At 62.6% G+C, this 454,168-nt stretch carries 420 protein-coding genes, 4 tRNA genes, 1 pseudogene and 2 riboswitches (2 of these 427 running past the window's edge); of the genes and pseudogenes, 247 read left to right on the top strand and 178 right to left on the bottom strand.

All coding sequences use genetic code 11. The features are described 5' to 3' along the window. From ACU5AZ_RS07295 to cueR, 4 genes are all read right to left on the bottom strand, one after another. Positions 1-356, bottom strand: partial view of a TRAP transporter large permease gene (locus ACU5AZ_RS07295; RefSeq protein ID WP_446825349.1) — the start only. It extends 934 nt beyond the left edge of the window; only the first 356 of its 1,290 coding nucleotides appear in the window; its start codon is at positions 354-356; the stop codon falls past the left edge of the window. After that, positions 353-856: a TRAP transporter small permease gene (locus tag ACU5AZ_RS07290; RefSeq protein ID WP_446825348.1), complete on the bottom strand. Its 504-nt coding sequence runs from the start codon at positions 854-856 to the stop codon at positions 353-355. Before ACU5AZ_RS07290 ends, ACU5AZ_RS07295 begins: the two co-directional genes overlap by 4 nt. Before the next feature lie 74 nt (positions 857-930). Beyond that, positions 931-1,902 (bottom strand): TRAP transporter substrate-binding protein, encoded by a 972-nt coding sequence (locus tag ACU5AZ_RS07285; RefSeq protein WP_446825347.1) that lies wholly within the window; start codon positions 1,900-1,902, stop codon positions 931-933. A 198-nt stretch (positions 1,903-2,100) separates the two neighbouring features. Continuing rightward, entirely contained in the window at positions 2,101-2,538 is a 438-nt protein-coding gene (gene cueR, locus ACU5AZ_RS07280; RefSeq protein WP_446825346.1) for a Cu(I)-responsive transcriptional regulator, read from the bottom strand. A 180-nt stretch (positions 2,539-2,718) separates the two neighbouring features. On the opposite strand from cueR, the gene ACU5AZ_RS07275 reads away from it, so the two are divergent. After that, positions 2,719-4,482 carry a sugar phosphorylase gene (locus ACU5AZ_RS07275; protein ID WP_446825345.1) on the top strand — a complete coding sequence of 588 codons (1,764 nt, stop codon included), beginning with the start codon at positions 2,719-2,721 and terminating at the stop codon, positions 4,480-4,482. A gap of 23 nt (positions 4,483-4,505) precedes the next feature. On the opposite strand, the gene ACU5AZ_RS07270 is transcribed toward ACU5AZ_RS07275, so the two are convergent. Then, positions 4,506-4,964 (bottom strand): YbaK/EbsC family protein, encoded by a 459-nt coding sequence (locus tag ACU5AZ_RS07270; RefSeq protein WP_446825344.1) that lies wholly within the window; start codon positions 4,962-4,964, stop codon positions 4,506-4,508. A 606-nt stretch (positions 4,965-5,570) separates the two neighbouring features. On the opposite strand from ACU5AZ_RS07270, the gene ACU5AZ_RS07265 reads away from it, so the two are divergent. The 12 genes from ACU5AZ_RS07265 (at position 5,571) to visR (ending at position 17,435) form a co-directional block, all read left to right on the top strand. Continuing rightward, positions 5,571-7,202: a globin-coupled sensor protein gene (locus ACU5AZ_RS07265; protein WP_446825343.1), complete on the top strand. Its 1,632-nt coding sequence runs from the start codon at positions 5,571-5,573 to the stop codon at positions 7,200-7,202. A 59-nt stretch (positions 7,203-7,261) separates the two neighbouring features. Then, positions 7,262-7,564: an STAS domain-containing protein gene (locus ACU5AZ_RS07260; RefSeq protein ID WP_446825946.1), complete on the top strand. Its 303-nt coding sequence runs from the start codon at positions 7,262-7,264 to the stop codon at positions 7,562-7,564. Next, complete coding sequence (gene cheY1 / locus ACU5AZ_RS07255; protein ID WP_446825342.1) at positions 7,561-7,926, top strand: chemotaxis response regulator CheY1; 366 nt, start codon at positions 7,561-7,563, stop codon at positions 7,924-7,926. Before ACU5AZ_RS07260 ends, cheY1 begins: the two co-directional genes overlap by 4 nt. A 13-nt stretch (positions 7,927-7,939) precedes the next feature. Further along, entirely contained in the window at positions 7,940-10,240 is a 2,301-nt protein-coding gene (locus ACU5AZ_RS07250) for a chemotaxis protein CheA (protein ID WP_446825341.1), read from the top strand. A gap of 162 nt (positions 10,241-10,402) precedes the next feature. After that, on the top strand, positions 10,403-11,308 hold the full coding sequence (gene cheR / locus ACU5AZ_RS07245; protein ID WP_446825340.1) for a protein-glutamate O-methyltransferase CheR: 906 nt from the start codon (positions 10,403-10,405) through the stop codon (positions 11,306-11,308). After that, positions 11,308-12,354 (top strand): protein-glutamate O-methylesterase CheB, encoded by a 1,047-nt coding sequence (gene cheB / locus ACU5AZ_RS07240; protein WP_446825339.1) that lies wholly within the window; start codon positions 11,308-11,310, stop codon positions 12,352-12,354. Before cheR ends, cheB begins: the two co-directional genes overlap by 1 nt. Beyond that, complete coding sequence (locus tag ACU5AZ_RS07235) at positions 12,354-12,743, top strand: response regulator (RefSeq protein WP_261931199.1); 390 nt, start codon at positions 12,354-12,356, stop codon at positions 12,741-12,743. Before cheB ends, ACU5AZ_RS07235 begins: the two co-directional genes overlap by 1 nt. Beyond that, complete coding sequence (gene cheD / locus ACU5AZ_RS07230) at positions 12,740-13,297, top strand: chemoreceptor glutamine deamidase CheD (RefSeq protein WP_446825338.1); 558 nt, start codon at positions 12,740-12,742, stop codon at positions 13,295-13,297. The genes ACU5AZ_RS07235 and cheD overlap by 4 nt, the downstream gene beginning before the upstream one ends. Positions 13,298-13,310: 13 nt before the next feature. Further along, positions 13,311-13,697: a chemotaxis protein CheT gene (gene cheT, locus ACU5AZ_RS07225; protein ID WP_261931197.1), complete on the top strand. Its 387-nt coding sequence runs from the start codon at positions 13,311-13,313 to the stop codon at positions 13,695-13,697. 210 nt (positions 13,698-13,907) lie between these two features. Further along, positions 13,908-15,605: a flagellar basal-body MS-ring/collar protein FliF gene (gene fliF, locus ACU5AZ_RS07220; RefSeq protein WP_446825337.1), complete on the top strand. Its 1,698-nt coding sequence runs from the start codon at positions 13,908-13,910 to the stop codon at positions 15,603-15,605. Between the two features lie 348 nt (positions 15,606-15,953). Further along, positions 15,954-16,670, top strand: a complete 717-nt coding sequence (visN, locus tag ACU5AZ_RS07215) for a transcriptional regulator VisN (RefSeq protein WP_446825336.1) — start codon at positions 15,954-15,956, stop codon at positions 16,668-16,670. Positions 16,671-16,685: 15 nt separating this feature from the next. Further along, positions 16,686-17,435, top strand: a complete 750-nt coding sequence (gene visR / locus ACU5AZ_RS07210) for a transcriptional regulator VisR (RefSeq protein ID WP_446825335.1) — start codon at positions 16,686-16,688, stop codon at positions 17,433-17,435. Positions 17,436-17,469: 34 nt separating this feature from the next. Here visR and ACU5AZ_RS07205 read toward each other — a convergent pair whose 3' ends face one another. The 6 genes from ACU5AZ_RS07205 to motA all read right to left on the bottom strand — a co-directional run bounded on the left by ACU5AZ_RS07205 (position 17,470) and on the right by motA (position 22,849). Continuing rightward, positions 17,470-17,919 carry a hypothetical protein gene (locus tag ACU5AZ_RS07205; RefSeq protein WP_446825334.1) on the bottom strand — a complete coding sequence of 150 codons (450 nt, stop codon included), beginning with the start codon at positions 17,917-17,919 and terminating at the stop codon, positions 17,470-17,472. A gap of 208 nt (positions 17,920-18,127) precedes the next feature. Further along, a complete protein-coding gene (gene flhB, locus ACU5AZ_RS07200; protein ID WP_446825945.1) occupies positions 18,128-19,207 on the bottom strand; it encodes a flagellar biosynthesis protein FlhB in 1,080 nt (359 codons plus the stop codon). Positions 19,208-19,282: 75 nt separating this feature from the next. After that, positions 19,283-20,326: a flagellar motor switch protein FliG gene (fliG, locus tag ACU5AZ_RS07195; protein WP_446825333.1), complete on the bottom strand. Its 1,044-nt coding sequence runs from the start codon at positions 20,324-20,326 to the stop codon at positions 19,283-19,285. Between the two features lie 44 nt (positions 20,327-20,370). Continuing rightward, positions 20,371-20,946, bottom strand: coding sequence for a flagellar motor switch protein FliN (gene fliN / locus ACU5AZ_RS07190; RefSeq protein WP_446825332.1), 576 nt, complete (start codon positions 20,944-20,946; stop codon positions 20,371-20,373). Positions 20,947-21,019: 73 nt separating this feature from the next. Further along, entirely contained in the window at positions 21,020-21,970 is a 951-nt protein-coding gene (locus ACU5AZ_RS07185; RefSeq protein ID WP_446825331.1) for a FliM/FliN family flagellar motor switch protein, read from the bottom strand. 3 nt (positions 21,971-21,973) lie between these two features. Then, positions 21,974-22,849 carry a flagellar motor stator protein MotA gene (motA, locus tag ACU5AZ_RS07180; protein ID WP_446825330.1) on the bottom strand — a complete coding sequence of 292 codons (876 nt, stop codon included), beginning with the start codon at positions 22,847-22,849 and terminating at the stop codon, positions 21,974-21,976. Between the two features lie 181 nt (positions 22,850-23,030). Here motA and ACU5AZ_RS07175 point away from each other — a divergent pair, with 181 nt between their 5' ends. The 36 genes from ACU5AZ_RS07175 to ACU5AZ_RS07000 all read left to right on the top strand — a co-directional run bounded on the left by ACU5AZ_RS07175 (position 23,031) and on the right by ACU5AZ_RS07000 (position 54,516). After that, complete coding sequence (locus ACU5AZ_RS07175) at positions 23,031-23,810, top strand: DUF1217 domain-containing protein (RefSeq protein WP_446825329.1); 780 nt, start codon at positions 23,031-23,033, stop codon at positions 23,808-23,810. A 6-nt stretch (positions 23,811-23,816) separates the two neighbouring features. Then, positions 23,817-24,551 (top strand): flagellar basal-body rod protein FlgF, encoded by a 735-nt coding sequence (gene flgF, locus ACU5AZ_RS07170; RefSeq protein WP_446825328.1) that lies wholly within the window; start codon positions 23,817-23,819, stop codon positions 24,549-24,551. A gap of 14 nt (positions 24,552-24,565) precedes the next feature. Next, positions 24,566-25,972, top strand: coding sequence for a flagellar protein export ATPase FliI (fliI, locus tag ACU5AZ_RS07165; protein ID WP_446825327.1), 1,407 nt, complete (start codon positions 24,566-24,568; stop codon positions 25,970-25,972). Beyond that, positions 25,969-26,592 (top strand): flagellar protein, encoded by a 624-nt coding sequence (locus ACU5AZ_RS07160; protein WP_446825326.1) that lies wholly within the window; start codon positions 25,969-25,971, stop codon positions 26,590-26,592. The genes fliI and ACU5AZ_RS07160 overlap by 4 nt, the downstream gene beginning before the upstream one ends. 36 nt (positions 26,593-26,628) lie before the next feature. Further along, a complete protein-coding gene (flgB, locus tag ACU5AZ_RS07155; protein WP_446825325.1) occupies positions 26,629-27,015 on the top strand; it encodes a flagellar basal body rod protein FlgB in 387 nt (128 codons plus the stop codon). Between the two features lie 6 nt (positions 27,016-27,021). After that, entirely contained in the window at positions 27,022-27,441 is a 420-nt protein-coding gene (gene flgC / locus ACU5AZ_RS07150) for a flagellar basal body rod protein FlgC (RefSeq protein WP_446825324.1), read from the top strand. Continuing rightward, positions 27,438-27,761, top strand: a complete 324-nt coding sequence (locus tag ACU5AZ_RS07145) for a flagellar hook-basal body complex protein FliE (RefSeq protein ID WP_446825323.1) — start codon at positions 27,438-27,440, stop codon at positions 27,759-27,761. The genes flgC and ACU5AZ_RS07145 overlap by 4 nt, the downstream gene beginning before the upstream one ends. 21 nt (positions 27,762-27,782) lie before the next feature. Continuing rightward, the gene (gene flgG / locus ACU5AZ_RS07140; RefSeq protein ID WP_446825322.1) at positions 27,783-28,571 is read left to right on the top strand and encodes a flagellar basal-body rod protein FlgG; all 789 of its coding nucleotides are present in this window, start codon (positions 27,783-27,785) and stop codon (positions 28,569-28,571) included. Positions 28,572-28,592: 21 nt separating this feature from the next. Beyond that, positions 28,593-29,078 (top strand): flagellar basal body P-ring formation chaperone FlgA, encoded by a 486-nt coding sequence (gene flgA / locus ACU5AZ_RS07135; RefSeq protein ID WP_446825321.1) that lies wholly within the window; start codon positions 28,593-28,595, stop codon positions 29,076-29,078. Next, positions 29,075-30,196: a flagellar basal body P-ring protein FlgI gene (locus ACU5AZ_RS07130; RefSeq protein ID WP_446825320.1), complete on the top strand. Its 1,122-nt coding sequence runs from the start codon at positions 29,075-29,077 to the stop codon at positions 30,194-30,196. The genes flgA and ACU5AZ_RS07130 overlap by 4 nt, the downstream gene beginning before the upstream one ends. Further along, entirely contained in the window at positions 30,193-30,741 is a 549-nt protein-coding gene (locus ACU5AZ_RS07125) for a MotE family protein (protein WP_446825319.1), read from the top strand. Before ACU5AZ_RS07130 ends, ACU5AZ_RS07125 begins: the two co-directional genes overlap by 4 nt. After that, positions 30,738-31,457, top strand: coding sequence for a flagellar basal body L-ring protein FlgH (gene flgH, locus ACU5AZ_RS07120; RefSeq protein ID WP_446825318.1), 720 nt, complete (start codon positions 30,738-30,740; stop codon positions 31,455-31,457). The genes ACU5AZ_RS07125 and flgH overlap by 4 nt, the downstream gene beginning before the upstream one ends. 13 nt (positions 31,458-31,470) lie before the next feature. Beyond that, entirely contained in the window at positions 31,471-32,016 is a 546-nt protein-coding gene (locus ACU5AZ_RS07115; RefSeq protein WP_446825317.1) for a flagellar basal body-associated FliL family protein, read from the top strand. After that, positions 32,013-32,753 carry a flagellar type III secretion system pore protein FliP gene (gene fliP / locus ACU5AZ_RS07110; protein ID WP_446825316.1) on the top strand — a complete coding sequence of 247 codons (741 nt, stop codon included), beginning with the start codon at positions 32,013-32,015 and terminating at the stop codon, positions 32,751-32,753. The genes ACU5AZ_RS07115 and fliP overlap by 4 nt, the downstream gene beginning before the upstream one ends. A 212-nt stretch (positions 32,754-32,965) precedes the next feature. Further along, on the top strand, positions 32,966-33,928 hold the full coding sequence (locus tag ACU5AZ_RS07105) for a flagellin N-terminal helical domain-containing protein (protein ID WP_446825315.1): 963 nt from the start codon (positions 32,966-32,968) through the stop codon (positions 33,926-33,928). Between the two features lie 292 nt (positions 33,929-34,220). After that, positions 34,221-35,183 carry a flagellin N-terminal helical domain-containing protein gene (locus ACU5AZ_RS07100; protein ID WP_446825314.1) on the top strand — a complete coding sequence of 321 codons (963 nt, stop codon included), beginning with the start codon at positions 34,221-34,223 and terminating at the stop codon, positions 35,181-35,183. Positions 35,184-35,441: 258 nt separating this feature from the next. Then, on the top strand, positions 35,442-36,404 hold the full coding sequence (locus tag ACU5AZ_RS07095; RefSeq protein ID WP_446825313.1) for a flagellin N-terminal helical domain-containing protein: 963 nt from the start codon (positions 35,442-35,444) through the stop codon (positions 36,402-36,404). Between the two features lie 306 nt (positions 36,405-36,710). Next, positions 36,711-37,676 carry a flagellin N-terminal helical domain-containing protein gene (locus tag ACU5AZ_RS07090; RefSeq protein WP_446825312.1) on the top strand — a complete coding sequence of 322 codons (966 nt, stop codon included), beginning with the start codon at positions 36,711-36,713 and terminating at the stop codon, positions 37,674-37,676. Positions 37,677-37,982: 306 nt separating this feature from the next. After that, positions 37,983-38,630, top strand: a complete 648-nt coding sequence (locus ACU5AZ_RS07085; protein WP_446825311.1) for a hypothetical protein — start codon at positions 37,983-37,985, stop codon at positions 38,628-38,630. Continuing rightward, positions 38,627-39,979: a MotB family protein gene (locus ACU5AZ_RS07080; protein ID WP_446825310.1), complete on the top strand. Its 1,353-nt coding sequence runs from the start codon at positions 38,627-38,629 to the stop codon at positions 39,977-39,979. The genes ACU5AZ_RS07085 and ACU5AZ_RS07080 overlap by 4 nt, the downstream gene beginning before the upstream one ends. Before the next feature lie 3 nt (positions 39,980-39,982). Then, positions 39,983-41,365, top strand: coding sequence for a chemotaxis protein MotC (motC, locus tag ACU5AZ_RS07075; protein ID WP_446825309.1), 1,383 nt, complete (start codon positions 39,983-39,985; stop codon positions 41,363-41,365). Next, positions 41,362-42,861, top strand: coding sequence for a flagellar hook-length control protein FliK (gene fliK, locus ACU5AZ_RS07070; protein WP_446825308.1), 1,500 nt, complete (start codon positions 41,362-41,364; stop codon positions 42,859-42,861). Before motC ends, fliK begins: the two co-directional genes overlap by 4 nt. Before the next feature lie 567 nt (positions 42,862-43,428). Continuing rightward, positions 43,429-44,100 (top strand): response regulator transcription factor, encoded by a 672-nt coding sequence (locus ACU5AZ_RS07065; protein ID WP_446825307.1) that lies wholly within the window; start codon positions 43,429-43,431, stop codon positions 44,098-44,100. A 133-nt stretch (positions 44,101-44,233) separates the two neighbouring features. After that, a complete protein-coding gene (locus ACU5AZ_RS07060; protein WP_446825306.1) occupies positions 44,234-45,496 on the top strand; it encodes a flagellar hook protein FlgE in 1,263 nt (420 codons plus the stop codon). Between the two features lie 23 nt (positions 45,497-45,519). Continuing rightward, on the top strand, positions 45,520-46,977 hold the full coding sequence (gene flgK, locus ACU5AZ_RS07055) for a flagellar hook-associated protein FlgK (RefSeq protein ID WP_446825305.1): 1,458 nt from the start codon (positions 45,520-45,522) through the stop codon (positions 46,975-46,977). Between the two features lie 3 nt (positions 46,978-46,980). After that, complete coding sequence (locus ACU5AZ_RS07050; RefSeq protein ID WP_446825304.1) at positions 46,981-48,033, top strand: flagellar hook-associated family protein; 1,053 nt, start codon at positions 46,981-46,983, stop codon at positions 48,031-48,033. A 38-nt stretch (positions 48,034-48,071) separates the two neighbouring features. Then, on the top strand, positions 48,072-48,419 hold the full coding sequence (gene flaF / locus ACU5AZ_RS07045; RefSeq protein WP_446825303.1) for a flagellar biosynthesis regulator FlaF: 348 nt from the start codon (positions 48,072-48,074) through the stop codon (positions 48,417-48,419). Then, positions 48,416-48,865, top strand: coding sequence for a flagellar biosynthesis repressor FlbT (gene flbT / locus ACU5AZ_RS07040; RefSeq protein WP_446825302.1), 450 nt, complete (start codon positions 48,416-48,418; stop codon positions 48,863-48,865). Before flaF ends, flbT begins: the two co-directional genes overlap by 4 nt. Further along, positions 48,856-49,269 (top strand): flagellar hook assembly protein FlgD, encoded by a 414-nt coding sequence (flgD, locus tag ACU5AZ_RS07035; RefSeq protein ID WP_446825301.1) that lies wholly within the window; start codon positions 48,856-48,858, stop codon positions 49,267-49,269. The genes flbT and flgD overlap by 10 nt, the downstream gene beginning before the upstream one ends. A gap of 133 nt (positions 49,270-49,402) precedes the next feature. Then, positions 49,403-49,669: a flagellar biosynthesis protein FliQ gene (gene fliQ / locus ACU5AZ_RS07030; protein WP_261931159.1), complete on the top strand. Its 267-nt coding sequence runs from the start codon at positions 49,403-49,405 to the stop codon at positions 49,667-49,669. A gap of 151 nt (positions 49,670-49,820) precedes the next feature. Continuing rightward, positions 49,821-51,908 (top strand): flagellar biosynthesis protein FlhA, encoded by a 2,088-nt coding sequence (gene flhA / locus ACU5AZ_RS07025; RefSeq protein ID WP_446825300.1) that lies wholly within the window; start codon positions 49,821-49,823, stop codon positions 51,906-51,908. After that, positions 51,905-52,666: a flagellar biosynthetic protein FliR gene (locus ACU5AZ_RS07020; RefSeq protein ID WP_446825299.1), complete on the top strand. Its 762-nt coding sequence runs from the start codon at positions 51,905-51,907 to the stop codon at positions 52,664-52,666. The genes flhA and ACU5AZ_RS07020 overlap by 4 nt, the downstream gene beginning before the upstream one ends. A gap of 9 nt (positions 52,667-52,675) precedes the next feature. After that, positions 52,676-53,098 carry a hypothetical protein gene (locus ACU5AZ_RS07015; protein ID WP_446825298.1) on the top strand — a complete coding sequence of 141 codons (423 nt, stop codon included), beginning with the start codon at positions 52,676-52,678 and terminating at the stop codon, positions 53,096-53,098. A 44-nt stretch (positions 53,099-53,142) separates the two neighbouring features. Beyond that, positions 53,143-53,595 (top strand): rod-binding protein, encoded by a 453-nt coding sequence (locus tag ACU5AZ_RS07010; RefSeq protein WP_446825297.1) that lies wholly within the window; start codon positions 53,143-53,145, stop codon positions 53,593-53,595. Positions 53,596-53,605: 10 nt separating this feature from the next. Then, positions 53,606-53,971 carry a hypothetical protein gene (locus ACU5AZ_RS07005; RefSeq protein WP_446825296.1) on the top strand — a complete coding sequence of 122 codons (366 nt, stop codon included), beginning with the start codon at positions 53,606-53,608 and terminating at the stop codon, positions 53,969-53,971. Further along, the gene (locus tag ACU5AZ_RS07000) at positions 53,971-54,516 is read left to right on the top strand and encodes a hypothetical protein (RefSeq protein ID WP_446825295.1); all 546 of its coding nucleotides are present in this window, start codon (positions 53,971-53,973) and stop codon (positions 54,514-54,516) included. The genes ACU5AZ_RS07005 and ACU5AZ_RS07000 overlap by 1 nt, the downstream gene beginning before the upstream one ends. Before the next feature lie 7 nt (positions 54,517-54,523). On the opposite strand, the gene ACU5AZ_RS06995 is transcribed toward ACU5AZ_RS07000, so the two are convergent. Continuing rightward, positions 54,524-55,549 (bottom strand): LacI family DNA-binding transcriptional regulator, encoded by a 1,026-nt coding sequence (locus ACU5AZ_RS06995; RefSeq protein ID WP_446825294.1) that lies wholly within the window; start codon positions 55,547-55,549, stop codon positions 54,524-54,526. Positions 55,550-55,846: 297 nt separating this feature from the next. Here ACU5AZ_RS06995 and ACU5AZ_RS06990 point away from each other — a divergent pair, with 297 nt between their 5' ends. The 5 genes from ACU5AZ_RS06990 to ACU5AZ_RS06970 all read left to right on the top strand — a co-directional run bounded on the left by ACU5AZ_RS06990 (position 55,847) and on the right by ACU5AZ_RS06970 (position 62,525). Further along, complete coding sequence (locus ACU5AZ_RS06990) at positions 55,847-57,202, top strand: ABC transporter substrate-binding protein (RefSeq protein ID WP_446825293.1); 1,356 nt, start codon at positions 55,847-55,849, stop codon at positions 57,200-57,202. A 111-nt stretch (positions 57,203-57,313) separates the two neighbouring features. Then, positions 57,314-58,549 (top strand): carbohydrate ABC transporter permease, encoded by a 1,236-nt coding sequence (locus ACU5AZ_RS06985; protein ID WP_446825292.1) that lies wholly within the window; start codon positions 57,314-57,316, stop codon positions 58,547-58,549. Positions 58,550-58,563: 14 nt separating this feature from the next. Then, positions 58,564-59,727 carry a carbohydrate ABC transporter permease gene (locus ACU5AZ_RS06980; protein WP_446825291.1) on the top strand — a complete coding sequence of 388 codons (1,164 nt, stop codon included), beginning with the start codon at positions 58,564-58,566 and terminating at the stop codon, positions 59,725-59,727. 33 nt (positions 59,728-59,760) lie between these two features. Then, positions 59,761-61,416, top strand: coding sequence for a beta-galactosidase BglA (gene bglA, locus ACU5AZ_RS06975; RefSeq protein ID WP_446825290.1), 1,656 nt, complete (start codon positions 59,761-59,763; stop codon positions 61,414-61,416). A gap of 17 nt (positions 61,417-61,433) precedes the next feature. Beyond that, entirely contained in the window at positions 61,434-62,525 is a 1,092-nt protein-coding gene (locus ACU5AZ_RS06970) for an ABC transporter ATP-binding protein (RefSeq protein ID WP_446825289.1), read from the top strand. 69 nt (positions 62,526-62,594) lie between these two features. Here ACU5AZ_RS06970 and ACU5AZ_RS06965 read toward each other — a convergent pair whose 3' ends face one another. After that, on the bottom strand, positions 62,595-63,479 hold the full coding sequence (locus ACU5AZ_RS06965) for an aminoglycoside phosphotransferase family protein (RefSeq protein WP_446825288.1): 885 nt from the start codon (positions 63,477-63,479) through the stop codon (positions 62,595-62,597). A 331-nt stretch (positions 63,480-63,810) separates the two neighbouring features. On the opposite strand from ACU5AZ_RS06965, the gene ACU5AZ_RS06960 reads away from it, so the two are divergent. Beyond that, a complete protein-coding gene (locus ACU5AZ_RS06960) occupies positions 63,811-65,091 on the top strand; it encodes a DUF2778 domain-containing protein (protein ID WP_446825287.1) in 1,281 nt (426 codons plus the stop codon). Between the two features lie 84 nt (positions 65,092-65,175). Here ACU5AZ_RS06960 and edd read toward each other — a convergent pair whose 3' ends face one another. From edd to ACU5AZ_RS06935, 5 genes are all read right to left on the bottom strand, one after another. Beyond that, positions 65,176-66,993 carry a phosphogluconate dehydratase gene (edd, locus tag ACU5AZ_RS06955; protein WP_446825286.1) on the bottom strand — a complete coding sequence of 606 codons (1,818 nt, stop codon included), beginning with the start codon at positions 66,991-66,993 and terminating at the stop codon, positions 65,176-65,178. Between the two features lie 72 nt (positions 66,994-67,065). Next, the gene (gene pgl, locus ACU5AZ_RS06950; RefSeq protein WP_446825285.1) at positions 67,066-67,767 is read right to left on the bottom strand and encodes a 6-phosphogluconolactonase; all 702 of its coding nucleotides are present in this window, start codon (positions 67,765-67,767) and stop codon (positions 67,066-67,068) included. A gap of 10 nt (positions 67,768-67,777) precedes the next feature. Beyond that, the gene (gene zwf, locus ACU5AZ_RS06945) at positions 67,778-69,253 is read right to left on the bottom strand and encodes a glucose-6-phosphate dehydrogenase (RefSeq protein WP_446825284.1); all 1,476 of its coding nucleotides are present in this window, start codon (positions 69,251-69,253) and stop codon (positions 67,778-67,780) included. Between the two features lie 102 nt (positions 69,254-69,355). Next, positions 69,356-70,642 (bottom strand): NAD(P)/FAD-dependent oxidoreductase, encoded by a 1,287-nt coding sequence (locus tag ACU5AZ_RS06940; protein WP_446825283.1) that lies wholly within the window; start codon positions 70,640-70,642, stop codon positions 69,356-69,358. Between the two features lie 16 nt (positions 70,643-70,658). Continuing rightward, entirely contained in the window at positions 70,659-72,095 is a 1,437-nt protein-coding gene (locus ACU5AZ_RS06935; protein WP_446825282.1) for a glutamine synthetase family protein, read from the bottom strand. A gap of 172 nt (positions 72,096-72,267) precedes the next feature. Here ACU5AZ_RS06935 and ACU5AZ_RS06930 point away from each other — a divergent pair, with 172 nt between their 5' ends. Then, positions 72,268-73,401 carry an NAD(P)/FAD-dependent oxidoreductase gene (locus ACU5AZ_RS06930; protein WP_446825944.1) on the top strand — a complete coding sequence of 378 codons (1,134 nt, stop codon included), beginning with the start codon at positions 72,268-72,270 and terminating at the stop codon, positions 73,399-73,401. Between the two features lie 359 nt (positions 73,402-73,760). Here the strand turns inward: ACU5AZ_RS06930 and ACU5AZ_RS06925 are convergent, their stop codons facing one another. Then, positions 73,761-74,018 carry a hypothetical protein gene (locus ACU5AZ_RS06925; RefSeq protein ID WP_446825281.1) on the bottom strand — a complete coding sequence of 86 codons (258 nt, stop codon included), beginning with the start codon at positions 74,016-74,018 and terminating at the stop codon, positions 73,761-73,763. Between the two features lie 91 nt (positions 74,019-74,109). Here ACU5AZ_RS06925 and ACU5AZ_RS06920 point away from each other — a divergent pair, with 91 nt between their 5' ends. Then, positions 74,110-74,976, top strand: a complete 867-nt coding sequence (locus ACU5AZ_RS06920; RefSeq protein WP_446825280.1) for a LysR family transcriptional regulator — start codon at positions 74,110-74,112, stop codon at positions 74,974-74,976. A gap of 149 nt (positions 74,977-75,125) precedes the next feature. On the opposite strand, the gene ACU5AZ_RS06915 is transcribed toward ACU5AZ_RS06920, so the two are convergent. Then, entirely contained in the window at positions 75,126-75,374 is a 249-nt protein-coding gene (locus ACU5AZ_RS06915) for an SMc00767 family acetate metabolism repressor (RefSeq protein ID WP_261931136.1), read from the bottom strand. Between the two features lie 95 nt (positions 75,375-75,469). Next, positions 75,470-76,783, bottom strand: coding sequence for an isocitrate lyase (aceA, locus tag ACU5AZ_RS06910; RefSeq protein WP_446825279.1), 1,314 nt, complete (start codon positions 76,781-76,783; stop codon positions 75,470-75,472). 240 nt (positions 76,784-77,023) lie between these two features. Between aceA and ACU5AZ_RS06905 the strand changes: the two genes are divergently transcribed. The 5 genes from ACU5AZ_RS06905 (at position 77,024) to ACU5AZ_RS06885 (ending at position 82,613) form a co-directional block, all read left to right on the top strand. Then, positions 77,024-78,445, top strand: coding sequence for a helix-turn-helix domain-containing protein (locus ACU5AZ_RS06905; RefSeq protein ID WP_446825278.1), 1,422 nt, complete (start codon positions 77,024-77,026; stop codon positions 78,443-78,445). Between the two features lie 127 nt (positions 78,446-78,572). Beyond that, positions 78,573-79,670, top strand: a complete 1,098-nt coding sequence (locus ACU5AZ_RS06900) for a polyamine ABC transporter substrate-binding protein (protein WP_446825277.1) — start codon at positions 78,573-78,575, stop codon at positions 79,668-79,670. A 69-nt stretch (positions 79,671-79,739) separates the two neighbouring features. Further along, a complete protein-coding gene (locus ACU5AZ_RS06895) occupies positions 79,740-80,876 on the top strand; it encodes an ABC transporter ATP-binding protein (RefSeq protein ID WP_446825276.1) in 1,137 nt (378 codons plus the stop codon). Positions 80,877-80,880: 4 nt separating this feature from the next. Beyond that, positions 80,881-81,786, top strand: a complete 906-nt coding sequence (locus tag ACU5AZ_RS06890; protein WP_446825275.1) for an ABC transporter permease subunit — start codon at positions 80,881-80,883, stop codon at positions 81,784-81,786. Next, positions 81,786-82,613 (top strand): ABC transporter permease, encoded by an 828-nt coding sequence (locus ACU5AZ_RS06885; RefSeq protein ID WP_446825274.1) that lies wholly within the window; start codon positions 81,786-81,788, stop codon positions 82,611-82,613. The genes ACU5AZ_RS06890 and ACU5AZ_RS06885 overlap by 1 nt, the downstream gene beginning before the upstream one ends. 27 nt (positions 82,614-82,640) lie before the next feature. Here ACU5AZ_RS06885 and ACU5AZ_RS06880 read toward each other — a convergent pair whose 3' ends face one another. Beyond that, positions 82,641-82,922, bottom strand: coding sequence for a DUF6460 domain-containing protein (locus tag ACU5AZ_RS06880; RefSeq protein ID WP_446825273.1), 282 nt, complete (start codon positions 82,920-82,922; stop codon positions 82,641-82,643). 318 nt (positions 82,923-83,240) lie between these two features. On the opposite strand from ACU5AZ_RS06880, the gene ACU5AZ_RS06875 reads away from it, so the two are divergent. After that, positions 83,241-85,193 carry an acetoacetate--CoA ligase gene (locus tag ACU5AZ_RS06875; protein WP_446825272.1) on the top strand — a complete coding sequence of 651 codons (1,953 nt, stop codon included), beginning with the start codon at positions 83,241-83,243 and terminating at the stop codon, positions 85,191-85,193. Positions 85,194-85,200: 7 nt separating this feature from the next. Here ACU5AZ_RS06875 and ACU5AZ_RS06870 read toward each other — a convergent pair whose 3' ends face one another. Together ACU5AZ_RS06870 and ACU5AZ_RS06865 are read right to left on the bottom strand one after the other, a co-directional pair. Beyond that, positions 85,201-86,775 (bottom strand): ABC transporter permease, encoded by a 1,575-nt coding sequence (locus tag ACU5AZ_RS06870; protein ID WP_446825943.1) that lies wholly within the window; start codon positions 86,773-86,775, stop codon positions 85,201-85,203. 160 nt (positions 86,776-86,935) lie between these two features. Then, positions 86,936-90,514 (bottom strand): ATP-binding protein, encoded by a 3,579-nt coding sequence (locus tag ACU5AZ_RS06865; RefSeq protein WP_446825271.1) that lies wholly within the window; start codon positions 90,512-90,514, stop codon positions 86,936-86,938. Between the two features lie 229 nt (positions 90,515-90,743). Between ACU5AZ_RS06865 and ACU5AZ_RS06860 the strand changes: the two genes are divergently transcribed. Further along, a complete protein-coding gene (locus ACU5AZ_RS06860; RefSeq protein WP_446825270.1) occupies positions 90,744-91,193 on the top strand; it encodes a phasin in 450 nt (149 codons plus the stop codon). A 132-nt stretch (positions 91,194-91,325) separates the two neighbouring features. After that, a tRNA-His gene (locus tag ACU5AZ_RS06855) sits at positions 91,326-91,402 on the top strand. A gap of 18 nt (positions 91,403-91,420) precedes the next feature. On the opposite strand, the gene ACU5AZ_RS06850 is transcribed toward ACU5AZ_RS06855, so the two are convergent. Both ACU5AZ_RS06850 and ACU5AZ_RS06845 read right to left on the bottom strand, forming a co-directional pair. Further along, the gene (locus ACU5AZ_RS06850; RefSeq protein ID WP_446825269.1) at positions 91,421-91,939 is read right to left on the bottom strand and encodes an MgtC/SapB family protein; all 519 of its coding nucleotides are present in this window, start codon (positions 91,937-91,939) and stop codon (positions 91,421-91,423) included. Positions 91,940-91,984: 45 nt separating this feature from the next. Continuing rightward, entirely contained in the window at positions 91,985-92,866 is an 882-nt protein-coding gene (locus tag ACU5AZ_RS06845) for a LysR family transcriptional regulator (protein ID WP_446825268.1), read from the bottom strand. A 103-nt stretch (positions 92,867-92,969) separates the two neighbouring features. On the opposite strand from ACU5AZ_RS06845, the gene ACU5AZ_RS06840 reads away from it, so the two are divergent. Beyond that, positions 92,970-94,466, top strand: coding sequence for a CoA-acylating methylmalonate-semialdehyde dehydrogenase (locus ACU5AZ_RS06840; RefSeq protein ID WP_446825267.1), 1,497 nt, complete (start codon positions 92,970-92,972; stop codon positions 94,464-94,466). Between the two features lie 125 nt (positions 94,467-94,591). On the opposite strand, the gene ACU5AZ_RS06835 is transcribed toward ACU5AZ_RS06840, so the two are convergent. After that, positions 94,592-95,632, bottom strand: coding sequence for a Fe(3+) ABC transporter substrate-binding protein (locus ACU5AZ_RS06835; RefSeq protein WP_446825266.1), 1,041 nt, complete (start codon positions 95,630-95,632; stop codon positions 94,592-94,594). Between the two features lie 180 nt (positions 95,633-95,812). Here ACU5AZ_RS06835 and rirA point away from each other — a divergent pair, with 180 nt between their 5' ends. Further along, positions 95,813-96,289, top strand: a complete 477-nt coding sequence (gene rirA, locus ACU5AZ_RS06830) for an iron-responsive transcriptional regulator RirA (RefSeq protein ID WP_446825265.1) — start codon at positions 95,813-95,815, stop codon at positions 96,287-96,289. Positions 96,290-96,307: 18 nt separating this feature from the next. Here the strand turns inward: rirA and ACU5AZ_RS06825 are convergent, their stop codons facing one another. Both ACU5AZ_RS06825 and ACU5AZ_RS06820 read right to left on the bottom strand, forming a co-directional pair. After that, complete coding sequence (locus ACU5AZ_RS06825) at positions 96,308-97,612, bottom strand: NAD(P)/FAD-dependent oxidoreductase (protein ID WP_446825264.1); 1,305 nt, start codon at positions 97,610-97,612, stop codon at positions 96,308-96,310. Between the two features lies 1 nt (position 97,613). Further along, positions 97,614-98,963 carry a glutamine synthetase family protein gene (locus tag ACU5AZ_RS06820; protein WP_446825263.1) on the bottom strand — a complete coding sequence of 450 codons (1,350 nt, stop codon included), beginning with the start codon at positions 98,961-98,963 and terminating at the stop codon, positions 97,614-97,616. A 222-nt stretch (positions 98,964-99,185) separates the two neighbouring features. On the opposite strand from ACU5AZ_RS06820, the gene ACU5AZ_RS06815 reads away from it, so the two are divergent. The 4 genes from ACU5AZ_RS06815 to ACU5AZ_RS06800 all read left to right on the top strand — a co-directional run bounded on the left by ACU5AZ_RS06815 (position 99,186) and on the right by ACU5AZ_RS06800 (position 105,166). Then, complete coding sequence (locus tag ACU5AZ_RS06815; RefSeq protein ID WP_446825262.1) at positions 99,186-100,007, top strand: hypothetical protein; 822 nt, start codon at positions 99,186-99,188, stop codon at positions 100,005-100,007. Between the two features lie 119 nt (positions 100,008-100,126). Beyond that, positions 100,127-101,389 (top strand): glycerate kinase type-2 family protein, encoded by a 1,263-nt coding sequence (locus tag ACU5AZ_RS06810; RefSeq protein WP_446825261.1) that lies wholly within the window; start codon positions 100,127-100,129, stop codon positions 101,387-101,389. A gap of 232 nt (positions 101,390-101,621) precedes the next feature. Further along, positions 101,622-103,763, top strand: a complete 2,142-nt coding sequence (locus ACU5AZ_RS06805) for a GumC family protein (RefSeq protein WP_446825260.1) — start codon at positions 101,622-101,624, stop codon at positions 103,761-103,763. Then, a complete protein-coding gene (locus tag ACU5AZ_RS06800; protein WP_446825259.1) occupies positions 103,763-105,166 on the top strand; it encodes an O-antigen ligase family protein in 1,404 nt (467 codons plus the stop codon). Before ACU5AZ_RS06805 ends, ACU5AZ_RS06800 begins: the two co-directional genes overlap by 1 nt. Before the next feature lie 75 nt (positions 105,167-105,241). On the opposite strand, the gene ACU5AZ_RS06795 is transcribed toward ACU5AZ_RS06800, so the two are convergent. The 8 genes from ACU5AZ_RS06795 to ACU5AZ_RS06760 all read right to left on the bottom strand — a co-directional run bounded on the left by ACU5AZ_RS06795 (position 105,242) and on the right by ACU5AZ_RS06760 (position 115,594). Beyond that, positions 105,242-106,051: a transglutaminase-like domain-containing protein gene (locus ACU5AZ_RS06795; protein ID WP_446825258.1), complete on the bottom strand. Its 810-nt coding sequence runs from the start codon at positions 106,049-106,051 to the stop codon at positions 105,242-105,244. Beyond that, on the bottom strand, positions 106,052-107,011 hold the full coding sequence (locus tag ACU5AZ_RS06790) for a transglutaminase family protein (protein WP_446825257.1): 960 nt from the start codon (positions 107,009-107,011) through the stop codon (positions 106,052-106,054). A 635-nt stretch (positions 107,012-107,646) separates the two neighbouring features. Continuing rightward, positions 107,647-108,021 (bottom strand): hypothetical protein, encoded by a 375-nt coding sequence (locus ACU5AZ_RS06785; protein ID WP_446825256.1) that lies wholly within the window; start codon positions 108,019-108,021, stop codon positions 107,647-107,649. Positions 108,022-108,038: 17 nt separating this feature from the next. Further along, positions 108,039-111,191, bottom strand: coding sequence for an efflux RND transporter permease subunit (locus tag ACU5AZ_RS06780; protein ID WP_446825255.1), 3,153 nt, complete (start codon positions 111,189-111,191; stop codon positions 108,039-108,041). Between the two features lie 7 nt (positions 111,192-111,198). Then, complete coding sequence (locus ACU5AZ_RS06775) at positions 111,199-112,872, bottom strand: efflux RND transporter periplasmic adaptor subunit (protein ID WP_446825254.1); 1,674 nt, start codon at positions 112,870-112,872, stop codon at positions 111,199-111,201. Between the two features lie 83 nt (positions 112,873-112,955). After that, on the bottom strand, positions 112,956-114,335 hold the full coding sequence (locus ACU5AZ_RS06770) for an ATP-binding protein (RefSeq protein ID WP_446825253.1): 1,380 nt from the start codon (positions 114,333-114,335) through the stop codon (positions 112,956-112,958). Then, the gene (locus ACU5AZ_RS06765) at positions 114,292-115,002 is read right to left on the bottom strand and encodes a response regulator (protein WP_446825942.1); all 711 of its coding nucleotides are present in this window, start codon (positions 115,000-115,002) and stop codon (positions 114,292-114,294) included. Before ACU5AZ_RS06765 ends, ACU5AZ_RS06770 begins: the two co-directional genes overlap by 44 nt. A 187-nt stretch (positions 115,003-115,189) precedes the next feature. Continuing rightward, positions 115,190-115,594, bottom strand: a complete 405-nt coding sequence (locus ACU5AZ_RS06760; protein ID WP_446825941.1) for a MerR family transcriptional regulator — start codon at positions 115,592-115,594, stop codon at positions 115,190-115,192. Positions 115,595-115,648: 54 nt separating this feature from the next. Here ACU5AZ_RS06760 and ACU5AZ_RS06755 point away from each other — a divergent pair, with 54 nt between their 5' ends. Beyond that, a complete protein-coding gene (locus ACU5AZ_RS06755; protein WP_446825252.1) occupies positions 115,649-116,437 on the top strand; it encodes a MauE/DoxX family redox-associated membrane protein in 789 nt (262 codons plus the stop codon). A 130-nt stretch (positions 116,438-116,567) separates the two neighbouring features. On the opposite strand, the pseudogene ACU5AZ_RS06750 reads toward ACU5AZ_RS06755, so the two are convergent. Further along, a pseudogene (locus tag ACU5AZ_RS06750) lies at positions 116,568-116,969 on the bottom strand (DDE-type integrase/transposase/recombinase); the annotation flags it as partial. Positions 116,970-117,294: 325 nt separating this feature from the next. Between ACU5AZ_RS06750 and ACU5AZ_RS06745 the strand changes: the two are divergent. Together ACU5AZ_RS06745 and ACU5AZ_RS06740 are read left to right on the top strand one after the other, a co-directional pair. After that, positions 117,295-117,537, top strand: a complete 243-nt coding sequence (locus ACU5AZ_RS06745) for a DUF6538 domain-containing protein (protein WP_446825251.1) — start codon at positions 117,295-117,297, stop codon at positions 117,535-117,537. Between the two features lie 60 nt (positions 117,538-117,597). Then, a protein-coding gene (locus ACU5AZ_RS06740) for an IS3 family transposase (protein WP_446822318.1) occupies positions 117,598-118,787 on the top strand; the annotation gives its coding sequence in 2 pieces (ribosomal slippage) (positions 117,598-117,850 and positions 117,850-118,787; 1,191 coding nt in all). A 240-nt stretch (positions 118,788-119,027) separates the two neighbouring features. Here ACU5AZ_RS06740 and ACU5AZ_RS06735 read toward each other — a convergent pair. After that, positions 119,028-119,954 carry a LysR family transcriptional regulator gene (locus ACU5AZ_RS06735; RefSeq protein ID WP_446825250.1) on the bottom strand — a complete coding sequence of 309 codons (927 nt, stop codon included), beginning with the start codon at positions 119,952-119,954 and terminating at the stop codon, positions 119,028-119,030. Positions 119,955-120,086: 132 nt separating this feature from the next. Here ACU5AZ_RS06735 and ACU5AZ_RS06730 point away from each other — a divergent pair, with 132 nt between their 5' ends. From ACU5AZ_RS06730 to ACU5AZ_RS06710, 5 genes are all read left to right on the top strand, one after another. Next, the gene (locus tag ACU5AZ_RS06730; protein WP_446825249.1) at positions 120,087-120,776 is read left to right on the top strand and encodes a phosphoribosyltransferase family protein; all 690 of its coding nucleotides are present in this window, start codon (positions 120,087-120,089) and stop codon (positions 120,774-120,776) included. Positions 120,777-120,948: 172 nt separating this feature from the next. After that, positions 120,949-121,521 (top strand): aminotriazole resistance protein, encoded by a 573-nt coding sequence (locus ACU5AZ_RS06725; RefSeq protein ID WP_446825248.1) that lies wholly within the window; start codon positions 120,949-120,951, stop codon positions 121,519-121,521. A 19-nt stretch (positions 121,522-121,540) separates the two neighbouring features. Further along, positions 121,541-123,061: an ABC transporter ATP-binding protein gene (locus tag ACU5AZ_RS06720; protein WP_446825247.1), complete on the top strand. Its 1,521-nt coding sequence runs from the start codon at positions 121,541-121,543 to the stop codon at positions 123,059-123,061. Further along, a complete protein-coding gene (locus tag ACU5AZ_RS06715) occupies positions 123,058-123,738 on the top strand; it encodes an energy-coupling factor transporter transmembrane component T family protein (protein WP_446825246.1) in 681 nt (226 codons plus the stop codon). Before ACU5AZ_RS06720 ends, ACU5AZ_RS06715 begins: the two co-directional genes overlap by 4 nt. Continuing rightward, on the top strand, positions 123,728-124,360 hold the full coding sequence (locus ACU5AZ_RS06710; RefSeq protein ID WP_446825245.1) for a phosphoribosyltransferase family protein: 633 nt from the start codon (positions 123,728-123,730) through the stop codon (positions 124,358-124,360). Before ACU5AZ_RS06715 ends, ACU5AZ_RS06710 begins: the two co-directional genes overlap by 11 nt. A gap of 413 nt (positions 124,361-124,773) precedes the next feature. On the opposite strand, the gene ACU5AZ_RS06705 is transcribed toward ACU5AZ_RS06710, so the two are convergent. The 11 genes from ACU5AZ_RS06705 to ACU5AZ_RS06655 form a co-directional block, all read right to left on the bottom strand. Continuing rightward, a complete protein-coding gene (locus ACU5AZ_RS06705; RefSeq protein WP_446825244.1) occupies positions 124,774-125,400 on the bottom strand; it encodes a hypothetical protein in 627 nt (208 codons plus the stop codon). A gap of 48 nt (positions 125,401-125,448) precedes the next feature. Further along, positions 125,449-128,130 (bottom strand): DEAD/DEAH box helicase family protein, encoded by a 2,682-nt coding sequence (locus ACU5AZ_RS06700; RefSeq protein WP_446825243.1) that lies wholly within the window; start codon positions 128,128-128,130, stop codon positions 125,449-125,451. A 3-nt stretch (positions 128,131-128,133) separates the two neighbouring features. Further along, positions 128,134-129,918: a site-specific DNA-methyltransferase gene (locus ACU5AZ_RS06695; protein ID WP_446825242.1), complete on the bottom strand. Its 1,785-nt coding sequence runs from the start codon at positions 129,916-129,918 to the stop codon at positions 128,134-128,136. Between the two features lie 51 nt (positions 129,919-129,969). After that, positions 129,970-132,048, bottom strand: coding sequence for a hypothetical protein (locus tag ACU5AZ_RS06690; RefSeq protein ID WP_446825241.1), 2,079 nt, complete (start codon positions 132,046-132,048; stop codon positions 129,970-129,972). Positions 132,049-132,051: 3 nt separating this feature from the next. After that, entirely contained in the window at positions 132,052-134,922 is a 2,871-nt protein-coding gene (locus ACU5AZ_RS06685) for an SNF2-related protein (protein WP_446825240.1), read from the bottom strand. Between the two features lie 125 nt (positions 134,923-135,047). Further along, positions 135,048-136,049, bottom strand: coding sequence for a restriction endonuclease (locus ACU5AZ_RS06680; RefSeq protein WP_446825239.1), 1,002 nt, complete (start codon positions 136,047-136,049; stop codon positions 135,048-135,050). 248 nt (positions 136,050-136,297) lie between these two features. Next, positions 136,298-137,170, bottom strand: coding sequence for a DUF3102 domain-containing protein (locus ACU5AZ_RS06675; RefSeq protein ID WP_446825238.1), 873 nt, complete (start codon positions 137,168-137,170; stop codon positions 136,298-136,300). 205 nt (positions 137,171-137,375) lie between these two features. Next, positions 137,376-137,921, bottom strand: a complete 546-nt coding sequence (locus tag ACU5AZ_RS06670) for a hypothetical protein (protein WP_446825237.1) — start codon at positions 137,919-137,921, stop codon at positions 137,376-137,378. 208 nt (positions 137,922-138,129) lie between these two features. Next, complete coding sequence (locus ACU5AZ_RS06665; RefSeq protein WP_446825236.1) at positions 138,130-138,879, bottom strand: recombinase family protein; 750 nt, start codon at positions 138,877-138,879, stop codon at positions 138,130-138,132. A 559-nt stretch (positions 138,880-139,438) separates the two neighbouring features. Beyond that, positions 139,439-139,624, bottom strand: a complete 186-nt coding sequence (locus ACU5AZ_RS06660) for a hypothetical protein (RefSeq protein ID WP_446825235.1) — start codon at positions 139,622-139,624, stop codon at positions 139,439-139,441. Positions 139,625-140,069: 445 nt separating this feature from the next. Continuing rightward, a tRNA-Gln gene (locus tag ACU5AZ_RS06655) sits at positions 140,070-140,143 on the bottom strand. A gap of 306 nt (positions 140,144-140,449) precedes the next feature. On the opposite strand from ACU5AZ_RS06655, the gene ACU5AZ_RS06650 reads away from it, so the two are divergent. After that, a complete protein-coding gene (locus ACU5AZ_RS06650; protein WP_446825234.1) occupies positions 140,450-141,997 on the top strand; it encodes a Ppx/GppA phosphatase family protein in 1,548 nt (515 codons plus the stop codon). Continuing rightward, positions 141,994-142,716 carry an RlmE family RNA methyltransferase gene (locus ACU5AZ_RS06645; RefSeq protein WP_446825233.1) on the top strand — a complete coding sequence of 241 codons (723 nt, stop codon included), beginning with the start codon at positions 141,994-141,996 and terminating at the stop codon, positions 142,714-142,716. Before ACU5AZ_RS06650 ends, ACU5AZ_RS06645 begins: the two co-directional genes overlap by 4 nt. A 6-nt stretch (positions 142,717-142,722) precedes the next feature. On the opposite strand, the gene ACU5AZ_RS06640 is transcribed toward ACU5AZ_RS06645, so the two are convergent. Continuing rightward, complete coding sequence (locus ACU5AZ_RS06640; protein ID WP_446825232.1) at positions 142,723-144,114, bottom strand: MDR family MFS transporter; 1,392 nt, start codon at positions 144,112-144,114, stop codon at positions 142,723-142,725. 183 nt (positions 144,115-144,297) lie between these two features. Beyond that, the gene (locus ACU5AZ_RS06635) at positions 144,298-146,049 is read right to left on the bottom strand and encodes a sulfotransferase (RefSeq protein ID WP_446825231.1); all 1,752 of its coding nucleotides are present in this window, start codon (positions 146,047-146,049) and stop codon (positions 144,298-144,300) included. 193 nt (positions 146,050-146,242) lie between these two features. Between ACU5AZ_RS06635 and guaB the strand changes: the two genes are divergently transcribed. From guaB to adhP, 4 genes are all read left to right on the top strand, one after another. Continuing rightward, positions 146,243-147,736, top strand: coding sequence for an IMP dehydrogenase (guaB, locus tag ACU5AZ_RS06630; protein ID WP_446825230.1), 1,494 nt, complete (start codon positions 146,243-146,245; stop codon positions 147,734-147,736). Between the two features lie 3 nt (positions 147,737-147,739). After that, positions 147,740-148,309 carry a hypothetical protein gene (locus ACU5AZ_RS06625; RefSeq protein WP_446825229.1) on the top strand — a complete coding sequence of 190 codons (570 nt, stop codon included), beginning with the start codon at positions 147,740-147,742 and terminating at the stop codon, positions 148,307-148,309. A 5-nt stretch (positions 148,310-148,314) separates the two neighbouring features. Beyond that, positions 148,315-148,740: an MAPEG family protein gene (locus ACU5AZ_RS06620; RefSeq protein ID WP_446825228.1), complete on the top strand. Its 426-nt coding sequence runs from the start codon at positions 148,315-148,317 to the stop codon at positions 148,738-148,740. Between the two features lie 163 nt (positions 148,741-148,903). Then, positions 148,904-149,932, top strand: coding sequence for an alcohol dehydrogenase AdhP (gene adhP, locus ACU5AZ_RS06615; protein WP_446825227.1), 1,029 nt, complete (start codon positions 148,904-148,906; stop codon positions 149,930-149,932). Between the two features lie 89 nt (positions 149,933-150,021). Here adhP and ACU5AZ_RS06610 read toward each other — a convergent pair whose 3' ends face one another. Together ACU5AZ_RS06610 and ACU5AZ_RS06605 are read right to left on the bottom strand one after the other, a co-directional pair. Continuing rightward, positions 150,022-152,217 (bottom strand): methyl-accepting chemotaxis protein, encoded by a 2,196-nt coding sequence (locus ACU5AZ_RS06610; RefSeq protein WP_446825226.1) that lies wholly within the window; start codon positions 152,215-152,217, stop codon positions 150,022-150,024. A gap of 148 nt (positions 152,218-152,365) precedes the next feature. Beyond that, entirely contained in the window at positions 152,366-153,265 is a 900-nt protein-coding gene (locus ACU5AZ_RS06605) for a LysR substrate-binding domain-containing protein (protein WP_446825225.1), read from the bottom strand. A 251-nt stretch (positions 153,266-153,516) separates the two neighbouring features. Here ACU5AZ_RS06605 and katG point away from each other — a divergent pair, with 251 nt between their 5' ends. Then, entirely contained in the window at positions 153,517-155,682 is a 2,166-nt protein-coding gene (gene katG, locus ACU5AZ_RS06600; protein WP_446825224.1) for a catalase/peroxidase HPI, read from the top strand. A gap of 117 nt (positions 155,683-155,799) precedes the next feature. On the opposite strand, the gene ACU5AZ_RS06595 is transcribed toward katG, so the two are convergent. After that, positions 155,800-156,753, bottom strand: a complete 954-nt coding sequence (locus ACU5AZ_RS06595) for a LysR substrate-binding domain-containing protein (protein WP_446825223.1) — start codon at positions 156,751-156,753, stop codon at positions 155,800-155,802. Positions 156,754-156,943: 190 nt separating this feature from the next. Here ACU5AZ_RS06595 and ACU5AZ_RS06590 point away from each other — a divergent pair, with 190 nt between their 5' ends. Beyond that, positions 156,944-157,243 carry a DUF1127 domain-containing protein gene (locus ACU5AZ_RS06590; protein WP_446825222.1) on the top strand — a complete coding sequence of 100 codons (300 nt, stop codon included), beginning with the start codon at positions 156,944-156,946 and terminating at the stop codon, positions 157,241-157,243. Between the two features lie 107 nt (positions 157,244-157,350). Here the strand turns inward: ACU5AZ_RS06590 and ACU5AZ_RS06585 are convergent, their stop codons facing one another. From ACU5AZ_RS06585 to ACU5AZ_RS06540, 10 genes are all read right to left on the bottom strand, one after another. Beyond that, positions 157,351-158,211, bottom strand: coding sequence for a DUF937 domain-containing protein (locus ACU5AZ_RS06585; RefSeq protein ID WP_446825221.1), 861 nt, complete (start codon positions 158,209-158,211; stop codon positions 157,351-157,353). A gap of 123 nt (positions 158,212-158,334) precedes the next feature. Continuing rightward, the gene (locus tag ACU5AZ_RS06580) at positions 158,335-159,708 is read right to left on the bottom strand and encodes a glutamate--cysteine ligase (protein WP_446825220.1); all 1,374 of its coding nucleotides are present in this window, start codon (positions 159,706-159,708) and stop codon (positions 158,335-158,337) included. A gap of 167 nt (positions 159,709-159,875) precedes the next feature. Further along, positions 159,876-160,613, bottom strand: a complete 738-nt coding sequence (locus tag ACU5AZ_RS06575; RefSeq protein WP_446825219.1) for a 16S rRNA (uracil(1498)-N(3))-methyltransferase — start codon at positions 160,611-160,613, stop codon at positions 159,876-159,878. Positions 160,614-160,647: 34 nt separating this feature from the next. Continuing rightward, entirely contained in the window at positions 160,648-162,147 is a 1,500-nt protein-coding gene (locus ACU5AZ_RS06570) for an inorganic phosphate transporter (protein ID WP_446825218.1), read from the bottom strand. Positions 162,148-162,236: 89 nt separating this feature from the next. Continuing rightward, positions 162,237-162,743, bottom strand: coding sequence for an NUDIX hydrolase (locus tag ACU5AZ_RS06565; protein ID WP_446825217.1), 507 nt, complete (start codon positions 162,741-162,743; stop codon positions 162,237-162,239). A 152-nt stretch (positions 162,744-162,895) separates the two neighbouring features. After that, positions 162,896-163,567: a LutC/YkgG family protein gene (locus ACU5AZ_RS06560; protein ID WP_446825216.1), complete on the bottom strand. Its 672-nt coding sequence runs from the start codon at positions 163,565-163,567 to the stop codon at positions 162,896-162,898. Then, the gene (locus ACU5AZ_RS06555) at positions 163,564-165,000 is read right to left on the bottom strand and encodes a LutB/LldF family L-lactate oxidation iron-sulfur protein (protein WP_446825215.1); all 1,437 of its coding nucleotides are present in this window, start codon (positions 164,998-165,000) and stop codon (positions 163,564-163,566) included. Before ACU5AZ_RS06555 ends, ACU5AZ_RS06560 begins: the two co-directional genes overlap by 4 nt. After that, positions 164,997-165,788, bottom strand: coding sequence for a (Fe-S)-binding protein (locus ACU5AZ_RS06550; protein ID WP_446825214.1), 792 nt, complete (start codon positions 165,786-165,788; stop codon positions 164,997-164,999). Before ACU5AZ_RS06550 ends, ACU5AZ_RS06555 begins: the two co-directional genes overlap by 4 nt. Beyond that, positions 165,781-166,602, bottom strand: a complete 822-nt coding sequence (locus ACU5AZ_RS06545; protein ID WP_446825213.1) for a FadR/GntR family transcriptional regulator — start codon at positions 166,600-166,602, stop codon at positions 165,781-165,783. The genes ACU5AZ_RS06550 and ACU5AZ_RS06545 overlap by 8 nt, the downstream gene beginning before the upstream one ends. A gap of 106 nt (positions 166,603-166,708) precedes the next feature. Then, the gene (locus ACU5AZ_RS06540) at positions 166,709-167,386 is read right to left on the bottom strand and encodes a hypothetical protein (RefSeq protein WP_446825212.1); all 678 of its coding nucleotides are present in this window, start codon (positions 167,384-167,386) and stop codon (positions 166,709-166,711) included. 183 nt (positions 167,387-167,569) lie between these two features. Between ACU5AZ_RS06540 and ACU5AZ_RS06535 the strand changes: the two genes are divergently transcribed. Then, a complete protein-coding gene (locus ACU5AZ_RS06535; protein WP_446825211.1) occupies positions 167,570-168,844 on the top strand; it encodes a DUF3422 family protein in 1,275 nt (424 codons plus the stop codon). Positions 168,845-168,856: 12 nt separating this feature from the next. Here the strand turns inward: ACU5AZ_RS06535 and ACU5AZ_RS06530 are convergent, their stop codons facing one another. Both ACU5AZ_RS06530 and ACU5AZ_RS06525 read right to left on the bottom strand, forming a co-directional pair. Next, positions 168,857-169,963 carry a CehA/McbA family metallohydrolase gene (locus ACU5AZ_RS06530; protein ID WP_446825210.1) on the bottom strand — a complete coding sequence of 369 codons (1,107 nt, stop codon included), beginning with the start codon at positions 169,961-169,963 and terminating at the stop codon, positions 168,857-168,859. Positions 169,964-170,097: 134 nt separating this feature from the next. After that, positions 170,098-170,994, bottom strand: coding sequence for a LysR family transcriptional regulator (locus tag ACU5AZ_RS06525; protein WP_446825209.1), 897 nt, complete (start codon positions 170,992-170,994; stop codon positions 170,098-170,100). A 175-nt stretch (positions 170,995-171,169) separates the two neighbouring features. Here ACU5AZ_RS06525 and ACU5AZ_RS06520 point away from each other — a divergent pair, with 175 nt between their 5' ends. Genes ACU5AZ_RS06520 through ACU5AZ_RS06500 form a run of 5 tightly spaced genes read left to right on the top strand, consistent with a single transcriptional unit; the run spans position 171,170 to position 176,070 of the window. Further along, complete coding sequence (locus ACU5AZ_RS06520) at positions 171,170-172,609, top strand: FAD-linked oxidase C-terminal domain-containing protein (RefSeq protein ID WP_446825208.1); 1,440 nt, start codon at positions 171,170-171,172, stop codon at positions 172,607-172,609. Then, complete coding sequence (locus ACU5AZ_RS06515; protein ID WP_446825207.1) at positions 172,606-173,832, top strand: FAD-binding protein; 1,227 nt, start codon at positions 172,606-172,608, stop codon at positions 173,830-173,832. The genes ACU5AZ_RS06520 and ACU5AZ_RS06515 overlap by 4 nt, the downstream gene beginning before the upstream one ends. Before the next feature lie 25 nt (positions 173,833-173,857). Then, a complete protein-coding gene (locus ACU5AZ_RS06510; protein ID WP_446825206.1) occupies positions 173,858-174,229 on the top strand; it encodes a DUF4870 family protein in 372 nt (123 codons plus the stop codon). A gap of 30 nt (positions 174,230-174,259) precedes the next feature. Beyond that, entirely contained in the window at positions 174,260-175,558 is a 1,299-nt protein-coding gene (gene glcF / locus ACU5AZ_RS06505; RefSeq protein ID WP_446825205.1) for a glycolate oxidase subunit GlcF, read from the top strand. Positions 175,559-175,608: 50 nt separating this feature from the next. Then, a complete protein-coding gene (locus tag ACU5AZ_RS06500; protein WP_446825204.1) occupies positions 175,609-176,070 on the top strand; it encodes a hypothetical protein in 462 nt (153 codons plus the stop codon). A 54-nt stretch (positions 176,071-176,124) separates the two neighbouring features. On the opposite strand, the gene ACU5AZ_RS06495 is transcribed toward ACU5AZ_RS06500, so the two are convergent. From ACU5AZ_RS06495 to ACU5AZ_RS06485, 3 genes are all read right to left on the bottom strand, one after another. Further along, a complete protein-coding gene (locus ACU5AZ_RS06495) occupies positions 176,125-176,802 on the bottom strand; it encodes an outer membrane protein (protein ID WP_446825940.1) in 678 nt (225 codons plus the stop codon). Between the two features lie 188 nt (positions 176,803-176,990). Beyond that, positions 176,991-177,689: a L,D-transpeptidase gene (locus tag ACU5AZ_RS06490; protein ID WP_446825203.1), complete on the bottom strand. Its 699-nt coding sequence runs from the start codon at positions 177,687-177,689 to the stop codon at positions 176,991-176,993. 177 nt (positions 177,690-177,866) lie between these two features. Continuing rightward, entirely contained in the window at positions 177,867-178,625 is a 759-nt protein-coding gene (locus ACU5AZ_RS06485; protein WP_446825202.1) for a L,D-transpeptidase family protein, read from the bottom strand. 219 nt (positions 178,626-178,844) lie between these two features. Here ACU5AZ_RS06485 and ACU5AZ_RS06480 point away from each other — a divergent pair, with 219 nt between their 5' ends. Next, positions 178,845-179,474, top strand: a complete 630-nt coding sequence (locus tag ACU5AZ_RS06480) for a DNA-3-methyladenine glycosylase I (RefSeq protein WP_446825201.1) — start codon at positions 178,845-178,847, stop codon at positions 179,472-179,474. A 9-nt stretch (positions 179,475-179,483) separates the two neighbouring features. Here ACU5AZ_RS06480 and ACU5AZ_RS06475 read toward each other — a convergent pair whose 3' ends face one another. The 5 genes from ACU5AZ_RS06475 to ACU5AZ_RS06455 form a co-directional block, all read right to left on the bottom strand. Further along, positions 179,484-180,152 (bottom strand): DNA-3-methyladenine glycosylase I, encoded by a 669-nt coding sequence (locus ACU5AZ_RS06475; protein ID WP_446825200.1) that lies wholly within the window; start codon positions 180,150-180,152, stop codon positions 179,484-179,486. Between the two features lie 17 nt (positions 180,153-180,169). Further along, positions 180,170-180,874, bottom strand: coding sequence for an HAD family hydrolase (locus ACU5AZ_RS06470; protein ID WP_446825199.1), 705 nt, complete (start codon positions 180,872-180,874; stop codon positions 180,170-180,172). A 229-nt stretch (positions 180,875-181,103) separates the two neighbouring features. Further along, the gene (locus ACU5AZ_RS06465; protein ID WP_446825198.1) at positions 181,104-181,856 is read right to left on the bottom strand and encodes a hypothetical protein; all 753 of its coding nucleotides are present in this window, start codon (positions 181,854-181,856) and stop codon (positions 181,104-181,106) included. Further along, entirely contained in the window at positions 181,856-182,125 is a 270-nt protein-coding gene (locus ACU5AZ_RS06460; protein WP_446825197.1) for a type II toxin-antitoxin system RelE family toxin, read from the bottom strand. The genes ACU5AZ_RS06465 and ACU5AZ_RS06460 overlap by 1 nt, the downstream gene beginning before the upstream one ends. Further along, the gene (locus ACU5AZ_RS06455; protein WP_446825196.1) at positions 182,109-182,336 is read right to left on the bottom strand and encodes a DUF6290 family protein; all 228 of its coding nucleotides are present in this window, start codon (positions 182,334-182,336) and stop codon (positions 182,109-182,111) included. The genes ACU5AZ_RS06460 and ACU5AZ_RS06455 overlap by 17 nt, the downstream gene beginning before the upstream one ends. Positions 182,337-182,485: 149 nt before the next feature. Here ACU5AZ_RS06455 and hisS point away from each other — a divergent pair, with 149 nt between their 5' ends. The 3 genes from hisS to hisG all read left to right on the top strand — a co-directional run bounded on the left by hisS (position 182,486) and on the right by hisG (position 186,065). Continuing rightward, positions 182,486-184,063: a histidine--tRNA ligase gene (hisS, locus tag ACU5AZ_RS06450; RefSeq protein ID WP_446825195.1), complete on the top strand. Its 1,578-nt coding sequence runs from the start codon at positions 182,486-182,488 to the stop codon at positions 184,061-184,063. A 179-nt stretch (positions 184,064-184,242) separates the two neighbouring features. Further along, complete coding sequence (locus tag ACU5AZ_RS06445) at positions 184,243-185,373, top strand: ATP phosphoribosyltransferase regulatory subunit (protein ID WP_446825194.1); 1,131 nt, start codon at positions 184,243-184,245, stop codon at positions 185,371-185,373. Then, a complete protein-coding gene (gene hisG, locus ACU5AZ_RS06440; protein WP_446825193.1) occupies positions 185,370-186,065 on the top strand; it encodes an ATP phosphoribosyltransferase in 696 nt (231 codons plus the stop codon). Before ACU5AZ_RS06445 ends, hisG begins: the two co-directional genes overlap by 4 nt. Before the next feature lie 113 nt (positions 186,066-186,178). Here hisG and ACU5AZ_RS06435 read toward each other — a convergent pair whose 3' ends face one another. Next, on the bottom strand, positions 186,179-186,625 hold the full coding sequence (locus ACU5AZ_RS06435) for a DoxX family protein (RefSeq protein ID WP_446825192.1): 447 nt from the start codon (positions 186,623-186,625) through the stop codon (positions 186,179-186,181). Between the two features lie 214 nt (positions 186,626-186,839). On the opposite strand from ACU5AZ_RS06435, the gene ACU5AZ_RS06430 reads away from it, so the two are divergent. Next, on the top strand, positions 186,840-187,547 hold the full coding sequence (locus ACU5AZ_RS06430; protein ID WP_446825191.1) for a glutathione S-transferase family protein: 708 nt from the start codon (positions 186,840-186,842) through the stop codon (positions 187,545-187,547). 29 nt (positions 187,548-187,576) lie between these two features. Here the strand turns inward: ACU5AZ_RS06430 and ACU5AZ_RS06425 are convergent, their stop codons facing one another. The 3 genes from ACU5AZ_RS06425 to groES form a co-directional block, all read right to left on the bottom strand. Next, positions 187,577-188,014, bottom strand: a complete 438-nt coding sequence (locus tag ACU5AZ_RS06425; protein WP_446825190.1) for a hypothetical protein — start codon at positions 188,012-188,014, stop codon at positions 187,577-187,579. A gap of 835 nt (positions 188,015-188,849) precedes the next feature. Continuing rightward, positions 188,850-190,490, bottom strand: coding sequence for a chaperonin GroEL (groL, locus tag ACU5AZ_RS06420; protein ID WP_446825189.1), 1,641 nt, complete (start codon positions 190,488-190,490; stop codon positions 188,850-188,852). A 66-nt stretch (positions 190,491-190,556) separates the two neighbouring features. Next, positions 190,557-190,853, bottom strand: a complete 297-nt coding sequence (gene groES, locus ACU5AZ_RS06415; protein ID WP_446825188.1) for a co-chaperone GroES — start codon at positions 190,851-190,853, stop codon at positions 190,557-190,559. A gap of 373 nt (positions 190,854-191,226) precedes the next feature. Between groES and ACU5AZ_RS06410 the strand changes: the two genes are divergently transcribed. The 8 genes from ACU5AZ_RS06410 (at position 191,227) to ACU5AZ_RS06375 (ending at position 199,514) form a co-directional block, all read left to right on the top strand. After that, positions 191,227-192,075: a TIGR01459 family HAD-type hydrolase gene (locus tag ACU5AZ_RS06410; RefSeq protein ID WP_446825187.1), complete on the top strand. Its 849-nt coding sequence runs from the start codon at positions 191,227-191,229 to the stop codon at positions 192,073-192,075. A 5-nt stretch (positions 192,076-192,080) separates the two neighbouring features. Next, positions 192,081-193,061: a bifunctional riboflavin kinase/FAD synthetase gene (locus ACU5AZ_RS06405; protein ID WP_446825939.1), complete on the top strand. Its 981-nt coding sequence runs from the start codon at positions 192,081-192,083 to the stop codon at positions 193,059-193,061. 134 nt (positions 193,062-193,195) lie between these two features. Further along, positions 193,196-193,624 carry a YeeE/YedE family protein gene (locus ACU5AZ_RS06400; RefSeq protein WP_446825186.1) on the top strand — a complete coding sequence of 143 codons (429 nt, stop codon included), beginning with the start codon at positions 193,196-193,198 and terminating at the stop codon, positions 193,622-193,624. After that, positions 193,624-194,082: a DUF6691 family protein gene (locus tag ACU5AZ_RS06395; protein WP_446825185.1), complete on the top strand. Its 459-nt coding sequence runs from the start codon at positions 193,624-193,626 to the stop codon at positions 194,080-194,082. Before ACU5AZ_RS06400 ends, ACU5AZ_RS06395 begins: the two co-directional genes overlap by 1 nt. Before the next feature lie 237 nt (positions 194,083-194,319). Next, positions 194,320-197,241 carry an isoleucine--tRNA ligase gene (ileS, locus tag ACU5AZ_RS06390; protein WP_446825184.1) on the top strand — a complete coding sequence of 974 codons (2,922 nt, stop codon included), beginning with the start codon at positions 194,320-194,322 and terminating at the stop codon, positions 197,239-197,241. Between the two features lie 134 nt (positions 197,242-197,375). Then, complete coding sequence (locus ACU5AZ_RS06385) at positions 197,376-198,041, top strand: hypothetical protein (RefSeq protein ID WP_446825183.1); 666 nt, start codon at positions 197,376-197,378, stop codon at positions 198,039-198,041. A 31-nt stretch (positions 198,042-198,072) separates the two neighbouring features. Further along, positions 198,073-198,552, top strand: coding sequence for an N-acetyltransferase family protein (locus tag ACU5AZ_RS06380; protein ID WP_446825182.1), 480 nt, complete (start codon positions 198,073-198,075; stop codon positions 198,550-198,552). A 122-nt stretch (positions 198,553-198,674) separates the two neighbouring features. Beyond that, positions 198,675-199,514, top strand: a complete 840-nt coding sequence (locus ACU5AZ_RS06375) for a GGDEF domain-containing protein (protein WP_446825181.1) — start codon at positions 198,675-198,677, stop codon at positions 199,512-199,514. Here ACU5AZ_RS06375 and ACU5AZ_RS06370 read toward each other — a convergent pair. Beyond that, a complete protein-coding gene (locus tag ACU5AZ_RS06370; RefSeq protein WP_446825938.1) occupies positions 199,452-199,880 on the bottom strand; it encodes a nucleoside deaminase in 429 nt (142 codons plus the stop codon). The two genes, ACU5AZ_RS06375 and ACU5AZ_RS06370, sit on opposite strands and share 63 nt — an antisense overlap. Positions 199,881-200,040: 160 nt before the next feature. On the opposite strand from ACU5AZ_RS06370, the gene ACU5AZ_RS06365 reads away from it, so the two are divergent. The 3 genes from ACU5AZ_RS06365 to ACU5AZ_RS06355 are packed head-to-tail and all read left to right on the top strand — an operon-like array spanning position 200,041 to position 203,021. Beyond that, positions 200,041-201,615, top strand: a complete 1,575-nt coding sequence (locus ACU5AZ_RS06365) for a pseudouridine synthase (protein WP_446825180.1) — start codon at positions 200,041-200,043, stop codon at positions 201,613-201,615. Next, a complete protein-coding gene (gene rsmD, locus ACU5AZ_RS06360) occupies positions 201,596-202,156 on the top strand; it encodes a 16S rRNA (guanine(966)-N(2))-methyltransferase RsmD (RefSeq protein WP_446825179.1) in 561 nt (186 codons plus the stop codon). The genes ACU5AZ_RS06365 and rsmD overlap by 20 nt, the downstream gene beginning before the upstream one ends. A 7-nt stretch (positions 202,157-202,163) precedes the next feature. Continuing rightward, positions 202,164-203,021 carry a patatin-like phospholipase family protein gene (locus ACU5AZ_RS06355; RefSeq protein WP_446825178.1) on the top strand — a complete coding sequence of 286 codons (858 nt, stop codon included), beginning with the start codon at positions 202,164-202,166 and terminating at the stop codon, positions 203,019-203,021. Between the two features lie 77 nt (positions 203,022-203,098). Here ACU5AZ_RS06355 and ACU5AZ_RS06350 read toward each other — a convergent pair whose 3' ends face one another. Further along, complete coding sequence (locus tag ACU5AZ_RS06350) at positions 203,099-203,968, bottom strand: NAD(P)-dependent oxidoreductase (RefSeq protein ID WP_446825177.1); 870 nt, start codon at positions 203,966-203,968, stop codon at positions 203,099-203,101. Positions 203,969-204,067: 99 nt separating this feature from the next. Between ACU5AZ_RS06350 and ACU5AZ_RS06345 the strand changes: the two genes are divergently transcribed. Continuing rightward, a complete protein-coding gene (locus tag ACU5AZ_RS06345) occupies positions 204,068-204,856 on the top strand; it encodes a helix-turn-helix transcriptional regulator (RefSeq protein ID WP_446825176.1) in 789 nt (262 codons plus the stop codon). A 60-nt stretch (positions 204,857-204,916) separates the two neighbouring features. Here ACU5AZ_RS06345 and ACU5AZ_RS06340 read toward each other — a convergent pair whose 3' ends face one another. Further along, positions 204,917-206,695 carry a monovalent cation:proton antiporter-2 (CPA2) family protein gene (locus ACU5AZ_RS06340; protein ID WP_446825175.1) on the bottom strand — a complete coding sequence of 593 codons (1,779 nt, stop codon included), beginning with the start codon at positions 206,693-206,695 and terminating at the stop codon, positions 204,917-204,919. A gap of 125 nt (positions 206,696-206,820) precedes the next feature. On the opposite strand from ACU5AZ_RS06340, the gene ACU5AZ_RS06335 reads away from it, so the two are divergent. The 6 genes from ACU5AZ_RS06335 (at position 206,821) to lpxK (ending at position 212,757) form a co-directional block, all read left to right on the top strand. Next, positions 206,821-208,167 carry a TldD/PmbA family protein gene (locus ACU5AZ_RS06335; RefSeq protein WP_446825174.1) on the top strand — a complete coding sequence of 449 codons (1,347 nt, stop codon included), beginning with the start codon at positions 206,821-206,823 and terminating at the stop codon, positions 208,165-208,167. An 8-nt stretch (positions 208,168-208,175) separates the two neighbouring features. After that, positions 208,176-208,976, top strand: coding sequence for a 3'(2'),5'-bisphosphate nucleotidase CysQ (locus ACU5AZ_RS06330; protein WP_446825173.1), 801 nt, complete (start codon positions 208,176-208,178; stop codon positions 208,974-208,976). Between the two features lie 64 nt (positions 208,977-209,040). After that, the gene (locus tag ACU5AZ_RS06325) at positions 209,041-209,280 is read left to right on the top strand and encodes a DUF4170 domain-containing protein (RefSeq protein WP_446825172.1); all 240 of its coding nucleotides are present in this window, start codon (positions 209,041-209,043) and stop codon (positions 209,278-209,280) included. Between the two features lie 224 nt (positions 209,281-209,504). Next, positions 209,505-210,815, top strand: coding sequence for a lipid IV(A) 3-deoxy-D-manno-octulosonic acid transferase (gene waaA / locus ACU5AZ_RS06320; protein ID WP_446825171.1), 1,311 nt, complete (start codon positions 209,505-209,507; stop codon positions 210,813-210,815). 26 nt (positions 210,816-210,841) lie between these two features. After that, a complete protein-coding gene (locus tag ACU5AZ_RS06315) occupies positions 210,842-211,555 on the top strand; it encodes an HAD family hydrolase (RefSeq protein ID WP_446825170.1) in 714 nt (237 codons plus the stop codon). A gap of 92 nt (positions 211,556-211,647) precedes the next feature. Further along, positions 211,648-212,757: a tetraacyldisaccharide 4'-kinase gene (gene lpxK / locus ACU5AZ_RS06310; RefSeq protein ID WP_446825169.1), complete on the top strand. Its 1,110-nt coding sequence runs from the start codon at positions 211,648-211,650 to the stop codon at positions 212,755-212,757. On the opposite strand, the gene ACU5AZ_RS06305 is transcribed toward lpxK, so the two are convergent. Continuing rightward, positions 212,738-213,382 (bottom strand): helix-turn-helix transcriptional regulator, encoded by a 645-nt coding sequence (locus ACU5AZ_RS06305; protein ID WP_446825168.1) that lies wholly within the window; start codon positions 213,380-213,382, stop codon positions 212,738-212,740. The two genes, lpxK and ACU5AZ_RS06305, sit on opposite strands and share 20 nt — an antisense overlap. Positions 213,383-213,441: 59 nt before the next feature. On the opposite strand from ACU5AZ_RS06305, the gene ACU5AZ_RS06300 reads away from it, so the two are divergent. Beyond that, positions 213,442-214,863: an MFS transporter gene (locus ACU5AZ_RS06300; RefSeq protein ID WP_446825167.1), complete on the top strand. Its 1,422-nt coding sequence runs from the start codon at positions 213,442-213,444 to the stop codon at positions 214,861-214,863. Between the two features lie 29 nt (positions 214,864-214,892). On the opposite strand, the gene ACU5AZ_RS06295 is transcribed toward ACU5AZ_RS06300, so the two are convergent. Continuing rightward, a complete protein-coding gene (locus ACU5AZ_RS06295) occupies positions 214,893-215,126 on the bottom strand; it encodes a DUF2093 domain-containing protein (protein WP_446825166.1) in 234 nt (77 codons plus the stop codon). Positions 215,127-215,182: 56 nt separating this feature from the next. Continuing rightward, on the bottom strand, positions 215,183-216,997 hold the full coding sequence (gene mutL / locus ACU5AZ_RS06290) for a DNA mismatch repair endonuclease MutL (RefSeq protein ID WP_446825165.1): 1,815 nt from the start codon (positions 216,995-216,997) through the stop codon (positions 215,183-215,185). A gap of 368 nt (positions 216,998-217,365) precedes the next feature. On the opposite strand from mutL, the gene ACU5AZ_RS06285 reads away from it, so the two are divergent. From ACU5AZ_RS06285 to ACU5AZ_RS06190, 20 genes are all read left to right on the top strand, one after another. After that, on the top strand, positions 217,366-219,045 hold the full coding sequence (locus tag ACU5AZ_RS06285; protein ID WP_446825164.1) for a response regulator: 1,680 nt from the start codon (positions 217,366-217,368) through the stop codon (positions 219,043-219,045). 148 nt (positions 219,046-219,193) lie between these two features. After that, entirely contained in the window at positions 219,194-220,567 is a 1,374-nt protein-coding gene (locus ACU5AZ_RS06280) for a putative bifunctional diguanylate cyclase/phosphodiesterase (protein ID WP_446825163.1), read from the top strand. A gap of 313 nt (positions 220,568-220,880) precedes the next feature. After that, positions 220,881-221,615 (top strand): helix-turn-helix transcriptional regulator, encoded by a 735-nt coding sequence (locus tag ACU5AZ_RS06275; RefSeq protein ID WP_446825162.1) that lies wholly within the window; start codon positions 220,881-220,883, stop codon positions 221,613-221,615. A gap of 70 nt (positions 221,616-221,685) precedes the next feature. Continuing rightward, complete coding sequence (locus tag ACU5AZ_RS06270; protein WP_446825161.1) at positions 221,686-222,276, top strand: ANTAR domain-containing response regulator; 591 nt, start codon at positions 221,686-221,688, stop codon at positions 222,274-222,276. A gap of 2 nt (positions 222,277-222,278) precedes the next feature. Further along, on the top strand, positions 222,279-223,511 hold the full coding sequence (locus ACU5AZ_RS06265) for a CmpA/NrtA family ABC transporter substrate-binding protein (RefSeq protein WP_446825160.1): 1,233 nt from the start codon (positions 222,279-222,281) through the stop codon (positions 223,509-223,511). Between the two features lie 348 nt (positions 223,512-223,859). Continuing rightward, the gene (locus ACU5AZ_RS06260; protein WP_446825159.1) at positions 223,860-225,266 is read left to right on the top strand and encodes a CmpA/NrtA family ABC transporter substrate-binding protein; all 1,407 of its coding nucleotides are present in this window, start codon (positions 223,860-223,862) and stop codon (positions 225,264-225,266) included. A 77-nt stretch (positions 225,267-225,343) separates the two neighbouring features. Beyond that, on the top strand, positions 225,344-226,429 hold the full coding sequence (locus ACU5AZ_RS06255; protein WP_446825158.1) for an ABC transporter permease: 1,086 nt from the start codon (positions 225,344-225,346) through the stop codon (positions 226,427-226,429). 11 nt (positions 226,430-226,440) lie between these two features. Then, a complete protein-coding gene (locus ACU5AZ_RS06250) occupies positions 226,441-228,201 on the top strand; it encodes an ABC transporter ATP-binding protein (protein WP_446825157.1) in 1,761 nt (586 codons plus the stop codon). Positions 228,202-228,205: 4 nt separating this feature from the next. Beyond that, positions 228,206-230,653 (top strand): nitrite reductase large subunit NirB, encoded by a 2,448-nt coding sequence (gene nirB / locus ACU5AZ_RS06245; RefSeq protein ID WP_446825156.1) that lies wholly within the window; start codon positions 228,206-228,208, stop codon positions 230,651-230,653. Between the two features lie 11 nt (positions 230,654-230,664). Further along, positions 230,665-230,994 carry a nitrite reductase small subunit NirD gene (nirD, locus tag ACU5AZ_RS06240; protein WP_446825155.1) on the top strand — a complete coding sequence of 110 codons (330 nt, stop codon included), beginning with the start codon at positions 230,665-230,667 and terminating at the stop codon, positions 230,992-230,994. Between the two features lie 140 nt (positions 230,995-231,134). Continuing rightward, positions 231,135-233,792: a nitrate reductase gene (locus tag ACU5AZ_RS06235; RefSeq protein ID WP_446825154.1), complete on the top strand. Its 2,658-nt coding sequence runs from the start codon at positions 231,135-231,137 to the stop codon at positions 233,790-233,792. Next, positions 233,764-235,254 carry a siroheme synthase CysG gene (gene cysG / locus ACU5AZ_RS06230; RefSeq protein WP_446825153.1) on the top strand — a complete coding sequence of 497 codons (1,491 nt, stop codon included), beginning with the start codon at positions 233,764-233,766 and terminating at the stop codon, positions 235,252-235,254. The genes ACU5AZ_RS06235 and cysG overlap by 29 nt, the downstream gene beginning before the upstream one ends. Positions 235,255-235,351: 97 nt before the next feature. Then, positions 235,352-236,530, top strand: a complete 1,179-nt coding sequence (gene apbC, locus ACU5AZ_RS06225; protein ID WP_446825152.1) for an iron-sulfur cluster carrier protein ApbC — start codon at positions 235,352-235,354, stop codon at positions 236,528-236,530. A gap of 229 nt (positions 236,531-236,759) precedes the next feature. Then, positions 236,760-238,667 (top strand): potassium transporter Kup, encoded by a 1,908-nt coding sequence (locus tag ACU5AZ_RS06220; protein ID WP_446825151.1) that lies wholly within the window; start codon positions 236,760-236,762, stop codon positions 238,665-238,667. A 151-nt stretch (positions 238,668-238,818) separates the two neighbouring features. Further along, positions 238,819-239,991: a cell wall hydrolase gene (locus ACU5AZ_RS06215; RefSeq protein ID WP_446825937.1), complete on the top strand. Its 1,173-nt coding sequence runs from the start codon at positions 238,819-238,821 to the stop codon at positions 239,989-239,991. Between the two features lie 299 nt (positions 239,992-240,290). Then, positions 240,291-240,632, top strand: coding sequence for an AtpZ/AtpI family protein (locus ACU5AZ_RS06210; RefSeq protein ID WP_446825150.1), 342 nt, complete (start codon positions 240,291-240,293; stop codon positions 240,630-240,632). 87 nt (positions 240,633-240,719) lie between these two features. Continuing rightward, positions 240,720-241,472, top strand: coding sequence for a F0F1 ATP synthase subunit A (locus tag ACU5AZ_RS06205; protein WP_446825149.1), 753 nt, complete (start codon positions 240,720-240,722; stop codon positions 241,470-241,472). Positions 241,473-241,541: 69 nt separating this feature from the next. Continuing rightward, positions 241,542-241,769, top strand: a complete 228-nt coding sequence (locus tag ACU5AZ_RS06200) for a F0F1 ATP synthase subunit C (protein ID WP_006466154.1) — start codon at positions 241,542-241,544, stop codon at positions 241,767-241,769. A gap of 82 nt (positions 241,770-241,851) precedes the next feature. After that, complete coding sequence (locus ACU5AZ_RS06195) at positions 241,852-242,445, top strand: F0F1 ATP synthase subunit B (RefSeq protein WP_446825148.1); 594 nt, start codon at positions 241,852-241,854, stop codon at positions 242,443-242,445. Between the two features lie 4 nt (positions 242,446-242,449). After that, the gene (locus ACU5AZ_RS06190; protein ID WP_446825147.1) at positions 242,450-242,935 is read left to right on the top strand and encodes a F0F1 ATP synthase subunit B; all 486 of its coding nucleotides are present in this window, start codon (positions 242,450-242,452) and stop codon (positions 242,933-242,935) included. Positions 242,936-243,017: 82 nt separating this feature from the next. Here the strand turns inward: ACU5AZ_RS06190 and ACU5AZ_RS06185 are convergent, their stop codons facing one another. Together ACU5AZ_RS06185 and ACU5AZ_RS06180 are read right to left on the bottom strand one after the other, a co-directional pair. After that, complete coding sequence (locus tag ACU5AZ_RS06185; protein WP_446825146.1) at positions 243,018-243,671, bottom strand: ribonuclease HII; 654 nt, start codon at positions 243,669-243,671, stop codon at positions 243,018-243,020. A gap of 178 nt (positions 243,672-243,849) precedes the next feature. Further along, entirely contained in the window at positions 243,850-245,007 is a 1,158-nt protein-coding gene (locus ACU5AZ_RS06180; RefSeq protein WP_446825145.1) for a PA0069 family radical SAM protein, read from the bottom strand. A gap of 136 nt (positions 245,008-245,143) precedes the next feature. On the opposite strand from ACU5AZ_RS06180, the gene ACU5AZ_RS06175 reads away from it, so the two are divergent. Continuing rightward, complete coding sequence (locus ACU5AZ_RS06175; RefSeq protein ID WP_446825144.1) at positions 245,144-245,668, top strand: glycosyl transferase; 525 nt, start codon at positions 245,144-245,146, stop codon at positions 245,666-245,668. A 21-nt stretch (positions 245,669-245,689) separates the two neighbouring features. On the opposite strand, the gene moaB is transcribed toward ACU5AZ_RS06175, so the two are convergent. The 4 genes from moaB to ACU5AZ_RS06155 all read right to left on the bottom strand — a co-directional run bounded on the left by moaB (position 245,690) and on the right by ACU5AZ_RS06155 (position 250,157). Then, positions 245,690-246,232, bottom strand: a complete 543-nt coding sequence (moaB, locus tag ACU5AZ_RS06170; RefSeq protein WP_446825143.1) for a molybdenum cofactor biosynthesis protein B — start codon at positions 246,230-246,232, stop codon at positions 245,690-245,692. Continuing rightward, a complete protein-coding gene (locus ACU5AZ_RS06165) occupies positions 246,229-247,143 on the bottom strand; it encodes a 4-(cytidine 5'-diphospho)-2-C-methyl-D-erythritol kinase (protein ID WP_446825142.1) in 915 nt (304 codons plus the stop codon). Before ACU5AZ_RS06165 ends, moaB begins: the two co-directional genes overlap by 4 nt. An 8-nt stretch (positions 247,144-247,151) precedes the next feature. Then, positions 247,152-248,984: a tetratricopeptide repeat protein gene (locus ACU5AZ_RS06160; RefSeq protein ID WP_446825141.1), complete on the bottom strand. Its 1,833-nt coding sequence runs from the start codon at positions 248,982-248,984 to the stop codon at positions 247,152-247,154. Between the two features lie 156 nt (positions 248,985-249,140). Further along, complete coding sequence (locus tag ACU5AZ_RS06155; RefSeq protein WP_446825140.1) at positions 249,141-250,157, bottom strand: polyprenyl synthetase family protein; 1,017 nt, start codon at positions 250,155-250,157, stop codon at positions 249,141-249,143. Between the two features lie 107 nt (positions 250,158-250,264). Here ACU5AZ_RS06155 and ACU5AZ_RS06150 point away from each other — a divergent pair, with 107 nt between their 5' ends. The 8 genes from ACU5AZ_RS06150 (at position 250,265) to ACU5AZ_RS06115 (ending at position 254,490) form a co-directional block, all read left to right on the top strand. Beyond that, entirely contained in the window at positions 250,265-250,492 is a 228-nt protein-coding gene (locus ACU5AZ_RS06150) for a putative signal transducing protein (RefSeq protein WP_446825139.1), read from the top strand. A gap of 4 nt (positions 250,493-250,496) precedes the next feature. Further along, positions 250,497-251,288, top strand: a complete 792-nt coding sequence (locus ACU5AZ_RS06145) for a tRNA1(Val) (adenine(37)-N6)-methyltransferase (protein WP_446825138.1) — start codon at positions 250,497-250,499, stop codon at positions 251,286-251,288. 81 nt (positions 251,289-251,369) lie between these two features. Then, on the top strand, positions 251,370-252,236 hold the full coding sequence (locus ACU5AZ_RS06140) for a S49 family peptidase (protein WP_446825137.1): 867 nt from the start codon (positions 251,370-251,372) through the stop codon (positions 252,234-252,236). Positions 252,237-252,255: 19 nt separating this feature from the next. Then, positions 252,256-252,447, top strand: coding sequence for a hypothetical protein (locus ACU5AZ_RS06135; RefSeq protein WP_446825136.1), 192 nt, complete (start codon positions 252,256-252,258; stop codon positions 252,445-252,447). 61 nt (positions 252,448-252,508) lie between these two features. Beyond that, positions 252,509-252,697 carry a DUF3008 family protein gene (locus ACU5AZ_RS06130; protein WP_446825135.1) on the top strand — a complete coding sequence of 63 codons (189 nt, stop codon included), beginning with the start codon at positions 252,509-252,511 and terminating at the stop codon, positions 252,695-252,697. 106 nt (positions 252,698-252,803) lie between these two features. Beyond that, a complete protein-coding gene (locus ACU5AZ_RS06125; protein WP_446825134.1) occupies positions 252,804-253,034 on the top strand; it encodes an AbrB/MazE/SpoVT family DNA-binding domain-containing protein in 231 nt (76 codons plus the stop codon). Next, positions 253,035-253,451 (top strand): PIN domain-containing protein, encoded by a 417-nt coding sequence (locus tag ACU5AZ_RS06120; protein WP_446825133.1) that lies wholly within the window; start codon positions 253,035-253,037, stop codon positions 253,449-253,451. Between the two features lie 82 nt (positions 253,452-253,533). Next, a complete protein-coding gene (locus ACU5AZ_RS06115; protein WP_446825132.1) occupies positions 253,534-254,490 on the top strand; it encodes a glycine--tRNA ligase subunit alpha in 957 nt (318 codons plus the stop codon). Between the two features lie 64 nt (positions 254,491-254,554). Here the strand turns inward: ACU5AZ_RS06115 and ACU5AZ_RS06110 are convergent, their stop codons facing one another. Further along, positions 254,555-254,737: a hypothetical protein gene (locus ACU5AZ_RS06110; protein ID WP_446825131.1), complete on the bottom strand. Its 183-nt coding sequence runs from the start codon at positions 254,735-254,737 to the stop codon at positions 254,555-254,557. 224 nt (positions 254,738-254,961) lie between these two features. Between ACU5AZ_RS06110 and ACU5AZ_RS06105 the strand changes: the two genes are divergently transcribed. From ACU5AZ_RS06105 to glyS, 5 genes are all read left to right on the top strand, one after another. After that, positions 254,962-255,513, top strand: a complete 552-nt coding sequence (locus ACU5AZ_RS06105) for a LemA family protein (RefSeq protein WP_446825130.1) — start codon at positions 254,962-254,964, stop codon at positions 255,511-255,513. A 47-nt stretch (positions 255,514-255,560) separates the two neighbouring features. Next, positions 255,561-256,814, top strand: coding sequence for a 3-phosphoshikimate 1-carboxyvinyltransferase (gene aroA / locus ACU5AZ_RS06100; protein ID WP_446825129.1), 1,254 nt, complete (start codon positions 255,561-255,563; stop codon positions 256,812-256,814). 169 nt (positions 256,815-256,983) lie between these two features. Beyond that, complete coding sequence (locus tag ACU5AZ_RS06095; RefSeq protein ID WP_446825128.1) at positions 256,984-258,936, top strand: DUF2207 domain-containing protein; 1,953 nt, start codon at positions 256,984-256,986, stop codon at positions 258,934-258,936. 6 nt (positions 258,937-258,942) lie between these two features. After that, a complete protein-coding gene (locus ACU5AZ_RS06090; protein ID WP_446825127.1) occupies positions 258,943-259,506 on the top strand; it encodes a hypothetical protein in 564 nt (187 codons plus the stop codon). A gap of 106 nt (positions 259,507-259,612) precedes the next feature. Continuing rightward, complete coding sequence (glyS, locus tag ACU5AZ_RS06085) at positions 259,613-261,730, top strand: glycine--tRNA ligase subunit beta (protein ID WP_446825126.1); 2,118 nt, start codon at positions 259,613-259,615, stop codon at positions 261,728-261,730. Positions 261,731-261,871: 141 nt separating this feature from the next. Here glyS and ACU5AZ_RS06080 read toward each other — a convergent pair whose 3' ends face one another. Both ACU5AZ_RS06080 and purD read right to left on the bottom strand, forming a co-directional pair. After that, positions 261,872-262,381: a plant virulence effector HPE1-like domain-containing protein gene (locus tag ACU5AZ_RS06080; RefSeq protein WP_446825125.1), complete on the bottom strand. Its 510-nt coding sequence runs from the start codon at positions 262,379-262,381 to the stop codon at positions 261,872-261,874. 127 nt (positions 262,382-262,508) lie between these two features. Beyond that, positions 262,509-263,780, bottom strand: a complete 1,272-nt coding sequence (purD, locus tag ACU5AZ_RS06075; RefSeq protein WP_446825124.1) for a phosphoribosylamine--glycine ligase — start codon at positions 263,778-263,780, stop codon at positions 262,509-262,511. A 134-nt stretch (positions 263,781-263,914) separates the two neighbouring features. Here purD and ACU5AZ_RS06070 point away from each other — a divergent pair, with 134 nt between their 5' ends. The 5 genes from ACU5AZ_RS06070 (at position 263,915) to ubiA (ending at position 269,320) form a co-directional block, all read left to right on the top strand. Continuing rightward, entirely contained in the window at positions 263,915-264,160 is a 246-nt protein-coding gene (locus ACU5AZ_RS06070) for a BrnT family toxin (RefSeq protein ID WP_446825123.1), read from the top strand. Further along, positions 264,157-264,468 (top strand): BrnA antitoxin family protein, encoded by a 312-nt coding sequence (locus ACU5AZ_RS06065; RefSeq protein ID WP_446825122.1) that lies wholly within the window; start codon positions 264,157-264,159, stop codon positions 264,466-264,468. The genes ACU5AZ_RS06070 and ACU5AZ_RS06065 overlap by 4 nt, the downstream gene beginning before the upstream one ends. A 93-nt stretch (positions 264,469-264,561) precedes the next feature. Next, a complete protein-coding gene (locus ACU5AZ_RS06060) occupies positions 264,562-266,868 on the top strand; it encodes a Tex family protein (RefSeq protein WP_446825121.1) in 2,307 nt (768 codons plus the stop codon). 185 nt (positions 266,869-267,053) lie between these two features. After that, positions 267,054-268,310, top strand: coding sequence for a class I SAM-dependent methyltransferase (locus ACU5AZ_RS06055; RefSeq protein WP_446825120.1), 1,257 nt, complete (start codon positions 267,054-267,056; stop codon positions 268,308-268,310). Between the two features lie 56 nt (positions 268,311-268,366). Beyond that, positions 268,367-269,320 (top strand): 4-hydroxybenzoate octaprenyltransferase, encoded by a 954-nt coding sequence (ubiA, locus tag ACU5AZ_RS06050; protein ID WP_446825119.1) that lies wholly within the window; start codon positions 268,367-268,369, stop codon positions 269,318-269,320. Between the two features lie 56 nt (positions 269,321-269,376). Here ubiA and ACU5AZ_RS06045 read toward each other — a convergent pair whose 3' ends face one another. Continuing rightward, entirely contained in the window at positions 269,377-269,943 is a 567-nt protein-coding gene (locus ACU5AZ_RS06045; protein WP_446825936.1) for a DUF6101 family protein, read from the bottom strand. A gap of 299 nt (positions 269,944-270,242) precedes the next feature. Here ACU5AZ_RS06045 and ACU5AZ_RS06040 point away from each other — a divergent pair, with 299 nt between their 5' ends. Continuing rightward, positions 270,243-272,420, top strand: coding sequence for a DUF1217 domain-containing protein (locus ACU5AZ_RS06040; RefSeq protein WP_446825118.1), 2,178 nt, complete (start codon positions 270,243-270,245; stop codon positions 272,418-272,420). On the opposite strand, the gene ACU5AZ_RS06035 is transcribed toward ACU5AZ_RS06040, so the two are convergent. The 3 genes from ACU5AZ_RS06035 to ACU5AZ_RS06025 form a co-directional block, all read right to left on the bottom strand. After that, positions 272,417-273,850, bottom strand: coding sequence for an FAD-binding oxidoreductase (locus ACU5AZ_RS06035; RefSeq protein WP_446825117.1), 1,434 nt, complete (start codon positions 273,848-273,850; stop codon positions 272,417-272,419). The two genes, ACU5AZ_RS06040 and ACU5AZ_RS06035, sit on opposite strands and share 4 nt — an antisense overlap. Further along, positions 273,840-274,847 (bottom strand): L-threonylcarbamoyladenylate synthase, encoded by a 1,008-nt coding sequence (locus ACU5AZ_RS06030; protein ID WP_446825116.1) that lies wholly within the window; start codon positions 274,845-274,847, stop codon positions 273,840-273,842. The genes ACU5AZ_RS06035 and ACU5AZ_RS06030 overlap by 11 nt, the downstream gene beginning before the upstream one ends. A 94-nt stretch (positions 274,848-274,941) precedes the next feature. Next, the gene (locus tag ACU5AZ_RS06025; protein ID WP_446825935.1) at positions 274,942-275,598 is read right to left on the bottom strand and encodes a DUF6656 family protein; all 657 of its coding nucleotides are present in this window, start codon (positions 275,596-275,598) and stop codon (positions 274,942-274,944) included. Positions 275,599-275,774: 176 nt separating this feature from the next. Further along, positions 275,775-275,972: riboswitch (cobalamin riboswitch) on the top strand. Between the two features lie 108 nt (positions 275,973-276,080). On the opposite strand from ACU5AZ_RS06025, the gene ACU5AZ_RS06020 reads away from it, so the two are divergent. Both ACU5AZ_RS06020 and ACU5AZ_RS06015 read left to right on the top strand, forming a co-directional pair. Beyond that, positions 276,081-277,325 carry an aromatic ring-hydroxylating oxygenase subunit alpha gene (locus ACU5AZ_RS06020; RefSeq protein ID WP_446825115.1) on the top strand — a complete coding sequence of 415 codons (1,245 nt, stop codon included), beginning with the start codon at positions 276,081-276,083 and terminating at the stop codon, positions 277,323-277,325. Then, positions 277,325-278,419 (top strand): 2Fe-2S iron-sulfur cluster-binding protein, encoded by a 1,095-nt coding sequence (locus ACU5AZ_RS06015; RefSeq protein ID WP_446825114.1) that lies wholly within the window; start codon positions 277,325-277,327, stop codon positions 278,417-278,419. Before ACU5AZ_RS06020 ends, ACU5AZ_RS06015 begins: the two co-directional genes overlap by 1 nt. Positions 278,420-278,464: 45 nt before the next feature. On the opposite strand, the gene ACU5AZ_RS06010 is transcribed toward ACU5AZ_RS06015, so the two are convergent. From ACU5AZ_RS06010 to ACU5AZ_RS05995, 4 genes are all read right to left on the bottom strand, one after another. Next, entirely contained in the window at positions 278,465-279,802 is a 1,338-nt protein-coding gene (locus tag ACU5AZ_RS06010; protein WP_446825113.1) for a putative bifunctional diguanylate cyclase/phosphodiesterase, read from the bottom strand. Positions 279,803-279,986: 184 nt separating this feature from the next. Then, positions 279,987-280,739 (bottom strand): crotonase/enoyl-CoA hydratase family protein, encoded by a 753-nt coding sequence (locus ACU5AZ_RS06005; RefSeq protein WP_446825112.1) that lies wholly within the window; start codon positions 280,737-280,739, stop codon positions 279,987-279,989. Positions 280,740-280,747: 8 nt separating this feature from the next. Next, positions 280,748-282,529: an acyl-CoA dehydrogenase gene (locus ACU5AZ_RS06000; protein WP_446825111.1), complete on the bottom strand. Its 1,782-nt coding sequence runs from the start codon at positions 282,527-282,529 to the stop codon at positions 280,748-280,750. Positions 282,530-282,787: 258 nt separating this feature from the next. After that, positions 282,788-283,699 carry a LysR family transcriptional regulator gene (locus ACU5AZ_RS05995; RefSeq protein ID WP_446825110.1) on the bottom strand — a complete coding sequence of 304 codons (912 nt, stop codon included), beginning with the start codon at positions 283,697-283,699 and terminating at the stop codon, positions 282,788-282,790. On the opposite strand from ACU5AZ_RS05995, the gene ACU5AZ_RS05990 reads away from it, so the two are divergent. Further along, complete coding sequence (locus ACU5AZ_RS05990) at positions 283,688-284,125, top strand: YybH family protein (RefSeq protein WP_446825109.1); 438 nt, start codon at positions 283,688-283,690, stop codon at positions 284,123-284,125. The genes ACU5AZ_RS05995 and ACU5AZ_RS05990 overlap by 12 nt on opposite strands. Then, complete coding sequence (locus ACU5AZ_RS05985) at positions 284,122-284,910, top strand: SDR family oxidoreductase (protein ID WP_446825108.1); 789 nt, start codon at positions 284,122-284,124, stop codon at positions 284,908-284,910. Before ACU5AZ_RS05990 ends, ACU5AZ_RS05985 begins: the two co-directional genes overlap by 4 nt. A 221-nt stretch (positions 284,911-285,131) precedes the next feature. On the opposite strand, the gene ACU5AZ_RS05980 is transcribed toward ACU5AZ_RS05985, so the two are convergent. Together ACU5AZ_RS05980 and ACU5AZ_RS05975 are read right to left on the bottom strand one after the other, a co-directional pair. Further along, complete coding sequence (locus tag ACU5AZ_RS05980; RefSeq protein ID WP_446825107.1) at positions 285,132-286,382, bottom strand: class I SAM-dependent RNA methyltransferase; 1,251 nt, start codon at positions 286,380-286,382, stop codon at positions 285,132-285,134. Further along, on the bottom strand, positions 286,379-287,134 hold the full coding sequence (locus tag ACU5AZ_RS05975) for a TlyA family RNA methyltransferase (RefSeq protein WP_446825106.1): 756 nt from the start codon (positions 287,132-287,134) through the stop codon (positions 286,379-286,381). Before ACU5AZ_RS05975 ends, ACU5AZ_RS05980 begins: the two co-directional genes overlap by 4 nt. Positions 287,135-287,372: 238 nt before the next feature. On the opposite strand from ACU5AZ_RS05975, the gene ACU5AZ_RS05970 reads away from it, so the two are divergent. Further along, entirely contained in the window at positions 287,373-289,253 is a 1,881-nt protein-coding gene (locus ACU5AZ_RS05970) for a methyl-accepting chemotaxis protein (protein ID WP_446825105.1), read from the top strand. A gap of 100 nt (positions 289,254-289,353) precedes the next feature. Further along, positions 289,354-290,367: a DUF4424 domain-containing protein gene (locus ACU5AZ_RS05965; RefSeq protein ID WP_446825104.1), complete on the top strand. Its 1,014-nt coding sequence runs from the start codon at positions 289,354-289,356 to the stop codon at positions 290,365-290,367. Between the two features lie 12 nt (positions 290,368-290,379). On the opposite strand, the gene ACU5AZ_RS05960 is transcribed toward ACU5AZ_RS05965, so the two are convergent. From ACU5AZ_RS05960 to ACU5AZ_RS05950, 3 genes are all read right to left on the bottom strand, one after another. Then, positions 290,380-290,643 carry a hypothetical protein gene (locus ACU5AZ_RS05960; RefSeq protein ID WP_446825103.1) on the bottom strand — a complete coding sequence of 88 codons (264 nt, stop codon included), beginning with the start codon at positions 290,641-290,643 and terminating at the stop codon, positions 290,380-290,382. 130 nt (positions 290,644-290,773) lie between these two features. Further along, positions 290,774-292,690 carry a 1-deoxy-D-xylulose-5-phosphate synthase gene (gene dxs, locus ACU5AZ_RS05955; protein ID WP_446825102.1) on the bottom strand — a complete coding sequence of 639 codons (1,917 nt, stop codon included), beginning with the start codon at positions 292,688-292,690 and terminating at the stop codon, positions 290,774-290,776. A 97-nt stretch (positions 292,691-292,787) separates the two neighbouring features. After that, positions 292,788-293,711, bottom strand: coding sequence for a pirin family protein (locus ACU5AZ_RS05950; RefSeq protein ID WP_446825101.1), 924 nt, complete (start codon positions 293,709-293,711; stop codon positions 292,788-292,790). Between the two features lie 192 nt (positions 293,712-293,903). On the opposite strand from ACU5AZ_RS05950, the gene ACU5AZ_RS05945 reads away from it, so the two are divergent. The 3 genes from ACU5AZ_RS05945 to ACU5AZ_RS05935 are packed head-to-tail and all read left to right on the top strand — an operon-like array spanning position 293,904 to position 297,085. Continuing rightward, positions 293,904-294,356: a MarR family winged helix-turn-helix transcriptional regulator gene (locus ACU5AZ_RS05945; RefSeq protein ID WP_446825100.1), complete on the top strand. Its 453-nt coding sequence runs from the start codon at positions 293,904-293,906 to the stop codon at positions 294,354-294,356. A gap of 1 nt (position 294,357) precedes the next feature. Beyond that, positions 294,358-295,530 (top strand): HlyD family secretion protein, encoded by a 1,173-nt coding sequence (locus tag ACU5AZ_RS05940; protein WP_446825099.1) that lies wholly within the window; start codon positions 294,358-294,360, stop codon positions 295,528-295,530. After that, positions 295,523-297,085: a DHA2 family efflux MFS transporter permease subunit gene (locus tag ACU5AZ_RS05935; protein WP_446825098.1), complete on the top strand. Its 1,563-nt coding sequence runs from the start codon at positions 295,523-295,525 to the stop codon at positions 297,083-297,085. Before ACU5AZ_RS05940 ends, ACU5AZ_RS05935 begins: the two co-directional genes overlap by 8 nt. An 18-nt stretch (positions 297,086-297,103) precedes the next feature. Here ACU5AZ_RS05935 and ACU5AZ_RS05930 read toward each other — a convergent pair whose 3' ends face one another. From ACU5AZ_RS05930 to ACU5AZ_RS05910, 5 genes are all read right to left on the bottom strand, one after another. Next, entirely contained in the window at positions 297,104-297,358 is a 255-nt protein-coding gene (locus ACU5AZ_RS05930) for an exodeoxyribonuclease VII small subunit (RefSeq protein WP_446825097.1), read from the bottom strand. A 2-nt stretch (positions 297,359-297,360) separates the two neighbouring features. After that, positions 297,361-298,290, bottom strand: a complete 930-nt coding sequence (locus tag ACU5AZ_RS05925) for a histone deacetylase family protein (protein WP_446825096.1) — start codon at positions 298,288-298,290, stop codon at positions 297,361-297,363. A 130-nt stretch (positions 298,291-298,420) separates the two neighbouring features. Next, entirely contained in the window at positions 298,421-298,984 is a 564-nt protein-coding gene (locus tag ACU5AZ_RS05920) for a biotin transporter BioY (RefSeq protein ID WP_446825095.1), read from the bottom strand. 32 nt (positions 298,985-299,016) lie between these two features. After that, positions 299,017-299,622 (bottom strand): energy-coupling factor transporter transmembrane component T family protein, encoded by a 606-nt coding sequence (locus ACU5AZ_RS05915; RefSeq protein WP_446825094.1) that lies wholly within the window; start codon positions 299,620-299,622, stop codon positions 299,017-299,019. Next, complete coding sequence (locus ACU5AZ_RS05910) at positions 299,616-300,296, bottom strand: energy-coupling factor ABC transporter ATP-binding protein (protein ID WP_446825093.1); 681 nt, start codon at positions 300,294-300,296, stop codon at positions 299,616-299,618. The genes ACU5AZ_RS05915 and ACU5AZ_RS05910 overlap by 7 nt, the downstream gene beginning before the upstream one ends. A gap of 100 nt (positions 300,297-300,396) precedes the next feature. On the opposite strand from ACU5AZ_RS05910, the gene ACU5AZ_RS05905 reads away from it, so the two are divergent. The 3 genes from ACU5AZ_RS05905 to ACU5AZ_RS05895 all read left to right on the top strand — a co-directional run bounded on the left by ACU5AZ_RS05905 (position 300,397) and on the right by ACU5AZ_RS05895 (position 303,026). Further along, positions 300,397-300,858, top strand: a complete 462-nt coding sequence (locus ACU5AZ_RS05905) for a DUF1284 domain-containing protein (RefSeq protein ID WP_446825092.1) — start codon at positions 300,397-300,399, stop codon at positions 300,856-300,858. 68 nt (positions 300,859-300,926) lie between these two features. Then, positions 300,927-302,120, top strand: coding sequence for a winged helix-turn-helix domain-containing protein (locus ACU5AZ_RS05900; protein WP_446825091.1), 1,194 nt, complete (start codon positions 300,927-300,929; stop codon positions 302,118-302,120). Positions 302,121-302,243: 123 nt separating this feature from the next. Beyond that, positions 302,244-303,026, top strand: a complete 783-nt coding sequence (locus tag ACU5AZ_RS05895; protein ID WP_446825090.1) for a gamma-glutamyl-gamma-aminobutyrate hydrolase family protein — start codon at positions 302,244-302,246, stop codon at positions 303,024-303,026. A gap of 4 nt (positions 303,027-303,030) precedes the next feature. On the opposite strand, the gene ribB is transcribed toward ACU5AZ_RS05895, so the two are convergent. Both ribB and aroC read right to left on the bottom strand, forming a co-directional pair. Then, entirely contained in the window at positions 303,031-304,122 is a 1,092-nt protein-coding gene (gene ribB, locus ACU5AZ_RS05890; RefSeq protein ID WP_446825089.1) for a 3,4-dihydroxy-2-butanone-4-phosphate synthase, read from the bottom strand. Between the two features lie 10 nt (positions 304,123-304,132). Beyond that, positions 304,133-305,230 (bottom strand): chorismate synthase, encoded by a 1,098-nt coding sequence (gene aroC / locus ACU5AZ_RS05885; RefSeq protein ID WP_446825088.1) that lies wholly within the window; start codon positions 305,228-305,230, stop codon positions 304,133-304,135. Between the two features lie 297 nt (positions 305,231-305,527). Here aroC and ACU5AZ_RS05880 point away from each other — a divergent pair, with 297 nt between their 5' ends. Continuing rightward, complete coding sequence (locus ACU5AZ_RS05880) at positions 305,528-305,788, top strand: DUF1344 domain-containing protein (RefSeq protein ID WP_446825934.1); 261 nt, start codon at positions 305,528-305,530, stop codon at positions 305,786-305,788. Between the two features lie 108 nt (positions 305,789-305,896). Here ACU5AZ_RS05880 and ACU5AZ_RS05875 read toward each other — a convergent pair whose 3' ends face one another. The 4 genes from ACU5AZ_RS05875 to ACU5AZ_RS05860 all read right to left on the bottom strand — a co-directional run bounded on the left by ACU5AZ_RS05875 (position 305,897) and on the right by ACU5AZ_RS05860 (position 309,265). Continuing rightward, on the bottom strand, positions 305,897-306,520 hold the full coding sequence (locus ACU5AZ_RS05875; protein ID WP_446825087.1) for a histidine phosphatase family protein: 624 nt from the start codon (positions 306,518-306,520) through the stop codon (positions 305,897-305,899). 89 nt (positions 306,521-306,609) lie between these two features. Next, positions 306,610-307,428, bottom strand: coding sequence for an enoyl-ACP reductase FabI (gene fabI / locus ACU5AZ_RS05870; protein ID WP_446825086.1), 819 nt, complete (start codon positions 307,426-307,428; stop codon positions 306,610-306,612). A 155-nt stretch (positions 307,429-307,583) separates the two neighbouring features. Further along, a complete protein-coding gene (locus ACU5AZ_RS05865) occupies positions 307,584-308,702 on the bottom strand; it encodes a DnaJ C-terminal domain-containing protein (protein WP_446825085.1) in 1,119 nt (372 codons plus the stop codon). A gap of 179 nt (positions 308,703-308,881) precedes the next feature. Further along, positions 308,882-309,265: an RT0821/Lpp0805 family surface protein gene (locus tag ACU5AZ_RS05860; RefSeq protein WP_446825084.1), complete on the bottom strand. Its 384-nt coding sequence runs from the start codon at positions 309,263-309,265 to the stop codon at positions 308,882-308,884. Between the two features lie 125 nt (positions 309,266-309,390). Between ACU5AZ_RS05860 and pdxH the strand changes: the two genes are divergently transcribed. Beyond that, positions 309,391-310,011, top strand: a complete 621-nt coding sequence (gene pdxH / locus ACU5AZ_RS05855) for a pyridoxamine 5'-phosphate oxidase (RefSeq protein ID WP_446825933.1) — start codon at positions 309,391-309,393, stop codon at positions 310,009-310,011. A 25-nt stretch (positions 310,012-310,036) separates the two neighbouring features. On the opposite strand, the gene ACU5AZ_RS05850 is transcribed toward pdxH, so the two are convergent. The 4 genes from ACU5AZ_RS05850 to ACU5AZ_RS05835 form a co-directional block, all read right to left on the bottom strand. Further along, on the bottom strand, positions 310,037-311,080 hold the full coding sequence (locus ACU5AZ_RS05850) for a polysaccharide deacetylase family protein (RefSeq protein ID WP_446825083.1): 1,044 nt from the start codon (positions 311,078-311,080) through the stop codon (positions 310,037-310,039). Between the two features lie 140 nt (positions 311,081-311,220). Continuing rightward, complete coding sequence (locus ACU5AZ_RS05845) at positions 311,221-311,646, bottom strand: bleomycin resistance protein (protein ID WP_446825082.1); 426 nt, start codon at positions 311,644-311,646, stop codon at positions 311,221-311,223. Continuing rightward, positions 311,643-313,058, bottom strand: coding sequence for a metalloprotease TldD (gene tldD / locus ACU5AZ_RS05840; RefSeq protein WP_446825081.1), 1,416 nt, complete (start codon positions 313,056-313,058; stop codon positions 311,643-311,645). Before tldD ends, ACU5AZ_RS05845 begins: the two co-directional genes overlap by 4 nt. Positions 313,059-313,130: 72 nt before the next feature. After that, positions 313,131-313,673 (bottom strand): invasion associated locus B family protein, encoded by a 543-nt coding sequence (locus ACU5AZ_RS05835; RefSeq protein ID WP_446825080.1) that lies wholly within the window; start codon positions 313,671-313,673, stop codon positions 313,131-313,133. Positions 313,674-314,150: 477 nt separating this feature from the next. Here ACU5AZ_RS05835 and coxB point away from each other — a divergent pair, with 477 nt between their 5' ends. The 7 genes from coxB to ACU5AZ_RS05800 all read left to right on the top strand — a co-directional run bounded on the left by coxB (position 314,151) and on the right by ACU5AZ_RS05800 (position 319,812). Then, positions 314,151-315,035 (top strand): cytochrome c oxidase subunit II, encoded by an 885-nt coding sequence (coxB, locus tag ACU5AZ_RS05830; protein ID WP_446825079.1) that lies wholly within the window; start codon positions 314,151-314,153, stop codon positions 315,033-315,035. 14 nt (positions 315,036-315,049) lie between these two features. Next, positions 315,050-316,717, top strand: coding sequence for a cytochrome c oxidase subunit I (ctaD, locus tag ACU5AZ_RS05825; RefSeq protein WP_446825078.1), 1,668 nt, complete (start codon positions 315,050-315,052; stop codon positions 316,715-316,717). 78 nt (positions 316,718-316,795) lie between these two features. Then, a complete protein-coding gene (locus ACU5AZ_RS05820; RefSeq protein ID WP_446825077.1) occupies positions 316,796-317,752 on the top strand; it encodes a heme o synthase in 957 nt (318 codons plus the stop codon). Continuing rightward, the gene (locus ACU5AZ_RS05815; RefSeq protein WP_446825076.1) at positions 317,752-317,889 is read left to right on the top strand and encodes a hypothetical protein; all 138 of its coding nucleotides are present in this window, start codon (positions 317,752-317,754) and stop codon (positions 317,887-317,889) included. Before ACU5AZ_RS05820 ends, ACU5AZ_RS05815 begins: the two co-directional genes overlap by 1 nt. 11 nt (positions 317,890-317,900) lie before the next feature. Continuing rightward, positions 317,901-318,521: a cytochrome c oxidase assembly protein gene (locus ACU5AZ_RS05810; protein WP_446825075.1), complete on the top strand. Its 621-nt coding sequence runs from the start codon at positions 317,901-317,903 to the stop codon at positions 318,519-318,521. A 64-nt stretch (positions 318,522-318,585) separates the two neighbouring features. Continuing rightward, positions 318,586-319,461, top strand: coding sequence for a cytochrome c oxidase subunit 3 (locus ACU5AZ_RS05805; RefSeq protein ID WP_446825074.1), 876 nt, complete (start codon positions 318,586-318,588; stop codon positions 319,459-319,461). A 66-nt stretch (positions 319,462-319,527) separates the two neighbouring features. Beyond that, entirely contained in the window at positions 319,528-319,812 is a 285-nt protein-coding gene (locus ACU5AZ_RS05800) for a GNAT family N-acetyltransferase (RefSeq protein WP_446825073.1), read from the top strand. On the opposite strand, the gene ACU5AZ_RS05795 is transcribed toward ACU5AZ_RS05800, so the two are convergent. After that, positions 319,799-320,437: a chloramphenicol phosphotransferase CPT family protein gene (locus tag ACU5AZ_RS05795; protein WP_446825072.1), complete on the bottom strand. Its 639-nt coding sequence runs from the start codon at positions 320,435-320,437 to the stop codon at positions 319,799-319,801. The two genes, ACU5AZ_RS05800 and ACU5AZ_RS05795, sit on opposite strands and share 14 nt — an antisense overlap. Before the next feature lie 91 nt (positions 320,438-320,528). Between ACU5AZ_RS05795 and ACU5AZ_RS05790 the strand changes: the two genes are divergently transcribed. From ACU5AZ_RS05790 to ispH, 4 genes are read left to right on the top strand one after another with little or no spacing between them, the layout of a single operon-like run. After that, the gene (locus tag ACU5AZ_RS05790) at positions 320,529-320,930 is read left to right on the top strand and encodes a DUF983 domain-containing protein (protein WP_446825071.1); all 402 of its coding nucleotides are present in this window, start codon (positions 320,529-320,531) and stop codon (positions 320,928-320,930) included. Then, positions 320,923-321,675: an SURF1 family protein gene (locus ACU5AZ_RS05785; protein ID WP_446825070.1), complete on the top strand. Its 753-nt coding sequence runs from the start codon at positions 320,923-320,925 to the stop codon at positions 321,673-321,675. Before ACU5AZ_RS05790 ends, ACU5AZ_RS05785 begins: the two co-directional genes overlap by 8 nt. After that, complete coding sequence (locus ACU5AZ_RS05780; protein WP_446825069.1) at positions 321,672-322,037, top strand: DUF1304 domain-containing protein; 366 nt, start codon at positions 321,672-321,674, stop codon at positions 322,035-322,037. The genes ACU5AZ_RS05785 and ACU5AZ_RS05780 overlap by 4 nt, the downstream gene beginning before the upstream one ends. A gap of 11 nt (positions 322,038-322,048) precedes the next feature. Further along, positions 322,049-323,041: a 4-hydroxy-3-methylbut-2-enyl diphosphate reductase gene (gene ispH / locus ACU5AZ_RS05775; RefSeq protein ID WP_446825932.1), complete on the top strand. Its 993-nt coding sequence runs from the start codon at positions 322,049-322,051 to the stop codon at positions 323,039-323,041. A gap of 4 nt (positions 323,042-323,045) precedes the next feature. Here the strand turns inward: ispH and ACU5AZ_RS05770 are convergent, their stop codons facing one another. Continuing rightward, the gene (locus tag ACU5AZ_RS05770; protein WP_446825068.1) at positions 323,046-324,743 is read right to left on the bottom strand and encodes a putative bifunctional diguanylate cyclase/phosphodiesterase; all 1,698 of its coding nucleotides are present in this window, start codon (positions 324,741-324,743) and stop codon (positions 323,046-323,048) included. A gap of 243 nt (positions 324,744-324,986) precedes the next feature. On the opposite strand from ACU5AZ_RS05770, the gene ACU5AZ_RS05765 reads away from it, so the two are divergent. Then, positions 324,987-325,952 (top strand): homoserine kinase, encoded by a 966-nt coding sequence (locus ACU5AZ_RS05765; protein WP_446825067.1) that lies wholly within the window; start codon positions 324,987-324,989, stop codon positions 325,950-325,952. Continuing rightward, on the top strand, positions 325,952-326,392 hold the full coding sequence (gene rnhA / locus ACU5AZ_RS05760; protein WP_446825066.1) for a ribonuclease HI: 441 nt from the start codon (positions 325,952-325,954) through the stop codon (positions 326,390-326,392). The genes ACU5AZ_RS05765 and rnhA overlap by 1 nt, the downstream gene beginning before the upstream one ends. A 15-nt stretch (positions 326,393-326,407) precedes the next feature. Here the strand turns inward: rnhA and ACU5AZ_RS05755 are convergent, their stop codons facing one another. From ACU5AZ_RS05755 to ACU5AZ_RS05745, 3 genes are all read right to left on the bottom strand, one after another. Continuing rightward, entirely contained in the window at positions 326,408-328,510 is a 2,103-nt protein-coding gene (locus ACU5AZ_RS05755; protein WP_446825065.1) for a putative bifunctional diguanylate cyclase/phosphodiesterase, read from the bottom strand. Positions 328,511-328,697: 187 nt separating this feature from the next. After that, on the bottom strand, positions 328,698-329,183 hold the full coding sequence (locus ACU5AZ_RS05750; protein ID WP_446825064.1) for a redoxin family protein: 486 nt from the start codon (positions 329,181-329,183) through the stop codon (positions 328,698-328,700). A gap of 68 nt (positions 329,184-329,251) precedes the next feature. Next, complete coding sequence (locus ACU5AZ_RS05745; protein ID WP_446825063.1) at positions 329,252-329,962, bottom strand: protein-disulfide reductase DsbD domain-containing protein; 711 nt, start codon at positions 329,960-329,962, stop codon at positions 329,252-329,254. Positions 329,963-330,253: 291 nt separating this feature from the next. Here ACU5AZ_RS05745 and ACU5AZ_RS05740 point away from each other — a divergent pair, with 291 nt between their 5' ends. Beyond that, on the top strand, positions 330,254-330,859 hold the full coding sequence (locus ACU5AZ_RS05740; RefSeq protein WP_446825062.1) for a YqgE/AlgH family protein: 606 nt from the start codon (positions 330,254-330,256) through the stop codon (positions 330,857-330,859). 19 nt (positions 330,860-330,878) lie between these two features. Here ACU5AZ_RS05740 and ACU5AZ_RS05735 read toward each other — a convergent pair whose 3' ends face one another. Genes ACU5AZ_RS05735 through thrC form a run of 4 tightly spaced genes read right to left on the bottom strand, consistent with a single transcriptional unit; the run spans position 330,879 to position 337,179 of the window. Further along, positions 330,879-333,818, bottom strand: a complete 2,940-nt coding sequence (locus tag ACU5AZ_RS05735; RefSeq protein WP_446825061.1) for an EAL domain-containing protein — start codon at positions 333,816-333,818, stop codon at positions 330,879-330,881. Then, a complete protein-coding gene (locus ACU5AZ_RS05730) occupies positions 333,815-334,405 on the bottom strand; it encodes a GNAT family N-acetyltransferase (protein WP_446825931.1) in 591 nt (196 codons plus the stop codon). Before ACU5AZ_RS05730 ends, ACU5AZ_RS05735 begins: the two co-directional genes overlap by 4 nt. 58 nt (positions 334,406-334,463) lie before the next feature. Next, positions 334,464-335,762, bottom strand: a complete 1,299-nt coding sequence (locus ACU5AZ_RS05725; RefSeq protein WP_446825060.1) for a M16 family metallopeptidase — start codon at positions 335,760-335,762, stop codon at positions 334,464-334,466. 19 nt (positions 335,763-335,781) lie between these two features. Next, entirely contained in the window at positions 335,782-337,179 is a 1,398-nt protein-coding gene (gene thrC / locus ACU5AZ_RS05720; protein WP_446825059.1) for a threonine synthase, read from the bottom strand. 274 nt (positions 337,180-337,453) lie between these two features. Between thrC and ACU5AZ_RS05715 the strand changes: the two genes are divergently transcribed. Then, positions 337,454-337,996, top strand: coding sequence for a hypothetical protein (locus ACU5AZ_RS05715; protein ID WP_446825058.1), 543 nt, complete (start codon positions 337,454-337,456; stop codon positions 337,994-337,996). Between the two features lie 18 nt (positions 337,997-338,014). Next, entirely contained in the window at positions 338,015-338,944 is a 930-nt protein-coding gene (locus tag ACU5AZ_RS05710) for a diacylglycerol/lipid kinase family protein (RefSeq protein WP_446825057.1), read from the top strand. A 3-nt stretch (positions 338,945-338,947) separates the two neighbouring features. On the opposite strand, the gene ACU5AZ_RS05705 is transcribed toward ACU5AZ_RS05710, so the two are convergent. After that, the gene (locus tag ACU5AZ_RS05705) at positions 338,948-339,637 is read right to left on the bottom strand and encodes an HAD family hydrolase (protein ID WP_446825056.1); all 690 of its coding nucleotides are present in this window, start codon (positions 339,635-339,637) and stop codon (positions 338,948-338,950) included. Positions 339,638-339,879: 242 nt separating this feature from the next. Here ACU5AZ_RS05705 and ACU5AZ_RS05700 point away from each other — a divergent pair, with 242 nt between their 5' ends. Next, positions 339,880-341,010 (top strand): DNA methyltransferase, encoded by a 1,131-nt coding sequence (locus ACU5AZ_RS05700; protein WP_446825055.1) that lies wholly within the window; start codon positions 339,880-339,882, stop codon positions 341,008-341,010. 141 nt (positions 341,011-341,151) lie between these two features. Here ACU5AZ_RS05700 and ACU5AZ_RS05695 read toward each other — a convergent pair whose 3' ends face one another. Continuing rightward, the gene (locus ACU5AZ_RS05695) at positions 341,152-342,165 is read right to left on the bottom strand and encodes an acyltransferase family protein (RefSeq protein ID WP_446825054.1); all 1,014 of its coding nucleotides are present in this window, start codon (positions 342,163-342,165) and stop codon (positions 341,152-341,154) included. A gap of 212 nt (positions 342,166-342,377) precedes the next feature. On the opposite strand from ACU5AZ_RS05695, the gene ACU5AZ_RS05690 reads away from it, so the two are divergent. Continuing rightward, positions 342,378-344,240, top strand: a complete 1,863-nt coding sequence (locus ACU5AZ_RS05690; RefSeq protein WP_446825053.1) for a tetratricopeptide repeat protein — start codon at positions 342,378-342,380, stop codon at positions 344,238-344,240. Between the two features lie 121 nt (positions 344,241-344,361). Here the strand turns inward: ACU5AZ_RS05690 and ACU5AZ_RS05685 are convergent, their stop codons facing one another. Both ACU5AZ_RS05685 and mutY read right to left on the bottom strand, forming a co-directional pair. Further along, on the bottom strand, positions 344,362-344,976 hold the full coding sequence (locus tag ACU5AZ_RS05685; protein ID WP_446825052.1) for an HAD family hydrolase: 615 nt from the start codon (positions 344,974-344,976) through the stop codon (positions 344,362-344,364). A gap of 9 nt (positions 344,977-344,985) precedes the next feature. Further along, positions 344,986-346,080: an A/G-specific adenine glycosylase gene (mutY, locus tag ACU5AZ_RS05680; RefSeq protein ID WP_446825051.1), complete on the bottom strand. Its 1,095-nt coding sequence runs from the start codon at positions 346,078-346,080 to the stop codon at positions 344,986-344,988. An 83-nt stretch (positions 346,081-346,163) separates the two neighbouring features. Between mutY and ACU5AZ_RS05675 the strand changes: the two genes are divergently transcribed. From ACU5AZ_RS05675 to mauJ, 5 genes are all read left to right on the top strand, one after another. Then, positions 346,164-346,676 carry a DUF721 domain-containing protein gene (locus ACU5AZ_RS05675; protein WP_446825050.1) on the top strand — a complete coding sequence of 171 codons (513 nt, stop codon included), beginning with the start codon at positions 346,164-346,166 and terminating at the stop codon, positions 346,674-346,676. A gap of 153 nt (positions 346,677-346,829) precedes the next feature. Then, positions 346,830-347,591: a DsbA family protein gene (locus ACU5AZ_RS05670; protein WP_446825049.1), complete on the top strand. Its 762-nt coding sequence runs from the start codon at positions 346,830-346,832 to the stop codon at positions 347,589-347,591. Between the two features lie 270 nt (positions 347,592-347,861). Next, the gene (locus tag ACU5AZ_RS05665) at positions 347,862-351,323 is read left to right on the top strand and encodes a chromosome segregation SMC family protein (protein ID WP_446825048.1); all 3,462 of its coding nucleotides are present in this window, start codon (positions 347,862-347,864) and stop codon (positions 351,321-351,323) included. Between the two features lie 35 nt (positions 351,324-351,358). After that, positions 351,359-351,787 (top strand): Ivy family c-type lysozyme inhibitor, encoded by a 429-nt coding sequence (locus ACU5AZ_RS05660; RefSeq protein ID WP_446825047.1) that lies wholly within the window; start codon positions 351,359-351,361, stop codon positions 351,785-351,787. A gap of 205 nt (positions 351,788-351,992) precedes the next feature. Continuing rightward, the gene (mauJ, locus tag ACU5AZ_RS05655) at positions 351,993-353,429 is read left to right on the top strand and encodes a methylamine utilization protein MauJ (protein ID WP_446825046.1); all 1,437 of its coding nucleotides are present in this window, start codon (positions 351,993-351,995) and stop codon (positions 353,427-353,429) included. A 154-nt stretch (positions 353,430-353,583) separates the two neighbouring features. Here mauJ and ACU5AZ_RS05650 read toward each other — a convergent pair whose 3' ends face one another. From ACU5AZ_RS05650 to ACU5AZ_RS05630, 5 genes are all read right to left on the bottom strand, one after another. Next, entirely contained in the window at positions 353,584-354,420 is an 837-nt protein-coding gene (locus tag ACU5AZ_RS05650; RefSeq protein WP_446825045.1) for an SDR family NAD(P)-dependent oxidoreductase, read from the bottom strand. Positions 354,421-354,535: 115 nt separating this feature from the next. After that, positions 354,536-355,297, bottom strand: coding sequence for an ABC transporter ATP-binding protein (locus tag ACU5AZ_RS05645; RefSeq protein WP_446825044.1), 762 nt, complete (start codon positions 355,295-355,297; stop codon positions 354,536-354,538). Continuing rightward, positions 355,291-356,361 (bottom strand): FecCD family ABC transporter permease, encoded by a 1,071-nt coding sequence (locus ACU5AZ_RS05640; protein WP_446825043.1) that lies wholly within the window; start codon positions 356,359-356,361, stop codon positions 355,291-355,293. The genes ACU5AZ_RS05645 and ACU5AZ_RS05640 overlap by 7 nt, the downstream gene beginning before the upstream one ends. Further along, on the bottom strand, positions 356,358-357,509 hold the full coding sequence (locus ACU5AZ_RS05635; RefSeq protein ID WP_446825042.1) for an ABC transporter substrate-binding protein: 1,152 nt from the start codon (positions 357,507-357,509) through the stop codon (positions 356,358-356,360). Before ACU5AZ_RS05635 ends, ACU5AZ_RS05640 begins: the two co-directional genes overlap by 4 nt. Before the next feature lie 57 nt (positions 357,510-357,566). Then, positions 357,567-358,706, bottom strand: a complete 1,140-nt coding sequence (locus ACU5AZ_RS05630) for an ABC transporter substrate-binding protein (RefSeq protein WP_446825930.1) — start codon at positions 358,704-358,706, stop codon at positions 357,567-357,569. Positions 358,707-358,852: 146 nt separating this feature from the next. Between ACU5AZ_RS05630 and ACU5AZ_RS05625 the strand changes: the two genes are divergently transcribed. The 5 genes from ACU5AZ_RS05625 to ACU5AZ_RS05605 all read left to right on the top strand — a co-directional run bounded on the left by ACU5AZ_RS05625 (position 358,853) and on the right by ACU5AZ_RS05605 (position 364,964). Next, positions 358,853-359,650, top strand: coding sequence for a class I SAM-dependent methyltransferase (locus ACU5AZ_RS05625; RefSeq protein WP_446825041.1), 798 nt, complete (start codon positions 358,853-358,855; stop codon positions 359,648-359,650). A gap of 131 nt (positions 359,651-359,781) precedes the next feature. Beyond that, positions 359,782-362,451: a pyruvate, phosphate dikinase gene (gene ppdK / locus ACU5AZ_RS05620; protein ID WP_446825040.1), complete on the top strand. Its 2,670-nt coding sequence runs from the start codon at positions 359,782-359,784 to the stop codon at positions 362,449-362,451. 96 nt (positions 362,452-362,547) lie between these two features. After that, on the top strand, positions 362,548-363,144 hold the full coding sequence (locus ACU5AZ_RS05615; protein ID WP_446825039.1) for a HupE/UreJ family protein: 597 nt from the start codon (positions 362,548-362,550) through the stop codon (positions 363,142-363,144). After that, entirely contained in the window at positions 363,141-363,980 is an 840-nt protein-coding gene (locus ACU5AZ_RS05610) for a hypothetical protein (RefSeq protein ID WP_446825038.1), read from the top strand. Before ACU5AZ_RS05615 ends, ACU5AZ_RS05610 begins: the two co-directional genes overlap by 4 nt. A gap of 105 nt (positions 363,981-364,085) precedes the next feature. Continuing rightward, complete coding sequence (locus tag ACU5AZ_RS05605) at positions 364,086-364,964, top strand: DUF1499 domain-containing protein (RefSeq protein WP_446825037.1); 879 nt, start codon at positions 364,086-364,088, stop codon at positions 364,962-364,964. 8 nt (positions 364,965-364,972) lie between these two features. On the opposite strand, the gene ACU5AZ_RS05600 is transcribed toward ACU5AZ_RS05605, so the two are convergent. Together ACU5AZ_RS05600 and ACU5AZ_RS05595 are read right to left on the bottom strand one after the other, a co-directional pair. Beyond that, entirely contained in the window at positions 364,973-365,887 is a 915-nt protein-coding gene (locus ACU5AZ_RS05600) for an MBL fold metallo-hydrolase (protein ID WP_446825036.1), read from the bottom strand. 17 nt (positions 365,888-365,904) lie between these two features. After that, the gene (locus ACU5AZ_RS05595; RefSeq protein ID WP_446825035.1) at positions 365,905-366,201 is read right to left on the bottom strand and encodes a cupin domain-containing protein; all 297 of its coding nucleotides are present in this window, start codon (positions 366,199-366,201) and stop codon (positions 365,905-365,907) included. Positions 366,202-366,381: 180 nt separating this feature from the next. On the opposite strand from ACU5AZ_RS05595, the gene ACU5AZ_RS05590 reads away from it, so the two are divergent. Beyond that, positions 366,382-366,456 (top strand) — tRNA-Gln (locus ACU5AZ_RS05590). A gap of 144 nt (positions 366,457-366,600) precedes the next feature. Here ACU5AZ_RS05590 and ACU5AZ_RS05585 read toward each other — a convergent pair. Beyond that, positions 366,601-366,939: a hypothetical protein gene (locus ACU5AZ_RS05585; protein ID WP_446825034.1), complete on the bottom strand. Its 339-nt coding sequence runs from the start codon at positions 366,937-366,939 to the stop codon at positions 366,601-366,603. A 210-nt stretch (positions 366,940-367,149) separates the two neighbouring features. On the opposite strand from ACU5AZ_RS05585, the gene ACU5AZ_RS05580 reads away from it, so the two are divergent. Then, positions 367,150-367,226: transfer RNA gene (locus ACU5AZ_RS05580), tRNA-Pro, on the top strand. 97 nt (positions 367,227-367,323) lie between these two features. On the opposite strand, the gene ACU5AZ_RS05575 is transcribed toward ACU5AZ_RS05580, so the two are convergent. Beyond that, positions 367,324-367,977, bottom strand: a complete 654-nt coding sequence (locus ACU5AZ_RS05575) for a YceI family protein (RefSeq protein ID WP_446825033.1) — start codon at positions 367,975-367,977, stop codon at positions 367,324-367,326. 120 nt (positions 367,978-368,097) lie between these two features. Then, entirely contained in the window at positions 368,098-368,805 is a 708-nt protein-coding gene (locus ACU5AZ_RS05570; RefSeq protein ID WP_446825032.1) for a hemerythrin domain-containing protein, read from the bottom strand. Between the two features lie 211 nt (positions 368,806-369,016). Here ACU5AZ_RS05570 and ACU5AZ_RS05565 point away from each other — a divergent pair, with 211 nt between their 5' ends. Together ACU5AZ_RS05565 and ACU5AZ_RS05560 are read left to right on the top strand one after the other, a co-directional pair. Then, complete coding sequence (locus ACU5AZ_RS05565) at positions 369,017-369,490, top strand: hypothetical protein (protein ID WP_446825031.1); 474 nt, start codon at positions 369,017-369,019, stop codon at positions 369,488-369,490. Next, positions 369,487-370,833 carry a GAF domain-containing protein gene (locus ACU5AZ_RS05560; RefSeq protein WP_446825030.1) on the top strand — a complete coding sequence of 449 codons (1,347 nt, stop codon included), beginning with the start codon at positions 369,487-369,489 and terminating at the stop codon, positions 370,831-370,833. The genes ACU5AZ_RS05565 and ACU5AZ_RS05560 overlap by 4 nt, the downstream gene beginning before the upstream one ends. Before the next feature lie 27 nt (positions 370,834-370,860). Here ACU5AZ_RS05560 and pdxR read toward each other — a convergent pair whose 3' ends face one another. Further along, on the bottom strand, positions 370,861-372,384 hold the full coding sequence (pdxR, locus tag ACU5AZ_RS05555; RefSeq protein WP_446825029.1) for a MocR-like pyridoxine biosynthesis transcription factor PdxR: 1,524 nt from the start codon (positions 372,382-372,384) through the stop codon (positions 370,861-370,863). A gap of 134 nt (positions 372,385-372,518) precedes the next feature. On the opposite strand from pdxR, the gene ACU5AZ_RS05550 reads away from it, so the two are divergent. Beyond that, positions 372,519-374,102 carry an ABC transporter substrate-binding protein gene (locus ACU5AZ_RS05550; protein ID WP_446825028.1) on the top strand — a complete coding sequence of 528 codons (1,584 nt, stop codon included), beginning with the start codon at positions 372,519-372,521 and terminating at the stop codon, positions 374,100-374,102. Positions 374,103-374,182: 80 nt separating this feature from the next. Further along, positions 374,183-375,022: an alkaline phosphatase family protein gene (locus ACU5AZ_RS05545; protein WP_446825027.1), complete on the top strand. Its 840-nt coding sequence runs from the start codon at positions 374,183-374,185 to the stop codon at positions 375,020-375,022. On the opposite strand, the gene ACU5AZ_RS05540 is transcribed toward ACU5AZ_RS05545, so the two are convergent. Next, entirely contained in the window at positions 375,023-376,624 is a 1,602-nt protein-coding gene (locus ACU5AZ_RS05540) for a sulfatase-like hydrolase/transferase (protein ID WP_446825026.1), read from the bottom strand. A 125-nt stretch (positions 376,625-376,749) separates the two neighbouring features. Between ACU5AZ_RS05540 and ACU5AZ_RS05535 the strand changes: the two genes are divergently transcribed. Next, positions 376,750-377,676: a lysylphosphatidylglycerol synthase transmembrane domain-containing protein gene (locus tag ACU5AZ_RS05535; protein ID WP_446825025.1), complete on the top strand. Its 927-nt coding sequence runs from the start codon at positions 376,750-376,752 to the stop codon at positions 377,674-377,676. A gap of 14 nt (positions 377,677-377,690) precedes the next feature. Here the strand turns inward: ACU5AZ_RS05535 and ACU5AZ_RS05530 are convergent, their stop codons facing one another. Genes ACU5AZ_RS05530 through ribA form a run of 3 tightly spaced genes read right to left on the bottom strand, consistent with a single transcriptional unit; the run spans position 377,691 to position 380,333 of the window. Continuing rightward, the gene (locus ACU5AZ_RS05530) at positions 377,691-378,443 is read right to left on the bottom strand and encodes an FkbM family methyltransferase (protein ID WP_446825024.1); all 753 of its coding nucleotides are present in this window, start codon (positions 378,441-378,443) and stop codon (positions 377,691-377,693) included. After that, entirely contained in the window at positions 378,434-379,222 is a 789-nt protein-coding gene (locus tag ACU5AZ_RS05525) for a CDP-alcohol phosphatidyltransferase family protein (protein WP_446825023.1), read from the bottom strand. Before ACU5AZ_RS05525 ends, ACU5AZ_RS05530 begins: the two co-directional genes overlap by 10 nt. Before the next feature lie 10 nt (positions 379,223-379,232). Further along, complete coding sequence (gene ribA / locus ACU5AZ_RS05520) at positions 379,233-380,333, bottom strand: GTP cyclohydrolase II RibA (RefSeq protein WP_446825929.1); 1,101 nt, start codon at positions 380,331-380,333, stop codon at positions 379,233-379,235. A gap of 232 nt (positions 380,334-380,565) precedes the next feature. Here ribA and ACU5AZ_RS05515 point away from each other — a divergent pair, with 232 nt between their 5' ends. Genes ACU5AZ_RS05515 through ACU5AZ_RS05500 form a run of 4 tightly spaced genes read left to right on the top strand, consistent with a single transcriptional unit; the run spans position 380,566 to position 383,807 of the window. Continuing rightward, positions 380,566-381,564, top strand: a complete 999-nt coding sequence (locus tag ACU5AZ_RS05515) for a zinc-dependent alcohol dehydrogenase (RefSeq protein WP_446825022.1) — start codon at positions 380,566-380,568, stop codon at positions 381,562-381,564. Positions 381,565-381,577: 13 nt separating this feature from the next. Beyond that, the gene (locus ACU5AZ_RS05510) at positions 381,578-381,976 is read left to right on the top strand and encodes a 6-pyruvoyl trahydropterin synthase family protein (protein WP_446825021.1); all 399 of its coding nucleotides are present in this window, start codon (positions 381,578-381,580) and stop codon (positions 381,974-381,976) included. After that, positions 381,973-383,016, top strand: a complete 1,044-nt coding sequence (locus tag ACU5AZ_RS05505) for a glycosyltransferase (protein WP_446825020.1) — start codon at positions 381,973-381,975, stop codon at positions 383,014-383,016. Before ACU5AZ_RS05510 ends, ACU5AZ_RS05505 begins: the two co-directional genes overlap by 4 nt. After that, positions 383,013-383,807 (top strand): methyltransferase domain-containing protein, encoded by a 795-nt coding sequence (locus ACU5AZ_RS05500; protein ID WP_446825019.1) that lies wholly within the window; start codon positions 383,013-383,015, stop codon positions 383,805-383,807. The genes ACU5AZ_RS05505 and ACU5AZ_RS05500 overlap by 4 nt, the downstream gene beginning before the upstream one ends. Here ACU5AZ_RS05500 and ACU5AZ_RS05495 read toward each other — a convergent pair. The 14 genes from ACU5AZ_RS05495 to ACU5AZ_RS05430 all read right to left on the bottom strand — a co-directional run bounded on the left by ACU5AZ_RS05495 (position 383,763) and on the right by ACU5AZ_RS05430 (position 397,639). Then, entirely contained in the window at positions 383,763-384,569 is an 807-nt protein-coding gene (locus ACU5AZ_RS05495; protein ID WP_446825928.1) for a RibD family protein, read from the bottom strand. The two genes, ACU5AZ_RS05500 and ACU5AZ_RS05495, sit on opposite strands and share 45 nt — an antisense overlap. A gap of 15 nt (positions 384,570-384,584) precedes the next feature. After that, positions 384,585-385,100, bottom strand: coding sequence for a cytochrome b (locus ACU5AZ_RS05490; RefSeq protein ID WP_446825927.1), 516 nt, complete (start codon positions 385,098-385,100; stop codon positions 384,585-384,587). A gap of 296 nt (positions 385,101-385,396) precedes the next feature. Beyond that, the gene (locus ACU5AZ_RS05485) at positions 385,397-386,578 is read right to left on the bottom strand and encodes a S8 family peptidase (protein WP_446825018.1); all 1,182 of its coding nucleotides are present in this window, start codon (positions 386,576-386,578) and stop codon (positions 385,397-385,399) included. After that, the gene (locus ACU5AZ_RS05480; protein WP_446825017.1) at positions 386,575-387,198 is read right to left on the bottom strand and encodes an anti-sigma factor family protein; all 624 of its coding nucleotides are present in this window, start codon (positions 387,196-387,198) and stop codon (positions 386,575-386,577) included. The genes ACU5AZ_RS05485 and ACU5AZ_RS05480 overlap by 4 nt, the downstream gene beginning before the upstream one ends. After that, complete coding sequence (locus tag ACU5AZ_RS05475) at positions 387,191-387,790, bottom strand: RNA polymerase sigma factor (protein ID WP_446825016.1); 600 nt, start codon at positions 387,788-387,790, stop codon at positions 387,191-387,193. Before ACU5AZ_RS05475 ends, ACU5AZ_RS05480 begins: the two co-directional genes overlap by 8 nt. Positions 387,791-388,026: 236 nt before the next feature. Next, complete coding sequence (locus ACU5AZ_RS05470; RefSeq protein ID WP_446825926.1) at positions 388,027-389,706, bottom strand: chloride channel protein; 1,680 nt, start codon at positions 389,704-389,706, stop codon at positions 388,027-388,029. A 104-nt stretch (positions 389,707-389,810) separates the two neighbouring features. Further along, on the bottom strand, positions 389,811-390,731 hold the full coding sequence (locus ACU5AZ_RS05465; RefSeq protein WP_446825015.1) for an aminotransferase class IV: 921 nt from the start codon (positions 390,729-390,731) through the stop codon (positions 389,811-389,813). 46 nt (positions 390,732-390,777) lie between these two features. Further along, positions 390,778-391,554 carry an amino acid ABC transporter ATP-binding protein gene (locus tag ACU5AZ_RS05460; RefSeq protein WP_446825014.1) on the bottom strand — a complete coding sequence of 259 codons (777 nt, stop codon included), beginning with the start codon at positions 391,552-391,554 and terminating at the stop codon, positions 390,778-390,780. Between the two features lie 25 nt (positions 391,555-391,579). After that, positions 391,580-392,245: an amino acid ABC transporter permease gene (locus ACU5AZ_RS05455; RefSeq protein ID WP_446825013.1), complete on the bottom strand. Its 666-nt coding sequence runs from the start codon at positions 392,243-392,245 to the stop codon at positions 391,580-391,582. Between the two features lie 12 nt (positions 392,246-392,257). After that, a complete protein-coding gene (locus tag ACU5AZ_RS05450; RefSeq protein ID WP_446825012.1) occupies positions 392,258-392,923 on the bottom strand; it encodes an amino acid ABC transporter permease in 666 nt (221 codons plus the stop codon). Positions 392,924-393,036: 113 nt separating this feature from the next. Continuing rightward, the gene (locus ACU5AZ_RS05445; protein WP_446825011.1) at positions 393,037-393,870 is read right to left on the bottom strand and encodes a transporter substrate-binding domain-containing protein; all 834 of its coding nucleotides are present in this window, start codon (positions 393,868-393,870) and stop codon (positions 393,037-393,039) included. Between the two features lie 103 nt (positions 393,871-393,973). Beyond that, complete coding sequence (locus ACU5AZ_RS05440) at positions 393,974-394,684, bottom strand: GntR family transcriptional regulator (RefSeq protein ID WP_446825010.1); 711 nt, start codon at positions 394,682-394,684, stop codon at positions 393,974-393,976. Positions 394,685-394,886: 202 nt separating this feature from the next. Next, positions 394,887-396,068 (bottom strand): OmpP1/FadL family transporter, encoded by a 1,182-nt coding sequence (locus ACU5AZ_RS05435; protein WP_446825009.1) that lies wholly within the window; start codon positions 396,066-396,068, stop codon positions 394,887-394,889. A gap of 158 nt (positions 396,069-396,226) precedes the next feature. Next, positions 396,227-397,639 (bottom strand): coniferyl aldehyde dehydrogenase, encoded by a 1,413-nt coding sequence (locus ACU5AZ_RS05430; protein WP_446825008.1) that lies wholly within the window; start codon positions 397,637-397,639, stop codon positions 396,227-396,229. An 89-nt stretch (positions 397,640-397,728) separates the two neighbouring features. Between ACU5AZ_RS05430 and ACU5AZ_RS05425 the strand changes: the two genes are divergently transcribed. The 9 genes from ACU5AZ_RS05425 to ACU5AZ_RS05385 all read left to right on the top strand — a co-directional run bounded on the left by ACU5AZ_RS05425 (position 397,729) and on the right by ACU5AZ_RS05385 (position 406,025). Next, positions 397,729-397,968, top strand: coding sequence for a hypothetical protein (locus tag ACU5AZ_RS05425; protein ID WP_446825007.1), 240 nt, complete (start codon positions 397,729-397,731; stop codon positions 397,966-397,968). Between the two features lie 120 nt (positions 397,969-398,088). Continuing rightward, positions 398,089-399,144, top strand: coding sequence for an AraC family transcriptional regulator (locus tag ACU5AZ_RS05420; RefSeq protein WP_446825006.1), 1,056 nt, complete (start codon positions 398,089-398,091; stop codon positions 399,142-399,144). A gap of 86 nt (positions 399,145-399,230) precedes the next feature. After that, positions 399,231-400,850 (top strand): xylulokinase, encoded by a 1,620-nt coding sequence (locus ACU5AZ_RS05415; protein WP_446825925.1) that lies wholly within the window; start codon positions 399,231-399,233, stop codon positions 400,848-400,850. Beyond that, a complete protein-coding gene (locus tag ACU5AZ_RS05410; protein ID WP_446825005.1) occupies positions 400,831-401,502 on the top strand; it encodes a class II aldolase/adducin family protein in 672 nt (223 codons plus the stop codon). The genes ACU5AZ_RS05415 and ACU5AZ_RS05410 overlap by 20 nt, the downstream gene beginning before the upstream one ends. A 2-nt stretch (positions 401,503-401,504) precedes the next feature. Continuing rightward, positions 401,505-402,959, top strand: a complete 1,455-nt coding sequence (locus ACU5AZ_RS05405) for an aspartate aminotransferase family protein (RefSeq protein ID WP_446825004.1) — start codon at positions 401,505-401,507, stop codon at positions 402,957-402,959. Between the two features lie 8 nt (positions 402,960-402,967). Next, positions 402,968-403,615, top strand: coding sequence for a class II aldolase/adducin family protein (locus ACU5AZ_RS05400; protein ID WP_446825003.1), 648 nt, complete (start codon positions 402,968-402,970; stop codon positions 403,613-403,615). A 64-nt stretch (positions 403,616-403,679) separates the two neighbouring features. Then, on the top strand, positions 403,680-404,810 hold the full coding sequence (locus ACU5AZ_RS05395; RefSeq protein WP_446825002.1) for an NAD-dependent epimerase/dehydratase family protein: 1,131 nt from the start codon (positions 403,680-403,682) through the stop codon (positions 404,808-404,810). A 23-nt stretch (positions 404,811-404,833) separates the two neighbouring features. After that, on the top strand, positions 404,834-405,595 hold the full coding sequence (locus tag ACU5AZ_RS05390; protein ID WP_446825001.1) for an SDR family NAD(P)-dependent oxidoreductase: 762 nt from the start codon (positions 404,834-404,836) through the stop codon (positions 405,593-405,595). Positions 405,596-405,686: 91 nt separating this feature from the next. Further along, positions 405,687-406,025 carry a DUF2147 domain-containing protein gene (locus ACU5AZ_RS05385; protein WP_446825924.1) on the top strand — a complete coding sequence of 113 codons (339 nt, stop codon included), beginning with the start codon at positions 405,687-405,689 and terminating at the stop codon, positions 406,023-406,025. Here ACU5AZ_RS05385 and ACU5AZ_RS05380 read toward each other — a convergent pair. Then, complete coding sequence (locus ACU5AZ_RS05380) at positions 406,022-406,660, bottom strand: TetR family transcriptional regulator (RefSeq protein ID WP_446825000.1); 639 nt, start codon at positions 406,658-406,660, stop codon at positions 406,022-406,024. The genes ACU5AZ_RS05385 and ACU5AZ_RS05380 overlap by 4 nt on opposite strands. Positions 406,661-406,792: 132 nt before the next feature. On the opposite strand from ACU5AZ_RS05380, the gene ACU5AZ_RS05375 reads away from it, so the two are divergent. The 18 genes from ACU5AZ_RS05375 to ACU5AZ_RS05290 all read left to right on the top strand — a co-directional run bounded on the left by ACU5AZ_RS05375 (position 406,793) and on the right by ACU5AZ_RS05290 (position 429,533). Beyond that, on the top strand, positions 406,793-407,986 hold the full coding sequence (locus ACU5AZ_RS05375; protein ID WP_446824999.1) for an MFS transporter: 1,194 nt from the start codon (positions 406,793-406,795) through the stop codon (positions 407,984-407,986). Continuing rightward, positions 407,983-409,281, top strand: coding sequence for a D-arabinono-1,4-lactone oxidase (locus ACU5AZ_RS05370; RefSeq protein WP_446824998.1), 1,299 nt, complete (start codon positions 407,983-407,985; stop codon positions 409,279-409,281). Before ACU5AZ_RS05375 ends, ACU5AZ_RS05370 begins: the two co-directional genes overlap by 4 nt. Next, complete coding sequence (locus ACU5AZ_RS05365) at positions 409,278-410,447, top strand: alanine racemase (RefSeq protein ID WP_446824997.1); 1,170 nt, start codon at positions 409,278-409,280, stop codon at positions 410,445-410,447. Before ACU5AZ_RS05370 ends, ACU5AZ_RS05365 begins: the two co-directional genes overlap by 4 nt. A gap of 213 nt (positions 410,448-410,660) precedes the next feature. After that, positions 410,661-411,848, top strand: coding sequence for a transporter substrate-binding domain-containing protein (locus ACU5AZ_RS05360; RefSeq protein ID WP_446824996.1), 1,188 nt, complete (start codon positions 410,661-410,663; stop codon positions 411,846-411,848). Beyond that, complete coding sequence (locus ACU5AZ_RS05355; protein WP_446824995.1) at positions 411,845-412,435, top strand: ANTAR domain-containing response regulator; 591 nt, start codon at positions 411,845-411,847, stop codon at positions 412,433-412,435. The genes ACU5AZ_RS05360 and ACU5AZ_RS05355 overlap by 4 nt, the downstream gene beginning before the upstream one ends. 30 nt (positions 412,436-412,465) lie before the next feature. Further along, complete coding sequence (locus ACU5AZ_RS05350) at positions 412,466-413,359, top strand: proline iminopeptidase-family hydrolase (RefSeq protein ID WP_446824994.1); 894 nt, start codon at positions 412,466-412,468, stop codon at positions 413,357-413,359. A gap of 68 nt (positions 413,360-413,427) precedes the next feature. After that, positions 413,428-415,125, top strand: a complete 1,698-nt coding sequence (locus tag ACU5AZ_RS05345; protein WP_446824993.1) for an ABC transporter substrate-binding protein — start codon at positions 413,428-413,430, stop codon at positions 415,123-415,125. Positions 415,126-415,310: 185 nt separating this feature from the next. Further along, positions 415,311-416,336 (top strand): ABC transporter permease, encoded by a 1,026-nt coding sequence (locus ACU5AZ_RS05340; RefSeq protein WP_446824992.1) that lies wholly within the window; start codon positions 415,311-415,313, stop codon positions 416,334-416,336. Positions 416,337-416,346: 10 nt separating this feature from the next. Further along, positions 416,347-417,318: an ABC transporter permease gene (locus ACU5AZ_RS05335; protein WP_446824991.1), complete on the top strand. Its 972-nt coding sequence runs from the start codon at positions 416,347-416,349 to the stop codon at positions 417,316-417,318. Positions 417,319-417,322: 4 nt separating this feature from the next. Then, positions 417,323-418,348, top strand: a complete 1,026-nt coding sequence (locus tag ACU5AZ_RS05330) for an ABC transporter ATP-binding protein (protein ID WP_446824990.1) — start codon at positions 417,323-417,325, stop codon at positions 418,346-418,348. Beyond that, a complete protein-coding gene (locus ACU5AZ_RS05325; RefSeq protein WP_446824989.1) occupies positions 418,345-419,337 on the top strand; it encodes an ABC transporter ATP-binding protein in 993 nt (330 codons plus the stop codon). Before ACU5AZ_RS05330 ends, ACU5AZ_RS05325 begins: the two co-directional genes overlap by 4 nt. A gap of 139 nt (positions 419,338-419,476) precedes the next feature. Beyond that, entirely contained in the window at positions 419,477-421,201 is a 1,725-nt protein-coding gene (locus tag ACU5AZ_RS05320; protein WP_446824988.1) for an alpha/beta hydrolase, read from the top strand. Between the two features lie 159 nt (positions 421,202-421,360). Next, complete coding sequence (locus tag ACU5AZ_RS05315; protein ID WP_446824987.1) at positions 421,361-422,515, top strand: glycosyltransferase; 1,155 nt, start codon at positions 421,361-421,363, stop codon at positions 422,513-422,515. Between the two features lie 4 nt (positions 422,516-422,519). Beyond that, positions 422,520-424,718: a GumC family protein gene (locus tag ACU5AZ_RS05310; RefSeq protein ID WP_446824986.1), complete on the top strand. Its 2,199-nt coding sequence runs from the start codon at positions 422,520-422,522 to the stop codon at positions 424,716-424,718. Beyond that, a complete protein-coding gene (locus tag ACU5AZ_RS05305; protein WP_446824985.1) occupies positions 424,718-425,851 on the top strand; it encodes a glycosyltransferase family 4 protein in 1,134 nt (377 codons plus the stop codon). Before ACU5AZ_RS05310 ends, ACU5AZ_RS05305 begins: the two co-directional genes overlap by 1 nt. Next, positions 425,848-427,395, top strand: a complete 1,548-nt coding sequence (locus ACU5AZ_RS05300) for a lipid II flippase MurJ (RefSeq protein ID WP_446824984.1) — start codon at positions 425,848-425,850, stop codon at positions 427,393-427,395. The genes ACU5AZ_RS05305 and ACU5AZ_RS05300 overlap by 4 nt, the downstream gene beginning before the upstream one ends. Continuing rightward, positions 427,388-428,401, top strand: coding sequence for a polysaccharide deacetylase family protein (locus tag ACU5AZ_RS05295; protein ID WP_446824983.1), 1,014 nt, complete (start codon positions 427,388-427,390; stop codon positions 428,399-428,401). Before ACU5AZ_RS05300 ends, ACU5AZ_RS05295 begins: the two co-directional genes overlap by 8 nt. After that, positions 428,394-429,533: a glycosyltransferase gene (locus tag ACU5AZ_RS05290; protein ID WP_446824982.1), complete on the top strand. Its 1,140-nt coding sequence runs from the start codon at positions 428,394-428,396 to the stop codon at positions 429,531-429,533. Before ACU5AZ_RS05295 ends, ACU5AZ_RS05290 begins: the two co-directional genes overlap by 8 nt. A gap of 2 nt (positions 429,534-429,535) precedes the next feature. Here ACU5AZ_RS05290 and ACU5AZ_RS05285 read toward each other — a convergent pair whose 3' ends face one another. The 5 genes from ACU5AZ_RS05285 to ACU5AZ_RS05265 form a co-directional block, all read right to left on the bottom strand. Further along, on the bottom strand, positions 429,536-430,864 hold the full coding sequence (locus ACU5AZ_RS05285; protein WP_446824981.1) for a hypothetical protein: 1,329 nt from the start codon (positions 430,862-430,864) through the stop codon (positions 429,536-429,538). A 13-nt stretch (positions 430,865-430,877) separates the two neighbouring features. Beyond that, on the bottom strand, positions 430,878-432,029 hold the full coding sequence (locus tag ACU5AZ_RS05280) for a glycosyltransferase family 4 protein (RefSeq protein ID WP_446824980.1): 1,152 nt from the start codon (positions 432,027-432,029) through the stop codon (positions 430,878-430,880). Between the two features lie 240 nt (positions 432,030-432,269). Next, a complete protein-coding gene (locus ACU5AZ_RS05275) occupies positions 432,270-432,806 on the bottom strand; it encodes a copper chaperone PCu(A)C (protein ID WP_446824979.1) in 537 nt (178 codons plus the stop codon). A gap of 53 nt (positions 432,807-432,859) precedes the next feature. Then, the gene (locus tag ACU5AZ_RS05270) at positions 432,860-433,564 is read right to left on the bottom strand and encodes a helix-turn-helix domain-containing protein (protein WP_446824978.1); all 705 of its coding nucleotides are present in this window, start codon (positions 433,562-433,564) and stop codon (positions 432,860-432,862) included. A 94-nt stretch (positions 433,565-433,658) separates the two neighbouring features. Continuing rightward, positions 433,659-434,057, bottom strand: a complete 399-nt coding sequence (locus ACU5AZ_RS05265; RefSeq protein WP_446824977.1) for a hypothetical protein — start codon at positions 434,055-434,057, stop codon at positions 433,659-433,661. A 113-nt stretch (positions 434,058-434,170) separates the two neighbouring features. Then, positions 434,171-434,392: riboswitch (cobalamin riboswitch) on the top strand. 48 nt (positions 434,393-434,440) lie between these two features. Between ACU5AZ_RS05265 and ACU5AZ_RS05260 the strand changes: the two genes are divergently transcribed. From ACU5AZ_RS05260 to ACU5AZ_RS05250, 3 genes are all read left to right on the top strand, one after another. Further along, the gene (locus ACU5AZ_RS05260) at positions 434,441-435,121 is read left to right on the top strand and encodes an energy-coupling factor ABC transporter permease (RefSeq protein WP_446824976.1); all 681 of its coding nucleotides are present in this window, start codon (positions 434,441-434,443) and stop codon (positions 435,119-435,121) included. A gap of 182 nt (positions 435,122-435,303) precedes the next feature. After that, a complete protein-coding gene (locus tag ACU5AZ_RS05255; RefSeq protein WP_446824975.1) occupies positions 435,304-436,521 on the top strand; it encodes an NAD(P)/FAD-dependent oxidoreductase in 1,218 nt (405 codons plus the stop codon). Between the two features lie 160 nt (positions 436,522-436,681). Beyond that, positions 436,682-436,942, top strand: a complete 261-nt coding sequence (locus ACU5AZ_RS05250) for a PilZ domain-containing protein (RefSeq protein ID WP_446824974.1) — start codon at positions 436,682-436,684, stop codon at positions 436,940-436,942. Between the two features lie 329 nt (positions 436,943-437,271). Here the strand turns inward: ACU5AZ_RS05250 and cysN are convergent, their stop codons facing one another. From cysN to ACU5AZ_RS05235, 3 genes are all read right to left on the bottom strand, one after another. After that, a complete protein-coding gene (gene cysN, locus ACU5AZ_RS05245; protein WP_446824973.1) occupies positions 437,272-438,750 on the bottom strand; it encodes a sulfate adenylyltransferase subunit CysN in 1,479 nt (492 codons plus the stop codon). 1 nt (position 438,751) lies between these two features. Next, the gene (gene cysD / locus ACU5AZ_RS05240) at positions 438,752-439,702 is read right to left on the bottom strand and encodes a sulfate adenylyltransferase subunit CysD (protein ID WP_446824972.1); all 951 of its coding nucleotides are present in this window, start codon (positions 439,700-439,702) and stop codon (positions 438,752-438,754) included. A 174-nt stretch (positions 439,703-439,876) separates the two neighbouring features. After that, complete coding sequence (locus ACU5AZ_RS05235) at positions 439,877-440,626, bottom strand: phosphoadenylyl-sulfate reductase (RefSeq protein ID WP_446824971.1); 750 nt, start codon at positions 440,624-440,626, stop codon at positions 439,877-439,879. 260 nt (positions 440,627-440,886) lie between these two features. Between ACU5AZ_RS05235 and ACU5AZ_RS05230 the strand changes: the two genes are divergently transcribed. From ACU5AZ_RS05230 to ACU5AZ_RS05210, 5 genes are all read left to right on the top strand, one after another. Continuing rightward, on the top strand, positions 440,887-441,327 hold the full coding sequence (locus tag ACU5AZ_RS05230; protein ID WP_446824970.1) for an RrF2 family transcriptional regulator: 441 nt from the start codon (positions 440,887-440,889) through the stop codon (positions 441,325-441,327). Between the two features lie 206 nt (positions 441,328-441,533). Beyond that, positions 441,534-442,553 carry a sulfate ABC transporter substrate-binding protein gene (locus ACU5AZ_RS05225; protein WP_446824969.1) on the top strand — a complete coding sequence of 340 codons (1,020 nt, stop codon included), beginning with the start codon at positions 441,534-441,536 and terminating at the stop codon, positions 442,551-442,553. 4 nt (positions 442,554-442,557) lie between these two features. Next, positions 442,558-443,421, top strand: coding sequence for a sulfate ABC transporter permease subunit CysT (gene cysT / locus ACU5AZ_RS05220; RefSeq protein ID WP_446824968.1), 864 nt, complete (start codon positions 442,558-442,560; stop codon positions 443,419-443,421). Then, the gene (cysW, locus tag ACU5AZ_RS05215; RefSeq protein WP_446824967.1) at positions 443,411-444,295 is read left to right on the top strand and encodes a sulfate ABC transporter permease subunit CysW; all 885 of its coding nucleotides are present in this window, start codon (positions 443,411-443,413) and stop codon (positions 444,293-444,295) included. Before cysT ends, cysW begins: the two co-directional genes overlap by 11 nt. A 9-nt stretch (positions 444,296-444,304) precedes the next feature. Next, positions 444,305-445,336 carry a sulfate/molybdate ABC transporter ATP-binding protein gene (locus tag ACU5AZ_RS05210; protein ID WP_446824966.1) on the top strand — a complete coding sequence of 344 codons (1,032 nt, stop codon included), beginning with the start codon at positions 444,305-444,307 and terminating at the stop codon, positions 445,334-445,336. Positions 445,337-445,340: 4 nt separating this feature from the next. Here the strand turns inward: ACU5AZ_RS05210 and ACU5AZ_RS05205 are convergent, their stop codons facing one another. The 5 genes from ACU5AZ_RS05205 to betI form a co-directional block, all read right to left on the bottom strand. Beyond that, positions 445,341-446,720: a chloride channel protein gene (locus ACU5AZ_RS05205; protein WP_446824965.1), complete on the bottom strand. Its 1,380-nt coding sequence runs from the start codon at positions 446,718-446,720 to the stop codon at positions 445,341-445,343. 134 nt (positions 446,721-446,854) lie between these two features. Continuing rightward, positions 446,855-448,504 (bottom strand): choline dehydrogenase, encoded by a 1,650-nt coding sequence (betA, locus tag ACU5AZ_RS05200; protein ID WP_446824964.1) that lies wholly within the window; start codon positions 448,502-448,504, stop codon positions 446,855-446,857. A 279-nt stretch (positions 448,505-448,783) separates the two neighbouring features. Then, positions 448,784-450,247 (bottom strand): betaine-aldehyde dehydrogenase, encoded by a 1,464-nt coding sequence (gene betB, locus ACU5AZ_RS05195; protein ID WP_446824963.1) that lies wholly within the window; start codon positions 450,245-450,247, stop codon positions 448,784-448,786. After that, complete coding sequence (gene betC / locus ACU5AZ_RS05190) at positions 450,247-451,773, bottom strand: choline-sulfatase (protein ID WP_446824962.1); 1,527 nt, start codon at positions 451,771-451,773, stop codon at positions 450,247-450,249. Before betC ends, betB begins: the two co-directional genes overlap by 1 nt. Next, positions 451,770-452,372 carry a transcriptional regulator BetI gene (gene betI / locus ACU5AZ_RS05185; RefSeq protein WP_446824961.1) on the bottom strand — a complete coding sequence of 201 codons (603 nt, stop codon included), beginning with the start codon at positions 452,370-452,372 and terminating at the stop codon, positions 451,770-451,772. Before betI ends, betC begins: the two co-directional genes overlap by 4 nt. Before the next feature lie 336 nt (positions 452,373-452,708). On the opposite strand from betI, the gene ACU5AZ_RS05180 reads away from it, so the two are divergent. Continuing rightward, positions 452,709-452,966 (top strand): ribbon-helix-helix domain-containing protein, encoded by a 258-nt coding sequence (locus ACU5AZ_RS05180; protein WP_446824960.1) that lies wholly within the window; start codon positions 452,709-452,711, stop codon positions 452,964-452,966. Positions 452,967-453,074: 108 nt separating this feature from the next. Beyond that, positions 453,075-454,168, top strand: the 5' portion of a protein-coding gene (locus tag ACU5AZ_RS05175; RefSeq protein ID WP_446824959.1) for a bifunctional diguanylate cyclase/phosphodiesterase. It continues 700 nt past the right edge of the window; the window shows 1,094 of its 1,794 coding nt (coding positions 1-1,094); it begins with the start codon at positions 453,075-453,077; its stop codon lies beyond the right edge, outside the window.

Genomic DNA, 454,168 nt, shown 5'->3' with positions numbered 1-454,168 from the left:
ACCGCGCTGGTGTCGGCGGTCGCCGAACCGCTGATGCCGCCGTAGATGAAGGCCGTCACGACGTTGACGAAGCCGAGCCCGCCGGTGAAGCGTCCGAAGACGAAGTCGGCGAGGTTGATGAGGCGCCGCGTGAGGCCGCCGCGGTTCATCAGTTCGCCGGAAAACAGGAACAGCGGGATCGCGGCCAGATAGATGGAGTCCGCGCCGCGCACGATCTGCTGCGCCAGCCATGCCGACGGCATGGAAACATCGCCGAAGGTGAGTGCCGCGAGCGTGGAGACGCCCATCGCCCAGAGGATCGGCAGGCCGCCCAGAAGGCAGAAGAGGAAGGTTGCAAACAGGATGAGAATGGTCATTGCGCCGCCTTGCCTCTCAGGCACTGGAGGATGCGGAGGAAGGTGATCAGCGCGATGCCGCCTGCAAATATGATGAATGGCAGGATTTGCACGAGGCGCGGCAGCCGCAGGAGAGGCGTCGGTGCCATCCCGGATCGAGCCGCAAAACCGATACCGCTGCGCGTCAGCTCGATGGCGAGCCAGAGCGTCAGCAGCGAGCAGATGAAGGCGATGATGCGGCCCCACCGGCTGTCGAGCTTGTCGACGACAAAGGTGAAGGCGACGTTCTCACGCCGCAATTCGGCGACGATGACGCCGAAAAAACTGGTCCAGAGGAACAGGATGCCGGTGACTTCGAAGGTCCATTCGACACCGCGCAAACCCATGTAGCGGGCGGCGACGCCCAGGAGGGTCGTGATCGTCATTCCGACGAAGGCGGAAACGGCGATGCCGGTCGTCAGCCAGCCGAACCAGCGCAGAAGCGTGGGGTCTTGGGGATGGGGTAGGGATGTCTCGTTCATGAACCGCTCGGATCAAAGAGCGTCCGCAGGGCAGTTGCCCCGCGAACGCATGCGCCCTGGGAGGCTTTGAAGGCTTAGTTGCCGGCAGCGGCGCTGCGAACCTTGGCAACCAGGTCGTCGCCCCATTCCTTGCCGAACTGGGCGTAGACGGGACCGACCATGTCGCGGAACGGTGCCTGGTCGACGGTGTTGAAGGTCACGCCGTTTTCTTCGAGGGTCTTCTGGACCTCGGCATAGGTGTTCGCCAGCTTCTCGCGATACCAGGCGGTCGTCTCGACGACGGCTTCGTCGACGGCAGCCTTGTCCTTGTCGGACAGGCCTTCGTAGCGGTCATTGTTCATGAACCAGTAGTTGGGCGTCCAGACATAGTTCGACAGCGACATGTACTTCGTCGTTTCATACCATTTCTGGTCGGCGAAATCGCGCATTTCCGGCTCGGTGCCGTCAACGACGCCCGACTGCAGGGCGGTGTAGACTTCGCCGAACGGAATGGACTGCGGCAAGGCGCCGAGCGCGTTCATGGTGGCGAGCAGCACCGGATTGCCGGGCACGCGGACCTTGACGCCCTTCATGTCGGCCGGCGTATTGACTGCGCCCTTGGTCAGCGCGAACTGACGGAAGCCGGAGTCGAGTGCGCCGAGCATGTGGAAGCCGTTATCAGCGCCGGTGCTGAAGACTTCCTTGCCGACCGGGCCGTCGAGGAAGGCGTGTACGGCATCGAGATCCTTGAAGAGGAACGGCAGCGTAATGACGTTGAGCTTCGGATCGATCGGGTCGACGACGCCGCCGAGGCCGATATCGATGGAGCCGTTGCCGACGCCGTCGGCAATTGCGGCTTCATCGCCGAGCTGGCCGTCGGGGAATACCTGGACCTCGAGATCGCCACCGGATTTCTCCGATACGGTCTTGGCGAAGAGAAGGCTCGCTTCCTGGATCAGGCTGTTGGACGACGATTCATGTGCAAGACGCAGGGTCTCTGCATGGGCTGCGCTCGAAAGCAGCAGCGCGGCGATGGTGGCTGAGAGATAGTTCAATCCGGATTTCATGGTTTCCCCTCGTTGTTCTTGGATGTGGAACTGATAATCCAATGATTACGAAAAGGGCGTCGTACGCCAACGCAAAAAAGTTATGCATCCATTTTTGCCGATTATGCCTCTCAACCGGAAGTACAGTCACCAAGAGGATCGGATTGCATCCGTTTGACAATATTGTCTTCCACGCGACCTTGTCATACGCGACTGGCGTCAAGAGGCATTTCGGCGGGCGCTTGCAGCCTTCGGCGTCGATGTCGGCTTGATCTCCGCGAGGTCGTTGAGGATCGGGCAGTCGGGCCTGTTGTCGCCGGAGCAGCAATGCGCGAGGTGCTTGAGCGTTCCGACCATGTCCTGCAGTTCGGCAATCCGGCTTTCCAGCGCGTCGATGTGGGTCTGTGCGACACGCTTGACCTCGCGGCTTTCGCGCGTCTTGTCGCGCCAGAGCCCCAGGAGCGTTGCGGTTTCCTCGAGCGAGAAACCGAGATTGCGGGCCCGCTTGATGAAACGCAGCGTATGCACATCGTCTTCGCCATAGACCCGGTAGTTGTTCTCCGTCCGGTGGGCCGGACGGATGAGACCGACGGTCTCGTAGTAGCGGATCATTTTCGCCGAAACGCCCGATGCGCCTGCGGCTTCGCCTATGTTCATCGTTTTCTCCCCGGCCACCGGTGGCGGTTGCCTTTGACCTTACGGATCATAGACCTTCCCATCGTGGCAAGGTCAAGTGTACTGTCATTTTCGGTACGACTGCCGGTTTGCAGTTGCCAAACGCGGTCATCATGTTAACTTTTTGCGATGCAGCAAGTAACGCCTCCGCCTGATGCCGCCATGCCCGCTTCCGGAAGGGTGGTTCCCCGGCGCCTCCGTGACGGCATACGGGTTCTGGTCGGCTCCATTTATCCCGATCTCGATGCGGGGCAGCTGGCGGACAACATCGTGTCAGCCTTCTGGGGAACGGACCACACGCCGCGAAAACGCGGGCGCATGCTTCAAAACAACACGATCTGGAACGAGCGCGACGCCTACGTCATCACCTACGGCAACAGCCTTGTGGACGGCGAACACAAGCCGCTCGACCTGCTCTACGACTTCCTGCGCCGATACCTGAAAGGCACCGTCAATTCGGTGCATATCCTGCCGTTCTTTCCCTACACCTCGGACGACGGTTTCGCGATCACCGACTACCGGGCGGTCAACAGCATTCTCGGCGATTGGGAGGATGTCGAACGCATTGCCGGCGAGTTCCGGCTGATGTCCGACCTGGTCCTGAACCACTGCTCCAGCCAGTCGCACTGGTTCAACGAATATCGCCAGGGACACGCGCCCTATGACCGCTTCTTCTTCGAGGCCTCGCCCGAGGACGATCTTTCCGAGGTGGTGCGCCCGCGCGCCCATCCGCTGCTGCGCGAGGTCGAGACGGCGAACGGCATTCGCCATGTCTGGTGCACCTTCAGCCATGACCAGGTGGATTTCGATTTCTCCAATCCCGAGGTCCTGCTCGAATTCCTGCGCATCATGCGCATGCACATCGACAAGGGCGTGCGCACGATCCGTCTCGACGCCGTGGCCTTCGTCTGGAAGGAAGTCGGCACCAGCTGCATCCATCTGCGCCAGACGCACGAGATCGTCCGGCTCATGCGGCTTCTCGCCGATTTCGCCGAGGAGCAGCTTGTCCTGATCACTGAGACCAATGTGCCGAATGTCGAGAACCTCAGTTATTTCGGCAATCGCAACGAGGCGCATGCGATCTACAATTTCTCGCTGCCGCCGCTGATCCTGCACGGATTGCTCAACGGCACCTCACGCTCGCTGAACGCCTGGCAGATGGCGATGCCACCGGCCCAGCTCGGCTGCGCCTACTTCAATTTCACCGCCTCGCATGACGGCATCGGCCTGCGCCCCGCCGAAGGCCTCGTCCCCGACGAGGAGATCGCCGCGATGATCGAGACGGTCAAGGGCTTCGGCGGCCTCGTCAGCATGCGCAAGTTGCCGGACGGCGGCGTCAAGGCCTACGAGCTCAACGTCTCGCTCTACGATGCGCTGAAGGGCACGGTGAAGGGGGAGGACCAGTGGAACAGCGAGCGCTTCCTTTGCAGCCAGGCGATCGCCATGGCGCTGGAAGGCATTCCCGCTTTCTACATCCATTCGCTGCTCGCGACGCCCAACGATTATGAAGGCGTCGAAAAATCTCAGCACAATAGGGCGATCAACCGCCATCGCTGGCATTATCCGGATCTGCGCGAGGCGCTGGCCGATGACACAAGCCGGCATGCGCGGGTGTTTGCCGAGATGAAGCGCATGCTTTCAATCCGCATCCGCCAGCCGGCCTTTCACCCGAATGCGACGCAGTTCACGCTGCATCTCGGCGAAAAGCTGTTCGGATTCTGGCGCCAGAGCATGGACCGTTCGCAGAGCATCTTTGCCGTCAACAACATGACCGACGAGGAGGTCGTCATTCCCGCCATGTCGCTGAACCTGATCGGTGGCGCCAACTGGCAGGATCTCCTCTCAGGCGAGACGATCCGCGCACAGGGCGGCGATATTGTCTTCGCGCCCTACCAATGCCGGTGGATCACCAATCGCAGCGGGTAGGGCAGGGAAGGCGTGTCGCCACATTACTTGCAGACGTCGATCCACTCGGCGCCGGTCAGGTCTGCCATCCGGTTCGGTTCGATCTTGACGGCGGCATTGATGGCGCCGGCGGCCGGCACGACGATGTCATAGGCCTTGAGCGACACATCGCAGTAGACCTTCATGGCGCGGGGCAGGCCGAAGGGGCAGACGCCGCCGACCGGATGGCCGGTTTCGGCCTCAACCTCCGACAGATCCAGCATCCTCGGCTTGGCGCCGAACTGCGCCTTGAATTTCTGGTTGTCGAGACGGGCGTCGCCCTTGGCGACCAAAAGGACCGTCCCGCCGTCCAGCTTCAGCGCCAAGGTCTTGGCGATCTGGCCGGGCTCGACGCCGTGACCCTGAGCGGCGAGCTCGACGGTTGCCGTGCTCTGCTCCAGTTCGATTACGGAAATGTCCGGTGCGTTGTCGGCGAAAAATGCTTTGACGGAAGAAAGGCTCATCGAAAAATACCTGCCATGTGAAATGCCGCGCGGACATTCCCAAGCAGGGCGACCGATGTCAACTGGCCGGAACGACGGAAGTCGATGCTTCGCCTTGTCAGAAAATGTGAAAGCCGGGCAGCTCGCGCCGCCGCTCGATGTTGATCAGAAGCGTCATCGCGCCGAGCGTGGCCGCTGAAAGAATGAATGCTGCGATACCAAGAACAACCACGGTTACACCCCCCGATACTGTCTACCCGCTATACCCTCATGCCTTGATAACGGGATAACCTTGCTTCTGGCTTTCGCCGGCCTTCTTCGTCGAAGATGATGAAGTGGTTAAATCTGACTAGTTCGGTTCACGGCACCAAAAATTAACCTTCAAGCAAGGAATTAACCATAATGATTAGCTTGTACGTCGGAATGGGATATCTGCTGCCGAAATTCCCATAAGGCATGACGCCGCAACCGTCGAAACCGGACTTGGGCCGGTATGTAATCAAGCCAATATTTTGCGAGTATTTTGCGTGGCCGGAGAGCGTTCCTGTGAGGAATGTCCCCATGGCCGCCGGATCATGAAAATTGGTGTTTCGGCCTTCCGGCCATGGGGTATTGCGGGGACTGGACTTGAACAACAAGCCGACGACAGAACAGGTGAGCGGAGCGAGGGCTGGAAGCCTGCGCGAGCGCCTGCGTTTTGCCGGCTTGAGCGCGGACGAATGCGAACTCCTGCGCCGCCATCGTCCCCAGATGCAGGCGAGCGTCAATGCCGGCCTGCGCGACCTTTTCCATCGTTTCCAGTCGATCCCGGAAGCTTCGGCGAATTTCACGAGCGAGCGCCAGATCGAACGTCTGCACGACCTGCAGGCATCCCATTGGGATGTTCTGACCGACGCCCGCTTCGACAGCCTCTACGCCGAGCGCGTGAAGGTTCTTTCGGATGCGGAATCCAAGATGGGGCTCGATCCCCGCTGGCACGTTGCCGGCCATGCGGTCGTCCTCGAACACCTGCTGTCGACGATCATCGGCGAAGCGGCCGGCCGCTCGCTGCTGTCTTCCGGCAAGAAGCGGACGCAGGAAATGTCCGACCTGGCGGCCGCGATCATTCGTCTGGTTCTGGTCGATGTCGAGATCGCCGTTTCGCTGCGCTTCAATGCCCTGCGCGTGGAACACAAGCAGCAGATGGCCGCACAGCGCAAGGCTGAGCAGGCGCAGGTCGAAGAGATCTTCGGCTCCGTGCTGGCGGCACTGTCCCAGAATGACCTGACCGCCCGCGCCGATGTCGCGGATGCCGGCAACTACGCGCATCTGGCCGAACAGCTGAACACGGCCATGGAAGCCCTGCAGGACAACTTCATTCGCTTCTCCGGTGTTCTCTCGCAGACTGAAGAGCAGACCGGAACGATCTCCGCGGAAGCCCGCGACTTCGCGGCCAAGGCGCTCGACCAGTGCCGGTCGCTGGAGGGTTCGGTCCAGGCGCTTGGCGACCTGACGGTCGACGTCCGCCGCAACGCCGAGATGACCCGCGGCGCGGAAGAGGCCGTCGCGAAGACGCGGCAATCGGCCGAAACCAGCGGTCAGATCGTCGGCCAGGCGATTTCTGCCATGTCCGGCATCGAGACGTCGGCGGACGAGATCGGCAAGATCATCGGCGTGATCGACGAGATTGCCTTCCAGACCAATCTTCTGGCGCTGAATGCCGGCATCGAGGCAGCCCGCGCCGGCGAAACCGGTCGCGGCTTTGCGGTCGTCGCCCAGGAGGTCCGGGGACTGGCACAGCGTTCGGCGGAAGCTGCGCGCGAGATCAAGGCGCTGGTCACCAACACCAAGGCCCAGGTCGACGAAGGCGTCGAAATGGTTGCCCGCACGCAGAACGCCATCGGCGAGATCGTCACCCAGGTCAACGGCATCAGCGATTCCATCGCCGGCATTGCCCGCGACACCGGCAGCCATGCCAGCGAGTTGAAGCGCCTGTCCGAAGAACTGAGCTCGGCGCGCTCGGCCATCGCACAGAATACCGAAGGTGCCGTCCGTTCTGGGCAGGACGCCGAGGATCTGCACACCGTCATCGTCGAACTCGGCGCGACGGTCAGGGAATTCCGTTACCAGCGGCAGTTTGCTGCAGCCCGGCCGGTGGCGCGCGTCGAAATCGCGCCCGTGCGTGTCGCCGAGGAAGCGCAGGACATGCTGGACAGGGAACTTGATTGGGAGGTCGCCGCCGTCCCGGCGATCGCCATTGCCGGCGCTGCCGGAGGTTGATGCACGCTTTTGCGGGCGGGCATCGGAAACATGAAATGCGGTCTGGAACAAGGAAGGTTCTGATGACGAAGAAAAAGAGTGAGACTGCGGAGCTGAAGCTGTCTGCCGTTCTCGACCTCAACGAAGCTTCCGCCCTGCACGGGAAGCTCATGGAACTGCGCGGCAAGGACCTTGCCCTCGACGCATCTGGCGTAGAACGGGTCGGCGCCCAGTGCGTCCAGGTGCTGATCGCCGGCTCCAGGGCCTGGGAAGAAGACAAGAAGGCCTTCGTGTTCAACAAGGTCTCGGACGTATTTTCAAAGACGCTGCAGCTCATCGGCGTCAACATTGATCACCTGCTGGCTAAGGAGATTCAGCAATGAAGAAAAGAGTGCTTACCGTGGATGATTCACGGACCATTCGTAACATGCTCCTCGTGACGTTGAACAACGCCGGGTTCGAAACGATCCAGGCCGAAGACGGCATCGAAGGATTGGAAGTCCTTGAAAACGCATGCCCCGATGTCATCGTCACGGACATCAACATGCCGCGTCTGGATGGCTTCGGCTTCATCGAGGGCGTGCGCAAGAACGACAAGTACCGTGCCATCCCGATCCTTGTCCTGACGACCGAAAGCGACGCCGAGAAGAAGAACCGCGCCCGTCAGGCCGGTGCGACCGGCTGGATCGTAAAGCCTTTCGATCCGACCAAACTGATCGATGCGATTGAGCGTGTAACCGCCTAACGGGATAATTCCTATGGATATGAACGAAATCAAAGAGATCTTTTTCCAGGAGTGCGAAGAGCAGCTCGCAGAACTGGAATCCGGTCTCCTGAAGATGAATGATGGCGATCGTGATCCCGAAACGGTGAATGCCGTGTTCCGGGCCGTCCATTCGATCAAGGGCGGCGCGGGCGCGTTCGGCCTCGATGATCTGGTGGCTTTCGCGCATGTTTTCGAGACCACTCTTGATTGCGTTCGATCCAACAAGCTTGAGCCCAACCTGGACGTCATGAAGGTGATGCTCAAGTCGGCCGACGTGCTTGCCGACCTGACCACGGCTGCCCGTGACGGCGGAAGCGTCGACCCGAGCCGAAGCACGGGTCTCGTCAAGGAGCTCGAGGCGCTCGCCAAGGGGGAAATGCCAGCACCCTCCGCCGCCGCGCCGACGCCTGCACCTGCACCCAAGCCAGCTCCGGCCGCTGCTCCACAGCCGTCAGTTGGTGAGGAAGGCTTCGCGCCGATCCCGTTCTCCTTCGACGATTTCGGCGGCGATGAGGAAGCGTCCGCACCGGTTCCGTCCTTCGATGTGAAGTTCAAGCCGCGCGCCGAACTTTACAACAAGGGCAATGAAGCGGCCCTTCTGCTGCGCGATCTGTCCCGCATCGGCGCAATGAGCATCCGCTGCGACATGGAATCTCTTCCGGTTCTCGACCAGATGGATCCGGAAGGTGCCTACTTCCATTGGGATATTTCCATCGAAACGGAGAAGGGCGAAGAAGGCATCCGCACAGTCTTCGAATTCGCCGAGTGGGATTGTGATCTCGAGATAACGGCCCATGCCGTCGACGCCGAGGACGATGCCTCCGAACTCCCGATGGTTCCGGTTCCCTTCGATCTGTCCGCCCTTGATGGCGCCGACGAAGAAGATGAAGCGCCGGTAATGGAGACCGTTGTCGAGCCGGTTCGCCCGGCTCCCGCAGCGCCCATCGCAGCCCCGATCGCCGACGCCATTGCTGCGGCACAGACGGCGCGCGACGTCGTCCGCCAGACCGCATCCTCGACATCCGAGGCTGAAAAGGCCGCCGCGCTTGCGGCTGCCGCCCAGGCACAGAACTCCGCCGGCGCCGGTGTCGCCCAGACGATCCGCGTCGATCTCGACCGCGTCGATCGCCTGATCAACCTCGTCGGCGAGCTCGTTATCAACCAGGCGATGCTCTCTCAGAGCGTCATCGAGAACGACGCCTCCGGCACCAATTCGATGAACATGGGTCTCGAGGAGCTGCAGCAGCTCACCCGCGAGATCCAGGACAGCGTGATGGCCATCCGCGCGCAGCCGGTCAAGCCGGTCTTCCAGCGCATGTCGCGCATCGTGCGCGAAGTGGCCGACATGACCGGCAAACAGATCCGCCTGATCACCGAGGGTGAAAATACCGAAGTGGACAAGACGGTCATCGACAAGCTGGCCGAGCCGCTGACGCACATGATCCGTAACGCCGTAGACCACGGCGTGGAAACACCTGAGAAGCGCGAAGCCGCCGGCAAGAACCCGGAAGGCACCGTCCGCCTGACCGCAAAGCATCGTTCGGGCCGCATCCTGATCGAGCTTGCCGACGACGGCGCCGGCATCAACCGCGAGCGCGTCCGCCAGAAGGCGATCGACAACGATCTGATCACCTCCGAAACGCCGCTCTCCGATGAGGAGATCGACAACCTGATCTTCCTGCCGGGCTTCTCGACCGCCGACAAGATCTCGGACATTTCCGGACGCGGCGTCGGCATGGATGTGGTCAAGCGCTCCATCCAGGCTCTTGGCGGCCGTATCTCGATCTCGTCGACGCCTGGCAAGGGCTCCGTCTTCACCATGAGCCTGCCGCTGACGCTCGCCGTCCTCGACGGCATGGTCGTCACGGTTGCCGGCCAGACCCTCGTCGTGCCGCTGACGGCCATCGTCGAGACGCTGCAGCCGGAGGCGAAGTCCATTCACTCCTACGGCTCCAACCATCGCCTGCTCTCGATCCGTGACGGCTTCTGCCCGCTGGTCGACGTCGGCCGCATCCTGAACTACCGCGCCACCAGCGCGGACCCGGTCGAGGGCGTGGCGCTTCTCGTCGAATCCGAGAGTGGCGGACAGCGCGCGCTCATGGTCGATGCGATCCAGGGCCAGCGTCAGGTGGTTATTAAGAGTCTTGAGGCAAATTACACGCATGTACCCGGGATCGCCGCTGCGACGATCCTTGGAGACGGCCGGGTGGCTCTCATTCTCGATGTGGACGCAGTCTGCGCCGCATCCCGGGGACAGTCACTCAGCGCGAACGCGATGGCAGCGGCAGGGTGATATGACAATGGTCTCGACGTCAGCAACAACGACAAGCGGTGCCGCGGGGCATCGGTTTGATGCGCACCGGACCTCGTCCGCAGCGCGGGCGTTGGGTGTCGCGACCAGAAACAGGCCTCCAAGCAGCCGAATCGGCAACGACGGCATGGGAAGTGTGATCGTATGAGTTTAGTGCGTGCTTCTGATACAAGGCAGTCGGCGGACGATGTCCTGGCCAGCGGTGAATATCCGCTGACCCGGCGCGACCTGACCGAAATCGCGGCAATGATCTATGCGGATGCCGGCATCTTCCTCAATGAGACGAAGGCGTCGCTCGTCTATTCGCGGCTGTCCAAGCACATCCGCAATCTGGGGCTCAGCGGTTTCCGCGAATATTGCGAACTCGTGTCTTCCGAACAGGGAGCGCCCGAGCGCCGCGAGATGCTGTCGCACCTGACGACGAACTTCACGAAGTTCTTCCGCGAGAACCATCATTTCGATCATCTGAAGGCCGATGTCCTGCCGGACCTCATCCAGCGCGCCAAGTCGGGCGGCCGGGTGCGGATCTGGTCGGCGGCCTGTTCGGACGGGCAGGAGCCCTATTCGATTGCGCTCACCGTTCTGGCTATGGCGCCGAACATCGCCGATTACGACTTCCGCATCCTTGCGACGGATATCGATCCGAAGATTCTGGCGATCGCCAGGGCCGGCGCCTATGACCATTCGTCCGCCGATACGATCTCGCCGGAAATGCGCCGCCAGTGGTTCAAGGACGTCGATGTCAACGGCCGCCGCAAACTGCAGATCGACGACCGCGTCAAGAAGCTGATCACCTTCAACGAGCTGAACCTCATGGCGCAATGGCCGTTCAAGGGGCAGTTCGACGTCATCTTCTGCCGCAACGTCGTCATCTATTTCGACGAGCCGACGCAGGTGAAGATCTGGAACCGGTTCGCCGGCCTCATGCCGCTCGGCGGCCATCTCTACATCGGTCATTCCGAGCGCGTGTCGGGTCCCGCCAAGGACGAATTCGACAACATCGGCATCACCACATATCGCTATATCGGCAAGGGCGGGAGGAAAAGCTAATGAGCATGCCCGCACGTGTCCTCGTCGTCGATGATTCACCGACCATGCGCGGTTTGATCACCGCCGTCCTGAATGCCGATCCGGAAGTCTCCGTCATCGGCCAGGCCGGCGATGCGATGGAAGCCCGCCAGGCCATCAAGCAATTGAACCCCGATGTCGTTACGCTCGACATCGAGATGCCGAACATGAACGGCCTGGAGTTCCTGGAAAAGATCATGAAGCTCCGGCCGATGCCGGTCATCATGGTCTCCTCGATGACCCATCGCGGTGCCGGCGCCACGCTGGCCGCCCTTGAAATCGGCGCTTTCGACTGCGTCGGCAAGCCGGCGCCCGGCGAGCGCGTGCCGTTCCTCGATCTTGCAGAGAAGGTCAAGGCCGCCGCCCGCTCGCAGCATCGTTACATCCGTACGGCCGCGCCGCAGCCGCAGCCTCCGCGCGCCGTCTCCGAATATCATGTAGGTCGCAAGATCGTCGCGATCGGATCCTCGACTGGCGGTGTCGAAGCCCTGATCACGGTGCTGCAGAACTTTCCGGCCAATTGCCCGCCGACGGTGATCACCCAGCATATGCCGGGGACGTTCACCACAAGCTTCGCCGAACGCCTGAACCGTCTCTGCGCGCCGGTCGTCACCGAAGCAACAGACGGAGCCCGGCTGGAGATCGGCAAGATCTACCTGGCACCGGGAGGCGAGCGTCACCTGCAGATCGTCAATCCGTCGGCACCGTGCTGCCGGCTGATTGACAGCGGCCCCGTGAACGGTCACAGGCCATCCGTCGACGTCCTGTTCAACTCGGTCGCCGAGATCGCCGGCCGCAAGGCCGTCGGTGTCATCCTGACCGGCATGGGTCGCGACGGAGCAAACGGACTTCTGGCGATGCGCCGTGCGGGTGCCAGTACCATCGGCCAGAACGAGAAGACTTGCGTGGTTTATGGAATGCCGAGAGTTGCCTACGAGATTGGAGCCGTAGAGCAGCAGCTCCCCCTTGGCTCCATAGGGGAAGAGATATTGAAAATGACAGCCGCCCGGAAGGAAGGGATAGAATAATGTCGCTAGCGGAAAAGATAAAAGTGCTGATCGTCGACGATCAGGTCACGAGCCGCCTGTTGTTGAGTGATGCTTTGACCCAGCTCGGTTTCAAGCAGATCACGGCCGCAGGCGATGGCGAGCAGGGCATGAAGATCATGCAGCAGCAGCCGCATCACCTCGTGATTTCGGACTTCAACATGCCGAAGATGGACGGGCTCGGGCTGCTCCAGGCCGTGCGCAGCAATCCGGCGACGAAGAAGGCCGCGTTCATCATTCTGACGGCGCAGGGCGACCGTGCACTGGTGCAGAAGGCTGCCCAGCTCGGTGCCAACAACGTCCTGGCGAAGCCGTTCACCATCGAAAAGATGAAAGCCTCGATCGAAGCGGTATTCGGAGCGCTTAAATGACACTCGACGCACCAGTCAAACGAGTCCACATAATTCAAGGCGAGTACAAAATCTCGAATGATCCGGATGTCGTCCTGACGACCATTCTGGGCTCGTGCGTGGCTGCGTGCATGCGTGATCCGGTCGCCGGCGTCGGGGGCATGAACCATTTCCTCCTTCCGGGAAATGCTGCGTCCCTGGCCGCCGGTGGCGACGCCACCCGCTATGGCGTTCATTTGATGGAATTGCTGATCAACGGCTTGCTGAAGGCGGGCGCACGGCGCGACCGCCTGGAAGCGAAGATCTTTGGCGGCGCCAAGACCATTGCCTCCTTCTCCAATGTCGGCGAGCAGAACGCGGCTTTCGCCACCCAGTTCCTCAAGGATGAAGGCATTCCGATCGTCGGGTCGTCGACAGGCGGGGACCACGGCCGGAAACTCGAATACTGGCCGATCAGCGGCCGTGCGCGCCAGCATCCGCTGACAGGTGCCGAAACCCAAAAGACGGTCGCGCTGGAACAGCGTCGCCCGGTTGTCGCGCCGAAGCCGGTCGACAACTCAATCGAATTTTTCTGAGAACGAGGGTCCAATGCAGGTCAGTAACACCGACGAAAAAGCCTATGAGGATGCACTGCCGGACGTTCTCATGCGTGTGGTTTCTGAACTGCATGACGTTGCCTATCTCATCGAGCGCATCGAGCCGCAGCTGCACGAACTTGCCGGCGTCGACTTCATGCAGCATCCGGACTGCATGAAGGTCCTGCAGGGCATCGATCTGGCCGTGCAGAAGACGCGTGGACTGGCCGAATTCATCGATACGGTGACGGCCTCGATCCCCGAGGGTCTGCTCGTCGACCTGGCGACTGCGCTGAACCTCGTGAAGCTTGCCGACATGCAGAGGGCGCTTGGCGGCGCGATCCGTCACGGCCATTCCCAGCCGCTGACCAAGGCGGTCGGTGACTGCGATCTCTTCTAGCCTGCCGTCGGGCGCAGGCGATTGGGTCGTATAGGCCTAGAGCGAACAATGAAATCCCTTTGAAAACGGCGCCTTCGGGCGCCGTTTCCTGTTTCCGGCTCTGTGCGTTGTTCGCCGGCCAGTCACCCGAAACGCTCGCGCAAGTTTCACTGCATAGTGTTCCAGGCGATCCAATAGCGGCCGCTTGCAGTTTTCTAGCGTGAGAACAGAATGAATCTGTTGAACCAGTTACCCCAGGTACTTCGTAACCTAGCCTCTCTTGGCAAAGCGCGGCTCTTCGCGCTCGCTGGCATCGGCATCGTCTCACTGGCGCTCGTGCTTGCCGCCGCCTTCTTCGTGAACAAGCCTGCCTACGAAAACCTGTATATCGGCCTGGATGCGCAGGACCTCAATCAGATCAGCCTCGTACTTGCCGAATCCGGCGTCGATTTCGAGATCGGCGCCGATGGCTCCAGCATTTCGGTCCGGGCGGGCATGACGGGCAGGGCCCGGCTGCTCTTGGCCGAACGCGGCCTGCCGAACAGCTCTAATGCCGGCTACGAACTCTTCGACAATGTCGGATCGCTGGGCCTGACATCCTTCATGCAGGAAGTGACGCGTGTGCGTGCACTCGAAGGCGAAATCGCCCGCACGGTCCAGGCCATCAACGGCATCACGGCTGCCCGTGTCCACATCGTCATGGCCGACATCGGCAATTTCCGCCGCGGCGAGCAGAAACCGACAGCTTCCGTCATGATCCGCGCCAGCTCGTCGACTGGCCGCAAGGTGGCCCCTTCCATTCGCCATCTCGTCGCGGCTTCCGTGCCAGGCCTTGAAGTCGATGACGTGACCGTTCTGGATTCGGCCGGCCAGTTGCTGGCTTCCGGTACGGAAGGCGGGGACAACGGTCTCGGCCGCAATCTCGGTGTTGCCGAGAATGTCCAGAGCGAAGTTGAATCCAACATCGACAAGGCGCTGGCGCCGTTCCTCGGGCTCGACAATTTCCGGTCCAGTGTGACCGTCGCCGTCAACACCGACACCCAGCAGATCCAGGAGACCACCTACGATCCCGAATCGAAGGTCGAGCGCTCCATCCGCGTCACCAAGGACACGCAGAAGTCCTTGCAGAAGCAGGCCGACACCGCGGCCACCGTCGAGCAGAACGTCCCGCAGGCTGCCAATGCCAATGGTGGCTCCGGTCCGGAATCGTCCGATCAGCAGGACAAGAAGGAAGAGCAGACCAACTACGAGATCAACAGCAAGACGATCGCGACGGTCCGCAACGGCTACCGGGTCGAGAAGATGTCGGTCGCTGTTGTCGTCAACAAGAACCGGATCGCCGCGATGGTCGGCCAGCCGGCCGATCAGGCGAAGATCGATGCCTATCTTGCCGAGATGCAGAAGATCGTGACGTCCGCTGCCGGCCTCGACGTCGAGCGCGGCGACGTCGTGACGATCACCGCCATGGACTTCATGGAGAACGAACTGCTGAACGACGAATCGGCGGCACCTGGCGTGATGGATATGCTGAGCCGCAACCTCGCCGGCATCATCAACTCCGCGGCCTTCGTCCTGGTGGCGTTCCTGGTTGTCTGGATGGGCTTCCGCCCACTGTTGAAGTCGATCGGCGTCGGCGGCCAGGCGGGCATCAACCAGGCTGGCCTGGAAGAGGACCTCGGTCTCGAACTGCCCGACTTTTCGCCGGCCCTCGGCGACACGGCGGCTGGTCCCGGCGCGCTCATGGAAGGCTTCGGCTCCGACTTCGGCTTCGACAGCACCGAAGACCTGCTCACCATGGACACCGAAGGCGGCGGCTTCAACCGCAAGGTCAAGGAAGGTCCGGAACGGCGCCTGTCGCGCATGGTCGAAATCAGCGAAGAGCGGGCCGCGAAGATCCTGCGCAAGTGGGCGATCGATGAGGCGGCGTGACGCGGCACTTTACGGACAACGGATTGCCGGCACGTCGCCGGCGAGCCTTCGGCGGTGGATTGGCCGGGAATTCGTTTGTGATGGCGCCGCAAGTGGCCTATCATTTGTCAATGATGGAATTTTGGGTTCGGATGGCTGCTTGGCCGTCCGGTGAATGCGGAGGAAGCCTCAAACGCAAATCTGGCCTTTGATCGAGATCGTCCTACAATACGGTGATTCGATTATGGATTCGGACTTTTGTCGCTGGAGGGAAGAGGGCGGCGACAGGTGGCAATGAGGCTGAGCGTGGCTTGCGGGTGGAGTTCAATATTCAGCTGAGGCGGGAACATGGGACAGTGGGACAGAACTGTGAACGAGACTGATCCCCTTGGTGCGGAGGCGGGTGTCGGCCGGGTCGACACGAAGGAAGAACTCGTCAACAAGCTGGCCCAACTTGCTGTTTCCTCCGACATCGCCACCGGTCTGCGCTATCTCACCCAGCATGTCGGCGCTTCCTGCTTTCTCCTGGCCCGCTACGATCTCGTCCAGGAGCAGGGCCTCGACTTCATCGTCTCCTCGGACTGGCCCTTCGATCTCGTCCGCCGCCTGGCGACGGAACTGGCCGGCGTCTATGCCCGCTCGACCGAACTCGACAAGTGCCTCTCGCTTTTCCAGCCCGCCTTTGCATTGCTGCCGGAAGATGCGGTGATCGGAACCGGGCTCAGCCGCGAGTTCTGCAGCATGACATTGAATGTCGGGCGCACGCGGCTTTCGCTGATGCTGCTCTACCGCGACGGCATGATCCTGTCGCCGGAGCGTCTGCGCAACATCGGCCTGCTGACGGGCTACTTCTTCAGCGTCGCCGACAATTTCAGCACCCGGCAGGAACGCGACTTCGAACTGACCGAGCGCGAGATCGAGTGTCTCTTCTGGATATCCGAAGGCAAGACGAGTGACGAGATCGCCGTCATCCTCGGCATCTCGCGCAACACCATCAACAACTACATCACCAGCGTTATGCGAAAGACCGCGACGAAGACGCGGTCGGAAGCGATCGCCTATGCGGTCCGCAACAATCTGGTGTGAAGCGGGGAGGGCGTAATGGAATATTTGCCCGAAAAGAAGCGTATGCTCTATGGCGACTTGCGACCGAACCGTACGACGCGCTCGGCGGCCAGCCGCTCGGACCTTTTCCCCGATCTCGTCACCATGCAGCGCATGGTGAAAGCCCGCCACAGTGCCGTGTTCCGCATCATCGGCGGCAGCCAGCCGGGCAAGCGCAGCCTCTTCTGCGAGATGGAGAACTGGGGATCTGTCGACCAGAATTATTCCGCCCAGTTCGTCGCCGCTTACGGTGACATCCTGCTGGCGCATATCGAGAGTTCCCTCCTGCCGCTTCTCTGGAACGGCGCGGACGAAAGCAGTTCGGCGGAAGCGCCGGACGCGGGACCGTTCGTCGTCCGCCTGAAGGCGCGTCTCCTGCCGTTTTCCGGCGTCGCCTTTCCCGTCCGGCTCGGAGCCATCGGCAACGGCTTCGTCATTTTCGCCGCCAACTACATCGACATCAGCAGCGACGTGCTGATCGACCTGCACGAGAAGTGCTGCCTGATCATGATGGAACTGCTGGGCCAGGACGAACGCCGCGCCGCGCCGTCGGAGGTTCTGTCGGAACGCGAGGTGGCCTGCCTGCAGCTTGCGGGAGACGGCCGCATCAGCGAGGAGATCGCCGACAGGCTGGGGCTGTCGGTGCACACGGTCAATGCCTATCTTGGCTCGGCCACCGTGAAGCTCGACTCGGTCAACCGGATCCAGGCAATCGCCAAGGCCATCCGCCTCGGCTACATCAGCTGATCATCAGGATTTTCGCCGGAGGGGCACCTTGCCGTCAGCAGGCGATCGCCTGCGGTGGCGGCTCCGCGGACTTCACGAACTTGCAGTCGTTCAGCGCTTTCTGCAGGAACATCGTGTTGGTGTGCGGATCGGTCGCCGGGTTCTGGAAGGCGATATGGGTCAGTTCCACGCCCGCGAGCTTGTCCGTCAGGCAAAGACGCGTATAGGCGGTAACGCCCGTGGCCTTGATCTCCAGGTCGAGCGTGACTTCCGGAACGCTGTTCCAGTCCATCTTGTAATCGCCGCCCATGCCGAGATTGACGGTGCCCGGATGGAAATACAGCTCGGCCGCCGATGATACGAGGTCCGACAGGTTGCCGTAGCACTCGAGGTGCAGATAGGCGACGAGATTGGCCACTTCGATCATTCTCAATTCCGTCGCAACCGGGCTGATCGCTTCGGCAATGATCTTTTCTCTTTCGGCGGAGTATGGGCATTTTCTCATGGAGAGCCGACCGTTTCGTAAAGTGGAGAAATAAGGGTTTTAAGGATTAATGTGCCGGAGAGGCCCGCGTTCAGAACGCGGGCATGCAGCAGGGCGATCCGTCGCCGTGGTGGTCCGGGAAGGCCGGAAGACCGCAAAATATTGCCTGCTGCCATTGCTCGTTCATGCCGCTGCTCCGCCTGGGAAGCTGCCGCTGAACCTCGTGGCTCTACCGGCGTCTGTTCCGCATCTTTGCGGCGTTGACCCGGTGAATGAGTTCCGCGACAGCCTTGTAGAAGACTGATGGGATGACACTATCCACCGAGACTTGCGCAAACATGGAACGGGCGAGCGGCGGATCTTCAAAAATCGGAATTTCGTTCTGCGTCGCAATCTCGCGAATACGCAGCGCGATCAGGTCCTTGCCCTTGGCGACGACCACCGGCGCGTCGTTTTCGGCCCGCACATAGCGCAGGGCGACGGCATAGTGCGTCGGGTTGGTGATGACCAGCGTGGCGCGGGAAACGTTGTCCATCATTCGGCGGCGGGCGCGGTCGCGGGCGATCGACCGCTGGCGCGCCTTGACGATCGGATCGCCCTGGGACTGCTTGTGTTCTTCCTTGACCTCCTGCTTCGTCATCTTCAGCTTTTCGTACCAGTGATGGCGCGTCCAGAAGATGTCGATGGCGGCCAGCACCGCGGTCGCCAGCAGGATGACGACCATGATCCGCCGCATGATGTTGGCCATCTTCACGAAGATGACCTGCGGGTCGGAGAACATGGCATCGATGGACGAGAAATATTCGCCCTTCAGGACGAAGAACATGATCACCGCCACGACCACGATCTTGAAGATCGACTTTCCGAACTCCACGAAGCCCGGCACGCTGAAGATGCGCGACAGTCCCGCGGCTGGCGAAATTCGCGACCATTGCGGGCGGATGCGCTCCAGCACCGGCGAGGGCAGGTTCTGCAGGATCGAGGAACCCAGCCCGAAGATCATGAGCAGAAGGAAGGCCGGCACGATGACACCGGCCGTGGCGCGGCCGATGAAGGCGAAGATCGAGGTGACGTCCGGCCCGGTCTCGACGCGCCACTGATCGGCCTGGCCGAAGAAGTCCTTGAGCGATTCTCCGAGCCGGAGCATGCCGGTGGGCAGGAAGAAGATCAGGTAGACATAGACGGCGAGCGCCGCGGCAAACAGGGTCGCCTCCCGCGAGAAGGGCGTATTGCCCTTCTCCATGGCATCACGGATTTTCTTCTCCGTCGGGTCTTCTGTTTTACTGTCTTTGTCCTGATCTTCAGACAGGGCTCGGTCCTCTCAGAGAGCCGGTGACAAGCACCAGACACCCCGGCTATGCCGTAGGCCTGCCCGTCAGCCGAATCAGGCGGCGGCAGCGCCGCCTTCACCCTCTTCTTTCAACTGTATCTGGTTCGCGTCCGCAAGCCGCAATGCTTCGCGGGCGACCGTACGGCGCGCCATGGCGATTTCGCGCGGATTTACGCCGGCCGTGCCTGTGGAAAGATCGGATTCGATCATGCGGCGCTGGCGCGGGCTGATGGCGGACAGTGCGCATTCCGCGATTTCCGGAGAGGCGCCGCGCAGCGCCAGAGTGAGCACGTCGCCGGCGATCTCGTTGAGAAGCATGGCGCGGCCGCGGGCCGGCATGGTGAGGATGTCTTCGAAGAGGAAGATCTTCGGACGAACCTTGCGGACGGTGTCCGCCGAGATCGTTTCGAGGTTCTGCAGCAGGCTTTCGACCTGTGGTTTTTCCATTTCGTTGATGAGTTCGGCGGCCTTGACCGAACCAGTCGAGTTCCGATCGCTTTCCATCTCCTGCATCAGTTCCATGACGCGGTTCTCGATGATCTGCGCCGCCTTCGGGCTGACGGATTTGAGATTGACTGTGCGGTTCATGATGTCGGCGCGCTGTTCCTCCGGAATGCGCATCAGCACCTTCGCGCCGAAGGAGGACGGCATCATCGACAGGATATAGGCGATGGTCTGGGGGTGCTCGGCAGAGAGGAAGCGCGACACGACGGCCGGATCCGCGTCCTGCAGGTTGTCCCAGATCGATGTCTCCAGGCTCTGGAAGGTGGCGCGGCGACCGAGAAGTCCGTCGACTTCCTCCGGCGTCAAGCCTTCCTCGAGGATGTCCTCGATCGCCTTGGCGTTGTCCATCAAGCCCGCGCCTTCGGTGAACAGATCCTCGAATTCGTTGACGATGTTGATCAGTTCGTCCGGCGGAATGCTGCGCAGTGACTGCGCGGCAGTGATGATCTGCTGCAATTCGCCCTGGGTGAAGTATTTCAGCAGCTTGCCGGCAACGCCCTTGCCCATGGCAAGCAGCACGGCGGCGGCCTTTTCGGTCTGCGACAGCGGCTGCGTCGAGACCGCGCTGCTGCTGAAATCGTCAAAGTCCATCATGGTCTTTATCCTTCAGTCCGGCGTCATGCCTTCCCGGTTCGCTGCTATGTCTTCTTCGTGCTGATCACGTCGATGATCTTGACGCCGAAGCGCGTGCTGTCGCTTTCAAGGACGGTGATCTCGCCGCGGGCGATCACCCGCCCGTTGACGGTGATGTCGACGGGATCGCCGATCTTCTTGTCGAGTGCGATCGTCGCGCCTTCGGCGAGGTTCATCAGGCCGGAGACCTGCATGCGGCTCGAGCCGAGCACGATCTGCAGGTCGATCGGGATGTCCATGATGAGGTCGAGATTCGACGAAAGTGCGCTGCCGGGCGCCTGGTCGACGCCGCCGTCCATCATCCCGAAATCGTTGCCGCCCATGTCCCCGCCAAACTCGTTGCCGAAGTCCGAACCAAGACCCGAAAGATCATCGCCCATGCCGGCCGCCGGAAATTCCGCGCCGAAGTCGGAGCCGAGATCGCCGCCGATGTCGGAGGAGAATTCGCCGATATCCGGCAGGCCGCCAGCTTCGTCGCTCTGCAGCACGCCGCGCAGATTGCCGATAGCCTCGTCAAGCTCGGCTTCGTTGCCTGCGCCGGCTTCGTTCATTTCATCAAGCGGTGTTTTCTTCGGTGCCATGAAGCTACTTATTCCATTCCAAGCTTGCCCTGAGCCTGCGTCGCCTGTCCCTGAACATGATATTCGGAACGTGCTACGAGTTCATCAGATGCCGGATCAGTTCGTCATCGGAGTTAATGTTGTCCTTCACCCGCAGCATGTATTTCTCGCCGGCTCTCCCGAATTCGCACACATAGAGATCCTTGCCGTTGGCATTGACCTCGACATGCACGTCCTTCTTGTCGAGAAACGGGATGACGTCGCCCGGCGCAAGCTTCGAGATCGTCTGCAGCGACAGGGCCTGCAGTTTGATGCGGGCTTCCAGCGTCACCTGCGAGCGCTTGACCTGCTCGTTGATCCGATCGACCCAGTCCTGGTGAGCCGGGGAAACCTGGCCGCCGGCCTTGGGCAGGGCGAACGTGGTCTTCAGCATCACGCGCTGCGGAAGGATGACGCCGATTTCCGCCTTCACGGGACCGAGCTCCATGCTCATCCGGATGAGGGCCGCATGCGGATCCTCGTCCTCGTCGAGCGGCTTCGGACGGCTTGCGGCGTTGTGCGGCTTTTCCAGTGTCGGCTCGTAGCGGTTTTCCGCGCAGGCGCCTGATTTCAGCACGCCTGCCATCTTCTCGAACAGGGTGACGGAGAGGTCGAGCTCCATCTTCGAGAGCGCCCGTTCGGCCGGTTCGCTGATGCTTTCAGTGACAGCGCCGAGCATCATTTCCATCAGGACGATCGAAAGCCGGTTGCCGACCACGAGCACGAAATGCGGGCACCAGCTGCGCAGGGCGACATCGGTCAGCGTGACCGTGTCGCCGAGATTTGCGATCAGTGCGTTCTGCCGGCCGGTCTGGCAGCCGACATATTCGACGACGATGTCGCGGCCCGTCTCGCTCTGGAAAACGTCGGGCAGGAATTCCGCAAACAGCGTGCCGATCTGCGCCGCGGTCTTTGCGATGGTTTCGGTGTCGCCAAGGTCGCCGACCATGCGGGCAAGCAGGGCCGGATCGAATGCCTCTTCCTTGTGTTCGACGTTCTCCGACATCTATCAGGCCGCCTTTTCGCCACCGCCGCCGGGGTTCATCATCTCCTGCTCGACGGCGTCGATCGACGGGCGCTCGTAGGAGGAAATGGTCTTGCGTCCGTATTCCAGCGCCACCTGCGGCACGGAGCCGTTCATGTAGGCGAGCAGCGTCTGCTTGACGATCACATAGAGCCGGTTCTGCTTGGAGCGCACGCCCTTGATGGCGGCTGCAATCGGCTGGATGACCGAGTAGGATATCAGAATGCCGAGAAAGGTGCCGACAAGCGCGGCGCCGATCAGGTGACCGAGCACTTCCGGTGACTCATTGATGGCGCCCATGGTGTGAATAATTCCCAGAACGGCAGCGACGATACCGATGGCGGGCATGGCGTCGCCGATACCGCACAGCGCCTCGTATGACTTCATCTTGTCATGCGAGATGGTTTCGATTTCTTCGTCCATCAGTGCCTCGATCTCGTGCGAGCGGGCGTTGCCGATGATGATCAGGCGGACGTAGTCGCAGATGAAGGAGGTCAGTTCCTGGTTCTTGAGGACTGTTGGAGCCGACTGGAAGATCGAGGATTCCATCGGATTGTCGATATGGGCCTCGATCTCGTTGCGTGACTTCGTCCTGAGATCGCGCATCAGCGAATAGAGAACGCCGAGCGTATCGAGATAATGCCGTTCCTTGGGCACCGCGTATTTGAAGGCTTCACCGATTGCCTTGCCGCTGTCCTTGATGACTTTCATCGGATTGGAGACGATGAAGCCGCCGAGCGCGGCACCGCCGATCTGCACCAGCTCGAACGGCTGAATCAGCACATCGATATGGCCACCGGCCGCCATGTAGCCGCCAAAGACGCAGCCGAAGGTCACGACCAGTCCGATAATGATATTCATTTTAAGCTCTCGGATACCGATTTATACATCTTTGAACCCTAGGATTCCTGCCTTGCGTGAGGCTGTACCTTGCGCACGGGCGGGAGACAGTTTCGCACAAGCCTATCGCGGCACCTTCGCGGAAACCTGAGAGCCTGCCCTCCTTTGGGACCGAACCGGATTTGGGAAGGCGGACGAAGCGATGACAACGACCTACACGAGCTACAAGCTGATCACGCAGGACATGACGGCGTCGCTGAAACGCGTTGCCGCCGAGCCTGATGTTGCGCGCGATACCCAGTATTATCTCGAGAACATCGGCAACGTGAAATCGATCGACGATTTCATGGCCGACGACCGCCTTTACAACTATGCGCTCAAGGCCCACGGACTCGAGGACATGGGCTACGCCAAGGCCTTCATCCGCAAGGTCCTGACGGAAGGCAACACCTCCGATACGGCGTTTGCCAAGCAATTGAGCGACAACCGTTATTCCGAACTCGTCGACTCGCTGGACTTCGCCCAGCACAACACGGCCGCCACCGCTTTCGACCGCGCCCAGCAGGGCGTCGTCGACAAGTACATCCGCCAGACGCTGGAGCAGGAGGCCGGAGACGAGAACACCGGCGTTCGCCTGGCGCTCTATTTCGAGCGCAACGCCTCCAGCATCAATAGCGGCATGGATATCCTCGCCGACGAAGCGCTGTCGCAGGTGGTGCGCACGGCACTCGGCCTTCCCGACGAGATGGCTGCGTCCGATATCGACCAGCAGGCGGCCTATCTCGAGCGCGTCCTTGACGTGAAGGATTTCCAGGACCCCGAAAAGACCGGAAAGTTCCTGGAACGCTTCGCGGCAATGTGGGAGCTGGACAATCCCTCGGACAACTATGACCCGCTTGCCGTTTTCGGATCCTCGTCCCGCTCCGGCATCTCCGCCGACCTGCTCATATCTATCAATTCGCTGAAGCTCGGAGGGAGTTAGTACCGAATGCAGACCGGACTTTACGTTGCGCTGTCGTCGCAGGTTGCCCTGGACCGTCGTCTGACGACGATCGCGGACAACCTTGCCAATGTGAACACGACGGGCTTCCGCGCAACGGAAATCAAGTTCGATGACATCATGAGCCAGACGGCGGAAGCCAATGGCGGCAAGATCGCCTTCGTGTCCCAGGGCACCGACTATCTGGCGACCCGTCCGGGCGAACTTGCGCAGACAGGCGATACCTTCGACTTCGCGATCCGCGGTGACGGCTGGTTTGCAATCGACACGCCGGCCGGCCAGGTGCTGACCCGCGACGGCCGTTTCACGATCCGCGAGGATGGAAGCCTGGTCTCGTCGCGTGGCTATGCCGTGCTCGATCCGGGCGGCGGCGCGATCCAGCTGAACCGTGAAGGTGGACCGCCGCAAGTCGGCGCCGACGGTTCCGTGTTCCAGGACGGCAAGCTGGTCAACAAGATCGGCACCTTCACCATCGACATCACCAAGGGCTTCAGCCGCTACGAGAACAGCGGCATCATACCGACCGATCGCCCGCGGCCGACGCTCGAGGGAGAGGCCGGCAATATCTTGCAGGGCTATCTGGAAAACTCCAATGTCAACGGTATCCGCGAAATGACCCAGCTGATCGAGGTCAACCGCGCCTTCGAGAACATTGCGGCCCTGACGACGGAAAGCGATTCGTCTTTGGACGAAGCCATCAAGACCCTTGCCGGAACACGATGAACGGATAATGCCCGATGGGGAGTGAACTCCTTCACAAGGACGTGATTTCACCGAAGCTCGGCCGCCTGGCCGAGCTCGCCAATCGCTTTGCCGACCCGGAGTTCGCAATTGCCCATGGCGGACGCGTCAAGACGATCGCGGCCGGTCACTACACCGTATCCGGCCTGTCGCGTCAGGTCAGGCTTGGCGATTTCGTCGCCCACCGTTCGGCGACCGGTACCCATCTTGGCGAGGTCGTGCGCGTCGAGCCAGAGCTCGTCTATGTCTGCCCGATCGAGCCCGGCGAACCGATCGCCATCCACGATATCGTCATCCGCAAGGGCGCCTTCCGGTTGGCGCCGACCGACAGCTGGTGCGGCCGGGCGATCAATGCGCTCGGCGATCCGATCGACGGCAAGGGTCCGCTTGAGGTCGGGACGGCGCAGCGCTCGATTTCCAACAATGCGCCGCCATCCATGACCCGCCGCCGCGTCGAGAGCGGCTTCAAGACCGGCGTGAAGGCGGTCGACATCTTCTCGCCGCTCTGCCTCGGCCAGCGTCTCGGCATTTTCGCCGGTTCCGGCGTCGGCAAGTCGACGCTCCTGTCGATGCTGGCCAGGGCCGATGCCTTCGACAAGGTGGTGATTGCCCTTGTCGGCGAGCGCGGCCGTGAAGTGCGTGAATTCATCGAGGATACGCTCGGCGACAACATGGCGAAAGCGGTCGCCGTCGTCGCCACCAGCGACGAAAGCCCGATGCTGCGCAAGATGGCACCCTTGAGCGCCATCACCATCGCCGAACATTTCCGCGACAAGGGCGACAACGTCCTGATGATCGTCGACAGCGTCACGCGCTTCGCGCACGCCATTCGCGAGGTGGCGACCGCGTCCGGCGAGCCGCCGGTCGCCCGTGGCTATCCGGCGTCGGTCTTCACCGAACTGCCGCGACTTCTCGAACGCGCCGGTCCCGGCGCGGAAGGAACCGGTACGATCACCGCGATCATCTCCATCCTCGTCGATGGCGACAATCACAACGACCCGATCGCCGATTCCACGCGCGGCATTCTCGATGGCCACATCGTCCTCGACCGCACGCTGGCGGAGGAGGGCCGCTATCCGCCGGTCGATCCGCTCGCCTCGATTTCGCGACTGGCCCGCAAGGCCTGGACGCCGGACCAGGAAACGCTGGTCTCGCGCCTCAAATCGCTGATCCACCGTTACCAGGAAACCACGGACCTGCGCCTGATCGGCGGCTACCGGCCCGGCACCGACCCTGAACTCGACATGGCGCTCAAGCAGGTGCCGATCATCTACGATGTCTTGAAGCAAACGCCGGGCGAACCGCCTTGCCCCGATGCCTTCTCGGCGCTGGCGGCTGCGCTGAAGTCGGGTAACGCCAATCAGCAGGGACAAGGCGGACTGCGGCAGAGGGGGAACGGATGACGGAGAGCGTGGACGAGGAAATCCGCGTCGACGATATCGGCGAGGCGTTCGGCGAGAAGCGTGTGTCGGCTCGCACAATATCCAAGGTCGACAGGGCGCTGGCGGTAACCGGTTTCCTTTTGGCGCTCGCTGCCGCGTCGTTCCCTTGGTACGTCTTCTTCAACGAAGAGAAATTCAAGGTTGAGGTCGCGGAAGGTCCAAGGACACGCGACCTGCCGGAAACGCCGCCGCGCCAGGTGCTGAGCGTTTCTCCGCTCGCCATGACCGATAACGACAATATCGCGCCGCCATCGAACAAGCAGCCGGACGCCGATCCACTGCAGACGGCGTCGGTGCCGAAGGTGGCCCCTCGTGACAATTCGGCGAGCCTTGATCAGCCTTTCCCGGTGAAAAGTGGATTTCAGCTCCTTCACGTCTCCAATGGCCAGGCTCTGATCGAGGATCGGTCCGGCGTCTACATGGTCCGGGTCGGCTCCGTTCTGCCCGACAACAGCCGTCTGGCAAGCCTGGAACAGCGCGAGGGCAAATGGGTTCTTATCACCTCCAACGGTGATGTGATTGGCGACGAGCAAGTCCAGATCCGGCATCCTTCGGTCTCCGTAAGTCCCACGCAAGATTAACTGCGTAGTTTTTCTCCGAAGATCGGAGTTAGGCCTATGCAACCAATCCAACTGTTTGAACTGGCGTCAAAACAGGCTGAATGGCTGTCTGTCCGCCAGGAACTCGTCGCCAACAACATCGCCAATGCCAACACGCCGAAATACGTCGCCAAGGATGTGACGCCTTTCAGCGCCGTCCTGACGCAGGCAGGCAATGGCATGGCGCGCACCAATTCCAGACATGTTTCCAGCAACACCGTCAGCGAGAATTTCTCGGTCGTGGACGCTGCCTTGTCGGACGAGGACGGCATCAAGGAATCCGGCAACACCGTCAGCCTCGCCGGCGAACTGACGAAGAGCGGCGAAATTCGCCGTGAGTTCGAGCTGAACGCCGCCCTGGTCAAATCCTTCCACCGCATGATGCTGATGGCAGTTAAGAGGTAGTAACACATGGATCCTTTGGTCGCGGCCCAAAAGATCGCCGGAAGCGGACTGGATGTGCAGTCCGCCAGATTGCGCGTCGTCTCTGAAAACATTGCCAACTCCCGTTCGACCGGCGACACGCCGGGTGCCGATCCCTATCGCCGCAAGACCGTCACGTTCGGAAACGAGCTGGACAAGTCGTCCGGGATCGACCTCGTCAAGGTGAGCAAGGTCGGCGTCGATCGTTCGAATTTCGGCCAGGAATACGATCCGGGCAGCCCGGCCGCGGACTCGCGCGGGATCGTCAAGATGCCGAACGTCAACGTGCTGATCGAAATGGCCGACATGCGGGAAGCCAATCGTACCTACGAGGCAAACCTGCAGACCATCAAGCAGTCGCGTGACCTGATCTCGGCGACCATCGACCTCCTGAAGGCATCGCAATGATAGACGGTATCCAGAAGATCAACTTCATGTCGTTTGGCCGCGACCTGGATGTGGACTCCAGCGCGTCGGCCAGCCAGGGCGTCACGCCCGGCAATCAGACCGGTCAGGGGTTCCTGGATGCGCTGCAGGATGCGGCCACCGACATGACCGAGAACCTCAAGCATGCAGAGAAGATGTCGTTCGACGGTATCAACGGCAAGGCGAACACCCGCGAAGTGGTGGATGCGATGCTGCAGGCCGAACAATCCCTGCAAACCGCCATGGCAGTGCGCGACAAGATCGTCTCGGCCTATCTCGAAATCACAAAGATGCAGATCTGACCGTCACGAGGAAGTTGAAATATGAGAGCGCTTGCCATTGCTGCGACCGGTATGGACGCCCAGCAGACGAACCTCGAAGTCATCGCGAACAACATCGCGAACATCAACACGACGGGCTACAAGCGCGCCCGCGCCGAATTCTCCGACCTTCTCTACCAGACGGAGAGAAGCCAGGGCGTTGCCAACAGCGGCAACTCGGCGATCGTCCCGGTCGGCACCAACATCGGTCTCGGTGTTCAGGCCGCCGCGGTTCGCAACATCCACATCCAGGGCGAACTGGCGCAGACCGAGAACTCGCTCGACCTGGCGCTGATCGGTCGCGGCTGGTTCCAGGTGGCCAATCCCGACGGTTCCACGGTCTATACCAGGGCCGGCTCCTTCAACACCAACGCCGACGGAGAGCTGGTGACCATCGACGGCTATGCCGTCGTGCCGGGGATCACCATTCCCGATGACGCCGTCAACGTGACGATCAGCCGGACCGGCGTCGTCGCAGCGCAGCTCGGTGGTGACACGACCTACACGGAACTCGGCCAGCTGACCTTGGCGAACTTCGTCAACGAAGCGGGCCTCGCACCGCTCGGCGACAACCTTTTCGCAGCGACTGCGGCCTCCGGCGACCCGATCGTCGCGGCTCCGGACGATCCGGGCTTCGCCTATGTGAAGCAGGGCTATCTGGAAACCTCGAACGTCGACCCGGTTCGCGAAATCACCGATCTGATCACCGCACAGCGCGCCTATGAAATGAACTCCAAGGTCATTCAGACGGCAGACGAAATGGCATCGATCGTCAGTAAGAACTTGAAATAACCTGAACAGGTGAGGGCAAACATGATGTTTCGCCGGAAGACTGGAATGAAGAGAGCGCGGGCGCTTGTCGCCGGCGCAGGCTTTCTCGTATTCGCCCCGGCCGTCATGGCCCAGGAAGCGATGGGCCGCGCCGTCATCCCGATTTCCATCATTTATCCCGGCGAGACCATCGTTGCGACCAAGCTCGATATTGTCGAGGTGACCAATCCCAACCTCAAGGGTGACTATGCCCACGAGGAAGGCCAGGTGGTCGGCATGATCGCCAAGAAGACCGTTTTGCCGGGACACGTCATCTACGTTTCCGACCTGCGTGAACCCTATGCGGTCCAGCGCGGTTCGCAGGTGCAGCTGCGCGTCAGGATCGGCAATCTCGTCATCACCGCCAAGGGGTCGCCGCTGGAAGATGCGGCGATCGGCGATTTTATCCGCGTCCGCAATCTCGATTCCGGCATCATCGTGTCGGGAACGGTTATGCAGGACGGAGCCGTCGAGGTGGCCGCGAAATGAGACTTGGCCGCATCGCATCCCTGTTCGGTCTGGCGCTTCTGGTCTGCCTCGGTGACGCGGCGCCGGCTGCCGCCGTCGCTTCGCGCATCAAGGATATCGCCTCGCTGCAGTCCGGACGCGACAACCAGCTGATCGGCTACGGTCTGGTCGTCGGCCTGCAGGGCACCGGCGACGGATTGCGCTCTTCGCCCTTCACCGACCAGTCGCTGCGCGCTATGCTGCAGAACCTGGGCATCTCCACGCAGGGCGGCCAGTCGTCGGCGCGCAACGTCGCGGCCGTCATGGTGACGGCGACGCTGCCGCCATTCGCAAGTCCGGGAAGCCGCATCGACGTGTCTGTCAGTTCGCTCGGCGACGCCACGTCGCTGCGTGGCGGCACGCTCGTGATGACCTCGTTGACCGGCGCCGACGGGCAGATCTATTCGGTCGCCCAGGGCGCGGTCGTTGTCTCCGGCTTCTCCGCCCAGGGCAATGCCGCATCGGTGACCGAGGGGGTGACGACGGCCGGACGGATTCCGAACGGTGCGATCATCGAACGGCAGCTGCCCTCCCGCTTCATGGATGCGGTCAATCTTGTCTTCCAGCTCAGGAACCCGGACTTCTCGACAGCCGTCCGCGTCTCGGATGTGATCAACGCCTATGCCGGAAAGCGTTTCGGCGGCCCGATCGCCCAGGCGCAGGATTCGCAGGAAATCGTCGTCGAGAAGCCGAAGACCGTCGAACTCGCCCGGCTGATGGCGGATATCGAGAACTTGATCGTCGAGACCGACACGCCGGCCAAGGTGGTCGTCAACGAGCGCACCGGTACGATCGTCATCGGCGCCGATGTCCGGGTGTCGAAGGTCGCCGTCAGCTACGGCACGCTCACGGTTCAGGTAACCGAATCGCCGCAGGTCATTCAGCCTTTGCCCTTCTCGGACGGCACGACGGAAACGCAGCAGCAGACCGATATCCTGGCTTCGAAGACGGGCGGTCCGGTTGCCATACTCGACGGTCCGAACCTGCGCACGCTGGTTGCCGGCCTGAACAGCATCGGCGTCAAGCCGGACGGCATCATCGCCATTCTCCAGGGGATCAAGTCTGCCGGTGCGCTGCAGGCTGAGTTGGTGCTGCAATGACGGGGATACTTGCAAGCAAGCTGGTTCGGAAAAAACTGCGGCAGATCGGCTTGCCGCTGCTCTTCACCGCGCTCGCCGCCATCCCCTACGCCGTCGCGGCAGAAGAGCCGGCAATGCCGCCCCTTCCCGAATCCGACAGCGAGATCCGTCAGTTCTGCTCCAATATCGCCGACGCGGCGCGCGACCGGCGCTATCTCATCCAGAAGCAGGAGCTCGAGAAACTGCAGTCGGACGTCAACGACCGCATCGCGATCCTTGAACAGAAGAAGACCGAATACGAGGCCTGGCTCAATAAGCGCAACGACTTCCTGAAAAGGGCCGAGGTCGGGCTCATCGACATCTACAAGAACATGAAGCCCGATGCGGCGGCGCCGCAGCTGGCTGAACTCAACGTGCAGATCGCCGCTGCCATCATCATGCAGCTGCCTGCGCGCCAATCCAGTCTCATCCTCAGTGAAATGGATGCGCAGAAAGCGGCGATGGTGGCCGCGATCATCTCCAGCGCGGCCGACACGAACACAGGCAAGAAGAAGAATCCGACATGATAAAGCCTATTGTGACCCTGCTGGCCTGCCTGTCCCTCGCAAGCTGCGGAACCAAGGCGTTCCAAGAGGTCAATCGCGCGCCGGCAATGAGCCCGGTCGGCAGCGGCCTGGCCTATGGGCAGGCGCCGCAGCAGATGGTCATGTATCCCCAGCAGACCGCGCCGATGGCGCAGGGCTTCTCGCTCTGGAACGATTCCCAGGCGGCGCTGTTCAAGGATGCTCGGGCCCTGAAGGTCGGCGACATCCTGACCGTCTCGATCACCATCAACGACAAGGCGAGCTTCGACAATTCGACGAGCCGCAGCCGCACGAATTCGAGCGGCATGAACTTGTCCTCGGCGATTGACCTGTTCGGCAAGTTCAAGCCGGCCGATTCCAACGGCGATGTGAGCTACGGCTCCGACACCAGCACCGACGGCAAGGGCACGATCAGCCGCAAGGAGGTCCTCGACCTGAAGGTCGCTGCCGTTGTCACCGGCACGCTGCCGAACGGTAACCTGATCATCAGCGGCTCCCAGGAGGTGCGCGTGAACCAGGAAATGCGCATCCTCAACGTTGCGGGTATCGTCCGGCCGCAGGATGTCGACGCCGACAACATGATCTCCTACGATCGGATCGCGGAGGCCCGCATCTCCTACGGCGGACGTGGTCGTCTGATGGAAGTCCAGCAGCCGCCGATGGGCCAGCAGCTCGTCGACGTCTACACGCCGCTTTGACCTGAGGATCCCCATGGCTGAGCAGGAAGAGGAAGAGGGCGGAAAGAAGAAGAAATCCGCGATGGTGCAGATGATCATCGGCTTTGCCGTGCTGACGATCGTCGGCGGCGGGGCAGGATGGGTCATCGGCAACATGTCGGCGCAGAAGATCCTCAGCGCGGAAAAGGCGGCGTCCGAACACAATAAGGCCGAAGCGCCACCGGCTGCCGAAGGGGGCGAGGCGTCGGCGGAAGGCGAGGCTGGTCCCAACACGCTCGAGAAGATTTCGACGGAGGCCAATGGCGTCGTCCAGCTGGAGCCGATCACCACCAACCTCGCATACCCATCTGAAAACTGGGTGCGAATGGAAGTGGCGCTGCTTTTCAAGGACAAGCCGGATGTCGCCCTGGCCGAGGACATTCACCAGGATATCCTCGCCTATCTGAGGACGGTTTCATTGCAGCAGATCGAAGGTCCGCGCGGCTTCGAATATCTCAAGGAGGATATTCAGGAGCGGGTTGACCTGCGTTCGGAGGGGCGGGTATCCAAGGTTCTGTTTAGGACCTTCGTGCTCGAATGATTCGGCTCATCTCCATCTTGAGCGGACTGCTGCTTCTGCCGGCGGTCGCGCTCGCGCAGCAGCTGCCTTCCGATCTGTTGAATACGCAGATTGATGGATCCGTCGCCGCGTGGATCATCCGCACTTTCGGCCTTCTGACGGTCCTGTCGATCGCGCCTGGCATCCTGGTGATGGTCACCAGCTTTCCACGTTTCGTGATTGCCTTTTCGATCCTGCGCTCCGGGATGGGGCTGTCGTCGGCTCCCTCCAACATGGTGATGCTCAGCCTCGCCCTGTTCATGACCTTTTACGTCATGGCGCCGACGATGCAGAAGTCATGGGATGACGGTCTGCAGCCGCTTCTCGCCAACCAGATCACTGAGGCCGAGGCGATAGGACGGATCGCCGAGCCGTTCCGGACCTTCATGTCCGCCAACACCCGCGACAAGGATCTCAGCCTCTTTGTCGACCTCGCCCGCGAGCGGGGGCAGACCGTCGTGGAGACCGACGGCAAGGTCGATTATCATGTGCTGATCCCGGCCTTCATGATTTCGGAGATCCGGCGCGGCTTCGAGATCGGCTTCCTGGTCGTGCTGCCGTTCCTGGTCATCGACCTGATCGTCGCCACCATCACCATGGCCATGGGCATGATGATGCTGCCGCCGACGTCGATCTCGCTTCCCTTCAAGGTCTTGTTCTTTGTCCTCATCGACGGCTGGAACCTGCTTGTTGGTAGCCTGGTGCGATCCTTCTCCTAGGTCGCCATTCTCCTTAAAGTACTGGTAACCATATATTATCTTACTCCAATGCGACGGCCAAAATTAAGGTCTTGGCAAGGAGTGAATCCCTATTGTCAGGTCACTTGACGGGCACGGTTTTGGATAACCAAGTGGCATGATGCCGGACCGTCATGACCGGAAAATCAGTCCGGTATGTCCCTCTTTGTATTTCGTAACCAAGGGACGATCCCATGACCAGTCTTATGACTAACAACTCCGCTATGGCGGCTCTGGATACTCTGCGTGGCATCAATTCCAAGATGGAAGAGACGCAGAACCACATTTCCTCCGGCTATCGCGTCGACACGGCGTCCGACAACGCAGCCTACTGGTCGATCGCGACCACCATGCGTTCGGACAATGCAGCGCTTTCCACCGTGCAGGACGCACTGGGCCTGGGCGCTGCCAAGGCCGATACCGCCTACACCGGTATGGACTCCGCCATCGACGTCGTGACCGAGATCAAGTCCAAGCTCGTTGCTGCCCGCGAACCGGGCGTCGACAAGGACAAGATCAACTCGGAACTGACCGAACTGAAGTCGCAGCTGTCCTCGATCGCCGAGTCTGCTTCGTTCTCCGGCGAAAACTGGCTGTATAACGACACCACGACCGCACCGGGCACCAAGGAAATGGTCGCCTCGTTCACCCGTGGTTCCGACGGCACCGTTTCGCTGCAGACGATCTCGTTCGACACCGCGAACTCGGTTCTTGTCGACACTGAGACCGCCGATAACGGTCTGCTGACGAAGGACTACACCGCGACCATTCCGAGCGGCACGGGCACGACGACGGTCCAGTACTTCCTGATCGATGCTTCGTCGACCAACACCGCCGCAGGTTCGGAAGTCGAGCTGTACACCACGACGACCGATGATCAGGTCGAAGGCATGATCAGCGCCGTCGACTCGATGCTCTCCGACATGACCGACGCCGCATCCACCCTCGGCGCCACCAAGTCGCGCATCGACATGCAGACGGAATTCGTTTCCGACCTGATGGACGTGATCGACACGGGTGTCGGCCGTCTCGTCGATGCGGACATGAACGAAGAGTCGACCAAGCTGAAGGCGCTGCAGACGCAGCAGCAACTGGGCATCCAGGCGCTCTCGATCGCCAACAGCAACACTGAAAACGTGCTGTCGCTCTTCCGTTAACGAATCACCTGAAAGGGGGCCGAAAAACCCCCTCGAAGGCCGAAAATTAAGGTCGTACCCCCGGGGTGCGGCCTTTTTCGCGTTAGGATTAATTAAAATTACCAGGGAATTAAGAAAAATCTGTCGCCATTTAGGCTTTGTTAACCATGACGGTGCATTTGTTAACAAATCAGAGCGGTGAATTAATTTTATGTATGGCGCAAATTAATTGGCATGATGCAGATCACCCTCGCCGGTAAGTAAAATCCGGCATGTCCCGATGCCAAACGGAATAAACAGGGGCAATGCCAAAATGACTAGTATCATGACGAACGCTGCGGCAATGGCCGCGCTCAACACGATGCGCTCCATCGACAAGTCCTTGGAGCAGACGGAAAACCGCATCTCCTCCGGCTACCGGGTCGAATCGGCTTCCGACAACGCTGCTTATTGGTCGATCGCGACGACGATGCGCTCCGACAACAAGGCGCTCTCCACGGTGGAAGATGCCCTTGGCCTCGGCGCCGCAAAGGCGGACACCGCCTATACCGCGATGGACTCGGCAATCGACGTCGTCTCCGAAATCAAGGCCAAGCTGGTTGCTGCCCGCGAGCCGGGTGTCGACAAGGAAAAGATCAACTCGGAACTGACCGAGCTGAAGGCTCAGCTCTCCTCCATTTCCCAGTCCGCCTCCTTCTCCGGCGAGAACTGGCTCTATAACGATACGACAGCGGCTCCCGGCACCAAGGAAATGGTCGGATCGTTCATCCGCTCCACGGATGGTTCGGTCTCGATCCAGACCATCAGCTTCGACACCGCGACCTCGACACTGGTCGACACCAACGACGCCGGCGATGGCCTGCTGACGAAGGACTATACGGCGACCGTTCCGAGCGGCACCGGCACGACGACGGTTCAGTACTTCCTGATCGACGCCTCCTCCAGCACGGCTGCGGTGGGCAGTGAGGTTGTTCTCTACACGACCAGCAGCGACACTGATGTCGAAGGCATGATCAGCGCGGTCGACGCCATGCTGTCCGACATGACGGACTCTGCCGCATCGCTTGGCGCCACCAAGTCGCGCATCGACATGCAGTCCGAGTTCGTCAAGGATCTGATGGACGTGATCGACACCGGTGTCGGCCGCCTCGTCGACGCCGACATGAACGAAGAGTCGACCAAGCTGAAGGCGCTGCAGACGCAGCAGCAGCTGGGCGTCCAGTCGCTGTCGATCGCCAACAGCAACTCCGAAAACATCCTCTCGCTCTTCCGATAAGAGCGGCAGTTAATATAAAATTAATAAAGCCTATCCGTTGGCAGTATAATCCGCACCTTCCCCTGGGTGCGGATTTTCTTTTTATCCTCGATTAAGCATAAAATTCGATCATTTATCCAATTTTAACTATAATGGTGTCAGATCAGGTCATCAAACGGCGGGTTGACCTGAACAGTCGGCTTGCATGACGCTAGCCGCCGTTGCCGGTAATTCCGGAATGTCCCTTCCATTTGTTTACGTCCAAAAGGGGCAGTACCAATGACGAGTATCATGACCAACGGCGCAGCTATTGCGGCGCTCAATACCATGCGTTCGATCAACACCAGCATGGAAGAAACGCAGAACCGTATCTCTTCCGGCTACCGGGTCGACACGGCTTCCGACAACGCCGCATACTGGTCGATCGCGACCACCATGCGTTCGGATAACAAGGCACTCTCCACCGTCCAGGACGCCCTGGGTCTCGGTGCAGCGAAGGTCGACACCGCCTACACCGCCATGGATTCGTCGATCGATGTCGTTTCCGAAATCAAGGCAAAGCTGGTTGCAGCCCGCGAACCGGGCGTCGACAAGGAAAAGATCAACTCCGAACTGACCGAACTGAAGTCGCAGCTGTCCTCGATTGCCGAGTCCGCATCGTTCTCGGGTGAAAACTGGCTCTACAACGACACGACGACGGCTCCGGCCACCAAGGAAATGGTCGGATCCTTCGTCCGCTCTTCCGACAATTCCGTCTCGGTCAAGCTCATCAGCTTCGACACAGCCGAGTCCATGCTGGTTGACACCAACGACGCCGGCGATGGCCTGCTGACCAAGGACTACACCGCGACCATTCCGAGCGGCACCGGCACGACGACGGTCCAGTACTTCCTGATCGACGCCTCGTCGACGACGGCGGCAGTAGGTTCGGAAGTCACGCTCTACACGACCTCCACCGACGATGAAGTCGAAGGCATGATCAGCGCCGTTGACGCCATGCTCTCCGACATGACGGACGCTGCGTCCTCGCTCGGTGCGACGAAGTCCCGTATCGACATGCAGAACGAGTTCGTCGCCGACCTCATGGACGTGATCGACACCGGCGTCGGCCGCCTCGTCGATGCCGACATGAACGAAGAGTCGACCAAGCTGAAAGCGCTGCAGACGCAGCAGCAGCTGGGCATCCAGTCGCTGTCGATCGCCAACAGCAACTCCGAAAACATCCTCTCGCTCTTCCGTTAATCGGAGCGGGGCAGGGCGCCCGAGGCGCCCGGTCAGTGATCAGGCAAAAGGCCGCATTCTCCGGAATGCGGCCTTTTGTGCGTCTGGAAGGCCCGAAACTTGCGTGAGGCATGCGCGTTAACGCTTTCTTCATCCCTCAGCGTCGTTTCCCCGTTGCGTTAACTATTTGTTAACTATATCAACCTTAACAAATTATTAATGAACGTCGGGTTGACCATAGGGCAAACGGGTCAATTGGCATGAAGCTGTCCGTCGTTCCCGGTATTGCACTCCGGGATGTCCCTTGACGAAACGGGGCAATGACCAATGACCAGCATTATGACCAACACCGCCGCAATGGCGGCGCTTCAGACACTCAGATCCATCGACAAGAACATGGAGACCACCCAGAACCGGGTTTCCTCCGGCTATCGTGTCGAGACGGCGGCAGACAACGCCGCCTACTGGTCGATCGCGACCACCATGCGCTCGGACAACGCGGCGCTTTCCACCGTTCAGGACGCACTCGGGCTGGGCGCCGCAAAGGCCGATACCGCCTACACCGGTCTTGAATCCGCCATCGACGTGATGACCGAGATCAAGTCCAAGCTGGTTGCCGCGCGCGAACCCGGCGTCGACAAGGACAAGATCAACAAGGAGTTGACCGAACTCAAGTCTCAGCTCTCCTCGATCGCCGAGTCGGCCTCCTTCTCCGGCGAGAACTGGCTCTACAACGAAACCAGCACGGCGCCAGGGACCAAGGAGATCGTCGCGTCCTTCAACCGCGCGACGGATGGATCCGTCTCCGTGACCACCTTGCCGTTCAATACGGCCGAGTCCGTGCTCATCGATACCAATGACGCGTCCTATGGTCTGCTGACGAAGGACGTGACCGTCACGATCGCGAGTGGCACGACCACGACGACGGTCCAGTACTTCCTGATCGACGCCTCCTCCTCCACCCCGGCGGCGGGCAGCGAGGTCGTTCTCTACACGACCTCCAGCGACGCCGATCTCGACGGCATGATCACCGCCGTCGACGACATGCTGCAGACCCTGACGGATTCGGCCTCGGCGCTGGGCGCCATCACCAGCCGCATCGACATGCAGACGGAGTTCGTCGCCACTCTCATGGATGTGATCGATCAGGGCGTCGGACGTCTGGTCGATGCGGACATGAACGAAGAGTCGACCAGGCTGAAGGCGCTGCAGACGCAGCAGCAGCTCGGCATCCAGTCGCTGTCGATCGCCAACACCAACGCGGAAAACATCCTCAGCCTCTTCAGGCAGTAAACCGGCGGCTGACCGCCTGATGCCTTTCCATTCTGCCGCGCCTTTGGTCATTGGCGATTGGCGGAAACGGCGGGTCGCGCCAATTGCCCTGGCGCGACCCGATACCTTCATCCTCGCACAAGTTTGACACCCTAGCTTCGGCCATGCCGCGTTTCCCTGCCGGGCCGCGGCATGGCCGTCGATTCGCCGAGTCGAGCGCGCCGGCAATCCGGGTGAGACGATGTTAACGAACGATTCAGTCAGTCCAGCATTTGTTTTTGTATCCATGAGGCTGCCCGGTGTTCCCTCCGTGCAGGAGGTCTGCCGATGAATGCATCCCTTGCCCGCCTGTTGAAGGATTTCAGTGAGCCGGTCGCGCCGACGCCTGACGAGATGTCGTTTGATCTCGACGTCATGAGCGCGCCGGACGCCCTCGATTTTCCGGAGACCGATCTGCCGCCTCCCGTCGATGTCGAGGCGGAGCGTCGCGAGGCGTTCGAAGATGGCCAGGCCGCCGCCCGCGAGCAACTGCTGGCGGAATTCGGCGAGGAGCGGGAAGCGCTTCTGGCTACCCACCAGGCCGAAATGGCTGCCCTGCAGGAACGCCTGCATGGCGAAATGGCATCTCTCCTGCTTGCGAAGATCGAGCAGGCCGCCGGGGAGATTGCGGCCGTCCTCAGTGATCAGCTGGCATCGGTGATCGCACCACTGCTGAGCGAAGCCGTCACGACCGCGGGTGTCTCGGAACTGTCCGAGATGATCAGGGCGGCAATCGCCGACGGGGAGTTCGGGCGCATTACGGTCAAGGGGCCGGCCTCCCTCCTGGAGCGCATCACCACGGAACTCGGCGACAAGGCCGAAAAAATTCACCTGGTCGAAGACCAGAGCCTCGACCTCAAGGTCGACATTGATGGAAGCCTGATGACCACGAAGCTCGAAGCGTGGGCCGACGGGCTTCGGAGAGCGATCGCATGAGCCAGGAATCCGGCAGCCACGACAAACACGAGATCATCATCGTCAAGCGCGGTGGCGGCGGACATGGTGGCCATCACGGTGGCGCCTGGAAGATTGCCTATGCCGACTTCATGACGGCGATGATGGCCTTCTTCCTCGTCATGTGGCTGGTCAACGCGGCCAATGAAGAAACGACCACAACGGTGGCAAGCTACTTCAATCCGATCCAGTTGACCGAACAGAAGCCGTCGGAACGCGGCCTCAAGAAGCCGACCTCGCAGGCCGAGGGCGAGGAAGAGCGGGACAAGTCCAAGAGCAAGGAAAACGAGGACCAGTCCGGCAATACGCCGGAAAAGGGTCAGGATCAGGCGGCCTCCGCCGGGGAATCGGTGGCCTACTCGCAGGCGGACTATTTCGAGAACCCGTATGCCGTTCTGGCGGAGATCGCCCAGGAAGTCGGCCAGCAGGCCAATGTCAGCGCCAAGGGCGACGGCGGGGCGAGCGATTCCGGCCCGGCGACCGGCGCCGATGGCGGAGAGGCCTATCGCGATCCCTTCGATCCGGATTTCTGGACGGAGCAGGTCGAGGTGACGCGCGCCGACCAGACCCCCGTCCAGGTGACTGACGAAACCAAGAAAGCGGCGGAGGACCAGTCCCAGGACATGGCGGCCCTTCACGCCGGCGACACCGAGGCCAAGGGTGGTGCGGCCGACGGTACCGGGATGCTGGGAGGCGACAACAAGCCGGGCGAGGCTGACGAGGGCACGACCGGCAAGGCTCAGGGTGGGCAGATGCCGGAGAAGGCTGGCGACAGCGAGGGCGCCAAAGCCGCGACCGGTGCGCAGCAGGACCAGCAGACCCCGGCGCTTGACCGCCCGATGACGGCTGAACAGAAAGCCAAGCTCGAAAAGGAAGCGGAGGATATCCGCTCCGAGCTGCAAGCGCAGTTGCAGGGTACGGCCGGCAAGCTGGCGGAGGGCCTGGTGGTGACGCCAGCCGAAGGCGGTGTGCTCGTCAGCCTCTCGGACCAGTCCGGCGCGCCGATGTTCAATGTCGGCTCCGCAGTGCCGCAGCGCGACATGGTGCTTGCCATGGAAAAGATCGGCAAGGTTCTCGAGGACCGCAAGGGCCGCATCGTGATCCGCGGACATACCGATGCCCGTCCCTTCGCCGATGGCACCGGCGATAACTGGCAGCTGTCGATGGATCGCGCCCACAGCGCCTATTTCATGCTGGTGCGCGGCGGGCTCGATGAGAAGCGCGTGGAGCAGGTCTCCGGCTTTGCCGATCGCCGGCTGAAGGTTCCGAACGATCCGTTGAACGATGCCAACCGGCGCATCGAAATCCTAATCGAGGGAGGGCAGGGGTAGGCGATGCGCATTGCTGCACGCGGCATCACCGTTGCGCTTGTCCTTCTGACCGGCGTCTTCTGCGTGCGCCCGGCTTCTGCCGCCGGCGGCGAAGAGGAGCTCGCGCCCTACAAGCTGCTGCGCTCTCTGCAGTTCATCCAGGATTCGGTCGTGCTCGGCGATCATTCCGCCGTCGAGATGCAGCGCTTCATGTTGAAGACCGTTGACAAGCGGCTGCGCGAGGCGACGCCCGATGTGTTCGAGGACCCGCACAATGTCGATGCGGCTCTCATCTACGCCATGAGCGGCGGCAATCCGGATACTCTCGAATATCTCGTCGCCCGCGACGTCGACGGCCATTTCGACATCCGCGTCGCGGACGTACTGCGCCAGTACCTGCGCGGCAAGGGGCTGCTCGTTCAAAAAGACATCGCTGGAATGATGCCCGAATACCGCGACACCATCATCGGCCCCTATCTCGCCCTCGTCGCGGGTAATGTCACCCAGACAAAAGACCCTGCCAAGGCGCTCGACTTCTATGCCTGGGCGCGGCTGAAGGCCCCCGGCACCATTGTCGAAGAGGCAGCGCTGCGCCGCTCGATCCTGATTTCCATGGATGCCGGGTTCATTCACCGGGCCATGCGTTATGCGCGCCAGTATTCCCGGCGCTTCCTGCACTCCCCCTACGCCAGCCAGTTTGCAGATCTGTTTGTCACGCTGGCCGTCGACTTCGATGGCGAGGTAACGGAGGACGAGATCAACATGATCCTCGAGCCGATGGACAAGGACCGGCAGCGGGAGGTCTTCCTGCGGATTGCCAGGCGGGCCGCCATTTCGGGCCGCGACGACCTGGCCAAATCGGCCGCGGAAAAGGTCCGGGAGCTGTCGGACGGTCCCGGCAATCCGGAAGATCACCTCGCCGATCTCTACAGCGGGTTTGCCAGCATTCCGACCGATGGCGTGGAGTCTGCGCTGTCGACCATCCTTGAGACGCCGAATGCCGTTCTGACGAGCCGCGACAAGGCTCTGAAGGCGGCTGCGGCCTTTGTCGCCAAGGAGGTCACCCGTCCGCCGGACCCGGCCCTGCTTCAGGAAAAGGCAGATCCCCAGCGGCCCTTCGCAAACCCGGTCGACGGCTCCCCCGGGACGCCGCCAGACAGCCTCGCGCAAGGGAATTCCTCTACTGATCAGCCACAAGATGGGGGCGCCGCTGCCAGCGATGTCCCGCAAGCCCCAGCGCAGGACGGAGCAATGACTGCTTCGGCGGAAGGCGGAGCGGATCACGCTTCTGCCGACCGGCAGGAAAATGACAATCTTGATCCTTCCATCAAGGGCTTTCTGACGTCGGGCAAATCCAAGCTCGACGAGATCGACAAGCTGTTGGACAAGGAAAGCATTTTGCCATGATGAATGCCGGATTTGCCGGGTATATGCCGATAGTCGACACGTATGGCTCCTCCGGTGCCGGCAAGGGTACGAGCGCGTCTGCGTCTCGCGATACCGGCTTTTCCGATACCTTGTCATCGGTCGCGAAGGATACCGCTCCAACCCAGCAGGATGAATCACAACCGCCATCTCCGGCGCCGACGACTGCGGCTGCCGATGGCCAGGGCAAGGTGTCTCCGGTGAAGAGCGGGGCAGAAGCCAAGGACGAGACCAACGCCGCGCCTGCCGACGATGCCGCCGAGGCTGACCCAGGCGAAGCCGCGGGCGAGGAGGTCGACAAGGTTTCCTCCAAGGCATCCGACGAAAAGGCGAAGGAAAACCACGGCAGGATCGTTGCGGACGTCGCCAATCAGGCGGATGTGAAGGAGGCGGGCAAGGACGCGGAAGCGGGCAAGGCCGACGCCAAGGCAGATCCGGCAGAGGAAGCAAAGGCTGATGCCGACGACGGCACAGGCGTTGCCGACGACGCGCCGAAGTCTGCGGATTCAGAGGTCAAGAGTCTTCTGGCGCTGTTGTCATCGTCTGCATCGAGCACGGCCATTGCGGCTGCCGCTCAGGACCAGACCGGCAGCAAGGTGACCAATACCGCAAATGCCGGAAAGCAAAAGGATGCCGATGCCAAGTCCAGCGTCGAAGACGTCGCTGCCGACCTGAAGGCGGATGCCAAGGCGCTTGGCGCGCGCCAGAGCGACAAGGCTGGACAGTCCGAAACGGATCATGTCGTACCGGGCCTTTCCGACACTGGCGGCAGGCAGAGTGCGTCGGCATCGGACGAGGCGGGTCTCGCAGGCCTGTCGGTGTCGAAGACATCGCGGGCCGCAGCCGACAAGACTCTGACCGGCAACACGGATCAGACGCTGAATGTCGAGGTGCTGGACAGCCGGCGTTTCCTCGGCTTCACGCAGAATACCAACAGTTCGAATGTGCTGAAGGCGGTGACCGGAGACCAGTCCTGGACGTCGGCCATGCAGAACTCGGCCTCGACTGACATGACGACGGAGTCCGGCATCGCGGCGTCGAAGGTGGTCAACACCCTGAAGATCCAGATGAACCCGATCGACCTTGGCTCGGTCACAGCCACGCTGAAGCTCGTCGGCGAGCAGCTGGTGGTCGATCTGAAGGTTGAAAACAGCCATGCCTACCGGCAGCTCAAGGACGACCAGCAGAACATGGTGAACGCGCTCCGGTCCCAGGGATACGCGGTCGATCAGATCAGCGTCAGCATGGCGCCGACCCCCGACAAGCCGTCAACCAGTACGGGCCAGGACACCGCACAGGGACAGGGTTTTGCCCAGCAGCAGGCGGGCCAGGGCAGTGCCGGCGGCAGCGGTCAGGGGAACGGAAGCTCGTCGCGCAATTCGACCGGCGAAGACCAGCGTTACGCCTCCCCGGAAAGCGTCTCGACCTCTTCTTCTGCCAGCCAGCAAGGCGCCCGCAGCGGTCAGGTCTATCTCTGAATTTGTCACTTTTAGCCACCCGGGGCGAGGCGGGCGCGGCTTGAAGACCGGGACGGATCACCGCTTGAGCGCTTTGTGAACCGTCCTTTCCACCCCGGAATATGACATTCCAACAACCTAAACAGCACGGAATTTCAAGCTCTCCAGCCGAGGGAGACGGGTGCCGTGCTGTGTCGCGATGGCCGGAATTGACTATCGCTGGGGGCAAAGTCATGCTTCCGGCGTTGCATTTATCACTGAGGCGAAATTGTGATTCATCATTTTTCGCCATAAAGCGGCCATCGAATGTACAACCTGAAATGGAATTCCATGGTGATTTCTAAGGATGTCATATTTATGCCGGATTCCGGCGTGGCCAAAATGGCAATTCCGTCGTTAAGCATAAGTTAACTTTTCCAAGGGAAATTTGTGCCTAAATGGGAAGCCGCACACTATATGTAGTTCAAATCAGCACAATATGGTTAATCAACTATTAATTTCCGCCATTCATAAGAGTTAGTTGCTGCCGATTCGCCCGATTCGTATCGATATCACATCGAGGCACCACACTGATTCGGAGGCGGACGAATGATCGTAGTGGTTGATGAGCGAGAGCTCGTGAAAGATGGCTACACATCCCTTTTTGGGCGCGAGGGAATTCCCTCGACAGGTTTTGATCCTGAAGAATTTGGCGAATGGGTAAATACCGCGGCGGATTGCGACCTCGCGGCAGTCGAAGCGTTTCTGATCGGGCAAGGTGGTCAGACCTGCGAACTGCCGAGAGCGATCCGTGATCGGTCCCAGGCACCTGTTATCGCCGTCAGCGACCAGCACTCGCTGGATGTGACGCTGGCCCTGTTCGACAGCGGCGTCGACGACGTCGTGCGCAAGCCGGTTCACCCCCGCGAAATCCTCGCTCGGGCTGCGGCGATCCGCCGTCGTCTGAAGGCGATTTCCAACTTCACCGAAGTCGGTCCGATCCGGGTTTTCTCGGACGGCCGTGATCCTGAAATCAGCGGCGACACCTTCCCGCTGCCGCGTCGTGAGCGTCGCATCCTGGAATACTTGGTCGCCAACCGTGGCCGCCGCGTTTCCAAGACGCAGATCTTCAGCGCAATCTACGGAATCTTCGACGACGAGGTCGAAGAGAATGTGGTCGAAAGCCACATCAGCAAGCTTCGCAAGAAGCTGCGCCGGAAGCTCGGTTTCGACCCGATCGATTCCAAGCGTTTTCTTGGCTACTGCATTGATTGGAATTAATTTTTAAACTGGCGCGGGCCTTCTGTCTGTCCTTTTCGGTTCTGCTTTAAAATCCCGAAAACACTGACACAGACAGCTTCACACAAGGCCCGCTCCTTACTCTCCAAAATCAAGATGGTCATGAGGATCCAAGATGAGTCTCTTTGGGACGATGAAGACTGCTGTCTCCGGCATGAGTGCGCAGGCAAACCGCCTGAGTACCGTTGGTGACAACATCGCGAACTCAAGTACAACGGGTTACAAGCGTGCATCGACTTCCTTCTCGTCTCTCGTTCTGCCGTCAACGGCCGGTGCCTACAACTCCGGTGGCGTGACCACCAGCATCCAGTATTCCATCTCCGAGCAGGGCGCTCTGGAATACACGACGTCCGACACCGATCTTGCCATCCAGGGCGACGGCTTCTTCATCGTTCAGGACGATGCCGGTAACTCCTTCCTGACCCGCGCCGGCTCCTTCACGATCGACGACAACGGTAACCTGGTGAACTCCCAGGGCTACAACCTGATGGGTTATTCCTATGATGGCGGCGATCCGGCCGTGGTCGTCAACGGCTATGCAGGGCTCGAGGAGATCAATATCAGCGGCAGCGGCCTGACGGCGTCCGAATCCACCAGCGGGGTGTTTTCCGCGAACCTCGACGCGGATTCTGAAACCGTTACCGGTGACCTGCCGAGCGCGAACCTTTCGACTTCCACCTATACGCACAAGAGCTCGCTGGTTGCCTATGACAGCCAGGGACGCGAAGTGACGTATGACTTCTACTACACCAAGACCAATGACAACGAATGGGAAGTGTCGGTTTACCTCAACTCCGAGGCGACTGACCAGACCGGCTTCCCCTATTCGCCGACGGGCCAGATCGGTTCCGCGACGCTGGTCTTTAACGATGACGGCACGCTGGATACGACCAGCGGCGACAGTAGCGTCGCGATTGCCGATAGCGTCAACGACATGGACGTCGAAATCGACTTCAGCGACATGACGCAGCTGGCGACCGACTTCGCCGTCAACAAGGCGAATGTCGACGGCAGCGCTGCATCCGCGGTCAAGTCGGTTGAAATCGATGGTGACGGCGTGGTCTACGCCAAATACTCCGACGGTTCGACCACGGCGATCTACCGCATCGCGCTCGGAACGGTGCAGAGCCCTGACAGCCTCAAGGTCGTCTCCGGCAACATGTATTCCGAAACGGCCGATTCCGGCGTCGTGACCATCGGCTACGCCGAAACCGGCCAGTTCGGCACGATCATCTCCGGTGCGCTGGAAAGCTCCAACGTCGACCTAGCAAGTGAACTGACCGAAATGATCGAATCGCAGCGAAGCTATACGGCGAACTCCAAGGTCTTTCAGACAGGGTCTGACCTCATGGACGTTCTCATCAACCTCAAGAGATAAGCTAGAACGGTAAGGCGCGTCACATGTCGCTCTCGTCAGCAATCAACACGGCACAGAGTATCTTCACAAACACCGGCACGCAGACCGCCGTTGTTTCGAAGAACATTGCCAATGCTGGCAACGAGAACTACACGCGCCGTGATGCGACTGTCGTCGGAACGATCTACGGTTCCCAGACGGTCACCATCCAGCGGGCCAGCGATCCGACCATGATGGGCAAGGTGCTCGACAGCATTTCCCAGCAGAGCGGTCAGGAATCGCTGCTGAGCGGCCTGGAGAGCATGAGAAGCGTTCTTGGCGGCGACGATTATTCATTGTCGCCGTCAGCCTACATGTCGACGCTGCGCGATAGCCTGCAGTCCTATGCGACGAAGCCGAACGAGGATGCGCTTGCGCAGACCGTCGTAACGAGCGCGCAGGACGTCGCCAACTCCCTGAACTCGGCCACCGACGAAATCCAGGGAATCCGCACCCAGGCCGACAAGGATATCAAGACCGCCGTCGAAAAGCTTCGCGACCTGCTCAACCAGTTCCAGGAAGCCAATGATGCGGTCAAGAAGGCCAGCACGTCCGGTTCCTCCGATGTTGACGCGCTTGATACGCGTGACGGGCTGCTGAAGCAGATCTCGGAGATTGTCGGGGTCAAGACCCTGACACGCGACAACGGCGACATGGTGCTCTACACCACCGATGGCGCCACGCTCTTCGAGAGCACGCCGCGCGAGATTTCCTTCCAGCAGACGCTAGCCTACGATGCCTCCACGACCGGCGGAGCCGTCTATATCGATGGCGTTCCGGTCAAGGCGGGCGAGGGCGGCAACACATCGGCAAAGGGCTCGCTCGGCGCCCTGATCCAGATTCGCGACGAAATCGCCCCCGAATTCCAGAGCCAGCTCGACGAGACCGCCCGCGGGCTCATCAGCATGTTCTCGGAAGTCGACCAGACGGGCATGACGGACAACCTTCCGGGTCTCTTCACCTGGGATGACGGTACGGTCCCGTCGGATGGGACGCTGGTTCCCGGGATTGCCGCCCGCATCAAGGTGAACACGGCGCTGGTGACCTCGCAGGGCGGCGATCCGACCCTCCTGCGCGACGGCGGCATCAACGGTTCAGACTTCGTCGTCAACAGCAGCGGCGGGACCGGCTACTCCGATCTGCTTGACGGATATGTCACCGCGATGGACGACGACGTGAGCTTTGACGCCGCCGCCGGCATCGACACCTCTACGGACATTCTCTCCTACGCCAGCAACTCGATCGGCTGGCTGGAAAACCTGCGTAGCAACGCGGACGGCGCGGCGGAAAACAAGGCGGCGCTCTATCAGCGCTCGCAGGAGGCGTTCTCGAACAAGACGGGCGTCAGCCTTGATGAGGAACTGTCGCTTCTTCTCGACCTCGAGCAGTCCTACAAGGCATCGACGAAGCTTTTGAACACAGTCGACGAAATGATGAAATCATTGTTGGAGGTGGCGGGGTAATTCATGGATACTTCCTCGATTTCCAACCTTTCCGTCCAAAACGCCATGCGGCTAACGATACGTCAGTCGCAGAACGAACTGGTCGATGCCCAGAAAGAGGTCGTGACCGGCACGCATGCCGACCTCGGCGTGGCGCTCGGCGCCAAGACCAGCCAGAGCATCGATCTCAACCGCGACGTCATGCGCATCCAGTCGCTGATGGATACGAACTCGCTCGTATCGCAGCGTCTCGATGCGTCGCAGGCGGCGCTGGAACAGATGTCCAACAATGCGAGCGACATCATGTCCGCCCTCGTCGCGCTGTCCGGTAGCGACGACCAGAGCACGCTGTCGACCGCCGTCCAGTCTGCCAGCAATGCCTTGCAGGCGTTTACGGGGCTCGCCAACACATCGCTCAACGGTGAGTATCTCTTCGCTGGCATCAACACCGATGTGCAGCCGATGACCGACTATACGGAGAGCGGAAACGCGGCGAAGGCGGCCTTCGACGATGCGTTCCTGACCTATTTCGGCTTCACGCAGGACGATTCAGCGGCGTCGACGATCACGGCCACCGACATGGAGGATTTCATTTCCAACACGGTCGAGCCGATGTTCACTGGCAGTGACTGGCAGACCAACTGGTCCAGCGCCAGCGACCAGAACATGACGAGCCGCATTACCAAGTCGGAAGTCGTCGACTCCTCGACCAACACCAATACGGACGGGATGCGCTACTTCGCGCTGTCCGCCGTGCTGTCGGTCGAACTTCTTGGGACGAACATTGCATCCGACGTGCGCCAGGTGGTCTCGAATGCCGCCATCAACTATGCCGGCCAGGCGATTTCCGGCGTCGACTACCAGCGCACCCAGCTCGGGCTATCCCAATCGCGTGTGTCCAAGGCCGACGACACCCTGTCCGAGCAGAAAAACATCATCGAAACGCACCTTAGCGATCTCGAAGGGGTCGATGCGTATGAAGCTTCAACGCGCGTTAACAATTTGCTTGCTCAAGTTGAGGCATCATACACGCTGACATCCAGGATTCAGCAATTGAGCCTGGTGAATTTCCTTTGATGACCAAGGGACGTCGATAAGAATGAAGGACGTGTGAAATGTACCAGTTTTCATATGCCGAGATCATGGAGGACGGCGTCGCCGACGCCAAGGATCGCGAACGGCAAGTCCTTACCCGCTCGATCGAACTTCTGCGGGCGGCCAAGGCCGCCGGCGGCTATAACCGTGATGCGATTGAGGCGTTGTTCTATACCCGCCGGGTATGGATCCGTTTCATCGAGGACCTGAAGCAGCCGGAGAACCAGCTGAATCAGGAACTGCGCGCCAATCTCATCTCGATCGCAATCTGGATACTCAAGGAATGCGACCGCATCCGGCGACGGGAAACGGACAATTTCCAGGGTATCATCGACGTGACCACCATCATCAGGGATGGCCTGCAATGAAAAGTACACTCAGAATTTCGCTGAAATCCGGCGAGCGCATCTTCATCAACGGCGCCGTGTTGCGCGTTGACCGAAAGGTGGCCCTGGAATTCCTGAACGATGTCACGTTCCTTCTGGAAAACCACGTTCTGCAGCCGGAAGACGCGACGACGCCGCTGCGCCAGCTCTATTTCATCTCCCAGATGATCCTCATCAATCCGGAGGGCGCAGAGCAGACCACGGCCATGTTCCGCAAGTCGATCACGATGCTGCTCGCCTGCTTCAAGAACGAAGAGGTTCTGGCGGAACTGAAGCGCATCGACGGACTGGTTTCCTCCGGCCGGGCGTTCGAGGCCCTCAAGGCAATTCGCCAGCTCTATCCGATCGAAGATCGCATCCTCAACGAGCAGGAAATGTCGCCGACTACGGTCGAGCAAATTCGCAGGGAGATCGCGCCATGGCGGTAGATGCAGTCAGTTCATCCACGTCCACAACGACGACCACGGCGGCCCAGAGTGCGTCGGCTTCCGCGTCGCTGAACTACGAAAGCTTCCTGCAGCTTCTGATCGCGCAGATCCAGAACCAGGATCCGACCGACCCGATGGACGCGAGCGAGCAGATCGCCCAGCTTGCGACCTTTTCGCAGGTCGAGCAGACCATCCAGACCAACTCCAACCTCGAGAACCTGATTTCGCAGACGGCCCTCTCGCAGGCGTCCAGCTATATCGGCAAGACGATCACTTCGTCCGATGGCGAGACCACGGGTGTGATTGCCTCCGTGGCGGTTGGCAGCGACGGTTTGACTGCCATCACCGAGGACGGCTCGAAGGTCACCATCGAAGCCGGCATCACGCTCGCCGCCACGGAGTGACCAGTCGCCGCTGGCCGTTTGATCCGCCGGCGGCCAATCTTCCTGTTCCGCGTCTTTTGAGGAAGGCTTTCATCTGACATGATGAAAGGCAGCCGATTCGGCATGCTGTGTCCTGCCAGGGCAGGGGAATGAAATGAACGAAGCAGACGCGCTCGACATCATGCAGTCCGCCATCTGGACGGTGCTTGCGGCATCCGGACCGGCGGTTCTCGCCGCCATGGTCGTCGGCCTGACCATCGCGTTCATTCAGGCGCTGACGCAGGTACAGGAAATCACGCTGACCTTCGTGCCGAAAATTCTCGCGATCTTCGTCACCGTCGCGATTTCCGCCCCCTTTATCGGCGGCCAGATTTCGCTTTTCACCGACCTTGTCTTCTCCCGCATTCAATCCGGTTTCTGATCTGTCCTGAGCGCGTATCGCCTAGCGGCGGACCCCTCCTGACGGTCGCGTTTCACCCTCGCGCAAGCTTCGATGGCTAACCCTGTCGTCACGATCGCGGGGCATCTGGCTTGCCCTTGAAAAAACCTCTCATGAAGAGACGGGACCGTAAATGGCGCAACCACCAGCTCTACCGCTTCCCAAGGTCAATCCGAGCGGACGTGACGTCGGCTTCGCCGCCGGCATCGTGCTTATTCTCTGTATCCTCTTCCTGCCGATCCCGACCTTCCTCATCGACATGGGGCTGGCCTTCTCGATCGCGCTGTCGGTCCTGATCCTCATGGTGGCGCTGTGGATCCAGAAGCCGCTCGACTTCTCCTCCTTCCCGACGATCCTGCTGATCGTGACGATGACGCGCCTGGCGCTGAACATCGCCACCACGCGCGTGATCCTGTCGAACGGCAATCAGGGCGACCATGCCGCCGGTGGCGTGATCGCCGGCTTCTCGAAGCTCATCATGTCCGGCGACTTCGTCATCGGTCTCATCGTCTTCCTCATCCTGATCGTGGTGAACTTCATCGTCATCACCAAGGGCGCGACGCGTATCGCGGAAGTCGGCGCGCGCTTCACCCTCGATGCCATTCCAGGCAAGCAGATGTCGATCGATGCCGACCTGTCGGCGGGCATCATCGACGAAAAGGAAGCGCAGCGCCGCCGCCGCGAACTGGAAGAGGAAAGCTCCTTCTTCGGTTCGATGGACGGTGCCTCGAAGTTCGTGCGCGGCGACGCCGTTGCCGGCCTGCTGATCACCGGCATCAATATTTTCGGCGGCATCATCATCGGTTACTTCCGCCACGGCATGCAGATCGGCGAGGCGGCCGACGTCTTCGTCAAGCTCTCCGTCGGCGACGGCGTGGTCTCGCAGATCCCGGCGCTGATCGTCTCGCTCGCCGCCGGCCTCATCGTCTCGCGTGGCGGCACGCTCGGCTCGACCGACAAGGCCGTCGTCGAGCAGCTGAGCGGCTATCCCCGCGCGCTTTCGGTGGCCGCCGCGCTGATGGGCCTGCTGGCATTGATGCCGGGCCTGCCATTCATCCCCTTCACCGTCCTCGGCGGCATCATGGCCTTCGGTGGCTGGTATATTCCGCGCCAGATCGAAGCCGAGAACAAGGTGGTCCGCGATCAGGAAGAAAAGAAGGTGATGCAGACGAAGGAGCAGGAAAAGGACTCCGTCAAGTCTGCTCTGAAAACCGCGGAAATCGAATTGGCGCTCGGCAAGCTGGTCTCGACCCGCCTGCTAGGACAGCACCAGGAACTCGCCTTCCGCGTCGGCAAGATGCGCAAGAAATTCGCCTCGCAATACGGCTTCGTCGTTCCGGAGATCAAGGTGTCCGACGACATTGCCATCCAGGAAAAGACCTACCAGATCCGCATCCACGGCACGACGATCGCCTCCAACCAGCTACGCGTCGGCGAAGTCATGGTTGTCACCGGTGCCGGACGCAAGCCGTCCGTGCCGGGCGATGAGATCCGCGAGCCCGCCTTCGGCATGCCGGCTGTCTCCATCCTCGAGACATTCACCGAGGATCTGAAGCGCGAGGGTTTCCATCCGATCGACAACGTGTCCGTCGTGCTTACCCATCTGAGCGAGGTGATCCGCAACAACCTGCCTCAGCTCCTGTCCTACAAGGACGTGAAGGTGCTGATCGAGCGGCTCGATCCCGAATACAAGAAGCTCGCCGACGAAATCTGCACGTCACACATGTCCTATTCCGGCCTGCAGGCGGTCTTGAAGCTGCTGCTGGCCGAACGCGTCTCGATCCGCAACCTGCATCTCATCCTCGAAGCCGTCGCCGAGCTCGCGCCGCATGTGCGCAAGACCGAGCAGATCGTCGAGCATGTCCGCATCCGCATGGCCCAGCAGCTCTGCGGCGACCTGGCCGACAATGGCGTGTTGCGGGTGCTGCGCCTCGGGCCGAAATGGGACCTCGTCTTCCATCAGGCCCTCAAGCGCGACGCCAAGGGCGAAGTCGTCGAGTTCGACATCGACCCGCGCAGCCTTGAGGAATTCAGCGAGCAGGCCACCAAGGTTATCCGTGAATTCATGGACCGTGGATTGCCCTTTGTTCTTGTCACGTCGCCGGAAACGCGTTCCTATGTACGCATGATCATCGAGCGCCTGTTCGCGACGTTGCCGGTCCTGTCGCACGTCGAACTGGCGAAAGGTATAGAAATCAAGATCCTGGGCTCCATTTCATGATTCCTGATCCGCAGGGCACTGTGCTGGCGCTGTTTCTGGTGTTCTGCCGAATCGGTGGCTGCATGATGGCCCTGCCGGGGTTCTCCTCGATCCGCCTGTCGGCGACCATCCGCCTGTTCGTGGCGCTCGCCGTATCGTTGGCGCTCTTGCCGCTGATGTGGGAAGAGGTCTATCCGCGCGTGTCGGACGCTACCCCGACCTATATCGGCCTGATCTTTTCCGAAACGCTGATCGGCACGACCTACGGGCTGATCGCCCGCTTCTTCGCGGACGGCCTGCAGTTTGCCGGCTCCATCACGGCGATGTTCATGGGCTTCAACGCGCCGCCGTCGGCGCCTGACATCGTCGAAGGCAATCCGGAAAGCCCGATGACCAGCATGCTGGTCTTTGCCGGGCTGATGATGCTGTTCGCGCTGAACTTTCACGAGATCGTCTTTCGCGCGCTGATCGACTCCTACAAGGTCATGCCCGTCGGCGCCTTCGGGCGGGAAGAGACGCAGCGCATGCTGATCACGTTGACGGACACGATCGACATGACGTTCCATATCATGCTCAGGCTATCGAGCCCGTTCCTGCTCTACGGTCTCATGTTCAACGTCTCGATCGGCATGATCAACAAGCTTGCCCAGCAGGTGCCGATCTACTTCATTTCGATGCCCTATCATCTGATGGGTGGCCTCTTCCTGTTCTATCTCTGCATTGCCGCGTTCCTGAGGCAGTTCGCGGACGCCTTCCCGTCCGTCTTCCTGGGGCATTGAGGAGGGCGCATGGCACCGAAAGGCAAATCGGAAAAGCTGAAGCGATTGGTCGCGGTCCAGCGCCATCTCGAGCGCATGGCAGAGAACGATCTGGCCAACACTGCGCGCACCCGCCGTGAACTCGGCGAGTCCATGGATGTGATCATGACGGCGATCGGTTCCATCGATCCGATCCATCGGCACATGTCGCGGAATTATTCGGAACGCTTCTCGCGGCTGATGACGCAGGAGCAGCAGCTGTCCGCGACGCAGAAGGTTCAGGAAAGCCGCGTCATGCGCGAACGCGCCAAGGCCGACCGGCTGGAGGACCGCATGCGCGACGCCCGCACGGACGAAGCGCGCGAGGCGGAAGACAACGCCATCTACGATTTGATCGACCAGGCGATCGCCTCGGCCGCATCACCAGCCTCCAGCAAGTTTCAAAAACCATAATCCTCCCGCTGATCACGCATGGCTGAATCGCACGGGAGTTGCAGTTGGCAGACGGATATTCACCGGACATGACGCTGGACGCGCTGCGCGCGACCGATCCTGCCGTCACGAAGGTGCAGGACGACATCGCGCGGATGCAGTTGCAGCGCTCCGCCGCCACCGCGCGCAATGCGGGGCAGGGCTTTGACGTGTCGCTCGAACAGTTGCGCCAGCTGGAAACGGAGGCCGGTCTCGACCACGTGGCCCAGAACGCCAATCTCGGCAAGGTGCCGGAAACCTATCGCAAGTTCGAGGCCATGGTCCTGCAACAGTTCGTTCAGTACATGCTGCCGAAGGAAAGCGAACAGGTCTACGGCAGTGGCAATGCCGGCGAGATCTGGAAGAGCATGATGGCCGAACAGTTTGCCAACGTCCTGTCCAAGCGGGGCGGCATCGGCATTGCCGAGGAACTTTACGCCAAGGATCGGGCCAAGGCCCAAAACAACAACAGTGAGTGAACGGTAGGTCATGGAAGTCATTTCCAACGAATACAGGATCAAGAGCACGCTGAACCGCCTCGAACTCATCATTGACGGCGAGAATCAGCGCATCGGCAGGGACCCGCAGTTCGACGTTAAGGCGTCGAACGATCACAAGAGCCGCTGCCTGTACGAGCTCGCTATCCTGGTGCGCGACGCACGTCTGAAGGGCCCGTCGGGATTTTTTGCTGACGATCTCAACCGGCTGAAGACAAAGCTTGCGCTGAATGCCCGGCGCGTCCATGCGCATATGGAAGCCGTGCGTTCGGTCGCCGATCTCATCAAGAGCGCCGTGCAGGAGGAAGAGGCCGATGGCACCTATTCTCAGCAGCAGTTCGGCTATTGTGACTTCTGATGGGTAAGCTGATCTTCGCCGGTCTCTGGGCCTGTGCCTGCACGCTTGTCGCGGTCTTCTTCGCGATCAAGCTGGCGACGGCGCCGCCACCGCCGGCGGAAGAGGAGCCGCGCATCGCCAATCTGGAGCTCGTCAGCGGTGAATCCCTGACCATCCCGATCATCGAGGACGGCAAGGTGACGGGATACTTCCTCGGTCGTATTTCCTTTATGATGGACAAGCAGAAGATCGAGGGCCTGCATCTTCCGATGACGCAGCTGATGACCGATGAACTGTTCACCGTTCTCGTCGGCGACAAGATGATCGACGTCGGCAAGATCAACGAATTCGACGTTGCGGGCTTCCGCAATCGTCTGAAGACCGACCTCAACAAGCAGCTCGGCGGCGAATTCATCAACGAGATCCTGGTCGAGCAGCTCGACTATCTCTCCAAGGACGACGTGAAGAAGAAGAACGAGGGCAATGGCCAGGACAAGCGGACGGTGACGAAGATCATCGACGAGCCGTCACCCTATGCGAAGAGCGCCAAGAAGGAAGGGCACTGACCGCCCGTCACGGCGCCGGCCCGGTCGAGGCCCTGACGATCAGCTCGGCCTTCCATAATTCATGGTCCGGCGCCGACATGTCGCCCGCGATCCGGCCGATCAGTCGCTCGGCAATCCTCGATCCGGCGGCGCGCAGCGAAGACCGCGTCGTCGTCAGCGGCACGCGGAAATTCTCAGGCTTCAGCATCGGCAGTTCGTCGTCATGGGCGATCAGCGAGATGTCCTGACCGAGCGTCAGACCTGCTTCCCCGATGGCCCGCACGGCACCCAGCGCCAGCACGGTACTGGCACAAAGAACGGCCGTCGGCCGTTCCGCGGCAGGTGCGGCGAGAAACGCTTTCATGCCCTTCAGTCCGGCCTCGTCGGTCATGTTGGAGTGCTGGACAAACCGCTCTTCGAGAACCAGTCCACGCTCTGACAGCGCCTTCTTGAGCCCGAGACAGCGGCGGATGGCGAAGTCGTGGTAACCGTTGCCATTCAGAAGCGCGAAGCGCCTGTGGCCGAGTTGCAGAAGCAGCCTCGCCGCATCGAAGAAGGCGGCCTCGTTGTCGACATCGAGAAAGGGGTAGTCCTCGGGATCGCCGAACGAGCGGCCATGCACGAGATAGGGAATGTTCAGCGTGCGCACCAGCGCCAGCCGCCTGTCGTGCTCGCGCATGTAGGCGAGGAACACGGCATCTACATTCCCGCTCGTCGCCAGCGCCCTGAGTGCGGCCGCCTCTTCCTCGGGATGCGCGGGCGTGATGATGAAGTGGAAGTCATGCTTGACGGCCACCTCGGAAAGGCCGTTGAGGAACTCGCCGAAGTGCACGTCCGAATAATGGCCGGGCGCCACCGGCATGACGAGCCCGATCGAACCCGCCTTTCCGGTCGCCAGCCGCTGCGCCGTCCGGTTTGGCCGGTAGCCGGTCTGCTTGGCGACCTTCATGATCCGCTCGCGCGTCGCCTCGCTCACTTCGGGGTAGCCGTTGAGTGCTCTGCTGACGGTCGTTTGCGACAGGCCGAGAAGCTCGGACAGCTGCTTCAGGTTCAAGTTTTTGCTCCTCCCAGCGTTTCTCGTGTGCGTTTCCGAGGCAAGGAAAGCACTAAAAGCGCTTTGAGAAAGCGTAGCAAGCCGGTGACATATCTCAACTGAAATCTATCTTGCTGCGATGCAAAAACTTGCTGCAATGCGAAATTTTCGCTCAAAACTTGCAAAGAACCTAAAAAAGCTTGACAGTTTGGAGGCGGACGTGGATTCAAATGTAATCCAAAGCGCTTTGATTATTTGAAGGCGTTTCGAATTTGGAACTGGCGAAAAGAGCCAGAAAGCACGGGAGGCTTTGAAATCATGAAATATTCGTTGCTGATGACTGTTGCCGCTGTGGCGCTCTCTGCGGGAGTGGCAGGCGCTGCCGAGCTGAAATTCAAGCCGGGCGAAGACAGCAAGTTCCATTGGGACAGCTATGAAGAACTGAAGAAGACCGACCTGAAGGGTGAGCAGCTCACCATCTTCGGTCCGTGGCTTGGTCCCGACCAGGCGCTTTTCGAGAGCGTTCTGGCCTATTTCTCCGAGGCGACAGGCGCTGACGTGCGCTATACGGGTTCCGACTCCTTCGAGCAGCAGGTCGTCGTCGATCTCGAAGCCGGCTCCGCCCCCAACATTTCCGTCTTTCCGCAGCCGGGCCTCGCATCCGACATGGCCAAGCGTGGCTTCCTGACGCCGCTCGGCAAGGAAGCATCCGATTGGCTCGTTGCAAACTACGCCGCGGGTCAGTCCTGGGCCGATCTCGGCACCTATGCCGGCAAGGATGGCGAGAAGGCCTTCTACGGCTTCCCCTTCAAGGCCGACGTAAAGTCGCTGGTCTGGTATTCGCCTGAGAACTTCGAGGATGCCGGCTATGAAGTGCCGCAGACGATGGAAGAGCTGAAGGCGCTGACCGAGAAGATCGTTGCCGACGGCGGCACGCCCTGGTGCATCGGCCTCGGTTCCGGCGCCGCCACCGGCTGGCCGGCGACCGACTGGGTCGAAGACATGATGCTTCGCACCACCACGCCGGAAAACTACGACAAGTGGGTTTCCAACGAGATGAAGTTCAACGATCCGATCGTCATCAACGCGATCAATGACTTCGGCTGGTTCGCCAAGAACGACAAGTTCGTCGCCGGCGGCGCCGGTGCAGTGGCTTCCACCGACTTCCGCGACAGCCCCAAGGGTCTCTTCACCTCGCCGCCGCAGTGCTACATGCACCGCCAGGCCTCCTTCATCCCGTCCTTCTTCCCGGAAGACGTGGTTGTGGGTGAAGATGCGGACTTCTTCTACTTCCCGGCCTATGCCGACAAGGACCTCGGCAAGCCGGTTCTGGGTGCAGGCACCACCTTCACCATCACCAAGGACAGCAAGGCCGCGGAAGCCTTCATCAAGTTCCTTGAAACCCCGATCGCCCACGAGATCTGGATGGCCCAGAAGGGCTTCCTGACCCCCTACAAGGGCGTCAATCCGGAAGTCTTCACCGATCCGACGGTGCGCAAGATGAATGACATCCTGCTCAACGCCACCACCTTCCGCTTCGACGGTTCCGACATGATGCCGGGTGCCATCGGCGCCGGCGCATTCTGGACGGGCATGGTTGACTATGTGGGCGGCAAGTCTGCCGAGCAGGTCGCCGACACCATCCAGAAGGCCTGGGACGGTATCAAGAAGTAAGTCCTCGCGACTTGAAAAGACTTCTCCTGCCCGGCGATCTTTGCGCTGGGCAGGAGACAAGACAAAAAAAGTCGTGAGCAATGACTTATTGGTATCTCTTGGGAGGGCACCATGAATCCGGCATTTCAGGCTGTGATCACCATCGTCATCGGCGTTGGTGGTTGTCTTGGATACTTCTACTTGTCGAATGTCTTTCTCGACAAGGTTCTGTTTCCAGCCAAAGGCTCGCACGCCGGGCGTAACATCAACCGCGCCAACATGATCCGGCCCTGGTTGTTTCTCTTCCCAGCCATTTTTGCCCTCGGCCTCTATCTCGCCTATCCGGTTGTCGCCACCATCTGGCTGTCGCTGACGACCCGCGATGGCACTTTCATCGGCCTTTCCAATTACACCCGCATGGCCTCCGAGGCCAAGTTCTGGGAAGCGGTCAGCAACAATCTGCTCTGGCTTGTCATCGTGCCGGCGGCCTCCACCGCCTTCGGCCTTCTGGCCGCCCAGCTGACCGATCGCATCCGCTGGGGCAGCATCGCCAAGTCGCTGATCTTCATGCCAATGGCAATCTCCTTTGTCGGCGCATCGGTGATCTTCAAGCTCGTCTACGACGCCCGTCCCGCCGGGCAGGACCAGATCGGCATTCTCAATGCCATGTGGCTGTCCTTCGATGGCGGTATCGGCTCGGTCATCGTCCTGCGCATCGTGCCGATGCTGCTGCTTCTCGCTTTCGCGGCGTTCGTCGCCTATGCGATCTTCAATCTCATCTGGCCGCTCGTCTCGCGCCGGCCGCATCAGCCGGATACGCCGGCATGGATGATCGGCCTGCGCGCCATTGCCGCGCTGATCGGTGTATGGCTTATCTTCCTGTCGTTCCGCTCCATCATCGAACTGTTCTTCGTCGAATACGCCTATGGCCAGCCGCAGAACTGGCTGACGATCCTTTTCTGGAACAATTTCTTCCTCATGGTCGTGTTGATCTGGATCCAGACCGGCTTTGCCATGGTCATCCTGTCGGCGGCCATTCGCGGCATTCCGGAAGAGACGATCGAGGCCGCCGTCATCGATGGCGCCAATCCCTTCCAGATCTTCTTCAAGATCAAGGTCCCCCAGATCATGGGAACCGTCGTCGTGGTCTGGACCACGATCACGCTGGTGGTCCTGAAGATCTTCGACATCGTTTTTGCCATGACCAATGGCCAGTGGCAGACGCAGGTTCTGGCCAATTACATGTATTCCAAACTGTTCGTTGCCGGCGACTGGGGCGTGGGTTCCGCTGCCGCCATCGTCATCATGCTGCTGGTGCTGCCGATCCTTGTCTGGAACGTCTACAGCGCCCGCAAGGAAATGCGATGAGGGAGGGCTAAGCCATGGCAACGTTCACACGAAAAAAATCCGGTCTCGTCTGGGCGGTTCATATTTCCGTCGCGCTGCTGGTCATTTTGTGGCTCACCCCCACGCTCGGACTGTTCATCTCCTCCTTCCGGACCTCCGACCAGATCGCGTCGAGCGGCTGGTGGGATTCGATCTTTCCCCAGCAGCAGAACATGATGCTGAGGACTGCCGAGCCGGCCAAGCAGAAGCAGGAGGGCGATGTCTTCGTCATTGAAGGCAACCTCTTCGACGACAACAACGAGAATGCCAAGTCGGATATCTCGGCCTGGGGCACCTCCTCGCTGAAGATTTCCGAATACAATCCCGGTGACACCGCCGACATGGGCAAGGACGGCCGTCTGACCGTTCAGGACAACGGTGACTACCGGCTGGAAAGCAATACCGAGTTCAAGGGCAGCCGCGGCGAGCGCGTCTTCCTGACAGCCTCCGCGCCGCCCAAGTTCACGCTCGACAACTATCGCCATGTGCTGTTTTCCGGAAACAGCACCGACTCCATGGCCAAGGCCTTCTTCAACACGCTGACGGTCACCATTCCTGCCACCATCATTCCGATCGTCGTGGCAGCCTTCGCGGCCTACGCTCTCGCCTGGATGCGCTTTCCGGGACGGGCCCTGCTGATTGCGGCGGTCGTCGCTTTGCTGGTCGTGCCGCTGCAGCTGGCGCTCATTCCGCTGCTGCGTCTCCATCTGGAGATCGGCATCGGCAAGGGCTATCTCGGTGTCTGGCTCGCCCATACCGGCTTCGGTCTGCCGCTCGCCATCTACCTCCTGCGCAATTACATGGTCGGGCTTCCGCGCGACATCATCGAGTGCGCCAAGGTCGATGGCGCGACCGACTTCCAGATCTTCACCCGCATCGTGCTGCCCTTGTCCTTCCCGGCGCTCGCATCCTTCGCGATCTTCCAGTTCCTGTGGACCTGGAACGACCTGCTCGTCGCCAAGGTCTTCCTCATCGATGCGACCGGCGACACGACGGTGATGACGAACCAGATCGTCGAGCTTCTCGGAACGCGCGGCGGCAACTGGGAAATTCTGGCCACGGCCGCCTTCGTTTCGATGGCAGTCCCGCTCGCCGTCTTCTTTGCAATGCAGCGCTACCTTGTCCGCGGTCTTCTGGCCGGTTCGGTGAAGGGCGGCTGATGACACCATATCGTTTGTTCACAAGGACCCGAAATGACTGAAATGACGCAATCCGCCGCAGCACCCGACAAGGATTGGTGGCGCGGCGCGGTGATCTACCAGATTTACCCGCGCTCCTATCAGGACTCCAACGCCGACGGCATTGGCGACCTCAAGGGCATTACCGCGCGGCTTGGCCATATTGCCGATCTCGGCGCCGATGCGATCTGGATTTCGCCGTTCTTCGCCTCGCCGATGAAAGACTTCGGCTATGACGTGTCGAACTATGTCGAAGTCGATCCGATGTTCGGTTCGCTGGCCGATTTCGATGCCTTGATCGCGGAAGCCCATCGCCTCGGCATCAAGGTGATGATCGACCTCGTGATCTCGCACACCTCCGACCAGCACGCCTGGTTCGTCGAGAGCCGGTCGAGCCGCGACAATGCCAAGGCCGACTGGTACGTCTGGTCCGATCCGCGTCCCGACGGTACGCCGCCGAACAACTGGCTGTCGATCTTCGGCGGGTCCGCCTGGCAGTGGGACCCGACGCGTATGCAGTATTACATGCACAACTTCCTGACCTCGCAGCCCGACCTCAACCTGCACAATCCGGAAGTGCAGGACGCCGTGCTCGGCGCGACGCGCTTCTGGCTGGAGCGCGGCGTCGACGGCTTCCGCCTCGACACGATCAACTTCTACTTCCACGACAAGGAATTGCGAGACAACCCGCCGCTGGCGCCCGAGCGCCGCAATGCCTCAACGGCTCCGGCGGTCAATCCGTACAATTTCCAGGAACACATCTACGACAAGAACCGCCCGGAAAACATCGCGTTCCTCAAGCGCTTCCGCGCGCTCCTCGAGGAATACCCGGCGATTGCCGCCGTCGGCGAAGTGGGTGACAGCCAGCGTGGTCTTGAGATCGTCGGCGAATACACCTCCGGCGACGACAAGATGCAGATGTGCTACGCCTTCGAATTCCTGGCGCCCGAGCCGCTGACACCGCAAGTGGTCCGCAACACGCAGGACGCCTTCATGGCGGCCGCGCCCGAGGGCTGGGCCTGCTGGGCGTTTTCCAACCATGACGTCGTGCGCCACGTCACCCGCTGGGGTGCCGAGGTCGTCGACCGTGACGCCTTCGCCAAGATGCTGAACGCCGTCCTGATGACGCAGCGCGGTTCGGTCTGCATCTATCAGGGCGAGGAGCTTGGCCTGACGGAAGCAGATATCGCCTTCGAGGATCTGCAGGATCCCTACGGCATCCAGTTCTGGCCGGAGTTCAAGGGCCGCGACGGCTGCCGCACGCCGATGGTCTGGGATTCGCACGCGCTCAACGCCGGCTTCAGCGGCACGGCCGAGAAGACCTGGCTTCCGATCCCGGTGGAACACACGCTGCGCGCCGTCGATACCCAGCAGGGCGTCGCCGGCTCGGTGATGGAGCAGTATCGCCGCTTCATGGCCTTCCGCAAGCAGCTGCCGGCGCTCAGCAAGGGCACGATCCATTTCGAGGATGCAGGCGCCCTCCTCATGTACCGGCGCGAACTCGGCAACGAGAGCATTCTCTGCGTCTTCAACATGAGCGAAACCGCTGCATCGGCGAGCCTGCCGGCAGGCAACTGGGCAACGCTCGAAGGTCACGGTTTCGACAGCGCGCGCAATGATAATACGGTGGAACTGCCGGCGTGGGGCGCATACTTCGCCCGGCGGGCGTAAATAACAGGGAGGACGGCATGGCAGGTCTGGTTCTGAAGGATATCCGCAAGTCCTACGGGGCGGTGAAGGTTCTGCACGGCATCGATCTTGAGATAAAGCAGGGCGAGTTCGTGGTCTTCGTCGGGCCGTCCGGCTGCGGCAAGTCCACGCTCTTGCGGATGATTGCCGGGCTGGAAGACATCACCGGTGGCGAGATGCAGATCGACGGCATGGTGGTCAACGATGTGCCGCCGTCGAAACGCGGCATCGCCATGGTGTTCCAGTCCTACGCCCTCTATCCGCACATGACCGTCTACGACAACATGGCGTTCGGCATGCGGATCGCAGGCGAAAGCAAGGAAGAGATCGACCGCCGGGTGACGAAGGCCGCCTCCATGCTGCAGCTCGAGCCCTACCTTGACCGCCTGCCCAAGGCGCTTTCGGGCGGCCAGCGCCAGCGCGTTGCCATCGGCCGCGCCATCTGCCGCGATCCGAAGGTCTTCCTCTTCGACGAGCCGCTGTCGAACCTCGATGCCGCGCTGCGCGTCGCCACCCGCATCGAGATCGCCAAGCTCAACGAGAGCATGCCGGACACGACGATGATCTACGTCACCCACGACCAGGTCGAGGCAATGACGCTTGCCGACCGCATCGTGGTGCTCTCCGCCGGTCGCGTCGAACAGGTCGGTCCGCCGCTCGAACTCTATGAGCGTCCGGCAAACCTCTTCGTCGCCCGCTTCATCGGCTCGCCGGCCATGAACATCATTCCGGCCGAAATCACCGCGGCGGGTGCGCAGACGACCGTTCTTCTGCCCGATGGCAAGTCCGTGACCGTTCCGATCGCCACGAACGAAGGCGAGAAGGGCAAGAAGGCAAGCTTCGGCGTTCGTCCGGAAGACCTGACGATCGCCGAAGGCGACGACTTCCTGTTCGAAGGCCACGCAGCCATCGTCGAGGCGCTCGGCGAAGTGACGTTGATCTATGTCGAAGGCCTCACCGAGGATGAGCCGATCATTGCCAAGGTGCCGGGCATCCTGAAGGTCAACAAGGGCGACCGTCTGCGCTTTGCAGCCGATCCCTCCAAGCTCCATCTGTTCAACGCGGACGGCAAGACCTATCGTATGGATTGACGGGTACGTTTCCACTTACCGGATTTGAAACGGCGGCGGATACCATCCGCCGCCGTTTCATTTCTCGGATCAAAGCAGCAGTCCAAGCCTCGAGAGCGTCAGCCGGCACTGCCGGCAGAGGGCTTCGTTTTTCCCGCCCCGATAGTAGCTGAGCGCAATGACGGCACCGTAGAGCGCCCAGCCCTTGGCCCGTTGCCAAACGCCGTCATCGAGGTCCAGCGCGTCGCGAAACCGTTGCTGTGAACCCGGCTGTACCCATGTCCATGCGGCGGCATAATCCGCTGCCGGGTCGCCGACCGCCGACAGGCCCCAGTCGATCACGGCGGTGAGCCTTCCGTGCTTCGCCAGCAAATTGTCAGCCTTGAGGTCTCCGTGCAGCCAGACGGGCGCGGAGCGAAGGCGTTCATCGACAACCGAAGCCCAGAGATCTTTCGCGGCGTGCGTATCGATCTCGTCGGCGAGGAGATCGATGGAGGACAGTGTCGCCTCAGCCATCTCTGAAAGCGGTACGCCGCGCCGGAAGTTCGCCGGACCGGCCACCGGCGCTCCTTCAGTCGGTTGTCGATGCAGTGCCTTGATGAACGCTGCCAGCGCCACCGCAGCCTCATCCGCGTCCGCGATCGCCTCGGGCGTGGCGATTTCGCCGTCGATCCAGTCGAATATGCCGAACTCGCACGGCTTGCCGAGATCAATGCGTCCGCGATGCCGAAGTCGAGGGATTGCCAGCGGCAGGCCGGTCAGGCGTGGCAGCCAGTCGAGTTCCTTGGACAGGGATGCGATTGCGCTTTCCCTCAGCGGCAGCCGCACCAGCAGTTCGTCGCCAAGGCGGTACAGGGCGTTGTCCGTTCCCGTCGAATGGATGCGACGCATCGGCAGGTCCGCCCATGGCGGCGCCTGTTCGGCAAGCCGGCGGCGTATCGACGACTCGTCGATCGCAAGACTGTCCTCGTGCATGCTCTTTTGTCTCCAGCCGATGCGGTTGCGAGTCTGGTGGACAGCATCTCACGCATGATTAACGCCCCTGCATAGGCCTGTTGGGACCCTTGTCGTCAAATGACCACGGCTGTGAGACATTAATGCCGCATTTCCGGCTATTCATCGGCCTCCATGATTGATGGGTTCAAATTCTCACGCAGCCGTAAAGACTTTGGTTACCAAGTTTCTTCATCCTTCCAGTCAGGTCCGAGGGCGTGACCGCGGTGAAGAACAAGGCCGCATCCGCCACGAGTTTGAGTACCGCCGGACACGCGCGACGTTTTGCGCGCTGGCGGAAACCTGTTTGTAGATGAGTTTCAGTATGGCGTTTGCGACCGATTACTACCCGGCCAAGCCGGGCTTCAGACTTCCGGTTCTGCCGGCCCTTCCACGGCTCATGTCAGGCGCAGCCTTCGTCGGCGGCACGCTCGCCGTCGGCTTGTGGGTATCCGCGACGCTCGGCGCGCTGCACGGCATTTCCTCGACATCCTCGGGCCGAAGTGAAGACTTCAGGACGAGCCTGCTGCTGGCCGCACCGCGCCAGCCTGCCGGCCCGACGACATGGACGCGCTACAGCCGGCCGGCCAACCGCGCGACGGGAGAAACGCTGGCGGCCTTGAAAACGCCGGATGCGCAATCGCTCGACACCAGCGGCCGCACCATCGTCAAGCAGGCGCTTGTCGCCGATATCGCGGAACGGGCGCTCGGCAATCGCTGGGCATCTTCGGCCGCTGAGAAGGAAAGCGATACGCAACTGGCCGCCGCCGAGACCACGCTCGGAAGCGCGCTGAGAAACCATCTCGACCGCAAGATTACCACCGCTGCGCTGGCAAATGCGCAGACGCCGGGTGCGCTGGTGTCCGGCCTTCCGCCGGCGCTGAAATCGACGCCGGCGCAGATCGCCGCGGCCGCCGCTCAGCCGTCTGCGGTTGAACTTGCCATGCTGCCTGACGCCGTTCCCGCTCCAATGGTCAGGCCCAAGCAGGATCCGTTCAACGAAGTGCTCTCCGCCGGCAATGCGAAAGCCGTTGCCGAAAAGGGCGACGCCAGCATCCCGCTGAAGACGGCACCGCAGAAGACCGGGCCGAAGACGCTGCTCGCCTATGCCCGTCCGGACGAACCGATGGACGATGCCGATGTCCGTCCCTCGCTGCTGCGCAAGCAGGCGGCTCTGCCGGGACCCGGCAGCAAGGTGGCCGTCTACGACATCACCGCACAGACCGTCTACATGCCTGACGGCCGCAAGCTTGTCGCTCATTCGGGTCGCGGCAAGATGCGCGACAAGCCGAAATACATCAGCGTCAACAGCTGGGGGCCGACCCCGCCGAACGTCTATCGCCTGAGCAAGCGCGAAGCCCTGTTCCATGGCGTCGAGGCCCTGCGCATGACGCCGGTCGGTGGCGAGAAGATGTATGGTCGCAACGGCTTCCTCACCCACTCCTACCTGCGCCGCGTGCCGGGCGATTCCGCCGGCTGCATCGCGTTTGCGAACTACCCGACCTTCCTGGCCGCCTACAAGCGCGGCGAGGTCAAGACCGTGATCGTGGTGCCGAGCATCGACGAACTGCCGCGCTACATGGCAATGCTCTAGTAAGCCGCACGATCCTCAACGAAAACGGCCGCGCCTCATTCCAGGCGCGGCCGTTTTCGTTTGTCTGCTGGCTGTCGGCTATGCCTAGAAGAGCACGCTGGCGCCCGTGTCGGCCGTGCCGGCAGCGAGGCGGAACGGTGCGAAGAGTTCGCGGCCCATGCCGTATTCGTTTTCAGACAGATCGGCGACCACCGGCTGGCGGGCATCGAACTCCGCCTTGTCGACAAGCACCTCGACCGTGCCGTTGATGGCATCGATGCGGATCATGTCGCCGTCCTTGATCTTGGCGATCGGGCCGCCTTCGGCCGCTTCCGGCGTCAGATGGATGGCGGCCGGCACCTTGCCGGATGCGCCCGACATGCGGCCGTCGGTCAGAAGAGCCACCTTGTGGCCGCGATCCTGCAGGACGCCGAGAGGAGGGGTGAGCTTGTGCAGTTCCGGCATGCCGTTGGCCTTCGGCCCCTGGAAGCGGACGACGGCGACGAAGTCGCGGTCGAGCTTGCCGGACTTGAAGGCGTCCTGGATGTCGTGCTGGCTGTGGAAGACGACGGCCGGCGCCTCGATGACATGCCGCTCGGGCTTCACGGCGGAAATCTTGATCACCGCCTTGCCGAGATTGCCCGTCAGCATCTTCAGCCCGCCATTCGCCTGGAAGGGCTCGGAGATGGTCGACAGCACCTTCGGGTCGTGGCTGACATCCGGCGCCTCGTAGCGGCCGACAGTGCCGTCCGAGTTGAGCTTCGGCTCGATCGTGTAGGCGTCGAGGCCCTGGCCATAGACGGTGCGCACGTCGTCGTGCAACAGCCCCTGCTTCAGAAGCTGCTTGATCAGGAAGCCGAGGCCGCCCGCGGCGTGGAAATGGTTCACGTCGGCAAGACCGTTCGGATAAACGCGTGCGAGAAGCGGAATGGCGTCCGAGAGATCGGAAATGTCTTCCCAGGTCAGCATGATGCCGGCGGCGCGCGCCATGGCGACGAGGTGCATGGTGTGGTTGGTCGAGCCGCCGGTTGCATGCAGGCCGACCACGCCGTTGACGACCGAGCGTTCGTCGATCATCTCGCCGGCGGGCGTGAAGTCGTTACCGAGCGCGGTGATCGCCAGGGCGCGCTTGGTGGCTTCGCGCGTCAGCGCGTCGCGCAGCGGCGTGTTCGGATTGACGAAGGATGCGCCGGGCATGTGGAAGCCCATGATCTCCATCAGCATCTGGTTGGAATTGGCGGTGCCGTAGAAGGTGCAGGTGCCGGGGCCGTGATAGGACTTGGATTCGGCCTCCAGCAGTTCCTTGCGGCCGACCTTGCCTTCGGCATAGAGCTGGCGGATCCGCGACTTTTCGTCGTTCGGCAGGCCCGAGGTCATCGGCCCGGCCGGAATGAAGACCGCCGGCAGATGGCCGAAGGAGAGGGCGGCAATCACCAGCCCGGGAACGATCTTGTCGCAGACGCCGAGATAGACGGCCGCGTCGAACATGTTGTGCGAGAGGCCGACGCCGGCCGCCATGGCAATCAGGTCGCGGGAAAACAGCGACAGTTCCATGCCCGGCTGGCCCTGGGTGACGCCGTCGCACATGGCCGGCACGCCGCCGGCGACCTGGGCCACTCCGCCGGCCTCGTGCGCGGCCTCGCGGATCAGAGCCGGATAGGTTTCGAACGGCTGGTGCGCCGACAGCATGTCGTTGTAGGCGGTGATGATGCCGAGATTGGCGACGCGGTCACCCGCAAGAGCCGCCTTCTCGGAGGGGGAACAGACGGCAAATCCGTGCGCGAGGTTGCCGCAGGAGAGAACCGCGCGGTGCGGGCCCTTCGCGGCGGCGGCGCGCACGCGATCAAGATAGCGTTCACGGGTCGGCTTGGAGCGCTCGACGATGCGGGCGGTGACGGCGGCAATGCGGGGGTCGGCAGTCATGGTCTTTAAATCCCATCCTGTTCGTTATCGTGTTCGCCGGCGGATCGATCCGCCGCATGTGGTGCGTCCCGATCAGGGCGCCCAGTATATCTCGACCGGGGAGGCGGCCCGGCGCAGGATCGCCCGGATCGGCATGTCCTCTTCGGCGCCGTCTTCCTCGGCCTTCCTGAGCACGGTCATCTTGCCGTCGCCCTCGATATGCAGCACCAGGAGATCGGCATCCTGGAGCGCCGAGAAAGTGAAGGTGACGCGCGGTTCGCCGGCGCCTTCGGCCTGCATGGCGATCACACCGCGCGGCGTATCGGCGGCAAGCGCGGTGGCGAGATTGTCGCCACCCGGGAAGAACGAGGCCGTATGGCCGTCCGTGCCCATTCCCAGAATAGCAACGTCGAAAGGTCTTTCAATGACGGAAGCGGTCTTTACGGTGGCGATCGTCGCGCCCTCTGCCGCATCAGCCGCTTCGTAATAGAGCGGCAGGAACGTTGCGGCCGCCGCCTTGCCTGTCAGCAGGTTTTCCTGGACGAGCTTGTGGTTCGACCGAGGATCATCTGCCGGGACATACCGTTCGTCGACCAGCGTCACCGTCACATTGCTCCAGTCGACCGGACAGCCGGAGAGCGCCTTGAAGAAGGCCTTCGGCGTCGAGCCGCCGGAGACGGCGAGTGTCGCCTTGCCACGCACGGCAATCGCCGCGGAAAGCACGCCGGCAACCTTGTCGGCCAGTGCGGCGGCGAGGGTGGAACCACTGTCGAACGTGTTGAGCTTGGTCGCCATTGCCTTCCCTTCAGTCCGCTTCGTGCCAGGTCCGCCCATCCCGTTCGATGAGCGCGATCGCCTGGCTTGGTCCCCAGGTGCCGGCGGTGTAGCCCTGAACCTTCTGGCCGGTCTGTTCCCAGGCTTTCAGGATCGGATCGACCCACGTCCACGCGGCCTCGACTTCGTCGCGGCGCATGAACAGCGTCTGGTTGGAACGGATGACGTCCATCAGCAGGCGCTCATAGGCGTCCGGATTGCGCACGGCGAAGGCCTCGGCAAAGCTCATGTCGAGCGAGACGTGGCGCAGGCGCATGCCGCCCGGACCCGGGTCCTTGATCATCAGCCACTGGCGAACGCCTTCATCCGGCTGCAGGCGGATGACGAGCTGGTTGGCGGCAATCTTGCCGGCCGCGTCGTCAAAGATCGAATGCGGGATCGGCTTGAAGGTGATGACGATTTCCGACATGCGCGCAGCAAGCCGCTTGCCGGTGCGGATGTAGAAGGGCACGCCGGCCCAACGCCAGTTGCCAATCTCGGCCTTGATGCCGACGAAGGTTTCCGTGTCGGAAACGCCGCCTTCGAGTTCTTCCAGATAGCCCTTGACCGGGCCGCCGGCGGAGGCACCGGCGCGGTACTGGCCGCGAACCGTGTACTTCTCGACATTGGAAGCATCGATCGGCTTCAGCGAGCGCAGGACCTTGAGCTTCTCGTCGCGCACGGCCTCGCCGTCGAGCGATGCCGGCGGCTCCATGGCCACGAGGCAGAGGAGCTGCAGGATGTGGTTCTGCACCATGTCGCGCAGCGCGCCGGCCTTGTCATAGTAGCCGGCGCGGCCTTCGAGGCCGACGGCTTCCGCGACGGTGATCTGGACGTGGTCGATATGCGCCGAGTTCCACAGCGGCTCGTAGAGCGCGTTGGCGAAGCGCAGTGCCATCAGGTTCTGCACCGTCTCTTTGCCGAGATAGTGGTCGATGCGGTAGACCTGATCTTCGTGGAAGACCTTGCCGATGGTGTTGTTGAGCTCGAGCGCGGAAGCGAGGTCACGCCCGATCGGCTTCTCGACGACGATGCGGGTGGTCTTGGTGATCAGCTTGTGATCGCGGATCTTCTCCGAGATATCGCCGAAAATGGCCGGCGCCACGGCGAGGTAGAAGGCGCGGACGCGATCCTTGCCCTCGTCCAGGAGCTTCTTCAGGCTGTCCCAGCCCTTGTCCGACTTGGCGTCGATGGCGACGTAGAACAGCCGCGAGCAGAAGTCCTTGACGTCCTTGTCGTTGTATTCGTCGGCCTTGAGGTGCTCTTTCAGAGCCGTCTGTGCGAATTCGCGGTAGGCTTCATGGGTCAGGTCCGAACGCGATGCGCCGATGATGCGTGTCGGATCGGTGAGCTGGCCGGCCAGCATACGATGGTAGAGGGCAGGCAGAAGCTTGCGTTCCGCGAGATCGCCGGTGCCGCCGAAGACGACGTAGTCAAAGGGCTCGACGGGAATGATCTGGCTGGTCATGGGCTATCTTTCTATCAAAATAGAATTCGGCCTTCTTGTAATCTAATCGATTTAAAAAGGCCAGAGTGCGATGCGAAAAAATGCGCTGGGCGGCCTCGGGGATCAGAAGCGATCCCGGAGCGCGTACCAGCTGAGGGCCAGGAACAGAAGCGGCTTGCGCAGATGCGAGCCGCCCGGAAAGGCCGGAATTTTCAGTGTTTTCAAAAGGTCGAGCTCGCCAGAGCCCGACAGGACGTCGTCTGCAAAAAGCTTGCCGCAATAATTCGACAGCATGACGCCGTGGCCGGAATAGCCGCCGATCGCGGTCACGCCGGGCATGACCTCGCGGGCGAAGGGTTGGCGCGGCAGGGTGATGCCGACCGACCCGCCCCAGGCATGGGTCATCTCGACGTCCTTGAGCTGCGGGTAGAGCTCGGCAATCTGCCGGCGGATATGCGTGGTGATGTCGCGCGGATTGTCGGACGTATAGGCCTCGCGGCCGCCGAACAGCAGGCGTCCGTCCCGCGACTTGCGGAAGTATCGCACGACGAAGCGGGAGTCGGCAATCGCTTCATTGCCGGGGATGATCTCCGGATAATCGGTGAGCGGTACGGTCGCGCCGATGAAGGAGCGGATCGGCATTACACGTGCGGCATTCACCGGCTCGAGATGGCCGATATAGCCGTTGCAGGCGATGAGAGCGCGGTCGGCGCGGATGTCGCCGCGGTCGGTCTTCACGACGATTTTGCCGCCCTCGCGCGTCACAGATCGGGCGGGCGTCATTTCATGCAGGTTGGCGCCGGCCGCGGCTGCGACACGGGCCAAGCCGACCAGCAGCTTCAGCGGCTGTATATGGCCCGTGCCGGTGTCGCGGATGCCGCAGAAATAGCGCTTCGAGCCAAGCCGTTCGCAGGTCTCCGCCCGGTCCATGTAGGACATGTGCGGATAGCCGTAGCGAGAGGCCGTGATTTCGACGTGGTCCCGGTACTCCTTCTCCCAGCCGGCCTTGTGGGCGACATTGAGTTGACCCGGCAGGTATTCGATGTCGATCCCGTGTGTTTCTGCAAATCCGAGCAGGTGCTTCTTGGCGTTTTCGGCAAGGTCGAACAAGGCCTTGGCGCGCTCGAAGCCGAGCGACTTTTCCAGCTCCTCGACCTCTGCCCGGTGTCCGGTGCCCATCTGGCCGCCATTGCGTCCGGACGCGCCGTCGCCGAAGCGGACGGCATCGATCAGCACGACACGGGTGCCGGCCTTCGCCAGATTGTAGGCCGCCTGCAGTCCGGTAAAGCCACCGCCGACGATGACGACGTCGGCGGAAGTCGAGCCGTCGAGCGCCGGATATTCCGGGCGGTCGGCGACTGTGGACTGATACCAGGAAACCCCCGGTGCGATCGGGCTCTGCCAGATCATGCAAACCTCGTTTTCATTACACGTTCAGAAGCAGGAATTCACGCTCCCAGGGGCTGATCACCTGCATGAAGGTTTCGAATTCACCGCGCTTGATGCCGCCGTAAATGCCGATGAACTCCGGATCGAAGACGGCCTTGAAGTCCTCTTCCTCTTCCAGAAGGGACACGGCCCTGAGCAGGTCGCGCGGCAGTTCGATGTCGCCTTCATTGGCCGTGTCGGCGGTCGGCGGTGTCGGCTCGATCGCATTGACCATGCCGAGATAGCCGGCCGCGAGCGACCCTGCCAGCGCCAGATAGGGATTGGCGTCGGAGCTAGGAAGGCGGTTTTCGACACGGCGGGCAGCCGGATCGGAGACCGGCACGCGGAAGGCCGTGGTGCGGTTGTCGAAACCCCAGGCCGTATTCACCGGGCAGGACATGTCCGGCGACAGGCGGCGATAGGAGTTCACATAGGGGGCCATCATGATCAGCGCATGCGGCACGTATTTCTGCATGCCGCCGATGAAATTGTAGAATGCTTTCGACGGAGACCCGTCGGCATTCGAGAAGATGTTCTTGCCGCCGTCGATTTCAACCACCGACTGGTGAATGTGCATGGCCGAGCCGGGCTGGCCCTGCATCGGCTTGGCCATGAAGGTGGCGTAGATCCCGTGTTTGAGCGCCGCCTCGCGGATCGTGCGCTTGAACATGAAGACCTGGTCGGCAAGTTCCACCGGATCGCCGTGGCGCAGGTTGATCTCCAGCTGTGCGGGCCCTTCCTCGTGGATCAGCGTGTCGATCTCGAGACCCTGCTTTTCCGAGAAGTGGTAGATGTCGTCGATCAAGTCATCGAACTCGTTGATGCCGGCGATCGAATAGGCCTGCCCGCCGAGGATCGGGCGACCCGAACGGCCCTTCGGCGGATGCAGCGGATAGTCGGGGTCCTCGCTCATGGCGACGAGGTAGAACTCGATTTCCGGGGCCACCACCGCCTTCCAGCCCTTGTCGGCGTAAAGCGCCATCACACGCTTCAAGACATTGCGCGGCGCATAGGGCACTTCGCCGCCATCGGCGTAGACGACATCGCAGATCACCTGTGCCGTCGGATCGCTTTCCCACGGCACCGTCGACAGTGTCGAAAGGTCGGGCACCAGCTTCAGGTCGTTGTCGCGCGGCTCGTAGCGGAAGCTGCCGGTCTCGTCGGGATATTCGCCCGAGATCGTGTGCCGGTAGAGGGCAGAGGGCAGCGCCAGCGACGTGTTGGACGTGAATTTCGACGATGGCATCATCTTGCCGCGCGGAACACCCGCCAGATCCGGCGTGATGCACTCGATATCCTCGATACCCCGCGTCTTCAGCCACTGGGTGGCATCTCTCCAGGTCTTCACCCCGCGTGGATTGCGCAGGCTTGCGGGGGTGATTGGAGACTTGAGGGAAGCGCTGGAGGGTCGTTTGGTCGTTTTCTTGGCAGGCATGATTCACCGGGTTGTGACGGATGATGGCCGCATCATAGCCGTAGTTTTCCAATTGGCGAGGGGGGAAACATTGACTTTATGCCCCCGGTGACGGACACGGAGGCATCTCAGCCAGGGGAAAAGCGTGCGAGAACAGTTTGATGTGGTCATCCTCGGTGCCGGCGCCGCCGGTATGATGGCGGCCATTGAGGCCGGCAGGCGGGGACGGCGTGTCCTCATCCTCGACCATGCCGCCGCACCCGGCGAAAAAATCCGCATTTCCGGTGGCGGCCGCTGCAATTTCACCAATATCGGCGCCGGCCCGAAGAATTTCCTGTCCGCCAATCCGCATTTCTGCAAGTCGGCGCTGGCCGGCTACACGCCCCGCGATTTCCTCGACATGGTCGAACGCCATGGCATCGCCTGGCATGAGAAGACACTTGGCCAGCTGTTTTGTGACAACAGCGCCAAGGACATCATCGCCATGCTGTTGAAGGAAATGCGCGATGCCGGCGTCACGCTTCGCTTGAGGCAGGCTGTATCATGCGTGACGCGGATCGGTGAGCGTTTCGAGATCCAGACGTCCGACGGTGCCGTGACGGCCGACGCCCTGATCGTGGCGACCGGTGGCAAGTCGATCCCGAAGATGGGGGCAACCGGCCTGGCCTACGACATTGCCCGCCAGTTCGGTCTACCACTTATCGAGCCGCGGCCGGGGCTGGTGCCGTTCACGCTCGAGCCCGGGCTTCTGGAGCGGCTCGCACCGCTCGCCGGCGTGGCCGTCGACGCCGAGGTCCGGCATGGGAAGACGGCGTTCCGCGAGGCGGTTCTCTTCACCCATCGCGGTCTGAGCGGCCCGGCCATCCTGCAGATTTCTTCCTATTGGCGGGAAGGCGATGCCGTCACTCTTGCGCTGGAGCCGGATGTGAATGTCCTTGCATCCCTGAAGCAGGCAAAGGCCGAAAACGGCCGGCAGGCGCTCTCGACCGCGCTCGCGCAGATCCTGCCTAAGAGGCTCGCGCAATATCTCGCCGAACAGCATGGCGCCACCGGCAATCTGGCGGAGTTTCCGGATGCGAGGCTGCAGGCAATCGCTGCCTCCGTGCAGAACTGGCAGCTGAAACCGGCCGGCAGCGAGGGCTACCGTACCGCCGAGGTTACGCTGGGCGGCGTCGATACGGGGGCGCTGAACTCGAAGACCATGGCGGCAAAATCCGTTCCCGGACTCTATTTCATCGGCGAATGCGTCGACGTGACCGGCTGGCTGGGCGGCTACAATTTCCAGTGGGCATGGTCCTCCGGCGTTGCCGCGGGGCGTGCGGCATAGGCCATTTTGCGACTTTGGCGCCGAAAATCATTATTTTCTGCGTTCTGGTGCCATTTAGTGATTGTTAATTGAAGCAAGTCATCGTCTTATAGTGCAGTGCGTCAGGGTTTGTTATGGCATGACCTTCACGCCGGCAGGAGTACCGCAACGTCGTTACACGGAATTGAGGGAAGTCCATGAGAAACCGCAAGAGCAAAGCCCGCGCCATTGCCATCGCCCGGACCGAGAACACCCGGTTCGTTCTTGCAACGAAAATTCTTCTGGCAACGCTAGCCGCCTGCGCCGCTCTGGCAGTTCTCGCCCACTGAGCGCAAGGCCGTTTCGATTGTCTTTGACCCGGGCCATTCGCTGCCCGGCTGTCACGTGCACGACGAGCATGTCTCATCGTCGGCGCCGCCTGCCGCGTTAAGGCGCGACCTTTCCGATTGTCTCCATAAGCCGCTCTGCAGCGTTTGAAGCGTCTGCGTGAGATGGACCAGCCATGTGGCTGCCCGCAGCAGGCCGTTCGAAGCGTGCGTGCGGTAAAATTCGTCTTCGGCTTCTGGCCGATTCCGTTCGATGCGCCGCTCCTCGACGCTTTTGCAGGCGATATATGCACTTGAATCGATAATGATCATGGGATGTCTCCTCTGGAAACTGGGACATCACCCTAAATACACACCGAATTTTGCTTTACATATATCGAAAAATGTCAGCTATTTTTCAGTTATGAAAAATGCACCCTGGGATCTCTATCAGATTTTCATCGTCGTCGCCCGGCATGGCGGGTTGACCGGCGCCGCCTCCGCTCTTGTTCTCAGCCCGGCGACGATCGGCCGACGCATGCTGGAGCTGGAGGAGAAGCTGGGGACGACCTTGTTCCTCCGTAGCCAGGCCGGCTACACGCTGACCCCGGAGGGACAGTCGCTGTTCGAGCATCTTCGCGAGATGGAGGCGGCGGCGCTGAAGGTCGATGGCTGGCGGATGGAAAAGCAGCAGGCCGTCACCATCCGCATCGCCGCTGGCACCTGGATGTCGAAGCTGCTCGCCGACAACATCGCCGATCTCTGCGCGGAGACCGATCCCTTCCGGCTGGACTTTTCGATTTCGGAACAGCGGGCGCGGCTCGCCTACCGCGAAGCGGACATCGGCATTCGCGCCTATGCGCCGGAGGAGGGCAATCTGGCGGCACGGCGGCTGTCGGACAGTGCCTATGCCGTCTATCGCTCGCGCGTCTCCCGGCCTGCCGCCAATCGCTGGGTTGCCGTCAACCGCGAAGAGGCGGTGTCGACCTATCTCCGTTGGCCGCACGACAATCATCCCGACGACATCGTCTTCACTGTCAACAGGCCGACCGCCCTGCGCGATCTGCTGGTGGCAGGCGCCGGGATCGGTCTTCTCCCATGCATGATTGGCGATCGCGATCCTCAACTTGAAAGGATTGGCGATTGCATAGGCGAGCTCCAGCACGGCCAGTGGCTTGTGGTCAACAGCGCCGATCGGCATCGGCGGGAAATCCGCACCGTGACAGAACGTATCGCGCGGCTGCTGAAGGGCTATGCGCCGCTGATGACCGGCAAGCTTGGCGGGTTGTGACGAGGCCGCCTCCGGATGCGCCAAATTAGAGAAGACGCCCGGCGTGGCTCCATCAGGCCGGGCGTCTTCGTCTCCGTGGGCAGGGCTTGCCTGCCCCGGTCAAGGCCCGGCAGGTTGGGCGCCGGGCCTGTATTGTTGTGGCGGATGCCTTAGGCCGCAGACCGGCCGCTGTTGGCGATGATGATCGGGATCAGCAGGTCGCCCCAGTTGCCGTCTCCGCCATGGTGGCGGGCCGAGCGGACGAGCTCGACGGATACGCCGGCGTCGACGGCCTTCATGACCGACTGGTTCAGCCGGTGCAGGTCGTTGGCGACCATGCGGATCATCGCCTGCTGGTCGGCCGTCATCGTGGTCGACTGTTCTTCTGCTCTTTCCTTGACTCGGGTCTGCGGTGTCATGGCATTTCTCCTCTTTAATCGGGGTTCGTGAAGGTCGTTGGGGTTGTCGGCGACGCGGAGGGCAGGGACCCCCGCGCCGCCGTCTCGAAGCCTGCTTATTCGGCGGCGGGCTTGAACTGCTCTGCCTCGGTCGGCTTGAACTGTTCGGTTTCGGTCGATTCCTTCATCGCCGTTGTCGACGACTGGCCGCCGGTGATCGCCAGCGAGACGGCGTCGAAGTAGCCGGTGCCGACCTCGCGCTGGTGCTTGGTGGCGGTGTAGCCGTTGACCTCGGCCGCGAATTCCGCTTCCTGCAGCTCGGAATAGGCTGCCATCTGGCGGTCCTTGTAGCCGCGGGCCAGTTCGAACATGCCGAAGTTCAGCTGGTGGAAGCCGGCGAGCGTGATGAACTGGAACTTGTAGCCCATCGCACCCAGCTCGCGCTGGAACTTGGCGATCGTCGCATCGTCCAGGTTCTTCTTCCAGTTGAACGAGGGCGAGCAATTGTAGGCGAGCTTCTTGCCCGGATGGACCTTGTGCACGGCCTCGGCGAACTTGCGGGCCTGTTCGAGGTCCGGCTTGCCGGTCTCCATCCAGATCATGTCGCAATGCGGCGCATAGGCGATGGCGCGGGCGATGCACGGGTCGATACCGTTCTTCACCTGGTAGAAGCCTTCCGCCGTGCGACCTGCGTCGTAGTCGACGAAGGGCTGGTCGCGCTCGTCGATATCGGAGGTCAGAAGCTTTGCTGCCTCGGCGTCGGTGCGGGCGATGATCAGCGTCGGCGTACCCATGACGTCGGCAGCAAGCCGCGCGGCGTTCAGGTTACGGATATGCGCGGCCGTCGGGATCAGAACCTTGCCGCCGAGATGGCCGCACTTCTTTTCCGACGCCAGCTGGTCCTCGAAGTGAACGCCGGCGGCGCCCGCCTCGATGAAGGCCTTCATGATCTCGAATGCGTTCAGCGGACCGCCGAAGCCGGCCTCCGCGTCGGCGACGATCGGCGCGAACCATGTATCGACCGAAAGGCCCTTGCCTTCCGCCGTCTCGATCTGGTCGGCGCGCTGCAGGGTGCGGTTGATGCGCTTGGCGAGCTCCGGAGCGGCGTTGGCCGGGTAGAGCGACTGGTCCGGATACATGGCGGAAGCCGTGTTGGCGTCGGCCGCGACCTGCCAGCCGGAAAGGTAGATCGCCTTCAGCCCGGCGCGGACCATCTGCATGGCCTGGTTGCCGGAAAGGGCGCCCAGCGCGTTGACGAAGTTTTCTTCGCTGATCAGCTTCCAGAGACGGTTGGCGCCCATCTCGGCCAGCGTATGCCTGATCTGGACAGAACCGCGCAGGCGCTTGACGTCTTCGGCGGTGTAGGGGCGCTCGATGCCATCGAAGCGGCCAGCCGGTGCGTTCGGGATAAGATTGTCAAAGTCAGTCATAATATTCTCCTCGTCTTCGCATTTACAACAATGACACGCTTCATTCGGTGTGCTTGTTGTCTTGTTCGATGAAGAAGTCTTAGCTCGGATCGGCGCAGTTTTCGAGATAAATAACTGAATAATAGAAGTAAAAGGGGTTAGGCTGTCTTGTCTTTGACAGCTGTCCAATGTAAATATGTAAAGATTGTAAAACTTAAGCAGGGCATGATTGCTGCGCTGCATTGTAAAGGCCTGTGACAAATGGCGGAAAACAAGATCTTTGCCGGCCCGCGCGTGCGCCGCATCCGCAATTCCCTGTCGTTGACCCAGACGGCGATGGCCGAAGCGCTTGGAATTTCTCCCTCCTACCTGAACCTGATCGAGCGCAACCAGCGGCCGCTGACCGTGCAGCTGCTCTTGAAGCTCGCCTCCGTCTACAAGATCGATATCGAGGAATTGCAGGGCGCGCAGGGCGGCTCTCTCTCGCAGTTGAAGGAGGTCTTTACGGATCCGCTGCTCGCCGGTGAAATCCCCGGGGAGCAGGAGCTGGTCGAGGTGGCGGAGGCTGCGCCCAATGCCGCGGCCGGTATCGTCAAGCTCTACCGCGCCTTCAAGGAGCAGGCGGCACGGCTCAGCGATTTGTCTGAGGTGCTGGCGCGGGAGGGGCACGAGACATTGCTCTCCGGCGCCCGGCTGCCGATGGACGAGGTGCGGGAGAAGCTGGAGCAGCGCCCCAATTTCTTTGCCCGGATCGAGGATGCGGCCGAGTCCTTCCATGCCGAACTCAAGCCCGGCGACGACCTGTCGTCCGCCCTGAAGGAATGGCTGAAGACAAAGCACGGCATCGTCGTGCGCACGCTGCCGGTCCACGCCATGCCGACCTTGCGTCGCCGCTATGACCGCCATTCCATGCGGCTCTTCCTGTCGGAGCGGTTGTCACCATTCGATCAGCTGCGCGAGGCGGCGATGGAGACGGTCATGCTGGCGCTCTCGGCGCCGATCGAGGCCGAGCTGGACGGTTTGGGCCTGTCGTCGAACGAGGCGCGCCGCATTGCCCGCTTCGATCTCGCCCGCTATGCCGCGCATGCTCTGATGATGCCCTATGGCGCGTACCTCGCGGCCGCGCAACGCGCCAGGTACGATATCGACGTGCTGCGGGCCCGCTTCGGCGTGTCCTTCGAGCAGGCGGCAAGCCGGCTGACGACATTGCAGCGTCCGGGAGCGGTCGGTTTGCCCTTCTTCCTTCTGGAAGCGGATCACTCGGGGCGGCAGTTGCGCCGGGCGGGTGCCAGCGGCTTTCCGCAATCGGCCTTCGGCGGTGGCTGTCCCAAGCTCAACATTCACGCCGCCTTTGCCCAGCCTTCGCAGATCCTCGTCGATCACGTCGAGATGCCGAACGGCACGGGCTTCCTGACCGTCGCACGCACCCTCGAGGGTCCGCAGGCCATGTTCCATGAGCGGGTGCGGCGCACGGCGGTCCTTCTCGGGCTTCCTGTCGAGCAGGCCGGCGAGGTCGTCTACGGCGCGGCAATCGGCGGAAGCGGCATGCCGCCGGTCGCGATCGGCCCCTCCTGCAGGCTTTGCGAGCGGCAGGGATGCCTGTCTCGCGCCGAGCCGCCCGTGACCCGGCCGCTCGGTCTCGACGAGATGGTGACCGGGCTCAGCGCCTTCGACTTCCAGTAACGGAAGGCCACGCATCAGGGGAAAGAATTTTTCCTTGTGGCTTCGCAAAATCCTTTCTAGTCTGTCCCAAAATAAGCAAAGGGAACGGCTGGGGGACATCCTGGCATACTCGCGACAGGAGAAAATTGTGCGAAACTTTCTACTTAATGTATCGGCCGCAGCTATTGCGTCCGTAAGTTTAGTGGCTGTTGCCCATGCGGAAGACCGCGTTGTCAATGTCTATAACTGGTCCGATTATATCGACGAATCCATTCTCCAGGACTTCACCAAGGAAACCGGCATCAAGGTCGTCTACGACGTCTTCGATTCCAACGAGGTGCTCGAAACCAAGATGCTTGCCGGCGGCTCCGGCTATGACGTCGTCGTGCCGACCGCCGACTTCCTGTCGCGCCAGATCAAGGCGGGCGTCTTCCAGAAGCTCGACAAGTCCAAGCTGCCGAACATTTCGAACATGTGGGACGTCATCCAGCAGCGCACGGCCGTTTACGATCCCGGCAACGACTACGCCATCAACTACATGTGGGGCACGACCGGCCTCGGCTACAATGTCGACAAGTACAAGGAGATCATGGGCACCGACGCCAAGCCGGACTGGAACGTGCTGTTCGATCCGGAGATCGCCGCCAAGTTCAAGGATTGCGGCATCTACATGCTCGACGCGCCGACCGAGGCGATCCCGGCCGCGCTCAACTACCTTGGCCTCGACCCGAATTCGCACAATCCGGAAGAGCTGCAGAAGGCGGAAGAGCTGCTGTTGAAGATCCGCCCGTTCGTGCGCAAGTTCCACTCGTCGGAATACATCAACGCGCTGGCGAACGGCGATATCTGCCTGGCCTTCGGCTGGTCCGGCGACGTCCTGCAGGCGCGTGACCGCGCCGATGAAGCCGGCGCCGGCGTTCATGTCAGCTACTCCATCCCCGCCGGCGGCGCGCTGATGTGGTTCGACATGATGGCGATCCCCGCCGATGCACCGCATCCGCAGGAAGCGCTCGAATTCCTCAACTACATCATGAAGCCGGAAGTGATCGCCAAGGCGTCGAACTACGTCTACTACGCCAACGGCAACAAGGCCTCGCAGGAATTCATCGATAAGGACGTTCTGGACGATCCGGCCATCTACCCGCCGGAAGAGACGATGAAGAAGCTCTACACCTTCATCCCCTACGACCAGAAAACGCAGAGACTGGCGACCCGGATCTGGACCAAGGTGGTCACCGGACAATAACAGAAGCTTGGAACAGCCCGGATAAATTCCGGGCTGTTTGCTTTTCAGAAGCAGGCATCGGGGGCCTTCATGAAGTCGCTTGGCAGCATTCGCCGTTCTTTCGCACCCTGGAATGATCCGGACGCAAAGCCGTTCATCTCCTTCCGCAACATCACCAAGAAGTTCGGCGATTTCGTCGCCGTTGATAACCTCTCGCTGGATATCTATCACCGCGAGTTCTTCGCGCTGCTCGGCGCGTCGGGCTGCGGCAAGTCGACGCTGCTGCGCATGCTGGCGGGCTTCGAACAGCCGAGCTCTGGGGAAATCATTCTCGACGGGCAAAGCCTTGCCGGCACGCCGCCCTATCGGCGCCCCGTCAACATGATGTTCCAGTCCTATGCCCTGTTCCCGCACATGTCGGTGGAAAAGAACATCGCCTTCGGCCTCAAGCAGGACGGCATGTCGTCCGCCGACATAGAGGCCCGTGTCACCCAGATGCTGAAGCTCGTCAAGCTGGAGCAGTTCGCCAAGCGCAAGCCGCATCAGCTTTCCGGCGGCCAGCGCCAGCGCGTGGCACTTGCCCGCTCGCTTGCCAAGCGGCCGAAGGTGCTGCTGCTCGACGAGCCGCTCGGCGCTCTCGACAAGAAGCTGCGCGAGGAAACGCAGTTCGAGCTGATGGACCTGCAGCAGGAGCTCGGCCTCACCTTCATCGTGGTCACCCACGACCAGGAAGAGGCGATGACCATGGCCGACCGCATCGCCGTCATGTCGCGCGGCAATGTCATCCAGGTGGCGACGCCTGCCGAAATCTACGAGGCCCCGAACTCGCGCTTCGTTGCCGACTTCATCGGCGACGTCAACATTTTCGACGGCACGGTGACCGCGAATACGGACGGCGTGACGGAGATTGCGATCGGGGAGGGCTTCTCGGTCCGCGCCGAACAATCGGAGCCGCTCAGCGGCAATGCCGGTTTTGCCGTGCGCCCGGAAAAGATCCGCGTGTCGCGCAATATGCCGGAGACGCCGGGCGTCAATTCGGCCGAGGGCGAGATGTGGGACATCGCCTATCTCGGCGACGTCACCGTCTTCCACGTGAAGCTGAAGAACGGCAAGGTCATCAAGGCGACCAGCCTCAACGCCCAGCGCGAGGTGCAGAACCCGCTCGGCTATGACGACCAGGTCTGGATCTCGTTCGACCAGAACGCCGGCGTCGTGTTGAGGGATTGATGATATGACACGCATCGGTTCGGCCATCTTCAACCGCCTGGTCATCGCCATCCCCTATACGTGGCTGGTGGTCCTTTTCCTCGTTCCCTTCTTCATTGTCTTCAAGATCTCGCTGTCGACCTCCGAGATCGCGATGCCGCCCTATTCGCCGACCTTCTCGTTCGCCGATACGTTCGAGACGCTGCGGCAGAAACTCTCGGAACTGTCGCTCGACAATTACATCTGGCTGTCCCAGGACTCGCTTTACTACAAGTCCTACCTGTCCAGCCTGACGATCGCCTTCTTCTCCACCTGCCTGACGCTGGCCGTCGGCTATCCGATCGCCTACGGCATGGCGCAGGCGCCGCGGACCGTGCGTCCGACGCTGCTGATGCTGGTCATCCTGCCGTTCTGGACGAGCTTCCTGATCCGCGTCTATGCCTGGATGGCGATCCTCAAGCCGGAAGGGCTGCTCAACCAGTTGCTTATGGGGATCGGCGTCATCCACGAGCCGCTTGTGATCCTCAACACCGACACCGCCGTCTACATCGGCATCGTCTATTCCTACCTGCCGTTCATGGTCCTGCCGCTCTATGCCGCGCTGGAAAAGATGGACGACACGCTGATCGAGGCGGCTGAGGATCTCGGCTGCACCCGGCTCACGGCCTTCTGGAAGATCACCTTTCCGCTGTCGTTGCCCGGCGTCTTCGCCGGCTGCCTGCTGGTCTTCATCCCCGCCGTCGGCGAATTCGTGATCCCGGACCTGCTTGGCGGATCGCAGACGCTGATGATCGGCAAGACGCTCTGGACGGAGTTCAACAACAACCGCGACTGGCCGCTGTCGTCCGCCGTGGCGACGATCCTTCTCCTGCTTCTGGTGATCCCGATCGTTCTCTTCCAGAATGCCCAGACGAAAGCGGAGAGCCGCTGATGAACCGCTGGTCCCGCTTCAACATCGCCTCCGTCACGCTCGGCTTCGCGTTCCTGTATCTGCCGATCGTGCTTCTGGTCATCTATTCCTTCAACAAGTCAAAGCTCGTCACGGTGTGGGCCGGCTTCTCGACTGTCTGGTACGTCGAGCTGTTCCGCGACCAGGCGTTGCTCGACGCCGCCTGGGTGACGATCCGCGTCGGCCTGCTTTCGGCGACGGTGGCGACCGTGCTCGGCACCATGGCGGCGATTTCGCTGACCCGCTACACCCGCTTTCGCGGTCGACTGCTGTTCTCCGGCATGATCTATGCGCCGCTCGTCATGCCGGATGTCATCACCGGCCTGTCCATGCTGCTCCTGTTCGTCGCGATCGGTCTCGACCGCGGCTTCTGGACGGTCACCATGGCGCATATCACCTTCTCCATGTGCTACGCCGCCGTCGTCGTGCAGTCGCGCCTCATCACCTTCGACCGGTCGATCGAGGAGGCGGCGATGGATCTCGGCGCCACGCCGGTCAAGACCTTCTTCCAGGTGACATTGCCGGTCATCCTGCCGGCGATTTTCTCCGCATGGGTGTTGGCCTTTACGCTGTCGCTCGACGACCTGGTGATCGCCAACTTCACCTCCGGCCCCGGAGCGACGACGCTGCCGATGAAGATCTACAGCCAGGTGCGCCTGGGTGTGACGCCGGAAATCAACGCGGCCTGTACGATCCTGATCGGGTTTGTGACCACCGGCGTCATCATCGCCTCGATCGTGACCAAGCGTCAGGAAGTCCGCCGGCAGCGCGACGAGCACATGGCCGCAGCCGGCCTTGTCGCCAATTGATGATGGCTATTCTGCCGCCGCGGCGGACTATTCACCGCCCGGCGGCAGGAAGATATAGACGAGTATCCATGTTGGCAGGATGAAGATCGAGCCGAGAATAATGTTCGGCACGGCCCAGTCCAGCGCCTGCTTTGCATGTGTAGCCAGGCTTTCGGGAGACTGCCCGATAATGGACAGCAGGGAACCGATGGTAACCCCGAAGAACGAAAGAAGTGCTCCGGCCATCAAGGATGCTATCAGAATCTTGAAAACCACGCCCGCAAAACGCAACAAGAACAACCCCCGATTTAATTCGCCCTCATACATCATAACATATTCCGTTTCCAAAAAATTGGGTCGAGTTGAAAATGCCGAAAATGGTAAAATTGCCGAAGTATAGCGGCGGGTTAATTCATGAATCCGCCTGCCGGAGAGCGCCGAATTACGCCCGGATCTGACCTGGAGCCGGATTTCTTGTCTCTGCCGGAAATTGTAACGGTCCCTCAATAGCTTCCGCTTCTGCGGGCGCAAATACGCCATTTGCCGTAGAGAGGGCCACATGGGACCATTGGCCCCAAGCTCTCCTCGCAGAGCTATATTTATATTGCGGTGCGGCATGCTATAGAGAGGAAAAACGAGGAGGAATGCATGACTGACGCAATGCCATTGTGGGAGCCTTCACCGGAGTCTCGGAAAAGCACGCCGATGTTCGCCTTCATGTCCTATTGCGCCGAAAAGGCCGGGCATGAGTTCGCGGACTACGATGCCTTTCACACATGGTCGATCACCGAACGCGGCGCCTTCTGGGAGGCCGTCTGGGACTATTGCGGCGTCAAGGGCGAGCGCGGCGAGCGGCCGCTGATCCATGGTGACGACATGCTCGAGGCTCGCTTCTTTCCAGATGCGAAGCTCAACTTCGCCGAAAACCTGCTGGCCAAATCCGGCGGCGACACGGCGCTGATCTTCCGCGGCGAGGACAAGGTCGAGGATCGCTGGTCCTGGGATCGCCTGACTGACCTCGTCTCGCGCCTGCAGCAGGCCTACAAGGCGATGGGGATAGGCGAGGGCGACCGGATCGCCGCGATGATGCCGAACATGCCGGAAACGATCGCCTGCATGCTGGCAGCCGCCTCCATCGGCGCCATCTGGTCATCCTGCTCTCCCGACTTCGGCGTTCAGGGCGTGCTCGACCGCTTCGGACAGATCGAGCCCAAGCTCTTCATCGTCTGCGACGGCTACTGGTATAACGGCAAGCTGCAGGACGTTTCCGCTAAGGTGAAGGAGATTGTTGCAAAGCTTGGCGTGCCGGCGGTCATCATTCCCTATGCCGGCGATGCCGAGGCTCTTGCCGGTTCGGTTGCAGGTGCCAGCACGCTTGCCGCGTTTGTCGAACCCTATGCGGCGAAGGCGGTCGAGTTTACGCCGCTTCCCTTCTCGCACCCGCTCTACATCCTGTTTTCCTCGGGCACGACCGGCGTTCCGAAATGCATCGTCCATTCGGCGGGCGGCACGCTGCTGCAGCACCTGAAGGAGCATCGCTTCCATTGCGGGCTGGGAGACGGCGACCGTCTCTTCTACTTCACCACCTGCGGCTGGATGATGTGGAACTGGCTGGTCACGGGGCTCGCCTCCGGTGCAACGCTCTGCCTGTTCGACGGTTCGCCCTTCGCGCCGGACGAAAAGGTGCTGTTCGATTATGCCCGCGACGAAAAATTCGCGGTCTTCGGCACTTCCGCGAAATACATCGATGCCGTGCGCAAGAGCGGCTTCATTCCGAAGGACAGTCATGACCTGTCGTCGCTGAGGATGATGACGTCGACCGGTTCGCCGCTGTCGCCGGAAGGCTTCACCTTCGTCTACGAGGACATCAAGAAGGACATCCTGCTGGCGTCGATTTCCGGCGGCACGGATATCGTCTCCTGCTTCGTGCTCGGCAATCCGATGAAGCCGGTCTGGCGCGGTGAAATTCAGGGCCCCGGCCTCGGTCTCGCCGTCGACATCTGGGACGACGAAGGCAAGCCGGTGCGCGGCGAGAAGGGCGAACTCATCTGCGCCAAGGCCTTCCCGAGCATGCCGATCATGTTCTGGAACGATCCGGAAAAGACCAAGTACAAGGCGGCCTATTTCGAGCGTTTCGACAACATCTGGTGCCATGGCGATTTCGCCGAATGGACCGAGCATGGCGGCATCATCATTCACGGCCGCTCGGATGCGACCCTCAATCCCGGCGGCGTGCGCATCGGCACGGCGGAGATCTACAATCAGGTCGAGCAGATGGAAGAGGTCGCCGAGGCGCTGTGCATCGGCCAGGACTGGGACAACGACGTCCGCGTCGTCCTCTTCGTACGGCTGGCCCCGGGCGCTTCGCTCGATGACGCGCTCGTCAAGGCGATCAAGACCCGTATCCGCGTTGGCGCCTCGCCGCGCCATGTGCCGGCCAAGGTGATCGCCGTCGCCGACATTCCGCGCACCAAGTCCGGCAAGATCGTCGAGCTCGCCGTCCGCGAGGTCGTGCATGGCCGTCCGGTGAAGAACAAGGAAGCGCTGGCCAATCCGGAAGCCCTCGAACTCTACGCCGATCTTCCCGACCTGAAGGACTGAGCCGGGCTCAGGTTCCCCGTTCCAGCGATCGCGACACCAGGATCGCTGGGACGAGGCCGGCGACGATGATGATGATCGCCGGCACGGAGGCGTTAGCGACCTGCGACCGCGATGCGTCCTCGTAGACGAGCGTCGCCAGCGTGTTGAAGTTGAACGGCCGGAGCAGGATCGTCGCCGACAGTTCCTTCAGCGTTTCGATGAAGACCAGCAGTCCGGCGGTCAGGAGCGCTGGCCGCAGGTTCGGCAGGATGACCCGCCACAGCGTCTGGCGGGCATTGTGGCCCAGCATGCGCGAGGCCATGTCGAGATGCGGCGAGAGCTTCTGCAGCCCCGCATCGATATTGCCCTCCGCCATGGTGATGAAGCGCACCGTGCAGGCATAGACGATCGCAAAGCCGGTGCCCGACAGGATCAGCCCAAGCGAAAAGCCGAAATAGTCCTTGGTGAAGTGGGCGAAGAGATTGTCGAAGGCGGCAAGCGGCACGAGCACGCCGATCGCCAGCACCGTGCCGGGAATGCCGTAGCCGAAGGAGGCAAGCCGCACCAGCGCCTTGACCAGCCGCGAGGAATTGCTGCGCGCCGATTGCGACAGCGCGAAGCTCAAGCTGACGGCGACGACAGCGGTGATCGCGGCGATGGTGATGCTTGTGGTCAGTGCGTCGATGAGCTTGGGCGAAGCAAAGGCCGGCAGGCGCTTCAACGCATAGGAGCCGAGTACAAGTACCGGCACGACAAAGCCGACGAGGACGGGCAGGGCGCAGGCCGCGACCGCCGCCCACTTTGTCCAGCCTTTCAGCTTGAGCCTGATGACATCATGAACCGCGGCGGTCGTCTTCTGGCTGGCGAAGCGTTGCTGGCGGCGCGCGCGTCGCTCGACGACCATCAGGACGGCGATGAAGACGAGGATGAGGCAGGCGAGCTGCACCGCGCCGACGAGGCTGCCGCGGTTGAGCCAGGTATCGTAGATGGCGAAGGTCAGCGTGTTGACGCCGAGATACTGGACCGCGCCGATGTCGTTCAGCGTTTCCATCATCACCAGGGTGAGGCCGATCATCAGGGCCGGCCGGGCCATCGGCAATTGTACTCGGAAAAACACCTTGACCGGCCCGGCGCCGAGCGTGCGCGCCACATCCGCAGCGGCCCGGCCCTGCATGCGGAACACCGAGCGGCAGGCGAGATAGACATAAGGGTAGAGAACCGCGGTCATGACGAGCACCGCGCCGCCGAGCGAGCGGATGTCCGGAAACCAGTAGTCGCGCATCGTCTTGAAGCCGAAGACGGTGCGGACCAAAGTCTGTGCCGGTCCGGTAAAGTCGAAGAACTCGCCGAACGCGTAGGCAGCGAGATAGGCGGGGAGCGCCAGCGGCAGGACGAGAACGGCGGAAAAGAACCGCCTGAGCGGGAAGTCGCAGGAGGAGACGAGCCAGGCACAGGCAACGCCGATCACGGCGGTCGCAAGACCGGTATAGGCCATCAGCGCCAGCGTGCGGCCAAGCGCGCGGGGAATGACGTTTTCGGCGAGGTGCCGCCAGGTGTCGGCATCTCCGGACGAGGCGATCCACAGGATCGCGAACACCGGCATGGCCGCGACCGCGAAAACGACGAAGGCCACGAGCGGTTGCCGCCACGTACCGCGCCGTCTCACTCTCGAAGGTGCCGGCCCTTCCGTGACCAGCGTCGTCTGCGCCGCCAATTGGTGATCCCTTTAATCAGCTTATCCATCGGCTCTAGCCGATGAAGCCTCAGTCTGCAAGGACGCGCGGGGACGGGAAGGTGATTTCGACCAGCGTGCCGCGGCTCGGCTCCGACTGGATCGACAAGGATGCGCGGTTGGCTTCGACCATCGCCTTCGTCAGCGGCAGGCCGAGACCGGTGCCGTCACCCTTCTGGCGATTGCCGCCGGAGACCTGGCGGAACGGCTTCATCGCCTGTTCCAGTTCGGCCTTCGACATGCCGATGCCGGTATCGCGAATCCTGAGCACGACGCTGCCATTCACCTCGTAGGAGGTCGACACGACGATCTGTCCGCCCGACGGCGTGAAGCGGATGGCGTTCGACAAGATGTTGAGCGCGATCTGCTTGACCGAGCGCAGGTCGGCGACAACCATCGGCACGGCCTGCGACAGCGCCGTGCGCACGATGACGCGCTGGTTGTTGGCCTGCGGCTGCACCAGCGACACGGCCTCCGACAGCGTCTCGTTGAGGCTGACGGCGGCGAAATCCATCTCCATCTGACCGGCTTCGATCTTGGAGATGTCGAGAAGGTCGTTGACGATATCGAGAACCAGCCGTCCCGAACGGCCGATGTCGTTCGCATATTCGATGTAGCGGTGATGCCCGATCGGCCCGAAGCGCTCGTTCGACATCATGTCGGAAAAGCCGATGATGGCATTCAGCGGCGTGCGGATCTCGTGGCTCACATGGGCGAGGAAATCGCTCTTGTGCTTGTTGGCCGTTTCCGCGTCGCGCTTCGCCTTGCGCAACTCTTCCTCGGTTCGCTTCCAGTTCGTCACGTCGCGGATGACGGCGCAATAGCCGTCGGAGGACGACAGGCGGCCGAGCGTCATGAACAGCGGAATGAAACCGCCGCCGGATTCCCGGCCGATCACCTCGCGGCCGTCGTTCAAAACGCTGGCGACGCCGTTGTCGGTCAGCCCGTTCAGATAGTCGGCGACCGCGCGCTGGCTTTCATGGGCAAACAGCATGGCGAAGGGTTTGCCACGCGTATCGGCTTCGTCGTAGTTGAACAGGGCGCTCGCCGAGCGGTTCATGGAGCGGATGCCGCCTTCCGGCCCGATGATGACCACGCCGTCCGTCGCCGTCTCGAGAATGGAACGCAGCTCCTCGACCTCGATGCGCAGCCGAGACACATCTTCCTGCTCCGCCGGGGTCTCCTCGCCAATGAAAGGCAGGATGGTGCCGGATGTGTCTTCCACCGGGGCGCCTGCGTCCGCAGCGGTGACCGGTGCGGACGGGATCAGCGCCAGCATCAGCGCGTCGGAATCATCGAAGCGGATCGACCGCAGCCGTGCGGCGACGGGGACTATGGTGTCGTCGGCGCGCACGATCATCATGCCGCCGCCGGCTTCGGACGTTTCCTCGAGCTCGCTTCTTTGCAGTAGCGCGTCGAGGCCACCGGCAGTCTCAAGCGCTTCGAGCGTCTCGTAGCCGGTCAGCTTGGCGAATTCGCCGTTGGCGTGGATCAGCCGGTCGCCGGCGTGAATGAGGATTGCCACCGGCATCTCGTCGATCGCGGAAGCGGGAAGCGGTGAGGCCATGTCGCGGCGCGGCGGAAGAAACTCGCCGAGTGGATTGGCGTCGCGGATATCTTCTGCAGGCGACGGCTCCTGCGAATAGCTGTCTGCCTCGACGGGGCTTTCGGCTTCGCCTGAATCGGCAAGCCTTTCGTCAACAGAAGCGACGTCCGCAGTCTCTGCCGGCAGCTCTTCCGTGCCGAGCCGCTTGGCGATCTCCCGGAATGCCGCCTGTTCGCCCGGGCTCAGCCCGTCGTTCATCCGGGCACGATGTTCCTCCAGGCGGATGATCTTGTCCGACTGACGGCGGTCCGGTGTCTCGGTGACGAGAAGCGCCGGTGGTTCGCTCTGTGGCGTTGGGGCGATCGTTTCCGGCGACCATTCGATGCCGTCATCGTCGGCCGGCTGCTCATCGGCATGTTCGACGGTGTCGTCGCCCTGATCGTCCGACGGCGCGTCGTAGGCTATCTCGCTGTCAGCCGCGGAGGTCTGTATGTCGTCGGCCGGTGCGACGTCTTCCTGCTCTGCCACGGTCTCGACAGCGGTTTCCACCGGTTCCTCCGGTGCGGCTTGAGGCTGTTCGTCGGGCTCGGCAGCGTCCGGGGCCTCGGAGTTGCTCTCGCTCTCCGTGGGCAGGGGCTTGCCGCCAAGCGTCAGTCCGGTTGCCAGCGGATCCTCGACCGCATCGGCGCGACGCACGATGCCGAAGCCGCGGAAACCGTCGAAACCGCGCGACCGGCTGTAGGTCGGGAGGGCCGCCAGATCGACCGGCACCTTCAGGCTCGTGCCTTCGACCGGCCAGTAGATCGTCTTGCCGGACCATGTATCGCGCTTCTTCAGAAGCTCGGTGATCTTGCCGTCCGGATCGAGGTCAAAAAGATGGGCGAGGTCACTGAAGGCGACGCCGTTGATCGCGGCGGCATTCGGGCCGACCGCCTCGGCAAATTCGTCCGAGACCTCGCAGAAATGGCCGTCCGCATCCACCTTCCAGACGAAGCGGATGGCGCGTCCCTCCGGATTGAACCGGAAATCGGACTTCGGCGCTTCCGGTGTGATGAAGCGTTCGACGGGCTCGGCAGGGGGTTGCTCGGCTTCGACCGGAGGAACGTCCGTGGATGCGGCAGGCGCCATCGGAATGTCGGAGATCGTCATCGGAGGAATCTCGACCGACGGGTCGTCCGTCAGCAGGTCCATCAGCGAAGACGGTTTTGCCGGCGGCTCGGCCTGGTCTTCCGTCTCCTGGTTGGTTTCCTCGGATGCTTCGTGGGAGACTGCGTCGGTCCCCATCCCGTCGTCCTCGCCGGATGTCGGGTCGGCAGGTTCGGAATAGTCCTGCACGCTCTCTTCGGCGAAGGGAGCACTGTCGTCCGGCGGCGCAACAGGCGCCTCAGCGGCGTCCGCCTGTTGCGGCGCTTCGACGACAAAGAGAAGATAGAGGTTGGGCTCTTCGGCAAGCCGGCCGATGGCGGCGGGCATCAGCCCGCGTCCGGTCTCCAGCCGGCGCTTGAGAAGCCGGGCAGGTTCGTCAGCCGCATTGCCGGCCAGCGTCTGCACGGTTTCGGCGCTCATGCCGAGCTCGGCAAAGCCGCCAGACGAGGCCAGCACGAAACCGTTCTCGTCGAGGATCGCCACATGCGTATCCGGATCGTCGAAGCCCTCGATCATCCGCGCCGCGGTGGCCTGAGGCCCCTTTGGCTCGGAGACGGCAGGCACCGATAGCAGGATCGCCTCGTCCATACCGATGCGGATCATCTCGGCTTCGGCGCGCACGGTCGAACGCTGAAAGCCGTTCGGCACGCGAATGAGGAAACCGCGCACGTCGCCGATGCGCTCCAGGCTGCGCGCCATCACGGCGGCCTGCCGGAAGGTCAGGTCGTTCAGCGGCGGCGCCTGGTCTATGAAGTCGTAAACGGAGCTTCCGCCGAATACCGCAGCACCCGGGCCGTTCGCCCACAGCACATCGTCCATGCCGGCGGAAAAGATCACCAGCGCCTCGCCGCGCGCAAAGCGGCCGCGAACGCGATCGTGGACGGCGACATCTATGAAAGGGTACTGCACGGCGGACATTTCGACCTTTAACGGGGAGGCTTGTATGCGCTGATATTTAACGCATTATTAATATCTTTCCCGCTCCTGCGGGTCCAGCATGGGTATCGGGAAACTCTTAAACAGAGTTAATTTATTGTGCGGCGCACAAAAGATATTGCAATGCACAACGGACTGTATTATATAGTGCTCACCGAAGAACGCGAGGGTGCCTGTTTAAAGAGGGCCCTAACTCAAGGAGCGCAAAACAATGGCTACGAAGAAAACGCAGGACGTATTTTCCATTTCCACTTTCGACCCGAGCAAGCTCGGCGAAGGTTTTCGCGATTTCGCTGAAAAGGGTGCAGAGCAGTCCAAGGAAGCCTATGCAAAGATGAAGCAGGCTGCCGAAGAAGCAACGCAGACCGTTGAAGCGACGCTGAAGAATGCCCAGGCCGGCACCGTCGAACTCGGTCTCAAGACCATCGACACGATGCGCGCCAACGCTGAAAGCTCTTTCTCGCATTTCGAAGCCCTGCTCGGCGTAAAGTCGGTCGCAGAACTCTTCGAACTGCAGACCTCTTTCTTCCGCAAGCAGTCTGAAGCCGCCGTCGAGCAGGCCAAGTCCATGCAGGAAGCCAGCAAGAAGGTCGCTGAATCGGTTGCCGCGCCGTCCAAGGCTGCCGCCGAAAAGGCTTCGACCTACTTCAAGGCCGCCTGATCGGACAAATGTCCAACTGATGAAAAAGCCGGGTGGCAAAACCCGGCTTTTTTTTGTATTCAATATCAAGGGTCTTGCAAAAGCGGAAAACAGCCCGTATGTGACCCTCCGTGACGCCGAGGCGTCCAGTGTGCGGTTGTAGCTCAGTTGGTTAGAGCGCAGGTTTGTGGCACCTGAGGTCGTAGGTTCGATTCCCACCAACCGTACCATTTCTTCTTTCCCCCGCTTTATTGCGTTTCGCTTGTGCCGGCGTTCGGCGGCGACGTTTGGTCGTCCGTCTTGTTGCCGGGCTCCAGCCGGTGCAGCAGTGCCAGAACGATGATCGCGCCGAGCGTTGCTATGCCGGCGATCAGCCAGAGGCCAAGTCCGCAGGCGAGGCCGACCGCGCCGGCGAGCCACATGCCCGCGCCGGTCGTCAGCCCGCGCACCCGTCCCTGACTGAAGACGATCATGCCGGCGGCCAGAAATGCCACGCCGCTCGTCAGCGCCTCGATCAGGCGGATCGGGTCGATCCGGATCGATTCGTCGGCAAAGGTCGGCATGTGGATGATCTCGATCGCCAGCACGGCGATGATCGCCGCCGTCAGGCTGACGAGAATATGCGTGCGCAGCCCCGCGGCGTGGCTCGCCATCTCCCGGTCGAGCCCGACGATCGCACCGCAGATCATGGCGATCAGGACCCGTACGGCAATCACCGACGGGGCGAGGAAGGTGGAGTAGTCGAATTCTCTGAAAAGTGCTTCCATGCGGAAGACAACTTCAAACCACCCTACAGGGTTCCACTGAAGTGCTCAGCTGAACCTCCCTCGTTCCTCCCGTACCAGTTCCTGCAGGAAGTCGATGACCGTTCGCACCCGCAGCAGGTCGCGGATACTCTCGTGATAGGTCGTCCAGTAGGCGCGGCGGATCTCGATCTCCGGCAGCACCCTGATCAGTGTGTCCTTCTCGTGGGCGATGTAGTTGTGGAGGATGCCGATGCCGGCGCCCGAAAGTACGGCCTCGGTCTGCCCGATCGATGAGGAGACGCCGAACGCCGTGTCCCAGTTGCGCAGGATATCGGCGCTGAAATCCAGCGACGGGGTGAAGATTAGGTCTTCCACATAGCCGATGCGCGGATGGCGGCGCAGGTCTTCGATCCGCTCGGGCGTGCCGTTCTCCTTCACATAGTCCGCGGAGGCGTAGAGACCGAGGGTGTAGTCGGTCAGCTTCGACGAGATGAGCCGGCCCTGGTCCGGCCGCTCCAACGTGATGGCGATGTCGGCCTCGCGCTGCGACAACGAGAAGGAGCGCGGCACCGGCACGAGCTCGATCTTGAGGTCGGGATAGCGCCGGATCAGCCGCCCCAGCCGCGGCGAGAGGAACGAGACGCCAAACCCGTCCGGTGCGCCGATGCGAACGGTGCCGGCAATCGCGCTGTCGACCTTGGCGATCATCGCCTGCGCGGCCAGCATTTCGGTTTCCATGCGCTCGGCGGCCTTCAGGAAGGTCTCACCCTCCGCCGTCAGGTCGCAGCCATTGGTGCGGCGGATAAGCAGCCGTGTATTGAGGCTTTCTTCCAGCGCGCTGACGCGGCGCGACAGCGTCGCATGGTTGACCCCCATGCGCTTGGAGGCCGACAGGATCTGCCCGCTTCGCGCGACCGCGAGAAACATGCGCACATCGTCCCAGTCCATATCCGCTCCGGCTTCAAATTTTGCACAACGGATATGTAAATCATGCCGTTGAATTGTGCAAATTAAAGTGCGATCCTCTCCTCAATCATCAAGGAGGAAACCCATGAAAAAGATTGGTCATTTCATCGGCGGCAAGCAGGTTGCCGGCACCAGCGGCCGTTTCGCGCCCGTTTACAATCCGGCGACCGGCGAAGTGCAGGCGGAAGTCGCGCTCGCCAGCGACGCCGAACTGCGCGCTGCCGTAGAGAACGCGAAGGCTGCGCAGCCGCAATGGGCTGCCACCAACCCGCAGCGCCGCGCCCGCGTGTTCATGAAGTTCGTCGCCCTTCTCAATGACAACATGAACGAACTCGCCGAAATGCTGTCGAAGGAGCACGGCAAGACGATCGAGGACGCCAAGGGCGACATCGTCCGGGGTCTCGAGGTCTGCGAATTCGTCATCGGCATCCCGCACCTGTCGAAGAGCGAGTTCACGGAAGGCGCGGGTCCGAACATCGACATGTATTCCATCCGCCAGGCCGTCGGCATCGGCGCTGGCATCACGCCGTTCAACTTCCCGGCCATGATCCCGATGTGGATGTTCGCCCCGGCGATCGCCTGCGGCAACGCCTTCATCCTGAAGCCCTCCGAGCGTGACCCGTCCGTGCCGATCCGCCTGGCCGAACTGATGATCGAAGCCGGCCTGCCGGCAGGTATCCTCAACGTTGTCAACGGCGACAAGGGCGCGGTCGACGCCATCCTGACCGATCCGGATATCGGCGCCGTTTCCTTCGTCGGCTCGACCCCGATCGCCCGCTATGTCTACGGCACCGCTGCCATGAACGGCAAGCGCGCCCAGTGCTTCGGCGGCGCCAAGAACCACATGATCATCATGCCCGACGCCGACCTCGACCAGGCCGCCAACGCCCTGATGGGTGCCGGTTACGGTTCCGCCGGCGAGCGCTGCATGGCGATCTCGGTCGCTGTTCCGGTCGGCGAGGAAACCGCCAACCGCCTGATCGAGAAGCTGACCCCGATGGTCGAAGCGCTGCGCATCGGTCCCTACACCGACGACAAGGCCGACCTGGGCCCGCTGGTCACCAAGGAAGCCCAGGCCCGCGTCACGGGTCTCATCGACCGCGGCGTCGAGCAGGGCGCGAAGCTCGTTGTCGATGGCCGCGACTTCAAGCTGCAGGGCTATGAGAACGGCTACTTCGTGGGCGGCTGCCTGTTCGACAACGTCACCCCGGACATGGACATCTACAAGACGGAAATCTTCGGACCGGTTCTCTCGGTCGTCCGTGCCAAGAACTACGAGGAAGCCCTCGAACTGCCGATGAAGCATGAATACGGTAACGGCGTCGCGATCTACACCCGCGATGGCGATGCGGCCCGTGACTTCGCCTCGCGCATCAACATCGGCATGGTTGGCGTCAACGTTCCGATCCCTGTTCCGCTGGCCTACCACTCCTTCGGCGGCTGGAAGTCTTCGTCCTTCGGCGACCTGAACCAGCATGGCACGGATTCGATCAAGTTCTGGACCCGCACCAAGACGGTCACCAGCCGCTGGCCGTCGGGCATCAAGGACGGCGCCGAATTCGTCATGCCGACGATGAAGTAAGTGACTTGTTCCAAGACTTGCGGAACGGGCTCCCGGCAACGGGGGCCCGTTTTTCATTGGGGAATACGAAAAAGGCAGCGCCGGAGCGCTGCCTTCGAGGATGTCGGTGCGGTTGAGACCCGAGCTTACATCGACGGGCCTTCGTTGTAGCCCGTCTTGTCGACGAGTTCGGAGGCCAGCTTGCGGTTGTTGGCAATGTCGATCAGCGGCAGCGGATCGGCTTTCAGCGTGCCGAAGGACTTGACGATCTCGGACGGCTCCGCGCCGGCGATGACCGGATATTCGAACACGCGTTCAGCGTAGATTTCCTGCGCTTCCTTGGTCGTCAGGAATTCCATCAGCTTGACGGCGTTATCCTTGTTGGGCGCGTGTTTGGCGAGCGCCATGCCGGAAATGTTGACATGCGTGCCACGGTCTTCGGCATTCGGGAAGATCACGTTGATGGCGCTTGCCCATTCCTGCTGTTCCGGCTCGCTGGTGTCCGTCATCATCAGGCCGACATAATAGGTGTTGCCGAGCGCGATGTCGCATCCGCCGGCATAGATGTCCTTGGCCTGCGAGCGGTCGTTGCCGTCCGGCTTGCGCACGAGGTTGTCGCGGACGCCCTTGAGCCAGGTTTCCGCATATTCGGGACCGTGATGGGCGATCATCGAGGCAAACAGCGCGAGATTGTACTGGTGCTGTCCATCGCGCGTGCAAAGCCGGCCCTTCCACTTCGGATCGGCAAGCTCCTCATAGGTGATCTGCTTTTCCTCGACGCGCTCCTTGGAGGCGTAGATGACGCGGCCGCGACGGGTCAGGCCGAACCAGTAGCCATCCGGATCGCGGTATTCGGCCGGGATGTCCTTGTTGACGACGTCGTTGACGAGCGGCTGGGTGATGCCGCCATCCTTGGTTTCGACGAGGCGACCGATGTCGACGGTCAGGATGACGTCTGCCGGGGAGTTTTCACCTTCGGCGCGCACACGCTCGACCAGACCCTTGTCGAGGAACAGGACGTTGGTTTCGATGCCCGTCTCCTTGGTGAAGGCATCGAGCAGCGGCTGGATCAGATCCGGCTGACGATAGGAATAGATGTTGACTTCCTCGGCAAGAGCCGGTGCGGCGAGCGCGACAAGTGCCGCGGCGGCGGTGAGGGTGGCAAGCTTCTTCTGAAAGCCGTTCATCGCAAACTCCTGATTTTGTCAAATGTTGATGGTTTTCATCATGTTTCTAATGTAAATGTCAATGGCAATACGGACTAGCGAAAAAAGATGATTGTGATTTTCGTATTTTGGAATTGTTCCAAACTACGAATGGCCCTATATAAACATGACGGCCAAGGAAGACTTTAAACGGAGATCGGCATGCGACTGACGAAACAGACCAATTATGCGGTGCGCATGCTGATGTATTGCGCGGCCAACGAAGGTCGGCTGAGCCGCATTCCGGAGATCGCCAAGGCCTACGGGGTTTCCGAACTGTTTCTGTTCAAGATTCTGCAGCCGCTCAACAAGGCCGGTATCGTCGAGACGGTGCGGGGCCGCAACGGCGGCGTACGCCTCGGCCGGCCGGCGGACAAGATCAGCCTGTTCGATGTGGTCAAGGTCACCGAAGACAACTTCGCCATGGCCGAATGCTTCGAGGACGGCGTGGCCGAATGCCCGCTGGTCGACAGCTGTGGCCTGAACTCGGCCCTGCGCAAGGCCCTGAACGCCTTCTTCGAAGTCCTGATGGACTATTCGATCGACGATCTGGTCAAGGCGCGTCCGCAGATCAACTTCCTGCTCGGCATCGACGAAACCGAGCGTGTCCGGGCCGGCCTGGCGGCACCCGCCGCCTGAGCCCTTCGCGGTCGGCCGTCAAATTCCGAGCTTGTCTCTCAGTCCGTACCACCATGCGCCGAGCGCGGTGAGCGGCACCCGGAAAGTCTTTCCTCCGGGGAAGGGGAAGTTCGGCAGCGAACTCCACACATCGAACCGTTCGGCATGGCCGGACACGGCCTCGCCGAGGATCTTGCCGAGCAGGTGAGTCGTCGTCACGCCGTGACCGCTGTCGCCATGCGAGAAGTAGACGGTGTCGGACAGCTTGCCCATGTGCGGAATGCGGCTGAAGGTCAGCGCGAAATTTCCGCTCCAGGCAAAGTCGATCTTCTTGCTTGAAAGCGACGGGAAGGTCTTGGCGAGATGCGGCTGGATCTTGGCGACAATATTGGCCGGATCCTGCCCACCATAGCCGATGCCGCCGCCGAACAGCAGCCGGTTGTCGGCGGTGCGGCGGTAATAGTCGAGCACGTAGTTGGCATCCTCCACGCAGTAGTCCGCCGGCAGCAGATTGGCGATGGTGGCCTCGTCCAGCGGTTCGGTGACGATCACCTGGCTGGACACCGGCATCATCCGGCTGCCGATCTGCGGCAGCAGTTCGCCGAGATAGGCATTGCCGCAGACGATCACGTATTTCGCCCTGACCGATCCAGTTGCAGTGCGCACCGAGGGTGAGGGGCCGGTGTCGACGCCTGTCGCCCGGCTGTTTTCGAAGATGCGGCCGCCGAGGCTTTCCAGAGCCCGCGCCTCACCGAGCACCAGGTTCAGCGGGTGAATGTGGCCGCCATGCCGGTCGACCATGCCGCCGGCGTAGAGATCGCACTTGACGATGCCCGACAGGTCGGTCTTCGCGACCATCTCCAGCCCGTCATGGCCGTGCTTCTCCCAATGTGCCTTGTGCGCCGCCATCTCGCGGATCTGCTTGTCGGTGAACGCCGCGAAGAAGCCGCCATGCCTGAGGTCGCAGTCGATGCCGTATGTTTCAACGCGCTCACGGATGATGTTACCGCCCTCAAGCGACATGGCGCCAAGCTGAACCGCCTTCTCCTCGCCGTAGCGGGAAGCGATGGTCTTCAGGTCGCGGCTGTAGCCGTTGACGATCTGGCCGCCATTGCGCCCGGACGCGCCGAAACCAATGCGGCTGCCCTCCAGCACGACGACCGAATAGCCGCGCTCGGCCAGCGTCAGGCCGGCGGAAATCCCGGAAAAACCGGCGCCGATGACACAGACATCGGCTTCGATATCGCCTTCGAGCGTCGGACGGATGGTCTTGTCGTTGGCGCTGGAGGCGTACCAGGAAGGGGCATGGCCCGGGTTGTTTGCAAGCGAAGTCGGTGCGTTCATGTCAGACCGTCCTGATGTAGGCATCATATTCGACATCCGTCACACGGAGCGAGAATTCGGAAATCTCCTGCTGCTTGCAGGAGGCGTAGAGCGCCCGGTACTTTGGTCCGAAGGTCGCATAGGCGAAACCGGACTTGGCGAATTTGCCAAGCGCATAGTCCCAGTTGGTCGGCAGCGGCTCATGGCTGATCGCATGGTCGTCGCCGGTAATCGCGCCGCCGGGCTGGATCTTCTCGCGCATGCCCAGAAGGGCCGCGTTGAGGATCATCGCCAGCACGAGGTAGGGGTTGGTGTCGGCGCCCGCCACGCGGTGCTCGATGCGCGTCGCCGGCTTGCTGGCGACGATGACGCGGACCGCCGCCGAGCGGTTGTCGATGCCCCAGGAGGCATAGGTCGGCGCGTGCTCGCTCGGCCTGAGCCGCCGATAGGAATTGGCATGCGGTGCGAACACCGCCATGCTCTCGCCCATGTTGGCAAGCAGCCCGCCGACGGAATGGAACAGCGTGTCGGCCGGCCCGTTCTCGCCGGCATAGATGTTGTTGCCGTTCTCGTCGAGAACCGAGAAATGCACATGCATGCCGCTGCCGGCCTGCAGGCCGTAGGGCTTGGCCATGAACGTGGCGTCGAGATCATGCTTGCGCGCGACGCCCTTGACGATGCGCTTTAAAAGCAGCGCGTTGTCGGCGGCTTCCAGCGCATCCGGGACATGATTGAGGTTGATCTCGTACTGGCCGGGACCGTTTTCGCGCAGCGTCGTATCGGCTGGCACCGATTGCGCCCGACAGGCAATCGCGATGTCGTGAAAGACATTCTCGAAATCCTGCAGTTCCGAGATCGACAGTACCTGCGTCTGGCCGCTCTGCCAGCGGCCCTCGCGCGAATTCGGCGGCCGCACGGGATCGAGCGCCGAGCGCACCGGATCGATGAGGTAGAATTCAAGCTCGGTGGCAACGACCGGCGTCAGCTTCAGTTTGCGGTACTTCTCCAGGACGTTCGCCAGCACCTGGCGCGGATCGCCGTAAAAACCCTTGCCGTCGGAATCCCTCATGCCGAGCATGACCTGCGCCGTCGGCCTTTGCAGCCAGGTGACGCGCGACAGCGTGCCAGGAACCGGAAAGCACATGCCGTCTGGATCGCCGGTGCCTTCGGCAAGCCCGGCGGCGTTTACGTCGCGGCCCCAGACGTCGAGCGCGTAGACCGAGCGCGGGATAGCCATCCCCTTTTCGAGCACGTCGAGGGCACGGTCCCGCGGGATCCACTTGCCCCGGGGAACGCCGTTCACATCGATGACGAAGGCCTCCAGGATCTCGATGTCCGGATTGTCCCGGAAGAAGGTCTCGGCATCAGTCATTGCATTCATATGGCACCGGTGTTCGGAGCGCTTTCCGGGATTGGAAAGGCGGAATGGATGGGAGCGGGCAGACCCGCGCCAGTCAAATCTAGCGTTTCTTCGCTAGAGGTGGCAAGCGCGCGCGGCGCGAGCCTTCGAACCCGCACGGATTTATCTTTGGCCAATCCGCGGCGTTGCGTGTATGCCTCGCGCAGGAGAACAGATTAATTCGAAGCGGGTGGAATGCCGGACGCCGACGCCTCAACTGCCGAACTTTCAAGCGGAGAGATCATGCCGGCCGAACTGGTCCGGGCATGGACATGGCTTGGAGAGGCCTCGCCGCTTCGATTGCGTTGGTCGCCCCTCGACGGAGACTGGTTCACCGTTACCGACCTCGCCGATCCCGGCTCCGAGGCGCTCTCCACGCTGCTGACCTACCAGCGCTTCTTCGCCCGCGGCATGGATCAGCGAACGCAGGCGGCCTATCTCATCGGCCAGTACAGCTATTTCCATGCGCTTGCCGTGGCAGCGGCTATTTTGCGCGAGGCCGCCGTCCCCGTCTTCGCTCCAAACGCCCTGAAATGGCGCCTTGCGTTCGGGGGAAGTGGAATGCCGGCCCGGCTCGAACTTGGCGTGACGGACGCCTCCATCCGGCCCATGTCCGAAAATATCGCGGCGGCGGAGTTGGAGCGCTCGCTTGCGCCGATCATTGAGGCGCTGAGAACGAGAACCGGCTTCGGTCGCCGCCCGCAATGGCGGATCGCTGCCGATTCCATTGCCTCTGCCTTCCTCGACGTCGGCAAGTCGGACGGGGATCAGGAAAGGGCGGCAGTGCTTGCAACCGCGATCGTCAAGGCCGAAGGTTCTCCATTCGCCAACGACGCGCTCGCCTTCGAGCGGGTTTCCTCCTCCAAGGGCGACGCAAGCGAGATATTCCGGCTTCGCGGCGGGTGCTGTCGCTATGTGAAGGTTGAGGGCGGCAGCCTGTGCCCGACCTGCGTCCTGCGCGACCGCGAAGAGCAGCTCGCCCTTCTGCAACGCTTCATGGACGAGCGGCAGGGCTGAAGACAGCGACAACGGGCTGGCGCTTCGTTGGGCTCATGTGCCAGTCTGGCCGAAGCACAAGCCGCAACGCGCTGCCGGACAATGAGAAACGGCATTCGCCAAGCAGGAGACAGGGACCATTGACCGACATTGCATCGCCGGAAACCTTCTTGCGGACGCTGTTCGACAAGGCCGTCGAAGTCGCCGATCCCATGCGGTCGCTGGCCGGTTTCCTGCCGCCGAAACCAGAAGGCCGGTTGATCGTGGTCGGCGCCGGCAAGGCGAGTGCGCGCATGGCCGAAGCGGTGGAAGCCATTTGGGGGCCGTGCGAGGGCTTGGTGATCACCCGCTACGGCTATCAGCGCCCCTGCCAGGGCATAGAAATCGTCCAGGCCGCCCATCCGGTGCCGGACGAGGCAGGGTTCGAAGCGACGCGACGGATGCTCGATCTCGTCAGCAGGGCTGGCGAGGGCGACTTCGTGCTGGCGCTGATTTCCGGCGGCGCCTCCGCGCTGCTGGTCGCGCCCGTCGAAGGTGTGACGCTCGAGGAGAAGAAGGCAGTCAACGCCGCGCTTCTTTCCTCCGGCGCGCCGATCGACAGGATGAACACGGTGCGCAAGCATTTAAGCCGGGTGAAAGGCGGTCAGTTGGCCGCCGCGGCCTGGCCGGCCCGCATGCTGACCCTGATGATCTCCGACGTGCCCGGCGACGATCCGGCCTTCATCGGCTCCGGCCCGACGGTTGGCGACGCGTCGTCGCAGGATGATGCATTGGCGATCCTGAAAAAATGGAACGTGAGCGTGCCCGACAGTGTTCTCGCCGCTTTGGAAAAGCCGAACCGTGTCGTCGCACCGGATGACGAGACGCTGTCGCGGGTGGAGAATGTCATCTACGCCGCGCCGAGGCAGTCGCTTGAGGCGGCGGCGGAACTCGCGCAGGCGGCGGGTGTCGAGGTCCGCATGCTCGGCGACGCACTGGAGGGGGAAGCCCGCGAGGTCGCGGCCACGCAGGCAGCAGAGGCGTTGAAGATAAAGGCCGGCCGCCGCGCGGGCGATCCTCCGGTCCTCCTGTTGTCGGGCGGCGAACTGACCGTTACCCGGATAGGGCAGGGCGTCGGCGGACCGAACGCCGAGTTCTGCCTCGCGCTCGCCCTGGCGCTCGATGGTGCCGAGGGCATCCACGCAATTGCCTGCGACACCGACGGCGTCGACGGCGCGGCGGAAGTGGCAGGGGCGATCATAGGTCCCGGCACGCTGAAGGCAGCTAAAGACGCCGGTGTCAGTGCCGAAAAGGCCCTTGCCGAGAACGATGCCCACGCATTTTTCGAGGGCATTGGCGGCCAGGTCGTCACCGGCCCGACGCTGACCAATGTCAACGATTTCCGGGCCATCCTGATCACCTGACAACCGGCCAGGCCAGGGCCCGCAGGCATCGTCATTAATGGATCGTTAGACTTTATTCACCATATTTGTCCTTGGACGATAAGGGATTTCCGCTCTCTGGCGGATTTTTGCGTCCGGATATGTGACCTCTGCGCGTGCGCCGCGGCGGACGCCGGAAAAGCAAGGCGCGCCCTGGATCATGGTTCGAGCGAAGAGGAACACGACCGTTGCTTCATGATAACGGGGCCACGCTATGACCCGATTTTTGGGTAGCAATCCTGTTTTTGATCCGGGCATGCTGTCGGCGGGAAATCCGCTGTCGGCGCTCTGGCGAAGGCGTGTCCTGTTCGTCTCGGTATTCATCTCCGTCTGGGCGGCCGTGATGGTCGCGCTCTTCCTCATTCCATCCACCTATGTCGCCTCGGGAATGGTGGCGATCGTTCAGCCCCAGAGCGTGTTCGATGTGCCGTCGGGAGACGCCCTGAACGCGGGCGATCCCTCCGACATGGAAAGCCAAGTCTACATCTCCCAATCGCCGGCCGTTCTGCAAAGAGTTCTGCAAATACCAGAGGCGAAGGCGGCGGCGCTTGCGGAGTGCCGCGCTTCGACAGGCATCCTGGGCCTGAAAGAGACGGACTGCGGTGGCTTCGATTCAGGTGCGTCGGACGCCATCACCTATCTGCAATCGAGATATTCCGTGAGCGGGTCCGGCCGTTCCCGTGTCATTGCGGCATCCTACAGTTCTCCGGATCCGCAGACGGCTCGCATCATGGCGGATGCGCTGGTCGAGGCCATGCTCGCACAGCATAGAGAAGAGCTTGCAAGGTCCCGCCAGATGGCCATCGACAGCCTCACGGCGCAGCTCGAGGAGATCAATGGTGAAATCGAGCGCGAAAGCGCGACGGTTCAGGCCTTTCGCAACAACAACGGTCTCGTCAGCGGCGCGCAGGCGACCTTGAGCGCGGAGCGGCTGACATCGATCCTCGGGCAGCTGTCAAAGGCGGAGGCGGACCGCTCCAGGGCGATCGGCATCATGGAGGCGGCCAAGCAGGGCAATATCGAGAGCGTGACCCTGCTGACCGGCGACGAGAACAGCCGCGCGATTGCCGATCTCAAGCAGCAGCTCGCAACGGCCGAGGCCGAAGCGCAATCGGCGGCGGCCGCGCTTGGCCCTCGCCATCCGCAATTGCGGGCGCTCGAAATTCGTGCCGACACCTTGCGCTCCGCCCTTCGCCAGGAACTCGAGCGGATTTCCGCCAACGCCGAGAAGCAGCTGAAGGTGACGGAGGATATCGTCAATTCCCTGAAGGCCCAGCTCGACACGGCCAAGACCGGCGCCGCCGACGCGAATTCGGCCGAAACCTCGATCGAGGACGCCGTGCGGCAACTGGCGCTCAGCAAGCAGCGCTTCGATACGCTGTCCGTCCAGAAGAACAGGCTGGAAGCCGACAGCCTTTCGGCGCTCGGTCGCCTGAGGCTGGTCAGCAAGGCGGTGCTGCCGACAAGCCGGTATTTTCCGAAGACCACTCCCTTCTTCGCCGGAGGGTTTGCGCTGGCTCTTGTCATGGCGGTCGTCTCGGCTCTGGTCTGCGACAATCTCGCGGGCGGCAATCGGCAGACGGCTATCCGCCAGCCGATTCCCGCGCCTGCCGGCGATAGTCTCGTCGAACCTCCGGTCGTCATCCGGTTGCCGCGGCTGCGACTGCCGGATGGCGATGCACTGGCGCGGGCCGGTTTTGCGCTCGCCGATCCCGCCATGCGCGAAGCCCTGGACGTCCTCGTCGAAGGCATTATCGGCGACGATCGTGCCGATGCGCCGCGCATGGTGACGCTTCTCTCTGCATTTCCCGAAGAGGGCCGGACGCTGATTTCGCTGATGCTGGCAATCCGGGCGAGCCAGCTGGGTCACAGGGTGCTTGTCGTGGACGCCGATTTGCGGCCGGTGCAGTCGGCTCGCACGCAGCGGGTCTCCGCCGGTCCGGGCCTCTTCGAAACGCTCACCATGGATCTTGAGCCGGACTCGACCGTCCGTCGAACCCCGCAGGGGCCGGATGTCATTGGCGCCGGCCGCGGCACAGCCGATCCCGACAGCGTGCTGGAAGGCTTTGCGATCGGACCATTCATCGAGGCCGTCGGCATCTATGACCTCGTGCTTTTCGACAGCCCGCCTCTGGAACAGGGCATAGGCGCCGGCCTTCTTGCCAGGCAGGCCGATTGCGCCCTCTTTTGTACGACGGAAAAGGAGGCCGGCTCGGAGGAGACGGTCACGCTGCTGAAACGCCTACAGGGAATGGGCATCAACGTGGTGGCGGAAATCGTCACCGCCGCGCCCATCTCAAGCCTGCTCGACATCGCCGTCGGCAGTGATCCGAAGCGCGGGCGGGAGTTGGTGTGATGGCGCTTTCAGGACAGAACGCGGCTTCGGCGAGCAGTGACATGCCGAAGGCTGTGCCGCCGGGCTGGCTGGCGGCAGTTGCCTTGCTGCTCATGGTGCTGGCCATGGCGCCGGTGGCCGGAAGCCTTGCCAGGCCGCTCTTCCTCGTCGGCTGCGTGGGTGTTGGCTGGTATGCGTGGCGACAAAGCCCGGAGGCCCATCTGCAGGCAATCGTGATGCTATTCTGCTTTGCGCCGTTTGCCCGTCGCGTCGTCGACTATTATGTCGGCTATGATGGCAAGGGCATCATGCTGATCGGTCCGCTGGCGGCCATGCTGGTGCCGATCCCGCGCTTATTCCCCTTCCTGGACGGCCGGTCCAGTCCGCTCGAAAAGGGGCATGGGCCGATCGCCGTCGTGCTGATCTGCGTGGCATACGCATGCTTCATGACGCTCTTCAAGGGGGCCTATTTCGACGCCGCGTCGGGTGCGGTCAAATGGCTGGCGCCGCTGTTCTATGCCATGGTGCTGATCGAGACGGGAGACCGCGAGCGTCTGCTCGAGGCTGGCGCGTCGATGTTTGCCATTGCCATTCCGGTGATGGGACTTTACGGCATGGTCCAGTACTTCCTTGTGCCGGGCTGGGACGGCTACTGGATGAACTTCTCCCAGATCACGTCGGTCGGTCTTCCGGTGCCCTATGAAGTGCGCGTCTTCAGCACGATGAACGGTCCGGCAAGCTTCGCGACCTTCACGGCGGTCGGCATTCTGCTTGTCAGCTTTCTCCGTCCGCCTTTGTTTGCGATCATCTCGGTCGCGCCGGCGAGCGTCGGGCTCATGCTGTCGCAATACCGCACCGCGTGGCTGTCGCTGGCGATTGGCGTTCTCTTCTGCATGCTGTTTTCGACGACGCGCTTTCGCAGCGGCTTCATCATTGCAATGCTTTTCCTGGCCGGGTTTTCGGCCACGCTCGTTCCCGAGTTCAACGATGCGATATCCAAGCGTCTGGAAACATTCTCGCAAGGCACCCAGGACGGGAGCTTTCAGGAACGGTTGCACGAATTCGTGACCCTTTGGGAGACCCCCAACAGCTCACTGGCCGGTATCGGCTTCTCCAATGACGACCCCGGTGTGGCCGGGACCATGCCCGTGGATGGCATGCTCATCGCCTGCTGGCAGGTGATGGGGATTGTTGTGGGAATTTTCTGCCTGGCCGCCTTCATCTGGGCGGCTGCCTGCATGCCGCTGACGGCGTTGCGCGACAAGGACCTGCGCGCGGTGATATTGGGCGGACTGGGGTGCGGGTTCCTCTTTCAGATCCCCTTCGCCAATATCTCCGCCGCCGAACTCGGCTTCCTGTTCTGGATATTCGCCGTCATGGCCCGCCTACCAGGTCATGGTGGAAAAGCAGGCAATGACGGATGAACGACTGACAAGCCAACCGATCACCCGCCTGATCATTGACGGATCAAACCGGGGTTTTCCGCCTGCCGTCCCGTCTCAGGCGGCGATCTCGTCGGTAAAGATGTCGAAGCGCTTGAGAAGCGCCGGCCCGAATGCCGTCGACAGCGCCACGTCGGTCGCGTCGCGCCCCGTCGCCATCAGGATGCGGCCGATGCGTGGCTTGTTGTGCCGGGCATCGACGGTGTACCAGCGGCCGCTGAGATAAACCTCGAACCATGCGCTGAAGTCCATCGGATTGTGGTCCAGCGGCACGCCGATGTCGCCCAGATAGCCGGTGCAGTAGCGGGCCGGAATGTTCATGCAGCGGCACAGCGTGATGGCGAGATGCGCGTAGTCCCGGCAGACGCCGGTCTGGTCCGTGAAGCCGCCAAAGGCGGTCCTGAACGGGTCCGCCTTCATGTAGTCGAAGGCGATGCGGTTGTGCGCGAAGTCGAGAATGGCCTTCACCCGCGGCCAGCCGAGCGGTGTGTTCGAAAATGTCTTCCAGGCGAAATCCGCCAGCCGGTCCGTGTCGCAGTAGCGGCTGCCGAGCAGGTAGACGAGCACGGCGTCGGGCAGATGACTGATGTCGTGCTGGATAGCGTTCTCGGGGATCGGATCGGGCAGGCCGGTATCGTAGATCTCGAACGCGGTGGAGATGGTGGTCAGCCCCGGCGGCGCGACGATACGGTTGCAGGCATTGCCGAAGCCGTCGGTATAGCCCCAGACGTCGATCGGCCGGTCGAAGCTCAGCGTCTGTTCGGTCAGGAGATCGCCCCGGCGCGATGGTGCGACGTTGAGAACGAGCAGCATCGGGGTGTAGTTCTGGCATTCGAATCCAATCTGGAAACCGGCCCTTATCTTCATCTAGTCTTGTTCCTCTGGAATGGGGTCCATGCTGGACTGGCGGATGGGCTTTTCCGTGGCATGCCCGTTGGTGCCGCCGTCCTGGGTGATAGCGTCTTCGGTGGTCACGTTGACCTGTACCTGCATACGGTCGAAGTCTTCCTGCGCGCCGTCATAGCTGCCGGAGAGCGGAATGGCCTGCCGCGGGTCGCGGGCAACCCCGATGCGGATCAGGTCGCGATTGCCGACGATGCCGTTGGTGGGGTCGAATTCGACCCACCCGGCGCCCGGCAGATAGACCTGGCACCAGGCATGGGTGGAGCCGCCGCCAAGCGTCGTCGAGCCGTCCCGGTCGGGCACGTAGATGTAGCCGGTGACGAAGCGGGCGGCGAGGCCCAGCGAACGGGCCGCCTCCATCATCAGCAGCGCGAAGTCGCGGCAGGATCCACTGCGCAGCCGCAAGGTGTCCTGCGGCGTCTGGACGCCGTGCTCGCTGCGCCTGGAATAGCGGAAGCTCTCGCGGATTGCGTAGCACAGCGTCATCAGCACATGTCCCGCCAGCGCCTTCGGTCCGAAGGCGACGAACTGGCTCGCCCACTTTCCGACCGTGTCGTCCTTGTCCGGATGATGCCGGGCGATGCTGCAGGCGAGATCCGGCGCCTCTTCCTCGTCATAGACGACCGGAAAACGCAACGCCCGCGCATCGATGTCGAGGGGCACATGCGGCGTGTGATCCAGGCGGACGAGTGTCTCGATCCGCAATTCGCGCGCCGGCGCGGCGATGTCGATCAGCGCGATACAGTTTCCGAACACGTCGTGGATCCAGCGGACCGCATCCGGTTGCGGGAAAACCTCAAGCTCGCAGCTGAGCAGCGTCTGGTCGAAACTGTCGCGCGGCCTGAACATCAGCCGGTGCTGTCCGAAATGCACCGGCCTCAGATAGTGATAGGCCGTGATATGCCGGACCGAGAAGATCGTCATGCAATCCTCTCGACGGTGTCGGGACGGCAAAATTCATTGCCGGTCTGCCTGGGCTTCGCGGTGCCGGAAAAGCGTCTGCGGGCAAGCGCGGCGACGGAGATGTCACAGGCCGAACGGATGCTCACCAATGCCCGTCTGCCGCGCATGGGGGCGCAAGTACGCCGAAGCCCCGTGTGGCGATCGCAATATCCATCGCGTTCGCACGCGCAGTCATCTGAAAATTATGGGCAACGGAAGACATCGCGTCCTCCCTGGCTTGGGGCGAAGGAAACCATCCCCCGTCGGCAGCGCCCGTTTCAAGTGCCGCCGATAAGGCAGAGTGCGCCTCAATTGCGGTTCTGGCAAGGCGCAGACCGCCGCCCATACAGGATTTCGCGCAATAGTCGGGGCGATCACGCAATCATGATGCGTCCGCAGCATTTTTTAAAAGCTGATCAAGGATGAATATCGCGGGGGTAGTCTATGATCGCCTCGGTAACAAGGGCTCTTGCTTTGGGTTGACCTCAACGTGGCGGAAGAACGGTAGCGATTTCCGCAGGTGGAGAGGCGCGACTTCAGATGAGGAGCCCCTCCAGCATGTTTCATTCATCGCATCAAACGGCTTCGTCGAGGCAGCTAAGCACAACGTCGGAACGTCAGAATTTCGCTTGTGCAGTCGAGCCGTCGGGCGCCGTGATCTTGATGGCGCCCTTTACCCCTGCCGGGATCGCGACGGGGGAGGTGCCGACGAGGCTGTTGCCTTCGCCCGGCGTCAGTGCGAAGCGCTGCGCGGCACCATCCACCAGGAGGATCGCGCTGGCGGCATAGCCTGCGGCCGGCACAGGCTGGTCGGCGCTGTCGAATAGATAGACGGTGACCTGATCGGTGCCGCCAACCACCAGTTCGACATGATGGTTTGCACCGGCATCGACCTTCACGCCGCCATTCGGGCCGGGACGAGGGGCGTGCGCGTAGGCCTGGCCTGCGGCCAGGGATGCGATCAGGGTGAGTGCAAAAAGACTGCGACGCATGGGAACTCCTTTAAGGATCAAAATGCTTCAATAGGCTGACCGGCTTGCTGGTCTCGGGAGCTTGTCTGTGCGGCTTGTGCCCGCGCCTGTTCGACCAGCCGCTCCAGGGGTTTGCGGCCGTAGCGCAGGAACAGGGTCGGTGTCAGGACCGTGTCCAGAACCGTGGCGGTAACGAGTCCGCCGAAGATGGTGATCGCCACCGGGTGCAGGATTTCCTTGCCGGGCGCGCTCGCATCGATCATCAACGGCACCAGTGCCACGCCAGCGGAAAGAGCGGTCATCAAGACCGGCGTCAGCCTTTCGAGGGAGCCGCGCACCACAAGGTCCCTGCCGAAGGGCATTTGATCCTGGATCGCCAGATTGATGTAGTGGCTGATCTTCAGGATACCATTGCGTGTCGAGATGCCCGTCAAGGTGATGAAGCCGATCATGGAGGCGACCGAGAGCGGTTGTCCGGCAATCCACAGCGCCGTGACCGATCCGATCAGTGCCAGAGGAACGCTCGCCATGATGATCGACACGAAGAGCACGGAACGATAGCGCGAGTAGAGGATGGCGAAGACCATCGCCAGCGAGATGAGCGACAACAGCCCGATGGTGCGCATGGATTCTTCCTGGGCCTGGAACGTCCCTTCCAGGCTGACGAAGAAGCCGGGCGGCAGCTTTGTGGTCGCGATGACCTCGCGGATATTGGCAATCACGGTCGCCATGTCGGCTGCGCCGTCGGTGTTGGCGAGTACGACCACGCGCCGCTTGCCGTTTTCCCGGAGGATCTGGTTCGGGCCGTCGGTTTCGCGGACCTGGGCGATCTGGCTGATCGGGATCCATCCCGCAGGCGTTTCGATCAAAAGGTCGGCCAGCCCCTTGGTGCTGCGAATGTCATCTTCCAGACGGAGGACGACGTCGAAACGCTTGTTGCCGTCGACTATCCGGGACACAACAGTGCCGTTCGAGAGACGTTCGAGCTGCTCGGTGACGGCGGCGGGTTGGATGCCGTAAAGCGCCGCACGCCGGTAATCGACGAGCACCTCGAGATGCGGAATGCGGACCTGTTTTTCGACCTGCAGGTCGACAATGCCCGGAATGGCCTCGAGCTTCCCGCGAAACTCCTCCGCAAAGCTGCGGATGGAATCGAGGTCTTCGCCGAATATCTTGAGTGCGATCTGGGCGCGCACGCCCGACAACATGTGGTCGAGACGGTGAGAAATCGGCTGACCGACATTGGTGGCGATCGGCAGGACCGAGAGACGCGAGCGGATGTCCGCTATGATCTCGTCCTTCGGTCGTCCTTCGGCGTGCAAAGCCACTTCAATTTCCGAGGAGTGAACACCCTCGGCGTGTTCGTCGAGTTCCGCTCTGCCTGTCCGGCGTCCGACCTGTTCAACCTCCGGCACCTCCATGATCAGTCGCTCGGCAATCAATCCCACGCGGTGGCTTTCCGCGAGCGATATGCCGGGGTTGAAGAGCATGTTGATCGTGAGTGTCCCTTCGTTGAAGGGCGGCAGGAAGGAGCGCGGCAACTGCCCGGCGAAGAGCACGGCGGCCACGACGCCGGCGAGCGTCGCCGACATCAGCAACTTCGGATGGGCAAACGACCAGCCGAGCAGCCGGCGGTTTGCGCGTTTGAGAACGCGCACGATGACGCCTTCATGCTCGTCCAGCCGCTTGAGGCTCGGCAGCAGGTAATAGGCCATGACCGGGGTGAGGGTGATCGAGACCACCAGGGATGCCAGGATCGAGATGATGTAGGCCTGTCCGAGCGGTGCGAACAATCGGCCTTCGATGCCCGAGAGCGCAAAGAGCGGAACGAAGACGAGAACGATGATCATCGTCGCATAGACGATGCCCGAGCGGACTTCCTGGCTGGCGGAAACCACAACGTCGAAGACGGAACGCGGATTGCCCTTTTCCCGGTTTTCGCGCAGCCGGCGGAAGATGTTCTCGACGTCGACGACCGCGTCGTCGACAAGTTCGCCGATGGCAATCGCCAGCCCGCCCAGCGTCATTGTGTTGATCGATAATCCGAGAAGATGAAAGACGATGGCCGTGACAAGGATCGAGACGGGAATGGCGGTCAGCGATATCGCTGTCGTGCGCGTGTTCAGGAGGAACGCGAAGAGAATGATGGCGACAACGACGATGGCTTCCAGCAGAACCTTCTGCACGTTGCTGATCGACGTTTCAATGAAGTTGGCCTGGCGGAATAGGATCTGGTCGGCCTTCACGCCCTCCGGCATGGTGGCGCTGATCTCGGCGAGTGCTGCCTCCACCTCGCGTGTCAGCTTGACTGTGTCGACATTGGGTTGCTTTTCCACCGACACGATGACGGCGGACTGACCCTGATATCCGGCGTCGCCGCGCTTCAACCGGGATGCGAACGAGACATCAGCCACCTGGCGCAAGGTGACCGCCTGGCCATCGACCGTCGCCACGACGATCCCGGCGAGATCATCCAGGTTCTGTGTACGGCCGACATTGCGGATCAGGAACTCGCGGCTGTACTGGTCGGTGAATCCGCCGCCGGTGTTGGAACCGAACTGGGCGAGTGCCTGCTCGATCTGTTCGAAGGACACACCCAGCGCCCGCATGGCCGCGGAATTGGGCGACACGCGATATTGCCGCACCTCGCCGCCGATGGGGATGACCTGGGCCACGCCCGGAATGCTGAGCAACCTCGGACGGATGGTGAAGTCCGCGAGTTCGCGCAGGTCCATGGGCGACACGGTCTGCGGGCCCGTCACGGCAATCAGCATGATCTGGCCCATGATGGAATTCACCGGGCCCATTTGGGGCACGACATTCGCCGGCAGTTGCGGTTGAACGAGGGACAGTCGCTCGGCGATCTGCTGGCGGTTGCGGAAGATCTCGGTGTCCCAGTCGAACTCGACATAGATGATAGAAAGGCCGACGCCGGAGGTCGAGCGGACGCGGGTGACCCCCGGCAGTCCGTTCATCTGCGCTTCCAGCGGGTAGGTGACAAGTTGCTCGACCTCTTCCGGCGCAAGGCCCTCGGCCTCTGTCATGATCGTCACGGTCGGACGGTTGAGATCCGGAAACACGTCGACCGGGAGGCGTGTGACCGTGAACGCGCCGTAGATCATCAGCACGGCGGCGATCGCGAGGACGAAAAGGCGGTTCTTCAGCGACTGGGTGACGAGAAAGTTGAACATCGGCGTCTCAGCGGATCTGATTGAGGAGTTCGGCGCCCTGGGTCACGATCCGCTTGCCCGGCTCGACACCGGACACGATGATCACGCGTTCACCATCCAGAGGTTCGGTTCGCACCTCGCGCGGCACGAATCGCTCCGCGCTCGTGTGCTCGTAAACCAGCGACTGGCCGTTTGACGCCCGCAATACGCTTGTGCGCGGGACCGCAATGCCGGATCGTTCCTCTGCCGTATTGGCGAGAACCGTCAGCAACTGCCCGGCACGGACGCCCGCCGGAGCTGTCTCAATGCTGAAATGCACGGGGATGGCCTGATTGCGATCCGCGAGGCCGGAACCGCGATAGGTGAGCGCGGCGCTTGCGCCGTCCATGAATTTTCCTTGCGCGGTCCCGTCGATGGAATGTGCTTCGAAACTCAGGGCTTCCACCCAATACCGGGCCGGATCGATGATCTGAAAGATGATCGTATTCGGTTCGGCGATCTGGCCCGCGACCGCCTGTGCTGCAGCGACGACACCGGAGACGGGCGCCGTGAGCTTCTCGGGGGCGGTCGGTGACTTTTCAAGGCTCGAGCGACGCGCCCGCAATCCCTTCAGTTCGAGGGTCGCATCCTCGATCTCCCCGCGTGCGATCACGGACTGGAGTCGCTTGAAACGCTCCAGTTTGCGTTCGACCAGCGCGATCTCCTGATCAAGTTCGTGTGCCTGCTGAAGCTGGCTGGTCAGGTCAACGGCGCCAATCGAAGGCTGGACCAGTGCCAGAACATCGCCGGCGGAAACACGGGTGCCGAGCTGGGGAAATCCGCCTTGGGGTGGCGACAGCCTGCCGGACACGGAGGCCTGGACATAGCCTGAGGCAGACGGGTCCGGTATGACGCGTGCCGGCAGTTCCAGTGTCCCCGGATGAGCTTCAAATTCCGTGAACTGCGTGCGGATGGCCAGGATCCGCTGTGTCGCCTTCGGCACGAAGATCGAGCCGTCAGGAAAGCGTTGGGCGACATCCCGTCCAACGACGGACGACGGCGAGGGGTCAGCCGCTTCCGCGCCCGTTGCGCCAGAAAGGGCCAGGGCACCGGCGGCGGCGATCACAACCGCTGCGGTGCCGCGTCGGCGCAACAGCGTGGCCAGGAGCCATCCGACGACCAAGCCGCCCGCACCGACGAGCCAGATGCCGATTGGCTGCCGCTGCAGGTGCGCGCCAATATCCTGCGCCCATGCAGCACTGACCAGAGGCGTCGAGGGATGGTCTTTCGGTGGGGCAGCGCTTCCCGTTTCAGGCATAACCAGGGAAGCCGTCAACACGTCGAAAACGTCGTCCGCCATGACCGTCATTGCCAGATCGAACGTGCCGGGTTGTGCGAGGAAAGGGGCCTGCGCCATATAGACCCCGTCGCCCACCGCCTCGGCAGTGAACGTTCCGGCGGGCCCGTCGATCTCAATCGATGCTCCATCGATGGGCTGATTTTCCCTGAAGCTGTCGAGATAGATCCAGAGTTGCTCGCCACGGGCGACGGCCACCAACTCAAGATCGGCCGTTGCTGCGTCAGCGCGCGGCGCAATAGACGCAGAGACCGGTGGCGGGGGCGCGCCGTGGTCGTGTCCTTCATGGGCGACCGCGGGGCTGGCAATGAGGGACACCAGCGTTGCGGCGAGGGCGAATAGGGGAAGGGCGAATCGTTCGACCATGTTGAACCAACCAAATCAGTTTGAGTCGGCTGGATTTACCGCAGCCCGCATATCTGCGGATTGCGCTTGTGTAACAGAATGTTTCAGGAGGATGGGTGTTTCGGCAGGACCAGGGTCACGATCAGTCCTCCGTCGCTGTGGGTCCCGAGCGTCAAAGTGCCTTGATGACCCTCGATGATCGCCTTCGCGATCGGCAGGCCCAGGCCGAAGCCGCCCGTCTTCTGGTTTCGCGAGGGCTCCAGCCTGACGAACGGCGAGAGCGCGCGATCGATATCCGCCTCCTCGATGCCCGGCCCCCGATCGCGAACCGTAACGATGACGTTATCTTCCTGATCTGTCACGTGGATCTCAGCCTGCTCGCCGTATTTGAGCGCATTGTCTATGAGGTTTGAGAAGGCACGCTTGAGGGCGAGCCGTCGACCTTGAACGATTGCGTGGCTTGCGCCGCCAAGCGTTGCGATAGCCCCAAGATCGGAGGCGTCGTCCGATAGCGTTTCCAGAATGGCGACGACATCGAGCGGCTTGATCTCTTCGTCGCTTCGGTCACCACGCAGATAGGACAGCGTCTGGTCGATCATGTGCTCCATCTCGACCAGATCCGCCGTCATGGCCGCCTTCACCTCGACATCTGCAAGATCTTCGGCCCTGAACCGAAGGCGGGTGATCGGCGTCTTCAGGTCGTGGGACACTGCCGCCAATGCCTGAGTTCTGTCTTCGATCAGACGACCAATGCGTCGCTGCATGTCGTTGAAGGCGGCGGCCAGTTCGACCACTTCGCGCGGTCCGGTCTCGTTGATGGGGACGATCGTGCGGCCTCGGTACAAATCCTGTGCCGCGTTCGCGACAACTGTCAGGGGACGGGTGAACCATCTGACTAAGAGGACGGAAGCGATAATCGCTGCGATCGCCATAAGGCTCGTCGACACGAGTAAACCTCGAGGCGGAGGGAGCCTGCGCTGCCAGGATACCAGATTGACGTTGACCCAGGTCTCGTCCGGCAATTTCATCGAGACGGTCGCTAGATGCGGGTCATTGCCAGCCTGAAGATCGGCCCCGATGACCAGTCCGTCTTCTGCAATCTCCGGCGCCAGTTTGCGCAATCGGTCATCAAGTCCCTGCCACTGCTCGGAGCCGCTCTCGTCGGGTGTGGCATAGGCAGTCGGTCCCCAGTGCGCATCGATCGAGCCTCCCGAAAAATCGTGTGCCACGCTTTCCCGCTCGGTTTCAGGCGCGCGCAGCACCGCTCTCTTGATGCTCAGGAGCTGGTCGGCGAGCCGAGCCTCGTTTGCCAGGTCGAGCTCCTGTTCCAGGCTGTACTGATAGGTCGCAAGGCTGGCGAAGTGCACGATCGTGATGCCGAAAAGGACAACGATCGCTGTTCTGAGCCTCAGACTGTCGAAGGAACGCCACCATCGCCGATCAGACACGCGCGACATCCGATGCAAAGAGATATCCGGCACCACGGATCGTCTTGATCATGTCTCCGGTGAGATCCAGCTTGCGTCGCAACCGGCTGACCTGCACGTCGATCGAACGGTCATAGCCCTCGATGGTGCGATTGCGCGCTGCATCGAGCAGAAACTCGCGGGTCAGCACACGCTGCGGGGCTTCCAGAAAGGCGGTAAGAAGATCGTATTCCCCTGTGGAGAGATCAACCACGACGCCATTGGGCGCGGTGAGTTCACGCTTCAACGTGTCCAAAGTCCAGCCGGAAAATTCGAACGCTCGGCCGTTGCGCCTCTTCGATTGTGTGTCGTCGGAACGCGTGCGACGCAGGACGGCACTGATGCGTGCCAGGAGTTCGCGCGGGTTGAAAGGCTTGGGAAGGTAATCGTCCGCTCCGACTTCGAGCCCGATGATGCGATCGGTCTCGTCTCCCTTGGCGGTCAGCATGATGATGGGGACCGACGACGAGCGGCGCAACTCGCGGCAGAGCTCCAGCCCGTTCTTGCCCGGAAGCATCAGGTCGAGAACGATGAGATCGACGGTCGCGCGACGCAACGCTTCCTGCATCTCTGCGCCGTTGCGTGCGGTGTGAACGCGAAAGCCGTTTGCCCTGAGAAACTTCGCGACCAGAGCGAGAATCTGGCCGTCATCATCCACAATCAGGATCTCGACCGGAGCATCCAAAGACAATTTACCCTCCACCCGTGCACCTTGCTGCTCTACAAATAGGCGCAGTTCCTCAGCCGTACTGTTTCGCCACGGTAACAGATTGTTGCACACTCGGCGCCTCGGCTCGAGTGTGCTTTGGCGATTGTTGTATTGTCCCTTGTCAGTCGACAAAGGACGTTACGCCAGTCGCCCGATCGGCAGGTCATACCCCGAAGGACCGCAGGATGGGGCAGGGCCCCGACGTGCCCGATGCGCATTCTCCCAATAACCGTGAGAGCGAGCGTCGCGCATCTTCCATCTCCGTGATCCGCGCATTGAGCGCCTCGAGCCGTGCGCCTGCGAGCGCGCGGACAGCCTCCCGATCATGGCCGGCATCGAGCGCCAGCAGCCGTCCGATCTCGTCAAGGGTGAAGCCGGCAGTCTGCGCCTGCTTGATGAACTTTAGCCTGCGGAGATCTTCACCTGAGTATCGTCTTGTTCCATCGCCGCCCTTCGGCGTCGGCAAAAGCCCACGCCGCTGGTAGAACCGGACGGTCTCCACGCCGACGCCGCCCGCCGAGGCAAATTTTCCGATTGTCATGTCCATGGGGTCTTGACTCCGTACTATGGTACGGAACGTATGGTCTTGCCAACAGTTTCACAAGAGAAAGGAGATCGTGAAATGTTGGAAAGCGTTCATCAGGACCATAAGGCCAGGAAGGCAACGATTTACCGCATGGTGATGCCTGAGCACACATGCCCGTACGGCCTCAAGGCAACGCATCTGCTCAAGTCGGCCGGATACGAGGTGGAGGATATTCACCTCAAATCCCGTGAGGAGACGGACAAGTTCAAAGAGGAGCACGGCGTCGCCACCACGCCGCAGATATTCATAGGCGGCGAGCGGATCGGCGGGCATGACGACTTGAGGAGGTTCCTGGGCAAGAAGGTTGTCGACCCCAAAGCAACAAGTTACCGACCTGTTGCAGTGCTCTTCACCTTGACCGCCTTGATGGCGCTGGCCGCGAGCTATGCCGTCAACGGCGATGCCCTCACGGTTCGCGCCGCGGAATGGTTCATCGCCTTCTCCATGGTGGTGCTCGCACTGCTCAAGCTGCAGAACGTGGAAAGCTTTTCGACCATGTTCCTGAACTATGACCTCCTCGCCAAGCGCTGGGTCCCGTACAGCTATATCTATCCCTATGCGGAGGCGTTTGCCGGGGTGCTGATGGTGGCTGGCGTGCTCAACTGGCTTTCGGTTCCGGTCGCCTTGTTCATTGGCACGGTCGGCGCAGCCTCGGTCTTCAAGGCGGTGTATATCGACCGCCGTGAGTTGAAATGCGCCTGCGTCGGCGGATCGAGCAATGTCCCGCTGGGCTTCATCTCGCTGACCGAGAACCTGATGATGGTGGCGATGGCGATCTGGATGGCCGTAATGTCTGCAGGACTGCTTGGCGGCCACGAGATGTAGGGTTAGCATTGCGCGCCAATTCAGTTGGTAAAAAAGGGCTTCCCGGCAACGATCGGAACTGGTCGTGTCGGGAGGCGTGCTGTTCTCAACAGGTAGGATAGCGTTTGCGGTGCGGGCCAAGTGAGTGACATCACCCGTCGGCTGAATGGGCGTGCGTATTGTGGACCTCCTCGGGGTTCGGTTTCTGCCGCTTTTCGCACTCGGCAGGCGACGGCATTCCGCTTCTGATGCGCTTGCCCTTCGGCTTGGACCGCCAGACAGCCATCAGCAATGCCTGCAGCACGACACTGGTGCTTTGACGGTGCTGCACCGACCAGCCAAGGACCCGGCGGGAGTAAAGATCGATGATGGCGGCCAGACAAGCGAGTCCGCGGCGGTCCGCATACAGGGGACTGATGTTTGCGGCCTATGCCTTGTCCGTAGCCTCGACGTCGAATTGCAGATCCGGTGTGTTGTCGATGACAACGGCGGTCTGCCGTCATGGATGCCGGGACGGCATTTGTGGCCGATTATCAGCTTTGATGCCGGCAAGCCCTCGGGGTGATCCGGCCCAACGCATTGTACTTGAACTCGTCGCTGAACTCGATTTGCTCTTCAGAGGCTTCTTGCCGCAAAATCAGGAAAGAAGATGCCCGCAAATCTCCGGGCTATTCACATCGCCAATGATGCCAAAACGGGATCCAAACGGGCGTAAAAGTCTTTTTTATCAGGAATTTAGTGAGGTTGGCTGGGGCACCTGGAAAGTAATCCAACTTTTATCAACACCTTGATACGAAACAACCTATTGCAATTAAAAGACTTATTTTCTAGCAGTGTTCCGGGTGGGTGTTCCGGAATAGTGCTACGGATGGGCAGAAATGGCAAGGGTCACATATCTCGAACGGCGTGGGGCAACCTATTATGCCAGGCTGGATGTTCCGCTCGATCTGGTGGCCCATTATGGCACCTCCACGCGCAAGAAATCGCTGCGCACCAAGGACGAGAACGAGGCCAAGAAGCGCCTTTGGCCCGTGATTGAAGGCTGGCGTGCCGAGTTCGATGAGGTGCGATCGCGCCGTGAACTGACGCCTGACGACAAAGCGGCTGCTGTCTGGCAGTGACCTGCCACTGAGAATTTCCTCCAGATTGGATTAGAGTCCGGCCCATCAAAGGACGGACGAATGAAGAAGCAGCGATTTACGGAAGAGCAGATTATTGCGGTGCTGAAGGAGCAGGAGGCTGGCGCGAAAGCGGCCGACCTTTGCCGCAAGCACGGGATTTCAGAAGCAACGTTTTATAATTGGAAAGCCAAATACGGCGGCATGGAAGTCTCCGAGGCGAAGCGGCTGAAGGCACTTGAAGACGAGAACGCGAGACTGAAGAAGCTGCTGGCCGAACAGATGTTGGATGCAGCCGCAGTTCGCGAGCTTCTTGCAAAAAAATGGTAGGGCCCGCCGCCAAACGCGACGCCGTCACGCATCTGAAGACCGTCATGGGTCTTTCGGAACGGCGGGCCTGCCAGATTATATCTGCGGATCGGAAGATGGTGCGATATCGGTCCTGCCGACCGCCGGAGGTAGAATTGCGGGCGAAGCTGCGCGACCTCGCCAATGAGCGAAGGCGTTTCGGATACCGGCGACTGTTCGTCCTGCTTCGGCGGGACGGAGAGCCGTCCGGCGTCAATCGCATCTACCGGCTCTATCGCGAGGAAGGTCTTTCCGTTCGCAAGCGAAAAGCCCGGCGGCGTGCGGGCGGCACGCGTGCGCCGATCCTGGTTGAAGCGAAGGCCAATGCCCGCTGGTCGCTGGACTTCGTGCATGACCAGTTTGCCTGCGGCAGACGCTTCCGCGTGCTCAACATTGTCGATGATGTGACGCGCGAATGCCTGGCGGCCATCCCGGACACATCCATCTCCGGTCGACGTGTCGCCCGAGAACTGACGACGCTGATCGAACGACGCGGCAAGCCAGGAATGATTGTCTCCGACAACGGCACCGAACTAACCTCGAATGCCATCCTTGCCTGGTCGAAGGATCACAAGGTCGAGTGGCACTACATCGCGCCGGGAAAGCCGATGCAGAACGGCTATGTCGAGAGTTTTAACGGTCGGATGCGCGACGAGTTGCTCAACGAGAGCCTGTTCTTCGGCCTCGATCATGCCCGAAGCGCCATTGCCGAATGGGCGGACGATTACAATACTTTTCGGCCGCACTCATCGCTCGGATACCAAACCCCGGCAGACTTTGCCGGGACCATCGCCGCAACCGGCTCCAACGCTGCGCAAGATGAAAGCTTCGCGTTTCCGCCGGTTGCTCACACCGCGCCTGTTGGCGTATTCAAAACCGCCGCGGCTCTAGTCGCCGCTGGGTGAAAGTTCAGTGGCAGGTCACTTCATCAAATATCCCCCAGGGCCCAGCATTAGTAGCCCTATCAAGGTCACCACCGGCCAAGCCGCGACTTCCAACAGTTTTACAGTCTCGCTCATAACGCTCTCCTGCGCATCTTTTCGCGCTCGCTCTCTTCCACTTCGCTACCCACACTCATATGCCCGCCGCAATAACGGCTGCGCCTTCTCGAAGTCGGCAATTGAACGCATCAGGCAGCAACACGATTACACAACTTCATTTCGCTCAGCGAGCTGATCAAACTTTTCTTCCAGATGTCTCCTGAGCTCGATGGACGTCATCGACGGACTACGGTTTGGCGCCACAATGAGTGACAAAGACAAACGCGGGATACCCCGGTCGGCAAAGGGCAGATGCATGATACCTCCGTCCTGGGCAATATCTGCATCGGGCAAGACAGCGATCAGACCGACACCACACCCCTCCTGCACCATGGAGCGCATGAGCGTCAGGCTGTTTGTCGTCAGGACCGGTCGAGGTTGAGCCAATATCCGCGCAGCCAAAACGTCAACTGCGTCTCTCAGTTGAGTGCTTGCATCTGGAACGATCGTGGGTGCCCTGAAAAAGTCTTGCAAGGAGATGGATTGCTTCCCGCTATTGTCCGGGGTCGCTGGGATCATGGCCCGGAGGGTGAATTCGATTGAACGGCTCACGTTCACTCCCGGCAGCGGTTGCGGGCTAAAGGTCAGCCCAAATTCAGCCTGGCCATCCATCACGAGTTGACGCACTCGCTCCGAATCGACCACCGTGACAAGCGTGCTAATGCGCGGATGCGCCTTGATGAAGGTCGCCAGCGCCCCAGGCAGAAAGCCGCCGATCGCCTCCTGCGCAACCGCGATTTTCACCTCTCCGCGCCGCAGCCCCTTCAGCTCTTCAATCTGGTAGCGGATGCGATCGAGTTCCTTGTGCCAGTCGCGCACACCGTGAATGAGTATCTCACCCGCAGCCGTCAGTCGCATACCCCGCGGCAGGCGCTCGAATAGCGGGACGCCCAGCTCCTCTTCGGCACGGATCAGCTGCTTGTCGATCGCAGACGCCGAAATATTGAGCCTTTCCGCAGCTTTCCGGACCGATCCCTGAAGAACGATTTCATCCAGATAGCGGGCAAAACGTGAGAAAATCAGCCTGCTCATTCTGCAAAAACTCGGGTGTTGAAAAAAAGGAAACGGACCGACCGATTTTTCATGTTTGTAAAATTGTCGAGCCCTGATGTCTATAGCGATAACGGTTAAGAAGGCCCCGGCACCCAGACGTATGAAAGTCACATGCATTTCGAAACTGGCCAGAGTTATAAAGCTGATATCGCAGGCGAAACGTTCGATCTTCCAATCGTTCGACTGGACCAGTGGCGCGCCATAGCGCTCCTGATGGTTATCGACATGGGCGTGCGGTTTGGCGATATGGTCGGGGAAGCCATTGTCGAACGCTGCGCGGCGCTGAAGCCGGATATTGTCGTCGGCAGCGCCACGCTGGGCATTCCCCCGGCGATCGAAGTGTCGCGGCGCCTTGGGCTGGATCGCTATGTAATCTTGCAGAAATCACCGAAATTCCATCTCGCCGATGCCATGGTTGAGGAAGTGAGATCGATAACAAGTGACAGCACGCAGCGCTTGCTGCTGGATCGTCGCTCGATCGCTCTCTTGCAGGGCAAGCGCGTGCTGATTGTCGACGATGTCGTTGCGACCGGCTCGAGCATGGCTGCGGCCTTGCGCCTGGTTCGAAGGGCCGGCGGTGAGGTTATTGGAGCGGGCGTCATACTGAGCGAAGCGCATCGCTGGCGCGAGGCGTTGGGGCAAGACGCGGCACTCGTCATGCCGCTCGGCCATATCCCACAGTTCGACATAGTCGATGGCGTTGCCGTCATCGATCCGGCGACCGAAATGGCAGCAGACCAGCAGTCCGGAATATTTCTCAACGGTGCTGCGAAGGGCAGGCAGAGTTCATCAGCCGCTTGATGGCGGCGACCAAGGGCAAGGCGAAACCGCAGCGCCTGTTTTGTCCAGCAACGATATGCGGCAGGAAACACACCGGGCTGTCGCATAAGACGCGGCGGAATCGCAGGACGCCCCGAAACGGATGGTGGACCCGATGGGTATGTCTCTACGTCAACAAGGGGAACCAGACATCATGCAACCAACCACCATGAGCCACAGCGAGGGCAACACCCTCTTCCCGATTGTGCTTTCCATCGTTGCGGCCGCAGCGACCGGAGTTCTTTGGGCCTACGCCAATCCAATCCAGCTTGTTCCAGGCGTCATTCAATGGCGCATCTTTGCATTCCTGCCCCCGCTTATCGGCATCCTGCTTGGCTGGCGCAGCGGCTTCATCTGCGGCTATCTTGGAACCATCGTATGGTCGCTGCTGGCTGGCACATTCATTCCAGCACACTCGTTGCTGGTCGATGGTGTCATGGTCGGCTTGACGGGCCTTGTGCCGGGTTACCTGTTCAATCCGGCCAAGATCAGTTTCGATCGTCCGACCCTCATCAAGATCGCCATCGTCTGCTTGGTGATCGGTCTCGTGATGGTCGCTGCCGTCTCGGCCAGCCTGGCCTATCTTGGCATTTTCCCGTTCTGGTGGGCTGTCGGCTATCTTGGTCTCTCGGACATCGTGCCGATGGTCATTGGAACCCCTCTTCTGATCATTCCTGCTCTGAAAATCCTCAAAGGCGCTCATCCGAGCGGTTTCAAGCGGTTCTGAGCAGGCAGACAAATCATTGTTGAGCATTTCCAACCTGACAATCGGCTTCGGCGGGTCCGAATCGGTCATATCTGAGGCCGATTGCATCATACATGATGGAGAACGGCTGCTCGTCTGCGGTGCGGCGGGCGGGGGCAAGACGACGCTCCTGTCAGCCGCAGCCGGCATCATGCCGCGGCTGGTTTCCGCGGCCCGATATTCCGGCGTGGTGGCACTTGACGGCCGGCCGCTGTCCGACATGACCAATGGCGAGATCTTCAAGGCGATCGGCTTCGTTTCGCAAAACATCGAAGATCAGCTCTGGGATCTCAGTGTCGAGGACGTGATCGCCTTTCCGATGGAAAACCGCGGAATGTCGCCTGCGGCGATACGTGAGCGGCTGACCCAGCTGATCGACAGGTTCGCCCTTACCGAACTTTGTGGAAGACGTGTGCTGACGCTTTCGGGCGGCGAGCGGCGGATGGTGGCAATCGCTGCCGCGGTTGCATCGCAGCCGGCGGTGCTGGTGCTGGACGAGCCGACGACAGGCCTCGATCCGGCGGCACGCCAGAGATTGACGGATATCCTTGCCGAGGTCTCGAAATCGGTATCCTCGCTACTGCTGAGCGAACAGGATCCGACATCGCTGTTACCGGTCGTCGACTGCATTGCCTTACTGAGCGATGGCCGTCTGACAGAGCCGGCGCCAGCCGCCGAAATGGTCGTGCGGCAGAGCGACTGGACACGTGCCGGTCTCTTGGCGCCAGTGCGCGAGCGGGTGCTGCGGAAGCCGGCCTGCCCCGGCCGGCCGGTGCTGGCGGTTTCAGCGCTGACGACCAAGCTTTCCCGCGCCAAGGGCAACCCGGTGCTGGACGGCGTCGATTTCGAGGTTCGGGCGGGCGAGGTGACCGCCCTGATCGGGAGAAACGGCGCTGGCAAGACGACGCTTTTCAAGTCGGTCATGGGTTTGCAGAAGGTTTCCTCAGGGATGATCGAGATCGAGGGCGCACCGGCCGATGGCTGGACTGTTGCAGCAAGGGCGCGCAAGATCGCCTATATCCCCCAGAACATGCGCCACATCCTCTTCAACATGAGCGTCATCGGAGAAATGATATTCGCCATTACGGCATCAAAGGCGGAAAGTGACGATCCCGCGGTAGTGCAAAAGGCAACCGTAGGACTAGATCGCTATGGCATAGCCGCGCTAGCGGAGGCCAATCCGTTTTCTCTGTCTTCCCGGCAACAGGCACTTTTGGGACTTGCTCTCGCCGATGTCACAGGCGCGCCGCTTGCCATTGTGGACGAGCCGATCCTCGCCAGGGATCTGGAGGGACGACGCATGCTCGAGCGGTTTATCGGTGCCATGCGGGAGAGCGGACGGGCTGTGATGCTGATCTCCCATGATCTTGAACTCGTCGATGATCTTGCCGATCGCCTCATGATCTTGAAGGACGGCACGATCACCTACGACGGCAGTCTCGAAGAAGGCTGGCAAAGTGCCGCCTTCGCGACCCTTGCATGGCCTGCGCCCTATTCCCCAACAACGGTAGGCGTGCCATGACCCGACTGCACGAAGTTAACTTCTTTCTGAAACTCGCTTTTGCCTTTGCAATCATGCTGGTTGCCTGGTTGCTGCCGGGCTGGCAGCTCGGCCTGCCGTTTGCGCTGGTCTGCCTAGCGCTGCTGTGGATCGTGCGCGTTCCCAATCTTGCCGGCTATCTCAAGGGCGCCGCGCTGCTGAGCGGCATGGTAATCGCCAGTTGGATGATCAACCTGCTGATCCAGGGGCTCGCCTTTTCCGATGCCATGCAGATCGCGGTTGGCATGGCCGCGCGGCTGCTGACGACCACCGCAGCCTTCTTTTTCGTCATGGAAACTAGCACGCCGGGCTCCATTCTCGCGGCAGCCAGTGCGGCGCGCCTGCCCCCGATCGCAACGCTCGCTCTGTCGTTGACCTTCGGCCTCATACCGATGTTGCGCGAGGACTTTGAACGCATTGCCGATGCCCAACGCTCGCGAGGCATGGAGATCGACAATGTCGGCTTTCTCACCAAGCTGCGGTTTGCGTTGGCGCGGGGCGTTCCGCTACTGGTCCAGGGCATTCGCATGGCGCATGCCATTTCCCTGTCACTTGCACTCTACGGCTTTGACCTCAGACACAAACGGACGACCTGGCGCAATGTTGGCGTCTTGGTGGAGTCACGCCTAACAACGAAGGAGATCCGCAATGACCGCTGACGCCCTGGAGCCGAGAACCGGCCAGTTCTGGAAGGTCGATGTGTCCGGCTACGAGGTGGATTTGCCGATCGTCGCCATCAAGCCCGATTTCGCGATTTCGCTCATGATGGTGATCGATCTCGGCGTGAAGTTTGGCGAGCATGTCGGTCGCCAACTCGCACAGAAACTTGCGCCGCTGCAGCCAGATGTCGTGGTCGGCACGGCCACACTCGGCATCCCGGTCGCCATCGAGGTTTCGCGCGCACTTGGCCTCGACGACTACGTGATCCTGCAGAAATCGCCGAAGATCCATCTTGCCAACGCACTTGAACAACGCATTTCTTCGATCACCTCTAAAGGCGAGCAACGGCTGCTGCTCGACGTGGCAACCGTTCCCCTGCTCAAGGGCAAGCGGGTGGTTGTCGTCGACGACGTCGTGGCATCCGGCTCCAGTCTCAAGGGCTCAATCGAGCTCGTCCGCAAGGCCGGGGCCGAAGTCGTCGGCATTGGCGTTATCCTAACAGAAGCCGGAGATTGGCAGGCTGTGTTAGGTGATGACGCAGGATTGGTCCATGGGCTTGCCCACATCCCCCAGTTCACCGTGGTGGACGGTGCGGGTTGGCAGCCCATTCCAGGCACGTGACCGTGATTTCTTGCTGACTCATTTGCCCACAGAAGCTTACTGACGCGCATGTGGCGCCGATCAAAGAAATGAGGCTCCCAAACTGACCTTCAGCGCCCATGACTCTCTGTGGTGTTTCTAATCGACGTCGCTGAGTTGGGGCGCTGTTGGCTGAGAAAAGGGTGTGCTGGACGTGGTGAATAAGCAGAAGCGCGATAGCGCCTATTACAAAGTGCACATCAAGGATAAATACCCGGTAATCTACGCTGACATTCAGGCCGGAAAGCACAGGAGACTGTCACCGAGGCTGCGATCTCCGCAGGCTTGAAGAAGTCGCGGACAAGGCTCCACGAGCTAAAGTATGCGTTCGGACGTGCTGTGTCAGTGTCATAGCTCAAGGCTGCCGGACCCGTCACGTGGCCGCAATGTGCCGGCTACGGCAGTATCCCCGACCATTCGTCCTGATGGCTCCCCTCATGGTTCGCCATTCCTGGTTTCGTCAGGCACACTTTCGGTGTTGCATAGCTATCGATGCGTCTCTCGGGTCGCTCGTGCCAGCTGATATTGAAGGCCCAGTAGGTTGGAAAGAAATAAAGCGACGAATAGGGGAGGTGATCATGGATCCACCAGGCAAGCTTTTGCCAATCCCCGTCCTCCTGGAAGCGGTCCCAGAAGGACGGCACGACGATGCACGCAGTGGCGCCCATATGACCATCTGAATCCCGACGATCCCATATGTGCCCCGCATAGTTGGCTTCATTCGAGGCGCAATTGTATCCTGATTTCTTCGCGCGCTGCATTTCGTTACCAAAGCCATTCACCTCAGCGGAGCGGAAGGCTGATCGTATTGCGATGCGACCAAACGCATCCTGTAGCGGCTCCAGCAAATCCTCACAAAGGCGAGTGCCGGCGGTGATCGCGAGTTCCGGGTCGTCCGGCGCGTTGTTGAAGCCATGGATTGAAGCGATATCTGAGAACAGAAAATCGCGCATGAAGAAGGTTTTCGACAGCCGGACTCTGCCTAACTCGGTTAGGCTGGTGACGGTGCTTGCCTTTTTCAAAGTCAAAACCTCCCTCTGCCAATATCTTCCACGGCGCTCACTGAACGGTCATACCCGCCGTGATCGCGCCATCAGGCCCGCAAAACTCGCATTCTCCCGGATATCGCTATCCGCGACCAGAGCATAGCCCCAAGGCTTCCCGCTAGTCTCCTTGGCCAGGTCGGTCGCATACTGCACCCACTTCACGGCAGCGCGAGCCTTCTCCTCCACGATCGGATCCTGCATATCGCGGTCAGCCTTCACCTCGACGATCAGCTTCTCGGTCGGAGTTTCCACCACGAAGTCTGGCTCGTAGGCCCTGCCGGCGCGATATTCAATCTGGAACTGACCCGCAGCCGGCTTCAACCAGCGCTCGACGTCCTTCTCGGCCTCGTGGTCGATCAAAGCAGCGAATCGACGTTCTGCGTCGGAGTCGAACTTGTGTTGAAGGTAGGGGCTCTTCTTGGTCCCGTAGAAGACGTAACTACCGGTGTCGGACAACGGCTTCGCCGCCTGGTCGACCGGCAGACGCTTTGCGGTTGAGTAAACGGCATAGGATTGTGGTCGTAGCATTCGGAACGAGCGGACCATCTTCGCCCGATAGTCTGTCGGGGTTTCGCGGTAGTGAGCCTTCATCTGGTCGAAGATCACATGCGCCAGCGTTCGTCCATGAGCGAGGGCAACATTCTCGACATCGTCTTCTGTTTCCAAATAGCTCCTCAAGTGAGTGACCATCTGGCCGGCCAACTTGTAGAGCAGGTCCGCCTGGCTGTCGTAGTCGACCTGATCCATGTCGATGAGATGCTTGACGATGTAGTTCTCGACCCGCGCTTCTTTTGGCGCGCTGACGGATCTTGCTAGTTCACGTTGAGACTGGTCCCGCAGATTGCGAATGCGGATTCGGTCTGAAATCGGCTGGTGGCGCACGCTCGACAGGTCGCCAAGGTCGAAGTCCTCGAACCAGAAGTTCACCTCGCGGCTCGGGATCACCACAATTTCGGGAATTTCAATTGTATTCTCGGCGATGCTAGCGGTGACGATACCAACGATCTTCTGGAAATCGGGTTCGACCAGCACACCTTCTAGCTGACCCTGCACCTGCTCGCGATGGGCGCGCCGAATATCGGCGACGAGTTCTGCCTGCACCTCCGGCTTGGTGAGATCCTGGACTCCGCCCGCAAGCGTGCGCTCATACTTCTTGGTGATGAAGTCGATCGCCGTTGCGGCTGCCTCGCGATCATCCGGATGGTCGAAGACGAACGGTTGACCGTCGTCTTCCATGCCGTTTCCCCGGCCCGTCAACATCGCTTCCACGGCCGTTGGAATTTCCACGACATGTGAAGGATCCGGCTTCACGTCGCCGGACGGTCCAATTGTTATGGCACGCATTTGCACCAGCGAATCTGCTTCCTTTGCCTTGCGGATGACTTCATCGAAGCGGTCGTGGGCAATGACGGTCAAGGTGTCGACGAACTCGTTGCCTGTTCTCTCGCCATAGGGAAGACGCAGTCCGCGACCAAGCGTCTGTTCCGTCAGGATGTCGGACGCCGATGCCCGCAGCGGCACGATCGTATAAAGATTGGTGACGTCCCAGCCTTCTTTGAGCTTGTTGACGTGAATAACGATCTCGGTTTTGTCGTCGCTCTCTAGGCTCACCAGGCGCGATACTGCCTCGTCGCTTTCCTCTCCCTTCAGATTGGAGTGGATTTCGATCACGCGGCCCTTGTAGGCACCTTTTAGGAACTTGTCGTCCTCGATCCTCGCCCGGATCTCGCTCGCGTGTCGTGTGTCCTGCGCCACGACAAGGATGAAGGGATGGACGCGCTTGCGGCCTGTCTGACGTGCATAGAGGTCCAGCTGCGTCTTCACTTCCTCGTGGTAGTGAATGCCGTCCTCGAGCATGATCATCTCCAGGTCGTCTTGGGAATAATCCTGCGGCCGGAAATCGACACGGGTGGCAACGGCCGGCTCCTTGACGTAGCCATCCGCCATGGCGTCGCCCAGGCCGTATTGGTAGATCACGTTGCTGAACGTCTTCGACTTCGAGCCGACGGATTTCGGCGTTGCCGTGAGCTCCAGGCCGAGAACCGGCTTCAGTTCGCTGATGGCTTTCATGCCGGCATTGGCGCGGTAGCGGTGCGCTTCGTCCATCAGCATCACGAGATCCGGCAATTCAGCCAGGTAGTCGAAGTAGGATTGGCCGATGTATTCCCGCATGGTGCGGATGCGACCCTTGTCCTTGTTGATTTTGTCGACATTGAAAATGTTGATGACGACCTCATTGCCGAAAAGGTCGGACCCGCGAATGCCTCGCCCTTCTTCCCAGGTATCGCCGGTGACGATGATAGGCGGACGCTGGGCAAATTCGGCTATGCCGCGGAACACGTATTTCGGTGATGAGTGCCGCGAGAAGTCGGCCACCAGCTTGTCGTAGATGGTCGTGTTGGGTGCGAGCACGAAGAAGTTCTTAGAGCGACAGGTCAGATAGAGGTAGCTGATAAAGGCACCCATCAGCCGTGTCTTGCCGACGCCCGTGGCGAGCGCGAAGCAGAGGGAAGGAAAATCCCGTTCGAATTCCTCAACGCTCGGCCATTGTTTCTGAACGGCTTGGAGAGCTTCGACCAGATCCTCCTCCTTGCTGAGGGGGACGACTTCGAGCAACTCGGCCAGTATGTTCAGGGCCTGCTCCTGCGGCTTTCTGAGCGAGAGACGCTGGGCGATCTGCCGCCGGATGCGTTCCGGATGAATCATGGCTCAGCCCTCGCTCTTGCCGGCATCAGTGTCGAGATCATCGAAGAGGCTGAGGTGGCTCAAATCACCGAAGCGATCCTTGGCAGATATCTTCTTCTTGCGTTTCGGCGCGGCTATTTCCTCCTTCGATGCCGGCTCGAGGTCTTCGTCGCCGTCATCTTCCGCCAGCGGAAGCTCGGCGATGTTCAGCGAATAGTCGTCACGCCCCCATTCGCATTGCGTCAGGATGGCCGACGGGATCTTGACCAGGATCAGGTTCTCGAAGCTGTCCGGGTTGGCGCTGAAAGCCTTACAGCAGACGACGAGCGAACGCTCCGGCCCGATATCATCGGAAATCTTGCGGCAAGCGTCGTGCGTCAGCTGCTGCGTGGTCACGTAGATGAAGGATTTTTCAGTGGCGTAGCCGTGGTTCCAGTATTCCTCAGCAAGCTGGCTCGGCGCATAGGTGTAGCCCATGTGCTTGCACATAGCCTCGGCCAGCATGGCGGGATTGTAGTCCTTGCTGATTACCCAGTTGCCGTATCTGTCCTGCTCCAGGAGAGACGGTGCGAGGTTGAAGTAACGGAAACCGCCGCCTCCCTTCCAGCCAGCGGCCTCGGTTACCCCACCCTTGTCCTGGCCGTCGATCACCTTCTTCAGACGAGGCAAAACATGCGTATCGCAATGCTTGCCAAGCTCCACCATGATCCAGCGACGACCCATTTTATGAGCCACCGCGCCTGTCGTCCCCGACCCAGCGAAGGAATCAAGCACTAGGTCTCCTGGGTTTGAAGCGATCTGAATAATTCGGCGCATCAAAAACTCAGGCTTCGGCGTTTCGAAGCTAGCTTTGGTCCCAAAAATTACTTCCAATTCTCGAGCGGCATGCTGGTTTAAGCCAACGTCGTCCCAGATAGTTGGTGAAGACATCCCCGACTTAGCTTCAGTTTTGAAAAGTTTCCGCATCGGGGTTCTAGCCTTGCCATCACGGCCCCAGAACAATCGCCCCTCTCGTTGTAACCGATCGGCCTCCTCTCTGTTATGGCGCCAGTTTGTGCCAGCTCGCGGATACACAATTTCTCCGGTGTAGGGATTTGTGATCCCAAACATCAAGCTTTCCACGTGACGCCCACCTTTAGCGTTCGCAGTCATGTCAATTTTTCGAAATGGTCCTCGGGCATCTGGCCCCGCAGGTTCGTCAAAGACGCGATACTGAGCGTCGGCTTTTTCCGTGCGCTCCATCAGATTGAAGGCGAGTTCAGCCTTGGTCTTAGACGCCTTGTCATCCTTCAGTTTTCCATAAATAAGAATGTGATCGTGAACGGTGCCAACCATGCGATCGTTGGGAGCACCATCACGCTTTCTCCATACGACATTGGCAATGAAGTTCCTGCGGCCAAACACCTCGTCGCATAAGACTTTCAGATAGTGCGCTTCATTGTCGTCAATAGAGATCCAAAGCGACCCGTCATCTTGAAGCAGCGTTTTTATGATCTCTAATCGATCCCGCATCATTGACAGCCAAATGGAATGCTCTACCCCGTCGTCATAGTGCTCAAACGCGCTCCCCGTGTTGTAGGGTGGATCGATAAAAACGCATTTCACCTGCCCCTCATACTGGCTCTCCAATGCCTTCAGGGCGAGCAGGTTGTCACCTTTGATCAGCATGTTGTCGAAGATGTCCGCCTCTGATCGGCGCACGGCAGCGTGATAGCTTTTGGCCGGGTCCTCGATGAGGATGCGCGGCTCGAGCTTCGGTCGCTCGTCCTTACCGATCCATGTGAGTTCCAGCTTGGTCTTCTTCGACATTGGTCTTTCCGTTTTCTGAATGATAGTTCCGGCGCGAAAGGGCTGTGATTATCACCTCATGATCCGGTGTATCTTCACAAGCCTGTCGGCGGAACCCACACGCACAACAAACTCGTCTCCCACGCCCTTGCCGAGCAAGTTTTCCACCGGGCCGTCCGGCGGTGCTGGCGATATCAGCTGGGCCATGTCTGGCTTGCTCGGCACGCGATGATATCGGGACCGGCGCTTTCCACCCTCCATGTAGTAAAGGAGCAGAAGGTCGCCTGGTTCGACCTGCCGGCTTGCCACGTCGAAGACTTGCTTGCCTTTCCCTGCCGTCTTCTTCTCCGGTGCAAGAGGTTGTCGACCTTCCTCTCGCCAGATCTTCTCTATGGTTGCCTGGCGACACGAAGTCGGCAGTTCCAGCTCAATGGCGTCATCCACACCTTTGCCAATGAGATGGATAGCGCGAGGATCAGTTGTGGCAATGACGCCTTTGGACGGATCATTTTCGAGCCCTCGAATTGTGTAGCGAATAAAGCGGCCAGTGCCGCCATCGGTAAAACGTAGCAGGATCGTGTCTCCGTCCTCGACCCGTCGCCGCCCATCATCAATCCGTGTGACCGCGCTCTCAGGAGATGACACGGGCTCGGGAGGTTTAGGCAAGTCCTTCTTCGGAGAAGACACAAGCGTAAGCGTCTTCCTTGGTGGCGGCGATGAAGGTTCGGCAACTGCGCCCTCTCCTTCAGGTGCGTGGCCAGTTGGAATGTCCAGAACGCAGTCCGCGACGTTCGCCCGCGGACTGCGTTCTGGACGCGCGATGGCATCTTCTTCCAGCGCTCGTTGCACTTCCTCGAGAAGTAAATCCTCATCCACATGACCACGCTCTAAGGGTGTCGAGGATAATTCGGTCGGCCCGACGTCTTCTAGCGTCAGGAGTGTAGAGACATCGTCTGCGAGCTGCGACGTAGGGGAGGGCAACTTCGGATCGGTTCCGGCTGCTGAAGCCTCCACCTTTGGAATGGGTGATGCCTTGGGCTTGACCACTTTCGTCTTCACTTCGGATGGCTTGGTGACGCCGTCGACGGAGCCATATAGCGCTTGCCACCTTCGGGACAGCTCCGCGATTTCTGCCGTCTTACCAGGTCTTGCTCTGACCGGTTGAATGTCAACTTGTGACAACGCGTCCAGCAGCGCAGCGTGGGATTTCAGGGTGGTGGATTTTGGGCTATTCAGCGCGACTGCAATTTGATGCAGAGATTGGCCCTGCATGGCCTGCTCTTGAGCCTTCTTTTCCAGCTCAGCGTAATAGTCGTCGAATTCCTGTCGCTTGCGTGCATTCCGGAGCTTTCGCTGGACTTTCGAGTCAATCCCTATGGATGCAACATCAATTATGCGTTCCCGTGGGGCTGGCAGACCATAGCGCATCTCAAATCCGGTATAAGCAAGAGTCCGGATCTTGCTGTGCCGCGTTTGCCAATAGACGGTGTAGAGAGGCCGCAGGCTGCCATGGTTTTGAAGCGCGTCGAGAACCTGGTTCTCGAATGTGGCAAGTTCAGCATGAAGTTCTTGCAACCGGCCGCGGTGCCAGATTTCGGTCTCTGCCTGCTTTGCCTCCACCTCTTCAATCTTGGCGTCGATCTGAGTGCAGAGTTCGGCGTTGCCGCGCTCTCGCCGACGCCGTGCGTAGAGGCTCGAAAGGAACATTTCCACCTTTTCGTAAACCTCCTGGCGACGCATCTCCAGGCGAGTGATCGTCGAGTTGATCCGGCGCTCCTCCTCTTCCAAGACCTTAAGGTGGGCGATATCGCAACGACCAAGGAAGTCCCAATAGAGTGCATCCAATGCATCGGCCAAGTCGTTCGGCGGCTCAATGAACACTTCCTGGGGCAGCGAGGATTGCATTGAGAACAGTGCTTCGACGACCCATTTGCCCAGGACCTCGCCTTCATCGTTGACGCAAGCAGCGATCACCGCGCGGGTCCTATCAAACTCCGTTTCCATCTCGACTTCGGCGACCGAAAGCCAACCCGAACGATTGAATAGCGCCGGCACGACCCAGGATGGCCCCACATGGCTATCGAGCGAGAAGTGCAATTCGACCGGATAGACCCCAAACTCTCGTGATCGAGATCCCGCCCAGCTACCCATGGCTCACTCGACGGACCAGCGTATTGAAAACAAGTGCGAACGCTCGGGCTTACGGTCTAGCGCAGCTGCGAACTCATCGAGCATGTCGTTGACCTGCTTTCGGATCTGCTTGCGGCGCTCATGCTTGGAGAATTTCAGGTCATCGATCTCGCCCTCGACCGTCTTGATCTTTCGACCGAGCGACAACTTTTCCTCCATCGACAGATCCGGGGACCGGCGATCACGACGAAGCTGCTTGGCGGTATCCTCGAGCTCGTCGATCTGGGCGTCGATTTCGACCTCGATGTCTCGCGCATAGTTATCCAGGCGTCTCTCTTCCTCTTCGAGCCACTGGAAGTTTTGCTGTTTCACTGTCTCGGCAAAGCTGGAGAAGAGCTGGTCCTCGATCTTGTCCAGCGGGCCCAAGCCACTCGGCATGGCCAAAACTCCGCCGTCGATCGCCGGGGCCATCAGCAACCGCTTTGCGGTCTCGACACTGACCTGATGGCCATCATTGGTGACGCAGGAAACCAGCAGATCTTCACGGATCTTGTGTTCGGTGCGGACAGTCGCCTTTGCAACACGCAAAAAGCCACTCTTCCCGCGCAATGCAGACACGTCCGCGAGTTGCCCATCAAAAGGAAAGGCAGCGGGGCTGAAACGTAAGTAACGTCCCTCAGTGCTGTGATTGCGAGCCGCAGCTCGCGTTGCGGCTTCCTGTGCCAAATTCTCATCGGTAAGGCGGAAGAACTGCCAGTCCTTCTCAGAGGCCTCCTGCCAATGGGGCGTATAGACATTTCCTCCCTCGCGGAATGCGTGGGATCCTTCGACGTTGAATTCTGCGTGCGGAAATTCGGCGCGCGCAAGTATCAGTAGACGTCGCGAGAACTCGTCGAGAGCGTGTGTCAGACTGGCTTTGCGGGTGTTGAGACGTGACACAACATCCGTGTCGAATTGCTCCAGGACCTTGGCGCGTGCTGCCTCAACTTCCGCGGAAATTGTCTCCTGCAGCTCTTCCTTCAAAGCGTCGAAGCTTGCCTCAATCTCTTCCGGTGAGCGAGATTTTTGAACGATGTCCAGAACGCGCTTTTCGAAATCGACACCACGCTCGATCGATCCGAGAACCTCATCGCTTGAGCCGAAGACACCCTCGAACAACTTGAACTTCAGTGCCAGTAGTTCGTGAATGCGCTTCTCAGCCTGGTTCTTAAGGTTCAACATATTCACGACGGTAACGTCGATCTTCTGGCCATATCGGTGACAACGGCCGATACGCTGTTCAACACGCTGGGGATTCCAAGGGAGGTCGAAATTTATCACCAGAGAGCAGAATTGCAGGTTGATGCCCTCGGCACCACTTTCCGTGGCAATCAGGATCGTCTTGTCATCCCCCTTGAACGCATCGACGATTGCCGCTTTCATGTCGGCCGTCTTGGAGCCGGAAACACGATCGCTGCCGGCGTGGCGCTCCTTCCAATCCTTGTAGATCCGCTGGCTAGAAGGATCGCTATTGGATCCGTTTAGCAGAACGATCTGACCGGCATAGCCACGATTGGAGAGAAGCTCTGAGAGATAGGTTTGTGTCCGCACGCTCTCCGTGAAGATTACCGCCTTTCGCGCGCCGCCCTTGCTCTCAATAGCGTCCAGCACGTCAGGCAGGCGATCAATCAGCTTCTCCCCTTTCGCATTGGCGCCAATGGATCGGGCCAGAGCCAGAAAACCACGCAGTTCTTGGAGCTCCGCTGTCAGCTTCTCAGGGTCTACAGGCTCTTCAGACAGCGCCTCCTCGTCGATTTCTTGATCGACCATCTCCTCGGCAAGTTCATCGATTAGCTCAATGTCGTCGGTGATGGATGTGTCTATGGAAGTTTGCTTCTTCTCCAGGCGATCGATCAATGTCTCGAGATACTTGATGACGGCATATGTCGAAGACCCGAGGATCTTTCGGATTTGAAGGATGACCAGCTGGTTTGCTCGATCGCCGTAGGAAATCGTGTCCTTGCGTTGCAGGAAGCTGGATATTGAATTGTAGAGCTTAACCTCAACGTCGGGGGGGGCGAAGTCGAATACCGTGGCATTGCGCTTCGTGAAATTGATATGCCCAGCTTCCTGGACCTGACGGCGCAGGGTGCGGTGGCAGATCGGCTTAAGCCTTTCTTTCAGAGCTTCCGCGGACGCACGGCTTACTCCAGCGCCCATGTATTGGCGTTTGAACGCAGCCTCACCGCCAAAATGGGTCTCGTCGATGATGGAGACGATCCCAAACAGCTCGAGCAAGGAGTTCTGCAGAGGTGTTGCCGTGAGAAGCACCTTCACAGGATCCGCGAGCGCGCGTCTGAGATCCTTCGCTCGTTGCGACCCGTTCTTCTTGTAGACGTTACGCAGGCGATGGGCTTCATCGAAGACGACGAGATCCCACTTTGTTCGTTGCAGCTCGTCCTTCTGCCGGGCAGCGAACTCGTAAGACGAAATGACGACGCCGCTGGCCTTGTCGAAAGGGTCGCGGATGCCGGATTTTTTCATCTCGCGATGTTTGCCAGCCTCCATGATCGTGCTCTTTAGGCCAAACTTTTCGATGAGTTCCTGTTCCCACTGCTTGCGCAGAGAGGCAGGCACGATGAGAAGTATCTTCCGCTTTTGCTCCGCCCACTTCTGCGCCATTACAAGTCCGGCTTCGATGGTCTTTCCCAGGCCCACTTCGTCGGCCAGCAGCACGCCTTTGTTGAGCGGCGATTTCAGGGCAAATAATGACGCTTCGACCTGGTGAGGATTCATGTCGACGCGGGCCGCGCTCAAAGAGCGGGTGAACGCATCCTCATCCAAACTCTCAAGCAGTAGGGAGTGAGCGAAGTAATGCCCTTGAACAGGTTGATAAACGGGCAATTCACTCGTCATGCGTCAACAACTCCCAGTCGGTATTTTGTATGGATTCGCTTATCTGAAATGAGAGAGAAAGGTTGTTCAAGAGATTTCTCATGTAGATCCGCCTCAAATACCAGAAGCATAATAATACTGAGGCCTTATCCCCAGGCGGGAACAAAGATCCGCTTTAATGGCACCAGCTGTTGGGCTTCAATATCCAGCTTTTCGTATTGCTCCAACAGGCTCTTCACCAGGTCATCCAGATCCATAAGCGCGAGGGGGATGTTAGCCCTCTCGGCTTCATATCGGGCTTCGCGCGTAAATCCACCGGTGCTGACATATAGGCCCTTGTCCTGCGGATGGCGTCCACCGAGAAAGCTACGGACATCCGGCGCGCTGATAGCTCCCTTGCGATGCTTTACTTCGACCACAATGCGAGGTGACTCAAAGCCGAACCCATCCGGTGACGCCACTATGTCCTTCCCGCGGTCAGGTCCAGCCTCTGATACTCGCGTCTTGTAGCCCAGTGAACGAAGGAGGCCCGCTACAAGCTCCTGCATGTCGTCCCATGCCAGCGCATTCACCTTGTCCTTGATGAACTCGTGGGCCCTGCTTTCCATGGATCTAAAGAGCTCGTCCTCGTCTGCTTCGGTGGTTGCCGCAACAGTCTTCTCCGTTATTGGCTGGCCGGAAGCCAGCGTCTTGTTCAGCTCTGCAGCAACCTCTGTCGGTATCCGGAAGAGCGTTGAGATCGCGCCGAGGCTGTTACGGCTTTCTAGAGACAAGAGATCACGCCCAACCTCGCCTTTCCAATTAACGGGGCGATATTGTGCATCCTCTGGGTCGATTGAGGTATCGTAGCGATAAGGGCCGGCAACCTCTCCGATGAGATAGACGCGCCGAGACGGATTATAGGTGACGATCATATCGCCAACTTCGATCTCGTTAGCGAAGCGATGGAGCTGACCCGCAGCCATAGCCACCGACTGCGGTTTCGTTTCCGGCCATGCGGCTGTCACCAGATCAGCTACAGCTTTGCGGGTCTTCACCGCCGAGAGGTCACCGACTTCGTTCCAGCCAATGGCCACTGCCGACTTTTCTTTGAACGCGTCGAATAGGCGTCCATCGCGCTCAGCGCGCACCATCCAGGATTTACTCATGCCCCACCCTTCAATTTCAGAGCGAGCTTACCGATGCCCATGCGTAGTGCAAGTGCGCTCAATGGATAGCGCGCCATTGGCTCACAGGAGTTCACTGGCGCGAATGTGGCCTCCGATCGCATACTCGCACTTTGAAATCGCCTTTAGTGCCCACGCCTCGCTATGGTTGTGAATTTCCTGAAGCTCGCAAAGTTTGGCCCGTCGACAGAAATCTGGTTGTGTCGACGGGCTCGGTCTTTCCGACCCAGTTAGGCGTTCAACATCGCAGCTTTCAATTGAACATAATCAAGCTGCAGAAGTGCATCTCGGAACGTCTCGTAGTCCGCGGCAAGCCGAGCCTTGAGGATGTTTACTGCCTTGGCTGCCATCCCGTTCAACCTCTCCTCCCGCTGCAATGCCGCTTCCTCGCGCTGCTTAGCCTCGAGAGCCTTCTTGTCGGCGTCACGTTCTTTGCGTGCTTTCTTCCTATCCCACCGCTTGCGCCCATTCTTAATTTCTTCGTCGGTCTTGCCTTCAGCCCGCAGCGCCTTTTCATTCTTCTCCCAAGCACGCTGCTCGTGCTTCGCCGCACGTTCTTCTTCCCGCCTCTGGCGTGCCTCCTTTTGCGCGGTTGCAATTTGAGAGTTGACTTCCTTGTGGTCGAGGAGGAGGCCTTTATCTACGGCGTCAATGACGGACTGCCTGATCTCATCTGGTGCGCCTTTCGCAGCGAGCTTGTAGATGGTCACGGGCGGCAGCACATCGATCACCTTGGGTGCTGAACCAAAGACAGTTGCCGCGTTCATATAGTTCTGGGCAGTGCGCTCAGACATACCGAAGTGGTAGCTCAGCCAATTTCCAAACTGGCCGTGTTCAAGCTTATCCTTTACGGCGCACAGGTCATGTCCAGTGTCGATTATACTGAGGCGGTGGCGATCTCGGATTCGGATGGCAGCAGCCTCTGCCTCCTGCGCCACTTCAAGTGACACACCAGAATAGTCGAAGCCGAATACGGCAGGACTCGCCGGCACTGAGGGCTCGGAACCAGGCGATTGCTCCGGAGTGTCGACGTCCACGATGTTTTCAGCGTTAGTGTAGTCGAGGTCTTTGAGTTCGTCGTTGGTAATGTGAAGATCAGTCATTGTCAGGCCTCCTGGGTTGATAGGTGTGCGGTGGGGAAACCGCAACGATTGCGGATTTGGGTCAGGCGTGAGAGCGAGCGGCAACTAGCCGGCAGGTGATGCCAGGGAGAACCGTTGCTATTGTTGGGGGATGGTTGGCAGATGCAGGTGCCTTGATCGCCGGCCCCTGTTGTTACATCACTGCCTCACCGTTGACAGAAGCGTGCTAGTCGCTCGTCAGCTTCCATTGAGGAAAGGACCAGCGCACCTGTTTGTCGAGGGTCTCGATCATCTTTTGGAGCCGGACCACTTCTGTCAGCGCGTTTTTCTTGACGCTGGGATCGGAAAAGTCAGCATTCTCGATTTCCTGAAGCCGGTTGGTGACCTGGTTGCGCTTATACTCGTTGATGATGCGGGCGAGCTCTGAGGCCGCGTCAACCAGGCAGCCGACCATGATCTCGGCCCTGGCGAGCGATCCGCCACCGTTAGCGTAGGGGCTACGTTCCGGCGCGTCTTCGAAACTGCGCTCGATCTCGCCCGAAAAGGACTTGGGGTCGCTGTCATCAAAAATATCGGGTGCTTCCATGCCGGCCATGTCGAAGCACCGCGCGAAGTCAGAGAAACCGCCGGCTTGTCCCTGGAACCACTCACAAAATGGGTCTTCCGAGGGAATTGCCAGCTCCACGCTGTCTGGTTGTTTCAGCTCGCTCTTTTTCTTGTCCTTCTGGCGCTGGTAGTGAAGTCTTTGCCGTTCTGCGTTGCTGAGTGCCATTTCCAATCTCCGTTGTTAGTCGTTAGTATTTCATCCTAACGGAGCGTGTCAATAACAACCTAACGAATAACGGAAGATTTTTGCGGTGCTCGAAATTCGCCGGACGGCATTCAGTCAAGAGCCGGCGCTCGGGTCAATGCAGCAAGAGCTAGGAACTGTTCGTCTAGTCGCAGGACGATGGACCGCTTTTTGGAGACCGCGGGACGGCTCAGAAAAGACCAAAGTTCGGATGGTTCTTATAGTCCGCGGGCGTGGATGCCTTGATGGCCTCTAGCGCAGCCTTACGCGGCCTGCGGAGAGCCGCAGCGGTCCAAGCTTCGCCGCGGCTGGTCTTCAAGCCAATGCCGTTCAGTGCGTCTACCAGGGCCGGCACAGAGAGGTCCTGCCAATCGTTCTTCTGGATAGCAGTTGCGATCTCATTGACCTTCTCCTCTGCCCGGCGCTTGTTGGAATCCGCACCAAGCTTCTGAGCCTCTGAGAGATTGGTCCTGTTCCCGAGCTTCACGCCCTCAGCCTTCTTTCTGTGAAGGGCGCGCTTGGTCCGCTCCGAGATCATGTTTCCTTCAAGCTCCGCACGCGCGGCACGGCTGGCAAGCACAAGACGATTGCTCGTGCGCCCTTCCGAGACCGAGACAACCATGACCTTGCGTTCGCGCATGATGTGCTCGATAGTCTTGGTGCTGCGAGACAGCCGATCGAGCCCATCCACGAGAAGATCAGTGTCATGGGCCTGAGCGAAGTCGAGTGCGCTCTGGAGACCGTGCCGGTGTTCCAGGTTCTTCTCACCACGACCGCTGGCCACATCCTGGAACCACTCTACAATCTCGACGCCGGCCGCATCAGCATAGGCACGGATGGATGCCTTCTGTCCTTCCAGGCCAATTCCCGTTTCGCCCTGCTTGTCAGTAGATACTCGGATATAGGCAATCGCCTGCTTGGATGTGCGGTAGGTGGTCATGAGGGTAGGTCTCGTGTAGGGAGGGTAGGGGAGTATGTGATCAGGACTATACGATACCATTTAGTTATGATCAAGTCTTTCGACGGGTGAGCAACCCTAAATGCCCGGCCTAGCGACTGGTATGGAGCCTCGTTGCCAGGGCGGCGCTACAGCGACTGTTCTGCCCGCAGATCAGTCGGTCGATCCCTAGGATCGCTGCCGTTCCCCGGATCGGTGGCGCTGGCTTTGTCGAGGAACTTGCTGGCCTGCGCCGAGCTGGTTGCAGGAGGCGGCCTCCCGTCGGCCGCTTGAGAGGGCGGCACTACGCACAACAACGGCGGATCGAATTTCTCAAGCTATCTGCCGCTAGGGCGACCGCGTCTGGGGTGCTTGGCATTTGGCGCTGTGTGTTAACGAGCCAGGAAGGGCACGCACGCGCTGCTCGCACAGAAAGTATCGCCGGCTGTGTGACTTCGATTCTTCAGGCCTAGACCAGGCTGTGGGATGAGAACTTCAGGTTGGGCTCCTGGTGCTTGTGGGCGACCTCCGCAGGATCATCCCGATGCAGTAGGTGATTGCGTCATTTGCCCGCAAGATAGTCAAAGATGACGCGGTGTCTTGCGATGGCCTCTTCGGCAAAGGCCTCGATGTCGAATGCATCTTCTCTTGTAGGGGCCAGATTTTCCTCAGGCGTGCGGTTCTGCTCTGCTCGACGCGGAGCGGCGACTGCATCTTCGTCACCTTTTCCTTTTTGGGAATTGACCATGGTATCCTCAATCACCGGATCTTGCAGATCTTCTCCACGCCGGAGCTACCTTATAGCCCAAGCTGCCTCATATTGTAATTGGTGAGCTCGGATCTGGAGCGTCTGGACTATCGTCATCGATATCGTTGCGGGCGGCGAGGAGTGCATCTGACAGAGTTTGGTCTGACGAGATCCGCCCGGGCCTATGTGCAATTTCATGGCCGCTGACTGGCCGCGTCCATCATCCGCTCCGAACCGAAGAGGTGACTGGCGAGCGAAAAGAGGCGTCAGATCGATCTGAGACAACAGAAGCCGCGGATACAAGAACGACGGATGCCTCGTGCAGTTAGGCGACCGCGGTGCAGGGGCAGCGGACCCGTGCTCCGGAAAAGTGATGCGGAAAACTATTCCGGTTGATATTCGGTTCAGTGGGTTAAGTCGCTGAAAAATATGAAGAAATAAGAATTGGCTGGGGAACCTGGATTCGAACCAGGACTAACGGAGTCAGAGTCCGTGGGTCTACCGTTAACCTATTCCCCAAGATGTCGCGGGCGGCTTAGCCTCGACTGGCAAAGCGGACGGGTAGACTTTTAAGTGTCGCCGGGGCGACCGTGTCCGCTTCGTGGGCGGCTTATAACCAAATCGATTGCGCTTGCAAATACCCAAAACGATTTTTTTTGAAGTGGTGCTGCTGGCCATCGTTCCGGTGCCTCGAAGATCCGGCGCGAAAAAGCGGTTGGCGATCCCGTGCGGCCCTGATATTGTCGTTCCCAACGAAAATCAAACGAGCGCCTGCAGCTCCCTCTTAGAAGACTTGGCGAGCGCGGCGTAACTGGAATTGAACACGTGAGAGACCCCGAGAGCGGCGAAAAGCCGTCAATCGCCGGGGCGTTCGTGAATGCCGGTCATGCGGAGCCTTCTGGCTCGGAGCAGGGCCAGGGTCGTAGCCGCCGGTCGAAGAACCGGAAACGACGGCCGTCTCAGGAGCATTCCGGCCAGGACGGGCCGAAAGAACGCCAGACCCCGGTCCAGAGCCTGGATGCAGCGGAGACGCCGCACAAGCGCAAGAAGCGGCGACGTTCGCGCGGCAAGAAGCCGCCGGGTGCCCGGCCGGAAACCGCCGATCAACTGGTCGTTTCCACCGCGCTGCAGCCGGTCCAGGGGCAGGGGCCTTCCGGCAAGAACCGCAAGAAAAACCGTCACAAGCGTGGGCTGCAGGGCCGTCCGCTGCTGCCGGCGCATACGCCGGTCGCGATGAACGGCCCAGCCGCAAGCCCGCGGCCCGATGTGTCCGACGCCCCCGCTGCCGCGTCGACGTCGCGCGGGCCCGGCCAGACCCCACGTCCGGCTCACGCTTCTCCCTTTCCGTCGCATCTTTACGCCGCGCTCGATCTCGGAACGAACAATTGCCGCCTGCTGATCGCCCAGCCCGGGCGTCCGGGCCAGTTCCGCGTCGTCGATGCCTTCTCGCGCATCGTCCGCCTTGGCGAGGGTCTCGCTGCGAGCGGACGGCTGTCGGAGGACGCGATGGACCGCGCGGTCGAGGCGCTGCGCATCTGCGCCGGCAAGCTCGCCGCCAAGCAGATCCGCAAGATGCGGCTGATCGCCACCGAAGCCTGCCGGTCCGCCGCAAACGGCGTCGAGTTCCTCGAGCGCGTCAAGCGCGAGGCGGGCCTCGAACTCGAAATCATCAACCGCGAGACCGAGGCGCGCCTGGCCGTGTCCGGCTGCGCCTCGCTGGTCGAGCGTGACGCGCGCTCGGTCGTGCTGTTCGACATCGGCGGCGGCTCGTCGGAAATCGCCGTCATCAACGTGACCGACCGGCGCTCGACCCGACTTGCCAATCACATCACCCACTGGACGTCGCTGCCGGTCGGCGTCGTCACGCTGTCGGAAAAGCACGGCGGACGCGACGTTACTCCCGAAGTGTTCGGCGCCATGGTCGATGAGGTCGAAGGCATGCTGTCGCGCTTCGAATGCCCGCCGCCCGCAGGTGGCCATGACGCCGTCGACTATCACCTGATCGGCACCTCCGGCACGGTCACCACGCTCGCAGGCGTCCATCTCGACCTGCCGCGCTATGATCGCCGCCGCGTCGACGGCCTGTGGATGCACGACGACGACGTGACCGCCATGCAGGCGAGGCTCCTCTCGTGGAACTTCGACGCGCGCGCCTCCAATCCATGCATCGGCCCGGACCGCGCCGATCTCGTTCTCGCCGGCTGCGCCATCCTGGAGGCGATCCGCCGCCGCTGGCCATCCAAGCGCATGCGGGTGGCCGACCGTGGTCTGCGCGAAGGCCTGCTCACCGACATGATGGCCGATGACGGCGCCTGGCGGCGCCACCGCAACAAACGCTTCAACACTCCCAGGAATGGCGGACGGCAAGGATGACGAAACCACCGACAGGCGGCAATCGCACCGGCCGCAAGATCGGCCAGAAGGTCAAGAAGACGAAGCTGAAGGCCTCGTCGCGCCGCTGGCTCGAACGCCACATCAACGATCCCTACGTCCAGCGGGCCAAGCTAGAGGGCTATCGCGCCCGTGCGGCGTTCAAGCTGCTGGAGATCGATGAGAAGCATCAGATCCTGAAGGGTGCCAAGCGCATCATCGACCTTGGCGCCGCACCCGGCAGCTGGTCGCAGATCGCCGCCAAGGTGACCAATTCGACCCAGGATGACATCCGCGTCGCGGCGATCGACTTCCTGGAAATGGCGCCGATCCCCGGCGTCACGATCCTGCAGCTCGACTTCCTCGACGAAGAGGCGCCGGCCAAGCTCCTGAACGCGATCGGCAGCGCGCCCGATCTGGTCATGTCGGACATGGCGGCGCCGACGACCGGCCATCACCGCACCGATCACCTGCGCACCATGCATCTGTGCGAGGTGGCCGCCTATTTCGCGGTCGAGGTGCTGGCTGAGGGTGGGCATTTTCTCGCCAAGACCTTCCAGGGCGGCACCGAGCGCGATCTCCTGAATTTCCTGAAGAAGAATTTCCGGCAGGTCGTGCATGTGAAGCCAGGCGCGTCGCGTTCGGAATCGGTCGAGATGTTCCTGCTCGCCAAGGGCTTCAAGGGCCGTCGGGACGAAGAGGACGGCGCAGAGGAAGAATAGCCTCGGCTATTCGCCCGCCGCCGGACGCCGGTGGCCCGAAACCGCGGCACCCGCATCGCCGGGCAGCTTCAGGATCGGCACGATCGCGCAGAGCGACCAGATGGAAATCAGCAGGAAGGCAAGGTGGAAGTCGGAGACCGACAGCGTTTGCCCGCGGAAATAGGTCGACGTCTCCAAGATCATCGCCGCCACCGCGACGCCGAGCGCGAGGCTTACCTGCTGCAGGACGGAGGAGATCGACGTTGCCTGGCTCGCCCGGTCGTCCTCGATCTCCGAATAGCTCATCGCATTGTTGCCGGTGAAGAAGAACGACCGCGAAAAGCCGGTCATCAGCAGGAAGCAGAACAGCACGGCATAAGGCGTCGTGGCGGTAAACAGGCTGTTGGCCGCCGTCGCGATCGAGGCGGTGATGGCCGCTGTGATCAGCGTCGCCTTGAACCCGGCCGCGGCATAGACGCGCTTGGCGATGAACTTCGTCATGATCGCGCCGATCGCGCCCGCAAAGGTGATCATGCCGGACTGGAACGGATTGAGGCCGAAGCCGATCTGCAGCATGAGCGGCATGAGGAAGGGGACGGCGCCCGTCGAAATCCGGAAGATCGTGCCGCTCGATGCCGCCGCGCGAAAGACCTTGTTGTCGAAGAGCTTGAGGTCGAGCATCGGGGCGGGATGCCGCCTTGCGTGAAAGACATAGGCGATGCCGCTGGCGAAACCCGCCAGCGTCGCCACGATGCCGACGGCTGTCGGCAGGGCGGGCAGGCTGATTACCGACAGGCCGAAGACGATGCCGGATGTGGTGACGGTGATCAGCAGGAAGCCGCGGATGTCGAGCTTCGGCGTTCCGCGCGTCGGAATATCGGGAAGCAGCAGGCCGGAGATCCAGATGCCGACGATGCCGAAGGGAATGTTGATCCAGAAGATCCAATGCCAGGAGAGATAGGTGGTCAGGAAGCCGCCGACCGGCGGTCCGGTCAACGGCCCGATCAGCGCCGGTATGGTCAGGAGCGCCATGGCGGACACGAGATCGCTGCGCTTGGTGGTGCGCAGGAGGACGAGGCGGCCGACCGGCGTCATCATCGCGCCGCCCATGCCCTGCAGGAAGCGCGAGAAGACGAAAGCAAGCAGGCTGCCGGAGAAGGCGCAGGCAATCGAGCCGAGCATGAAGACGGCGATCGCGATGCGGAAGATCCGCTTGGCGCCGAACTTGTCGGCCATCCAGCCGCTGACCGGAATGAAGGTGGCGAGCGCCACCATGTACGACGTCAGCGCCAGCTTCAGTGTGATCGGCTCGACATGCAGGTCGTGGGCGATGGCCGGCAGCGCCGTCGCGATCACGGTCGAATCCATCTGCTCCATGAACAGGGCGACGGCGAGGATCAGCGGAATGGAGCGGTTCATGGGAGAACGGGATCGATAGTGTTGAGAAGCTGAGGCGAAAGTAGCGGAAGTTGTGGAAAATGGAATGGCTGGCTTATGAATTTAATGTTGTGGTCGTGATTGGTTGCTGACGGGAGCCATGCCTTGCCAGCCATCGTATCCACGGCTGCCTTAGGCCATTCCGCTCGCAGATGTGCACATGGCCTATGGCCGTTGCTTCTCCTGCGGCGTTGTGGAAGGGGCTGGCCCGCCGTTAAGTATATTTAGCATAGGGGCCAGGAACTCCGCATAGGGCCGCCATTCCTCGGAGCTGCCCTTGTAGATTTCCTGCCGTACCTGCAGCGTCGAGGCGGTCAGCACGATGCGCGCGCTCTTGTGGAAGTCGAGAACCCCGCTGTCCCAGCTAAGCCCGACATGGGAAAGCAATTGCCGGATGACCTCTTCCGGCTTTTCGGTCAGCGCCTCGTAGTCGAGATCGTAGATCGCGTTTGCATATCGGTCGCGCCAGAATGCCATCAGATCCTCGTAGAGGCCATGATAGCGGGCGATATCCTCCATGTCGCAGGCAAAGCCCATGCCCCTGGCCGTGAATGGCCGGCGGAAGTTTGACCAGCAGACGGCCTCCGCTGAGCGCCGCAGGTGAACGATCCTGGCTTCCGGGAAGGCATTGGCGATGAAGCCGATCAGCCGGAAATTGAGAGGCATCTTGTCGGTAACGAACGGCTTGTCGGTCAAGGATCTGACCGCCTTGGCATATTCCCTCCGGATGGCGCGGAACGTCTCGACCTGCCGCTCGTCGGTATACCATGGCGTCTCGGCGGCAATGGTCGCCAGATCGCTGAGCTCGCCGGCGCCGAAGCATTGCGAATGCGAGGCAAGAATCTGTTCGACCAGCGTCGTTCCCGATCGCGGCATGCCGACGATGAAAACGGGTGTGAAGCCGATGTCGTCGGTGTAAGTCGGTTGCGATGGAGCGGTGATCTCGAAGTAGGTTCTGATGTCCTCGAAGCGCTGCCGGTCCGTGTCGAACGCATAGCCGATTTGGGATTTGCGAAGCCGGTTGCCGGTAATCAGATGTTCGAACGCGTGCTGATCGTCGCCGATGTCGAACCCTGCCTTGGCGAGCGCGAAATGAAGCAATATGGCGCTGTCTTCATCCTGCTTCCCGTCCGCAGCCAGCGAGCGCATGCGGGCGAGGAAGGGGTCATTGGGAGCAATCTTCGTCGCCTGCACATAGGCGAGCATGGTCGCGGCCTTGTCCGATCCGAGTTCGATGGCTCTGGCGAAGACCTTGCTGGCGGCTGCAGCCTGGCCGAGCTGCATCAGGCATGCTCCATGCTCTTCAAGCACGCCGATCAGATTGCGTCTGGTGTCCGCTGCATCCGGTTGAAGCTGCAGCGCCTTCTCCAGGGCGCCGACGGCTTCATCGTGTTGGCCCGCTCTCACGAGCGCTAGGCCGAGATTGTTGAAGGCGTCGAGAAAGCCGGGACTTATGGCGAGGGCCCTGCGGTGTGCGTCGATCGCACCGGAAATATTGCCCGTCTTCTCCAGCGCTATGCCGAGATTGGTCAGGATTTCCGGGGCCTTGGGATTGAGGGACAGGGCGCGCTCGTAGCTGGTGATGGCGGCTGTCCAGTCCTGAAGTCCGGCCTGGGTCAGGCCGAGGACGTTGTGAATGATGAAGGCGGACGGATAGCGAGCGGCCATGGCGGTGGCCGCCTGCAGTGTCTCCCTCAGCATGCCGCGCTGATACATGGCGACCAGCCTGTCGTAGTCGGCGCGGGGCGGCATCTCCTTCGGGCGGCGGGCATTCAGCGCATCGAGTTCCTGGCGCGCCCGGCGGTTGGCAGGAAAGGCCTCCAGCACATCGCGGTAGATGTCCGATGCAGCCTGCAGGTCGCCGGCGCGGGCGAGCTTTGCGGCCTTGGAGAGCGATTTATCGATGGACAATGACATTGCGAATCCCGGTTTGCTCTATTGTTTTAGTCCGAACCGGACAGCGCGTGCAGAAAAATTGCCGGCCTTCTTCCCTTCGCGTCATGAACATGTTACCAGCCCTCGCCAACTTCCAAGAATCTCTTGCAAGGTTCCGTACTGAGCGACTCACATCATCAGGCCGGTGACGATCCTATTCTAAAAGGAATTTGGCATGGCACAGATTATTATCACGGCAACCGGCGCTGAAGCGCTTACCTTCGACGACGTGCTCCTGCAGCCCGGTCATTCCATGGTCATGCCGGGGCAGACCGACATCGCGACCCGCATTGCCAAAGATATCGAGCTCAACCTGCCGATCCTTTCCTCCGCCATGGACACGGTGACCGAAAGCCGGCTGGCGATCGCCATGGCGCAGGCCGGCGGCCTTGGCGTCATCCACCGCAACCTGACGCCCGAGCAGCAGGCCGAGGAAGTCCGCCAGGTCAAGAAATTCGAAAGCGGCATGGTCGTCAATCCGGTGACGATCGGCCCGCAGGCGACGCTCGCCGACGCCCTGGCGCTGATGAAGGCGCACGGCATTTCCGGCATCCCGGTCGTCGAAGGCAGCAATGGCAGCCGTGGCAAGCTGGTCGGCATCCTGACCAACCGCGATGTCCGCTTCGCCTCCGATCCGACACAGAAGATCTTCGATCTGATGACCAAGGAAGGCCTGATCACGGTCCGCGAGACCGTCGAGCAGCAGGAAGCCAAGCGTCTGCTCCACCATCACCGCATCGAAAAGCTCCTCGTCGTCGATGATGCCGGCCATTGCGTCGGCCTGATCACGGTCAAGGACATCGAGAAGTCTCAGTTGAACCCGAATGCCACCAAGGACGCACAGGGCCGCCTTCGCGCCGCCGCCGCAATCTCGGTTGGCAAGGATGCGCAGGAACGCGCCGAGCGGCTGATGGACGCAGGCGTCGACGTTCTCGTCGTCGATACCGCCCATGGCCATTCCCAGGGCGTGCTTGATGCCGTCAGCGCGGTCAAGAAGATGAGCAATTCGGTGCGCATCATCGCCGGCAACGTCGCAACGAGCGACGGCACCAAGGCGCTGATCGATGCTGGCGCGGATGCCGTCAAGGTCGGCATCGGTCCGGGCTCGATCTGCACCACCCGTATCGTCGCCGGCGTCGGCGTACCGCAGCTGGCAGCCATCATGGCCTCCGTCGAAGCCGCGCAGGCAAGGGATATTCCGGTCATCGCCGATGGCGGCATCAAGTTCTCCGGCGACCTCGCCAAGGCAATCGCCGCCGGTGCCTCCGCCTGTATGGTCGGCTCTCTGCTCGCCGGTACGGATGAAAGCCCGGGCGAGGTCTATCTCTACCAGGGTCGCTCCTTCAAGGCCTATCGCGGCATGGGCTCCGTCGGCGCCATGGCCCGTGGTTCCGCCGACCGCTATTTCCAGGCCGAGGTTCGCGACACGCTGAAGCTTGTTCCGGAAGGCATCGAAGGCCAGGTGCCCTACAAGGGACCGGTCTCGGCCGTTCTGCATCAGCTCGCCGGCGGCCTGAAGGCTGCCATGGGCTATGTCGGCGGCGGCGACATCAAGGAGTTCCAGAAGCGCGCGACCTTCGTTCGCATCTCCGGCGCCGGCCTGCGCGAAAGCCACGCACACGACGTGACGATCACCCGCGAAAGCCCGAACTATCCGGGCGGCATGTGATTGTTGCCGGACGGCGATAAAGTAAACAATCGGCGAGCCCTGTGGCTGACAGGGCTCGCCAGCGCTTTTCTCTTTGCGATCAACGGTCTCTGGTTTCCGTGGCGCTTCGGTTCGGAATTGCCGCATGCGGTGATGCCGGACAAGGATATCTTCGCCACAACCGAAAGCCTGCTGGACCTGCGCGAACGCTTGGTCGGCAATGAAGCTGCTGCGTCGGTCCTGAAGACCATGCATCTGACGACCGACCTGCTCTTTCCCGTAATCTTCGCCGCTTTTCTGTTCCTTCTTCTCCGCCGGCTTCTTCCAATCGCTCGGCTGCGCGGGGCCCCTCTGCCGGGCTGGCTTACGTCGACGTTGCTCGCCTTGCCGCTTCTCTACATGGCAAGCGACTATGCCGAGAATATCTTCTGCCTTCTGTTTTTCCCGCCGGCTGAACCATCCGCCGCCTTCGCATCGCTTCTCGCCTTTCTCCTGCCGTGGATGATCCGGCTCAAGCTGATGTTCGTAACCATCATAGGCGTCATCGTTCTGCGCCTGACCGTTCTCCGCCCGAGCTCCTCAACGGAAGGCTGACAAGCATGACCGCTCCTTACGACACCGCCATCTTCTGGCCGATGATCGCCCATTTTCTGCTGGTGTCGATCGTCTATGTGCTGCTCGGGATGCGCCGCGCCGCGGCGGTCAAGGGCGGATCGGCGCGCATCTCGCAGTTTCGCGAGAACAGGGACGAACCCCCGGAAAGCCTGTTCGTCCGCAACAATCTGGAGAACCAGTTCGAACTGCCGGTGTTCTTTCACATCGGTTGCCTGGCGCTTTACGTGACCGGCGCGGCCACGTTGACGGCCGTTCTCATCGCCTGGGCCTTTGTGGCGAGCCGCTACGTTCACGCCTGGATCCACATCACCAGCAACCGCATCCGCTACCGCCAGCCCGCCTTCATGGTCGGTGTCCTGATGATCGTCCTGATGTGGGCGCTGCTCGCTTATCATCTCGCCGTCGGCTGATTGACGCAGGTCAATTTGTGCGTGCGATCTCTCGGCTAGTATCCATTTCGGATTACCGTCCAGCCCCTGTGGTTTAACAGACACCTTTGTTCCTCAAGGCCTGCGCCGCCCGCTCTCGCGGATTTTGGCGGCGTCGACCTGTTGGCAAATTTGGGAGATTGAAATGGCAATGACCATGAAAGCAGCCGTGGTGCGCGAGTTCAAGAAGCCGCTCGTCATCGAGGAGGTGCCGGTGCCCGAGCCGGGACCCGGACAGATTCTGGTGAAGTATGAGGCGACCGGCGTCTGCCACACGGACCTCCATGCCGCCCATGGCGACTGGCCGGTCAAACCCAATCCGCCCTTCATTCCGGGTCATGAAGGCGTCGGTTATGTGGCGAAGCTCGGTGCCGGCGTCACCAGCGTCAAGGAAGGCGATCGCGTCGGCGTGCCGTGGCTCCACACCGCCTGCGGCTGCTGCAATCCCTGCCGCACCGGCTGGGAAACGCTGTGCGCCAAGCAGCAGAACACAGGTTACTCCGTCAACGGCACATTCGCCCAGTACGGTCTCGCCGATCCCGACTATGTCGGCATCCTGCCGGCTGGCCTCGAATTCGGCCCTGCCGCTCCCGTCCTGTGCGCCGGCGTCACCGTCTACAAGGGACTGAAGGAAACCGAGGTGCGGCCCGGCGAATGGGTGCTGATCTCCGGCATCGGCGGCCTCGGTCACATGGCCGTCCAGTATGCCAAGGCCATGGGCATGCATGTCGTCGCGGCGGATATATTCAAGGACAAGCTGGACCTTGCCAAGTCCCTCGGCGCCGACCTGATCGTCGATGCGCGCGAAGCCGGGGCGGTCGATGAGGTGCAGAAGGCGGTCGGCGGCGTGCATGGCGCGCTGGTGACTGCTGTTTCGCCCAAGGCCATGGAGCAGGCGTTCCACATGCTGCGCTCGAAGGGCACGATGGCGCTCGTCGGCCTGCCGCCGTCGATGATCAGCCTGCCGGTCTTCGACACCGTGCTGAAGCGCATCACGGTGCGCGGCTCGATCGTCGGCACGCGGCAGGACTTGGAGGAATCCCTGCAGTTCGCCGGCGAAGGCAAGGTCGCCTCGCACTTCACCTGGGACAAGATCGAGAACATCAACGCGATCTTCGCCCGTATGGAAGAGGGCAAGATCGACGGCCGCATCGTTCTCGATCTCGCCGGCTAAGCGCGGCGGATTTCATCGGCAATGCAATTCAAATAAAAAGACCGGCGGTGATGAACCGCCGGTCTTTTCTTTTCTGCTTTTGAAGCCTGTCAGGCGGCGCTTCGCATCCGTCCCGTCTGGCCGCGATGTCCGCCGGGTGTCAGGTTGAAGCTTGCGAGCCCTTCGGCCAGCGTCTGCGCTTCCGTCGAAAGCTGCGCCGTGGCGGCGGAGGTCTGCTCGACCATGGCCGCGTTGCGCTGCGTCATCTGATCCATCGAGGTCACCGATCCGTTGATCGCCGAGAGGCTCGCGAATTGCTCTTGCGACGAACCGGCGATGGACTGGATGCGGTTCAGCATGTCGTTGACGAAATGCTCGATCTCGCCCAGCGTCTCGCCGGTCTCGGTAACCAGCGACACGCCCGCCTTCACTTCCGCATTCGATGCGTTGATCAGCGCCTTGATCTCCTTGGCGGCATTGGCGGAGCGTCCGGCGAGCTCGCGCACTTCCTGGGCGACGACGGCAAAGCCCTTGCCGGCTTCGCCCGCACGGGCGGCCTCGACGCCGGCATTCAGCGCCAGGAGGTTCGTCTGGAAGGCGATGTCGTCCATGACGGAGATGATCTGGCTGATCTTGGCCGCCGAACTCTCGATCCGGCCCATGGCCTCGACGGCATTGCCGACAACAGCGGCGGACCGCGAGGTCGCCTTCACGGTGCGGGATGCAATTTCACCGGCTTCGCTCGCCCGCTCGGAAGAGGATTTGACGGTCGCGGTGATTTCCTCGAGCGCTGCTGCGGTCTCCTCAAGCGAGGCGGCCTGCTGTTCGGTGCGGTGCGAGAGGTCGCCGGATGCACTTTCCATCTCGGCGGCATTCAGCCGGATCGACCGGGCGGTGGCGTCAACGACCGAAAGGACGCTGCGCAGATGCGCCTGTGCGGCGTTGAAGTCGAGGCGCAGGCGGTCGAGGTCGGCCGTAAAGGTCTCGTCGATGTCCTCGGAAATGTCGCCGTCGGCAAGACGACCGAGGCCATTCGCCAGGGCGGAAACGGCAAACGAAAGCTCTTCGGCGCGGGCATTCTTCTCGAAGTCGTTCGCCTCCCGCTCGCGGGCGGCCGCGATGCGGTTTGCCTCTTCCTGCTCCTCAAGGCGGATCTTTTCGCGCGCGCCTTCCTGAAGGTGCGCGACCGCATTGGCCATCACGCCGATTTCGTCCTTGCGGCTGGTGCCAGGCACCTCTGCGTCATAATTGCCACCGGCAATGGCCTCGAGCGAGCCGGTGAGCGAGGCAAGCGGTCGTGTGATCGACCGGCCAAGCAGGACGGCGAGAACGATGGTGATGCCGGCGACGAGCAGGGTGGCCAGAGACCAGAGAATGGTCGAGAGCTTGGCCGAGGTGTAGAGGTCGGTCGCCCGCTCCGTGATGCGCTGCTCGGAGGCGTGCTGCATCTCGACCAGCTTGTTGATGCGCTTGGTCGTCGTTTCAAACCAGCCGTCGAAGGACTTTGCGCGGATCTTGCCGTCGGGACCAACCCGGCGCAGCTTGCCGTCGAAGCGCTTCAGGCCGACGACATCGTCAGACTTCAGGGCTTCTTCGAAGGTGGCTTTGAGGTCCGGATCCTGATTGCGCATGAACAGGCCGAGGTGAATATCCTGAGAGACCGTGTAGTCGAGGAATTTCTCGAACTGGACGGTGGTCAGCTTTTCGGCGGCGATCGCGCTGTCGATCATTGCCCGTTCCTGGGCAGCGCCTTCGATCACCAGCGCGATGTCGGCGATGGCGGCGGATTTCAGCGCGATGTTGACATCGCTGCTGGCGCGGCTGCTGGCCTGATCGAAGTCCAGAAGCGGCTCGATCAGCGCGGTATAGGCGAAGATGGCGCCGCTGAAGGACAGTTCGCGCTGGTCGACCTTCTTGCGAATGTCGCCGAGGCCGGCGATCGCCGTGTTGAGGTTGGCAAGCACATCGTCCTGGATCACGCCGTCGGATTGCTTCAAGACGCTGACCGCGCCGTCGAGATCGCCAAGAGCGGCATCGGTCTGCTGGCGCGACGCGTTGAGTACGGAGGTATCGGTGGCCTTGTCGTCGGTCAGGAAACGACCGGCGGCGCTGCGTTCCTCGCGCAGGCTCGTGTTGAGAAGATTGATCTTGCCGAGCGCCTGCTGCAATTCGCCCAGGCTGCGGTATTCGCTCATCGACTTGTAGGTATCCGTCAACGAGATGGCAGCAAAGCAGAGAAGGCCGAGCAGCGGAAATATGATGGCAATGGAAAGACGGTGAGAAACGCCCAGATTGATCGACTTCACGGTGATGTCCCCGATATTTTTAATGCACAAATCCGGCACGCACCTCAGCGCGGGCCGTTCTGAAACAGATTATGGGGAGGAGTATAGAGGCTAGTTTTTTACCAAAGCGTGTATTTGCGGTGGAGAAAAGCCACCATTTCCGCCGCTGTCAGGCGGTTTTTCCGCTGCTGCACGCGCGAATTGCTTCGGCAAGCGCCTCGACATCGGCGCGTGAGGCGCCCCGGTGGCGCCAGGCAAGGCCGATCTGCCGCGCCGGCTGAGGTTCGGCAAAGGGGATGATGCGGATGTCGTTGCGGCCGGTTTCGGTCTCGATCGCCATTTCCGGAATGAGGGTCATGCCCATGTTGTGGGACACCATCTGCAAGAGGGTGGCCATCGAGGTCGCACCGAAATTGACGAGGCTGCGCTTGCCGGCCATCGTGCAGACCGCCAGCGCCTGGTCGCGCAGGCAATGACCTTCCTCCAGCAGGAGCAGCCGGTCGGCGTCGATCTCCGTCTCCGTCATCGGCGACATCAGGACGTCCGTGTCGTTGCTGGCCACCGCCATGAAGAACCGGTCTGAGAAGAGCGCCATCGTGTCCAGCCGTTCGTCATCGACGGGCAGGGCGGCGACCATCACGTCGACCTTGCCCTCCAGCAACTCGCCGACCAGCCTGTCCGTGACCGCTTCCTTCAGCTCGATCTCGATTGCCGGATGGTTCGCCCGCAGGTGCGGGATCAGTCGCGGCACCAGATAGGGAGCCACCGTCGGAATGATGCCGATGCGGATGCGGCCTTCGAGCACGCCCCGCCGCCGCCGCGCCCGCCCGTGCAATTCTTCGGTCATGGCCAGGATCTGGCGGATCTGCGGCAGCAGGTCCTCGCCCTCGCGGGTCAGGATCGTGGCACCACGCCGTCGCTCGACGAGCGGCATGCCGAGTTCCTTCTCCATCTCGGCGATCTGGGCCGAAAGGGCAGGCTGGCTGACATGCACGAGTTCGGCCGCCCGGCCGAAATGTCCGGTGCCTGCCAGGGCCTCGAAATAGCGCATTTGTCTGAGTGTCAGCATGATAGGTTTTTCTTATGATGAAAAACAGAAAATGCAATTGGAAATTATCGATGGCGGGTGTGATAAGCTTCTTTCGTCGACGAAAACATTTCGCGGCAAGGACAACGTCTCGCTGTCCCGACCCGGAAGATGAACATATCCGCGATGTCTTTTTTAAAGGCCGCTCCGCCGAATTTTCGCGCAGGACAAACGGATTTCACATCTCGGGTGCAGGATGGCGGGATCGCAACGAAGAATGATAGGAGATCGCTATGGATGCCAAAGTAGGCAAATGTCCCGTGATGCACGGCGGCAATACGGAAACCGGCAAGTCGGTTATGGACTGGTGGCCGAACGCACTCAACCTCGACATTCTTCACCAGCACGACACCAAGACCAATCCGCTCGGCAAGGACTTCAACTACCGCGAAGCCGTCAAGACGCTCGACTATGACGCCTTGAAGAAGGACCTCCATGCGCTGATGACCGACAGCCAGGAATGGTGGCCGGCCGACTGGGGTCACTATGGCGGCTTCATGATCCGCATGGCCTGGCATTCTGCCGGCTCCTACCGTCTGGCCGATGGCCGTGGCGGCGGCGGTACCGGCAACCAGCGCTTCGCCCCGCTCAATTCCTGGCCGGACAATGCCAGCCTCGACAAGGCCCGCCGCCTGCTGTGGCCGATCAAGAAAAAGTACGGCAACAAGCTCTCCTGGGCCGACCTGATGATTCTCGCCGGCAATGTCGCCTACGAATCCATGGGTCTGAAGACCTTCGGCTTCGCCTTCGGCCGCGAGGACATCTGGCATCCGGAAATCGACGTCTACTGGGGCGCCGAGAAGGAATGGCTTGCCCCGTCCGACGCACGCTATGAAAACGTCGAAAACCCGGCAACGATGGAAAACCCGCTGGCCGCTGTCCAGATGGGTCTGATCTACGTCAACCCGGAAGGCGTGAACGGCAAGTCCGATCCGCTGAAGACCGCCGCCCAGATGCGCGAGACCTTTGCCCGCATGGCCATGGACGACGAGGAAACCGTCGCGCTGACCGCCGGCGGCCACACCGTCGGCAAGACCCACGGCAATGGCGATGCGGCCGCACTCGGTCGCGAACCGGAAGCAGCCGACGTCGTCGACCAGGGCATGGGCTGGAGCAACCCGAACATGGGCGGCAAGGCTGCCAATGCCGTGACCTCCGGTCTCGAAGGTGCCTGGACCACCAATCCGACGAAGTTCGACATGGGCTTCTTCGACATGCTGTTCGGCCACGACTGGGAACTGCGCAAGAGCCCGGCCGGCGCCACGCAGTGGGAACCGATCAACATCCGGGAAGAAGACAAGCCGCTCGACGCGTCCGACCCGACCAAGCGCCGCAACCCGATGATGACGGATGCCGACATGGCCCTGAAGGTCGATCCGGCCTACAACGCCATCTGCCAGAAGTTCATGGCCGATCCGGAATACTTCAAGGACACCTTTGCCCGCGCCTGGTTCAAGCTGACCCACCGCGACATGGGCCCGAAGGCCCGTTACATCGGTCCGGAAGTTCCCGCCGAAGACCTGATCTGGCAGGATCCGATCCCGGCCGGCTCGACCGCCTACGATGTCGAAGCCGTCAAGGCGAAGATTGCCGCTTCCGGCCTGTCGCTCGTCGACATGGTCTCCACGGCCTGGGATTCCGCTCGTACCTATCGCGGTTCGGACATGCGCGGCGGCGCCAACGGTGCCCGCATCCGTCTCGCGCCGCAGAAGGATTGGGAAGGCAATGAACCTGCCCGCCTCGCCAGGGTCCTCTCCGTTCTGGAGCCGATCGCAAGCGAAGCCGGCGCGTCCGTCGCCGACGTCATCGTGCTCGCCGGCAATGTCGGTGTCGAGCAGGCTGCCAAGGCCGCCGGTTACGACGTGACGCTGCCGTTCTCTCCGGGCCGCGGCGACGCCACCGACGAGATGACGGATGCAGACTCCTTCGCGCCGCTGGAGCCGCTGGCCGATGGCTTCCGCAACTACCTGAAGAAGAACTATGTCGTCAGCCCGGAAGAGCTGATGCTCGACCGCAGCCAGCTCATGGGCCTCACCGCGCATGAAATGACGGTTCTGGTCGGCGGCATGCGCGTCATGGGCACCAACTATGCCGGCTCGACGCATGGCGTCTTCACCGACAATGTCGGCGCGCTGACGACCGACTTCTTCGTCAACCTGACCGACATGGCCTACACCTGGAACCCGGTTGAAGGCGGATACTACGAAATCCGCGATCGCAAGACCGGCGCAGTCAAGTGGACGGCCACGCGCATGGACCTCGTCTTCGGTTCGAACTCGATCCTGCGCGCCTATGCCGAAGTCTACGCCCAGGACGACAACAAGGAGAAGTTCGTGCGTGACTTCGCCGCCGCCTGGACCAAGGTCATGAACGCCGATCGCTTCGATCTGGTCGACTGATCCAATCAAGCTTCATGCGCCTGGCGCCAGGCCCCAACCTGCCGGCGCATGACTTGAGAAAGGCCGGGACATTGTCCCGGCCTTTCGCTATCTGGGTCCGTATTTTCCGGGGCGGCATCACCAGCCCGGCAGGATATGTCCCGGGCGCAGCCGGGGCAGGCGGCCCATCACCCGGATGTCGCCATCCAGCCCGTCATCGGTCGCCTGAGCCGGCGTCATATTGTCGAGGCAGGCGACGATATGGTTCGAGAGCGCGTTGATCAGCGACACCGGCGCGCCGGGCCGCTTGATGATGCCGATCTGGACCGGCGGCAGGGGCGGGAAGCCGTCCGCCTGCGTCAGCACCCGCATTCCGGACCGCAAGGCCGATTCCGGCAGGACGGAGACCGCCATGCCGGCAAGAACGGCGGCCGCAACCACGGTCGAGGACCAGCTGGTAAACAGGATCTGGTAGTCGCGGTTGCCGGCGTCGAGCGCCGAACAGGCGAGCTGCCGCCAGCGACAGTCCATGCGGCCGACAGCCAGCGGCACCGGCGCGCTTTCCCGGAGGGGATGGTTGGCCGAGGCCACCCAGCAGAGCGGCTCCGTTCTGACGACCGTCGAGATCGCCGTCGCCGGATCGTGCGTGATCAGTGCGATGTCCAGCTCGCCGCGCGACATCTTCTGGATCAGCGTCACGGAAGGTTCGCAGGCGATGTACAGCTCGACATTCGGATGGGTCTTGGCGAAGCGTCCGATGATCTCCGGCATGTATCGGTCGGCGTAATCGTCGGGCGTGCCGATCCTGACCGTGCCTTCGAGACGATTGTCGTCGAATGCGGCCATGGCCTCGTTGTTGAGTCGGATCATTCGCCGCGCATAGTTCAGGAGCTTCTCGCCCTCGATCGTCAGGCGGACGCCGCGCCCGTCCTTGGCGAACAGCTGCTTGCCGATCCGCTCTTCCAGCCGCCGCATCTGCATGGAGACGGCCGATTGGGTCTTGTAGACCCGGTCGGCGGCCTTTGTGAAGCTGCCGGTGTCGACGATGGAGACGAAGGTTTGAAGCTGATCGATATCGAGTGGCGCGCTCATCTTGTACCTATAAGAAGGTTTGATGATAATCATTAGAAACATTCGTTGGACTGATCAATGTCTTTTTGACAATCTGGCATTGTAGACGCCACGGAGCGAAAGCTCCTCCCTCTAAACGACATCGACCACACCCTCCAGGGCCGCCCTCTGGAGGGCAGGTTTATCTCGTGCCTTGTGAAAGGATGATCCGATGAGCACGATTGAACGGACACTGGACCTCGACCTCGCCGCCCTGCGCCCCGCACGCCGCCCGATTGCCGCCCGGGCCTGGAATGTGGTGGCATCCGTTTATCGTGCAATCCGCAATCGTATCATCGTGACGAAAATGACCGATCTGGATGATCATATGCTGCAAGACATAGGCATCGACCGGCGCGACGTTCATCGCGCGCTGGCGACGACCGATCTCTTCAACGATCCGTCCGGTTACCTCACCCGCCAGGCAAGGGCTCGCGCCCGTCGGTCGATCGTCTATCTGCCGCGAGATTGATTTCCCCGCAGGGTGAGAGCCAATAGCCCTGCCTTTGCCCGGTGTTCGTTTATCGAATACCGGGCTTTTTTACGTCCTGACTTGTCGGATGGAGGCGCTTTTCTGCCTCAGCTCTTATCGGCTGTGTCGCCGTTTTTCATGTAGCCGTCGAGAATGGATTCGATGCTTTTCTGGTAGGCCTTGCCCACTTCCAGGCCACTGTCGAACATCGCGCTCATCATGTCCGAATATTGCTTCAGCTCGGCGCCAGCAGCGGGTTCCTTCGGCGGCTCCGGCTTGGGCTCCGGTTCCGGCTTTTTGTCTTCAGCCGGCTTCATCATGTCGGAAAACATCTTCATGAAGGGGTTGGCGGCAAACATGTCGGCAGGGTTGACCTGCTTGGCCTGCTGCTGCCCGCCGAACATGGACTGCATCGCCTGGGTGAAGGGATTGTCGAACGGATTGGCCTGAGGCTGCGGTTTCGGCGCGAAGCCGGTGCTTTCCAGCCACTGCTGCATCATCTGCGTCATGGCCGCATTGGTGAAGGCGGCGTTCGCCTGCTGTACCTGACCCATGGATTGCTTGAAGATGCCGCCCATCAGCGTGCTGGCGGTCGCCGGCATCATCTGCTTGACGATCTCCTGGCCGATGCCGGTCATCTGCTCGACCTGCGCGGCGATCGCCCGCGAAACCTCCTTCGAGCCGAAGATGGTTTCGAGCGCCGCATTGCCGTCGGCAATGCCCTTCGGCGTGAAAGCCTTGCCGATATCCTCGAAATATTCCGCGTAATTGCCGGATTGCATGGCGGCGAGGAAGGCGGTGAAGTCGTATGGATTGGCCGCCTTGCGCTGCAGGCCGGACGAAAAGGCCGGCATCAGTGCAGCCATGGCCTTTGCCGCCTGTTCCTGGGCGATGTTGTACTGCTTGGCCATGGCTTCGACAGCGGCGCCGTTCTGCGCCTGCATCATCATATCGAACAGTGGCAGCATGCAGGACCCTCTCGCTTGGACATTCGTGTCATTTCGCTGAAGCATAAGTGCTTCATCTTACGGCACAACTGCAAAAAACCAAAGCACCCGCATATTTTGCCGGAGCCGGCTCTTCGCCAGCCTTCAATATTGATACTCGGAAAAGACCGGCTCGACCGAACCGTTCCAGCGGCCGTTGTAGAGCATCAGCAGGTCGTCGGCGAGCGTCGCTTTCTTGGCGATGATCTCGTCGAGCGTTGCCAGGAACACGCTCTCGTCTTCGCCGTCGCCGTTGAGGTTGGCGCGGGATTTGAGACCACCCCGGGCGATGGAAATCACCTCGCGCGCCGTATCGAGCACCGAGCGTCCCTTGATCGTCGCCTTCAGCCCCTGCGAAGGAACCGCGTCACGCATTTCCCGGACGTCCGTAAACGACCAGTCTGCGGTCAGCGCCTCGGCGGCGTTGAGCGCGCCGGCGTCATAGAGCAGGCCGGTCCAGAAGGCCGGCAGGGCGCAGATGCGCCGCCACGGGCCGCCGTCGGCGCCGCGCATTTCGAGGAACCGCTTCAGCCGCACTTCGGGGAAGAGCGTCGAGAGATGGTTGGTCCAGTCGCCCATCGTCGGCGCCCAGGCGTCGATTTCGCCCTTCAGCGCGCCGCCCATGAACTGGCGGAAGGTGATGTTGGTACAGTCGCGGTAGCGACCGTCGCGGACGATGAAATACATCGGCACGTCGAGCGCCCATTCGACATAGCGCCGGAAACCGAAGTCCGCGTCGAAGATGAAGGGCAGCAGGCCGGCGCGCTGATTGTCGGTGTCGCGCCAGATGTCGCCGCGCCAGGAAACGAGCCCGTTCGGCTTTCCGTCGGTGAAGGGAGACGAAGCGAACAGCGCAGTCGCCACCGACTGCAGCTTGGTCGACACGCGCATCTTGCGCGCCATGTCCTCTTCCGAGGAGAAGTCGAGGTTCACCTGGATCGTGCAGGTGCGGTACATCATGTCCAGGCCCTGGCTGCCGACCTTCGGCATGTAGCGGCTCATGATGCCGTAGCGCGATTTCGGCATGCGCGGCGTTTCGGCGAGCGTCCATTTCGGGCTGCCGCCAAGGCCAAGGAAGCGGATGCCGAGCGGCTCGGCGATCTCGCGCAGCATCGCCAGATGCTGGTTGGATTCCTTACAGGTCTCGTGCAGGACTTTCAGCGGCGCGCCGGAGAGCTCGAACTGCCCGCCCGGCTCCAGCGAGATAGCGCCCATGCCATGCTGCTCGGCGAGGCCGATGATCTTGCCTTCGTCGATGATCGGATCCCAGCCGAGCTTTTCCTGCATGCCGATGAGCAGCGCGGAAATGCTGGCCTTCCCCTCATAGGGAACCGGCTCGTTCGTGCCGACGAAGAACGGGAATTTCTCGTGCTCGGTGCCGATGCGGAAATCGGCTTCCGGCTTTGAGCCGCCCGCGAGGTATTCGGTCAGCTCATCGATCGAGGTGATCGGCGTATCGTCGGTCGTATCGCGGGCCATCAGGTCCATCCTGCTTTGGTCAAACGGAACCGGCGAAGCCGCCGGCACATGGCGCTCCGGCTTCGGACACCATTGCGCTGATTGGACCGGAAACCACATCCGCGCAAGTGAATTTCTTTCAACCCGTGTTCAAATTTTGGAAAGCGGGCTGGAGCGGCCGGTGGTGTCTAGCGCCAGTCGCCGTTGGCCGCCTGTATGACGGCGAGCGCCGCGACCGCGGCCGTATCCGCCCGCAAGATGCGCGGGCCGAGCGGTATGGCGGTCACGAAGTCAAGCGCGCGCAGCGTGCTGCGCTCGGCGTCCGAAAATCCGCCTTCCGGGCCGACCAGCAAAGCGAGCCTGGTTTCGGCGATGGCGGAAAGCACGGGCAGGGGATTCTGTCCGTCATGGCCCTCGTCGCAATAGATGATCCGACGGCTCCTGTCCCATCCGTCCAGCAGGTCCGAGAGCTTCACCGGCTCCTCGACCGTCGGAATGGAGAGGATCCCGCACTGCTCGGCCGCTTCGACGACATTCGCCTTCAGCTTGTCGGTCGAATGGATCTTGCCCTGCACATGCTGGGTCATGACGGGGATCAGCGTTCCGGCCCCCATCTCGACGGCCTTCTGCACGAGATAGTCCATGCGCCCGACCTTAAGCGGCGCGAAGAGATAATGGAGGTCTGAGGCGTCCGGCTGCGGCCGCGTCTGCTCCTTGGGATACAGCAGAATGCGCTTGCGCGTCGGAAACGAGAGTTCCGCCTTCCATTCGCCGTCACGGCCGTTGAACAGCAGGATCTCCGCTCCGTCGCCCATCCGCAGCACGTTGGCGAGATAGTTGAACTGGGCGGAATCGGCTTCGACCGGTGTTCCGGCGGCAAGGGGGGCGTCGACAAACAGCCGCTGCATGCGGAAATTGGCGCGCATGGGATGCTCCGGCGATCGGTGATGGATGTCTGGTTCAGACGGCGATGGAGGCAAGTATCCAGTAAATGACGGCGGCAAGCAAGGCCGAGGCCGGCACCGTGATGATCCAGGCGGCGACGATGGTCATGAAGTGCGAGCGGCGGACGAGGTAGCGGCGACGGATTTCCTCTTCCGAGGGCTGCTTGAGCGATTCCGGCTTGCCGGCCTTCATCTGGATGTAGGCGGCGCGGCGCTTGGAATTCTTCGTATACCATTCGCGGAAGAAGCCGACGCCGAAAACGGCGCCGACGGCGATATGGGTGGAGGAGACCGGCAGTCCGAGCCAGGAGGCGACGATGACCGTCAGCGCCGCCGACAGCGCCACGCAAAAGGCGCGCATGGGATTGAGCTTGGTGATCTGCTCGCCGACGAGACGGATCAGCCGCGGCCCGAACAGCAGCAGGCCGATCGAGATCCCGATCGCACCGATGATCATTACCCAGAGCGGAATGTTGACGTTCGCCGAAATCTCGTTTGCCTCGGCCGCATGCACGACGGCAGACAGCGGTCCGATGGCGTTTGCGACGTCGTTGGCGCCGTGCGCAAAGGACAGCAGGGCGGCCGAGAAGATCAGCGGAATCTGGAAGAGCTTGCGCAGCGACTGGTTACGGTTCTCGAGGCCGCGCGCCTGCCGTGCGACGAGCGGCACGGATGCCGCCCAGCCGATGCCGCCGGCCACCAGGCCGATCAGCGCGGCAATGCCAAGCGAGATGGAGATCAGGTGGTTGAGGCCCTTCAGCGACAGATAGGCGGTGAATGCGCCGGTCATGACGGCGATCAGCACCGGAACCCATTTCTTCGCCGCTTCGATCTTGTCTTCGCGGTAGATGATGAATTCCTTGATGAAGGCGAGAAACAGCGCGGCGATGATGCCGCCGAGGAAGGGCGAAATCACCCAGCTTGCCGCGATCGCCGACATGGACTGCCAGTTGATCGTGCCGAAGCCGGAGGCGGCTATACCCGCGCCCATCACGCCGCCGACGACCGCATGCGTGGTCGAGACCGGTGCGCCGATCCAGGTGGCGAGGTTGACCCACAGCGCCGACGACAGGAGCGCCGCCATCATCGCCCAGATGAACATGTCGGCGGTCGGGATCAGCGACGGGTCGATGATGCCCTTGGAAATGGTCGAGACCACGTCGCCGCCGGCAATCAGCGCGCCGGCTGTCTCGAAGATGGCGGCGACGACGAGCGCCAGCGTCATGCTCATCGCCCGGGAACCTACGGCGGGACCGACATTGTTGGTCACGTCGTTGGCGCCGATGTTCATCGCCATGTAGGCGCCGAGCGCGGCCGCAGCGATCATGATCAGGGAGCTTTCGCCCTTGCCGACGAAGACGGCGGCGAACAGCATGGCCAGGATCAGGAAGATGAGCGCGATGCCGGGCGCGACCAGCGACTTCGACACGAAATGCGTGGCCGCCTCGACATGGGTGATCTTGTCGAGATCCTTGTCGAGCGTCAGTTTTTCCAGTCGCGGCTTAGAATTGGCCATGCGGCATCTCCAAAAGTGAGGCCTTCGCCTACCGTCAGTGACGCCAAAGCGCAATATGACAGTCTTGTGACAGTGCTGATTTTCGCCCGTCAGGCCTGCAGGACACGTTTTTTCTGTGTCGTGCGGTCCGCAATCTCCTGCTCGAAATCGATGAGCAGCTTTTTCAGCTCGGGCTCCTGAACCCGCGTCGCGGCTTCACGGCAGCTGACCCATTCCAGGGTCCGGCTGCCTTTTTCGGGATAGTTCTTCATCATGCCGTCCACCTCGACGGCATGCACCTGCACCTTGCAGCTGACTTTCAGTCCGCTGTTGAGGCCCTTCATGTAGGTGTAGTAGCCAAGAGGTTCGCGGCTCGCCTTGCCCGAAACGCCGGCCTCCTCGAAGGCCTCCCGTTCCGCGACCGTATGCGCCTTCTTGCCGGCCATCGGCCAGCCCTTGGGAATGACCCAGCGACCGGTGTCCCGGCTGGTGATCAGCAAGACTTCCAGCTCCGGCTTCTTCTTCTTCCATCGATAGCACAGCGCTGCGAATTGCAGGCGCGCCGGACGGCGCACCATCAGATGGATGTCGGACGCTATGCGTTCCCAGAGGTTCACTCTTCCTGCCTTTCAGCGCTGACGTGACGAATCATCGTGATAAGCATCTCTACAATGCAGAGATTGTGTGACACTGGAGTATATAATCAATGCTTCGCGTACAAACAGTCCGCGAATTGCCAAAAAAAGACTGTATCGGCCGGGTTTTCCGCCTAGTCGACGATCACGATGTGCAGGGCGCGCGGACCGTGGGCGCCGAGCAGGATGGTCTGCTCGATGTCGCCGGATCGCGACGGACCGGTCACCATGTTGACCGTGCGCGGCATCGTCCCCTTGCCATAGGTCTGGCGGATACCCTCGAAAGCCTCTTCCATCGTCGCGCCGATATCGCTCGCCTTAACGGCGACGATGTGGTGTTCGGGCAGGAAGGTGATCGTCACAGGGTTGTCCGGTCCCGAGGCAAGGACGAGCGTTCCTGTTTCGGCGATTGCGGCCCGCGCATGGCTGACGCCGGCGAGGTCGGAACCGTCCGACGGCCCGCTCTTGATCTCGAGTGTCCGCTCGCTATCGAAGCCGGCGCCTGTCAGCAGCGGATCGGCGCCCATGCGCACGGATGCCGGCAGGTTACGCGATTTCAGGTAGGTGCTGACTTCCTTGGGCAGATCGGTGATCGAGCCGATCCGCGCGACGGTCGCGTTGTATTTCTCCGCATATTTCACGAAGACGGCGATGCGTTCCTCGGCCGGCAGCTGCGCGCGGGCTGGCAGGATGCCGGTCGGCGCGTCCTTGATGCGTTCGGAAACGGTCGCCGCGCGCGTGGCGTCATCCGCCGGCGCGCCGAGCGACTTCTTCACCTTGGCGAGAATATTGGCGCGGGCGTTCATCGGCCTGCCTCCTGCTTCCTGTTTTCGCGCTGTGCCCATTCCTGCAGGAAGGTGCGGCCTTCGGGCGCCGGAAAATCACGGTATTTCGTCCAGCCGCCGGCAAGCGGCAGCGAGCGGATGCGCCGTCCGGTGCCACCGAGAAGCGACAGCGCCGGCATCGCGAAGGAGACGGCGAAGCGGTATAGTTTCGGCCGGCGGGCGAAGAAAGCCCAGAGGCCGAGGCCGTAGCGGGCGGCCGACGGCGTCAGGTGCCGCTCGAACTCGCGTTCGCGCCAGTTGCGCATCATCTTCGGCAGAGGAATGCGCATCGGGCACACGCTTTCGCAGCGCCCGCAGAAGGTCGACGCGTTCGGAAGATGCCCGGCCTTGTCGATGCCGTTCAGCGATGGGGTGAGCACCGCGCCCATCGGTCCGGGATAGACGGAGCCGTAGGCGTGGCCGCCGACGGCGTGATAGACCGGACAGTGGTTCATGCAGGCGCCGCAGCGGATGCAGCGGAGCATTTCCTGGAACTCGGTGCCGAGCATCGCCGAACGGCCGTTGTCGAGCAGCACGACGTGGTACTCCTCGGGCCCGTCCTCGTCTTCCGGCCGCTTCGGACCCGTGGAAAAGGTGGTGTAGACCGACATGTCCTGGCCCGTCGCGGAGCGGGCCAGCAGCCGCAGGATCTGGGCGCAGTCGTTGAGCGTCGGCACGATCTTTTCAAGTGAGGCGACGGCGATGTGGCATTTGCCGAGCGACTGGGTGAGGTCGCCATTGCCCTCGTTGGTGACGATCACGGAGGAGCCTGTCTCGGCAATCAGGAAGTTGGCGCCGGTAATCCCGACATCGGCCTCGAAATAGCGCTTGCGGAGAACCTCCCTGGCCTCTGAGAGAAGCGAGGTCGGCTCCGTCAGGTCGCGCGTTTGCGGCAGGTGCGTGTGCACGCGGCGGAAGTCGCCTTCGACCTGTTCCTTGTTGAGGTGCACGGCCGGCGCGATGATGTGGCTCGGATGCTCGCCGCGCAGCTGGATGATGTATTCGCCAAGGTCGGTCTCGACCGGCACGATGCCGTTTTCTTCCAGATACTCGTTGAGATTGATCTCCTCGGTGATCATGGACTTGCCCTTGGTCACCGTTTTCGCATTCCGCGTGCGGCAGATGGCGAGAATGATCTCGCGGGCCTCTTCGGCCGTTTCCGCCCAGTGCACGTGGCCGCCGGCCTCGGTCACCTTCTTTTCATAGGCCTCCAGGTAGAGGTCGAGATGGCCGAGCACGTGGTTCTTGATCTCGCGGGCGTTGTCGCGCAGCGCGTCGAATTCCGGCAGGTCGGCAGCGGCAGCGGCCCGCTTGCCGATGAAACCTTTCTGGACGTTGAGCAGCGCCTTCTGCAGCTGTTCGTCGGCGAGCGCCCTGGCGCTGTTTTCCTTGAATTGCGGCGAGGTCAGCTTCATTTGGCTTGTCCTGCAATCGGTTTCGTGTCGGTCATCCCGGCCAGCACTTCGGCGACGTGGCGGACCTCTATCTTCGAGCCCTCCCGCTTCAGCTTGCCGGCCATGTTCATGAGACAGCCCATGTCGCCGGCCAGCAGCACGTCTGCGCCGGAGGCATCGATGTTGGTGGTCTTCTTTGAAACGATGGCGTTGGAGATATCGGAATACTTCACGCAGAACGTGCCGCCGAAGCCGCAACAGACGTCGCTGTCCTTCATCTCGTTGATCGTCAGGCCATCCACTGACGTCAGAAGATCGCGCGGCTGCTTCGAAATGCCGAGCTCGCGCAAGCCCGAACAGCTGTCGTGATAGGTGACGGAGCCGTCGAAGGCCGCGTCGACGGATTTGACCTTCATGACGTCGGCGAGGAAGGAGACGAGTTCGAATACCTTGGCTGAAAAAGCGGAAGCGCGCGCTTCCCATTTGGCATCGCCCTTGAAGAGGCCCGGATAGTGCTTCTTCAGCATGGAGGAACAGGAGCCGGACGGCGCGACGATATAGTCGAAGCCTTCGAAGGTCTCGATGACCTGCTCGGCAATCGCCCGCGTATCGGCCCGGTCGCCGGAATTGTAGGCCGGCTGGCCGCAACAGGTCTGCGCCATCGGCACATGCACCTCGCAGCCGGCGTCCTCGATCAGCTTGACTGCCGCAAAGCCGACCGTCGGGCGGAACAGGTCGACGAGACAGGTGGCGAAAAGGCCCACCTGCGGTTTGCGTGCATCCGCTTGCATGTCATGCGTTTCAGCCATCGCTGGTCATCCGTCCTTTTCCGTCTTGCGTGTCGTGCGCCGCGCCGCGCGAAAGCATGCGCAGGCGTGAAACGCGGTCCCATTCGCCGGCCCGCTCGCTTTCGCGGACCGCGTTGATTACGAAATCTATGTGCGCCTGGGCCGCCGCCTTGGCCGCCTCCGGACGACCGGCGAGGATGGCGTCGCAGATCGTCACATGCTGCGCCAGAAGCTTCTCCCGATAGTCGGCAAAGGAAAACACGGCCTGCCGGTTGAAGAAGATGCCGCGGTTCAAAAGCTTGTAGCAGGCGCGCAGCGTGTGCAGCAGGATGAGGTTGTGGGCCGCTTCGCCGATCGCCGAATGGAATTCCACGTCGGCGCGAAGCTCGTCGTCGAAATTGCCGCGTTCATGCGCCGCCTTCATGTCGGCGACGATCCGCTCCAGCAGTGCGCGGTCGGTGGCGGTCGCCCGCTTGGCCGCCAGTTCCGCCGTCAGGCCTTCAAGTTCGCGCCGGTATTCGAGATAGTCGAGCGCCGCATGGCTGTGCCGGCCGATGAGATCCATCAGCGGCTGCGAGAACACTTCGCCGATGATATCGGCGACATAGGTGCCGCCGCCGTGATGGCTGATGAGCAACCCGCGCGCCTCGAGTTCCTTCAGAGCCTGCCGCAGGATCGGCCGCGAGACGTCGAGCATCTGCGCCAGTTCGCGTTCGCCCGGCAGCTTCTCGCTGTCGCGCAGCACGCCGTCCAGCAGCAGAAGCTCGATCTGCTGCACCACCTCGTCGGCGGTCTTCATCGGCGAAATGCGGGCAAAGGGTCCGATATCCGACATGGCATCCTTCCTGATGAGCCAAGAAGTAGCAGCAGACCGGAGAAGTGGTCAATCTTTTTGTCCACTTGCCGCGAGGATGTCGTTTCCTCGCGGCAAGGCCGACCGATCAGCCGAACTTGAGGAAGAGCTTGGAGTAGGGCGCCTTCAGTCCATCGATCGCCGAACGCACGGCAGCCGCATCGCCGGCGCTTTCCAGTTTGGCAACGCTGTCTTCGACGGATGCGAGCAGCGCTGCAAAGCTGTCATCGACGTCGGCAGGGGGATGGGCGGCGATATCGCTCAGCAGGTATTCGAGCACGGCAGCCTCTTCATGGGCTTCCTCCGGCGACATGTCGGGTTTTCCGATCACCTCTTCCATGCGGGCGTGATAGGCATTCATCCGATCTGAGATGCCGAACAGGCCGTTGCGGATATGCATGTCCCCAATCTGATCGCGTATGCCTTCGAGGGCCTCGTGGGCCTCTGGCAGTGCGCCGGCCGCGATCTTTTCTTCTGCCGCGCTGGCAATGGTGACGATGGCGGACATTGTCTCGCCATAACGCGCGTCGTCGGCATATTGCGGCGGCGCGGGCCGGTCTTTCAGTGCGGTCCATTCCGACGAGAACTTGGAGACGGCCTTGGCTGATTCCGCAGCCTTGCCCATGTTGGTCATGAACAATGCTGTCCTGTAGTCGCCATAAGCGGTGCGCATCGCCGCTTCGAAATCGGTAAAGTCATTGGCGAGCGCCGGGCTCCACAACGCCACCGGCAATAGAGCCGCAATGGCAAGCTGTGCAATTCTCATGATAGGACCTCCCTTGTCGAGCTTGGCACCGTGAAGGTGCCGGCGATGCAGCGCGGTGTTGCAGTGTCTGGCTCCAATAGATATTGAAAATTATATATATGCAATAATAAAGATCCGGAGATCGACAATTGTTCCGGCGTCGGTTTGTAGTAGGAGGATGAAAGAGCCGATGAGGGGAAATTCATGGCCGATCGCAAGTTTGCCTTTCCAGCTGCGCCGGAGCGTGCCAGGGCTCTGGGCGAGATTCACGCCCGGCCATACGCACTTGTCAGCTCGCCACGGGTGATCTTCCAGCTCGCCTTCATGATGGACGGCGGATCGGTCGTTCATCACACGGCATTGAGCGAGCTTGCCAAGAGCCGCGGCGCGACGCCGCCGGTGCGCGATGCCAGCCATTATTCGATGCCCTGGGGGCAGGGGACGCTGCGTTGGGAGAAGCACACGGAGTTTTCCACCTGGTTCTGGGACTGTCCCGTTCCGGATTCCTTTGGCGCAGACGTTCCGGTCCATCCGTTCGGCGACGGCTTCACGGCGCCCGGTTCGCTGATTTCCGGCATCCGGCTTGAGCTTCGCCCGCAAGGTGAGGCGCTGAAGCAGGCGCTGGCGATCTTCGATCCCGCGAGCCTCTGCCACAGTGAGGTCAAGGACGGGCAGGCGACGATCCTCACCGATTTTCACCAGAACGGCGACGGTCTCACGCAGATCCTGGTCATCGACCAGGGGCTGACGGAGGCCGGCCGCGGCGCGCTGGTTCAGCGCCTTCTTGACATTGAGACCTACCGCACGCTGGCGATGCTCGGCCTGCCGCTCGCCCAGTCGCTGTCGGGCGATATCCGCCGCATCGAGGACGAGCTGACGCAGATCACGCAGCGCATGAAGACAGATGCGCGCGAGGAGGCCGACCAGATGCTCGGCGACATCACGCGGCTCGCCTCGGAGGTGGAGGCGAATTCGGCGCTGAGCCTCTATCGCTTCGGCGCCAGCAAGGCCTATTACGGCATCGTGCAGGAGCGCACGAAGGTACTCGGCGAAACGCCGGTTTCCGGTTTCGAGACGCTGGGGTCCTTCCTCGAGCGGCGGCTCGCGCCGGCCATGCGGACCTGCCGCTCGGTCGAGGACCGCCAGGAAAGCATTTCCAACAAGCTCTACCGCGCCACCGGGCTCCTGCGCAGCTGGATCGATGTCGAACTGGAACGCCAGAACAGCGACCTGCTCGCCTCGATGAACCGGCGGGCCAACCTGCAGCTTCGTCTGCAGCAGACGGTGGAAGGCCTCTCTGTCGCCGCCGTTTCCTATTATGTCATCGGCTTGGTCGGCTATCTCGCCAAGGGCGCGGAGGAGATGGGCGCGCCGTTCCACTACACGACCGTCACCGCGATTGCCGTTCCCTTCGTCGTCGCCCTCATCTGGTGGACAGTGCGTCGCATTCGCCGGAGCCATGCGGAAGACGGGCACTGAGTTTGGAAGGCGTCAGAAGGCCGGGTTGTAGTTGAAATAGATCGGATTGGAGAGCGCCACCTTGTTGCCGCTGAGCGCCATCGCGTTCGGCACCTCCGGATAAGGAGTCTGCGGTCCTTCGATCTCCACCCGGTAGTAGCTTCGCTCTCCGATAGCCGGCGTGTCGACGAAGCGCACGGTCTGCGTTTCCGGATCGGCGGTCAGGACGGCGAAATCCTGGCGGTTCTTGATGACCTTCACGGTATAGCGCACGCCGCTGATGCCGCCGCCGATCAGCCGGACCTCGAATGTGACCGGACCGCCGGAGGGCTTCACATTGTCGCCCATGCCGAGTTCCATGATGCCGTCGCCGTCGAGGTCGGCATGCAGTTCGACGCGCGGATTGAACGGGTTGGCGCTGATGGAGGCGCGGCCCGCCTCCAGCGCCTCGAACAGGGCTTCCTTCGTCCGTTCGCGGGCGAAGATCCAGGTGGTCGGCGTCCCGACATAATTCGCGGTCGCCTCGACGCTGAGCGCGGTCGTCAGTTCCGGACGGTCCGGAACGCCGTGGTGGGCGTCGCTGCCGCCGCGTGCGCCGAGCATTCGGCCGGAGAGCAGCATGTCATCCCAGATACGGACCCCCGGAATGTTCTTGGGCCAGGTACTGCCGTTCCAGATCTCGACCGAGTCGGCGATGTCGAAGGAGTAGCCGTAGTGGTTCTTGGTGCTGGGGTGATTTGCGGAGAAGTGAATACCCAGTTTTTTCTTCAGGGCCAGAAGATCCCAGTCGCGGGCGTTGCGGGCATCGAACACCGCCTGATGGTCGTAGGGCTCGCTCGCAAGGATGTTGATATGGCCGCGCGGTGCCGTCAGTTCGCCGCCATAGGGCAGGAGAAGCCGGTCGGACCGATACTCCGGATCGGTCCAGGTGTGGCTGGCGACCGCGCCGTTCACATGCACGTCGTGGTCCGTCACCACCAGATAGTCGAAACCGGTGCGCTCGGCAAACGCGATGATCTTGCCGATCGGGTTGTTGGTGGAATCCGTGCTGTGGCGGGAATGCAGGTGCCAGTCGCCCTTGAGCCAGATGCCCTCGCGAGGGGCGTGGATCGTCGGGAGCGTATCGGGAATGGCAGGCATGAAATGAAACCGTGTTTTACGCGACGACCGGAGCAAGGGCCGCCCTGGAAAAATAAGCTGCGGGGCGCGGCGAAAAGCCAGCCCTGTTTAGTCCCTCCGCCCCGTCAGGACAAGCATCGCGGTCAGTTGCTGTCTTACCGGTCCCAATAGGGCGCGGGACCGTAAAGCGCGGCGAGATAGTCGATGAAGGCGCGCACCTTCTGCGGCAGGAATTCGCGGCTCGGATAGACCGCCGACAGCGCCACATTGCGCGAGCTCTCGTAACCGGGCAGCACCTGCACGATTTGCCCGGCCTTCAGTTCGGGGCCAATATCCCAGGTGGATCTGAGCGCGATGCCGAGACCGCCGATCACCGCCTCGCGGATCACCTCGCTGGAGTTGGTCACCAGCTTGCCTTCCGGGCGCAGCACCACCGGGCCGTCCGGTCCTTCGAGCCGCCAGCTGTCATTGTTGTGGGCCGGCAGGCAGGCATGCGTCTTCAGTTCCTCGATTGTCTTCGGCGTCCCGTGAATGGCCAGATAGTCCGGCGAGGCGCAGAGAATGCGCCGCACCGGCGCCAGCCGGCGGGCGACAAGGCTCGAATCGGTCAGTTCGGCAATGCGGATGGCGAGATCGAAGCCGCCGCCGACGATATCGGTGAATTCGTCGGTCAGCATCAGCTGGATCGAGATGCCGGGATGGCGCTCCATGAAGCCCTTGAGATGCGGCGCGATGTGCATGCGACCGAACGACGTCGGCGCGGAGATCTTCAGCGTGCCGTGCATCTCGCTGGACCGGCCCGAGGCGAAGGCTTCGGCGTCTTCGAGATCGGCGAGGATGGCCGTCACCCGGTCATGATAGCCCTTGCCGGCTTCGGTCAGGGCGATCTGCCGGGTGGTGCGCTGGAAAAGTCTTGTGCCGAGCCGCTCCTCCAGCCGCTTGATGCGCTTGGAAATGACCGCCGGCGAGAGCCCGAGAATGCGGCCTGCCGCCGACATGCTGCCCGTCGCCGCAACACGGACGAACACGTCCAGGTCTTCGAGATTCGTCATCAATCGTCGCCATCTTTTCCAGATTGGAATAAATGATTAGCATTTGTGGAGGATTGAGTGAAGTGGTAAAGAAAGATTACCAATCGCTGTCCGTAGATCGTCATGCCGCTTTTGACCGGTTGTCACCGGCGCTGCTTCGGGGCAATCTGCGGCTCACGGACAAGGGAGGAAGATCATGACAGGTGCAATCGGATTTCTGGAGCCGAAGGCGTCGGTGCTGTCGCGGCGCGACATCATCGTCGGCGATCTTGCCGATCTCCTGCCGCCGGAATGTCTGGTCCACGAGGCGCGCGAACTCGTGCCCTTCGAGACCGACGCCTTCATCGCCTATCGCCGCGTGCCGCTCGCCGTCGCCCTGCCGCAGACCACCGAGCAGGTCTCCGCCGTGATGAAATACTGCCACCGCTACGGCATTCCCGTCGTTCCGCGCGGTGCCGGCACTTCGCTGTCGGGCGGTGCGATCCCGCAGGAAGACGCGGTCGTTCTCGGCCTCTCCAAGATGAACCGCATTCTCGACGTCGATCTCGCCAATCGCACGGCGACGGTGCAGGCGGGCGTCACCAACATCAACATTTCCGAAGCCGTTTCCGCGGAAGGCTTCTTCTACGCGCCGGATCCGAGCTCGCAGCTTGCCTGCACCATCGGTGGCAATATCGGCATGAATTCCGGCGGCGCGCACTGTCTGAAATACGGGGTCACCACCAACAATCTCCTCGGGGTCAAGATGGTGCTGGTCGACGGCACCGTGATCGAACTCGGCGGCAAGCATCTCGACGCCGGCGGCTACGACCTGCTCGGTCTCGTCTGCGGCTCGGAAGGGCAGCTGGGCATCGTCACCGAGGCGACGGTCCGCCTGATTGCCAAGCCCGAAGGCGCCCGCCCGGTTCTCTTCGGCTTCGAGACGTCGGAGGAGGCGGGTTCCTGCGTGGCCGATATCATCGGAACGGGCATCATCCCGGTCGCGATCGAATTCATGGACAAGCAGGCGGTCGAAATCTGCGAGGCTTTCGCCCATGCCGGCTATCCGCTCGATGTCGGCGCGCTGCTGATCATCGAGGTCGAGGGCTCGGAGAAGGAAATGGATGCCATGCTCGCGGAGATCGTGGTGATTGCCGGCCGGCACAACGTCAAGGTCGTCAAGGAATGCCAGTCGGCGACCGAGGCGGCGCTGATCTGGAAGGGCCGGAAATCCGCCTTCGGCGCCACCGGCCGCATCGCCGATTACATCTGCATGGACGGCACGGTGCCGCTGAGCCAGCTTTCCTACGTGCTGAAGAAGACCTCGGAAATCACCGACGGCTTGGGGCTGCGCGTCGCCAACGTCTTCCATGCCGGCGACGGCAACATGCATCCGCTGATCCTCTACAACATCAACGATCCCGAAGACGCGGCCCGCGCCGAGCAGGCCGGCAATGAGATCCTCAAACTCTGTGTCGATGCCGGCGGTTGCCTGACCGGCGAACACGGCGTCGGCATCGAAAAGCGCGACCTCATGCGCCACCAGTACACGGATATCGATCTCGACCAGCAGATGGCCGTGCGCGCCGCCTTCGACCCGGACTGGTTGCTCAATCCATCCAAGGTCTTCCCGCTGGATGGAAGGAGCGCGGCATGAGCGCGCCTTTGACACCGACGACCGAGACTGAAGTCGCCGACATCGTTCGCAGCCACGCGGCGAGCGGGACAACGCTGGCGATCCGGGGCGGCGGCACGCGTTCCGGCTTCGGCAACCCGGTGCGCGCCGACGGGTCACTGACGACAGCCGGCCTCTCCGGCATCGTCTCCTACAATCCGTCGGAAATGGTGCTGACCGCGAAATCCGGAACACCGATCGTGGAGATCGAGGCGGCGCTCGCCGAGGCCGGCCAGATGATGGCCTTCGAGCCGATCGACCATCGCCCGTTGATGGGGACCGATGGCGAGCCGACGATCGGCGGCCTGTTTGCCGCAAACGTCTCCGGTCCGCGCCGCTTCGTATCCGGTGCGGCGCGCGATGCGCTTCTCGGCGTTCGTTTCGTCAATGGCCGCGGCGAGGTCGTCAAGGCCGGCGGCCGGGTGATGAAGAACGTCACCGGCCTCGATCTCGTCAAGGCGATGGCCGGCTCCTACGGCACGCTCGGCATCATGACCGAAGTCACCTTCAAGGTCCTGCCGCGTCCGCAGGCCGTGGAAACCATTGTCGTGGACGATCTGGACGACGAGCAGGCGACGGCTGCGATGGCGGCCGCCATGGCGCTGCCGGTCGAAGTCTCCGGTGCCGCGCACCTGCCGCCGACGGTTGCCTGGCGCTACGGCGAGCTCGCTCTTTCCTCCGGCGGCGCGACCGTCCTGCGTCTGGAGGGTCTCCAAAGTTCCGTCGAGGCGCGGGCGCAAAAGCTCGTCTCTGCCATGTCCGCTCTAGGCGCTGTGAGGCGGCTTGGCCGTGAGCCGAGCCTGGCGCTCTGGCAGGCGATTGCCAATGTCTCGCCCTATGCGGATGGTTCGCAAAAGCCCGTCTGGCGGGTCTCCGTCGCACCGAGCAGGGGACACGAACTGGTCGCAGCCCTTCGCCTCGAAGCGGGTATCGATGCCTTCTACGACTGGCAGGGCGGTCTCGTCTGGATGCGCATGGAGGCCGGCATAGAGGCCGACCTCGTGCGTGCCGGCATTCGTAGCGTCGGCGGCGGTCACGCGACACTTGTGCGCGCGGCCGAAGGGATGCGCGCCGGCATTGCCGCGTTCGAGCCGCGCGACAGCGCGGTTGCGGCGCTGGAAGAGGCGATCCGCCTGAAGTTCGACCCCGTCGGCATCTTCAATCCGGGCAAGATGGCGCTGAAGACCGGCCTTGCAGCTGCGTGATGGACAACGGAAAGGGAGACTTGCAATGAGTGAAAACGGACAGGCGTTCCCGGACTCGAAGGGGCTTCTCGAGCCGGGCAAGGCCAATGTGCAATTGGTCTACGTTCTCTACCTCTTCGGCTTCATCGTCGGCATCACGCCGCTGATCGGCGTGGTGATCGCCTATCTCAACCGCGGCAAGGCCGGCGGCTGGGTCGAGAGTCACTACAATTGGCAGATCCGCACCTTCTGGATCGGTCTTCTGTTCAGCCTCGTCTCGCTGGTGCTGACCTTCGTCTTCATCGGCATCCTGCTGTTCGTGCTGACGGCCGTCTGGATGATCGCCCGTTGCGTCGTCGGCCTGCAGAAGGCCGGCAATGAGGAGCCGATCGCCAATCCGCAATCCTGGATCCTCTGAAAAGGGCAGTCCTCCAACACCGGAGTTATCGTGCAGACCAATTTCACGCCCGAACAGTTGCTGGATCCGCATGTCGCCGAATCCGAGGCCATCCTGCGCAAATGCGTGCATTGCGGCTTCTGCACGGCGACCTGTCCGACCTATGTCACGCTCGGCAATGAACTCGACAGCCCGCGTGGCCGCATCTACCTGATCAAGGACATGCTGGAAAACGGCCGGCCGGCGGACAAGGAACTGGTCACCCACATCGACCGCTGCCTGTCGTGCCTGGCCTGCACGACGACCTGCCCCTCCGGCGTCGACTACATGCATCTGGTCGATCATGCCCGCATTCATATCGAGAAGACCTATCGCAGGCCTCTGTCGGAGCGGCTCATCCGCTCGCTTCTCGCCTTCGTCCTGCCCTATCCGGCCCGCTTTCGCGCTGCGCTGAGCCTTGCCCGGCTGGCGCGCCCATTTGCCGGGCTGTTCGACCGCATTGCACCACTGAAACCGATGGCGGCGATGCTGCGGCTGGCGCCGGAATCGGGGCCGCAATCCGCTATGCCGCGGGGCAACCATGCCGCCGCCGGCGTCACGCGGGGGCGGGTGGCAATCCTCGGCGGCTGCGCCCAGCCGGTGCTCGATCCCGGCATCAATGCGGCCGCGATCCGCCTGCTGACGCGCTTCGGCGTCGAGGTGGTCGAGCCGAAGGGCGAGGGCTGCTGCGGCGCGCTCGTTCATCACATGGGACGCGAGGAGGCAGCCCTTGCCGATGCCCGCCGCAATGTCGACGTCTGGACGCGGGAGATCGAGGCGGGCGGGCTCGACGCAATCATCGTCACCACATCCGGCTGCGGCACGGTGATCAAGGATTACGGTCACATGCTCCGCCTCGACCCGGCCTATGCCGAAAAGGCGGCAAGGGTGTCGGCGCTTGCCAAGGACATCACGGAATATCTGGCGACATTGGACCTTCCCGAACAACCGCAGTCCGGCGTCACCGTCGCCTATCACTCGGCCTGCTCGCTCCAGCATGGCCAGAAAGTCACGGTCGCGCCCAAGTCGCTCCTGAAGCGCGCCGGCTTTGCCGTGCGCGATCCGGCCGAGGCACATCTGTGCTGCGGTTCCGCAGGCACGTACAACATCCTGCAGTCGGATATCTCGGAAAAGTTGAAGGCGCGCAAGGTGCGTAATCTTCAGGCCTTGAAGGCGGACGTCGTCGCTGCCGGCAATATCGGCTGCATTACCCAGATTGCATCTGCTGCGAACGTTCCCATCGTTCACACGGTAGAGTTGCTGGACTGGGCGTATGGAGGTAAAAGTCCGGAAAGATTAAGAAAATCGTGATATAGCGAGTGTTACGTTCTGAGGCTCGAACTTGATGGGAGGCGAGAATCGTGACGAAATTCTGGATCACATTTCTGCTCGCATGCGTGGTTCTGGCACGGGTGCCGGCATTTGCGGACGACCGCTTCAACTGTGCCAATGACGACAAGGACCTTCGCCTGTCACTCGATGTCGGCTTCTCGGAAGAGCCGGGGCAGGGGCTCATCCATCTGCGCGGCGCAGCCACCTTCACCGTCAATGCGCCCGACGAAATCCGCACCATCCGGCTCGAAAGCAACCTGCTGAAACAGTACTGGTTCGACGGCAAGGACCTGCGCCTGCGCTTCGTCCAGGAAAGCTACAGCGATTCGCCCTTCTACATCGTCGATTTCACGGTGGCAGTCTCGAAGACCCTGGGCCAGCGCATGGCCGGCAGCTATGACGTCATCATCCGCAAGACCACCGAGAAGCGAATGAAGCGCTATTCGACGATTTTCGAGCGATCCGACAAGCTTCTCTGTTCCAAGCGATAAAAAAAGCCCGTCATGTTTGTGGACGGGCTTCTTTCAATGTAGGCCGGGTGTGCCTTACCAGTGATAGGTCACGCCGAGGTTGACCGCGTTGGTCCAGATGTTGGTCTTCAGCGATGCGTTGTTGTCGATATCGACATCGATCATCGAATAGTTTCCCTTGTACTCGGCAAACATCGACCACTTGTCAGTGAGCTTGTAATCGACGCCCGCCTGAACCTGGAAGGCCGCGCCGCCGAACTGATAGTCGAAGGTACTGCCCGACGAGCGGGTGACTTCGACATGCGGGACGTTGATACCGGCGCCGACGCCGACATAGGGCGTCCAGCTGGGCGAGAAATCGGTGAAGCGGTAGATCGCATTGACCGTCAGCAGGTTGAGGCCGTCGGTGAATTCGAAGTGGGTCCAGTCGCCGGCAGCCGATGCCATGGTGCCGTCGGTCGCATAGACCTTGGCATGGGTATAGTCGAGCGAAACACCCCAGTTGGAATAGCCAAAGTCATCGAGCCAGTAGAGGCCGCGAATACCCCAGTAGGGCGGCAGCTTGGTGAGTGACTTTCCTTCCCACTTGGCGTCGAAATCGGCCTGGTCGCTGACATCGACGTCGCTGTCGAGTGCGCGCTGGATGCCGCCGTAAGCGGAAAACTGCATTTCAGCCGCCGCATGTCCTGCCGGCATCAGGATCATGGTGGAGCATAGAAGAGGAAGAGTTTTGCGCAGAGCGGAAGAAAACATCATCGTCGGCACTGTCCCGTCAATTATAGCGAATCGAATCTCTACGTATTTCTAAAATTCGAACTTGGGACCGGCAAGCAAGACTTGGCCATGTTTCCGCCATATTTGCGGAATGGTTGCAAAAATGCCGCGGTTTTAATCAAAACTGCGGCATTTCGGATTTCTTGTGGAATGGCGTGAGCGGCGCGTTAGCCGCCGAACAGCGTGCGCAGGATGTCGACGCCCCTGTCGTCGTACTGAACGTTGCCCTGGCGGTTGCCGGGGCCAACGACGATGACCTTGGTGCCGAGCGCCACGCGCTCATAGAGATCCGTGACGTCCTTGTTCATCATCCGGATGCAGCCGGATGACATGTTCTGGCCGATCGACCAGGGCTGGTTGGTGCCGTGGATGCGGAAACCGGAATCGCCACCGCCATTGTAGAGGTAGAGCGCGCGCGCACCGAGCGGATTGTCTTTGCCTCCGGGCATGTAGGCCGGCAGGATATGGCCCTTCTTGCGCTCGCGGGCGATCATCTGCGGCGGCGGCGTCCAGCCGGGCCATTCGGCCTTGCGGCGGACCTTCACCACACCCGACCAGCCGAAGCCCTCGCGGCCGACGCCGATGCCGTAGCGGATCGCGCGGTTGTTGCCGAGCGTGTAGTAGAGGAACTTGTTGTTCGTATCGACGATGATGGTGCCCGGTTTCTCGGTGGTCGAGAAGCGCACGATCTGCTTCTTGAACTTCGGGTTCACTTCCTTGGGGTTGGTGGCGACCATGACCACGTCGGCCGGCGGCGTCGGGCTTGCAGTGCGCGTTGATGCCGTCAGGGCGTTGGCGGACGACATGCCCGTCAGGCTGGTTACGGTGAACGCGGCCGCAGCCAGCAGCGTCGATAGCTTCAGCATAATGGAATCCCTCTCCAGTTGATCATGAAAAAACAGCAGATGTACGCAGGCAATTCAAGTCTTGACGGCCACGATAAAGCAGATGTGAACGCGTGACGTGGCCTCAAGACCACAATATCCGGCCGCAGGCGACCGGATATTGTGGTGAATGCCGGAAATAGTGGCGAGACGGTCGCGTCAGATGACGACGACCTTGGTGCCGACCGGAACGCGCTCGTAAAGGTCGGTGACGTCCTCGTTGCGCATGCGGATGCAGCCCGACGAGACGGCATTGCCGATCGTCCAGGGCGCGTTGGTGCCGTGGATGCGGTAGAGGGTCGAGCCGAGATACATGGCGCGGGCGCCGAGCGGATTGGCAAGGCCGCCTTCCATGTGGGCAGGCAGGTAGTGTCCCTTCTTCGCCTCGCGGTCGATCATTTCCTTCGGCGGGTTCCACTGCGGCCATTCGGCCTTGCGGGTGATCCGCTCCGTGCCGTTCCAGCCGAAGCCTTCCTTGCCGACGCCGACGCCGTAGCGTCGTGCCATGCCGTTGTCCAGGACGAGGTACAGGAAGCGCTGGTTCGTATCGATGACGATCGTGCCGGGCCTTTCATTCGTCTGGTAGGAGACGATCTGGGGCAGGAATTGCGGGGCGATCTGCTGGCGAGCCGGATTTTGCGGCTGCACGGCGACCTGCTGCACCGGCATGCCGGCGGCGGGCTGGCGGTTCATCGGCCGGCCGTAGAGCGAGTTGCTGTAGACGATGGTCCGCTGCGGCTGGCGCGCATAGACCCGCGGCCGCTGCACACCCTGTCCGCCGAGCTGTACCAGCCACGGAGCGGCCAGATCGGGGCTGACGATCACCGGCGGCCGGCTCTGGTACCGGTCGTCGGCGATCGCCGGAGCGGATACGGCGCAAGCGATGCTTGCCGCCAAACACAGAATGGTCTTCTTCATCGGATACTCGCTACTTGTTGTTCGATGATCTCAATGCGACAGCGGAACCAAAGTTCCTTCAAAGCGCGATACTGCCGGTTTTTGGTCAATACATTCGTTAAGCGCCATTCATAAAATGCCACCGAAGGCTGAAACCTTCGGGCAAGGTTACCGGGGGGTTTGCAAAATGCGTTAACCGGTGGTAAATCCGGCGAAGTGTCGAACAAAAAGGGAACGATAATGTCGGCTGACGGCTTGATCACGGGCGACGATGGCAATCACCGCTGCTTCTGGTATGGCGGCCTGCCCGACTACATGCGCTACCACGACGAGGAATGGGGATATCCCGTGACCGACGATATCCGCCTGTTCGAGAAGATCTGCCTCGAAGGGTTCCAGTCGGGGCTCTCCTGGCTGACCATCCTGCGCAAGCGCGACAATTTCCGTGCCGCCTTCGCCGGCTTTGACTTCCACAAGGTCGCCGTCTTCGACGATACCGACATTGAGCGCTGCCTTGCCGACAAGGGCATCGTCCGCCATCGCGGCAAGATCGTCTCGACGATCAACAACGCCCGCCGCGCCGTCGACCTGAAGGCCGAGTTCGGCACGCTGGCGCGCTATTTCTGGAGTTTCGAGCCGAAACCCGAGGAGCGGCCGTCGACCATGGACTGGGCGACGCTGAAGGCCAATCCGACGACGCCGGCCTCCGTGCGCCTGTCGAAGGACCTGAAGAAGCGTGGCTGGTCCTTTGTCGGACCGACGACGGTCTACGCCTTCATGCAGGCCATGGGCCTCGTCAACGACCATATCGAGGGCTGCTGCTGCCGGGAAAAGGCGCTCGGCGCGCGCCGAGCGCTTGCCACGCCGTGAGGCTGACCGTCAGTCGATACTGACCGCCAGCACGCGGCTGATTTCCGTCAGCGACCGGCCGGACTGTTCCTTCCAGGTGTTGAAGGCCTTCTGTACAGCGGCCAGCTGCTTGGCTGACGACGGCGCCTTGTCGACCACGCCCTCGGCGATCAGCCGGTTGACGACGCTTTGCGACAGGATGAAGCTTTCCACGCCGGCAAAGCGCAGGAAATACTGCCCGGTATTGCCGCCGAGCCGAGTGCCGCGTTTTTTCAGAAGGTCGAGAAGGCCGACATAATCCTCTGCCGGCCAATCGGCGAAGAAGCGGCCGGCCGAACCGTGCTCCTCGGCGAGATCGGCGACGAAACGCGCATTGTCCTGCACCGCCTTGATCTTCGGCCCGTGGCGGACGATTCGTTCGTCGCTGACCAGACGTTCGAAATCCTCGTCATGCAGCATCGCGCAATGGGCGATGTCGAAGCCTTCGAACGCCGCTTCGAAGCCGGGCCACATCGCCTCGACGACCTTCCAGTTGAAGCCCGCCTGGAAGATGCATTTCGTCATCAGCGCCAGGTAGCGGTCGTCAGGCAAGGCGGCGAGCTCGGCTGACGGCTTGGGCCGCATAACATGCGCTTCGATCTCGTCGGCGCTGCCCTTTCGCTGGATGGCGAGGTCGTAGATTTCCGGGAAGGAACGCATGCGATGTGGATCTCCGGTCAGTCGAGTGAGGCGATCAGCGGCAGCAATTGGCCGAGATTGGAAATTTCGCGAAAGCGCGGCGCTTCGCGCGGCGGCTCGACATGTTCGAGCACCCAGGTCAACTCGTGCGGCACGAACACGCCGTAGCTGCCGGCGGCGATCGCCGGCACCACGTCCGATTTCAACGAATTGCCGACCATCATCGCCCGTTCCGGCCCGTCGCCGGTCTCGGTGAAGATGCGGCGATAGGTGACCGCGGTCTTGTCGGAGACGATCTCGACGGCATCGAACAGGTCGCCGAGCCCGGATTGCGCCAGCTTGCGTTCCTGGTCGAACAGGTCGCCCTTGGTGATCAGCACCAGCATGTATTTGCCGGCGAGCGCTGCGAGTGTCTCTTCCACATGCGGGAGCGTCTCCACGGGATGGGAGAGCAGCGAGCGGCCGATATCGAGGATCTCGCCGATGGTGCGCGCCGGCACGTTGCCCTCGGTGATCTCGATCGCCGTTTCGATCATCGACAGGGTGAAGCCTTTGATGCCGAAGCCGTAGTGCTGGAGATTGCGTTTCTCGGCGTCCAGCAGGCGGCTGGCGATGTGTTCGCCTTCCGCATAGTCGCCGAGCAGCTTGACGAACTCGCCTTCGGTCAGCCGGTAGAACTGTTCGTTCTGCCACAGCGTGTCATCGGCATCGAAACCGATCGTCGTCAGGTGATGGGCGGACATGCTCGCTCCCGTCGGTCCGGCATTCGCGTTCAAGGTAGCGCGTTTATAAGGAGAGGCAAGGGAGTAGGGTTGCAACGTGAATCTGCCCCTCCCCAACCCCTCCCCACAAGGGGGAGGGGCTTAACCCGATTGCCGGCCTTTCCGTTGAAGCAGGTCTTCACCACACGTTTTCTCTCCCCTTGTGGGAGAGATGGCCGGCAGGCCAGAGAGGGCCTTTTGACCCGGATGCTCAAACCGCAATCACCCGATGCACGAATTGATGCTCGCGACTTTCCTCGCCGAAGGGTGAGACCGGCCAGAGCCAGCTGTCTTCGGCCGGAGGTAACGCGACACCATGCATCAGATCGACTTCGGAGAGTGTCTTGCCGCTCCTGTCGATCACCGCATAGGAGACGTCCGTGACGAGGCAGGCGGCGGCGGGCAGGGCGGTGAGCCCCTGCCAGTGGGCGGCGAGGATACGCGCGACGGTATCCTCGGGCATCGGTTCATGCTCTTTCTTCAGCCGGTGCTCGGCGCCGGTTCCGAGTTGCGAGAGAAGATTTGGCGAGACGACGAAGTCGAGATCGGCGATCTTTTCCAGAAATGCGAGCGGCCTCAGATCGCGGCCATGCTTCAAGGCATCGTAACCGGAGAGATCCCGTTCCACGCAACTGACATTGCGGTATTTGCCGAGCTTCAGCATCAGCCGAACGCTCGCCAGATGGGCGATGTCGTAGAGGATCACCCGGTCGAAGGCATCCGCCAACTGCCGGATCGGCACGTCGCGCAACAGGCCGGAGCCGAGGACGACGGCGGTCCGCCGCTTCTCCAGTGTCGCCATCTTCTGCAGGATGAAATTCTTGGTCCGCGTCTCATGCTCGCGCCAGGCGCCGCGGCAACGCTTGGCCCGCGACCACAGTTTGACCGAATAATGGATCGCCCCGGCGTTCTTCGTCGGACTGACGGCCAGTGTGGCGGCAAAAAGGGCGGCTTCGGCAAGCATTATCGGTATATGTCGCTTCGATGGCCGACTTCGATCACCAGCACCACCAGGCGCTGGTCCAGTATATCGCAAATGATCCGATAGTCTCCGACGCGGTAGCGCCAAAAATTGCCCAACTCATCTCCTTGAAGGGCGGAGCCGATCTGGCGGGGATTGTCCAGTTTGCTGACACGGTCATGCAGGAACGATCGAATACGCTTGCGAGTTTGTGAATCCAGTTTCTCAACGAGCTTGCGCGCAGAGCGATTGTATTCAATCGTCCAGACCACGCCAGAATTCCTGTTCACTGACGACTTCTGTCTCTCCGCTTTCGATCTGTCGCTGGGCCTCGCGGGCCTGCGCCAGCAAATACTGGTCCTCAAGCCGTTCCTCAAGGATATGCAGCATGTAGGCGTCGGGTTTCGTGCCCGCCTCGGCCGCATATTTTTCAATGAGGCGGAGCATTTCTTCCGGCATATCGAGCGTGACGCGCTTGTTCATCGGCAAAATCCCTGGCAATGCGGCGGAATATAGCAGTCGCGGCCCTGCCTCGCCAGCCTTCCGGGCTTGATGGCGAAAGCCCAATCCGTTACAGCAACGCCACAATCAACCCGATGCTGACGTATCATCCTGCAGTTGGATTTCCGACCATGAGCGACAAGACCAAGAAGCCCCAGAAGCTCAAAGCCCGCCTGCCGCGCGGCTTCGTCGACCGTGGCGCCGCCGACATCCGCGCCGTCAACGAGATGACCGCGAAGATCCGCGAAGTCTACGAACGCTACGGTTTCGATCCGGTTGAAACGCCGCTGTTCGAATATACCGATGCGCTCGGCAAGTTCCTGCCCGACTCGGACCGCCCGAACGAAGGCGTCTTCTCGCTGCAGGACGACGACGACCAGTGGATGAGCCTGCGCTACGACCTCACCGCGCCGCTCGCCCGCCATGTCGCGGAAAACTTCAACGAGATCCAGCTTCCCTACCGCACCTATCGCGCCGGCTACGTCTTCCGCAACGAGAAGCCCGGCCCCGGCCGCTTCCGCCAGTTCATGCAGTTCGACGCCGACACCGTCGGCGCCCCGGGCGTCCAGGCGGATGCCGAAATGTGCATGATGATGGCCGACACGCTGGAAGCCCTCGGCATCAAGCGCGGCGACTACGTGATCCGCGTGAACAACCGGAAGGTTCTCGACGGCGTGCTGGACTCAATAGGGCTGGAGGGAGCAGAAGACGGTGCTCGTCGTTTAAACGTTCTTCGTGCAATTGATAAGCTAGACAAATTTGGAGTTGAGGGGGTCAAGCTCCTATTGGGAGCGGGGCGTAAAGATGAATCAGGTGATTTTACTAAAGGTGTAGGGTTGGATGACGAGGCAATTAAAAAAATTGTCTCTTTGTGTTTGGCGAAATTCACCTTCGGCTTATCTGAGAGTGGAGTTATTGAAGTCACTCGAGAAAATGAGGAAGGTTTTTCGGTAAAGCCTCCGGAAAAAGATGAGCAGAACAATTATTACTGGGGCTTGAAGGAACTCTTCGATATTGAAACGATGGTTCGAGCTGCCGGCTACCAAGAGGACCGCATCAAGATCGACCCCTCCGTCGTTCGCGGCCTCGAATACTACACCGGCCCCGTCTACGAAGCCGAACTCACCTTCGACGTCACCAACGAGAAGGGCGAAAAGGTCGTGTTCGGTTCGGTCGGCGGCGGTGGGCGCTATGATGGCCTTGTCTCGCGCTTCATGGGCCAGCCGGTGCCGGCGACGGGCTTCTCCATCGGCGTGTCGCGCTTGATGACGGCGCTCAAAAACCTCGGCAAGCTCGGCGCGTCCGAGGTCATCGAGCCGGTTCTAATCACCGTCATGGATGGCGATGCGGAGAGCATGGGCCGCTATCAGCGCTTCACCCAGGCGCTGCGCGCCGAGGGCATTCGCGCCGAGATGTACCAGGGCAACTGGAAGAAGTTCGGCAACCAGCTGAAATATGCCGACCGCCGCGGCTGCCCGCTCGCCATCATCCAGGGCGGCGACGAGCGCGCCGAGGGAGTCGTGCAGATCAAGGACCTGATCGAGGGCAAGCGCCTGTCCGGCGAGATCACCGACAACGCCGAATGGCGCGAGGCCCGCGTCGCCCAGGTGACCGTGCCGGAAGCCGAACTGGTCGAGAAGGTCAAGGCCATGCTCGCCGACCAGGCCGAAGACCGGGCGAGGGCGACCTCAACTGGATCGGGGAATTGAGCGATGATGTTTGAGAGGGTTTTTCCCCTCCCCACCCCCTCCCCACAAGGGGGAGGGGCTTTCAGGCCCCGCCTCGCGCTTTTATGTTTGTTCAGCTGTAAGGCTGGCGTCTTGCGCCAACCCGCTCCCTCCCCCCTGTGGGGAGGGTTGGGGAGGGGCTTTGGCACGGGAGACCGCCAATGGCCCTGATCAACCTTCCCGCCTTCTCCAATGATCTTCTCGCCCTCTTCGAAAAGCTGAAGACCGAGCGGGTCGATACACCGGTGATCCAGCCGGCCGAACCGTTTCTGGATATTGCCGGCGAAGACCTTCGCCGGCGCATCTTCATGACGGAAAGCGAGACGGGCGCCAGCCTGTGCCTGCGGCCGGAATTCACCATTCCCGTCTGCCTGCGCCATCTCGAAACCGCGACCGGCACGCCGAAGCGCTATGCCTATCTCGGCGAGGTCTTCCGCCAGCGCCGCGAGGGCTCCAATGAGTTCTACCAGGCCGGCATCGAGGATCTGGGCGAGGGCGACATAGCAAGCGCCGACGCCCGTTCCATCGCCGATGCCGATCGCATCTTGAAGGCGCTGCTGCCGGCCTCGTCCCTTGCCGTCGTCATCGGAGACCAGACCGTCTTCGAGGCCGTGGTGCAGGCCCTGGGCCTGCCGGGTGGCTGGCAGAAGCGGCTCGTCCAGGCCTTCGGTGACATGCAGCAGCTCGACGGGCTGCTGAAGAAGCTGGCGCAGCCGGAAACGGTCGATGGGCTTGGCGATGACGTCGCGGCCATGCTGGCCGCCGGCGATGACGCCGAGCTTGTCGCCCATATCGACCGGACGATGCAGGAAACCGGCTATTCGACCAATGCGTCGCGCGCGCCGGCGGATATCGCAAGGCGGTTGAAGGAAAAGCTGTCGCTCGCGGAAACGCACCTGTCCGACCAGCAGATCGGCATCCTCAAGACCTTCCTGCGCCTCGATGTGTCGCTCGCCGAAGCCTCGACAGCACTTGCGCAATTCGCGGCGGCGACCGGGCTGAAGATCGATGCCGCGCTCAATCATTTCGACCGGCGCATTGCGGCGCTCGCCAATGCCGGCATGGACCTTGCTGCCATCCGCTACAAGGCGGCCTTCGGGCGTCCGCTGGATTACTACACCGGTCTGGTCTTCGAGATCAGCGTTGCCGGCAGCGACGCGGTTCTGGCCGGTGGCGGCCGCTTCGACCGGCTGCTGACCCTGCTCGGTGCGAAGGATCGCATCCCGGCCGTCGGCTTCTCGCTGTGGCTGGACCGCATCGAAGCCGCCAGACCGACGGGAGCGGGACAATGACCATCACCATCGCCCTGCCGTCCAAGGGACGAATGAAGGACGACGCCTCGGCGATTTTCGAGCGCGCCGGCATGAAGATCGTCGCCGTCGGCAATGACCGCTCCTATCGCGGCCGCGTCGAGGGCTGGGACGATGTCGAGATCGCCTTTCTGTCGGCCTCCGAAATCTCGCGTGAAGTCGGCAACGGCACCGTCGACTTTGGCGTCACCGGCGAGGACCTGATGCGCGAAGGCATTCCGGCCGTCGACAACAAGGTCGAGTTCTGCGCCCGTCTGGGCTTCGGCCATGCCGATGTCGTGGTCGCCGTGCCGGAAATCTGGCTCGATGTCGATACCATGGCTGACCTCGGTGATGTCGCCGCCGATTTCCGCGCCCGCCATCGCCGCCGCCTGACGGTGGCGACGAAGTACTGGCGTCTGACGCAGCAGTTCTTCTCGCGCCAGCATGGCATCCAGCTCTATCGCATCGTCGAAAGCCTCGGCGCGACCGAAGGCGCGCCCGCTGCCGGTCAGGCGGACATCATCGTCGACATCACCTCGACCGGCTCGACGCTGAGGGCGAACCACCTGAAGGTTCTCTCCGACGGCGTGATCCTGAAGTCGGAAGCCTGCCTGGTGCGCGCCCGCAAGGCGGAGCACGAAACCGATCCGACGGTCGGGAAGATCGTGGACGCCGTCCGTTTGGTGCTGTGACCGCGGCCGCGGATTTTATCTGGCCTTGCATTCTGTTCCGACACGAAAAAGCCCGCCGGCAGGGAGCGGCGGGCTTTTCAGTCTTGGGTCTTAATAGGAGACCGGATCTGGCCTCAGGCGGCCGCGAAAGCGGCACCGCGGCGGGCGTCGAGCGAGTAGGCGCCCGGGCCGAAGGTGGCGAGGAAGATATAGGCGCCGGCAAGCGTCAGGTTCTTCATCAGCATGATCTGGTTCAGCGTGTTGATCCAGCCGAGCGCGCCTGCCGGCCAGCCGTCGATGGCAACAGTGCCCGAATGGAAGACGAGAGCGGTGAACACGCAGAAGAGAGCCAGCGCCCAGCCGACGATGCGGGTCTGGAAGCCGACGAGAACGGCAAGGCCGGCGACCAGCTCGAAGAGACCGGCGAGGTAGGCAAGTGCCGTAGCGGCCGGCAGGCCGGCGCCGGTGATCATGCCTGCAGTGCCGGCCGGATCGGTCAGCTTGCCGAAGCCGGACAGGATGAACATGAAGGACAGAAGAATGCGGGCAATCAGCAGGATGGTGCTGTTGGCAGAGGACATCGTGAATTCTCCAAAAGGTGGCGTCTGGTTGAAAGTCGACGCCTTTAAAACGTCGCCAATTAGATGCCCTCTTTTGGCCGTTATGAATAGCTGCACGATGCTTTACATATTGTTCGAAAAATGAAGACGGTATTCAAGTCAATGTGACCGCCGGCCCTCTTTCTCCGCTGTGTCGGCCACCTATATGGCAGTCCGATTATCATCGGAGCCTCCCATGGACAGACTTTCACCCTTTCCCATTTCCAAGCGCTGGCCGGCGCGAAATCCCCGGATCATTCAGCTATATTCCGTTCCCACGCCCAATGGGGTGAAGGTCTCCATTGCCCTCGAAGAGCTTGGGCTTCCGTACGAAGCCCATGCCGTTTCGTTCTCCGACAACGAACAGAAGTCCGAGGAATTCCTGTCGCTCAATCCGAACGGAAAGATCCCGGCCATCATCGATCCGGACGGACCGGACGGCGATGCGGTCGGCCTGTTCGAATCCGGCGCCATCCTGATCTACCTCGCCGAGAAGACCGGACGGCTGATGCCGAACGATCCGATCGGCCGCTACGAGACGATCCAGTGGGTGTTTTTCCAGGTCGGCGGAGTCGGCCCGATGTTCGGGCAGTTCGGACACTTCTTCAAGTTTGCCGCCGACAAGATTGCCGGCAACCCCTATCCGATGGAGCGCTATCGCGATGAAACGAGGCGGCTTCTTGCCGTGCTGGAGGAGCGCCTTCAGGGGCGGGCCTGGCTGATGGGCGAGGAATACACCATTGCCGACATCGCAACGTTTCCCTGGGTGCGCGGCCTCGATGTCTTCTACAAGGCCGGCGACGTGCTGGGCCTGGATGACTTTGTGGCGGTCAGGGATTGGGTGGTGCGGGCATCAAGCCGCCCGGCGAGCGTCGCCGGTCTGGAGATTCCCAAGCGCGGATGACGAGGTGACCTTGGCTGGCTGAGGAAGCCTCAGTTGGCCACGGCATCGTCGTGAACGCGGAACAGCGGAAAGAAGAACATGCCCGCCATGGCGCCGGACTGCTTGTCGTGGAAGCCGTTGGATTCGCCGATGCAGAATATCGGCTGGCCCCCGCCCTTGGAGGACGGGATCGTCGTCGCATAGCAGAAGGACGAGGTGGCCATGGCGGCTCTCTCGAACAGTTCGAGAATGCGGCCGCGGTCGTAGGACGCATAGCAGCGCATCAGCGTCAGCAGGCCGCATTCACCTTGCGAGATGCCATGGTGCGTGGCGGCATGCGCCCCGAGATATATGGCGCCGTGATTGAGATCGGCTGTCCAGGCTTCGGATATGCAGAACTGCCCGAGCAGGCGCATGTCCTCGCTCAGGGACGCGAGCTCGGGATGCTCGAATGACGCCGACAGATTGTTATGTGCAATCTTAAACAAGCCGTCCCTCTGTGCCAGATCTGTCTGATGCCGGTGTCCATCTCCGTCGTCATCCTCCGCGCCGCCTCGCGCCTGTTCCGTCGGCTGAGGCGAAGTACAGAGTATCACGTCGATGTCTTGCGAATTCATGCGAGCAGATAGTGCCGATAGGATGTATATGTACTAACGAACCGCGTTGCAACTGTGCTCTTCTGCCGGATATTTTTAATATTTTCAAAACTAGGATCAGAATAGCTTTCTGAAGTCTATGAGGATGTTGGTCAGCCTTGGCTCTCTCAAGGTGGAAATACATATTGATTTGCGTATATGAATTCAGTGCGGGTAATGAAAAAATATTTACGACGGACTGAAGTTGAAGGGAATATTATTGAATTCATATGTATTTATAATGACGATAATATCAAAATTTGGATATATATAAATCAATGTAAATCTACATTTACTGCATAGGATAAGCAGGTGTTTAATTGTGGTGATGCTCGCATTAATTGCGTTTGATTTGAGTTGAAATTGGAATTTTGTTTATCTGTAGAAAAGATTTGATCAGGCGTGTTTGCGCCAAGCATAAGGGAATATGTGTGCTCGACTTTCCGGTTGAACGGCATTGGCAATAGTAAAATTGACTATCGTCAATTATATAGGCTCGCTTATTATTCTTCGGAATTCTGATGCCTGGTCCGGGAGGTTTTTGGGTGGAACGAGAAAAGGCGGCCCGAGGGCCGCCTTTCCGTCAATGCCTTCTGCCTCTTTCCGGATGTGGCGACGATGTCTTGCAATCGTCGCCAGTCTCCCGGCAAGGCTCAAGCCGCATGGATGGTAACAGGGCGTCGCCCTATTACATCATGTCCATGCCGCCCATTCCGCCCATGCCGCCCGGCATGCCGCCGGCAGCTTCCTTCTTGGGAAGTTCGGCGATCATGGCTTCGGTGGTGATCAGCAGCGAAGCAACCGAAGCTGCATTCTGCAGGGCCGTGCGAACAACCTTGACCGGATCGACGATACCCATGGCGATCATGTCGCCGAATTCGCCGGTCTGGGCGTTGTAGCCGAAGTTCTCTTCGTTCTTGTCGAGGATCTTGCCGACGATGATCGAAGCTTCGTCACCAGCGTTGGTGGCGATCTGGCGAACCAGCGACTGGAGAGCGCGGCGAACGATGTTGATGCCGGCTTCCTGGTCGTCGTTTGCACCCTTGACGGTGATCTTCGTGGAAGAGCGCAGGAGAGCGGTACCGCCGCCGGGGACGATGCCTTCCTGGACGGCTGCGCGCGTTGCGTTCAGCGCGTCGTCGATGCGGTCCTTGCGCTCCTTGACTTCGATTTCCGTGGAGCCGCCGACGCGGATCACGGCAACGCCGCCGGCGAGCTTGGCAAGACGTTCCTGCAGCTTTTCGCGGTCGTAGTCAGAGGTGGTTTCTTCGATCTGGGCCTTGATCTGGGCAACACGGCCTTCGATGTCCGACTTCTGGCCGGCACCGTCGACGATCGTGGTGTTTTCCTTGGTGATCGAGACCTTCTTGGCGCGGCCGAGCATGTCGAGGGTGACAGTCTCGAGCTTGATGCCGAGATCTTCGGAGATCACGGTACCGCCGGTCAGGATGGCGATGTCTTCGAGCATGGCCTTGCGGCGGTCGCCGAAGCCCGGAGCCTTGACGGCAGCAATCTTCAGGCCGCCACGCAGCTTGTTGACGACGAGGGTCGCAAGAGCTTCGCCTTCGACGTCTTCAGCGATGATGACGAGCGGCTTGCCGGTCTGGACGACGGCTTCGAGCACCGGCAGCATGGCCTGGAGGTTCGAAAGCTTCTTCTCGTGCAGGAGGACGTAGGCGTCTTCCAGGTCAGCGACCATCTTTTCCGGGTTGGTCACGAAGTAGGGCGACAGGTAGCCGCGGTCGAACTGCATGCCTTCGACGACTTCGAGTTCGGTTTCGGCGGTCTTGGCTTCTTCGACGGTGATGACGCCTTCGTTGCCGACCTTCTGCATGGCTTCGGCAATGTCCTTGCCTACCTGCGTGTCGCCGTTAGCCGAGATCGTGCCGACCTGAGCAACTTCTTCGGAGGTGGAGATCTTCTTGGCCTTGGCAGCGAGGTCCTTGACGACTTCTGCAACGGCGAGGTCGATGCCGCGCTTCAGGTCCATCGGGTTCATGCCGGCAGCAACGGCCTTGTTGCCTTCGCGAACGATGGCCTGGGCCAGAACGGTCGCGGTCGTGGTGCCGTCACCGGCGATGTCGTTGGTCTTCGAAGCAACTTCGCGGACCATCTGGGCGCCCATGTTCTCGAACTTGTCTTCCAGTTCGATTTCCTTGGCGACCGATACACCGTCCTTGGTGATGCGCGGAGCGCCGAAGGACTTGTCGATGATGACGTTACGACCCTTCGGGCCGAGGGTTACCTTCACTGCGTCTGCGAGGACGTCGACACCGTGCAGCATCTTTTCGCGCGCGGTGCGGCCAAACTTGATTTCTTTAGCAGCCATGTTCAAAACTCCCGGGCTTTAAGCCCTTTGGTGAATTTCAGTTGAGATGGATAGGGTTGGCTCGGATCAGCCGATAACGCCCATGATGTCGGCTTCCTTCATGATCAGAAGGTCGACGCCATCGAGCTTGACTTCGGTGCCCGACCACTTGCCGAACAGAACGCGGTCGCCGACCTTGACGTCGAGTGCAACCTGCTTGCCGCTATCGTCACGGGCACCCGGGCCGACGGCGATGACTTCGCCTTCAGCCGGCTTTTCCTTGGCGGTGTCCGGAATGATGATGCCGCCCTTGGTCTTTTCTTCAGACTCAACGCGCTTGACTACAACGCGGTCGTGCAGCGGACGGAAATTGGTGCTTGCCATTGTCTAATCCCTCGATCAAATGACATTCACGGGCCGCGAGGCCCGTATGGATTGGTGTTAGCACTCATATCATGCGAGTGCTAGCGGCGGAGAGATAGGAGTTGGCCGACTTGGAGTCAAGAACGGCCGCTTTCAAATTTTCAAAAAATCCATCGCGGTTAACGGCAGGCTTTCAAGGCGTTGGGCCTGCCGCCGAACGCACTGTCTCCCGCAGACACATGGGCATTCGGCACCGTCCCTTTGATGTGGCATTCGGTCACCCCGAGCGCGGTCGCGACCCGGCGCATTTTTTCTCCTCCCGCACCAAAGTCCCTTGCCAATCGGCGCATGCTTTGCAATGTCAGCCGTGGCTCAGACTGACAAAGGACCTCGCATGGCAGACCGCATTTCGACCCTGACGGATGTTTCCGGCAGCTATGACGTGATCCTCTGCGATGTGTGGGGCGTACTTCATGACGGCATCAGCGCGTTTCCGCTGGCCGCCGAAGCGCTGGCCAAGGCACGGGCCAAGGGGGCGACCGTGGTCCTCATTACCAATTCGCCGCGGCCCTTTCCGGGCGTCGTCAGCCAGCTGCGCATGATCGGCGTGCCGGACGATGCCTATGACCGCATCGTGACATCGGGCGACGTCACCCGTCACCTGATTGCCGAGGGCCCGAAGAAAGTCTTCCTGCTCGGCCCCGAGCGTGACCTGCCGCTCTTGGATGGACTGGGCGTCGAGGTTGTCGGAGAGGCCGACGCCACCTGTGTCGTCTGCACCGGCTTCTACGACGACGAGACGGAAACGCCGGAAGACTATCGCGACATGCTGATGCGTTTTCTCGCCCGCGGCGTGCCGATGATCTGTGCGAATCCGGATCTGGTCGTCGAGCGCGGCCACAAGATTATCCCCTGTGCCGGCGCCGTGGCGGCGCTCTATGCCGAGCTCGGCGGCGAGACGCGCATCGCCGGCAAGCCGCACCGGCCGATCTATGAGGCGGCGATTGCCGAGGCCCGCGAGGCACGCGGCGATTTCGACCTGTCGCGCGTGATGGCGATCGGCGACGGCATGCCGACGGACGTGCGCGGTGCGATCAACTACGGCCTCGACCTTCTTTATATCAGCGGTGGTATCCACGTCCGTGAATACTCCGTCGACGGCAGGATCGACGAGGCGGCGCTTGACGCCTATCTCGAACGGGAAGGGGCTGCGCCCAAATGGTGGATGCCGAGGCTGGCCTGAACGCGATGACCGTCTTTCACCGCAACGAGAAAAAGGAGCTGCTGCCTGACAGCCTGAAAGGCGGCGTGGTGGCGATCGGCAATTTTGACGGTGTTCACCGCGGCCATCAATCCGTTCTCAACCGGGCCCTCGAGATCGCCGAAAGCCGCGGCGTGCCGGCGCTGGTCTTGAGCTTCGAGCCGCATCCGCGCACGGTCTTCCGGCCCGACCAGCCGGTCTTTCGCCTGTCGCCGGCGCCGATGAAGGCACGGCTTCTCGAAGCGCTGGGCTTCAAGGCGGTCATCGAATACCCATTCGACCTAGATTTCTCCGGCCGCTCGGCCGACGAATTCATCCAGTCGATCCTGATGGACTGGCTGCAGGTTTCACACGTCGTTACCGGCTTCGACTTCCACTTCGGCAAGGGGCGCGAGGGTGGACCGGCGTTTCTGATGGCCGCCGGCGAAGCCTATGGTTTCGGCGTTTCGCTGATGGATGCCTTCCGCGACGAGAACGCCGCAGTGATTTCCTCAAGCCGCATCCGCGCGTTGCTGGCCGAAGGCGAGGTCGCCGAGGTCGCGGGCCTGCTCGGTTATCGCTATACGGTCGAAGCCGAGGTCATCAAGGGCGCGCAGCTTGGCCGCACGCTCGGCTACCCGACGGCCAACATGGCCTTGCCGCCGGAATCGGCCTTGAAGCCCGGCATCTACGCCGTCAGGCTGCGTCGCCCCGACGGCATGCTGCATGACGGTGTCGCGAGCTTCGGCTTCCGCCCGACCGTCACCGAAAACGGCGCCGCTCTGCTCGAGACCTTCGTGTTCGATTTCACCGGCGATCTCTATGGCGAGGTCTGTGCCGTTTCCTTCTTCGGTTATCTGCGCGAGGAGATGAAGTTCTCCGGTCTCGATCCGCTGGTCGAGCAGATCAAGAAGGACGAGGCGGAGGCGAGGGCGCTTCTGGCTGGCGTCAAGCCGCTCGGTGACCTCGACGCGAAGATCGCCTTCTGAGCCCGCGCGTAAGGTCAATCACCAGACAATGGAGCGATATTTCGCCGGCAGGCATGGAAATATTGCCGCGATCCTATATGTTTCCGGTCGCCACGCTCGCATGAGCCTCAATTTGCCCCGAACGGATCGCCTCTTTGACTGACTTTACACCGCTTGCCTCCTTCGCCGGAGGTCTTCTGATCGGCCTTGCCGCCGTCCTGCTCATGGCCTCCTGGGGTCGCATCGCCGGCATGACGGCGATCGTCGGCGGACTGCTACCGCCCTTCGACAAGGACTGGGCGTGGAAAGCCGCGTTCCTCGCCGGCGCGATCGGATTGCCGCTGGTCGTCAAGCTTGCCGGTGGCGTCATCGAATACAGCGTGCCGGTTTCGACGACGACGCTCATTATCGGCGGCCTGATCACCGGCATCGGCGTTACCTTCGGGTCCGGCTGCACATCGGGGCACGGCATCTGCGGCATCGCCCGTTTTTCGCGCCGCTCGATTGCCGCGACGGCAACCTTCATGGCATTCGCCTTCCTGACGGTGTTCATTCTCCGGCATGTTCTCGCGGGAGGCATCTGATGCGCTATCCCGTCGCTTTCCTCGCCGGTGCCCTGTTCGGCCTTGGCATCATTTTTTCCGGCATGGCCAACCCGTCGAAGGTGCTCAATTTCTTCGACCTCGCCGGCACCTTCGACCCGAGCCTCGTCTTCGTCATGGCGGGCGCCCTGTCGGTTGCCATTCCAGGCTATGCGCTGATCTTCCGCAAGGCACGAAAGCCGCTCTACGATGAGACGTTCCGGCTTCCGAAGGCGACGGCGATCGATGCCCGGCTGATCGGCGGCTCGGCCGTCTTCGGCATCGGCTGGGGCATTGCCGGCTTCTGCCCCGGCGCCTCCATTCCGGCGATCGGCCTCGGTCATCCCTCCGCACTTGTCTTCGTCGCGGCACTTCTTGCCGGCATGTGGATCGCCCGCATCATCGGCAAGGCCGACTTCTTTTCCAACCGCTCCGGCGGCGAGGCGGGCGGCAGGGCATAATTCCGCCGCTCCCTCTTTCCATTTGCGGCAAAAACGCCTAAACAACCGCCGCTATGACTGTAATCCGGTTGATGATCATTTCCCGAATTATTGGCCCGGCCTTCTGAGGCGCTCGCCGGAGCGGCCCGAAGGTCCGGGATTTCGGCGCTGGAGAAAAGCCGCGCCACCGTGAATTTCCTTGAGAGTTACCTATATCCGGGCGGCTGACATGCAGCGCCCCCAGCCAATGGCGAAACCATGAGCGATACCGCAGAAAAAGTCGACTATTCCTCCACCCTCTATCTGCCCAAGACCGATTTTCCGATGCGCGGCGGCCTGCCGCAGAAGGAACCGGAAATCGTCGAGCGCTGGCAGAAGATGGGCCTCTACAAGAAGCTGCGTGCCTCGGCCGCCGGCCGCGAGAAGTTCGTCCTCCACGACGGCCCGCCCTATGCCAACGGCAACATCCATATCGGCCACGCGCTGAACAAGATCCTGAAGGACGTCATCACCCGCTCGTTCCAGATGCGCGGCTATGATTCCAACTACGTGCCCGGCTGGGACTGCCACGGCCTGCCGATCGAATGGAAGATCGAGGAAGCCTACCGCGCCAAGGGCAAGAACAAGGATGAGGTCGAGATCAACGAATTCCGCAAGGAATGCCGCGAATTCGCGCAGAACTGGATCGACGTCCAGACCGCCGAGTTCAAGCGCCTCGGCATCGAAGGCGACTTCGAGACGCCCTACACGACGATGGCCTTCCATTCCGAAGCCCGCATCGCCGGCGAGCTTCTGAAGATCGCCAAGGCCGGACAGCTCTACCGTGGCTCCAAGCCGGTCATGTGGTCGGTCGTCGAGCGCACGGCGCTCGCCGAAGCCGAAGTGGAATACCACGAGGTCGAGAGCGACACGATCTGGGTGAAGTTCCCGGTTTGGTTCGTTGAAGTCGAGCGAGACACCGGAAAGTCTGACCTCCTTGATGCCTACGTGGTCATCTGGACGACAACGCCTTGGACCATCCCCGGCAACCGCGCGATCTCCTTCTCGTCGCGCTTCGCCTATGGCCTCTATGAAGTCACGGAAGCGACCAACGACTTCGGTCCGCAGCCGGGCGAAAAGCTGATCTTCGCCAAGCGTCTCGCGGATGACTGCGCCGCCAAGGCCAAGGTCACGCTGAAGCTTGTGCGCGACATTGAAGGCGCGGAACTCTCGGCCATCACCTGCGCCCATCCGCTGGCCGATCTCGGCTACACCTTCCCGGTGCCGTTGCTCGACGGCGATCATGTCACCGACGATGCCGGTACGGGCTTCGTGCACACCGCGCCCGGCCACGGCCGTGAGGACTTTGACGCCTGGATGGATGCTGCCCGCGAGCTGGAAGCACGTGGTATCTCGACCAAGATCCCCTTCACGGTCGCCGATGACGGCTTCTATACCGAGGATGCGCCGGGCTTCGGCCCCTCTGCAGAAGGTGGTGCGGCCCGCGTCATGGACGACAACGGCAAGAAGGGCGACGCCAACAAGCGTGTCATCGAGGCGCTGATCGCTGCGAACCATCTCTTCGCCCGCGGCCGTATCAAGCATGACTATCCGCATTCCTGGCGCTCCAAGAAGCCGGTCATCTTCCGCAACACGCCGCAATGGTTCGTCTACATGGACAAGGAACTCGGCGACGGTACGACGCTGCGCTCGCGCGCGCTGTCGGCGATCGACGCCACCCGCTTCGTGCCGGCGTCGGGCCAGAACCGCCTGCGCGGCATGATCGAGCAGCGCCCGGACTGGGTTCTGTCGCGCCAGCGCGCCTGGGGCGTTCCGATCGCCGTCTTCGCGGACGACAAGGGCAACGTCCTCGTCGATGAAGAGGTCAACGCCCGCATCCTCGACGCCTTCGAGAAGGAAGGCGCCGATGCCTGGTTTGCGCCGGGCGCCAAGGAGCGTTTCCTCGGCAATGGCCATGACGCCGACACGTGGACGCAGGTCATGGACATCCTCGACGTCTGGTTCGATTCAGGCTCCACCCACAGCTTCGTGCTGGAAGATCGTCCGGACCTGAAATGGCCGGCCGACGTCTATCTCGAAGGTTCCGACCAGCATCGCGGCTGGTTCCATTCGTCGCTGCTGGAAGGCTGCGCGACGCGCGGCCGTGCGCCTTATAACGCCGTCGTCACCCATGGCTTCACCATGGCGGAAGACGGCCGCAAGATGTCAAAGTCGCTCGGCAACCAGGTGTTCCCGCAGGACGTCATGTCCCAGTCTGGCGCCGATATCCTGCGCCTGTGGGTGATGAACACCGACTACTGGGAAGACCAGCGTCTCGGCAAGACGATCATCCAGACCAACATCGACAGCTACCGCAAGATCCGCAACACGATCCGCTGGATGCTCGGCACGCTGGCACATGACACCGGCGAGGAGATCGCGCTCTCCGACATGCCGGAACTTGAGCGCCTGATGCTGCACCGTCTGGCCGAACTCGATAAGATCGTTCGCACCGGCTATGACGAGTTCGACTTCAAGCGCGTCGTGCGCTCGCTGACGGACTTCGCCAACATCGAACTGTCGGCCTTCTACTTCGACGTCCGCAAGGATGCGCTCTACTGCGACGCGCCGTCGTCGATGAAGCGCCGCTCGGCGCTCTTCGTCATCCGCAAGCTCTTCGATTGCCTCGTCACGTGGCTGGCGCCGATGCTCGCCTTCACCATGGAAGAGGCGTGGCTGGCGCGCGATCCGAACGCCGAATCGGTCCATCTCGAACAGTTCCCGGATGTGCCGGCGGACTGGAAGAACGATGCGCTCGCCGCCAAGTGGAAGAAGATCCGCGATGTCCGCTACGTCGTCACCGGCGCGCTGGAAGTCGAACGTCGCGAAAAGCGGATCGGGTCTTCGCTGGAAGCCGCGCCGATCGTCCATGTCGCCGATCCGGAGCTTCTGAAGGCGCTGGAAGGCCAGGATTTCGCCGAAATCTGCATCACCTCCGACATCAAGGTTGTGGATGGCGAAGGCCCGGCCGACGCCTTCCGCCTGCCGGAAGTCGCGAAGGTCTCAGTGGTGCCCGCGCTTGCAGAGGGCCGCAAATGCGCGCGTTCGTGGAAAATCACCAGGGATGTCGGTTCCGATCCGGCCTATCCGGACGTTTCCGCACGCGATGCAGCCGCTCTGAGGGAATTGGCCGAAGGCTGAGTAACAACAACCGGATGAATTGCGCGAATGCTTTTCATCCGTTAAAACGCTGCCTGAAATTGGTCGGATTTAGCACCTAAGAGGCGCAGACTGGCTGTTTGAGAGGGTCCGAACAGCGGGCTGGAAGGATTTGCATGGTAATGTCGCATCGGTTTCGCGTAGGCGCTGGTATAGCAGCGGCGCTGGTTGCCAGTGTCATGGCCACGGGGTGCGTCGGCAGTCCGACTTATGGAACCGGCAAGACCTCCGCCGAGCAGCTGGTTGACGATCTGGGAAGTTCAGTGTCGTTGAGCAACAAGGAAGCGAAGGAAAAGCAGAAGATCGCTCTGGCCAACGCCCAGCCGCGTCCGACGCTTGTCGTTCCCTCCAACCCCGAACAGGCAACCCTGGTACCGCCGGAGCAGAGCCTCGCTTCGAAGAGCAACCCGGCCTGGGTTGAATCTCCGGAAGAGACCCGTGCCCGCCTGCTCGAGGAGGCGACGGCCAATCAGGACAGCTCGACATATCGCTCGCCGCTTGCCGCGTCTTCCGGGACCGCCAAGCAGCTCTCCGAGAAGGAGCAGCAGCAGGCCTACCGCGAGGCACGCAAGCTGCAGAAGGGCGCCTATCTGGATCAGCGCCGCTACCTCAGCGATCCGCCGGACAAGTTTCGCACGGTCCAGGATCCGGCCGTGCTGGCTGATGTAGGCGAGCCCGAGAGGATCAAGGAAAAGCGCCGCAAGAAGGAAGCAGTCGCAGAGCGGCAGCGTCCCTGGACCTGCTCGCTGCCGTGGAATTCCGACAAGCAAGAATGCCAATAATGCTGTCGTCAATCGCCCGGAGGCCTTCGGCATGGCTTTGACCATCCGCCGCGCCGAGCCTGCGGACATCCATGTCATCCTGCGTTTCATCGTCGAGCTTGCCACCTACGAGATGGCCGAGCACGAGGTCGAGGCAACCGAGGAAAGCCTGTCGCAATCCATTTTCGGCGACGGTTCGGTCACGAGGGCGGCGATCTGCGAGGACGATGGCGCGCCCGTCGGCTTTGCGGTCTGGTTCTACAACTATTCCACATGGCAGGCGAAGAAGGGGCTCTATCTCGAGGACCTCTATGTCTCGCCGTCGTATCGCGGCCAGGGTGCGGGCAAGCTCCTGTTGAAGTATCTCGCCCGGACCGCCGTCGAGGAGGACTGCGGCCGCTTCGAATGGAGCGTGCTCACCTGGAACGAGCCGGCCATCCGCGTCTACGAATCCATGGGCGCCGAACCCCAGAGCGAATGGATGCGCTACCGGCTCGCCGGCGATGCGCTGAAGACCTTCGCATCCGGCTGAAACCGGACACGCTTCATAAACCTTCTCCGTCTGGCGGAGTGAGGCTTTTCCATTTCGTAAACACATTGGCGCTATGCCCGGTCTGGTTGAATTCATGATTCCAGATTGAGGAGGGCGCGGGCATGGTGGCCATCGTTGCAAAAGCATCGATTGCGGCCGTCCTTTCGGTTCTCGCATCGCTCGCAATCTGTTTCGTTGCCGTGCCGCTCATGGGTGGACGCGTCGACGGCAACGGCTTGATCATGGCGATCGTCTGCCCGCTGCTGATCGCGTGGCCGGTCAGCGCCTTCCAGTTCTCCCAGCAGGCACGGCTTCGGCGGATGCGCAACGAATTGCGGATTGCCCATGCCGACCTGAAGCAGGCCCATCGTGATCTCTACGAACGATCGCGCATCGACCAGATGACCGGCGCGATGAACCGGGAGACCTTCTTCGCCACGGTTGATGCCCGCTCCCGCTCCGGAGGACCGGAAAGCCTCGTCTATATCGACGTCGACCACTTCAAGAGCATCAACGACACTTATGGCCATCACGCCGGCGACGAGGCGTTGCGACGGATTGCCACCGCAATCCGCACCGTTCTCGACGAGGAAGCCCTGTGGGGACGGATTGGCGGTGAAGAGTTCGCGGTCTTCCTGCCGCGCATCGGCCATGCCGCCGCCTGTCGGACAGCGGAAGACATTCGTGCGTCGGTCGAAAAGCTCTCTCTCGCGCTTGATGATGCCGCCGTGTCGCTGACGGTCAGCATCGGCCTCGTCACCGTGTCCGAGCGCTTCGATATAGCCCACGCCGCCCGTGAGGCCGACAAGCGCCTCTATCGCGCCAAGCGTGCCGGCCGCAATTGCATCATTGCCGACCTGGACGATACGGTGGCCGCAGACGTCGCGGCATCAAGCGCCTCAGCGCTTGCCGGCAAAGAAGTCACGCAGGATGTCGGCCGCCCGGCGCTCGTCGATCCCTGAATAGACCTCCGGTGCATGATGGCAGGTCGGCTGGCTGTAGAAGCGCCCGCCATGGTCCACGCCGCCACCCTTCGGATCCTCGGCGCCGTAATAGAGCCTGCGGATGCGGGCAAAGGAAATGGCCGCCGCACACATGGCGCAGGGCTCCAGCGTGACATAGAGGTCGGCATCCGTCAGCCGCTCCTGTCCGAGCTTCGCGGAGGCCTCGCGGATGGCCAGGATTTCGGCGTGCGCCGTCACATCGTTGAGTTCGCGCGTGCGGTTGCCGGCGCGTGCGACGATCTCGCCGTCGACGACGACGACCGCGCCGATCGGCACTTCGCCGCGTTCGCCTGCGGCCCGCGCCTCCTCAAGCGCCTCTTCCATATGGCGAATTGTACCGATCACCCGATATTTCCTCTTAACCGCGCGGCTCCGAACTGCTAGGAGAGCCGCAAAGAACAGGCACTGCCGCGCCCCTGTCGGTTGCGTGTGCGGGCAGTGTGCCGGACCGTTTGGCGCGGAACCGCAACAAGGCAAACAACATATGGCATTCAATGACAAGCCCAGGCGCCCCGGTTCGAAACCGGCGGGCGCAAAATCCACCGGTCCGAAGCGGCCGTTCAAGAGCGGTCCGAAAGACGGCGGCAAGCCCTTTGCCGCCAAGTCCGACGAGAAGCGCGCACCGCGTCGCGAGCCCCGCGATGTCAAGCCGGTGATCAAGCCGCAGGCGACCTCCGAGGTGAGCCTCAATGCCGAGCAGGAGCCGGAGCGCATTTCCAAGCTTCTGGCGCGTGCCGGCATCGCATCGCGCCGCGACATCGAGCGCATGATCCTCGACGGCCGCATCAAGCTCAACGGCGAAGTGCTGACCACGCCGGCCGTCAACGTGACTTTCGCCGACAAGATCGAGGTCGACGACGAACAGATCCGCGGCATCGAGCGCACCCGGCTCTGGCTCTATCACAAGCCGGCCGGCCTGGTGACCACCAACTCCGATCCGGAAGGCCGTCCGACGGTGTTCGAGAGCCTGCCGAAGGATTTGCCGCGCGTCATGTCGATCGGCCGCCTCGACATCAACACCGAAGGCCTGCTGCTCCTGACCAATGACGGCGGCCTTGCCCGCACCCTCGAGCTGCCGACCACCGGCTGGCTGCGCCGCTACCGCGTGCGCGCCTACGGCGAGATCGAGCAGGCCGATCTCGACAAGCTGAAGGACGGCATCGCCGTCGACGGCGTGCTCTACGGCTCGATCGACGCGACGCTCGACCGCGTCCAGGGCCACAATGTCTGGATCACCATGGGCCTGCGCGAAGGCAAGAACCGCGAGATCAAGAATGTGCTCGGCGCGCTCGGCCTCGACGTCAACCGGCTGATCCGCATTTCCTATGGTCCGTTCCAGCTCGGCGATCTCGGCGAAGGCAAGGTGATCGAGGTGCGCGGCCGCATGCTGCGCGACCAGCTCGGTCCGCGTCTCATCGAGGACGCCAAGGCCAACTTTGATGCGCCGATCTACACGCAGACCGGCGAAGTCATTGAATCCGACGAAAAGCCGGATCGTGCCCCTAAGGCCGCGGCACCGGCGAAAAGCGCTCCGCCCGAACGCGAGCGCCCGGCCCGCGAGGACCGTTTCCGCGGTGACGAAGGCGATCGCCGCGAGCGCGCACGCGACCGTCTCGACACCAAGAAGCCGGGTGGCTTTTCCAAGGCCGGCGGCTTCGGCAAGCGCGACGACAAGGACGATTTCAAGAAGAAGAAGGCGCCTGCCGCCGGCAAGCGTACCGCCAATGTCTGGATGGCGCCCGGCGCCAAGCCGCTCGGCCCCAAGGCCATAGAAAAGGCCGAGGAGAGAGCCCGCAAGCGCGCCCAGCGCGAAGCCCGTGGCGAGGCACCGTTCCGCGGCCCGGGCAAGCCGCGCTCCGGAAAGCCGGAAGGTGGCAGACCGGACGGCGGACGGCCGGAAGGCGGCAGGCCCGCCTCGGCGCGCGGACCGAAGCGTGACGGCGCATCCGAAGGCCGTGGCGGCCCGAGGGACGGAGCAGGTCGCGGCGGCAAGCCGGACGGTCGCCCGAGCGGCCCTTCGGGAGGAAAGAGGGGCGGCGGTGCGGATCGTCGGCGGTGAATTCCGTGGCCGCTCGCTGGCCACTCCGAAATCCGATGCGATCCGTCCGACCAGCGACCGGACGCGCGAAAGCCTGTTCAACATCCTGGCTCACGCCTATGCCGACGTGCTCGATGGCGGCCGCATCCTCGACATCTTCGCAGGCACCGGCGCCGTCGGCATCGAAGCCCTGTCGCGTGGCTGCCGCAGCGCGCTGTTCATCGAGAACGGCGTCGAAGGCCGCGGCCTGATCTGGGACAATATCGAGGCGTTCGGCCTGCAGGGCCGCGCGCGGATCCTGCGCCGCGACGCCACCCAGATCGGCAAACCGGGCACCATCGAACCCTTCGATTTCATCTTCGCCGACCCGCCCTATGGCAAGGGGCTCGGCGAAAAGGCGCTCACTGGCGCAGGCGAGGGTGGATGGATCAAGCCCGGCGCACTGGTGATCCTGGAAGAACGCGCGGATGTCGATCCGATCCTTCCGGCAACCTTCATGACCGTCGAGACGCGCACCTTCGGCGACACGCGGATGCATTTCTATCGCTACCAGCCGGCGTGAGGCCTGCATGACGGACGCTCCGACCAACAGCTCGACACCGACCGTCGCGGTCGCCTTCGGCGGCGGCGGCGCGCGGGGGCTTGCCCACATCCATGTCATCGAGGCGCTCGACGAACTCGGTATTCGCCCCGTGGCGATTGCCGGCTCATCGATCGGCGCGATCATGGGCGCGGCCATGGCTGCGGGCCTGACGGGTGAGGCGATCCGCGATCATACGCTCGCGACCGTCGGCAAGCCCGGCGAAGTGATGAACCGCATCTGGAGCCTGCGCCCGACCACGATGCGCGACGTGATGAACGGCTTCCGCTTCGGCCAGTACAATCTGGAGCGCATCCTGCGCGCCTTTCTTCCCGGTGAGATTCCGGAGGACTTTTCCGCGCTCACCATTCCGACGACGATCTGCGTCACCGATTATTACGGGCAGAAGGAAGTGGTGCTGTCCGAGGGCGATCTCTTCCAGGCGCTCGCAGCCTCTGCGGCCATCCCCGCCGTGTTCATGCCGGTCACCATCAACGGCCGGGTGATGATCGACGGCGGCATCACCAATCCCGTGCCCTTCGATTATCTGATGGACAAGGCCGACATCGTCATCGGCGTCGACGTGGTCGGCGGACCGGAAGGCGAGGCCGGCCAGATCCCGGCGCGCATCGACAGCCTGTTCGGCGCCAGCCAGCTGATGATGCAGGCGATCATCGCGCTGAAGATCAGCCAGCAGAAGCCGCACATCTTCCTGCGCCCGGCCGTCGGCCGCTTTCACGTTCTCGATTTCATGAAGGCCGGCGAGGTTCTGGAAAGTTCCCGCGCGCTGAAGGACGAGGTGAAGTTCGCGATCGATCGCGAAATCGAGCGGCGCCTGATTTCCTAGACCGGACGTATACCGACAGTAACTACTTCGACAGCGGGGGCCTGCATCGGGAACGTCTCATTGGTCCAATGTCGGGGCTAGGCGGTCATGACGCGTCGGGCTGATTGTCCCAATGCTACGGACCAATCCTGATCTCCGAGGCCAGCGGCATCTGCGCTGGACAGGTTCGCGCGCAATGCGTCCAGAACCTTCGTATGAACGGAGGCGTTTCTGGCGACGGCGGACAAAAGCGCCATGTCCTTCATCGGCAGCGCCAAACCACTTGGCGGAAGGGTAGCCGTTCCGAGGACGGAGGCAGCGTAGTTCCGGTAGACGGGAGACGAAAACAACGTTTCCGTCATCAGCGACATGAATGCTGCGGCGTCGCCGTTGCCTGCGCTGATCAGGCTTGCCGCCTCCGCCATGGATTCGATCGCGGCGCCGATCATGAAGTTCCCGCAGAGCTTTGCCACGCTTGCCTGGCGGGGCTTTTCACCGACCCTCCAGACACGTCCGAAACATTCAAGATAGGGTCGGCCCCGTTCGATGCAGGCGTCATCTCCTGCGACGCAGATGTTTGCCTCACGCCGTTCGACTGCCTCGGGACGACCAAAAAGTGGTGCCGCGAGGTAGCCAACCCCCAGCGAGGCGTGCAGATTTTCGAGCTCTTCCGTAAGATCGGGACTGACGGTGGACAGGCAGATGTGCAGCGAACCGCGGTCGGAGGCTCCTTGAAGCCGTTCTGCGGTGACGACCGAGCGAACCGCCTCGTCGTCGAATAGCACGGAGAGGACAATATCGGCCGCGAATGCGTCGGAAATGTCGGACGCCGGCGTTACGCCGGGCTTGATGAGCCTGTCGATGGCGGCACCTGACCGGTTCCAGATTTTTACGTCTTCGCCCAAAGGCAGTAAGTGCGGGAGGATCGCAGTCCCGATTTTCCCAAGTCCGATCAATGATACTGACATGCGCTATCTCCTTATTGCGAAAACGATAAGGGTTGAATTATCCTGTTGCCATATGACTTTTATACTGTTGCTGAAGTAACAGGTCTTCAGGAGGAGACCATGACGTCATCCCGTCTGACCCGTGTTCCCGAAAGGCGGGAACTGTCGCAATTTGTAAGGTATTGCCGGGAGCAGGCTTCGCCTGAGAAGCTCGGGCTGTCGGTAGGTGGACGCCGGCGGACGGCAGGGCTACGGCGTGAGGAGGTGGCGACCCTGGCCGGGGTCGGGTTGACCTGGTACACCTGGTTCGAACAGGGACGCGACATTCACGTGTCTGACGATTTCCTCGGGCGCTTCGTACGGGGGTTGAAGCTTGATCGTGCCGAGCAGGAGTATCTTTACGCGCTTGCAGGGCGAGATATCAAACCACATGCGGATGGGCGCTCCGATGTTCCCGCCTCTCTTGTCGCGATGATCACCGCTCTCCCAAATCCCGCCTACATCTTGAATCTGCGGTGGGACGTGCTGGAATTCAACAGCGAGGCCGAACGGCTTTTCCCAGCCCTGCGCGAGCGAGATCCGAACATGCTGGGCATCGTGTTCTTTAGCGAAGCCTATCGGCCTCTCGTCCGAGAGTGGGAGCGAGCGGCCCGGCAGATATTTCTCAAAGCCCGGCACGACTACCTCACCGCCGGCAAGGACCCGATCCTTCGCAGCCTCCTCGACAAGGTGATGCAAGAATTCCCCATCGCTCAAGAATGGTGGAAAGACCCGGAGGCCGTGCGGATCGGGGATAGCTCCAAGGAACTGTTTCACCCCGATGCCGGCTGGCAGCGCTATGATCTGAACGTACTCCTCTACGAAGGCCGTTCTGACATTCGTGTTGTCATTTACGGGCTTGACGTCTAGCGCCGGGACGAACTCACACCTGGCTGTTGCCCTTGGGCTGAATCAGCGAGGCGCTTCCAACTAGTCCTCGATCTCTTCGACATGACGCTTGGGCTTCGTCAGCGGTTCCGGGCGTACCGGCCGCGAATGCAGCATGTGCATGCCGGCAGAGATGCCCTCCGCCGCCTGAAGGTCCAGCCGCTCCGCATCGCGCCGCCGGATGTCGTCGCCGATCGCCATCGCCTGTTCCTGGCCGAGACCGAGCCCTTCCAGCGTCTTGCGGCCGAACTTCAGGCCGGATTCGAGCGTTTCGCGGAGCTCGTATTCCACCCCGCGCGCCTTCAGGGACAATGAGTGCACGCGGTCGTAGGAGCGCGCGAAAATGCGCACGTCCGGAAACTCCGACTGGATCAGGTCGATCACTTGATCGGTGGTTTCCTTCTTCTGCGTGCAGACCGCGACGATCTTGGCTTTCTCGATGCCGGCGGAGATCAGCACGTCCTTGCGCTGGCCGTCGCCGAAATAGATGCGGAAGCCGAACCGGGCGGCCTGACGGATGCGCTCGGCGGACGTGTCGAGAACCGTGACCTCGCTGCCGCCGGCGAGCAGCACCTGCGCGGCGATCTGGCCGAAACGCGAGAAGCCGATCATCAGCACGTCGGCGCCCGCGCCCTCGAAATCCTCGTCCATCACCTCGTCCTGCGGCGGCGCGATGAAGCGTCCGGCAAGGCGCACGGTCAGGGGCGTCAGCGCCATGGAAAGGGTGACGACGGCGATCATCGTGGAGGCGATGTTCTCGGAAAAAAGCCCGGCGGCCGCCGCCGTGGTGAACAGCACGAAACCGAATTCGCCGCCCTGCGGCAGCAGCGCGGCGATCTTCACCGCATCCTCGTGCGCGGAGCCGGCAATCCGACAGGTGACATAGAGGATCGCGGCCTTGGCGGCCATCAGCAGCGGCACCGAGACAAGGATCAACAGCCAGTGATCGGCAATGACCTCCAGTTTCAGCGACAGGCCGACGGCGATGAAGAAGATCGCCAGCAGGATACCGCGGAAGGGCTCGATGTCGGCTTCCAGCTCGTGCCGGTAGGAGGATTCGGCCAGCATCAGGCCGGCGAGAAATGCGCCCATGGCCATGGAAAGGCCGGCAAACTGCATGAGCGCCGCCGAACCCAGCACCACGAACAGGGCGGCCGCGATCATCGCCTCGCGCGCGCCGGTGCTGGCGATCGTCTGGAACAGCGGCGTCAGCAGATAGCGGCCGGCCGTGATCAGTCCCCCGACGGCGAGAACGGCGATGCCGAGGCTGACGAGCGCCGGCGTGTGCTCTTCGCCTCCGCCGCTGCCGAATGCCGGGATCAGCGCCAGAAGCGGCACGATGGCGAGGTCCTGCAGGAGGAGGATGGAGAAAGACCTCTGGCCGTATCGGGTATTGGTGTCGCCGTCGTCGTCGAGGATCTGCAGGGCAAAAGCGGTGGACGAAAGCGCGAGACCGAAGCCCGCGATTACCGCGCCCTGCCATCCCGGAAAGCCGCCCCAGATCAGCACTGCGGTGATGACGAGGCCGCTCAGGATCACCTGCGCGGAGCCGAGACCGAAGATGTCGCGCCGCATTTGCCACAGGCGGGAGGGCTTCAGCTCGAGCCCGACGATGAAGAGAAGGAGCACGACGCCGAGTTCGGCGACGGAGAGGATCTGCTCGCCGTCGCTGATGCGCGCGAACACCGGTCCGAGAAGAACACCGGCCGCGAGGTAGCCGAGAACGGTACCGAGCCCTAGTTTCTTGAAAATCGGAGCGGCAAGCGTTGCTCCACCCAACAAAACGATGGTGTCTGTCAGCAAGGCATGTGCGTCGCTCATTGCGGCTCCGGCGGTTGAAACGATAATTATCGTCGCACCCGGCTCCAGTCAGCGGTGGATTGGCGTGGCGACACTTGATGCTTTGTGTACTGCACAATAAATGGAGCGCAAAGGAAAGGTCCACAATGTCCTCAGAAATCAATTCCGAAACACTCCTTGCCCGCGCCTCCGAACTCGTCGACATGGCGCGCCGCGCCGGAGCGGATGCCGCCGACGCCGTCGTCGTCCGCAGCTATGGCCATTCTGTCAGCGTTCGTAACGGCAAGGTGGAAGGCACCAGCGCCGCCGAGAGCGACGACTTCTCGCTGCGTGTCTTCATCGGGCGCAAGGTCGCCAGCGTTTCGGCTAATCCCGGCGCCGACCTCAAGGCGCTTGCCGAACGCGCCGTCGCCATGGCCAGGGTTTCGCCGGAAGATCCCTATGCGGGCCTCGCCGATCCCGCCCGTCTTGCCACCTCCATTCCCGATCTCGATCTTTACGATCCGACCGAGGTCAGCGCCGAGGCTCTGACGGAAGCGGCGCTGGCCGCAGAAGCGGCGGTTCTGTCCGTGGAGGGCGTCACCAATTCCCCGGGCGCATCGGCGTCCGCCGGTATGGGTGGCCTCGTGCTGGTGACCTCGGACGGCTTTTCCGGCAGCTACATGGGCTCGCGCTACTCGCGCTCCGCCAGCGCGATCGCCGGCGAGGGCACGGCGATGGAACGCGACTATGATTTCGACAGCCGGCTGTTCTTCGCCGAACTCGAAGATGCAGGCGAGATCGGCCGACGCGCCGGCGAGCGGGCGGTGCGCCGGCTCAATCCGCGCCAGGTGGATACCGGCTCCAACCTCACGGTCGTCTTCGATCCGCGTATTGCCCGCGGTTTCGTCGGTCATATCGCCGGCGCGATCAACGGTGCATCGGTTGCCCGCAAGACGAGCTTCCTGCGCGACCGCATGGGACAGCAGGTATTGAAGGCCGGCCTCAACATCACCGACGATCCGATGATCGTCCGCGGACCGGCCTCGCGCCCCTTCGATGGCGAGGGGGTGAAGGGCGAGAAGATGACGATGATCGAGGACGGAGTGCTGAAGCACTGGTTCCTGTCGTCCTCGGCCGCCCGCGAGCTGGGGCTGGAGACCAATGGCCGTGGCGCACGCGGCGGCACCAGCGTCTCTCCGACATCGACCAACCTGGCGCTGGAACCGGGCGACATCAGTCCGGAGGACCTGATCCGCTCGGTCGGAAACGGTTTCTACGTGACGGAACTGATCGGGCAGGGCGTCAACATGATCTCCGGCGAGTACAGCCGCGGCGCCACCGGCTTCTGGATCGAGAACGGCGAACTGACCTTCCCGGTGTCGGAAGTCACCATCGCCTCCAACCTCAAGGACATGTTCATGCGGCTGACGCCTGCAAACGACATCGACCGCAAGTTCGGCACCGCCGCGCCGACGATCGCGATCGAAGGCATGACGCTGGCCGGGCGTTGAAGGTGTTGATGGAACAGGTGACTTCGGAAAACTGGCAGCAGGATATCGACCTCATCGTCGAGGCCGCCCGCGAGGCGGGGGACGTCGCGCAGTCCTTCTGGGGCCAGTCCCCGGAGGTCTGGTGGAAGAACGGCGGTGTTTCGCCCGTCAGTGCTGCCGATTACGCCGCCAACGAGGTGCTGGAGGCACGGCTTCGTCCCGCACGTCCGAGCTATGGCTGGCTTTCGGAGGAATCGGAGGACGATCCGGCGCGGCTTGCCGCCAGCACGCTCTTCGTCGTCGATCCGATCGACGGCACCCGGGCGTTCCTTGCCGGCCGGCGCACCTGGTGCGTCAGCGTGGCAGTCGTCCATCACGGCCGACCCGTCGCGGGTGTCCTCTATGCACCGGCCTTCGGTGAGACTTTTGTCGCCGGGCCTTCCGGGCCGGCGACATTGAACGGCTCGCCGATCACGGTGGATGCCAGCCGTCCGGGCGGGCCGGTACGCTTCGCCACCGGCTCGGAAATGCTCGCCCGCCTTGCCGATGATTTTGCAGCCGGCGTCGAGCGCGTCGATCACGTTCCGTCGCTTGCCTACCGGCTGGCGATGATCGCCGCCGGGCGGATAGACGGTACGCTGGTCATGAGGAGTTCGCACGACTGGGATCTGGCCGCAGCCGATCTGATATTGGAGAGGGCCGGCGGACGGCTGGTGACGCTTGAGGGTGAGCCGGTCCGCTACAACGGGGCCAGCGTCAGCCACGGCGAGCTCTACGCCGCCTCCGATTGGCTGTTGCCCAAGCTCTTGTCGAGCATTCGTCGCAGTTGACCTTTCGGGCGAAATCCCTCACAGGGATGCCAGGGGAGGCGTTTAACCAGGGAAAGGGCCGGATATGGCAGAAACGGAAAACAAAAAGCAGCTCCTGCATCTCGTCTTCGGTGGCGAGCTCGACAACCTTCAGGAGGTTCAGTTCCGCAATCTCGACGACCTCGACATCGTCGGAATCTTCCCGGATTACGCCACCGCGTTGACCGCCTGGAAGGCCAAGGCGCAGGCGACCGTCGACAACGCCCATATGCGCTATTTCATCGTGCACATGCACCGTCTTCTCGACCCGGCGTCGCCCAAGTGATCAAATCCGGCGCTTCGCCGATTTTTTCAGGGGTTTGATGTCAATTGCGTGTTGCATTGGAACGGAATTTGCCGGACCGTACCGCTCAGCAATTTTTGAGCGACTTCATTTGACCGTAATCATAATTAAAGTCATCTGACCAATTCCAAGAACCCGTTTCTAAGGTAGCATGCGTTGAAAAGGGCATTTGCATTCATTCCGACGACAGTCCGGAGCCTTGGCCCATGACGGCGCTTCTTGCTCGGCTTTTCTTGTCGGCCTACCAATGGGCGGGTTCGGCCGCCTATCCGGTGATGGGTCCCTATCTTTCCTACCGCGCCCGCAAGGGCAAGGAAGACGCTGCCCGCCGCAACGAGCGCTTCGGTTTTGCCAGCGCGCCCCGGCCGCAGGGACCGCTGGTCTGGTGTCACGCGGCCAGCGTCGGCGAAACCCTGGCGATCATCCCGCTGATCCGGGAACTGCGCCGCCGCGACATTCACGTGGTGCTGACGTCGGGTACGACGACATCCGCGGCACTGATCGCGAGCCGGCTGAAGGATGAGGTCATCCATCAATACGTGCCTCTTGACATGAAGCCGGCCGTGCGCCGCTTCCTCGACTACTGGCATCCTGACGCGGCACTCGTCGCCGAATCCGAGATCTGGCCGGTGATCTGCACGGAGCTCAAGCGCCGTCAGATCCCGCAGATCCTCATCAATGCCCGCATCTCCGACCGCTCGTTCGATCGCTGGAGACGACGCCCGGCGATTGCCGAACTCTTGTTCGAGGGCATCTCGCTGGCAATCGCGCAGTCTGACATCGACGCCGAGCGCTATCATGACTTGGGCGTCCAGAACGTCATCGTTTCCGGCAATCTCAAGGTCGATACCGATGCGCCGCCGGTCAACCAGCAGCTGTTCGAGACCTACAGCGCCCAGATCGGCGACCGGAAGACCTGGGCGGCGATCTCCACCTTCGAAGGCGAGGAAGCCGCCGCCGCCGACGTGCATCTGGCCATTCGTGCGAGAAACAACCAGCTGTCGATCATCGTGCCCCGCCATCCGGACCGCGCCGATGCCGTCGAAGCCATGCTGGTGGGCAAGGGCCTGACGGTCGCCCGCCGCAGCCGCAACGATGTGATCACGCCGCAGACCGACATTTTTCTCGGCGACACGATCGGCGAGATGGGGCTCTATCTTCGCCTCACGCAGGTCACTTTCGTCGGTCGCTCGCTCTATGCGGAAGGCGGCCAGAACCCGCTTGAGCCGGCCATGCTCGGCAGTGCGGTGCTCTCTGGCGCGCATGTGCAGAATTTCCGCGACGCCTACCAGAGATTGGTCAAGGCCGGCGGAGCCCGCCTCGTCCGTGATACCGAGATGCTCACGAAGGCGGTCAACTATCTCTTGAACAATGAGCCGGCGCGCCAGAAGATGATCGAGGCCGGACACGAGACGGTGCAGCGCATGCGCGGCGCCTTGCCGGCGACGATCAAGGGGCTGACACCCTATATCACGCCGCTCGCCGTTCAGGCCCGGCTGATGCCGCGCGCCAGCTGATCGTCTCGCATGCCCGGGGAGGGGTGATGAAGGATATTGCCGGAATTCTGTTCGACAAGGACGGCACGCTGCTCGACTACGACCAGAGCTGGCTGCCGGTCAATCGCGAGCTCGCCCGCATCGCCTCGCGCGATGACGCCGCGCTTGCCGATCGCCTGCTGCTCGCCTGTGGCATGGACCCGGTGACCGGGGCGATCGTGCCGGACAGCCTGCTCGCCGCCGGCAATACGCACGAGATCACGGAAGGCCTGATCGCCGCCGGCTCGCCGGTCCCGGCAGAGGAACTCATCAGCAAGCTGGACGCACTGTTTGCCGACGCCACCGCCTTCTCGGTCCCCGTCACGGATCTCGCCGCCTTCTTTGCGGAACTGCATGGCCGCGGCCTCAAGCTCGGCATCGCCTCCAGCGACAACGAGCGCTCCATCCGCAATCTGACGGAGCGTTTCGGTTTTGCCCGTCACGTCGACTATATCGCCGGCTACGACAGCGGCTTCGGCTGCAAGCCGGCGCCGGGCATGCTGCTCGGCTTCTGCGAGGCGATGGGCATTGCGCCCGCCAATGTGGCGATGGTTGGCGACAACAATCACGACATGCTGATGGGCATCAATGCCGGCGCCGGCATGAAGATCGGCGTGCTGACCGGCACCGGATCGCGCGACAGCCTGTCTGCCGCCGCCGATTTCTGCCTTGCGAGCATCGTCGACATTCTCGAGCTGCTGCCGGCAAAACAGCCGGCCTGAAGGGTCGTTTGCAGGATGCGACCTTCCGGAAGGGCCGCTTCGATGCTAGCTAGGTCCTTGATGACGGTTGAGGTAGAGACACGGGAGCGTCCATGATTTCGGAAGCGCCGCCCTTCTGGTGGCAAAAGGCGGACTGGCGTGCCTGGGGCCTCTATCCCTTTTCCTATCTCTACGGCGTCGTCGCCGGTGCGCGCATGCGCCGGACGAAACGCAAGTCGGTGCCCGTCCCGGTCCTCTGCGTCGGCAATTTCACGGTCGGCGGGGCCGGCAAGACGCCGACCGCGATCGCGCTCTGCCGTCAGGCGAAGGCGATGGGGCTGAAACCGGGTTTCTTGAGCCGCGGCTACGGCGGCTCGATCGACGTGCCGACGCTTGTCGATCCCGCCCATCATCTGGCAGCCCATGTCGGCGACGAGCCCCTGCTGCTGACGCGCGAGGCGCCGACCGTCATTTCCCGCAACCGCATCGACGGCGCCCGCATTCTGGCCGACATGGGTGTCGATCTGATCATCATGGATGACGGCTTCCAGAGTGCGCGTTTGGCGATCGACTTTGCGCTCGTTGTCGTCGATACCATGCGCGGCATCGGCAATGGCCACATGCTGCCCGGAGGCCCGGTGCGCGCGCCGCTCGGTCAGCAGTTGCGCATGGCCAGCGCCTTGCTGGTCGTCGGCAACGGCCATGGCGCTGACGACGTGATCCGCCGCGCCGCCCGTGCCGGTCGACCCGCCTATCTCGCCCATTCGCGCCCGCTGCCGAACCCGGAACTGTCGGGGAAGAAGGTGCTCGCCTATGCCGGCATCGCCGATCCGGCCAAGTTCTTCCGCACCCTGGAAGCGCTCGGCGCGGAAATCTGCGTGCGTCGCGAATTCGGTGACCACCAGCATCTGCAGGACGACGAGATCGCCGATCTTCTCGATCATGCGGAGGCGAACGGCTACCTGCTTGTCACCACGTCGAAGGATCACGTTCGCCTGGCGGGCCACCATGGCCGCGCCCACGAACTCGCCGAAAAGAGCCATGTCGTCGATATCGAACTGCTGTTCGACGACCAGCGGGCGCCGGGCAAAATCATCGACCAGACCGTCGTCAATTTCCGCAAGCGGCGGCTGGCGGAAACGGAGGCCGAGCGCCGCGCCGAGATGAAGAAGGCGGAAAAGGCCGAGCAGACCAAGAAGGCCTCTAAGACGCCGAAGCGTTGATTCGGTAGGTGCAGCGCCGCGCGCCGGTGACGATGTGCTCCTCGCGTTCGACGATGACGCCGTCGCCGAGGGCGGTGCGGAAGATTTCCAGTTCAGACCGGCAGAAGCCCTGGCAGGACTTCGCGGCCGCGCAGATCGGGCAGTGATTCTCGAAGAACAGATATTCGTCCGCAGAAACCGGCTGCCAGTCCGCCATGTAGCCTTCCGCCGTGCGCAACGCCGCAAGTGTCGCGATCTTCTCTCCCAGCGTCTCCTGCTTCAGGAGGGCGTCCCGGTAGTGGCTGAGGCTTTCCGCCTCGCGATGGGAGATGAGCCTGTCGAGCCCGTCCTTCCCGAACAGCGCTCGCACGGAAGCAATGAGGTCGACGGTCAGTTCCGCATGCCTGTCGGGAAACCGGCCATGCCCGTCCTCCGTCAGCTGCCAGTATTTGCGCGGTCGCCCACGGCCTTGGCGACGCGGCTCGTCGATCACCAGACCGCGGGCCTTCAGCCTGGCGAAATGCTGCTGCGCGCCGGGCGCGGTCATGCCGAGCGCGTTGCCGGTCTCTTCGGAGGTCTGCGGTCCCGATGTCTTCAACAGGTCGAGAATGCGAACCTCGGTATTCGTTTCACTGGCCGTTGACATTTTCCAAAGCGAAGGATTATTGAAAGTAATTGCTTTTAAAAATAACGGATCAATCGGCCATGGGCAAGAGCGAAAACGAAGGCGTCGCCTGGAGCGAAATCCTGACCCCGCGCTACACGGCGCCACTCGTCCTCATCTGCTTTGGCGTCTGGCTGCATGCCGCCGACGAGCTACTGGTGGCCACCATGTCGCCTTCGATCGTCGGCGAAATCGGCGGCGCGGGGCTGATCTCCTGGCTGTTCTCGCTTTACCAGCTGGGTTCGATCATCGCCGGTGCCTCCGCCGCGCTCCTGTCTTTGCGCTATGGCATCCGCAAGTCGATGGCGATCGCCGCGCTGGTGTTCGCCACCGGCTGCGGCATCGCGGCAATTGCGCCGGCCATGTGGGTGGTCCTCCTCGGCCGGCTGCTGCAGGGCCTCGGCGGCGGCGGCCTGCTGTCGCTGGCCTACATCGCGGTGGTCCTGTTCTTCCCGCCGCGCCTGTCAGTCAGGGCGATTGCGGTCATGTCGGCAATCTGGGGCATCTCGTCCTTCCTCGGTCCGCTCATCGGCGGCCTGTTTGCCGAATATCTGAGCTGGCGCGGCGGCTTCCTGTTGTTCGGCGCCAAGGCGCTGCTTCTCGCCGCCGCCATTCCGCTCGTCGCCCGTGTGGCGCCGCCGCCGAAGCTCAAGCCCGAAGAAGCCTACATTCCCTATCGGCGTCTTGCGCTGCTGGGGCTCGGCATCGTTTCGGTCTCGTTTGCCGGAACCGGCATTTCCCCTCCGCTGATGATCGTCAGCCTTCTCGTCGGTATCGGTGCGGTCGCCCTTTTCCTGAAACTCGATGCAGCGTCTGGCGAGCGCAGGCTGCTGCCGGATGGCGTGACGCGGCTGTCCACACAGGCGGGTGCCTGTCTCGGCCTCCTGTTCTTCTTCGCCTTCGCCACCATTCCGCTGGCGATCTACGCACCGCTGGCGATGAAGCTGATCCATGACATCTCGGCGGTGGAGGCCGGCTACGCGATCGCTTGCACCTCGATTGCCTGGACATTCTCCGCCATCGCCGTATCCGGTCGGCCGGAATCAGAGGACGGCAAGTTCATCCTGATCGGGCTGTCGATGGTGACGGTCGCGACGACCGGCTACGTCTTCTTCGTGCCGCATGGTTCGGTGTTCGGGATTGCCGCTTGTGCGGCGCTCGACGGCGGCGGTTTCGGCATGGCCTATGGCTTCGTGCGCCGTCGCGCCAATGCCGTCGCCGGACCCGGCGATACGGAACGCATGGCCGGCGCGCTGCCGACGATGACGCGTCTCGGATATGCGATCGGTGCGGCATTCTCCGGCATCATCGCGCATCTGGGCGGACTTGCGGATGGAATGGATGCCGCGGAGGCGGCGCACGTCAGCACCTTCGTCTTCTTGTCGGCCGTGCCGTTCGCCCTGGTCGGCTGGCTGCTCGCCTTCCGCTTCGTGCGGTCGCAAGCAAACGCGGTCACGGCCTGACGCGACGGTGAATTCGAAAGAGTAAAGGATCAGCCCTTGGCTTGAACGGGGAGGGTGCCGGCGCGCTTTTCGGCTTCCAGCGAGGCTTCGGCGTCGACATAGGCTTCCTGCCGGGCAACGCTCCAGTAACGCAACTCGTCGATGGGAATGATCTTTCCGGTCACCGCGCACACGACATGCGAACCGGGCATCAGAATCTGAAAATCGGCGCCAAGATACTTGATCTTCGCTTCGCGATTACCGCCGCCTTCAAACCGGTTCATCAATGATCTTCTCCTGAACAGTCTGGATGTTCTCATAAACCTGCGGCCATCTCAATTCAACTGCGGCCAAAAAGGCGTTCGATGTCCGCCAGCTTCAGCTCGATATAGGTCGGACGCCCGTGATTGCACTGGCCCGAACCGGGCGTCGCTTCCATCTGGCGCAGGAGCGCGTTCATCTCCTCCGCCCTGAGGCGCCGGCCGGACCGGACCGAACCGTGGCAGGCCATTGTCGCCGCGAGATAGTCGAGCCGCGCCGCCAGACCATGGGCAGTATCCCACTCGGCGATCTCGTCCGCAAGCTGGCGGACCAGACCGGCGGCGTCCATCTCGCCGAGCATGGCTGGCGTTTCCCGGACTGCAATTGCGCCCGGGCCGAAACGCTCGATCGCCAGGCCAAGCTGCTCGAACTCGTCGGCATGGGCGATCAGCCGGTCGCAGTCTTCTTCGGGCAGGTCGACGATTTCCGGAATGAGCAGGGCCTGCGAGGGAAGCCGGCGGTCCTGCAGTGCCTTGCGCATGGCTTCGAACACCAGCCGTTCGTGCGCCGCATGCTGGTCGACGATCACCAGGCCGTCCGCCGTCTGTGCGACGATATAGTTCTCGTGCACCTGCGCGCGCGCCGCACCGAGCGGAAACTGCTGGGCCGGCGCTTCGACGGACGGTGCCATCTCGGCGGTCGCGACCGGTGTCTCCGCCCGGGCCGAAGGCTGGGCGAAGGCATCGAAGGCCGATTGCCGGCTTTCGGCAAAGCCGAACGAGGCAGCGGGCGTGGAGAAGGGCCGGCTCGGCGAGGTCTGCGGGCTCCAGGGCTGTGCCGGTGTCTGCGGCTGGAAGCCGGGGCGGAAGGACCGCATCATCGCGCTCGCTCCGGTCGTCGAGGCGCGGTCGCCCTCGCGGCTCAGCGCCTCCCGTACAGCGCCGACGATCAGGCCGCGGATCAGTCCGGGATCGCGGAAGCGCACGTCGGACTTGGCCGGATGCACGTTGACGTCGACCAGCGCCGGGTCGATGCCGATCGAAAGAACCGCGACCGGATAGCGCCCGTGCGGGATCGTTTCGGCATAGGCGCCGCGGATCGCCGACAGGATGAGCTTGTCCTGCACCGGCCGGCCGTTGACGAAGGCGTATTGATGCGCCGAGTTGCCGCGATTGAAGGTCGGCACTCCGGCAAAGCCGGTCAGCGTCACGTCCTCGCGGGCGGCGTCGAGCTCGATCGCATTGTCCTTGAATTCGGCGCCGAGGATCTGCGCGATACGGGCCAGCCGGTCGTCGCCGGTCGAGGCGAGTTCGAGCGTGGACCGGTCCGAACCGGAGAGCACGAAGCGGATCTGCGGAAAGGCGATGGCCATGCGCTTCACCATCTCGGTGATCGCGCCTGCTTCCGCCCGTTCCGTCTTCAGGAATTTCAGCCGCGCCGGGGTCGCGAAGAAAAGGTCGCGCACCTCGACCACCGTGCCGGGATTGGCGGGGGCCGGGCGCACCGGCGACACCTTGCCGGCGGCAACCGTGATCGCCGCGCCTTCGGCGGCACCCTGGCTGCGGCTGGTGATCGACAGCCGGGCGACCGAGCCGATCGACGGTAACGCCTCGCCGCGAAAGCCGAGCGTGCGGATGTCGTCGAGCGTGTCATCGATCTTCGAGGTGCAGTGTCTGCGGATAGCCAGTTCAAGATCGGCCGGGCTCATGCCGCCGCCATTGTCGGTGACCCGCAGCAAGCCCTTGCCGCCGCCGGCCGTCGCGATCTCGATGCGGGTCGCCCCGGCGTCGATCGCATTCTCGATCAGCTCCTTCGCAGCGCTCGCCGGACGCTCGATGACCTCGCCGGCGGCGATCTGGTTGATCAGGGTTTCTGTCAGCTGTTTGATTGCCATCCGCGCATTTATCCGGATTCGCTGTTGGGCGCAAAGCGGCCCGCAATTCGCCGCTCGTCTTTGCTGGACGAGAAGTCGCTGAAAATGGTGCCGGAACTGCCAATCGACAATTAAGGCAGCTTTAAGACTATCATGGGAAGAATTCGCTTGGGTTGAAATGACCGAAGGCAGCCGGCTTCGCCGGAAAGATCCATGGAGACAGGCTGGTCGTCTCCAAAGATGGACCGAACCATGCCTTTTCAACTCTTGCACCAGCATGTTCCCCCAACTTTTTCCCTTTCTGCGGGCAGATTTTCGTGCCGCGAAATTGATTGCAATGCGTCAGGAGTGGTCCGGATGCCGACCGGATTCGAGACAGGATATGCGTCATGACGAGTGACGGACCAGAGGTCCAGAGCTTGAGTGCTGATGTGATGAAGGCGGTTTTCGATGGAACCGCGATGGCCGTCATCCTGTGCGACAAGAACGACCATATCGCCTTTGTCGGGCCACAGATCACCAACTTCTTTCCCCTCTCCGACGAGATCATGAAGGGCGGCGTGAGGCTGCGCGATTTCCTTGGCGCAATCTACGACAGCCGTCCGACTGCGGACTGGCGCATGGCAAACGGCGACGCCGCGCTCAGCCGCGCGGAATGGGTGGCCGAACGCCTGGCGCTGCATTGGCGCGAGCGGTACGAAACGGAGGAGGGCCTGGGCAACGGCCGCTGGATCCGCTGGACCAAGCGGCGTCTCGCCAATGGCTACGGCGTTGCGGTCATCGTCGATGTCTCCGAAGATCACAATCGCGAGGAACAGTGGCGCGCCGATCTCGAGCGGGTGCAGCTGACCGAGGAAATTCTCGACAGCTTTCCCTTCCCCCTTTGCGTCAAGGACAAGGACCTCATCTACGTGGCCGCCAACCGGGCCTTTTGCCGGCTGCAGGGCCGGTCGCCGGAAGAGCTCATTGGCAGGCATGTGTCCGATTTCCTGCCGCTGCATCACGCAGAGATCATCGATGCGGCCGACCGCTATGTCATGGACAGCGGCACCGCTCATAACCAGCACCAGAGACTTTTGAGTGCCGAAGGGCACGAGCTCCCGGTTCTTGCCCGCAAGATCAGGGTCGGCAAGCCCGGACGCTACCTGCTGGTGACGGTGCTTGAGGATCTGTCCGATTTCCTGACGCCGGACGGTATCGCGAGAAAGGGGGCGTTCAAGCTGGACGTCGACTGGCCAAGGATCGACAATTCCGGCATGACCCGCGCGGACCCGGCGATATGGCCGATTATGGACGGTGGCGATGGCAGCCGCCTGAAAGGCAGGAAGATCCTGCTTGTCGGGTGCGGCGGCATGCAGGCGATCGCCATCGAGCAACTCGGGGCGATGGAGGCGGAGGCCTGCTGCGTCGACACGCTCGGCGAACTCGAGCTTTTTCTCGACATGGCGGCCAACTGCGGCGTCCGGATCGATATTGTTGTCGTCAACAGCGATCTGGGCATCGAATATCTGGAGATGGCGGAAAACTTCGGGATTCCGGCGATTGGCTGCGATCTGCTGCAGTTCGACGCGAACCTGCCGAGCCTCGTCGCCCGCCACTTCTGCAATGAGGGCAATGCGGCGGGGGAAGATCTCGACGACGGGGACTGGGAAATTTCGACAGATGCCGGCACGGGTGGGGCAGAGGTGCTGGTTGTCGAGGACAACGAGGTCAATCGCATCGTCTTCCGGCACCTTTTGGAGGGGATCGGCTGTGCCTATGTCCTCGCCGGTGACGGCGTGGAGGCGGTAAGCCTGTGGAACGAGCACCGGCCGTCACTGGTCCTGATGGACATTTCGTTGCCCGACATCGACGGGTTCGAGGCTTGCCGGCAGATCCGCGTCCTGGAAGAGGGCGAGGAGGTTCGCACGCCGATCATCGGAGTCCTGGCGCATGTGTCCGAGAGTGATGAGAGGCGTTGCATGGAGGCGGGCATGGACGGCAGCATCTGCAAGCCGTTGAGTCCGGCGGTCATCGCCGGTCTGCTGGCGCAATACGGCCGGCGCGACGGGTTCTCGGCAACCGGCTGAGCGGCTTATCTGCCGCAGACCTATATAAAATGGGGGATTATAACCTGTAGGGCGGGCGCGGCCCTCACTATGGGTTTGTTAATATATCCATATCATTTTTGGACAGATGGATCGGCAGGATGCACATCCGACCGCGTCAGATACAAAAATGATTGGAAAAGCCGTGCTGTCGGATACGAATGCCGCGGGGGAGCAGAAGCTGCAGCAGACCGTCTACACGGATGCGCTCACCGGTCTTGGCAACCGCAATCGATTTTACGACAAGGTGTGCCAGCTTGCTGCCGAGCGCGCCGCCGATCCCGCACCCTTTACCATCGGTATTACCAATCTCGACGGCTTCAAGCCGATCAATGACCTCTTCGGCGCCGCCGCCGGCGACGAGATCCTGTGTCAGGTCGCCCATCGCCTGAAGGCCTGCGCGCCCGACGGCGCAACCGTCACCAGGCACGACGGCGACAGTTTTGCCTTCGTCCTGCCGCTCGTCTTCGAGCAGTCCGGTGCGCAGAAGGTCGGACGCATGATCCGTGACGTGCTTTCGGCGCCCTACGATCTTGGTGGACGCAATGTCCGTTTGTCGGCCTCCTTCGGCTTCTCGGTCCATCCGTTTGCCGGCGAGGGCTATGCCGAACTCCTCAAGAATGCCGAGACGGCGCTCTACCGGTCCAAGCGCCGTGGCCGCGGACAGGTCACGGTCTATTCCGAAGAGATCGCCGAGGAGATGCGCCGCGCCACCCAGCTCGAGCAGGCGCTTCGCAACGCCATCATCGCGGATTCCGTCGATACCTATTTCCAGCCGATCGTCGATCTGGCGAGCGAGACGGTGGTCGGCTTCGAGGCGCTGGCCCGCTGGAACGATCCAGAGCTCGGTTTCGTGTCCCCGGCCGTCTTCATTCCGCTCGCCGAGGAGCGGGGCTTCATCGATGCCCTTTCGGAATCCCTTCTGCGCAAGGCGGCGGAAGCCGCACTTGGCTGGCCGCGCGACCTCTTCCTGTCCTTCAACCTGTCCTCCGCGCAGCTGACCGATACCAGCACGACCCGAACGATCCTCTCCATCCTTGGGCGAATCGGCTTCGATCCGCATCGCCTGGAGCTGGAAATCACCGAGACGGCGATGATGACGTCAGCCGAAACGGCACACAAGATCATCACCAGCCTGCGCGCTGCGGGCGTCGGCATTTCGCTGGACGATTTCGGTGCCGGGCAGTCGAGCCTCGGGCGGCTTAGGGAGTTTTCCTTCGACAAGGTCAAGATCGACCGGGCTTTCGTGTCCTGCATCGCGACCGACAAGGCCTCCGAGCATATCGTCCGGGCGATCGTCACCATGTGCGCAGGCCTCGAGCTGAACGTGGTGGCGGAGGGAATCGAGAACGCTGCCGAAGCGGAAATCCTCAAGTCCCTTGGCTGCGGCATGGGGCAGGGATACTTTTACGGAAGGCCGATGACGGCCGCCGATACCTTGCGATACCTTCATGATGCGGGCATGAGCCAGTCCGTTTATCCATCACTCAGAATAAGGACCTGACACGGTCACATATCTCGTTATGCTGTGATGTCGAATCGGTTGTGTCGTCGGTGGGGACAGGCGGCATCGAACGGCATAGTTCTTATATTTTAGTCAAATATTATATAATGATTGTTTGCTGCGCAGGCAGGAAGGTCGTGACCAGCTAAGGCAACCAGGTCGTTCCACGGTCGGTGCTTGCCTGTCCGGAACCCGCATGTTGCAAAGTTTTTTCAGCTGTGTCTGGAATTGCGTCTGCCATGCAACTGGGGATTGGGCTATCGGTGACAAATCATTCCGCTCATCGCCGCAGCGGACTGTTTGAGAGGGATTAATGTCAGACACTGCTCATCCTGAAACGGGGATCGAGAAATTTGCCGCGGAAATCCCGGCATTGAAGACCCAGTTCGATATCTTTCGTCTGATGCGCCGGATCACGGAAGGCTTCGGTGCCCGAGGCTTCCTGGTGCTCAATATGCCGGAGGCGGTGTCGTCGAACCTCTCCGCAAACTCGGTGATCACCAACTGGCCGGCCGAGCTCCTGGCGTCTTATGATGCCGAGGGGATGCTGAAGGACAGCCCGGTGATCCGGAGGCTGCGCACCTCCACGGTGCCATTTCGTTACGATGTCAACGAGATCAACACCGACCGCGCAGACGGCAAGGAACTGATCGCCCGCAACCTGTTCATTCGCCACGGGCTGGCCCGTGGTGCCTATTTCCCTGTTCACGAATTTTCCGGCACCCGCGGCGCGATATCCTTTTCGGGCGACCGCGCGCCCTTCACCGATGGCGAAATGCGCGATCTCGCCTATCTGTCCACGCTGATCTACGACCACATGGCTGCGATCCGGACGACCGACGAGCGTGTCTCGAAAACCTTGACGGACCGCGAGATCGATTGCCTGACCTGGACCGCGGCAGGCAAGACGAGCGCCGAGATCGCCGAAATCCTCGGCCTGTCCGAGCATACCATCAACCACTACCTCAACCGTGCGACGAAGAAGCTCGACACGGTCAACCGTACGCAGGCAGTGGTCAAGGCGATGCGCACAGGGATTATCCGCTAACCGTGACGACGCAGGCCGCAATGACCTTTTTTGCGTTGCGAAAAAGTGCGAACTGTTGGATGGTCCCGCCATGCAGAGCAAAGCCTTGGCCATCCTCGTCATCGATGAGAATACCTTGCGTGCGTCGATCATCGAGGCAGGCCTGAGGGCTGCCGGGCATGACAATGTCACCGTCCTGCACGAGGTCATCGGTGTCGCGCGCGAAATCGAACGCGTGCAGCCGGACGTGATCGTCATCGATCTGGAAAACCCGAATCGCGACATGCTCGAAAGCATGTTCCAGTTGTCCCGCTCCGTCAGGCGCCCGATCGCCATGTTCGTCGACCGGTCCGACGACGGCATGATCGAGGCGGCGGTGGATGCCGGCGTCTCGGCCTATGTGGTCGATGGCCTGCGCCAGGAACGGGTCAAGCCCATCCTCGACATGGCGATCAGCCGCTTCAATGCGTTTTCGCGCATGGCGCGGGAGCTTGAAGAGGCGCGCACGGAGCTTGAAAGCCGCAAGATCGTCGACCGCGCCAAGTCCATTTTGATGAAGTCGCGCGGGATGTCCGAAGACGAGGCCTACAAGCTCTTGAGAAAGACGGCGATGAACCAGAACCGCAAGATTTCCGATATCGCGCAGAGCCTGATCGTCGCGGCCGGGCTGCTGGAGGGCTAGGCATGAGGGATTTTCCGGAAATCACCGTCGGTTTCATGCCTTTGCTCGACAGCGCCGTCCTCATCGCCGCGGTGGAAAAAGGTTTCGTCAGCGACGAGAACGTCGTCGCCAATCTCGTCCGGGAAAGCTCCTGGGCCAATATCCGCGACCGGATCGCGGTCGGACATTTCCAGGCGGCGCACATGCTGGCGCCGATGCCGATCAGCTCCAACCTCGGCCTTTCGCCCTTGTCGGTTCCCCTGATCGCGCCCATGGCGCTGGGGCTCGGCGGCAATGCGGTGACGGTGTCGAATGCCTTGTTCAAGGCGATGGAGGAGGAGGGCTGCTCAGGCGACCTCGATCCGGCCACCGCCGGCGTGGCGCTGAAATCGGTCATCGCCAAGCGGCGGGCGGCGGGCGGCGATGGTCCCCGTTTCGCCGTCGTCCACCCGTTCTCGGGACATAATTACGAACTGCGCTATTGGCTCGCGGCCTGCGGTATCGATCCGGACAGGGATGTCGAGATCGCGGTCGTGCCGCCGCCGCTGATGGCCGACGCACTGCGTTCCGGCCGCGTCGACGGCTATTGCGTCGGCGAACCCTGGAACACGATTGCCGTCGATCAGGGCATTGGCCGGATCGTCACCGTCAAGGCGCGCATCTGGCGCAACAGCCCGGAAAAGGTTCTCGGCGTCGCCAGGAAATGGGCCGACGACAACCGGCCCGTTTTGGAAGCGTTTCTGCGAGCCCTCTACCGGGCCGGCGAGTGGTGCGCGAAACCGGAAAACGCGGTCGAACTGGCGTCGATCCTGTCGGACCCGCGATGGCTCGGCATCGAGGAGCGGCTTTTGCTGCCGGCATTGACCGACAGCCTTGTGGTCGGCCCGAAAACCCTGATCGAGATCGACGACTTCTTCGTGCTGCACCAGAAGGCGGCGGCGTTTCCATGGCAGAGCCACGCTTTGTGGTTCTACAGCCAGATGGTGCGTTGGGGGCATTGCAATCATTCCGCCAACAATGTGCTGATCGCCAGGGACAGCTATCGGCCCGACATCTACCGTCAGGCGTTGCGACCTCTCTTCGCGCCGCTGCCCGGCGCCAATCTCAAGGTCGAGGGCGCGCTCTCCGCCGCCACGCCGGTGGGCGCGTCGAATGCCGGGCTGGTGCTGGGGCCGGACGGCTTTTTCGACGGGCGAACTTTCGATCCGGACATGCTGGATGCCTACATCGCCAGCCAGCGGCGTGTTGAAAAATAAATCAGGATCACGTCCAAATATTGTGCAATGCCTATAATTACGCCTTCGGCATGGAGGCTGAGAATTGCCCATATTTGCGTCATTTAGGCTATCAGACTGTTTTTAAAGTATAAAAATTTCATATTGCCAACTGGCATGATTCCTGCTTGTATAAGTTCAGGTCCAGAGGGGGCCACAAAAAACAGATAACATCTGCGTCCAGCGTCGGGCGCTCGAAGGCAAGGCTGCCAAACCGTTTCCACACTCCACGGGAGTTGTTGAGACTGGTTCGGCAGCCTTTTTCGTTTGTTCTCTTCAATCTTACTCGGCCGTTGGAACTCCCACCATCGGCACATCGGAGGCAGGGAAATGAAAGTTACGAAAAGAACCGTCCTGAAATTCGGCTCGGTCGTTGCGGCGGCCAGCCTGCTGCCGGGCGTCATGCCGTCGGCGCGCGCCAGGGCCGAGAGCCTGGACGTGGAGAAGGACGAACTGAAGCTCGGCTTCATCAAGCTGACCGACATGGCGCCGCTGGCGATTGCCTATGAAAAGGGCTTCTTCGAGGATGAGGGCTTGTTCGTGACGCTCGAAGCCCAGGCCAACTGGAAGGTTCTGCTCGACCGCGTCATCACCGGCGAACTGGACGGCGCCCACATGCTGGCCGGCCAGCCGCTCGCCGCCACCATCGGCTTCGGCACCAAGGCCCATATCGTCACGCCCTTCTCGATGGACCTGAACGGCAATGCGATCACCGTTTCCAATGCCATCTGGCAGATGATGAAGGAGCACGTTCCGGTCGGCGACGACGGCAAGCCGGTGCACCCGATCAAGGCGGATGCGCTGAAACCGGTCGTCGACAAGTACAAGATGGAAGGCAAGCCGTTCAACATGGGCATGGTCTTCCCGGTTTCCACCCACAATTACGAGCTGCGCTACTGGCTGGCCTCCGGCGGCATCAATCCGGGCTTCTATTCGACCACCGACATTTCCGGCCAGATCAAGGCCGACGCGCTGTTGTCCGTCACCCCGCCGCCGCAGATGCCGGCGACGCTGGAGGCCGGCACCATCCTCGGCTACTGTGTCGGCGAGCCGTGGAACCAGGCAGCCGTCTTCAAGGGCATCGGCGTTCCGGTCATCACAGACTACGAGATCTGGAAGAACAATCCGGAGAAGGTCTTCGGCATGACCGCCGAATTCGTCGAGAAGAACCCGAACACCGTGCTGGCGCTCACCAAGGCGCTGATCCGTGCCGCCATGTGGCTCGACGAAAACAACAACGCCAACCGCGAAGAAGCCGTGCAGATCCTGTCGCAGCCGCAATATGTCGGCGCCGACGCCAAGGTCATCGCCAACTCCATGACCGGCACCTTCGAATACGAGAAGGGCGACAAGCGCGACGTTCCGGACTTCAACGTCTTCTTCCGCGACAACGCCACCTATCCCTTCTACTCCGACGCCATCTGGTATCTGACCCAGATGCGCCGCTGGGGCCAGATTCCGGAATACAAGGACGACAGCTGGTACGCCGATACCGCCAAGTCCGTCTACAAGCCGGACATCTACATGCAGGCAGCCCAGCTGCTGATCGATGAGGGCAAGGCGAAGAAGGAAGACTTCCCCTTCGGTTCCGACGGTTACCGTCCACCGGTCCCGGCCTCCGATTTCATCGACGGCATTGCCTACGATGGCAAGCAGCCGAACGCCTACATCGATGCCATGAAGATCGGCCTGAAGGACCACCAGATCGTCGACGGCACCGACATCGTCAACGGCTGACACCGCTTTCCGGCCGGAGCGGATGCTGCGGCCGGACCCATTCTCACCAACAGCATGCAAGATCGAGGTTTTGAACCATGGCCGATGCCACCATTGCATTCGACGAAAGCGATAGCCGCCGCGCCGAACGCCGCGAAAGGGCTTTTCAGCGCATCAACAGGCTGGGCCGCTGGCTGGACGCGCTGGGACTGGCCTTCGTCACGCCGCTCCTGAAGATCGCTGCCGGCGACAACATTGCCGAGCAACTGCAGGAGTTGAAGCGAGTCCTCATCATTCCGCTTGTCGGTATCGTCCTGTTCCTGGGCGCCTGGTCCGTGCTGGCGCCGCAGGTCAAGACCTCGCTCGGCGCCATTCCGGGTCCGCTCGCAGTCTGGGAGCAGGCCGGCGTGATGTGGGCCGACTACAAGGCGGAAGGGCTGAAGGCCGATGAATTCTACGCCCGCCAGGACGAGCGCAATGCCAAGTACAAGGAAGAAGGCAAGCTCGACCGGATCAAGTATCGCACCTACACCGGCCAGCCGACCTATATCTCGCAGATTACAACCTCGCTTCTGACCGTCGGCCTCGGCTTCCTCATCGCCACCCTGATCGCCGTGCCGCTCGGCATCGCATCGGGCCTCTCGCGCACCTTCAACGGCGCGATCAATCCGCTGATCCAGATCTTCAAGCCGGTCTCGCCGCTCGCCTGGCTGCCGATCGTCACGATGATCGTCGCCGCGACCTACGAGAACCCGTATGATTTCATGCCGAAGTCTCTGGTCATCTCCGCCGTTACCGTGACGCTCTGTTCGCTCTGGCCGACGCTGATCAACACGGCGCTCGGTGTCGCCTCGATCGACAAGGACCTCGTCAATGTCGGCAAGGTGCTGCAGCTTTCCACCTGGACGACGGTGCGCAAGCTGGTGCTGCCGTCCGCGCTGCCGCTGATCTTCACCGGTCTGAGGCTCTCCCTCGGTGTGGGCTGGATGGTGCTGATCGCCGCTGAAATGCTGGCGCAGAACCCGGGCCTCGGCAAGTTCGTCTGGGACGAGTTCCAGAACGGCTCCTCGGATTCGCTCGCCCGCATCATGCTCGCCGTCTTCACCATCGGCATCATCGGTTTCGTGCTCGACCGCATCATGTATGCGCTCCAGCAGGCCTTCACCTTCTCGTCGAACCGGTAGGGGAGGGTATAATGACCATTCTCGAAATCTCCGGCGCGTCGAAAAGCTTCGGCTCGGGCAAGACCCGCAACGACGTGCTGGACGACGTCAACCTGAAAGTGGCCGAAGGGGAATTCATCGCCATCGTCGGCTTCTCCGGATCCGGCAAGTCGACGCTGATCTCGCTTCTCGCCGGCCTGTCGCGGCCGGACACCGGCGCGGTGCTCTTCAAGGGGCGTGAAGTGACCGGCCCCGATCCGGAACGCGGCGTCGTCTTTCAGTCCTACGCGCTGATGCCGTGGCTGACCGTCTGGGGCAACGTTTCGCTGGCAGTCGACAGCGTCCACAAGAGCCTTGGCAAGTCCGAGCGCCGGGCCCTGGCGGAAAAGTATATCGAGATGGTCGGCCTCGGTCATGCCGTCGATCGCCGCCCGGCGGAACTCTCCGGCGGTATGCGCCAGCGTGTCTCCGTCGCCCGGGCGCTTGCCATGCAGCCGGAAATTCTGCTGCTCGACGAGCCGCTGTCGGCGCTCGACGCGCTGACCCGCGCCAAGCTGCAGGACGAGTTCGCCGAAATCTGCGAGCGCGAGAAGAAGACCATCGTCCTCATCACCAACGATGTCGACGAGGCCATCCTGCTTGCCGACCGTATCATTGCCCTGACGCCCGGCCCGAAGGCCACCCTGGGCAAGAGCTTTGCGGTCAGCCTGGCCCGGCCACGCGCCCGCGCCGAGATGAACCACGACGAGGATTTCATCCGCATCCGTGCCGAGGTCACCGAATATCTCATGGATCTGGGCACGAAACGCGGCAGCGAGACGGAAAACGACATCGTCCTGCCGAACGTCGTTCCGATCACCCAGAAGCCCGCGGCCGAAAGGCTGCCTGCCGCCTACGAGAAGGCGGCCCAGACCGTCACCGAGAAGCGCTTCGTCGAATTCTACGACGTCAAGAAGGTCTATCCGACGCCGAAGGGGCCGCTGACCGTTGTCGACGGCTTCGAGCTAAAGATGGACAAGGGCGAGTTCATCTCGATCATCGGCCATTCCGGCTGCGGCAAGTCCACCGTCCTGTCGATGGTCGCGGGGCTGAACAAGATTTCCTCGGGCGGCATCGTGCTCGACGGCAAGGAAATCAGCGGCGCCGGACCGGACCGCGCGGTGGTCTTCCAGGCGCCGTCGCTGATGCCGTGGCTGACGGCGCGCGAGAATGTCGCGCTCGGCGTCGACAAGGTCTATCCGGACGCGACGCCTGCCGAGCGCAAGGATATCGTCGAATACTACCTGCACCGCGTCGGCCTCGGCGACGCCATGCATCGTCACGCCGCCGATCTGTCGAACGGCATGAAGCAGCGCGTCGGCATTGCCCGCGCCTTTGCGCTGTCGCCCAAGCTCCTGCTGCTCGACGAGCCCTTCGGCATGCTCGACAGCCTGACGCGCTGGGAGTTGCAGGAAGTGCTGATGGACGTGTGGAAACGCACCAAGGTCACGGCCATCTGCGTCACCCATGATGTCGATGAGGCGATCCTGCTCGCCGACCGCGTGGTGATGATGTCGAACGGTCCGAATGCCAGGATCGGCAACATCATGGAGGTCGACCTGCCGCGTCCGCGCACCCGCAAGGCGCTGCTCGCCCACCCCGACTATTACGCCTATCGCGAGGAACTCCTCGATTTTTTGGAAGCCTATGAAGGCGGCGCCGATCCCAGCGCCGAGCAACTGCAATCAATTCAGGAAAAACGCGCCGCCCGCATCGCCCGTCAGAAGGCGGCGGCCATGGAAGCTGCGGAGTAAACTCATGACAAAGAAGCTTGTCATCATTGGTAACGGCATGGCGCCAGGCCGCATGCTGGACGAATTGTTCGAAAAGGCCCCCGGCCTCTACGACGTCACGATCTTCAACGCCGAGCCGCGCGTCAATTACGACCGCATCATGCTCTCGCCGGTTCTTTCCGGCGAAAAGGCCTATGAGGACATCATCATCCACACGGATGAATGGTATGCCGCGCACGGCGTGACGCTGCACAAGGGCGCGAAGGTCGCGAAGATCGATCGCGAGGCAAAGACGGTGACCGCGGAAAACGGTGTCGCCGCCTCTTACGACAAGCTGGTGATCGCCACCGGCTCCTCGCCCTTCATCATCCCGGTACCGGGCCATGATCTGCCCGGCGTTCTCGCCTATCGCGACCTCGACGACGTATCGAAGATGCTCGACATCGCGGCGCGCAAGGGCAGGGCGGTCGTCATCGGCGGCGGCCTGCTCGGCCTCGAAGCCGCCTATGGTCTCAAGCGCCAGGGCATGGAGGTGACCGTCATCCACCTCATGCCGACGATCATGGAACGCCAGCTCGATCCGGCGGCCGCCTATCTTCTTGAAAAGGCGCTCACCGAACGCGGCATCGAGATCATCACCAAGGCCAATACCAAGCGCATCATCGGCGAGGACAAGGTCACCGGCATCGAGCTCGAAGACGGCCGTATCATTGACGCCGATATGGTGGTGATGGCGGTCGGCATTCGCCCGGCCTCCGGCCTTGCCAAGGATGCCGGCATCGCCTGCAACCGCGGTATCGTCGTCGACGACGGCATGATGACCTCCGATCCGGATGTCTACGCTCTCGGCGAATGCGCCGAACACCGCGGCATCTGCTACGGTCTCGTCGCGCCGCTTTACGAAAGCGCGCGCGTGCTCGCCGATCGCCTGACCGGCGGCAGCGGCGAATACCAGGGTTCGGTCGTCAACACCAAGCTGAAGGTCACCGGCATCAACCTCTTCTCGGCCGGTGATTTCGCTGATGGCGACGACCGCCAGGAGATCGTGCTGCGCGATGCCAATGCCGGCGTCTACAAGCGGCTGATCCTCAAGGACAACCGGATCATCGGCGCCGTTCTCTACGGCGAGACTGCTGACGGCTCCTGGTTCTTCGACCTGATGAAACGCCAGGTCGACATTACTGAAATGCGCGACACGCTGATCTTCGGCCAGGCTTACCAGGGCGGTGCCCAGCTGGACCCTACGGCGGCCGTTGCAGCCTTGCCGGATGATGCGGAAATCTGCGGCTGCAACGGCGTATGCAAATCCAAGATCACCGGCACGATCACGGCCAAGGGGCTGACGACGCTCGACGAAGTCCGCGCCCACACCAAGGCGTCGGCCTCCTGCGGCTCCTGCACCCATCTTGTCGAACAACTGATGGCCGTCACGCTCGGCGACAGCTACAATCCGCAGGCCGTCAAGCCGATGTGCGGCTGCACCGACTTCAGCCACGACGACGTGCGCCGGCTGATCGTCGCCAAGAAGCTGAAGACGATCCCTGCCGTCATGCAGGAGCTCGAATGGAAGACCTCCTGCGGCTGCGCCAAGTGCCGGCCGGCGCTCAACTACTACCTCGTCTGCGACTGGCCGGATGAATATGCCGACGACTACCAGTCGCGCTTCATCAATGAGCGCGTCCACGCCAACATCCAGAAGGATGGCACCTATTCCGTCGTGCCGCGCATGTGGGGCGGCGTAACGTCTTCGGCTGAACTGCGCGCCATCGCCGATGTCGTCGACAAGTTCAACATCCCGACGGTCAAGGTCACCGGCGGCCAGCGCATCGACATGCTGGGCATCCACAAGGAAGACCTGCCGGCCGTATGGGCCGATCTCGGCAAGGCCGGCTTCGTCTCCGGCCAGGCCTATGCCAAGGGCCTGCGGACGGTGAAGACCTGCGTAGGCTCCGACTGGTGCCGCTTCGGCACGCAGGATTCAACCGGGCTCGGTATCCGGCTGGAGAAATTCATGTGGGGTTCCTGGACCCCGGCCAAGGTGAAGCTCGCCGTTTCCGGCTGTCCGCGCAATTGCGCGGAAGCGACCTGCAAGGACGTCGGCGTCATCTGCGTCGACAGTGGCTATGAAATCCACTTCGCCGGAGCCGCGGGCCTCGACATCAAGGGCACGGAAGTCCTGGGCCTCGTGAAAACCGAGGAGGAGGCGCTCGAATACATCGTTGCCCTGACGCAGATGTACCGTGAGCAGGGCCACTATCTCGAGCGCATCTACAAGTGGGCCAAACGCATCGGCTACGACGAGGTCCGCCGCCAGATCATGGACGATGCCGAAAAGCGCAAGGCCTATTTCGACCGCTTCGTCTTCAGCCAGAAATTCGCGCAGGTCGACCCCTGGTCGGAACGCGTGTCCGGCAAGGACAAGCATGAGTTCAAGCCGATGGCGAGCGTCGGCTATTCCGCAGCCGCCGAATAAGGGGAAACGTCATGAACTGGATTTCAATCGGCAGACTCGAGGACATTCCGCGCCGCGGTGCGCGCTGCGTGAAAACCCCTCAGGGCAAGATCGCGGTCTTCCGCACCATGGACGACCACGTCTTCGCGATCGAGGATCACTGCCCGCACAAGGGCGGCCCGCTCTCCCAGGGCATCGTTCACGGCCATGACGTGACATGCCCGCTGCACAACTGGGTAATCTCGCTCGAAACCGGCAAGGCGCTCGGTGCGGACGAGGGCGCGGTCAAGACCGTACCGGTGAAAAACGACGAGGGCGCTCTCTCCATTGCCCTCGAAAGCCTGATGATGGCGGCGGAATAGCCGTCGGGAAGAAGTTCCCCAACCTGCCAAGGAACATCCGTCTTGGGAGGGAAACTGGCGTGGTCCGCAGTGGCCACGCACCTTTTCCCGGGGTCGGGGAAGGGAAGACAAGGAAACGGATCGATTGAGCGCGGTGAACCATGGCCTGTGACGTCAAGACAACCTGCCCCTATTGCGGCGTCGGCTGCGGCGTCATTGCGACGGTTGCCGATGGCGGGGCAGTCACCATCAAGGGTGATCCGGATCATCCGGCCAATTATGGGCGGCTCTGCTCCAAGGGATCGGCGCTCGCCGATACGCTCGACCTCGACGACCGCATTCTCAATCCGGAAATTGGCGGCCAGCGCGCCGCCTGGGAGGAGGCGTTCGATCTCATTGCGAAAACCTTCTCGGAAACGATCGCCGAGCACGGCCCGGATTCGGTCGCCTTCTATGTCTCGGGCCAGCTTCTGACGGAAGACTATTACGTTGCCAACAAGCTGATGAAGGGCTTCATCGGTTCCGCCAACATCGACACCAATTCCAGGCTCTGCATGGCCTCGTCGGTTGCCGGTCATCGCCGGGCCTTCGGATCGGACACGGTTCCGGGCACCTATGAGGACCTCGAACTGGCCGATCTCGTCATCCTGACCGGTTCCAACCTCGCCTGGTGCCATCCGGTGATCTACCAGCGCATTGCGGCGGCGAAGGCGAAGCGTCCCGACATGAAGGTGGTGCTGATCGATCCGCGCCGCACCATGACGGCCGATATCGCCGACCTGCATCTCGCGGTCCGCCCGGATGGCGACATGGCACTGTTCAATGGACTGCTTGCCCATCTCGCCGGCAGTCCCGTCCTCGACACGGCCTATATCGCGGCCCATACGCATGGCTTTGCCGACGCCCTGGCCGCGGCCAGGGCCTTGAGCGTCGCCAGCGTGGCCGATGCCACCGGGATCGACGAGGAGACGCTTAAGGCGTTCTATAACCTCTTCGAAGCCACGGAGAAGGTCGTCACCTGTTACAGCCAGGGCGTCAACCAGTCGTCTGCCGGCACCGACAAGGTCAATGCCATCATCAACTGCCATCTGGCGACGGGGCGTATCGGCCGGCCCGGCATGGGGCCGTTCTCGCTGACCGGCCAGCCGAACGCCATGGGGGGCCGCGAGGTCGGCGGCCTCGCCAACATGCTCGCCGCGCACATGGCGATCGAAAATCCCGGACACCGGGATCTGGTCCAGACATTCTGGAACGCACCGGCAATGCCACGGACGGCTGGTCTCAAGGCGGTCGACATGTTCGAGGCCGTTGCCGACGGCCGCATCAAGGCGCTGTGGATCATGGCGACCAATCCGGTCGTCTCGCTGCCGGACGCCGATCGGGTTCGCGAGGCGATCCGCAACTGCCCATTCGTCGTCGTCTCCGACATCCTGAAGACCACCGACACGGCCGAACTCGCCGATGTGCTGCTGCCCTCGGAAGGCTGGGGCGAGAAAAACGGCACGGTGACCAACTCCGAGCGCCGCATCTCCCGGCAGCGCCGCTTCCTGAAAGCGCCGGGCGAGGCAGTCGCCGACTGGCGCCAGTTTGCCGAAGTCGGAAAGCGCATGGGCTTTGCCGATGCCTTTGCCTGGACGACAGCGGCGGAGATCTTCGCCGAACACGCCGCGCTGTCGGCGCATGACAACCGCGGCAGCCGGGATTTCGATATCGGCGCCTATGCCAAAATCGACAGAGAGACGTTCGATGCCATGCAGCCCTTCCAGTGGCCGCAGCCCAAAGGCATGGACCGGCAGGAGACCCGTTTCTTTGCCGACGGCCGCTTCTACCACCAGGACGGCAAGGCCCGCTTCATTGCTGTCGCGACGGTGACTCCGGATCGCGCCGACGGCGACTTTCCCTACCTGCTCAACACCGGCCGTATCCGCGATCATTGGCATACGATGACGCGGACCGGCAAAAGCGCCCGCCTTTCGGCCCATATTGCCGAGCCCTTTGCCGAAATTCATCCGGAAGACGCGCTGAAGATCGGCATCCGCGATGCGGGCCTCGTCGAGCTGGAAAGTCCGCATGGGCAGGTCGCTGTCCGCGCCCTGCTGACCCGTCGCCAGCGCCGCGGCAGCATCTTTGTCCCGATGCACTGGACCGACCAGTATTCCGCCAATGCCCGCATCGACGCCCTGGTCGCGCCGTTGACCGATCCCGTATCGGGCCAGCCGGCATCGAAGAACGTTGCGATCCGTGCCTCGGCCTTTCCGGCAACGGCCTTCGGCTTCGCCGTCAGCGCCATAAAGCCGGAACGGCCCGACTGCGCCTATTGGGCGCTGGCGCGTGCCGAAGGCGGTTGGCGCATGGAGTTCGCCTTCACCGATCCGGTCGAGAACGTCGACGCCTGGTGCCGCAAGGTTCTCGGGGTGCCGGACACGGCCGAATGCATCGGCTATGAAGACCGTCACAGCGGCCATGTCCGCCTTGCCTATTTTGCCGGTGACCGTCTCGTCGCGGCGCTGTTCGTGGCGCGCCAGCCGGTAGCGGTGTCGCGCAACTGGATGGTTGCGCAGCTGACGGAGGTCCATGCGGATCCCGCCGCCCGCAATGCTTTGGTCGCCGGCAGACCCGGAGCCGATCGTCCGGACCCCGGCGCCACCGTCTGCTCCTGCTTCTCCGTCGGCGTCAACCAGATCGTCGCGGCGGTGCAGGCCGGCAATGCCACCGTCGAGGCCATCGGCAAATGCCTGAACGCCGGAACCAATTGCGGCTCCTGCCGCGCCGAAATCAGGGGGATCATCGATGGATGCCATGTCGCTGCCGCTGAATGAAATGCCGACGCGCCCGGTGCCCGCCCGCATGGCGCCGCTCGCCAAGCTTCCCGTCTTCTGGTCTCTGGAGGGCAAGCCGGTGCTCGTTGCCGGCGGGTCGGACGCTGCGGCCTGGAAGGCGGAACTGCTGGCGGCCTGCGGTGCCGAAGTTCACGTCTGGGCACCGGAAGGCGAGCTTGGTGAGGCCATGGGCGCTCTCCTCCGCAATCCGCCGGTCCACACCGCCGCCTCGCTCGTGCTTCATGAGGTCGGCTGGTGCGGGTCCGCATTCGACGGCATGGCGATCGCCATAGCCGACTGCGAAACCGAGGAAGAAGCGGCAGAATTCTTCGATACGGCCAGGGCGGCTGGCGTCCCGGTCAACGTCATCGACAAGCCTGCCTTCTGCCAGTTCCAGTTCGGCGCGATCGTCAACCGCTCGCCGGTCGTCGTATCCATTTCGACGGATGGCGCGGCGCCGATCCTCGGCCAGGCGATCCGCCGGCGGATCGAGACGCTGTTGCCGCCGGCGCTGAAGGATTGGGCGGCGCTCGCACAGTTGCTGCGCGAAAAGGTCAACCAGAGCCTCAAGCCCGGTGCGCCGCGCCGCACCTTCTGGGAGCGCTTCACCGACCGGGCGCTGACAACGAATGACAAGCCTCGGGAGGACGAGGATGCGCGGCTGATGGCGGATCTTGCGCGGCTGGAAACGGCCGCCGGCGCCATCGGCCGCGTCACGCTCGTCGGCGCCGGTCCGGGAGACGCGGAATTGCTGACGCTGAAGGCGGTGCGCGCGTTGCAGGCAGCCGATGTCATCCTGTTCGACGATCTTGTGTCGCCGGAGGTGCTCGAACTCGCCCGCCGCGAGGCGAAACGCATGCTGGTCGGCAAGCGCGGCGGCCGCGAAAGCTGCCGTCAGGAAGACATCAACGACATGATGGTGGCCTTTGCCCGGGCCGGCAAGCGCGTCGTGCGCCTGAAGGCCGGCGACCCGGTGATCTTCGGTCGGGCCGGGGAGGAGATAACCCGCCTGCAGAATGAGGGAATTGCTGTCGACATCGTGCCCGGCATCACCTCGGCCAGCGCCATGGCCGCAAGGCTCGGCGTCTCGCTGACCCACCGCGACTGCGCGCAATCGGTCCGCTTCGTGACCGGGCATTCGAAGAAGGGTGAATTGCCGGAAGATATCGACTGGAAGGCGCTGAGCGACCCGACGGCCACGACCATCTTCTACATGGGCGGCCGCACCGCCGCCAAGATCGAGGCGCGTCTCGTCGGAGCCGGCCTTTCGGCCTCAACCCCCGTCGTCATCATGTCCTCCGTCTCCCGCAGCAACGAACGCCGCTGGACGGGCACGCTCGGTGGCCTTGGCGCCGCCATGCAGGAAATCGGCGTCGATGAGCCCGTATTGATTGGGGTCGGCCGGGTGTTTTCGCTGGCCGACGCCTCCGAACGGCACACCTCCCTGACGCATTCCGCCTGAGGCCAGAACCGGATATTTCCATTTGAGTTCACGCATGCCTTGGCGTGGCGCCCGCTTTTGACTATCTACTGCACCAGAAATGTGCAGCGAGGACAGCATGCCCGAAATCACCAAACAGCAGGTCATGGAAAAACTGAAGTCGGTCCGCGGGCCGGATCTGGATGGTGACATTGTCAGTCTCGGCATGGTGTCCGATGCCTTCATCGCCGACGGCAAGGTGTATTTTTCCATCACCGTTCCGGCCGAGCGGGCGCGCGAGCTGGAGCCGCTGCGCCAGGCCGCCGAGCGGGTGGTGAAAGACATTCCCGGGGTGACCGGGGTCCTGGCGACGCTGACGGCCGACAAGAAGGCCGGCACGCCCAATCCGGCGCCTGAGCGTCCGGCACCGCAGGCTGCCCACGCCGGCCATGGCCATGCAGGCCACGCTCACGGCGGGCAGGTCCAAGGAAGTCAGGGTCAGCCGCGTGGCAAGGCGGGCGTTCCGGGCATCGGCGCCATCATCGCGGTCGCCTCCGGCAAGGGCGGCGTCGGCAAGTCGACCACAGCCGTCAATCTGGCGCTCGGTCTTCAGGCGAACGGCCTGAAGGTCGGCCTTCTGGATGCCGACATCTACGGCCCCTCGGTGCCGCGTTTGCTGAAGATCACCGGACGTCCGACGCAGATCGACGGCCGGGTCATCCGGCCGATGGAAAATTACGGGCTGAAGGCCATGTCGATGGGCTTCCTGGTCGAGGAAGACACGGCGATGATCTGGCGTGGCCCGATGGTGCAGTCGGCGCTGATGCAGATGCTCCGCGAAGTCGCCTGGGGCGATCTCGACGTGCTCGTGGTCGACATGCCGCCGGGCACCGGCGACGCGCAGCTGACCATGGCCCAGCAGGTGCCGCTCGCCGGCGCCGTCATCGTCTCGACGCCGCAGGACCTGGCGCTGATCGACGCCCGCAAGGCGGTCAACATGTTCAACAAGGTCGAAATCCCGGTTCTCGGCGTCGTCGAGAACATGAGCTATTTCGTCTGCCCGAACTGCGGTACCAGCCACGATATCTTCGGCCATGGCGGCGCTCGCGCCGAAGCCGAAAAGATCGGCGTGCCGTTCCTCGGCGAGGTGCCGCTGACGATGGAAATCCGCGAGAACTCGGATGCCGGAACGCCGGTCGTCGTCTCCGTGCCCGATGGGCCGCATGCCAGGGTCTACCGCGCCATCGCCGAGAAGGTCTGGCAGTCGGTCGGAGAAAAACGCCAGCCGGCCGCGCCGTCCATTGTCTTTGACGAGTAAAAGCCGACCGCCCGATCGGGCGGAAAGGTTAAATGCAGACTATCCTATTGTTTTAATGAAGAAATGATTTGAATTTCGCCGCGAGAATTATGGCTTCTCTGCGGAATTCAAGCGCATTTTCACAGGCTTTTGGCGTCAGAATAGCGCAGGGGGCTGGCGTGTCTTTGGCAATTTCACTATGTTGCGGCTCCCTAGACATGAGGCAGGACCTCCCACCTGTTGCACTCTGATGACTGATTTCACTGAGTATGCGGCGCACGGCCCGAAAGATGAGGGCGCGCGCAAACTTCTTCCTTTGACACTTGGATCCATTGGCGTCGTCTACGGCGATATCGGCACCAGCCCGCTCTATGCTTTCCGCGAGGCATTGCGCCCGATCGCGTTCGACGGCATCGCCCGCGCGGAAATCATCGGCCTCGTTTCGCTGATGATCTGGTCGCTGACGATCATCGTGACGATCAAATACGTCCTTGTGCTCCTGAGGGCGGACAATGACGGCGAAGGCGGGACGCTCTCGCTGCTGGCGCTGCTGATGAAGACCGGCAACGGCCACACGGCGCTGCTGATGTTCATGGGCCTGGCCGGCGCCGCACTGTTCCTTGGCGATGCCATGATCACTCCGGCGCTCTCCGTCATGTCCGCGGTTGAGGGCCTGAAGCTGACGGCGCCCGGGTTATCCGAGTTCATCGTGCCGATCTCGCTGGGCATCCTGATCGGCCTCTTTGCGATCCAGTCGCGGGGTACCGGCACGGTTGCCAGCTTCTTCGGGCCGATCACCCTGATCTGGTTTATCGTGCTGGCGGCCGGCGGCGTGTCGCACATCTTCGACGATCCGGCGATCTTCCAGGCTTTCAATCCGGTCCATGCCGTCTCCTTCCTGCTGCGCGAGGGCACGCTCGGCCTGATCGTGCTTGGCGCGGTGTTCCTGACGGTGACGGGGGCGGAAGCGCTTTACGCCGACCTCGGCCATTTCGGCCGGCGGCCGATCCAGCTCGCCTGGTTCGTCGTCGTCTTCCCGGCCTTGACGTTGAACTATCTAGGCCAGGGTGCCTTCATCCTGAAGACGCCGGAAGCCGCAAGCGATCCGTTCTTCCTGATGTTCCCGCAATGGGCGCTGCTGCCCGTGGTGCTTCTGGCGACGGCGGCGACCATCATCGCCAGCCAGGCGGTCATTACCGGCGCGTTTTCGCTGACCCGCCAGGCGATCCACCTCGGCTTCCTGCCGCGCCTCGATATCCTCTTTACCTCCGAGACGAACACCGGGCAGATCTATCTGCCGGCGGTCAACGCTGTGCTTCTCTTCGGCGTCACCGTTCTCGTCCTCGGCTTCGAGAGTTCCGACCGGCTGGCCACCGCCTACGGTCTCTCCGTCACCGGCGCCATGGTGGTTACGACCATCCTGTTCTTCGAATTCGCCCGCGTGCGCTGGAAATGGCCGACCCCGGTCGCCGTCCTGGTGCTGCTGCCGCTGTTCTGTCTGGAACTGATTTTCCTCGGCGCCAACCTCCTGAAGATCCATGAGGGTGGTTATGTGCCGGTGCTGCTCGCCAGCTTCTTCACGCTCATCATGTGGACCTGGTGGCGCGGTTCGCGGCTGATCTCGTCGAAGATCGCCCAGCAGGACCTGCGGCTGATGCCGTTCCTGCAGTCGATCGAGCGCAAGAGCGACCATGCGCCGGTCTCGGTGCCCGGCACGGCGATCTTCCTGACATCCGATCCCGATACGCCGCCGCCGGCGCTGATGCACAATCTCAAGCACAATCACGTGCTGCACGAGCGCAACATCATCCTGACGATCCGCACGATCAACAAGCCGCGGCTGAGGGAGGAGGACCGCTACGTCCTCGACAAGATCTCGGAGCGCTTCTGGCGGGTGGAGCTGCATTTCGGCTTCATGGAAACGCAGAACGTCTCGAAGGCCCTCGGCTATCTGCGCAAGGCCGGCCTGAAGTTCGACATCATGTCGACCTCCTTCTATCTGGGCCGGCGCAAGCTCGTGCCGGACGCCAAGCACGGCATGCCGCTCTGGCAGGACAAGCTGTTCATCGCGATTGCCAACACCGCGGCCGACCCCTCGGATTACTTCCGCCTGCCGGCCAACCGCGTCGTCGAGCTCGGTACCCAGGTCATCATCTAGCACCGCTTTCGCCTGCCGGCGTTTACCCGAACTGGCGCCAATCCGCGCCTTTTCGGGGCGGTCTTCCGCATGCTTTCTCCGGCGTTAACCGCTCATCAAGGTTAATGAGAGATATTTTTCCCCGTGTAGAGAGTTTTGTTGGAGTAGCGTGTTGCGTAGGAAGTACTCGTACCGGCGCCGCAAGGGAGCCTGGGTTTCGCCGGTCGTCTTCGGCATCGCCGCCTGGCTTTCCTTTCCGTCCGTCGCCGCCTATGCGGATCTGGCCGGTCTGCTGAGCGGGGTCGATGGCGGCCCGCAAAGCTGGAACATGGTGCTGACCAAGGCGCCGTCCGGCTCGGTCCATGACGCCGAACTGGCGTTCAACGATCCTATCATCACGGGCGCGATCGGCCACGATGCCGGCATTATCCTTCCCAATGGCGAAAAGGTCGCCATCCGCAATTCAGCCAAGCCGAAATCGGACACGCCGGATGAGGAGCGTGTCATGCGCGCCGACAAGAAGAGCCGCATCGTCGCTGTCGCGCCGATGCTGCCGCCGGCGGAGTTTACCGCCGGCTCGATCACCGGCCGGGTCAAGCTGTTCTTCTCGCCGGTTGCGGCCGGCAACAAGCGCACCTCGTTCCTGAGACCGAAGAAGGGCGAACACCAGACGCAGATCGCGTCGGTGTTCCGCAAGGACAAGAAGGCCGACAAGTCCATGCCCGCCCCGCCGGCTGCCTTGGTTGCGCTGATGAACCATGACAGTGGCGATGTGCTTGCCTCGGCCTACGCGCCGTCGAAGCCGGATTACACGAGGGCCTCGCCGTTCGATTCGATCCTGCGCAAGGAGCCGAAGGATCCCGGCCGCTTCGTGCCGCCGAAGGAAGCCGGTGACCATGCCTGGGTGGCGACCGTATTGCCCGAAGGCGTCTTTTCCGCCCGCGAGCAACAATGCCTGGCGTCCGGCATCTACTTCGAAGCCCGCGGCGAATCCGTCAAGGGGCAGGCCGCCGTCGCCCAGGTGATCCTCAACCGGGTGCGCAATCCCGCCTATCCGGACACGGTCTGCGGCGTCGTCTACCAGAACAAGGACTGGCGCAACCGCTGCCAGTTTTCCTTTGCCTGCGACAACATTCGCGACCGGATCAACTCCACCTACCACTGGAAGGTCGCCCGCGAAGTGGCGATGGCGACCACGTCCGGCAAGATCTGGCTGCCGGAAGTGGGATCGGCGACGCACTACCACGCCGTCTATGTCCGGCCGCGCTGGGCAAAGACCATGGAGAAGGTCGGCCGCATCGGACTGCATGTCTTCTACCGCACCTATGGCGGCGGCTGGAGCTGACCACGGACTTCGGCCCTGTTCCTTATATAAAGACAGACTTAACAGACTGCCGGTCGGGACATTCCGCCGGCAGTCTGGCGCGTTTTTGTGCCAAACTTTCGCTATATCGCTGCAGTCGCGATTTAAATGCATGATTTTCATAGGTATTTTTGTCGTGCATTGAGCGTGGTCTACGCCTTGACTATGCGGAAACCTAAAACTATGTTGCGCGCGACTTCAAAACGGGCCAGAAGGTATCGACCCACGCCATTTGAATGTCCAGAAGGGGCGGGGGCCCCGGCCGGATTGGGATGGGTAGGATGACCGAAGACCGCGACGAGAGTCTGGAAGAACGCCGCAAGCGGCTGGGAGCTGAAATCGCTTCCGTGCGCAAGGATGCGGAGATGGATGAGGCGGGGGAAATCAGGGCCGAGGAAAGCCGTAAAGGCTACGCGATGGCCGTGAAACTCTCCAGCGAATTCATTTCTGCCATCATCGTCGGCGGGTTGCTGGGCTATCTTCTCGACTGGCTGGCCGGTACGTCGCCATGGGGGCTTATCGTCTTGCTCCTGCTTGGCTTCTGTGCCGGTGTGTTGAATGTGTTGCGGGCGAGCGGGAAGGTGACGACACCGCATCCGATCGACCGTGACGTACATAAATAAGAAGTGTGCTTCGGCCCCGGGCTGAAAGCATCCGTGAAATGAAACAGGCTTCCGCTTTCAGGCGGGCAACGTGAGAGAGAGCTCAAGGTGTCCAACGATCCGACCCACCAGTTCCTGATCCAGAAGATTGTTCCGATCGAAATCGGTGGAATTGATTTCTCGTTCACCAACGCCTCGCTGTTCATGGTGGCGACTGTCGCTGCAGCATCCGGTTTCCTCTACCTGTCGACCACGCGCCGCGGCCTGATCCCGACGCGCATGCAGTCCGCAGCAGAGATGTCCTACGAATTCATCGCCTCGATGCTAAGGGAAGGCGCGGGCAGCCACGGGATGAAGTTCTTCCCGCTCGTCTTTTCGCTGTTCATGTTCGTTCTGACAGCAAATCTTCTCGGCCTCGTGCCCTACTTCTTCACCGTGACCGCGCAGATCGTCGTCACCTTCGCGCTGGCGCTGTTCGTCATCGGCACGGTGCTGGTCTACGGTTTCTACAAGCATGGTTTCGGGTTCCTCCAGCTCTTCGTGCCGTCGGGTGTGCCCGGCGCGCTGCTGCCGCTGGTGATAACGATCGAAATCATCTCGTTCCTGTCGCGTCCGGTTTCGCTGTCGGTTCGTCTGTTTGCGAACATGCTGGCCGGCCACATCACGCTCAAGGTTTTCGCGGGCTTCGTTGCCTCGCTTGGCGCTCTCGGTGCACTCGGTGTTGGCGGGGCAATCCTGCCGCTCGCCATGACGGTTGCCCTGACCGCCCTCGAACTTCTCGTCGCCTTCCTGCAGGCCTACGTCTTCGCCGTTCTGACCTGCATGTATCTCAATGATGCGATCCATCCCGGCGGGCACTGAGAATTGAAGTCATCGGTGCCTGGTCAGGCACCTAAAATGCCGCAACAACCATTTCGAAGGAGTTCACACATGGAAGCGGAAGCAGCAAAGTACATCGGCGCAGGCCTGGCTTGCTTTGGTATGGCCGGCACGGCTCTCGGCCTCGGCAACATCTTCGGCAACTACCTGTCCGGCGCTCTGCGTAACCCGTCTGCAGCTGACAGCCAGTTCGGCCGCCTCGTATTCGGCTTCGCCGTTACGGAAGCTCTGGGCATCTTCTCGCTGCTCATCGCTCTCCTCCTGCTGTTCGCTGTCTAATACAGCGTAAAGCTCCGGATCACGGGCGGGCTTCATGCCTCTCCCGTGATCCTTTGCATTTGCAGGACACCTGGAGGTGAGCATGTTTGTGACCCCGGCTTATGCCGAGACGGCACCGGCCGCAGGCGAGGTGCATACCGAGACCGGCGTAGCCCAAGAGGCCGGTCACGAAACCGGTGTGTTCCCGCCATTCGATCATACGACGTTTCCGTCGCAGCTCTTGTGGCTGGCGATTACGTTCGGCCTTTTCTACCTGCTGATGCAGAAGGTCATCGTTCCGCAGATCGGCGGCATCCTGGAAAACCGGCACGACCGGATCGCCCAGGATCTCGACGAAGCGGCTCGCCTGAAGGGCGATGCCGACGCGGCCATCGCGACCTATGAAAAGGAATTGGCGGACGCCAAGGCCAAGGCAGGCGCCATTGCGTCGAAGGCACGTGACGAGGCTCAGGCCAAGGCCGATGCCGAGCGCAGCGCGCTGGAGGCAAGCCTTGCCGAAAAGCTTGCCGCCGCTGAAGCAAGCATTGCCGAAATCAAGGCCAAGGCGTTCAACGACGTCGGCACGATCGCTGCGGAAACCGCGGCGACGATCGTCGACGAACTGATCGGCGTCAGCGGCAACCAGGCAGACGCCACGGCTGCGGTCGCTGGCCTGTCTATGGGCAAGGGAGCGTAACACGATGCATTTTGATGCAACATTTTTCGCTTTCGTCGCATTCCTGATCTTCATCGTCGGTATCGTCTACCTGAAGGTTCCGGGCATGCTGGCAAAGTCGCTCGACGACCGCGCCGGCCAGATCCGTGACGAGCTGGCGGAAGCCAAGCGCCTGCGCGAAGAGGCTCAGCACCTGCTGGCCGAATACCAGCGCAAGCGCAAGGAAGCCGAAGCCGAAGCCGCAAGCATTGTCGCCGTCGCCGAGCGCGAAGCGAAGATGCTGGCCGAGGAAGCCAAGCAGAAGACGGAAGACTACGTCGCCCGTCGCAACGCGCTTTCCGAGCAGAAGATCAAGCAGGCCGAGACCGACGCCGTCAACGCGGTTCGCTCCGCAGCCGTCGATCTGGCCATTGCCGCCGCCGAGAAGGTTCTGGCCGACAAGGTGGATGGCAACGTCAAGGAAAAGCTGTTCAACGCGTCGGTCGAACAGGTTCGCACGCGCCTGAACTGAGGCCTGGCCTCAAGCCAACTGATATTGAAAAGGCCGGGTCTGACCCGGCCTTTTTCGTTCGTGGTGGATCTGGTGTCTGATGTCAGTCCTTGCGCAGGGGCCGGAAGCTCATGCGGTGAAGTCTGCAGCCGCCGTGAAGTTCGATGGCGGCCCTGTGGATGGCGGTTCCGTAGCCGGCATGGCCGGCAAAGCCATAGGCCGGAAAGATCCGGTCAGCCTCTTCCATCATACGGTCGCGCGTCACCTTGGCGACAATGGAGGCAGCCGCAATCGACAGGCTGCGGGCATCGCCCTTGATGATGGCGTCACCGGCACAGGGCAGGCCCTTCGGCACGTCGCGGCCATCGACCAGCACCATGGCCGGCTTGAGCGTGAGGCCCAGGACCGCGCGGCGCATGGCGTCAAGGCTGGCCTTCAGGATGTCCGTCCGGTCGATGCGCGCCGGTCCGGAAGAGGCAATGCCGACGGAAAGCGCCGAGGTCAGGATCTCCTCGAACAGGGCCTCGCGTCTGGCAGCCGACAGCTTCTTGGAATCGTTGAGGCCGAGCGGGATATTGTCCGGGTCGAGGATCACAGCCGCGGCCACCACGGGACCGGCGAGCGGCCCTCGGCCGGCTTCGTCGGCGCCGGCGACAGGCCAGTAGCCGGCCTTCTTCTTGCGCGTCTCGATATCGAAGTCGGGACCAATGGCCGGCGGGAAAAGGTCAGGAGAATCGGGCGGCGTGCGGCGTTTCATACGCGGACGTTTGCACGCCGCCTCGATTTCCTGCAAGCCCCCGGATCGGGCTGGAAGTCATATCGCAGCCCGAGGGAGCGTCCCCGCACAAGGGCGGGTGGAACGGGAACGCATCCTGGCGGCATCCGGGGGCTATCCGGGAGGAGAGGCAGGCGGAACCTCCCGGAAAGCTTTATGTCTAGAGCAGCGACAACTGCACACCGCCGCCGTCCGGCGGCACGAACAGGTCGTCGCGCAGTGGCATCTGCCGGCGGGCGAGACCCAGCCGCTTGGTCGCCAGTTCGAAGCGCCGGCTGATCTGCCAGGCATAGGGACCGGCGCCCTTCATGCGCTTGCCGAACTCGGCGTCGTAGTCCTTGCCGCCGCGCATGGAGCGCACCAGCGACATGACGTGACGGTAGCGGTCCGGGTAATGCTGCAGCAGCCAGTCGCGGAAGAGGGGGCTGACTTCCAGCGGCAGGCGCAGCAGCACGTAGCCGGCCTCGCACGCGCCCGCTGCCTTGCCGGAATCGAGCAGCCGCTCGATCTCGTGGTCGTTGAGCGCGGGAATGATCGGCGCCGTCAGGATGCCCGTCGGAATGCCGGCATCCGAAAGCGCCTTGATCGTCTCCAGCCGCTTGGCCGGCGTCGCTGCCCGTGGTTCCATTGCCCGCGCCAGCTTCCTGTCGAGCGTCGTCACGGAGATCGTCACCTTGGCGAGGCCCTTCTCGGCGAGCTTCGACAAGAGGTCGATGTCGCGCATCACCATCGCCGACTTGGTGACGATGCCGACGGGATGGCTGGCGGCCAGCAGCACTTCGAGGATCTGGCGCATGATCCGCCATTCCTTCTCCACCGGCTGATAGGGGTCGGTATTGGTGCCGATGGCGATCGCCCGTGGACGGTAGCCGGGCTTGGAAATCTCCCGCTCCAGAAGCTTTGCGGCATCCGGCTTGGCAAACAGCTTGGACTCGAATTCCAGCCCCGGTGAAAGCCCCATGAAGGCATGCGTCGGCCGGGCGAAGCAATAGATGCAGCCGTGCTCGCAACCGCGATAGGGGTTGATCGAACGGTCGAAGGGAATGTCGGGGGATTCGTTGCGGGTGATGATCGAGCGCGGCTTTTCAACCTGCACATCGGTCTTGAAGACGGGCAGGTCTTCCAGCGTGCTCCAGCCGTCGTCGAAGCTGACGGTCTCATGCTTCTCGAAGCGGCCGCCGGGGTTTAGCCCCGCACCGCGTCCCTTGCGGCGATCGATGTCGATCCGCAGGCCGGATGTCTTGATCAGCGAATTGGCAATATCAGCCGTATTGGCAGGCGCAAAAGCGTCCTGCCCCGAATGGTTCAAGCTTGCCATTGGGACTTCTCCGTTAAGGGAATCTGCTTGTTCCCTCGTCTCTGTTCTAATTCGTAACGAGGAAATGAGAACAAAGCAAGTACAGAACTTTATTTTTTTGTGGCATTCGGTTGTGCGGCGCGATAATCATAACCCCATGTTGACAGTCATCATGGAATGCCAGGATCAGGAACCGGAATTGGCGCAGACCCTGTCAGTGCTGGTCGCCGGAGCTGTTGAAGGGTTGGTCAGCGACGTCGTGGTGCTCGACCGTGGGTCGCAGGACGGATCTGCCCGGGTGGCCGAGGCGGCAGGTTGCCGCTATCACGAAGACTGGGATCTGGGTGAGGTGGTCAGCAAGGCGCGGGGCGAGTGGATACTCCTGCTCGAACCGGGTGCGCGGCCGCAGACCGGCTGGGTCGAGGAACTGCTCGAATACCTGTCGCTGAACAAGCTGCCGGCCCGCTTCTCACCCTCGCGCAATTACCGCCTGCCGTTCCTCAAGCGCTTTCGCCGCGGCCGCAAGCCGCTGGAATACGGGTTCCTCATTCCAAAGCGCCAGGCGCTCGATCTCGTCCGGTCCGGCAAGCATCTGGCCGAGGTCGCCGCCAGCAGCAAGGCGAAGACGCTGAGCAGCGAAGTCATCCCGTCATGGGTGGCCAGGGCTGCCCGGGCGGCCTGACCGTTCGCCATGAGTTGTGCGTCAGCTACGGCGCAGGTGTTCGTCGAGGCGCGGCATGATTTCCACAAAATTGCAGGGCATGTGGCGGTAGTCGAGCTGCGCCTTCAGAATGCCGTCCCAGGCGTCCTTGCAGGCGCCGGGCGAGCCCGGCAGCACGAAGATGAAGGTGGCGTTCGCCACCCCGCCCGTCGCCCGCGACTGGATCGTCGACGTGCCGATCTTGTCGAAGGAGATGCGATGGAAGACCTCCGAGAAACCGTCCATGCGTTTTTCGAACAGGGGCTCCAGCGCTTCCGGCGTCACGTCGCGGCCGGTAAAGCCCGTACCGCCTGTGGTGATCACCACGTCGATGTCTGCAGACAGCGTCCAGGCTTCTACCTGCGCGCGAATGCGGTCCTTGTCGTCGGGCACGATCGCCCGGTCGATGAGCCGGTGTCCGGCCTCAGCGATCCGCGCCACCAGGGTGTCGCCGGAGCGGTCATCGGCAAGCGTTCGCGTGTCCGATACCGTCAGCACGGCGATGCCAACGGGAATGAAGGGGCGTTCGGTTTGCGTCGTGCTCATGTCCGGTCTTCCGTTGTCTGCGTTGCCTCAACATACCATTCTGGCCGCGCTTGCCGAAGGGCGTCTGCTGCCTGCTGTGCCGCCTGCTGATCGGTGTAGAGCCCGAAGCAGGTCGCGCCGGAGCCGGACATGCGCGCAAGCAGCGCACCGCCTTCAGTCAGCATCGCGATCACGTTCGCGATCTCCGGCAGAACCTCTTCGGCCGGCGGCTGCAGGTCATTGCGGCAGGCCGCGAGATAGTCGATCCACGCCTTCGCGTCTGCGGGGCCCGCGCTCGGCAACGTCGGCAGTGGCGGATTGTTCTTTTCCGTCAGACGCCGGAAGATGGCCGGCGTCGACACTTCCTTCAGCGGATTGACGAGGACGAGATGAAACGTGGGAAAGTCCCGGAGCGTCTCGATCTCCTCGCCGATCCCGCGCGCCACCAGCGGACGGCCGGAAAGGCACATCGGCACGTCGGCGCCAAGTGAGAGCGCCAGTTGCGAAAGGCGTGCCGGGTCCACGGCGTCGGCGCTCCAGAACCGCATGAGCCCGCGGATCGCGGCCGCCGCATCCGCCGAGCCGCCGCCGATTCCGGAGGCGACCGGCAGGTTCTTTTCCAGATGGATGGCAACAGGCTTCGTCGTCGTGCCGTGGTCCGCCAGCAATGCCCGCAGCCGGTCGCGGGCCCGCGTCACCAAGTTGCCGTCATTCTCGTCCGGCGGGGGCAGGGAGGCGGCAAACGGACCGGACAGCGTCAGGCTGTCCGCAGCTGAGGCGGTGAAGGTAAGCCGGTCTCCTGCCTCGGCAAAGACCACCAGGCTTTCCAGGAGGTGGTAGCCGTCAGGGCGCTGGCCGGTCACATGCAGGGCAAGGTTCAGTTTCGCCCGCGCGTGTTCGACGAGCGGTTCTTCGCCTGTTGCGGCATGCATGACGCCCCTCAGGACTTGTTCTTGCCCGGCACGTCTTCTTCGGCCGGCGGCGGGGTCGGCGCGTCATGCGTGCTCGACGACTGCGCATCCTCGTCCTGGATCGGCGGCAGGCCGTTGGCGATCTTGTTCTGGATCTTGACGATCTCGCCTTCTTCCGGCTTGAAGGCCAGCGTCTGGTTCCACTGGTAGATCGCCTCCAGCTTGCGTCCGACACGCCAGTAGGCATCGCCCAGATGGTCGTTGATCGTCGGGTCGGATGCGTTCAGCTGGATGGCGCGCTCCAGTTCGTTGACGGCGTCGTCATAGCGGCCCATGCGGTAATAGGCCCAGCCGAGCGAGTCGACGATGTAACCGTCGTCCGGCCTCAGGTCGACGGCCTTCTGGATCATCTCCAGGCCCTTGTCGAGGTTCATGTTCATGTCGACCCAGGAATAGCCGAGATAGTTCAGCACCTGCGGCTGATCCGGGCTCAGCTCAAGAGCCTTGAGGAAATTCGGTTCGGCCTTCGGCCATTCCTTCAGACGCTCATAGGCGATCCCGCGCTGGAAGAAGACCTGCCAGTCGTTCTGCCGCGGCACCGGGCCGATAACCTCGACGGCCTTGTCGTAATTGGCGGCCATCGCCTTGTAATCCTTGGCGTCAGACAGGATCGCGCCATAGGTCAGGTAGCTGCGGATATCAGTCGGATCGGCCGCAATCAGCTTGTCCATGTGCTGCTTGGCCTGATCCACCTCGCCGGTGCTCGAAAGCGTCAGCGCCAGCTGCAGTTCGGACAGGCGGCGCATCGGAGAGCCTTCCGGCACGTCCTTGTAATAGGCGATCGCCTTCGCGGTCTTCTTCTGGTCCTCGGCAATGCCGCCGAGCAGGATCAGCGTGTCGGCGCTCTTCGGGTCGAGCGCGCGTGCGGCCTGCAGGTAGAGGGAGACGATGTCCTCCGAGCCGCCGCGGTTCAGCGCGCCACCAATGCTGAACAGTACGCCGGCAGCGCCTTCGGTCGCGTTGGTGATCTGCTGGGCCGGTTTGCCGCCCTTGGTGACTTCGTCGCGAAGCGCCTTCAGCGGCGCGTAATTGTTGAAGAAGTCGTCGCCGACGGAGATGGCGTCGAGCGCCTTGCGGGTGTTGCCCTGTCCGGCTTCCAGTGCCGCCAGTGCCAGCACGGAGCGGAAATAGGTATCCGGCGCCGTTGCCCCGCCTGGGCGGTCGAGAATGGCGTCGTTCCAGTATTTGCGTGCGCCGGCGATATCACCGGCGACCAGCGACATCGCGCCGGCATTGTAGTTCTTGAAGATGCCGTACCATTTCGGCCCCTTCATCTTGTTGATGAGCGCAATGCCTTCCTTCGGCTTGCCGGCCCCGGCTTCCGCCCAGGCGATCAGCAGCTCGTTCATCATCTTGTCGAGATCGTTCGGACCTTCATATTTCAGGATCTGCTTGGCAGCGTTGTATTCCTTGCCCTTGATCGCGTTCAGGCCGCGGATGACCGTCGTCACCCGTTCGATCGAATCGTCCTTCTTGAGCTTCTCCGCCAGCCTGGCGCCGTCCTTGAAATCGCCATTCAGCAGGTAGGAGATCATCAACCGCTGTTCGATGTCGGCATTCTCCGCGTCGAAATCGAGCGCCCGCTTGTAGAGGATGACCGCATTGGCATAGTCCTGATCGACATCGGCCGTGCGCGCGGCAAGGAAAGCCCCGGAAAACGTGTTGATCGTATCGGCTTTCACCAGCTGGCCGGCGTCCTCCGTCGGCGCCAGGGTCTCGGCTTTGGCAGTCGCTGCGCCAAGGAGCAGGACCGCGGCGAAGGCCGCTTGGGACAGGAGGCGCAACGTCAGTCTATGCTGCATGTAGAAGGACCTTTCATCAGGTGCATCAGGCGGGACGATTCACCCACTCATTCACAATAGAATGGCTTTTTTGCGCTCTGGTCGCAAGCGCACCCGGCCGTTCACCCGCGCGCCGGCCCAACACGGTTAAAATTCGACTAAAATGCCGGGAAGCGGTCAGCTGACACGGCTGATGGTGAAGTCGATGACATCCATCAGGGCGGATTTCCAGGCCGAATCCGGCAGCGGTGCCAGTGCGTCGCGGGCAATCGCGCCGTAGTGCAGCGCCCGGGCGATCGTGTCGCTGAGGCCGTTGTACTTGTTGATCAGCGCCAGCGCCTGACCGAGGTTCTCGTCGCCGTTCTGGCCGTTCTCGATGGCGTCCTTCCAGAACGCCCGTTCCTGCGCCGTACCGCGGCGGTAGGCTAGGATGACCGGCAGGGTGATCTTGCCCTCGCGGAAATCGTCGCCGACATTCTTGCCGAGATCGGCGGCCTTGCCGCCATAGTCGAGCGCGTCGTCGACCAGCTGGAAGGCGAGGCCGAGATTCATGCCATAGGATTTCAGCGCGTTGCGCTCCGACTTGCTGGTACGCGCGACGATCGGGCCAACTTCGGCAGCGGCCGCAAACAGCGCCGCCGTCTTTGCCTTGATGACTTCCAGATAGTCGTCTTCCGTCGTCTCCATGTGCTTGGCGACGGAAAGCTGCAGAACTTCACCCTCGGCAATCACGCAGGCCGCGGTCGACAGGACGTCGAGCGCGTCGAGCGAGCCAACCTCGACCATCATGCGGAAGGCCTGGCCGAGCAGGAAGTCGCCGACGAGCACGCTTGCCTGGTTGCCCCAGATCATCCGCGCCGTCGACTTGCCGCGGCGAAGATCGCTTTCGTCGACCACGTCGTCATGCAGGAGCGTCGCCGTGTGCATGAACTCGACGCTGGTGGCGAGCTTGATATGGTCCTCGCCCTGGTATTCGAACATCGCGGCCGAGGCGAGCGTCAGCATCGGTCTCAGGCGCTTGCCGCCGGACGAAATCAGGTGGCGGGCAACTTCCGGGATCATCTGCACATCGGAACCGGCTTTCGACAGGATAAGCTGGTTGACGCGCTCCATGTCTGCCTTGGTCAGGTCGACCAGCGGCTTGATGGAAGCCTGTTTGTTTTTGTTTTCTTCAAGCGGTATGACGACGCCCAACGCACCGGACTCCTATTCCAATTTCGAAAAAGACAATAGAAAGGGGGCATGGTGGCGGCAAGAGGCGAATTGTCCATCTCCCGGAAAATAGGCGAGAAATCGACCATATGTATGAACTTATCAGAACCAATGATGCCGTTGTGCTGTCCTTCGTGGAGAGTTTGATGAAGGATGCCGGCATTCAATGCTTCGTCGCCGATCAGGGCATGAGCATCCTGGAAGGCTCGCTCGGCATGCTGCCGCGCCGTCTTCTTGTGGACGAGGAGAGGGCCGACGAGGCGCGCCGCATCTGCATCGATGCCGGTCTCGCCGCAGAATTGCGCAGCGGGGACTGAACGAATGACGGGCTTGCCGGAGCGGGTCGAGCGAACTGTCGACGCGTTTCACCGCGGTGGTTTCCACGTGGTCCAGCCGAAGGGCAGGGGCCATCGTTCCGGAATGGATGCGATGCTGCTTGCCTCGCTGGTCGACCATCACGGCAGCTGCCGCGTCGCCGATCTTGGCGCGGGAGCGGGTGCAGCCGGCATGGCCGTCGCCTCCAGGCTCAAGCAAGCGAGCGTCACGCTGTTCGAGCGGTCCGCCGAAATGGCGGATTACGCCCGGGAAAGCCTCGGCCTGCCGGAAAATGTCCATCTCGCCTCCCGCGTCGAGGTCATCGAGGCGGACGTGACGCTGACCGGCAAGGCGCGGCTTGCCGCCGGTCTTGCCGACGACGTCTTCCACCACGTCATCATGAACCCGCCCTTCAACGACGCCGGCGATCGCAGGACGCCGGATGCGCTGAAAGCGGAGGCGCATGCGATGACCGACGATCTGTTCGAGCGCTGGATCCGCACCGCCGGCGCGATCATGGTTCCCGGCGGCCAGCTGTCTTTGATCGCCAGGCCGCAATCGGTCGGCGAGATCATCGCGGCCTGTGGCCGGCGTTTCGGTGGCATCGAGATCACGCCCATCCATCCGCGCGATGGCGAAAATGCGGTGCGCATCCTCGTGACCGCCATCAAGGGATCGCGGGCGCGGCTCAATATCCGCATGCCGCTCGTCATGCATGACGAAGGCACGCACAAGTTCTCCGCCTTCGTCGACGACCTGAACAACGGCCGGGCGGCGTACCCAAGAAAAGGCAGCTGATTTCGGCCTGCAGCCATTGCGTTTGCCGGCCGGATACATAAATCAGCGGTAACGGATTTCGAAATATCAGAGGTTTTCTCTATGGCCCGCTTCATCAAGCGCCTTCTTCCCAAACGCTTCCGCAGCAACGAAACGGTGATCCCGGTCGTGCGCCTGCACGGCACGATCATGGCGGGCGGCAGCCAGCTGCGCCCCGCGCTCAATCTCGCGAGCGCCGCTGGCGTGCTGGAGAAGGCGTTTTCGAAGAAGGATGCGCCGGCTGTCGCGATTTCGGTCAATTCGCCCGGCGGCTCGCCGGTGCAGTCCCGGCTGATCTTCCAGCGCATCCGGTCGCTTGCAGCAGAGAAGAACAAGAGGGTGCTGATCTTCGTCGAGGATGTGGCGGCTTCCGGCGGCTACATGATCGCGCTCGCCGGTGATGAGATCTTCGCCGATCCGACCTCGATCGTCGGCTCGATCGGCGTCGTCTCCGGCGGCTTCGGCTTCCCGGAACTCCTGAAGAAGATCGGCGTCGAACGCCGCGTCTATACCGCCGGCGAGAACAAGGTGATCCTCGATCCGTTCCAGCCGGAAAAGGAAAGCGACATCGAGTATCTGAAGACGCTGCAGCTCGAAATCCACAAGGTTTTCATCGACATGGTCAAGGAGCGCCGCGCCGGCAAGCTCGCCGATGACGCGACGATCTTCTCCGGCCTGTTCTGGACCGGAACGCGCGGCCTCGACCTCGGCCTGATCGACGGGCTCGCCGACATGCGTACCGAAATCCGCCGCCGTTTCGGCGACAAGGCCAAGCTCGAACTGATCACCGCCCCGCGCGACATTTTCGGCCGCCGCCAGCCCGGCGCCTCCATTCTCGATGGTGCTGCGGACCGCGTCGGCGCTTCCGCCATCGCGGCTCTTGCCGAAACGGCAGAAGAAAAGGCATTGTGGGGCCGCTACGGGTTATAATTCGAAAGTTTGAACGGAAATGCCGGTTCTCTTATTCTGGATTCTCTTCGGCATTGCCGGGTGGTTGTTCTACAAGAAGTTCGTCAAGGACGCCGAAAAGCTGTCCGAGAAGAACAAGCGTGTCCGCAAGGAACAGAAGAACGGCGCCGACGGCACGCTGGTGAAAGACCCCGTGACCGGCGAATACCGCGTCAAGCGCGACGACGAGTAGGCTGCGGAACCGAACCGCCCTCAATCCGGTTATCCTTCATGGATAACGGAAGGAGACGGCGATGCCCGCACAATCCAAAGCACAGCAGAAGGCGGCAGGCGCGGCGCTTGCGGCCAAGCGCGGCGAGGCGAAGAAGGCTGACCTCAAGGGAGCCTCGCGTGACATGTATGAGAGCATGACGGAAAAGGAACTGGAAGAGCTGGCCGCCACCAAGCGCAGTTCCCTGCCGGACAAGAAGAGCGAAGATTGACGGTTCTATTTGACATGGCCGGCCGACCCCGGCGCAACTGGCTTGAGATTGTACCTAAGTCCGGTATTTGATATACTGTTCAAATGTATATCAATGGAGACGATCCATGCAGGTTTCCAAATGGGGAAACAGTCTCGCGATCAGGATTCCCGCTTCGGTCGCCGAGGCGCTGAAGCTGAAGGAGGGTGACGACATCGAAGTGCGTATTGCCGGAGAACGCGCGTTCGAGATCGCCCTCGACCCGTCACGGGAAAATGCTCTGAGGCTTATCCGGTCCTTTAGGAAACCGCTTCCCGCCGGCTGGACGTTCAGCCGCGAGGACGCAAACGAGCGCTGAATGGCCGCTCCCTTTCTCGACAGCAACATCCTCGTCTATTCGATCACCGACGACAGCCGTGCGGAGGTGGCGCAAGGGCTGCTCGCTGCGCCGTTCGTGACCAGCGTCCAGGGGCTGAATGAATTCGCCAATGTCGCATTCCGCAAGCAGGGACTGCGATGGTATGACATCCGCGCGCTGACACAGGCGTTCGAGACGCTTGCGGATGTCATTCTGCCGATCGGCCCGGCAACGCATTTCGAGGCGCTGGACTTGTCCGAGGAACACCAACTGCCGTTCTACGACGCGCTGATGTTGGCCGCCGCGCTGGAAGCGGGATGCGAGCTCTTTTATTCCGAGGACCTGCACGACGGACTGGTGATCAGGGGCCGGCTGCGGATCGTCGATCCCTTCCGCTGGCAGGCAGGGCCCCCTTGAGAAGACGCCGCCACTTGACCCCGGCGGCCGGCCATGGCACTGACCGCAACCAGAAATCCAGCCATAAATTACCGGTTTTGCCATGTCCGCGACGTCCGATCTTCCCGACCACATGAACCCGAAGCGCTCGTTCCAGGCGCTGATCCTGACGCTCCACAATTACTGGGCGGACAAGGGTTGCGCGGTTCTGCAGCCCTACGACATGGAAGTCGGTGCCGGTACCTTCCACCCGGCAACGACCCTGCGTGCGCTCGGTCCGAAGCCGTGGAAGGCCGCCTATGTGCAGCCCTCGCGCCGCCCGACGGACGGCCGCTACGGGGAAAACCCGAACCGCCTGCAGCACTACTACCAGTATCAGGTGATCCTGAAGCCGAACCCGTCGAACCTGCAGGAGCTCTATCTCGGCTCGCTGGCGGCAATCGGTCTCGATCCGCTGCTGCATGACATCCGCTTCGTCGAGGACGACTGGGAAAGCCCGACGCTCGGCGCCTGGGGGCTTGGCTGGGAGTGCTGGTGCGACGGCATGGAAGTCTCGCAGTTCACCTATTTCCAGCAGGTCTGTGGCATCGAATGCGCGCCGGTCGCCGGCGAGCTGACCTATGGTCTCGAACGCCTCGCCATGTATGTGCAGGGCGTCGACAATGTCTACGACCTCAACTTCAACGGCCGCGAAGGCGACGAGAAGATTTCCTATGGCGAGGTCTTCCTGCAGGCCGAGCAGGAATATTCCCGCCACAACTTCGAATTCGCCAACACCGAGATGCTGCATCGGCATTTCATCGACGCCGAAAAGGAATGCCAGGCATTGCTCGCCGCCGGCAGCCCGTCGGAACCCGGTGCGCTGCACAAATGCGTGCTGCCCGCCTACGACCAGTGCATCAAGGCCAGTCACGTCTTCAACCTGCTCGATGCCCGCGGCGTGATCTCCGTCACCGAGCGCCAGAGCTATATCCTGCGCGTGCGCACGCTGGCCAAAGCCTGCGGCGAAGCCTTCCTGCTGACCGATGCCGGTGGTGCGAACTGGAACAAGGCTGCCTGAAGTCTGGCCGCTGGCGGGTGACGGGTCAGTTGACTTTATCCGTCACCGTCACGCCCAACTCCCATCACGGCTTGAGCGTCGGATAGGCGCCGGTCGGCACCTGCTTTGCCATCGTCCGGAGGCAGCGCCGCATGCCCATCGGCTCGACCGTCTGCATCGCGACCGCGTAGTCGACGAACAGGATCATCAGCGCGGCGGCATTGATCGTCTTGATGAGCGGCAGCATGTCCGTGACCCCCTCGGCCATCCACGCTTTCCGGGCTCCCTTGCCGGATTGCGCTGTTGAACTGGGATGATCCTGGAGCATCGCCGTTGAACCCGTGCTGAAGCAGCCGTTCATCCGGCGTTCGGGTTGCGGAGTTTCGCGCCGCAGCTTTGCACTCGTCTCCGGCTCACAAATGATGTATGCGGCTTTGAACGGGGGCGATCGGCATGACAGGCGCCGGGCCCGATCCGAGCGGAGGGAATTCGATGTATGTGACCATTGCCATCATCGTTGTCGTCGGGCTTTACGTCATGATGACCTATAACGGCCTTGTGCGCTTCCGGCAGATGACGGAGGAGGCCTGGTCCGGCATCGACGTGCAGCTCAAACGCCGCGCCGACCTGATCCCCAACCTGATCGAGACCGTCAAGGGTTATGCCGCGCACGAGAAGTCGACGCTCGAAGAGGTCGTCGAGCTGCGCAACAAGGCCCAGGCGATGCCGTCGGGCGATGTGGCGGGCCGCGCGCAGGTGGAAGGCATGCTCTCCCAGGCGCTCGGCCGGGTGATGGCGATCGCCGAAGCCTACCCGGACCTGAAAGCCAACGAGAACTTTCTGGAGCTGCAGAAGTCGCTTGCCGAAATCGAGGGCGAAATCCAGATGTCGCGGCGCTATTACAATGGCGCCGCCCGCCAGCTGAACGTCAAGGTCGACAGCTTCCCGTCGAACCTGATCGCCAACCAGTTCGGCTTCCAGAAGGCCGGCTATTTCGAGATCGCCGATCCGGCGGACCGCGCCGTGCCGCAGGTGAAGTTTTAAGACAGAAGAAGGCCGGGCTTGAGCGCCTGGCCATGCAAGAGAAGAGAATGAACAAGGACCGTCTGACCGTCATCCCGCCCGGCCATCCGCTTTCCGGCAAGGTGAGCCCTCCCGGCTCGAAATCGATCACCAATCGCGCGCTGCTGCTCGCCGGCCTCGCCAAGGGCACCAGCCGCCTGACCGGCGCGCTGAAGAGCGACGACACCCGCTATATGGCCGAAGCGCTGCGCGCCATGGGCGTCACTGTCGAGGAGCCGGATGCGACCACCTTCGTGGTCACCTCGTCGGGCAAGCTGAACACGCCCGCAAACCCGCTCTTTCTCGGCAATGCCGGCACGGCGACCCGCTTCCTGACGGCTGCCGTCGCCATGTTCGACGGTACCTTCGTGGTCGATGGCGACGAGCATATGCGCAAGCGCCCGATCAAGCCGCTGGTGGCAGCGTTGAACGCGCTCGGCGTCGAGGCCGATGCGCCGACCGGCTGCCCGCCGGTCACCGTCAAGGCCGCCGGCGGCTTCAAGGCCGACCGCGTGGTCATCGATGCCGGACTGTCGAGCCAGTATGTCTCGGCCCTGCTGATGGCCGCTGCCTGCGGCAGCCGCCCGCTCGACATCGAACTTGCCGGAACCGCCATCGGCGCGCGCGGCTATATCGGCCTGACGATCGCCTCGATGGAGGCCTTCGGCGCGAGCGTCGAACAGCCGACGTCGTCCACCTGGCGCGTGCTGCCCACCGGCTACAAGGCCGCCGACTATCACATCGAGCCGGACGCATCCGCCGCGACCTATCTCTGGGCTGCCGAAGTGCTGACCGGCGGGCGGATCGACATCGGCACGGCGACGGCGGATTTCACCCAGCCGGACGCCAAGTCGCGTGATTTCATGGCGAAGTTCCCGCATATGCCGGCGGAAATCGACGGCAGCCAGATGCAGGACGCCATCCCGACGCTCGCCGTTCTCGCCGCCTTCAACGAGACGCCGGTGCGCTTCGTCGGCATCGAGAACCTGCGGGTCAAGGAATGCGACCGCATCCGCGCGCTTTCGACCGGTTTGAACAACATCCGCCCGGGCCTCGCGGTCGAGGAGGGCGACGATCTCGTCGTCAATTCGGATCCGGCCCTTGCTGGACAGCGCCTGCCGGCTGATATCGACACCTTCGCCGACCACCGCATCGCCATGAGCTTCGCGCTGGCCGGACTGAAGATCGAGGGTGTCACCATTCTCGACCCCGGCTGTGTCGCCAAGACCTATCCCGCCTATTGGGATGCGCTCGGCTCGCTGGGGGTCAAGTTCGAGGGGTAGGAGCATGCATAAAAGGGGGAACAGGATGGCAGTTTTGCGATTTCTCGATCAGATGAGACGACATTCCCCCTCTGGCCTGCCGGCCATCTCCCCCACAAGGGGGGAGAACATGTGCCGCGGCGTCCAGCCTGCCGCTGAGCGACGGCGTGTAAAGAAGCCCCTCCCACCTGTGGGGAGGGGTTGGGGAGGGGCAAAGACGCTTTGCGTCGTTCTCCTCACCTTGCTTTTCGCCCTGCCGGCCATGGCCAACGAGGTCATCACCAACTTCCATTCGGACATCACCCTCGACCAGGCCGGAACGATGCTCGTGCGCGAGAACATCGACGTCATTGCCGAAGGCGACCAGATTCGCCGCGGCATTTTCCGCGACTTTCCGCTGACCTTCCTTGATGATCAGGGCCGCGAGGTCAGCGTCGAATTCGACCTGATCTCGGTCACCCGCGACGGTCACGACGAGCCGTATCATACGGAGAAGATCAGCGACGGCATCCGCATCTATGCCGGCGATCCGAACGTGTTCCTCGACTACGGCGCCCATTCCTATGTCTTCACCTACGAGACCAGCCGCCAGGTCCGCTATTTCGACGATCACGACGAACTCTACTGGAACGTGACCGGCAATGGCTGGATCTTCCCGATCCAGCAGGCGAGCGCCACGGTCACCCTGCCGGAAGATGCCAAGGTGGAAGACACCGTCGCCTTCACCGGCGCCTATGGCGAAACGGAAAGGGATGCCCGCGCCTCCGTGTCTGGCAATGTGGTCGAGTTCCGCACCACAAGGCCACTCGGATCGGAGGAAGGCCTGACGATCGGCGTCAAGCTTCCCAAGGGCGTGCTCGACGCGCCCTCGCAGGAAGATGAGGCCTGGTGGTTCCTGAAGGACAACCGCAACTATATCTTCTCCTTCGGCGGGCTCATCCTTGTCCTCGGCTTCTATTTCAAATCCTGGACAAAGGTCGGCAAGGACCCGGAACGCGGGGTCGTCGTACCACGCTGGGACGCGCCTGACGGCATTTCTCCCGCTCTCGTCAACTACATCGACAACAAGGGCTTTTCGGGTGCCGGCTGGCAGGCCTTTTCCGCCGCCGCCATCAATCTTGCGGTCAAGGGGTACGTCATCCTCGACGACCTCAAGAGCTCGATCATCATCCGCCGCACGGCAAAGCCGGTGGATGAGGTGCTTCCGGCTGGCGAGAAGGTGCTTTTGACGGGGCTCAGCCGCGAAGGGCAGGAGTTCCAGATCAACAAGGCGAACGGCCCCTCCGTCCAGAGCCGGGGCTCGAGCTTCCGCTCCGCGATCGAGAAGGAGCATCGCGGCCGTTACTACAAGTTCAACACCGGCTACATCGCCGCCGGCGTCATTCTCTCCGTCCTGTCGATCGTCATCCTGGTTGTCTTCGGCACCTTCGACAGCGACACGCTCGGCGCGTTGTTCGGCCTCGGCATCGCCTCCACCGTGCTCGGCGTCTTCGCCGCCGTCATCGGCCGCAACCTCATCAGCGCCCGGTCGCTGGCCCAGAAGGTGGCCTCGGTGATTGCGCTCGGCTTCATCGGCACGTTTGGCCTCACCATGCTGACCAGCATCCTCAGCACGTTCTCCACCTCGTTCGTCGAGATGCAGGAACTGCCGGTGTTCTTCGCGATCGGCGGCATCGTCGTCGCCAATGTCGTCTTCTTCTTCCTGATGGGTGCGCCGACCCCGCTCGGAACGAAGATGATGGATGGCATTGACGGGCTCAAGATGTATCTGACGCTCGCCGAGAAGGACCGGCTGAACATGCAGGGCGCGCCTAAAATGTCGCCGCAGCATTTCGAAAAGCTGCTGCCCTATGCCGTGGCCCTCGGCGTGGAAAAGCCCTGGACGCGGACCTTCGACGCCTGGCTTGCGGCAGCCGTTGCCGCCGGTGCCGCATCCGCCGCCTATCATCCCGCTTGGTATTCCGGCGGCAGCTTCGACGGCGGCCGCTTCGGCGACAGTTTCAGCCGCTTCCCGTCAGCGATGGCCTCGACGGTCGCCTCCACCATCCCGGCACCGAAATCCTCGTCGTCCTCCTCGGGCTTTTCGTCCGGCGGCGGTTTTTCCGGCGGTGGTGGCGGCGGTGGCGGCGGCGGCGGCTGGTAAGGGGTGATGAGCCAACGGGCAGACAGGCTGCTGGCCATTGTCTTTGCGGTGCTCATCGTGATGTTGCTGGCGGTGTTCTTCACCAGCGAGACGTTCTTCGACTGGGCCTTCGAGCGCCATCGCAATACCGCCTCCTGGATCGCGCGCCCGCTGCTTGTGCTGCCATTCTGCTATTTCGCCTGGCGCCGGTCGCTTGCCGGCGTCATGGCTTCGGTGCTGGCGATCCTCAGCTCGATGTTCTGGTTCCCGCCGCCAACAGAACCGAACGCCGAGGTCACGGAATTTCTGGCGATGGAGCGGAGCCTGCTTTCGCAGGGTTGGACGGCGCAGACCGTCTTCGGCGCCCTTGCAGTCATCGCCTATTGTGTCGCACTCGCCGCCGCCTTCTGGAAGCGCTCATGGGTGCTGGGGCTTGCCGTTGCCGCGGCCGGCGCGCTTTTGAAAATGCTCTGGAGCGTCCTGTTCTCGCCGGAGGCCGGCCATGCTGTTTTCCCCTTCGCGCTCGGCGGTCTTGCCGTGCTGGTCGTCATCGTGCTGGCCATCCGCCGTTTCGGTTCCCGTCGCGGCTGAAGCCGGCGGAGGCCAAGAAATCTCCGGCTTTTCTGGTGACAAGCCCGCGTCTCCTTGCTAAGTCCCGCGCACCTGCTTTTTCCGACAATTATGAAGTCTCATACCCATGCCCGATCTTCTGCTTGAACTCCGCTCCGAGGAAATCCCAGCCCGCATGCAGCGCAAGGCGGCGGGCGACCTGAAGAAACTCGTCACCGACGCCCTGGTCGAGGCAGGCCTGACCTACGAGGGCGCACGCGAATACTGGACGCCGCGCCGCCTGACGCTCGATATCCGAGGCCTCAACGCGCGTTCCGCGGACAGCCGCGAGGAGCGCAAGGGCCCGCGCACCGACGCACCGGAAAAGGCGATCGAAGGCTTCCTGCGCGGCGCGGGGCTTTCCTCCGTCAGCGAGGCTCAGGTCGTCAGCGATCCGAAGAAGGGCGAGTTCTACGTCGCCGTCATTTCCAAGCCCGGCCGTCCGGCGGAAGAGATCATCGCCGACGTCATGCCCGGCATCATCCGCAATTTCCCCTGGCCGAAGCCGATGCGCTGGGGCGCGGCCTCGGCAAAGCCAGGTTCGCTGCAATGGGTGCGCCCGCTGCAGTCGATCGTCTGCCTGTTCGGACCGGAGCACGAGGAAACGCAGGTCATCCCGTTCGAGATCGACGGCCTCGTCGCCGGCAACGTCACCTATGGCCACCGCTTCCATGCGCCGGACGCCATCACCGTGCGCCGCTTCGATGATTACGTCGCAAGCCTTGCCGCCGCGAAGGTCGTGCTCGACGCCGAGCGCCGCAAGGAAATGATCGCCCAGGACGCCCGCAATCTGGCCTTCGCCAACGGTCTCGATATTGTCGAGGACGAGGGCCTGCTGGAAGAAGTGTCCGGCCTCGTCGAATATCCCAACGTCCTGCTCGGCACTTTCGAGGAAGAGTATCTGACGATTCCGGACGAGATCATCCGCCTGACGATCAAGACCAATCAGAAATGTTTCGTCTGCCGCAAGCAGGGCGGCGAACGGCTCTCCAACCACTTCATCCTCGTCTCCAACATCGAGGCGAAGGACGGCGGAAAGGAAATCATGCACGGCAACGGCAAGGTCGTGCGCGCCCGTCTCTCCGACGCGCTGCACTTCTGGAAGCGCGACCAGTCGGACCTGCCGGACCTCGGCGAACTGACCGCGTCCGCCGAAAAATTCGGCCTCGACCTGAAGAAGTCGCTCGACCAGCGCATGGCCAAGCTCGACCACCTGAACGTCACCTTCCACGCCAAGCTCGGCACGCAGGGCGAACGGGTGACGCGCATTCGTGCGCTCGCCGCCGAACTGGCCAAGGTGACCGGCGCCGATCCGGCGCTCGTCGACCGCGCTGTCGTTCTCGCAAAGGCCGACCTGCGCACCGAAGCCGTCGGTGAGTTCCCGGAACTGCAGGGCATCATGGGCCGCAAATATGCCGTCCTTCAGGGCGAGGACGAGGCCGTCGCGACCGCCATCGAAGACCACTACAAGCCGCAGGGCCCGTCCGACAGCCTGCCGTCGAACGCCGTCGCGACCACCGTCGCGCTCGCCGACAAGCTCGACACTCTCTCCGGCTTCTGGGCGATCGACGAAAAGCCGACGGGCTCCAAGGACCCCTATGCGCTCCGCCGCGCCGCACTGGGCGTGATCCGTATGTTGCTGGAGAAGGGGAATATCCGCCTGCCATTGTCGGCGGTCGCAAAGGATACCGACCTCCTCGCCTTCTTCCACGATCGCCTGAAGGTCTATCTACGCGATCTCGGCGCGCGCTACGACGTCATCGACGCCGTGTTGACGCCGGAATCCGACGACCTGCTGATGGTCGCCCGCAAGGCAGAAGCGCTGACGGCCTTCGTGACCTCCGAGGACGGCATCAACCTGCTCGCCGGCACCAAGCGCGCCACGCAGCTGCTGGCCGCCGAGGAGAAGAAGGGCACGAAGGTTGCAAGCTCCGTTGACGACGAGCTGTTCACCGAGAAGGCCGAGAAGGCGCTGTTCGCAGCCGTCAGCGTTGCCGCCATGGAGGCCTCCGAAGCGATCAAGCGCGAGGATTTCCGTGAGGCGATGGAAGCCTTGTCGAAACTCCGCGCCCCGGTCGACCGCTTCTTCAACGAAGTGCTCGTCAACGACGAGGACGAGGCGATCCGCGCCAACCGCCTCGCGCTCCTGAGGCTCATCCGCGAGGCAACCGGCACCGTCGCCGACTTCTCCAAGATCAGCGGCTGACGGGCGTCTGCCCGCGCGCCTCATTTTGGCTCAAAAAAGAAAAGCGCCCCCGTCTTCTCTCGGGAGCGCTTTTTTGTCGCCCAGGGACTGGCGACGGCCCGTCAACTCGTTGAAGTTGGTGGGGGCAGGGATTGGGTCACATCACTTCATGCGGAGCTGGAAACTCTCCGGGTTGATTTCCTTCACCGGCTTTTCCGCTGGGCCCGCGAGGTCGGCGATGCTGGCCGCGACAGGCTCGCCGGGGGCGATCTTCGGCGCGCCGACGGCCGTCGTCATCATCCCGTCGACGCCGTCCTTGCCGGCTTCGGCGAGGGTCTTGTCGGAAATCGTGGCATTGGCGAGAGCTGACATGATATCGGGTGTCGGCGTGGAGACGAGCTCGACGGGCGAACCGCCCATCATCGCCTCGGTGCGCACCAGCTTCTTCTCGCCGTTGATGTTGCGGATCTCCAGCTTCTGGGCTTCGCCTGTCAGCACCGGCACCTTGTAGAGCATGTTGATCTGCGGATCGGCGGCCCGGCAGGTCGTGCAGGTGATCGCCTCGACGCTGCGGCTTTCCGCGAGCGGCTTGGTCTTGATGTCCACGATGGAGGAGGCCTGCGCCTGGAAGGCGAGGGCGGTCATGGCGGCTGTCAAAACGAAGTAACGCATAGGATCATCTCCCGTCATTCTTTAAGGGGAGAGTACCGCGCGATTATTTCCATCCCGTCAGGGGATTAGGTAAAATTTGAATGAATCGCACCGTTTTCGTGCGATTCCGGGAAGAATTCTCTCTCAATCAGCCCTGTTCGCGGGCAATCGCCCGCCAGCCGATGTCACGGCGGCAGAAGCCGTTTTCCCATTTCACACGGTCGACCAGCGCATAGGCCTTCGCCTGCGCTTCCGCCACGGTCTTGCCCGTTGCCGTCACGTTGAGCACGCGCCCGCCGGTTGCGATCAGCTGGCCGTCCTTGAGGGCGGTGCCGGCATGAAACACCTTGCCGTCGTCGCCGGCTTCGGGAAGCGCCGCGATCGGCGTGCCCTTGTCATAGGAGCCGGGATAGCCCTTGGAGGCCATGACGACGGTCAGTGCCACGTCATCGCTCCAGTCGGCGGAGACCTGGTCGAGCGTGCCGTTCGAGCAGGCATAGAGGAGCGGCAGCAGATCGCTTTTCAGGCGCATCAGCAGCACCTGGCATTCCGGATCGCCGAAGCGGACATTGTATTCGATGAGCTCCGGGCCCTTCTCGGTGATCATCAGCCCGGCAAAGAAGATGCCGGAGAACGGATAGCCGCTTTCGGCCATGCCCTTGATGGTCGGCTCGATGATCTCCCTCATCGTCCGCGACACCATTTCCTCGGTCATCACCGGGGCGGGCGAATAGGCGCCCATGCCGCCGGTGTTCGGTCCGGTGTCGCCGTCGCCGACGCGCTTGTGGTCCTGGGCGGTGGCGAGCGCCAGAGCCGTCTTGCCGTCCGACAGGCAGAAGAAGCTTGCTTCCTCGCCATCGAGAAACGCCTCGACCACGACTTCCGCGCCGGCGTCTCCGAACGCGCCCTCGAAGCAGTCGTCGATGGCGGAGAGCGCCTCGTCGACCGTCATCGCCACCGTCACGCCCTTGCCGGCGGCAAGCCCGTCGGCCTTGATGACGATCGGCGCGCCTTCAGCGCGGACGTATGCCTTGGCCTTCGGGGCGTTGTTGAAGCGCTGATAGGCACCGGTCGGAATGTTGTAGCGGGCGCAGATGTCCTTGGTGAAACCCTTGGAGCCTTCGAGTTGCGCCGCACCGGATGACGGGCCGAAGACGGCGATGCCGGCTGTGCGAAGCGCATCGGCGATGCCTGCCACCAGCGGCGCTTCCGGACCGACGACGACGAAGTCGATCGCCTTGTCCTTGCAGAAGGCGACGACGGCGGCATGGTCGTCGATGTCGAGATTGGCGAGCGTCGCGTGTTCGGCGATGCCGGGATTGCCCGGAGCGGCATAGAACTCTTCCATCAGCGGCGACTGCGCCAGTTTCCAGGCAAGCGCATGCTCGCGTCCGCCGGATCCGATCAGAAGAACTTTCATCGCCTGCTCCCGAAGAGTTTGTAAACGTGCCCCGCGCGTAGCGACAGAGGCCGGAAAGGTCAAGCGGAAAGCCCTTGGAGGGCCGACGCAATTGCGGATGGCGGTCCATGGAATAAATGTGCTACATTAATTTCATGGAGATAGTCTTCGACGAGAACAAGCGGAAAGCAAACGTGGAAAAACACGGACTCGACTTCGCCGATCTCGATCTGGATTTCTTCGGTTCCGCAGCGACTTTCCCGGTGGAAAAAGGTCGGTTCATGGCGGTTGGATTGTTCCGGTCGACAGCGATCGCGGTCGTCTTCTCGGTGCTTGGCAGCGAGGCGATTTCGATTGTTTCCATGCGCCCTGCGAGCCGAAAGGAAAGGAGAATATTATGACAGGCAAGCTGAAACATCTTCGACCGCTCACGGACGAAGAGGAAGCGGAAATTCAAAGAGCAATTGCGCTGGATCCTGATGCACCTGAGGCTACGGACGAAGAACTTGCGCAGGCCCGTCCCTTCGCCGAAGTCTTGCCGGACCTTCATGAGAGCATCCAGCGCTCGCGCGGAAGGCCGCCGGTCGACAATCCCCGCAAGCATGTCTCGCTGCGGTTGGATGCGGATGTCCTCGATCACTTCAAGGCGACCGGCAAGGGGTGGCAATCGCGCATCAACGAAGCCCTGCGCAAGGCGGCGGGGTTGTAGGCGCATTTCTGTGGAGCGCGGCAGGCCTTCGTGTTGCCATGGTTTGAAGTCTCGTTATGGTCGCGCCTCTGATTTCCAGAAACCGGGAAGACCATGACAGCAGACAACAGGAAACTCGCCATCCTCATCGCCGCCGAGATCAGCGCCCGCCCAGAGCAGGTGACTGCGGCAGTTGACCTGCTGGATGGCGGCGCGACCGTTCCCTTCATCGCCCGCTACCGCAAGGAAGTGACCGGAGGTCTCGATGACGGCCAACTGCGCACGCTGTCCGAACGGCTCGTCTACCTGCGCGAACTCGAATCCCGCCGCAAGACGATCCTGGACAGCATTTCCTCGCAGGGCAAGCTGACCGACGAGCTTGCCGGCAAGATCGCCAATGTGACGACCAAGGCCGAGCTGGAAGACATCTATCTTCCCTACAAGCCGAAGCGCCGCACCCGTGCCGAGATCGCCCGCGAGCGCGGCCTCGGTCCGCTGGCAGACGCGATCCTTGCCGACCGCATGGCCGATCCGATAAAACTTGCGGAAGGCTACATCACCGCCGATGTGACGGACGTGAAGACGGCGCTCGACGGCGCGCGCGACATCGTCGCCGAAGCCATTTCCGAAAATGCCGACCTTCTCGGCAAGCTGCGCAACTACATGAAGGACAAGGCCATGCTGCGCGCCCGTGTGGTCGACGGCAAGCAGGAAGCGGGCATGAAGTTCTCGGATTACTTCGATCATTCCGAGCGCTGGGCGACCGCGCCCGGCCACCGCGCGCTTGCCATGCTGCGCGGCTGGAACGAGGAGTTCCTGACGCTGACCATCGATGTCGATGCAGACGATCCGGCGCCGATCAAGCCCGCCCAGCGGATGATCGCCGCCGAATATGAAATCCGCGGCGAGGGCGCCGGCAATCAATGGCTGATGGAGGTCGCCGGCTGGACATGGCGGGTCAAGCTCTCCATGTCGCTCTCGCTCGACCTGATGCGCGAACTGCGCGAGCGCGCGGAGGAGGAGGCGATCCACGTCTTCGCCCGCAATCTGAAGGATCTGCTGCTGGCCGCGCCCGCCGGCTCCAAGGCAACAATGGGGCTCGATCCGGGCATCCGCACCGGCGTCAAGGTCGCGATCGTCGACGGCACCGGCAAGCTGCTCGATACCACCACCGTCTATCCGTTTCCGCCGAAGAATGATGTGCGCGGCACGCAGGCCGAACTCGCCTCGCTCATCCGCAAGCACAAGGTCGAGCTGATCGCCATCGGCAACGGCACCGGCAGCCGCGAGACCGAAAAGCTGGTGGCCGACATGCTCGCTGCCCTGCCTGCGCCGAAGCCGACCAAGGTGATCGTGTCGGAGGCCGGCGCGTCGGTCTATTCCGCGTCGCAAACCGCGGCCACCGAATTCCCCGGCCTCGACGTGTCGCTGCGTGGCGCAGTCTCCATCGCCCGCCGCCTGCAGGACCCGCTCGCCGAACTGGTGAAGATCGAGCCGAAGTCGATCGGCGTCGGCCAGTACCAGCACGATGTCGACCAGGTGAAGCTCGGCCGCTCGCTGGATGCCGTCGTCGAAGACGCGGTGAATGCCGTCGGCGTCGATCTCAATACCGCGTCAGTGCCGCTGCTTGCCCGCGTGTCCGGCCTCGGTCCGTCGATTGCGGAAGCGATCGTCCTTCACCGCGACACCAATGGTGCCTTCGCCAGCCGCCGCCAGCTTCTCGACGTCGCCCGCCTTGGCCAGCGCACTTTCGAGCAATGCGCCGGCTTCCTGCGCATTCCGAACGGCAAGGAGCCGCTCGACGCGTCTGCGGTGCATCCGGAAGCCTATGGCGTCGCCAAGAAGATCGTCGCTGCCTGTGGCCGTGATCTGCGCACGCTGATGGGCGACAGCGCGGCGCTGAAGGCGGTCGATCCGCGCAAGTTCGTCGATGAGACCTTCGGCCTGCCGACAGTCAAGGACATCATCGCCGAACTCGAAAAGCCCGGCCGCGACCCGCGCCCGGAGTTCAGGACCGCGACCTTCGCCGACGGCATCGACGAGATCACCGACTTGAAGCCCGGCATGCTGCTGGAAGGCACCGTCACCAACGTCGCGGCCTTCGGCGCCTTCGTCGATATCGGCGTCCATCAGGACGGTCTCGTCCACGTGTCGCAGCTCGCCGATCGCTTCGTCAAGGATCCTCATGAGGTGGTCAAGGCCGGCGACGTGGTCAAGGTCCGCGTCGTCGAGGTCGACGTCAAGCGCAAGCGCATCGGCCTGACGATGCGCAAGGACGATGGCGGCGCGGCAGCCGAACGCTCGGCCCGGCCTCCGCAGCCGAATGCGGGTCGGCCGCCGGCCCGCGACGCGCGCAAGCCTCAGCCCGCCCAGCAGGGCAGTCTCGGCGCCGCCCTGGCCGAGGCCATGAAGCGCAAGTAACGGAAAAATCGAGCGGATTTCATGTTTGGCCACGCCTGCATCCATGACGGGTGATGCAGGCGTGCAACACGCCAGTTTTCTGCACCAGAACAGGCCAGATCTGCCGCTTGCTTCTGCTTTTGAACGCGCTAATTTTTTTCATGCAAATTTTTTAGGCATGAAAGTTTGAGCGTGCGAGGGCAGAAATGGCATTGGATTTTAATGCTTTAGTCCGGCAGATCATACGTGTCGGCACATTAAGGGTTCAGCATTCGGACGGAAAGAAGGTGACCTTCGGTGACGGTTCGGGGGTGCCGGTCGCCATCCGGTTTGTGGATGACAAGGCCGCGGCGGAAATTGCAGCCGATCCGCCGTTGAAACTGGGCGAAGTCTACATGGATGGCCGCATGGTCTTCGATGAAGGCGACATCTATTCCTTCCTGGAGCTAGTCAAGAGCAACACGGTCAACGAGGTCTTCAGCCCGCTGATGATGGCGCGGTTGTTCTGGCGCATGGGCCTTTCTCAGGCGCTTGCCCGGCTGCCGGTTAATCACAACCGGCGCAACGTCTCGCATCACTACGACCTCTCGGCGAAGCTGTTCGATCTCTTCCTCGATCCGGATTGGCAGTATTCCTGCGCCTATTTCGAACCGGCTGGCATCAGCCTCGAGGAGGCGCAGGTCGCCAAGAAGCGCCACATCGCTGCCAAGCTCCTGATGGAAGAGGGACAGAAGGTGCTGGAGATCGGGTCCGGCTGGGGCGGAATGGCGATGTATCTGGCCGAAGCCTATGGCGCGGATGTCACCGGCATCACACTGTCGCACGAGCAGCTCGATGTATCCCGTCGCCGGGCCGAAAAGCGCGGTCTCGCCGATCGCGTCCGCTTCGAGCTGCAGGATTACCGCTATTACAAGGACCGGAGCTTCGACCGCATCGTGTCTGTCGGCATGTTCGAACATGTCGGCGTCGCCAACTATCCGGGTTTCTTCCGCAAGTGCGCCGAACTGCTGGACAAGGACGGCGTCATGCTCCTGCATTCGATCGGCCGGCCGAAGCCGTCCTATGCGACCAACCCGTTCATCGAGAAGTACATCTTCCCGGGCGGCTACATCCCCGCGTTAAGCGAGGTGCTTCCAAGCGTCGAGAAGGCCGGCTTGCTGGTCAAGGACGTGGAAATCCTGCCGCTGCATTACGCTGATACGCTGAAGGCCTGGCGAGAGCGTTTCCTCGCCCGCCGGGAAGAGGCGTCCGCCATCTACGACGAACGCTTCGTGCGCATGTGGGAATTCTATCTCGCCGGATCCGAGATCGCCTTCCGCTACGACGAACTCTTCGTTTTCCAGATGCAAATTTCCTGCAATCAATATGCGGTTCCCAATAATCGCAACTACATCGCCGAGCGCGAAACGAGCCTGAAAGGCTTCGAGGCGACACGCGCGCCTTTGGAGAAAGTGGAATTCTGAGGCCTCGGCCGGAGCGCAGCTTGACCGCGCTGCCGCGCGGGCGGTACTGCTTCGGCATGAGTGAGATGCAACACACGCAGCGCGTCTCTGATGCGCCTTCCGACAATTTCGTCTACCGGCTGCTGCCGCCGTGGCTCTGGCCCTATGCCCAGCTTGCCCGCTGGGACCGGCCGATCGGCTGGCAGCTCCTGATGTGGCCGTGCTTCTGGTCGGCGGCACTTGCCGCCAATGCCAAGGCCGCGGTTCACACGTTTTCCGGCAGCCAGCTCGTCTGGCATCTGGTGCTGTTCTTCATCGGCGCGGTTGCCATGCGCGGCGCCGGCTGCGCCTACAACGATCTCGTCGATCACCAGATCGATGCCAAGGTCGAGCGCACCCGCTCGCGGCCGCTGCCGTCCGGCCGCGTGACGCGCATGCAGACGAAGGCCTTTATCGCGCTTCAGGCGCTGGTCGGATTGCTCGTGCTTTTGCAGTTCAACTGGTTCACGGTGATCCTTGGCGTCTGCTCGCTGGTGGTCATCGCCATCTATCCCTTTGCCAAGCGCTTCACCGATTGGCCGCAATTCTTTCTCGGGCTCGCCTTTTCCTGGGGCGCGTTGATGGGCTGGGCGGCCGCATTCGGCTCGCTGTCGACCGCGCCGCTGGTTCTCTACGCGGCCGCTATCTTCTGGACGATCGGCTACGACACGATCTACGCTCATCAGGACAAGGAGGATGACGCCCTGATCGGCGTGCGCTCCACCGCCCGCCTGTTCGGCGAAAACACGCGCCTCTGGCTTGTCGGACTGTATGGAGCGACCGTGGTCCTGATTGCTTCGGCCTGCATTCTCGCCGGCGCCGGTTTCATCGTCTATCTCGGCCTCATCGTCGGCGCTGGACTTCTCGCCTGGCAGATCGCCGTCATCGACATCGACGATGGCGAGCAGTGCCTGAAGCTGTTCAAGTTCAACAACAAGGTCGGCGCGGTCATCTTCCTTGGCATGCTGATCGCTATCCCGACGGCCATATAGAAAAGCCCGGCACCGTTTCCGGAGCCGGGCCTGTCCTCCCGATTTGGGGCGCCCGATCAGCTGCGGGCGATGATTTCCTTGCCGTCGATCTTCATCGTCACGCCCAGCTTGCCCGTCTGGCGGCGAACGAGGAAGCGTGGACGACGGTTGGCGAAGTAGGAGTGGCGGCGACGCTGGCGGGGCGGGCCGACCTGAAAGCCGGTCAGATGATCGTCGAGCGGCCGTGCGACGCCGTCGGCCTCGACCATCAGCATCGGAATGCCGTAGGCCTGCGCCCAGCCGCGCCAATCGGCGGCGATGTCGCAGAGGTCGTGTGCGACCAGCAGCGGAACGCAGAGTTCCGGATCCGGATGGTGGAGCTCGAGGGTGACGGTCACATGGCCGTCGCCGTGGTCGATGGCGCGGGCCGCGACGCCGGTGAAGACGCGCGACGGCAGGGCGACCGAGATCGGCAGGCCGCTGCCCGAGAGCACCTTGCGGAGCACCGCGCCGCGTTCGTCGAGGCTGATGGTCACGGTGCTCGTGGAACCCGAGGGGGCGTAGGTTACCTGCTGGGGAAAGCGCATCGGATCGAGCCGAAGCGTGGTGCCTGCCCAGATTGGTTTCAGAACCGTTGTTGTCATCGTCATTACTACCCTGTTTTATCCTGAGAGCCGGTTTTCCAGTCTTCTCGTCGGGACTTTTGTCCCTTGTTCTGAGGGTAGAGTACGGATTTTCTTTTCCGGACCGCTTAAGAGGTTCGGTTAAAAAAGGCTTGAACTGTCAGATGGTTATCAAAACCCAACGGATCAGGGTTGCGAAAAAATGAACGGCGCACGCCAAGGTGTGTCACGGTCGAATACGGCGTCACAGCCTGAGGCAAGGCTGGAGTGAGACAATCGCACAAGCTCCGTCATCCGCCTCCTGCCGATCGCGAATTGATATGATTTCGACCTTCCTCAGCTACAATCTCGTCACGCGTGACATGAAAGCGAGCCTCGATCGCGTCGCCTCCGATCCGAATGTCAGCCGGGATGCGAAATACTACGAGGAGAACATCGGAAAGGTCACATCCGTCAAGGAGTTCATGGACGACTACCGGCTCTATTCCTACGCCATGAAAGCCCATGGCCTGGAGGATATGACCTACGCCAAGGCCTTCATGGAGAAGGTCCTGGAGAGCGACCTTTCCGACGAGAACAGCTACGCCAACAAGCTCAGCGACGACCGCTACCGCAACTTCGCCGCCTCCTTCAATTTCACCCCGGATACCGCCGACGTCCAGTCGGATGCCCAGGAAGAGGACACGATCGGCCTCTACAAGCAGTCGCTTGCCGACGAGGCTACGTCCGTTGCCGATGAGACGGCCTATTACAAGGATACGATCACCCGCATCAGTTCGGTGGACGATCTCCTGGGCAATGCGCGGCTGAAGAACTATGTGCTCGACGCCTTCGATATCCAGAAGGATTACTATTCCAACGACTATCTGCGCTCCATTCTGACCAGCGATCTGAGCGACACTGAGAGCGTTGCCAACAAGACCGGCAAATCGAATTTCAAGGCAATGGCTGCGGCCTTCTCCTTCGACGCCAGCGGCAACATGACCGGCTCCTCCGTGCAGACCGAAGAGCAGCAGCACACCGTCGTCCAGGCCTATACCTTCAACGTGCCGTCCTACACGATCCCGGCAGCCGCCGAGATGAACAAGGAATATTTCGAGGAGCAGATCAAGAACATCACGTCGGTCGACGAGCTGACTTCGGATTCGCGTCTTTTCGGCATCGTGAAGACGGCCCTCGGGCTCGACCAGTTCACCTTGAAGTCGACCTTCGCCAACATCGTCACCAGCGATCTCTCGGATCCGAACAACTACGCCCAGACCTTTGGCGGGGCAAAATACGTCCAGATCGCCCAGATGTTCAATTTTCAGACGGACGGCTCGGTCGCCAGCGGCGAAACCGCCCAGACCGACGACAACATCAAGGCGATCATGAACAAATACATGACGGCCTATGACGACGAGGATCAGGCAACCCTAGCCGACCTGACGGATTATTATTCCACCAACATGAAGCGCCTGGAGTCCGCCGACGAGCTGATCAGCAACAAGAAAATCCACGACATGGTGCTGAAGGCCTATGGCATCGGCGAAGACGAGATCAGCGACAGCGAGCTGCGCAAGATCCTGACGAGCGACCTGTCCGATCCGGCGAGCTTTGCCAACAAGGCCAAGGACGACCGCTTCGTCAAGCTCGCCCGGGACTTCAACTTTGACAGCGAGGGCGATGCAACGGCGCCGCTGCTGGCGCAATCGGAAGCGTCGATCACCAGCACGGCCAAGGACTATATCGTCGCCAAGACGAAGTTCGCGGATGCCGAGGAAAAGGACCAGATCAAGAAGGAGGCCGAGGCGGAATCGACATACTACCAGGAGAACATCACCAAGATCACCAGCGCAAAGGAGCTGTTGTCCGACAGCCGGCTGGTGGACTTCCTGCTGGAGGCGAATGGTATCGATCCCGAGTCGGTCAGCACCGAGGATCTTGAGAAAATGTTCGCCTCCGACCTGGATGATCCGAAAAGCTTCGTCAACCAGCAGAGCAATGAACGCTTCGCCGAAATCGTCGCCTCGTTCAATTTCGATCAGAACGGTCAGCTGACCCGGGAAACGCTCGGTACGATTCAGCAGCGTGGCGCGGTGAAGGAAACGCAGGATCTCTATCTGCACCAGTCGCTGGAGGAGGAGCAGGGCGATGACAATGCCGGCGTACGCCTGGCGCTCTATTTCGAACGCATGGCGCCGACGGTTACCTCGGCCTACGACATCCTCGGCGACAGCGCGCTTCTGGAAGTCTTCCGCACCGCCTACAATCTGCCCTCCGAAATCAGCTCGATGGACATCGACAAGCAGGCGGCACTGGTGAAGAAGACAATGAATCTGGAAGATCTCGATGATCCGGACGAGGTCCGCAAGTTCGTCCAGCGCTTCATCGCCATGTACGACCTGCAGAACGACGACGGCTCATCGAATGCCGCCGTCTCGATTCTCTCCGGGTCGGGCGGCTCGATCAGCGCGGATACGCTGCTGTCGCTCGCGCAGCTCAATACCGGCGGCTAGTCGACCCTGACGACCTTGCCGGGGTTCATGATGCCGGCCGGGTCGAAGGCGCGCTTGATGCGCCGCATCAGGTCCATCTCGATCTCGGACCGGACCGCGGCGAGCTTGTCGCGCTTCAACTGGCCGATGCCATGCTCGGCGGAAATCGAACCGCCATATTTCAGCACGATGGCATGCACGGCGTCGTTGACCTCGTCCCAGCGGGCAAGGAAGGCATCGCGGTCGGCGCCGACCGGCTGGGATATGTTGTAGTGGATATTGCCGTCGCCGATGTGGCCGAAGCCGCAGATGCGCGCGCCGGGGATCATCTCCAGAACCTTCTCGTCCGCCTCGTGCATGAAGGCCGGGATCGCGGAAACCGGAACCGACACGTCGTGCTTGATCGAGCCGCCTTCCGGCTTTTGCGCCGGAGAAAGGCTCTCGCGCATGTGCCAGAGCGCCTGGCCCTGCGCCTCCGAACTCGCGATCACCGCGTCCTCGACCAGCCCGCCTTCGAGACCCTTTTCAAGGAGCGCTTCCATCATGCGGGTCGCCGCTTCGCTGGTGTCGGAGGTGGACACGTCGATCAGCGCGTACCATTTGTGGCTCGATGCCAGCGGATCGCGGACGCCGGGAATATGCCTGACCGCAAACTCGACGGCGATGCGCGGCATCAGCTCGAAGCCGGTCAGGGCGGCGCCGCAGACGCCGCCAGCGATCTCGAACAGGCGAAGCGCGTCTTCCACCGAGTTCAGCCCCGCAAGCGCGACCTGATGGCCGAGCGGGCGCGGGAAGAGCCGGAGCACGGCACCGGTGATGATGCCGAGCGTGCCCTCCGCGCCGATGAAGAGATCGCGAAGGTCGTAGCCGGTATTGTCCTTCTTGAGCCGCCGTAGACCGTTCCAGATCTCGCCGGTCGGCAGCACCACCTCGAGGCCGAGGCAGAGATTGCGCATATTGCCGTAAGCGAGCACGGCCGTGCCGCCGGCATTGGTGGAAAGGTTGCCGCCGATCTGGCAGCTGCCCTGCGAGCCGAGCGACAGCGGGAACAGGCGATCGACCTTTGTCGCCGCGGCATGCAGGTCGTCGAGCACGACGCCCGCATCGGCAACGACCACGTTGGCCACCGGATCGATATCGCGGATGCGGTTCATGCGCTTCAAGGACAGGATGACCTCGCGCCCGTCGGTCGCCGGCACCTGGCCGCCGACATGCCCGGTATTGCCGCCTTGCGGCACGATCGGCGTTCCCGTTTCCGTGGCGAGCGCCAGGATCTGCGAGACCTCATCGATGGAGCCCGGCAGCAGCACCAGCGGCGACTTGCGGAAATAGAGGCCGCGATCTTCGGTCACGAACGGCTTGATGTCCGAAGCCTCGGTGATTGCATGGCGCTCGCCGACGATGGCCGCAAAGCGGCTCAGGAGCGCGGGCGAAAGGGGCTCACTGGTCATCCTGCGTCTTTCCTGTGGTTTCGGGCGTGCGCGGCGCGGCGGCGCGTGCCAGGCGGTCATTGATGGCTTCGCCGAGCCCGTGGCCGGGGATGGCGGTGACCGCAATCGTCTTCGCGCCCGTCGCGTCCGCTTCCTTCATCATTCCGAACAGGCTCGCCGCCGCCTCGGCAAGATCGCCGGACGGGCTCAAGTCGAAGATGCCGAGCGCATATTCGATGCCGGGCAGGCGCTTGCCGCCAAAGGTCAGCAGCGCTTCGCCCGGCAGCAGCATGTCTGCCATCAGCCGCATGGAGGCGCCCGGCGCATAATGGGAAAGCAGCATGCCCGGCGCTTCGATTTCGGCATTCGTGCCGTCATGGCGCACGACCTCGAGGCCGGTCGCCTTGGAAATGTCCTCGGCGCTGATGCCGCCCGGACGCAAGAGCCGGATGACATCGCCGTCCACCTTGACGATGGTCGATTCCAGCCCGACCTTCGCGGGGCCGCCGTCGAGGATGAGATCGATCCTCTCGCCGAGATCCTCGTCCACATGGGCGGCGGTCGTCGGGCTGATCTTGCCGGACGTGTTGGCCGAGGGGGCTGCGAGCGGACGGTCGAAGGCCTTGATCAGCGAGGCGGAAAAACCGCGTGGGACTCGCACGCCGACAGTCTCCAGCCCGGCGGTTGCGAGGGGATGGACGCCGGAGCCTTCCTTCAGTGGCAGGATGAGCGTCAACGGCCCGGGCCAGAAGGCGTCCGCCAGTTGCGCCGAAACGGGGTCGAAGGTCGCATAGCGTTCCGCCATCGCCTTGTCGGCCATGTGGCAGATCAGCGGATTGAAGCGCGGCCTGCCCTTGGTCTCGTATATGGCGGTGACGGCCGCTGGGTTTGTCGCATCCGCAGCCAGCCCGTAGACCGTTTCGGTTGGCATGGCGATCGGCCGACCGGCCTCCAGCAGAGGCAGGGCCGCGGCAATCGCCTCGTCGGGATTTCGGGTGATGTCGATAATGCGGGCCATGGCTCACCGGTCTTCGGAATGCGCATGTCCTTAGCCCGGAACGGCCGGGTGTTCAACTGCGTCCGATCGGAGCAGGGTAGGGGTACCGGGTGCGTCAGAGCGCCTGAATGATTCGCCTCAGCGCTTCGTCGCGGGCGCCGAGCAGGAGCACGTTCTTGACCGCTTCCTTCTTCTCGTGCGTCTGGAAGAGGATGCCGCCATTGTTGATGCTGCGGTCGATCTGCAGGCGTGGCGGCGCCGGCAGCTGTGCCATCGCCGTCCGTGGCTTGGTCTGCGCCGGCCTTTCTGCGGGGACCGGCTGGTTCTGGTTGACGGCCACGGCGAAGTACATGCGCGGATATTTGAGGTTCAGACGTCCGAAGAAGGCGTCGGTGCCGCCGATTTCGGAGAAGAAGTTGGCGATGTAGAACGCCCAGATGACCTCGTTGAAGCGCGGATGGTTCGTCCGCGCGGCTGTGATGTGACAATAGCCGAGATGCGGGCTCTGCTCGAACGTGCGGTGAAAGATAATCTTCGGAAACTGGATCGACTTGTGAAACCGGTTCAACCGTTCATGGGTCCGTTCGCCGGCGGACATCAGCATCTTGCCCGTGCGCTGGGCGACCTCCTCGTAGGTGAGGTAGCGCCGTTCCTCTTCCAGCCAGTTTTCCTTGCTGCGCACGATGCGGCCGGTGCGCAGGAATTCGGAGTGAACCGCCTGTCCGGGAAGCTTCGGCTTTTTCTCCGCCGCCTGGTAATATCTGGTCTTCATGGCTTCGGACACGTGCAGGGCTCCGCTATGGTCCATCATCGTCGCAAAACGTGGTTAACCGCCGGTTAAGAGCCGTCCTCGACCGCTTGCCTGTCCCGTCTGCGACGTTCTTGCGTGTCGTCAATTGTCGTGTCGCGTGTCGCTGGCAGCGTGTCTGCGACGTCGGTTCCCAACTATAGTGTGTTCAGGCTCAAGGTCTCGCCCTGCTAGGGAGGGCGGAAAATTGGGAAAGCCGGTGAAAATCCGGCGCTGCCTAGCAACGGTATAAGAGCTTGAAACTGGCGCAAGAACCACCGGCATGGTCCGGAACGGCCAGTTCCCGCAGCGACGGGAGGCTCTTCAGCCCGGAAACCAGCCTGAAGCATGGATTTTGAAACTTGGCCGCAGCAACCGGCCGGGGTCTCCAACTGTCGGTGCTCCCAGCCGGCCGTGACCTGTCGGTTGTCTGCATCACTGATTTTTTTGGCGCATGAGGATGGGTCATGGATATTCGTAACACTGTGCTGCGGCAATTGAACAACCGTCGCGAAGGCTTCAGCCTGGAGCAGGCCTTCTACACCGATCCGGATTATTTCAAGCTGGATATGGAAACGATCTGGTATCGCGACTGGCTCTTCATCGGCCATGACTGCGAAATCCCGAAGGCAGGCAATTTCTTCACCGTTCAGGTCGGCGATTATCCGGTCGTCGTCGTGCGTGGCCGCGACGGTGTCATCCGCGCCCTGCACAATTCCTGCCGTCACCGCGGTTCGCGCGTCTGCAACACCGAGCGCGGCGCCTCCGCCAAGCTTGTCTGCCCGTACCACCAGTGGACCTACGAACTCGACGGCTCGCTGCTGTTTGCCCGGCAGATGGGTGACGACTTCGACAAGTCGCAGTTTTCGCTGAAGAAAATGCATTGCGAAACGGTGGCCGGCTACATCTTCGTCTGTCTCGCCAAGGTCGCTCCCGACTTTGAACCCGTCCGCGCAATGGTCGATGCCTATGTCGGGCCGCACCGTCTCAAGGAAGCCAAGATCGCCCACCAGTCGACCATCATCGAGAAGGGCAACTGGAAGCTCGTCTGGGAAAACAACCGCGAATGCTACCACTGCGCCGGCAACCATCCGGAGCTCTGCCGCACATACCCGGAAGCCCCGTCGGTTACCGGCACGCAGGGCGCGGGCGATGATCCTGTCATCGCTGCCCACTGGAAGCATTGCGAGGACGCCGGCCTGCCGAGCCAGTTCAAGATGCATGACAGCGGCCAGTTCCGCGCCGCCCGCATGCCGTTGATCGAAGGCGCCGTCAGCTACACCATGTCCGGCAAGCCTGCAGTGAAGAAGCCGCTGTCCTCCGACGTCACCGTCGGCAACATCGGCACCATGCTGCTCTTCCATTATCCGACCACCTGGAACCACATGCTGGGCGATCACGCGATCTCCTTCCGCGTGCTGCCGCTCGGTCCGGAAGAGACCATGGTCACGACCAAGTGGCTGGTGAACAAGGATGCCGTCGAGGGCGTCGACTACGACCTCGAGGAATTGACCCACGTCTGGAACGAGACCAACGACCAGGACCGCCGCATCGTCGAGGAAAACGCCTTCGGCATCCGTTCGCCGGCCTATGAGCCGGGTCCGTATTCGCCCGACCATGAAGGCGGCGTCATGCAGTTCGTCGAGTGGTACACCAACTTCATGATCGACCGCCTGCAGGGCGATCAGACCAAGCTGTCGGTTGTCGCGTAATGAGCAGCGTGAAGAAAGCTCCCTTCAAGCATGTCGACGAAATGCTCCCCTGGAGCGACAAGGAAGACATGCTGGAATGCGTCGGCTGGACGCCGGAGGCGCCGGACACGATGACCTTCACCTTCCGGGCGGACAAGGAGAACCGCTGGTTCCGCTATCTGCCCGGCCAGTTCGTCACGCTGGAACTGCCGGTCGGACCGGAACCGGTGCTGCGCACCTACACGCTGTCGTCCAGCCCCTCGCGGCCCTTCATGCTGGCCGTCACGGTCAAGGCGCAGAAGGACAGCATCGGCACCCGCTGGATGCAGGAAAGCCTCTATCCGGGTATGAAGATCAAGGCGCACGGCCCGCGCGGGGATTTCTCCTATGTCCGTCATCCGGGCGAGAAGTACCTGTTCATCTCGGCCGGTTCCGGCATCACGCCGATGATGTCGATGACCCGCGACCTCGGCGACCGCGAACCGGACAGCGACATCGCCTTCATCCACTGTGCCCGTTCGCCGAACGACATCATCTTCCGCTCGGAGCTGGAGTACAAGGCGCGCTACATGCCGAACTTCTCGCTCGGCCTGATCGTCGAGCAGCTGGAGCGTTCGCAGTTCTGGTCGGGCCTCAAGGGCCGGGTCGACAAGGCCAAGATCGCGCTGCTGGCGCCGGACTTCCTCGACCGCACGGTGTTCTGCTGTGGACCCGAGCCGTTCATGGCGACGGTGCGGGAATCGCTGGAGACCGCCGGCTTCGACATGAGCCGCTATCACCAGGAGGCCTTCGCGACGGCCGCCCCGATCGCCGACATGCCGATCGTGGTCAACGAGGACAAGGACGAGGAACCGTCGTTCAAGGTGCGCTTCGCCGACAGCGGCAAGAATGTCGAGTGTCAGCCGGGCTTTACCGTGCTGCAGACGGCCCGTGCCAACGGCGTGCGCATCGGCGCGGCCTGCGAATCCGGCATCTGCGGCACCTGCCGGGTCAAGTGCCTGTCGGGCAAGGTCGACATGCAGCACAATGGCGGCATTCTCGACGACGAGATCGATGAGGGCTACATCCTCGCCTGCTGCTCGCGTCCCTTGACGGATGTCGAGATCGAGGCCTGACGAAGGCCTCGATCAACTTCGAGCAGCGCGGAGCCGGCTGGACCGTCAGATGGTCGTCGGCACCCGCAGCTCGAAATCGGCCAAAGTCATCGGACGGCCGAAATAGTAGCCTTGGAGGGCGCTGCAGCCGCAGTCGAGCATGAAGCGGTATTGCGCCTCCGTCTCCACGCCTTCCGCCAGCACGTCGAGGCTCAGATCGTGCCCCATCTGCACGATGGTCTTGGCAAGCGAGGCGTCGAGTTCGTTTTCCGACACGCCGCGTACGAAGCTGCGATCGATCTTCAATTGCGTGAGCGGCAGTCGGCGCAGATAGCTGAGCGACGAGTAGCCGGTGCCGAAGTCGTCGAGCGAAATGCCGATGCCGATATCCTGCAGGGCCGTCATCTTGGCGGCCAGCCCTTCGACATCGGCGACGAACACGCTTTCCGTCAGCTCCAGCTTCAGCCGCTTCGGATCGACGCCATAGGTCCTGACGGTACCCTCCACCAGTTGCACGAAATCCGTCAGCAGAAACTGGTCGGCGGTGATGTTGATCGCCAACGTCAGGTGCCTTGTGCTGGCGTTGGCGTTCCACGCCGACAACGTCTGGCACGCTTCCTTCAGCACCCAGCTGCCGATCTTCGGCATGATGCCACTGCGCTCGGCGAGCGGAATGAACTCGGCCGGGGAGATGTAGCCCCGTTTGGGATGTTGCCAGCGCAACAGGGCCTCGGCCCCGATTGTCCGGCCGCCGCGGTCGACCTGCGGCTGGTAGAAGAGTTCGAATTCGCCGCGGCTGACGCCGAGCAGCAACTCCCGCACAAGACCGCCTTGTTCGGCGGCGTTCGTCTGCAGGACCACAACGATACCGGAAAACAGCGTTGTCAGGATTCCGGCATTGATGATGGCCAGGGGGCCGCGAACCGTGCCGGAGATCGGGGTCGCAGCCGGGATGCTGAAATTGCTGCTCGCGAAAAAGACGAAGCCGGCAAGGCAGGCCGCGATGATGCCGATCTGCAGCCATGAGCGTTGTCGCTGGTAATTGACGTAGCCGACAAGGGCGATCACCAGCAGGTAGATATGCAGGATGCGCGGCGTGTCCGCGTCCGGAATGTCGAAGCACAGGGCGAAATGGCAGACGAAGATGTAGCTGGTGATTTGCGAAAAGAGGAGCCCGGCTTGCACCATGCCTGCCTTCAGCATCAGAAGGGAGGTGACCATCGCCAGGCCCAGAACCCCAACGCTGACCGCGGCGACCCTGTATCCGAGGGTCATGTACAGCACGAACCAGGCAGCGCAGAGTGCGGCGCTGATCCACATGAGCGCTTCGCAGATTTGCAGGATGCGAGGGGACGACAGGGAGGTGGTCTGTGCTGTGCTGGTGTTCAGCGACGTGCTGTGCATAAGGCCCTTGCTCGTTGTGCCGTGAACCGGATACCGCGATCAGGTCGTGAACCGGTTTAGGATACGCAGCTTTGACGAGCAAATGTTAAGAATTGGCTGAGACGGACTGTCAGATATGGGAGTTTTGGTCATGAAATCGGTGGGTTAGGCTCCGAACAGCGATCGGTTTGGGGCCGTGGCGTGCCTAGCGTCGCATGAAGGCCTCGAAGGCGGCACGCGCCTCGGCGCTTCTCAGTCGTTCGCCGAAATGCCTGGCCTCTTCGTGGATGCGCTGCGACAGCGCCGCCTTGTCGCCGCGCAGCAGGCCGCGGGTGATCTTCAGGGCTTCCGGCGGCTTTGTCGCCAACCTTGCGGCCATCGTCAGCGTTGCCGTTTCGATCTCGGCTTCCGGCACGATCTTCCAGATCAGGCCTGCCATGTGCGCCTCGTCTGCCGAAAAGCCTTCGCCGGCGGCAAGCAGCGCGAAGGCCCGCTGATGGCCGGCAACGCGCGGCACGATGAGGCTCGATCCGGCCTCCGGCACGAGGCCGAGATCGACGAAAGGCGTCTTGAACAGGCTGCGCGGCGTGGCAAGCGTCAGGTCGCAATGCAGGTTCAGCGTCGTGCCGATGCCGACGGCCAGGCCGTCGACGCCCGAGACGAGCGGCTTTTCCGAATGAACGAGGGCAGCGAGGAAGTCGAGCACCTCCGTGCCCATGTTGCCGCCCATCGCGACGGCGAGGAAATCGGCGACATCGTTGCCCGCCGAAAAGCAGCCATCGGTGCCAAGAAAGGCGGTGACGCGGATGCGCTCCTCGCCATTGGCCGTGTGCAGCGCATCGGTCATCCGGGCATACATGTCCCGGGTGAACGCGTTCTTCTTTTCCGGGCGGTTGAAGCGGATCACCTGCACTCCGGGATAGGCTTCGGGACGTTCAACGAGGATATGGTCGGTCATGGTCGTTCTCACAGGCAGGCGCGGGCGGCGGCGAGGCTTGCCGCACCGGAAATCACGCGATGCTTCAATGCCGAGGTTTCACCGGTCATGTTTTCGGCGGCGAAACGGCAGAGCGCGATGCGGTTGTCCTGCTTGCCGTCGTCAGTTGCTGCAAGTCCGCCCTTGGCGAGATAGCAGCCGGTCAGCGCAAGGCCGAACAGCCGCTGATAGGGCGTGGCGCCCGCAAGCGCGTCTTCCACCTTGCCCGCGGCAAGCGCCGCAAGCAGCCAGTCGGTCGCCGCCTGCAGGTCGTCGAGCGCGGCGCTCAGCGCCTCCGCCGTATGGCCGAAACCACCGATGTTGGAGGCCCGGACCGCAGACGCGATCATCCTCAATTCGGCGATGAAGCCGCGCACCTGCTCGCCGTCTGACAGCGGCAGCTTGCGGGTCACGAGATCGATCGCCTGGATGCCGTTTGTGCCTTCGTAGATCGGCGCGATGCGGGCGTCGCGGTAGAGGCGGGCGGCGCCCGTCTCCTCGATGAAGCCCATGCCGCCATGCACCTGGATGCCGAGCGACGCGGCTTCGACGCCGGCATCGGTTGAAAACGCCTTTGCGATCGGTGTCAGAAGGGCGGCGCGCTCGCCCCAATGACTGGCATTTGCTCCCGACAGCCTATGCGAGAGGTCAATCGCATGCGCGCAGGCATAGCTGATCGCCCGGGAACCCTGTGTCAGCGCCTTCATGGTCAAAAGCATGCGGGCGACGTCCGGATGCTCGATGATAGGACTCATGCCCGCTCCCGTCCACCCCGGAGCCTTGCCCTGGGTGCGCTCGCGGGCGTACTCGGTTGCCTTCTGGGTGGCGGCTTCGCAGATCGCCACACCCTGCATGCCGACCGCCAGGCGGGCGTTGTTCATCATCGTGAACATGCAGTTCAAGCCCCGGTTTTCCTCGCCGATCAGAAAGCCGATGGCGCCCTTTTCATCGCCGAAGCGGCCGTCGCCGTAGATCATCGTGCAGGTCGGCGAGCCGTGGATGCCGAGCTTGTGTTCCAGCGAATGGCAGAAGACATCGTTGCGCTCACCGAGCGAACCATCCTCGTTGACGAGGAATTTCGGCACCAGGAAGAGCGAGATGCCGCGCGAGCCGGGCGGTGCATCGGGCAGGCGGGCCAGCACCAGATGGATGATGTTGTCGGTAAAATCGTGTTCGCCATAGGTGATGAAGATCTTCTGGCCGAAGATGCGGTATGTGCCGTCGTCACGCCGTTCGGCGCGCGTCTTCATCACGCCGAGATCGGAGCCGGCGCCGGGCTCCGTCAGGTTCATCGATGCCATCCATTCGCCGGAAATCATCTTCGGCAGGTATTTCGCCTTCAACTCCTCCGAACCATGGGCGGAAAGCGCTTCCGCCGCACCCTCCGTCAAAGTCGGGCCGAGCGCGAAGGCCATGGAGGCACCGTTCCACATTTCCAGCGTCGCGACATTCAGCATATGGGGAAGGCCCTGGCCGCCATGGTCCGGGCTGCCGGTCAGCGAGTTCCAGCCGCCTTCCATCCAGTGGCGGTAGCACTCCTTCCACCCATCCGGCGTCTTCACGCTGGCGTCGTCCTTGAGCGTCGCGCCCTGCGTGTCGCCGATCTCGCCGAGCGGCGCCAGTTCCTCGCTCGCAAACCGTCCCGCCTCCGTCAGGATCGCATCCACCAGATCGTCGGAAAGGTCGTCGAAGAGCCCCTTGTCGATCGCCTCATCGAGCCCGGCGACGTGTTTCAGGGTGAAGAGAATCTCCTCGACCGGTGCCTTGTACATTCCGTTCCTCCTCCGAACAGACGAATTGGACGCTAAGCATGCCACGCGCAGCCTGAGCGCGCATGGTGTCATTTCCATGGGCTAATTGATTTTTACGTAAACGTCAATTTGAAAATGGGAGGAGTGTGGCGATGCGGGGGCGGCGGACTGGCGGTTTCAGATGATGGTCACGGGAAGCCGGCCGTTCCCCAGCAGGCAGAGCAGCCGATCGTCTCCGGCCCAAGCCGGTCTTCCGCTCAGCCATTGTGATGTCCGCTTCTAGGGCTGTGCGAGCCGTCCGGCTGCGAAGTCGCGTGCGAGCGCTACAAAGGCTTGGAATGCCGCTGAGGAATTGCGCCGATTGGAATAATAGAGGCACAGCGGCTCAAGCGGTGGCGTCCAGTCTTCGAGAATGCGCACGAGCCGTCCCGCCGCGATGTCGTCGCGTATATCGGCTTCCATGAAATAGCCGATCCCCACGCCGTTTGTTGCCGCGATTCGGGCCAGGGAAGCTTCATCGAGGGTGATCGGGCCCTCGACGTCGAGCTGCAATTCTTCGCCGCCCTTCTCGAACCGCCAACGGAACAAGGCGCCATTGGGAAGCCGTACGCGTAAGCAGGGGTAGGTGAGCAGCTCTTGTGGCACCTGGGGAATAGCCCTGCTTTTGAAAAAGGCTGGAGATGCGGCAACCGCCATACGTCGCATCTGGCCCAGCGGTATGGCGATTGCGTCGCTGGGCACCAAGTCCGCGCTGCGCACTCCCAGATCGAAGCCCGCCGCTACGACGTCAACAAGCCGCCCCTCGGTGACCAGGTCGATATGAACCTGCGGATAGCGCTGCAGATAGCTCAGGACCAGCGGCGCCATGATCTCGCGCGCTGCTGTCGCGAAGGCATTGATGCGCAAGGTACCTGACGGCGTCTCCTGCTGGGAGCGCGCCGTGTCCATCGCTTTTTGAATGTCCTCGAGCGCAGATTTGATCTGTGCGACGAAAATTCGCCCGGCATAGGTGAGTGAGACGCTGCGTGTGGTGCGATTGAACAATCGCACGGCAAGCTCCCGCTCGAGTTTGCCGACCGCATTGCTGATGGCCGTGGTCGACATGCCGAGATCGAGCGCCGCTGCCCGAAACGAGCCGCACCGAACGATGGCAAGAACCGCCTCGAGTTCGATCAGCGAATGGCGCGTCATTATCCCGATTTCCGTAACACGATATGCCGATTTGTCTCGATTATCAGGAGAGAAGTCAATCGCTATCTAGGTCTTGTCACCATCGAGGAGATGAAAATGTCAATGCACCTACCCAAACCAATCGCTGACTATGTCGAAGCAAATGCTCGTCTCGATATCGACGGCATGTTGAAGCCTTTCCTGCCTGACGCCGTTTTTATCGACAACGGCAAGCATTTCGAGGGGCAGCCGGCAATCCGGCAACTGTTCGAAGAAGAAGTGATCCCGGTGAAGGCCATTTTCGAGCCTGACACTGTTCGGGAGGAATACGGCGATGTCGTCGTCGAAGGTCCCGCGCACGGTGATTTCCCGGGCAGCCCGCTCCGTTTCACCTATCGCTTCACGCTGGCGCACGGGGCCATCAAGACCCTGGAGGTCACGGTATGAACATCAAGGCAGATCCCACCGAATTCGCCGGCAAACGCGTGCTTGTCAGCGGAGGCACCAAGGGTCTGGGCCGCGCGACTGTCGAGCGCTTTCTGGCCGGCGGCGCCCGTGTTGTCACCGCCGCCCGCACGATCAAGGATCCTATCGAGGGCGTCGAATATGTCCAGGCGGACCTCACCACTGCGGAGGGCGGCGAAGCGCTGGCCAAGGCGGCGCTTGAGCGGCTGGGCGGCATCGACATTCTCGCCCATGTCATAGGCGGTTCGGTTTCGCCGGCGGGCGGCTTCGTTGCGCTGACCGACGACAATTGGCTCGCCGAACTGAACCTCAACCTGCTGGCGACGGTCCGGCTCGATCGGCTGCTGATCCCGCAGATGCTCGAGCGGGGGAAGGGCATTGTGGTGCACATCACCTCGATCCAGTCCGTCCTGCCGCTGCCAGAATCCACAACCGGCTACGCTGCCGCGAAAGCCGCGCTGAGGACCTACAGCAAGTCGATCTCGAAGGAACTCGGTCCCAAAGGCGTGCGGGTCAATTCCGTCTCACCCGGCTGGATCATGACAGAGGCCGCCGGAGACTTTCTCGAAACACTTCGGGTTGCCAATGGCGGAACGACTGAAGAGGCGCGTCAGTCCGTGCTTGATGCCCTGGGAGGGATCTCCATCGGGCGGGCAGCCGAGCCCGAAGAGGTGGCCGACCTCATCGCCTATCTCGCCGCCGATCGTGCCGCCGCGATTCACGGCGCCGAGTTCGTGATCGATGGTGGGACCATCCGCACCGTGTGAGGGTGTCTCCCGGCGCTCGCCCTCCGCATGGAAGGACGGGCGTTGGTATGCGGATGATGGTAACCGATGGATGCCACCGCACACCAACAAACTCCGATCCGGTATGAAAGGAACGACCATGTCCGCCGTCTACTCAAAAGAAGCGAGTTTCAAAGAGCCGCTTGCCTCTGTTGTCCTTCGCTTCGAACTGGCCGGAAGCTGCTAGGCCACCATCTCCCAGCCTACCGCACCAACACCGCTACAGCCTCCACATGCCCCGACCACAAGAACTGGTCGATCGGCGTCACGCTCTCGATTTTATACCCGCCGTCCACCAGCAGCGCGAGGTCGCGGGCGAGGGTGACCGGGTTGCAGGAGACCGCGATCACCTTTGGCGTCTTCGCCTTTGCCAACTCGCGACACTGCGCTTCGGCGCCGGCGCGCGGCGGGTCGAAGACGATGGCGTCGTAGCGCGAGAGATCCTTGGTAAGCAGCGGCCGGCGGAAAAGGTCGCGGCGCTCGGTGGTGATCGGCTTCAGACCCTGCGTGTTGCGCACGGCCTGGTCGAGCGCCTTCAGCGCCGCGCCGTCGCTTTCCACCGCATGCACCTTGGCCTTCCTGGCCAGCCGGAAGGTGAAGGTTCCGGCGCCGGCGAAGAGATCGGCGACCTGCTTGGCCTTGCCGAGATTGTCGGCGACGAGCCGTGCCATCGCCTCTTCGGCGGCGCGGGTCGCCTGGGTGAAGCCGCCCGGATTCGGGCTCACGCCGGCGCCTTCGAAGTCGAGCAGCGGCTTGCGCATCTCGATCAGGATCTCGCCGTTGACCGAAACCCGGGCGACCGGCTTGCAGGCAAGCGCGACTTCGACCGTGCGCGCACGGATGTCGTCGGGCAGCGATTTCAACTCGTCGAAGGCGATGTCGAGACCGGTCAGCGTCTCGAGAACGGTCACGCGGAAGGGATTGGCGCCCTGCGCCACCGCCGCCGCGATCTTGCGGATGTCGCCGAGATGGGCGGTGATGCCGGCCGACGCGACGGGACATTCGGCAATGGCGACGATGTGGTGCGAGCCGGCCTGGTTGAAGCCGAGCAGCAGGCCCTTTTCGGTGCCGCGCGCCGTCATCACCATGCGCCGCCGCTCGCCGGGATGGGCCGGCACGAGTTCGTGGACGGTCGGCGTCAGCCCCTTCGATTTCAGGGCGTCGACGACCAGCTGGCGCTTGAAGGCGCGGTAGGGTTCGTCGGCGTAATGCTGCAGCGTGCAGCCGCCGCAGGTGCCGTTCTCGCCCTCGGGGCCGAAATGCCGGCAGGCGGGCGCGCGCCGGTCGGGCGAGGGTGCTTCCAGCGACATCACTGTCCCTTGCGTCTTCACGCGCGCTATCGCGACCGTTTCGCCGGGCAGCGCGAAGGGCACGTAGACCGGCCCGTCGGTGGTGTGCGCGATGCCGTCGCCCTGTGCGCCAAGCTTGCTGATGGTGACCGTTTCGGTGCTCATCTTTTCCGTCCTGCCAAGAGAAATTCCTGATTGCCGTCGCCGCCGGCGATCGGCGAGGCTATGAAGCCGAGGCTCGTCCAGCCCTGTTTCTGTTCGAGCCACGTCTCGATGTCGGCCGCGATTGCCGGTCCCGTCGTCGGATCTTTCAGAAGCCCGCCCTTGCCGATCGCCGCCTTGCCCGCCTCGAATTGCGGCTTGACGAGCAGGGCGCAGAAGCCGCCCGGCTGGCAAAGCGACAGCGCCGGCGGCAGGGCGAGTTTCAGCGATATGAAGGAGACGTCCGAGACGACCGCCTGCACCGGACGGCCGCCGAGATCGTCGGCTGATAGGTTGCGGGCGTTCAGCCCTTCGAGGTTCGTCACATTCGGGTGTGTTGCGATCCGCTCGTGCAGCTGCCCGTGGCCGACATCGACGGCGGTGACGTGGGCCGCGCCGCGTTCGAGGAGAACCTGGGTGAAGCCGCCGGTCGAGGCGCCGATGTCGAGACAGTGGAGCCCGGCCGGATCGAGGCCGAAATGGTCGAGTGCCGCAATCAGCTTCAGCGCCGCGCGCGAGACATAGGCATGTGCCGGGTCGTCGATCGCGATCGCTGCCGATGAGGGGACCGTCTGCCCCGGCTTTGCCGCCTTTCGGCCGTCGACCGACACCGTGCCCCGGCGCACCGCGTCGGCGGCGCGCGAGCGCGTCTCGAAGTGGCCCAGGTTCACCAGAAGCTGATCCAGGCGCTGCGATGTCTTGTCGTCGGCAGTCATGCCCTGTCCATGACCTGCATGGGCCGATTGCGCAAGGGGGAAATGGCAGCGGGCGCAGGCGGCGGATTTCGGCTATTCTTGACAGTCATCAAGAATAGCCTCGGCGTCTGCGTGTTTATTCATGATATCTTATGAACAGACGACTTTGTTAGCGGGGTGTTAACCGGCTTTTTCTTAACTGCCTGAGATCGAATTTCAGTGCAGTCCGCCTCCGCGGACATTCTCTTGGTTGCTTCACATGTTTTCATATCTCAAGCGCATCCCGCTCACCGTGCAGATCGTGCTCAGCGTCGTCGTCGTCCTGATGGTCGGCGAGAGCGCCAAGGTCGCCTACGATATCAGCCAGGACTGGGCGCGGATTCGAGAGAGCGGCGAGATGCGCGGCAATGCTGCGCTCGATCTGCTGGAGGCGATGCACATCCAGGCGATGCTGAACCGCGGCCAGATCGAGGACGGCGATCCCGCCGTCATGACGCTTGACGGGGCGATGAAGCAGTTTTCCGAGGCCAACGGCGACGTCGATATCTGGGTGGTGATGGCGGAAAAGATCGAGGCCTTCCAGAAGGAAAATGGCGGCACCATTCTGCCGCCGAAGGATGCGGTCGATACCGCGGCAATGGCGTCGCTTGCCAGGCAGTCGGTAGTCGAGGGCGAAAAGCTCCGCCTGTCGCGTCCGGTCGTCCTCGGCCAGGGCGATGCCGCCGACGAGCGCTGCGCCGGCTGCCATACCGGCCTGATGAACATCGAGCCGGGCGAGGTCATGGGCACCTATTCCGCCTCGATCAATCTTGCCCCGCAGATCGCCAGCTGGAAAAGCCGCATCATGCTGAAGGTGCTGGCAGGCCTCGGCACGCTGACGGTCGCCGCCCTGCTGATCATCACGCTCCTGCGCTCCAACACGCTGAAGCCGTTGCGTCGCCTGAGCGAAGTCACTGAGAGGCTGGCCAGGGGCGATGCCGATACGGCGGTGACCGGCGCCGAACGCAAGGACGAGATCGGCGCGCTGGCCCGCTCGCTCGGTATCTTCCGCGAGGCCGTGATTGCCAAGAAGCGTCTGGAGGAGGAAGCCGAGGATCATCGCCTGCACGCCGAGGAGCAGCGCCGCGCCGCCGAAGAGGAGGCCGAACGCCAGGCCGCCGAGCGCCTTCGCATCGCCACGTCCGGCCTTGCCGCCGGTCTGAAGAAGCTGGCCGAAGGCGATCTGACCTATCAGCTGAACGAGCGCTTCGCGCCGGAATTCGAAGAGCTGCGCGGCGACTTCAACGCCTCCGTCCGCCAGCTCGGCGACACGCTTTCGGTGATCTACCAGAGCTCCGGCAACATCGACAATCACAGCCGCGAGATCGCCGACGGCATCGCGGATCTGTCGAAGCGCACCGAACATCAGGCTTCGTCGCTCGACGTGACGACGGTGGCGCTGGAGCAGATCACCGGCAATGTCTCGGAGTCCGCCAAGCGCGTCGACGAGGCCCGGGCGGTCTCCAAGCAGGCCAACGAGAACGCCCGCCAGTCGGCAAGCGTCGTCGTCAATGCCGAGGACGCGATGCGCCGCATCGAGGAATCCTCCGGCAAGATCGCCTCGATCATCTCCGTGATCGACGAGATCGCGTTCCAGACCAACCTCTTGGCGCTGAATGCCGGGGTCGAGGCGGCGCGGGCAGGGGATGCCGGCAAGGGTTTTGCCGTCGTCGCGCAGGAAGTCCGCGAACTGGCCGGCCGGTCGGCGAGGGCCGCCCGCGAGATCAAGGAGCTGATCGACAATTCGTCGGCCGAGATCGAGGGCGGCGTCGCGCTCGTTCGCGATGCCGGCCAGGCGCTCACCGGCATCGGTGAGCTGATCGTCTCGATCAACGGCTACATGGACGCGATCACCGCCAACACCCACGAGCAGTCGACCGGGCTGGGCGAGGTCAACAAGGCCGTCCGCAGCCTCGACCAGGTCACCCAGCAGAACACCGCCATGGTCGAGGAGGCAAGCGCCGCCAGCATGAGCCTCGCCAGCGAGGCGACGCGGCTGCGTGAAATGATCTCGCATTTCCGGATTGCCGGAGCCGGGGCGCAATCCCACGGCGGCGACGCGTTCGCACCGATGGCCGCTTCAGCCGGCAACCGTCGCTAGCCGGTTGCCATCGTCGCCACGACACTGCGGGAAATGCGCCTTTTGCGGTTGGCCTGGATTGGATAAGGTCGCCGCAGCGATTGCGGATGGAGGGCGCGCTATGCGACGGATCGGACATGCCTTGCTGCTGGCGGGCTTCGTGGCGGGCGGCGGAACCGCGCAGGCCAACGATTCCATGAGCGAACTCGGTGCTGGCGGGCTCACCTTCGTCAAGAGCTACAACGTGACGATGGCGAGCGAAGATCTATTCATCTCGCGAGACGAGGTGCGCGTCGACTACACCTTCCACAACGGTTCGGACAAGGACGTGCGCAGCATGGTCGCCTTTCCGATGCCGGACATCGAAGGTGGGATCGATGCCAATGTCGCGCTCGACGACACGGACGACGCCAACTTCCTGCAGTTTTCCGTGACCCAAGACGGCAAGCCGATCGAGGCTACCCTACAGCAGCGCGCCTATGTCGCCGGCATCGACATGACCGAGGAACTGCAGTCGAAAGGCGTTCCGCTTCTTCCCTTCGCCGATGCGACGTTCAAGGCACTGGAAGGCTTGCCGAAGGAAACGCAGGAGGACTGGCTCGCCAGGGGCCTGATCGTGCCGGACGAATACGACAATGACGGCACCGGCATGAAGGTGCACCTGACCCCGAGCTGGACGCTGAAGACCACCTACTGGTGGAACACGACCTTTCCGGCCGGCGTCGATGTCCACGTGTCGCACCGCTACCGCCCGAGCGTCGGCGGCACGGTGCAGGTCGCCTATCTCCACTATGACGGGACGCGCAGCGAAGAGTTCCGGCGTTACCAGGACAAGTTCTGCATCGACGACACATTCGAGAAGATCGGCCGCAAGTCGCTTGCCGACATGAATGCCGGCAAGCCCTTCTACACCGAGCAGTGGCTGTCCTACATCCTGACGACCGGAGCCAACTGGAACGGTCCGATCGGCCGCTTCCACCTGACGATCGACAAGGGTGAGACGGAAAGTTACGTCAGCTTCTGCGGCGACGGCGTCAAGAAGACCGGGCCGACCACCTTCGAGATGACCAAACAGGATTTCTATCCGGAGAAAAACCTGGACGTCCTGTTCCTGGTCCGCTCGGCGCAGCCCTGACGGTTGCCGTCTTCAAAGCCAGGAAATGCGGCCGTAATAGGCGGGTTCGGCTTCCTCGGCCAGCGCGTGCAGACCGGTCGGCTTGCGCTGCTCGGCTGCGTGGACGAGGCGTGCCCGTTCGTGAATCCCGAAGGTCGGGCGCAGCTCCGGCAGTTTCGGCTGCAGCCGCTCGATCATGATGCGTTCCAGCATCGGATCATGGTCCGGAAAGTCTCCGGCAAAGACCGGAGCGGCGGCAAGCGTCGCCCCGGCGATCAGCAATCCCCGTTTCAGCATGGTCTGAATTTCCCTGTCATTTCTTTTTGTTGACAGGGAAAATACCCGGAAAAATTTCAGAAAACGCCAAGGAAACTGGTTAGTTGAAGGCGAACGGCTTTGGTTTCCAAGAGGTTAGTTCGGCTGGCCGTCAGGCCCGCGAACCGCTCTCCACCCGGTCCTGGCCGAGCGCCTTGAACACGGTCGAGACGATGCCGGCCTTGTCGAGCCCGGCGCGGCTGTACATGGTTTCCGGCTTCATCTGTTCCATCCAGATGTCCGGCAGGACCATGGAGCGGAACTTGAGACCCGTGTCGAGCAGTCCCTCATTGGCGAGGAAATGGGCGACATGGCTGCCGAAGCCGCCGACGGCGCCCTCCTCGATGGTGACGAGCACCTCGTGATGGGCGGCCAGCTGGCGGATCAGGTCGTGATCGAGCGGCTTGGCGAAACGGGCGTCGGCAACCGTCGTCGGCAGGCCGGAGGCATCCAGCTCTTCGGAAGCCAGCAGACATTCGGCCAGTCGCGTGCCGAAGGAGAGGAGGGCGACCTTGGCGCCCTGCTTGATGACGCGGCCCTTGCCGATCTCCAGGATCTGGCCGCGCTCCGGCAGTTCAACGCCGACACCTTCGCCGCGCGGATAGCGGAACGAGATCGGGCCTTCGTCGAAGGCGGCCGCGGTGCGCACCATATGTTTGAGTTCCGCCTCGTCGGCGGCGGCCATGACGACGAAATTCGGCAGGGTGGCGAGGAAGGTCGTGTCGAAGGAGCCAGCATGGGTCGGCCCGTCGGCGCCGACGAAGCCGGCCCGATCAATCGGGAAACGCACGGGCAGGCCCTGGATCGCCACATCGTGGACGACCTGGTCGTAGGCGCGCTGCAGGAAGGTCGAGTAGATCGCCGCAAACGGCTTGTAGCCCTCGGCGGCAAGGCCGGCGGCAAAGGTGACGGCGTGCTGTTCGGCGATCCCGACGTCAAAGCAGCGGGTCGGGAACGCTTCGGCCAGCTTGTCGAGCCCGGTGCCCGACGGCATGGCGGCGGTAATCCCGACGATCTTGTCGTCGTAGCCAGCTTCCTGCACCAGCGCATTGGCGAAGACGGAGGTGTAGCTCGGCGCATTCGGCTTGGCCTTCGCCTGGGCGCCGGTGATGACGTCGAACTTGTTGACGCCGTGATACTTGTCGGCGGCCTCTTCGGCCGGCGGATAGCCCTTGCCCTTCTGTGTCACGACGTGGATGAGGACCGGGCCCTTCTGGTTGTCGCGCACATTGCGCAGCACCGGCAGCAGGTGATCGAAGGAGTGACCGTCGATCGGGCCGATATGGTAGAAGCCCATTTCCTCGAACATGGTGCCGCCGGTCACATAGCCGCGGGCGTGCTCGACGGCGCGCGTGATGGCCCGGTCGATGTTCTTGCCGAGATAGGCGGTCAGCTTCTTGCCGAATTCCCTAAAGCCCATATAGGTCCGGCCGGAGGCGAGGCGGGCAAGATAGGCGCTCATCGCGCCGGTCGGCGGCGCAATCGACATGTCGTTGTCGTTGAGGATGACGATCAGCCGCGCGTCCAGTGCACCGGCATTGTTCAGCGCTTCATAGGCCATGCCCGCCGACATCGCGCCGTCGCCGATGACGGCGATCACCTTGCGGTCCTTGTGGTCCAGTTCGGCGGCGACCGCCATGCCGAGGCCGGCCGAAATCGACGTCGAGGAATGGGCGGCGCCGAAAGGATCGTATTCGCTTTCGGCCCGGCGGGTGAAGCCGGAGAGGCCACCTTCCTGGCGCAGCGTGCGGATGCGGTCGCGCCGGCCGGTGAGGATCTTGTGCGGATAACACTGGTGGCCGACGTCGAAGATCAGCCGGTCTTCAGGCGTGTTGAAGACCTTGTGGATCGCAATCGTCAGTTCCACGACGCCAAGGCCGGCGCCCAGGTGGCCGCCGGTGCGCGAAACGGCCTCGATCATCTCGTCGCGCACTTCGCGGGCGAGCTGCGGCAGTGCCGCATCCTCCACCGATTTGAGGTCGGCGGGAATGTTGATGCTGTCCAGAAGAGGCGTGTCTATTTCGGTCAATTGCGGCGGTCTCGTTTAGCGTTATCTGGTGCGCCGGAAGCGATATTCAATAAGACGCCTTAGCACAAGCCGCCCCATGCCGTCTCCCATTTCCTGTTCAACCCTGCGGCAATGGCACAAATTCCTCCTCGTCGCCGGGGACGATGTCGAAGCGGCCGGTGCGCCATTCCTCCTTGGCCTGCTCGATGCGTTCCTTCGACGAAGAGACGAAATTCCACCAGATATAGCGCTTGGACGACATCGCCGCTCCGCCGAAGAGCATCAGGTGACAGCCGCGTTCGCCGGCCTGCAGCGTGATGGCGTCGCCGGGACGGAAGACGAGGAGCTGGTCGCTGGCAAAGCGGTCCCCGGCAATGATCACATCGCCGGACAGGATATAGGCCGCGCGCTCCTCCGCCTGCGCCGCAAAGGGAAAGCGTGCGCCGGGCTCAAGCGTCAGGTCCACGTAGAGCGTGTCGGAGAAGACCTTCACCGGTGAGGCGAGGCCTTCGAGATTGCCGATCACCACGCGCGCATGCGCGCCGTCGGCATTGATCTCGGGCATATCGCCGCGGGTCGTGTGCGCAAAGGCGGGGTCGATCTCCTCCATGTTGTCCGGCAGCGTCAGCCATGTCTGCAGGCCGGAGATGGAGAAGGCGTCGCCGCGCAGCTTCTCCGGCGTGCGCTCGGAGTGGACGATGCCGCGGCCGGCCGTCATCAGGTTAATATCGCCGGGCTCGATGACCATTTCCGTGCCCAGGCTGTCGCGGTGCTTGATCTCGCCGTCGAACAGGTAGGTGACCGTCGAAAGGCCGATATGCGGATGCGGCTTGACGTCCAGGGCGTCGCCTGCGCGCAGCACGGCCGGGCCCATGCGGTCGAAGAAGATGAACGGGCCGACCAGCCGGCGCTTGGCTGTCGGCAGGGCGCGGCGCACTTCGAACCCGCCGATGTCGCTGGTGCGCGGGATGATCAGCTGCTCGATGGCGTCGCAGGCAAATGCATCTCCCGCGACGGGATCCTTTCCGGGAAAGAAGGACATGGGGCTCACTCCGTTCTCAATGTCGATGCCGAACGCTACCCGTCATTCGTGTCGCGGCATAGGGCGAAAAACCGAACGCTGTTCCTCTGAAAAATTGACAGTCTTCAACGCCGTTCCACTTGCCAGACATCGGGTGGTTATTATATAGGTTTACTTATCATAAGGAAGCTTACCTTTTTCAGGACGTAAACATTGAGCAGCAATCCGACACTCGGATTTTTATTGCATGATGTCGCTCGCCTGCTGCGCAAACGTTTTGAGCAGCAGGCGCGGCATATTGGACTGACACGGTCTCAGTGGCAGACGCTTGCCTACCTCTCTCGCAACGAGGGCATCCACCAGAAGGCGCTCGCGGAAATCATCGACGTCGAACCGATCACCCTGCAGCGGATCATCGAGAAATTGATGGAGCGCGGTCTGGTCGAGCGTCGGCGTCACGAGACCGACCGGCGCATCTGGCTGCTCTTCATGACGGAGGAGGCGCGTCACCTGCTTGGCGACATGCGCGCCATCGGCGACGCCACGCGCAACGAAGCCCTGAAATCCATATCCCCGGCAGATCGTGAAAGGCTCTTCGAGATGCTCGAAACGATGAAGTCCAATCTCGTCGAGGCCTGCCGGTGCTCGGCCGACAAGGAAAACTGACATGAGCGAACCGACCGCTTTGCGTCCCACCGCCAATGAAAACAAGGAAACCGACGAGGCACCGGCTGCAGCCATTGCCGAGCCCGCAAAGTCCGGCCCCGCGGACAAGCCGCGCCGCAATACGCGCCGCCGCATGCTGTTCGCGCTGCTGCCAGTCGCCCTCGTCGTTGGCGGCTATGTCTATGTCACCGGCGGGCAGGAGGTGAGCACGGACAACGCCTATGTCGCCGCCAACATCGTCGGCGTGTCGACGGACGTGGCGGGCACGGTGCAGTCGATCGAGGTGCACGAGAACGAGAACGTGAAGGCGGGCGATGTCCTCTTCCGCCTGAAGCCGGAGACGTTCCAGATCGCGCTCGAAGGCGCGAAGGCAAAACTCGAGTCCGCCCGCAACGAGCTTCTGACCCTTCAGGCCAGCTACCGCCAGGCACAGGCGGAAACGGCCCAGGCCAAGGCCGATCTTCCTTATTACCAGGCGGCCTTCGACCGGCAGCAGAAGCTGGTGTCCATGAACACCGCCTCCCATGCCGAGTTCGACCAGGCCAAGCACAATCTCGACGCGGCAAAACAGAAGGTGATGGTGGCCGAGGCACAGGCAGCCGAAATGCTCGCCAAGCTCGGCGGCGACGCCGATACGCCGGTCGAGGAAAATCCTGTCTACCTTCAGGCGAAGGCCGCCGTCGACGACGCCAAGCGGCAGCTGGACGACACCGTCGTGCGCGCGCCCTTCGATGGCATCGCGACCAATGTCAGCGCCGTTCAGGTCGGCAGCTATCTCGACGCGGCCGAGGCGGCGTTCTCGCTGGTCTCGACCGAGAACATGTGGATTGCGGCCAATCCCAAGGAAACGCAGCTGACCTATGTGAAGCCGGGTCAGCCGGTGACGATCAGCGTCGATGCCTATCCGGGCGCCCAGTGGACCGGCAAGGTCGCAAGCGTCAGCCCGGCGTCCGAGTCGAGCTTTTCGCTGCTTCCGGCTCAGAATTCCTCCGGCAATTGGGTGAAGGTCGTTCAGCGCATTCCCATGCGCATTTCGATCGACGAGACCAGCGGCAAGCCGCCGCTGCGCGCCGGCATGAGCACGGAAGTCGACATCGACACCGGCCATGCGCGCGGTCTGCCGCAGTTCGTCGACAACCTCATCGGCAAGAGGCCTGCTTACGCCAATGAGTAACGCCGCCACCATGGCAGCAGTGGAGGAGCCGGTCGTAAATCGCGGCGCAATCGCCGCCTGCGTCATCCTCGCCGTCATCATGCAGGCGCTCGACACCACGATCGCCAACGTCGCGCTTCCCTACATCCAGGGCAGCGTCGCAGCGAGCGCCGACCAGATCAACTGGGTCCTGACCTCCTACATCGTCGCCGCCGCGATCATGACGCCGCCGTCGGGCTTCCTTGCCGCCCGGTTCGGCCGCAAGCGCGTGCTGTCGACGGCGATCTTCGGCTTCGTGGCCGCCTCCGTCCTCTGCGGTCTTGCGCAATCGCTGACCCAGATCGTCGGCTTTCGCCTGCTGCAGGGCCTGTTCGGCGCCTCGCTGGTGCCGCTCTCGCAGGGCATCCTCCTCGACATCTATTCGGTCGAGGAGCGCGGCTCGGCCATGGCCATGTTCGGCGTTTCCGTCATGGTCGGCCCGGTTCTGGGACCCGTGCTCGGCGGCTGGCTGACCGAACACCTCAGCTGGCGATGGGTCTTCTACATCAACGTCCCGATCGGCATCCTCGCTTTCATGGGCATCGGCATGTTCGTCAAGGAAACCAAGGTGGACGCCAAGGCGAGGCTCGACTGGTTCGGCTTCGGCATGCTGAGCGTCGCCATCGGCGCGCTGCAGCTCCTGCTCGACCGAGGCCAGCAGCTCGACTGGTTCTCGTCGGGGGAAATCATCCTGGAGTCGATCGTCTGTGGCGGAGCGTTCTACCTGTTTCTGGTCCACACCTTCACGGCGGAGAAGACCTTCGTCAATCCGAGGCTGTTTCTGGACCGCAATTTCGCGATCAGCATCCTGTTCATCTTCGTCATCGGGGTCACCTATCTCGCCTCGCTGGCACTGATGACGCCCTACCTGCAGACGCTGATGGAATATCCCGTCATCACCGCCGGCATTGTCATGGGGCCGCGCGGCCTTGGCACCATGGCCTGCATGTTCATCGTCGGACGGCTGATCGGCAAGGTCGACACGCGCTACCTGCTTCTGACCGGCCTCGGCGTCACCGCCTGGGCCATGTACGAAATGACCATGTGGACGCCGGACATTTCCCAGTGGACGATCATCTGGGTCGGCTTCGTACAGGGCGCCGGGCTCGGCTTCCTGTTCGTGCCGCTGACGACGATCGCCTTCGCGACGCTGCCGGCCCATATGCGCGGCGACGGAACGGGCCTTTACAACCTGTCTCGCAACATCGGCTCCAGCGTCGGCATCGCCGTGGTCTCGGCTCTTCTTGTCCAGAACACGCAGATCAACCACGCGCAGATTGCCGCCTTCGTCACGCCGTTCAACCATGCCTTCGACGCGCCGGCCGCCGCTGCCCTCAGCCCGCATACGGTGAGCGGCATCTCGACGCTGGACGGCATCGTCACGCTGCAGGCGACGATCATCGCCTATGCCGACGACTTCAAGCTCTTGATGCTGATGTCGATCGCGGTGATGCCGCTGATCTTCCTTCTGCGGAAGCCTGCAAAGACAGGCCGCAGCAGTGATCAGGAAGAGGCGATCGAGATCGCCCTGGAATAGGAAGGAAAGGAGAGCCGCTTACTCCGCGTCGAGCGGCTCGACGTCCTGCGGCTGGCCGGAACGGTCGAGGCGGATCTTCTCGATGCGCTTCTCGGCGGCGGTCAGAAGTTTCTCGCAATGCTTCTTCAGCGCCTCTCCGCGCTCGTAGATGCCGATCGATTCCTCCAGCGCCACGTCGCCGCGCTCCAGCCGGCCGACGATCGTCTCGAGCTCGGCGACCGCCTTTTCGAACGGCAGGCCCGCGATGTCGTCGCCCTTGGTCTTGTCGCTCATGGTCATCCTTTCATCAGTCTCAAGATGTGCATTCCGGCGGACTCGGCGAGTCCCTCCAGATCATAGCCGCCCTCCAGCACGCTGACGAGGCGGTTTCCGGCATGCTTGTCGGCAAGTTCCATCAGTTTCGCCGTCGCCCAGTCGAAATCCTCGCCGACGAGGTTGATCTGTGCCAGCGGATCGCGGTGGTGGGCGTCGAAGCCGGCCGAGACCAGGATGAGGTCGGGCGAGAAGTCGTCGACCGCCCTCAGCACCCGCGACCGGAACGCCTCGCGGAAATGGTCGCTGCCGTCGTTTGCCGAGAGCGGCGCGTTGACGATCGTGTTGTGCACACCCGTCTCGTTCTTGGCGCCGGAGCCCGGATAGAGCGGCATCTGGTGGGTGGAGCAGAACAGCACGTTCGGATCGTCCCAGAAAATCTCCTGCGTGCCGTTGCCGTGGTGGACGTCCCAGTCGACGATGGCGATGCGTTCGGCGCCATGGACCTTCTGCGCGTGCCGTGCGGCAATCGCCACGTTGTTGAACAGGCAGAAGCCCATGGCCGTCTGCTTCTCGGCGTGGTGGCCGGGTGGGCGGCAGGCGACGAAGGCATTGTCGGCCGCGCCGGAAAACACGTCGTCGACCGCGGCCATCGCCCCGCCGATGCCGGTCAGCGCCGCCTGCAGGCTTTTCGGGCTCGCATAGGTATCGGCTTCGATCTGGTGGATGCCTTCCTCGGGGATCTGCCGCATGACCGAGAACAGGTGCGCTTCCGGATGGGCGAGCAGCACGGCGTCCTCGTTCGCCTGCGGCGCCGGCTTGCGGTCAAGCGTTGCGAAGAAGGGATGTTCGAGCGCGACGTTCAGCGAGCGCAGCCGGTCGATCCGTTCGGGATGGCCGGGTGGTGTCTCGTGTTCAAGGAAGATCGTGTGCTCGTAGAGGCGCGTCGTCATGTCCGGACCCTACTGATCGAGGAAACTGTCGTCCATGCAAATGGCGTATCGCGCGGCCATTTTCAACAGCGCATGAAAAAGCCCCGGTTTTGGACCGGGGCTCGAAGGTGTTGGGCTGCGGTCGGCCGTATCAGGCGCGCGAGTGCAGCAGCGGATAGCCCGACAGCACGATGCGCCCGGCAAGCGTCGCGATCACCGCCTTGACGAGATCGCCGGGGATGAAGGTCAGGTTGCCGGAGATCAGCGCCATGAGGTCGGTGCCGGAGGAGATCTTCAGCCAGGCGATGCCCATCAGGTAGACGACGCCGATGCCGCCGATGACGGAGGCCGCAAAGAAGGCGGCAAGCTGGCGGCCTTCCGACTGGCCGTCACGCACGAAGCGCTCTGCGATCAGGCCGGTGACATAGGTGCCGACGATCCAGCCGAAGATATAGCCGGCGGTCGGCCCCATCAGGATGTTCATGCCGCCGCGTCCGCCCGACAGCACCGGCAGGCCGATGGCGACCATCAGCACGAACAGGACATAGGCGAGCGCCCCGCGCTTGGCGCCGATGATGCAGCCGGCCAGCATGACGCCCATCGACTGCGCGGTGATCGGCACCGGAATGAAGGCGAGCGTGATCGGCGGAATGAAGCCGAGCACCACGACGATCGCCGCGAAAAGTGCAATGAGAACCAGGTCCCTGCTGTTCATAGATGTGTCTCCCCACTCGAAATATGGGGATTTCATTGACCGCGAATGCCACGGGCGTCAATGGCGGAGGCGATCATGTCCGCGTCTTTGAGGGTCAAAATGATCAGCGGGCCGAGGATCGTTCGCGTGCGAACTCTGATGCCGCGAGCCTCATGTGCCTCCTTCAGCGTCTGGTAGCGGGCGAAGATGTCCGGCACGAATCGCAGCACCAGGCCGAGCGCCAGGCTGACGTCTCGCGCCTTCACCAGTCCGATACGCTCCAGCGGTGTGAGCAGGACCGTGATCTCGTCCATGAAGGCGTCGATCGTGGTCGTCGCTGTGACCGCGGCGGCAAAAAGGACGACAGCAGTCAGCCGGAAGGTGGTCGCAACCGCCTCGTGCCACGGACCGATATAGAGATTGACGAGCATCAGCACAAAAATGGTGAAGAGCACGAAGCCGATGCGCGACAGTGCGTCACGAACCGTCAGGCCAAGGCTGAAATAGATCGCAGCCGCCACAAGGAAGACGGGAACCAGGACCCAGAAGCTGCTGACCGGAAACAGCACGATCCCGAGAAGGAGGAGGGCGATCAGCTTCACCCGTGCCGAAAGCCGGTGGAAGAGCGTGTCGCCCTCGACATAGAGGCTCTTCAGCATCCGGCGATCTCCCGGTAGCGGGCAATCACCTCGGTCGGCGCGCCGTCTGCCTCCAGCCGGCCCTCGTGGAACAGCAGCACGCGGTCGAAGTCTTCGATGAAGGGCAGGTCGTGGCTGACGACGACGGCCTGCTGGTCGAGCCTTGCGATCGTCTCCTTCACCAGCTTGCGGTTTTTCAGGTCAAGCTGGTTGGCGGGCTCGTCAAAGATCAGGAGGCCCGGACCGGTGACCGTTACGCCGGCGATCGCCGCCAGCTGCGTTTCGCCGCCGGAAAGCTCGTGGACGCGCCGCTCCGCCAGATGCGCGATGCCGAACCGGGACAGGATGTCGGCGGTCCGTGCGGCGACATCCTCCTTGGCAACGCCATGCGCCTTGAGGCCGAAGGCGATATCGTCCTTCAGGATCGGCATGATCAACTGCTGCTGCGGGTTCTGGAAGATGAAGCCGACCTTGCGCAGCACCGCACCGGCATCCTTGACCGTATCGAGCCCGTCGACCGTCACGCTGCCGGCGGTCGGCTTGACGAGCCCGTTGATCAGCTTGGCGAAGGTGGTCTTGCCGGAACCATTCAGCCCGACGACGCCTATGCGCTGCTCCGCAAGCGTCACCGTCAAAGGCTGAAGCGCGGTCCGGTTGCCGAAGGTGACAGATGCGCCGGAAAAGCGGATTTCCAAAGTTTTGCTCCGTGTGCTACCGGCAGGCTCTATAGACCAAGCGCGGCCAAAGGGAAACGCACGGCAGCGTTGAAGCCGAAGGCGAGGGGAGGCGTATCGCATGGCTGGCAACACGGTGGACGATCAAGCCGCCATAGCCCTTCGCGGACACCATTTCCTCTGTCTGCTGACCTACAAGGGATACGGCTATACGCCGGGCTTCGTCGACAACATGACGACGATCGCCGACGCCATCAATTCCGGACGTCCCGTCCGGCTGGTCAGCGGGCCGGACGACATCTGCGGCGCTCTCTCTGCCGACGACCGCATCGCCTGCGACCACGACTGCTCGCGCCTTCAAACGCTGGCGATGGACGACGTCGCGATTGCCGCCGTGGCGGACTTCTTTCCGCAGGGGATGGGTGCCGCAATGGTGATCACACCGGAGATCGCTGCAAGCCTGCGCGCGGCCTTTGCCGAAGGCTCGATCCGGGCCGCCTGCGTCAGCTGCCGGTGGCGGGAGTTCTGCGACGCTATCGCCGCTGAAGGTTTCGCTGGAACGCCGTTGCTACCGTCGCCGTGATCTGCCGCATCGGTCGGAGAACCGCAAAACGTACTTGAACAAATCAGGAACGTGTGCATGGATAGGCCATGGCGATTCCGGTTTCCAATTCGAACGCGCGCAGGATCTTCCTCGCCAAGCAGGGCCTCTCGGCCGCGCCGTCGCGCGCCATGTCGAAGGACGACCTTCTGCAGCTGATCCACGATATCGGCTTCGTGCAGGTCGACAGCATCCAGACCGTGGCGCGCGCTCATGACCAGATCCTGTTTTCCCGCAACCAGACCTTCAGGCGCGAGCATCTGCGCGCGCTTCTCGAGAAGGACAGGGCGCTCTTCGAGCACTGGACGCACGACGCCGCCATCCTGCCGACGGCTTTCTTTCCCTACTGGAAACATCGCTTCAGGCGCCGGGAGGCGGGGATCCGGGAGCGCTGGGCCAAATGGCAGGGCCAGGATTTCGACAAGGCCTTCGATGAAACCTATGAGCGGATTCTTGCCGGCGGTTCCATCTTCGCCCGTGAGGTGAAGGCCGAGGATCACAAGTCCGGCGGCTGGTGGGAATGGCATCCGTCGAAGACGGCGCTGGAATTCCTCTGGCACACCGGCAAGCTTTCGATCTGCCATCGCGAGAATTTCCAGAAGGCCTACGACCTGACCGAGCGGGTGATCCCCGGCCATATTCTCAAGGCCGAGGTGTCGCACGAGGATTTCGTCGACTGGGCCTGCACGAGCGCGCTGGAGCGGCTGGGCTTCGCCACCCATGGCGAGATCGCCGCCTTCTGGGACCTGATCTCGCCGGAGGAGGCGCGGGACTGGGTGAAGGCGAACCGCGACCGGCTGGACGAGGTGGAGATCGAAACGGTCGACGGCGGCAAGCCGCGCAGCTCCTACTGCCTGCTCGACTTTTCCGCCCATCCGGATGACTGGCCGGAACCGCCGGGCCGTGTCCGTGTCCTGAGCCCCTTCGATCCGCTGCTGCGCGACCGCAACCGCGCCGAACGCCTGTTCGGCTTCCGCTATCGCATCGAGGTCTTCGTGCCGGAGCCGAAGCGGGAATACGGCTATTATGTCTTTCCGCTGCTGGAGGGCGACCGGATGATCGGCCGGATCGACATGAAGACGGACCGCAAGGAGGGGACCTTGAACGTCCGCCGCCTGTGGCTCGAACCGAAGGTGCGCGCCTCGGCTGGTCGTCTCGAGAAGCTTGAGGCCGAGCTCGCCCGCGTCGCCCGTTTTGCCGGCGTCGATCGGGTTTCCTATGACGATGGCTGGATGACCGGCTGATCGCGCCATCTTTGCGCTTCATCAATATTTTTGATCATGAGCCGGTTGCTCCTTCGAACCCCTTATGGGAATGTTGAGTCTGCAGTGCGCTGCAACATTCGAGCAAGGGACGGCAGGACATACATGACGAAACCCGTGATCGGCATCATTGGAAATGCCCTTCGTGTGGAGGATCGCTTCTCGGTGCAGATGGTCGGGGAGCGCAACTTGAACGCCGTTGCCAACGTGCTCGGCGCCCTGCCGCTGATGTTTGCCGGCGACCCGGCTCTCACCGACATCGACGATCTTCTCTCCGTCGTCGACGGCGTGCTCCTGACCGGCGCGCGAGCCAATGTGCACCCCAGCCGCTTCCGCACCGAACCGAGCGAAAAGCACGAGCCCTATGACGAGGGCCGCGATGCTGTCGCCCTGCCGCTGATCGACGCCTGCGTCGAGCGCGGCGTGCCGCTTTTCGGCATCTGCCGGGGCTTTCAGGAAATGAACGTCGCCGGCGGCGGTTCTCTGCATCCGGAAATCCGCGAACTGCCGGGGCGGATCAATCACCGCATGCCGCGACTGGAGACCGGCGAAATCCATCCGGATCCCGAGGTCGTCTTCGCCGACAGGCATTCGGTCAGGCTCGAATCAGGCGGCGTGTTCGCGCGGATTTTCGGCAGCGACACGATTCGGGTCAATTCGCTGCATGGCCAGGGCATTCTTGTGGTCGGAGATCGTATCGTCGCCGAGGGCATCGCCGATGACGGCACGATCGAGGCGATCCGTTTCCGGGACGCCAAGGGCTTCGCACTCGGCGTCCAGTGGCACGCCGAATACGATCCGGAGCGCAATCCGGTCAACCGCGCCCTGTTCGACGCCTTCGGCGCCGCCGTCAGGGCCTACAAGGACGGCACGGTCGCTGCCGCCTGATGGATCAGCAGACGATCGTCTCGCTGATCGTGATGCCGAAGCCTTCCAGCCCGACATAGTGACGCTCGCGCGAGCTCAGAAGCTTGATCGATTCCACGCCGAGGTCCTTCAGGATCTGCGCGCCGAGGCCGATCTCCAGCCATTCGCTTTCCCGCGACCGGGCGGTGTCATGCCCTTCGCGACCCTTGCGACCGGTATCGTGGTGGCCGACGCCGACCGAACCTTCGCGCAGATAGACGATGACGCCGCGGCCTTCGGTTGCGATGCGCTGCATGTGCGGCAGCACGGCCGGCACCTTGCCGAAGACGTCGGTCGCGACGTTTTCCGGATGCAGGCGCACCGGGATGTCCGCGCCGTCGCGAATGTCGCCGAAGACGACGGCCATGTGCTGCATCGGATCCCAGGGCAGGGAATAGGTATGCGCCTTGGCGGGGCCCACGGGCGTCTCGATATTGAAAGTGGCGATCTCCTCGATCAGCCGCTCCTTGCGCTGGCGGTGGGCGATCAGGTCGGCAACCGAAACCTGCTTAAGGCCATGCGTCTGCGCAAAGCTCGCCACCTGCGGTCCGCGCATCACGGTCCCGTCGTCATTGACCATCTCACAGATCACGCCGACCGGCGGCAGGCCGGCCAGCCGGCAGAGATCGACGGCGGCTTCCGTATGGCCGGAGCGCATCAGCACGCCGCCTTCGCGCGCGATCAGCGGGAAGATGTGGCCCGGACGGACGAAATCGGCGGGCCCGACATTCGGATTGGCGAGATTGCGCACCGTCAGCGTCCGGTCTTCGGCCGAAATGCCGGTCGTCGTGCCGTGCTTGAAGTCGACGGTCACCGTGAATGCGGTGGTATGGGCGCTGTCGTTTTCCGCCACCATGGCGTTGAGGTTCAGCCGCTTGGCTTCCTCGCGCGGCATCGGCGCGCAGACGATGCCCGACGTGTGGCGCACGATGAAGGCCATCTTTTCCGGGGTACAGTGGACGGCGGCGACGATCAGGTCGCCTTCGTTCTCGCGGTCGTCGTCATCGGTGACGACGACAATTTCGCCTGCCTCGAAGGCGCGGATGGCGTCGACGACGCGCTTCTGATCGTATGGCATGGAAACTGTCCTAGCGTGTCTTGCCGGTCTGGCCCCGGTCTCTGAGATAATGGTCGGCGATGATGCAGGCGAGCATGGCTTCGCCGATCGGCACGGCGCGGATGCCGACGCACGGATCGTGGCGGCCCTTGGTGCGCACATCCACATTGTTGCCGTCGGAATCGATCGAGCGGCGCTCGGTCAGGATCGACGAGGTCGGCTTGATGGCGAAGCGGGCGACAACCGGCATGCCGGTGGAAATCCCGCCCAGAACGCCGCCGGCATGGTTCGACAGGAAGATCGGCTTGCCGTCATTGCCCATGCGCATTTCGTCGGCATTTTCCTCGCCGGTGATTTCTGCGGCCTCGAAGCCGTTACCAATCTCCACGCCCTTGACCGCGTTGATCGACATCAGGCCGGAGGCGATGTCCTGGTCGAGCTTGCTGTAGATCGGCGCGCCAAGACCGGCTGGAACCCCTTCGGCGATCACTTCGACCACGGCGCCGACGGACGAACCCGCCTTGCGGATACCGTCCAGATACTCTTCCCAGACCGGAACGATCGCCGGGTCGGGCGCGAAGAAGGGGTTTTCCCCGACCTGGTCCCAGTCCCAGTTGTCGCGGTTGATCTTGTGCTTGCCGATCTGGACGAGGGCGCCGCGGATGGTAACACCGGGGATGACCTTGCGGGCGATGCCGCCGGCAGCAACGCGCGCCGCCGTCTCGCGGGCCGAAGAGCGGCCGCCGCCGCGATAGTCGCGGATGCCGTATTTTTCGTCATAGGTGAAGTCGGCATGTCCCGGCCGGTAGCGCTTGGCGATCTCGCCGTAGTCCTTGGAGCGCTGGTCGGTGTTCTCGATCATCATCGAGATGGGCGTGCCGGTGGAAATCATCGTCTCGCCGTCCTCGTCCAGCATCACGCCGGAGAGCACCTTGACGAGGTCTTCCTCGCGCCGCTGGGTTACGAACCGCGACTGGCCGGGCTTGCGCTTGTCGAGCCAGGCCTGCAGTTCGGCAAGCGTGAAGCGGATGCCGGGAGGGCAACCATCGACGACGCAGCCGAGTGCCGGCCCGTGGCTTTCACCCCAGGTAGTGACGCGGAAAAGGTGACCGAATGTGTTATGCGACATGGTTCTGTCCGTAAGGCTTGGCGGCTGCCGTGACGGCCGTTTGTCTAAGGCGCGTCACTCATAGTGGAAAAACGGCGCAAGGCAAATTCCTTTGTGCTCCGTCGCAGCGTCTCTTTGCGACAATGGCCATTTTCGGGTGCACGCCGAGAGGTCGCCAAAGTTTCACTTGCCAACCCTGGAAAAAAGATCATCAATCCTGTCGCAAAACCGCCCGGCGAGGGCAAAAAATCCGCCACATTCGAAGTGCTCCATGGCCAGCGAAGGACGATGCATATGATCCAGACCGAAAGGCGCCACATGAATTATCTGTTTGCTGCGTTGATTGCTGTCGCCAGCCTCCTGTCTCCGCTCGCGTCCTTCGCGCAGAGCGCCGACGTCGAGGCAACGATCACCAAGGTCGACACATCCGACCTGACGCTGACGCTCGATGACGGCAAGACCTACCAGGTGCCGTCCGAATTCAACTTCGACGGCCTCGCTGCCGGCGTGAAGGTCACCGTGTTCTACACAGTCGTCGACGGCAAGCGCGTCGTCGATGACCTGGAAATCGCGCAGTAGCTGCCTATATGCCTTAATCAGTACGTTTGTTCAGCACCTGATGTACTCTGCGGCCCTACGGAAAAATCCGTAGCGGCCGCTTTCTTTTGCGCCGGTCCGCGACACCGCTCAGAAGGGGGAGTGAAGCGACGGCGATGTCCCGCCGATCCACTCAATGACGTTCTGCTGCCTGTCGATCCTGAGGATCCGGTCCTGCGGCACGCCCATCGTGGCGGCTTCTTCCTTGTCCATGTTGTCGATTAGGCGGAACAACGTCCGGATCACGCCGCCATGGCAGACGCACACGGTGGGGCGGTTGACCGATTGCAGCCAGGAGCCGATGCGCCACGACAGGATCTCGTAGCTTTCCGCGTGATCGCCCGGCGGGATGAAATCCCATTTGTTGTCCGCGCGCGCGGCAAGTCTTTCCGGTACGCGCACCTCGAGTTCGGCAAGCGTGGACCCTTCCCAGTCGCCGAAGGAGACCTCCACCAGCCTGTCGTCGGTCCTGTAGGCGCCGGGGTCCAGCCCCATTTCCGTCCGCAGGAGTTCCATGGTCTCGCGGGTGCGGCCAAGCGGGCTGGAGACGAAGTCGAACATGTCCGTCTCGTCTCCCAGGATTGCTTTCAGGGCTCGGCCGTTGCCGCGCGCCTGTGCCCGCCCCCTGTCGTTCAGCGGGATATCCTTCTGCCCCTGCATGCGCAATTCCGCATTCCAGTCTGTCTGGCCATGGCGAACGACGTAAATGATCAAGAAGAAAGCCTCGAAAAATGAATGGACCGGGAGCTTAAAATGCGAACGGAGCCAACCGGCTCCGTTCGTGTTCCTTGTCTGAAGGGACGTCAGTCCTTGGACACGACGATGTCCGGAGCGTCCACTGCCTTCATGCCGATCGTGTGGTAACCGGAATCGCAATGGTGCACTTCGCCGGTCACGCCGGTCGACAGGTCCGACAGCAGGTAGAGCGCCGAATTGCCGACTTCGTCGATCGAGACCGTACGCTTCAGCGGCGCGTTGTACTCGTTCCACTTCAGGATGTAGCGGAAGTCGCCGATGCCGGAAGCGGCCAGCGTCTTGATCGGGCCGGCGGAAATGGCGTTGACGCGGATGCCGCGGTCGCCCATGTCGACGGCGAGGTAGCGCACGCTCGCCTCGAGCGCGGCCTTGGCGACGCCCATGACGTTATAATGCGGCATGACCTTTTCGGCGCCGTAATAGGTCAGCGTCACGATCGAGCCGCCATCGTTCATGATCCGCTCGGCGCGCTTGGCGACGGCAGTCAGCGAATAGACGGAGATGTCCATCGTGCGGGCGAAGTTCTCGCGGCTCGTCTCGATGTAGCGGCCGGTCAGTTCGTCCTTGTCGGAAAACGCGATGGCGTGGACAACGAAATCGATCTTGCCCCATTCCTTTTCGAGCGTCTCGAAGACGGCATCAATGGAGGCAAGGTCGGTCACGTCACAATGGCCGGCCATGACAGCGCCAAGTTCCTGCGCCAGCGGTTCGACACGCTTCTTCAGGGCGTCGCCTTGCCAGGTCAGCGCCAGATCCGCACCGGCATCCGCACAGGCCTTGGCAATGCCCCAGGCGATGGATCGATTGTTGGCCACACCCATGATGACGCCGCGCTTGCCGCTCATGAGGCCGGTTACTTCAGCCATGCTATGCTCCCAAGATCAAGAATTGCGAATTTGCCTATGGCATAGCGTGACGGGCGGTTCAAGCTTCACCGAGATCAGGAACTGTTAGGAACCGTAACAAACAGTGCGCCACCGGCCGGTGGGCCGGATTCCAAGGGCTTGGAGCGAACACCTGGCTAGAGATAAAGACCCTGGCGCATGATGCGCATCAGGTCGGTGACTTTTTCGTCCGGTTTTTCGCCGAGGAAAATGCGCAACTCGACGATGAGATCGCCTCGTCCGTCATCCTCGGTCTTCAACCCGTGGCCGGAAATACGGATGGTTTTTTCCGAGCCGGACCAGGGCTCGACCGTGACCGGAATGGACCCCTGCGGCCCCTCGACTTCGGTCTGCAGACCGAGGACGGCATCCTCCAGGGATATCGGCAGTACCGTGCGGATGTCGTGGCCTTCGACCGAGAAGGCGATGTCGCGGGCGACGCGAAGCGTGACGAACAGGTCGCCATTGCGCATGCCCGTCAGCCGCGAGCCATGGCCCTTGAGCTCGACGACATATCCCTCGGTCATGCCGGGAGTAAGGTAGAATCCGACGTCGCGCTCGTCCGGCGTCGTAACCGTCGTCCAGCGACCGGAAAGCAGTTCGCCAATGGTGACTTCCTTGTCGAGGTGGTAGTCGGGCGCCTGCTCGGGCGGCGGGCGGTAGCCGGTGATCCGGCGGTAGAAGGAGACGAGCAGTTCGGCGGCCTGCAGTTTCAGCCTGTTGGCAGATGCCGAGGCCTTGGCGGTTTCCAATCCGCCTTCCGGTTGTTCCTCGAAGTCTGGCGATGCCGCGTCGGACGGCTTGCCGCTCTGGTTGTCCGCCTTGCCGGCGGTGCCTGCCTTGGGCGAGGAGGGCGAAGCCCCGGAGGTGGCACCGGGCTTTGCGGCAGTCTCGGACTGGGCTGCACGGGCGCTCGCATTGGCCTGGCGTGCCATTTCGGCGAGTGCCTCGGCCTCGCGGGCTTGCCGTTCGGCTTCGCGTTTGGCGGCGGCTCGCGCTTCTTCGCGCTTCTGCATGAAAGTAGGCTCGCCGTCCTTGCCCTGGACGGCACCGCGCGCCTGGTCGAGCAGATCGCGCTTGGCGGGGTTTTTCAGCATGTCGTAGGCCTTGCCGACCTCGGCAAACTGCGAGGCCGCATCCGGATTATCGCGGTTGCGGTCTGGATGAAACGCCTTGGCGGCCGACCGCCAGGCCGACTTGATCTCTTTTTCGCTGGCATTGCTGTCGACGCCGAGCACTGCGTAAGGGTCGCGCATTCTTCTTGAACCCGCTTATGGACGGCCTGTCTTTCCCAGGCGCGAATGAATCCTTTGACCGGTACTTTTGGGGGCCGGCAATCGTGAACCGAGAGTATGCGCGGAGACTCGCTAATCAGTCGTTACGTTCGCTTGAAGGAAATCGTGAAAATTCGAACCGATGTTTGAAAAACCGGCGGTTACAGCTGCTCGAAGCGCAATACGCGCCATGTGCCGTCGCTGCTGAGGCAGGCGAGACCGGAAAACTTGGCAATGCCGGCGTAGGAATGACGCGTCGTCGTGAACTGCCGGCAGGTCATGCCTTCGGCCATCTGCTCGGCGATCGAGGTCACGACGCCGGAACTGCCGGTGGCCGTGTTGGCCCAGGGGAGGGGATCGTTGCCAAGCTTGCCGAGGTCGGCCGACGTGACCGCATTGCCGACCGTCGTCTCGTCGGAATTGACCGTCTTGGCACGCACATCGCTGATCGATCGGGTGTTGATCGAAGTGTCCGTCGCTGCGCTGGTGAGATAATCCTGTCCAGCACCGAAGCAACCGGATAAAACGACCGGAGCGACGGCCATCGCCAGAAGCAGAACGGATTTGCCAATCCGGCCTGTTGTCTTGAAAGATGGTCTTGCTGGATGAATCAAAACGAAACCTGTTACCTACGCGCTACAGAACCGGAAAAAGAGGCATTTTAATCAATATGTCGCAAGATGAGTTAACAAGCGGTGACTTTACCGAGGCTGAACACCCCGTCGAATTGTTCGACAGCTGGTTGAAGGACGCGCAGGCCTCCGAAATCAACGATCCGAACGCTGTGGCGCTGGCAACGGTCGATGCCGACGGCATGCCCAATGTCCGCATGGTTTTGCTGAAGGGGTTCGATACCAACGGCTTCGTCTTCTACACGAATTTCGAAAGCCGGAAAGGGCAGGAACTTCTTGGCCAGAAGAAGGCCGCGATGTGTTTTCACTGGAAATCCTTGCGCCGGCAGGTCCGTATTCGTGGTCCGGTCGAGGTCGTGACCGATGCCGAGGCCGACGAATATTTCGCATCGCGCCCGCGCGGCAGCCGAATCGGCGCATGGGCGTCCAAGCAGTCCCGTCCGCTGGAAGGCCGCTTCGCGCTGGAGAAGTCCGTCGCCGAATATACGGCGCGCTATGCCATCGGCGACATTCCGCGACCGCGCTACTGGTCGGGCTTCCGCATCCGTCCGGTTTCGATCGAGTTCTGGCACGACCGAAAGTTCCGCCTGCACGACCGGATCGAGTTTGCCCGCGAGACGCCGGAAGGCGGCTGGACCAAGACGAGGATGTATCCCTGAAGTGTTCCTCGGGGACGTCTGAGGTTCAGAGCAGGAACGGCAGGCCGGAGGCCAGCGCCGAGACATAGCGCGGCTTCTGGTAGAGACCGTTCAGGGAAACGCGGGGCAGGGCGAAGAGATTGTCGCGCCCGCCGCCGCGCAGCAGGCCCGGTGACGTGGTGACCGCCAGCGAGAAGCCGGCTTCGGCTGCCAGCCTGTGCTCGCGGGCGGAAACCGCCTTCGCGAAACCGTAGGGATAGGCGATGGTTGTCGGCCGGCTGCCGGTGATCTTTTCCACATAGTCGGCGGATTCGATCATTTCGCTGCGCGCCGCCTCTTCGTCGAGCAGCGCCAGCGCCGGATGCGTGACGGTATGGGCGCCGAGGCTGACCAGCGGATGGGCGGCGAAGCGTTTCAGCTCGTAGGCATCCATCGTCTCGTCGTGGACGATCGACTGCGGGTGGACGTTGAGCGCCCGGCCGGCCTGGTCGATCTTGCGCACGAAGATGGCTTCGTCTTCGCAAAACGCCGCGCCCTCGAGCCTGTTGAATGCCGCCATCTTGCCGGCGGTGGTCCTGATTTCGACCGTCTCCCGGCCCTGGCCGAAGTCGAATTGAAACTTGTCGGCATATTGCAGCATGGCTGCCGCCGTCTCCCACCAGATCGTCTGGCTGCGCTCGGCAAAGCCCTTGGTCACGAAGACGGTCAAGGGGACATCGGCCTCCTCGAACACCGGCAGGGCATAGCGCGCGTTGTCGCGGTAGCCGTCATCCAGCGTGAAGGCGGCGAAGGGCCTGTCGCGGTCACCTCCGGCGAGAAGCGCGGGGATCTCGTCGAGGCGGACGAAGTCGAAACCGTCATGTTGAAGTTGCTCAATCGCGTCCGCCAGAAAATCCGGGGTAATCTCCAGATGCGCGTTCGGGTCGAAGTCGTGTTCCGTCTTGGGCCGCACATGATGAAGTGTGAAAATGATGCCGCGGGCGCGAATGCGTACCCCGAGCCGCGCGGAAACGGCTGCCGCCTCCAGGCCACCCGTGATGACGGCGCGCTTGATCGCCCGCTTGGCGCTGTTCCTGATGATCGTGAACAAGGCTATCCCCCGCCTGTATTCCTGAAGTCCGGCTGCACCCCGCAGCGTGGACTGCCAAAAATCCCCTCTCTCTATGGATAAACTCTTAAGCGCCGCGCGCAAAGTCCGGCGACGTGTGCCGCTCCGGGTGACGGGGACGGCTAGGAAGCAAGCGGTCGCTCGCCGCAATCCTCGAAAAGTCGAAGCAGATAGCCGTCCGGATCGGCGACGATGCATTGGCGGTTGCCGACTTCGTGATCGTCGCGCCGATACCACTTTTCCTCCAGTGGCAGGAAAAGGTCGACGCCTGCGTTCTGCAGTCTGTCCAGGATTGCCGCCAGATCTGTAACAAGAATCTGGAAATTGACGCCGCGGCCGAGCGGTGGGGTGAGGGGAGCGGGCTCGAACGTGCGGCCCTTGCCGATCTCGTCGATCATCAACTGTGCTTCGCCCTTGGCCAGGAAGGCGAACCCCTCCTCGGGGCGCTCATAGACCACCGAGAAGCCCAGGAGGTCGCAATAGAAGGACAGGCTTGCGGCGCAATCCGTCACCGCAAGCTCGGGAACGAGCGCGTTCGCGCTTGTCACGTCCTGGTGCCGCCGACGGTCACCTGGTCCATCCTGAGATGCGGCTGGCCGACGCCGACCGGCACCCACTGGCCGCCCTTGCCGCAATTGCCGATGCCGGTGTCGAGCGACATGTCGTTGCCGATCATCGAGACGCGCTTCATCGCCTGCGGGCCGTTGCCGATCAGCATCGCGCCCTTGACCGGCGCGCCGATCTTGCCGTCCTCGATCATGTAGGCTTCGGTGCAGCCGAAGACGAACTTGCCGGAGGTGATGTCCACCTGTCCGCCGCCGAAGGACACGGCATAGAGACCTTTCTTGACCGAGGAGATGATCTCTTCCGGCGTTTTGTCGCCCGACAGCATGTAGGTGTTGGTCATGCGCGGCATCGGCACCGAAGAGTAGCCCTGCCGGCGGCCGTTGCCGGTCGGCTTCATGCCCATCAGCCGGGCGTTCTGGCGGTCCTGCATGTAGCCGACCAGCTTGCCGTTTTCGATCAGCACGTTGTAGGCCGACGGCGTGCCCTCGTCGTCGATGCTGATCGAACCGCGGCGGTTCTCGATCGTGCCGTCATCGACGACGGTCACGCCCGGAGCCGCGACCATCTCGCCCATCAGGCCGGCGAAGGCAGATGTCTTCTTGCGGTTGAAATCGCCTTCCAGCCCGTGGCCGACGGCTTCGTGCAGCATGACACCGGGCCAGCCATTGCCGAGCACGACATCCATGGTGCCGGCCGGCGCCTCGATGGCGTCGAGATTGACGAGCGCCTGGCGCAGCGCCTCGTCAGCGCCGTGCTGCCAGTTCTCTTCCGTCAGGAATTCGGTGAAGCCGACCCGGCCGCCCTGGCCGAAGGAACCGGACTCCTGCCGGTCGCCGTCGCCGGTGACGACGGAAATGTTGAGGCGGGTCATCGGCCGGATGTCACGCACCCGGTGGCCGTCGGCGCGCAGGATGTCGACCACCTGCCAGCTGGCGGAGACTGACGCCGTGACCTGGCGGACCTTCGGATCCTTGGCGCGCAGATAGGCGTCGATGTCCTGCAAGAGCTTCACCTTCTCCTCGAAGGTCGGCTGGCCGATCGGGTTCTCGTCGCCGTAGAGCTTCTTGTTGGTCCGCTGGGGTGCTGCGGCATAGGTGCCGGAATAGCCGCGCGTGACGGCGCCGACCGCATCGGCAGCCCGCTTGAGGGCCGCTACAGACAGGTCGCCCGCATGCGCGAAGCCGACGGCTTCGCCGGCGACAGCGCGCAGGCCGAAGCCCTGGTCGGTGTTGAAGCTGCCGCCCTTCAGGCGGCCATTGTCGAAGGACAGCGATTCCGCCTGGGCGTGCTCGATGTAGAGTTCGCCGTCGTCGGCATGCTTCAGCGCATCGGCGATGACGGCGCGAACCTCTGCTTCGTCTGCGTCGAACAGGGTGAGTAGATCGTCATTCATGGGCTGAGGCTCCGCAATTGGTGTTTGCACACGCATTTAGGACGCGACAGCGGGAAGAGCAAGGCGATGCCCTCAGGGCAGATTGTCGTAGCCTTCGCCGAAGCCCTTGAGATCGACCGGGATGCCGATGCCGTTTTCCTCGTCGATCGATTCCTTGACGGAGAACACGGCGGTCTTGCCGTTGCGCAGCACCTTCAGGAGATCTTCGTCGAGATTGACCTCGGCATAGCAGCCGTCGGAGAAACAGCGGACGAATTCGGTGCGGCCGATATACTTGTCGTCGATCGTCAGGCCCAGGCCGCCGCGATAGGGCTCGAACGGGCTCAAGAGCACGCCAAGCGGCGCCAGTACCCGCAGGATCTTGGACTTGCGGTCGGCCGTCTTCAGGATAGCGACGGACAGCCCGATTTCGGGCCTGTCCTCGGCAAGCACGTTCTGCATCAGCACGCACTGCTCCGCCTGCGCGCCGGCCGGCTTGTCGCAGAGCACGGACCAGGCGCCATAGGTCGCCTTCACGGTCCCCGCCTGCTGGGCGGACGCCGGTTGAACGGAAAGCAGCGCAGTGGCGAGCAAAGCGGTGGACAGAGCCACGCGCGATCGGGAGATGAGACCCATCAAAAACCCTCTAGCATTCGAATCAGTCAGGCCATTCTTGAAGCCTTCGCCTGCAAATGGAAAGCCCGAGCCGCCGCGCCCGCCTGCAGGCGTTGCATCTGGGACCGCTTATTCAGGGCAATGCAGGCAAAATTGCGCCATGCGGCAAGCCCCGGACATCGCGGACGCAAAAACCTTGGCATGATTGTCGCGCGCAAGCAAATCTCTTTGACGCAGCCCGGCAGACCATTAGAATGGAGAGCCAGGAAGGACGCTCACGCAGGCCGTCGCGCCGGCCTTTTCGGAAGGGCGACTTGCTCCTGTAGGAGGGTTTTTAGGAAAAGAAAAGGTCCGCAAGCGGTTTTGCGTGAATATGCCGCACCGGCATATAGGCGCAGGTGTTGCAGCCAGCGGGAAACTGTGATTTTAAGCAACACGAATAGCAGGATTCTGTTTTTTCTGTTTGACTTAGGTCAAACGCTGAGGGGAGATTTAATTGTGACAAAGAGGGCTTTTGCAGCGTTGGCCGGTCTGGCCTGTCTGCTCTTTGCTTCTGCTGGCTTTGCTGACCAGCCGGCGCCGTGGCAGATGGGTCTGCAGCCGGCCGCCACGCCGGTCATGCATGAAATTCGTTGGTTCGAGCAGTACACGCTTTGGTTCATCGTTCCGATCACGCTTTTCGTGCTGCTGCTGCTGATCGTCGTGGTCGTCAAGTTCCGCGAGAGCGCCAATCCGGTGCCGTCGAAGACGAGCCACAACACCGCGATCGAGGTTGTCTGGACTGTCGGTCCGGTCGTGATCCTGCTGTTCCTTGCCATTCCGTCGTTCAACCTGCTGTCCTCGGAACTCGTGATGCCGGCCAATCCGGACATCACCGTCAAGGCGACCGCCACCCAGTGGCAGTGGAACTACGAATACGAGATGGACAATCCGGTCTCGTTCGATTCCTACATGCTGAAGGAAGGTGATCGCTCCGCCGCCGGCAAGGAAGACCTCAAGGCCTATCCGCGACTGCTGGCCGTCGACAACGAGCTGGTGCTGCCGGTCAACAAGACCGTGCGCGTCCTCGTGACCGCCGCGCCGACCGACGTCATCCATTCGTTCGCCATGCCGTCCTTCGGCATCAAGGTCGACGCCGTTCCCGGCCGTCTCAACGAGACCTGGTTCAAGGCCGAGCGCGAGGGCATGTTCTACGGCCAGTGTTCCGAGCTCTGCGGCAAGGACCATGCGTTCATGCCGATCGGTATCCGTATCGTGTCCGAAGACAAGTATAATGCTTGGCTCGCCGAGGCCGCAAACGACCTCGACAAGGCAAACAAAGATCTTATGGCCGCTGTCGATGGCGTGAAGACCGTCGACGTCGCCGACAACGCTTCGAACTGAGGGGAGTGAGGACGATGGCTGGACCTGCCGCTGGCGAACACGCCGCCCATACTGATCACCACGATCACAAGCCGAGCTTCTTTACCCGCTGGTTCTTCTCGACGAACCACAAAGATATCGGCACGCTTTATCTGATCTTCGCGATCTTCGCCGGCATCGTCGGCGGAACGCTGTCCGTCTTCATGCGCATGGAGCTGCAGGAGCCGGGCATCCAGATCTTCCACGGCCTTGCCTCCATGATGTACGGCCTCGACGGCGACTCCGCCATCGACGCGGGCAAGAGCATGTACAACATGTTCACCACCGCGCACGCCCTGATCATGATCTTCTTCATGGTCATGCCGGCGCTGATCGGCGGTTTCGCCAACTGGATGGTGCCGATCATGATCGGCGCGCCGGACATGGCCTTCCCGCGCATGAACAACATCTCCTTCTGGCTGATCGTTCCGGCCTTCCTGCTCCTCGTGCTCTCGATGTTCGTCGACAGCGCGCCGGGCGCATGGGGTGTCGGTGGTGGCTGGACGATCTATCCGCCGCTCTCCACCTCAGGGCAGCCGGGACCGGCCGTCGACCTGGCGATCTTCTCGCTGCACGTCGCCGGCGCATCCTCGATCCTCGGTGCGATCAACTTCATCACCACGATCCTGAACATGCGCGCTCCGGGCATGACGCTGCACAAGATGCCGCTGTTTGCCTGGTCCGTTCTGATCACGGCGTTCCTGCTGTTGCTCTCGCTGCCGGTTCTGGCAGGCGGCATCACCATGCTGCTGACCGACCGCAACTTCGGTACGACCTTCTTCGCACCGGAAGGCGGCGGCGACCCGATCCTGTTCCAGCACCTGTTCTGGTTCTTCGGTCACCCGGAAGTGTACATCCTGATCCTGCCCGGCTTCGGCATCATCAGCCACATCGTCTCGACCTTCTCGAAGAAGCCGGTGTTCGGCTATCTCGGCATGGCCTACGCCATGGTCGCGATCGGCGCCGTCGGCTTCATCGTCTGGGCGCACCACATGTACACGGTCGGCCTGTCGCTCGACACGCAGCGCTACTTCGTGTTCGCCACGATGGTCATCGCGGTTCCGACGGGCGTGAAGATCTTCTCCTGGATTGCGACGATGTGGGGTGGTTCCATCCAGTTCCGCACGCCGATGGTCTGGGCGATCGGCTTCATCTTCCTGTTCACCGTCGGCGGCGTGACGGGCGTTCAGCTGGCCAATGCCGGCCTCGACCGCTCGCTGCACGACACCTACTACGTCGTGGCTCACTTCCACTACGTGCTGTCGCTCGGCGCCGTGTTCGCGATCTTCGCGGCCTGGTACTACTGGTTCCCGAAGATGACCGGCTACATGTATTCCGAAACCCTCGGCAAGCTGCACTTCTGGGTCATGTTCGTCGGCGTGAACCTGGTCTTCTTCCCGCAGCACTTCCTGGGTCTCGCAGGCATGCCGCGCCGCTACATCGACTATCCGGATGCATTCGCCGACTGGAACCGCATTTCGTCCTACGGCTCCTACATCTCGGCCGTCGGTGTCCTGGTCTTCCTCTTCACGGTCTGGGAAGCCTTCTCCAAGAAGCGCGTCGCTGGCAACAATCCGTGGGGTGAAGGTGCGACAACGCTCGAATGGCAGCTGTCTTCGCCGCCGCCGTTCCACCAGTGGGAACAGCTGCCGAAGATCAAGTAAGCTTCGGTCGCAACAACGAAATTGGGCCGCCCGCAGCTTTGGGCGGCCCGTCCTGTCAGATTGAGTGCGGAATTCGCAATGAGTGTCATGGATCATCACGACGGTGTAGCAACGGAAGCGGGCGTCCGCCTGTCCGAGGCGAGCGCCGGCGACTACTTCGCGCTTCTGAAGCCGCGGGTCATGTCGCTTGTCGTGTTCACGGCTCTCGCCGGCCTGGTCGTTGCCCCCGGTCACATCAATCCGGCGATCGGCCTGATCGCCATTCTGTGCATCGCCGTCGGCGCGGGCGCCTCGGGTGCGCTCAACATGTGGTACGACGCCGATATCGATGCGGTCATGAGCCGCACGGCCACCCGTCCCATTCCGGCCGGCAAGGTCGCGCCGGAAGAGGCGCTGGCCTTCGGCATCACGCTGTCGGCCTTCTCGGTCGCCATTCTCGGGCTCGCCGTCAACTGGCTCTCGGCCGGACTGTTGGCCTTTACCATTTTCTTCTACGCCGTCGTCTACACGATGTGGCTGAAGCGCTCGACGCCGCAGAACATCGTCATCGGCGGAGCCGCCGGCGCCTTCCCGCCGATGATCGGCTGGGCCTGCGTGACGGGCGGCGTATCGGTCGAGAGCATCGTTCTCTTCCTCATCATCTTCCTCTGGACCCCGGCGCATTTTTGGGCGCTCGCGCTCTTCAAGATGCGCGATTACGGCGCCGTCGGCGTGCCGATGTTGCCGAATGTCTCCGGTGAGGCGACGACGAAGCGTCAGATCGCGCTCTACGCCGTCCTGACGGCGCTCACCGGCGTCGTGCCGGTCGTCATCGGCCTGTCGAGCGTCTGGTATGGTGCTGCCTCGCTCTGTCTCGGGCTCGCCTTCGTGTGGTACGCCGCCGGCGTGCTGCGGATGGCCGATGGCGACGAACGCATGCTGCCGGCCAAGAAGCTCTTTGCCTTCTCGATCATGTATCTCTTCGTCATTTTCCTGGCGCTGATGGTCGATCACCTGGCAATCGCCTACGGTCTGGCGCAGGGAGGTCTGCTGTAATGGATACGGTCGAACTCAACGAGAAGCAGAAGAAGTCGCGGCGTGGCCGCAACATAGCGCTCGGCCTCGTTCTCGGCGGTCTCGTCATTCTGTTCTACGTCGTGACGGTGGTGAAGATCGCCGGCGGCGCGCACTGAAGGAGGACGATGTGGCGGAGGAGACGAACAAGGCACCGGCAGAAAGGAAGACCCGCAACAATGGTGCGGTGGTCGTCGTCTGCCTGACCTTCGTGTTCGGCATGATCGGCATGAGCTATGCCGCCGTGCCGCTCTACAAGATCTTCTGCCAGGTGACCGGTTATGGCGGCACCACGAAGCGCGTCGAACAATACGCCGACCGCGTTCTCGACAAGCGCATGAAGGTCACCTTCGACGCCAACATGGCGCCCGGTCTCGACTGGTCGTTCAAGCCGGTTCAGCGTTCGGTCGATCCGAAGATCGGCGAAACCGTCGAGGTTCGCTTCATCGCGACCAACAATTCCGGAAAGGAGCAGACCGGCCAGGCGACGTTCAACGTCACGCCGCAGGCGGCCGGTGCTTATTTCAACAAGGTCGAATGCTTCTGTTTCACCGAGACCACGCTGGAACCGGGTGAAACGCTGGAAATGCCCGTCGTCTTTTACATCGATCCCGATATCGTCAACGAGGTCGAGACAAAGGGCATCGGAACGCTTACGCTGTCTTACACCATGTACCCGCACGAGAGGGAAAAGCCGGTTGCTTCGACAGCTCCGGTCAAGGGCGGGAAAAAGGACGCAGCGCAGTTATAGTGGGAATGGGGTTCCGCTCCGGCGGTAATCTCGAGAGGAAGTTTGACATTCGGGGATAGCTGATATGGCCGATGCGCATCAGAAAAATCACGACTACCACATCATCGACCCAAGCCCGTGGCCGTTCCTGGCTTCCGTGGGTGCCTTCATCCTGACCTTCGGCGGCGTATGCTACATGCGCTACCTGAACGGCGGTTCGATCAAGCTGTTCGGTGCCGAGCTTGCCAATCCGTGGCTGTTCTTCATCGGCCTTCTCCTGACGCTCTACACCATGTTCGCCTGGTGGGCCGACACGATCAAGGAAGCGCATGAGGGTGCGCACACCCGGGTCGTCTCCCTCCATCTGCGCTATGGCATGATCATGTTCATCGCGTCGGAAGTCATGTTCTTCGTGGCATGGTTCTGGGCCTTCTTCGATGCCAGCCTGTTCCCGGCCGAGGCCATCCAGGCCGCCCGCGTCGAGTTCACCGGCGGTCAGTGGCCGCCGAAGGGCGTCGAGGTTCTCGATCCCTGGCACCTGCCGCTCTACAACACCGTGATCCTGCTCCTGTCGGGCACGACGGTCACCTGGGCGCACCACGCGCTGCTGCACAACGACCGAAAGGGCCTGATCTCCGGCCTGACGCTCACCGTGGCGCTCGGCGTTCTGTTCTCCTGCGTGCAGGCGTACGAATACATGCATGCCCCGTTCGCCTTCAAGGAGTCGATCTACGGCGCGACCTTCTTCATGGCGACCGGCTTCCATGGTTTCCACGTTCTGGTCGGCACCATCTTCCTGCTGGTCTGCCTGTTCCGCGCCATGGGCGGCGACTTCACGGCCAAGCAGCATTTCGGCTTCGAGGCGGCTGCCTGGTACTGGCACTTCGTCGACGTGGTCTGGCTGTTCCTGTTCTTCTCGATCTACATCTGGGGCGGCTGGGGTGCGCCGCTCGCGGGCTGATCGGACGCTGAAACAAACGGGCGGCGGTGACATCACCGCCGCCTTTTTCATTTGAGAGGGATGCGCATGGATATTCGCGAGGAAAAGGGCCAATCCGGCGGCCGTTACGTGGCAACCGTCGAGGGGCATGAGGGCGAAATGACCTATTCGCGGGCGTCCGCACACCTGATCATCATCGATCACACCGGCATACCGGATGCGTTACGCGGCAAGGGCGTCGGTCAGGCGCTCGCCGTTCACGCCGTCGAGGAGGCGCGGGCAGGGGGCTGGAAGATCATCCCGCTCTGCCCGTTCTTCAAGGCGCAATTGGCGCGCCATCCCGAATGGAGCGACGTGATCAGCGGACGCTAGCCCGTTTCCGCACGGCGGCCGGCGTGATCGCCACGCCCTGCAACCGGTCTTCGATGATGTCGGCGCATTCGAGCGGGGTGAGAACGCTGGTGTCGAGCGTCAGATCGTAGGTGTCGGCCCGGCGGATATATTCCTGCCAGCGGGCTACCGGCAGCGGTACTGGATCGTCGACGCTGGCCTTGGTGTAGTGGTGCGAAGGATCGCTGTCGGCGGCGCGGCGCTTCATGATTTCGCCAAGCGGGCAGGTCACGCAGACGACGAGCAGCGGCAAGCCTTCAAGCTGCTTGCGGCAATTTTCCATCAGGTGCAGCGATCCGGCATGGCCGTCATGGATGCCGAAGTCGGCGACTACGTTGATGCCGCGGCGGCTGTGGGCGGCGATGGCGTCGAACCAGGCGCCGTAGAGCGCCGGCAGATGCGCTTCCAGGTCGGGCCGCTCGCCGCCCGGACGAAGCCCGATCCCCGGACGCAGACGCTCCGGCAGCATGCGCATATGGCCATCGACGCCGATGTTCATCCATATGCCGTCCCAGTGGGTCTGGATCGCGCGGGCGATCGACGTCTTGCCGGATCGGGGGGCGCCATTGAGGATGATGATCTGTCCAAGAGGCTCATGCTTTTCCATTCGTCACTCCATCGTTCTGAGGGGTCGAGAGAAAAATTTGCCTGCCAATTGCGGATATCCTAAGGAAGAAAGACAAAGCGAGGAAGATGGCATGAGCGACAATCCGGCACAGCATGAAGACACGGCGCATTTTCCGCCGGTCGATCCGATCAAGACCGGGCTGAAAGGCTGCTGCCCGCGCTGCGGCCAGGGCAAGCTCTTCCAGGGCTTTCTCGCCGTCAAGCCGCGTTGTGCCAGTTGCGGGCTCGACTATTCCTTCGCGGACGCCGGCGATGGTCCCGCGGTCTTCGTCATCCTGATCGTCGGCTTCGTCGTCGTCGGTTTGGCGCTGTGGATGCAGGTCACCTACAACCCGCCCTTCTGGCTGCATCTGCTCCTGTGGATTCCGCTGACCATCGGCCTGTCGCTCTATCTCTTGCGGGCGCTGAAGGGCATCCTCATTTCGCTGCAATACAAGCACAAGGCAGCAGAGGGCCGCATCGACCGTGGCTGAAATCGCCGGAAGGTCCATACGCTTCGTTCCGGCGCTGCTGCTGGTGCTGGCGCTCGCCGTCCTCCTGTCGCTCGGCACCTGGCAGGTGGAGCGGCTGCACTGGAAGGAAGGCCTGCTCGCCGACATCGAATCGCGCCGCCATGCCCCGCCCGTCTCGATCGACGCGATCGAAGCCATGGCGAAGGCCGGGGAAGACATCGAATACCGGACGGTGACGCTGACGGGGACCTTCGACAACAGCCGCGAACGCCACTTCCTCGCCACCCATGACGGCGCCAGCGGCTTCTACGTCTACACGCCGCTGACGATGGCCGACGGCCGCATCGTATTCGTCAACCGTGGCTTCGTCCCCTATGACCTCAAGGAGCCCGGCAAACGCCGGGAGGGCGAACTGGAGGGCGTGCAGACAGTCACCGGGCTGGCGCGCACCAAGCTCGCCGAGAAGCCGTCCAGGATGGTTCCGGACAACGACATCGCCAAGGACATCTTCTACTGGAAGGATCTCGACGCCATGGCATCGAGCACCGGCCTGGATCCGTCGAAAGTGCTGCCGCTGTTCGTCGATGCGGATGCGACGCCCAATCCCGGCGGCCTGCCGGTCGGCGGCGTCACGCAGGTCGACCTGCCCAACGATCACCTGCAATATGCCTTCACCTGGTACGGACTGGCCGCCGTGCTGGTCGTCGTCACCGCCATCCGCTTTTTCGACGGCGGCAGGCGCAAGCAAGAGAAGGAGGAACCATGAGCATCATCGCATCCGTTCTGGTGGCCCTCGTGGCGCTTCTGCACATCTACATCCTGGTCCTCGAAATGTTTCTCTGGACCAAGCCGCAGGGGCTGAAGGCCTTCCGCATGAAGCCGGAGCAGGCCGAGGCGACGAAGGTCATGGCCGCCAATCAGGGGCTCTATAACGGCTTTCTCGCCGCCGGCCTGATCTGGGCGCTCTTCCACCCCAATCCCGATTTTTCTTACCAGCTGAAGCTGTTTTTTCTTGGCTGCGTCTTCGTCGCCGCCCTATATGGCGCGGTAAGCGCCAATCGCCGGATCCTGTTCATCCAGGGACTGCCGGCCCTTGTCGCGGCAATCTGTGTACTTTCTGCGGGATAGACGACGTGGCAATGGCGAAACCGGAACTGACAATCAGGCTGTGCGGGCCGCGCGGCTTCTGCGCCGGCGTCGACCGGGCGATCCAGATCGTCGTTCTGGCATTGAAGTCCTACGGTGCCCCCGTCTATGTCCGCCACGAGATCGTCCATAACCGCTACGTGGTCGAGGGGCTGGAGGCCAAGGGCGCGATCTTCGTCGAGGAGCTCGATGAGATCCCTGCCGAACACCGCGAGCAGCCGGTGGTCTTCTCCGCACATGGCGTGCCGAAGTCGGTACCCGCCGATGCGGAAGCCCGCAACCTCTTCTACCTCGACGCCACATGCCCGCTCGTCTCCAAGGTCCACAAGCAGGCGATGCGTCACCAGCGGCTCGGCCGTCATGTCGTCCTGATCGGCCATGCCGGCCATCCGGAGGTCATAGGTACCATGGGGCAGTTGCCGCAAGGCTCCGTGTCTCTGATCGAGACCGTCGAGGATGCCGAGGCCTACCAGCCGACCGATCCCGACAATCTCGGCTATGTCACCCAGACGACGCTTTCGGTCGATGATACCGCAGGCGTCATCGCCAAGCTCGCCGAGCGCTTCCCGAACCTGACGGCGCCTGCCGCCGATTCGATCTGCTACGCGACCACGAACCGCCAGGAAGCGGTCAAGGAAGCCGCACCAGGCTGCGATCTCTTCATCGTCGTCGGCGCGCCGAACTCGTCGAACTCCAAGCGCCTCGTCGAGGTCGCGTTGAAGGCCGGTGCAACGCGCTCGATTCTCGTCCAGCGTGCCTCCGAGATCGACTGGAATGATATCGGCGACATCCGCACCGTCGGACTGTCTGCGGGCGCGTCCGCGCCGGAGGTGATCGTCAACGAAATCATCGAAGCCTTCCGCGAACGCTTCGACGCCAAGGTCGACCTTGCGATCACGGCGGAGGAAAACGAGCATTTCCTCGTCAACCGCGAACTGCGCGAGATCGAACTCACGCACGCGGACATGGCCTGGGTGAACGGCTGAGCCGTCAGGCGATGTTCATCTCGCCCGCAGGCATGTCGGGTTCCCCGAGATATGCGAGAGCATCCATCTTCCGCATGGGGCGTCCGTAGAGATAACCTTGTCCCTCCTGACAGCCGATTTCGCGCAGAAGGTCCTCCTGCTCCATGGTCTCGATCCCTTCGGCCACGGTACGCAATCCCATCTCGCGGCTCATCGCCACCAGCGCTCGGGTGATTGCCGCGCCGGACGAGCGGCTGCGGATATCGCGGATGAAGCCGCGGTCGATCTTCAGCGTGGTCAGCGGGTAGCGCTGCAAGGAACTCAAGGACGCAAAGCCAGTTCCGAAATCGTCGAAGGCGACGCCGACGCCGATATCGCGAATCGCCTTCAATGTCTGAAGGCTGGCCTCTTCGTCATTGAGCGCGATTTCCTCTGTAACTTCGAGTTCTAGGCACTCCGGCGCCAGCTGATGACGCTCCAGCGCTTCCGTGACCCGTTCGCACAGGTGGGGTGAGCGGAACTGCTGGGCGAAGAGATTGACGGCGACCCGGAAGCGCCCGCTTCCGCCGTTGATCTGCGATGCCGTCTGGCAGGCCTCATCAATCGTCCACCAGCCGATTTCGGAGGCGAGCGAGCTTTGCTCAAGCGAGGGCAGGAACACGCCCGGCAGCAACAGACCTTTCTCCGGATGGTTCCAGCGAATGAGGGACTCGAAGCCGACGATGTCCCGCGTTGCGAGATCCACTTGCGGCTGGATGTAGAGCTCGAATTCCGAATTCTGCAGGGCGCGGCGCAGCAGGTCGCGCATGTCGCGTTTCGCCTGGCTCTCGCTGCGCATTGTCGGTTCGAAGAAGCGATAGGAGCGGCCGCCGGAAGCCTTGGCGCGGTAGAGCGCGAAGTCGGCGGACGCCAGCAGCTCCTCGGCGTCGCGCCCGTGTGCCGGGGCCAGGGCAACGCCGAGGCTTGCGCCCACTTCCAACTCAAGTCCGCCGAGGCTGAAGGGCTTCTTGAATGCCGAGATGATCCTGGATGCCTCCAGCTGCACGATCCGCGGATCGGCGGTCTCCTTCAGCAGGACCGCGAATTCGTCACCGCCCAACCTGCCGATGTAGGCTTTGTCGCCAAGCAGATAGGGAAGCCGGACGCCGACCGCCTGCAGCAGGCTGTCGCCCATCATGTGGCCATGGGTGTCGTTGACGTCCTTGAAGCCATCAAGGTCCATGAGGATCAGAGAGCAGGACTGGCCGCGCAAGAGCTTCTCGCTCAGAAGGCTCATGAACTCATGACGGTTCTGCAGGCCCGTCAGGGTGTCATGCGAAGCAAGCCGCATCAGCCGCGCATCCCGCTCGCGACGTTCGGAAATGTCCCGTATCGTTGCCCCGGCCCAGAACTCTCCGTCGTCGTTCCATATTGCGAGGGTAATCTCGATCGGCAACTCGCTGCCGTCGCGCTTGAGGGCCGACACCTCGACCGCCTTGCCGACCAGGCCAGGCTTGGACCCTGCCGCGACATTCGACATCCCTGCGGTATGTGCACCCCGCATGCGTTCTGGAATGATGACTGTAATGGGCTTGCCGACGATTTCGTCCGCGTCATAGCCGAACATGTCGCAGAAGGCCGGATTGGCGAAGCGGATAATGCCGGACCGATCCGCCACGATCAGGGCAAGATGCATCGCCCTAGCGAAGTGATCTGCCAGTTGCCGCCCCTCTGCATACATCATCAGTTCACATCCAGTCCTCTATACACCACTCCAGAATAAGGAATGAACATTAGAGAAAGGTAAAGTTGCAGAGGGAGATGAAGGCGGCTGCGGGCATGCCGAGGGATGAGCACCTGGAGCAACATGATCGTCGACCGAGCATTGCCCCATATGCCATTTCCTGTGCCCCGTGTCGTTTCGGGACTGGAACCAGCCTTCCACCCGATATATGGCTGCATCCATTCAAGATGCGGGACGAAAGCTGTGGCAGTCTATACGGATATCAACGAACACGAGCTCAAGGATTTTCTTGCCGCCTATGATGTCGGCGAACTGCTCTCCTATAAGGGCATTGCCGAGGGCGTCGAGAATTCCAACTTCCTGCTGCACACCTCGAAGGACCCGTTGATCCTGACGCTCTATGAGAAGCGCGTCGATCGCAACGACCTGCCGTTCTTCCTGGGGCTGATGCATCATCTCTATGAGCGCGGGCTCAATTGCCCGCTGCCGCTGCCGCGCAAGGATGGCGAGCTGCTGGGAGAACTCTCCGGCCGTCCGGCTGCGCTGATTTCCTTCCTCGAAGGCATGTGGCTTCGCAAGCCCGAGGCGCGCCATTGCCGCGAAGTGGGCCGGGCGCTGGCTGAAATGCATGTCGCTGGCGACGGCTTCGAGATCCGCCGCGAGAACGCGCTGTCGCTCTCCGGCTGGCGTCCGCTTTGGGAGAAGTCGGCCGCGCGCGCCGACGAGGTGGAAGAGGGGCTTGGCGCGGAAATCCCGGCCGAACTCGCCGACCTCGAGGCCAATTGGCCGACCGACCTGCCGACCGGCGTCATCCATGCCGATCTTTTCCAGGACAATGTCTTCTTCCTGGGCGACCGGCTTTCCGGCCTGATCGACTTCTATTTCGCCTGCAACGACCTGCTCGTCTATGACGTCGCCATCTGCCTCAATGCCTGGTGCTTCGAAAAGGACGGCGCGTTCAACGTCACCAAGGGCATGGCGCTGCTGCAGGGCTATGAGAGCGTGCGGCCGCTCTCCGAGGCGGAGGCCGCGGCCCTGCCGATCCTCGCCCGCGGCTCGGCGCTGCGCTTCTTCCTCACCCGGCTCTACGACTGGCTGACGACGCCGGCCGGCGCTCTGGTCGTCAAGAAAGATCCACTCGAATATCTGAAGAAGCTGCGCTTCCACCGCCAGATACGCAATGCCGCTGAATACGGACTGACACGCTGATGAAACATGTCGATATCTTCACCGACGGCGCCTGCTCGGGCAATCCGGGCCCGGGCGGCTGGGGTGCCATACTGCGCTACGGCGAAACCGAAAAGGAACTGTCGGGCGGCGAGGCGGAGACGACCAACAACCGCATGGAGCTCCTGGCGGCGATCTCGGCACTGACGGCGCTGAAGAGCGCCTGCGAGGTCGATCTTTACACCGACAGCAAATACGTCATGGACGGGATTTCCAAGTGGATCTTCGGCTGGAAGAAGAACGGCTGGAAGACGGCCGACAAGAAGCCGGTCAAGAATGGCGAGCTCTGGCAGCAACTCGACGCCGCAAACCAGCGCCACAAGGTCAAGTGGCACTGGGTCAAGGGCCATGCCGGCCATCCGGAAAACGAACGCGCCGACGAACTTGCCCGCATGGGCATGGAGCCCTTCAAGCGTCGGTGAAATGACTGGCCGACTTCAGCCGGCCGCTCTTACCTCTACCACATTGTCCCCGTCCGCGAGCACGCTTTGCAGCCGCGCGACCTGTCTGTCGATCACCTGGGCGCGCGCGGCGTCGTCCTCCCGAATCTTGTTCATCGGGGCGGGGCGGCCCAGCAGATACCCTTGCGCGGCGTCGCAGCCTTCGTGGTTGAGGATGTCCAGCTGGTTCCTGGTCTCGACGCCTTCGGCCAGGATCGGAATGTCCAGGCTTTTGCCCAGCGCCAGGACGGCGCGGATGATCGCGCGCGCCTGCTGGTCGCTTTCGATTTCGCTCATGAAGGAGCGGTCGAGCTTGATCTTGTCGAAGGGAAACGCCCGCAGGGTTTCGAGTGACGAATAACCGGTGCCGAAGTCGTCGAGCGCGATTGTCACGCCAAGCGCTTTGATTTCCTTCAGCATATCCAGCGTGCGCTGGCGGTCCTGCACGATGGTGGTCTCCGTCAGTTCCAGTTCCAGCCGTTCGGCGGGAAGACCTGTCCTTTGCAGAATGCCTGCGACGGTTGCCGGCAGTTTGCGGTCGGCAAACTGCAATGGCGACAGGTTGACGGCGATCTTGGCCGCCGCTGGCCATGTAACCGCCTGCTGGCATGCCGTCAGGAGCACCCATTCGCCAATGGCGAGAATCATGCCGCTCTCTTCCGCAATGGGGATGAATTCGCTGGGGGGCACGTAGCCGCGCACAGGGTGTTTCCAGCGAAGCAGGGCTTCGTAACCCCGCACGGCACCGGTGGAGACCGAGGTCTGCACCTGATAGAAGACTTCGAATTGCTCCAACTCTATGGCCTGGCGGAGGTTGGCCATCAGCTCCTTGCGGCTACGCACGGCCTCATCCATGGACGCGTCGTAGAAGCAGATGGAGCGTGTGATGTCGGACTTGGCCCGGCGCATCGCGAGGTCGGCATTGTTGACAAGATCCTGGCTGCTGTCGCCGTCCGCCGGGTAAAACGCCGCTCCAAGGCTGACATTGACCGATACATCGGTTCCGCCCTGCAATCGCACCGGCTTGCAGATTTCCGCCTTGATCTGCGCCATGAAATCATAGGCGAGCTTCTGGTTGTCGAGCCGCCCGATGGCAGCAAACTCGTCGCCGCCCAGGCGCGCGACAAAGTGGTCTTCATCGACAAATCTCTTCAGCCGGTCGCCGAGCACGCAAAGCAGTTGATCGCCTGCGCCATGTCCACGGATGTCGTTGATTTCCTTGAACCGGTCCAAGTCGAATGTGATCAGAACGAATCGCGAGCCTTCATCCTGGGCACGGCTCAACTCCATCTCCAGATGGTCACTGAAGTTCTGCCTGTTGGCGAGGCCAGTGAGGCTGTCGTAATGGGCAAGATGATTGATCCTGCGAAAGGATTCCCGGCGGTTTCGGTCGTCCAGGACGAAGGTGGTGAGGCCGGTGCCGACGATCGCGAAGACGGCCAGCGCGACGGCGAAGGCCATGGCGACCAGTGTGCCGCCTTGCGCGGTGGGAGCGCGCAGCACCATCGGGGTGACTTCCAGCGCGGTCATGCCGGTAAAGTGCAGCGCGACGATCGCGACGACGAAAAGGCCCGTCGCGACGACGGTCTTCCGGTTTAGTGTCTCGGAGTTTGCAGCAAGGAAGGCCAGGGGCGAGATGGTGATCGCGAGCACGATGGACGCAACCACGTAGTTGGTGTTCCAGGCAAGCAGGCCATCGATGCGGTAGCCCATCATGCCCGTATAGTGCATGGCGACGATTGCGCCGCCGCAGAGTACCCCGCCTGCGACCGAAGCCAGGGGCGACTTGAGGGACGCGACCGTCAGGCCGATGAACATGCCACAGATGGCCACGAGCAGAGAGACGATCGTCAGCACCGGCTCGAAGAAGACCGGACCGCCGCTCTTGTAGGCGAGCATTGCGATGAAATGGGTGGACCAGATCGAGGACCCTGCCGCCATCGAGGCGAGGAACTGCCATCCGAGCTTCAGGAGGCCGCTGTCATCCGATCCGCGCAGGAAGAGGCGAAAGGTGATGAAGCTACCGAAGGCGCAGATCACGGCCGCAAGACCGACGAGCCAGAGATTGTGTTGGCCCGTAATGCAACTGATGACGCTCAAGATTGTATTCCCCGAAGTGTGGCGTGCCGACTTTCGAGCGGAATACGTTGATTTTGTTTGAATAGTTCTGGTGGCAGGCGAGGCCGTATGCCGTTCCCGGAGATAATTCGGATGCCATAGTTAATAGTGTGCGCACAGGCTCATCCGGTGCCTGTGCGCGTCTGTCCGTTGCAACCGGGGCTGAGCCTCAGAGCTGTTCGAGGATGGCGGCAGCACCCGAGGTGACCGCCTGGCCGGGCTGCTCCTCGACGTTCAGCTTCTGGACGACGCCGTCGTCGACGATCATCGAGTAGCGCTTGGAGCGTACACCGAGGCCGCCAGCCGAAAGGTCCATGTCGAGGCCGAGCGCCTTCGTGTAGGACGCGTCGAAATCGGCGAGGAAGCGGATCTTCCCGGCGCCGCCGGTCTTGTCCGCCCAGGCGTTCATGACGTGCCAGTCGTTGACGGAAACCACCATGATGTCGTCGATGCCCTTGGAGAGGATCGCGTCGCGGTTTTCGAGGAAGCCCGGCAGATGGTTGAGCGAGCAGGTCGGGGTGAATGCGCCGGGAACGGCGAAGAGGACGACCTTCTTGCCGGCAAACAGCTCATCCGTGGAAAGCTTGGCCGGGCCGTCGGGGGTCTTTTCCATAAGGGTAGCGGCGGGCAGCTTCTCGCCTTCGGCAATCGACATGTGTAACTCCTGAAATGTGGGCCTGTTCTCCGTAGGGCACGGGAACCGGTTGGAAATATATGGGCTGTCTACGGGAAGGCAAGCGATGTATCGATGGCGCGGTCGCCGGACTTGACGAGCACGCGCCATTGGCTGCCCTTGAAGTCGTATCCGTCGGGCAGGTAGTCGAGGTTCAGGTCGCCTGAATAGGTGTTGCCGTCGTGGTGGCCGTTGCGGACGTCGGCAAAGACGTAGCCGGCGGGCCCGGTCGCGATGATCTCCGGGGCGTCCGTCGTCGCGGCAGGCAAGGTGATGCTGAGGTGCAGCGACTTGCCGTCGGCCGACAGCGCATGGCTCTTGATGTCGAAGTCGGGACCAGGTGCGCCCGGCATCTTCGCGTCGGCCTCCCGAATGATGGCTTCCGCGTCCGACGTGTCATCGCCCGACGCCGGGATTGTGACCGGGAATTCCGACTGGAACGGCACGCAGATTTCGCGGCAGACCCCGATGAAGGCGCTGAGGTTGATGGTGCCCTTCTCTCCGTTGAGCGCGATCTTGAAGGGCAGGGTCACCGGCGTGTCATAGGCGATGTCGTCGATGTCTCCCAGCTTGATGTGCTTGGGTACGGGAAAATCAATGCCTGTGACTTCCGCCTTGCTGCCTGCCGCCGGCGTGATCTGCGGAGGAATGCCGCTGCCGCCGGGCTCCCGCCAGTAGGTTATCCATCCTGGATTGAGGTCGACCTGCAGTGCGGCCTGGGCGATGCCCTTGTCGTCGGGGGCAAGGGTGACGATCCGCATGCGGCCGCCTTCGCTGGTTGCCCATTCGGTTTCAGCGGCCTGCGCCTTTGCACCCGCCGATAGAGAAATGGCGAGAAGGCAAGCAAGAAGAGCGGGTTGCTGTAGGAAGCGCTTGATTTTCATACGTTGAGATCTAGTTGGACAAGAAGCGATTTTCCAGTCACGCTTTCCTGATCGTCTTCATTTCCGGTTGATTGATACGTGACATTGGCCCATCCTGTCTGTGGTCAACTCAAATCCGATACCGTCATTTCCCCGCCCCGAGGACAATGGCGCGAGTGAGGAGGATGCATGACTATTTCGGCGCTGAGCAGTGACCGCGAACGCGGTTTCCTCGATGGGCAGTTTCTGATCGCCATGCCCGGCATGGCTGATACGAACTTCGCCCGGTCGGTGGTCTACATCTGCGCCCATTCGCCCGCGGGCGCCATGGGCTTCATCATCAATCGGACCCAGGACCTGGCCTTTCCCGATATTCTCGCCCATCTCAACATCATGGACGAGACTGCGCGCCTGATGCTGCCCAAGCCCGTGCGAGATCTGCCGATCCATACAGGCGGCCCCGTCGAGACGGGCAGGGGGTTCGTGCTCCACTCCGACGACTTTTCCTGCGGATCGAGCATCCCGATCAGTGACGAGATCTCGCTGACGGCCACCCTCGACATCATCCGGGCGATCAGCCAGGGCGAGGGGCCGAAGCGGGCGGCCCTGCTGCTCGGCTATGCCGGGTGGTCGCCGGGCCAGCTCGAAGACGAGATCGCCAACAATGGCTGGCTCAATTGCCCGGCCTGCGAGGAGCTGATCTTCGACGCCAATTTCGACACGAAATACGAGCGCGCGCTGGCGCTGATGGGCGTCAATCCGGTTGCGCTTTCCCGCGAGGCCGGCCACGCCTGAGGCGCGGCGTCTCGAAGGCTCAGGAGAAATTCGGTTCCTTGTTGATGCCGCGGCGGCGCTCCGTGACGAACCGTTCCTTCAGAAGCTTCAGCACCGAATCGGATCCGATCGGCGGTCCGAAGATGTTGGCCTGGCCCAGCTGGCAGCCGAGTTCTGCAAGATGGATCGCCTGTTCCTCGTCCTGAACACCTTCGGCGACCACCGTCATTCCGAGTTCCTGCGCCATGGCGAGCACGGATTTCAGCAGCACTTCGTGCTTGGTCGTGTTGCCGGCAATCAGCGTACGGTCGATCTTCAGCGTGTCGAAGGGCAGGTCCATCAGGTAGGACAGCGATGAGTATCCGGTGCCGAAATCGTCGATCGCGAGGCTGAGGCCCAGCGCTTTCAGCTTGTCGAAGATGATCCGCGACTGTTCCGGATTTTCGAGCATCGTCGATTCCGTCAGCTCGAGCTTGATGCGCGACGGCTCGCAATGCGTCTTGGCGAGCAGGTTGCGGACGTCGTTGAAGAAGGTGTTGCCGATCAGCTGGGAGCTCGACAGGTTGATCGACATGAAGATCGGCAGCTTCGTGGTCCGCGATTCCCAGTCCATCAGGTCGGTCGTCGCCCGTTGCAGGGCAAACAGGCCGAGCTGTTCGATCAGGCCTGTCTTCTCGGCGAGCTGGATGAATTCCGACGGCGGCACCTTGCCGCGCTTGGGGTGATCCCAGCGCATCAGCGCCTCGAATCCGGCGATCTCGCCATCTTCCAGCCGGACGATCGGCTGATAGACCAGCGAAAGCTCCTTGCGCTCGAGCGCACGCTTCAGGTCGGCGTCGGTCAGGCGGCGGTCGTAATTGGCGTTGCGGAAGGCCGGACGGAACGGCTCGACGCGATTGCCGCCGGCGCGCTTGGCGCGATACATGGCGAGCTCGGCGTCGTTCAAGAGATCGTTTGCGCTTTCCTTCTGGTCGGTCCACGAGACGAGGCCGATCGAGGCGTTCAGGTTGATGTCGTTGCCGGAGAAGCCAATCGGCGCGCTGATCGCGTGGCTGAGTCGCTCGGCGAACTCGGCGATCTTGGCCGGGTCGCGCTGTGACAGCAGAATGAGGCCGAACATGTCGCCGGAAATGCGCGCCAGGGTGTCCTGCGGATGCAGGAGCCGGCGCAGGCGGCGCGTGAGCGCGATCAGCACATTGTCGCCGGCGGCGATGCCGAGCTTCTCGTTGACCAGCGCGTAACGGTCGATGTCGATGACGATGACCGTCGGCTGTACGGTCGAATTCGGCGCGGCAAGCGTCAGCGCGGTTTCCAGCCGGTCGAGGAAGATCTTGCGGTTCGGAAGACCGGTCAGATTGTCGAACAGCGGATCGTTGAGCAGACGCTCCATCGAGTTGCGCTGTTCGGTAATGTCCTCGGCGGTACCGACGCAGCGGATGATCTCGCCATTGGCGCCGAGCACGGGCCGGGCGCGGATCTGCAGCCAGTGATAATGGCCGTCCTCGGCACGGATGCGGAATTCATGGCTGAGACGCCCGCGCCTGTGTTCGACCAAAACGTCGAGCGAGGCCCGGAAACGGTCTCGGTCTTCCGCGTGTAGTCGCGGTAGCCAGTTTCTGACCGGTCCATGCATCGCGCCGGGCGCCAGGCCCAGCTTGTCGGAAATGTCGGGGATGGTGGTCACCCGGTCGCGCGCGACATCCCAGTCCCACACGGTGTCGCCGCCGCCGATCAGCGCCAGCGCCTGCCGCTCGAGATCGGAGAACAGTCCCAGCTGGTAGGCGCCGCCGGAAAACGCGTGCAGCATGACGGTAAAGGCGATCAGCAGCACGAACAGCACGAGGCCGCCGCCGAGCGCCGACTGGATGATGTCGTTGTTCAATCGGCCGGTGACGGTCAGCCAGCCGCCGGCAAGCCAGACCAGAATGACCGCCCAGGCGGGCACCAGAAGGATGGCGCGGTCGAACCGGTTGAAGCCGAGATAGATGATCAGCCCGGTGCCGGCGACCGCCGTCAGCGCGAAGGAGAAGCGGGCGATACCGGCTGCCACCGACGGATCGTAGATCGCGACGCCGAACAGCAGCACGAGGCCAAGGATCCAGGCGAAGGTCGCATGCGCCAGGTGGATGTGCCAGCGGTTGAGGTTCAGATAGGTGAACAGGAAGATGACGAGGCTCGACGCGAGCGCCACCTCCGCACAGGCGCGCCATATTCGCTGGTCGGAGGCGGTGATGCTGATCAGCTTTTCCAGGAAGCCGAAGTCGACGCAGATATAGGCGAGCACCGCCCAGCCGAGCGTCGCCGTCGCCGGCAGCATGGACGTGCCCTTGACGACGAAGAGAATGGTCAGGAACACCGCCAGAAGGCCTGCAATGCCGAGCATGATGCCGCGATAGAGCGTGAAGGCGTTGACCGTGTCCTTGTAGGCGTCCGGCTCCCACAGATAGAGCTGCGGCAGTTCCGGCGAGGTGAGTTCGGCCACGAAGGTGATGACGGCGCCCGGATCGAGCGTGATGCGGAAGACGTCGGCTTCCGTGCTCTGCTGCCGGTCCAGCGCAAAGCCTTCGCTCGGCGTGATCGAGATGATTCGCTGCGAGCCGAGGTCCGGCCAGAACAGGCCGGAATTGACCAGCCGGAAATGCGGCGCGACGATCAGCCGGTCGAGCTGCTCGTCGGAGACGTTGGCGAGCGCGAAGACGGCCCAGTCGCCGTGATGGTCAGGCGAGGAGGACCGCACCTCGATGCGCCTGCGGATGCCGTCGGCACCGGCCGCGGTCGATACCTGGAAGGCTTCGCCCTGGTCGGAATAGATCTCGGTCGTCGCGGTCAGGTCGAGCGCGGTGTCGTCGCGTGAAATCTTGACGGGCTCGGCGGCAAGCGCCGGAAGGCTTGCGGCCGCAATGATGATTGCCATCAACGCGGCCATCAGGGCGGCCGGGCTGAAACCGCCGGGCATCGATGCTTTGATTGCGCGCATCATGATGTCGACATCGCCTCTGCGGTGCGCCGATCGCTTTCCAGCAGCGAGAACATCACGTGGTCCTGCCACCGGCCATTGATTTTCAGATAAGCGCGCAAGAGGCCTTCCCGTTTGAAGCCGGACTTTTCAAGCAGCCGGATGCTACGTTGATTTTCCGGAATACATGCCGCCTCAATTCGGTGCAACCGCAGCTCGGAAAAGATATATTGAATAACCATACCAAGTGCGGCGAACATATGTCCTTGCCCCGCATGCTTCTCGCCCATCCAGTATCCGATCATGCAGTTTTGCGCGACGCCGCGCCGGATCAACCCGATCGTGATACCACCGAGCAATGCCATATCACTTTTCCGGAAGATGAATAAAGCGATAGCTTGTCCGTTGGTAAATTCGGCCATGTTGCGGTCGACCCGCGAGTGGAAGGACCGTTCCGTGAAGTCGGCATTGTTCCAGGCCGGCTCCCACGGCTCGAGGAAATTCCGGCTGATGGTCCTCAGTGCCGCCCATTGGCCAAAATCCTTCCGCTCCGGCAGGCGGAGCAGGTAGGTATCGTTCTCGACCAGTGGCCGTCGTTCCGGTCGCAGGATCGATCGGACGAATGCCGAAACCTTGGTGCTCCCCGGCGTACCCACCGGCGTAGGCGGCCTAGCCGACTGCCCCGGCTGAAACCGGAGCCGAGGTGGATAGTGAGGCCGCGATCTCGTCGAGCGATGCGAGGCTGGTGAGCTGGCCGACCGCCGAAAGCGTCGGAACCGTATCGAAGAACAGCCGCCCGGCGAGATCGGTCAGCCGGTCGGTGGTGATGTTCGACAGCCGGTCCATCAGCTCCTGATTGGTGATCAGGTGGCCATAGAGCATCATCTGCCGGGCCATCTGGCCGGCGCGGGCGGCGGGACTTTCCTGTCCCATCAGCAGCTGCGCGCGGATCTGCGCCCGGGCGCGTTCGATTTCCTTCTGGTCGACCGATTCCGCTATCCGGCGCAGTTCCTGGAGGATCAGCGGCACGAGCTGCGGAAGCTGCTCGTCGCCGGTCGCGGCATGGATGCCGAAGATGCCGGTGTCGGAAAAGCCCCAGTGGAACGAATAGATCGAGTAGCAGAGACCGTGGTGCTCGCGCACTTCCTGGAAGAGCCGCGACGACATGCCGCCGCCGAGCACGTTGGCCAGAATCTGTGAACAGTAGAAGTCGCGCACATGATAGGCGCGGCCCTCGAAGCCGAGCAGTACCTGCGAGTCCATCAGCTTGCGCGTCTCGCGCACCTCGCCGCCGCTGTAGATGGCCTTGGCCATCTGCGGGGTGGAGGAGGGCTTCTGCGGCAGGCCGGCAAAACGCTCTTCGACCTGGCGGACGAACGCCTCATGATCAACCGCGCCGGCGGCGACGACGAACATACGGTCCGTCGTGTAATTGCGCGACAGATACTCCCGGATGTCGGCCGGGGTGAATGACATTACCGTATCCGGCGTGCCGAGGATCGAGCGGCCGATCGTCTGGTCGCGATAGGCGGCGGCGGAAAACTTGTCGAACACGACGTCGTCCGGCATGTCGTCGGCAGCGCCGAGTTCCTGCAGGATGACGTTCTTTTCGCGGGCGAGCTCGTCTTCGTCGAACACGGAATCGGTCAGGATATCGGCGAGGATATCGACAGCCAGCGGCACATGGTCCTTCAGGACACGGGCATAATAGGACGTGGTCTCGGTCGAGGTGGCGGCATTGACCTCTCCGCCGACGTCCTCGATCTGCTCGGCGATCTGGCGCGCAGAACGGCTGCGCGTGCCCTTGAACGCCATGTGCTCAAGTAGGTGGGCTATGCCGTGCTCGTGTTCCAGTTCATTGCGGGAACCCGACTTGATCCAGACACCGAGCGCAACACTTTCCAGATGCGGCATTTTCTCGGTGACGACGGTAAGACCCGACGCAAGGCGGGTGCACTCAACTTTCATACTTCGCTCTTTCTGCGCCTCAGTCCTTTGCCCTGGCCCGTTTCTCAATAAAGGTCTGGAGGCCTTTAAGGTCGGCGGCAAGAATTTCGAAGCGCTCCTCCCTGTCCATCAGATCAGCAAGCCACGCCGGTAGCGCCGGGTCAAGCCCGCAGGCGGATTTAACGGCCGCGGGGAATTTGGCGGGATGCGCCGTGGACAGCGTGACCATGGGACTATTGGACTTTTCATGCTTTTTTGCAACATGCATGCCGACGGCGGTGTGCGGATCGGCGAGATAGCCCGTCTCGGACAGCGTGTCGCGGATGGTCTTGGCGACCTGCGCCTTGGTCGCCTTGCCCGCCCGGAATTCCTTGCGGATCGCCTTGAGAGCGGATGGCGCGATCTCGAAGGCGCCGGACTGTTTCAGCCCGTTCATCGCCGAACGCACGTCGGCGGCGTTGCGGTCATAGGCTTCAAACAGCAGGCGCTCGAAGTTCGAGGAAATCTGGATATCCATCGACGGCGAGGTCGTTGCCGACACCGAACGCATCTCGTAGCGGCCGGTCTTCAGCGTCCGCGCCAGGATGTCGTTCTCGTTGGTCGCGACCACCAGCTTGTCGATCGGCAGGCCCATGCGCTTGGCGACGTAGCCGGCGAAGATGTCGCCGAAATTGCCGGTCGGAACGGTGAAGGAGATCTTCCGGTCCGGCCCGCCGAGCGAAATCGCGGTGGTGAAATAGTAGACCACCTGCGCCATGATCCGGCCCCAGTTGATCGAGTTGACGCCGGAGAGCTTCACCGACTTGCGGAATTTTGCGTCATTGAAGAGCGCTTTGACGAGGTTCTGGCAGTCGTCGAAATTGCCCTCGATGGCGATCGCGTGGACGTTGGAGGCCGTCGAGGTCGTCATCTGGCGCTGCTGCACCGGCGAGACCTTGCCGTGCGGGAACAGGATGAAGATGTCGGTGCGGTCACGGCCGGCAAAGGCGTCGATGGCCGCGCCGCCGGTATCGCCCGAGGTGGCGCCGACAATGGTCGCGCGCTCGCCGCGAAGGCCCATGACGTGGTCCATCAGCCGTGCCAGCAGCTGCATCGCCACGTCCTTGAAGGCAAGCGTGGTGCCGTGGAAAAGCTCAAGGATGAAGGCGTTCGAACCGGTCTGCACGATCGGCGTGACGGCGGGATGGCGGAAGGTCGCATAGGCCTCGTCGATCATCGCCTTGAGGTCGGCATCCGGGATTTCACCATCGACGAAACGCGAGGTCACCGCAAAGGCGATTTCCTGGTAGGTCTTGCCGCGAAGCGCCTTGATCTCCTTCTTGGTGAACGTCGGCCAGCTTTCCGGTACATAAAGGCCGCCGTCGCTGGCCAGTCCGGCCATCAGGGCATCGCAGAAACCGAGCGAAGGGGCTTCGCCCCGGGTCGAGATGTACTTCACGTGTCACCAATCCTGACTTTGACCGTGGGCGGCCCGCGGTCTTTAGCATTTGCATCGCCGCCTTGGTGCCAAGGACGCCGGCGGCCCTATCAATCCTCAGTTTTCCGGAGGAAAATCTGACGTAACGTAAGATACCTGATCGATTTTTTCTTGCGCGGCTGATATAGACCAGCCGGCATGGGCATGAAAAGGCCCAAATGACAGTTTGAAGCTGCGTTTTGAGCCCCAAGGGGCGTCATGTGTAAGACGAGCAGATGAAGGGGAGGGAAGTTCCGTGTTCAAGAATGTTTCGCGCGGATTGTTCTCGGTTGTGGCCTTTGCGGCGATCGCAGGGTGCAACTCCACGGATGTCAACGGTCTGAAGCCCTCCGGCGATCAGGCCCAGACGGCACAGCCGGCCGTCATTCAGGGGTCCTGCCCACAGGTCTATCTGCGGGACGGCACCGCCTCGCTCGACAAATATGCCAATGGCGGCAAGGACGATCCGTCGAAGATCGTCTACCAGGCCTCGATCGCTGCCACGACGCGCCAGTGCACGCTTGGCCAGAACAGCATGACGGTGACCGTCGTCGCCCAGGGACGCCTTGTCGGCGGACCGCTCGCCAAGCCCGGCAAGATCGTCCTTCCGATCCGCGTTGCCGCCTCCGATGGCGAGACGACGCTCTATTCGGAGCTGACGAAGTTCGAAGTCGAGCTTCCCTCGACGCTGACGACCCAGTTCATCTTCACCAAGACCGACGTGACCATTCCCGGCGGCGCCGGCAATCTCGCCAAGATTTACGTCGGCTTCGACGAAGGCCCGTACAACACCAAGTAAAGACGCCGGAAGCATCCGTTGGAGCGCATCGGCATAGTCGTCAATCCGAAGGCGGGCAGGGGCGCGGCGCGTCCGCTTGCCGAAAGGCTTGACGCATATTTTCGCGCCCGCGGGCGCGCGGTGGAGATCCGGGAAACGGAAGGTGTCAGCGATGCCGCCCGGCTTGCCCGCGCGTTTGCCGATGCCGGCGTCGATCTGATCGTGGCCGTCGGTGGCGATGGCACTGTCGGCGGTGCGGTCGATGGGCTGATGACCTCCGAAAATCCCGGCGTCGCCTTCTCTCTGGCTGCCGCCGGCACGGGGTGTGACTTTGCCCGCCAGTTTGCCATGCCGACGGACCCGGAAAGGCTCGCGGCCCACATTCTCGACGCCCCGGAGCGCAGGATCGATGTCGGGCGGATGACCTGCGTCAGCCCTCAGGGTGCGCTGTCGACAAGCCATTTCGTCAACGAGGCGACGGCCGGCATTTCAGGCGAGGTCGTGTGCTCGGTCAACGGCAGCGCGCTGCGGGCCATTCTCCCTGGCCGGCATCTCTTCACTCTGCATTCGGTGACCAACATTCTCGCCTGGCGCTCGAAGGATCTGCTGGTGTCCCTCGATGGCGGGGTGCCGGAACGCATGCGGGCGGATCTCGTCGCGGTCTGCAACGGCGCTTATTTCGGCGGCGGCATGCATGTCGCGCCCGAAGCGGAGCTTGCCGATGGCCTCTTCGATGTCGTGATCTTGACGACGGGAAGCCGGCTCAAGCTGGTTTCGCTGCTCGGGCAGATCCGCGCCGGTCGTCATCTGACCGATCCGGCTGTCCGGATCGTGCGCGCCGCAAGCGTACGTGTCGAACCGGCCGACGGTACATCGGCCGGCATTCCGACAGAGGCGGATGGCGAGGCGACCGGCGTCGTGCCGGTCGAATTCGGGATATTGCCTGCGGCGCTTACACTGAAGGTCTGAAGCTCAGACGAGACCGGCCCAGCCGACCAGCGCCTCGGCAACGCCGGGCAGGTCGCTCATCCGCGAGATCACCGTCTCGGCGCCTGCGTCCATCAGCCGGTCGGCATGCGACGGGAAGGTGTGCGAACCGCCGGTAAAGCCGATGACGCGCATGCCGGCGGCGCGGGCGCCGTGAATGCCGTGCACCGAATCCTCGATGACCAGCGTGTTTTCCGGCTTGGCGTCGAACTGCGATGCGCCGTGCAGGAAAATGTCCGGCTTCGGCTTCACGCGGTCGGCGCCGAGGTCCTTGGCGGAGAAGATATGGGGCGCGAACAGCGGCTTCAGGCCCGTCTTCGTCAGCATCATGTCGAGGCGATGGCTGCTGGAATTCGAGCAGATGCAGCGCGGACCGCTCAGCCGCATGATCGCCTGGCCGACGCCTTCGATTACGCGGACATCGCGGGCCAGCCGGTCGTCCAGCAGCTTCTCGGACTTGTCGAGCAGCGACGCGGAGAGCGGGATGCTGGCTTCGCTTTCGATGGCCAGAAGAATGTGCTTCCAGGTCATGCCGGAAAAGCGCTCGCCCATCTCCTCGACGCTGATCGGGTAGCCGGCCTCCGTCAGGAGCTTCGACTCCACCTGGGCCGCGATGATTTCGGAATCGACGAGCACGCCGTCGCAATCAAAAATGATGAGATCGAATCCGTTCATGGATAGGGGTCTTTCGAACGTCTTGGGAAGGGGCAGTCCGTATATGATCCCGGCTCGAAACGCAATCAATGACGGCGGGATGCATTTTGCCGTTTTCGGCACCGGCGACTTTTATTTTGCGATTTAGCTCGCCCCTTTCAGCATTTGGTAACCAAGATCAGTAACCCTAATGCTCAGTTAAGCGTGTCTCCTTTCGGTGTGCTTGGCTGTCCGTACCGAGTAAGCGTATCAGTGAGTATCAGATGGCATCAGTATTTCCGCTTGCCGAGCTGAAGCGTGCCGAAGGCACCAAGGCCTGGATCAACACCATCATCAAGGGTGACTGCGTGGCGGCCCTCGAGGCGCTTCCCGATCATTCGGTCGACGTCATTTTCGCCGATCCACCCTACAATCTCCAGCTTGGCGGTGCGCTGACCCGTCCCGATCAGTCGGCGGTCGACGCCTGCGACGATCACTGGGACCAGTTCGCCTCCTTCCAGGCCTATGACGCCTTCACCCGCGCCTGGCTGCTCGCCTGCCGCCGCGTCCTCAAACCGACCGGCACCATCTGGGTCATCGGCTCCTATCACAACATCTTCCGCGTCGGCGCGATGATGCAGGATCTCAACTTCTGGATCCTCAATGACATCGTCTGGCGCAAGACCAACCCGATGCCGAACTTCAAGGGCCGCCGTTTCCAGAACGCCCACGAGACGATGATCTGGGCCTCGCGCGACCAGAACGGCAAGGGCTACACCTTCAATTACGATGCGATGAAGGCCGCCAATGACGACGTGCAGATGCGCTCCGACTGGCTGTTCCCGATCTGCAACGGCGGCGAACGCCTGAAGGACGACGAGGGCAAGAAGGTGCATCCGACCCAGAAGCCGGAATCGCTCCTCGCTCGTGTCATCATGTCGTCGACCAAGCCCGGCGATATCATCCTCGATCCGTTCTTCGGCACCGGCACCACCGGCGCCGTCGCCAAGCGTCTCGGCCGCAACTTTGTCGGCATCGAGCGCGAGCAGGACTATATCGACGCCGCATCGGCCCGCATCGCCGCAGTCGAGCCGCTCGGCAAGGCCGAACTGACGGTCATGACCGGCAAGAAGGCCGAGGTCCGGGTCGCCTTCAACGTGCTGATCGAAAGCGGGCTGATCAAGCCCGGCCAGGTGCTGACCGACGCCCGCCGCCGCCATTCGGCGATCGTGCGCGCCGACGGCACATTGGCCGCCGGCGGCGAGGCCGGCTCCATCCACCGTCTCGGTGCGAAGGTTCAGGGCTTCGACGCCTGCAACGGCTGGACGTTCTGGCATTATGAGGATGGCGGCGAACTGAAGCCGATCGACGAGTTGCGCGCAATTGTCAGGCGGGAGCTTGCCGCCGCCGGCTGACAAGAGATTGCGACATAGGCTCTTTCCGGTTTTTGTACCTCCAGTTGCGGAAAGAGCTTTCTGATGATGCCCGGGGAAGGAGAAGGCCCCGGGCATCATTCTTTTGCCGATACGTCGAATGCCGATGCACCGCGCGGAAGCTCACCTTGGGCTCGCGACCGCATAGCGCTGCCTCAGCGCCTGCACCGGCCGCTCGATCAGCCGGTAGGAGAGCATCGCGGCGAGGATCGCAAAGGCCGAGGTGACGACGAATGTCACGAGTGGCGAGGTCTCTGCCCTGAGCGCCTTTGCGACCGGGTAGTGCCAGAGATAGATCGAGTAGGAAATCACCCCGATGTATACGAGCGCCGGATGCGAGAGCAGGCGGTAGTGGCGCGTCTCCTGCGTGGCGGTCAGCGACAGGATGAGGCCGGCCGCGGCGAAATCGGCCGTCAGGCTGCCCCATGTCATCGACTCTGTCGTGCCGAATTGCAGCGACACGCTGAGCGCGACCAGCACGCAGATCGACAGGGCGCCAATGGCGCCGGCAAGCGGCGCTCGCGGTTTCCAGTCGACGAAGGCCATCAGGCTGCCGAGGATCAGGCCGCTCAGCCGTGTGTCGAAGCGGAAATAGGTCCGGTACCAGTCGTCCCAGATCAGCCGGTCGGCCATGCGCCAGCAGGTGGCGAAGAGAAAGCTTGCCGCCAATAGGGCGATCGCGGTCCCGACGGAGACCTTCCGCAAGGCGAGCAGGGCGAGGGGCCAGAGCAGGTAGAACTGTTGCTCGACCGCCAGCGACCAGGTGTGCGACACCGCTGAAGGCATGCCAAACAGGATATGGGAATAGTCCGACAGATAGAGGCCGGCCAGCAGCACCTCGAGATTGGCGTCGTCCTTGGGAAAGAGGAAGGGCGCCGCCAGATAGAAGGCCACGAGAAAGGCGATGAGCGGCGGCCAGAGCCGCATCAGGCGTCGACCATAGAACGTTGTCAGGGACAGCGTGTCCTTCCTTTCGATCTCCTGCCGGAGAATCGCGGTGATCAGGAAGCCGCTGAGGACGAAGAAGATGTCGACGCCGATCATGCCGCCTGGAACGAAGGGCAGGTTGCTGTGGAAGGCGACGACGAGGAGCACCGATATGGCACGCAGTCCGTCCAGCGCTGGATTGTATTTCATGGCTCTTTCCGCGTTTGATTGTCATTGACGCCGGCCTGCGCTGCTATCGCGAGGCCTGTGCGTTCCGGCCACTCCCAAGGCCGGATTACCCGCATCTCGGCGGGCGTCCTGATCGGCAACCGCAAGCGGCACCACTTTGTTCCCGTTTGCAAAACAGGCTCGGGCAAGACCGGTGATCTATGCCGGGCCGATCTTGGAATGGGATGACCAGTATGACGATGCTTCTGGCCAAAGCGCGGCGGGAATATGAAAGCGGAGACCACAATTCCGCGTTTCAGACCCTGAAGACGGTGCTGGCGACCGAAGAGGACAATGCGCAGGCGCTGATCCTGACGGGCCTTATCGAGGAGAAGCGTGGGCATGGCGAAGCCGCCGCGCGCCACTTCGCTCGCGCCGCCGATCTCGATGCCGGCCGTTACAAGCCGCTGATCTTCAAGGCCGTGGAAAACCTGCTCTCCGCGTCAAGACAGAATGAGGCCGTCTCGCTGCTGAAGTCCGCCGGCGACCGGCGGCCGGACGACTATGATTTCGCCTACACGCTGTGCGCCTTGCTGCGCGAAACCGGGCGTTATGACGAGGCGCTGCCCTATGCCGACTTCATCGCGCCGCGTGCCATGGACTTCAACGGCTGGCTGAATGCCGGCATCGTCCTCTCCGGCCTTGGCCGCTACGACCAGGCCTATCCGCTGCTTCTGAAGGCCTATGGCGCCAATACGTCGGAGCGGCTGGCGCTGAGCGAGGCCTTCTGGTGCGCCAGCTGCCTGTGCGATTTCGGCATGGCCGACCGGCTGCAGGCGGAACTGGAAGCCGCCTATGCCGCCGAAGGGGCCGTCGCCGACATCCGCGAAAACGCCTTCCGCAATCTGACCTGGTGCGGCGATGAAGAGATCAATGCCCGCACCAGCCGCCGCACGGCGGAAGTGCTGCTGCCGCCGGTCGCGCCGAAATGGAAATCGACGCGGCAGCGCGCACAGGACGAGCCGGTGCGGATCGGCTATCTCTCCTGCGACTTCCACGACCATGCGACCATGGCGCTGTTTGCCGGCGTGCTCGAACACCATGACCGCGAGCGCTTCGAGGTCTACGGCATTTGCCACACCGCCCGCAGCCGCCGGCACGAGAAGATGCATTTGCGCTTCCTCGACAGCGTCGACTACTACATCGACATCCTCGACATGGACGACGATGCGGCAGCCGCCGCCATCCGCGATTGCGAGCTCGATATCCTCGTCGACCTCAAGGGCTATACGCAGGGAAGCCGGATCGCCATCTTCTGCCGTCGGCCGGCGCCGGTGCAGGTCACCTATCTCGGCTTTCCTGGCAGTGTTGCCGGCGCCGGCATCGATTACGCCATCACCGACCGGATCGTCACGCCGGACTTGAGCGCCGCCTTCTACCAGGAAAGGCTCCTGCGCATGCCGGGAAGCTATCAGGCGAATGATGCGACCCGGCCGCAGATTGTCCGAAAGGGCGCGCGCGCCGACCACGGTCTTCCCGAGCACGAGATCGTCTTCTGCTCGTTCAACCAGTCGCAGAAGATCCGTGGTTCCGTCTTCCGCGCCTGGATGCGGATCCTGCGGCAGGCCGAGGGCTCGGTTCTCTGGCTGGCGGCGCAGACGCCGATGGCGGAGGAGTTCCTGTGCCGGGCCGCGGAAGCGGAGGGTGTCGCCCGTTCGCGCATCGTTTTCGCGCCGAAGGTGGCGATGGCGGACCATCTGCAGCGCATCGCCATGGCGGATGTCGCGCTCGACACCGGCCCCTATAACGGTCACACCACGACGTCGGACGCGCTGTGGGCCGGCGTGCCGGTGGTCGGCTGGAAGGGCACCAACTTCGCCGGTCGGGTAACGGAGAGCCTGCTGGCTGCGATCGGCCTGCGTGAGCTTGTTGCCCCGAATCTGGACGGATTCGTGCAAATCGCAGTCGAACTGGCAGAAAACGAGACGCGCCGGACCGAGCTCAAAAAACATCTTGTGAATTGCCGCAAGTCGGCCCCGCTTTTCGACACGATTTCCTTTACACGGGACTTCGAAAATTGCCTTATGGGCGCACTGGCTGACGTAACGTCAGCTTGAGGCAAGTTACCGGGAATACTTGCATTTCCGTCGACAAGAATACCGGCCACCTCGCAATTGGTCGGCATGACGGAGGAAGGGAACCGCCTTCCCTTCCTCCGTCACAAACCATCATCGATGGTCAGGCCGAAAGGCCGTATTTGCCCAGTTCTTCCTTGAGATTGTCAGCGCCGGTAAAGTGGATGGCGTTCCATCCGTAGGCCTTCGCGGCCGCGATGTTGGCGGCGGAATCGTCGATGAACAGCGTCGCCGATGGCGTCAGCCCGAAGTCCTTCGTGTGCCGGTCGTAGATCGCCGGGTCGGGCTTGATCAGCCCGATGTCGCCGGACACGGTGACGCCGCGCGGCAACTTCAGGAAGGGATAGATCTCCTGTGCCTGCCGGAACGTGTCGGAGGCGAAGTTCGTCAGCATCGTCACGTCGCGGCCTTCGTCGATAAAGCCGGTCATGATCGCGACGCTGCCGTCATAGGCATGCGGCACCATCTCGTGCCAATGCTTGCGGAACGCGCGGATGCTGTCTTCATGATCCGGATAGACCGCGATCAGGGCATCCTCAGCCTCTTCCCATGTTCGGCCCCGGTCCTGTTCGACGTTCCACTCGTGCGTGCAGACATTGGCGAAGAACCATGCCCGCTCTTGTGGATCGGGGATGATCCGCGAGAAGGGCAACTCGGCATCATAATGAATGAGCACACGGCCGATGTCGAAGACGATGTGGCGAATGTCTGCAGTCATGCTGTCGTCCTATCCTTTTGCCTTGAAAGCGTCCGGTATAGCGGCGGCGACTGCTTTTTTCATGACTGTCGGCAGCGCCTCGGCATCAAGATTTGTAACCGGCGCCCACCATCCGTCATTGCGCTCCCGGCGCGTGACGTCGGCCCGGAAGACCGAAAGCCTGAGCTCGAAATGGGTGAAGACATGGGCAATGTCGCCGGCCGGCCGCCAGTCCGCCGCAAAGGGGGCGGCGTCGGTGCCGGTCTCGCCGTCCTGCCTTGAGGTCCACTCGGTCGTCGGCACCTCCGTCATGCCGCCGAGCAGGCCGCGATCTTCGCGGCGCTTGAGAAAGACGGTGCCGTCGCCCGCCACGGCGACGAAGGCCGCGCCGCGCCGCAAGGGTTTCGCCTTCTTCGCCGCCTTGACCGGATAGCGCTCGGGATCGCCGTCGGCGAGCGCAAGGCAGCTCTCCTTGAAGGGACAGAGGATGCAGCTCGGCCGCTTCGGCGTGCAGGTGGTGGCGCCGAGATCCATCATCGCCTGCGCGAAGTCGCCGGGGCGGTCGTCGGGCGTCAGCGCGGCCACCTTCGCCTTCATCTGCGGCTTCGCGCCGGGCAGGGGATCGGAAATGGCGTAGAGCCTGGAAATTACCCGCTCGACATTGCCGTCCATCACCGCCGCTGGCCGGTCGAACGCAATCGCCGCCACGGCCGCCGACGTGTAGTCGCCGATGCCGGGCAGTGCCTTCAGCCCGTCCTCCGTGTCGGGAAACCGGCCGCCATGCTCGCGGGCGACGGCTTCCGCGCATTTCTTCAGGTTGCGGGCCCGGGCGTAGTAGCCGAGGCCGGCCCAGGCCGCCATCACATCGGCGGTGTCGGCGTCGGCGAGGTCGGTGACGGTCGGCCAGCGCGAGGTGAAGACCTCGAAATAGGCCTTCACCGCCTGCACGGTGGTCTGCTGCAGCATGACCTCCGACAGCCAGACGCGGTACGGATCCGGCTTGATGCCGCGCGCCGCCATCGGCGGCGAGACCCGCCAGGGCAGGTCGCGATGGTGCCGGTCGTACCAGGCGAGAAGGTCGGAAGATCTCGGAGAACTGGGGATTTTGGTGTTCCTGGGCGTCATTGTTTGCGGCGGATTCGCGAAAGTGCGATACTTGTGGCCGAACGTGCGTCGCCGATCAAGGCAAAGACGCCGAACGAGGCAAGATGCGACCGCCGAAACAAGGTGCCAAATACGGAGCCAGACAGATCGCCGAGGCCGCCAACGGCATCATCGATCCGTTGCTGGCCAAGCGCGCCGGCATTTCGTCCGCGCTTCTGGCCGGTTGGGACGGCATCGTCGGCGACGAGTTTGCCGATTGTACCCGGCCGGAAAAGATCGCCTGGGACCGCCGCGTTTCCGAGAGCGGAACGGGCGGCGGCTATCAGCCGGGAACGCTGATCATCGCCTGCGAAGGCGCCCGCGCGCTGTTTCTCACCCATGCGCAGGGCGAACTGATCGGCCGCATCAACAGTTTCTTCGGCTTTCCGGCGATCCGCCAGATCCGTATCGTCCAGAAGCCGGTATCCGTCGCGCCGGTGAGGCGTCCGCTGCCGGCGCTGCGTGGGGAGGCCGCCCGCAAGCTTGACGGCATGATGGAAGGCATCGAGGACGACAAGCTGCGCCAGGCGATCGAGCGGCTCGGCCGCGGCGTGCTGGCAGCAAAACGCGGTCGCTGATATTTCTTCTGGCCGTGGATGAAGTGCTGGTCGTGTTGCGGTCACAATTGTTTGAAGATAGTCCGGTCAAACAAACCTTGTAAGCTGCCGGTCGCCGCGATATCCGGGTGCCGACAGTTTTTTCGCGAATTCGATTACACGATAGGTGACTATATGCCGAAAGCCGAACTTGAAATTTCGAAGCGCCGCCTGCTCGGGGGCATCGCCGTCGGTGCGGTAGCACTGGCCCTGGCCTCCTGCTCGGACAGCAAGGACGAGAGCGCGCAGAAATCCAGCGATCCGGCTCAGGCCAAGACCGACCCGACCGAGACCGCTTCCACCGACAAGCCGGCGACCGAGACAAAGGTGGACGTGCCGGAAGCCGAAGGCTCCGTCGACGTCGCCAAGCTGATGGAGCCAGGCCCGCTGCCGGAAGAATCCGTCGGCAAGGCCGACGCGCCGGTCACGATCGTCGAATACATGTCGATGACCTGCCCGCACTGCGCGCGCTTCTCCAATGATGTCTTCGAAGAGATCAAGAAGAAGTACATCGACACCGGCAAGGTGCGCTTCATCCTGCGCGAATTCCCGCTCGACAACCTCGCTGCCGCGGCCATCATGCTGGCGCGCTGCGCCCCGGAAGGCCAGTATTTCCCCTTCGTCGAAGTGCTGTTCAAGCAGCAGATCACCTGGGCGACCGCCGACGACAAGAGCGCGGCGCTGCTGCAGATGTCGAAACTCGCCGGTTTTACACAGGAGAGCTTCCAGGCCTGCTTGACGAACCAGAAACTTCTCGATGATGTGACGGCAGTGAAAAACCGGGCTGCGACGGAGTTTGGCGTCAACGGCACCCCGACCTTCTTCATCGACGGGAAGCGCTATTCTGGAGAAATGTCGGTTGAACAGATGTCAGCGCTCATCGACCCGCTGCTTTGATCCGTCCGATGTCTTGACAAAGACGGGCCACGGCCACCGCCGTGCGCCCGTTTTTTTGCGTCTTGGCGCTATCAGTGATGCTCGTGGGACGTACCCCTCCCCAACCCCTCCCCACAAGGGGGAGGGGCTTACGCTGACGTCATCGCTTCACCTGAGGTTGGGCCGCGACATCGCCACGAGCCTTCTCCCCCCTTGTGGGGGAGATGCCCGGCAGGGCAGAGGGGGCATTTATTCCAAGCATGCTCGATTGATCCATGGAGCCCCGGCCCCATGAAGTTCAACAAGCTGCGCCTCGTCGGTTTCAAATCCTTCGTCGAACCCTCCGAGTTCTTCATCGAGGAGGGGCTGACCGGCGTCGTCGGGCCGAACGGCTGCGGCAAGTCCAATCTCGTCGAAGCGCTGCGCTGGGTGATGGGGGAAAACTCCTACAAGAACATGCGCGCCTCCGGCATGGACGACGTCATCTTCTCCGGCTCCGGTAACCGGCCTGCGCGCAATACGGCCGAGGTTGGCCTCTATCTCGACAACTCGGATCGCACGGCACCCGCCGCCTTCAATGATGCCGACGAGATCCAGGTGACCCGCCGCATCGAGCGCGAGCAGGGCTCCGTCTACCGCATCAACGGCAAGGAGGCGCGCGCCAAGGACGTGCAGCTGCTCTTCGCCGATGCTTCCACCGGCGCGCGTTCGCCTTCCATGGTCGGGCAGGGCCGCATCGGCGAGCTGATCCAGGCGAAGCCCCAGGCCCGCCGCCAGCTGCTCGAAGAGGCGGCCGGCATTTCCGGCCTGCATTCCCGCCGCCACGAGGCGGAGCTGAGGCTGCGCGCCGCGGAATCCAATCTCGAACGTCTCGACGACGTCACTTCGCAGCTCGAAAGCCAGATCGAGAGCCTGAAGCGCCAGGCCCGCCAGGCGTCGCGCTTCAAGTCTCTGTCGGCCGATATCCGCGCCCGCGAGGCGATGCTCCTGCATATCCGTTGGGTGCAGGCTAAGGATGCCGAGGGTGAAGCGACCAGCGAGCTCAACCAGACGACGGCGGTCGTCGCCGAGCGCGCGCAGGCCCAGATGGAGGCCGCCAAGTCGCAAGGCGTGGCGAGCCTGAAGCTGCCGGAACTGCGCGAGAACGAGGCGGCGATGGCCGCCGCCCTGCAGCGCCTGCAGATCGCCCGCACGCAGCTTGAGGAGGATGCCAACCGCATCCTGCGCCGGCGCGAGGAGCTGACCCGCCGCCTGGCGCAGCTCGCCCAGGATATCGAGCGCGAAAGCCGGCTTGTCGCCGACAACGCCGCCATCCTGGCGAGACTTGATGCCGAAGAGGCGGAGCTGAAGGCGGTTCTCGCCGATTCCGGCCGCATGTCCCAGGAGGTGAAGGACGCTTTCGTCGCCGCTTCCGATACGCTGGCCGCTTCGGAAAAGACGCTTGCCTCGTTGACGGCCGAACGAGCCGAGGCGGCGGCGCTGCGCCATCAGCTGGAGCGCGCCATTCGTGATCTCGCCGACCGCAAGCTCAGGCTCGACCGGCAGATGCAGGAAACGAACGCGGAAGTCGCGGCGATTGCCGAGCGCATGTCCGCGCTTCCCGATCCCGCCGAAAAGCAGGAACTGGTGGAAGCCGCCGAGATCGCGCTGGAGGATGCCGGCATCGCCGTGCAGGACGCCGAAAGTCGCCTTGCCGACGCCCGACGTCACGAGGCGGAAAGCCGCCAGCCTGTCGAGGCGGCACGGTCTCGCGTCAATGCGCTCGAAACCGAAGCCCGCACGATTGCCCGCATGCTGTCGGCGGGCGAGGCCGCCGGCGAGTTCGCGCCCGTCGCCGATGCGCTGACGGTGACCAAGGGCTACGAGACGGCGCTGGGTGCTGCCCTTGGCGACGATCTTGAGTCCGCGCTTGATCCCGAAGCTCCCTCTTACTGGTACGAAAACGGCGATGGGAAGACCGATCCGGTCCTGCCAGCGGGCACTGAACCGCTGTTGACGCATGTCGCGGGACCGGCGGCGCTGACCCGCAGCCTGCGCCAGATCGGTCTGGTTGCCGATGCGGATGCCGCCCGGCTTGCCGCCCTTCTGCAGCCCGGCCAGAAGCTGGTGACGAAGGCCGGTGCCGTCTGGCGCTGGGATGGCCACGTGACCGGCGCCGATGCGCCGAGCGCCGCCGCCCTCCGTCTCTCCCAGAAAAACCGGCTTGCCGAACTGGAAGCCGAGACCGACGAGGCCCGCATCGTGCTCGAGGATGCGGAGATCGCCCTTCGCGCCGCCGGCGACCGCATTCGCGCCGAAGAAGGCCAGCTCAACGCGGCCCGCGACACTGTGCGGCTGGCGACCCGGAGGGTGGCCGAAGCCCGCGAGGCGCTGGCCGCCGCCGAACGCGCCTCCGGCGACCTGATCCGCCGCCGCGACGTCTTGAATGAGGCGTTGGGGCAGATCCGCGCGCAGCTGGAGGAGGTCGTCATCCGCGAGGAGGACGCCCGCATCGAGATGGAGAGCGCCCCGGATCTGACCGATCTGGACGAGGCCCTGCGCGCCCAGCAGCTCGACGTCGCCAATGGCCGCAGCGTGCTTGCCGAGGCCCGTGCCCGGCACGAGAGCCTGAACCGCGAAAACGAGGCACGCGAGCGGCGTATATCCGCCATCGCCGAGGAACGCGCCGCCTGGAAGGCGCGGGCGGCCAATGCCGAGGAGCACATCCAGACGCTGCGCGACCGGGAGGAGGAAGCCCGAGAAGAGGCCGCCGATCTCGACGTCGCGCCCGAGGAAATGGAAGAGAAGCGCCGGGCGCTGATGACGGAGTTGCAGAAGGCGGAGGCAAACCGCCGCGACGCCGCCGATCGCCTCGCCGAAGCCGAAGCCATGCAGCGCCACGCCGATCAGTCCGCCGCCCGCGCGCTCTCCGAACTCGCCGAAGCGCGCGAGAAGCGCGGCCGCGCCGAAGAGCGGCTGGTGTCCGCCCGCGAGCGTCGTCAGGACAGCGAAAACCTGATCCGCGAGGCGCTGCAATGCGCCCCGCACGAGGCCTTCCGCCTGACGGGCCTCAAAGTGATGGATGAGATCCCCGACCCGCGCGAGGTGGAGCGCGAACTGGAGCGGTTGAAGATCGAGCGCGAACGCTTGGGCGCGGTCAACCTGCGCGCCGAGGAAGAGCAGAAGGAGCTGTCCGATAAGCTCGCGGCGCTCATCAAGGAGCGGGACGACATCATCGATGCGATCCGTAAGTTGCGCGGCGCGATCCAGAGCCTGAACCGCGAGGGCCGCGAGCGGCTGCTGGCCGCCTTCGACGTCGTCAACGAGCAGTTCCGCCGTCTCTTCACCCACCTCTTCGGCGGTGGCACGGCCGAGCTTCAGCTGATCGAATCCGAGGATCCGCTGGAAGCCGGCCTCGAAATCCTCGCCCGCCCGCCCGGCAAGAAGCCGCAGACCATGACGCTGCTGTCGGGCGGCGAACAGGCGCTGACGGCGATGGCGCTGATCTTCGCGGTCTTCCTCACCAATCCGGCGCCGATCTGCGTGCTCGACGAAGTGGATGCGCCGCTCGACGACCACAATGTCGAGCGCTACTGCAACCTGATGGACGAGATGACCCGCTCGACCGACACCCGCTTCATCGTCGTCACCCACAATCCGATCACCATGGCGCGCATGAACCGCCTGTTCGGCGTGACCATGGCCGAGCAGGGCGTGTCCCAGCTCGTCTCCGTCGACCTGCAGACCGCCGAGCGCCTGCGCGAGCCGGCCTGATCCGGCATTCATCCAACACACCCGGGAGAGGGCCTTTGAAGAAGACCGTATTCGCCGTGTCGTGCCTGCTGATGATTCAGGGGGCGGTCTTCGCTGAGGAGAAGCCGGTACCGCTCGCCGGCCAGAACCTGGGCGAGGTGCTGGACAAGTCCGAAGCCCGTCGCAAGGTGGTGGAGAAACTGCGCTACGGCATTCCCGGCCTGCCGAGCTGGGCACGCTATTTCATCCGCCGCAACGACTATGTCTCCACACCGTCGGAGGAGGTCGAGATCGGCGGGACCAAATACCAGCTCTTCCACACCTGCCAGCCCGGCAATTGCGCCGGCATGCAGATGCACATCCTGTTTTCCGCCGACGGCAAGCAGGCCTGGATGCGGCTCTTTGAGAAGGGCAAGCCCGACATTTTCCTCGGAGAGCCGGACGAGGGGCAGAAGAAGGTTCTGTCGGAGAAGAACGGGCTGTGAGGGGCTATGAGATAAGGGCCGGGTGGAACGGGGCTATGCGCCTTCAGGTCGGTCATAGAGGTAGTCTTTACGGGGGGACCGAACGCGGACGTTGTTCGAGGCGAAGTCTCGTCGCCTTTGCGGGACAAAGCCCTCGTATGCGATGGTATAGTTATGTCTGCTTCGCCGAGTTTCTGATAGATCTACACCAGTCTTGGGAATAACCATGTATGCTAAAAATCTATCGCTTCTTCTTCATCGTGAACTTTCTGAAAATCTATCATACGATGAAACACTAAAACGATTTGAGAGCCTACGCGGATATGGGCAAATTCCACGTGGGCGAGACAAGGCAGCGCAACGCCTCACCAACAATGAGATCGCAGGTGCCGTTTTAGGATATGTGCCAACGCTGAGCGGGTGGGCTGGGCATGTGGCAATGATAATGAGTGATCTTCGGCCCGTCGGTGGCGTTTCTGCGTCGTTTAAAGAGGCGGGTTCTCTCCGCGAGGCAATGGCTGCTCTACTCAGCAAAGATGAGGACTGCAATGCTTTTGTGTCGCTCACGCTTTCTATAGCTCGTATTCCCGGAAACGACGAGTACCAGGCAAAACTGCTTTTCGAGGAAAATGGCCAACGCAAGATCGCTTCATATGTGTCAAAAGACGCACTGAGGCTGGCTGTATCCGGGGCCGAAAAGACGTTTGACCCTGATCGACTGTTGTCAACCAACACCCGCCAACTCGTCCTCAGCCGAGAGTTTTTTCAGAAATTGAAGCGCGATGTCGACCTTTCGCGTCATTTGGACAGACCACTGGAAACGGATTGGCGTGAGTATGACACAGAGGAGCAGCGCAACGCCTTCCACAAACGCCTCGGTGCGCGCGGAGGGTCAAGGTTCTTGAACCTTGGCGTCGAGACGACGGTCACTTGGCCAAAAGACCCGACGCGAATCGAGTTCGGCGGCCATCATTTCGTGCTGTTTCCAAAAACCAAGGAACACTCGCATTCGATCAGCATCGACCTGGCAGGCGAGCGTATTAAAACAGAAGACGCTAGGACTCTTCTCAACCGCTTTTTGAGCATCCTTTGTTGGTGTGACGATCGTCATGCTATTCTGCGCGAGGGTTGGTCGGGAAACCCTGTACCAGTACCCGTGCCAAGGCGTGACATGGCAATCTCCACCATGACGACTTGGATGTTCTACCGCTCCATGCCTGATGATGAGCGGCTTTTGAATTGTCTTTCCTATTACAGGGAAGGCCTTAACGCTGCTGAAGCAGGGATAGCGTCTCAGGAGATGCTTAGTTTTTACAAGGTTTTCGAAACTGATTTCAAAGAGTTCGGACGGAGAGAAATCGGCCCCAAGACACAAGAATGGATTACAGCTGTTTTTGAAGAAGCTTGTAAGAATGTCCGCTCAGAAATGCTGCAACGCTTCCATGCCGACAGACAGAGCGTACCGTTTGCAGAATACATTCATAAAAATTGTCGTGTTGCAGCCGCACACGCCTCTAAGGACTATCCGTCCGATGCAGATGTGTCATCCGAGACGCAGAGATTGTCTATCGCCGCTGAAATAACAAAGGCTTTGGCACGGCACTACATACGAACAAAATTCGATTTCTCAGATTCGTATTTGAGCGACGAAAAAGTTTCCTAGCAGCCATTCGCTGCACTCGAATTTAATGGTCGTTTTTAGGCAGAACTCCAACGTCGGCGTCCAAAATTGCGATGTCCGCTTTCCTGTTGGACGCCGCGTTGCGAAAATTCCGTTACCTGCCCCAAAACAACCGGCCGCCCCCTGCCGGTCCCCGTCACCCCCCAATAAACACCTTGAACTTGTCTGCCCAGTCCTTGTGCCAGCGCGAGAGGGCAGGGCGGTTTTCGATGATGTCGCCGATCGCCCAGCCCATGCGCTTTTCGTCAAGCGCGCGCGGCGTGTCGTTGTCGGGGCAGAGGATGTAGAAGTCGCCGCGCTCCAGGCTTTCCAGCATGAAATCGACCGTCTGCTCGGCCGACCAGGCGCCGTCGGGTTTCGGTCCGCCATTGGCGGCGGTCAGCCCCGTATGCACCCAGCCGGGGATCAGCAGATGGGCCTGCATGGCGCTGTCCGGCAGGTTGCGCAGCTCGTGGGCAAGCGCCTCGGTGAATGCCTTCACGCCGGCCTTGGAGACGTTGTAGGCCGGGTTGCCGGGCGGCGTGGTGATGCCCTGCTTGGAACCGGTGTTGATGATCACGGCGGGCTTGCCATGCGCCTTCATCGCCGGGCCGAAGACCTGCGTGCCGTTGATCACGCCCCAGAGATTGACGCCGAGAATGCTCTCGAACGGGCCGGCCTCGCCGAGACACGCGGATGCCGGGCCGATGCCGGCATTGTTCATCAGCACGGAGACCGGCGGCAGTTCGGCGGCGATCGTCTCGGCCGCCTGTTCCAGCGTCTTGCGGTCGGAGACATCGACGCCGAGCGCCAGAACGCGTGCGCCGGAGGCCGAAAGTGCTGCTGCGGACTTCTCCAGCGTCTCGCCGGGCAGGTCGAGCATGGCGATTGCCATGCCCTTTGCGGCAAGCGCCTTGGCTGCGGCAAGACCGATGCCGGATGCGGCGCCGGTGATGACGGCCGTCTGGCCGGAAACGATGGCGGGGTGGCTCACGGTGGGTTCCTCCTTGCGATGATGCCGCGCCGCCCGTCGATCGGGGATCTTCGGGGCGGCGCTGGTCGTTGACCATCAACATAGGCAAGAGCGGTGCGGAGGCAACCGCAAAGCGTCAGGCGGCGAGCGAACCGTCGACGATGATCACCGGCCGGTTCTGCGAGCAGCGCTCGATGCGGGCCTCGACGCGGTAGACGTCGCGCAGCAGCTGTTCCGTGATGACGTCCTCGACCGGGCCGGAAACGATCATGGTGCCATTGGCAATCACGATGGCATTGTGACAGTAGCGCAGCGCGTGATTGATGTCGTGCAGCGCGATCATCACCGCCATGCCTTCCGTTGCCGCCAGACGGCGCATGAAGGTCAGCACCTCGATCTGCCGCGACAGGTCGAGCGCGGAGGTCGGCTCGTCCATCAGAAGGATCTCCGGCTTGCGCACCAGCGCCTGGGCGATGGCCGCAAGCTGCCGCTGGCCGCCCGACAGTTCGCCGAGATTGCGGAAGGCGAGGTCGTTGATGCGCAGCGCCTTCAGGATCATGTCGATGAGCTTCAGCTCGCTGTCCGCCACGCGCCAGCCGCCGGTCTTCTGCTTGGCGGCGAGAAGGATGGATTCGTAGACCGTCAGCACGGCATTGGCGCTGGTGTCCTGCGGCATGTAACAGGCAGCCTCGTCCGGATCGGCAGCGCCGGTGATCGTCACCGTGCCGGCGCCGGGCAGCAGCCCGGCGATGCGCTTGAAGAGCGTCGACTTGCCGGCGGCGTTGGGGCCGATGACCGCCGTCAGTTCGCCGCCCTTCAGAAGGTCGGCAGACACGCCGGAGACGATCTCGCGCCGGCCATAGCGGGCGCCGACTTCGGTAAGGGTGAGGGTTACCATGCGCGTCTCCTGTTGGTGAAGATCAGCGAGAAGAAGAAGGGCACGCCGACAAGCGCGGTGATGACGCCGATCGGCAGCACGGCGCCGGGGATCAGCATCTTCGACAGGATCGAGGTCAGCGACAGCATCAGCGCGCCGGAGAGCAGCGAGGCGGGCAGGAAGAAGCGCTGGTCCTCGCCGACGATCATGCGGGCGATATGCGGGCCGACGAGGCCGACGAAACCGATCGTGCCGACGAAGGCGACCGGAATGGCGGCGAGCAGGCTGACCGTCAGCATGGTCTGCAGCCGCAGCCGGCGGACATTGATGCCGAAGCTCGCCGCCTTGTCGTCACCGAGACGCAGCGCCGTCAGCGCCCAGGAGTTGCGGATGAACAGCGGAATGGTGACGATGAGCACGGCGGCGGTGATGTAGACCTTCGGCCATGTCGCCTTGGTGAGCGACCCCATGGTCCAGAAGACGACGGCGGCAAGCGCCTGTTCCGATGCCAGGTACTGCATCAGCGCCAGCAGCGCATTGAAGGTGAAGACCAGCGCAATGCCGAGCAGGACCATCGTTTCGACCGTCACGCCGCGCATCGACGAGGCGAAGTGGATGAACAGCGCCGCCACCATCGCCATCAGGAAGGCGTTGAGCGGGATCATGTATTCCACCGCGCCCGGCACGAAGGCAACACCGGCGACCAGCGCCAGCGAGGCGCCGAAACCGGCGGCCGCCGAAATGCCGAGGGTGAACGGGCTTGCGAGCGGATTGGCGAGGATCGTCTGCATCTGCGCGCCCGACGCCGACAGCGCCGCGCCGACGGTGATCGCCATCAGTGCCACCGGCATGCGGATGTCCCAGATGACGACGCGCAGCTGCACGTCGGACCCGGCGGGGTCGAGAAGCGCCGAGAAGACCTGGGCCAGCGTGTAGCGCGCCGGTCCCAGCGCCATGTCGGTGGCGACCGAGAGGATGAGGGCGATCGTCAGGCCGGCGAGGATCAGCAGCCGGCGCGTGACGAGACCGCGATAGAGGATGCGGCTTTCGCTCGCCGTTTCTGCCTCTGCATTGGCAAGGGTCATCCGTTTGTTCCTTCCTTCAGGGCAACCGCGTAGCCGGGCTTGTAGTCGACCGGCAGGAACGTCTCGTGCAGCGTGCGGAGCGTCTGGTCCGGATCGAGGTCGGCGAACAGGTCCGGGTGGAACCACTTGGCAAACTGCTGGACGGCGACGAAATCGTAGGGCGTGCCGTAGAACTGGTGCCAGATGGCATAGACATGTCCCTTCTTCACCGCATCGAGGCTGGCAAAAGGCTGGTCTTCCATCAGACCTTCAAGCCGTACCCGCGCCTTGGCGAGATCGGCGCCCGGGCCGAGGCTGACGAAGCGGTTGATGTCGGAGGAGCCGGTCCAGTTGGCGCCGGTCACCATGACGATGTCGGGATTGGCGGTAATCAGCTGTTCCGGGTTGAGGTCGCCGAAGATGGTGTTGAAATAGTCGGAGCCGACATTGTGTCCGCCGGCCAGCGCGATCATCTTTCCGAAGTTCAGCGGACCGAAGGTGCGGCAGCAGCCAATGGTCCCGTAGATGCCGGGCGCGCGTTCGAGATAGACGGACGGTTGCTTGAGGTCGGGATGCTGCTTCAGGCGGTCGGTGACGACGGCCAGCTGTTCGCGGCGGAAGTCGATCAGCTTCTCGGCCCGCTCCTCGTTGCCGAAGATGTCGCCGAGCGCGCGGATCGAGCGTTCCATGTTGGCGTCGGGATCGGCGCGGAAATCGATGTAGACGAGCTTGATGCCGGCGGCGGCCAGCTTCTCTTCAAGGCCGCTTTCCTCCGCCGCCTTCTCGGATTCGAGATTGAGCGTCATGACATCCGGTTTGAGCGCGATCGCCGCTTCCAGATTGAAGGTCCCGTCGCCGACATAGCCGAAGCGCGGCAGATCGGCGATCTGCGGGAATTTTTCGAGGTAGCTGTTGTAGGTGTCGAGGTCCTTGCTGATCAGGTCGTCACGCCAGCCGACGATGGTGTCGAAGGTCTGCAGGCCCTTGATCGCCGCAACCACGCTCACCTGCCGTGCCTCGCCAAGCAGCACGCGCTTGGCCGGCGCATCGATTTCGACGGTGCGGCCGGCGGCATCTTCGATGGTGACGGTCTTGGCCGACGCGAACTGGGGGGCCAGAAACGCAAAAGCCGCCAAAGCGGCAGCCGGCAGAAAACGGATCAATGTCATGTCATGCTCCAGAAAATGAACCCGGCGGGATGGGGTTCCCGCCGGGTGATCGTCTTGTCAGCCGCCGTAGTTCACGGACACGAAGTATCCGCTTTCATACGGGACGGGCAGGAAACGCTTGTGCAGTTCGGAGAAGGTCGCGTCCGGGTCGAGGTCCTTGAAGAGGTCCGGATGCAGCCACTTGGCAATCTGCTGGATGGCCACGAACTGATAGGGATTGTTGTAGAACTGGTGCCAGATGGCGTGGACGTTGCCTTCCTTCACCGCCTTGATGCCGGTGAAGCCCGGGCGGTCCATCAGGGCGGAAAGCTTGCGTGCCGCTTCCTTCTGGTCCGCGCCGGCGCCGAGGCCGACCCAGTTGCCGCCCGGAACGTAGAGTTCCCAGTTGGCGCCGGTGACGATCACCTGGTCGGGATCGGATGCGATGATCTGCTCCGGATTGACCGTGCCGAACGTGCCGGGAATGATGTCCTTCGCCATGTTGATGCCACCGGCGATCTCGACCATCTTGCCGAAATTCTCGTCGCCGAAGGACATGCAGCAATCGTCGGAATAGCCTCCGGCGCGTTCCATGAAGACCACCGGCTTCTTCTCGTCCGGATGGGCGGCGAGAACGTCGGTTACCTTGGCGATTTCTTCTTCGCGGAACTTGATGAAGTCCTCGGCGCGGTCTTCCTTGCCGTAGAGCTTGCCGATCAGGCGCATGCTCGGCTCGGTGTTTTCCATCGGCTTCTCGCGGAAGTCGACATAGACGACCGGAATGCCGACCTTGGCGAGCTTTTCGATGTAGCCGGCTTCCTCGGTAGCCGCCTTCGCGTCGATGTTCATGATGATGACATCGGGACGCAGCGCCACGGCCTGTTCAATGTCGAACGTGCCGTCCTTGATGCCGCCGAAGGTCGGCAGCTTGTCCATCTCCGGATACTGGCGGAGATATTCGTTGTAGCCGTCGAGATCGGCCTTCTTGAAATCGTCGCGCCAGCCGACAACGCGCTTGAACGGGGCGTCCGTGTCGAGTGCCGCGGTGAAATAGATCTGCCGGCCTTCGCCCAGAATGACCCGCTCCACCGGAACGGAGACCTCGACCTTGCGGCCGGTGATGTCTGTGAGGGTCGTCATGTCGCCGGCAAAGGCGAAGCTCGTGGAAAGCGTGGCGTAGAGGGTCGCGGCAAGTGCCGAGCGGCTCAATAATTTCATCATTTCCTCTCCGGAATTGTGCTGGACCTTAAAAATCAATGCTGATAATCAGGCTCAAGTTTCGCCATATTTAAGATGATAAATTTGGTCAAGAAATATCTTTTGGAGCGGTTCTAAACTGCCGCTTGCAGCCACTGGAAGAGACGATGACGGACGCGCTTGCAAACTTCGATTTGCGTGATGAAATAAAGGCTTACTGGTCCGAACGGGCGGCGACCTTCGATGACCAGCCAGGCCATGAGATTTTCTCCGAGGCCGAGCGCGCCGCCTGGCACAACCTGATCCGCAGACATCTCGGCGAGGGCCGTGGCCGCAAGGCCCTCGACCTTGCCTGTGGCACAGCCGTCGTCTCGCATCTGATGGACGATCTTGGCTTCGAGGTCACCGGCATGGACTGGTCGGAAACGATGCTGGAGAAGGCCCGCGCCAAGGCCGCAAGCCGCAAGCGCCGCATCCGTTTCGTTGTCGGCGATGCCGAGAACACGATGGAGCAGGATGCAAGCTATGATGTCATCATCAACCGCCACCTCGTCTGGACGCTTGTCGATCCCCAGGCAGCGTTCCGCGAGTGGTTCCGCGTGCTCAAACCCGGTGGCAAGCTGCTCGTCATCGATGGCGACTTCGTCAACAAGGGCCTGGTCGCACGCTTCGCCTCATGGCTGGCGACGAAGCTCAACGGTCCGCAGGACGGCCACGGCGCGGTGCGCAGCGCCGAGATGATGAAGACCCATCGCAGCATCCTGTCGCGTGTCCATTTTTCCGAAGGCGCGAGAGCTGATGCCGTCGCCGCCCTGCTCGCCGAAGCCGGGTTTTCCCCGGTCAAGGCCGATCATGGGATGCGGCCCATCCACCGCGCCCAGGCCGCCAATTTCTCGTTCCTGAAAGGCCTCGAGCGCAGCACCCAGCACCGCTATGCCATCCTCGCCATCAAGCCGAAGGACTGATCGCCCGCGGACCTTTCTGTCGCACCGCTGAAACATTTTTTGTGCGATGCACCATTGTGCCACAGTTTTGATTTTTCATTTGGAGTCGAATGCATTAGGCTCCGGCTTAAAATGACAAAAGGCAAATGGGAATGACGAAGTGGGTCTACACGTTCGGGAACGGAAAGGCCGAGGGGGGAGCGTCTGATCGCGATCTGCTGGGGGGCAAGGGCGCCAATCTGGCAGAGATGGCAAGTCTGGGATTGCCGGTGCCGCCCGGCATGACGATCGTCGCGGACGCCTGTGCCTGGTTCTACAAAAACGGTCATACGCTGCCGGAAACACTCGCCGGTCAGGTTCTCGAGGCGCTCGCCGCCATAGAGGCCGACACGGGCCGCAAGTTCGCAGGCTCCGAGCGTCCGCTTCTGCTTTCGGTGCGCTCCGGCGCGCGGGTCTCCATGCCCGGCATGATGGACACCGTCCTCAACCTCGGCCTGAATGACGAGACCGTGCAGGCGCTCGGCCACGATGCCGGCGACGCCCGCTTTGCCTGGGACAGCTACCGTCGCTTCATCCAGATGTATGCCGACGTGGTGATGGGTCTCGATCACGATTTCTTCGAGGACATCCTCGAAGAGGAAAAGGGCCGGCTCGGCATCGAGAACGACACGGATATCACCGCCGTCGAATGGCAGACCATCGTGGCGCGCTACAAGACGCTGATCGAGGACGAGCTCGGCGAACCCTTTCCGCAGGACCCGATCGAGCAGCTCTGGGGCGCCGTCGCGGCCGTCTTCAAGAGCTGGATGAATCCGAGGGCCGTCACCTACAGGCATCTGCATGACATTCCGGAAGCCTGGGGCACGGCGGTCAACGTCCAGTCGATGGTGTTCGGCAATCTCGGCAATGCGTCGGCAACCGGCGTCGCCTTCACCCGCAATCCCTCGACCGGCGAAAAGATGCTCTATGGCGAGTTCTTGGTGAATGCCCAGGGCGAGGATGTCGTCGCCGGCATCCGCACCCCGCAGAGCATCACCGAGGCCGGCCGCATTGCCTCCGGCATGGACAAGCCGTCGCTTGAAAAGCTGATGCCAGAGGCGTTCGCGGAGTTGAGCGCCATCGCCACCCGGCTCGAGGAACACTACTGCGACATGCAGGACCTGGAATTCACCATCGAGCGCGGCAAGCTGTGGATGCTGCAGACCCGCTCCGGCAAGCGCACCGCCAAGGCCGGCATGAAGATCGCCGTCGACATGGTCGACGAGGGCGTGATCGATCTCGACGAGGCGATCATGCGCGTCGAGCCGTCCTCGCTCGACCAGCTGCTGCACCCGACCGTCGATCCGCGCGCCAACGCGCCGGTGATCGGCTCCGGTCTCCCTGCGTCTCCTGGGGCCGCGACAGGTGAGATCGTCTTCTCCGCCGAGGAGGCTGTCGCCGCACAGAACGAGGGCCGCAAGGTCATTCTTGTGCGCGTCGAGACCAGCCCGGAAGACATTCACGGCATGCATGTCGCCGAAGGCATCCTGACGACGCGCGGCGGCATGACCAGCCATGCGGCGGTGGTTGCCCGCGGCATGGGCATTCCCTGCGTCACCGGCGCCGGCACCATGCGCGTCGACATGCGCAACGAGGTGCTGCTCGGGCTCGGCGTCGTCCTGAAGCGCGGCGATGTCATCACCATCGACGGCTCGTCCGGCCATGTCATGCGTGGCTCCGTGCCGACGCTGCAGCCGGAACTCTCCGGCGATTTCGGCCGCATCATGGGCTGGGCCGACAGCGTGCGTCGCATGACGGTGCGCACCAATGCCGACACCCCGACCGACGCCCACTCGGCCCGTTCCTTCGGCGCCGAGGGCATCGGCCTCTGCCGTACCGAACACATGTTCTTCGAAGGCGACCGCATCCACGCCATGCGCGAGATGATCCTCGCCGAAAGCGTCGAGGGCCGGCAGGCCGCGCTCGACAAGCTCCTGCCGATGCAGCGTTCCGACTTCACCGAGCTTTTCACCATCATGCACGGCATGCCGGTGACGATCCGCCTGCTCGACCCGCCTTTGCACGAGTTCCTGCCGAAGAATGACGAGGAGGTGGCCGAAGTCGCCGCCGCCATGGGCATGGACGCGATCACCATGCGCGAGCGCATCGACGCCCTGCATGAGTTCAACCCGATGCTCGGCCATCGCGGCTGCCGTCTGGCGATCTCGCACCCGGAAATCGTCGAGATGCAGGCGCGCGCCATCTTCGAGGCCGCGGTCGCCGCCGCCGTCGAGACCGGCGCGCCGGTCGTGCCGGAAATCATGGTGCCGCTCGTCGGCCTTCGCGCCGAACTCGATTACGTCAAGGACCGCATCGATGCGATCGCCCGTGCCGTCATCACCGAAAGCGGCACCGAGCTTTCCTATCTCGTCGGCACCATGATCGAGCTGCCGCGCGCCGCGCTTCGCGCCCACGAGATCGCCGAGGCCGCCGAATTCTTCTCTTTCGGCACCAACGACCTGACGCAGACGACCTTCGGCATCTCCCGCGACGATGCCGCCGCCTTCCTGAACACTTACCAGCGCAAGGGCGTGATCGACCATGATCCGTTCATCTCGATCGACCTCGACGGCGTCGGCGAACTGATGAAGCTCGCCTCCGAGCGCGGCCGCAAGACACGGCCCGACATGAAGCTCGGCATCTGCGGCGAGCATGGCGGCGACCCGGTGTCGATCCATTTCTGCGAGACGATCGGCCTCGATTACGTTTCCTGCTCGCCCTTCCGCGTACCGATCGCAAGGCTCGCCGCGGCGCAGGCGGCGATCCGGGTGAAGCGGGGGTGAGGGATGCGTCATGAGAAGTGACCGGTTGAAACCGGCCTTTGATTGCGTATCCATGTCGCTATGATGCCCCGAGCGAATCGAGGAATTGCCGATCTCATGAATTTTCGAAGACTGGTCAGCCAAGGCGCTTTCCCGCTTGTCGTCCTCATGACCCTGGCGACGACCGCCTCCGCCCACCAGCTTGGCGGGCCGATGGGCGGTTTCGGCAGCGGCTTCGAGCATCCGCTGCTTGGCGGCGACCATTTCCTGGCGATGCTGGCCGTCGGCCTCTGGGGCGCGCAGATGGGCGGCCGCTCGGTCTGGACGCTGCCGGCGACCTTCCCGATGATCATGTGCGTCGGCGGCGTGCTCGGCATGATGGGCCTCGTGCCGGACAACATCGTCGTCATGGCGATCGCCATTTCGCTGATCGTGCTCGGCGGCGTTATCGCGCTACGCTGGAAGGCGCCGGAAGCCGTCGCCATCATCATCATCGCCTTCTTCGCCATCTTCCACGGCTATGCGCATGGTCGCTTCCTGCCCGCCGCCGCCGATCCCGCGGCCTACGCGGTCGGCTTCGTGGTCTCGACGGGCCTCATCCACGTCGCCGGCGTCGGCATCGGCCTGCTGCTCGGCCGGTATTATGACGGCCTCATCATCCGTCTCGGCGGTGCCTTGATCGCGCTCGCCGGCATCTATTATCTTCTCGCATGAGCGCCAGACGAACCAGCAAGGGCAGCCAGAACCGGCCGGCGAAGAAACCTAGGCCGAAGCTCTCCGCGCCCGTGCCCGCCATTCCGCAAAAGGCCTGGCACCAGCGCGACGGCTTCCGCTTCTCCGCCGGCTTCCTCGGCATCGGCTTCGTACTGCTGTTCTTCTCGCAGGTTTTCCCGCACGAATACGGCTTCACCGAGCTCGGCTTCCTCTTCACCTTCTCCGTCTACGACCTCGTCCTGGCGATGATCGGCCTTGCCGTCGTCTGCGCGCAGGCAACGACGCGGCAGTTCGCGCGGATCGCGCTCACCTTCTTCGGCGTGCTCGTCGTCATGCTGAGCTTCTTCCCGCCGATCTTCAGTCTGATCCAGTCGACGGGCGCATCCGGCTATCTGTTTCTCGTAGCACCCTTGGCCCTGATGATCTCCGGGGCGGTGATGTGGCTGCCGAGCGAGCGGCGCTTTCCGTTCGCCGTCGCGTCTGCCGCCATCATCGCCTTTTCCCTGTCGCTGTTCATCGGGCTCGATGATTTCGGCACCAGCGTCTTCCAGTTCGCCATGGGCGCGGTGCTGACCGCCCTGTGGATGATCCTCGCGCCCGCCTTTCTCCTGCGGCAGTTTCCCGGCCCGTGGATCCGCATTGCCGGTCGCATCATCGGCAGCTGGCTGATCGTCATCGGTATCATCGAGCTTGCCGCCATGTACGCCCCGGAACTCGGCGCCAAGCTGCCGGCACCGCAGCTGCCGACGCCGGGTGACGTGGAAAACCCGGCCTTCCAGACGCTGCAGGTGCCGCTCGATCCGTCCGCCGCGGATGACACCGCGCCGGAGGAGTGATCCGCTCCCGTCACGCTTGCCTGTTTGCCGTTGAAATTCTAAGACTTTGCGGGAGCAGGGGTTGAAGCCGGTTCGGCTTGGAATGGGGAAAAGGCAGGGAATTCTTTGAAGACAGTCCGCTTCGACCGGCCACAATCCTATTCGGCGCGTCTGGCGCTGCGCGTTGCCCGTTTCGCCCTGCTGCTGTTCGTCGTCGTCGCCGTGCTGCATCGCTTCGGCTTCATCCTGACGCCGAACTTCGTCTTTCTCGCCATGCTGAGCGCGGCCGCGGCGCTGATCGCCGTGCTGCTCGCCGCCATCGGTTTCGTGCGGCTGTGGTACTGGGGCGCCAAGGGCGGCGTCGCCTCGGCCAAGGCGCTTCTCTATGCCGCCCTGCCGCTGGCTGCTGCAGGTGCTGCAAGCTACGCCTATGTGACGCTGCCGCCGATCTACGACGTGCAGACCGAGCTCGTCGAGGAAATCCCCTGGCTGAAGCCGCCTGAGGCCAACCAGCTGACCCTGCCGCGCCCGCCGGAGGATTTCGTCCGCGACCGCACGCTGCAGATCGCCGCCTATCCCGGCCTCAACGGCCGCCGTTACGAAGGCGCGCTCGACCGTGTCCAGGAAGCGGTGATGCGGGTGGCGGCCGCCGAGCGCATCGAGATCGTCGCCACCAAAGGCACCGATTTCGCCCCGCCATCATCGGATCAGCCGGAAACGCCGGCCGTGCCCATCCCGTCGCCGCGCCCTGAGCCCTCCGGCGATGACGCCGGCATCGCCGCATTGCGGCCGCCGGACGTGCTGCTGCAGGGCTCCGTGCGCACGCTGGTCTTCGGCTTTCCCTTCGACGTGATGATCCGCCTGCGTGAGGATTTCGACACCACCATCGTCGATGTGCGCACCATGTCGCGCTACGGGCCGCACGATCTGGGCTACGGCGCGCGCATCACCGACAGTTTCCTGCGCGCGCTCGACGCCGATCTCCTCGGCATCGCCGCGAAGTAGTCCGCGCTTCAGGTGGGATGGTAGACGCCCGTCAGCCGTGGCGGGCCGTCCGTGGTGACCGCGCCCTTTTCGATCATCTCCTCCAGATGCGAAAGCACCGACAGCGCCGCGGCGCCATGCAGGCGCGGATCGGTCTCGCGGTAGATGACCTTCACCATCTCGGCGATCTGCCGGTCGCCGGCCTTCAGCCGCTCCAGGATGGCGCGCTCGCGCATGCGTCGGTGGGTTCTCATGCCGCGCACGAAGCTTCTCGGCTCGCGCACCGGTCCGCCATGGCCGGGCAGGTAGAGCGCGTCGTCGCGGGCCAGAAGCGTCTCGAGCGAGGCCATGTAGTCGGCCATGCTGCCGTCCGGCGGCGCGACGATCGAGGTCGCCCATGCCATCACGTGGTCGGCGGAAAACAGGATGCCGGTGCCGTCGAGCGCGAAGGCCGCGTGGTTGGCGGTATGGCCGGGCGTCAGGACGGCGGTCAGGCTCCAGCCGTCGCCCGTCACCGTCTCGCCGTCGCCAAGCGCCCGGTCGGGGACGAAATCCGTGTCCGAGCTTTCGGCAAAGGGATTGGTCTCGCCGGCATAAAGCGGCCGGGCAGGGCGGTGCGGCCCCTCCGCCACCACCGTCGCTCCGGTCGCCGCTTTCAGCCGCCGTGTCAGCGGCGAGTGGTCGCGATGGGTATGGCTGACGAAAATATGGGTCACCTCGCGGCCGGCCAGCGCCGCCATCAGCGCCTCAAAATGCACCTCGTCCTCCGGGCCGGGATCGATCACCGCCACCGACTTCTCGCCGACGATATAGCTGTTCGTGCCGTGGAAGGTGAACGGGCTCGGATTGTTGACCGTCAGCCGCTGGACGCCGGGCGCGACATCGACCGCCCGGCCATAGGCCGGCTCGAAGGCGCGGTCGAAGGAAATGTCGTCGCTTGCCATGGCTCGGGTGTGATCCGCTACTTGTACTCGATCTCGATGAAGGACATCGGCGTCTCGCCGCCATTGACGACATTGTGCTCGACGCCCGCTTCACGCCGGTAGACCTCGCCGGCCTTCGAGGAGACGCGCCGTTCGCCGTCCTTGTCCTCGATCAGGAAATGGCAGTCGGTCATCGGTACCACCACATAGCCCATGCCGTGCACGTGATGGCCGGTATCGGCCCCCGGCTCGAAGTCCCAGCGCGTCACGCGCACGACGGCATCGTCGAGAAGGACGGTCGGAACGGCAGGCGGTCTGGCGTGGAATGTCGACATGGGAGGCTCCGGTGCGGGCTGGTCTTGCTCCCGAAGGCGTAGCAAGCGCGCCGCTGATAGACCAATGAATTCTGTTGAAAAGAAAATGCGAAAGCAGCCGTCATCAACCGTTGCCGCCGTCGCCGCTTCTTGCTAATAGCCCGTCACCGCTTCGCAGTCATGTGCGCGTCACGGATCTGTTGGGGTGTAGCCAAGCGGTAAGGCAGCGGTTTTTGGTACCGCCATCCCCTGGTTCGAATCCAGGCACCCCAGCCACCGTTTTTCAGACTTTTACGTATCGGTTTCCAGCGTCGGCTCACATGCAGGCGCGCCTTGCGTCCTGTGGGGCGATCCATGATCCCGCCGAGCATTCCCCGGCGGGACCGTATCCATTGAGTTGGGCCTCTCAGCCCGCAATCCTCAGTTCGAACCGACCAGCAGTTCCTCGCAGTAGGACGGGCCGTTGACGCCTGGGCGGTCGCCGATCACGCGGAGCGAGCGGATCGTGTAGCTCTTGTCGACGCTGATGACGGCCGAGCAACGGTAGGAGCGGCCCTTCACGGTCTTGTAGCCGCCGGTCCAGTTGTAGACGGTGAGGCCTGCTTCCGACCGGTCGGAGGAGGGCGGGCCGTAGGCGGCGAAGAACTTGCCGGCTTCCTTGCCGTTCCAGGCGGCTTCGATCGGGGTGGCCGCGCCCGTGGTGGCGCAGGCGGAAAGGGTGGCAGTCATCAGAGCGGCGGCAAGGATGCGAACGCGCATGGAAAATGGTCCTGTGGTTTGAAGTCCGGTTCAATCGGTGATGTGTCCCTTAGCAGGTTTTGCGGAGCGTGTTTGTGTGGTTGACGGCACACAGTAAAAATTTGTGACACGAAAAGGCCCCGTTTCGGCCGCTTTGAAATTCCTTCGCAAAAATGTCGTCAGGGCGCTTGTGCAATCAAAATTGCTGGTCTATAGAGGCGCCGCTGGTCACGGAGTGTAGCGCAGCCTGGTAGCGCACCTCGTTCGGGACGAGGGGGTCGAGTGTTCGAATCACTCCACTCCGACCAGCCGAAAAGCCCGCGAAAGCGGGCTTTTTTCATGTCCGGCCGCCGGCCATCTCGCGAAGGCCAGCGGCGCGCGCATTTTCCCGTTATCGTCCCCGACCTAGTCAATGACGCTTTTGCGGCGCACGACCTCCGGCAGGAAGGCATGCCGCTTCGGCTTTGCCGGCTTGAATTCGGTTTCGATCGCGACGTCGATGTCGTCGCCAAGCGCCGGAATCGCGAAGTTCAGCCCCCATTGCGAGCGCTTGACGACGAGATGGCCGGAAAAGCCGAGCTTGGCGATCTTTTCGATCGGATGGTCGGCCATCGAGCCGTTGAAGGTGACGTCCATCACCGCCGGGTGAGTCTCGCCGCGCAGCGTCAGGTCGCCGAAGACGCGACCGGTCTTCTCGCCGTCGATGACGATCTTCGTCGAGACGAAGCGGATTGGGCTTCCGGCAAGGAAATCCGCATCGCCGCCGATCTTGGCGTCGAAGTCCTCGACTTCGGGAAACGGAAAGTCCGTCCGCACCTGCATCGGGTCGATTTCGACGGTCAGCCGCGATTGTTCGGGCTTCTCGCGGTTCCAGTCGAGCCGTGCCTTGGAATCGATGAAACGGGCGGTGAAGTGCGACAGGCCGAAATGGTCGATCCGCCAGGTCACGCTGGTGTGCGGGCTGTCCTGTTCATAGTGGCCGCTCGGGGCGGCGTCGGCGGCGAAGGCCGCGGCCGGGCAGGCGATCAGGATCGCGCTCAGTAGGGATTTGATGGTCATGGTCATTCTCCTTGAAGGTAAGTGGAAAGAGGCTGCGGCAAGCGCGCCCGCGCCGGGCGCAATCCCGGCAGCGGTCGGCGTCGCAGCCGCTGGACATAGGTCTCGCGGCTGCCGGCGCGCTCATGCGGCAAGCCCGACATCGGTGCGCAGCGCCTGGAAATCCGCATCGGTCAGCGACGGGCGGATGGCGAATTCTACGATGGCGTTGAAGATTTCCGGCGGCAGGCTCTGCTGCATGCCGCCGACCATCATGCGCCGCTGCGCGGGGTTCATCGCCGGCAGCATCATGCGCGTGAACGCCATGTTTTCCTCCGGCGGCAGGGCGCTGATGATGCGCATCTCGATGCCGAGCAGCTCGTCGTCGGAAAAGGTCTGCCAGAGGATCGGGCAGAGCACGGTCTCTTCCTCGTGCATGTGGGCGAAGTCGTCGGCGATATAGGCGGCCATGGCGAGATAGAGTCCGCGTCCGGCTTCCGCCCGCGCCGCGCCGGAGGCGGTCTCGATGGCGACGATCTTGTCCTCGAGCACCTGGAAGGCGGCGCGGTGATCGTCATGCTGCTCGTCGACGAGGCCGGTCTCGACGCCGCGGCGGTGGAGTGCGGCATGGATTTCCGTATCCTCGTGCTTCACATGGGCGGCGGCCATGGAGAGAAGCCGGCGCATGTCGGCGAGCAGCTTTTCGGTCGTCTCGGCATTGCCGAAGTCGTTGGCGCCCAGCCGGGCGAGCAGCAGGCATTGCGTGCGGCGAAGGCCCTTGTGGATGTTGCCGTAGATATCGTAGCGTCCGTTGAGCGCAGGGATGTGCGCCATGGTGTCTGCATGGGTCATGATCTGTTCCTTGAAGGTGTGTTTCGGGCCGCGCCGACTGCCGGTGCGGCGGAACAACCAGATAGCCGTGGCTGCCCGTCCGGGCTTCCTAAAAGCTTGCTAAGCGCGCCCGCACCTTCCTAAATATTTCCTATCGCGGATGGTGGTGCGTGCCGGAGAATTGCAACCGTGGTAAACAGGTGTTCGGGGATCGGGCTGGGCTGTGGGATCGATGCTTGAGGAAGATGTCGCCGCGTTCATATCCGGCAATGTGATGATGATCGCCGCCACGCGCGACGAGACGCTGCGCGCGCATGTCGGCCGCGGCTGCGGCGCCTATTTCGACGCGGACGCCGGCGACCTCGTGCTGCTCGTGTCCTCCAGCCAGTGGCCGGACTTCTTCGCCAACGCCAAAAAGGGCGCCCCGATCGCCATGACCGTCTGTCAGCCGGACAACTACCGTTCCATGCAGGTCAAGGGAAACATCTCCGGCGTCGAGATGGCGACGGCAAGGCAGGTGGCGCATGCCGACGATTATCTCGACCGCATGCTGGCGATCATGGCCGGGCTCGGGGTGAGCCGGCTGCAACTTTCCACCGTCTTTTCGAACGTCGATCTCGCCGCCATCCGCTTCTGGCCGGTCGATCTCTTCATCCAGACACCCGGTCCGGAAGCCGGCGAACGGGTGCAGCGGAGCCAGTCATGACCGGCGTGCCGCTCGAAGCCATCCGCGACAGTTTCGAAGGCATCATGCCGTCCGTCATCGCCACGACGGATGCGAGCGGCATTCCGAACCTTTCCTACCTGTCGCATGTCTACTACCTCGACAGCGAGCATGTGGCGCTCTCCAACCAGTTCTTCTCCAAGACGGCGGCCAATGTCGCGGCCAATGGCCGGGCGACCGTCGTCGTGCTCGACGGCCGCATGGGCCTGCAGCACGTGCTCGATCTCGTCTTCGTCAGTTCGTCGCAATCCGGCCCGATCTTTGACCGCATCTCGGCCCAGCTCGATGTGATGGCGAGCCTGCAGGGCAAGTCGCACATGCTGAAGCTGCGCGCCGTCGACATCTACCGGGTCGAACGCTGCCGGCGCATCGATCCGGTCGCCCCGCTCGAAACCGCGCCGGAAAAGCCGGCCGCCGACCGGGACTGGCTGGCCCATGCGGCCGCCGCCACCGCCGAGCTTTCCGGCATTGCCGACCCCGAAACGCTGCTCGACCGCAGCCTGGAAATCCTTGAGGAACGCTGCGGCTTTCGCCACTCGATGATCCTGGTCGCCGACGGCGAGGGGCGCAAGCTGTCCACCGTCGCCAGCCGCGGCTATCCGCATTATGGCTTCGGCGCGGAAATCGCCTTCGGTGACGGCATCATCGGGGTGGCCGCCGAACGGGGCCTGACGGTGCGGATCGCCGACATGCGCCGCAGCCAGCGCTATGTCTCGGCCGTGGCTTTGGCCGCCGGGCTCAACCGAGACGACATTCCCATGCCGGCCATCGCACAGGCGCAATGCCAGATCGCCGTGCCGATGATTGCCAACGGCCGGCTTTCGGGCGTGGTCTTCGCCGAGTCCGAAGAGAGCTTCGCCTTTTCTCACGCGCATGAGGCCGCGCTGGAGATCATCGCTCGCCAGATTGCCGCCGGCCTGGCGATCTTCGAGCTGTCCGATGCCGCCAGCGAAGCGGCCGGGCGCGGCGCGGCGCCGGCGGAAGGCGCCGGTCCCGGGCAGGCGTTCAGCTTCCAGTACTTCCCGCGCGACGGCGGCGTCTTCATCGACAACGACTATGTCATCCGCGGCGTGCCGGGCCGGCTGCTCTACCATTTCGTCCGCTGCTATGTGGAGACCGGACGGGCAGAGTTTTCGAACCGCGAGATTCGCCGCGACCGCACCTTCAATCTCCCCGATTTCAAGGACAATCTGGAAACGCGCCTGATCCTCCTGCGCCGCCGGCTGGAAGAGCGCGGCGGTCCGGTGCGCATCGAGCGCCCTGAACGCGGGCAGATCCGGCTGATGATCGACGGCAATCCGCAGATCGCCGTCACGGAGGCTTGAACCCGTTTCTGGTCGGCGAACGGCCGCCTACCGCTGCTCGATGCAGCGTTTCAGCAGCCGGGTCCCGAGGTCGATTTCGTCCTCGTTGGAGGCGGCGAAGCCGACGAGCAGGGCCTTTCGCGGCGATTTCCGGTCGGCATGATAGTAGGACAGTTGCTCGACGCCGAGATTTGCCTCCCGGCAGCGGTTCAAGACCGCGTCTTCATCGATCGACTGATCCCGGTAATAGCAGAGATTGTAGAAGCCGGAGGCGAACTCCGGCGGTTCGAAGATGTCGGCAAAGTCGGACCTGAGGATCTGCAGAAGTCGGTTCTGCCGCCTGGCGTAGATGCGGCGCATCCGATGGAGGTGGCGGACGTAGTGTCCGTCCTCGATCATGCGGCCGACGATCTGCTCCGTGAATTGCGGCAGCGCCCGGTAGCGGACCTGGATCAGCCGCCGGCATTTTTCCGCAAGCGGTCTGGGCATGATCATGTAGCCGACCCGCAGCGATTGCAGCAGCGTCATGCTGAAAGCGCCGACATAGATGACCTGGCCGGCCTGGTCGAGCGCTTTGAGCGGCGGAATGGGGCCGCCGCGATAGCGGAACTCGCTGCCGAGATCGTCCTCGATGATCAGCGTGTCCCGGTCGGCCGCCCAGTGCAGCATTTCGAGCTTGCGCTTCAGCGGCATGGCGATCGTCATCGGCTGCTGCTTGGCGGCCGTGACGAAGGCGAGCTTGACGTCGCGGCTGGCGACGGTGTGCGGGTCCGGCCCGGAGGCGTCGACATGCATTGGCTCGATCTTGCAGCCGGACGACTGGAAGACGGAGCGGATCGCCGCCATTCCGGGCTCCTCGAAGGCGACGGTGTCGCCGGGATTGAGCAGCAGCTCGACGAGAAGTGTCACGGCGTGATGGCCGCCGAGCGTCGTCACCACCTCTTCCGGCTCGCAGTGAATGCCACGGCTGACGGCGATGCGGCGGGCGATCTGCTCTTCCAGCAATGTCGGTTGCGAGATCTCGCGGTAGTTGACGATGCGGAAGTCGCCTTCCGCGAAAACCTCCTTCGTCAGGCGCGACCAGATGTTGACCGGAAACAGCCGGTGATCCGGCGTCGCCATGTGCAGGTGCTGCGAACCGTCGTTGAGCGTCAGCGAATTCCGCCAGGTCAGCGCCTGCCCGCGTCGCGACAAGAGCCTGTCGAACCGGTCGGATCCGTCCTCCTTGCTCTTCGGGGCAGGGCCGGGCTTGCCCGCCTGGCGACGCGGCACGGTTTCGACATAGGTGCCGCTGCCGCGCGCGGAGTTGAGATAGCCTTCCGCGACCAGCTGGTCTAGCGCCGTCACCACCGTGAAGCGCGACACGCCGAGGCTTTGTGACAGGACGCGGGAGGAGGGAATGCGCATGCCGCCGGGGATCGCCCCCGACAGGATCATCTCCCGCAGGCCGTCATAAAGCTGCAGGTAGAGCGGCCGCGTGCTCTCGGCATCGAGGATCAGGCCATCCAGGCTGGCGCCGTCGATCGTGCGGGCGATGGCATGCCTCCATGCGGTGTGTCTCCACCATGACAAGTGGACTGGTCATTTTTGCGATTTCTGGACATGTATAAAGCATTCTTTCGGACCGATAACCATCCCCGATCAATCAACGGAGCCGGCGGGTGGGCCGCAGGCCCGGCCGTTCCGGCCCTATCGGGGGACTTTCGATGGATGAACTGCGCTATCTCTCCGGCCTTGTCGCAAAGGGCCGCCTGTCACGTCGTGATTTTCTCGGGCGCAGCGCCGCGCTGGGTGTCGGCCTCGTCGCCGCCGGAACGCTGCTGACGGATGGCGCGAGGGCCGAGGGACCGGTTCGCGGCGGCACGATCAAGCTCGGCATGCAGGGGGGAGCCTCGACCGACAGCCTCGATCCGGGCCTTGCCACCAACCAGGTGACCGCGATGGTCAACCATCTCTGGGGCGAAACACTGGTATGGCTCGCGCCCGACGGCACGCCCACGCCTGTCCTCGCCGAGGAATGGAGCGCCTCGCCCGATGCCAAGACCTGGACCTTCAAGATTCGCAAGGGCGTGCAGTTCCACGACGGCAGCACGCTGACGCCGGCCGACGTCGTCGCGACCATCGAGCGGCATTCCGACAAGGCCGCGAAGTCGGGCGCCCTCGGCATCCTCAAGGGCATCGAAACGGTCAAGGCGGACGGCGACACGGTGGTCTTCACGCTGGCCGAAGCCAATGCCGACATGCCCTTCCTGATGATCGACTATCACCTCGTCATCCAGCCGAACGGCGGCAAGGACAATCCCGAGGCGGCGATCGGCACCGGCCCATACAAGATCGCCGCAGCCGATGCGGGTGTACGTTACAATGCGACCCGCTTTGAAAATTACTGGAACGGCGCGAATGTCGGCTTCGCTGATCAGGTGGAGGTCGTCGTCATCAACGATGCCACGGCGCGCATCGCCGCCCTGCAGAGCGGCCAGGTCCACATGATCAACCGCATCGACCCGAAGACCGTCTCGTTGCTCAAGCGCATGCCGCGGGTGAAGATCCGCAACGTGTCCGGCCGCGGCTTCTATCCGTTCAACATGTTCTGCGATACTGCGCCCTTCGACAACAACGACCTGCGGCTGGCGCTGAAATTCGCGATGGACCGCGAGTCGATGATCGACCACGTTCTGGCCGGTTACGGCTCGGTCGGCAACGACACGCCGATCAACAAGGCCTATCCGCTCTTTGAGGAGATCGAGCAGCGGGCCTACGACCCGGACAAGGCGGCCTTCCATTTCAAGAAATCGGGCCACACCGGCAGCATTCTGCTGCGCACTTCTGAAGTGGCGTTTCCCGGCGCGGTCGACGCGGCGGTCCTCTACCAGCAGAGCGCGAAGAAGGCAGGGATCGAGATCGAGGTCAAGCGCGAGCCCGGCGACGGCTACTGGTCGAACGTCTGGAACGTCCAGCCCTTCTCAACCTCCTATTGGGGCGGCCGTCCCACGCAGGACCAGATGTATTCGACCGGCTACATCTCGTCGGCGGACTGGAACGACACGCGCTTCAAGAACGAGGCCTTCGACAAGATGGTCGTCGCCGCGCGTGCCGAACTGGACGAGACCAAGCGCCGAGCCATGTACCGCGACATGTCCGAGATCATGCGTGACGAGGGCGGCCTGATCGCCCCGATGTTCAACGATTTCATCGATGGGGTCAGCGAGAGTGTTCAGGGCTGGGTGGACAATCCGGCGGGCGAACTGATGAATGGCGATGCGCCGCTGCGCTGCTGGCTCGGCGCCTGATCAAGACCATTTATCGACAATCGGAAAGGCGCGCCTGGCTTTGCCCCGGCGCGCTTCCTTTCCGCCAGGAGGACAGGACCATGCCGCTTCAAAACAGACTTCTGCTGATCATCCTCGACGGCCAGCCCTGGCGCAATGCGCGCCGGCTGATGGGCAATCTGGAGGGCTGGGTCGAGGCCGGCGAGGCGCGCGTCTGGAAGATGCGCTCCGTCCTGCCGTCCACCTCCGCCTCCTGCTACGCATCGATTCACACCGGCGTGCCGCCGCAGGTGCACGGCGTCCTGTCGAACGAGACGCTGTTTCGCGTCTCCCAGCCGGACATCTTTTCCGAAGTGGCCAGGGCCGGCGGGAAGACAGGCGCCGTCACCCATTCCTTCTGGTCGACCTTCTTCCAGCGCGCGCCGTTCGACATGGCCCGCGACATCGAATACGACGAGGCGGAAGGGCCCATTCATCACGGCCGTTTCCACACCATGGCGGGCTACAATCATCAAAACCAGATGACGCCGAGCGACCTCGACCTGTTTGCAACGCTCACCATGCTGACGGAGCGGCACAAGATCGACTACGGCATCCTGCACACCTGCACGCTCGACAGCATGGGCCACCGCTACGGCCACGATTGCACGCAGATGGATCAGGCCTGCTTCACGATCGACGCGCAACTTGCCGCCTTCCTGCCGCGCTGGCGCAGCAACGGCTACGAGGTGATCGTCACGGCCGATCACGGCCAGACGGACCGCGGCCATCATGGCGGCCATGACGAGGAGATGCAGGACTTTGCCTTCTACTGGTTCGGTGGCGGCGAGGGGCCTTCGCCCGACACGCTCCTCGACCAGCTGCAGGTCGCGCCGACGATCCTAACGCGTCTCGACGTGCCGGTGCCGGAAAGCATGACACGCAAGCCGTTCCTGACCTGATCAGGGACCTGTCTGCGAGAACACGCGGATCAGCCGGTCGCGCATCGTATCCATCGGCAGTTCCGGCGCATCGGGCGAGGGCAGCATGCCGTTGACGAAGCCTTCCTTCTCGAAGCGCGCGATGAGTTCAGCGTCGCGGCTGATGATATGCACGGGCACGGCCCGCGAGGCATCCGGGCCTGTGACGATCGGCGCCGGCTGGTGGTCGCCGAGGATGACGAAGATGGCATTGTCGCCGAAGCGAGAGATATAGTCGCTGAGCGTCTGCAGCGAATAGTCGATGGTGGCGATGTAATGGCGGCGGACGTTGTCGCCGTCCGACCAGACGGTGCGGGGGCTCTCGTCGCTCTCGGCCTGACCGTTGAAGGCCGTGCCGTCGCCGACATCGTTCCAGTCGATGAGCTTGGCGACCGGGGTCCACGGCGCATGGCTGGAGATCAGCGCCATTTCCGTCATCACCGGCTGGCCCTTGGCGCGGGCCGGATCGCGCACCAGCCGCTGGAAGGCCGACAGCGTGTACTGGTCCGGCATGGTGATCCAGTTGAAGGGCTTGCCCTTGTAGCCGAGGTCCTTGGCGGCGAAGATGTCGTCATAGCCGAAGTAGCGCGCCTCCGGCCAGTCCATGGTGATGGCCGGCATGACGGCCGCCGTCCGCCATCCGGCCTTGCGGAACAGGCTGTTGAGGCTCGCCCGCTTGCTGATCATCAGCCGGTCGTAGCGCGCCTGGTTATCGGTCCAAAGCCCCGACAGGAATGTCCCGTGCGCCAGCCAGCTGAGCCCGCCCATGGTCGGCGAGCGCGACCAGCCGGAGGCGGAAGCAAAGCCGGCAGCTTTCAACTGCGCTTCGGATGCCGCCAGCCGCGGCTTGATCAGCGGACTGTAGCGCGGATCCTCGATCGCACTGCGGCCATAGGATTCGACGAAGATTACCACCACGTCGCGACCCGTGATGCCGGCAAACAGGTTGGTTCCGGCCGCCGTCGGATCGTCGGCGACGAGATCGCGCTCATATTGCCGCATGTCGGCGATGGACGTTTGTACCAGCACCAGCCGGTTGCCGAGATAGGCGCCGGCCCTGAGATCGGCGCGCATGCCGGCCAACGGACCGGTGAGCCAAAGCGCCGTGCCGAGAACGAGCAGGCCCGCCGCGCCGACGATCGCACCGCGCCTCACGGGTCCGGTCAGGCCGGCGATCCGGCATTGCGAGCGATAGAACAGGAAGAGGAACAGGCAGAAGAGGGCAATCACCAAGCCGACAGCGAAACCGGCCGGCCATCGCCCGATTGAGCCCGAAAAGATATTCCAGCCGTCGCCGAGCATCTTGATGTCGAGATAGGGGTTGAAGCGGCGCTGGAAGGCAGATTGCACGCCGATGTCGGCGATCTTCAGGAAGAGAAGCGTGAAGACGGCGATGGAAGATACCGCAGCGACCACAAGAGCCAGGCGACGGGGAAGCAGCAGGAGCGCGAGCAGCAGCAGCGGGATTTCCAGCGGCAGGCGCTGAAAGGCGCTAAGCGAGAAGGCGCTGGCATGATCCGGCAGCGTCAGCGCGGCAAAGCTGACGATGAGGAAGAACAGGCCTGCGAACAGCAATCTGGTCATGGATGCATCGCCGCTCTTGCCCGGCGCGTCATTTCTTGTCATCGACATGATCTTTCAATTGCTGGGCCGACTGCAAGACGGTTGGCGGTATCATCGTCACGCGACAGTCCGGGGAAGGTAGACATTTGCGCAAGTTCGCCGTCATCTCGGCCCTTCTCTGTCTGGCGCTGCTGGCCGCCCTGATCTGGGCGACCGACACCACGAAGCTGATTGGCGCCATAAGGAGCATGCCGCCCGGCCATATCCTCGCCGCGCTTGTCGTCGTGCAGGTGCAGATCGTCGCTTCGGCCTGGCGCTGGCGGTTCACTGCGGGACGGCTCGGGCAGGAGATCGGCCTGTCGGTGGCGATCCGCGAATATTACGTCAGCAGCGCTCTCAACCTCGTCCTGCCGGGCGGCATGGCAGGTGACGCGGTGCGCGCCTATCGCAGCCGCGCCGAAGGTGCGGGTGGCTGGAAGCGTCCGGCGGCCGCCGTCTTTCTGGAGAGACTGTCCGGACAGCTGGTGTTCTTCGTCATGATCTGCGGCGGCCTCATCGCCTGGCCGCTGTTTCTCGACGGCCGGCTGCCCGAAAATCTCGACATCGTGCTGTGGATCGTCGCCGCCATCTTCGTCGTCGGCCTCGGTCTTGCCATCGCCCTCCGGAACGCCTGGCTGCCGGCCCGGTTTCGCGGCCTCGGCCCGGACCTTGCCGCCGTGTTCTGGACGGACGGTGCGTGGCTGGTACAGGCGGGTCTCGGCGTGCTGATCGTCGGCGGTTACATCGCCACCTTCATGATCGCCTCCGATGCCGTCGGCGCGCCATTGCCGCCGATCGCCGCCTTCACCATCATTCCGCTGTGCCTGCTGACCATGCTGATACCGGCCGGCATCGGCGGCTGGGGTACGCGCGAAACGGCGGCGGCCGCACTCTGGCCGCTGTTCGGCTATGCGAGCGTCGATGGCCTGGCCGCAAGCCTTGCCTACGGCCTTCTCTCGCTCACCGGTGCCGCCATACCGGGATTGATCTCGGTGGCGGTCTCGATCTGGCAGGGCCGCATCGGAAAGGCTTAAGGAATGCCTCGGCATCAGGATTCCAGCCGGGCGTAGATGTCGCCCGAAGGGCTTGCCGGCGGCAGCTCGGCGAGTTCCTTCAGTATGGCGATGGCATCCTTCCAGCCGCTGTTGACGAATTGGTGCTTCTCGCCGACGACGCGGTTGAAGCGGTAGTCGCCAAGCGCCGTCAGCCGGGCGATCGCCTCGCGTGTCACGGACGGCATGGCCGGGATATATTCGAAGGCGATCAGTCTGACCGGTGTGGAAAGGCCCCGAAGGATATCCGCCTCGGCGCCTTCGCAATCGATCTTGCAGAAATCCGGCCGGCCGTAGCGCTCGATCAGCAGGTTGAGTGTCGTCATCGGCACCGTGATCTCCCGGTCCCATCTGACCTGCCGGAAACCGTCGGCATCGCGCACGCTGTCGATGAAGCGACGTGACGTGCTGGTGACGGTCGGATGGCGGCTCGATATCCGGAGCGAGATTTCTCCGACTTCCGCGCCGACGGCGACGCGCTCGAAGCCCGCCAGTCGGCCGGCGAAATGCTTCTCGATCAGGTCGGCGAAGACCGGCTGCGGCTCGACCGCTACCACCTGCGCGCCGAGCGACAGGAGCGTGTTGCTGCGGCTGCCGGCATGGGCGCCGATGTCGAAGACGAGGTCGCGCGGCGAGACGAGCTCGCTGTAGAAGCGCTTCAGCGCCTGCCGCCGCCAGGGCTGGCCGTAATAGATGGCAAGCGACCGGGCGAGGCCGGCCGCCGTATCGAGGCGCGATTTCAATTCCATGGCCGTGATGCCCCCTTGGAAAGCAGGAATTTGGTGTCGACCGCGAAGGAATAGACGAGCAGAGCCAGCGCTGCTGCGGCAATGAGGCTTGAGACCGGCGGCTGGACGACGGGAATGAGGATGACGCAGAGGGCGGCCACCTGTACGACGCAGATCACCTTGCGACGGGTGGATGGCGGCAGCGGCGCGCCAAGCGCCGGCAGCGCGTATTGCGCGGCGATGAAGCCGTATCGCATCAGCCCGACTGCCAGCACCCAGGCACCGGCCTTGTCGAGAAACAGCGCCGCCGCCGACAGGACGAGAATGAGAAGGGCGTCCACCTCCATGTCGAAACGGGCGCCGAGATCGGACTCCTGCGCCAGCGCGCGTGCCAGATAGCCATCGAAGCCGTCGAGAATGAGTGCCAGCAGCACGAGCGCGATCAGCAGCCACAGTACCGAGGCGGGCGCGTGCATGTCGATCGCGAAGAACACGGTGGCGGCAACGAGGCTGACGATGGCAGTGCGGATCGCCGTTACCGCATTGGCGGCGCCGAATACCTTGTGCCGGTGATGCGGCAGGCCGCGCACGACAAGCGCGAAGATGACAAGCGTCAGCACGCCGGCAAAGGCCAGCGCTCCGGTTCCGAGCGCCAGATGCGGCTGCAGCACGCAATAGAGCGCGATCGCGGATGCGAAGACGCCGGCAAGGATCGCAATCGCGTTTGCAAAGAGGTTCGGCGGTGAGGCATCGCCCGGCTGCCGTCCGTCATTCGGGGGAGGGTGGAAGGTCTGGTCCATCGCCGCCCTCCTATTCCGCCGCAATCATCGCCCGGAGGTCGATCATGTGACCGGCGCGAAGCCGCTTCGTCTCCAGATACCGGACATTCTCGTCGTTGACCGTGCCGGTGACGGCGACCCGCGCCTTGACGGTGATGCCGCCGGCCTTCAAGGCGGCGATCTTGCTCGGATTGTTGGTGTGCAGCACGACCTTTGCGATACCGAGCAGGCGAAGCATGGCAATGGCCGCCTCGTAGCGGCGATGGTCTTCGCCAAAGCCCAGCATGGCATCGGCGTCGATCGTGTCGAGGCCGAGATGCTGATAGCCGTAGGCGCGCATCTTGGCGCCGATGCCGGTACCGCGACCCTCCTGGTCGAGATAGAGGAGCACGCCGCCGCCGGCCTCCTTCAACTGGTGAAGACCATTGCGCAGCTGGTCGCCGCAGTCGCATTTCAGCGAGCCGCAGAGATCGCCCGTCAGGCAGGAGGAGTGGATACGCACCGGAACGGGCCGGGACGTGTCCGGCTTGCCGACCACGATGGCGACCTGGTCCTTCTGCGCCAGCCCACCGCGGAAGACGACAAAATCCGCTCGGCCCAGATCCTTCAGTGGCACAGGCGTGCGCACGACGATCTCGAAATTCTGGCGCGCCGTGCCGGAACCGGCGAGCGCCTTATGGTCCAGAGAGCAACAGGCGGCGAAGCGGTCCTCGATCCCGGTGACGTCGGCGCAGATGACGGCCGGCAGCAGCAGCGCGGTACGGGCGAGCTCTGCTGCGGCTTCCATGGCCGCGTTGCCGGCCTCATGGAAAAGCGGCCTCTTCGCATCCAGTGCGTAGGCCAGCCGGGACGCTTCGGCAAAGGAGACATCCTTCAGCGGCACGGCGATCCCGTCTTCGGCGGGAACACCAAGCTTGGCGGCGCGTTGCGTGGTCAGGTAAAGGTTATGCGTCCTCCCCACGGCGATGGCGAACTGGTCGTAGATATCCGGTGCGACGCTGTCGAGTGCCAGTGCGGCCAGCTTGCTTTTGCCGTCTTTCAGGATCACCGGGCGCCCGAACCGGAGTTCCGCAACGGCCCGCTCCACGTCCATTGCGGAAGTCGAAAATTGAAACGGAGAGTTTTCAGCCATTGCCATGATATGTCGATCCTGTCTTGCGGATAGTGTCGTGCATAGGTGCCCGTACGCCAGCCAAAGGTTCATTCGTCGGCGAAAAAAGATGACGGCCCTGGCGACGGGGCATGTTTGCGGGCCGCCTTGACGCGTCCGGCAAATAAATGTCGGCTGCACCGAACCTTTTTTCAGCTCCAAGCGTACTTACGACGTGAAAGCAATGACGGATCAGATTGGGAGAGGCTCAGAGTTGGACAGACAGACTTTGTCGGCACGCATCATTGAAGATCAGGCCGAGGCCCTTTGGCTCCCGTCAGCCGGCACGTGCGAGCTGCGCCCGGAAGCGCTCCGCCCGCCGCAAAACGGCGAAGTGCTGGTGCGCGCCCTTTTCAGCGGCATCAGCCGCGGCACGGAATCCCTCGTCTTCGCCGGCAAGGTGCCGGAGGCCGAAAGGGCGCGGATGCGCGGGCCGCATATGGCCGGCGATTTCTCCTTTCCGGTCAAATACGGCTACTGCCTCGTCGGGCGTGTCGAGGCGGGAGAAGGCTATCTCCTCGGCCGGACCGTCTTCTGCCTGCATCCGCATCAATCGGCATTCGTCACCACCGCGGATATGGTCGTGACGCTTCCGGACAATCTGCCCGCCGAGCGCGCCGTTCTGGCGGCCAACATGGAAACCGCGCTGAACATCGTCTGGGACGCCGGCATCCTGCCCGGCGACCGCGTGGCGGTCTTCGGCGCCGGCGTCGTCGGCTCGCTGGTCGCGTATCTCGCAAGCCGCATCATCGGAACGGACGTGGTGTTGGTCGACCGTAACGCTCGGAGGAGCGATCTTGCCGAAAAGCTTGGCCTCACCTTCGTTGAAGGCGACGCGCTGGACGGCGATTTTGACGTCCTGGTCAACGCATCGGCCTCCGCCGCCGCACTCGCCCAGGCGCTGGAGCATGCGGCTTTCGAGGCGCGCATTGTCGAGGCGAGCTGGCATGGTGATGCGCCGGTGTCGCTGCCGCTCGGTGGCGCTTTCCACTCCAAACGGCTGTCGCTGATCAGTTCGCAGGTCGGCGCCGTGCCGCCGGCAAGGCGCGCCCGCTGGACTTTCGCAAGGCGGCTTTCCAAGGCGCTGGAGCTGCTGCAGGACGACCGCCTCGACGCCCTCGTTTCCGGCGAAACCGCCTTCGCGGACATCGCCGAAGCCTACCCCAAGATCCTGTCGGACCCCGGCACGCTGTGTCATCGCATCCGCTACTGAAGAAAGAAGAGACATGTTTGCAGTTGAAGTCCGTGATCACATCATGATCGCCCACAGCCTTCCCCGTCCCGTATTCGGCCCCGCCCAGGCCACCCACGGCGCCACCTTCGTCGTCGACGCCGCCTTCTTCACAGCTGACGTCGACGAGGACGGGCTTGCCGTCGATATCGGTGCGGCGACGACGGTGCTCGGCGAGGTGGTCAAGCCGCTCAACTACCAGAACCTCGACAATGTCGAAGCCTTCAAGGGGAAGGTGTCGACGACGGAAGTGATCGCCAAGCACATCTTCGACGAGCTCAAGAAGGCGGTTGGCGAAAAGCGCCTCGGCCCCGGCAGCCACCGCATCGTCAAGATCCGCGTCACGCTGCATGAATCGCACGTCGCCCGCGGCTGGTACGAGGCCGAGCTTTGAGCCGGACGCTCGTCTTCGCCTATCCCGGTGACCTGCAGCTGAAGACCGGCGGTTACGGCTATGACCGGGAAATGATCGCCGGGCTGCAGGCGCTCGGCTGGTCCGTGACGCTGCTTGCGCTCGGCGAAGGGTTTCCGTCACCGTCGCCTGAGGCAAAGAGTGAAGCCGAAAGCCGGCTGTCGTCCTTGGACGATGGCGCATTGGTGCTGATCGACGGTCTCGCCTTCGGCGTCCTCAACGAGTGGGCTGAGCGCGAAACCGGCCGGCTGAACATCGTCGCCCTGGTTCACCATCCGCTGGCGCTTGAAAGTGGCATCGATGCGCAAACGCAGACACGCCTGCACGAAAGCGAGCGGCGGGCGCTCTCCTTCGTCCGCCATGTCGTCGTCACCTCCAACGGCACGGCCCGCGAACTCATTGCCAATTTCGGTGTCCCTCCGGAGCGGATCACCGTCGCGCTACCCGGCACCAGGCCGGCACCCGTCGCCTCGGGGAATGGTGAGCCGCCGCACATCGTTTCCGTCGGCACGCTGACGCCGCGCAAGGCCCATGACGTGCTCATCGATGCGTTGAAAAGGGTGGAATATCTCCCGTGGCGGGCGACGATCGCCGGCAACAAGACGCTGCATCCCGAGACGGCAGATGCGCTCGCCACGCAGATCGAAAGACTTGGCCTGTCGGATCGCATCTCTCTGGTCGGCGAACGCGACGACATTCGCCAGTTGATGGCGACCGGTGACATCTTCGCGCTGGCGAGCCGCTACGAAGGCTATGGCATGGTGTTCGCCGAAGCCCTGTCGCAGGGCCTGCCGATCGTCGCCTGCCGTGCCGGCGCCATTCCCGAGGTCGTGCCGGAGGAGGCGGGCTTCCTCACCCCTGCCGACGATGTCGAAGCTTTCGCCGGCTCTCTCCGCAAGCTGCTGTCCGATGGCGCGTTGCGCCGCCGGATGGCCGATGCCGCCCGGCGGGCCGGCGAAAAACTACCCGATTGGCCGGAGACGGCGCGGATCATCTCCCAAACACTGGAGGCACGCCTATGAGCGGCTTCGACAAGGATTGGCTCGGCCTGCGCGAACCGGCGGACATGGCCGCCCGCGACCCGGTGCTGATCGGCATGCTCGCCGGTCGCCTGCACGAGGCCGAAGACCCGGCCATTCTCGATATCGGCTGCGGCACGGGGTCCACATGGCGCAGCCTCAATGAGCATCTGCCGGCCGGCTCCCGCTGGCTCCTGCTCGACCACGATCCGCTGCTGCTGGACGAAGCGCAGCGCCGGATCGGCGTGGACGGGACCGTCGGCTACCGGCAGTTCGACCTCACCGATCTCGACGACCTTCCTCTGCAGGATATCTCCGTCGTCACGGCCTCGGCCCTGTTCGATCTGGTGTCGGATGATTTTTGCGCCGCCTTTGTCGAGCGCCTGGCCGGTCATGGCTGCGGTCTCTACGCGGCGTTGAATTATGATGGCGTCGTTTCCTGGTCGCATGCCCATCCGCTCGATGCCGACATGGTCGCCGCCTTCAACCGGCACCAGCAGACCGACAAGGGTTTTGGTCCGGCTTTGGGGCCAGGGGCGACGGCGTGTCTGGAAAAACATCTCGGCGCAAGCGGCTACGCAACTTTCACGAGACCGAGCCCTTGGCGGATGGACGCATCGTCGGCGGCGCTGCAGGAGGCCTTTCTGCTCGGCTTTCACCAGCCGCTCGTGGAGATGTCCGGCAAGTCGACCGACGAAATAGAGGACTGGCTGTCCTTCCGCATCGAGGCGATTGGCAGGCCCGGCAGCCTATGCGAAGTCGGTCACTTCGACCTGATCGCCTTTCGCGGCTGAGGGGCTTTCGGGCTTCAGCTGACAGTCGAACAGGATGTCGCTGCCGAGGCTGTAGACGCTGGTTGCCGGTCGATGCGCGCTGGACAGGCGCTCGATCGGCGGCAGGCTGATGCCGCTCGGTCCCGAGCCGATGATGATGGGCGACACGGCGACATGCAGGCGGTCGACGAGCCCCGCCTCGATGAAGCGGGCAATTGTCCTGGCGCCGCCTTCGACGAGGATCCGGTCGAGACCGCGTTTGCCAAGTTCGTTCAGGATGTCGTGGGTCGCAAGCCCGTTTTCGCAAGGCGAGAGGCGGATCACCTCGGCATTGCCGAGCGGCTCGCCGTCGGCATGAGCGCTGCGAAACACGATCACCGGCGCGCCGCCATCGGAGAACAGGCCCTCCGAGCCCGTCAGCCGGCCGTGACAGTCGATCACCACGCGCACCGGACTGGGGCCAGAAACGAGGCGCACGGACAGCCGCGGGTCGTCTGCCGTCACCGTGTGCTCGCCGACGATGACGGCATCCACCAGCGCCCGGCAGCGGTGCAGGTGCATGAGCCCGTCCGGCCCGGAAATGTCGCGGGCGTCTCCCGAAGGTGTTGCGACGCGGCCGTCGAGCGATTGGCCGACCTGGGCCAGCACGAAGCGACCCTTGGCCTCGGCGATCGGGCCATAGACGGCATAGGCCGGATCGTGCGACGGCGAACCAATGGCTGCCCCTTGCCTCATGGCAAGGATCCAGTCCCAGGTCTCGTCTGTCATGTCGATGGACTGCATCGCCAAGGTGCTTTCCTACAGGATCCGATAGAGCGTCACGTCGCGCTTGATGACATGGTGCATCAGCACCGCTCCGATATGTAACGCGAAAAGTGCCAGCAGGATCCATGAGCTCCAGTAATGAATGCCTGAAAGCGTCCAGGCGATGCTCGGGGTCTTGCCGATCGGGCTCCAGATTTCGACGAGGCCGAACCATTCCAGCGGAAAGCCGTGTGCGTTGGTCGCCAGGAAGCCGGTGACCGGCATGATGATCAGGAAGGCATAGAGCAGGCCGTGCACGGCATTCGCGGCAAATTTCTCGATGGCCGGGCCTTCATGCTCCGGGCTGCGGGTCAGCAACTTGTTACCGACACGGATCAGCATCAGCCACAGGATCAGGAAGCCGAAGCTCTCATGCACCATGTAGAAGGTCAGGGAGGACTCGTTCTTGATGAATTGGATGACGAAGCCGAGGGGCCATGTCAGGAGAACCAGTCCGGCGATCGCCCAGTGGAGGATGCGTGTCGTTGATGGATGACGCTCGACGCGGATCCAGGCCTGCGTCGGACCTCTGACGCCTTCATGCGCCTCTGTTTCAATGGTGTTGAGCACTCTGCCCTCCAGTGTTTCCCCCAGGCGCCGGTCAACCGAGACCAAACGTCCTCCCGTGCCTGCGCTGGAAATGGACTGACGACCGCCCCTTGCTGTCGTCATCTGCAGCTAGGTACCCGTTGCGCCGGGAATGGTTCATTGCCAGGCAAGAAAAAGTACATGAAAGACGGCCACGGGGCGAATCGGCCGTTCGGGATGGGAGGAGGAAGCGGCAGGCCATGCCTGCCGTCGCCCGTTCACTCGCAGGCGGGTGCTTCAGTCATGACCGAGGCTAGAACCTTGCATGCGTCCAGCATCGGCGCTCCGTCGCGTGTCGTCACGCCGGCCTCGAGCGCTTGCTTGACCGCCTGCGGGCTGAGGCCCGGATTTGCGGCGAGCAGCAGGGCGGCGACGCCGGTCACATGCGCGGTCGCCACGGAGGAGCCGGACACATAGCGGTATTCGTCGTGCGGGGCTGTCGAGATGACATCGACAGCGGGGGCGGGGATGCCCTCGCTGGTGGATTTGCCCGCGGCGATGACGCCGGGACCTGACGCCGGGAAGGCTGGCGTCTTGCCGTCTCCCCAGGCGGCGACGACGACGACACCCTTGCCGATCGCCGACTGGACGAGTTCCTCCAGAAGCGGATCGGCCGGTCCGCCGAGGCTCATGTTGATGATGTCGAAATCATTGACGATCGCGAAGTTCAGCGCGCGGGCCAGCGAGAAGCTGTTGCAATGGCCGGGGCTGCCCTGCGCCTGCCAGCAGGCTCTGAAAGCGCTGAGCTGAGCCTCCGGTGCGACGCCGACAATGCCGGTGGCGTTGGTCGCATCGGCCGCAATGATCCCGGCCATCGCCGTACCGTGCGCCTCGGCCAGTCCGTCGGCCGGCTGTGCGTCGACGAAATTGTGGAACGAGGCAAGCCGCCCGGCAAGGTCCGGATGGGTGCCGTCGATGGCCGAATCCACCACCGCGACCTTTACGCCGGCGCCTTTCGATATGCGTTGCGCGGGCGCGGCATTGATCTCGGTAAGCGCGTACTGGGCGGGAAAATACGGGTCGGAATAGGGCGTCTCGAACGTGTCGAAATCCTGGACGCGCTGCACGGTCCTGATCCTCGGGTCGGCGCTAAGGTCGGCCATCAGCCGGTCGACATCCGTGTTGCGGTCGATATCCATCACCAGGCAGTGGACGCCGATGGAGGACAACGGCCACTCCGCCGTCAGTGTGACATGGAACTGTGCTTCGAGCGCGTCCGCCAGGGCATCGATGCCGCTGCGGTCCGCAAGCGGCACGGTGAGGATCAGATGCGTGTTCGCCACGATCGAGTTGGCCGGCACCAGCCGATAGGGCATCTCGGGAGGCGCCGACTGGGCTGCCGCCCCGAAAGCGGAGGTGACGGTCAGAATTGCGGCGAGGGTCGTGCGGATCATGGTCATTCGACGGGTGCTGCAAAGATGATTTCGGGCGTGGACATCAACGCCTTGGAAAGCGCCGCCAGATCGGCCCCGCTCTTGGCCTTCGTCGTGTAGACGCCTGCCTTCGAGGGACCACCGTCGAGTGCCAGGCCGTATTTGCCGAGAATGGTCTGCAGTTCGTCGGTGCTGACGCCGGGCGTCGTCTGGAATTTGATGACATCGTGTGCGGCTGTGTTGCTTGCCGTCAAGGTTTGGAAGTCGCCATCCGTCGGAAGCGTCATCACGGCGACCATGACGCAGGCCGCCGCGCCGATGCCGGAAAGCATCATGCCCCCCTGGTGTTGCCTGAGCCAGGTCCTGAGGCTGAAGGCCGGCTTGGCGGCACGCCGTTCGGACGAGATCCGCTCGCGCAAGGTCTCCCAGCTGCGCGAGACGGGCGCCTCGAACGTCTCTGTGGCGGCAACGTGGCCGGCGAGCTTGCGCTGGCGGGCAATTTCCTCGGCGCAGTCGCGGCAGGTCAGCGCGTGCCGCCTGACCGCGTCCATCTCGTCTTTTGGCAGCGAGCCGTTCACGTACCATGGGATCAGCTCCATGATGCCATCGTGGCCGTCAGTGGGTGTCTGGTTTCGAAGGTCAAGCAACTGCGTTCTCCGAATAGGTGGGCAGATCGTCGGACAGCATGTCGTGCAGGCGCTGCCGCGCGGTCATCATTCGCGTTTTCACTGTGCCGACCGGGCAGCCGAGGATTTCGGCAATCTCCTTGTAGAGATAGCCGTTGTAGTAGGTCAGTTCGACGACGGCGCGCAGTTCGGGCGTCAACTGCTGCAGGGCCGTATGAATGTCCTTCTGGTTCATGATCGCGTCGGCGGTGTCCTGTTCGTCGTGCACCATGTCTTCCTCCAGCGCCACCGTTCCCTTGTGCCGCCCGTTGCTGCGCGCCTGCTTCAGCGCCAGCCGATAGGCGATGCCGAAAATCCAGGACGAGGGCTTCGAGCGTCCCTCAAACCGGTCGGCCGTGCGCCAGACCACCATCAGCGTGTCATTGGCAATTTCTTCGGCGGCTTCCGTGCTGTCGATGACGCGCCTGGCGAAATGCATCAGCTTCGGGAAATACTGGCCATGGAGGCGCTCGAAGGCGTTCACGTCACCGGCCGCGATCGCTTTCAACAGGCGCAGATCCGCCGCGACGGAGCCTCCCCTGAATGTCGACTGGACGGATTTGAGTATGCCCATTTAGAAATTTCGCCTTGCTCTCTGCACCCGTGAGTGTTCCCGAACGGCCGGAAGGTTCATTGCCTTCCGGTTTTATTTTTGGTCGCGCACATCCTTCCCGTTGGTAAATGGCGGCGCACGGGCGCCGCGTCAGGGAGGCCGACAGGGCGCCGATCGCATAGTGGGTTGAATCTTGCCGGCTTTCAATCCGCAAAGGACCGTCCTGTCGGTAGGTCCTCCCGTGGGGCGGTGACGGCCTAGCGATAGGTCTCGTTGGTCCGGCGGTCGAGCTCTTCGCTGTAACGGCGCAGCGCGTGCTGTTCGGTCAGGAGGCCGAGGACGCGCATCGACGACCGGTTCTCGACGACCGCGAGCGCATCGCACTCGGCCTTGGTGAAGATGTCGATCGCCTGGCGGATGTTCTGGTCGGGCGTCAGCATGGTTTCGGTCAGGCGCAACAGGTCGGTGAGTGTCTCTGCCACGTCGCCCTCGTCACGGTACAGGTCGGGCACATAGACGATGCCGCAATAGCGGCCGTCGTAATCCGTGACGATCACGCGCTGGGTCGCGCCCAGAGGAAAGTCGCGGCGCACGCGCTCCAGCGGCGTGTCGACGAGGACGGTGCGCACGTCCTTGCGCATCATCCGCCCGACGCTCAGTTCCCTGACCCAGCCGACATCGGCGGCGCTGCGGATGGATTCTCCGCGCAGGTGGAAGCGCCACGTGGCGAATGAATAGCCGAACACCCGCCGCGCCGTCAGTGATGAGACGACGGCCGCCGCCAGCACCGCCGCCGTTAGCGGCAGGCTGCCCGTGGTTTCGAGCGCCAGGAAGGACATGGTCAGCGGCGCGCCGAGCACGGCGGTCGCCATGGCGCACATGCCGATGATCGCCACCACCATGGCGGGGATCTGCAGGCCGAAGGCGAGCATCCAGCCGATGGCGACGAGCTTGCCGAGCATCGCGCCAAGAAACAGCGAGGCAAAGAACAGGCCGCCGCGAAAGCCGCTGGCGATCGATGTCGCCGAGGCGAGAATCTTCAGGACGATCAGCATCAGCAGGAAAGGCGCCGTATAATAGGCGCCGAAGCCGACATGCAGTGCCGAGTGTCCGGACGACAGCACCGCAGGCGTCACCAGCGCCATGGCCCCGACGCAGGTGCCGCCGACAACGGGACGCGCCCAGACCGGCAGCCGGCTTGCCGTAAACAGGCGCTCCATGAGCGTCACCGTCATCATCATGGCGATCGCCACCAGCGAACTGAGGAATGCCATGAAGAAGACGAGGGTGTAGTCGGACAATGACAACGCGCCGGCGAAACCGACCTGGAAGGACGCCTGCGGCATCACGAAGCGCATGACCCCGAAGGCCGAGATCGCCGCGACCACGACGGGCGCCAGCATGCCGATGGAATAGGTCGAGATGATCAGCTCGAAGGCATAGAATGCGCCCGTCAGCGGCGCATCGAAGGCCGCCGCGATCGCGCCGGCCGCGCCGCAGCCGACCAGTGTGCGCAGGTCGTTGCGGCGCACGTGAAAGAGCTTGCCGATCTTGGAGGCGAGCGCCGAGCCGATCTGGGTGTAGCCGGCCTCCATGCCGATCGAGCCGCCGACCCCGTTCGACACCATGGTCTGCAGGACGAGGAACAGGCTGCCGCGGATCGGCATGCGGCCGCCGTAGAGCGCATTGGCCTCCACCGGGTCGATGATCTGCAGCGTCTTGCGCCGCTGGTGGATGAAGGCCAGCAGACCGACGAGAATGCCGCCCGCCGCCGGCACGAAGAAGGCCCTCAGGGGGTCTACGAACTCCGCGCCGCTGACCTCATGGCCCTCGACGGCGAAGAGTATGTGGTGAACCCACTGGATGACGAAGACCATGCCGGCGACGCACAGGCCTGCAAGCGCCCCGATGACGGCCGCCAGCAGCGCCAGCGCCATCTCGTCGCTGCGGATGAGCGCACGGACCTTGCGGGGGATTATCGAGTGCCGGGAGGTGTCTGTCTCGGCGCTCCTGTCGTCTGGCACGGTAAATTCGGACATCGTCAGGTGTAGATATAGCGATCGTAAAGCTCCGCTATATACGCCGTAACCGGGCCGGGGCAACCGTCGCCGACTTGTCTTCCGTCAATCTTTGTCACCGGCGTGATGCCGCCGAGCGTGCCGGTGACGAAGGCTTCCGAGGCGTTGTAGACTTCCGCGAGTGTGAAGTCGTGCTGGCGCACCGTCTTTCCGGCGCCGGCATAGAGGCTGATCACCTTCTTGCGGGTGATGCCGCAGAAATTGAACCGGCCGGTCGAGGTCCAGAGTTCGTCGCCGCGAACGATGAAGAAATTGGTCGAATTGCAGCTTGCGACAAATCCGCTCGGGTCGAGCATCAGCGCCTCGTCCGCCCCGGCATTGATCGCCTGGATCAGCGCCTGGATGAAGTTCAAACGGCTGTGCGAGTTGAGGCGCAGGTCGAAGACGTCCGGCGTGCTGCAGCGGATGGTCGAGGTCAGCAGCGCCAGCCCCTTCTGCTTCGATTCCGGCTTCGGCTTCTTGAATTCGGCGACGACGACGATGGTCGCCTGTCCGAGCGCGAAGCGCGGGTCCTGGTTCGGCGTCTTCTTCTTGCCGCGCGTGACCATCAGGCGGATATGCGCGCCGTCGGTCATGTTGTTGCGGTTCAGCGTCTCCCACAGGATGTCGGTCATCTGCTGGCGGGTGACGCCGATGTCGAGCTGGATCGAATTGGCGCCCTCGTAGAGGCGGTCGAGATGTTCGTCGAGCGCCAGCAGCTTGCCGTTGATCAGCCGCAGGCCTTCCCACACGCCGTCGCCGAGCACGAAGCCGGCGTCGAAGATCGACACCTTCGCCTCGTCGCGGGCGAAGAACTCGCCGTTGACGTAAATCTGGACATGCTCGTTGCGTTCGTCGTCGACATATCCCTGGGAGCTCGTATTGCTGGCAACGGTCGGGTTCATGTGTCTTTCCCTTTCGGACGTCTGCTGGGGCCGAGAGCTCTAGCTCTCAGAATGAGAATTCGGTGAAGCGCTTCAGGAAGGCCTGGGTGCGTTCCTGCTTCGGGTGCTTCAGCACCTCGTCGGGCGTGCCCACCTCGTGGAAGCCGCCGTCGGCGAGGAAGATGACCTTGGTCGCGAAGTGATAGGCGAAGCCGAGCTCGTGGGTGACGAGCAGCATGGTGCGGCCTTCCTCGGCAAGCTTGCGGATGACGCGCAGCACCTCGCCGACGAGCTCCGGGTCAAGCGACGAGGTGGGTTCGTCGAAGAGCAGGATTTCCGGTTCCATCGCCAGCGCCCGGGCGATCGCCACGCGCTGCTGCTGGCCGCCCGACAGCCGCCCCGGATAGGCGTGGACCTTGTCGGAAAGCCCGACCTTGTTGAGCTCCGCCATGGCGATCTCGCGCGCCTCGGCCTTCTTCATTTTCTTGACGGTGAGAAGGCCCTCCATGACGTTCTCGATCACCGTCATGTGCGGGAAGAGATTGAACTGCTGGAACACCATGCCGACGCGCTCGCGCACCTCGCACAGCTGCTTTTCGGAATAGGCGCGCTGTTCGCTCTTGCCAGAGGGCTTGCCGAGAACATTGCCGTCGAGTTCGATGGTGCCTGAGGTCGGCATCTCCATGAAGTTGAGGCAGCGCAGGAAGGTGCTCTTGCCCGAACCGCTGCCGCCGATGATGGCGACGCGTTCGCCCGGTTCGACGGAAAAGTCGATGCCCTTGAGGACGTGGTGATCGCCGAACCACTTGTTCAGGCCGGCGACGCGGATGATGGCGTTGGACATCAGAATTCTCCCATTCTCGCCGCGCTCAATCCCTGGCCGCCATCCGCCGCTCGAGGCGTGCGGAAAGGTAGCTGCCGGGATAGATCAGGACGAAATAGACAAAGGCGACCGTGGTCAGGATTTCGAGCGGCCGGTAATAGGTCGAGCTCAACAGCCGGCCCTGGTACATGAGTTCGTGCACCGAGAGCACGGAGGCGAGCGAGGACATCTTGGCGACTTCGATCGCCCGGTTGGTGAACGCCGGCAGCATGCGCTTGAAGACCTGCGGCAGGATGATCCGGCGGAGCGTCGCCGCCCCCGTCATCCCGAGCGCCTTGGCGCCTTCCCACTGGCCGCGCACCACCGACTGGATGCCGCCGCGGAAGATTTCCGCCGAGTAGGCCGAGGTATTGAGCGTCAGGCCGAGCAGGGCCGCTTGGAACGGCGTCATCTGCAGGCCGATCAGGATCGGCAGCGCATAGAAGAACCAGATGAGCTGGATGAGGACCGGCGTATCGCGGAAAAGCTCGATGTAGACGAGGCTTGGCCAGCGCAGCGCGGCAAAGCGCGACAGGCGGGCCAGCGCCAGGAACAGTCCGAGCGAAACGCCGATCGCCACGCTCGGCAGCCAGAGTTCGATGGTGACCACCAGCCCGCGCATGAGGACCGGAAAGCTCTGGAGAATGAGGTTGAAATCGATCTGATAGGACATCGCTTCACTGCCTCATCGATAGGCCGTCAGCCGCGCCTCGGCGAAACGCGCGAGCGCGCTGGCCGATACCAGCAGGGTGACGTACATGAGCGCGATGCTCGTGTAGACTTCGAGCGGTCGGAAGGTCTCGCTGTTGACCAGCATCGCCTGGTAGAGGAGATCGGCATAGGCGAGCGTCGAGGCGAGCGCCGTGGTCTTCAGGAGCTCGAAGGAGCGTTCGACGAAGGGCGGGATCATCCGCGTGATCGCCTGCGGCAGGATGATGCGCCGCATCAGCGCCGACCGGCTCATGCCCAGCGCGCGTGCGCCCTCCCACTGGCCCTTCTCGATCGAGACGATGCCGCCGCGAAACACTTCGGCGTAGAAGGCGCCCGACTGGGTCGACAGCGCCAGGACGGCGGCCACGAACGGGTCGAGGCTGATGTTCATGACGACCGGCAGCGCATAGAAGAACCAGAAGAAATGGATGATCGGCGGGGTGTTGCGGTAGAACTCGATGAAGGCGATCGCCGGTGCCCGGACAAGCCGCCGGTCGGAGAGCCGCATCAGCGCCAAGAGCATGCCGACGGCCACGCCGAAGACGATGGAGACGGCGGCGATCTTGACCGTGTTCAAGAGGCCGATCAACAGGATGTCCGATCTCTCCAGCACGGGAGAGAAGTCCCATTTGTAGCTCATGATCTGGAATTCCGGAGCCGGGCGGGCGGAGCGATGACAGGCCCCGCGCGCCTCGTGAGGAAAAATGCGGCCCAAGGCAAGGGGAGGAGCTTGCCCCGGACCGCGTCAGCGCATCAGTTCCAGGCTTCCTTGACGAGGCCCGGTATGCCGCTGGGATCGATGCCCTTCGAGGTCATGTAGGCCTTGAAGAGTTCGTCGGGAACGCCGGCCTTGTAGAGTTCGGCGAACTGTTCGCTGACCCAGTTCTTGAAGGCGGGGTTGTCTTCCTTGCGCATGCCGGCGCTGGTCGCGACGGGCGTGACCGGCTGCGGCAGGATGACCTTGCCGAGCTTGAGGCGGGCGTACTGGACGACGAGGGCAGGGTGGAACAGCACGACCACGTCGACGCGCTTGGCCGCAAACGCCGCGACGGCTTCGTCATTGTTGGAGAAGCGGCTGATCTCGGCAGACTTCATCATGGCAGTGACGTTCTTGTCGACCGACGTGCCGAGGACGACGCCGACGCGCGTGCCGGCCTTGTCGAGATCGGTCCAGGTCTTGGCGTCCGAATCCTCGGCCACCAGCGCGCCGAGCGCGTAGTAGAACAGCGGCGCTTCCGGGAAGTCGACCGCCTTGCGGCGCTCCTCGGTCGGGTCGAGGACGAACATCAGGTCGATCTGGTCGGCCTGCAGGGCGGCGACCGCGTTCGCCCAGGTGGTTTCGACCGGCACCAGTTCGACGCCGAGCTTGTCGGCGAGCTTCTGGCCCATGGCGACGCCGACGCCGGTCCATTTCTCGGTCATAGGGTCCTTGAAGAACCACGGCTCTGCCGAGGTGACGCCGATGCGGAGCTTGCCGCTGGCCTTGATCTTGTCGAGCGTCGACGGGTCTTCTGCGAATGCCGGCACGGTGAGTGCGGCAAGCGAAAGGCCGCTGATGACCATGAAATTTCGGCGTGTCGTGTTCATGACTTCAATCCTCTGTCAGGTTTCGTGAATTTGGCCGCTTCGGGCTTCTCTTTGCGTTGGTGAAGACCAGCGATCGCTCAACCGGTCTGGAATTCTTGCGCCATCACATGGCCTTGCCGGTTTTGGCCGGCGCATTCGCCTGCAGTTGCGCGACGAAGGCCTCGGTCTGGCTGCCGCCGCGCGCCATGTGGGCGCGGATTTCCGCGCGCAGCGCCTCGATATTGTCGCCGAGCGCGGTGGCGACGTAGTTGTCGTGACCGTCGCGGCGCGGACCGCGGATGCCATGCGCGCGGTGGTGGGCCGCCCAGTAAAGCTGTAGCCGGCCTTTCAGACTTTCCCATGATTTGAGCAGAATGCTGTGCCCGGCCGCCTCGTAGACATAGCCGTGCAGCTGCAGCTCGGCGTGAATGCTGGCCGCGTCGTCCTGGGCGTCGATGGTGCGGGTCAGTTCCGCATGCCGGGCGAGCAGTCCGTTGCGGAAGGCCGTGTCGCGGCGGTCCCAGACGAGTTCGAAGGCGAAGATCTCCAGCGTCACGCGCATGGAGTAGATTTCCCTGATGTCCTCGAGCGACAGGCCAACGACATGCGTGCCGGTATAGGGAACGGCAATCAGCAGGCCGTCGTCGATCAGCTGTCGCATCGCCTCGCGTAACGGGCCGCGGCTGACGCCGAACTTGTCGGCGAGACTCGATTCGGTGACCTGCGATCCCGGAGCCAGGTCGCCGTTGAGGATCGCGGCCTTGAGGGCGTCGGCGATGTGATCGCGAAACGTCGCCTTCTTCACACGATTAAAGGCCTGTACTTCCGGAGCCATTCGCATCCTATCCCAGATGATCGATTGTCAACAATCAATCATCGGTGCGAAGCTCCGTCAAGAGTGAACGGTGATCTTTGTGGTTTGCTCTGTGGGAAGGCGGGGAAAAGCGCGGCCGCAGCGGTTACTGCGCTGTAGGTGTGCTGGGGAAGGCGGCCCGACCACATGGTGTTGGTCGGGCTGCCTTGTCTGCCTGTGAAGTCTAGAAGCTCACCTTGTAGGACATGCCCACGCCGACAGCCCAGTCCTCATCGGCCGTGGCGTCGTAGGTGGCGCCGGAGCTGACCTTCTGCGATCCCGCAGCCAGGTAGGAAACGGCGACACCAAGACCGAAGGTGCCCACCTTGCTCTTGTATTCGCCGCCGAGACCGAGCGTCCAGGTGTCGGTGGTGATGTCGGCTCCGGTCCCCACGCCCTGGTCCCAGGTCACGTTGACCGTGCCGGACAGCGCGTCGGAAAATTCATGGCCGACGCCGAGCTGGACCGTATAGCCGTCCTTGTAGTTGAACACCTTGTTGCTCACTCCGAGCCCGGTGATGTCGTACTGGAAGTTCTGCAGCACGCTCCAGTCGGTCCAGGTGACCGAGCCATAGACGAGCCAGCCGGGCGCGACGCCCGTCTGGGCGTAGAGCTTCAGCGATTGCGGCAGGGTGCCGGCGCCGGTTGCCGGCAGCGTGTCGGTGATGCCGTTGTCGATGCCGAGTTGGGTCGGGGTAAACGTGCCGTCGCCGTTGTGATCGACGGCTGAGCGGTACATGACCTGCACCCGCGCGGCATATTCCGGAATGTCGTAGGCGAGGCCGAGGCGATACCCCACCTGGCCCTCGTCCTTCAGGTGGATCGAGCCGAACCAGGTGTCTTCCTTGTAGTCGAATGTTTCGAGAAAGAGGCCGCCGATCACGTGGAAATTGCCGGGGCCGGCCGCGAACTTGACGGCGCAGGTCGTGCCAAATTCGTCGGTCGAGAACGCCATGTGCGACGTCGGATTGGGAAACGGGTCGCTGTTGGCGGTCGCGGTTGCATATTCGGCATTCTGCGCGGCCTGCGAATAGGTGGCCGACGCGCCGAACGGCTGGGTGTAGCTCAATTCGCAGGAGACGTTCGCACCGAGATGCGCGGCCATCGCCACCGACGGTATCCAGAAGTCGTTCGAATAGGCGTCCTCGTTGACGGAACTGCCCATCAGGGATGAGTAGCTGCGGCTCGGCGAGACATAGACGGCACTGCTGGAAAAGCTGACGTCGCCGTCTTCGTAGAGCAGGTCGGTGTCTGCCTCCCCGCGTGAAAATCCGCCGGCGAGAGCCGGCATCGCCGACAGCAGCAGGCAGCAGCCCGCGACCGTCAGTCCCGCTCGACCGATCGAGCGCTCATGTCTTGTGATCATTGGTCGTACCCCTCTTTTTATTGGATTGGCCTCCTGTGGAGTGCCTTGTTCGAGGACGTGGCCGTCCTCTATCGCGGAAGCCGAGCACGTCGCCTGCCGCAATTCGTCGAATTCAGTGAATGTCTGGTTTGCCCCCGTTGGGGCTCAGTCCGGCCCGGCTAGAGGCCGCGCATCATGAAGCGCTTCAGCAATCTCGCGATCCTTCCATAGGGCGGCATGGCAAAGCGTGCCGGATTGAAAAGGCGCACGGTGGCGACGCCGCGCGCATGCGAAAACCGGCGAAAGCCGTCCCGTCCGTGATAGGCGCCGAGACCGCTCGGGCCGATGCCGCCGAACGGCAGGTCGTTCTGGGCGATGTGCAGAAGCGTGCCATTGACCGTGACATTGCCGGAATGCGTCTGCTCCAGTATCCCCTTGGTCACGGAGGTCTTTTGCGAAAAGACATAGAGCGCCAGCGGGCGCGGCCTGCTGTTGATGAAGCCGATCGCCGCTTCGAGATCGTCATAGGGAATGATCGGCAGCACCGGCCCGAAGATTTCCTCCTGCATCAGCCGGCAGTCCGGTGACGGATCGATGATGATCGTCGGGGCGATCCGGTGTCCCTGTCCGGGCGTCGCGCTGTCGTGGCTGAGAACCTCGGCGCCGCCCTGCCGGCACTCCTCGATGCCGGCCAGCAGCCGCTGATGGCCGCGCTCGCCGACGATGCTGGTGTAGTCGCCCGCACCGCTGCCGCTCGGATAAAAACTTGCTACCTGCCTCAGGATCGTCTCGGCCATTTCCTTGAGCTGTGGCCTTGGCACGAGCACATAGTCCGGCGCGATGCAGGTCTGCCCGGCATTCATCAGCTTGCCAAAGGCGATGTCGCGGGCGGCCGTCTCGATCGGATAGCCGGGGGCAACGAGGGCCGGCGACTTGCCGCCGAGCTCCAGCGTCAGCGGCGTCAGGTTCTCTGCCGCCGCGGCCATCACCTTGCGCCCCACCGCGGTCGAACCGGTGAAGACGAGATGATCGAACGGCAGGCGCGAGAAATCCTCGGCGACGTCGACGCCGCCGGTGACGACCGTCACTTCCTCGGGGGAGAAGAATTCGGCCACGGTGCGCGCCAGCAGCTCCGATGTCCGCGGCAGGAGTTCCGACGGCTTGATCATCGCCCGGTTGCCGGCCGCCAGGACGTCGACCAGCGGACCGAGCGCCAGCAGGATGGGATAGTTCCACGGCACCATGATGCCGACGACGCCGAGCGGCTGGTAGTGAACCCGGTTCTTCATCATCAGGAATTCAAGCGAGCGGCCGCGCCGCTCCGGCTTCATCCAGCGGCCGAGATGCCCGCTGGTGTGGCGCAGCGCCGCCATCAGCGGCCCGAATTCAAGAAGGCTGGTTTCGTCGGCCGAGCGATGACCGAAGTCCTGCGAAACCGCCTCGCAGAAGTCGTTCTGATATGCAGAAACAATCTTGCCGATGCGCTTCAAGCGGTCGCGCCGGACGGACAGCGACGGATAGCGGTCGGCCTCAAAAGCCGCGCGCTGCAGCGTCAGGGTCGTCTGAAGGTCATGGGCATCGGGCGTCAGCAACCGGTTACCTCGCGCGGGATGGGGAAGGGGAGGGTGATGATCTGTCATCGGAAGAGGATGGGAGCGCGCGAAGTCCGAAGCAAGTGCCCATGACACTCGCAGCTGCGCCGTTGCCGTCAAAGGCAGGCTTTCCGTCTCCAGAATCCATTCCGGTATACATCGTTTTGCCTTTCGTCATCGTCGCGGGTCGCCCGATAGACCCGGCGACGGCTTGCCACTGCGGCAATCTGGCCAACGATATGGCCCGGCGCTGGATCAACAATGGGAAATGGGGCCAGAAATGTGTCAAACTCGGCCAACGCCGTGGCCTCTCCAAGTATGCACCTTGACCGCAGGCGAACGGGCGGCATGCTGGGAGCCGTGCCGCCGTTTCTGCCGTGGCCCGCTGCCACACGGGCTGACGATACCCGTTGCGACGGGAAGGCGAAGCGGGAGTGAGGGAGCCTTGAATGACCACGAAACAGATCGGAGCCGCCGATCCTCGCTATCTGAGTGCCAATATTCCCGTCTTTCTGTTGCGGTGTCTCGCCGCGACACTCAATGATCTCGGCATCAATACCGCGCGGCTGACGCTCGGCCTCGGGCTCAGCCTCGACGATCTCAATGATCCCGCCTGCCGCATCTCTTTCCGGCAGGGCCGGGAGATGATCCGCCGTGCCCTGAAGATGGCGTCAGGACGGCCGCTCGGCCTCGAGACGGGCGCGCGCCAGACGATCATGTCGATCGGCCTCGTCGGCTACGCCATGGTGACCTGCCGCACCGTCGGCGAGGCGATTGATCTCGGCCTCCAGCTTCAGAAGGACACCGGCAGCATGCTGGAATTCTACGTCGGCTCGGAGGGCGACGCCGTCTCCGTCACCGCCGGCAGCCGCTTTCCGGATCCCGAGATCCACATGTTCCTGGTCGAGGAGGCCTTCGCCAACTTCATGCAGATCGCCCGCGACCTGGTGGGCGACGGCTTCCGGCCGAAGCGTGTGGAGCTTTCCTATCCGGCGCCGCCCTATGCGGCCGCCTACCGGGCGGCCTTCGGCTGCGATGTTCTCTTCAACCAGATGGCCAACCGCTTCATCTACGACAAGTCCTGGTACGATCAGCCCCTGAAGACGGCCGATCTGCTCAGCCATCGCCAGGTTCTGAGCTTTCTCGAATACAGCCGCACCCGCAACCGCGAGAGCGCCGAGATCATCGAATCCGTCGAGCGCGCATTGCGCCAGAGGCTCAGCGAACAGCCGCATGTCGGCGAGGTGGCGCGCGAGCTCTGCATGAGCGAACGGACGCTGCGCCGGCGCCTGACCGATTGCGGCGTCTCCTTCCAGACCCTGCTCGACGAGCTGCGCAAGAACCGTGCCCTCGAACTCCTTGCCAATCCGCAATTGTCCGTCGAGCAGATCGCCTTTGCCATCGGCTTCACCGACCCGCACAACTTCCGCCGTGCTTTCAGGCGCTGGACGGGCAAGACGCCCGGTGTGCTGAGGGGCGAGATCCAGGAGAACTGGCCGAAATAGACCCCAATTCGGACCCATCCGCCATTACAAGGTTGCGGGGTCCGGGCGTACTCTCCTCTGAACGAACAAACAGGGGAGTTACGAGGATTAGCGGCCCGTCGCACAATCAAGCCGATCAGGAACACTTCATCCTCGCCATCGATCTCGGGACGAGCGGATGCAAGGTTGCCCTGATCTCTCTGACCGGCCGGGTCGCCGGCTGGGCGTTCCGTCCGGTATCCCTGCTTGTGCTCGGCCAGAATGGTGCCGAGCAGCGTCCGGACGACTGGTGGAAGGCCTTCGTCGAAGCGAGCCGCGAGGCGATCGCGACTTCCGGCATCGCGCCGTCCCGTATCATCGCGGTCTCGTCGTCGACGCAGGGCGAGGGCATGGTTGCCGTCGACCGCGAGGGCCGGGCCCTGACCAACGGCATCATCTGGATGGACATGCGCGGCGCGGCGTCGCTGAAGCGCCTGATGCGCGGGTCGCTCAAGGTGGCCGGCTACGACGCCGTCAAGCTGCAGCGCTGGCTGCGCTTTTGCGGCGGCGCCCCGGCACTCTCCGGCAAGGACCTCGTCGGCCACATGCTGTTTGTCCGCGACGAGCACCCGGAGATCTACGAAAAGACCTACAAATTCCTGAATGTCCTCGACTATTTCAACCTGCGCATGACCGGAAGGTTCACCGCCACGCAGGATTCGATCCTGACCTCCTGGGTGACCGACAACCGTGACGTCGACAATCTGCGCTATGTCGACAGCCTGATCCGGATGATCGGTATCGACCGCGCCAAGTTCCCCGATCTCATCCGCTGCACCGACGTCATCGGCACGCTGCTGCCGGGCGTCGCCGACGAGCTCGGCCTGCCGTCGACGACGAAGGTGGTGGCGGGCGCGATCGACAATTCGGCCGCGGCGATCGGCGCCGGCACGGTCGCGGACTACGAGGCCCACCTCTATGTCGGCTCGTCGTCATGGATCGCCGCCCATGTGCCGTTCAAGAAGACGAGCGTCATGGACCAGATCGCCTCCGTCCCCTGCGGCCTGCCGTCGAAATATCTGATGGTCGCGCTGCAATCGAGCGGCGCCAACAACATCGCCTTCCTCAAGGACAGGATCATCTTTCACGACGATGGACTGATCGACACCGAGCCGTCGCCTGACGTCTACGCCGTCCTCGACGAGATCGCGGCGCGCACCGCTGCCGGTAGCAAGGGGCTCATGTATCTGCCCTGGCTGTTCGGCGAGCGCTGCCCGGTCGACGACCTGTCGCTACGTGCCGGCCTCTTCAACTTGAGCATGGAGCACGACCGCGAAACGCTGGTGCGTGCCGTCTTTGAAGGCACCGCGCTCAACACACGCTGGATGATGAAGCCGGTCAGCCGCTTCCTGCGCCGCCGGCCGGAGCACCTCACCATCATCGGCGGCGGCGCGCTGTCGAATGCCTGGTGCCAGATCTTTGCCGACGTCATGAACGTTGCCATCCGCCGGCCGCGCGATCCGCTGAAGGCCAATGCGCTTGGGGCGGCCATGATCGGTGCCGTCGGCCTCGGCCTGACGGATTTCAAGTCGGCGGCCCGCTGGGTCGATGTGCCGAATGTGTTCGAACCAAACCGGGCGCTACGCTCGCTCTACGACGAGCGGTTCGGGCTCTTCAACGAGCTCTACAAGCGCCTTTCCCCTCTCTACAAGCGGCTGAACGGATCCCATGCTCAACACCACGGCTAGTTTCACGCCACAGCGCCAGCAGATCGTCGATGTCTGCCGGTACATGACCGACAAGGGCTATTTCGCGGCGACCGGCGGCAACATCGCCGTCCGTCTCGACGATACCCGCTTTGCGATCACGCCGTCGGCGACCGACTATTACACCATGAAGGCCGAGGATATCGCCATCCTGCGCCTCGACACGCTGGAACAACTCGAGGGCACCAAGCCGCCCTCCGTCGAGCGCGGCATTCACGCGGCGATGCTCAGGCAGCATCCGGCGCGCCTTGCCAGCGTCCACACCCACCAGCCGATCGCCAGCGCCGTCGCCCTTCTGCGCTGCCGCTTGCCTTGGCCGCCGGGCACGGACCTACAGCGCTTCGGCACCATGATCGAGCTTATCCCCTATCGTCCGTCGGGCACGAAGATGCTGGCCAAGGTTTCCGCCAAGGCGCTGCGGCCAGACGTCTATGCCTATCTCATGGCAAGCCACGGTGTCATCTGCTCCGGCGTGACGCTGGCGGACGGCGTCGACATGATCGGCCGGATCGAGGCCGCCGCCGCCCATTTCCTGAAGCAGCGTGTGAAGCTCGGACCGGGCATCGACAATGACGTGAGGCGCCTCATCGAGAGCAGCCTGAATACAGCCATCAAGGAGGCAGGAGAGAAATGAACATGAACGCCAAGATCCAGCAGTCGGACTATTCGATCAGCGCCTGGCCGGACAATGCTGAGCTCATGGGCCGGCTGAATGCGCTCCTGAAGCTGCCGCCACGCGGCATCCGACCGGAGAACATGCCGAAGGTGCTGAGCTACTTCGAAGAGAAGTGCAAGGGCTCCAAGGCGCTTGCGGAGCGCGCAAGCCGCGTCATCCCCGGCGGCGTCCAGCACAATCTCGCCTTCAACTATCCGTTCCCGATCGCCGCCGCCCGCGTCGACGGTCCCTACATGTGGGACGTTGACGGCAATCGCTACACCGACTTCCTGCAGGCCGGCGGCCCGACCATTCTCGGCTCCAACGACCAGGCCGTGCGCGAAAAGGCGCACAGGATCATCGACGAATGCGGCCCCGTCACCGGCCTGCTGCACGAATACGAGATCAAGCTCGCCGAGATCATCAACCGCTATATGCCGAACGTCGAGATGTTCCGCATGCTCGGTTCCGGCACCGAAGCCTGCATGGGCGCGATCCGTCTCGCCCGCGCCCATACCGGCCGCAAGTGGGTCATCAAGGTCGGTGGCGATTATCACGGCTGGTCCGACCAGATGGTCTACGGCATGCGCGTGCCCGGCACCGGCCGCCGCGAGGCGATCGGCATTCCGAAGGGCGCGACCGCCTACACGCAGGAAGTCTTCCCCAACGAACTCGGCACGCTGCGCCGCAAGCTGATGCTGAACCGCATCCGTGGCGGTACCGCCGCCGTCATCGTCGAGCCGCTCGGCCCGGAAAGCGGCACGCGTCCAGTCACGCCGGAATACAACCGCGAGGTCCGCAAGCTCTGCGATGAGTTCGGCGCGCTGCTGATCTTCGATGAGGTCGTCACCGGCTTCCGCGTCGGCATGGGCGGAGCCCAGGGCTATTTCAACGTCAAGCCGGACATCACCGTCTTCGGCAAGGCGATCACCGGCGGCTTCCCGATGGCCGGCGGCATCGGCGGGCGCAAGGACGTGATGATGTCGCTCGTCGGCGGCATCGGCACGACCGCCAAGCGCGCCTTCGTCGGTGGCACGCTGACCGCCAATCCGCTGTCCTGCGTCGCCGGCTACTATGCCATCGAGGAGATGGCCCGCACCAATGCGCCGGTTCTGGCCGGCCGCGCCGGCGACCGGCTGGCCAAGGGGCTGAAGGGGATCATCGACCGGCTCGGCCTGCCTTACGTGGTCTACAATCTCGGCTCCATCGTCCACCTGCAGACCTCGGCCGTGCTGCTGATGAGCATGCGCAATCCGATCAAGCTGATGAAGGAGGCCAACAAGCGCAAGCACGTGATGGAGGAGATGGGCGCCGCCTACATGGCGCACGGCCTGCTGACGCTTGCCGGCAGCCGCATCTACACTTCCATGGCCGATACGGACGAGGTGATCGACGATGCGCTCGATCGGTTCGAAACCGTCTTCAAGCTGGCGTGAGGTGGTTCATGGAAAGCCACGCCGACATTGAACACAAGCTCTGCCACGCGGCCGCCAAGCTCGCCGGCAAGGGGCTGATGATGCCCGGCGACACGCTGGCGCAGCGCATCCCCGAGCGCCAGTCCGTGGCCGCCGTCACGCTGCGGTCCAGGCAGGACGTCCCCGAAGACGTCGTCTGGTCGAGCCTCTCGGCAGCGCCGGACACGCAGCATCACCGCATCTTCGCGGCACGCCCGGATGTCGGAGCGGTGCTGGCCGGGCAACCGTCCTGGGCCAGCGCGCTCGCCACCCGCGATCGCGGCCTGCCGGCCGTCTTCGACGAGCAGATCCGTCATCTCGGCCTCGAGGTCAGGCGGATCTCCGGCCTGCCGGAGGGCAAGGCGCTGGCCGTGATGCTGTCCGGCGGCGCCAATGCCTTCATGCTCGACCGCCAGGTGCTGTGCTTCGGCATGACACTGGATCGCGTGGTGATGAACACCGAACTCCTGGAAAAATGCGCCAAGGCCTACCTCCTTGCCATCTCCACCGGCGAGCGCATCCGGCGCATTCCTTGGATCGTCCGCTTCATCGCCAATGGAAAGCTGCGCCAGGACGAAAAGGAGGCGAGGGTGCATCACCTGCGCGGCGAACGCGCGGTTCCCCGGGCCGGGTACTGACGGCTGGCGGTGTTGAGCGCACCGGCGCCGGTTTTCGGGTCATTTGCGGCCATTTGACGGACGCATGAGGCCAGAGACGGAAGGGGATATTCCCACCGTGCGCGTGCCGCGCTTTGATGCTTGTGACAACCAGATGAAGGAGTTCTCGGTGGGTGAAGCGGTTCTCGTCACGGGTGGCAGCGGCTTTGTCGCAAGCCACATCATCCGCCAGTTGCTGGAGAGCGGGCGAACGGTGCACGCCACCGTCCGTAGTCTCGCCAATACGGCGAAGGCCCGCCCTCTGCTGGATATGCAGGCCGAGTTTCCAGGCAAGCTGACGCTTTTCGAGGCCGATCTCCTCAAGCCCTTTTCCTTCGACGCGCCGATGGCCGGCTGCGGCGTCGTCTTCCATGTCGCATCGCCCTTCAAGCTTCCGGAAAAGATCAAGGATGGCCAGACGGAAATGGTCGAGCCGGCCCTCAATGGCACGCGCAACGTGCTGGCGAGCGTCGAGAGGACGCAAAGCGTCCGGCGTGTCGTCATGACGTCGACCATCGGCGCGATCTTCGGCGACTATATCGATGTTTACGCCATGAAGAACCGCACGGTGGCGGAGGAGTATTTCAACACCTCGTCGAATGTGAGCAACAATCCCTATCACTATTCCAAGGTGGTCGCCGAAAAGGAGGCCTGGGCGCTGAACGCCGCGCAGGACCGCTGGAGCCTCGTCACCATCAATCCCGGCATGATCCTTGGACCGTCGCTCACGCCGGCATCCGAATCCGGCTCGCTCTTCCTCCTGGACGAGATGTTCAAGGGCTACTTCTTCTACGGCATGCCAGATCTCAGCCTCGCCTGCGTGGACGTGCGGGATGTGGCACTTGCCCATATCCGCGCCGCCGACAATCCCGATGCCAAAGGCCGCTACATCGTCTCCGAGGATCACACCCGCACCTTCATCGAGATCGCCGCCGTCGCCCGCAAGTTTCACCCCCGGGCCTGGGTGCTGCCCTCCTGGCAGATCCCCAATATCGTCGTCAGGGCGATCGGTCCGCTCTTCGGCCTGACCCAGCAATACATGACCAATCATCTCGGCATCCGCTTCGCGCTCGACAACCGCCGCAGCCGATCCGAGCTCGGCATCGTCTACCGGCCCTTCGCCGAGACGATGCGGGATCACTACCGGAGCTGGGCAGAGCAGCGCTCGGGCCGCTGAAACGAAGCCGGAGAGGGCACCGCATGAGTTTCAAGGACAAGATCGTGCTGATCGTCGGCGCATCGACCGGCATGGGCCGGGTGCTGGCCAGGCGTCTCGCCGGCGAGGGCGCCAAGGTCGTAGTCACTGCCAGGCGCCAGCCGCTCCTCGACGCGCTCGCCGGCGAAATCAGTGCGGCCGGCGGGGTCTGCGTGGCGCTTGCCGCCGATGCCACGGATGAGGCAGCGGCCGGCGAGGTCGTGCGCGCCGTCGTCGAGCGCTTCGGCCGCCTCGACATGATCTACCTGAATGCCGGCGGCGCGCCGGCGCTCGACATGACGCGCATGAGTGCGGGTGAGGTCAATGCCTGCATGCGCCTGAACTACGATGTCGTCGTCAACTACCTGTTTCCCGCACTGGCGCAGATGAAGAAGCAGAAAGCCGGACTGGTCGCGCATACCAATTCGCTGGCCGGGTTTCTCGGCATACCGCTGCAGGGGCCGTATTCTGCGGCGAAGGGTGCGGCCCGGCTGCTCATCGATACCTGCCGCATCGAGTTCGCGCCGCACGGCATCCGCTTCGTCACCGTCTACCCGGGCTTCGTCGCCACCGAGAGCACCAAGGGCGACGGCATGCCGGCGCCGCTCGAAATCAGCGAGGAAAAAGCCGTGGATCATATCCTCCACGCCCTGCGCAAGGAAAAGCCGGACTATCTCTTTCCCTTCGTCATGCGCTGGCTGATCCGGCTCGCCCGCATCCTGCCGAAGCCGCTCGTCAACTGGCTGCTGGCGAAATCCATGCCCTAGCAGATGAAGATCCGGGACGCTCTGCTCCCGGGAAGGTCGCGTGCCGGCCGAAGCGGAGCGACAAACAAAAAAGGGGAACGAAAACATGATCATGAAACTGTCGATTGCGGCGATCGGCTTCGTCGCCGTCCTGGCGACCGGCGCGGCCGCTGCCGAACCGATCGAGGGCAACTGGAAGGATGGACCGACCGAGGTCATCGCCATCAAGCCCTGCGGCGGTGGCTTTTGCCTGAAGATGACCAACGGCAAGTTCGCCGGAAAGCAGATCGGCAGGCTGTCGGGTGCCGGCACCGACTATTCGGGGCAGATCACCGATCCGGAGGACGACAAGACCTATAGCGGCTTTGCGACCGTCAGCGGCGATACGCTGAAGCTCAAGGGCTGCGCGCTGAAGATCTTCTGCAAGTCTGTGACCTGGAACAGGCTCTAGGTCGCGTCGGTTTCTGCGAGGTCAAACTGCCGCATCTGGCCGCGGATCAGGCGGTAGTAGTCGGCGACGACCTGCGCCCCGCCGGCATCACCTTCGCTGAGCGCCAGGCGGACGGTCGCTCCGGCCAGCTGGAACAGGAGGTAGACGGAGCGGCGGTAGTCCTGCCGGTGATGGTCGGCGATCAGCCGGTCGGTGGCGTCGCTGAACAGGGCGGACTGGTTGCGGGTCTCCTCGATGTCGGCGTTCTTCAGTGCCTTGTCGGCCTGGATGGCGTTGAGGAGGTCCTGGATCGCCGGATCGCTGCGCACCCGGGCGTAATAGAAATCGATGATCGCCTCGGCGGCGATCGGAATGTCGGCGGCGCTCTCGACGGTCTCAAGCGCAACCATGATCCGGTTGCGGGTCGCTTCGGAATAATGCTGGTAGAGGAGGGCGATGACGGCCGTCTTGTTGGGGAAGTAATGGTAGACCGTGGCGAGCGGCATGCCGCTTGCCGCCGCGATGTCGCGCATGGTGGTCGCAGCGATGCCCTTTTCGCCGATCAGCGTCATGGCGCCTTTGAGCACGTCCTCGACGCGCTCGCGGCTGCGTTCCTGCCGTGGCTGTCGCCGCAACGTCTTCTGCCCCTTCGCCACTTCGGCCTCCATTTTTCCGAGTTGACAAACCCGGTTTGTCGATATCAGCTTAAAAACTGACACTGTGTCAGCTTTAACCGGAATGCCTACAAGAAAACAACCCGGCAGCCGGTAACAGGGGAACGTAAAGCAATGGTGATAGAAACCGGTAACAGGAACTGGCTGGTGGGCAATCCCGGCCGTCCCGCGCAATTTGCGGCACTTTGGGTCGGCACCTGCGGCCTGCTCATTCTCGGTCTGCAGCCGATCCTGCTCGGCGCGCTCCTCGAGGAGCAGCGCGTCAGCTTCGATCAGCTGGCGCTTGCCGCGACGGTTGAAATGCTGGCGATCGGCCTCGGCTCGATCATGACGGCCTTCCTGATCGGCGGCCGCGCGCTTCGCGTGAAGGCGGCGGTTATCCTCGCGCTCGCAGCACTCTTCGACCATCTGACCGCTGCCGCCATGACGCCGGCGATGATCATCCTCTGGCGCGGGCTTGCCGGCCTCGCCCAAGGCGCGCTCGTCGCCTTCGCGGTTGAACTGATCGCCCGCTCCAGGAATGCCGGACGCTTCGGCGGCTATTTCGTCTCGCTGCAGACGATCGTGCAGGCGCTTCTGGCGATCCCGCTGGCGCTTGTCATCGTACCGCGCCTCGGCTCCTTCGGCGGCTTCGAAACGCTGGCCGTCGTCTCGCTCGCGTCGATCGCCGCGGCCCTGTTCCTGCCGGGCGCCTATGGCGAACTGCCGAAGTCGGAAAGTGGGGGCGCCAGCGGGGTGTTTCGTGCCCGGCCGCTGCTGGCGCTCGCCAGCATCCTGTTCTTCTACATGTTCCTCGGCTCGATCTGGGCCTTTCTCGAGCCGCTGGGCGCCGATGCCGGCATTCCGGCGTCCGTCGTCGGCCTTATGGTGTCGGCAAGCCTCGGCGCGCAGATCGTCGGCGCGCTGGCCGCGACCTTCATCGAGAACCGCCTGCGGTTCCGGCCCGTGCTGGTCGCCGCCAGCCTCATCGGTTTCGCCGTCGCCATGGTCATCGCGGAGAAGCCGTCGCTCGGCATCTTCTGGCTGGTGACAATGCTGACCGGCCTCATCTGGCTGTTCGTCGTTCCCTTCCAGATCCGCCTGACCATCGATGCGGATGAGACGCGGCAGACCGCGCTTCTCGTCCCGGCGGCGCAGCTGACGGGGGCGGCGCTCGGGCCGGCCGGCGCTTCGGTCTTCGCCGATGCCGGCGCTTCGACACCGGTCGCCTGGTTTGCCGCCGTCTGCGCGCTCCTGTCGGTGGCCGCAGTCGTTCTCTCCGTCATGGGCGACCGTCCCGCAACCGCGCAGACCTGGAAGGCGCGATGATGGCGCAGACCCCGGCAGCACGCATCTGGAACAACTGGTCCGGCGCCGTGACGGCCCGCCCGCAATCGGTCGAGGCGCCGCGGAACGAAGACGATCTCGGCGCATCCATTCAAGCGGCTCCGGGTCCGCTCAGGATCATCGGCTCCGGTCATTCCTTCACGCCGCTGGTTGCCAGCGAGGGAACGATCCTCGACATGTCGGCCTTTTCCGGCCTGCTGGCGCACGACGCCGCGCAGTCGACGGCAACGGTCGGCGCCGGCACGAAACTGTCGCAGCTGACCGGCCTCCTGGCCGGCATCGGCCAGGCGCTTCCCAACATGGGCGATATCGACAAGCAGGCGATCGCCGGCGCGCTCGGCACCGCCACCCATGGTTCCGGTCTGTCGCTTGGTGCCTATCACACGCTGCTGCGCTCGATCCGCTTTGCCGACGGCCGCGGGGCGTTGCGCGAATACACCGCCGACCGTGACCAGGAGATGATCCACGCGACCGGCGTGACGCTCGGCGTCTTCGGTGCGCTGACGGCAGTCACGCTGCAGAACGTGCCGGCCTACCGCCTGCGCCGCCGCCGCACGGTCATTCCCGTCGGCGACATGCTGCGGGATTTCGAAAGCCTGATGTCGTCCCACCGCTCGGCCGAGCTTTTCATCATCCCCTTCGCCAGCCATGCGCTGCACCAGATGCTGAACCTCACTGACAAGCCTGGCGAATTCCAGGTCTCGGAGGAAGACGAGGACGGTCTGGCGACGCTGAAGCTGCTGCGCACCTTCCTCAAGCGTGTGCCGTGGCTGAGGCGCAAGCTGATCGGCTCGGCCATGGCGAAGCTCTCCGACGAGGAATTTTCCGGCGAATGGATGAAGGTCTACGTGACCGACCGGAAGACCAAGTTCAACGAGATGGAGTATCATCTCCCCTTCGAGGAAGGGGCAAGGGCGCTCGCCGAGATCATCCGCCTGACCGAAAAGCAGTTCCCGGAGGTCTATTTCCCGATCGAGGTCAGGACCGTTCAGGCCGACGAGTTCTGGCTGAGCCCGTTCTATCGTCGCAAGACCTGCTCGATTGCCGTGCATCACGATGTCGGCGAGAGCCCGACGGCGTTCTTCCGCGCGGCGGAGACCGTCTTCCGCAAATATGGCGGCCGGCCGCATTGGGGGAAGATGCACAATCTGACCGCCGCCGACCTCGCCGCGATCTATCCGCGCTTCAAGGATGCGATGGAGGTTCGCCGCGACATCGATCCGGACAACCGCTTCGTCTCGCCCTACATCGCCCGCCTTCTCGGCGTCGGACGATGACGGACGCCGCGTATTTCGAGCGCCTTGGCACCGCCCTCCGCGAGGCGGGCATTTTCCGCCCGACGCTGGTTCTCGACCGCGACCGGCTGAACGGGAATATCGACGCGCTGCTGCGCGGCAAGCCTCGGGGGCTGCCGCTCCGGCTGGTCGACAAGTCGCTGCCGTCGATCCCGCTGCTGTCCCATCTGATGGCCAGGACCGGCACGACGCGGATCATGAGCTTCCATCTGCCGGTGTCCCTGGCTGTGCTGGAAGCTTTTCCGGACGCGGACATTCTCTACGGCAAGCCGCTGCCGGCGGATGCGCTGACGTCGCTGCTGTCGCAGGCCGGCGCGGACGAGGCCGAAAGGCTGGTCGCCCGCAGCGTATTCCTCGTAGATACTGTCGAGCGGCTCGATGCCTTTGCGTGGCTGGCGGCCGAGCGCAGAATGACCTTCCGCATCGCGCTAGAAGTCGATACCGGCATGCACCGGGGTGGGTTCGCGACGCCCGACGCGATCCGGCTCGCGGCGCAAAGGGTTGCGGGGCAGGGTGGTCTCAAGCTCGAAGGCCTGATGGCATATGAGGCGCATGTTCCGGAAATTCCGGGTCTGTTCGGCGGGCCAGCCGGCGAGGCACGCAAAGTTGCCGACCGCATCGCCGCCTTCGCCGCCGCCCTGCCGCCGGACTGCCGCGGCATCCTCAACACCGGCGGCAGCAAGACCGTGCTGGCGCTCGGGGACGCGGGCGCGGCCAACGAGATCTCCGTCGGCTCGGCCTTCGTCAAGCCGACGGATTTCGACATTCCCTCGCTTGCCGCCCTCAAGCCCGCGCTGTTCATCGCCACGCCGGCGCTGAAGGTTCTGGACACCCGGTTGCCGGGGCCGCTCGCGGTCACTCGCCTGCTGCAGGCCCTTCGGCTGTTTCCGAGAAAGGGCTGCTTTCTCTATGGCGGCAAATGGATGGCGAAGCCGGTCCATCCGGCCGGCATGAAGGAAAGTGGTATCTGGGGGCTTTCCTCCAATCAGCAGCTCATGGCGCTGCCGGACGACTGCCCCCTCGCGCCCGACGACTTCACCTTCTTCCGCCCGACGCAGAGCGAGGCGGTCATGCAGCAGTTCGGTCCGCTGGCCGTACTTTCCGGTGGACGGATCGAGGCGATGTGGCCGGTCCTGCCGCCGGGTTGAGTGCACCGGACGAGCGCGGGTCCGCGTCATGGTTGTATTAAAAATAAGCAAAAATCCATATTGACCGAAATTTAATCTGATCATATCGTCGTGGCCAACATAGGCACTGGACGCCACGGCAAGCGAGCCTCGATTTACGTTCCCCAGGAACGTGTCGGGGCTTTTGTCGTTTCTGGGCCTGCTGTTTTTGTCCTTCTTGTGAAAGTAAGCCGCTTGAGCACGCGTGACCTGATCCCCGTCTGTCTTCTCTACTCCTCGTCGGGGCCTTACGCGGCGTTGGGGCAGGAAGCCATCGACGGCGCGCTTGCGGCGATCGCGGAAGTCAATGCGGATGCCGGCTTTGCCTTCCGGCTGGAACCGGTCATCGCCGACCCGCGCGGCAGTGCCGAGAAATACGCGTCGCTTGCCGATGGCGCGATCCGCAATGCCAACTGCAGCCATGTCATCGGTACCATCACCTCCTGGAGCCGCAAGGAAGTGCTGCCGGTCGTCGAACGCCACGGCGCGCTGCTCTGGTACGCCTTTCCCTATGAGGGTTACGAGGCGAGCGACCAGGTCATCTATCTCGGCGCCTGCCCGAACCAGCACCTGCTGCCGCTCTTCGAATATGCCTTCCCGCGCTATGGCGGCCGGCCCTTCGTGATCGGCTCGAACTATATCTGGGGCTGGGAAATCGGCCGCATCGCCCGCGAATTCACCGAGGCCGCCGGCGGCGAGGTGCTCGCCGAACGCTACGTGCCGCTCGGTTCGGCGGAAGTCGAGCATCTGATCGCCGAGATCCGCGAGAAGAAGCCGGATTTCATCCTCAGCAATCTCGTCGGCCAGTCGTCGAATGCCTTCATCAAGGCCTACAGCGCGCTCGGTCGCCAGGACCCGCAATTCTCCCATTCCGTCCGCCCCGTGCTTTCCTGCAACATGACGGAAAGCGATCTCGCCGGGCTTGGCGAGGCCGCCGAGGGCCATATCACCACGTCGATCTACTTCGATGGACTGGACACGCCTGAAAACCGCGACTTCAAGGCGCGCATGGCCGGCCGTCACGGCGTCCGCACCATGGGCTCGCCCTATGTGTCCGCCTACATGGCCGTCTCCATCCTTGCCCAGACGATTGCCGATGCGGCGACCGACGACCCGCGCGCGATCCGCGAAATGGTGACGTCGCGGCTGTTTTCGACGCCGCTCGGCCCGCTGAAGATCGATCCGAAGACCCATCACGCTGCCCTGCGCCCGCTTCTCGGCAGGTCGAACGGCGGCTGCGAATTCGAGATCCTCGAAAGCGCTCCGGAGGCGGTGCCGGCCGATCCCTATCTGGTCTGCGCCGACGTGCAGTTTCCGCCGCTGATGGTCCGCAGCGAAGCGCCGGGCGACAGCCCCAGGCCGTCTCTCACGGTGGTCAAATGAACCAGCGCAAGAGACCCACGCTCGCCGGCTGGCACGCCGTCATTCTCCACCGCCCGCATCCGGCCGTCGATGCGCTGCAGCGCCAGCTTGAAGCCCTGCACATCCATGTCCGGGTCGTCTGGCCGCAATTGCTGGAGACGGATATCGAGGCGGATGTCGTGTTCTTCGATGCCGACATGGGCCATGACGGACAGTTTCCCTGGCCCGCCGGCCATGCGCCGATGCCGGTCATCGCGCTCATCGGCTCGGAAGCGCCGGGGCGGATCGAATGGGCACTGTCGCAGGGCTCGAATGCCCATCTCTTGAAGCCGATCGGCTCGACCGGCGCCTACAGTGCCCTGCTGATTGCCGCCCATGCCTATGAAAATGCCCGCGCCCAGGAAGACGATATCCGGTCGCTGGAAGGCCGGCTGCGCCAGCGCCCCGTGGTCGTGCGCGCCGTCGTCAAGCTGATGCAGGAATGCGGCGAGGACGAAGCCAGCGCCATGAAGCGCCTGCGCGCCTTCGCCATGACCTGGCGCATCACCGTCGAGGAAGCGGCGGAAGCCATCTGCAACAATGACGGGCGCACCCGCACGGGCGCCTGAGAAACATAAAAAGCACAGGAGACATCGTTCGTGTCAGTCGTTGAAGGTTATGCGCCCTACGGAGAATATAAGACCTGGTACCGGGTCACGGGAGACCTGAAATCCGGCAAGCCGCCGCTGATCGTCGCCCATGGCGGGCCCGGCTGCACGCACGACTATGTCGACAGCTTCAAGGATATCGCCGCGACCGGCCGTGCGGTCGTCCACTACGACCAGGTCGGCAACGGCAAGTCCACGCACCTGCCGGAAAAGGGCGGCGACTTCTGGACCGTAGAATTCTTCAAGAAGGAACTGCACAACCTCATCGATCACCTCGGCATCCGCGACGGCTACTGCCTGCTCGGCCAGTCCTGGGGCGGCATGCTGGGCGCCGAATTCTCCGTCGACCAGCCGGCCGGTCTCAAGGCGCTGGTGATCGCCAATTCGCCCGCCGCGATGAAAACCTGGATTTCGGAGGCCAATCGCCTGCGCGAGGAGCTTCCGGCCGACGTTCAGGCAGCGCTTCTGAAGCACGAACAGGCTGAAACCACCGACACCGCGGAATACAAGGCGGCGACCGACGTCTTCAACGAGCGCCATGTCTGCCGCGTCGTGCCGATGCCGCCCGAGGTCAAGCGCACCTTCGATGCGATCGACCAGGACCCGACCGTCTACCACACGATGAACGGCCCGAACGAATTCCACGTCATTGGCACCATGAAGGACTGGTCCATCGTCGGACGGCTTGGCACCATCAACGTGCCGGTGCTGCTGATTTCCGGCCGCTTCGACGAGGCGACGGAAGCCTGCGTCCAGCCCTATGCCGACGAGATTCCGGACGTGCGCTGGACCATTTTCGAACAGTCCAGCCACATGCCGCATGTGGAAGAACGGGAGGCCTGCATGGCCGTCGTCGGGGCGTTCCTCGACGAGAAGGCAGCATAATCACGAGCGCCGACAAGGCGCCGCGACGTTTCAACCGAGAAGCTCACGAACGACAAGGAACAGGGAACATGATGCACGACAGAAAATGGACTTCACTGAAAGGGGCGGGCCTCGTCGCCGTCGCTCTCCTCGCGCAGACCGCGCTCTACTCCGGCGCCCGCGCCGAAGACCGCGCCCAGCTGATGCAGGAGCATCGCGGCGGCACCATGACGCTGTCGGCCGTCTCCGCTGCCGGCACCGTCGATCCGATGATCAACTACACGGCGCAGTTCTGGCAGGTTTTCCAGATGACCTATGACGGTCTCCTGAAGTTCAAGCAGGCCGACCGCAAGGAAGGCTTCGAGATCGTACCGGATCTCGCCGAGGCGCTGCCCGAGCCCCAGGACGGCGGCAAGACCTACGTCTTCAAGCTGCGCAAGGGCATCAAGTTTTCGAACGGCAAGGAAGTCACTGCCTCCGACGTGGTCGCCTCGTTCCAGCGCATCTTCAAGATCAACGGCCCGACCTCCGGCAGCTTCTACAACAACATCGTCGGTGCCGACAAATGCCTGAAGGAGGGCGCGACCTGCACCCTCGAAGGCGGCATCGAGGGCGATGACGCGACCGGCACAGTGACCTTCCATCTGGTCGAGCCGGATTCGGAATTCTTCGACAAGCTCGCCGTCCCGCATGCGACCATCCTGCCGGCCGACACAGCTGCCAAGGATCTCGGCACCGAAGCGCCGGCCGGCACCGGCGCCTACATGATCGCCAGCTACGATCCGAACGACAAGATGGTGCTCAAGCGCAATCCGGAATTCAAGGAATGGAGCGTCGACGCCCAGCCGGACGGCTATCCGGACGAGATCGTCTACCGCTTCGGCATGACCGAGGAAGCCGCGATCAACGCCATCCAGAACGGCCAGGTCGACTGGATGTTCGACACCCCGCCGGCCGACCGTCTGCCGGAGCTCGGCACCAAGTATGCGAGCCAGGTCCACGTCAATCCGCTGGCCGCCTTCTGGTACGCGCCGATGAACACCAACCTGGCGCCGTTCGATGACGTCCGCGTCCGCCAGGCCGTCAACTATGCGATCGACCGCGACGCGCTGGTCGGCCTGTTCGGCGGCGACGTGCTCGCCCAGCCGGTCTGCCAGATCCTGCCGCCGGACTTCCCCGGCCATGTCGACAATTGCCTCTACACGCAGGACCCGGGTCCGGAATGGTCGGCACCCGACATGGAGAAGGCCAAGGAACTGGTCAAGGAATCCGGCACGGCCGGCCAGAAGGTCACCGTGATCGCCGAGGACAACGCCACCTCGCGCGCCATCGGCACCTACATCCAGAGCGTTCTGTCCGAACTCGGCTACGACGCGACGGTCAAGGCGATCTCGCCGAACATCCAGTTCACCTACATCCAGAACACCGAGAACAAGGTGCAGATCAGCGTTTCGCAGTGGTACATGGACTATCCGGCCGCTTCGAACTTCCTGAATGTGCTCCTGTCCTGCGCATCGTTTACGCCCGGCAGCGATTCCTCGATCAACATCGCCGGCTACTGCAACAAGGATCTGGATGCCAAGATGAAGGCCGCCATGGCCCAGTCGATCACCGATCCGGACGGCGCCAATGCCGAATGGGCGAAGATCGATACCGCCTTCATGGAACAGGCTCCGCTGGCGCCGCTGTTCACGCCGAAGAACGTCGACTTCACCTCGGCCCGCGTCGGCAACTTCATCTTCTCCAACCAGTTCCGCTGGGTGATCAGCCAGTCCTGGGTGAAGTAATTGAAACGGGAAACGCCCGGTCTTCGGGCGTTTCCCCTCTTTTGACCGCGAAGAAGGCCTCCGGGCCGGATGACAGGTCAATCTCGCAAGTCTCATCCCGATTTGCGAGCGGGCCAGTCCGGCTTCGGACCGGTCCTTAGAACAGCCGGCCCTTCAAGGAAGATACAGTGTCGCAAGCATCAGTCATGACTGACGATATGGAAGAAGGCGGACCCGCGGGCGCAGCCGTCAAAAGGGGCGGCCAAAGCCCCTGGCAAAGGGCCTGGCGCATCCTCAAGTCCGACCGCTCGGCCATCGCCGCCGCCCTCATCCTGCTCGTCATCATCCTCTCGAGCCTCGCAGCCCCCCTTTATGCGAGCCACGTTTCCGGCACCGATCCATTCCGCTCCAACTTGAGCGGCAAGATCATGATCGACGGCAAGCGCACGAAGATCATGCAGGCCTCAACGGAAGGGCTTGGGCTCGGCGTCACGCCGATCGGCCCGACATGGCGGGCGCAGTATCTTCTGGGCGCGGATGCTCAAGGCCGCGACGTCGCCGCCCGGCTGCTTTACGGCGGCCGCAATTCGCTGCTGATCGCCGGTTCCGCCACTGCCATCTGTCTTGTGCTCGCCGCGCTGGTCGGCATCTCGGCGGGCTTTTTCGGCGGCGTGACGGACATGGTCCTGTCGCGCATCCTGGACATTCTCTGGGCCTTCCCGGTCTACCTGCTGGCGATCTCGCTTTCCATCGTCCTGATCTCGCAAGGGATCTCCATCGGGCCGATTGAAATCACTTCCGGCAGCCTGCTTTTGCCGATCGGCATCATCGGCATCATCTACGTGCCCTATATCGCCCGGCCGATCCGCGGGCGCGTGCTGACGCTGAAGGGCAGCGAATTCGTGCTCGCGGCCAGGGGCCTCGGCATTCCGCGCTGGCGCATCCTTTTCAAGGACATCCTGCCGAACGTCACGACGACGCTTATCGTCTATATTCCCTTGATGATGGCTCTCAACATCGTTACCGAATCCGCGCTCTCCTTCCTGTCGATCGGCGTGCAGGCGCCGGATGCGAGCTGGGGCACCATCATCCAGGACGGCCAGACGCTGCTCTACAGTCGCCCGGTCGTGGCGCTTGCGCCCGGCCTCGCCATCGTCCTGACCGTGCTGGCCCTCAACGTCCTTGGCGACAGCGTGCGCGACGCGCTCGACCCCAAGACCAAGATCGGCTGAGGAGATCACCATGGCCATTGCTCTCCTCCAGCGCCTCCTGCAGATGATCTTCGTGATGTTCGGCATCTCGGCGCTGGTCTTCCTCATCTTCTTCGCCACGCCGGGCGCCGATCCGGCCGCCCGCATCGCCGGCCGCAATGCCGCGCAGGAAACCGTCGAGGCGATCCGCAAGGACTTCGGTTTCGACCGGCCGCTGCCGGTCCAGTACGCCATCATGATGAAGCGCCTGTTCGTTACCCAGGACCTGACCTCCTTCGTCAATCGCGGCTTGAAGGTCGTCCCGCAGGTGCTGTCGGCCGCACCCATCACGCTGTCGCTGGTCTTCGGCGCAGCGGTCTTGTGGGTGGTCGGCGGCATAACGGTCGGCGTCATCGCCGCCATGACGCGCGGCACCTTCATCGACCGGGGACTGATGGTGCTGGCGCTGATCGGCGTCTCCATGCCGGTCTTCTGGTTCGGCGAGATGATGAACCTCGTCTCGCAGAGCCGCTTCCACGACACCTGGCTGTTCTCCTGGGTGCCGGGCCTCGGCTACAAGCCGTTCTCCACCGACCCCTGGGGCTGGTTCAAGACGCTCGTCATTCCGTGGTTCACGCTCGCCGCGCTTTACATCGGCATCTACGGCCGCGTGCTGCGCGCCAATCTGGTCGAGGCCTATCAGGAGGATTTCATCCGCACGGCGCGGGCCAAGGGCCTCGGACCGATGCGCGTCATGCTCCGCCATGCCCTGCGCACCTCGCTCATCCCCTTCGTCACCATGTTCGGCCTCGACTTCGGCGTGCTGGTCGGCGGCGCGGCGCTGCTGACGGAGGTCGTCTTCGGCCTGAACGGCATCGGCCGGCTGACCTACCAGGCGCTGCTCAACCTCGACCTGCCGATGATTCTCGCGACCGTCATGTACGCCTCGTTCTTCGTGGTCGTCGCCAATGCGATCGTGGACATGGTCTATGTCCTCATCGATCCGCGGGTGAGGGGAGCCTGACACCATGACGAACAAGGACAATCCGGTGCTTCTCGACGTACAGGGCCTCTCGGTCTCGTTTGCCACCGATCGCGGCCGCGCCCGCGCCATCCAGGACGTCTCCTTCAAGGTCAGGGAAGGCGAGATCCTCTCGATCGTCGGCGAATCCGGCTCCGGCAAGTCGGTGACGCTGCTGTCGCTTCTCGGCCTGCACGATCCGCGCACGACCTTCGTCGACGGCGCCGTTTCCTTCCGCGGCAAGCGCATCCTGGAAATGAGCGAACGGGAAATGCGCCGGGTGCGCGGCAAGGAGATCGGCCTCATCTCGCAGGATCCGATGACGGCGCTGACCCCGGTCTACACGATTGGCTGGCAGATCGCCGAACAGATCCGCGCCCATGAGACCATATCGAAGCGCGCCGCGCGGCTGCGGGCGATCGAACTGCTCGGCGAGGTTGGTCTGGCCAATCCTGCGGAAGCCGTCGACCGCTATCCCCACCAGCTTTCCGGCGGCATGCGCCAGCGCGCCGTCATCGCCATGGCGCTTTCCTGCAATCCCAAGCTTCTGGTCGCCGACGAGCCGACCACAGCGCTCGACGTCACCGTTCAGGCGCAGGTGCTCGACCTTCTCCTGAAGCTGCGCAAGGATTTCGGCTCGGCGATCATTCTGATCACCCACGACATGGGCGTCGTTGCCGAAGTCGCCGACCGGGTGCACGTCATGTATGCCGGCCGCATCATCGAGCGCGGCACGACGGAGGAGGTGTTCTCCAACCCGATGCATCCCTACACCTGGGGCCTGCTCGCCTCCATTCCGCCGCTGACAGGCGCGCGCATGGACAAGCTGCCGGCGATCCCCGGCATGCCGCCGACGCCGGAGAACATTCCGCCGGGCTGCGGCTTCGAGCCGCGCTGTCGTTTCGCCCGGCCGGAATGCGCCGACCGGCCGCCGCTGCAGACCTCCGGCCAGCAGTCCGCGCTCTGCGTCCTGCAGTCGCCCGAACGCGAAGCGCTGCGCGCCTCCATCCTGTCCCTCGAGGAACCCGCATGACCCTGCATGCCGAAAAAGCGCCGTTGCTCTCCACGCGGTCGCTGACCAAGCACTTCACCGTCGGCAAGACGGTCATGCCGGGCTCCGGCCGGACGCTCTATGCGGTCGAGGACATCTCGCTCGACGTCTATCCGGGCGAGACGCTGGGACTGGTCGGCGAATCCGGCAGCGGCAAATCGACGCTCGGCCGCTGCCTCACGAGGCTCTACGACATCACCTCCGGCACGCTGACCTTCGATGGCGCGGACATCACCAGGGCCGGCGAGGGGGAGCTGAAACCGGCGCGGCGCAAGATGCAGATGATCTTCCAGGATCCGTCCGCCTCGCTCAATCCACGCCGCCGCGTGCGCGACATCATCGGCGAGGTGCTGGCGATCCACAAGCTCAGGCCACCGGGCGAGATCGAGGCAAGGCTTGCCGAACTGATGGACCTCGTCGGCCTGCGCCGCGAATATCTCGACCGCTACCCGCACGAGTTTTCCGGCGGCCAGCGCCAGCGCATCGGTATTGCCCGCGCGCTGGCCGTCGAACCGAAGCTGATTGTCGCCGACGAACCGGTCTCCGCGCTCGACGTCTCGGTGCAGGCGCAGATCGTCAATCTTTTCAGTGAATTGCGCGAACGGCTGAACCTCACCTATGTCTTCATCGCCCACGACCTCGCCGTCGTGCGCCATGTCTCGACCCGGGTGGCGGTGATGTATCTGGGCTCGATCGTCGAACTGGCGGATGCCGACGCGCTGTTTGCCGCGCCGCGCCATCCTTATACCCAGGCGCTGATCTCGGCGATCCCGCAGCCGAAGAACCGCGGCAAGCGCCAGCGCATCATCCTGACGGGCGAAATCCCGAGCCCGCTCGATCCGCCGAAGGGCTGCAAGTTCTCGCCGCGCTGTCCCTATGCGACGGACAAGTGCCGTCAGGAACGGCCGGTTCTCTCCGCGATCGACGGCAACCGCCGCGTCGCCTGTCACTATCCCCTGGCGGTCTCGTAACGGTCGGCAGGGGCCGAACCGGGAGAGGGTGTCCCGGCCCGGGGGCAGGCTGCACGTAAACGGAATGTTCGGACTTCAACCTCAAAATGCGGCCAACGATCTGCATCTTCGGGTTTGAAGCGTGAACATGAATGTCAAGGTGAGCGGCCAAAGTCGCGAATTCGGCGTGCCGTTGGTCATCGGTGACTGCACGGGATTTATCCACGATGGTGGCGGCAGCACGGCCGTGCTGATGATGCCTGCCTGGGGATTCGAGGAGTTCACCATCCGGCGCGGATGGGCGGAACTGGCCGTGATGCTCGCCGGGGCCGGCTACTGCTGCCTGCGTTTCGACTGGCCGGGCGTCGGCGACAGTCTGGGCGATACCGGTCGCGACATGTCGCTCGATCGCTGGACGAATGCCGCCGCGGGCGCTGCCGACTATCTCAGGGGCCTGCACGGCATCAAGAAGCTGGTTGTCCTCGGTCACGGCATGGGCGGGCTCCTTGCGCCGCATCTGGCCGAACGCCTTTCCGCAGAGGCGGTGGTGATGATGGCCCCGCAGAACGAGGGCAAGGCGGGCCTGCGCGAGCTTGACCTCATGGGCAAGATGATGAGCTCGTTTCTGGGCATTTCTCCGGTATCGGACGAAACGGTCATCGAGGTTGCCGGCTTTCGCATCGCCCGCACGTTTGCCGCTGAAATTGCGGCCCTCAGGATCGACGACGGCACGCAGCGTCCCGCGCTGCCCGTTCTCGCGATGTCGCGGGAGGGAACGCGGGCGGCGACCGAATGGCCGGAGCGGCTGGTGGCCGCCGGCTTCGATGTCACACGGGCTGACTATGAAGGCTACGAGAGCTTCTTCGCCCATAACCGGTCTTCGGTCACACCGATTGCTGCCTTCCGGCATCTGCAGGCATGGCTGACCGCCTTGGTCCCAAGCGGCTCCATCCCCGGCAGGGCGCCGGAACTCGCAAGAGCAGGGGCGCGATCGGCCGTGCGGCAGCTGAAGGGGCACGGATTCCTGGAAGAGCCGGTCGTATTCGGTCCCGAAGAGAGGCTTTTCGGTGTTGTCTGCAGACCCCAGGCTGTGCCGTCCCGCGCCATTGTCGTCCTGTTGAACTCGGGCGACAACTATCACGTCGGCTGGTCGCGCATGCATGTGGAGTTTGCGCGAAATCTGGCCGGGCGCGGGGTGTCGACCCTGCGCATCGACATCCGCGGCATCGGCGACAGCGCTCGAACGGATGCGCCGATCTTCTACAATCAAAAGCCCATCATGGATGTCGTCGACGCGGTCGCCTGCGCCGAGCGACTGAACCTCGGACCGGTCGTCCTCTCGGGGAGCTGCAGCGGCGGATATGCCGCGCTGCAGGCGGCGATACGGGATGCTCGCGTCCGCGGCCTGGTCGCCGTCAACACGCCGCGCCTGGCGATCGGAGTCGATGAAACGGTCGAAGAGGTCCTTGCACAAGGCACATCGTCGATCAGCGTCTATCGCCGCCGGGCCCTGTCCCTGGATCTGGTGAAGGACGTGATGTCCGGTCGCCTGGCGCTGGGCGCCGTTGCCGCCAAGGCGCGACGCGTGCTTTGCACCCAGATGAGAGCATGCCTCCAGCGTCTGTTGGGCACGGGCCTCTATCGCATCGTGAGGGAGCAGACCAAAGCCCTTCGGTCGCGTGGCGTGCGCACCGTCCTGGTCTATGCCGAAAACGACGGCGGCCTGGACGAACTGGCGCGCTATTTCGGACGTCGCCGCCCGCAGGATTGTGACAATGCCGAGGTACGCATCGTGCCTGATGCCGAACACACCATGAGTGCCGCGCATGCCCGCAAGGCGATCTTGAACGCGATTTCGGACGTTGCCGACGCCGTCTCGACATGACCCGCAAAAGTTGCGAAAAATTCGCGATTGGACACAATTAAATTCAAATTCATGAATTTCCTGTATGGGAATGTGACAATGCTCTGATCTGTGCCCTTCCTGTTGAAATTATTTGAGAATGGGCGGCAGTGAAGTCTTATAAATTGAGGTTCCCGCAGGATGCGCGTCGCAATAGTGCACGATTGGCTGTATACGATTGGTGGCGCCGAACGCGTCCTGCATGAAATCATCCAATGTTATCCGGACGCCGATGTCTTCTCGCTGTTCGATTTCCTGACGCCCGAGGACAGGGCGAAGATCGGCATATCCAAGACCCATACGAGCTTCCTGCAGAAGCTGCCGTTCGTCCGCCGTTCGCACCGGCTCTTCCTGCCGCTGATGCCGATAGCGATCGAACAGTTCGACCTGTCCCCCTATGACCTCATCATTTCCAGCAGCTACGCGGTGGCCAAGGGTGTTCTCACCGGCCCCGACCAGGTGCATATCGCCTATGTTCACTCGCCCATGCGCTATGCGTGGGATCTGCAGCATTCCTATCTCGCGAAGAATGGCGGCGGCCTGAAAAACGTGATTGCCCGCATACTCCTGCACTGGATCAGGGTTTGGGACACCAGAACCGCCAACGGTCCGGATCTGATGCTGGCAAACTCGCATTTCATCGCCCGCCGGATCCGCAAGGTCTATGGCCGCAAGGCAAGGGTCGTCTACCCGCCGGTGCTCCTGTCGCAACGGACGGAGCCCGCCGTGCGCGGCAGCTATTTCCTGGCAGCCAGCCGGCTCGTCGAATACAAGAACATCGAGCAGATCGTCCGGGCGTTTGCGACGCTGCCGGACCAGAGGCTGATCGTCGCCGGCGAGGGGCCACAGGCCGCCACACTGAAGAAGATCGCAACGCCGAACGTGGAATTCGCCGGCTTCGTCTCCGATGCGGCGCTCCGCGACCTGATGGCGAGCGCCCGTGCCTTCATCTTCGCCGCCGAGGAAGACTTCGGCATCATTTCGGTCGAGGCGCAATCGGAAGGAACGCCGGTGCTCGCGCTTCGCCGTGGCGGCTCCTGCGAAACGGTCGTTGACGGCAAGACGGGATTGTTCTTCGATACGCCTGATCCGGTGGCGATTGCGGCGACGGTAGGCGAGTTTATCGACAGGGAATCCGAGTTTTCAGCGGCGGCCTGCCAGTCGCAGGCTTCCCGCTTTTCTGCCGAACGCTTCAGGCAAGAGCTCGTTACTTACGTTCAGGAAACCATTTCCACTTATAAATCGACCGATCATGTGCAATCGCACGTCGCCGAAACAGTGACCGATATTGGATAAAAGCATGTTGCGTCGCGGAACAAAAGCGGAAGATCGGGTGCAGACGGATGGGCCGCTGCCGTTTCCGTTCGAGTTCGTTGTGCCTCTCTGGAGGCATAGGCTACTGTTCGCGGCGACCTTTCTCGGCGTCTCCGCCCTGGCGATCCTGGTAGCCTACACCGTCACCCCCAAATATGTCGCCACCGGCTCCGTCATCCTGGCTGAGCCCGATCCCGCTTTGACGCGAACGGCCGACGCCTGGTCGCAGAAACTTGGCGATCCTGCGGATCTGGAAAGCCAGGTCGTCATTCTGGAATCGTCCAGATTGCTCGGCATGGCCGCCCAGCAGCCCGGCGTCTACGACGCCGTCATGGCGGAATGCCGGGCGGTCGGCGACAGCAAGTGCCTGGACTTCAAGCCGGCCTCGACCGAACTGACCGACTATGTCGCGAAACGATACAGCGCCGGTGCGGCCGGTCGTTCGCGGGTGATCGAGGTCTCCTACAGGTCGCCTCTGCCGGCGACGGCGAAGACCATGGCCAACGCGCTGGTCGAAACCTATCTCGACGACCAGAAGGCGTCGATGTCGGACGGCCGCGAAGTCGCGGCAAAGTGGCTCTGGCAGGAGCTTGCCGATCTCGACCAGGAAATTCGCGACAGCGACGCCAAGATCGAGGCCTACCGCCGCGAGAACGGGCTGGTTCGCGGTGCGACTGCTCCGATCAGTTCGGAACGGCTGAGCGGCGTGGCGCAACAGCTGGCGCTCGCCGAGCAGGCACGCGCCCAGGCCCAGGCGCGTCTTGACGCGATCCGCGATGTCCGCAACGGCAGCGATGCGGCTTCGACATCGAATGTCCTCGACAGTCGCACGGTCGCCGATCTCAAGCAGCAGATCTCCACCGCCAGGCGCAACCTCGCCGCGCGCAGCGCCGTCCTCGGCCCGCGTCATCCGCAGCTGCTCATGCTGCAGGACTCGCTTTCCTCCCTGCAGCGGCAGATGCAGGACGAGATCGACCGGATCAGCAGCAGCGCCCAGAAGGATTACGATACGGCGGTCGCACAGGTCGCCGCGCTCCAGCAGCAGATGAACTCCGCACAGGCGACGGCCGCGACGGCCGCGTCGGACGAATCCTCGATCGAGGGCATGGTCCGCGACGTCGAGGTCAAGCGCCAGCTCTACGCGCAGCTTTACCAGCGCGCCAGCGAGATGGAGACGGAACGCCGTTCGCTGGCCGGCAGCGCCCGTCTCGTCAGCCTCGCCGAAACGCCGCTGAAGCCCTACTTCCCGAAGAAATCGCTGTTTGCCGCCGCCGGGGTCCTGCTCGGGCTCATGCTGGCCAGCCTTGCGTGCATTTTGTGGGACACATTTCGCCGGATGGGCGGGCATAAGTTTCTCGCCGGTTCCTCGGGCACCGTCTCCGCCACGCAAAACGAACCCGCCGCGCCGGCCGAACCGGCCCACGCCATGAGCACGCCGGCCGATCTGGTTGCCGCTCTGCCCGACCTGCCTTCGCCGAGTCTTCTCGATGCCAGCACGATGACGCTCGGCCTCGCCCTGCGGCGAAGCACGGCAAGCCGGAGCATGCAGGATGCATTGACGGACCTGCTGCACGACCTGCGGCAGCGCAATGCCGCAAAGCCGATGCTGATCCTGCCGGCGGACGAGCCCGGCCCGGGTCCGGCCTTTCTGACGCTGGCCCTCGGCCAGGCTGCCGCCAGAAGCGGCCTGATGGTGCTGGCGATCGAATGCTCGCCGAAGCGGGCGGATTTCGTGACAGCGCTCGGCATGCACGCGGCCTCGCCGGGGCTTTCGGAGATTCTCTCCGGGGAACTCGATCCCGTGCGCGCAGCCGCTCCCACCGCGACCCACGGTCTGCATGTGATCGTTGCCGGCAACGGTGACCTCGATCTTTCGCGCGCGGTCCACAAGCGCCGGTTTCGGACGCTGGTCGACTGGGCCGAGCCTTACGATCTCGTCCTCATGAGCGCTGCCTCGGCAATCGGCGACACATCCACGGTCAGTGCCCTGCCGTTTGCCGACCGGCCTTTCGATACGCTTGTCTGCGTCGGACGGGCAGGGGCGACGGAAGATGTTCTGCGCGAGGCCCAGCTTGCCGTCGCCAGGTCCGGCGGACATGTCCTTGGCACGGTGGTCCTCCCTCGGCTCGATATCCACGACAACACCTCCAACGGCTATGATCTCGCCGGAACCGAGATCGCCTGATGACGATTGCGAAGGTGATGTTCGTCAGCCAGACCGGCGTGATGTCCGGCGCCGAATATGTGCTCGCCAACATGACGAAGGGCTGGGAGAGGGGCGCTGCCTTCCTGTTTGAACCGGGTCCTCTGGCCGATGCGCTTGCCGCGCAGGGACTGGACGTGATGGTGGCGCCGGCCGGAGCACGGCTCCATGCCATCCGCCGTGACGGATCGCTGCTGAAGGCATTGCCGCTCGCCATCCGTCTGGTCAGGCTGATTGCCGCGATCGCCTCGGCAGCCCGTGACGCCGATGTCGTCTACGCCAACTCGCAGAAAGCCTTCATGCTGTCGGCGCTGGCTTCCGTCGTCCGCCGCCGGCCCCTGGTCTGGCATCTGCATGATATTCTCGATGAGCGCCATTTTGGCGCCACCCAGCGCCGCATCCAGGTTGCACTCGCCAATCGCCGCGCCAGCCTCGTCATCGTCCCGTCCCGCGCGGCGGCGGACGCGTTCGTAAGCGCCGGCGGCCGGGCCGATCTCGTCCGCGTGGTCCCGAACGGAGTCGAGCCGCCCGCCGAAATTCCGGTCGAGCGTCACGCACTCGGCCTGCCGGACGGGCCTTTGGTCGGGGTGTTCAGCCGCCTGTCGCCATGGAAGGGCCAGCACGTCGTCATCGAGGCGTTGGCGAAGATCCCCGGCGTCCGCCTGGTCATCGTCGGCAGCGCGCTGTTCGGCGAGGATGCCTACCGCGATCGGCTGGTGGCCCTGGTCAAGGCTCTGGGTCTTGAGGAGCGAGTCACCTTTCTCGGCCAGCGCGCCGACGTGCCGGCACTCATGCAGTCCGTCGACGTCGTCGTCCATCCATCCGTTGATCCGGAGCCGTTCGGTCTGACGCTGGTCGAGGCGATGCTGGCCGGCACGCCGGTGATCGCCACCGACACGGGAGCGGCGACCGAAATCCTTGCCGACGGAGAAGCGGGCACGCTGATCGCCCCTGGCGATCCGGAGGCGCTGGCTGCCGCACTTTTGCGTTATTTCACCGATCCGGCGGCTTTCGGGGAGCAGGTGCGGCTTGCCGGCGAACGGGCCCGAACGGTTTACGGACTTGCCACCATGCGCCAGTCCGTTCGGAAGCTTGTCGACGGTGTCGCGCCATGACGGATGATGTGGGCGCCAGCATCCCGTCGCCTGCGACCGGGTCGTCTGTCCGGCGTGTGGCGGCACGCCTGACGAGCGGGGCCTTGTTCAGCAAGGGCCTCGGCTTCGTGCGCGAAATCCTCGTCGCCCATGTCATCGGTGTCGCGGCGCTCGCCGACAGCTTTCGCAGCGCGACGACCATCATCTTCGTGCCCATGGTGTTTCTGCAGAACGAAAGCGTGCCGGCGATCCTCATTCCCAGGATGCGGGACGCCCAGGAGGAAGGCCGGGCGCCCCAATTGCTGGCCGCCATGACGGCTGCACTGACGGCAATAGCGGTCCTGCTGATGGTTGCGACCATTGTGGGGGCCACGCTCCTCGTCGACGCCATGCTCGACGGCCTCTCGCTCGAGGAGAGAGAGACGACCGTGCAGTTCGTCTACATCATGGCGTTCAGCATGCCGGCATCGGTGATGATCAATTCGCTCGCGGCGGGTGAGATCGTGCTGGCGAAGACGCGCCTTACCAATGCCCGCGCCAGCATATTGAACGTCGGCGTCATGCTTGGCGTCGGCATGCTTGTCCTCACCGACCAGGCGATCACTCTGGCGCTTGCCTTCACGCTCTCGTTCAACCTGCTCGCGGCCTGGGCGATCTTCGTGCTCTGGCGCGAGGGCAATCTCGCATTCAACGACCTCAGCTTTTCCAGCATCTGGTTCGAGACGCGCCTTTTTGCGCGCCGGCTGCTGCCGTTCATGCCGCTGCCGGCGGTCGAGCAGGCCAACATCTGGATCGAGCGCTTGCTGGCCTCGCGCCTGACCACCGGGGTCATCGCATCGTTGGGATACGCGCGCACACTGACGGAAAGCTCTCTGCTTCTCGTCGCGCAGCCCATCGGACTTGCGGTCCTGTCCCATGGCGGGGGGACGAATGTCGATGAGCAGGCAAAGACGCTGACGCGTTTCGTGTTGATCCTGATGATGCCCGCCTCGGCCTACATGTATGTCTTTGCGCCCGATATCATCAGCCTCGTGTTCAAGCGCGGCGCCTTCGGCGACACCGGTGTGCTCCTGACAAGCCAGGCCCTCAGCGGCATCTCGGTCGGCATCTGGGCCTCGACGCTCGGCTGGATCCTGCTGCGGCTTTTAAACGGCTCCAAGCGCAACATGCTGGCCGCCGGCATTCTCGTCGCGGCCTACAGCGTCAACCTGCTGGTCAATATCGCCACGGCCAACCTGCAGCAGACGACGGATAACGGCATCTTCCTGCTCGGACTGGGCGAGACGGCGCGCGGGCTGGTTCTCTGCTTTGCCGGCATCCTGGCTATGAATGTGCGCCTGCATCTGTTCGGCATCGTCGCCGTGTCGTTGTTGCCGGGCGCCGCCATGACCGCCATCGCCTACTGGATCGTCGCGAATGTGGACGGTGTCTTCATCCGTCTGCTGGTCGGTGGTCTGGGCTACGGCGCTTCGGTGCTTTTCGCCACCGCGCTGCTGAGCCCCGGTTTCTATTCGAAAATCTACCGTGCCGTATCATCGAGAAAAGGGAACACGCCAGATGCTTGAACGCATTGAGACACGGCTCCCGTTTGGCGCTTGGGCGCTCGGGAATGCCGCCAGACGCATCCAGGGACTGCTAGGCTCCAGGGGATGCTTTTTTACCTTTCACCGTGCGGCCGCCCCGGATGTCTGGGCGACGCTGCCGAACCGCAATTTTTATCTGGATCTGCAGTTTCTCGACACGCTGCTGGAATATCTCAAGGCCAGCGGTCGCCGGATCGTCACGGTTGAGGAAGGCCGCCGCCTTTCGGCTGCCGGCGCGGACGGCGGCAGCTATGTCAACTTCTCCGTCGATGACTGCTACCGCGACACCTATGAGGCGGTCGTGCCGCTTTTCAGGCGACACCAGGTGCCCGTCACCCTGTTCGTGACCACCGGCATCCCGGACGGAACGATGCCGATGTGGGGCGCGGGGCTGGAAGATGCCTTGCAGAACCGCGACCGGGTCGTCCTGGACGGACAGGTTGTCGAGGTCGCTTCGATCGAAAGCAAGATGGCGGTCTTTCAGGCGGTCCAGCAGCGCTGGGACGGTCCATCGGCGGGAGAGCACTACACCAGGTTTTGCGTCGAGAACGAACTCGACGAGCAGGCGCTTCACTGGAAGCATGCCATCAGCTGGGAAATGCTGTCGGAACTCGCCAACGATCCGCTGGTCGAAATCGGCTCTCATACGGTCATGCATCCACGCATTTCCAGCCTGAGCGACGACGGCGCCAGGGCGGAACTCGCCGGCAGCCGTGTACGGCTGCAGGAAAGGCTCAGCGTTCCCGTCGACCATTTCGCCTTTCCCTATGGCCGCGCCAAGGATTGCGGCCCGCGGGACTTCGACATCGCTCGCGTTGCCGGATACAAGAGTGTGGCGACGACCACGAAGGGCGTGGTTCGGCGCGGCCCGTCTGCCTATGCCTTTCCCCGAAACACGTTGAACGGCGGGCACCGCAAGCTCGTGCTTGCCGAATTGCATATGTCCGGCGCGACAGGACTGGCGGCAAGGATGCTCGGCCATGGCTGAAGAAAAGCTTCGGGTCATATCGATTGCGCACACCGCTGTGTCACGGCCGGCCGGCCGGCTGCGCTACCATCCTTTCGCCGAAAGCGACGATCTCGACGTCCATCTCGTCGTGCCTCGGCGCTGGCGGCATTTCGGCCGCACCATCCTTGCCGATCCCGGCGACGATCCCGGCGTCACCATGCACGTATTGCCGATCCTCTTTTCCCATGCCGGCCCCTTCAGCTGGTATCTGCACTGCTACTGGGGACTGGCGCAGCTTATCCGGCAGGTCCGCCCGCACGTGATCCATCTGTGGGAAGAGCCGTGGAGCGTGGTGGCCCTGCAGGCCTGCCTGCTGAAAGGCGATGCGGCGCTGGTGATGGAGGTCGACCAGAACATCCTGAAGACGCTGCCGCCGCCTTTCGAAACCATGCGCAAATACGTTCTGGCCCATACGAGCCATGTGCTGTCACGCAGTGACGATGCGACCATGGTGGTCCGCGCGAGGGGGTATGACGGCCCGGTCAGCATGATCAGCTACGGCGTCGACACAGACATCTTCTCTCCGGCGGAGCCGCGCCCGGAACCGGCGGACGCCGGAATGGTCATCGGCTATGTCGGTCGGCTCGTGGAAGAAAAAGGCGTGCAGGACGCGCTCGATGCGATGGCCCGCAGCCCGGCCGACATTCGACTCGAAATGATCGGCGAGGGCCCCTATGAGCAGAAGCTCAAGGAGAAGGCCGAGGCGCTTGGCATCGCCGACCGCGTGACAATCCGGCCCTGGAGCACGCCCGAAGTCGTGGCGGAGTTTCTGAGGAAGCTCGATGCGCTGATCCTGCTGACCCATACGACGGCCGCGGTCAAGGAACAGTTCGGCCGCGTTATCATCGAAGCCCAGGGCTGCGGCATTCCGGTGATCGGCGCGCAATCCGGCGCCATTCCCGACATCGTGGCGGATGGCGGCTGGATCGTTCCGCAGCGTGATCCGGATGCACTCTCCTCGCTGCTGTCGCGGCTGGCGAGCGATCCGGCGGAGCGCAGGCGCAAGGCTCAGGCCGGCATCGACAATGTCCGCTCGCGCTTCACCTATCCGGTCGTCGCCGATCAGCTTTACGCCGCCTGGCGAGCCGCCGCCGATACACCTCGCCGGTAGCGTCAGCGCAGGACCCGCACCATCAGCGTCTCGCCGCCCTTGAGGTTGTCGAACGTGTAGGGACCGCCGCTGCAATCCTCGACCTTGCGCAGGCCGTCATATCCCCAAAGCTCGACGCGTTTTGCCCAGTCGGGCAGGGTCAGCGTCCAGCTGTGGCCCGGGGCATCCGTCCAGCCTTCCCGGTTCTGCCAGACGTAGAGATCGCCCTTTTCGCCTGACAGATGGAACATGCCCGTGTGCCGCGGATCCGCCGAAACGAAGCGCATGTCTCCGGCGATATCCAGGATGCGCTGCAGCACCTTGGCGCGAACTTCCGGAAGCCAGGGGTTCTCACGGGCGGCCATCGCATAGCCGGGGCCTTCGAAGCGACCGGTATCGAGTAGGCTCCAGGGAAAGGCTAGAACCATCGCGGGTCGGTCATTATTGCCGACGACGCCGAAATTGTCCCAAGCGGCCGTAAGGAACAGGCTGGCGATCAGTGAGCGGTTCTCCCACTCGCCTTCGCGCGTCACGTTGAATTCCGTCGCATAGAAATTGATGTCGCGGGTGATGCCGAGCGTCGTCTTGATCTTGTCGAAGCAGTTTTGCGCCGAGAACTGCCGGCCCGCGGTCAACGGATAGAACTGGTAATTGTAGTAGGTGTGCAGGTCGATGCCGTCCAGCTTGCCGTTTTCGAACAGGTCGGCGATCGCCGGGCCGTAGCCCCTGAGCGTTGCATCGCCATCGATATTGCAGGCAGCGAAACCGGCGGGCACGACCTTCAGCGACGGATCGACGGAGTGGACGCCGTCGGCCAAGCCTTCCATCGCATCGTGATAGGCCTGTTTCGGGATGGTGTTCTGCACGTCTGGCTCGTTGACTGCCGTGTATGTCGTCACGCCGTAGCCGTCGTCGATCCCGTTTTCACGGGCCCAGTCGCCGCCCGGGCGAAAGCGCTCCGCCATGGCCTTCCCGGCCTTGAACCAGTCGTCGTAGGAGCCGATCGGCTGCGGAGGGTCGAGGGTCTGGTAGCTGCCCTCATATTCCAGCAGCATGATCGGCCAGATGCCATGCCGGTGGGCCTCCAGCATGGCCGCGTCGAAATTTGTCGGTATCGGATTGCGTTGAAGATCGCGCCAGCCATAGGAATTCATGCGGCCGAGACGTGCGCCGACGCCTTCAAGGGCCTGGTACAGGGTTGCGCTCGGGGGGCCGGTCAGGTGGGTAACGAGGTTGCCGCCGCCCGTCCGCCATCTCAGGGTCGCATCGTCGCCGAATGCAAGCGTCGGCATCAGCAGCAAGGCGAGCGCGGAAAGGCAGCGCCAGGATCGCTTCCCGCCTATGCCTGCCATGCCTGCCCTGACGTCAGTGCCATTTCTCGCTCGCGATCTCTTCGGCCAGGGAGATGTACTGCTTTCCGACCTCGTCCCAATTGTATCTGAGCGAAGTGGCGATTGCACCTTTTTTCAGGGGGGCAAGACCTTCGGGTGCCGAAAAGGCCATTGTCAGCTTGGCGGCGATGTCTTCGGCATTCCGCTCGATGGCGTAGCCGTTGACGCCGTCGGCAAGATAGTTCTCGATCCCGCCGACGCGGGTGGCGAAGATCGGCACGCCGGATGCCATGGCTTCCATGCACACTAGCGAGAAGGTCTCGTAGGCGGTAGGCAGCACGAAGGCGTCGGCGATGGGGTAGATCATCTCCATGTCGCGGCGCTCGCCTGCAAAGACGATCCGCGCCGCCGTGCGAACGGCCATGTCTCTGTAGGAGTCGCCGTTTTCCGAGCCGACCACGAGCAGCCACAGATTGCTATCCGTCATCTTCTCCATCGCCGAGATGACGAAGGCGAGGCCCTTTCTGTTGTATTCATGGCCCACGAAGAGCAGAAGCCGTGCGTCCGCCGGTATTCCGAATTCGGCCCGCATGGTCTCGCGGTTGCCCATGTTCGGATTGAAACGGGACAGGTCGACGCCGTTGGGAATGACCTTGATGCGCGCTTCCGGCACATTGTAGTGCGCGATCAGTTCCTGCTTCACGCGCTCCGAAACCGCGACATAGCGCTTGAAGCGCAGGCCGCCGATCATGATGCGGTCGCGCACCGCCACCCAGGCGTGCAGCGGGTTGAAGAGCCACGCCACTTGCCCGGCGCGCCGCTTTTCTCTCAGGCTTTCGGCGTTGACGGCGTGAATGACGACGATATCGCCGACGAGACTGTCACCGTGGCTGATGATGATCGAGTTGTCCTTGGCTAATTCGGCGAACTTCGAGGCAATGGCAAAGATCGGCACGACGATCATCCGGCCGACATATTTCATGGCGCCGCGTTTGGGGACGCGGGAAAGCCAGCGCACCAGCGGCCTTATCTTCACGCTTGACGGCGTGTCATTGGCATAGGTTGAGCAGACGACGGAATTGGGTTGGCCGAGGCGGCCGAGCGCAAGAGCAAGGTCCCAGGCGACGCGTTCCACGCCGCCGACAGTACTGAATTCCTGAATGATCTGTGCGACCTCAAATTCCATGCCCAACTCCAAGACAAACCGTCCCAAAAAGCGCCGGAGGTCGATTAAGGTGTAAGACGCAGCACAGTATGTCCCGTTTTGGGATGTTTCATCCCGGAACACGTTGATATCATAAACTAAATTTAAAGGATGTGAATGGGAGGGCGGCGCTTCCGGACATTAAATTTTCGTTAGGAACTGACGGGTGCGACAGCCGCCTATCCATTCGGCGGCCGTCGTTTCCGAAGGAATTATCGAGGCTTAGTTGCCCATCTTCGGCATGGCGTCGTGGTTCATGCCGTCCATCGACTTCATATCCATGCCCTTCATGTCGCCGCCATCGTTGCCGCTGGCATTGCCGACTGCGAACTCGACGTCGACGGAGCCGGCCTTTTCGAAGACCAGCGTCGCCTTGACCATGTCGCCCTCCTTGAACGGCTTTTTGACATCCATGAACATCACATGCAGGCCGCCCTTCTTCAGCTCGACGGTCTTGCCGGCCGGGATGGCGATGCCGTCCGGCAGCTCGCGCATCTTCATGACGTTGTTTTCGACCGACATCTCATGCATCTGCACGTTGTCTGACCGGTCGGACTTGATCGCCACCAGCCGGTCGTCCGTGCTGCCGTGATTGATGATCTTCAGATAGCCGCCGCCAACCTTGGCGCCGGGGATCATGGCGCGCGAGTTGGGATGGATGATCTCGAGATCTCCGACCTTGAACTCGTGCCCCCAGGCCAGCGGCGCCGTCATGAGCGTGACGATAAGCGTGAGCAGACGGATTGTCGTGGTTTGCATAGTGTTTCCTTTTCCTGGATGTGTTGGGTTGAATTGGCTGAAAGCGTGATTGGTCAGGTGAGGGGCTGCCTTCGCGGCGCAGCCTCGTCGTCGATCGCGCCGGCGATGGCGGCGATCCGCTTGCGGTCTTTGATGGTCACGAGTTCCGGGGTGGAGAAATCGATGAGCCCGGCGCGCTTGAAGCCGTTCAGGTTGCGGCTGACGGTTTCCAGCGTCAGGCCGAGCCAGTCGGCGAGGTCAACCCGCTTGAGGTAGAGGCGAAAACTGCCGCCGGAGGGACGGGCGCCGTGGCCGCGGCGTCCGAACTGACCGGCGAGATCGAGGATCGCCAGGGCGACCCGCTCCTGCGCCGTCCGGCGGCCGAGCAGGGTGATGTGGTCCTGCAGCCTTTGCGTGAACTCCACGAGCGCCCTGGCCTGGCCGCCGCCGTCGCGTCCATCTTCGGCGATGGTCTCGATCCGGGTGAAGGCGAGCGCCTCGGCGTGACAGCCGAGCTGGTCCGTCACGCCCTTTCCGAACACGCGGCCGGGGCCGAGAATGTCGAGTATCTGGCGGCGTCCGTCCTGCAGGGTCTGGTGCAGCGCCACGCATCCCTCGCGGATGACGAGGAGTGCCCGTCGTCCCTTGCGCTCGATGGTGATCGCTGACCCGGCTTCGAAGCGGTTGAATGTTTGTGAGTATACGGCGACAAGCGGCCTTTGCGGCCCGTTCGCCGATCGGGCGGACGCGTTCGGGTCCGCGGTGATCCTCTGTAACATGATGTGTCGATCCGGCATGGGCGCCGGCAGAAGCCGTCAGGAGACGGAAGTCCGGCGCGAACTGTGAAAGCGGCCGCGCCAAGGCGGCTGCGGTTCAGACAGAAATGCCGGAAAGGGGAGGGGCGCGCGGTGATGCGTTGGGCGGGAAAAGCTGGCGGTAGAAGGCTTCCCGATAGGCGGGCAGCCGCTCGGTTCCGCTTATACGGACCTGCGGACCGCCGACGGAGGGCGGGACCACGAGCATTGATCCGGCGCTGATGCGGCACGCCTCGCAGCCATGGTCGTGCACATGCTTCTTGCCACCGGCCTCGTCGTCGAGGGCGCTGTCGCAGATGAACGGAATGGTGCCGTCCGGCAGCGCATAGGCGGCCAGTTCCGAGGCGGGTATCTGAGAGGCAAGTACGGGGGATTTATGCGCGAAGCCGATGGCGAACACGGCCAGCGCACACAGAATGTGCAACAGGTTCCTGATCGTCCCGATCCGCCGTTTCATCGATGCCCCACTCGAAAGACGGGCATCGAATATCACCCGGCCTTCGAAATGACAATGCGGCAATTTGGGCGTGCATTTCTGCCTGTCGAGAGTTGAATCGGAAAAATCCCTGCTCTACGACTGACGGCGATGGTTCCGCCATATCCCCGAAACCGGGACGGCGGATGAAAAGGGAACATGGTGAGGCGTACCCATCAGGGACCGAGACCATGGCTGCCCCCGCAACTGTGAGCGGCGAATGACGCCTTGATGCCACTGGCTTTGAAGAGAAGTCGGGAAGGCAGGCCGAATGAAGACCCGCGAGCCAGGAGACCTGCCATCATCGCCGGGCATTTCGCCCATTCTCATCACTTGCCGCGCGGTGGGCGCGGAAAGGAGTCAACATGCATATCGAACCCGGCGTCGTCGACGGCGCCAAGATCGTTCTTTCCTACGCAACGGCAGCCGGAGCCCTCGGGCTTGGCCTCAAGATGGCGGTCGACACCGTCCGTCACGATGGCGGCGTCGCAGCGCTTACCATGCGCAGCACGGTCACGACCGCGCTGGTCTTTTCCTTCTTCCAGGTCCTTCCGCATCATGCTGTCGGCGTTTCCGAGGTGCACCTGATCCTCGGCTCGACGCTGCTGTTGATGTTCGGGGCGGGGCCGGCGGCGATCGGCCTGGCGCTGGGGCTCTTGATCCAGGGCGTCTTCTTCGCGCCCCTCGACCTGCCGCAATACGGCATCAACGTCACCACGTTGCTCGTGCCGCTCTGGGCGATCGGCGCGGTGGCACGCCGCATCATTCCGGCCCGCACGGCCTATGTCGACGTGACCTACAAGCAGGCGCTGGCGCTTTCGACCACCTATCAGGGCGGCATCGTTGCCTGGGTCGCCTTCTGGGCGCTCTACGGCCAGGGCTTCGGTGCTCAGAACCTTGCCGCCGTCGGTTCGTTCGGCATCGCCTATATGAGCGTCGTGCTCATCGAGCCGCTGATCGACCTCGCCGTGCTTGCCGCCGCCAAGTCCTTCGACAAGGCAAGCCGCGGCCCGCTTTTCGCGCGTCGCCTGCATCAGGCCGGCTGATCGCGGTCGAACGAAACCGGAAGGGCGCGGTCTGTGGGCTGCGCCTTTCCCTCTTCGAAGGCCCGGGCTTCACGCCAGAGACACGCGCGTTTGATGGCCGGCCCCTTGGCGTTCGGGCGGCGATGCGCTAGACCTTCATTTTAGTAAACTCGTTTCTATACTAACGATATGTGGAGGGTGCCATGGCTGGCAGGCTGGTGATCGTCGGGGCAGGGCAGGCGGGCTTCGCGCTGGCAGCCAAGTTGAGGGCCCTGAAGGACGAACGTCCGATCACGATCCTCGGCGCCGAGGCGAGCCTTCCCTACCAACGCCCGCCGCTGTCCAAGAAATACCTTCTCGGCGAGATGAGCTTCGACCGCCTGCTGTTCCGGCCGGAAAGCTGGTTCGCCGACAACAACGTCGACATCCGCCTGTCTGCCTGGGTCGAGGAAATCGACCGGGCCGCGAAGACCGTCCGAATGCAGGACGGCACGCAGGTCGAATACGAGACGCTGGCGCTTGCCACCGGCGCCACGCCGCGCAAGCTGCCGGAAGCGATCGGCGGCGAGCTCGCCGGCGTCTTCACCGTACGCGACAAGGATGATTGCGACCGGCTTGCCGAGGCGATGACGCCCGGCCGCCGTCTGCTCGTCATCGGCGGTGGCTATATCGGCCTGGAGGCGGCAGCCGTCGCCCGCAAGCTCGGCCTCGAGGTCACCGTCATCGAAATGGCGGACCGCATCCTCAAGCGCGTCGCGGCGAAGGAAACCGCCGACATCATGCGCGCCGTCCACGAAAGCCACGGCGTCGTCATTCGCGAGGAAACCGGCCTGCATCGCCTGATCGGCGAGGACGGCAAGGTAACCGGCGCCGAACTCTCGGACGGCTCCACCATTCCCGTCGATCTCGTCGTCGTCGGCATCGGCGTCACGCCCAACGATCGCGCCGCCGCGATGGCTGGCCTCGCCGTCGCCAACGGGATCGTCGTGGATGCGCACTGCCGGACCTCCGATCCCTCCATCTACGCCATGGGCGACTGCGTGGTCTTTCCATGGCAGGGCGAGGAGATCCGGCTCGAAAGCGTCCAGAACGCCGTCGACCAGGCCGAGGCCGCCGCTGCCGTCATGGCCGGCGGCGATGCGGCATACGACCCGAAACCATGGTTCTGGTCGGACCAGTACGACGTCAAGTTGCAGATCGCCGGCTTCAACAGGGGCTACGACGAAACCCTGCTGCGCCCCGGCCAGCGGGAAGGCGCCGCTTCCGTCTGGTATTTCCGCGATGGACGCCTGATCGCCGTCGACGCGATCAACGATGCCAAGGCTTATGTGACCGGCAAGAAGATGCTGGAGAGCGGCATCAACCCGGACAAGACCGTGCTCGCCGATCCGGCCTCGGACCTGAAGGCATTGCTGGGCTGAGGCCTCGGCCCGCGTCTTGTGTCCCGATTTGCGACTTTGACCCCGTCATTTTGCGGCAAATGCGGGTATCGTTAAAACCATGCAGCCCCTGTTTGCAGATCTTTAAGGTATCGAGACTTAAATCATTGGCATTCAATGACATGACGTCAGGAACGGGCAAATGGAAAGCGGGAACACAGAAGAAAGACGCAGGGAGCACCGCATGCGGTCGCTCAAGGCGGGACGCATCGTTTTCAATCACGAATACAGCACCATCAACTGCACGGTGCGCAACATGTCGGCGACGGGCGCCAAGCTGCTCGTCGAAAACGCAATGCAGATCCCCGAGACGTTCGAACTCGTCTTATCCGACGACACCCGGCATGCCTGCGAGATCAAGTGGCGCAAGCTGAAGGAAATCGGCGTCGCATTCGTCTCCTGAGATCGCCTCGCAATTTTTCCTAAAAAATATCGTCAAGCAAGGAACCAACGGCCGATCGGCGCGTTTTCCCACCGAACTCGAAAGAGAACGGGAAAGGAAACAACGTGATCCGCGCTTTAATACTTTGGCTCTTGGGCGTGCCCTTCGTGGTCGTTCTGCTGATTTGGTATTTCTTCTTCTAGGAGAGACGCGGATTGATAAAGGTCCCCGTCAGGAAGCGGATCTGCCATGTCGCCCCCCCTCCGCCCCGGCAGATTCTGTTCCTGAAATGAAAACCCCGCAGACATGATGTCTGCGGGGTTTTCTTCATGCTTGGGAGGCGATTTCGCTCAGTCGAGCTTGTCGAGAATTTCGGCCGCCTTGCCGGCGCTGACGCGGCGGATTTCGGCCTCGTCGCGGCGGTTGGCGAAAATCTCGGTCGCCATCAGCTGGTCGGCGAGATCGGTCGGCAGCGACAGCAGCACGCGGGCATCCGCGGCATTGATGCCGGAAAGGTCCGAACGCTTGGCCGTGATCATGCCGCCGGCCACCGTATTGTTGGTGTCCGGGTCGATCAGGATGAAGGCGCCCGTGAAGCGGTTCTGCTCGTAGGGGTCGAAGATCGCCGCCTCGTCGAAGGAGAGGTGCACCTTGCCAATGGCATTCATCGTGAAGGCTTCGTCGGTCTGCTCCCACTTGCCGGACTTCAGGTCCAGGCGGCTGACCGGCTGGACCTGCACGCGCTGGCGGCGCGAACCGGACTTCAGCCAGTAGCGCTTGCCGGGCTGGATGCCGTCCGGCTGCAGCGCGACGATCTGCGCGTCGAAGGAAAGGCCCGTCTGCGGCTGGCTGTCGAGCGAAACGATCATGTCGCCGCGCGCGACGTCGACCTGCCGGTCGAGGACGAGCGTGATGGCATCGCCGGCAACGGCGGCGTTGCGCACGAGGTCGAAGGTGACGATCTGCTTGACGTTGGCGATCATGCCCGACGGCAGGATGGCGACGCTGTCGCCCGGCTTGACCGCGCCGCCGGCGACCGTGCCCTGATAGCCACGGAAGCTTTCGCCCGGACGCGACACGCGCTGCACCGGCAGGCGGAAGCCGACGGTCTGCGCGGAGCGGACGGTGGCGAGTTCCAGCGTTTCGGCGAGCGTCGGGCCGTCATACCACGGCATGGACGCCTTGCCGTCATAGACGACGTTCTCGCCTTTGAGCGCCGACATCGGAATGGCGGTCACCTGCTTGACGCCGAGCGACAGGGCGAGCTCGCGGAATTCGTGCGCGATGCGCTCATAGCCGGCCTTGTCGTAGCCGGTGAGGTCGATCTTGTTGACGGCGAGCACGAACTGGCGGATGCCCATCAGTGTCGCGATCGTGGCGTGCCGGCGGGTCTGCTCAAGGATGCCGGTGCGGGCATCGACCAGAAGCACGGCGAGATCGGCGGTCGAGGCGCCGGTCGCCATGTTGCGGGTATACTGCTCGTGGCCGGGCGTGTCGGCGACGATGAAGGAGCGCTTGTCGGTCGAGAAGTAGCGATAGGCCACGTCGATCGTGATGCCCTGTTCGCGTTCGGCCTGCAGGCCGTCGAGAAGCAGCGCGAAATCGGGCAGGCCGAGGTCGTTCTGCTTGCCCTTCGAATCGCGCTCGAGCGTCGCGGCCTGGTCTTCCTTGACCGCCTTGGTGTCCCAGAGAAGGCGGCCGATCAGCGTCGACTTGCCGTCATCGACCGAGCCGCAGGTGATCAGGCGGAGCGGGCGCGAATCGCGGGTGGCTTTTTCCGGCGCGGCTTCCGGGATGGCGGAAACGGCTGCTGCTGCAATGGCGGTCATCTCAGAAATATCCTTCGCGTTTCTTCTTTTCCATCGAACCGGCCTGGTCCCTGTCGATCGCACGGCCCTGGCGTTCGGAGACGGTGGCGATCTCCAGTTCGGCGATCACTTCGTCGAGTGTGGTGGCATTGGAGCGGATACCGCCGGTCAGCGGCCAGCATCCGAGCGTGCGGAAGCGCAGCATGCCTTCCTGGATCTGTTCGCCCGGAAGCGGCTCGAAGCGCGGATCTTCCGCCCACATCAGCATGCCGTCGCGCTCCACGTATTTGCGCGGCTTGGCATAGTAGAGCGGCGGCAGCGGAATGGCTTCGGCCTGGATGTAGCGCCAGATGTCGACTTCGGTCCAGTTGGACAGGGGGAAGGCGCGCACGCTCTCGCCTCGGCGGATCATGCCGTTATAGACGTTCCACAGTTCCGGGCGCTGGTTGCGCGGATCCCATTTGTGGTCGGGCGTGCGGAAGGAGTAGATGCGCTCCTTGGCGCGGCTTGCCTCTTCGTCGCGGCGCGCGCCGCCGAAGGCCGCGTCGTACTTGCCGGCGTCGAGCGCCTGGCGCAGCGCTTCCGTCTTCATCACGTCGGTGTGGTAGGACGAACCGTGGCTGAAGGGGCCGATACCTTCCGATGCACCGCGCGGATTGGTGTAGACGACGAGGTCGAGGTCGAACCGCCGTGCCATCTCGTCACGGAAGGAAATCATTTCCGGGAACTTCCAGCCGGTGTCGATGTGCAAGAGCGGGAAGGGCACGCGACCGGGATAGAAGGCCTTGCGCGCCAGATGCAGCAGCACGGAGGAATCCTTGCCGATCGAGTAGAGCATCACCGGGTTCTCGAACTCGGCTGCGACCTCGCGGAAGATATGGATCGCTTCGTTTTCCAGCGCCTTCAGGTGCGGATCGAGCGGCGCCTTGGTCGGCGGATCCTGGATATGGGCATCGAACTCGGAAATATGCATCTGTCTTGCCTTTGTCAGAACCGGATATGCCGGTTCAATCCTTTGGTTGTTTCTGCCCCTCACCCTGACCCTCTCCCCGCGAGCGGGGAGAGGGGATGCTGCGGCTACCGTTTGTCTCCTTCTCCCCGCAGGCGGGGAGAAGGTGCCGGCAGGCGGATGAGGGGCCCTTGATCTCTAGAGCGAACTCGACGTGATCGACGAAGCCGCGGCTTCCGGCACGTGCAGGCCGCATTCGCGCTTCTCGTCGTTCTCCCACCACCAGCGGCCGGCGCGTTCCGGCTCGCCGGGCTTGATGGCGCGGGTGCAAGGCTCGCAGCCGATCGACGGATAGCCGCGCGCATGCAGCGGATTGACCGGCACGTCGTGCTCGGCGACGAAGGCGCGGATCGCCTCGATGTCGAAGTCGGCCAGCGGATTGATCTTGATGAGGCCGCGCTCGGCGTCATATTCCGCAAACGGCGTGTCGGAGCGGTTGCCCGACTGGCCGCGCCGCAGCCCGGTGATCCACACGGACGCGCCTTCCAGCGCACGCGCCAGCGGCTTCAGCTTGCGCACCGAACAGCAGGCGTGGCGCGCCTCGACGCTCTCGTAGAAACCGTTCATGCCGTACTTGGCTGCATAATCTTCGACGTCCGCCTGGTTCGGCTGGAAGCGGCGGATGTTGATGCCGTAACGCTCCTCGGTTTCGCCGATCAGGTTGACGGTTTCGGCAAACAGCCGGCCGGTCTCCAGCGTCACGACGTCGATCGGAAGACAGTGCATGCCGATGGCGTGGGTGATCACCTGGTCCTCGATGCCGAGCGAGGTCGTGAAGACCGAGCGGCCGCCGAGTTCGGAGACCAGCGCCAGCCGGCCGGCGAGGTCGAGGCCCGCAAGCTTTTCATTCAACGATTCCGCAGCTTCACTTTTGCCGATGGCGGTCATGAGGATCCATCCAGTCTCTGTCAGTCCATTCCTATTGAGCCGGAGTATTTCAGGTCGGCCGCATGAAGGACAGAAAAACGGATTTCCAAACAACAGGCGGGGGGAGCAAATATCTCTCCAGAGCGCCGATAACGCGCAAAAGCGTGACCGCACCCGCTTTCCGCCCCCGCGCGCACTTGATTTGACGGGCATTCGCAGGCACACCGGCCTGAGAGGGAATGAGGACGTGCCGTCACCGGGGCGGCGGGCAATTGGCAGCGATGATTTCACAGAAGGCAAAATACGCATTGAGAGCGCTGGTGGCCCTTGCCAGGGCCGACAACAGCAAGCCCCTGCTGATCTCCGAAATCGCCGAAGGCCAGAAAATCCCGAAGAAGTTCCTCGAGCAGATTCTCTTGAGCCTGCGCAACCAGGGCATCGTCGAAAGCCGGCGCGGCCGCGACGGCGGATACCGTCTCCTGCGCCCGGCCGATCAGATCACCTTCGGCGAAATCCTGCGCATCATCGACGGCCCGATCGCGCCGCTGCCCTGTCTGTCGCTGACCGCGTACAGGCGCTGCGAAGACTGTTCGGGCGAGGACAGCTGCGAGATCCGCCAGGTCTTCGCCCGTGTCGCCGATGCCACGCGGCAGGTGCTTTTCCACACGACCATCGCCGACTCGATCGCCGATGAAAGCGACCCGATCGACGCTTTGGCGTGAGCTTTTGGGCCCCTGAAGGCTGAAACGGCTTTCTTCCGCCCGTCATCCTTTCACCGTCACCATTGCTGCCAGAACCGATTTTCAGGGAATGATTTTCGACGCCGTCCCGTGCGCCGGGAACCTCTTTTGCGTTCTGGATGTGTATTGTTGACTAACTCTACCTAATCGATAGAGTTTTAGTGCAATCAACTAACGGAGGTAACAGCATGTCACGCAGAAAGCTGAAATACGGTGTCTTCACCCTGGCGATCTATCTGGCCGCGGGCACGATCATCCCGGCCATCGCCGGCCAGGAAATCCTCAACGTCTCCTATGATCCGACCCGCGAGTTCTACAAGGACTACAACGTCGCCTTCGAAAAATACTGGAAGGGCAAGACCGGCGAGGACGTCACCATCGATCAGTCGCATGGCGGCTCCGGCAAGCAGGCGCGCTCGGTCATCGACGGCCTCGACGCCGACGTCGTGACGCTGGCGCTGGAGGCGGACATCGACGCGATCGCCGCCAAGACCGGCAAGATCCCGGAAAACTGGCGGACGCTGCTCCCCGACGACAGCGCGCCCTACACCTCGACCATCGTCTTCCTGGTCCGCAAGGGCAATCCGAAGGGCATTCACGACTGGGGCGATCTCATCAAGGACGGCGTCCAGGTGGTCACCCCCAATCCCAAGACCTCCGGCGGCGCCCGCTGGAACTTCCTCGCCGCCTGGGCCTGGGCCGAGAAGCAGTATGGTGGCGACGACGGAAAGGTTCGCGACTACATCACCAAGCTCTTCCAGCATGTACCCGTGCTCGACACCGGCGCCCGCGGCGCCACCCAGACATTCGCCGAGCGCGGTCTGGGCGACGTGCTGATCTCCTGGGAGAACGAGGCCTTCCTGGCGCTCGACGAGCTGGGTCCGGATGAATTCGACATCGTCGCCCCCTCTGTCTCCATCAAGGCGGAACCGTCGGTGGCGCTGGTGAAAGGCAATGCCGATGCCAAGGGCACGACGGCGGTCGCCGAAGCCTATCTCGAATATCTCTATTCACCGGAAGGCCAGTCGCTTGCCGCCAGCCATTATTACCGGCCGTCCAATCCGTCAGGGGTCGACCCGAAGCTGCTCGCCCGCTTCCCGAAGCTTGACCTCGTGACGATCGCCGATTTCGGCGGCTGGAAGGCCGCACAGCCGAAATTCTTCGGCGACGGCGGCGTCTTCGACACGCTCTACAAGCCGGGGAACTGATCGCATGGCTGCCGCTCTGTCCTCAAGGAGCTGGCAGTGGCGAAAGCCGAGCGTCATTCCGGGTTTCGGACCGGCGCTCGGCCTCTCGCTCGCCATGCTCACGCTCGTGGTTCTCATTCCGCTCTCGGCCCTGGTGCTGAGGGCGGGGGCGCTCGGCCCGACGGGCATTCTGGCCCTGGCCGCCGAGCCGCGGATCGCCGCCGCGCTGAAGACCAGCTTCCTGTCCGCGCTCGTCGCCGCGGCGGTCAATGCGGTCTTCGGCACGCTGACCGCCTGGGCGCTGACGCGCTACCGGTTTCCCGGCCGCCGTCTCGTCGATGCGATCGTCGATCTTCCCTTCGCCCTGCCGACGGCGGTGGCCGGCATCGCGCTGACCGCCATCTATTCGCCGAAGGGACTTGTCGGCCAGTTCTTCGCCGCGCTCGGCGTCAAGATCGCCTATGCGCCGCCCGGCATCGTCGTCGCCCTGATCGCCGTCGGCTTTCCCTTCGTGGTCCGCACCGTGCAGCCGCTGATCGAGGAGATCAGCCGCGAGACGGAGGAAGTCTCCGCCACGCTCGGGGCGACGCGGCTTCAGACGCTCGTCCGCGTGGTCTTCCCCCATCTTCTGCCGGCGATCCTCACCGGCTTCGCGCTGGCACTCGCCCGCGGCATCGGCGAATACGGCTCGGTGATCTTCATCGCCGGGAATATTCCCTACGTCTCCGAGATCGCGCCGCTGCTGATCGTCATCCGTCTCGAGGAGTTCAACTATCCGGCAGCGACCGCGATCGCCACGATCATGCTGGTGATCTCCTTCCTGATGCTGTTCCTCATCAATCTCATCCAGAGCTGGAGCCAGAAGCGGGGAGGCGGACATGGTCGATGAGACAACCTCCGCCGTCCCGTTGCCGGCCCCGCAGTCGCAAGACCCGGTGTCCGAACCCTTCGCCGTCCGCGTGACGGTCATCGGGCTGGCGCTGCTCTTCCTCACGCTGTTCCTGATCCTGCCGCTCGGCACCGTCATCGCCCAGACCGTGCGCGCCGGCTGGCCGAGTTTCGTCGAGGCGATCGGCGATCCCGACACGCTGGCGTCGATCCGCCTGACGCTTGCCGTCGCCGCCGTTGCGGTGCCGTTCAACCTCGTCTTCGGCATCTCTGCCGCCTGGGCGATCGCCAAGTTCGATTTTCGCGGCAAGACCTTCCTGACGACGCTGATCGACCTGCCGTTTTCCGTTTCGCCGGTCATCGCGGGCCTGGTCTACGTCCTCCTCTTCGGGGCGGACTCCTGGCTCGGCCCGCAGCTGAAGGATCTCGGCTTTCCCGTCATCTTCGCCTTTCCGGGCATCCTGCTGGCCACGATCTTCGTGACCTTCCCGTTCATCGCCCGCGAGGTCATCCCGCTGATGGAGGCGCAGGGCACCGGCGACGAGGAGGCGGCGATTTCGCTCGGCGCCTCCGGCTGGCAGACCTTTTTTCGGGTCACACTGCCCAACATCAAATGGGCGCTTCTCTACGGCGTCCTCCTCTGCAACGCCCGCGCCATGGGCGAGTTCGGCGCCGTTTCGGTCGTCTCGGGCCATGTGCGCGGCAAGACCAACACCATGCCGCTGCAGATCGAGGTTCTCTACAACGACTACAACATCGCCGGCGCCTTCGCTGTCGCTTCGCTGCTCGCCGTGCTGGCGCTGGTGACGATGGGCCTGAGGGCCGTCCTCGAACTGAAATTCGGCAATGACGTCGGCAACGGCGCGCACAGATAGGAGAGGATGATGGATATCCGCATTGACAAGATCCGCAAGGAATTCGGGGACTTTCCGGCACTGCATGACGTGTCGCTGAACATCCGCTCCGGCGAACTGGTGGCGCTGCTCGGGCCGTCGGGCTCCGGCAAGACCACATTGCTCCGGCTCGTCGCTGGCCTCGAACAGCCGACCCAGGGACGCATCCTGTTCGGCGGCGAGGACGCCTCCTGGAAAAGCGTGCAGGAGCGTCAGACCGGCTTCGTCTTCCAGCATTACGCGCTGTTCCGCCATATGACGGTGTTTGACAACATCGCCTTCGGCCTCGAGGTACGCAAGCGTCCGGACCGCCCGCCGAGGGCCGAGATCCGCCGCCGCGTCCTGGAACTGCTCGACATGGTCCAGCTTGCCGGCCTCGAGGGCCGCTATCCGGCGCAGCTTTCGGGCGGCCAGCGCCAGCGCGTGGCGCTCGCCCGCGCCATGGCGATCGAGCCGAAGGTGTTGCTGCTCGACGAGCCGTTCGGTGCGCTCGACGCCAAGGTGCGCAAGGACCTGCGCAAATGGCTGAGAGAATTCCACGACCGCACCGGCCACACGACGCTGTTCGTCACCCACGACCAGGAGGAGGCGCTGGAGCTTGCCGACCGGGTCGTGGTCATGAGCAACGGGCGGATCGAGCAGGTGGGCTCGGCGGATGACATCTATGACCAGCCGGAATCGCCCTTCGTCTTCTCCTTCGTCGGCGACAGCGCCAGCCTGCCGGTGCTGGTCGACGGCTCCGAGGTTCTCTTCAACATGGCGCCGAGCGGCGTTCACGCCGACAGGCGGCATGCCGGCTCGACGCGGATCTATTTCCGGCCGGCGGATGTCGAACTGGTGGAGGAGGGACCGTCCCTCAAGGGCAGGGTCGTGTCGGTCCGCCGGCTCGCCGGTACCCGCATCGCGGAGATCGACACCGGCATCGGTCCGGAGGGCTTCATCGAGATCGACGTGCCGCTGAACCTTGCGGCCGAGCCGGGCCGGGAGATTTCCTTCCGGCCGACCCGCTGGGAGCTCTTCTGAACGCTTACTTCGTCGGGGTCGCTTCGTCGGCCTCGGCGGGATCCTGCTCGGCGCGCTGGCTGGCGCGCGTGTGACGGATGCTGTCGGCGATGAAGGCGCGCGACAGGCCGTGATAGAGCGGCTCGGGCGACAAGAGACGCGAGGTGATGTAGCCGAGCATGGCGGTTGCCATGATGGCGATCACGCTTTCATGGTTGCCGGTCATTTCCAGGATGATGACGAAGGCGGTCATCGGCGCCTGCACGACGCCGGCGAAATAGCCGGCCATGCCGAGCAGCGCCGCCAGGCCGATATTGGTGCCGAGCGCCATGCCGACGGTCGAGCCGAAGCCGGCGCCGACGGCAAGCGACGGCGCGAAGATGCCGCCCGGAATGCCGGAGATCATCGACAGGAAGCCGGCGATGAGCTTGCCGACGAAGAAGAAGGGATCGGCCGCCTGACCTTCCAGCGCGCCGCGCGCCACGTCGTAGCCGGTGCCGAAGGTGGTGCCGCCGAAGGCGACGCCGATGACGGCCACACCAAGTCCGCAGCCGCCGGCGAGCAGCAGGGCGCGCTTCAGCGGTGCGGTCAGCGTCCAGCGTTTGATGCGGATCGACAGGTAGAGCGCGCCGCCGGAAAAGGCCGCGCCGAGAATGCCGCCGCCGATGCCGCAGATGAAGACCAGCGCCCATTCGACCATGCCGATCGAGACTTCGTTCATCGTGCCGAAATAGGTGTAGTGGCCGACGAGGCCGAGGGCCGCGAGGCCGGAGAGGATGACGGCGGTCAGCACCGCGCCGTTGGCGCGCGATTCGAAGCTGCGGCTCATCTCCTCGATGGCGAAGACGATCCCGGCGAGCGGGGTGTTGAAGGCGGCGGCGATGCCGGCGGCCGAGCCGGAGAGAATGAGGCCGCGCGCCTGCGCCATGCCGCCGATCTTGGCGGCATACTGCATGATCGCCGCACCGACCTGCACGGTCGGGCCTTCACGGCCGATCGACGCGCCGCAGAACAGGCCGACGATGGTCAGCGCCACCTTGCCGACGCCGACCTTCATCGACAGAAGCCGCTCGCGGGCCTCGTGCGAGCGAAGATGCCGCGCGGCGATCGCCTGCGGGATGCCGGACCCTTGCGAGTTGGGGAAGTAGACGATTGCCATGTAGGCGCAGAAGACGAAGCCCGCCGGCGTGATGATCAGCGGCAGGTAGGCGTGCCATGCCGGACCGCCGGTCGTCAGCGCCTGGAAATAATGCTGCGCCATGTCCGCCGCCTTGGCGAACAGGACGGAGACCACGCCGATCGCCAGCGCGCCGATCCAGAACACTGCGCGCGGTTTCCAAAGCCGGGCCGACCCCCAGAAAACGCGTGACCGTCTGAGGAGTTTCGCTTTCCGGTAATTTGGCATTTTTTTATGGCGCTTTCAGGCGGTTGGAGGGGCGGCTGCAACGGGGCTGATAGCAGGGGTTAAACTCCCCTTGTTCCTCACTTTCAAGGTTGGTTCCGGAATTTTTCCAAAAAACTTCAGCCCTTGCCGCGATTCTACCGGTCGCTCGTCTCCCAGCGCGGGTTGATCCACGGTTCCTGGTTGGAGCGGGGCAGGGGATCGCGGCCGAGAATGTGGTCGGCGGCCTTCTCGCCGGTCATGATCGACGGGCCGTTGAGGTTGCCGTAGGTCACGTGCGGGAAGATTGACGAGTCGGCGACGCGCAGGCCCTCGACGCCGATCACGCGGCAATGCGGATCGACGACCGCCATCGGGTCGTTCGCGGAGCCCATCTTGCAGGTGCCGCAGGGGTGATAGGCGCCTTCCAGGTGCTCGCGCAGGAAGGCGTCGATCTGTTCGTCGCTCTGCACCCGCGGGCCGGGCGAAAGCTCGGGACCGCGATAGGGATCGAAGGCCGGCTGCGAGAAGATCTCGCGGGTGATGCGGACCGCATGGCGGAACTTCACCCAGTCTTCCTGCTCGCTCATGTAGTTGAACTGGATGACCGGCGGCGCGGCGACGTCCGGCGAGCGCAGCGTCACCTGGCCGCGCGACTTCGACATGTTGTAGCCGACATGGGCCTGGAAGCCGTGGGCCTTGGCCGGCGACGAGCCGTCATAGGAAATCGCCATCGGCAGGAAGTGATACTGGATGTCCGGCCACTTGACGCCCGCCGCCGAGCGGATGAAGGCGGCCGCCTCGAACTGGTTGGACGTGCCGATGCCCTTCTTGAAGAACAGCCACTGCGCGCCGATGACGCCCTTCCAGAACCAGTTGTTCTTCGAATAGAGCGTGATCGGCTGCAGGCAGTGCTGCTGCATGTAGAATTCGAGATGGTCCTGCAGGTTCTGGCCGACGCCTGGACGGTCGGCGACCACGTCGATACCCATCTCCTTCAGGTGCTCGGCCGGGCCGATGCCCGACAGCATCAGGAGCTTCGGCGAGTTGAAGGCCGAGGCTGCGACGATCACTTCCTTGCGGGCGCGCACGGCATCGACATTGCCGCCGCGTTCGATCTCGACGCCGACCGCGCGGCCGTTCTCGATCATGATGCGGCGGGCGAAGCAGCGGATCAGGTGGCAGTTCTTGCGTTTGAGCGCCGGACGCAGATAGGCGTTGGCTGTCGACCAGCGCCGGCCCTTCCAGCTCGTCTGCTCCATCAGGCCAAAGCCTTCGCCCTTCTCGCCGTTATAGTCTTCCGTGCCCTCGAAACCGGCCTGCTGGCCCGCCTCGATGAAGGCCTTGTAGAGCGGATTGGCCGCTTCGCCGCGGCGCACATGCAGGGGACCGTCGGTGCCGCGCCAGCCCTCCTGGCCGCCATGCGAACTCTCCATCCGCTTGAAGTAGGGCAGCACGTCGGCATAGGACCAACCCTGCGCGCCGAGGTCCTGCCAGCGGTTGAAGTCTTCCGCGTGGCCGCGCACATAGACCATGCCGTTGATCGAGGACGAGCCACCGATGACCTTGCCGCGCGGCGCGATCATCCGGCGGTTGTTCAAGTGCGGCTCGGGTTCGCTGACATAGCCCCAATTATAGCGGTTCATGCCCATCGGATAGGCGAGTGCCGCCGGCATCTGCACGAAGGGGCCGACGTCGGAACCGCCGAATTCCAGCACGATCACGGAATTCTTGCCGTCCTCGGACAGCCGGTAAGCCATGGCGGCGCCCGCCGAACCCGAACCGATGATGACGTAATCTGCCTGCATGTTATTTATTCCCGAAATTAGATAACCTTGCCGTTGTGCCGAATGCCTTGCGGGGCGCACCCCATCTCTCCCCTTGCGGGAGAGAAAGCGATTTCGGAGGCTTAGCTGATGGGGCGAAGACGATGCCTCTGACATTGCGCTGACCCATCAGCTAAACTCCAGAAATCGCAAGTGAGGGGATCGTGCCGCGCATTTCCCCTCACCTGAAAAATCTAACACTTAGCCTTTGGCTAAGGTGTTGATTTTTCTTCCTCTCCCGCAGAGGGGAGAGGAGTTATCTCAATACGGCGCGTCGACCGGTCCCATGGAGACGTAGACGGTCTTCAGCTCCGAATAGTGGTCGAGCGCGGCAAGCGAGTTCTCGCGGCCGAAGCCGGAGCTCTTGACGCCGCCGAACGGCATTTCGACCGGGGTCAGGTTGTAGGCGTTGATCCACACCGTGCCCGCCTCGATCTGGTCTGCGACCCGGTGGCCGCGGGTGATGTCGGCGGTGAAGACGCCGCCGGCGAGGCCGAACTCGGTCGAGTTCGCCCGTGCGACCACTTCCTCTTCCGTGTCGAAATCGAGAACCGACATGACCGGCCCGAAGATTTCCTCGCGGGCGATCGTCATGTCGTCGGTGACGTCGGCAAACACGGTCGGCTGGATATAGGAGCCTTCAGCCGGCACGTCGTTCGGAATGCCGCCGCCGGTCACCAGCCGCGCGCCTTCCGTCTTCGCCGTCTCTATGAAGCCGAGCACTTTTTCGCGCTGGGCAGCCGAGACCATCGGGCCGAGCTGGGTCGCCTCATCCATCGGATCGCCGAGCTTGATGACCTCGGTGCGCTCCTTCAGCCGGGCGAGGAACTTTTCCTTGATGCCTTTCTGCACGAAGACGCGGGTGCCGTTCGAGCAGATCTGCCCGGTCGAATAGAAATTACCGAGCATCGCCCCGCCGATCGCATCTTCCAGCGACGCGTCGTCGAAGACGATCAGCGGCGACTTGCCGCCAAGCTCCATCGTGACGTGGCGGAGACCGGAAGCTGCCGCCTCATAGACCTTGCGGCCGGTCGGAACCGAGCCGGTCAGCGACACCTTGGCGACGTCCTTGTGGTTGACGAGCAGCGGGCCGGTCGTCCGGTCGCCCTGCACGACGTTGAAGACGCCCTTCGGCACGCCGGCCTCGATGAAGATCTCGGCGATCTTCAATGCGCCGAGTGGCGTCATTTCCGACGGCTTGAAGACCATGGCATTGCCGCAGGCCAGCGCCGGCGCCGCCTTCCAGCAGCAGATCTGCTGCGGATAGTTCCAGGCGCCGATGCCGACGCACACGCCGAGCGCCATGCGCTTGGTGTAGGCGAAGCTCTCGCCGAGCGGGATATAATCGCCGTTCAAACCGGCCGCTGCGACGCCGCCGAAGAATTCGAGGCAATCCGCGCCGGAGGAGGGATCGGCGACGATGGTTTCCTGGATCGGCTTGCCGGTGTCGAGCGTTTCCAGTTCGGAAAGCGCGCGGTTTCTTTCGCGGATGATGTCGGCAGCCTTGCGCAGGATGCGTCCGCGCGCCGACGGCGCCATGGCGGCCCATTCCTTCTGGGCGCGCTTGGCACTGGCCACGGCCTTTTCGACGATTGCAGGCGTTGCCGCATGCAGCCTGGCGATCACCTCGCCGGTGGCCGGATAGATGCTCTCAAAAGCAGTGCCGGTGGTATCCTCGACATAGTCTCCGTCGATGAAGTGGCTGGCTTTCGGTTGTGCTCGCATTATTCGCCCCTTGGGTAACGCTTTGATTCTTCGAGGATGTTCAGATCCATGTGGTTGCGCATGTAGCGCTCGGAGGCCTTCTGCAGCGGCTGGTGATCCCATGGATAGTAGGCGCCGTTGCGGAGCGCCTCGTAGACCACCCAGCGCCGCGCCTGGCTTTCGCGCACGGCAGCGTCGAATTGGTCCATATCCCAGCGTGCCGCGCATTTGGCGCGGAAGCCGGCGATGACGTCGGCATGGGCCGGATCGTCGGCAAGGTTGGTCATTTCACGCGGATCGGCGTCGACGTCGAACAGCTGTTCCGGGTCGAGCGTGCAGTGGACGTACTTCCACTTGCCCTCGCGGATCGCCACCATCGGCGCATAGGAGCCTTCGGCGGCATATTCCATCAGCACCGGCGACGTGCGCGTCCCGCCGTCGATGACCGGCTTCAGGCTTTCGCCGTCCGTCCACGGCATGATCTCGTCGAGCGAGATGCCGGCGAGATCGGCAAGCGTCGGCGTCACGTCGAGATTGGAGACGGGCGCGAGATGCCGGCCCGCCGCAATGCCCGGTCCGGCGACCATCAGCGGTACGCGGGCCGAGCCTTCGAAGAAGTTCATCTTGAACCACAGGCCGCGTTCGCCCAGCATGTCGCCATGATCGGAGCAGAACAGGATGTAGGTGTTGTCCAGCATCCGCGTGCGCGTCAGCGTGTCGATCAGTTCGCCGACCTTCTCGTCGAGATAGGAGATGTTGGCGAAATAGGCGTGGCGCGACCGGCGGACGTCTTCCTTCGTGATCGAGAAGTTCTCGTAGTCGCAGGCGAGCATCAGCCGCTTGGAATGCGGGTCCTGGTCTTCGAAAGGAATGTCGCCGATGACCGGCTCCAGGTGCTCGCAATCCTCATAGAGATCCCAGAATTTCCGCCGCGCCACATAGGGGTCGTGCGGATGGGTGAAGGAGACGGTCAGGCACCACGGGCGACGCTGAGCGTCGTCGTTCTCGCGGGCGAGGTGGTAGAGCTTCTGGTTGGCCAGAAACGCGACTTCGTCGTCATATTCCATCTGGTTGGTGATTTCGGCCACACCGGCGCCGGTCACCGAGCCGAGATTGTGGTACCACCAGTCGATCCGCTCGCCGGGTTTGCGATAGTCGGGCGTCCAGCCGAAGTCGGCCGGGTAGATGTCGGTCGTCAGCCGTTCCTCGAAACCGTGCAGCTGGTCCGGCCCCACGAAGTGCATCTTCCCGGAGAGCGCCGTGTAATAGCCGGCGCGGCGCAGGTGATGGGCATAGGTCGGGATCGAGGAGACGTATTCCGCCGCATTGTCGTAGACGCGCGTGCGGCTCGGTAGCTGGCCCGCCATGAAGGAGGCGCGCGCCGGTGCACAGAGCGGCGACGAGGTGTAGTTGTTGGTAAAGCGCGCCGAACGGGCGGCGAGCGCCTTGAGATTGGGCGCGTGCAGGAAGTCGGCCGGGCCGTCCGGGAAGAAGGTGCCGTTCAGCTGGTCGACCATGATGATCAGGATATTGGGACGTTCCGTCATGCTGCGCCTCCCGCGCGTTCAAATGGCCTGAGCTTGACCGTCAGGTAATCCTCGATCAGGGCGACGGAGGCGCTGGAAGAGACCGGCGCCGACTTCAGGCTCTGGCGAATGTAGAGGCCGTCGATCATCGCCGCCGCGCCCTCGGCGATCCGCACCGCGTCGTCCGGCGGGCAGATGCGCTTCAGACCGGAGAGCAGGTTGGAGCGCAGCCGCTTGGCATAGATGACCAGCAGCCGGCGGGTTTCCTCCGAGCGCTGCGCCTCGGCGTAGAAGGCCAGCCACGCGGCGATCGTGCCGGGCGCGAACTGGTCTTCCTGGAAGCTGACCCGCAGGATTGCCGACAGCCGCTCGCGCGGCGAGGCGGCATTGGTCAGCGCCGCCGTGACGTCTTCGCGCAGGTCGCGCAGCAGCGAGCGCACGGTTTCCAGCAGCAGCTGTTCCTTCGAGCCGAAATAATGGTGCGCCAGCGCCGACGAGACGCCGGCCTCCCTGGCGATCTCCGCCATGGTCACGCTCAGCGACCCGTGCTGGCCGATGGTCAGCAGCGCGGCATCGATCAGCGCCTTGCGGCGCACCGGTTCCATTCCGACTTTGGGCATGATGGGGTCCTTTCCTCATCAGGATATTTTTTATTGACTGATCAATCAAGAAAAAACTCACTGGCCGCTTTTGTGGCTTCGGCGCTGCGACACCGAGGTATTTTGACAGTACCTCCAATTGGGACCATAATGACTGTGGCGTTTGTAGAGGATGTGTCAAAACCCTGTCCGTGATGGGACGGCGCTCGCAGCGGAAGGTTCCGCAGACGAGATAAGCCCGCAATGCCATCCCCGGACGATGTCCCGGGCCGCCGAAAGGCATGAAGCCCGGACCCTTAAGGATGAAACTGCGCTGACGCGCATTTGCATCCGTCAGATCGGGATCGGAGACAAGCCATGCCCATGATCGCAGTTTCGGTATCGCCGCAGCAGGCCGCGCAGATCCGCGCAGCCGTCGAAAACGGAGGGTATGCCTCCGGCAGCCAGGTCGTCCGCGAGGCGTTGCATCTCTGGTCCGAGACCCGCAAGGCTGACGGATCGGCGACTGCACCGGACGACAAGTCCCCCACCATCACGCTGGGCGACAAGGCCTATGCCGGGCGCGTATGCATCGCCGAGCTATTCGACGCGCACCGCAATCGCTCGCGCGCCTGAGACGTCACAAAACCTTCATTGAACTGTCATTGAAAAATAAGGGTTTGTTGACGGCTTTTCGTCAGGCTGTTCCGGTATTTAATGTATTGCATACCGGGAGAGATTTTCATGACCGCTTTAGCGACCGTTGGCGCGGAAGTCGTGCGCCGTTTTGCCGACGACCAGCTTGTGTCACTCGCGAAACTGGTCGTCGAAACGGCCTTCCAGCCGATCGTCGAAGCGGGCACCGGCGCCGTCTTCGGCTATGAATCCCTGCTGCGCGGCTTCGACCGCATCGGATTCACCAGCCCGCTCGATTTCCTCGACCATGCCGCGACCACCGGCCATCTGGTCGCGGTCGAACAGATGCTGGCCAGCCGTTCGCTCGCCAAGTTCGCCACCCTCCCGGATTTTGCCTCGACGACACTGTTCCTCAATGTCGACGTCCGCCTCATCCCTCAGGGCGAGGAGATCATCGAGCGTCTCGTGCGCCATCTCGCCAAGAACGCCATTCCCCCATCCTCCATCTGCTTCGAGCTCTCCGAGCGCTTCGACAACACCCGCGTCCCGGAATTCGGCGGCTTCTTCGAAAAGGCCCGCAAGGCCGGCTTCAAGCTGGCGATCGACGACTTCGGCGTCGGCCATGGCGAGACCAAGCTCCTCTGCGACTATCCGGTCGACTATATGAAGATCGACCGCCACTTCGTTTCCGGCATCGACCGCAGCGGCCGCAAGCGCCATCTCTTCAAGCACCTGGTCAACATGGCGCATGTCCTGGGCGTCCGGGTGATCGCCGAGGGCGTCGAGACCGAGGCCGAGTTCCTGGCCTGCCGCGAATACGGCGCCGACCTCGTGCAGGGCTGGTACATCGCCAGGCCGACGACCGCGATTGCCGAACTGCGCCAGTCCTTCCCACATCTGCAGGAGGTCGGCCGTCCCAAGCCATCGCTGCAGTCGCTCGACGAGATCCTCATCCGCAAGCAGGTGGAAGTCCTGCCGGTCGTCCATGAGAACGACGGCATCGAGGAGGTATTCACCCATTTCCGCCAGAACCCCAAGCAGGCATTCTTCCCGGTCTTGAACGCCAATGACGAGCCGCGCGGCGTCATCCACGAGCATCACCTGAAGGAATACATCTACCAGCCCTTCGGCCGCGACCTTCTGAAGAACCGTCTCTACGAGCGCACCATCGCCAATTTCGTCGACCGCGTGCCGGTCGTCGG

The sequence above is a fragment of the Rhizobium sp. PAMB 3182 genome (genome assembly GCF_052908355.1).
This window is presented reverse-complemented; position numbering and strand designations above follow the sequence as displayed.

Excerpts from the sequence above, each read along its gene's own strand:
- ACU5AZ_RS07290 (WP_446825348.1), bottom strand. The coding sequence starts at position 856 with ATGAACGAGACATCCCTACCCCATCCCCAAGACCCCACGCTTCTGCGC.
- ACU5AZ_RS07285 (WP_446825347.1), bottom strand. The coding sequence starts at position 1,902 with ATGAAATCCGGATTGAACTATCTCTCAGCCACCATCGCCGCGCTGCTG.
- cueR (WP_446825346.1), bottom strand. The coding sequence starts at position 2,538 with ATGAACATAGGCGAAGCCGCAGGCGCATCGGGCGTTTCGGCGAAAATG.
- ACU5AZ_RS07275 (WP_446825345.1), top strand. The coding sequence starts at position 2,719 with ATGCCCGCTTCCGGAAGGGTGGTTCCCCGGCGCCTCCGTGACGGCATA.
- ACU5AZ_RS07270 (WP_446825344.1), bottom strand. The coding sequence starts at position 4,964 with ATGAGCCTTTCTTCCGTCAAAGCATTTTTCGCCGACAACGCACCGGAC.
- cheY1 (WP_446825342.1), top strand. The coding sequence starts at position 7,561 with ATGAAGAAAAGAGTGCTTACCGTGGATGATTCACGGACCATTCGTAAC.
- ACU5AZ_RS07250 (WP_446825341.1), top strand. The coding sequence starts at position 7,940 with ATGGATATGAACGAAATCAAAGAGATCTTTTTCCAGGAGTGCGAAGAG.
- cheR (WP_446825340.1), top strand. The coding sequence starts at position 10,403 with ATGAGTTTAGTGCGTGCTTCTGATACAAGGCAGTCGGCGGACGATGTC.
- cheB (WP_446825339.1), top strand. The coding sequence starts at position 11,308 with ATGAGCATGCCCGCACGTGTCCTCGTCGTCGATGATTCACCGACCATG.
- ACU5AZ_RS07235 (WP_261931199.1), top strand. The coding sequence starts at position 12,354 with ATGTCGCTAGCGGAAAAGATAAAAGTGCTGATCGTCGACGATCAGGTC.
- cheD (WP_446825338.1), top strand. The coding sequence starts at position 12,740 with ATGACACTCGACGCACCAGTCAAACGAGTCCACATAATTCAAGGCGAG.
- cheT (WP_261931197.1), top strand. The coding sequence starts at position 13,311 with ATGCAGGTCAGTAACACCGACGAAAAAGCCTATGAGGATGCACTGCCG.
- fliF (WP_446825337.1), top strand. The coding sequence starts at position 13,908 with ATGAATCTGTTGAACCAGTTACCCCAGGTACTTCGTAACCTAGCCTCT.
- visR (WP_446825335.1), top strand. The coding sequence starts at position 16,686 with ATGGAATATTTGCCCGAAAAGAAGCGTATGCTCTATGGCGACTTGCGA.
- ACU5AZ_RS07205 (WP_446825334.1), bottom strand. The coding sequence starts at position 17,919 with ATGAGAAAATGCCCATACTCCGCCGAAAGAGAAAAGATCATTGCCGAA.
- fliG (WP_446825333.1), bottom strand. The coding sequence starts at position 20,326 with ATGATGGACTTTGACGATTTCAGCAGCAGCGCGGTCTCGACGCAGCCG.
- fliN (WP_446825332.1), bottom strand. The coding sequence starts at position 20,946 with ATGGCACCGAAGAAAACACCGCTTGATGAAATGAACGAAGCCGGCGCA.
- ACU5AZ_RS07185 (WP_446825331.1), bottom strand. The coding sequence starts at position 21,970 with ATGTCGGAGAACGTCGAACACAAGGAAGAGGCATTCGATCCGGCCCTG.
- motA (WP_446825330.1), bottom strand. The coding sequence starts at position 22,849 with ATGAATATCATTATCGGACTGGTCGTGACCTTCGGCTGCGTCTTTGGC.
- ACU5AZ_RS07175 (WP_446825329.1), top strand. The coding sequence starts at position 23,031 with ATGACAACGACCTACACGAGCTACAAGCTGATCACGCAGGACATGACG.
- flgF (WP_446825328.1), top strand. The coding sequence starts at position 23,817 with ATGCAGACCGGACTTTACGTTGCGCTGTCGTCGCAGGTTGCCCTGGAC.
- fliI (WP_446825327.1), top strand. The coding sequence starts at position 24,566 with ATGGGGAGTGAACTCCTTCACAAGGACGTGATTTCACCGAAGCTCGGC.
- ACU5AZ_RS07160 (WP_446825326.1), top strand. The coding sequence starts at position 25,969 with ATGACGGAGAGCGTGGACGAGGAAATCCGCGTCGACGATATCGGCGAG.
- flgB (WP_446825325.1), top strand. The coding sequence starts at position 26,629 with ATGCAACCAATCCAACTGTTTGAACTGGCGTCAAAACAGGCTGAATGG.
- flgC (WP_446825324.1), top strand. The coding sequence starts at position 27,022 with ATGGATCCTTTGGTCGCGGCCCAAAAGATCGCCGGAAGCGGACTGGAT.
- ACU5AZ_RS07145 (WP_446825323.1), top strand. The coding sequence starts at position 27,438 with ATGATAGACGGTATCCAGAAGATCAACTTCATGTCGTTTGGCCGCGAC.
- flgG (WP_446825322.1), top strand. The coding sequence starts at position 27,783 with ATGAGAGCGCTTGCCATTGCTGCGACCGGTATGGACGCCCAGCAGACG.
- flgA (WP_446825321.1), top strand. The coding sequence starts at position 28,593 with ATGATGTTTCGCCGGAAGACTGGAATGAAGAGAGCGCGGGCGCTTGTC.
- ACU5AZ_RS07130 (WP_446825320.1), top strand. The coding sequence starts at position 29,075 with ATGAGACTTGGCCGCATCGCATCCCTGTTCGGTCTGGCGCTTCTGGTC.
- ACU5AZ_RS07125 (WP_446825319.1), top strand. The coding sequence starts at position 30,193 with ATGACGGGGATACTTGCAAGCAAGCTGGTTCGGAAAAAACTGCGGCAG.
- flgH (WP_446825318.1), top strand. The coding sequence starts at position 30,738 with ATGATAAAGCCTATTGTGACCCTGCTGGCCTGCCTGTCCCTCGCAAGC.
- ACU5AZ_RS07115 (WP_446825317.1), top strand. The coding sequence starts at position 31,471 with ATGGCTGAGCAGGAAGAGGAAGAGGGCGGAAAGAAGAAGAAATCCGCG.
- fliP (WP_446825316.1), top strand. The coding sequence starts at position 32,013 with ATGATTCGGCTCATCTCCATCTTGAGCGGACTGCTGCTTCTGCCGGCG.
- ACU5AZ_RS07105 (WP_446825315.1), top strand. The coding sequence starts at position 32,966 with ATGACCAGTCTTATGACTAACAACTCCGCTATGGCGGCTCTGGATACT.
- ACU5AZ_RS07100 (WP_446825314.1), top strand. The coding sequence starts at position 34,221 with ATGACTAGTATCATGACGAACGCTGCGGCAATGGCCGCGCTCAACACG.
- ACU5AZ_RS07095 (WP_446825313.1), top strand. The coding sequence starts at position 35,442 with ATGACGAGTATCATGACCAACGGCGCAGCTATTGCGGCGCTCAATACC.
- ACU5AZ_RS07090 (WP_446825312.1), top strand. The coding sequence starts at position 36,711 with ATGACCAGCATTATGACCAACACCGCCGCAATGGCGGCGCTTCAGACA.
- ACU5AZ_RS07085 (WP_446825311.1), top strand. The coding sequence starts at position 37,983 with ATGAATGCATCCCTTGCCCGCCTGTTGAAGGATTTCAGTGAGCCGGTC.
- ACU5AZ_RS07080 (WP_446825310.1), top strand. The coding sequence starts at position 38,627 with ATGAGCCAGGAATCCGGCAGCCACGACAAACACGAGATCATCATCGTC.
- motC (WP_446825309.1), top strand. The coding sequence starts at position 39,983 with ATGCGCATTGCTGCACGCGGCATCACCGTTGCGCTTGTCCTTCTGACC.
- fliK (WP_446825308.1), top strand. The coding sequence starts at position 41,362 with ATGATGAATGCCGGATTTGCCGGGTATATGCCGATAGTCGACACGTAT.
- ACU5AZ_RS07065 (WP_446825307.1), top strand. The coding sequence starts at position 43,429 with ATGATCGTAGTGGTTGATGAGCGAGAGCTCGTGAAAGATGGCTACACA.
- ACU5AZ_RS07060 (WP_446825306.1), top strand. The coding sequence starts at position 44,234 with ATGAGTCTCTTTGGGACGATGAAGACTGCTGTCTCCGGCATGAGTGCG.
- flgK (WP_446825305.1), top strand. The coding sequence starts at position 45,520 with ATGTCGCTCTCGTCAGCAATCAACACGGCACAGAGTATCTTCACAAAC.
- ACU5AZ_RS07050 (WP_446825304.1), top strand. The coding sequence starts at position 46,981 with ATGGATACTTCCTCGATTTCCAACCTTTCCGTCCAAAACGCCATGCGG.
- flaF (WP_446825303.1), top strand. The coding sequence starts at position 48,072 with ATGTACCAGTTTTCATATGCCGAGATCATGGAGGACGGCGTCGCCGAC.
- flbT (WP_446825302.1), top strand. The coding sequence starts at position 48,416 with ATGAAAAGTACACTCAGAATTTCGCTGAAATCCGGCGAGCGCATCTTC.
- flgD (WP_446825301.1), top strand. The coding sequence starts at position 48,856 with ATGGCGGTAGATGCAGTCAGTTCATCCACGTCCACAACGACGACCACG.
- fliQ (WP_261931159.1), top strand. The coding sequence starts at position 49,403 with ATGAACGAAGCAGACGCGCTCGACATCATGCAGTCCGCCATCTGGACG.
- flhA (WP_446825300.1), top strand. The coding sequence starts at position 49,821 with ATGGCGCAACCACCAGCTCTACCGCTTCCCAAGGTCAATCCGAGCGGA.
- ACU5AZ_RS07020 (WP_446825299.1), top strand. The coding sequence starts at position 51,905 with ATGATTCCTGATCCGCAGGGCACTGTGCTGGCGCTGTTTCTGGTGTTC.
- ACU5AZ_RS07015 (WP_446825298.1), top strand. The coding sequence starts at position 52,676 with ATGGCACCGAAAGGCAAATCGGAAAAGCTGAAGCGATTGGTCGCGGTC.
- ACU5AZ_RS07005 (WP_446825296.1), top strand. The coding sequence starts at position 53,606 with ATGGAAGTCATTTCCAACGAATACAGGATCAAGAGCACGCTGAACCGC.
- ACU5AZ_RS07000 (WP_446825295.1), top strand. The coding sequence starts at position 53,971 with ATGGGTAAGCTGATCTTCGCCGGTCTCTGGGCCTGTGCCTGCACGCTT.
- ACU5AZ_RS06990 (WP_446825293.1), top strand. The coding sequence starts at position 55,847 with ATGAAATATTCGTTGCTGATGACTGTTGCCGCTGTGGCGCTCTCTGCG.
- ACU5AZ_RS06985 (WP_446825292.1), top strand. The coding sequence starts at position 57,314 with ATGAATCCGGCATTTCAGGCTGTGATCACCATCGTCATCGGCGTTGGT.
- ACU5AZ_RS06980 (WP_446825291.1), top strand. The coding sequence starts at position 58,564 with ATGGCAACGTTCACACGAAAAAAATCCGGTCTCGTCTGGGCGGTTCAT.
- bglA (WP_446825290.1), top strand. The coding sequence starts at position 59,761 with ATGACTGAAATGACGCAATCCGCCGCAGCACCCGACAAGGATTGGTGG.
- ACU5AZ_RS06970 (WP_446825289.1), top strand. The coding sequence starts at position 61,434 with ATGGCAGGTCTGGTTCTGAAGGATATCCGCAAGTCCTACGGGGCGGTG.
- ACU5AZ_RS06965 (WP_446825288.1), bottom strand. The coding sequence starts at position 63,479 with ATGCACGAGGACAGTCTTGCGATCGACGAGTCGTCGATACGCCGCCGG.
- ACU5AZ_RS06960 (WP_446825287.1), top strand. The coding sequence starts at position 63,811 with ATGAGTTTCAGTATGGCGTTTGCGACCGATTACTACCCGGCCAAGCCG.
- edd (WP_446825286.1), bottom strand. The coding sequence starts at position 66,993 with ATGACTGCCGACCCCCGCATTGCCGCCGTCACCGCCCGCATCGTCGAG.
- pgl (WP_446825285.1), bottom strand. The coding sequence starts at position 67,767 with ATGGCGACCAAGCTCAACACGTTCGACAGTGGTTCCACCCTCGCCGCC.
- zwf (WP_446825284.1), bottom strand. The coding sequence starts at position 69,253 with ATGACCAGCCAGATCATTCCCGTCGAGCCCTTTGACTACGTCGTCTTC.
- ACU5AZ_RS06940 (WP_446825283.1), bottom strand. The coding sequence starts at position 70,642 with ATGATCTGGCAGAGCCCGATCGCACCGGGGGTTTCCTGGTATCAGTCC.
- ACU5AZ_RS06935 (WP_446825282.1), bottom strand. The coding sequence starts at position 72,095 with ATGCCTGCCAAGAAAACGACCAAACGACCCTCCAGCGCTTCCCTCAAG.
- ACU5AZ_RS06930 (WP_446825944.1), top strand. The coding sequence starts at position 72,268 with ATGATGGCGGCCATTGAGGCCGGCAGGCGGGGACGGCGTGTCCTCATC.
- ACU5AZ_RS06925 (WP_446825281.1), bottom strand. The coding sequence starts at position 74,018 with ATGATCATTATCGATTCAAGTGCATATATCGCCTGCAAAAGCGTCGAG.
- ACU5AZ_RS06920 (WP_446825280.1), top strand. The coding sequence starts at position 74,110 with ATGAAAAATGCACCCTGGGATCTCTATCAGATTTTCATCGTCGTCGCC.
- ACU5AZ_RS06915 (WP_261931136.1), bottom strand. The coding sequence starts at position 75,374 with ATGACACCGCAGACCCGAGTCAAGGAAAGAGCAGAAGAACAGTCGACC.
- aceA (WP_446825279.1), bottom strand. The coding sequence starts at position 76,783 with ATGACTGACTTTGACAATCTTATCCCGAACGCACCGGCTGGCCGCTTC.
- ACU5AZ_RS06905 (WP_446825278.1), top strand. The coding sequence starts at position 77,024 with ATGGCGGAAAACAAGATCTTTGCCGGCCCGCGCGTGCGCCGCATCCGC.
- ACU5AZ_RS06895 (WP_446825276.1), top strand. The coding sequence starts at position 79,740 with ATGAAGTCGCTTGGCAGCATTCGCCGTTCTTTCGCACCCTGGAATGAT.
- ACU5AZ_RS06890 (WP_446825275.1), top strand. The coding sequence starts at position 80,881 with ATGACACGCATCGGTTCGGCCATCTTCAACCGCCTGGTCATCGCCATC.
- ACU5AZ_RS06885 (WP_446825274.1), top strand. The coding sequence starts at position 81,786 with ATGAACCGCTGGTCCCGCTTCAACATCGCCTCCGTCACGCTCGGCTTC.
- ACU5AZ_RS06880 (WP_446825273.1), bottom strand. The coding sequence starts at position 82,922 with ATGATGTATGAGGGCGAATTAAATCGGGGGTTGTTCTTGTTGCGTTTT.
- ACU5AZ_RS06875 (WP_446825272.1), top strand. The coding sequence starts at position 83,241 with ATGACTGACGCAATGCCATTGTGGGAGCCTTCACCGGAGTCTCGGAAA.
- ACU5AZ_RS06870 (WP_446825943.1), bottom strand. The coding sequence starts at position 86,775 with ATGCCGGTGTTCGCGATCCTGTGGATCGCCTCGTCCGGAGATGCCGAC.
- ACU5AZ_RS06865 (WP_446825271.1), bottom strand. The coding sequence starts at position 90,514 with ATGTCCGCCGTGCAGTACCCTTTCATAGATGTCGCCGTCCACGATCGC.
- ACU5AZ_RS06860 (WP_446825270.1), top strand. The coding sequence starts at position 90,744 with ATGGCTACGAAGAAAACGCAGGACGTATTTTCCATTTCCACTTTCGAC.
- ACU5AZ_RS06850 (WP_446825269.1), bottom strand. The coding sequence starts at position 91,939 with ATGGAAGCACTTTTCAGAGAATTCGACTACTCCACCTTCCTCGCCCCG.
- ACU5AZ_RS06845 (WP_446825268.1), bottom strand. The coding sequence starts at position 92,866 with ATGGACTGGGACGATGTGCGCATGTTTCTCGCGGTCGCGCGAAGCGGG.
- ACU5AZ_RS06840 (WP_446825267.1), top strand. The coding sequence starts at position 92,970 with ATGAAAAAGATTGGTCATTTCATCGGCGGCAAGCAGGTTGCCGGCACC.
- ACU5AZ_RS06835 (WP_446825266.1), bottom strand. The coding sequence starts at position 95,632 with ATGAACGGCTTTCAGAAGAAGCTTGCCACCCTCACCGCCGCCGCGGCA.
- rirA (WP_446825265.1), top strand. The coding sequence starts at position 95,813 with ATGCGACTGACGAAACAGACCAATTATGCGGTGCGCATGCTGATGTAT.
- ACU5AZ_RS06825 (WP_446825264.1), bottom strand. The coding sequence starts at position 97,612 with ATGAACGCACCGACTTCGCTTGCAAACAACCCGGGCCATGCCCCTTCC.
- ACU5AZ_RS06820 (WP_446825263.1), bottom strand. The coding sequence starts at position 98,963 with ATGACTGATGCCGAGACCTTCTTCCGGGACAATCCGGACATCGAGATC.
- ACU5AZ_RS06815 (WP_446825262.1), top strand. The coding sequence starts at position 99,186 with ATGCCGGACGCCGACGCCTCAACTGCCGAACTTTCAAGCGGAGAGATC.
- ACU5AZ_RS06805 (WP_446825260.1), top strand. The coding sequence starts at position 101,622 with ATGACCCGATTTTTGGGTAGCAATCCTGTTTTTGATCCGGGCATGCTG.
- ACU5AZ_RS06800 (WP_446825259.1), top strand. The coding sequence starts at position 103,763 with ATGGCGCTTTCAGGACAGAACGCGGCTTCGGCGAGCAGTGACATGCCG.
- ACU5AZ_RS06795 (WP_446825258.1), bottom strand. The coding sequence starts at position 106,051 with ATGAAGATAAGGGCCGGTTTCCAGATTGGATTCGAATGCCAGAACTAC.
- ACU5AZ_RS06790 (WP_446825257.1), bottom strand. The coding sequence starts at position 107,011 with ATGACGATCTTCTCGGTCCGGCATATCACGGCCTATCACTATCTGAGG.
- ACU5AZ_RS06785 (WP_446825256.1), bottom strand. The coding sequence starts at position 108,021 with ATGCGTCGCAGTCTTTTTGCACTCACCCTGATCGCATCCCTGGCCGCA.
- ACU5AZ_RS06780 (WP_446825255.1), bottom strand. The coding sequence starts at position 111,191 with ATGTTCAACTTTCTCGTCACCCAGTCGCTGAAGAACCGCCTTTTCGTC.
- ACU5AZ_RS06775 (WP_446825254.1), bottom strand. The coding sequence starts at position 112,872 with ATGGTCGAACGATTCGCCCTTCCCCTATTCGCCCTCGCCGCAACGCTG.
- ACU5AZ_RS06755 (WP_446825252.1), top strand. The coding sequence starts at position 115,649 with ATGTTGGAAAGCGTTCATCAGGACCATAAGGCCAGGAAGGCAACGATT.
- ACU5AZ_RS06745 (WP_446825251.1), top strand. The coding sequence starts at position 117,295 with ATGGCAAGGGTCACATATCTCGAACGGCGTGGGGCAACCTATTATGCC.
- ACU5AZ_RS06735 (WP_446825250.1), bottom strand. The coding sequence starts at position 119,954 with ATGAGCAGGCTGATTTTCTCACGTTTTGCCCGCTATCTGGATGAAATC.
- ACU5AZ_RS06730 (WP_446825249.1), top strand. The coding sequence starts at position 120,087 with ATGCATTTCGAAACTGGCCAGAGTTATAAAGCTGATATCGCAGGCGAA.
- ACU5AZ_RS06725 (WP_446825248.1), top strand. The coding sequence starts at position 120,949 with ATGCAACCAACCACCATGAGCCACAGCGAGGGCAACACCCTCTTCCCG.
- ACU5AZ_RS06715 (WP_446825246.1), top strand. The coding sequence starts at position 123,058 with ATGACCCGACTGCACGAAGTTAACTTCTTTCTGAAACTCGCTTTTGCC.
- ACU5AZ_RS06710 (WP_446825245.1), top strand. The coding sequence starts at position 123,728 with ATGACCGCTGACGCCCTGGAGCCGAGAACCGGCCAGTTCTGGAAGGTC.
- ACU5AZ_RS06700 (WP_446825243.1), bottom strand. The coding sequence starts at position 128,130 with ATGATTCATCCGGAACGCATCCGGCGGCAGATCGCCCAGCGTCTCTCG.
- ACU5AZ_RS06695 (WP_446825242.1), bottom strand. The coding sequence starts at position 129,918 with ATGTCGAAGAAGACCAAGCTGGAACTCACATGGATCGGTAAGGACGAG.
- ACU5AZ_RS06690 (WP_446825241.1), bottom strand. The coding sequence starts at position 132,048 with ATGGGTAGCTGGGCGGGATCTCGATCACGAGAGTTTGGGGTCTATCCG.
- ACU5AZ_RS06685 (WP_446825240.1), bottom strand. The coding sequence starts at position 134,922 with ATGACGAGTGAATTGCCCGTTTATCAACCTGTTCAAGGGCATTACTTC.
- ACU5AZ_RS06680 (WP_446825239.1), bottom strand. The coding sequence starts at position 136,049 with ATGAGTAAATCCTGGATGGTGCGCGCTGAGCGCGATGGACGCCTATTC.
- ACU5AZ_RS06675 (WP_446825238.1), bottom strand. The coding sequence starts at position 137,170 with ATGACTGATCTTCACATTACCAACGACGAACTCAAAGACCTCGACTAC.
- ACU5AZ_RS06670 (WP_446825237.1), bottom strand. The coding sequence starts at position 137,921 with ATGGCACTCAGCAACGCAGAACGGCAAAGACTTCACTACCAGCGCCAG.
- ACU5AZ_RS06665 (WP_446825236.1), bottom strand. The coding sequence starts at position 138,879 with ATGACCACCTACCGCACATCCAAGCAGGCGATTGCCTATATCCGAGTA.
- ACU5AZ_RS06660 (WP_446825235.1), bottom strand. The coding sequence starts at position 139,624 with ATGGTCAATTCCCAAAAAGGAAAAGGTGACGAAGATGCAGTCGCCGCT.
- ACU5AZ_RS06645 (WP_446825233.1), top strand. The coding sequence starts at position 141,994 with ATGACGAAACCACCGACAGGCGGCAATCGCACCGGCCGCAAGATCGGC.
- ACU5AZ_RS06640 (WP_446825232.1), bottom strand. The coding sequence starts at position 144,114 with ATGAACCGCTCCATTCCGCTGATCCTCGCCGTCGCCCTGTTCATGGAG.
- ACU5AZ_RS06635 (WP_446825231.1), bottom strand. The coding sequence starts at position 146,049 with ATGTCATTGTCCATCGATAAATCGCTCTCCAAGGCCGCAAAGCTCGCC.
- guaB (WP_446825230.1), top strand. The coding sequence starts at position 146,243 with ATGGCACAGATTATTATCACGGCAACCGGCGCTGAAGCGCTTACCTTC.
- ACU5AZ_RS06620 (WP_446825228.1), top strand. The coding sequence starts at position 148,315 with ATGACCGCTCCTTACGACACCGCCATCTTCTGGCCGATGATCGCCCAT.
- adhP (WP_446825227.1), top strand. The coding sequence starts at position 148,904 with ATGGCAATGACCATGAAAGCAGCCGTGGTGCGCGAGTTCAAGAAGCCG.
- ACU5AZ_RS06605 (WP_446825225.1), bottom strand. The coding sequence starts at position 153,265 with ATGCTGACACTCAGACAAATGCGCTATTTCGAGGCCCTGGCAGGCACC.
- katG (WP_446825224.1), top strand. The coding sequence starts at position 153,517 with ATGGATGCCAAAGTAGGCAAATGTCCCGTGATGCACGGCGGCAATACG.
- ACU5AZ_RS06595 (WP_446825223.1), bottom strand. The coding sequence starts at position 156,753 with ATGAGCGCGCCACTCGATATCGATCAGCTTCAAACCTTCGTCTCCATC.
- ACU5AZ_RS06590 (WP_446825222.1), top strand. The coding sequence starts at position 156,944 with ATGAGCACGATTGAACGGACACTGGACCTCGACCTCGCCGCCCTGCGC.
- ACU5AZ_RS06585 (WP_446825221.1), bottom strand. The coding sequence starts at position 158,211 with ATGCTGCCACTGTTCGATATGATGATGCAGGCGCAGAACGGCGCCGCT.
- ACU5AZ_RS06580 (WP_446825220.1), bottom strand. The coding sequence starts at position 159,708 with ATGGCCCGCGATACGACCGACGATACGCCGATCACCTCGATCGATGAG.
- ACU5AZ_RS06575 (WP_446825219.1), bottom strand. The coding sequence starts at position 160,613 with ATGCGCGCCAATTTCCGCATGCAGCGGCTGTTTGTCGACGCCCCCCTT.
- ACU5AZ_RS06570 (WP_446825218.1), bottom strand. The coding sequence starts at position 162,147 with ATGGCCAATTCTAAGCCGCGACTGGAAAAACTGACGCTCGACAAGGAT.
- ACU5AZ_RS06560 (WP_446825216.1), bottom strand. The coding sequence starts at position 163,567 with ATGAACGCCCGCGCCAATATTCTCGCCAAGGTGAAGAAGTCGCTCGGC.
- ACU5AZ_RS06555 (WP_446825215.1), bottom strand. The coding sequence starts at position 165,000 with ATGAAGCTGACCTCGCCGCAATTCAAGGAAAACAGCGCCAGGGCGCTC.
- ACU5AZ_RS06550 (WP_446825214.1), bottom strand. The coding sequence starts at position 165,788 with ATGGCTGAAACGCATGACATGCAAGCGGATGCACGCAAACCGCAGGTG.
- ACU5AZ_RS06545 (WP_446825213.1), bottom strand. The coding sequence starts at position 166,602 with ATGTCGGATATCGGACCCTTTGCCCGCATTTCGCCGATGAAGACCGCC.
- ACU5AZ_RS06540 (WP_446825212.1), bottom strand. The coding sequence starts at position 167,386 with ATGAGAATTGCACAGCTTGCCATTGCGGCTCTATTGCCGGTGGCGTTG.
- ACU5AZ_RS06535 (WP_446825211.1), top strand. The coding sequence starts at position 167,570 with ATGGCCGATCGCAAGTTTGCCTTTCCAGCTGCGCCGGAGCGTGCCAGG.
- ACU5AZ_RS06530 (WP_446825210.1), bottom strand. The coding sequence starts at position 169,963 with ATGCCTGCCATTCCCGATACGCTCCCGACGATCCACGCCCCTCGCGAG.
- ACU5AZ_RS06525 (WP_446825209.1), bottom strand. The coding sequence starts at position 170,994 with ATGACGAATCTCGAAGACCTGGACGTGTTCGTCCGTGTTGCGGCGACG.
- ACU5AZ_RS06520 (WP_446825208.1), top strand. The coding sequence starts at position 171,170 with ATGACAGGTGCAATCGGATTTCTGGAGCCGAAGGCGTCGGTGCTGTCG.
- ACU5AZ_RS06515 (WP_446825207.1), top strand. The coding sequence starts at position 172,606 with ATGAGCGCGCCTTTGACACCGACGACCGAGACTGAAGTCGCCGACATC.
- ACU5AZ_RS06510 (WP_446825206.1), top strand. The coding sequence starts at position 173,858 with ATGAGTGAAAACGGACAGGCGTTCCCGGACTCGAAGGGGCTTCTCGAG.
- ACU5AZ_RS06495 (WP_446825940.1), bottom strand. The coding sequence starts at position 176,802 with ATGTTTTCTTCCGCTCTGCGCAAAACTCTTCCTCTTCTATGCTCCACC.
- ACU5AZ_RS06490 (WP_446825203.1), bottom strand. The coding sequence starts at position 177,689 with ATGCTGAAGCTATCGACGCTGCTGGCTGCGGCCGCGTTCACCGTAACC.
- ACU5AZ_RS06485 (WP_446825202.1), bottom strand. The coding sequence starts at position 178,625 with ATGAAGAAGACCATTCTGTGTTTGGCGGCAAGCATCGCTTGCGCCGTA.
- ACU5AZ_RS06480 (WP_446825201.1), top strand. The coding sequence starts at position 178,845 with ATGTCGGCTGACGGCTTGATCACGGGCGACGATGGCAATCACCGCTGC.
- ACU5AZ_RS06475 (WP_446825200.1), bottom strand. The coding sequence starts at position 180,152 with ATGCGTTCCTTCCCGGAAATCTACGACCTCGCCATCCAGCGAAAGGGC.
- ACU5AZ_RS06470 (WP_446825199.1), bottom strand. The coding sequence starts at position 180,874 with ATGTCCGCCCATCACCTGACGACGATCGGTTTCGATGCCGATGACACG.
- ACU5AZ_RS06465 (WP_446825198.1), bottom strand. The coding sequence starts at position 181,856 with ATGCTTGCCGAAGCCGCCCTTTTTGCCGCCACACTGGCCGTCAGTCCG.
- ACU5AZ_RS06455 (WP_446825196.1), bottom strand. The coding sequence starts at position 182,336 with ATGAACAAGCGCGTCACGCTCGATATGCCGGAAGAAATGCTCCGCCTC.
- hisS (WP_446825195.1), top strand. The coding sequence starts at position 182,486 with ATGAGCGACAAGACCAAGAAGCCCCAGAAGCTCAAAGCCCGCCTGCCG.
- ACU5AZ_RS06445 (WP_446825194.1), top strand. The coding sequence starts at position 184,243 with ATGGCCCTGATCAACCTTCCCGCCTTCTCCAATGATCTTCTCGCCCTC.
- hisG (WP_446825193.1), top strand. The coding sequence starts at position 185,370 with ATGACCATCACCATCGCCCTGCCGTCCAAGGGACGAATGAAGGACGAC.
- ACU5AZ_RS06435 (WP_446825192.1), bottom strand. The coding sequence starts at position 186,625 with ATGTCCTCTGCCAACAGCACCATCCTGCTGATTGCCCGCATTCTTCTG.
- ACU5AZ_RS06430 (WP_446825191.1), top strand. The coding sequence starts at position 186,840 with ATGGACAGACTTTCACCCTTTCCCATTTCCAAGCGCTGGCCGGCGCGA.
- groL (WP_446825189.1), bottom strand. The coding sequence starts at position 190,490 with ATGGCTGCTAAAGAAATCAAGTTTGGCCGCACCGCGCGCGAAAAGATG.
- groES (WP_446825188.1), bottom strand. The coding sequence starts at position 190,853 with ATGGCAAGCACCAATTTCCGTCCGCTGCACGACCGCGTTGTAGTCAAG.
- ACU5AZ_RS06410 (WP_446825187.1), top strand. The coding sequence starts at position 191,227 with ATGGCAGACCGCATTTCGACCCTGACGGATGTTTCCGGCAGCTATGAC.
- ACU5AZ_RS06405 (WP_446825939.1), top strand. The coding sequence starts at position 192,081 with ATGACCGTCTTTCACCGCAACGAGAAAAAGGAGCTGCTGCCTGACAGC.
- ACU5AZ_RS06395 (WP_446825185.1), top strand. The coding sequence starts at position 193,624 with ATGCGCTATCCCGTCGCTTTCCTCGCCGGTGCCCTGTTCGGCCTTGGC.
- ileS (WP_446825184.1), top strand. The coding sequence starts at position 194,320 with ATGAGCGATACCGCAGAAAAAGTCGACTATTCCTCCACCCTCTATCTG.
- ACU5AZ_RS06385 (WP_446825183.1), top strand. The coding sequence starts at position 197,376 with ATGGTAATGTCGCATCGGTTTCGCGTAGGCGCTGGTATAGCAGCGGCG.
- ACU5AZ_RS06380 (WP_446825182.1), top strand. The coding sequence starts at position 198,073 with ATGGCTTTGACCATCCGCCGCGCCGAGCCTGCGGACATCCATGTCATC.
- ACU5AZ_RS06375 (WP_446825181.1), top strand. The coding sequence starts at position 198,675 with ATGGTGGCCATCGTTGCAAAAGCATCGATTGCGGCCGTCCTTTCGGTT.
- ACU5AZ_RS06370 (WP_446825938.1), bottom strand. The coding sequence starts at position 199,880 with ATGGAAGAGGCGCTTGAGGAGGCGCGGGCCGCAGGCGAACGCGGCGAA.
- ACU5AZ_RS06365 (WP_446825180.1), top strand. The coding sequence starts at position 200,041 with ATGGCATTCAATGACAAGCCCAGGCGCCCCGGTTCGAAACCGGCGGGC.
- ACU5AZ_RS06355 (WP_446825178.1), top strand. The coding sequence starts at position 202,164 with ATGACGGACGCTCCGACCAACAGCTCGACACCGACCGTCGCGGTCGCC.
- ACU5AZ_RS06350 (WP_446825177.1), bottom strand. The coding sequence starts at position 203,968 with ATGTCAGTATCATTGATCGGACTTGGGAAAATCGGGACTGCGATCCTC.
- ACU5AZ_RS06345 (WP_446825176.1), top strand. The coding sequence starts at position 204,068 with ATGACGTCATCCCGTCTGACCCGTGTTCCCGAAAGGCGGGAACTGTCG.
- ACU5AZ_RS06340 (WP_446825175.1), bottom strand. The coding sequence starts at position 206,695 with ATGAGCGACGCACATGCCTTGCTGACAGACACCATCGTTTTGTTGGGT.
- ACU5AZ_RS06335 (WP_446825174.1), top strand. The coding sequence starts at position 206,821 with ATGTCCTCAGAAATCAATTCCGAAACACTCCTTGCCCGCGCCTCCGAA.
- ACU5AZ_RS06330 (WP_446825173.1), top strand. The coding sequence starts at position 208,176 with ATGGAACAGGTGACTTCGGAAAACTGGCAGCAGGATATCGACCTCATC.
- ACU5AZ_RS06325 (WP_446825172.1), top strand. The coding sequence starts at position 209,041 with ATGGCAGAAACGGAAAACAAAAAGCAGCTCCTGCATCTCGTCTTCGGT.
- waaA (WP_446825171.1), top strand. The coding sequence starts at position 209,505 with ATGACGGCGCTTCTTGCTCGGCTTTTCTTGTCGGCCTACCAATGGGCG.
- ACU5AZ_RS06315 (WP_446825170.1), top strand. The coding sequence starts at position 210,842 with ATGAAGGATATTGCCGGAATTCTGTTCGACAAGGACGGCACGCTGCTC.
- lpxK (WP_446825169.1), top strand. The coding sequence starts at position 211,648 with ATGATTTCGGAAGCGCCGCCCTTCTGGTGGCAAAAGGCGGACTGGCGT.
- ACU5AZ_RS06305 (WP_446825168.1), bottom strand. The coding sequence starts at position 213,382 with ATGTCAACGGCCAGTGAAACGAATACCGAGGTTCGCATTCTCGACCTG.
- ACU5AZ_RS06300 (WP_446825167.1), top strand. The coding sequence starts at position 213,442 with ATGGGCAAGAGCGAAAACGAAGGCGTCGCCTGGAGCGAAATCCTGACC.
- ACU5AZ_RS06295 (WP_446825166.1), bottom strand. The coding sequence starts at position 215,126 with ATGAACCGGTTTGAAGGCGGCGGTAATCGCGAAGCGAAGATCAAGTAT.
- mutL (WP_446825165.1), bottom strand. The coding sequence starts at position 216,997 with ATGGCAATCAAACAGCTGACAGAAACCCTGATCAACCAGATCGCCGCC.
- ACU5AZ_RS06285 (WP_446825164.1), top strand. The coding sequence starts at position 217,366 with ATGACGAGTGACGGACCAGAGGTCCAGAGCTTGAGTGCTGATGTGATG.
- ACU5AZ_RS06280 (WP_446825163.1), top strand. The coding sequence starts at position 219,194 with ATGATTGGAAAAGCCGTGCTGTCGGATACGAATGCCGCGGGGGAGCAG.
- ACU5AZ_RS06275 (WP_446825162.1), top strand. The coding sequence starts at position 220,881 with ATGTCAGACACTGCTCATCCTGAAACGGGGATCGAGAAATTTGCCGCG.
- ACU5AZ_RS06270 (WP_446825161.1), top strand. The coding sequence starts at position 221,686 with ATGCAGAGCAAAGCCTTGGCCATCCTCGTCATCGATGAGAATACCTTG.
- ACU5AZ_RS06265 (WP_446825160.1), top strand. The coding sequence starts at position 222,279 with ATGAGGGATTTTCCGGAAATCACCGTCGGTTTCATGCCTTTGCTCGAC.
- ACU5AZ_RS06260 (WP_446825159.1), top strand. The coding sequence starts at position 223,860 with ATGAAAGTTACGAAAAGAACCGTCCTGAAATTCGGCTCGGTCGTTGCG.
- ACU5AZ_RS06255 (WP_446825158.1), top strand. The coding sequence starts at position 225,344 with ATGGCCGATGCCACCATTGCATTCGACGAAAGCGATAGCCGCCGCGCC.
- ACU5AZ_RS06250 (WP_446825157.1), top strand. The coding sequence starts at position 226,441 with ATGACCATTCTCGAAATCTCCGGCGCGTCGAAAAGCTTCGGCTCGGGC.
- nirB (WP_446825156.1), top strand. The coding sequence starts at position 228,206 with ATGACAAAGAAGCTTGTCATCATTGGTAACGGCATGGCGCCAGGCCGC.
- nirD (WP_446825155.1), top strand. The coding sequence starts at position 230,665 with ATGAACTGGATTTCAATCGGCAGACTCGAGGACATTCCGCGCCGCGGT.
- ACU5AZ_RS06235 (WP_446825154.1), top strand. The coding sequence starts at position 231,135 with ATGGCCTGTGACGTCAAGACAACCTGCCCCTATTGCGGCGTCGGCTGC.
- cysG (WP_446825153.1), top strand. The coding sequence starts at position 233,764 with ATGGATGCCATGTCGCTGCCGCTGAATGAAATGCCGACGCGCCCGGTG.
- apbC (WP_446825152.1), top strand. The coding sequence starts at position 235,352 with ATGCCCGAAATCACCAAACAGCAGGTCATGGAAAAACTGAAGTCGGTC.
- ACU5AZ_RS06220 (WP_446825151.1), top strand. The coding sequence starts at position 236,760 with ATGACTGATTTCACTGAGTATGCGGCGCACGGCCCGAAAGATGAGGGC.
- ACU5AZ_RS06210 (WP_446825150.1), top strand. The coding sequence starts at position 240,291 with ATGACCGAAGACCGCGACGAGAGTCTGGAAGAACGCCGCAAGCGGCTG.
- ACU5AZ_RS06200 (WP_006466154.1), top strand. The coding sequence starts at position 241,542 with ATGGAAGCGGAAGCAGCAAAGTACATCGGCGCAGGCCTGGCTTGCTTT.
- ACU5AZ_RS06195 (WP_446825148.1), top strand. The coding sequence starts at position 241,852 with ATGTTTGTGACCCCGGCTTATGCCGAGACGGCACCGGCCGCAGGCGAG.
- ACU5AZ_RS06190 (WP_446825147.1), top strand. The coding sequence starts at position 242,450 with ATGCATTTTGATGCAACATTTTTCGCTTTCGTCGCATTCCTGATCTTC.
- ACU5AZ_RS06185 (WP_446825146.1), bottom strand. The coding sequence starts at position 243,671 with ATGAAACGCCGCACGCCGCCCGATTCTCCTGACCTTTTCCCGCCGGCC.
- ACU5AZ_RS06180 (WP_446825145.1), bottom strand. The coding sequence starts at position 245,007 with ATGGCAAGCTTGAACCATTCGGGGCAGGACGCTTTTGCGCCTGCCAAT.
- ACU5AZ_RS06175 (WP_446825144.1), top strand. The coding sequence starts at position 245,144 with ATGTTGACAGTCATCATGGAATGCCAGGATCAGGAACCGGAATTGGCG.
- moaB (WP_446825143.1), bottom strand. The coding sequence starts at position 246,232 with ATGAGCACGACGCAAACCGAACGCCCCTTCATTCCCGTTGGCATCGCC.
- ACU5AZ_RS06165 (WP_446825142.1), bottom strand. The coding sequence starts at position 247,143 with ATGCATGCCGCAACAGGCGAAGAACCGCTCGTCGAACACGCGCGGGCG.
- ACU5AZ_RS06160 (WP_446825141.1), bottom strand. The coding sequence starts at position 248,984 with ATGCAGCATAGACTGACGTTGCGCCTCCTGTCCCAAGCGGCCTTCGCC.
- ACU5AZ_RS06150 (WP_446825139.1), top strand. The coding sequence starts at position 250,265 with ATGTATGAACTTATCAGAACCAATGATGCCGTTGTGCTGTCCTTCGTG.
- ACU5AZ_RS06145 (WP_446825138.1), top strand. The coding sequence starts at position 250,497 with ATGACGGGCTTGCCGGAGCGGGTCGAGCGAACTGTCGACGCGTTTCAC.
- ACU5AZ_RS06140 (WP_446825137.1), top strand. The coding sequence starts at position 251,370 with ATGGCCCGCTTCATCAAGCGCCTTCTTCCCAAACGCTTCCGCAGCAAC.
- ACU5AZ_RS06135 (WP_446825136.1), top strand. The coding sequence starts at position 252,256 with ATGCCGGTTCTCTTATTCTGGATTCTCTTCGGCATTGCCGGGTGGTTG.
- ACU5AZ_RS06130 (WP_446825135.1), top strand. The coding sequence starts at position 252,509 with ATGCCCGCACAATCCAAAGCACAGCAGAAGGCGGCAGGCGCGGCGCTT.
- ACU5AZ_RS06125 (WP_446825134.1), top strand. The coding sequence starts at position 252,804 with ATGCAGGTTTCCAAATGGGGAAACAGTCTCGCGATCAGGATTCCCGCT.
- ACU5AZ_RS06120 (WP_446825133.1), top strand. The coding sequence starts at position 253,035 with ATGGCCGCTCCCTTTCTCGACAGCAACATCCTCGTCTATTCGATCACC.
- ACU5AZ_RS06115 (WP_446825132.1), top strand. The coding sequence starts at position 253,534 with ATGTCCGCGACGTCCGATCTTCCCGACCACATGAACCCGAAGCGCTCG.
- ACU5AZ_RS06110 (WP_446825131.1), bottom strand. The coding sequence starts at position 254,737 with ATGGCCGAGGGGGTCACGGACATGCTGCCGCTCATCAAGACGATCAAT.
- ACU5AZ_RS06105 (WP_446825130.1), top strand. The coding sequence starts at position 254,962 with ATGTATGTGACCATTGCCATCATCGTTGTCGTCGGGCTTTACGTCATG.
- aroA (WP_446825129.1), top strand. The coding sequence starts at position 255,561 with ATGAACAAGGACCGTCTGACCGTCATCCCGCCCGGCCATCCGCTTTCC.
- ACU5AZ_RS06090 (WP_446825127.1), top strand. The coding sequence starts at position 258,943 with ATGAGCCAACGGGCAGACAGGCTGCTGGCCATTGTCTTTGCGGTGCTC.
- glyS (WP_446825126.1), top strand. The coding sequence starts at position 259,613 with ATGCCCGATCTTCTGCTTGAACTCCGCTCCGAGGAAATCCCAGCCCGC.
- ACU5AZ_RS06080 (WP_446825125.1), bottom strand. The coding sequence starts at position 262,381 with ATGCGTTACTTCGTTTTGACAGCCGCCATGACCGCCCTCGCCTTCCAG.
- purD (WP_446825124.1), bottom strand. The coding sequence starts at position 263,780 with ATGAAAGTTCTTCTGATCGGATCCGGCGGACGCGAGCATGCGCTTGCC.
- ACU5AZ_RS06070 (WP_446825123.1), top strand. The coding sequence starts at position 263,915 with ATGGAGATAGTCTTCGACGAGAACAAGCGGAAAGCAAACGTGGAAAAA.
- ACU5AZ_RS06065 (WP_446825122.1), top strand. The coding sequence starts at position 264,157 with ATGACAGGCAAGCTGAAACATCTTCGACCGCTCACGGACGAAGAGGAA.
- ACU5AZ_RS06060 (WP_446825121.1), top strand. The coding sequence starts at position 264,562 with ATGACAGCAGACAACAGGAAACTCGCCATCCTCATCGCCGCCGAGATC.
- ACU5AZ_RS06055 (WP_446825120.1), top strand. The coding sequence starts at position 267,054 with ATGGCATTGGATTTTAATGCTTTAGTCCGGCAGATCATACGTGTCGGC.
- ubiA (WP_446825119.1), top strand. The coding sequence starts at position 268,367 with ATGAGTGAGATGCAACACACGCAGCGCGTCTCTGATGCGCCTTCCGAC.
- ACU5AZ_RS06045 (WP_446825936.1), bottom strand. The coding sequence starts at position 269,943 with ATGACAACAACGGTTCTGAAACCAATCTGGGCAGGCACCACGCTTCGG.
- ACU5AZ_RS06040 (WP_446825118.1), top strand. The coding sequence starts at position 270,243 with ATGATTTCGACCTTCCTCAGCTACAATCTCGTCACGCGTGACATGAAA.
- ACU5AZ_RS06035 (WP_446825117.1), bottom strand. The coding sequence starts at position 273,850 with ATGACCAGTGAGCCCCTTTCGCCCGCGCTCCTGAGCCGCTTTGCGGCC.
- ACU5AZ_RS06030 (WP_446825116.1), bottom strand. The coding sequence starts at position 274,847 with ATGGCCCGCATTATCGACATCACCCGAAATCCCGACGAGGCGATTGCC.
- ACU5AZ_RS06025 (WP_446825935.1), bottom strand. The coding sequence starts at position 275,598 with ATGAAGACCAGATATTACCAGGCGGCGGAGAAAAAGCCGAAGCTTCCC.
- ACU5AZ_RS06020 (WP_446825115.1), top strand. The coding sequence starts at position 276,081 with ATGGATATTCGTAACACTGTGCTGCGGCAATTGAACAACCGTCGCGAA.
- ACU5AZ_RS06015 (WP_446825114.1), top strand. The coding sequence starts at position 277,325 with ATGAGCAGCGTGAAGAAAGCTCCCTTCAAGCATGTCGACGAAATGCTC.
- ACU5AZ_RS06010 (WP_446825113.1), bottom strand. The coding sequence starts at position 279,802 with ATGCACAGCACGTCGCTGAACACCAGCACAGCACAGACCACCTCCCTG.
- ACU5AZ_RS06005 (WP_446825112.1), bottom strand. The coding sequence starts at position 280,739 with ATGACCGACCATATCCTCGTTGAACGTCCCGAAGCCTATCCCGGAGTG.
- ACU5AZ_RS06000 (WP_446825111.1), bottom strand. The coding sequence starts at position 282,529 with ATGTACAAGGCACCGGTCGAGGAGATTCTCTTCACCCTGAAACACGTC.
- ACU5AZ_RS05990 (WP_446825109.1), top strand. The coding sequence starts at position 283,688 with ATGGCGCGTCATTATCCCGATTTCCGTAACACGATATGCCGATTTGTC.
- ACU5AZ_RS05995 (WP_446825110.1), bottom strand. The coding sequence starts at position 283,699 with ATGACGCGCCATTCGCTGATCGAACTCGAGGCGGTTCTTGCCATCGTT.
- ACU5AZ_RS05985 (WP_446825108.1), top strand. The coding sequence starts at position 284,122 with ATGAACATCAAGGCAGATCCCACCGAATTCGCCGGCAAACGCGTGCTT.
- ACU5AZ_RS05980 (WP_446825107.1), bottom strand. The coding sequence starts at position 286,382 with ATGAGCACCGAAACGGTCACCATCAGCAAGCTTGGCGCACAGGGCGAC.
- ACU5AZ_RS05975 (WP_446825106.1), bottom strand. The coding sequence starts at position 287,134 with ATGACTGCCGACGACAAGACATCGCAGCGCCTGGATCAGCTTCTGGTG.
- ACU5AZ_RS05970 (WP_446825105.1), top strand. The coding sequence starts at position 287,373 with ATGTTTTCATATCTCAAGCGCATCCCGCTCACCGTGCAGATCGTGCTC.
- ACU5AZ_RS05965 (WP_446825104.1), top strand. The coding sequence starts at position 289,354 with ATGCGACGGATCGGACATGCCTTGCTGCTGGCGGGCTTCGTGGCGGGC.
- ACU5AZ_RS05960 (WP_446825103.1), bottom strand. The coding sequence starts at position 290,643 with ATGCTGAAACGGGGATTGCTGATCGCCGGGGCGACGCTTGCCGCCGCT.
- ACU5AZ_RS05950 (WP_446825101.1), bottom strand. The coding sequence starts at position 293,711 with ATGTCCTTCTTTCCCGGAAAGGATCCCGTCGCGGGAGATGCATTTGCC.
- ACU5AZ_RS05940 (WP_446825099.1), top strand. The coding sequence starts at position 294,358 with ATGAGCGAACCGACCGCTTTGCGTCCCACCGCCAATGAAAACAAGGAA.
- ACU5AZ_RS05935 (WP_446825098.1), top strand. The coding sequence starts at position 295,523 with ATGAGTAACGCCGCCACCATGGCAGCAGTGGAGGAGCCGGTCGTAAAT.
- ACU5AZ_RS05930 (WP_446825097.1), bottom strand. The coding sequence starts at position 297,358 with ATGAGCGACAAGACCAAGGGCGACGACATCGCGGGCCTGCCGTTCGAA.
- ACU5AZ_RS05925 (WP_446825096.1), bottom strand. The coding sequence starts at position 298,290 with ATGACGACGCGCCTCTACGAGCACACGATCTTCCTTGAACACGAGACA.
- ACU5AZ_RS05920 (WP_446825095.1), bottom strand. The coding sequence starts at position 298,984 with ATGAACAGCAGGGACCTGGTTCTCATTGCACTTTTCGCGGCGATCGTC.
- ACU5AZ_RS05915 (WP_446825094.1), bottom strand. The coding sequence starts at position 299,622 with ATGCTGAAGAGCCTCTATGTCGAGGGCGACACGCTCTTCCACCGGCTT.
- ACU5AZ_RS05905 (WP_446825092.1), top strand. The coding sequence starts at position 300,397 with ATGGCTGGCAACACGGTGGACGATCAAGCCGCCATAGCCCTTCGCGGA.
- ACU5AZ_RS05900 (WP_446825091.1), top strand. The coding sequence starts at position 300,927 with ATGGCGATTCCGGTTTCCAATTCGAACGCGCGCAGGATCTTCCTCGCC.
- ACU5AZ_RS05895 (WP_446825090.1), top strand. The coding sequence starts at position 302,244 with ATGACGAAACCCGTGATCGGCATCATTGGAAATGCCCTTCGTGTGGAG.
- ribB (WP_446825089.1), bottom strand. The coding sequence starts at position 304,122 with ATGCCATACGATCAGAAGCGCGTCGTCGACGCCATCCGCGCCTTCGAG.
- aroC (WP_446825088.1), bottom strand. The coding sequence starts at position 305,230 with ATGTCGCATAACACATTCGGTCACCTTTTCCGCGTCACTACCTGGGGT.
- ACU5AZ_RS05880 (WP_446825934.1), top strand. The coding sequence starts at position 305,528 with ATGAATTATCTGTTTGCTGCGTTGATTGCTGTCGCCAGCCTCCTGTCT.
- fabI (WP_446825086.1), bottom strand. The coding sequence starts at position 307,428 with ATGGCTGAAGTAACCGGCCTCATGAGCGGCAAGCGCGGCGTCATCATG.
- ACU5AZ_RS05865 (WP_446825085.1), bottom strand. The coding sequence starts at position 308,702 with ATGCGCGACCCTTACGCAGTGCTCGGCGTCGACAGCAATGCCAGCGAA.
- ACU5AZ_RS05860 (WP_446825084.1), bottom strand. The coding sequence starts at position 309,265 with ATGGCCGTCGCTCCGGTCGTTTTATCCGGTTGCTTCGGTGCTGGACAG.
- pdxH (WP_446825933.1), top strand. The coding sequence starts at position 309,391 with ATGTCGCAAGATGAGTTAACAAGCGGTGACTTTACCGAGGCTGAACAC.
- tldD (WP_446825081.1), bottom strand. The coding sequence starts at position 313,058 with ATGAATGACGATCTACTCACCCTGTTCGACGCAGACGAAGCAGAGGTT.
- ACU5AZ_RS05835 (WP_446825080.1), bottom strand. The coding sequence starts at position 313,673 with ATGGGTCTCATCTCCCGATCGCGCGTGGCTCTGTCCACCGCTTTGCTC.
- ctaD (WP_446825078.1), top strand. The coding sequence starts at position 315,050 with ATGGCTGGACCTGCCGCTGGCGAACACGCCGCCCATACTGATCACCAC.
- ACU5AZ_RS05820 (WP_446825077.1), top strand. The coding sequence starts at position 316,796 with ATGAGTGTCATGGATCATCACGACGGTGTAGCAACGGAAGCGGGCGTC.
- ACU5AZ_RS05815 (WP_446825076.1), top strand. The coding sequence starts at position 317,752 with ATGGATACGGTCGAACTCAACGAGAAGCAGAAGAAGTCGCGGCGTGGC.
- ACU5AZ_RS05805 (WP_446825074.1), top strand. The coding sequence starts at position 318,586 with ATGGCCGATGCGCATCAGAAAAATCACGACTACCACATCATCGACCCA.
- ACU5AZ_RS05800 (WP_446825073.1), top strand. The coding sequence starts at position 319,528 with ATGGATATTCGCGAGGAAAAGGGCCAATCCGGCGGCCGTTACGTGGCA.
- ACU5AZ_RS05795 (WP_446825072.1), bottom strand. The coding sequence starts at position 320,437 with ATGGAAAAGCATGAGCCTCTTGGACAGATCATCATCCTCAATGGCGCC.
- ACU5AZ_RS05790 (WP_446825071.1), top strand. The coding sequence starts at position 320,529 with ATGAGCGACAATCCGGCACAGCATGAAGACACGGCGCATTTTCCGCCG.
- ACU5AZ_RS05780 (WP_446825069.1), top strand. The coding sequence starts at position 321,672 with ATGAGCATCATCGCATCCGTTCTGGTGGCCCTCGTGGCGCTTCTGCAC.
- ispH (WP_446825932.1), top strand. The coding sequence starts at position 322,049 with ATGGCGAAACCGGAACTGACAATCAGGCTGTGCGGGCCGCGCGGCTTC.
- ACU5AZ_RS05770 (WP_446825068.1), bottom strand. The coding sequence starts at position 324,743 with ATGATGTATGCAGAGGGGCGGCAACTGGCAGATCACTTCGCTAGGGCG.
- rnhA (WP_446825066.1), top strand. The coding sequence starts at position 325,952 with ATGAAACATGTCGATATCTTCACCGACGGCGCCTGCTCGGGCAATCCG.
- ACU5AZ_RS05750 (WP_446825064.1), bottom strand. The coding sequence starts at position 329,183 with ATGTCGATTGCCGAAGGCGAGAAGCTGCCCGCCGCTACCCTTATGGAA.
- ACU5AZ_RS05745 (WP_446825063.1), bottom strand. The coding sequence starts at position 329,962 with ATGCGGATCGTCACCCTTGCCCCCGACGACAAGGGCATCGCCCAGGCC.
- ACU5AZ_RS05740 (WP_446825062.1), top strand. The coding sequence starts at position 330,254 with ATGACTATTTCGGCGCTGAGCAGTGACCGCGAACGCGGTTTCCTCGAT.
- ACU5AZ_RS05735 (WP_446825061.1), bottom strand. The coding sequence starts at position 333,818 with ATGATGCGCGCAATCAAAGCATCGATGCCCGGCGGTTTCAGCCCGGCC.
- ACU5AZ_RS05725 (WP_446825060.1), bottom strand. The coding sequence starts at position 335,762 with ATGAAAGTTGAGTGCACCCGCCTTGCGTCGGGTCTTACCGTCGTCACC.
- ACU5AZ_RS05705 (WP_446825056.1), bottom strand. The coding sequence starts at position 339,637 with ATGAACGGATTCGATCTCATCATTTTTGATTGCGACGGCGTGCTCGTC.
- ACU5AZ_RS05700 (WP_446825055.1), top strand. The coding sequence starts at position 339,880 with ATGGCATCAGTATTTCCGCTTGCCGAGCTGAAGCGTGCCGAAGGCACC.
- ACU5AZ_RS05695 (WP_446825054.1), bottom strand. The coding sequence starts at position 342,165 with ATGAAATACAATCCAGCGCTGGACGGACTGCGTGCCATATCGGTGCTC.
- ACU5AZ_RS05690 (WP_446825053.1), top strand. The coding sequence starts at position 342,378 with ATGACGATGCTTCTGGCCAAAGCGCGGCGGGAATATGAAAGCGGAGAC.
- ACU5AZ_RS05685 (WP_446825052.1), bottom strand. The coding sequence starts at position 344,976 with ATGACTGCAGACATTCGCCACATCGTCTTCGACATCGGCCGTGTGCTC.
- mutY (WP_446825051.1), bottom strand. The coding sequence starts at position 346,080 with ATGACGCCCAGGAACACCAAAATCCCCAGTTCTCCGAGATCTTCCGAC.
- ACU5AZ_RS05675 (WP_446825050.1), top strand. The coding sequence starts at position 346,164 with ATGCGACCGCCGAAACAAGGTGCCAAATACGGAGCCAGACAGATCGCC.
- ACU5AZ_RS05670 (WP_446825049.1), top strand. The coding sequence starts at position 346,830 with ATGCCGAAAGCCGAACTTGAAATTTCGAAGCGCCGCCTGCTCGGGGGC.
- ACU5AZ_RS05665 (WP_446825048.1), top strand. The coding sequence starts at position 347,862 with ATGAAGTTCAACAAGCTGCGCCTCGTCGGTTTCAAATCCTTCGTCGAA.
- mauJ (WP_446825046.1), top strand. The coding sequence starts at position 351,993 with ATGTATGCTAAAAATCTATCGCTTCTTCTTCATCGTGAACTTTCTGAA.
- ACU5AZ_RS05645 (WP_446825044.1), bottom strand. The coding sequence starts at position 355,297 with ATGGTAACCCTCACCCTTACCGAAGTCGGCGCCCGCTATGGCCGGCGC.
- ACU5AZ_RS05640 (WP_446825043.1), bottom strand. The coding sequence starts at position 356,361 with ATGACCCTTGCCAATGCAGAGGCAGAAACGGCGAGCGAAAGCCGCATC.
- ACU5AZ_RS05635 (WP_446825042.1), bottom strand. The coding sequence starts at position 357,509 with ATGACATTGATCCGTTTTCTGCCGGCTGCCGCTTTGGCGGCTTTTGCG.
- ACU5AZ_RS05630 (WP_446825930.1), bottom strand. The coding sequence starts at position 358,706 with ATGAAATTATTGAGCCGCTCGGCACTTGCCGCGACCCTCTACGCCACG.
- ACU5AZ_RS05625 (WP_446825041.1), top strand. The coding sequence starts at position 358,853 with ATGACGGACGCGCTTGCAAACTTCGATTTGCGTGATGAAATAAAGGCT.
- ppdK (WP_446825040.1), top strand. The coding sequence starts at position 359,782 with ATGACGAAGTGGGTCTACACGTTCGGGAACGGAAAGGCCGAGGGGGGA.
- ACU5AZ_RS05615 (WP_446825039.1), top strand. The coding sequence starts at position 362,548 with ATGAATTTTCGAAGACTGGTCAGCCAAGGCGCTTTCCCGCTTGTCGTC.
- ACU5AZ_RS05610 (WP_446825038.1), top strand. The coding sequence starts at position 363,141 with ATGAGCGCCAGACGAACCAGCAAGGGCAGCCAGAACCGGCCGGCGAAG.
- ACU5AZ_RS05600 (WP_446825036.1), bottom strand. The coding sequence starts at position 365,887 with ATGGCAAGCGACGACATTTCCTTCGACCGCGCCTTCGAGCCGGCCTAT.
- ACU5AZ_RS05595 (WP_446825035.1), bottom strand. The coding sequence starts at position 366,201 with ATGTCGACATTCCACGCCAGACCGCCTGCCGTTCCGACCGTCCTTCTC.
- ACU5AZ_RS05585 (WP_446825034.1), bottom strand. The coding sequence starts at position 366,939 with ATGCGCGTTCGCATCCTTGCCGCCGCTCTGATGACTGCCACCCTTTCC.
- ACU5AZ_RS05575 (WP_446825033.1), bottom strand. The coding sequence starts at position 367,977 with ATGACCATCAAATCCCTACTGAGCGCGATCCTGATCGCCTGCCCGGCC.
- ACU5AZ_RS05570 (WP_446825032.1), bottom strand. The coding sequence starts at position 368,805 with ATGACCCATGCAGACACCATGGCGCACATCCCTGCGCTCAACGGACGC.
- ACU5AZ_RS05565 (WP_446825031.1), top strand. The coding sequence starts at position 369,017 with ATGCTTGAGGAAGATGTCGCCGCGTTCATATCCGGCAATGTGATGATG.
- ACU5AZ_RS05560 (WP_446825030.1), top strand. The coding sequence starts at position 369,487 with ATGACCGGCGTGCCGCTCGAAGCCATCCGCGACAGTTTCGAAGGCATC.
- ACU5AZ_RS05550 (WP_446825028.1), top strand. The coding sequence starts at position 372,519 with ATGGATGAACTGCGCTATCTCTCCGGCCTTGTCGCAAAGGGCCGCCTG.
- ACU5AZ_RS05545 (WP_446825027.1), top strand. The coding sequence starts at position 374,183 with ATGCCGCTTCAAAACAGACTTCTGCTGATCATCCTCGACGGCCAGCCC.
- ACU5AZ_RS05540 (WP_446825026.1), bottom strand. The coding sequence starts at position 376,624 with ATGACCAGATTGCTGTTCGCAGGCCTGTTCTTCCTCATCGTCAGCTTT.
- ACU5AZ_RS05530 (WP_446825024.1), bottom strand. The coding sequence starts at position 378,443 with ATGGAATTGAAATCGCGCCTCGATACGGCGGCCGGCCTCGCCCGGTCG.
- ACU5AZ_RS05525 (WP_446825023.1), bottom strand. The coding sequence starts at position 379,222 with ATGGACCAGACCTTCCACCCTCCCCCGAATGACGGACGGCAGCCGGGC.
- ribA (WP_446825929.1), bottom strand. The coding sequence starts at position 380,333 with ATGGCTGAAAACTCTCCGTTTCAATTTTCGACTTCCGCAATGGACGTG.
- ACU5AZ_RS05510 (WP_446825021.1), top strand. The coding sequence starts at position 381,578 with ATGTTTGCAGTTGAAGTCCGTGATCACATCATGATCGCCCACAGCCTT.
- ACU5AZ_RS05500 (WP_446825019.1), top strand. The coding sequence starts at position 383,013 with ATGAGCGGCTTCGACAAGGATTGGCTCGGCCTGCGCGAACCGGCGGAC.
- ACU5AZ_RS05495 (WP_446825928.1), bottom strand. The coding sequence starts at position 384,569 with ATGCAGTCCATCGACATGACAGACGAGACCTGGGACTGGATCCTTGCC.
- ACU5AZ_RS05485 (WP_446825018.1), bottom strand. The coding sequence starts at position 386,578 with ATGACCATGATCCGCACGACCCTCGCCGCAATTCTGACCGTCACCTCC.
- ACU5AZ_RS05475 (WP_446825016.1), bottom strand. The coding sequence starts at position 387,790 with ATGGGCATACTCAAATCCGTCCAGTCGACATTCAGGGGAGGCTCCGTC.
- ACU5AZ_RS05470 (WP_446825926.1), bottom strand. The coding sequence starts at position 389,706 with ATGGCGCTGGCGCTGCTGGCGGCCGTCATCGGGGCGCTTGCAGGCCTG.
- ACU5AZ_RS05465 (WP_446825015.1), bottom strand. The coding sequence starts at position 390,731 with ATGAACCCGACCGTTGCCAGCAATACGAGCTCCCAGGGATATGTCGAC.
- ACU5AZ_RS05460 (WP_446825014.1), bottom strand. The coding sequence starts at position 391,554 with ATGTCCAACGCCATCATCCGCGTCGCCGGCCTGAACAAGTGGTTCGGC.
- ACU5AZ_RS05455 (WP_446825013.1), bottom strand. The coding sequence starts at position 392,245 with ATGTCCTATCAGATCGATTTCAACCTCATTCTCCAGAGCTTTCCGGTC.
- ACU5AZ_RS05450 (WP_446825012.1), bottom strand. The coding sequence starts at position 392,923 with ATGAGCTACAAATGGGACTTCTCTCCCGTGCTGGAGAGATCGGACATC.
- ACU5AZ_RS05445 (WP_446825011.1), bottom strand. The coding sequence starts at position 393,870 with ATGAACACGACACGCCGAAATTTCATGGTCATCAGCGGCCTTTCGCTT.
- ACU5AZ_RS05440 (WP_446825010.1), bottom strand. The coding sequence starts at position 394,684 with ATGGCTCCGGAAGTACAGGCCTTTAATCGTGTGAAGAAGGCGACGTTT.
- ACU5AZ_RS05435 (WP_446825009.1), bottom strand. The coding sequence starts at position 396,068 with ATGATCACAAGACATGAGCGCTCGATCGGTCGAGCGGGACTGACGGTC.
- ACU5AZ_RS05425 (WP_446825007.1), top strand. The coding sequence starts at position 397,729 with ATGACACTCGCAGCTGCGCCGTTGCCGTCAAAGGCAGGCTTTCCGTCT.
- ACU5AZ_RS05420 (WP_446825006.1), top strand. The coding sequence starts at position 398,089 with ATGACCACGAAACAGATCGGAGCCGCCGATCCTCGCTATCTGAGTGCC.
- ACU5AZ_RS05410 (WP_446825005.1), top strand. The coding sequence starts at position 400,831 with ATGCTCAACACCACGGCTAGTTTCACGCCACAGCGCCAGCAGATCGTC.
- ACU5AZ_RS05405 (WP_446825004.1), top strand. The coding sequence starts at position 401,505 with ATGAACGCCAAGATCCAGCAGTCGGACTATTCGATCAGCGCCTGGCCG.
- ACU5AZ_RS05400 (WP_446825003.1), top strand. The coding sequence starts at position 402,968 with ATGGAAAGCCACGCCGACATTGAACACAAGCTCTGCCACGCGGCCGCC.
- ACU5AZ_RS05395 (WP_446825002.1), top strand. The coding sequence starts at position 403,680 with ATGAGGCCAGAGACGGAAGGGGATATTCCCACCGTGCGCGTGCCGCGC.
- ACU5AZ_RS05390 (WP_446825001.1), top strand. The coding sequence starts at position 404,834 with ATGAGTTTCAAGGACAAGATCGTGCTGATCGTCGGCGCATCGACCGGC.
- ACU5AZ_RS05385 (WP_446825924.1), top strand. The coding sequence starts at position 405,687 with ATGAAACTGTCGATTGCGGCGATCGGCTTCGTCGCCGTCCTGGCGACC.
- ACU5AZ_RS05375 (WP_446824999.1), top strand. The coding sequence starts at position 406,793 with ATGGTGATAGAAACCGGTAACAGGAACTGGCTGGTGGGCAATCCCGGC.
- ACU5AZ_RS05370 (WP_446824998.1), top strand. The coding sequence starts at position 407,983 with ATGATGGCGCAGACCCCGGCAGCACGCATCTGGAACAACTGGTCCGGC.
- ACU5AZ_RS05365 (WP_446824997.1), top strand. The coding sequence starts at position 409,278 with ATGACGGACGCCGCGTATTTCGAGCGCCTTGGCACCGCCCTCCGCGAG.
- ACU5AZ_RS05355 (WP_446824995.1), top strand. The coding sequence starts at position 411,845 with ATGAACCAGCGCAAGAGACCCACGCTCGCCGGCTGGCACGCCGTCATT.
- ACU5AZ_RS05345 (WP_446824993.1), top strand. The coding sequence starts at position 413,428 with ATGATGCACGACAGAAAATGGACTTCACTGAAAGGGGCGGGCCTCGTC.
- ACU5AZ_RS05340 (WP_446824992.1), top strand. The coding sequence starts at position 415,311 with ATGACTGACGATATGGAAGAAGGCGGACCCGCGGGCGCAGCCGTCAAA.
- ACU5AZ_RS05335 (WP_446824991.1), top strand. The coding sequence starts at position 416,347 with ATGGCCATTGCTCTCCTCCAGCGCCTCCTGCAGATGATCTTCGTGATG.
- ACU5AZ_RS05330 (WP_446824990.1), top strand. The coding sequence starts at position 417,323 with ATGACGAACAAGGACAATCCGGTGCTTCTCGACGTACAGGGCCTCTCG.
- ACU5AZ_RS05325 (WP_446824989.1), top strand. The coding sequence starts at position 418,345 with ATGACCCTGCATGCCGAAAAAGCGCCGTTGCTCTCCACGCGGTCGCTG.
- ACU5AZ_RS05315 (WP_446824987.1), top strand. The coding sequence starts at position 421,361 with ATGCGCGTCGCAATAGTGCACGATTGGCTGTATACGATTGGTGGCGCC.
- ACU5AZ_RS05310 (WP_446824986.1), top strand. The coding sequence starts at position 422,520 with ATGTTGCGTCGCGGAACAAAAGCGGAAGATCGGGTGCAGACGGATGGG.
- ACU5AZ_RS05305 (WP_446824985.1), top strand. The coding sequence starts at position 424,718 with ATGACGATTGCGAAGGTGATGTTCGTCAGCCAGACCGGCGTGATGTCC.
- ACU5AZ_RS05300 (WP_446824984.1), top strand. The coding sequence starts at position 425,848 with ATGACGGATGATGTGGGCGCCAGCATCCCGTCGCCTGCGACCGGGTCG.
- ACU5AZ_RS05295 (WP_446824983.1), top strand. The coding sequence starts at position 427,388 with ATGCTTGAACGCATTGAGACACGGCTCCCGTTTGGCGCTTGGGCGCTC.
- ACU5AZ_RS05290 (WP_446824982.1), top strand. The coding sequence starts at position 428,394 with ATGGCTGAAGAAAAGCTTCGGGTCATATCGATTGCGCACACCGCTGTG.
- ACU5AZ_RS05285 (WP_446824981.1), bottom strand. The coding sequence starts at position 430,864 with ATGGCAGGCATAGGCGGGAAGCGATCCTGGCGCTGCCTTTCCGCGCTC.
- ACU5AZ_RS05280 (WP_446824980.1), bottom strand. The coding sequence starts at position 432,029 with ATGGAATTTGAGGTCGCACAGATCATTCAGGAATTCAGTACTGTCGGC.
- ACU5AZ_RS05275 (WP_446824979.1), bottom strand. The coding sequence starts at position 432,806 with ATGCAAACCACGACAATCCGTCTGCTCACGCTTATCGTCACGCTCATG.
- ACU5AZ_RS05270 (WP_446824978.1), bottom strand. The coding sequence starts at position 433,564 with ATGTTACAGAGGATCACCGCGGACCCGAACGCGTCCGCCCGATCGGCG.
- ACU5AZ_RS05265 (WP_446824977.1), bottom strand. The coding sequence starts at position 434,057 with ATGAAACGGCGGATCGGGACGATCAGGAACCTGTTGCACATTCTGTGT.
- ACU5AZ_RS05260 (WP_446824976.1), top strand. The coding sequence starts at position 434,441 with ATGCATATCGAACCCGGCGTCGTCGACGGCGCCAAGATCGTTCTTTCC.
- ACU5AZ_RS05255 (WP_446824975.1), top strand. The coding sequence starts at position 435,304 with ATGGCTGGCAGGCTGGTGATCGTCGGGGCAGGGCAGGCGGGCTTCGCG.
- ACU5AZ_RS05250 (WP_446824974.1), top strand. The coding sequence starts at position 436,682 with ATGGAAAGCGGGAACACAGAAGAAAGACGCAGGGAGCACCGCATGCGG.
- cysN (WP_446824973.1), bottom strand. The coding sequence starts at position 438,750 with ATGACCGCCATTGCAGCAGCAGCCGTTTCCGCCATCCCGGAAGCCGCG.
- cysD (WP_446824972.1), bottom strand. The coding sequence starts at position 439,702 with ATGCATATTTCCGAGTTCGATGCCCATATCCAGGATCCGCCGACCAAG.
- ACU5AZ_RS05235 (WP_446824971.1), bottom strand. The coding sequence starts at position 440,626 with ATGACCGCCATCGGCAAAAGTGAAGCTGCGGAATCGTTGAATGAAAAG.
- ACU5AZ_RS05230 (WP_446824970.1), top strand. The coding sequence starts at position 440,887 with ATGATTTCACAGAAGGCAAAATACGCATTGAGAGCGCTGGTGGCCCTT.
- ACU5AZ_RS05225 (WP_446824969.1), top strand. The coding sequence starts at position 441,534 with ATGTCACGCAGAAAGCTGAAATACGGTGTCTTCACCCTGGCGATCTAT.
- cysT (WP_446824968.1), top strand. The coding sequence starts at position 442,558 with ATGGCTGCCGCTCTGTCCTCAAGGAGCTGGCAGTGGCGAAAGCCGAGC.
- cysW (WP_446824967.1), top strand. The coding sequence starts at position 443,411 with ATGGTCGATGAGACAACCTCCGCCGTCCCGTTGCCGGCCCCGCAGTCG.
- ACU5AZ_RS05210 (WP_446824966.1), top strand. The coding sequence starts at position 444,305 with ATGGATATCCGCATTGACAAGATCCGCAAGGAATTCGGGGACTTTCCG.
- ACU5AZ_RS05205 (WP_446824965.1), bottom strand. The coding sequence starts at position 446,720 with ATGCCAAATTACCGGAAAGCGAAACTCCTCAGACGGTCACGCGTTTTC.
- betA (WP_446824964.1), bottom strand. The coding sequence starts at position 448,504 with ATGCAGGCAGATTACGTCATCATCGGTTCGGGTTCGGCGGGCGCCGCC.
- betB (WP_446824963.1), bottom strand. The coding sequence starts at position 450,247 with ATGCGAGCACAACCGAAAGCCAGCCACTTCATCGACGGAGACTATGTC.
- betC (WP_446824962.1), bottom strand. The coding sequence starts at position 451,773 with ATGACGGAACGTCCCAATATCCTGATCATCATGGTCGACCAGCTGAAC.
- betI (WP_446824961.1), bottom strand. The coding sequence starts at position 452,372 with ATGCCCAAAGTCGGAATGGAACCGGTGCGCCGCAAGGCGCTGATCGAT.
- ACU5AZ_RS05180 (WP_446824960.1), top strand. The coding sequence starts at position 452,709 with ATGCCCATGATCGCAGTTTCGGTATCGCCGCAGCAGGCCGCGCAGATC.